Consider the following 461373-nt stretch of genomic DNA (forward strand, 5'->3'; position numbering starts at 1 on the left):
CACTGGCATTACTCGGTCGTGGCCCGTTACTGGCACAATGGTGGTCAGTGGAACGACGATGCTGAGCTGAACTTCGGTAAAGGCAACTTCAACGTTCACTCTACCGGTTGGGGTGGTTACCTGGTTGTCGGTTACAACTTCTGATAACGTCCCTTTCCCTGCAAAAGCCAGCCTGACCGCTGGCTTTTTTATGCGTGCGTTTCGTTACGGATCTTGCGTAAAAAATCGCTGAGCGAACGGTCGGCGCGCTCGCAAAATCGTCTGTCGAGCGGCGTGATGCTCAAACAGCGATCGACACGAAAACAGCGATAGTCTTCGCGCCGCTCGCACCAGGCCACCAACAGCCAGAACTTCCCTTCGAAGAAGATCCCTAACGGCTGCACATCCCGCCAGGAAAGCTGCCCCGCTTCGTCGCGATAATGCAGCGCCAGCACCTGCTGGCTGGTCACCGCCCGGTGAATCATATCGAACGCGCTGCGTGAATGCAGTTGTTCGCCAAAGTCCGGCGCGAAGATGCGCGCCTGTTCGGCTTTGCGCCGGCTTTCTTCCGGCAAAATCGCCAGCACCTTTTCCTGCGCCGACTCCAGTTCCCTGGAGAGCAAATCGCCTCCCCAGGTGTGCAACAGACGAATGGCGGCAATCAGCGCTTCAGACTCCCGATGTGTCAACATCAACGGCGGGAGATCAAACCCCGCCATCAGACGATAACCGCTCCCCGCCTCCCCCTCGACCGGCACGCCCGAGAGCGAGAGGTCACGGATATCACGATAGATCGTCCGCTCCGAAACCTCCAGCCGCTCCGCCAGCAGCGCTGCCGTTGTCAGCCGCCTGCCACGCAGGATCTGTACTATCTGGAACAAGCGGTCAGCGCGACGGGTCATAATTGCTCTCTGTGATTAAGCCGGTTGATGTAAACCCACACGGTTACCTTCGCTGTCGGTAAACAACGCTATGGTGCCGATCTCTTTACCGAGATCAAGTGGGCCAAAAACGCATTTACCGCCCGCGCTGGCAACGCGATCCAGCGTGGCGTCAAGATCCCCGGTATGCAGATAAATAATCGCCCCCTGCACTGAAGGTGCGATGCCGTCAAACTTCGCCAGCGCACCGCCGGTAGCCGGTTCGTCATACGGGAAAACCGCCAGATCGGCGAAGTCCATTTTTTCACGACGTAGCGACAGCCCCATGACCGGCTCATAAAACGCAATCGCTCGTTCCATATCCGTCACGGGAATTTCAAACCAGTTGATAATGCTCTTCATCCTTCCTCCTGCCTGTATGGGTAAGTTCAGGAAGAGAATAAAACAGGGCTCCTGACAGCATAGTGTCAGTAGGGTTTGCGGGACAAGAGAAAGACAGAAAAGAAAAATCCCGATCGAGTGACCGGGATTTTAGGCGTTAGCTGAACGTCGGTTTACGGCAGAATAGACGGCTGATCCGCCCCTTCTTTCTCAACTTTCTGCTGCAGCATATGCTCGCGCTTCATGCCAAGCTTCAGCGCCAGCGCCGATGCTACGTAAATGGATGAGGCCGTACCGATAGACACCCCGATCAGCATGGTCAGCGAGAAGCCTTCCAGCACCGGACCACCAAACAGGTACAGCATCAGGATCACCATTAACGTCGTACCGGAGGTAATCAACGTACGGTGCAGCGTCTGGGTCAGTGACACGTTAAAGATTTCGTAAGGCGTCCCGCGACGAATTTTGCGGAAGTTTTCACGAATACGGTCAGAAACCACGATGCTGTCGTTAAGCGAGTAACCGATAACAGACATCAGCGATGCCACGATAGTCAGGTCGATCTCAATGTGGAACAACGACAGGATCCCAAGCGTAATGATGACGTCGTGCGCCAGCGCGATAACTACACCCGCCGCCAGTCGCCATTCAAAACGGATACCGACGTAAACCAGGATTGAGATCAGCGCCGCCAGCAGCGCCATCGCACCGGTTTGCGCCAGATCGGCACCCACGCTCGGTCCGACGAATTCAATGCGCTTCACCGCAGCGTTCTGGTTGGTGGATTCGTTAATCACACTCAACACTTTGCTGCCCAGCACCTGACCGCCGTTTGCCCCTTCGGTTGGCGGCATACGGACCATGATGTCGTGGCTGCTGCCGAAGTTCTGTAAAAGCGGATCAACAAAGCCCGCTTTTTCCAGCGCGTCGCGCATCACGTCCATCTCAGCCGGTTTTTCCAGCGTGATTTCAATCACCGTACCACCGGTGAAATCGAGACCCCAGTTAAAGCCGCGCACGCCCATCACGATGATGGCCAACACCAGCAGAAGGCCTGAGATGCCGAAAGCCCAGTAGTCCCAGCGCATAAAGTCGATGACTTTACGGCCGTGGTTCAATTGTTCAACAGTATATTCCTGTGCCACTTCGCACTCCTCAGATTGACAGCTTTTTGACGCGCTTGCCGCCATACAACAGGTTTACGATGGCACGAGTACCGACGATCGCGGTAAACATCGACGTCGCCACACCGATACCGGTAGTAATCGCGAACCCTTTAATTGCCCCGGTGCCAACTGCGTACAGGATGATGACCTTGATCAGCGTTGTAATGTTCGCATCAAAGATGGAACTGAACGCGCCCGCGTACCCTTCGTTGATCGCCTGCTGCACCGAACGTCCGTTACTCAACTCTTCTTTGATACGTTCGTTGATCAGGACGTTCGCATCGACGGCGACGGCAAGGGTTAAGACGATCCCCGCAATCCCCGGCATACTCAGCGTAGCCCCCGGCAGCAGCGACATAATGCCGACAATCAATACCAGGTTAGCAATCAGCGCGCTGGTCGCAATCAGACCAAATTTCTTGTAGAACAGAATCATGAACAGGATGGAGATGGCCAGACCGGCCAGACACGCTTCCAGACCCTGCTTAATGTTTTGCATCCCCAGGGTTGGACCGATGGTCCGTTCTTCAACAATCTGAATCGGCGCAATCAGCGCACCCGCACGCAGCAGCAGAGAGAGCTGACGCGCTTCGTTCGGGTTGTTGATCCCGGTAATACGGAAGCTGTTGCCCAGACGAGACTGGATGTTGGCGATGTTAATCACCTCTTCCTGTTTCACCAGTACCGCACGACCGTTCGCATCTTTCTTACCGCTGTCTTTATACTCCACAAACAGGGTCGCCATCGGTTTACCGATGTTGTCCTTAGTGAAGTTAGACATGATGTTGCCACCTGCGCTATCCAGCGAGATGTTCACCTGCGGTTGGTTGTATTCGTCCTGGCTTGAAGTGGAGTCTGTGATGTGGTCACCGGTCAGGATCACGCGTTTGTACAGCACGACCGGCTGACCTTCACGCGACTGTTTCACTTCGGAATCACCCGGCACACGACCGGAAGCCGCCGCAGACTGATCAACGTTGGTGTTAACCAGACGGAACTCCAGGGTTGCCGTCGCGCCAAGAATCTCTTTCGCACGCGCCGTGTCCTGAATACCCGGCAGCTCAACCACGATACGATCCGCGCCCTGACGTTGTACCACCGGCTCGGCAACGCCCAACTGGTTAACACGATTACGCAGGATGTTGATGTTCTGTTGTACCGCGTATTCACGCGCTTCGCTCAGACGCGCGTCGGTCATCACCGCACGCAACGCATTGCTCCCCTGGCTTGTGATCACCAGATCCTGGTGACGCTTGCTAAGGTAAGCAATCGCTTTATCACGCGCGCTGGCATCACGGAAGTTAATGCTCAGGCCGTAATTGTCTTCTTTACGAACGGTGGTATACGGGATGCCTTCTGTACGCAGATCGCTGCGCAGGCTGTCGATATTTTGTTCCTGCAATTTACCCAGTGCAGTATCCATATCCACTTCCATCAGGAAGTGAACGCCGCCACGCAGGTCAAGACCGAGTTTCATCGGTTCTGCTTTGATGGCCGCCAACCAGCGCGGCGTTGCCGGAGCAAGGTTAAGCGCCACGACGTATTTATCACCCAGCACGTCCACCAGCGCTTCACGTGCGCGCAGTTGGGTATCGGTGGTGTCGAAGCGCGCAAGAATTGCGCCTTCTTCCAGTGCCACAGACTTAGCGGTAATTTTTTCTTGTTGTAACGTATTCTGGACCTGGATCAGCGTTTGCTCACTGGCGGCGACACCGCGCGCGCCAGTGATTTGAACGGCCGGATCCTCACCATACAGGTTGGGAAGCGCATACAGCAGACCGACGACAATGACGACGATCAGCATGATGTACTTCCACAAAGGATAACGGTTTAACACGGCAGTTCCCTTAGGGAAAAGTTACTATTACAGCGCCTTCATGGTGCCTTTCGGCAGAACGGCAGCTACGAAGTCACGCTTGATAACCACTTCAGTGGTATCGTTCAGTGCGATAGCGATGTAACCAGATTCTGCAACTTTGGTCACTCGACCTACCAGGCCACCGTTAGTCAGGACTTCATCACCTTTCGCGATGGAGGCCATCAGATTTTTATGCTCTTTGGTGCGCTTCTGCTGTGGACGCAGGATCATGAAATAGAAAATCAGACCAAACACTACCAGCATCAGAATCAGAGACATCGGGCTGCCCTGCGCCGGAGCACCTGTTGCCGCTACCGCATCAGAAATAAAAAAGCTCATTCAAATTCCCTCATTATTAAAATTAATCAACGTTCAAAGGTGGAACCGGTCGACCCTGACGTTGGTAAAAGTCGGTCACGAAGCTCTCTAATTTACCCTCTTCAATAGCCTTGCGTAAACCCGCCATCAAACGCTGGTAGTAACGCAGGTTATGAATCGTGTTGAGTCGCGCGCCCAATATTTCGTTGCAACGATCAAGATGATGCAAGTAAGCACGTGAATAATTGCGACAGGTGTAGCAATCACACTCCGCATCGAGTGGACTGGTGTCGCTCTTATACTTCGCATTCCGAATTTTCACCACGCCATCCGTCACGAACAGGTGACCATTACGGGCATTACGGGTTGGCATCACGCAGTCGAACATGTCGATGCCACGACGTACGCCTTCAACCAAATCTTCTGGTTTACCGACGCCCATCAGGTAACGCGGTTTATCTGCCGGAATTTGTGGGCAAACATGCTCCAGGATGCGATGCATATCTTCCTTCGGCTCACCCACAGCCAAGCCGCCGACAGCGTAGCCATCAAAGCCAATCTCTACCAGACCTTTCACAGAGATATCACGTAAATCTTCGTAAACGCTGCCCTGAATGATGCCAAAAAGCGCATTTTTATTGCCCAGGCCGTCAAAACGGTCGCGACTACGCTTCGCCCAGCGCAGTGACATCTCCATCGATCGTTTAGCATAGTCCCAGTCCGCCGGATACGGCGTGCATTCGTCAAAAATCATGACAATATCGGAACCGAGATCGTACTGAATCTCCATCGACTTTTCTGGATCAAGGAAAATCGGATCGCCGTTGATCGGGTTGCGGAAATGCACGCCCTGTTCGGTTATCTTACGAATATCCCCCAGGCTGAAGACCTGGAAACCACCGGAGTCGGTCAGGATCGGGCCTTTCCACTGCATGAAATCATGTAAATCGCCGTGCAGCTTCATGATTTCCTGACCCGGGCGCAGCCAGAGATGGAAGGTATTACCGAGGATAATTTGCGCGCCGGTCGCTTCAACTTCTTCCGGCGTCATGCCTTTAACGGTGCCGTAGGTCCCTACGGGCATAAAAGCAGGCGTTTCCACTACGCCACGATCAAACACCAGGCGGCCACGGCGGGCGCGTCCGTCGGTGGTATCCAGTTCGAATTTCATTTTTTCTCCAGTACGTCAGAAAAACAGTCCAACGTGTCAACCTGCGCCGCGGATTTATTCCCCAACGCGTTCATTCAAAGCCTGCGGATTGTACGTGATAAACATCGCGTCACCGTAGCTAAAAAAGCGATAATTTTGTTCTACCGCAGCCTTGTAGGCATTCATCGTATGCTGATAACCGGCAAACGCCGAGACCAGCATAATCAATGTCGATTCAGGCAGATGGAAGTTGGTCACCAGAGCATCAATCACGTTGTATTGATAACCTGGGTAGATGAAGATTTGTGTGTCGCCAAAGAACGGTTCAATGAGCGCGTTCTTCGCCGCCTGCGCTGCACTCTCCAGAGAACGCACTGAGGTCGTGCCCACCGCAATCACCCGGTTGCCGCGTGCTTTCGCCGCCAGCACCGCGTCCACTACCTCTTGCGGCACTTCCGCATACTCAGAGTGCATGATGTGATCTTCAATGGTATCCACACGCACCGGCTGGAACGTCCCCGCGCCGACATGTAGCGTCACAAACGCCATCTCAATGCCTTTCTCGCGCAGTTTATTCAGCAACGGTTCGTCGAAGTGCAGACCTGCGGTCGGTGCGGCAACGGCGCCGGGTTTTTCGCTATAAACCGTCTGGTAAAGCTCGCGATCGGCGTCTTCATCCGGACGGTCGATGTACGGCGGCAACGGCATATGACCGATAGCATTGAGAATGTCCAGCACCGGACGCGCGTCGTTAAATTCCACCTCAAACAGCGCACCGTGGCGGGCCGTCATCGTCGCGTTGATGTTTTCGTCATCGCCAAGCAGCAGTTCTGCTCCCGGTTTCGGCGCTTTGGAAGCGCGAATATGTGCGAGGATGCGTTTGTCATCCAGCATGCGCTCAACAAGGACTTCAATCTTGCCGCCGCTTGCTTTGCGGCCAAAAAGACGTGCCGGGATCACGCGAGTATTATTGAAGACCAGCAGATCGCCAGGGTTGAGCTTATCGAGCAGATCGGTGAAAGTACCATGCGTCAGCGCGCCCGTCGGCCCGTCCAGCGACAGCAAGCGGCAGCGACTGCGCTCCGGCTGTGGATAGTGGGCAATCAGGGATTCGGGTAATTCAAAGGAAAAATCGGTAACGCGCATGACACTGACTCAGACTAAAATAAGAGGCGGGTAGTCTAGTGCCGGGGCGCTCTCCCTGCAACCTTTACCCACTTTTGGACAGATAACAGACCATGAATTTTTTAGCTCACCTGCACCTTGCACATCTCGCTGACAGCTCACTTTCCGGCAATCTGCTGGCCGATTTTGTGCGGGGGAATCCGCAAGCGAACTTTGCGCCTGATGTGGTGGACGGTATTTTTATGCATCGTCGAATCGATGTGATGACCGACAACTTGCCGGAGGTCCGCGAGGCGCGCGAGTGGTTTCGCAGCGAAACCCGTCGCGTCGCGCCCATCACGCTCGACGTGATGTGGGATCATTTTCTCTCTCGCCACTGGACGCAACTCTCCCCGGACTTCCCATTACCGGCTTTTGTGCGTTACGCCCATGCCCAGGTCGAGATTATTCTGCCGGAATCTCCCCCGCGTTTTGTAAACCTGAATAACTACCTGTGGTCGGAAAAGTGGCTGGAGCGATACCGTGATATGGACTTCATCCAGGATGTCCTTAATGGGATGGCCAGTCGCCGCCCCCGTCTTGATGCCCTTCGCGACTCCTGGTATGACCTGGATAACCATTATGATGCGCTGGAAGAACGCTTCTGGCAGTTTTATCCGCGCATGATGACACAGGCGAAAAACAAACAACTTTAATATTTAATAGTTGTGCCGATTGATAGGTAAAAGCTCGCTGAACGATTGTCAGGGCCTCTTTGTCTTATTCGCCATCACCTTCTATACTGGCCCGCGTTGCGTTCCAAAAACCCTTAACTTTGCAGGAGAATAATATGGTACTGGTGACTCGTCAGGCTCCGGATTTCACAGCAGCTGCGGTACTCGGTAGCGGTGAGATTGTTGAAAACTTCAATTTCAAACAGCACACCAACGGTAAAGCGACCGTTCTGTTCTTCTGGCCAATGGATTTCACTTTCGTTTGCCCGTCTGAACTGATCGCGTTCGACAAACGTTACGAAGAATTCCAGAAGCGCGGCGTTGAAGTAGTTGGCGTTTCTTTTGACTCTGAATTCGTCCACAACGCATGGCGTAACACCCCTGTCGACAAAGGCGGCATCGGTGCAGTGAAATACGCAATGGTTGCTGACGTTAAGCGCGAAATTCAGAAAGCCTACGGTATTGAGCACCCGGAAGCGGGCGTTGCACTGCGTGGTTCTTTCCTGATTGACGCGAACGGCGTGGTACGCCACCAGGTCGTTAACGACCTGCCGCTGGGTCGTAACATCGACGAAATGCTGCGTATGGTTGACGCGCTGCAGTTCCACGAAGAGCACGGTGAAGTTTGCCCGGCGCAGTGGGAAAAAGGCAAAGAAGGTATGAACGCTTCTCCGGACGGCGTCGCAAAATACCTGACCGAGAACGTCTCCAGCCTGTAATTGGCATGAATTAACGAAACGGCTCGCTACGGCGAGCCTTTTTTATGTTCTGGCCGCCAGAGCTTACCCTCTCGCAACACCCTCTTAACTCATCACCATACAAATATTGATATCGTAAATGAGTTAAATCGCCCTTTGGCCTGATTTTTGCCAACTCGTTCAAACTTTGAAAAAAAAGCCCCCCATTATTTGTGATTGAAATCGCATTCCTTCATTTTAAATTCAGACATTTGACCGCTTATCTTTACTTTTCGTTTCTTCCGCGCAAAAAACAAGCAACGTAACCTATTGATATAAAACAATTTAAAAAACATGTCATCTGTCGACAAAATAATTCCAACATTCCCCTGATGTGATCGGCTTCAACATTTAAAAATCCATATGTGATCTGAGCCATCATTTTTGTTGCTATATTTGGCCATGATCACATTCAGAAATATGAACGCATTAAGGATCGGATGATGGATATTATTTTTAACCCTGGACTGATTACGCTTAAGCAGAATATTTCCAGCCCCGAGCAGGCTATTGAACTGGCTGGCTCGTTACTGGTCCGGCAAAATATTTGTCGCCCGGAATATGTCAGTGAAATGGTTAAGGTCTACCGGGATTTCGGTTCCGCCATTGTTATCGACTATGGCCTGGCGATGCCCCATGCCCGGCCAGAAAAAGGCGCATTGCTAACCGGATTTTCTTTAGTCACCAGTCAACAACCGATCGCCTTTGGCCATGAGGAGTTTGATCCGGTTAATGTCATCATCGCCATCGCGGGCGCGGATGCCGATAGTCATATAAAAATGATCCAATTGATCGCCTCGCTGATTGAGTCCGATATCGTGACCTTTCTTCAACAGGAGAAGGATATTAATTCAGTATTACATTTCATCCAAAAACAAATGGAGTAGTCATTATGTTAGTTATCAGAACGGTTTGTGGTAACGGTATTGGCAGTTCATTAATGGCTGCGAATAATGTCAAAAAAATATGTGATGAATTAGGCATCAAAGCCGACGTTGCTTCCGTTGATTTCGCAAACGCCGTAGGAGAAAAAGCCGATCTTTATGTCACGATCAAAGAGCTGGCAAACCAGTTTCCTGCCCACTGTAACGTCGCCATTATTCGTAGTTACGTGCACAAAGCGAAAATTGCTGAAGATATTACCGAAGCACTCACCAAAATTGCTGCAACTCACTCTTAATCATTATTGAGGGAACGATCATGCAGGCTATTCTTAGTTTCTTATCAGAAATATTTAGCCAACCCGCATTCCTGATGGGAATAATCGCATTTGTCGGTTTAGTGGCGCTGCGCTCTCCCGGGAATAAATTACTCACCGGTACCTTAAAGCCTATTTTAGGGTATTTAATGTTAAGCGCAGGTGCTGGTGTTATTGTTGCCAACCTGAACCCGCTTGGCGGAATTATCGAAGCCGGATTTAATATTCGCGGCGTTATCCCTAACAACGAGGCCATTGTTTCTGTCGCGCAGAAGGTTCTGGGTGTGGAAACCATGAGTATTTTTCTGTTAGGTTTTATTTTTAACCTCATCATTGCTCGCTGTACCAAGTACAAATATATCTTTCTGACCGGCCACCACTCCTTCTTTCTGGCCTGTCTGTTCTCCGCGGTACTACAGGCAGCAGAATTCCGTGGCTGGATGTTAGTGTTAATTGGCGGATTCTTGCTCGGCTCATGGTCAGCCATTTCTCCGGCAATCGGTCAGCGTTATACCAAACAGGTGACTGAAGACGGCGGCATTGCGATGGGGCACTTTGGCTCTCTGGGCTATTACATCTCAGCCTGGATCGCGACAAAAACCGGAAACCCGGCAAACTCATTCGCCGATACTGAAATATCAGAAAAGTGGGGTTTTCTGCGCGATACCACGGTCACAACCGGGATTGTGATGTTCATTATCTACTTTGTATGCAGCGCCGTTGCCGGCACTGAATATCTACGTACGATAACGGATCAGAACATGTTGATCTTCTCTATCCTTACCGGTCTGCAGTTCGCGGTTGGCGTCGCCATCGTCTACAACGGCGTGCGGCTGATCCTCGGCGATCTGGTTCCGGCATTCCAGGGGATTAGCCAGAAGCTGATTCCTGATTCGATCCCTGCCGTTGACTGCGCGGTCTTCTTCACCTTTAGCCCAACTGCAGTCGTCGTGGGCTTTATCAGCTCATTTGTTGGCGGTCTGGTCGGTATGCTCATGTTGGGTGGCCTGGGAATGGCGCTGATTATTCCAGGCATGGTACCGCACTTCTTCTGCGGCGGGACTTCCGGGGTATTCGCCGACAAGCTTGGCGGTAAGCGCGGCTGCATCATCGCCTCCTTTATTGGCGGCATATTCCTTGCGTTTCTTCCAGCCATGCTGCTCCCGGCGTTGGGTAACCTGGGGTTCGAAAACAGCACCTTCGCTGACTTTGACTTCGCGGTGTGGGGAATCATTATCGGTAACGCTTTCACCCAGTTTGGACAGATCACTATCTATCTGATTTGTCTGGCGCTTATCGTCGCGCTGCTGGTGCCATTCTGCTTCCGTTCGGTTCGCGTCGTCGGTGACACGCTCAGCTATGAGGAGCTCACTGCGGATAAGAAAAATGAATAAGCAGTTTCATTTTTCCCTGCGGGAAGGGATTTCTTCCCGCAGCTGACAAAATAATCAGGAGTTGTTATGGCTATCTTGTCCATTGGGTTTTCATGTTTTGATCAGTTTTTCTTTTTGAACGAATGGCCGCAGGAAAATACGAAAAATTTCTGCCATGACTTTATTGAAAGTGGCGGCGGTCCGGCAGCAAATGCCGCATGGCTACTGGGATTATGGGGCGAAGATGTTTATTACATCGGCCATCTCAACCAGGATCTGTACGGTCGACGAATTATCGATGAGTTTGCTGAAGCGGGCGTCGATACCAGCCAGGTCGTCTTCTCCGATGAAATGATCACGCCGCTGGCATCGGTGCTGGTGAACCGCTTAACGGGTTCGCGGACGATAATTACCCGTAAAATGCAGACGCCACCTTCGCTAACCTATGATCAGAAGCTCAGGCTTGACGATCTGGCTGAACGGTTGATTGCATCAGAAGAACCTGTAACGCTATTAATTGATGGTCATGAAGCCGAAATCAGTGAATATTTAATCAAGAAACTACCCTCGGCACGGGTAGTCATGGATGGCGGTTCATTACGTGACAGTAATATAAAGCTAGCAGCCTGGACCGATTACTTTGTGGTTAGCGAACATTTTGCCCGTGACTATATGGGATATCGTGCCCTGAGTACCGAAGCGGAAATTAAAGCAGCACTTATCGAGTTAAATAAAATTTGTCGCGGGGAAGCATTTATTACGCTCGGGGAAAAAGGTTGTGCGCTATTAAAAAATGGCATGCTGCACATTGTGCCTGCCTGGCTGTGCAATGCCGTTGATACCACCGGAGCAGGAGATGTATTCCACGGAGCCTTTACTTACGGCGTTCATTACTCATGGCATATTGATAATATTATCTTATTTGCCAGCCTGACCGCCGCGATTTCAATAGAGAAAAAAGGCGTACGCGAATCAATGCCGGATCTCGCCGTTGTTCACAATTCGTTGAATAGCTACGAAAGAAACTTAAAGCAATATTATGGCGAGTAATGGCTTTTAATTAATATCAAGAGGTGATTATGTTAGTTTCTATGAAGGACATGCTTCAGCATGCCCTACGGGACGGTTATGCCGTAGGGCAATTCAATATTAATAATCTGGAATGGGTGGGTGCCGTATTAAGCACCGGACAACAACTGCGCTCTCCGGTTATTTTAGGCGTTTCCGGCGGTACGGTTAAACATATGCTGGGGTTAAAATGTATTCATGACATCGTGGTTAATGCGATGGACTATTTAAACATTGATATTCCGGTCGCACTGCATCTGGATCATGGGACTACCCGCGAAGCTTGCGAAGCGGCTATCGAAGCCGGATTCAGTTCTATTATGTTTGATGGTTCGCACCTGCCGTTTAACGAGAATCTGGCCATCACCCGTCATCTGGTTGAGCTGGCCCACAGCAGAGGTATTTCGGTTGAGGCTGAACTCGGCACCATCGCCGGTAGCGAAGACGGTATTGTCAATTCCGAGGTTATTTACGCCGATCCCCAGGAGTGCTACACCCTGGTCAAAGAGACCCAGGTCGATTGCCTTGCAGCCGCGCTGGGTTCAACCCATGGCTTGTATAAAGGCAAAGCTAAACTGGGGTTTACGGAGATGAAAGCCATTTCAGAGCAAGTGAAAGTACCTCTGGTATTGCATGGCGGCACCGGTATTGCAGACGACGACATGCGTAAAGCCATTGCCTGCGGTACGGCAAAAATTAACGTCAATACTGAAAATATGTACGCCTGGTGCCAGGAAGTGAAAGCGATATTTGCCGCCGATACCGGTCACGACGTGAACGATCCGCGAAAAGTGATCAATCAGGGGCTGAAACCGGTACGCGAGATGATTGCGCGGCGCATCGAGCTTTTTGGCTCGCAAAACCGCTATTAGAAACGTGTTGCGTTATAGGCTTACGTCCTGTCAGGGAGAAACCCGCCGCCGGACAACGCCGGGGCGGGCGATATTATGCTGATGATGGGCTCGCCACGGCGAGCCCTGTTACGACTTACGGTGTACCATCCTTTTTGACTTCCCGCCAGATGCGCCACGCCATGAGCGCCAGAACGGCGACACCCAGTATCAACGCCCCCCACACTAGCGCCGTTTTCCACTGGCTTTGTTGCTCAGCAACCGACGTTGCCGTCAGTCGCGCCTCGCCGCCGAGAGCGACATCATTCTGAGGCGTGGCCCTCGGCAGAGAGTCAATCTCCTGCGTTTTACGCAGCGACGCCGGGATCAGCAGATCAAGACCAATATCTGCTCTTTGCGCAGCCCGGTTTCCCCAGGCCAGCATATAAGGTCCTTTTCCCTGAGTATTGAACACCAGTTGATAGCTGTCCCGCGCTCCACTTAATGCAGGCAATCTCTCCGGCAGGTGGGCGTTAATGGTCGTCATCCGAACGGCCTCAACCAGTTGACCGGAAAGACGAATATCCTCCGAACGCTTGCCGTTCAGGCGGTAAAGCACGGTTTTTGTCAGCGGTTGCCAGGGGGCTTTTTCAGCACTGCGCCAGGCCAGTTCTACCGGTAAAACCCCTTCATCATCCAGATCGATTCTGAGTGAAGTCAGCGGCTGCGGCTGCGTCCAGTGCCAGATCGCTTCGTCATTTGACACCTTCTCTTCTTGCGCGCCGATCTCGATACGTGCGGATTCTGGTTCTCTGCTTTCGGCAATGGCGCTCACGCTGTTTAACGTCAGCGCCGGGCTTTGCGAATCGAGGATGACCAGCAGATAGCGATTCCCATCGGCAGAAAGCCTCAGGCTGGCGCTAATGGTGTCCATTTTCAGTCGATCGTTATCACGCGTCAGTTCCATCAGCGGCGCCTCTTCCTGCGCGGACCGCCAGTAGCGTAAATCACGACTGACATAGACTGACGCTTTCCCTTGCCAGTTGCCCGTCGGAGTATCCCAGTTCAGACGCAGTTGCTCCAGGAAAAAGTCGTCTTTCCTCTCCTCCGGTAGCATCAGTAAATAGCTCTGTCCGACCGTTTTTACGTCATCACTTTCCAGATGAATTTCAATACCGGTCTTCGAGCGTAAGACAAAAGATTCCCCACTACGTCGCCCCTCTTCACGCAGCGGAACAGGTGACATCTCCAGCGGGAAGAGTCGCAGCGTGACCGTTTGCGGTGTTACGGGCTGGGTTTTCTGTGCCACCAGCATAAACGGCACGGTCTCTCCTGCGTGGTTAAAGACGCGTACATCGCGTAAATCTGGCCAGGCGGTTCCCTGATACACCGCCTGCGGGAGCGACACGCGATACCACGGCGATGTACCGAAGGTTTCCAGCATGACGCCCGTCGCGTAATCCGTCGGGGATTCCTTCACATCATCACTACTGACGGCGGTGCCTGTCACGCCCAACAGCACACTACATAATACCGCTTTCATCCATTTCATTTTTCTTCTCCAGCTTTGGGCGGTAACGGTGAAAAATACCCGATAATGAGCACCAGTATAGCCACACCGATAAATGCGACCGCGCGCGCCAGGCCACCGCCACCCGCGCTGTCCACCAGCATCAGTTTCACAATCACAATCCCCAGCAATACTGCCCCACACAGCCATTCGCGACGAGAGCGATAGCGGGTCGCGCGCAGCATCACCACCAGTGCCGCCAGCATCCAGAACAGGGCAAAACAGGTCTGAATTAGCCGCGAATGCCACAGCGCTTCCACGCTCCACGCCACGTCGCCATACCAGGCCAACGCGCGTAACAGCATCCCATTCAGCCACCAGAAACCGAGCGCTATCAGCGCAACCACAGGCCATGGGCGACATACCGATAGCTGCACCGGGAAAAAGCGCAGGGAAGCGCGATAAATCACTATCAATCCCAGCAGTGCAAAAGCCGCCCCCTCTTCCAGCGGATTGATCAGCGGCAGATATGTCTGACGATAGATCACGCCGTCCTGCAAATTCGTTATCACTAACAGAGCGGCCAGCGCCGCCGCGACGGGAATCAGGGCCTGACAGGCGTACAGCGCAGGCCAGACGCGAAACGGCCAGAACTGGCGACGAACGGCCATTGAGACGAGGAAAATCAACACCCCGCCTGCCGCCATTGCCACACCACTTCCCCAGGCCGCCATTCCCCACGGCAGATCGCGGGCAAACCAGAACAGTTCCGCCGCCAGCGCCAACTGAATCATCCAGAAGAACGAGAGATGCACCAGTCTGGACAGACGTGGCGGCAATGCTTCAGCATCGCGCCAGAGCAACGCCACCGCAGCCGGTAACGCCAGACACCAGGCCAGATTCTGCCAGCCGGCAGCAAAAATCTGCTGCTGAGAAATCTGATACAGCAGCGCCACCAGCATCATCGGCCACAGTAACCATTTGCATGCATCCAGCGCCTGCCACGTCAGGCGCGCGGCGGCAAATCGCCAGCCCCAGACCGACACCGCCATCAGCGCGAGCACGCCCGCCATCACCTGTGAATCGGTGGTCAGCAGCCACTGCGCTGCCCCAGCGAGCGCCACAATCCAGAAAATCACCCCGCCCGCAAGCAGTCCCATGCTGCCGCGCTGATGAATCTTACGCCACAGCCACGCCCCGGCCAGCCAGCAGATGCTAAGGACGGCAAAGATCAGCATCAGTGAAAGCGCGGTCGTGCCGTTCACCTGCGACCATAGCGCACTGCCGAGCGCCAGCACCAACAGCGCGGTACCGCTGTAACTCATGCGTCGCTGCTGCTGTTGCACACCCAGCCACAAAATCCCCAGCCCTTCCAGCGCCCAGGCCATGGACGTCCACTGGGCCGACAGCGCCAACGGGATCGCAAGAGTGGTAAACGCGCCGCCCAGCGCCAGCGCGGCCAATACCAACGGACGCCCCAGCGACGGATAGCGGCGTAATGCCAGCCATGCCAGCACCAGATAAAAACCGCCGTAGCCCAGGGCACTAAGCGCGGGTCCATATTCCCAATGGCGGGTAATAGCGTACTGCATTCCAAAGCCAATGAGCGGCGGCGCAAACAGCAGCACCCCATCAATAATCTGTTTGCCCTTCGCCTGCGATCGCAGCGACAGCGCCACACTCAGCACGCCAAAAAGCAGAATATTGGCAACCAGGAATAGCTGGCAGTTCAGGTAAAACGCCGGCTGATAGTCATTCACTCCCCAGAGACCACCCACACCGAAGGTAAAGATCAGCCCGAGCAGATTAAGCTCGCGCCAGTGTTGCCAGACGCTGATCGCCAGAATGCCGACCGACAGCAACAGATAGAAGGAGAATAGCGCCACATAGTTGCCGCTTCCCGTCGAAAGCAACAGTGGAGCAAGATAGCCGCCAAGACTCGCCAGCATCGCCAGACTGAGCGCTTTTTGCAGAATTGCCAGCCCCACGCTCGCCGCGCAAATGACCACCAACAGGACAAAAGCCAGCGTCATCGGCAGCATCTGCCAGAGGCGGAATGCACCAAAAACGGTGAGATAGAGCGCACCTGTCGCCCCGCCCTGCAAAATGAGGGCATAAACCGGCTGTTTACGCCGCAGACGCCAGCCTATCGCCAGCAGGACAATAGCAAACAGCGCCGCCGCAACCAGGCGCAGTTCAAGCGGGAACAAGGAGTGCTCGACCGTATAACGCAGCAAGAAAGAGAGGCCCAGGAAGAGAAGCAGAATACCCAGTTTTGCCAGCGGGTTGCCCTGCATAAACCAGCGCACCAGGGACGACATCACGCCGCCAAAGGCAGAGGGTTGTACGCCAGCGTCAGGGGACGCTTTTTCGATGACGGTATCGGCGATTGCCGCATTCTGCGGCGTATGCTCGCGCCAGGGATTAACCGGCGTCGGTTTGGGTTTGGGTTCAGGTTCTGTCACCACCACCGGGATCGGGGCCGGCTCAGTCTCCATAACCGTCTCTGCGGGCTGAACTGATGCCGCTGCCGTCGGTGCTACCACAGATGCAACGACGCCGCGCTGTTCCAGGTCTTCAACCCGTTGGCGTAACCGGGCAAGTTCACCGCGCATCGCCGAACTGCGATTGAAGGCGACAATCGACAGAATGGGCACCACCACCAGCGCGAAGAACAAAAAGACGCAGCCAAGGATTAAAAGGTCGTCCATGTATCCACCTTCACTGTATTAGGACAGTCCAGAATGACACAAATTGTTGCATTTGTGCCATATCTGTTAGCAGAGTGAACCCCTTTTCAGAAAAAATAGTCAGCCTCTGTATACGTACAGAGGCTGTCAGACGAGATTAAAACGCGAAGCACGAGCAGCCGAGCGCCCCCCAGAAAGCCCGGTCGTCAGACACCGGGATCCCCGACTGGCGTGCAATATCATGCTGATGACCATGCACACCGCAACTGCCGCAGCACTGGTGCATCTGCACCACCGCGCCCACTTTCGCCGCGGTCGGCGGTGCCGAGCGGTAGTGTCCCGGAACGTTCACGACCGGAGACCAGTCCGGTACGACCGGAATCGCCGGCGGCGCCAGCGGCGTGAACTGACCGGCGGCATACACCACTTTGCCATCGACAATCGTCATCACCGACTCAATGCCTTTGATCTCCTCTTCCGTCACGCTGAAGTAGTCTTTTGACAGCACCACCAGGTCGGCCAGTTGATCTTTGGCAATGCGCCCTTTTTTACCCTGCTCGCTGGAAAACCACGCGCTTCCCGCCGTCCACAGTTCTAACGCCACATCGCGCGGCAGACGGTTGTTGTCGTCATACATCGCCGTCCCGCCGACCGTCCGCCCGGAAACCAACCAGTACAGCGCCGTCCATGGGTTATAGCTGGCGACGCGGGTGGCATCCGTTCCTAGTCCCACCGGCACCTCAGCGGCCAACATTTTCGCCACCGGCGGCGTATGTTTCACCGCCTCTTTCCCGTAGCGGTCGATAAAATATTCGCCCTGGAACGCCATGCGATGCTGCACCGCTATGCCGCCGCCCAGCGCTTTCACACGATCGATATTGCGCTCGCTGATGGTTTCAGCGTGATCGAAGAACCAGTGCAGCCCATTGAACGGAATATCACGGTTCACTTTCTCGAATACATCCAGCATCCGACTAATGGACTCATCATAAGTGGCGTGCAGACGGAACGGCCAGCGGTGCTCCACCAGATGGCGCACTACACGCTCCAGCTCATCCTCCATCCCTTCCGGCAAATCCGGACGCGGTTGCAGGAAATCTTCGAAGTCCGCGGCGGAGAAGACCAGCATCTCCCCGGCCCCGTTCGCACGATAGAAATCGGTCCCCTGCCCCGGCTTAAGCATATCGGTCCAGCGCTCGAAATCGTCCAACTCCTGCTTCGGTCGCTGGGTAAACAGGTTATAGGCAATACGCACCGTCATCTGGTTGTTGGCATGCAACTGCTCGATGATCTCGTAATCTTCCGGGTAGTTCTGAAAGCCACCACCGGCATCGATGGCGCTGGTCAGCCCGAGACGATTCAGTTCGCGCATAAACTGGCGGGTGGAGTTCACCTGCATTTCCAGCGGAAGCTTCGGCCCTTTGGCCAGCGTCGAATAGAGGATCATGGCGTTCGGTTTGGCGATCAGCATCCCGGTGGGATTACCATTGCCATCGCGAACGATCTCGCCGCCCGCCGGATCGGGCGTCGCTTTGGTGTATCCCACGGCTTTCAGCGCCGCACGGTTTAATAGCGCGCGATCGTACAGATGCAGAACGAAAACGGGGGTATCCGGCGCAGCTTCATTGAGCTCTTCCAGCGTCGGCATCCGTCGTTCGGCAAACTGAAATTCGCTCCAGCCGCCGACCACGCGAACCCACTGCGGCGACGGGGTGCGGTCAGCCTGTTCTTTCAGCATACGCAGCGCATCGGCCAGAGAGGGCACCCCTTCCCAGCGCAGCTCAAGGTTGTAATTCAACCCACCACGGATCAGATGCAGGTGGGAATCATTAAGCCCCGGAATCACAGTGTGACCTTTCAGATCCACCACCTGCGTACCGTCAGCGGCAAAACGCATCACCTGATCGTGCGTTCCCGTGGCGAGAATTTTTCCATCCTTGATTGCCACGGCGTCGGCCTGCGGGCTGTGACTGTCGAGGGTATGTATTTTTCCGTGGGTCAGAATCAATGAGGCAGTTTGAGACATAACACTCTCCTGACGAACCGATCAGGCTTTTTTCAGCCAGCCGGCAAACAAACGGGTCACGATGGGCATCCACAACCAGACCACCAGCGCAACCACACAGGCATCGTTAATCAGATGCAGTAATAGCGTTCCCTTCAGCGAAGGCAATAACATGCCGGTCAGCCACGGCACCAGATTGGTGCTGGGGAAGATAACCAGCAGGGTGATCAGAAACTGTTTCCAGCGTAACGGTTGACGAACATGCGGAGCGGGAGGCGTAAACCAGAATGCCGCTTCGGTGTGGATCTCGGTTTTATCGCCTTCCGCCAACAGTGGAGCAATCTCCTCAACCAGAAGCCGCCGCGTATCCGACTGCGTCCAGTGATAAAGATGCTCGAGCGTGTCGAAGCGAATAATGATGTTCCACAGATTCTGCCCATCCGTCGGACGAATCACATTCGCTCCGAGATGACCGGGAAACGAGGCGGCAACGGGCATAATTTTTTCCAGCCAGAGCGCGTAACGCTCCGCCTGGTTGGGCTGCAGCGTATGCGTAATCACCAACGTCACATGTGTATTCTGCGCCATGACAAGTTCCTTGCTGAAGGTCAATGGCAGGTTGCCCTGCCATAAGCCAGACATTCCACGACACAACATCCTTCATGCGGTATCGGGGCGGCATAAAGGACGATGGAGTTTTATGCTTTGCGTTCCGGTGCGCCATGCACCAGGGTGTAGGCGTAATCCACACCCATGCCGTAGGCGCCGCTGTGTTCACGCACCAGATCCATTACTGCGTCATAGGTCTCTTTACGCGACCAGTCACGCTGGTACTCCAGCAGAACCTGCTGCCAGGTCACCGGTACAGCACCGGCCTGTACCATACGGTCGATGGCACGCTCATGCGCATCAACGGAGGTGCCGCCGGAGGTGTCTGTTACGACATACACTTCGTAACCGGCTTCCAGCGCCATCAGCGCCGGGAAGGTCAGGCACACTTCAGTCCATAACGCAGAGATAATCAGTTTCTTACGCCCGGTCGCCGCCACGGCTTTCACAAATGCCGCGTCTTCCCAGGAGTTCATGGAGGTACGTTCGATAGGTTTCACATCCGGGTGGACAGCCAGTAACTCAGGCCAGATGTAACCACTAAAACTTTTTGTTTCGACCGAAGTATAAATGACCGGCACATTAAATATTTTGCCTGCTTTCGCCAGTGCAACCGTATTATTTTTCAGCGTCTGGCGATCAATATTAGCTACGCCAAATGCCATTTGCGGCTGATGGTCAATAAAAATGAGCGTCGAGTTTGATGGATTAATCAGTTCCCGAATAGACATAATATACTTCCTTAATCAATGAGTTAGAAATTGACGTCTGGTATCTGCCGTCAGCCGTTAAATCCTGAATCAGAAAGCTTGTTTAGTATAGTTGGAAATTTCTAACGACTTATTAAAGAAAACTTACCGTCGAGTGAAATAAGCCTTGTTCGGACGATATATCTTTGCACCTTCAAAAAAATGCGCATCTCTCATCTAATTTCTTCACTGGTTTTGTTTCCCGTCATTCGGTACAACAGAGGGGTCAATTTTCAGGGATATTTTCAGCCTATGCGCATTAATCTGGACGTTCTGCTTATCCTGGACGCCATCGACAAATACGGTACTTTTGCCGCCGCAGCCGAATCGTTGTTTAAAACGCCCGCGGCACTCAGCTATATGATCCAGAAGCTGGAAAAAGACCTGAACATCGAACTGCTTGACCGCTCCGGGCATCGGGCCAAATTCACCGATACGGGACTGATGATGCTGGAAAAGGGGCGTTTGCTGCTCAGTGCGGCAAAAGATCTGGAAAAGCAGGCGTTGCAGTTGAGCTCCGGCTGGGAGAAAGAGCTGGTCATTGCGCTGGATGTTTCCTTTCCCTTTGAGGTGCTATTCCCCCTTATTGATGCTTTTCACGCGCTGAACAAACAGACGCGACTTAAATTTTCGTACCACACGCTGGCTGGGTCATGGGAAGAGTTAACGCATAATGGCGCGGATATCATTCTTGGCGCGATTAACGAACCACCGACCTCCGCCGCGTGGTCCTACAAAATGTTAGGCACCCTGGATAATGTTTTTGTGGTGGCGCCCGCGCATCCGCTGGCCGCAATCGCTGACAAACTGACGAATGAACAACTTTGCCTGCACCGTGCCATTGTTATCAGCGACAGCGCGCGCTTTTGTCATCCGATGCAAACTAATCTGATGGACGAACAGCCGCAGATTCATGTCGACGATTTTCATAGCAAAGTGGCGCTGCTTCGCGCCGGGATGGGCTGCGGGTTTCTTCCACGGCATATCGCCAGCCCGTGGCTTGCCACGGGCGAACTGGTCGAAAAAAGCGTCATCTCTTTTCGCGAAAAAGATGTCGCTTATATGGCATGGCGCGATGGCCGAAACGGGCTGGCGCATCGTTGGTGGCGAAAAGCGCTGCTTGAAAACCCCAACATCGCGCGACTGTATCAGTGATTCAGCCAGAGCGTGGCGGAAATTGCCGGCAGCGTCAGGATACTGTCAGACAGTTGTCCTTTACCTTCTTTGCAGCACCATTGTGTCACGTTCAGCAGCGGTGAAGCCGGGAGCACCACTTCACAGGCCTCGCCGCGGTTAATGGCCACCAGCACGCGCTGCTGTTGATGGACGCGCAAAAACACCACCACGTTATCTTCTGCATAGAGAACCTGACATCCGCCATAGCGCAGCGCCAGGATGCTATGCCTCAGCTTCGCCATCCGGTGATACAGGGCAAGCAATGCGGCATCCTGTCTTTCCGCCTGCCAGGGAAACGTCTTGCGGCAGAACGGATCGTTATCGCCATCCAGCCCTACTTCATCACCGTAATAGATACAGGGCACACCGGGCCAGCTAAATAGCCAGACCACCGCCAGCGGCAGGCGGGCGACATCTTTTCCCAATAGCGATTTGAAACGCGCGGTATCGTGGCTGTCGAGCTGATTAAACATCCGCAACTGCTGTTGATGAGAGAGGCCGGCGCGGTAGTTCTCCATCCACGCCATACAGGTCTGCGCGTCTATCTGCTGGGGATCGTAGGAGATATCGGTGTTGGCAAGAAAGCCCCAGAGCGGGAAGGTGAAGCCACGGTAGTTCATGGCGGCATCTTCTGCATCCGCCTGCAGCCACTGTCGCGCATCACCAAAGTGTTCACCAAAAACGTAGGCTTCTGGCTGCGTTTCCTTCGCCGCCCGGGTGATCCCAGCGACATGCTGAAGGTTATGACGCGCGCCACCCGCTTCTCCCAGCATATGCACAACGTCGAGCCGCCAGCCGTCCATGTTCCACGGCGCCTTCAGCCAGTGACGAACGATGCTGTCTTCACCGCGATACATTTCATTGACCAGACTTTCGGACTGATAATCCAGCTTCGGCAGACTGGAGTAGCCCAGCCAGTCCAGCGCGACGCCGTCAGGTGAAAAACTGTACCAGTCGCGCCAGGGGGAATCCGGATAGTGGCACGCGCCGCCGGAGCCGCGCTGATGGCGATCGAACCACGCGTGGGAATCGCCGCTGTGGTTAAACACGCCGTCCAGCACCAGCCGCATTCCCTGCTGCTGCGTTTTCAGCCGCAGTCGCATCAGCGCCGAATCGCCGCCAAACTGCGGATCAACGTGACGGTAATCCTCGGTATCATATTTATGCACGCTCGGAGCGGTGAATATCGGGTTCAGGTACAGCGCGGTAACGCCCAGCTTTTTCAGATACGGCAACTTTTCGCTGATGCCGTCGAGATCGCCGCCATAAAACGTGGAGCCGCCGGCCTGCGCGGTCAACGGTTCGTCCCACTCTCGCAGCACAATCTCCTGTCCGGCCGCGTGATGGTAATAAACCTTATCCTGCTGTATGTCGCGTGACGAACTACGGGCGAAACGGTCAGGAAAGATTTGGTAGAAAATCTGATCGGCCACCCACTGCGGTCCGCTGTCCGGCGCATCCACGGCAAATTGTTCCAGACGGGCGGGCGGAAAACGGCTGAACCCTTGCGGTGTAAACCACAACTGACGATCGAGCCAGAGCAGCTTGAAACTGTAGCGACGACGTGGCTGTCCGCAACGAAGATCAATCGCCGCACGCCAGGCCGTCACGCCCGGAGACGGTTGCGTGCGCAGTTTGCGCATCGCCAGCGCGGTTTCTTCGTTGTCATTTTCCGCACGTAGCGTGACGCGCTGCGGCAGATTCTCCCCCGTCAGCCAGAGCGTAATGGTCAGTTGGTCTTTGTTTTGCTTAACAAATGGGGCAACCGGTAGGTGCCAGGCATTCAACATCACGTATCCCCTTTGATGAAAATGAGCTCACCTTGCCATAGCGATTTGCAGGATAACTCCTCATCTGAAGGTTTATTGGGGGAGGAGTTCGGGGGAGGAGAAATGACCGGATGGCATTCGCGCCACCCGGTACAACATTACTGCGCTTCAGCGACCTGACGATCGTGGCGGCGCTTGAACATCCAGCCAATCATCAACAGAACAATCCAGCCACAGCCCACGTACAGCGAAATGCGGGTGTCCGGATGATAACCAATCAGTCCGATAATAAAGACAAGGAAAATCAGGCCTACAATGGTCGTTGCCACGCCGCCCGGCACTTTAAACTTCAGCGCCTTCACCTCTTCCGGCGGCAGACGACGACGGAAAGCGATTTGCGACAGCAGGATCATGATCCACACCCATACCGTCGCGAAGGTCGCCAGCGACGCAATCACCAGGAAGACGTTTTCCGGCATGATGTAGTTCAGATACACCGCGAACAGCAAGGCGATAGTCATCACCATCACGGTGACCCATGGGATCCCCCGGCGCGAGGTTTTGGCGAACACTTTTGGCGCACTGCCCTGCTCTGCCATCCCGTGCAGCATGCGACCGACGCCAAAGACGTCAGAGTTAATCGCCGACAGTGACGCGGTGAGCACCACAAAATTGAGAATGCTGGCGGCAAAAGTAATACCAAGATGCTGGAAGGTCAGCACAAACGGGCTGCCGTCAGTTCCTACCTGGTTCCACGGGTAGATAGACATGATGACGAAAAGCGTCCCCACGTAGAACACCAGAATACGCATCGGTACCGAGTTAATGGCGCGCGGAATGGATTTCTCCGGGTCCTTCGCTTCCCCGGCGGTGATGCCGATAATTTCAATACCGCCATAGGCGAACATCACCATCTGCAGTGACATCACCATCCCCAGCCAGCCGTTGCTAAAGAAGCCGCCGTTGCTCCACAGGTTATGGATCCCGGTCGGTTGCCCGCCGTTACCAATCCCCCAGATGATGATCCCGAAACCGGCCACAATCATGATAATAATGGTGGCGACTTTAAAGAAGGAGAACCAGAACTCCAGTTCGCCAAACACTTTCACGCTCATCAGGTTGATGGCGCAGATGATCAGCACCACGCTGAGCACCCAGATCCAGTGCGGTACAGTCGGAAACCAGACGCCCATGTAGATGCCAAACGCGGTCACGTCGGCAATGGCGACAATCAGTATTTCAAAGCAGTAGGTCCAGCCGGTGATGTAACCGGCGAGTGGGCCGAGGTTTTCCTGCGCATAGCGCGAAAATGAGCTGGCGGAAGGGTTGTGTACGGACATTTCCCCCAACGCGCGCATAATGATATAAGCCGCTACCCCGCCGATAATGTATGCCAGCAGCACGCTCGGTCCGGCCATTTTTATGGCATCTGCAGAGCCATAAAACAGTCCGGTGCCGATTGCTGAACCCAGGGCCATAAAGCGAATGTGTCGGGTGCTTAGCCCCCGCTTCAGCTTGTTATTACTTTCCATCGATTCCTAACCCATCAACACAATAAAAAACCACGGGGCCAGTAATAGCCCCGTGGTTAAAACAAATTTTCCGCAATCTTAGTGTGCGCTGGAGGTCACCTGCCGACCCACTGCGCGATCCCAGACAACCGCCAGGACCACCATCACGACGGTGGGCATTAACCACGCCAGGCCTTGCTCCGCCAGCGGTAAGCGCTGGGTCCAGGCCGGTAACACGTCGCCGATTGCCGATGCTTTAATACCATCAAGGATACCAAAAATCAGGCTGATAAACATTGCTGGTGCAATGACGCGGGTCGAATTATGCCACCATGAGCGGGTAAAACTTAACACAACGAGTGCGATACACGGGGGATAAATCGCTGTCAGTACCGGAATAGAGATCTGAATCAGATGGCTAAGCCCCAGATTGGAAACCACCATCGAGAATCCGCCAAGAATGAAGACCAGCGTACGGTAAGACAGCGGCACATACTGGGCGAAGAACTCCGCACAGGCGCAGGTCAGGCCGACCGCCGTCACCAGACAGGCGATAAAAATCAGCGCCGCCAAAAGCAGGCTACCCGCACCGCCAAAGGTGTGCTGGACATAAGCGTGCAGGATCGCCGCACCGTTCGCTGATTGATCGACCAGCGTTGCGCTGTCTGAACCAAGGCGGAACAGCGCCAGGTACAACAGCGTTAATCCAACGCCCGCCATCAGACCAGCCCAGACGGTATAACGGGTCAGCAGACGTGCTTCAGTGACACCGCGAGAACGTGCCGCGTTAACAATCACGATACCAAAGACCATCGCCCCCAGCGTATCCATTGTCAGATAGCCGTTCACGAAGCCATTGGAAAATGCTGCCGTCTGATAGGCTTCCATCGCATGACTGATCGGGCCGGCAGGCCAGATGATGGCGGCAACGGAAAGTACAATCAACGCCAGAATCTTCAGCGGTGCCAGGAAGTTCCCAACGGTATCCAGCAGTTTACCCGGATACAGCGACACCAGAATCACAATCGAAAAATAGACCACGCTGTAGATAAGCAGCGGCAGAGTCGAGTCGCCGGTCAGCGGGGCAATACCCACTTCAAAAGAGACCGTTGCAGTGCGCGGAGTTGCGAATAACGGTCCAACGGCCAGATAGCAGACGGTCGCCAGCAGAACGCCAGCCACTTTGCCGATAGGGGTACTCAGACTGTCAACACCACCACCGACTTTCGCCAGCGCGATAACGGTCAGCACCGGTAGCCCCACGGCCGTGATCAAAAAGCCGACAGCCGCCATCCAGACGTTTTCGCCAGCCTGCAAACCAACCATTGGAGGAAAGATGATGTTCCCTGCGCCGACGAACAGCGCAAAAGTCATAAAGCCCAGCGCAATAATATCGCGCGATTTTAACTGATGGGTCATAAAGCTTACGGCCTGTGGATGTGGTGTTGATTAAATTAACTTATTGTCTTTCCCTGCGGGAAGAAACAGCGGTTTTTTTAAGCTATTCCAGAGGGATATATCCCATAACCTGGAAAGCAAAGAATAGTTTTTCGATTTACCGCCTGAATGCAGTCAGTCTGACAGCATCTGGGGCGCAATTTAAACGCTTATAACGTTTTAAAGCAAGGAGGGATCCAAAAACCGGAAGATTATAGCGATATAAAATTAAAGGCCAGTGCAAAACACTATGTTAAAGAAAAAGTCATGGCTTATCATTCGAACAAAAAACAACCAGGCGTTGATAAATTCAGCAGACTTATCTTAGCTGCAAAGAAAATAAGCCAGCATTGGCTGGCTTATGGAAAGAAAACCTTACGATTGTACTTTAAGCACTTTTTTTGGCAATTAATCGTTCCGGCAGCACAAAACTAAAGCGTGTTCCTTTGCCCGGTTGACTCTCGATATTCAGGCGACTTTCGTGATGATTCACCGCATGTTTTACGATAGCCAGCCCCAGCCCACTGCCGCCCGTTTGTCGCGATCGCGCTTTATCAACGCGATAAAATCGCTCCGTTAACCGCGGGATATGTTCCGGTGCGATGCCCGGCCCGTTATCTTCCACGCTAAACTCCGCGCCGTGCGGCACCGTGTGCCAGCGGACGATGATATGGGTTCCTGCCGGCGTATGATTCACTGCGTTGTACACCAGGTTAGACATCGCGCTACGCAGCTGTTCTTCGTTCCCCAGCACCTTCAGCTGGTTATCCACTTCAAAGCTAAACGTGTGCTTCTGTTGGCTGAGCGTCTGCGCTTCGCGTTCGACCATGCGCAGCATCATCGGCACATCGACCTGCTCATTGAGCAAAAGCGTCGGCGCGGCTTCAATCCTCGACAGCGTGAGCAACTGTTTCACCAGTCCTTCCATGCGCGAGGTCTGTTCACGCATCGTTAAGAGCGCTTTTTCGCGCGTTGCCCCTTCCAGCGTCTGCTCATGCATCATCTCAAGATAGCCCTGCAACACCGTCAGCGGAGTGCGCAGTTCATGGCTCACGTTGGCAAAGAAATTGCGTCTCGCGCCTTCAAGCTGATGCATCTGCGTCATGTCACGCGCCACCATCAGCAGTTGCTTATCGGTATACGGCATGACGCGGATTTCCAGATGGCGACCGGTATTGAGCACCAGATTTAACGGTCGACTGAAATCCCGCAGTTTAAGGTACTGCGTAAACTCCGGGTAGCGCAGCAGGTTCAGGATATTCTGCCCGCTATCGTCCGGCCAGCGTAAGCCCAGTACCTGCTGCGCCAGACCGTTGCACCAGAAGATCCCGCCCTCTTCGGTAGTCAATACCACCGCATCGGGCAGTGATTCTGCCCCGCTGCGAAAGCGTTTAATCAAATTGCCCAGCTCGCGACGGCGCTTTTTATTGCGCAATTGCATCTGATGCAAACCATACAGCAGCGGTTCCCAACTGCCTCGTCCCGGCGGCGGCGTCATGCTTCTGTCGACCCACAGCCACCATGAGAGGCGTAATAAATTCCAGAAATGCCAGATCAGCAGTCCTGTTACCGATGCCAGTAAAAACCACGGCAGGTAACCAAAAAATGCGCTTAGGATCAAGGCCGGGATACAGCAAAGTATCAGTTCCAGCACCAGCCTTTTCCATGACAGCCGTTCCAGCACGGGTCACTCTCCCTTCAGAGCCTGGCTCTTATTCTTGTCTTTCAAAAACGGGTCGAAAAACGATACCCTGTTCCGCGAACCGTCTGTACCATCCGATCGTGGCCGCTGGTTTCCAGCGCCTTGCGCAGGCGGCGAATGTGCACATCGACCGTGCGATCCTCAACGTAGACGTTGGTGCCCCAGACGTGGTTCAGCAACTGTTCGCGGCTGTAAACCCGTTCGGGGTGGGTCATAAAGAAATGCAGCAGTTTAAATTCCGTCGGCCCCATATCGAGTGGATTTTCGCCGATCATCACGCGGTGCGATGTAGGATCCAGGCTCAGCCCCTGCATCTCAATGACTTCTTCCACCGCCATTGGTGAAATTCTGCGCATCACCGCTTTGATGCGGGCGACCAGTTCTTTCGGGGAGAACGGTTTGGTAATGTAGTCGTCCGCGCCGGTTTCCAGGCCGCGTACGCGATCCTCTTCTTCTCCTCTGGCGGTCAACATCATGACCGGAATATCCCGCGTCATCGCTTCACGCTTGAGGTGTTTAATAAACTGTAGACCAGAACCGCCGGGCAACATCCAGTCAAGAAGGATCAAATCCGGCCAGGGTTCATTAAGCTGATTCACCGCACTGTCATAATCTTCAGCTTCAACGGGCTGAAAGCCATTTTGCTCAAGCACGAAACAGACCATTTCGCGAATTGGAGCTTCATCTTCTACGACCAGAATACGTCTCGCCATGATTTGCCCTGTTATATAAGTTGCTTATCATCATCTGTCTTAATGCGGCGCCATTATGCGTCAGTTTTATGACAGATTTATGAAAATGCGTGCTGACGTTAACCTTAGGTTGTTGATTTATGACACCCGAGAAACGAGATATTACAGCCCCCGAATGGTTATAATCCCCTTTATGCTTTTTTGCCATGGAACCGTTATGCGCATTCTTCACACCTCTGACTGGCATCTGGGACAAAATTTTTACAGCAAAAGCCGTGCCGCTGAACATCAGGCCTTTCTCGACTGGCTGCTGGAAACGGCGGTCGAACAGCAGGTGGATGCGATAGTCGTTGCGGGCGATATATTCGATACCGGCTCGCCGCCAAGCTATGCTCGTGAGCTCTACAACCGTTTTGTGGTCAACCTGCAGCAAACGGGCTGCCATCTGGTGGTATTAGCAGGAAACCACGATTCCGTCGCCACGTTAAATGAATCCCGCGACATTCTGGCGTTTCTCAATACCACGGTGGTGGCCAGCGCAGGTCATGCGCCGCAAATACTGAATCGTCGCGACGGTCAGCCCGGCGCGGTGCTGTGCCCGGTGCCATTTTTACGTCCACGTGACATTATCAGCAGTCAGGCGGGGCTGTCCGGTCAGGAAAAACAGCAGCATCTTCTGGGTGCCATCACCGACTATTACCAGCAGCAATACGAGGCTGCCTGCACGTTACGCGGCGATCTCGCCTTGCCGATTATTGCCACCGGTCATCTGACCACCGTCGGCGCCAGCAAAAGTGACGCCGTTCGTGACATTTATATCGGCACGCTGGATGCGTTCCCGGCACAAAACTTCCCGACCGCCGATTATATCGCGCTGGGCCACATCCACCGGGCGCAGAAGATTGGTGGTACAGAGCATATCCGCTACTGCGGCTCTCCCATCGCGCTGAGTTTTGATGAATGCGGCAAAAATAAGTACGTGCATCGGGTGGACTTCCAGGACGGCAAGTTAGCCAGCGTTGAGGAACTCACCGTTCCGGTAACGCAACCGCTGGCGGTGTTGAAAGGCGATCTCGCCGCGATTACCGGGCAACTGGAGCAGTGGCGTGATAGCGAGCAAAGCCCACCTGTCTGGCTGGATATTGAAATCACTACCGATGAATACCTGCATGATATGCAGCGTAAAATTCAGGCGCTGACGGAAACGCTGCCTGTTGAAGTGCTGTTAGTCCGTCGCAGTCGGGAGCAACGCGAGCGCATGTTGAGTAACGAACGCCGGGAAACGCTGAGCGAACTGAGCGTAGATGAAGTATTTTCGCGCCGCCTGGCGCTGGAAGAACTTGAGCCACCTCAATGCGAACGCCTGACGTCACTTTTTCGTCGCACGTTACAGACGCTGTCCGGGGAGCATGAGGCATGAAAATTCTCAGTCTACGCCTGAAAAACCTCAACTCACTGAAAGGGGAATGGAAGGTCGATTTCACGGCCGAGCCGTTTGCCAGCAACGGTCTGTTTGCCATCACCGGACCCACCGGGGCCGGTAAAACCACGCTGCTCGACGCGATTTGCCTGGCGTTGTACCACGAGACGCCTCGCCTGAATACCGTGTCACAATCGCAAAACGATCTAATGACCCGCGATACGGCGGAATGTCTGGCGGAAGTGGAGTTTGAAGTCAAAGGCGAAGCTTATCGTGCGTTCTGGAGCCAGAACCGTGCGCGCAACCAGCCCGACGGCAATTTGCAGGTTCCGCGCGTTGAACTGGCGCGCTGCGCCGACGGGAAAATCCTTGCCGATAAAGTGAAAGACAAACTGGAGATGACGGCGGATCTGACCGGGCTGGATTACGGCCGCTTTACCCGCTCAATGCTGCTCTCACAGGGGCAATTCGCGGCTTTCCTCAACGCTAAGCCAAAGGAGCGTGCGGAACTACTGGAAGAACTGACCGGCACGGAAATTTATGGACAGATCTCCGCCCAGGTCTTTGAGCAGCACAAAACCGCGCGCACCGAACTGGAAAAATTACAGGCGCAGGCCAGCGGCGTCACACTGTTAGCGCCAGAGGCGTTGCAGACGCTGACAGAAAGTTTGCAGGCGCTCACTGACGAAGAGAAGCAGCTGGTCACCCAACAGCGGACCGGACAGCAGCACCAGAACTGGCTGACGCGACAACACGAACTGCTGGCCGACGTCAACCAGCGTCAGCAGGCGCAGCGGGTTGCACAGGAGGCGCTGGAAAACGCCCAACCACAACTGGCGACGCTCAGTCTGGCGCAGCCTGCCAGAGCATTGCGCCCACTGTGGGAGCGTATTCAGGAGCAATCGGCTACGGTCACCCGCACTCGCCAGCAGATCAACGAAGTGAATACTCGCTTACAAAGCAGATTCGCGCTTCGCGATCGTATACGCCGCCAGGCTGAGCGGCAGTCCATCGCCCTGCTCTCCACGCAACAGACGCTCAACGAGTGGCTAAACGCACACGACCGCTTTCGCTTATGGAGCAACGAGTTAGGAGGATGGCGAGCCCTTTTTGCTCAGCAGGCCAGCGATAAGATTCAGATGGCGAAATGGCAGCAACAGCAGGTAAACGATAGCCGTAAGCTGGAATTGCTGCCACCGGTGACGCTCAATCTGACGGCGGATGAGGTCGCAACGGCGCTGGCGCAGCACGCGCTGCTGCGTCCCCTGCGCCAGCAGCTGCTTTCACTCCACGGTCAGCTAGCTCCCCGACTGACACGTCTGAATCAACTTCAGGCGGCGATTGCGCATAACAAGCAGGACCAGGCCCGGCTCAATACTCTGCTCGAGGCAAAGCGTCAACAGTATAAAGATAAATATCAGCAGTATCAGGATGTTAAAACCATTTGCGAACAGGAAGCGCGGATTAAAGATCTGGAAAGCCAGCGTGCGCTGCTACAGTCCGGTCAACCCTGCCCGCTTTGCGGTTCAACCGCTCATCCCGCTGTCGCGACGTATCAGGCACTCGAGCCCGGCGTTAATCAGGCGCGACGCGATGCGCTGGAGAAAGAGGTTAAAGCGCTGGCCGACGAAGGCGCCACGCTGCGTGGACAGTCGGAGGCGCTAAATCAGCAGCTACAGCGTGACGAAAGCGAAGCGCAAACGCTGGCTAAAGAAGAGCAAGCGCTCACTCAACAGTGGCAAACCACTGTCGATGCGCTGAACGTCACGTTAGTGCCGCAGGAAGATATTCAGCCCTGGCTGACAGCGCAGGACGAGCACGAGCAACAGCTTTATCAGCTCAGCCAACGCCATGATCTACAGGCGCAAATCACCGCCCATGCGCAACAGGTGACACAGTTCCGCCAGCAAATCGACCAGCGCGAGGCAGCGCTGTCAGCGCAGTTAAGCCGCTATACGTTGTCACTTCCGCAGGAAGGCAGCGAGGAAGCGTGGTTAAACGCCCGCGCGGCAGATGCACAAACGTGGCAGCAGCGACAGACGGAGTTGACGGCGTTGCAGGCGCGCATCGCACAGCTTACCCCATTGCTCGAAACGCTGCCTGCCGTGAGTTCCGATACTGAAGATGATGAAAGCGTGGCGCTGGAAAACTGGCGTCAGGTGCACGATGAGTGTGTGTCGCTGCACAGTCAATTGCAGACGTTACAGCAACAAGAGAAGCAGGAGACTCAGCGTGCTGCCGACGCGCAGTCGCAGTTCGATGCCGGGCTTGAACACAGCCCGTTTGCCGATCGGGCGGCGTTTCTTGCCGCGCTGCTGGATGATGAGGCGGTTACGCGTCTGGAACAGCTAAAACAATCGCTGGAAAACCAGCTTCAGCAGGCGCAGACGCTCGCCGCACAGTCAGCCCAGGCGCTGGCAGCGCATCAGCAACAGCCGCCTGAGGGACTGGACCTCACGCAGTCGGTTGAACACATTCAGCAAGCCGTGGCGCAGCTAAACGATCGGGTGCGCGACAATGCCACACGTCAGGGTGAAATACGTCAACAGCTAAAACAAGATAGCGATAATCGCCAACAACAGCAGGCGTTGATGGAAAAAATCGACAACGCGATGCAGCAGGTTGAGGACTGGGGCTATCTGAATGCCCTGATCGGCTCTAAAGAGGGTGATAAATTCCGCAAATTCGCCCAGGGGCTGACCCTGGATAACCTGGTGTGGCTGGCGAACAACCAGTTGACCCGCCTGCACGGACGGTATCTGTTGCAGCGCAAAGCCAGTGAAGCACTGGAACTGGAGGTAGTCGACACCTGGCAGGCCGACGCGGTGCGCGATACCCGAACGCTTTCCGGTGGCGAGAGCTTCCTTGTCAGTCTCGCGCTGGCGCTGGCGCTCTCCGATCTGGTCAGCCACAAAACGCGCATTGACTCACTGTTCCTTGACGAAGGCTTCGGCACGCTCGACAGTGAAACGCTGGATACCGCCCTTGATGCGCTGGATGCGCTCAATGCCAGCGGAAAAACGATTGGCGTGATTAGCCATGTGGAAGCGATGAAAGAACGTATTCCGGTACAGATCAAAGTGAAGAAAATCAACGGACTGGGCTACAGCAAACTCGACAAAATGTTTGCAGTGGAATAGTTCCTGCCGGTGGGGATTACAGGCCGGATAAGGCGCACAGGCGTCGCCCTCCGGCCTTTCCTTACGTTATTCCTGCGGCCACAGCCACGCGGCGCCGCGCACGCCGCTGGAGTCACCGTGCAGGGCTTTGCGCACCGGCGTTTCGCACTCCCCGCCGAACACAAACTGTTTAATCAGCGGTGGAATCGTTTTGTACAGGCGGTCAATGTTGCTCATCCCGCCGCCGAGAACGAAAACATCCGGATCGAGAATATTCACCACATGAGCCAGCGATTTCGCCAGCCGCAGTTCATAGCGGCTAAGCGCCAGTTCGGCCAGCGCGTTTTGCGCCTCCACCAGGCGGATAATTTCATTGCCTTTAAGCGGATTGCCGCTCAGGCGATGGTAATCGGTGGCGAATCCGGTGCCGGAAATAAACGTCTCAATGCATCCCTGTTTTCCACAGTAACAGGGGACTTCTTCACGGTAGCGAAGTTCATCCTCGTCCATCCACGGTAAAGGGTTGTGTCCCCATTCGCCCGCCGTACCGTTGCCACCGATGTGTGCCCGACCATTGAGCGCGACGCCCGCGCCGCAGCCAGTACCGATGATCACCGCAAAAACCGTCTGTGCTCCGGCGGCGGCGCCATCGACCGCCTCTGAAACGGCCAGACAGTTCGCGTCATTCGCCAGACGTACGTCACGTTGCAGACGCGCGCTGAGATCTTTATCAAACGGCTGACCGTTCAGCCAGGTCGAGTTGGCATTCTTCACCACACCGGTATAGGGCGAAATGGATCCGGGGATGCCGATTCCCACCGTGCCCGTTTGCCCGGTGGCCTTCTCCGCCATCGCCACCAGCGTGGCAATGGTCTCGATGGTTTGCTGATAGTCGTTTCGCGGCGTCGGCAGACGATGGCGGAACAGCTGCTCCCCTGCCTCACTGAGCGCAATGACTTCCGTTTTGGTGCCGCCTAAATCAATACCAATACGCACACGGTGTTCCTCATTTTTTAGGGAATATCAACAGAGTAGAGCGAGGCATTGGGAATGGCAATGCAAGCCCGCCGACAATTCGTTACTATACGCGCTGGATTTAACGACAAGGCCGTGGAAATTATCATGCTGTGGTTCAAAAATTTAATGGTTTACCGTCTTAGCCGCGATATTTCATTGCGTGCCGAGGAGATGGAAAAACAGCTAGCCTCGATGACGTTTACCCCTTGCGGTAGCCAGGATATGGCAAAAACGGGCTGGGTGCCGCCAATGGGATCGCACAGCGATGCGTTGACGCATACCAACAACGGCCAGATTTTGATTTGCGCGCGTAAAGAAGAGAAGATCCTGCCCTCTCCGGTGATCAAACAGGCGCTGGAAGCGAAGATCGCCAAACTGGAAGCCGAGCAGGCGCGCAAACTGAAGAAAACCGAGAAAGACTCGCTGAAAGATGAAGTGCTGCATTCGCTGCTGCCCCGTGCCTTTAGCCGTTTTAGTCAGACCATGATGTGGATCGACACCGTGAACGGGTTGATCATGGTGGACTGCGCAAGCGCGAAAAAAGCGGAAGATACGCTGGCGCTGCTGCGTAAGAGCCTCGGCTCTCTGCCAGTGGTTCCGTTGGCGCTGGAAAACCCGATTGAGCTAACGCTAACCGAATGGGTGCGTTCCGGCACCGTCGCTCAGGGTTTCCAGTTACTTGACGAAGCCGAACTGAAAGCGATGCTGGAAGACGGCGGTGTGATCCGGGCGAAAAAACAGGATTTGGTGAGCGACGAGATCGCCGTTCACATTGAAGCCGGTAAAGTGGTGACCAAGCTGGCGCTCGACTGGCAGCAGCGAATTCAGTTTATGATCTGCGATGACGGTTCGATCAAGCGTCTGAAATTCAGCGACGAACTGCGCGATCAAAACGAAGATATCGACCGGGAAGATTTCGCCCAGCGTTTTGACGCGGACTTTATCCTGATGACCGGTGAACTGGCCGCGTTGATTCAGAATCTGGTCGAAGGGTTAGGCGGCGAAGCGCAGCGCTAAATGAATATTCCCTCTCCGTGTGGAGAGGGAAAATCATTACAGATAGCGGCAAAGATAAGAGGTCGGTTCAGCGACCTGTAAATGAAACTCGCTATGGCCCGGGACGTTGAACACCTCTCCTGCGGCATACACCTTCCATTCGGTCGTATCCGGCAGTAACACATTCAACGCGCCGCTCACCACCGTCATCTCTTCAGGCTCTGCGGTGCCGAAGGTGTATTCCCCTTCCAGCATCACGCCCACACTGGCACGGCCAGTACTGCTGCTGGTAAAGCCGATTGATTTCACTTTGCCGGAAAAGTATTCATTACTTTGAAGCATAAACGGACCCTGTCTCGTTGGTAAATTGACAACCAATATAGGGGGCAGTCCTTTGGCCTGTCACGCAAAATTAAACCAGCAGTTCTGAAGCCAGTCGCGCAATGAGTACATTAGAGAGCAGCACCGGAACATCCAGCGATTTTTGCAGAACATCGCGGTGGTGCTGATGAAAACCCAGGCAATCGAGCATAATGACATCAGCGCCTTGCTCCAGCAGCGCTTTGCCGGCATCAATCAACTGTTGCGTGCTTCCATGCACCGGATTTGCCAAAGAATAGACAGGCGGAGACTGCAAAACCTGCCATTTTTCCGTCTGGGCCGCCATCAGCTCTTCCACCGGCACAATCACCCCCACCTGATGCCCATCGACAATCGAGGCCACCAGCGGCGGAATAATGCGTAACGGCTCCAGCAGAATGCTGTTACGCGCCGTCATGCTTTTAATTGAAGCCGTACTCAGCAACAAAATGACATCGTAGCCCTGGTTATCCAGCACTTCGACGACGCTTTGCAGGTCGCGCTCCACTTTCTGGCGTGAGACATAAGCCAGTTCATTATCGTTAAGCAGAGTGAGCAGCGTTTCCTCACCGGAATCGATTGCGTACTCAGTCAGAACATCATCACGACTCATTTTTCCGAGCAGACTGTGATGGGTGATATGTTGTTCGTCGATGTACTCAGTCAGAAGCGGTAAGACTTCGCTCATGGGTACAACACCGATTGTGAGGATGGCCAACGACGCACTCATTTTTTCCACCTTCTTTTTTACTTCGTCGTTTATTCCCGGGCAAATGCGCTGCACCACTGCCGACACTTACCTTTGCAAATGCAAAAAAGCGTAGCAGGCGCAGCACAAATCGCTGTGTAAAGATTCCAGATCATTCCAGTAATAGGTTGTTATTGTTTGATGTTAGTTTTCAGGTACAACGATTCATCGGTGAAAAATGTGATACAGGTTGGGTTTTAAGTCACTCAGATTCCATTCCGAGCCGCTCAGTCGTCAGGTTTTATCAGGATCTTCGTAACGGTTTTTCGCATCCATTGCTTCCTGCGCGCTGGGATGCTCGCTGATTAATGAATCCGGCTTCGGATGATCGGCACGCAACTGGTACCAGGTAACCGTCTGTCCCGGCGTCCCTTTCTCAATGGTGACAATATACGCTTCGCGTGGATAAGGCGGTTTGGTTGGCATAGGGCTTCCTTCTGTCGAATGAAGTTTAAGTATAGACCCCGCCTTGCCTGTATAGCGCGCTCTGCGCCAGTCTGCGCTGAATTTCAGAAATCACCTGGCTGGGTGAATTTGCTGCATCAATGACGAAATGGGCTGCCTCGCGATACAAAATATCCCGCTGTTGCAGTACCTCCTGCACCTCTTCGCTTAAGGGTTTACCGGTCAGGGTGGGACGCAACGCCTCTTCAGGCGACGCCTCAAGACGATTCACCAGCGTTGAGACCGGCGCGCTTAAATAAATAACGATGCCGTTATCACGCATAAAGTGGCGGTTATAGTCAGTGAGAATGATTCCGCCACCGGTCGCGACGACCGTCGACGGCGCAGTTACCGCCTCCAGCGTAGCCGTTTCTCTGGCACGGAATCCCGGCCAGCCCTCACGCTCAACGATTTCCGCCACGGTCATTTGTACCTGCGACTGCAGCCACTGGTCGGTATCCACAAACCGACAGCCAATTGCCGTAGCCAGCGCCATGCCAACCGTTGTTTTTCCACAGCCACGTGGGCCAACAAGATAAAGCGGTTGCGTCATAGTGGGCGTTCCCCAGAAAGCCGCAAAGCGGCGGGATCAGATGTCATTAAAGGAATAATCATACCATCAAACTAGTACAGCGTTAAGTGTAAAGAATTCATTCCATTAGAAATAGAAATATCAATGGATGCCCTACTATATCAAGAAATAGCGTTGAGGAAAGTGTAAAAAATAAATTACATTCATGCTTTTCGGCGTTTAACTTCCAGCCACCACTTTTCCAGCTCAGCCGCAAAATGCTGGCGATCGCGCGCAGAAAGGCTATCCGGGCCGCCCGTCTGGATCCCGCTGGCGCGCAACGTATCCATAAAATCGCGCATCGTCAAACGTTCCCGAATGGTCGATTCGGTATAGCGTTCACCACGAGGATTGAGCGCCGACGCTCCTTTCGCCAGCACCTCTGCGGCCAGCGGAATATCAGCCGTGATGACCAGATCGCCGGCCGCGCACTGACGCACAATCTCGTTGTCCGCCACGTCAAAGCCCGCCGCAACGCGCAGCGTGCGGATATACGGTGACGGCGGCACGCGCAGGCTCTGGTTCGCCACCAAAATCAGCGACATTTGCATGCGTCCGGCGGCACGATAGAGGATCTCTTTAATTACGTTCGGACACGCATCCGCATCCACCCATATGGTCATAGTGTCTCCCGTCTCTTGTGCAATCGGCTATTGTCTCGTGCTTTTGCGCTGCGGCAAAGTGCTGTTTACCCTTCATGCGTCTTTCAATCCGCGCTAAGCTAGGCTTTATCAAACAAAACAACAACTATCACCCATAGGGAGTGACGAGATGGAGAAGAAAATCGGTTTTATCGGCTGCGGTAATATGGGGAAAGCGATCCTCGGCGGCCTGATTGCCAGCGGTCAGGTGCTTCCGGGCCAGATCTGGGTCTACACCCCTTCCCCCGATAAAGTCGCCGCACTGCGCGACCAGTACGGTATCAACGCCGCGCAGTCCGCCCAGGAAGTAGCCCAGGTGGCGGATATTGTTTTCGGTGCCGTGAAGCCGGGCATCATGATCAAAGTACTCAGCGAGGTAACCTCCAGTCTCAATAAAGAGTCGCTGGTGGTCTCTATTGCGGCAGGCGTAACCCTCGATCAACTCGCCCGTGCGCTGGGACACGACCGGAAAATCGTACGCGCAATGCCGAACACGCCGTCGTTGGTTAATGCCGGGATGACCTCGGTGACGCCAAACGCGCTGGTTACCCCGGAAGATACCGCTGACGTGTTGAATATTTTCCGCTGCTTTGGCCAGGCCGAAGTGATTGCCGAATCGATGATTCACCCGGTGGTTGGCGTTAGCGGTTCCGCCCCGGCGTATGTCTTTATGTTTATCGAAGCCATGGCCGATGCCGCTGTGCTGGGTGGAATGCCGCGTGCGCAGGCTTACAAATTTGCCGCTCAGGCGGTCATGGGCTCCGCGAAGATGGTGCTGGAAACGGGTGAACATCCTGGGGTACTGAAAGATATGGTCTGTTCGCCTGGAGGGACGACGATTGAAGCGGTTCGGGTACTGGAAGAGCGAGGATTTCGCGCGGCAGTGATTGAAGCGATGGCGAAGTGTATGGAGAAGTCAGAGAAACTCAGTAAATCCTGAGTGGATAACCGGACGTCAGGCCGCCACTTCGGTGCGATTACGTCCGGCGTTCTTTGCTTTGTAGAGCGCCAGATCGGCTGATTTCAGCCATTCCCGGTAGTGGCCAAACTGCGGGGTTAACGGTGCAACGCCGACGCTGATATGCAAAATGACCTGCGGCGCGCAGGCCAGGCGTAATCCGTGTAATCCCTCGTGAACACGCGACATCGCCGCTATGGCGCTCTCTGCAGGCGTGCCGCACATGATCACCGCAAATTCATCACCGCCAAAACGCCCAATCACATCGCTCCCGCGCAGGGTCAATCTCAACTGCCGGGTCAGCGCCAGAATGGCTTCGTCGCCAACGTCATGTCCCCAGGTGTCGTTAATACGCTTGAAGTGGTCGATATCGATAATTAGCAGCGTGGCATCCCGATGCTGGCGACGGCAATGCTCAAATTCATTGCGCAGCAATATTTCCCAGTGCCGTCGGTTGTAAACCCCCGTCATGCCATCACAGGTGCTCATCACCTGCAACCGGCGCTTGTGCTGTGCCAGTTTTGTCGCGGCCTGATAGCTTATCCAGGAGAACAACAGCGGATATATCACAATGACCGGAAGCGTCAGCACTCCTTCTAACGCCGTGCTTGTTAAGGCCAGAGAGACGCCCGTCAGTTGCAGCGTGACCAGACAAGCAACCACCATCAGGGCAAATCCGGCAACAAACAGTCGGACACCGCCTGCCCCCATCAGATTCATACAGATAATCATCAACAATGCGGTAGAAGGCAGCGCATTCCCCCCCATCAGACCGACCCACATTCCGGCGAGGACCGCATCCGTTTTTAAATTGGCGAATTCCCGGCTCAGCGGATCGGCGGCTCTGCTGGCGATCTGCCAGGCCAGGTGCGGCCAGACGAACGCCCATCCCACCAGCAACAACCACCAGACACCGGATACCGGGCTTGCGACCAGTGCGGTGGCGACAGGGAAAAACATTCCCCCCAGCGCTACTGCACGCGGCACTCTCACTCGCCGGGCGAATCGCAGTCCAGAGCGTTGATGGTCATTTTGCTGCGATGAAAAAGATGCTTCATCCAGGTCGACCGCTGTTTTGTAAAAGTTTTCGTCATTCATTATTTTTTGGGAACATTCTGAAACATTTTCCCAAATTATAGAGACGGGTCTGGCGGGGAAAGTATGATATTTCGGGTGAGCATTTTTCTTTGCTCACCCGTTAGCACTATGTCGGCGCTACGCCGCTTTCTTCAGGCAGGCACTCATAAACTTACTGCGATCGTCACCTTTCAATGATTGTTCCGTCGCCTGGACGTTGCATTCGCGCATTTTTTGCTGTTGCGGCGTCAGACTTTTTTCATCGGGAGCTGACTTACTGTTTTTAAGGCAATCGCTCATGTACGTCTTACGGGCATCTCCTTTCAACGTCTTCGCTGTCGCCTGTTGATTACAGGTGGTCATGCGCTGCTGCTGTGGCGTTAATGTTTTCTCTGCCGCACCAACGGTCGTTAAAAAGATCAAGCCAAACAATAGGGTAACCAGTAATGTTATTTTCATAGCACCATCCTTTTTTGAGTATTCACTCGACTATCTCCCGCGAGTAAACGCGGGGAGAGTCAGATAAGTCTGGCTGCTAACGATAAAAAAACCACCCGACAGCAAAAGTAATCCTGCCGGGGGCTGGATTATTTCAGGCCCAACGCGGCCTTCATGGTATAGAACAGATCGGTTTGATCGGTCAGTCCGACCACATTGGCCGCATGAGGACCGTAGGCCGCAATGCGTAACTGGCTGCCCGTATGCTCCTGAGACTCCTCTTCGGAGTTGCCGTAGCTGATCACCATCACGGCACCATCTTTGGTATTTAGCGCCTGAGTCAGGCCCGGTGCTTTTGTCTCCGGCGCGACGATCTGGCTGGCGTGGGCGTGATCGGCGGTGACAATCACCAGCGTGTTCCCGTCTTTCTTCGCAAAGGCCAGCGCGCGCTGTACGGCTTCATCCAGATCCACCGTCTCGCCAATCTGTCCGCAGGGGTTGGCGGCGTGATCCTGTTTATCGATAGAGGCGCCTTCCACCTGCAAGAAGAATCCTTTCTCATTTTTGCTGAGCAACTCAATGGCTTTGTCGGTCATTTGCGCCAGCGTTGGCACACTCTCGTCTCGTTTAGGGTTCGGCGTACAGGTCACGGCGGGCTTATCAATATTGCCATGATAAGACGCTTTGGGGCCTTCCCAGCGCACGGGCATGTTGCCATCAGAGAAAAGTCCCAGCAGCGGTTTGTCCTGATTCGCTTCACCAATTGCCGCCAGCGAGGCCGCGTCGCCGACCAGTTGGTAGCCCCGGGCCTCCGCCTGTTCACGCAGCGTTTTTCCTTGCCACTCGCCCGCCGTCGCGGTTTCGGTGAACGTTTTCGCGCCGCCGCCCAACGTCACATCTGCACGGGCATTCAGAAGTTGCTCGGTAATCGAACCTTTTCCGCCTTTTTCCAGCGCATTCGTCGGACATTTTTCGCTCGTCACGCTCGGACCATAACATTTCCGCGACGTGACGTGCGCCACCAGCGCGGCAGGCGTGGCATCCTGCAGCTCTGCGGTCGAGACGTTACCCGTCGCCAGGCCTGCCGCTTTCGCCATTTCCAACAGCGTCGTGTGATCTTTTTCGTGAATATCGACACCCAGCGCGCCATTATAGGTTTTCACGCCAGTTGTCCATGCGGTCGCCGATGCAGCAGAATCTGTCACGTAATCCGGCTTACCGGTTTTTTTATTCAGTGCATAGTGGGTGTATTGGCCGGTGAGCGGTAAGGCATCAATCCCTTTAAAATAACCACCTGCACCTTCAGCATAATTTCGCGCAGCGGTAATTTCTGAATCACCCATACCATCGCCAATCAATAAAATAATATTTTTTGCTGGTTTATCATTCAGTGATTCGCGCAATGCTTGTGTTTGATCGGCCGATAATCGGCGTGCTCCGCCAGGTGTTGTAATATCACCCTGCGCGGCGCGGTTGTCCAGAACCGACATTGATGATGTTTCAGAATGGCTGACGGGGATATACAACAGCGGTAACAATGCAAGAGCGATAGCGCTTCGTTTCACTTTATTTTCTCCATGTACTCAATACACTTAAAATAAAAACAAAGCGACTATAGGTCTCTGATATGACAGGTTTATGACAGCGTAGAAACTGAATATCACTAGTAACGAGGATGCCTCAATAACTTACGTACATACTGGCGCAGCAACTCCGTATCGTTATCCGGAACGCTCGCATCGGGCTTTACGCCGTCAAGTGCGCCCTCAACCTGGTGAATCAGCTGTTGCTGTTCGCTCTGAGCCATATTGCGCAGCATCGCTGTAACGATAATCTCTAATGCTTCTACCTGAGCAACCAGTTCTTTTGACTCTTCCTCTTTCTGGGCAAGCTTAAGCAACAACTCGGCTATTAGATTTTTCATGACCGCATTTCCTTATCTAAAGAAGGCTGACGGTATCACTATGAATCCATGCTGCCTAGAGTCTGAAAGTATTATTTTTATGAGAAAGGAAAGACTTTGCGTAAATAATCACAGAATACGGTGAGCGAAACGTTTCTCGCAGGAAAACAGCCCCTGAATAACCGCCAGGAATAAAATAGTCACCCCCGGCCATAATTTAAAGTTATGACAGAAAAATGACTAATTTTACTTAAGTCATATTTTTACCGTTTTACACCCGCTTACGGATATTTTGCCGCTGGCGCAGAACAAGGGCTAACTGACAAATGTTAATCATCACGATGACCGCAGTGGCAATAAATACCCAACGAAATCCCGCCATTGCCGATACCGTAGCCCCCATCAGTGGGCCGGCGACGTTGCCAAGATACATAAACGATTGGTTATAACCAAAAATACGCCCGGTAATCTGGTCACTGGAGTATTTGACCAACAGCGTCTGGACGGCAGGCAGCATTGCGCCATCGGCAAAGCCAAGCAGAAAACGTAATATCCCAAGCTGAAAAGGCGTCGTGACCCACGACATGGCAAAAAACAACACGACCGCACAAATCAGCGTTGCCATCAGGATCCTTTCGGTGCCGATGCGATCCCCGAGTTTACCCAGTCGGGGCGCGGAGATAAGCGCGGAGACCCCAGGCACCGAGGCAATTAATCCACTCAGAAAAGCAATATTATTACTGTCCGGGGCCATCGACTTAATAAATAGCGCCAGAATCGGGCTGATTGAACCATTGCACAACTGAATCACCAGGGTGGTGAAAAACAGGCTGATCACCAGCGCCGGATACGGCAGCGAAGCAAATACGGCTTTCCCGCTCAACCGTTCGCTCTTTTTCAGCGTCGGACGGACGCCTTCTTTAATCAAAAAGAGAGTGACCAGAAAGCTGACGACCAGCAGTATTGCAGTAATGAAAAAGACCGGGCGTAACCCCACATGATCGGCAATAAAACCGCCCATCAACGGGCCGCCAATCACGCCGCTGATTTGCGCGGTCGCCAGAGTACTGAGAGCCCATCCGCTGCGCTCACGAGGCACCTGAGACGCCACCAGCGCCATCGCGTTTGGAATATAACCGGACGTTAAGCCCATGATGCCGCGTAGCAGGAAAAGCTGCCAGACGTTGGTGGCAAAGGCTTGCAGCAAGATCGCAATCGCCATGCCGAGCGAAGCGCGCAGCAGCATCAGCTTGCGACCTTTACGGTCTGCCAGACTTCCCCACAGCGGAGAGACAATCGCAGAGATTAAGAATGTGACACTGAACGTCAGACCGGACCACATCGAGAGCGCTTCGTGGGAGGTTACCCCGAGTTGCGAAATATACAGCGGCAAAAAGGGCAGGATTTGACTGATTGCCAGACCGGTAAAAAAGCAGCCAAACCAGACGGAAATGAGATTAACTTTCCAGGATTCCATAAACGCTCATCGTGATAAATAGCAGAAAACGCCGGTTAGTTTAACAATCTCCACGTCTGTCAGGGGATCCTGAGGTGCGCTGCCGCGTAATTTGATATTTTATCTTCCCGTTCATCATTTTTGTGAAATACATCACATTAAAACCCAACAGCCAGCAGGGCTTTATGCTTAGCGGCAGAGGCCAACTCCTCGCATCCCCAGGTGAAAATGGTTGGCGTGGGCCGCGTTGTAGTCCGGTCCTAAGCCGTTGCCATAGTATTGACAGCTTACGCTGAGCAACGCCCGTAGCCATGGTGCGCTTTTCTCCTGCCTCCAGCCGCGCAGAACGGTGAAATGCCGACCGTCAGCAAGCCTAAAGCCGCTGATATCCAGAGCCTGTGCGCTGGCGTGCTCGCTACGGCGCGCGTCAGGGCGATGGTAAATATTGCGACAGGCGAAGCTGCCAAGATGCTCGATCCGGGTAAGTCGGCTCATCATCAGACGTTCCGTCAATGGCGCAGCCTGCTGCTCAACATACAGCGCAGAACTCAGTGCCAACGGACAGGAAGCAAGGAAGCTGCTGCTCAGTTTAACGGCGCCAAAATCCCGCACCCGCACCACGTTGGTTAAGGGACATTCACCGGCGCTGTCGGGCACGGGCTGCGACGTGATTAGCTTCTGCTGGTTTGCCTGCTGCAACAGCGTCTGACAATGCGCCGGCGTAAGACGTTTAAGTTTAAATTGAGTGAGCCAGTTTGGTGGGTCAGTTAACTCAAGAGGGGCGAATGGGTTGTAATAAGACGGCAGATAGCGATATCCCACGCCACACGCCACGCCCAGAGTTATCATCAACAGCCAGCCTTTTCCTTTCACGCCCCCTCCCGTGCAATTCTCCCTAACATTATGGCAGAAGCCCGCGAATCCCTCGTTTTGTCGTGGTAATGTATACGCTTTGTGTTCGAGGGAATGGGTTTAAGATGGCAAAGTTGCGGGTAGGTATCGTATTTGGTGGTAAATCAGCGGAACATGAAGTGTCATTGCAATCGGCAAAAAATATTGTCGATGCCATCGACAAGACGCGCTTTGAAGTTGTGTTGTTAGGCATTGATAAGCAAGGGCAGTGGCACGTCAGCGATGCCAACAATTACCTGCTCAATGCAAACGATCCGGCGCATATTGCGCTGCGTCCTTCTGCAACCAGCCTGGCCCAGGTTCCGGGCAGACATGCACAGCAGTTGATTGATGCGCAGAATGGTCAGCCGCTGCCGACCGTGGACGTGATTTTCCCGATTGTACACGGCACGCTGGGTGAAGATGGTTCACTACAGGGAATGCTGCGCGTGGCGAATCTGCCCTTCGTCGGTTCCGACGTGCTGGGCTCAGCGGCATGCATGGATAAAGACGTCACCAAACGTTTGTTGCGTGATGCCGGACTGCATATCGCACCGTTTATCACGCTGACGCGAGCCAACCGCAACACGATAAACTTTGCCGAGGTAGAAGCCCGTCTTGGTCTGCCGCTGTTCGTTAAGCCCGCGAATCAGGGATCGTCGGTTGGCGTCAGTAAAGTCACCAGCGAAGCGCAGTACGATCAGGCTGTCGCCCTGGCGTTCGAATTCGATCACAAAGTGGTTGTCGAGCAAGGAATCAAGGGGCGTGAGATCGAGTGCGCAGTGTTGGGCAACGATCATCCGCAGGCCAGCACCTGCGGCGAGATCGTTCTCAATAGTGATTTCTATGCCTACGACACCAAATACATTGATGATAACGGCGCGAAAGTGGTAGTCCCTGCGGCGATTGAGCCTCAGATCAACGACAAAATCCGCGACATTGCCATTCAGGCGTATCAGACGCTGGGCTGCGCCGGCATGGCGCGCGTCGATGTCTTCTTAACCGCCGACAATGAGGTAGTGATCAATGAGATCAACACCCTGCCAGGCTTCACCAACATCAGCATGTATCCGAAACTGTGGCAGGCCAGCGGTTTAGGGTACACCGATTTGATCACCCGTTTGATCGAGCTGGCGCTGGAGCGACACGCTGCGGATAATGCGCTGAAAACCACGATGTAATCTGCCCTTTCCCGGTAAGCCTGATGGCGTTTTACTGTCAGGCTTACGCCGCGTCATCCTCTGCGCGACGACGAATAATCAATCCTGCCAACCAGAAACCGATCGCCCAGGTCACGAGCCCCACGGCATAGGTTTGCCAACCTTTGGCTTCAAAGCCCAACAACCCAACAACACCGTTCAAAATGAAAATCAGCCCGATAGCAAAAGCATAGTAGTGCCAGTCACGGCGTATTTTTACAGGCAGGTTCATGGCAACTCCCGATCGAAAAAAAGTATCGTCGCATATTACGGGAAAGCGGTCTGTGTTGTGTGCGGAATTTCTTAAATGTTGCCAAATTTAATTTAAGGTAAACAATTTGTGACAAACGACAAAAATCTGCAATCCAGGATTCATCCCAGACCGAAATTACCATCATTCTGATATTGACAAACGCGATGACCTGTCAGACTCACGGTAAGTTACTGGCATGGTGTCAGAGATGCAGAATTACTCGCGGAGGTCATTTATGGCTGATTTCACTCTCTCAAAATCCTTGTTTAACGGGAAACATCGAGAAACCGCCTCGACGCCTGGCAACATCGCTTATGCCGTGTTTGTTCTGTTTTGTTTCTGGGCCGGAGCGCAGCTCCTGAACCTGCTGGTTCACGCGCCAGGGGTATATGAACACCTGATGCAGGTACAAGAGACGGGACGACCACGCGTGGAGATTGGACTGGGCGTCGGGACCATCTTTGGTCTGGTGCCGTTTCTGGTCGGCAGTCTGATTTTCGGCGTCATCGCCGCCATCCTGCGCTGGCGCTACCGCCGCCAGTAATAGCCTGCGACGATTACTGCCCCATGCACTTAGCCCGACGATCGTCGACCCGTTTTGCAAACCAGGCCGTGGTGAGACTACGGGTGATTTTCGGGCTTTCAAGCTGAATACCTGGCAGCATTTCTCGCGGCAATACCTTCCCCGTTTTTGTCTCAGCAAGCTTAAAGACCTTTTCGTAAAGTGCCGTCTCTTCAAACGCGAGACTGTCGCCTTTCTCCAGTTGCCGACGGATCGCGCTCTCGCTGAGATCCAGTTGGTCCGCCAGTTTACGCACTGCCAGCTCCGTTTTACCGGCCTCTTTACTGCCGTAGGCGATCAGGTCACCATCCAGCGCCAGTTTCACACCGCTGGCTTTACTGACCGCGTTCTGAAACGCGGCGTTACGGCTGGCATACCATCCGGCGTTAAAGTCGGCAAAGCGGAAAATCGGCGCGCTGTAGTTTGCCGGGTAATTGAGTAAATGATAGGTTCCGAACCAGAGTCCACCGCGACGGCTGAACACTTCCTGGCGCACCGTTCCCTCCATTTTCCACGGATACCCTTTGCTGTGCTGTTCGGCAAACGCAATGCTGACCTGCATCGGGCCACCGGTGTGTACCGGATTGAGAGAACCGAACAGCGTCTGCCCCATCGGCACCATATTGATAAAATCATCAAAAATGGCGCTGAGCTGTTTTTCCGTTTTTACCGTATCCAGCCGCTCGCTGTAGCTTTTCCCGTTCGGGGAGGTGATTTTCAGCGCCGTATGCACGAGGAAAACCGGGATGTGCATCCGCTCGGCACGTCGGTCTATCTCCCGCCAGGCAATTTTGCTCAATCCCGGAACGGCCGGATCGGCCTGATAGTTGGATTCCTGCTGCGCAACCGCCAGCACCGAACAGATATTTTCCACCGTGGGTGCCAGCTTCTGGCTCTCAAAAGTTTTGGCGATATCCTGCGCCCAGCTATCCCTATCCTTCACGCTGGCCGGCATTTTCTGGCGCACCACGCTCGCGACGTTTACCGGTTTCTCGCCTTTTTTCAACGGTTGCGAGGGCTGACTGCTACATCCTGCCAGCACCAGCCCGGCCAGCAATGACAATGGGAAAAGACGAGACACCGCCGACATAACGTTTCCTTTTGTTAACCAAGTGTATGGGTGACAGCCTGAATATCCCGCTCGTCCAGTTCGCGCTCAAAGCTGCGCAGACGTTTATAGATCGACATCAGTTCGACCAGCGTCGTCCACGAGTCGATCAGGTACTGGAACGCACCCCGCACCTGGCCAAAGACGTTGGTAATTTGCGTCATCAGACCCAGCGTAATCGTACCGGCAACAATCGACGGAAACAGCAGGAACAAACCGAAAACGTTATCCACCTGCAGGTAGAGAATGCGCGCGATATTAAAATACATATAGTGAAAATAGAGGCGGAAATAGTTCTGACGAACCGCACTGAACAGCTCGCGAACCGTCGGCGGCGTGGCACGGTTGGCGTCGTCTTCCCCGTACACCAGCTCTTTACGATAAGCCGCTTCCACTCGCTGATTTTTAAACTCCAGGCCAGGGAGTTTGATCCCGACCACCGCCAGCAAACCGGTCCCCATCAGTGACCAGACGATTGCCGCAATCACCAGGCCGTAAGGCACATGGCCGACAATTGGCAGTTCAGGCACGTGCGGAGACAGCGCTATCAGCACCGGCAGGAAGGCGATCAGCGTCATAATGGCCTTGATGAAACTCACCCCCATGCTTTCCAGCGTTGAAGCAAAACGCATGGTGTCTTCCTGCACACGCTGCGCCGCCCCCTCGATATGGCGCAGATGCTGCCACTGCGCCATGTAATATTCGTTCATCGCCGTACGCCAGCGGAACACATAGTGGCTGACAAAAAAGTTGTTCAGCACGCTAATCACCACGGCAATCAGCGCAATGCCAAGGAAGACCCCCAGTTCGTTATAGAACTGGCTCATGGTGACTTTATGCGGCGCGCTAAGGGCGGTCTGGATCAGATCGTAGAATGGCGCGTACCAGGCGTTGACGGCCACCCCCACTTCAACCAGAAACCAGGTGACGAAGATAATCAGCGAGGTGCCAAGAATCGACCAGTACTGCCAGCGATGCGGACTGTAGAGAAACCAGAACAACGCAAACAGCCCAACACAAAGCACGTAGTAGGCGTAAAAAATCAGGTAGCTCAGCGACCAGAAGCGGGCTGCACTAATGGGCACAGTACCCGTTGCGCCCGTCAATCGCACAACCCAGTCACCCCCACCGGCTTGCCAGAAAATAACCGCGACTAATGCCCAAATGAAAGCCGAAAGGAAAAAAGGACCCGGCTTTGGGAAAAAAGACTTAAACATGATGCTCTCCTGCTAACTTCTTATCGTTATGACAACTGCTGTGTTTTTCCGCCGCGCGGGTTGAAAAATAGACTGTCACAACAGGCGAAACCGCCCATTGTGACCAACATGGTGGCGCTTAGTTCGTTTTCCAGTCCTGAAGAATTGTTTCGACGGGTTTCACACACACCGGATTGCCCGGCACGATCAGATTGCGCCAGACATCATTATGGTGCGCAATCAGCGTCTGGGCCGGGGCGGCCGGGCGATGAGCGGTCGTATGGGCATCTTCCGCAACCGTAATACGATAACCCCGACTGGCACCGTTTCTGATGGTAGTATCGACGCAATAGTCCGTCGCGCAGCCGCAGATGACAAAGTGCGAAATCGCCTCATCACGCAGCAACTGTTCGAGCGCCGTTTTATAAAAGGAATCGCACGCGGTTTTCGTGACATATTTTGCATTCGCGGGCGTGTTCAGTTCAGGCAGCAGTGCGAACCCCGCACTCCCCTCCTCCAGTCCTCCTGACTCGGCATGCTGAATAAAAATCGTGAGATCTGCCGCCCGGGTGAGTTGATTGATGCGTTCCACGCACGCTTCCCGATGAAGACGCGGCGTGGCAAACACGCCGATTTGCATATCAACAACCATCACAACCCGTTTCTCAGACATTGTCAGCTCCATCAAGAAGTAGTAATGCAAGATTATTGCACGCCCAGGATCACAAAAGCGGACTTTCTTTCGCGGCAAAAGCGCCTCATTTACGCGCCGTTACGTTTTTCTCACTATCCTTGCTCTAATTAGCGCTTTGCAATATGCCGTTGCGTAGTATAAATACGCATACACATCAGCCTTAAGGCGGCCTCTTTGTTGGCTACGCGCGTAAACCCCGGTCACATAGTTAACTATGCTCATGGGAATTTACTCGCTTGTCGCCTCAAGGTATCCTGGCTGATCTCGTGTAATGTTTTTCACTTCATCTCATTCATGGACAATACCGTTGAAACGTAGTCTGCTTTTTTCTGCCGCGCTGTATGCGGCGTCATTGACCTCAGTCCAGGCAGCTCAGCCTGTCGCCGACCCGGTTTTTGCGTCTGATATTGTCGAGCGTTACGCCGAACATATTTTTTATGGCAGCGGGGCGACGGGAATGGCGCTCGTCGTGATCGACGGTAATCAGCGCGTTTTTCGCAGTTTCGGCGAAACCCGTCCAGGCAATAACGTACGCCCGCAACTGGATTCAGTCATTCGCATTGCGTCACTGACCAAACTGATGACCAGTGAAATGCTGGTGAAACTGCTCGATCAGGGGACGGTTAAACTGGACGATCCGCTCAGTAAATATGCCCCCGTCGGCGCACGCGTGCCATCGTATGAGGGAAAACCGATCACGCTGGTTAATCTGGCGACGCACACCAGCGCGCTGCCCCGTGAACAGCCTGGCGGCGCGGCAAAACGTCCGGTGTTTGTCTGGCCGACCCGGGAGCAACGCTGGAGTTATCTCTCTACTGCATCCCTGAAAGCCGCACCGGGGTCGCAGGCGGCCTATTCCAACCTGGCGTTCGATCTGCTGGCTGATGCACTGGCAAATGCCTCTGGCAAACCTTATACCCAGTTGTTTGAAGAGAAGATCACCCGCCCGCTGGGCATGAAAGACACTACCTATACTCCCTCTCCCGATCAGTGCAAACGTCTGATGGTGGCGGAAAAAGGGGCCAGTCCGTGTAATAACACACTGGCGGCCATCGGTAGTGGCGGCGTTTATTCAACACCGGGCGACATGATGCGCTGGATGCAGCAGTATCTGTCCTCTGATTTTTACCAGCGCAGCAATCAGGCCGACAGAATGCAGACGCTGATTTATCAGCGCACACAGTTAACGCGAGTAACGGGCATGGATGTCCCCGGTAAAGCCGATGCGTTAGGATTAGGCTGGGTTTATATGGCACCGAAGAATGGACGCCCGGGAATTATTCAAAAGACCGGCGGTGGCGGTGGGTTTATTACCTATATGGCAATGATTCCGCAAAGAAATGTGGCCGCGTTTGTCGTCGTCACTCGCTCCCCGCTCACCCGTTTTACCAATATGAGTAACGGTATTAACGATCTGGTCGTCGAACTGAGTGAAAATACTCCGCGCGTGGTTCCAGCATCTTAATCAATATTCAGAAGGCAAACGGTTGATACCCATCAGTTTGCCTTTATTCATTTCGATATAGCCGCCTTTACGTAATGCTGCCAGTACTTCTGCCACTACAGAACGCGAGATTCGCGTGCGCTGATGTATATAATTCATGACTCCAATGCGGGAGCGTAATCCGTCCTCCCATTCAATCATTGAAATCAATGTCGAACGAATTTGTTCGTAAGAGTTTTTACCGATTAACTGCCAGTCTCGTTGTTCCATTATACGGTTCTGCCATGTTAACCAGTAGAATGCTTCACGCCACAACTGACATTCTTCAATAACCGCAACGGTTTGTGAGGAAGAGAGAGAGTATCCCGAACACATCCCCTCGCTAAGGAGATCGTACTGAACATCATTTTTCATCACCCCATTAGTCAGTCCCATAATGAAAGGCGCCTGGCCAATACCAACAAGAATCTGTTCATTGCGTCTTAACGAGATAATTCCTTCCAGAATCACTACTGTCGTGTCTGGGTTCTTTTCTGTGGAATAGAGAAGATGCTTTTCATTAGCATATGAAAAACGAGTGCCATATTTAGACAACGACTTATCGAGCTGAGCAAATTCTTTTAGCGGTTTATTCAGAGATAACATCTGCGCGTTCCTTACATTAATGCCCGTCAAATCCTTGACGGGCATTTTTCAGATTAACTACGCGATATCCATTTCCGTAAGGGAATGATTACCAGGTATATTTAACACCCGCGTTAGCTGCCCAGTTCTGATCAACATCGCCGCCGCCGAGGTAATTCGCATCGGTATAGGCACTGAAGTTCTTGGTAAAGCTGAACTGCGTACCCAGGCCAACACGGACCGCTGATCCTTTGGTGCCATTGTCGATAGAATCGCCGTTTACATCAGCATCGTTACCCTGGTCGTCATACACATAAGCCAGTTTGAAGTAAGGCGTCAGCGCCTGATCTTCGCTGTAAGTGAAGGTATAGCCGGTATCCACACCCAGTTCATAACGCATGCTGTCGTAAGACTGACCATCAACCTGCATGTTGTTGCTCAGGCGATAATCATCATCAGACTGGAACAAGCCAGACACGCTGCCGTATGGAGTAACATAACCCGCATCACCCACTTTCCAGTCGTAACCCAGTTTCAGACCGAAGCCCCATGCATCCGCAGAGGTACTGCCATCAACATACTGGCCGTCGCTCATATTGGCAGACAGATCGTTGTTAAAGTGAGAGTAGCTCAGGCTGCCATCTACAAAGATGTTATTGGCAAAGCGAGCGGAGGAGTAAAGATAGGCAGACTGGCTGTCCTGATCCACCTGACCGGTATGGTCGCTCATGTCGCCTTTCGCGAAGCCCGCCGCAGCACCGACAATCCACTTCGCGTTGTTACCCTCAACTTTGGTATCCACACCCACCATGATGCCGTTGACATCCTGATCGTAGTTAATGGTGCCGTTATCGCCGTTGAAGTTGCCGCCGAAGTAACTGACCCATGCGCCGCCGTTATCCGCCAGACCATGACGAGAGTTGGTCAGACGTGTCCCAACCGTATCTTGCTCCAGGTTCCAGGTATTGGTGTTCGCAGACGGAATGCTCAACGCCATATTAGCGTAGTCGGTCAACTCCATCTGTTGCATAACAACGGTGTTGCCCTGCTGCTGAGCCTGATAGGTGTACGCACCCAAATCTGCTTTGTTCGCGGCAGAGAAGGTAGCCGTGCTGTTCTTGTCGTTAACGTAGATCAGCTCTTTGTCTTTGTAGTCCGCAATGGCACCTTCACCAGTAGCGTTGTCGATACGCACTTTGTAGTTGCCGGTTGCCGCAGCGACATTGTCGCCCGCGTTATCCACTTCAGACAGGTCAGCGCTGTAGGCATCACCATTACCGTTGATGGTCAGATGACCATCGGAATTCATGGCGATCACACCGTAACCGTAGTTAGACTTCGTGGTGTCTGCGGTACGATCGTTGGTCAGATCGGCCTGCAGCACATAGTTGTTGCTGTGAATATCAAATACACCGGCATGCACATTACCATTCGCATCGGTCGTGCTGGTCAGGTTCAAAGTATCCGTCTGCAGCGCATAGTCCGCACTGTTACCGACATCCAGAACACCGTCGTTTGTGACATTAATGGTGTTGGCATACAGTGCAGCATCACCTACACCCCAGCCCGCAGCCACATCATCAGCGATAGTAACGGTACTGTTGTTGACAGTCAGGGTATCCGTCGCCACATGGCCATCTTCGTTGATATTCAGCGCTGAACCACCGGTCAGAGCAATGGTGTCAGAAACCAGTGAAGAATCCGCAACATTCACCACAGAACCGCTGTTAATGCTCAGGGTATCAATCAGCGAAGCTTTGGTGGTATCCCACTGTGAACCGCCGTTCAGCGTTACATTGAACAGGCCGCTCTGATAGACATCGTTACCAACAACGTGACCATCTTCATCATAAGCGGTATTGCCATTGTCAATACCATAGGTGGACGATGGCCACAGGCTGTTCGCTGCAATGTCGATCAATGTAGCAGTTGCATCGGTACCGGCAGCAACGTCATCGTACACACCGTCACCATCGGTATCCACCTGATGCACAGACATCGCCGCACCGACCCATTTGCTACCGTTATTCAGGGTAACATCCATGCGGTCAGTACCATCCCAGCCGTTAGTGTCGACTGCTGAGTCGGTATCACGATAGCTGTCCGCCCCGTTCGGGAAGAAGTTTTCGTCGAAGTTGCTGGAGAACACAACATCGCCCATCAGAGTCGAATTACTGAGATTGACCGTCGTCTGCATAGCATTATCTGCATACGGATTCGCAATTGCGGAAATCGCAACGTCATCAGCTGTCAGCGTATTGCTATAGTCACTTGCGTTATTGTTATTGCCGAACCAGCCTGAAGTCCCTTCATCTGACCATGACCCTGACGTCACGGTTGAATTCGTTACTGTGATCGTGTTGTTAAACACCTCACCGCTGTTAACACCCGTGCTCACGGTGTTATCGTCAATATCTTCCCACTCATATCCCTGAGCCAGCGTAATGCCCGCCACGTGAGAGTTGTTGGTGATAGACAGGTCAACTTCCTGATCCAGGGTGATCGCGGTGCCCATGTCGTAGACATCAACAACGTGCGTATCTGCGGTGCCGTCAGTATAGGTACCGTTGTAGGTATAATGTTCGTAGTTATCGTCGATCGTGGAGTTATCAACGGTGAGTGCCAGACGATCGTAAACATAGCCCGTATCACGACCATTTGCGCATTCGCTCGTCATGCACTCAGACGTAATCATGCCGTGTACAGTGCTGTTTTTGATCGTCAGACTATTGCTATTGGTATTGGTAGAAAGGCCATCATCCAGATAGTAAGTTGAAATCACACCGTTTACGGTCGCGTTATTGATGACCGGATAGATATCTCCGTTATAAACGCTATCGGTGCCGTAGTTATTCCAGCCGACGTAACCATCGTAGTACACACCATCCGCGTAAGTGGCATCGTTATAGTGGTCAAATGTGGTGTAAGTCTTGCCAGAAATATCTGTTGAAGCATTCGCCTGAGAAGTGATTGCCAAAGTGCAGGCTAATGCTAATTGTGAGACTACAAGTTTCTTTTTCCAGGAGTGCATTTGTCATCCCTCCTCAGGGACGTAATAGTGTTGATCCATCAATTATCAATGCATAGAAAACATTTTGTTTTGCGAGGAGGATTATGCGGTGTCCACAATGAAAGGTTCAATTATTCTTTCCTTGCAGTCCGGAAACAGACAATAACAAAAACCAGGATAATATTCAATTGAAAAATACAAAAACACATATAAATCAATAATATAAATTAACACCAAAAACAGAAACCATATAGTACACCAATACTTAACATAGCGATAATTGATAATAATTAATAAATAAAAACCCAATCAATTAAAATAGCAGTTCATATAAATAAATAGATACTTTAAATAAACAAACAAAAAGCAATAAAACATCCAAATATAAATATTTAGCTATTCATATCAAAAAATTGCCAGACTATTCTATTTATTTTTCAATAAAACAAAGCCATAAGGCCAATTTTCGTAAAACACTCGCGTGCGGCTTCAGGTATACTATGGCCTTCAATTTCACAAGCATCAGGCATACCATGACAGACTTAATCCATCGCCCTCGCCGTCTGCGCAAATCTGCAGCGCTGCGCGCCATGTTTGAAGAGACAACACTCAGCTTGAACGATCTGGTGTTGCCGATCTTTGTTGAAGAAGAACTCGACGACTACAAAGCGATTGAGGCTATGCCCGGCGTCATGCGCATCCCGGAGAAACACCTGGCGCGCGAGATCGAACGCATTGCCAACGCCGGAATCCGTTCCATCATGACTTTTGGCATCTCTCACCATACCGATGACACCGGCAGCGATGCCTGGAAGGAAGACGGTCTGGTGGCGCGGATGTCGCGCATTTGCAAGCAGACCGTACCGGAAATGATCGTGATGTCTGATACCTGCTTCTGCGAATATACCTCCCACGGTCACTGCGGCGTGCTCTGCGAGCACGGCGTGGATAACGACGCAACGCTTGCAAACCTCGGTAAGCAGGCCGTTGTCGCAGCAGCAGCAGGCGCAGATTTCATCGCCCCTTCCGCCGCAATGGATGGTCAGGTGCAGGCAATTCGCCAGGCGCTGGATGCCGCAGGTTTTACCGACACGGCCATCATGTCCTACTCCACCAAATTTGCCTCTTCATTCTATGGTCCGTTCCGTGAAGCAGCAGGTACGGCGCTGAAAGGCGATCGCAAAACCTATCAAATGAACCCGATGAACCGTCGTGAAGCGATTCGTGAATCGCTGCTCGATGAAGCGCAGGGCGCGGACTGCCTGATGGTGAAACCGGCAGGTGCCTATCTGGATGTATTGCGTGATATCCGTGAACGTACGGAGCTGCCGCTCGGCGCGTATCAGGTCAGCGGCGAATATGCGATGATCAAATTTGCCGCGATGGCGGGCGCGATTGATGAAGAAAAAGTGGTGCTGGAAAGTTTAGGTGCCATCAAACGTGCTGGCGCGGATCTGATCTTCAGCTACTTCGCGCTGGATCTGGCCGAGAAGAAAATTCTGCGTTAATTTTTTCGTTCCCTTGCCGGGTGGTCTCGCCATCCGGCCCTTCCCCAAAACGTCACCCAAACGTCATACAAGCGACACTTACCGCTTCTACTGTCAGCACAGGACAGAAGGAGATGCGGCTATGTTTAGTCTCGATAACGTACTCAACGACCTTTGGCCTGCGGCGAGGACCGCGCCCTGGCAAAAGAAGGTGCTTCAACGCGTATTGTATGAAAAAGAGTTCCAGCAGTTTGCCGCCCGCCATCGTCATCTGAAAGGCGTGGATATGGTGGAACAGGTCCTGGAGCATCTGCAAATATGTTGTGAAATCCCCGAGCACCACATCGAAAACATCCCTGAAAATGGCCCGCTGGTGATCATCGCCAACCACCCCACCGGTGCGCTGGACGGACTGGCGCTCATCTATGCCCTCTCCCGCGTGCGTCGAGATATCAAAGTGGTGACCAACCGACTGCTTTCCCATCTGGAACCCCTGCGCTCGCTGTTCATCCCGGTAGACAATATTCAGGGACGGACGCCGAAATCGTCGCTGCAGCAAATGGATACTCACCTGCAGGCTGGCGGCGCGCTGGTTTTCTTCCCGGCGGGTGAAGTCTCGCGGCTGACGCTGACAGGGATCGCCGAACGCCGCTGGCATTCCGGTTTTATCCGCATGGCGGAAAAATACCGGACGCCGCTGCTGCCGGTACATATCCAGGCTTATAACAGCCCGCTGTTCTATGCCTGCGGACTGGTTTCCTCCAGCGCCACGCTGCTGCTGTTAATGCAGCAAATGTTTCGCCGCCGCGGCAGCACGCTGCCCGTACGCATCGGTCAACAGATAGCCTGGACACAGTGGTCCGTGAGCAAAAGCAATGTTCGTGAACAGGCGGAAAAGTGTCGGGAACATGTGATTGCGTTGGGCAAAGGCCGACCGGGCGTCTTTCGCACCGAGTCGACGATCGCCCCGCCGGAAAACAGAGTCCGACTGAAACGCGAACTGGCGCAGACGGCGTGTCTGGGGCAAACCGCTGATGGCAAGCAGATTTACCTCTGGCAGCGCAACGGGCAGGAGGAAGCGACGATCCTGCGCGAGTTGGGACGACTGCGTGAAATCGCCTTTCGTGCCGTCGGTGAGGGCAGCGGCAAACGCAGGGATATCGATCGCTACGATGATGACTATCTGCATCTGATCTTATGGGACGAGGAAGACCTCGAGATCGTCGGTGCTTACCGGTTCAGCCCCTGCGCGCAGCAGCTGGAAAAACAGGGGCTGGAGGGACTCTACAGCCACACGCTGTTTCATTACGATGAGCGGATGGCAGACATCATGCAGCATGGTATTGAACTGGGGCGTAGCTTTATTCAGCCACGCTACTGGGGGCGTCGCGGACTGGATTATCTTTGGTCTGGAATCGGTGCCTGGCTGGCACGTAACCCGCAGTATCGTTACCTGTTTGGGCCGGTGTCTATCTCCGGGGGATTGCCACCGGATGCGCGCGATCTGCTGGTTGCCTTCTATCGACTATGGTTCCCGCCAACGCATCCGCTGGCCGTCTCACGCCAGCCGTATCCCGCTTCGCTCCCGGATGTACTGGCACAGTTTGCAGGCAACGATTACTACGAAGATCTGACGCGACTGAAGTCGCTACTGGGAAATCTCGGCTGCGGCATTCCTCCGCTCTATAAGCAATACTCAGAGCTCTGCGAACCCGGTGGCGTGCAGTTTATCGATTTCGGCAGCGATCCGGATTTTAACCACTGTGTCGATGGTCTGGTGCTGGTGGATTTAACGTATCTGAAGGCTAACCGCTATCAGCGCTATATTGGTGAGCATTTGACATTTTTATCAGGTGGCAACGTCGCCTGATCTGGCCTACGGTTCTGTAGACCAGAGAAGCGACGCGCCATCGGCTATTCAGCCCGCGCGAAAATAAGGTTTATCCCCCAGGATTGTCGCCCGGTGCATAATGCGCCGCTGCGGCAGGTAATCGGCGTTTGCATAATGCTGTGTCACGCGGTTATCCCAAATCGCCACGTCATTTGGCTGCCAGCGCCATCGCACCTGAAACTCTGGTTTTGTAATATGCGCAAACAGGAAGCCGAGCAGCGCCTCACTCTCTTTCTCCGTCACATCGACAATGCGCGTGGTAAAACCTTCATTGACAAACAGCGCCTGCTTACCGCTCACCGGATGGGTTCGCACCACCGGATGCAGCAGCGGCGGATGCTTCGCCACCGCTTCACGCCAGCGCTGATGCTCCTCCTCTGTCTTGCGGTACTTGTATTCCTGGAAGGATTTACGGAAGTCATGTTCCGCCCGCAGACCGTTCAGCAACTGGCGAAACGGTTCTGATAGCGCCTCATACGCCGCGATACCGCTGGTCCACAACGTATCGCCGCCGGTGGACGGTAACTCCTTAGCCGCCAGAATCGCCCCGGCAGGCGGTGTCTCAATAAAGGTGACGTCGGTGTGCCAGTTGTCATTATCCGGTGGATTATCATTGTGCGTATCCAGCACGATAATCTCCTCCACGCCTTCGGCATGGGGATAAACCGGATGAATGTGCAGCTCGCCAAAGCGCTGGGCCAGCGCGCGCTGCTGCTGTGGCGTGATAGCCTGTTCGCGCAGGAACACCACCTGATGTCGCAGCACCGCATGGTAAAGCTGCTCAAACTGATTGTCGCTCAGCGGGCGGGTTAAGTCCGCCCCCGCGATCTGCGCGCCGATGTACGGCCCCAGCGGGGTAATGCTCAGACGTTCACTCATTGGACTTCTCCATGCCAGGGTGTCAGACGGCGCTGAAGCGCGCGCAGACCCAGTTCTAAAATAAAAGCGATAATCGCAATCACCGCGATCCCTGCCAGTACCACATCGGTCGCCAGAAACTCACCGGCCGACTGCACCATAAACCCTAACCCCCTCGTTGCCGCAATCAGCTCCGCCGCCACCAGCGTTGACCAGCCCACGCCGAGGCCAATGCGCAATCCGGTAAGGATCTCCGGCAGTGCGCCTGGCAGAATGACCAGCCACAACACCTGCGCCCGGCTCGCGCCCAGCGATCGAGCGGCGCGGATCCGCACCTGCTGCGCGCTCTTCACGCCGGCCAGCGCAGACATCGCGACCGGGGCAAAAATCGCCAGATAGATCAGCAGGATCTTGGACGTTTCACCAATCCCGAACCAGATCACCATCAACGGCAAATAGGCCAGCGGTGGCACCGGACGATAAAGCTCAATAATCGGATCGAGAATGCCGCGTAGCGTCGGGCTGAGCCCCATCGCGATCCCGACCGGAATGCCGAAAGCCACCGCAGCCAGCAGCGCCAACACAATGCGGGTCAGGCTGGCGGCCAGATGCTGCCACAGCGTGGCATCCATAAACCCTTGCGGACCGGCGATGGTAATAAGCTTTTGCAGCACCTGGTCCGGCGGCGGCAAAAATAAAGGGCTTATCAACTGCAGCGCCGCAACCGTCCACCACACCGCCAGAATCACCGTCAGCGTTGCAAGGCTCAGGGTTATCTGGCGCGAGAACGGCCAGCGCCACTTCAGCGGCCGTTGACGCGGTTTATCGTTGATCACCACACTCATGAGAAGGCCTCCCGTTGTTCAAAGACACGGCTCAGGACGTATTCGCGGGTCGCGATAAACTCTGGGTCGGACTTAATGCTGCGGCTTGCTTCACCGGCCACAAAACGGCGGGCAAAGGTCAGCGGCAAACGCTCCAGCACCCGGCCAGGCCCAGGGGACAGCAGCACCAGTTCGGTCGCCATAAACACGGCTTCTTCAATATCATGCGTAATCAGCAGCACCTGCTTGCCGGTCTCATGCCACAGTTTTAGCAGCAGAGTTTGCATCTGTTCGCGAGTAAAAGCGTCCAGCGCGCCAAAGGGTTCATCCAGCAGCAACAGCTGTGGATTCGCCGCCAGCGCGCGGGCAATGCCAACGCGCTGGCGCTGACCGCCGGAAAGCTGCCAGATAAAGCGTTTTCCGGCGCCCTCCAGCCCGACTTTTTTCAACATTTCCTGAGCGATGCTGACACGCTGCGCTTTCCCGATGCCGGCCAGTTGCAGACCCAACGCGACGTTATCCTGCACATTACGCCACGGCAGTAACCCTTCGTGCTGAAACACCACGCCGCGCTCCGCCCCCGGTCCATCGACGCGTTTTCCTGCCAGTTGAATGCTGCCGTGCTGATACGGCACAAATCCGGCAATCAGGTTCAACAGCGTCGTTTTGCCACATCCCGACGGCCCCAGCACCACCAGCAGTTCACCGCTGTCGAGCGTCAGATTAATATCTTCCAGCGCCGGTTTACCGCCGTAATCGGCATACAGATGAGAGAGTTGCAGCATCAGCGCCTCCTTTATTGCACGAAGCGATCGGTAACGTACTGGCTGTAATCGCTTGCTACCGCAGGCACCTTGCCCTGCTCTTTCAGAAATTGCGCGGTGTCGATAATCGCTTTGTTCACCGGGCCGGTGAGTTCAGCCGTCTGCTGCTGAGGCGTGAGATAGGTATTGCCTTTCACCAACCCCGGCACATCGGCTTCCGGCACGCCGCTCAGGCGCGACAGCTTGCTGATGTTCTCCGGCTGTTTCAGCCATTCGTCGGGATTTGCAATATAGGGCTGCTGCGCGTCGATAGCGCTTTTCGCGAAGGCTTTCACCACCTCCGGATACTTCTCGGCAAAGTCTTTGCGCACCACCCACACATCAAGCGTTGGGGCCCCCCACTCGCCGACTTTTTCCGAGTCGGTCAGCACCTTGCCGTCTTTTTCCAGTGCGTTAACAGCGGGTGCCCAGACATAAGCCCCATCAATATCTCCACGCTGCCAGGCGGCGATAATCGCCGGCGGCTGCAGGTTCACAATCTCCACCTGACCGGGTTTGATCCCCCAGTGTTTCAATGCCGCCAACAGACTGTAGTGGGTGGTAGAGATAAACGGCACCGCGATGCGTTTGCCGATCAGATCCTCGGGTTTGCTGATATCTTTCTTCACCACCAGCGCTTCGGAATTACCAAGTTTTGACGCCAGCAGGAAAACTTCAATCGGTACCTGCTGACTGGCGGCGACCGCCAGCGGGCTGGAGCCGAGATTGCCGATCTGCACATCGCCAGAGGCCAGGGCGCGAACGATGCTCGCGCCGCTGTCGAATTTGCGCCAGTCAACGGTGGCCCCGCTCGCTTTGGCGAAGGTGTTATCCGCCTGCGCCACTTTCGCCGGTTCAGCGGAGGTTTGATACGCGACGGTGACGTTCACCGCCTGCGCCTGAAAGGTGATGAATGCCAGTGCGGCAAGAAGTGTATTACGCGATGAACGTGCCATATTGTCTGCTCCCTTGTCTTGTTATGGGGGCAGTATTTCGTTGCGGCCGGATTTGATAAAGGAATTAAAAATTCTTGCTAAGAACAAAGCGTTTTTAGAAAAAAAGTGGGAATGGTTAGCGATTTTCAATATTTAGCTATGCCTTATATGTCGCTATGGAGAAGGGTTCCGTTCGCTTTATGTCCATTGCTTCTCTGGGAACAACTCACCCGCGAACGTGTTAAGGGCGTTCTCCGCCACACCCTTAACAATCCCGGCTCCCGGCGAGGAAAATCGCCACGTTGTGGTCCATTCGCCTTATGCCGTCTGCCTGTCGGGTCGGGGCCGAGCCTGCATCCCTGCAGGCCGCCCCCTCCGCCCGCTTCCCTGCGGGCGGACCCGGTCAGCCGTCAACGGCTCATCGATTTTCACGCCGGACCAACGGCATCGCTTCAATTCTCTGCCTTTCAGGTAAAGTCATTTCGCTGTAAAAAAGCAAACTGCGGAGATGGTAGGGTGTGGATTGGTCCGGCTGAAAATTGCCGACGTGTTTCCGCAGGGCCGGGGGAACCCGCAGGGATGCGGGTTCAGGGCGCGCGAAGCAGTGTCGTAGGCCGGATAAGCGTAGCGCCATCCGGCATGGGCTGTTGACATGCGTCATGCCGTTTCTGGGAAGTGTTCCGTTCGTCTTATGTTTCTTTCCGTGGGTCAGGTGAGAGGAAAAACGCATAACCTCTGCCCCCCAAATATTGCCATTTTGTTACATTCATTCCATAACTGTACCTGATTGATTGCCAGCGCAGCGGCGCCAGGCATCATAGAGTCATTATCCGGCAAGAGAGCAAAATCATGATACGTGTGGTGCTGGTGGACGACCATGTGGTGGTACGTTCTGGCTTTGCGCAATTACTCAGTCTCGAAGAAGACCTCGACGTCGCAGGGCAGTACAGCAGCGCTGCGGAAGCCTGGCCTGCTTTACTGCGCGACGACGTTAACGTTGCGGTGATGGATATCGCCATGCCGGACGAAAACGGTCTGAGCCTGTTGAAACGCCTGCGGGCAAAGAGGCCGCAGTTTCGCGCCATTATTCTCAGTATCTATGACACGCCGACCTTTGTGCAGAGCGCGCTGGATGCTGGCGCCAGCGGTTATCTGACCAAACGCTGTGGGCCGGAAGAGTTAGTGCAGGCCGTCCGTTCCGTTGGACTGGGAGGGCATTATCTCTGCGCCGACGCGCTGCGGGCGTTGCGCGGGGGTGAAACGTCATCGACGGTGCTGGAAGTACTCACCCCGCGTGAACGGGAAGTGTTTGATTTACTGGTCAAAGGTGACAGCGTTAAGGAAATCGCTTTCAAACTCGATCTCAGCCATAAAACGGTGCATGTCCATCGTGCCAACGTGCTGGGCAAACTGAACTGTCACAGCACCATCGAACTCGTCCACTTCGCCCTCGATCATCAACTGCTGGCAGGACATTAATGTCTCGCAACCTTCGCTACGTCGTCATCTCGCTGTTTATTGTGCTGGCGTGGGGCACCGGCGGGCTGATGCTGTGGACACTCGGTTTTTATCTGACCCATAACGGCCAGCAGGCGGCGCTGTTCCTGCCGCACGGTGTCTATCTGGCGCTGCTGATCCTGCTTTCGCGCCGCTACTGGCCTGCGCTGGTGCTGCCGCCAATGCTGATGCTGCTCTGGCTGCACAGTGAGCAATTGCTTAATGGCTATATTCTGCTGGCCACACCGCTCATTAGCCTGATTCCCGCCAGTCTCGCGCAGTCCTTCTGGTACCGTTTTCCTCTTTACTGGCAGCGACTGACGCTGCTGCTGGCGACAGTAACGGCGGCATCACTGCTCAATACTCTCCTGCTGTCGCCGTTTGTCAAAAGTCCGGCGATGCTGCTCGGTCTGGCGTCATTTACCGGTGGCGTGCTGCTGACGCCCTTCGTCTACTTGATCTTTGAATTTCTGCGCCAACAGCATCGCTACCACCTGCTTGGACTGGACACCAATAACCCGCCGTTGCGTACCTCGCTCATCATCTGGTGTAGTCTGTTTTTTATCATTGGCATTGGCACGCAGATGGTGCTGTCGCCAGAGATTGAACGCCTGTTGTTGATAGTAGTATTTCTGCCCAATGTCGTGATGGCGTGGAAGTTTGGCTGGCAGGGCGGCGTGCTCTCAGGATTGCTGGGCAGCATGATGATCACCATCGCCCGTCAGGTCGGAGTAGGGTTCAGCAACCTGGTTGAACTGGAAATCTTTCTCGCGACGCAGTCCCTGCTCGGCATTGGTCTGGGGATCGCTATCAGCCGTCAGCAGCATCTGGCGCAAAACCTGCACCATTACCGCCAGCGCCTGGAAGCGGAACTGGCGGCGCGACGGGCGCTGGCCGAGAAACTGGTGCATACCGAAGAGGATACGCGCAAGAGCCTGGCGCGCGAACTGCATGACGAGATTGGACAGAATATCACCGCCATTCAGATCCAGTCGCAGTTGGTGAAACGGGCACATGACCCGGCGCAAGCCCAGGCCGCTGCCAGCCAGATCAACGATCTCGCCAGGCGGATCCACCTCTCTACCCGCCAGTTATTGCGCCAGCTTCGCCCGCCCGCGCTGGACGAACTGTCGTTCAAAGAGGCGTTGCTCCATCTACTCAATGAGTTTGCCTTTACAGAGCGCGGCATTCGTTGCCAGTTTGATTATCAGCTCACCACCACGCCCGAGAATGAAACGGTGCGCTTTACGCTCTACCGACTGTTACAGGAGTTGCTCAACAACGTCTGTAAACACGCCGAAGCCAGCGAGGTACGGATTGTCCTGCGTCAGCAGGGAGATGTGCTGCATCTGGATGTCACCGACAACGGCGTGGGGATCAGCCCAGACAAAATGGCCGGTTTTGGCATTCAGGGAATGCGCGAGCGGGTCAGCGCCCTCGGCGGTGAACTGGCGCTGGAGTCACGGCACGGTACGCGGGTAAGTGTTAACTTGCCCACAAATTTGCAACAAATTGCCTTCTGACCAGGAAAAAGTCTTAGTCACTCCAGACTTTCTCTCATCCCCTTTTGGTTTCTCTTTCTTATAGTCAGCAAAACGGAGACGGCTATGCACGCAGGCGCAGCAACTGAAATCAATCAACGTTACCGCACGCTGCGTCCGCGACTGCTGATGTGCATGGTCATCGGTTACGCCGCGTTTTATCTGACGCGTAAAAGTGTGAACTACGTGTTGCCAGCGCTACAAACCGATCTCGGGTTGGATAAAAGCGACATCGGACTGTTGGGTTCCCTGTTTTATCTGACCTACGGTCTGTCGAAATTTACCGCTGGACTATGGCATGACAGCCACGGACAGCGTGGGTTTATGGGCGTTGGCCTGTTCGCTACCGGTCTGCTGAACGTGGTGTTTGCCTTTGGCGAGTCGCTGACGCTGTTGTTGGCAGTCTGGACACTCAACGGATTTTTTCAGGGCTGGGGATGGCCACCCTGCGCCCGCCTGCTGACCCACTGGTACTCGCGCAATGAGCGCGGCTTCTGGTGGGGCTGTTGGAATATGTCTATCAATATTGGCGGGGCAATTATCCCGCTGATTAGCGCCTTCGCCGCTCACTGGTGGGGCTGGCAGGCCGCGATGCTGATGCCCGGGGTAATCAGCATGGCTCTCGGGATCTGGTTAACGCTGCAACTGAAAGGCACACCTCAGGAAGAGGGGTTACCGTCCGTCGGACACTGGCGTAACGATCCGCTGGAATTGCGCCAGGAGCAGCAGAGTCCGCCGATGGGACTGTGGCAAATGCTGCGTACCACGATGCTGAAAAACCCGATGATCTGGCTGTTGGGCGTCTCGTATGTGCTGGTCTATCTGATCCGCATTGCGCTCAACGACTGGGGCAACATCTGGCTGACGGAAAGCCACGGCGTTAACCTGCTCAGCGCTAACGCCACGGTGATGCTGTTTGAAGTTGGCGGACTCCTCGGCGCGCTGTTTGCCGGCTGGGGTTCGGACCTGCTGTTTAGCGGTCAGCGGGCACCAATGATTTTGTTGTTTACGCTGGGGTTGATGGTCTCTGTCGCCGCGCTATGGCTGGCACCGGTTCACCATTACGCCCTGCTCGCAGTCTGTTTCTTTACGGTGGGCTTTTTTATCTTTGGCCCACAAATGTTGATTGGCCTGGCGGCGGTGGAATGTGGACACAAAGCGGCGGCAGGATCGATCACCGGTTTTCTCGGCCTGTTTGCCTATCTGGGGGCAGCGCTGGCGGGCTGGCCTCTGTCGCTGGTCATTGAACGCTACGGCTGGTCGGGGATGTTCAGTTTGCTCTCGGTCACCGCAGTACTTATGGGTTTACTGCTGATGCCGCTGCTGATGGCGGGCATCACCACCACTCTCAGTCAAAGGATAAAACAATGAAAATGACCCTTACCTCTACTCTGATTGCCTCCGCGGTTGCGCTGGCGACCTTATCAGGCGCCGCGCACGCCAAAGGTCGTCTGGTGGTCTATTGCAGCGCTACCAACGAAATGTGCGAAGCGGAAACCAAAGCCTTTGGCGAAAAATATGACGTGAAAACGTCGTTTATCCGCAACGGTTCCGGCAGTACGCTGGCGAAGGTCGATGCCGAGAAGAAAAACCCACAGGCTGACGTCTGGTACGGCGGCACGCTGGACCCGCAGTCTCAGGCCGGTGAAATGGATCTGCTGCAACCGTACAAATCCCCGAACCTGGAACAGGTGATGGAGAAATTCCGCGATCCGGCAAAAGTGAAGGGGAACCTTTCATCGGCGGTCTACGTGGGTATCCTCGGTTTCGGCGTTAACACCCAGCGCCTGAAAGAAAAAAATCTGCCCGTGCCGAAATGCTGGAAAGATCTGACCAAACCGGAATACAAAGGTGAAATTCAGATTGCCGATCCGCAAAGCTCCGGCACCGCCTATACCGCGCTGGCGACCTTCGCCCAGTTGTGGGGGGAAGATCAGGCTTTTGATTATCTGAAACAGCTGAACGCTAACGTCTCACAGTACACCAAATCCGGAATTGCCCCGGCGCGCAACGCCGCACGCGGTGAAACGGCCATCGGCATCGGCTTCCTGCACGACTACTCGCTGGAAAAAGAACAGGGCGCGCCGCTGGAGCTGATTTCTCCGTGTGAAGGTACTGGCTATGAGATTGGCGGCGTCAGCATCCTGAAAGGGGCGCGCAACCTCGACAACGCCAAACTGTTTGTCGACTGGGTACTGTCGAAAGAAGCGCAGGAGCTGGCGTGGAAGAAAGGCAAATCCTATCAGATCCTGACCAACACCACCGCCGAAACCTCGCCGAACTCACTGAAGCTCGATGACCTGAAGCTTATCAACTACGACATGGATAAATACGGCTCAACTGATGTCCGTAAGGCGCTGATCAATAAATGGGTCAGCGAAGTGAAGATGGGTAAATAAGCCCACACGATGACTTCCTGACGTTAAGGTTACGCAGGCCGGGTAAGGCAACGCCGCCACCCGGCAATCATCGTCACCCTGAATGCCGGATGGCGCTCACGCTTATCCGGCCTGTTCAGGATTGAACAGCGGAAAACGTATGTCACACACACTTGCACTCCATCCCGTGAAAAAGCGGGATGCGATATTCCTTTGGGTCTTACTCGGCTGGCTGGCATTCGTCCTGCTGCCGAGCTGGAGCCTGGATTACGGTCTGCTGGAATCCACGAGCGATGAAATTCTCGAGGCCTACGGCTGGTCACAGTTCAATATCAGCTGGCTATGGTATCTGCTGCCGAGCCTGCTGCTGATTCGCCCGTTCCATGAAGCCCGACGCGAACAGCGCAGCCGCCACTACCTCGACGCAGGCTGGGCGTTCTTATGCATCGCCTTTATCGTCATTAGCGCCACCGTCGAAGGGCGTGGTTTAGGCTATGCCACCATCGTGTTGTTTGTGGCGTTGGGCGCGATCATAACCCTGGCGCTGACCCGCCTCGAATGGCTGGGCGGCGACCGGTTTGTGATCGGTTCCCTGGTCACCATCGTGGCGCTCATCGGCATCTTTATCGTCTGGCCGAGCATCGCCATTTTCATTCCGATGTTCACCAACGACGCGGGGGAGTTCGCACCGCTGGCGTTTATGAATGTGCTGTCACAGGCGCATATTATTCAGGTGATCCTCAACTCCATCGCGCTGTCGATTGCCGTGGGCGTCGGCTGTACTTTCTTCGGCCTGGTGCTGGCGATTTATACCACCCGTATCGCCCAACGCAGCGCCGTTATTGGCCGTATCTTCTCAATCCTGCCGATCGTCACGCCGCCATTTGTCGTGGGGCTGGGCGTCACGCTGATGATGGGGCGTTCTGGTTACGTGACCGAATTGATGGTGGAGTGGTTCGGGCTGACCAACACCAACTGGCTGTACGGGTTTACCGGCATCTGGCTGGCGCAGGTGCTGGCGTTTACCCCAATGGCGTTTATGATCCTCGACGGCGCGATCAAAACCATTCACCCGTCGCTGGAAGAAGCGTCATACACCCTGCGCGCCAGTCGCTGGCAGACGTTTAACGGCGTATTTGTCCCGCTGCTGAAACCCGCTCTGGCAAACGCCTTCCTGATTGTCATCGTGCAGTCACTGGCCGACTTCAGTAACCCGCTGGTCCTCGGCGGCAACTTCGATGTACTGGCAACGCAAATTTACTTCTACATCACCGGTTCACAGCTCGATTACCAGGCTGCCAGTACGCTGGGCGCCTTCCTGCTGCTGTTCTCGCTGTTAGTGTTCTGCGTACAGTACATGTGGATTGGCAAACGCTCTTACGTCACCGTCTCCGGGAAATCATACCGCGGCGACGTGCAGCCGCTACCGGTCACCCTGGTCTGGAGCGTAGTGGCGATCCTGGCGATATGGATTGCCTTTAACGCCCTGCTCTATGGCAGTATTTTCTACGGCAGTTTCACCGTGAACTGGGGCGTGGACTATACCCTGACGCTGGATAACTTTATCAAGCTGTTTGGTCAGGGGATGAGCGACGGCGCATGGCCTTCGCTGCTCGATACCCTGCTGTATGCCGGAATTGCCGCACCGATCACCGCCGCCTTCGGCCTGCTGATCGCCTGGGTCGTGGTACGCCAGCAGTTCAAAGGCAAAAAGACTATCGAGTTCACCACCATGCTGTGCTTTGCCGTACCGGGCACCGTGGCGGGCGTTTCCTATATTCTCGCCTTTAACAGCGCCCCGTTATACCTCACCGGCACCGCAGCGATTGTCATTATCTCGATGGTAATGCGTAACGTGCCGGTTGGTATTCGCGCCGGGATCGCCGGACTCGGCCAGATCGATAAATCACTGGATGAAGCCTCGCTCAGTCTGCGTGCCGGGAGCTTACGCACCATTACGCACATTCTGCTGCCGCTGCTGCGCCCGGCTATTCTCTCGGCGCTGATCTACAGCTTCGTGCGCGCCATCACTACCGTCAGCGCCATTGTTTTCCTCGTCACGCCGGACACCCGCGTGGCAACGGCCTACATTCTGAACCGTGTGGAAGATGGCGAATACGGCGTGGCGATTGCCTACGGGTCGATTCTGATCGTGGTGATGCTGGCGATTATTTTCATCTTTGACTGGCTGATTGGGGAAGCACGTATCTCCCGGTCTAAAGCCAAAAACCAGGCGTAATGGAGCGCACTATGAGTCAGAAAAATTTCGTTGAACTGCGCAACGTCACCAAACGATTCGGCAGTAACACGGTCATCGACACTATCAATCTCACCATCCCGCAAGGGCAAATGGTGACGCTGCTTGGTCCGTCTGGCTGTGGCAAGACCACCATTTTGCGCCTGGTCGCTGGTCTGGAAAAACCAAGCGAAGGGCAGATTTTTATTGATGGTGAGGACGTCACCCATCGCTCGATTCAGCAGCGTGATATCTGTATGGTGTTCCAGTCGTATGCCCTGTTCCCGCATATGTCGCTGGGAGAAAACGTCGGCTACGGTCTGAAGATGCTGGGCGTGTCCCGCGCTGATGTGAAGGCGCGAGTAAAAGAGGCGCTGGCGATGGTCGATCTGGAAGGATTCGAAGATCGCTATGTGGATCAGATCTCCGGCGGTCAGCAGCAGCGCGTGGCGCTGGCGCGCGCGCTGATCCTCAAACCGAAGGTACTGCTGTTTGACGAACCGCTGAGTAACCTCGACGCCAACCTGCGCCGCAGCATGCGCGATAAGATCCGCGAGCTGCAAAAGCAGTTTGATATCACCTCGCTGTACGTTACCCACGATCAGAGCGAAGCCTTTGCGGTTTCCGACACCGTGCTGGTGATGAACAAGGGGCATATCATGCAGATCGGTTCACCGCAGGATCTCTATCGTCAGCCTGCGTCCCGCTTTATGGCCAGCTTCATGGGCGATGCAAACCTGTTCCCGGCGACCTTCAGCGAGGCATCGGTTGATATCTTTGGCTATCGCCTGCCGCGTCCGGACCATTTTGTCGCTTCTGGCTCGGGTACTGTCGGTGTGCGTCCGGAAGCCATCACCTTAAGTGACCATGGCGAAGAGAGTCAGCGCTGTGTGATTCGTCATGTGGCCTATATGGGACCGCAGTATGAGGTTACGGTGGAGTGGCACGGACAGGAAATCCTGTTACAGGTCAACGCCACTCGTCTGCAGCCGGATATTGGCGAACAGTATTTCCTCGAAATTCACCCATACGGCATGTTTGTGCTGGCGGACGCGGGGTAGGTTTTCGTTGTTTTGTAGCATCGTAGGCCGGATAAGGCATTTATGCCGCCATCCGGCAGTTGCGTCGGAAACTCAGCGATGTCATGCCTGATGGCGCTGCGCTTATCAGGCCTACAAAATCCGTAGGCCGGATAAGGCGTCAGCCGTCACCCCTGTACCAGCCGCAACTGTCCGCGTGGCGCACTTAATCGCGGGGATGGATTAACAATAAGGAAAAGAATGGGTCGCCAGCTCATAACGCCTCCCGTTCAGGACGTTATCTATACTCTGGCAATGGCAAAGCTGCCCGGCACTAAGACGAAAGTGGGAATGCTGCGCGAGTGATCATTCAACAGAATGACAGCCGGGAAGGTATTCGCAAATTTCAGCGAATATTTACCACGCAATGTGGCACTAAGCGTTAAAACATCATCCCGGCGGAGAAGCCGGGATGACAGGAAGCACATCGTGATGGCTAGAACTGGTATTTTATCCCCAATACGCCGCTCGTGTCGTGAAAGCCGTTATTCCCCATTTGTTGCGCCACGTTGCCCCAAACGCTCAGATCCCGGGTCAACCGCCCCTCGACGCCCACTTTCACCTCACCGACGTTTCGACTTCCTTGCAGGGAGGTACTCGTGTCATTCATTCTGACGCCGTACTGCTTCGTGTTGTGTATCCAGTTCGCCTCGATAAAGGGTTCAAACTCGCGTACGGTTCCTTTTTCCGTGGCGTTTTTGCCATTGACGTAAAGGCGCATACCCAGACGGGTCTGAATATTATTGTCACCCTGGCCCTGAACCCGCGTGCCGTTTTTCTCCGTATGGTCGTTAGCCTTCACCCCCATCCAGGTGGCCTGTGCCTGTGGGCGAAGATAGACGTTACCTTCCATGTCGCCAGCCGTGGTGAATGACCCCATATGGAAAGCGTATCCCGACTCCAGCGACGCCGTCAGCCCCTTGCTTTTGTAGCTCTCCTGAGCAATCTCATCACCTTTAACCGTATTGTCAAACCAGTTATAAAGCACCCAGGAATCAACATACAGGCCGGTTTTATCGACGGCGTTCTGATACCAGGTTCCGTACAAACCGGCGCTGTAGCCGCTCACCTCGCCACGAGAACCGTAGCCTGACAATCTGTTATGGATGTCGTTATCCTGCTTACCATAGCCCGCCATTGCGCCCAACTGATAGCTATCCGTACCGTTCGCGCTGCCCTGGATCAGCGAGCCGCCGACCTGCACGACAACGCGGTTAGATGAAGCGGTGTTCTGATCGTCAGGCATCCGGCTCTTATTGCGCCCGCCCGAGGTACGCAGCCACATGCTGGTCATGTGACGTTCCCCTGTGACAGGGTCGGTATACCAGGATCCTCCCTGACGGTCCTGCAATCGGGTGTTAAACAGCGTATTCGCTGCCGCCAGGTTGCTGGCGTAGCTCCCTCCCTCAGGGCGATAGATATTGACCGCGTCAGAGGAATCGCCTAGTGCTGGTCGATCGTTATCGACAACATCAGAGGAATCGTCAGGATCTGGGCTGTCCGTCAGACTGGTTAAATACCAGTTATTACTGTCACTACCGGAAGCCGTTCCCTGCTTCACGTGATATTCATAACTGCCCGCCACGATGCGACCACGTTGAACAAAGGCCTCAGCCGTAGAACTACCGGTTTCAATGATTTTAATCCCTTCATGCAGCAAGGCCCCTGAACCATTCTCGTTGCTAACCTGCACGTAGGTTGTGCCGGTTGCGTTGCCGGTAATCACCAGTTTGTCCGTCAGGCTGCTGTCGCCGCCTAGAACGGTGCCCAGCGAAAGGCTGCCGCCGTTACCCGCATAGTCGCCATCGATAGTCAGCGTATTCCCGGCGCTGGTTGCGCTGTTGTTGAGAATAATATTGCCGCTGTTCGTGACATTGCCAGTCAGCATGACGCTGAGAGGAGAAGACGGTGGCACACCATAATCATCAATCAGCAGGGTTCCACGGTTATCCAACGCGTTGACGATCTGGCTGTTGCCGTTAAGGTTAAGCGTCCCTTCCTCGCCGACGGTTACGCCAGAGGTATTGGCGAATGCATTCGGCGTCGTCGTCTTCAGCATGCCTTCGCTGACATAGGTCGACCCGGTATAAGTATTTTCCGCTGACAGTATCAGCGTACCGTCTCCCGCTTTGGTCAGACTTTTACCGTCCCAGGCCGGGTTGACGTGCGCCGTATTGTCAGCCAGAGCGACGCCAAGATCGAAGGTTCTGCCCTCATCCAGCGTGAACGTCCCGTGCGCGTCGGCGTCCAGACCGTTCCAGTACAGGGAGTATTGAATAATCCGGGAGCCTGCGTTGATATAGGCAAAGTCCGGCTGGTTCATGCCCGCGACGAGGGCATTACTGTAAGAAAACGCGCCCGTAATACCGTTGGTGGTTTCAACCAGCAGAATGTCGTGCATATCCCAGCGAGTGATACTGGCATTAAGCGATGCGTTATCACCAACCGAGAGAGACGCCGCCTTGAGGCTGACGCCTTCGCCAAGGGTGAGCGACGCCCCTTCGGCAAACGACGCGTTACCGGAAAATTCAATGGGGCGTTCCGTCAGCGTCACGCTGGCTGCCTGACCCACGGTCAGATTACCGTTGATGGCTCTGTTTGCCGCGTCATTGTTGACGATCTGCAACGTTGTCGCGCTGTCGCTCGCACCGTCTGCAAGCCTGACATCGCCGGTGATAGTTGAGCCGGTATTCAGCGTCAGCAGATTGCTGCCGCCGGTAAGACTGAGAGCCGCCCCCGCTTCGCCACCGCTCCTGTAGGGTGCACCTCCGGTGATAGCGCTGTTATTGATTATCGCCAGATTGCTGCCGGATATCGCTGCGCCACCTGCACCGTTAGCGCCGCCGTTGCTGCCGTAACTGCCTCTGCCCCCGACGACAGAACCGCTGTTGTTAATCCTCAGACTGTCACCGAATATTCCGATGCCGCCGTTGCCGCCGTCACTGGTGTTAGTATTCTCTCTGCTGCCGCTGTAATTGCCTTCTCCGCCAGTGATGGTGCCACCAGCCAGATTACTGATGGTCAGATTGCGACCGGATATAGCCGCACCGCCGTCTGCGCCGTCAGGGCTTGTCGTATCGCCGCCGGCAAACCCCCCTTCACCACCGGTAATGGAGCCGCCGTTGGTGATGGTCATATTATCGCCAAGTATTCCCGTGCCGCCTGCGGTAGGCATTCCGGCGCCACCTGCATCGTCCAGGCCGCCATAGCCGCCTTCACCGCCGATCACTGAAGCACCCGCTAAATTATGAATGGTCATATCGCTACCGGATATTCCAGCACCCGCATTGCCGGCATCTTCTCCATAGCCAAATCCCCCTTCGCCACCGACGATGGATCCGCCATTGGTTATGGTCAGAGCGGAACCTGATATAGCATCGCCCCCTAATCGTCTGGAATTGCCTCGACCACCCGTAATTGATCCACGGGCAAGATTGTCGATGACCATATTACTGCCGGTAATTCCGGCACCGGCATTGCCACCTTCAACCCCATCATAACCATATCCCCCTCCGCCGCCGAGAATAGCGCCGCTGTTGGTGATGGTCAGCGCGGAACCCGATATGGCATCGCCTCCCTTGCCACTGGAATCACCGTCACCACCGGTAATACGGTAAGTATTAATGATCGTCAGATCGGTACCTGATATGCCAGCGCCGCCAATACCGCTCGTCCCGCTGTAGTCATCATAGCCGTAACTGCCATCGCCTCCGGTAATCGCACCATCGTTGGTTATCATGAGACGGTTACCAGAGATACCCGCACCGCTAGCGGAACGTCTATCCCCTTCGCCACCGGTGATGGAGCCGGTACGAGAATTGGTTATCGACAGGTCCGTACCCGATATTCCCACACCACCTGTGCCACTGCCACTAACGCTATAGCTACCCTCTCCACCAATAATCTTTCCGCTGTTGCTGATGGTTACACTATTACCGGACATTCCGTCGCCGCCATCGCCGCCCGCGTAGCCATTACCGCCGGTTATCGTGGTGCCACTACCGACGCTTACGCTGTTATCCGCCGCGGTAGTTTCCGGGTTCGGCGATAAGACATACCCGGCTCCGGCACCTTCACTGCCGCCATTAACCCCGTGAGTCCCAGTGTTGGATTGCGCCGCATAAGGAAATGAACCATCGACATGAATCGTGGCGCTTGTTGCCGGTCCGGAGGATATGAAGATCGATGCGATCAATAACGCTATCTGGTTTCTGCGAAAATGTTGCATTAATAACTCCCTTGCTAATTTTCACAAAATTAAGTTAATTTCTCACTGTTGTTAAATTAGTAAACAAAGTAGAAAAAAACAGGAAACAAAAAATTAGCAATAAAAATTAAATTAAATTCAAAGGAAAATAAAGATTGTATTGGAAGCTATCAAATCCATATCGAAGAGTAAACGCGGTAAATTATTTAAAAAATGATCTTAAATTATTTTCTACCTAACCATTTCACAATATTAAATCAATAAAAACAACAGGATAAATTAAAACCTTACAAGAACTCATTTAATATGATCATGACTATTAAAAAAAACACCCACGTTAATTTATGACAAAAACAAGACGTTACCTCCCTTGTCAACGATATAACCCCGTCAACGTTTAAATCCTTTTATGCTTTTTTATTTCATCTTAACCCCGTTAAATAAGACAGGATATTTAGAAAAGACGTTCATATTTTTATTATCATGTTCGTAAAGGCTTCTCAATTATGCTTCTGACTGAGGATATAACATCTCCTGGCTATCGCGCGGTGAATATCGCTGCGACGCCACGGAAAAGCCGCATAGCACTTCTGTTTCACTGTTGGGGTTCACCCTGTTGGCCCAATCCCATCGTTATTCGCCCATTTGCCCATATGCAGTTTCTGGTCAACACTCCAGGATAACGCCACTGGCCCCTCACGTGGAGTATCACCATGAACATCACCCATATTCGCAACGCCACCCAGTTGATTACCTTTGGGGGGACAACCTTTCTCGTCGATCCGATGCTTGCCCCGAAAGGTGCGTACCCCGGTTTTCCCGGCACGGCGCGGGCGGGGCTCCGTAATCCAACGGTTGAACTCCCTTGCGATCTCAACACCCTGTTGCAGGCCGATGCGCTGATCGTCACCCATCTCCATGCGGACCACTGGGACGACATCGCCGCAAAGGTCGTGCCGAAAGAGAAGCCGATTTACGTACAGAACGAACAGGATGCGCAAACCCTGCGGACGCAGGGTTTTAGCCGACTCACGGTGCTGACGGACAATACCCGGCTGGGCGAGATCACGTTGCGTAAAACGGGCGGCCAGCATGGATCCGACCGGCTGTACGCCATTCCCGCCATGGCTGAGCGAATGGGTGATGCCTGCGGGATTGTGTTCCAGCACCCACAAGAAAAAACGCTGTATCTGGTCGGCGATACTATCTGGCGCGATGAGGTCGAAGCCAACATGGTCACATTCCAGCCTGATGTGGTGATACTGAACGCCGGGTTTGCGCACGTGATCGGTTTTGGTGCCATCATCATGGGGGCTGAAGATGTGCTGAAAACCCACTTCGTTCTGCCTGATGCGCAGATTGTGGCGATTCACATGGAAGCGATAAACCACTGCCTGCTGACGCGTACCGCGCTCAGGGAATACGCCCGCGATAACCAGATTGCAGAATATGTCCAGGTACCGGAAGATGGGGAAACCCTGACGTTCTAACCCCAGCCGAGGAAACGTATGCGCCCCGTCACCGTCGCGATCGTCGCCGCTGAAGATTTCAGTCCGTTTCACTTCTCGGTGCCATGCATCATGTTCAGTGAAAAAGCGGCGGCAAAAAAACGTTTTGAGGTTCAGGTTTGCGCTGAAACCCCCGGTGTTGTTACCTCCCGGGAGGGCTTTTCCGTCACCGCCCCTCAGGGACTGGCGGCGGTGACCGTTGCCGATATTGTGATTGTCCCCTGGTGGGGAACGCCCTCGCTTCGCCCGCCGCAGTCGCTGCTCGATGCGCTGGTTCAGGCCCGACAAAACGGCGCGCAGGTGGTCGGGCTGTGCCTGGGCGCGTTTGTCCTCGGTTATGCCGGACTGCTGGACGGCAGGCGCGCCGCCACCCACTGGGAGTTTGAAGCCGATTTTCAGGCGCGTTTTCCCGACGCGCACCTGGATATCAACGCCCTGTACGTCGACGATGACGGTATCATCACCTCGGCAGGCACCGCCGCCGTGCTCGACTGCTGTCTGTATCTCATCCGCCAACGATTTGGCAGCACGGTAGCGAATCAGATTGCGCGCCGGATGATTGTGCCGCCGCATCGCGAGGGCGGTCAGGCGCAGTTTATTGCTCAACCGGTGGCGAAAAATACGCAGGATCAACGGATTAACCGCCTGCTGGACTATCTGCGCCAGCATAGCCATGAACAGCACGACCTGGATTCGCTGGCGAAAAAGGTGATGATGAGTCGCCGCTCCCTGAGCCGTCACTTTATGCAAGCAACCGGCTCAGGCGTCGCCCAATGGTTGATCAATGAACGCCTGCGCCGCAGCCAGGAACTGCTGGAATGCACCTCCCTTCCCGTTGAGCGTATCGCCGGGGAGGTCGGTTTTCTGTCCCCGGTGACCTGGCGTCAACATTTTAAGTCCCGCTTCGGCGTCAGCCCGGCTGAATGGCGAAAAACCTTTCGCGGCGTTATGAACGCAAATTCTGAGTGAGTGACTTCACTCATTCCTCTTTCTCATCTTTACAGGCTTTCACTGCGCACCGTATCTTCAGCAACCTGCGAACGAACAATATGCTTAACAGGATACCGCCATGCCTCTGAATACGGACTCCCTCGCCGCCGTACTGGCTCGCCGCGACTGGGAAAATCCCGGCGTCACACAACTTAACCGTCTGGAGGCGCATCCTCCTTTTGCCAGTTGGCGCGATGCCGCAGAGGCACGTGATAACCATCCCTCATCCAGTGTTCGCAGCCTCAACGGCGCATGGAAGTTCAACTGGTTCGCTTCACCGGAAGCGGTGCCAGAAGGTTGGCGACAGCGCGATCTGGATAACGCCGATACGATCGCGGTGCCATCAAACTGGCAGATGCACGGCTATGACGCGCCCATTTATACCAACGTGACCTATCCGATCCCGGTGAATCCGCCGTATGTGCCGCATGAAAACGCGACGGGATGTTATTCGCTCACATTCACTATCAGCGACGCCGAACGTCGCGATGGGCAGACGCGAATTATCTTTGATGGCGTAAATTCCGCTTTTCATCTCTGGTGCAACGGGCGATGGGTGGGCTATGGTCAGGACAGCCGCCTGCCGTCTGAATTTGATCTCAGCGAGTTTCTGGTCAGCGGTGAGAACCGTCTGGCAGTGATGGTGCTGCGCTGGAGCGATGGCAGCTATCTGGAAGATCAGGATATGTGGCGGATGAGCGGTATCTTCCGCGATGTCTCCCTGTTAAACAAACCCGCCACCCAAATCAGCGATCTACGTATCACCACCCACCTTAACGAGGATTTCAGCCGGGCAATATTTACAGCCGACGTCAGAATGCGCGGTGAGTGGCATGACAGTCTGCGTGTGACCGTTCAACTGTGGGATGGCGACGTGCTGACGGACGAAAGCACCGCGCCTTTTGGCAGTGAAATTATTGATGAGCGCGGTGCGTACGGCGATCGCACGACTCTGCGTCTGAATGTCGACCATCCTTCACTGTGGAGCGCCGAAACGCCGTATCTTTATCGCGCGGTCGTACAGCTACATACCGCTGACGGCATACTTATTGAAGCTGAGGCCTGCGATGTCGGCTTCCGCCAGGTGGGCATTGAAAACGGACTGCTGTTGTTGAACGGTAAGCCCCTGCTGATTCGCGGCACCAACCGTCATGAACATCATCCTGAAAACGGTCAGGTGATGGATGAAGAGACGATGGTGCAGGACATCATTCTGATGAAACAGAATAACTTTAACGCCGTGCGCTGCTCCCATTATCCGAACCACCCACGCTGGTACACGCTCTGCGATCGCTATGGTCTGTATGTGGTGGATGAGGCCAACATCGAAACCCACGGCATGGTGCCGATGAATCGCCTGAGCGACGACCCGACCTGGCTGCCCGCCATGAGTCAGCGCGTGACGCGCATGGTACAGCGCGATCGCAATCATCCCAGCATTATCATCTGGTCGCTGGGGAATGAATCGGGACACGGCACTAATCATGATGCGCTGTATCGCTGGCTGAAATCAGAAGATCCTTCTCGCCCGGTGCAATATGAAGGCGGCGGCGCGGACACGGCGGCGACGGATATCATTTGCCCCATGTATGCCCGTGTCGATCAGGATCAGCCGTTCCCGGCCGTACCGAAGTGGTCAATCAAAAAATGGCTGTCGCTGCCCGGCGAACAGCGCCCGCTCATCTTGTGCGAATACGCCCACGCAATGGGTAACAGCCTCGGGGGATTCGCCAAATACTGGCAGGCGTTCCGCCAGTACCCGCGTTTGCAGGGCGGCTTCGTCTGGGATTGGGTCGATCAGTCGCTGATTAAATACGATGACAAAGGCAACCCCTGGTCGGCGTACGGCGGCGACTTCGGCGACACGCCAAACGATCGCCAGTTCTGTATGAACGGACTGGTGTTTGCCGATCGCACGCCGCATCCCTCCCTGTATGAAGCGAAACATGCACAGCAGTTTTTCCAGTTCACGCTGCTGCCTGGCGCGCAACGTCAGATTGAGATCAGCAGCGAATACCTGTTCCGCCATAGCGATAACGAGATCCTGCGCTGGACCCTCGCGCTGGAAGGTAACCCGATTGCCACCGGGGAGGTCACGCTTGATATCGCCCCACAGGGTCGTCAGCTCATCACCCTGCCGGACATTGCACAACCTGACGCGGCGGGCCAGATCTGGCTAACGGTGCGCGTGGAGCAACCGCAGGCAACCGCCTGGTCGCCCGCCGGCCATGTCAGCGCCTGGCAACAGTGGCCGCTGGAAGAAAAACTGAGCGTTATCCGCCCACCGCAAGCCCGTACTGCGCCGCAACTCAGCGTCACTGACGCAGCCTTTCACGTAGCACTTCGCTCGACGCGTTGGGAATTTTGCCGCCAACAGGGCACCTTAACGCAATACTGGATTGACGATGAAGCCCAGCTACTGTCGCCGCTGATCGATCGGTTCACCCGTGCGCCACTGGATAACGATATTGGCATCAGTGAGGCGAACCGCATCGATCCCAATGCCTGGGTCGAGCGCTGGAAAGCCGCCGGACATTATCAGCTCCAGGCGATACTGTTGCAGTGCGATGCTGACGCCCTTGCCGACGCGGTGCAGATCGCCACCGCTCACGCCTGGCAGTATCAGGGCGAAACCTTGTTTATCAGCCGTAAAACCTGGCGTATCGACGGCCACGGCGAAATGCAGATCGCCGTTGATGTCGATGTCGCCAGCGGTACGCCGCATCCGGCACGCATTGGCCTGACCTGCCAACTGGCGCAGGTTGCAGAACGGGTGAACTGGCTGGGACTTGGTCCACATGAAAACTACCCGGATCGCCTGTCCGCCGCCTGTTTTGACTGCTGGGATTTGTCACTGGATGAGATGTATACGCCGTATGTCTTCCCGAGCGAAAACGGTCTGCGCTGTGGTACGCGGGAACTGAAGTACGGGGCGCACGTCTGGCGTGGCGACTTCCAGTTCAACATCAGTCGCTACAGCCAGAAGCAGTTGATGGAAACCAGCCATCGCCATCTGCTGCAACCGGAAGCCGGCACCTGGCTGAATATTGATGGTTTCCATATGGGCGTCGGCGGTGATGACTCCTGGAGCCCTTCTGTGTCTCCAGAATATCAGTTGAGCGCCGGGCGTTATCATTACCAGGTGAAGTGGGGTTAGAGCGCAGTTTAACTGCCTGATGTCGCTACGCTTATCAGGCCTGCGGGCTGGTTTTGTAGGCCGGATAAGGCGTTTTCGCCGTCATCCGGCAACGGTGCCATAACGTTACCTGATAGCGCTATGCTTGTCTGACCCACTATGGGATCCGGGAATTACACCATAATCAACCGCTTGAACAGCAATTGCTGCACATCCTGCCGATGCGCCAGAATCGCATGGGCAGTGACGTGCATTCCGTCAATAGAATACAGAACGCGGTAACCGGCTACATGATTAAATTCGCGATACTTTGCGCAGCCAATCTTTAACAGCTCAGGACAAATCTGGCTTCCCGCAGGAAACTGACCCACAACCTTTTCAAACTGCGTAAGAATATCTGCGACCACCGGGCGAGGCTCAATCTCTGCCCGACGGAGGTGAAGAACAATATCGTTGATACAGTGTCTGACTGTCAGCGTATACTCAAAAGTAATCTTATGTTCCATTTAAGATCCTTTACTGATGGGATTCACTCTCAGTTAGCAATATCATCCAACAACTGATCTTTGGTGAATACACGCCCTTCTGTCTTGTCTTTTTCCGACAGGGTAAGCAATTTCAGCAGTGCGATGGCGTCCTCTCGTTCCTGCTGTTGGTCGTAAGACTCAATAACATAAGCCGGTACGCCATTCTGTGTCACCAGGATGGGTTCAGAGAGATCGAGCGTCGCCGCATTTTTTTTAATATAGCTAATGGTTTCGACTTTCATTGTCAGTTCGTCCTGGTCTCATAATGGTTCAAATATAGACCATATACAGACTGCCAACAAGCACCGCCTGTCTTCTGGCCCGGCAGCACAACGCGACCGGGCCGTCGGTTTACTCCTCCATTGCCTGACGGATTTGCTGTAGCGCCGCCGGATCGTCAAGGGTAGTGAGATCGCCCGGATCGCGCCCCTCGCAAATCGCCTGGATCGTGCGGCGGAGCATTTTGCCGGAGCGGGTCTTCGGCAGTTGCGAGACAAACCAGACATGGGCAGGACGACCAAAATTGCCGATCTGACTGTCCACCAGCGCCATGATCGCCTTCTCTTCCGAATGCGCCACGTCCGGATCCTCGAGGCTATCACTCTGTTTAGGAATGACAAATGCCACCGCCACCTGCCCTTTCAGCGCATCTTTCACCCCCACCACCGCCACTTCCGCCACGTTCGGATAGCTCGAGATACTCTCCTCGATTTCACGCGTGCCCAGCCGATGCCCGGCCACATTGATCACATCATCCGTTCGTCCGAGGATGAAGTAGTAGCCGTCGGCGTCGCGAATCCCCCAGTCAAACGTGGCATATACCTGACGATTGAACAGCGACCAGTAGGTATTCACAAACCGTGCGTCATCGCCCCAGATAGTCTGAATACAGCCGGGCGGCAGCGGCCCTTCGATCACCACCATCCCCTTCTCGTTGGCGCCGCAGGGTTCGCCGGTTACCTCGTTGAGCAACTGCACATTATAGCCGTACATTGGTACGCCGGGGCTGCCGAGGCGAGATGGCCGGTCATCCAGCGCCCGGGCCAGCGCCATGATTGGCCAGCCGGATTCAGTCTGCCAGTAGTTGTCGACCACCGGCACACCCAGCGTTTCGGTCACCCAACTTGCGGTCGGTTCATCCAGCGGTTCACCCGCAAGATAGAGTACCTCCAGCGAAGAGAGGTCGTGATTACGGATCTGCGCGGTCGGAAACTTCTTCAGTACGCGAATGGCGGTCGGTGCCGAGAACATCCGGTTAACCTGATATTTCTCAACGATTTTCCACCATACGCCACAGTCTGGATACGTCGGCAGCCCTTCATACACAATCGTTGCCATCCCCGCTAACAGCGGCGCATAAACGATGTAGGAGTGCCCCACAACCCAACCGATATCCGACGCGCAAAAGAACACGCCGCCCGCTTTGCCGCCAAAAATGGTGTCCATTGAGGTCGCCAGCGCCACGGCATAGCCACCGACGTCCCGCTGCACGCCTTTGGGTTTGCCGGTGGTGCCCGAGGTATAGAGAATACAGGAGGTTTCGTTGGACTCCAGCCACGTCACCGGCCCCCGGGCGCCGAGATGCTGCTGACGCAGAGTGGCAAAATCGAGATCGCGACCGGCAACGCGCGCCATTTTCGCCAGCCCGCGATCCACCAATAGCACCTGCTTCGGCTGATGCTGCGCCTGATCGATCGCATCATCGAGCAGTTTTTTGTAGGGCAGCACTTTACCGCCTCGCGCCCCCGCATCGGCGGAGACAATCAGCACCGGTTTCGCATCATCGATCCGCGCCGCCACGCTGTGCGAAGCAAAACCGCCGAACACCACCGAATGGATCGCACCAATCCGGGCGCAGGCCAGCAGCGTGATATGCGCCTCGGCAATCATCGGCATGTATACCAGTACCCGATCGCCGCGCTGCACGCCAAGCGATTGCAGCATCGACGCCACCACGTTCACTTCGTCATATAACTGACTGAAGGTAAAGGTGCGTTCCTCTTCGGTCTCGGATGAGATGGCGATCAGCGCCAGCGCATCCGGTTGTCTGTCCAGCCAGCGGTCAACAGCGTTATGACACAGATTGGTGGTACCGTCGCAAAACCAGCGGGCAAACGGCGGATTGCTGTGATCCAGCGTCCGGGTAAACGGCTGCTGCCAGTCGATGCGCCGGGCCTGCTCGGCCCAGAATGATTCGGGTTGCGTAACAGAACGCTGATAAAATTCGCTAAAAGACATAACGCTCTCCTGTTGAACTTACGCCTGATGAGGGTTCTAGATGACATAAAGGTCCATGTATTCATTGACCGGCATCTGCTCCAGGCGAGTTCTGTCCAGGGAGACATCCAGGATGCGCTGCTGTTGGCGGGTTGGGAACTGCCGCGCCAGGTTAATTTTGAATTTTTCGATAAGTTTAGGGATCCCGTCGGACCGGCGACGGGCGTGACCAATCGGGTACTCCACCGCCACCTCATCAAAACGCGAACCGTCGGTAAATTCGAGAGTAATGGCATTGGCGATAGCGCGTTTTTCCGGGTCGTGATAGTCCGCGGTAAACGCCGGATCTTCAACGCAGCGAATCTTCGCGCGCAGGGAATCGATACGTTTGTCCTGCGCCACATTGTCCTCATAGTCTGCCGCCGTTAAGCGTCCGAACAGCAGTGGGACAGCCACCATGTACTGAATACAGTGGTCGCGGTCGGCGGGGTTATTCAGCGGCCCCTGCTTGTCGATGATGCGAATGCAGGCTTCGTGCGTACGAATGGTCACCTTCTCGATATCCGCGGCGCGCTTACCTGCCGCCTGCATCTGTGCGTACAGGGCCATTGCCGCTTCGACCGCCGTCTGAGAGTGGAACTCCGCCGGGAAAGAGATTTTGAACAGCACGTTTTCCATCACGTAGGAGCCGTACGGACGCTGGAAGCGGAACGACTCTCCTTTGAACGAGACATCATAAAAGCCCCAGGTTTTCGCCGTCAGCGCCGACGGATAGCCCATCTCACCGGTTTTCGCCATCAGCGCCAGACGCACCGCGCGCGAGGTCGCATCGCCTGCCGCCCAGGATTTACGCGTTCCGGTATTCGGCGCATGGCGATAGGTGCGCAGCGACTGCCCATCGACCCACGCCAGCGAGACCGCGTTGAGGATCTCATCACGCGTCAGTCCCAGCAGTTCGGCGACCACGGCGGTGGAGGCCACTTTGACCAACAGAACGTGATCGAGACCGACGCGGTTAAACGCATTTTCCAGCGCGATACAGCCCTGAATCTCGTGGGCCTTAATCATCCCGGTCAGCACCTGTTTCATCGTCAACGGCGCTTTACCCGCCGCGACCGCATTGCGCGACAGCCAGTCAGCGGTTGCCAGGATCCCGCCGAGGTTATCGGAAGGATGGCCCCATTCCGCCGCCAGCCAGGTGTCATTGAAGTCGAGCCAACGGATCATCGCGCCGATGTTAAAAGCGGCCTGCACCGGGTCGAGCTGAAACTGGGTACCCGGCACACGCACGCCATTGGGCACAACGGTTCCCGGAACAATCGGCCCCATCAGCTTTTTACAGGCCGGATACTCCAGCGCTTCCAGACCGCAACCCAGCGTATCGAGCAGACAGTAGTGCGCAGTGTCATATGCCACCTTCGAGGCGATCTCGTAATTCATTACGTAGTCAACGATATCAACGATTTCACGATCGAATTCCGGGCGAACATTTAAAATTTGAGCAGACATAAGGTACGTTTCCTGTTTTTTATCTTTCGAGGTAATGAATTACTGGCGCCGATCAATCGGCACAAAGACACGATCTTCCGGCCCGGTGTAATTGGCAGACGGACGGATGATTTTGTTGTCCTGACGCTGCTCGATGATGTGCGCCGCCCAACCGGTGACGCGGGCGATAACAAACAGCGGAGTAAACATTTCGGTGGGAACGCCCATCATGTTGTAGGAGACCGCCGAGAACCAGTCGAGATTCGGGAACATCTTTTTCGTTTCCCACATCACCGCTTCAAGTCGGTCAGCGATGTTGTACATCTTTAGCGACCCGCCTTCTTCGGAAAGCTGCTTCGCCACCTTCTTGATCACCTGATGACGTGGATCGGCAAGGGTGTAAACCGGATGGCCGAAACCAATCACCACCTCTTTGTTTTCCACGCGTTTACGGATATCGGCCTCGGCTTCGTCCGGCGTTTCATAGCGCTGTTGAATCTCCAGAGATACTTCGTTCGCGCCGCCATGTTTCGGGCCACGTAGTGCGCCAATCGCGCCGATAATTGCCGAATAGACGTCGGAGCCAGTCCCGGCAATCACCCGGCTGGTAAAGGTGGACGCATTGAACTCGTGCTCGGCATACAGCACCAGCGAGATGTGCATCGCTTTTTCCCAGCTCTGCGACGGCTTTTCGCCGTGCAGCAGGTGCAGGAAATGGCCGCCGATAGAGTCGTCATCGGTTTCCGGCTGGATACGCTCGCCGTTGTGGCTGTAGTGATACCAGTAAAGAAGAATGGAACTGAGCGAGGCCAGTAGCTTGTCGGCGATATCGCGCGCCCCGGAAACGGTATGTCCCTCTTTTTCCGGCAGCGTACAGCCGAGCGCCGATACGCCGGTACGCATGACGTCCATCGGATGCGACGCCGCCGGCAACGCTTCCAGCACGGTACGGACATTGGCCGGCAATCCGCGCAGCGCTTTGAGTTTGATTTTGTATGCCTGAAGTTCATCGCGGGTTGGCAGCTTGCCGTGAATCAACAAATGCGCCACTTCTTCAAATTCGCACTGCTGGGCGAGATCGAGAATATCGTAGCCGCGATAGTGGAGATCGTTACCGCTTTTACCGACGGTGCACAGCGCGGTGTTACCCGCCGGGACGCCGGACAGCGCGACGGATTTCTTAGGTTTAATGACATGGGTATTATTTTGCAGGATCGTAGTGTCGCTCATGTTGTCCTCGTCATTATTATCATGTGTAGGGTATTGAGGGTTTTCGTCCAGGCCGGATAAACGCAGTGCCATCCGGCATTGCCTGATGGCCGCTACGCCTTATCAGGCCTACTTTTTGGTATACAACGCATCCAGCTTCTCTTCGTACTGGTAGTAATTGATGCTTTCGTACAGTTCGTTGCGGGTCTGCATGATGTCGATGACGCTTTTTTGCGTCCCTTCCTGGCGCAGCACGTTGTAGACCTTTTCCGCAGCCCGGTTCATGGCACGGAATGCCGAGAGCGGATAGAGCGCCATCGCCACATTAGCGCTGCGCAGTTCGTCGGTCGTGAACAGCGGCGTGGCGCCAAATTCGGTGATATTGGCGAGAACAGGAACCTGAACCGCATCGGCAAACTGGCGGTACATCGAAAGCTCCGTGATCGCTTCCGGAAACAGCATGTCGGCGCCCGCGTCGACATAGGCCTGCGCACGATCGATCGCCGCCTCTAAACCTTCCACCGCCAGGGCATCGGTACGCGCCATGATCACAAAGTTGGGATCGGTACGGGCATCCACCGCCGCACGAATGCGATCGACCATTTCTTCTTTTGAAACGATCGCTTTATTCGGACGATGTCCGCAGCGCTTGGCACCAATCTGATCTTCGATATGTAGCGCCGCCGCCCCGGCTTTGATCATCGACTTCACGGTGCGCGCGACGTTAAACGCCGAAGAGCCAAAGCCGATATCGGCATCCACCAGCAGCGGCAGCGGACACACGTCGGTGATACGGCGAATGTCTGTCAGCACATCATCCAGCGTGGAGATCCCCAGATCCGGCAGTCCCAGCGAACCGGCCGCAACGCCGCCGCCAGAGAGGTAAATCGCCTGATACCCGGCACGCTGGGCCAGCAACGCATGGTTGGCGTTGATGGTGCCGACAATTTGTAAGGGGTTTTCTTTCGTGAGGGCAGCGCGAAACGCCTGACCCGGAGAATCCAGAGACATAGTCCATCCTCGTGTTATCAACTTGTTACTTACCGTTGATTCACATAAAGCAAGGACTATGCCAAAGGCTGATGACTACAGATTATTTTAAAAAAATACTATGCATAACAATAATATAAGATAAACCCCGCCGCACGGAGCGAAAAAAAGCGTGTCAGCTAACGTTTCACGAAACGCGTACTGCTGTTTCATTGCAACAATTATGAAACAAGACTACACCCAATACTCTGTCCTTTTAATTTGGGTTGGCTATGGCGACGACAAATCTTCCCCCACGGGTGAATGATGACAAACCGGTTATCTGGACGGTCTCGGTGACGCGACTGTTCGATCTGTTTCGCGACATCAGCCTTGAGTTCGATCATCTGGCGACCATCACCCCAATCCAGCTCGGTTTTGAAAAGGCGGTCACCTATATTCGCAAAAAGCTGGCGACCGAACGCTGTGATGCGATCATCGCCGCCGGATCCAACGGCGCATATCTGAAAAGCCGTTTGTCGATTCCGGTGATCCTGATCAAACCCAGCGGTTTTGACGTCCTGCAGGCGCTGGCAAAGGCCGGAAAACTAACCGCTTCCATTGGCGTGGTGACCTACCAGGAGACACTGCCGGCGCTAATGGCCTTTCAGAAAACCTTTAGTCTGCAACTGGAACAGCGCAGCTATATCACCGAAGAAGATGCGCGTGGGCAGATCAGCGAACTGAAAGCTAACGGCGTTGAGGCGGTGGTCGGCGCGGGGCTGATCACCGATCTGGCGGAAGAGGCCGGCATGACCGGTATCTTTATCTATTCCGCCGCCACGGTACGCCAGGCCTTCAGCGATGCGCTGGACATGACTCGCCACACCCAGCGCCGTCCCGGTCATTATGCCTCCGATCAGGCGCTGCGTACCCGCTATGAACTGGGAGATATTCGCGGCGAGTCCGCGCAGATGGAACAAGTGCGCCATACCATTATGCTGTATGCCCGCTCGCCAGCCTCTGTCCTGATTCAGGGGGAAACCGGCACCGGGAAGGAGCTGGCGGCCCAGGCCATTCACCGGGAGTTTTGTACGCGTGCAGGCACGCGTGGAGACAAGTCGACCCATCCGTTCGTCGCAGTCAACTGTGGCGCGATTACTGAATCATTACTTGAAGCGGAGTTGTTCGGCTATGAGGAGGGGGCCTTCACCGGGTCACGACGCGGTGGGCGTGCCGGGCTGTTTGAAATCGCCCACGGAGGGACGCTATTTCTCGATGAGATCGGTGAAATGCCGCTGCCGCTGCAAACCCGACTACTGCGCGTACTGGAAGAAAAAGAGGTCACTCGGGTAGGTGGACATCACCCCATTCCGGTGACGGTGCGGGTGATCAGCGCCACCCACTGTAATCTGGAAGAGGAGATGAAACGGGGACTGTTTCGTCGCGATCTGTTTTATCGTCTGAGTATTTTACGTCTGTCGCTGCCGGCTCTGCGTGAACGCCCCGCGGATATCCTGTCGCTGGCGGAAGGCTTTTTAAAACAATCGCTGTCCGCGCTCAGTGTACCCTTTACCGAGTCGGTGCGCGCCGGACTGACGCAGAGCGCTTGCGTTCTGTTGCAATATCACTGGCCGGGGAATATTCGCGAGTTGCGCAATTTGATGGAACGGCTGGCGCTGTTTTTAAGCGTTGAGCCTATGCCACTGCTGGATGAGCACTTATTACAGCGGTTACTGCCGGAACTGGCGGAGATCGAAACGCCCTCATTCCCGGCATCTTCAGCCACGCCGCAGCAGGTACTGGCGCAGTTTAATGGGGATAAACGTGCCGCAGCCCGCTACCTGGGGATCAGCAGAACCACATTCTGGCGACGCCTGAAGGAATGAATTGTCGGGTGGCGATACACCGCGTCTTACCCAGCCTACAACCCAGAGCAGACCGGAACCACCCGACAATTTTACGAATTATTTCTTCTTGTAAATATTGGCGGTGCCATGAATTTTGTTGTCGGTTTGACCGGAGGTCAGCACGACCACATCAGCACCTTTTTCCTCTGCTTTTTTTAGCAGATCTTCTTTCGCGTCCTGAGTGGAAGTTTCATTGCTGGTATTGATGTTTCCAATCAGGGTGTACTGCGACTCTACCTTCTCAAACTCAGCTTTTGTTAACAGCTCCGCAGCAAACGCATTCGTCGCCACAAAAGCCAACGCAGCAATCAAGACTTTATATCCAGTTTTCATACTAAAGCTCCAGGTTATGTTAAGACGCTATCATCACCCCTGAATCCATGCCGCCATTCAAGGATGATTAATAACTAGTTCAGCTTCCAGGAAAAATCCAGAGCCCCTTCCAGGATATGTTGATTTTGTGGTTTCAGCCTGCTCAGTATGATTTTCACATTCGACGGTATAGTTAAGTCAGTCTGTTTAATATAAATAAAAAGAAAAAAGATCCACACTTTCTATTTCCAATCAATTGCAAAACACGAATCAAATTTGAATAATCTGTTCAGAACGATTTCAATTAAGATTATTGTCAAAACCTCTTTGCATTTATTGGTAATAATCCTAATGGCTTTCAGATAATTACCAATATGGAAATTGACACTCATCAAGACAATGATGATTAGCCAGTCTAAAAATCTCAAAAAAAAGTACTACCGTGCGTAACTAAACACTTCAAATAGATAATCAGATTAATATTTAATCTTTGCATTCATCCAGTCAGACTTATCGAAAATTTCGTCTATCTTGTTGTTTTTCGTTTTAAATTCGCACTATTCCTGGATAGAAAACACTAACCAATTAATATTGTTAATCAAACAATTAGCAGTCACTTGAACATTTTCAACTAATTCACGGAAGTTAATAGATTTAACCTATCAATATCCCTTGCAAATCGGTAGTAAAACGATTACGTCATTTTTACTGCCACAAATAATATTAATAATCATCAATATTCCATTCACATGCGCGCCCCGCGAATGACCGAATATTTTATGGGCCTTTCTTGCCCCTGCGTCGACGTAATATTTAACTTAAGGAAGAGTCAACATATGAAAATAAATACGATGCAATTCCCCTGCTCACTATTAGCTATTGCGATTTCTTTTGCGTTAACCTCCACTGCGATAGCCAATAATAATATTTCACCACCAAAAGGTGTGGATGATACTGTTATTATTAATAATGGCCAAAGTATTACACTTTCCGCGACGGAAAATACCGACCCCGCGTGGGATAATTTCCGCAGTCTCTGGGTAGGTGATAACTCTGACGGATCGCTGCTGATCGATGGCCGTGATATTGCCACCGCTGCCGGTATGATCGGTAATGGCGCGAACGGCAGCGTGACGCTGACCAATGGCGCAACCTGGACGCTGGGCAATCTGAATCTGGTGCTCGGGACCCATGATGGTTCAGGAACACTGCTGGTGAGTAACGGCAGTAAAATCAGCGGCATTGATGAACTGCGCATTGGGGAATATGCCGCAAACGCACAGGGAACGGTTACCATCGACGGCGCAAATTCTTCTGTCTCCTCCGCCTGGAGCGTCGTCGGCGATCAGGGACGCGGCAACCTGGTCATTACCCGCGGCGGTACCCTCTCCTTAAGTGAACACATGAACATCGGCTACGTCGGTAACACGAATAACACCAGTCGTAATGGCTATGGAGAAACCCTGGTCGACGGTGAAAACTCGCGGCTGGATGTGACAAGGGGCATTTATCTCGGTGGCTTTGACGGAAGTTTACCCAATGACGCCACCGGTATTCTCACCGTCAGCAATGGCGCAACGGTCAGCTCGGGTAGCTTTATCTGGCTGGCTGTGGGGCAAGGCAGTACCGGCATCCTGAATATCGGCGGGGCAAAAGGAGAAGCGCAACAGGCTGCGGGAACGCTGGATCTGCCGTGGATCTACCTTGGTAACACCAGTGGTATTAGCACGGCAGAACTCAACTTTAATCACAACAGCAACGACTTCGTGCTCTCAGCCAAAATCACAGGCTTCGGCGAAGTGAACCATTTCGGCTCGGGGACAACCACGCTTACCGGTGCCAACACCTACCAGGGCCCCACCCACGTCGCGAACGGCACGCTGCGCGCGGGAGTTGAGAATACCTTAAGTGCAGGATCGGATTACCGCGTGGACAGCGGCGCGCAACTGGATCTAAATGGCTATTCGCAAACCCTGAACTCGCTGGATCTGGCAGGCACGACAACGCTCTCTTCCCCGTCGCGAGTGAAAGCCCTCTTTACCCCAACCACGTTAACGATTAACGGCGATTACGCCGGTAACAACGGCCTGCTGGCCTTACGTACCGTATTGGGCGATGACCTTTCGGCGACCGATAAGCTGGTTGTGCGTGGTGATACCCGCGGCACCACGCGTGTCAGCGTCACCAACGCCGGCGGTAGCGGTGCCCCAACGATTGAAGGCATCCGTATTATCGACGTTGAAGGCGCATCTAACGGTACCTTTGTGAAAGAAGGCCGTATTGTGGCGGGCGCATATGACTACGACATTGTAAAACGGGATAACCAAAACTGGTCTCTGACCAGTGTGGCATTGCCAGGACCGGTTCCCCCTACGCCACCGGGTATCCCGAAAGAACCCGTCATACCCATGCCTCCCACACCGGAAGGCCCACATCAGTATCGCCCGGAAACCGGCAGCTATCTGGCAAACATCCTGGCCGCTAACACGCTGTTCACCACCCGCCTCCACGATCGTCTGGGTGAAACCCAGTACACCGATGCGTTAACCGGCGAGCAGAAGGTGACCAGCCTGTGGATGCGCCATATCGGCGGACATAACCGCTTCAAGGACGGTTCCGGGCAGATAAGCACCCAGAGCAACCGCTACGTGATGCAACTGGGCGGCGACATTGCGCAATGGAGCACCGATGGTCTCGATCGCTGGCATCTGGGTCTGATGGCCGGTTACGCCAACAGCAAGAGCCGCAGCCACTCCAGTCTCACCGGATACTCCTCTCGCGGGGAAATCAGCGGCTACAGCGCCGGTCTGTACGGCACCTGGTATGCCAACGACGCCGATAAAACCGGCGCGTATGTCGATGCCTGGATGCTCTACAACTGGTTCGACAACACCGTCTCCGGACAGGGACTGGCGTCCGAGAAGTATGACTCGGACGGTATTACCGCCTCTGTTGAAACGGGCTACACCTGGAAACTGGCCGAATTCAGCGAACGTAACGCGCTGTACATTCAACCCAAAGCCCAGGTCACCTGGATGGACGTGCAGGCTGATACCCATATTGAGAAAAACGGTACCCGGGTGGTGGATAAAACCGACGGCAATCTGCAAACGCGCCTGGGTGTGAAAGCGTATCTTCAGGGGCATAACGCCATGGATGACGGCAAAGACCGCACTTTCCAGCCGTTTGTCGAAGCCAACTGGATCCACAACACCAGCAGCTACAGCGTGCGGATGGATGACATCAATAACGAAGTGAAAGGCAGCCGCAATATTGGCGAACTGAAAGTGGGCGTTGAAGGCCAGCTTAGCCAGCGTCTGCAACTGTGGGGCAACGTCGCGCAGCAGATTGGCGACAACGGCTACAGCGATACTCAGGGAATGTTAGGCATCAAATATAGTTTCTGATAGCCAAAAAATAAGTCGTTAATCTCAAGGAGAGTCATAAATGACAAATATAAAATGGAAATGTCTTGTACCTGTCGTGGTGGGCAGTTCGTTTCTCGCCTCACCGTTTGTCTTATCGGCCGAGCTGGAAAATAAGACCTTCACCAGTTCAATGTCGTCTATTAGTAACGGGACCCATACTGTCAGTCTGGGTAATGTGACCTTAGACGCCAGCGGTTACACGGGCAGCGCCAATTACCAACGCGCGCTGATCAACACCCTGAACGGTGCGGTGAACATTAATATCAGCAATGGGAATACCCTGACGCTGAGAGGTTTTAATAATCACTCCACAGACGAACGTGCAACGCTGCATGCTTACAAGCGAGGGACACTCAGCGGCACAATGACATTCACCGGCGGCAATATTGTCGTCAGTAATGAAGTCACAAATAGTTATGCCGATGTTCACGGTTTATTTGCCGGACCAGGCGGTAAATTTGATTTCAAAAGCGACGGCGATAATAAAGTTAATTTGACTGTGCTAATGCCGCAAGCGGGATATGTCAGCACCCACCGCTGGGGTATTGGCTTGCATAACGGTGAACTTGCCTTTGATGGCGGAAACTTTGTCATCAATGTTGACGGCGATCCGGGCGACAACTCTATCGACCGTCGCGTGGGGATGGTGCTTGCCGCAGGAAGTAATGTGGATATCAAAGCCGATCGTATTGATATCGATGCCAATGAACTGGCACTACATTTTGCCGCAAGGGCGGGCGCTAACACGAGTAACACGGCCTATAACGTGATTAATACCGCCAAATTTGAAGCTGACTACATCACCCTGAAAGGCAGCCAGGGGATCCTGGCGGGGCTACCCTACGCCACTTATGGTACGAGAAATAGCGTCGAATTTACCGGCCTCACGCAGATTGAAGCGCTCTCACGTGGCGATGAAAATAACCTCTTTGGTGAGGCTGGAGGTGGTCGGGCAATTGACCTGATGGCAACGGATATCACCTTCAACAGCAATGCTGTCATCGTCGGCGAGAACCTGACTTACCTGGGCAACCGACCCGGTTACGAGCATGAATTTTTGGGTTGGATCGACCCGTACTGGATGCGGACCATCTCCCTGACAGACCAGTCGTCGCTTATCGCAAAAGGCGATTTTCTGCTGACCAGCAACGGTGGATATTACAACACAGGCCTTTACCTGTGGAAAAGTGAGGCGCAGTTTCAGGGAAAAACCGCCATTACCATGCAAAATGGCGTCGATACCGCACGTGCGGTTTATGCTTATGATGGCGGCAGTAACACCACAAAAGTTGAATTCCAGGATGATTTAGGCATCTCACTGTCTGATACACACGCCAACTATGTCGTGGGTATCGAAGCCGCGGCGGGTGGTATTGTCGATGTACAGAAAGGTCTGTTGATGACAGATAACAGCGATCCCACCTGGTCCCTGCTCTCCCGTGGAGCAAACAGCCTGATCAACGTGAATTCTTTAGAAACCGGCACGGTACAGGTTGTTGGCGACATTGGCGCAATTAACGATGCCACGCTCAATATGGTACTGAATAACGCAAACTCCTACCTGACGGCCACTAGCTATACCGCTACGTCTGGCTCGACCAGCAACGGTATCGTCAATCTTGATCTCTCCAGGGGGGCGGTGTGGAATATGACCGGTAGCTCTCATGTCACCGACATTTCTCTCGATGGCGGCATCGTGAATTACCTGCCGCCTGAGAGTAACGGCCTATTTAAGACGCTGACCGTGGAAGGCAATTTCTACGGTGGCGGAACGCTGAAAATGAACACGACACTGGGTGGCGACGATTCTCCTACCGATAAACTTATCGTGGAAGGCGACACGTCCGGTCATACGCTGGTTGCGGTGAACAATATTGGCGGTACAGGCTCGCAAACGGTGAACGGTATTGAGATTGTCGAAGTGTATGGCGATTCCGCAGGGACTTTTGCCAAAGCCGGACGTATTGTCGCGGGGGCTTATGACTATGATGTGGTGAAAAAGGGCAGTAACTGGTATCTGACCAACACCTTTATCACTGACCCAGTGCCGGAACCGGAACCAACGCCAGATCCCGACCCGACACCGGACCCAACGCCACAGCCGGAAGGCGAGAAAACCTATCGCCCGGAAACCGGCAGCTATCTGGCAAATATCCTTGCCGCCAACACGCTGTTCACCACCCGCCTCCACGATCGTCTGGGTGAAACCCAGTACACCGACGCGTTAACCGGCGAGCAGAAGGTGACCAGCCTGTGGATGCGCCACATCGGCGGACATAACCGTTTCAGGGACGGTTCCGGGCAGATAAGCACCCAGAGCAACCGCTACGTGATGCAACTGGGCGGCGACATCGCGCAATGGAGCACCGATGGTCTCGATCGCTGGCATCTGGGTCTGATGGCCGGTTACGCCAACAGCAAGAGCCGCAGCCACTCCAGTCTCACCGGATACTCTTCTCGCGGGGAAATCAGCGGCTACAGCGCCGGTCTGTACGGCACCTGGTATGCCAACGACGCCAATAAAACCGGTGCCTATGTCGATGCCTGGATGCTCTACAACTGGTTCGACAACACCGTCTCCGGACAGGGACTGGCGTCTGAAAAGTATGACTCAGACGGTATCACCGCCTCGGTGGAAGCCGGTTACACCTTCCGTCTCGGAGAGAGCAGCAACGGTCGGGACAGCTACTGGCTGCAGCCCAAAGCCCAGGTCACCTGGATGGACGTGCAGGCTGATACCCATATTGAGAAAAACGGCACCCGGGTGGTGGATAAAACCGACGGTAATCTGCAAACGCGCCTGGGTGTAAAAGCGTATATCCAGGGGCATAACGCCATGGATGACGGCAAAGACCGCACCTTCCAGCCGTTTGTCGAAGCCAACTGGATCCACAACACCAGCAGCTACAGCGTGCGGATGGATGACATCAGCAACGAAGTGAAAGGTAGCCGTAATATTGGCGAACTGAAAGTGGGCGTTGAAGGCCAGCTTAGCCAGCGTCTGCAACTGTGGGGCAACGTCGCGCAGCAGATTGGCGACAACGGTTATAGCGATACGCAAGGCATGTTAGGGTTGAAATACAGCTTCTGACTCTAAACCACCCGTGTTCCTGCGGGTGGTTGATTTCCTCCCCCAACTCTCCCTTTGTGATCCCATTCGCATCCCCCAGCTTTTGTGATAAATAAGATGAAGTTACTTTATCTCATTCAGGGAAATGTGGTTTATGGAACCTCTGCACGCAGTTTTCCTCACCGTCAGCCTGTTCGTCTTAACCTTCTTCAACCCAGGCGCCAATCTGTTTGTGGTCGTGCAAACCAGTCTGGCCTCCGGACGGCGCGCAGGCGTACTAACCGGTCTGGGGGTGGCGTCAGGTGATGCGATCTATTCCGGGCTCGGACTGTTTGGAATGGCGACGTTGATTACCCAGAGCGAGGCGATATTTTCGGTGATCAAAATTGGCGGCGGCGCGTATCTGCTTTGGTTTGCCTGGAACAGCATTCGCCACCAGGCCACCCCGCAGATGCCGACGCTTCAGCAACCCGTTAGCGCGCCGTGGACAGTGTTCTTTCGTCGCGGCTTATTGACCGATCTGTCAAATCCACAAACTGTCCTGTTTTTTATCAGTATCTTCTCCGTAACGCTGAGTGCCGACACGCCCATGTGGGCAAGGATGATGGCCTGGGCCGGGATCGTGCTCTCTTCGGTTATCTGGCGCGTCTTTCTGAGTCAGGCTTTTTCATTGCCAGCCGTGCGTCGGGCATACGGAAGAATACAGCGCGTCGCCAGTCGAATCATCGGGGCAATTATTGGCATGCTGGCGTTACGTTTAATCTACGAAGGAATTACCCATCGCTAACCCCTCCCCCTGAAATAAAGTAGTTTCAGGGGACAGCATTTGCCTCCACTCTTCCCTTTGCTGTAAAACATTATTATCCCGAAAAACAACCGCTCTCCCTTAAATAAATTTAACGCAGAGAGAAATGGGTTTTATTATTCATCCAAAGGCAAAATGGGAACAATCCGATGTTAAAAAATAAATCATTACTTTTATTACCGCTTATTCTCACGGGCTGTACGATGAGTGACAGCGATATGCGTAAAGCCTACAGCAACCACTACCAGCAGCCGGCAGGCTATGTAGCGATCTATAAGGAAAAAATCGCCGGGATGGACAGTGACGCGCTGGCAAAATATGCCGCAGCAGAAGAAAAGAAAAAAATGCGCGGCCAGTCCAGCGTGAAAATTGATGATTACATTACGGCGCAAAACATTCAGGCCCGGGGTCAGCGTGTGGTGTTCGATTATTCGCTTTCAGAGAAATGGTTAGCACTTCCTCCCGCGCAACAACTCGAGAAACAGAAGCGGATGGAAAAAGATTTAATTTACCGTACCTGTTCACTGGAAACGGTAAAACTGGCGCAGGAAAAAGGGCTGGAAGAAGAACATAACTATTACAGTCAATATCCCGAGACCATCGCTTTTACTCTGCGCACCAGCGGGCAGATCTGTATCAATAATGGTTTTGCACGGTAATCCCCGTCGTGCGGGTAACAGAAGTTCACGCGATGGTTGGTATTGCCCGAAGATCGCTGCGCAATGTTACCGCCCGGTTGTTGACATAAGGATTCTGGCTGGAGAGAAAAATAAAACCGGCGCATCAGTCGCCGGTTTTATCAATGAATCGCGATTATCGGTCAGGCATTTTCCGCCGGTTTATGCTCCGTTTTCACCTGCGCATTTTCCAGCATCCGACGCACCGGAACAATCAGCACAATCAACACCGCCGCACAAATCAGCAATGCAATGGAACAGCGGGCAAAGAGATCAGGCAGCATATCCAGTTGGTCAGCCTTGACGTGACCACCAATCAGACCTGCCGCCAGGTTGCCCAATGCGCTGGCGCAGAACCACAGCCCCATCATCTGGCCCCGCATTCTTTCTGGCGCTAACAGGGTCATTGTCGCCAGACCAATCGGGCTCAGACACAGCTCGCCCAGGGTCAGCATCAGAATACTTCCCACCAACCAGAATGGCGATACGCCCGCCCCACCGTTGCTCAGCACATTCTGCGCCGCCATCATCATCAGGCCAAAGCCCGCCGCCGCGCACAAAATACCGATAACAAACTTGGTGATGCTGCTCGGACGCACGTTTTTGCGCGCCAGCGCAGGCCAGGCCCAGCTGAAGACCGGTGCCAGCAGGATGATGAACAGGGCGTTAATCGACTGGAACCAGACGGCAGGAATTTCGAAATCACCGATCATGCGGTTGGTATAGTCGTTCGCGAACAGGTTGAATGAAGTCGGTTTCTGCTCAAATGCGGACCAGAAGAACGCCGCGGAAACCAGCAGAATAAAGCAGACCAGCAGTCTGGCGCGCTCTTTGCGGGTCAGACCCGCAAACATAAACAGATAGATAAAGTAGAGCGCCACAGAAGCGGCAATGACATAGACCAGCATGCTGGCAACGGCAACCGGATTAATGACGATCACCCCCTGGGCAATCAGCGTCACGATAATAGCAACACCAACCGCCAGCGCCAGCAGCCAACCACCCACGCCGTTTTTCTTCACCACCGGGCTGTTCCAGGTCGAATCGAGCCCCACTTCACTGTCGTAGCGTTTCATGGAAGGAACGGCAAACACACGGAAGATCACCAGCGCGACCAGCATCCCGAGCCCGCCGATACCAAAGCCCCAGTGCCAGCCATGGGATTTTATCAACCAGCCAGAGATCAGCGGGGCGATGAATGACCCCATGTTAATGCCCATGTAGAACAGCGAGAAACCGCCGTCGCGGCGGGCATCGCCTTTCTTGTAGAGGGTACCCACCATGACCGAAATACAGGTTTTGAACAGGCCCGAACCCAGCACGATAAACATCAGTCCGATGAAGAACAGGTTGTCACCCATCCAGGCCGACAGGGCGATAGACAAATGACCGAGCGCGATCAGGATCGAACCGTACCACACCGCGCGTTGTTGCCCGAGCCAGTTATCCGCCAGCCAGCCCCCCGGAAGCGCCGCCAGGTACATACTGCCAGCAAAAATACCGACGATAGCGGACGCATTCTCGCGCGCCAGTCCCATGCCGCCATCGTAGACGGTCGCGGCCATGAACAGAATCAGTAGCGGACGAATGCCGTAAAACGAAAACCGCTCCCACATCTCCGTGAAGAACAGTGAACCCAGCGGATAAGGATGACCGAAGAACGTTCGGCTTTCGTTTTTATTAACAGAGGAATGCATAATTTCTCCCGAAATGGTGTGTTGTCTTGCTTGTAGCCACTGAATTACCCGCCGACCATTCATATATCAGGCCAATCATTTACATCCAGTGAAATATTATTTAACCATTTGATAACCATAAGACAGTTTTGTCTAGTGCCAACATCAGGACTTTAAGATGAAAACTCGATAGATGTCTAGTTTTGTAGATTTTATGTTTGATAAGCAAGGATAAAGATTGACTTTGAAAGCCTGCAAATTATCCCTCATTAATTCATTAATAAACAATGCGTTATCTTTTAATATTATCCCCAAAAGCACAAAAATGGTCGACACCTGGCTTTCAGTCTTTTTTCACTGAGCGAGATTTATGAATGACATTCATAGCGGCTATCCCGCTGGCGACCATTATCTGCGGGTATGAAAAGGCTACACTGCGTCTCACTCTTCCTGTCCCGACGGATGATTATGATTACCGTCGCCAGCGTCATAATGGCGCGGGCCGCCAACCTGACAACCCCGGAGAAATCATGAACACGCAATTTGAAGGTAATGGCATTTTCCCGAAAGGGCCGAAAAACGAAGCATATGCGCACTATTTTCAGGGGACCAGTTACCTGAATATGTTGTCCACTCAGGGGGTCAATATTGGCAACGTGGTGTTTGAACCTGGCTGTCGCAACCACTGGCATATCCACCACAAGGGCGGGCAAATTCTGCTGGTGACCGGCGGACGCGGCTGGTATCAGGAGTGGAATAAACCGGCACAGCCTCTGGTCGCCGGAGACGTCGTGAATATTCCGCCCGGCGTGAAACACTGGCACGGCGCGGCCGCCGATAGCTGGTTTGCCCACCTTGCCATCGAGGTGCCCGCACAAGGGGCCTCAAATGAATGGCTGGAGCCGGTCAGTGAGGAAACGTACGCCCAGCTACCTTAACGCCTCAGGGGTAGCGTAATGCCTCAATCATCCGCGCAAAGGCTGGCGGATGCTGTTTGCGGCTGGGGTAGTAAAGATAGTAGCCCGGAAATTCAGGACACCATGACCGCAAAACCTGCACCAGCGCGCCGGATTTAACGTACTCTGCGACAGAATCCTCTGGCACGCAGGTGAGGCCAAACCCGGAGAGCGCGGCATCGATGCGTTCGGTAAGCAGGTTTAACGTCAACTGTCCTTCTACCCTGACGCGCAGCGGCTTGCCGTCCCGCTCAAATTCCCAGTGGTACAGACCGCCCGCAGTAGGCAGGCGCATATTGATACACCGATGGTTCTGCAATTCATGCGGTGTTTCTGGCACGGGACGCTCAGTAAAATAGTCTGGCGACCCCACCACCGCCATGCGCATATCCGGGCCGATTTTTACCGCGATCATATCTTTATCGACGCTTTCACCCAGACGCACCCCGGCGTCAAAACGGCCTTCTACGATATCCACAAAACCATTATCGACCACCAGTTCGACGCTGATTTGCGGCCAGGCCTTGAGAAAAGGTTTTAACCTCGGCCACAGCAAACTGCGCGTCGCGTGCTCCCCGGCCGATACACGGATATGGCCCGAGGTCGTCCCGTTCAGTTGAATGAGTGCTTCCAGTTCCTGTTCAAGGTCCGCGATACGGGGTTCAAGACAGGCGATAATTCTCTCGCCTGCGGCGGTAGGTGCCACGCTGCGGGTGGTTCGGGTCAAAAGCCGCAGGTTTAAACGTTCCTCCAGCGCTTTCATGGCATGGCTGAGGGCCGATTGTGAAACGCCAATCTTCGCAGCGGCTTTGGTAAAACTCCGCTCTCTGGCGACAACCAGGAAGATTTGCAGTTCGTTGAAGTTTTCTTTAAGCATGGGCGAATCCTGACAGGTAGCGGGATTCAGGCATGATAGTGAATCACTCCCCGCATTGTAAGGCTCCCGATCTAAAAGAGCCCGACAGCGTAAACCATCGGGCATCCGGTTTCTCTGGTCGCAGAACGGATAAATTGCCGTTTACGTCGTTTCGCGACGGGCCATCAGAGCATAGAGCTTCCCGGCAAAGGTATCACTAACCGGCCAGTCGTCAGCGGCAACGCGAACCGCCGTGCCAAACCCGCACTGCGCCAGCAATTGCAGATACTCCTCATCCCGCCAGGCACGCGTCTGACTGCAAAAATGCACAACGCTGGCGTCGGCCTTGAGCGCCCAGAACGTCGTGGTGCTGGTTTGCATTTCTTCATTCCAGCTATTTTCGCTCAGCAGCAGGTGTGGCTCGGCAAGAAACAGCCCCTGGGAACAACGCTGCCAGGACGGTTGTGCCGTCCCCTGCCTTTTGACTTCGTCATAAGTATGCACTTCAATCAGCAGAGAGCCTCCCGGCTTCAGCCAGGCGGCACAGCGCGCCACCAACTGTTGCGCATCCTCAATGCTGAAGACATTGATTTCACCGAAGGTCATCATGATGAAATCAAAAGTGTCGCCAGGCAGGTAGTCGCGAACGTCCTGTTCCAGGTATTCAATGCACAACCCTGCGCTCTGCGCCTGTTCCCGCGCCCACTGAACAGAGGCCGGAGAAAAGTCAACGCCAGTGCAATCAAATCCGCGCTGTGCGAGACGTTGGGTGTAAAAGCCGGGTCCACATCCCAGATCAAGTATTTTTGCGCCCACGGGAAGTTGACGGGCGATCCAGTCGACCTGCTGCTCGATGACCGAGAGTTTACGACTGGCCCAGTCGTGCTCCTGAGATAAATGGTTTTCCAGCATTCTGCGGCTGAAGTCCGGATCGTTCCATGGGATCTTGCCGCCCGTTTCATGACCGTCGTATTGCCCACTCAGAAGAGTCAGTTCAAGAAGATTCATCCGTTGATCTCATCGTAATGTGTATATTGGCTGAAATAGCATTCCAGCCTTCCTTCACAGCGAGAGCATTATGTCATGCTCTCGGTCATACATTCCCCGATCCCGGTTCAGATTTTGTCGGCAGGAAAATCGGATAAGCGGACAGGATTGATAATCCTCAGGGATTTATTTTTGTATTGGATAATCTCCTGCTGCGCAAGTTTTATCAGCGTGCGATTGAGTTGTCTGACAGAAACGCCCAACATGGCGGCGAGCGACTCCCTGTTCTCCAGTTGAATCATTACGCCTTCGCTTTGCGTTTTGAATAATAAGAATTGACGCAATTTAGATTCCACCGAAATCGCACCAACCGAATGCAGCAGTGAAGTATTAAGTAACTTATGACTTAAATTCTGACACATAAAAAGAAGAAAAGCGGGATCGCTCATCGCGTTCTCTCTTACTGCCTCAACCGGAAGGGAAAGTAACAGAGAGTCCGATAATGCCTGGACGGCACTGAGGGCTTTACTTTGTTTTGTTGAGAAAAGTTCGAGTTCGCCGATCACCGAAAAAGCGGTTTCAAAAGAATAGACCCCATGAGTCCCGTTTGGATTCTGGCGTTCGACTTGCAGCTTACCGTCAACCAGGAAAAAGAGATGTGTCAAATGCGTACTTTGCGTCGTCAGATATTCCCCGGCGTCAATTTTAATCAGACGCAATGCGGCTAACAGCGAAGCGTTGAGTACGGCAGATAACCCGTGCGCTAAAATAAATCGCTCTTTTAAGGCACTGTCGCTGATATTTTTCATCTTCCCCTCCGCCCTTTTCCTGTCTCCCTTTCATGGGATAGCACAATAAAATGAACGCGGCGATAACAAAAAGGACATATGTCCTTTTTGTTATCGCCAACTCTGCGCATTTTAACGTTACTGGACATAATCAACGGAGTAATTGCGATGAGACATTTTCTGATAGATACCGACACCGCTTCTGATGATGCGGTAGCCCTTTTGATGGCATTAAGAGCCTCTCATATTCAAGTTGAAGCGATTACCACCGTTGCCGGTAATTGCCCCTTACCCCAGTGTGTCAAAAATGCACTGATCTGCGTGGAGAAAAGCGACACATATTTTCCCCCTGTTTACGCGGGCATGACAAAACCTCTGTTCCGGGAACGTTATTACTCGCACCATATTCATGGTGAGGATGGGATGGGTGATATGGCACTCCCCGAGCCCTCTCTGAGGGTTGAAAAAATGCATGCTGTCGATGCGATCATTGAATTTGCCACCCGCTTTGATGGTCAGTTGGAAATTGTCACGCTGGGCCCTTTGACCAATCTCGCCATGGCGATTTTAAAAGAGCCAGAACTGGTGCAGAAAATAAAACATGTTTATGTGATGGGCGGTGCCGGACTCACCCCTGGCAATATCACCCCTTTAGCGGAGTTTAATTTCTACGTGGATGCCGAAGCGGTACACCTGGTGCTTGAATCGGGGCTGCCGTTAACCGTGGTGGGCTGGGAAATTGGTATGGGCGAGGCTTTTATCAATCAGAAAGATATTGTGTTTTTAAATGAGCTCAGCGAGTTAGGCCGATTTTCCGTCCGCTGCAACAAGACGCTAATGGCGTTCAATGCAAGTCGTATGAACAAAATCGGCTTTGATTTGCCCGATCCCACCACGATGGCAGTGGCGCTATACCCGGAAATTATTGATTCCTCCTTTGAGGCTCATACGTGGATCGAATACAAAAATGATAAATCCTACGGACACTTCGTTATCGATTCGACGCAACTGACCGGTCTGCCCGTCAATGCCAGAATTATCACCCGCATAAAATCGGGCATGTTCAAGCAAAAACTTTATTCCTTATTGTCGTAATGGATGCGAGGTATTCTGATGACATTCTCCCGAAAAATATTAAGAAGGTCGAACTTCATGTTCACCTGGATACCTGCCTGAGCTTGCATTATATAAAACAAGTTTGCCCAGGAATCACGCTGGAGGACTTTACCAGGATCTTTATTGCCCCGACGAAGTGTGGCGATCTTGCTCATTTCTTACGCAAGGTGGCTCCTCTGGCGGATTTCTATCGCTGTAGCGAACACGCACTGGAAGCCAGCTTTATTGACAATGAAACCCGACAACGACTGATGCGTGGTGCAGAATAGCGTTAAGACGAAGAGACGTTAAGCGTATCCACTGGCATGGCCTTATGAGCCTGATTCATGAATCCAGAAGCGCTCGGAACTCAGTTTCGCTTAAGTGTAGCCCCCCTTGAGCGGGGGAAGAAATTCAGGTCTGCGCAGCCAACACAGGAATATATTTGTCTTGCAAATAAGATGTGACGCTCATTTTTTAAGCATGGCTAGTCCTATTCTATGAACCGTTTTCAGGAGGTCAAAAATATGAAAAAGCTTCTGATATGTTGTTTGTTCGGGAATACGGCAAATTCTCTTGCCAAAAAGATGCAGGTACTGACAGATAGCAACGGCTATCCTCTCATGATAAGCGCGGTGGGACTGGATAATTTCGCCAGTGTCGCTCCCGCTTTCGACGGTTTTCTCATTGCGCCGCATATTCAATACAAGCTCTCTGAGATTTATGACATTGTCGGAAACGCGCGCCCGATCGCCATTATTGAAAGCCTGCCCTATGCGTCGCTGGACGCCGAGAAAGTTTTAAATTTTGTGAAGGAGAAAATGCCTGAGCTGGCAGCCTGACGCCTGGGGCCGCAATTCTTTTGCGGCCCCTCTTATGAATACGAACGGCTGGAACGGCAAACAAAAAGAAAACCCGATACGTTACACCGGGTTTGTCAGACGCTAATAAAGCGTTACCTTTTCAAGAACTTCAAGGGTTTTCGGCAGCGCTGCAGCCCATGGCTGGCTGCTACCCATCTTGATGTTGGGTTTGTTTTTGCCGTGGAAATCACTGCCGCTGGTGGCCAACAGCGTTTTATCCAGCGTGAACTGATAGAGTTCGCGACAAAGCGCCTCATCATGATAGCTGGAGAACACCTCCACGCCCTGCACGCCAAGCGGCAACATTTGCTCAATGACTGACAGAGGCTTTTCCTTTACGTTGGCACCGATATGCGCAATCACTGGGATGCCTCCGTTATCGATAATCATCGACACCATCTCCGCCATTGGAGGCAGTTCAACCTTCACATGGCAGGGTTTATCGCGGCCAAAAAAATCCCAGAAGAAATTAATCAACGGCATATCGCTGCGAGGATTCCCGGACCGGTACGGCACCAGCAGCTCATGATTCGCATTGCGCGCATCTTCTAAAATCAATTCCGCCATCTGCTCTTCCTGCGGAACGCGATCGCCCGCCATGGTATACAAGCGATCGACGTCAAGCTGAAAACCAAGAGCCTGAAGCTTCGCCAGTTTCAGCGGCGTCGCGAGACTTTCCAGATGGTGGAAATTCTGCTCGACGGCGTCAAAATCCCGGCAATCACGACGAAAACCGTAGCCCAGCAGATGATAGTTATTGCCCGCGAACGAGCAATCAATTTCAATCCCCGTCATCACGCTCACGCCGTTTTCATTACCATAGCGAATGGCCTCTTCAACGGATCGCGCCGAGTTGTGATCGGTTATTGCCAGCGCCGCCAGGTTCGCCGCTTTCGCCATGGTCAGCAGGTCGCTAACGGGGAAATCCGCATCGTCGCTGTATACCGAATGCATGTGCAAATCAATACGTTTCATCATCTTCTCCTTAAGCTGATAATCATGTACTGCATAGCACTATATGATTGGTCGAGAGATTAATACAGTGCGGCAAGCGCGATAATTCTGAGTTTGAAAATGAGCTTATCTTCTGTAACCCGATCACATTTCAAGTGTTCCGAGATCGGGTTTACGTTCAATCATTGTATGATTAATAAGCAGGAATAACACCGTTGGAAATTATTTAGCTCTTGACGTCGTCGCCTTATATAGATAATCAAGGTCGTGAAGAAATTATAGCGTCATGCAATCCTTTATGTGTGGATAGGGAGACAGCAAGTATTGCTCATGTTTGCTATGTAAATCGCATCCCATTTTCAGCAATTCGAACAATTAGTGACATCCCAAAGGAGAGTGGCAATGAGGTATTTGAGAAAAATTGTCAGCGTGCAGGAAAAAAATCTATCATTGTCTTAAGAAGATACTTTGACTCCATTTTTAATGATTAAACCGTAGTTTGGCCAGTTGGCCCAGTAGAATCCTGCTGGGGTGAAAGACGCAACTCTGCTTTACCCGCTCAATGAACGTCTCTACATCAGGATGGCGGGAGGCATCATTACTCTCACAGAGCAGGCCAGAATATATTGATCAATGCTATACTGACGGTCATTTCCGGGTGGGACAACAGAGAATTATCCATCTTGTTCAGACAAAAGTATATCAGTGCTATTTTTTTAATCGTGGCCTGCACCACCGTACTTTTCATTGCGCTGGTTGTCCGTGAGGTACACGAGTTAAAGAACTACCTGGGGTATGTCGCTGAAAACGGTAAATCGGCGCTTTTTCATGAAGAATCCATTAACCAGAGTATTGCCACACGACTTTCCCGTGCGTTTTACACCAGAACAGTGGGTGCGCCTGCGGCCAGTAACGAACGGACTGTAATTTGCCAGTCTCTTGAAAAAGAAGGTGGTATTTACGGATTCAATCTACTGGCACAAAAATTGACCAACCTGAGCGGCACCCTGCAAACCCGAAATCAGTCGTGTGAAAAATGGGCGGGTGATATTAGCGCGCTGTCGGTTATTCACACGGCGGAGAGCGCAGCTTTGTCGAAGTATAGTTTTTCAAATTATACGGGGTACAGGTTCAGGAACATCCGGTACTACATAGATCTTTCTTATAATTATATTTATATTAATCAACTGGTTAATACAAAAAACTACACGTTTAACAACTGGCTGGTTGGCAATAATGGCGCTATCAATATCGCGCGCAGTGCCCACACCATTTCCATTGATGACAATGCTCTGAATGATCTACTGAAGGGGGAAAGTACGCTGTCTCATATTTATCAGGATGGGTATACGCGTAATAACATCATCAGCATGCTTACGCCGGTATTTCTGGGCGATAAAGTGAAAGGCATTTTGATCACCGACATCAATATTAACGATCTTGTGATTTCTTTTAAAACGGTCGACCGTCCCTTATTATGGCAGTTCCTTTCTTTATATGTTACTGATAACGAAACCGGCGCGCGTATTCTTTTCCATAAACCGCACATTAAATCGTATGATTTAATCAGTGGCGAAGATAAACTCACGCGGTACAACACCGTCCATGTGAAGCTGGATGCTATCTATGTCATCATGACCAATTTATGGTTATTAGTGCTTTACATCCCCGGAACCTGGCTATTATGCCGCTATGCCCGTGTTCAGTTAATCAGACAGGAATTGCTTTCCAGGGATAATGTGACGGACGCGATGACCGGCTTATATAACCGAAAAGTCATTACAGCGGAACTGGAACAAAAAATTCGTTCACTTATTGACAAAAACATTCCGGTCACGGTTATCGCCATTGACAGTGATGGTCTCAAAAAAATCAATGATTCTCTTGGTCATCATATGGGTGATAAAGCGATACAAACACTGGGTCAGGCACTGGGGAATGCCATTCGTAAAAGTGACTATGGCATACGGCTTGGGGGGGATGAGTTCTGTCTGGTTCTTGTTGATTATTCTCTGAATAAATCCCGCGATGTTATTACCCGTGCCCAGGAACAATTACTCGCGATTGATCCGAATAAACTGGTCACATTTTCCTGGGGAGCCTATCAGCTACTGCCAGGAGATACACTGGAAGTGGCGATGCTGAAAGCCGATGAATTACTTTATCAGCATAAACGCAGTAAATACGAGGAACGCCGATAAGCCAGCGGACGTTTTTATTGTCCGCTTCTGGCGCACAAGGGACATTCACAGCGGCTATCAACGATAGTGCAACGGCAGTCAGTCCGGGCAGTCAGGTGTTTCTGTCCAGTAGTGCTGGCCTGTGGCATCTATCTCAGTAAGAACTGAATCAGCTGAACAAAGATATACACTGTCGCTGCCACTTGTATTGCCCGGAATCCCCATCGGAGATAGCGCCATTCATGACGTTCTCTGGCATCAGCGTCTTCGATAGCGGGGTCAGAACGTTTTTTTTCTTTGTCCTGAATTGATCTATTACCCACAAGACAAGAATAAAGATAATAATGGTTTTCTGAAGTATGGGATTATCCACAAAGAGTGACTCCAACCAGCTCGCTGAAAATAATGCAATTTCTTTTAGGCAACAGGAATTTTTATCTGTTTTTTATAAAAAATATCCAGAAAGAAATTTCTATAGCAAATTTACAAGTTAAAAAAATCTGCCACAATGACAGATTTCTTTAATATAAAATTAGAGATTTGCAACGTTATGATATACTTTCTGAACATCATCGTCATCTTCAAGGGCATCAACGAGTCCTTCAAAGATTTCCAAATCTTCTGGTGAAAGTTCAACTTCTGATTGAGCAATCATTTCCAGCTCTGTTGTTGAAAATTCAGTAATCCCGGCAGCTTTTAGAGCTGCAATGCCTTTGTGAAGATCTGTCGATTCAGTATAAATAACGATGTTTCCTTCTTCTTCGGTTACATCACGAACATCCACTTCAGCTTCAAGTAAAATTTCAAAAATATGGTCAGGATCTGAGCCTTCAAATACAATCACACCAGTATTGTCAAACATATAGCTGACCGCACCTGCCGCTCCGATATTTCCGCCTTTTTTGTTGAAAATTGTGCGGACGTTAGCAATCGTACGGTTAACATTTGAAGTTAACGTTTCAGCGATAATCATTGAACCACTTGGTCCAAAGCCTTCATAACGCCCTTGCACAAACGTTTCATCTCCGCCACCTTTGGCTTTATCAATTGCTTTATCAATAACGTGCTTAGGCACTTGTGCTTGCTTCGCACGTTCAATAACGAATTTTAAAGATGAGTTTAATTCAGGATCTGGTTCACCTTGTTTAGCAGCAGCATAGATTTCCACACCGAATTTTGCATATACTTTAGATGTTGCCCCGTCTTTAGCCGTTTTTTTAGCAACAATATTGGCCCATTTACGTCCCACTGGAATAGTCCCCTCGAAAATTTATTTACATTACTGACAGGTTAATAACCTGTCATATTGTTCCTTCACATTATATCATGATAGTTAAATTCTCGTCTACGAGAAATAAAAACATCCAAATTTTACAGAGTGTTACTTTAATTTCACCAATAATTAATATTGTGGATAAGCTATATCTGAATTTCATTCTGATTTATTTATTTTTATTCTTAATAATTGAACCACAGCAGTGATAAATAAAAAAGTTTTCGATACAACCTTCACTAAATAGTAATCGACAATGCTGGATTTGGCATTGCGCAGGCCAAATGGGATCCTGGAGGGTGCCATTTTGAATGGTATTCATACAAAGCGCCGCCTTAGCCTTTTATATAAAACGCTCACGTCTGGTTCAGGTTCTCAAAGGACGTTTAAACGTTGGTGGCTGGTCAGGACTACAGGCATACATTACCGATGCTTGCACAGTGCTTACATGACCGGCTGGTATTCAGAGGAGAGTGGAATTTTAAGGGCTAACTGCTTGATTGAAATGGTGCGATAATAGGAACATAATACATCACATATACCCATTGATAAATATAACTATTTTCTTGTTTCATCTTTATAAATGCCCCCTTTTGTGCCCCTACCTTGTTTTCCATGCGACTCGATGAGCCTTTCATCGAGTCGCTAATCTCACCAATTTCTTCACAGACCGTGCAAATCTTCTTAGCTCTTTAAGCCGCCTCTCACTGACGCGATCGGCTAAGAACAATATTACTTACGTCCTGATAAGAACAACTGTTCATTAATCCGCATGCTTTCCTGGCATGAAGGATATCTGTTACGGTCAAATATGGCGCTTGTTCCTGTGAGGTAAATCCTCTGCGATCGATACGAGCCAGTTTGTACTTATCCACCAGGAAGTTGACTGCATCGACCAGAGTGATACCGGCATCAATATGTTCCTTAATAACAGTTTCATTACTGAATGGTGTGTCGTTGAGTGTCAGGCCATAATGTTGTTCCAGCAGGCGTGCAAGCAGCATTTGCCACACTGCTACGGGCGACAGACATAGCGTCGCCGCCTGCGGAGTTGTTGCAGGTAGAGTTTTCATATTTGCTCTTGTGAAAGTAGTTAACGATGAGTGGGGTAAACGGCGATGTATACGTAGCCGCAACTGCCAAGGGTATCGGCTTCGCAGGTGAAACCATTGTGGTACAGGGTGACACAGTGGGCATGGCGAGGATTCATTTCACCAGTGGTCAGCATCGATTCCATCTGGCTGATAAAACGTGGGAATACTTCATCCAACTTCAAAGATTCTGCGTTACTGAATTCACCGGTAATGCTGGCCCGGTCAACCAGATAGTGCAGCCGGTTTCCCCCCTGTACCAGACGAGCGCCAAAGCAAGGCGTCACATTACGATTCAGCCCCCACTGGAGAAATGAATCGTTCTCTGAGTCTGTAGATTTCATTTAAGTACCCTCATATCCAGCCTCGCTCTGCAAACGACACAATGCCATCTGAACCGATAACCAGATGATCAAGCGTGTTCACATCAACCAGTGCCAGGGCTTCTTTAAGCCTGCCCGTAATGTTGCGATCGCATTGGCTGGGCTCCGGATCACCGGATGGATGGTTATGTGCCAGTACGACAGCTGCAGCATTAAAGCGAAGCGCTGACTTCACTACTTCGCGGGGATGGACCTGGACATGGTTAACTGAACCGGCAAACAGCGTTTCGCTCTCCAGTAAACGATGCTGATTATCAAGATAGAGCACCATAAACACTTCCCGCTCTTGTCCTGCCAGCTGTAACCGAAGCCAGTCACGGGCAGCAGCACTTGAGGTAAAAGATATGCCGGGCTGGCGCAGATATTTATCCAGCAGATTGATAGCCCGGCGAATGGTCCGTTGGGCATAGGGTGTCAATCCGGAAGTCGCGGGAAGCAGGCAACCATGTTGAGCCATAACCGCCAGCGGAAAGAGTTCAGGCTGTGATGACAATGGGGATAACGCGGTACTCATGCTCGGCTCTCCTCAGTCGATGAGATGCATAATGGAGTTGCACTCTGGATGGTTCAGCGCGAAGTCGCGTAAGCGATAATAGTGCTCAGTCATCGCATCACACTCGGTGCGACAGGCGTGGTGACTGTATGTCATCAGACAGGCGACTATTCCTGCTGCTTCACTGGCAAGCTCTGCGCCATTGCCGTTCATGCTGTTGAACAATGTCCACTTCTCATCGTGATCTGACTCGGGAGCCATAAAAGCGCCGCCGTTGCTGAGTGTCGAAAAGCGCCAGATACCGCCGTGGTAATCGGCACACAGCCGAACCATCCAGGCGAAAATGCGAGGTTCAAGGGTTATCCACTGCGGGATGGTGCCAAAGTGCTGCGGCCAGAAGCCGATGCGTAACTCGTCCGGGACCACTGAGGCAGTAATTGCGGTATGCTCCGCGAACTGATGATTTTGTGTATTCATTAAACTATCTCCTTATGCCGGAACGGTTGTTTAACGCCCCAAAAAATCGAGCATGTTTTCTGCCATTACCCACAGGGCGCGATTGAGCTTCACGTCACCATCAATACCGGTAACAGCACGGGTGCGGCTGCTTTTCCCCTGAGCAGTTCGCCCTGACAATCCCCCTTTCAGCAGGTTCTCCTGCACGCGCTGGTATACGGTCCACAGGTCATCGCTGTAGTCCTCCCGACGACGTGGGGTAAGCAACTGCGATACCGTGACCGGCTGGTGGTCTTCACCAAAGCGATACTTCAGCGCAGCATTCGCCAGGGCGTTACGGGCTGGTTCTGGCAGTGCCAGTGACTGCATTGCATCGCGCTTCTCCTCCACCCGGTCAAACACACCGAGCACTTCGTAAGCCCCTTCAATCACCTTCTCAACAACATTCCCTTTATGTGGTACCCGCACTTCGCCGAATGACTGACCGCAGACCAGACCATTAGTACAGACGCCTCGAAACAGCCCCGGCAACATCTGGTAGCTTGATGAGCCGTCATGGCTGTTAAGCAGAATGATTTCCGGCACCTGATGTCCAGTCAGTTGACCGGCACGACGCAGGCGAAGCATGTGTTTGGTGTGCTCCCGCTTTCTCTGGTCCCGGACCTTCGTCTGGCAGGCAAAGAACGGCTCAAAGCCTTCACGCTGCAGGCTTTCGAGGATGGTGATGGTCGGGATGTAGGTATAACGGTCTGAACGAGATTCATGTTTGCCACTCCCGAACACGCTGGGAACATGACTCATCAGTTCTTCGTGGGTCAGAGGCCGGTCACGGCGTATCTGGTTTATACGGCCAAAGCGGCTGGCTAATCGCATGGCTAACTCCTTATCTGATAATGAAATAAAAACAAAAAAGGCCATGTTCCCGAAGGAGCATGGCCTGTTGCTATCTGGTGTTGGTGCGTAGCGGGCTGGAGAGGTCTGAAGTGTGAATAATTAATCGCTGTAGTGTGTGGTCCGGCATTCACTGAGGTCAGACAGTTCTTTTTGCGTATTCTTCAGACCCGGACTGAAAGTGCCTACTTTTTTATCGCTGACATAAACATCGAAATTTGCTGCCTGCCCCAGTGCGTCAATAAATGACACCCAGGCATTGTCACCGTTTCGCCAGCCCAGGGATGACGGTAACGGATACTGGCTGTCATTCATCACCACGGTGATGTCGGTTCCGTCATCGTGAGAATTCAGCAAGGTACCGTCGGGCAGGGTCAGGTATACGCTGTGCTGCAGCACATTCTGCTCATCGGGGCTGGTAGTGCAGTTAAGATTAAAGACCACTTTCTCCGGGCTGGTAATGATGTATTCGGTCACCCCCTGGGCGAAGCCGCTGCTCCACATATTGGGGACAGCCTGTACAGCGGAGGCTGAAGCCAGCATAACTACCGCCAGGGTGATATGAGATAAACGCATAAGTGATTTCCTTTCATTAACATCAGAGGGAGAGGCATCCGTCAGAGCGCACTGAAGCGCTCCGGGAACCCGGGCGACCTTAATTCATTTCATCAACGCTCTTATCTGTCTGTCGTTTTGTCCTTCCATTTTGGCCGGTTGCTACTTGAAAAGGATTTCACCAGCGACCAGTATTCCACCGGGAATCGTTTAACCAATTCCCCGTTGAGACGGACATCGATAGTCCGGTACTGCCCGTTGTTCATGGTCCCCTGACTGAAGTAAGCATTGCTGCTGCAGGTCCCCGTGTCGTACTGGTTCCAGGCTTTTTCGGGTTTGCCCACCACGTAAAAATCCCCCAGGGCGCAGCCGTTAGTGGATTTACGATTAACGATGGCTACCCTGTTCGTTGCCGCCAACACGATGGTGCAGGAGCTTTGTTTTCCGCCACAGACATCCCATAAAACCCGACCACCAGGGTCCTTAAACGACCAGATAGTGTTCGCCGGAATATCGGCTCGTTCCCGGGCCGCGGTACTGAGACTGACGCTGAAGACCAGCGCAAGAACTGCAAACCTCATTTTCATTTTTCATTCCTTAGCCATTTCAGAAAATCCGGAGTCAGCGCCCGCAACGGCGTACCAGGCGCGCTGCAGACTGAGCAGATGCACTTATTTATCGATCGATAATAACGATCGATAAAATAGATATCGATCGTTACATTCTATTAATAAGAGCAAGGGTTGTCATCCCTTTCGGGGAAAATGTGTGACAGAACAGGGACTCAGGTATCCGGTGCCACGAAGCGGGAGCAACGGGGTGTTCTGATTAAAAGAAGTGGGTCTGTGAATGAGGCTCATGCCCACGGTTGACCGGGAGGAGTATAAAGTCTGGTTTCAGAAGAAAATCCAGTCCCAGACGGCACGGGCGACGGACACCACCACATCACGCACGGTACGAATCACCGTTTTCAGTGGTGCAGGCAGGAACGACGATGACTCAGCCGTATCGAAAACCCGTCCCACAGCGTCACCGAAACTGTCGCGGGCCTGCGACTTTACCGGCTCTGAGCAGAGTCTCCCTTGCAGTTGTGTCACCACCGGGCTGGTGGCGCGGTCAGGCAGACAACACATCATGTTTTCCACCATATCCTCAATGCCCCATCCAGTGCTGGCGGACACCACACAGACCGGATGATGCGGTTTAAACATTGCCATAATTGCAGCCTGCTTCGCTTTAAGATTTACCTGTTGTTGTGGCGAGGGCGTGCCGATCGCGCTATCCCATTCATGACAGGGTTCGATTTTGTCGGCCTGGTTAACCACGAACAGTACCTTTTGCCTGTAAGGTCGCACCACGCTGTGCCAGAACTGCTCGTCCACGGTCAGAGCCCGATCATCGGCCTTAATGACCCACAGCACCAGGTCCAGCTCCGGCAGCATACGACGGTACAGGGCCCGGTACTCATGATCCCGCTGCCCGTTTTCACCTACACCCGGTAAATCGACAATTACCAGACTGCGACTACCACTGCGCAACCGGAAGCACAGTACGTCGCGAGTACAGGCGTTCACGTCACTCACCGGCGACACCTCGCCCCGGAATAATTTGTTGCAAAGAGAGGATTTACCAGCACCACTTTTGCCCATAATGCCAATCACCGGCTCGTAGTGGGTCAGGTTCTGGATACGTTTAAGAATAAGCTGGCGAAGCGTGTGCGGAAGCGACGCGAGCGGTTGTTCAAGGGCCTGAAGGCCATCAGGTTTATTCATACAGTAGTCTCAGCGTGAAAAATTAAAAATCCCGGATCCATAAGGAAGGCGGGATTCAGTGAGATAATATCTGTCTGAAATAATTTGGAATTTTAGATTAACACGTGAAGGAACTTGTGAGGTCCAGAACTGAAAGATGTCCGCTACGTGCCAGATATAGTCATTCACACCCTGAGAGTTACACTTTTAAGTGATTCAGGGTATGCGCTTATTGGTTACGAATATTGTGCCAGAATCATGTGATTTGATGATTGCCGCTTTGCTTTCGAGCCAGTAAGTGCTCCACGTTCGCTAACGAATACTCAGGGCATGCAGAAAAACTGCTGACTATATTTCTTTCGAAGAGCGTGGAATGCATACCAATCCCCGATAAAAGGAGTTGGTGATGACTGCGAAAGATCAGTTTGCTGCTCATGTTGGTCTGGACTGGGCGGATAAAAAACATGATGTCTGCGTTCAGTTTAAAAACGGTGATCGCATATTCCATGTGATTGAACATACGCCTGAGGCGCTTGATATCTGGCTCAATGAGTTACACCAGAGGGTGAAAGGCAGGATTGCTATTGCCATTGAGCTGAAGAAAGGCCCGGTAGTGTATGCCCTCCAGAAGTACCCATTTGTCACTGTTTTTCCAATACACGCCTTGTCACTGGCCCGCTACCGACAGGCTTTCTGGCCCAGCGGTGCGAAGGATGATCCGCAGGATGCTGAGCTGGCATTAGACCTGATGCTACGTTATCCCCACAAGATAAAAGCCATTGAAGCCGACAATCCGGATATCCGATTACTCCAGCAATTAGTTGAGCAGCGCCGACTGCTGGTCGAAGACAAGCGTCGCTTTGTTAATCGGCTCATCAACACACTGAAGCAGTATTACCCCCAGCCCCTGGAATGGTTCTCTCATCGGGACAGCTCACTGTTCTGCGAGCTAATCATTCGCTGGCCGAGCCTGCAACAACTCAAACGGGCTCGCAGCGATACTGTCCGTCATTTTATGAACGCTAAAGGTGGTCCTGCTGTTGCATATACCGAACAGCGGGTTGCAAGTATTGCCAGCGCTATTCCCCTGACCACAGATAAAACTGTCATCGAGGCAAATGCATTGATGGCAACAGCACTTGCATCCCAAATCAAACTGGCAGGCGACCTAATCAGAACCTACGACGAACGTATTGAATCCTTATTCGATACGCTTCCGGATGCAGAACTGTTCAAATCACTCCCTGGAATGGGACCGTGTATGGGCCCACGGATGCTTGCCGCACTGGGTGATAACCGCGACCGCTTCAATAGCGCAGAAGAAATTCAAAACTACGCTGGCATCGCACCAGTAACCGAGCGAAGTGGTCAAAAATCCTGGGTACACTGGCGTTGGCAGTGCACAAAGTTCGTCCGACAGACATTCGTGGAATGGACTGCGAAGACGGTTAACTCATCGTACTGGGCCAGACTTTATTACCAGGGCCAGCGAGAAAAAGGGAAATCGCATCAATCAGCTATCCGGGCTCTGGCGTTTAAATGGATAAGGATCATTTACCGTTGTTGGAAGACCAAAACCCGGTACGACGAAGCGAAATACTTGCTGGCACTGGAAGCGCGAAAGTCACCCTTACTGAAGCCATAAAAAGCTTGTCGAATGTCTCAGGGCGTGAAGCGGACGTTGCTACTTCGTAAATGTCTTGATCCATATGGCTTTATTAGTAAATATCAAGGAATGCAAACCCAAGGCAAAAGTATTGGACACGTTGCAGAGGTAATATTTAGCGTAAAATCAGAGGGATAGGAGAAGAAGAACAACGAGGCTTTGACTAATCTTTAGCATTGTTTCTGCTATAATAGGGCGAATTTTTATCTGTATGATTTTGTTTGATTAACTCTGAGAAGTTGCTCTCTCGGTGAATATGGGGAAGGGATATCAATGAGTGATGACAGCTATAAATTTCAAAAGTTAACGCCGATCAGCGATGTTGAGCTGGGTATATATAAAAATGCGATAGATTTTGTTTTTGCCAATGACGATCTAAAAAATATTGCAATATCAGGGCAATATAGCGCAGGAAAAAGTAGCCTTGTCGAATCATATAAGAAAAGTCATTCGAATATAAAGTTTGTTCATATTTCACTTGCCCATTTTAGAGCGACGGAGGAAGCTGAAACTAATGAACCTAGTAAAGCCATAAGTGAAACAGCGTTAGAAGGTAAAATTCTTAACCAGTTAATTCACCAAATTAATGCTGATGACATTCCCCAGACGCATTTTAAAGTAAAGAAAAAAATAAAAACGAGCAACATTGTGATAAATACTATCTTCACGGTATTACTTATCGCAACGGTACTGCATATCACTCTATTTAATAAGTGGGATGAGTTTGTTTCACTTTTATCTGATGGCGTTTTAAAGACACTACTAACATTATCGACTAGGCACGATACGCTTTTAATTAGCGGCTTTATAGTTACTATCCTGTCTTTTATCTTTATTTATAAACTAATAAAAACCCAAAAGAATCGTAATGTCTTTAAGAAAATAAATGTACAGGGTAATGAAATAGAGATTTTTGAAGAGAGTGAAGAGTCTTATTTTGACCGGTATTTAAATGAAGTATTATACCTTTTCGAGAACGTTGATGCTGACGCTATTATTTTTGAAGATATGGACCGTTTTAATAGCAATCATATCTTTGAACGTCTTCATGAGGTGAATAGGCTGGTTAATATTCAACGGACCCTAGCAGGACACAAGAAATCGACGTTACGTTTTATTTACTTGCTTCGTGATGATATCTTTATTTCTAAGGATAGAACTAAGTTCTTTGATTATATTATCCCAGTTATTCCTGTTGTTGATAGTTCTAACTCTTACGATCAGTTTATCTCACATTTTGATGATGGTGGTATTCTCAATTTGTTCGATGAAAGATTTCTACAAGGGGTTTCGCTATATATTGATGACATGAGAATATTGAAGAATATATATAATGAATTTCAGATTTATTATAATAAGTTAAATACGACTGAGCTTGATTGTAATAAAATGTTGGCTATCATTGCCTATAAGAATATTTTTCCACGGGATTTTAGTGAGTTGCAACTTAATCAAGGTATGGTTTTTACCATATTTAGTAAAAAAGACAATCTTATTATTGAGGAATTAAAAAAAATAGAAAAAGACATTAGTGACAGGAAAAAGGAGATTGATGTAATCAATGATGAAATACTCATTTCTAGTCAGGAGGTTGATGCTATATATGATCAGGAATTATCCAGATATAATAATCATCCTCACTATTATCAGACTGAGAAAGCTGATATAGCGAAGAGAAGGGCGGCTAGAAAAGAAAATGTAGAAAACAAATTCAATGGAAAAATAGAAGAAATCAATGAGCTTATTTCAAGATCAAGAGAGAGTTTGGTTGATTCCAGGAATAAAAAACTTAAAGAAATAATAACAAGAGAAAATATTGATGAAATATTTAAACTCACCTATACCAATGAAATTGGAGAGGAAAGAGATTTTAATGAAATAAAAAGTAGTGAGTATTTTGACTTACTTAAATATCTTATTCGTGATGGCTATATTGATGAAACCTACACCGACTATATGACCTATTTTTATGAAAATAGCCTGAGTCGTATTGATAAGATGTTTTTACGCAGCATTACCGATCAAAAAGGCAAAGAGTTCACTTATCAACTCAAGAACCCAAAACTGGTCGTTGCCCGCCTTCGAGAAGTGGATTTTGAACAGGAAGAGGCGCTCAATTTTGATCTATTAGCTTATCTGCTTCAAACGCCTGCCCAAGTAAACTTAATAAAACGTTTATTCAAACAGCTAAGGAAAGAAAGAAGAGTTGAGTTTATTCGCGGTTACTTTGAAACTGAGAGGGCTCAGCCTGGCTTCATTAATCGATTAAATACGCAGTGGCCTGAGTTTTTTTCTTATGCGCTGACAGAGAGTGAATTTTCTGCTGATTGGGTTAAACTCTACTCTATAGGCACGTTTTATTATTCTGCCAATAACACCATTGAGGCCATTAACATTGATAATTGTCTGACTGAGTACCTCTCTAATTCTGCGGATTATTTAGCAATATCAGAACCGAAGGTTGACAAGTTAATTAGTGGTTTTAAGTTGCTTAACGTCTCTTTTGTCAGTATTAAATTTAAAAACGCAAATAAAGTACTCTTTGATGCGGTTTATCAGCATTCACTTTATGATATTAACTTTGCCAACCTGACCTTAATGCTGAGTAAGGTTTACACGCTTAACAGTGAAGATGATATTCGCCATAAGAACTATACACTAGTGATGTCACAGCCTGATTCTCCATTAGCTAGTTATGTTAATAACCATATTAGTGACTATCTGGATATGGTTTTATCTAGTTGTGATGGTTCAATCTTGGATGATGAAGCCATTGTTTTATCCGTTCTTAATAATGAGAAAATATCTGATGAACAAAAAGGCCAGTATATAAACTCTTTGCAAGTTTTCGTGACCTCTCTGAGTGAGGTTGAGAGCGAATCCTTATGGTCATCTTTGCTGGATAAAGATAGAGCAGTTTGCTCTGAGGAAAATATTGTCTCTTATTTTGAACATGTTGATGGACTGGATGGCTCACTTATCGAATTTATCAATAGAACTGATGCAGAGCTGAATTTTCAAAATATTAACATTGATAATGAGCTTAAAGATAAATTATTTAAGTCGATTGTTATCTGTAATGATTTATCAAATGATAAATATGAAAAGTTAATTTGTTCACTAAATCTTATTTACGAAAACTCCTTTAGTGCTAGTAATATCGCGGGTGATAAGTTCAAAATATTAGTGGATAAAAATATTATTCGTATGAGTATTGTTTCACTTAACTTCATACGAGATAACTATTCGGAGCAACTTTCCTATTATATTGATAAGAATATCAGGGTATACGTTGAATTAATGACAACTGATAGCTTTATTTTGGATGAGGCTATATCAATACTTTCTTGGCAAGTTGATGATGATTTAAAAATTAAACTACTCGAGTTTGTTAAAACACCGTTGGCTATTCATGGTAAGAATTACCCTCAGTTAGTTAATGACTATATTTTAGAGAATAATTTTGAACCAGATGAACTTCTAATCTTGACGTCATCTTATAAAACTTGGGTAACCTCTACTCAGTCGCTCATCTTGAGTCGAGCAATACAGGATATATCAGCATTGATAGCAAGCCCTAATGATGTTTCTGAACCGTTACTTAAAAACCTGTTTGTCGCAGAGGGACTGAGTATGCAGAATAAAATAGCACTGCTAATCGCTTTGTTGCCGGGTAAGGATTTGAGTAAGACGACTTGCAAAGAGTATCTTGATCTGCTTGGTTTATCGGAGTTCAGTAAAATTTTGGGGCGAGGCAAACCTAAAATTGAAGTTGATTCAACTAATCAAAGTTTATTAACAGCATTAAGAGATAACCGCTTCTTCTCTGATTTTGAGGTGGATGAAGAAAATCCCATTTACTATAAAATAACAAGGCAGCGCTCTATGTTTGACTCAGAGACATAGCATTATATATTTTTCTACAGTTTGGGTACTTTTATAGTGCCCAATTTTTACGCTGAAACTTACATAGCTAATCTGACTTTTCCCAGTGGACGAATACAGCTAGGTGTTCGTGAAGCCCTCAGTGTGTTGAGATAGATGCGAGCGTCCGCTTCTCGCTCAGAGCGGACGGCCTTCGTGGAAGTTAGTCTTGTTGTGGTGGCTCTTTCCAGCGCCATTGCAAAACATTCTCATCGCTGAGAATAAACAGTCCTGACCAAATTGCCGTCCAAAACTGGACATTCAGACACCATGGGCGTGTCATAAACCAGCGTAACGGTTTTGCTTCAAACAGATGAATACCTTTTCGCGATGGTGAATATAACGGGGGGCGTCCCACTAACGGCAGACAAAAGCCCCATTTCCAATATTCAGCAATACGCCTTCGGGCACATTCAATTGCATTACAGTTCCAGATGATACCCCAACGCCGTTTCCATGTATCATTGAGACACCAGTTTTGCATTAGCGAATATTTGGGCGAATTGTCAATAGATATACTTTCACCAGTCATCAATTTGATCGTGCAATATTTTAACTGGTACTGTTCAACCGTAAATGCGAATCCATCCTCTAGAATAAGTACATCAAGTGTAGGAATATTTGAAAGCGTTAATATTATCGGTGAGTTATTTACATCATGAATGCATAGTGTTTCTTGGTAGCGTAAGCCACTGCCAATGGCTTCAAAAACAAGTTCAACTTGTTGCAGTCGTTCCTCTTTGCTTCTGAAAGCAATACGTGAACAACGAGGTTCTTTATCTGTCAACTGAGCAAATCGTAGACTGTACTCCAAATAATTCCCTAAGGAATGCCAGCTCGCCCCTAGCCTGTGTCTGACTGCCCAGCGCTCATGTGAGAGTTGATAAGTTTTTATCAGCATTATCTGGGTAAGAGTAGACCAGCATTTCTTCACTACTGTAACGATTGCACCAAAAGGAACAGGAAGTGACATTACTAAACCCCTACAAATATCAGATAATTAGGTTTTATATCATTTCAGTCAGTGTAATCAAATGATAATCAGGATTGGGGCTAATCTTGAACGCCACTAAAGATCGGCAACAATGGGGATCCAATGTTTCGTTAGTGATTTTTCGCATTAGCAGGTACATGCTTACTTCCGCTCCTCGCTCGTAGCTGCCTATCAACGTGATCAAGTTCCCTTACCGCAGACAGGGGTATAAAAAAATACCTTAACGTACAAGATTTTTCGATATCCAAACTGCCCCTGCTCAGGGCGCTGCAACACAATCAAGGTTGAATGGATTGATGATTCCGGTGTCATCCGTTCGCAGAGTTTTACCGTTTAGTAGCCCATTTGTTGTCTGTCCTGGAGATGTCATCTATGCAGGGAATTGCACTGCCTGGCAAATCGGCGCTTTTGTCCGTTTCTGCTTTATATGCTCTTGCGTTTAACGTCGTAGCGGAAGAATCCGTTGAAATAAATTTTGATGCCTCCTTTCTTCGCCTTGGTAACGGTCAGTCCCTATTTGACGAGGTTCGCTTGGCGAAATATATCCGAGTGAATGAGCATGTATTTATACCAGCGTAAAAATAACCTTCGTTCTTTAACGTTGATACGTTTTAATATACTGTACAATCTCAAACAGTTCGACTTCTGGTTCAACCCCAGATATAGCGAAGCATCGGCAAACGTATCAAGGCATGCAATTGCATTGAGTGTAAGTTTGTCAACAAGGCGCATTTTTGTCATAAACAGGCAAAACTCGCACTTCGGAAGGTCATTATTATCCTGTACCTCCCTTAGTTTTTCAATAACTCGCGAAATGCAATCACAATAGTTGATATGATGCTTTAGATATAAATTATCATTTTTTCCAGAAATACTGACTAATGAAAAATCAGCGAGTATGTTTCAACAGCATCGTGTTTGTACCCACATAGCAGGAATAAAACGGAATGATTTCTGATCTGACGACCTCTCTGCCATTTTTTTGAGTTCACTTAAAGCAAAATCAAAGGCAATACATTATCCTCAACAATCACGTTACCCTCCTCTGCATCTGGCACTGGTGTAATATTTTATTTGTAATTCAATGTGTATATTATTCTTCCATTCGCCTCCCCAGGCTTAACTATTGGTTGAGTCTGAAGATACCTGGCAAATAACGGAATAGTAAAACTATTCATGCCAGGGGTTATAACATCAGTAGTTATCACTTGCATGCGTGCTGCCCCTTCAGGATCGTTAAAGCTAACAAATCTATCTTCCGGTGCATCACTTAACTGTATACTTACCCCGACTGCACTCCTGCCCACTGATTTTGCAATATGCATGACACCTCTGGATTTCCCCATGTAAATATAGTTGTCATCATCTTCGTTCCAGCCATACACTGGAGAGATAGAAATTGATGCTGTGTTGTTATATCTGCCTTGTGAATATATATTATTTTGCCAGCTTGACTGTTCATCGTCACGCGTGATATTTGACATCGAGTAATATCCGCCATAAAACGAGGAATCACAAACAACCGTAAAACCGGCGTCAACCCACGCAGTCCCCGTATCCGGACCGGAAAAATCATTCGGAGTATAATCACCCAAGAATACATCTTTATTCACAGCATTACAGGTTGGCGTATGCAATGTCAGTGAACCACTGAATGAGAAAGTGAAAACTTCAACCGCTGTATTATCAAATTCACCAGTAGGCGATTCGGTGACATAAAATCGCCCCGATGGCAATGAACTTCCATTAATTATACCGCCTGATGCAGGACGCCTTGCATCTGTTTTCCTTAATCTTATATCGACTGACTCGACAGAACCAACAGGAACGACTGCCGGTGATACATATGCAGGGTAGGAAAATGGAGAAAAGAAATATACCTCCACATTTTCTAGCCCTGCCGGAAATGTCCTCGGCGATAATACACCCTGAGGTATATCTGTTATTTCATAAACACGATACAATTTATTTTCACAGGAAACAGATGTATTATACCTGACAGATAAATTCAGGGCGAATATATTCTCCACTCCTGAACCATATGAATCTGGCGAGGCTATTGTTTCAAGACTTCCTTGTAAAGGTATCGTCACATGCCCCACTCCGACTTGTCCTCCGTCCAGTGAGCAAGCTCCGCTTGCGGTACCCAACGTCAGAATATACATGATCAGAACGCCAGACAGACAACTGACTAATTTATACATTATGTATCCTTATCCTTCCTGATTGCTGAGACACTCAGCGCTGAATTCATATAATTCAGATCCCTTGTTACGAATAACTTCCGGTGGCAATGTATAATTGAGAAAGCACTGTTGCTCGTCTTTATTGCCCCATAATGCCCGCAGTCGCCCGCTCGCATTTTCAACCCTGGCGTAAACCTGACCGCCCTGACCCACATAACCGACCAGAGCAGACTTTTCGTCACGCAACTCAGCACCAAACGGTAGGGGTTCACTGCGATGGGAGACGCTTATTAGCAGCGGTCTTCCAGAACGTGTCTGATAGCGCATCTTAACGACAGCTTTATCCCGGGGGGCCACCTGCTGAGACGTATTTTCCAGCTCTACACCACTTTCTGTTCCCTGCAAATCAATAGCTACGTTATTCATTTGATAGGGATTAAGATGCGGCACCACGGCATATCCCAAACGATCTACCACGACACCGTTATAGCCACTGACTTTAGCCCCGTGAGCACCCTTTGCCTCCACCAGAGCAAACGTCTCTCCCTGATAAGCGGACAGTGTCACTCCACCTTCATGTGCGATCAAGGTTCCACTGGCTCCAGCGGAGGCACTGTGATAATGTCTGCCCGAACTGTAACTGCCGGACAATGACGTGAATGAGGTTCGCCAGGAACCATTTGCCGCACCGCTGCTACCGCTTCCCTTATTCGCGCTCGTACCACTGACTCCATAGCCAAATTCGCTTTCTTCCCCCGCTGTTCCGCTCACGCCAGCCTGCCAGCTATACTGCCCACCGCTGCTGCTGACATAATTAAGACGTCCAACAGGTGAACGGAAATCACTGCCTAGAGGAATACTCATGTTAAGCATGAAACTGTCTCTGGAGGTGCCAGTTGCGCTATAGCTTCGGTTTGCACTAACACCCCAAATCAATTTTTGCCAGCGATTGTTGTAACCTATCTGATATTGCTTATCGATTCCGCCGGCATTCCAGTAGTTCTGCAGAGAAGTACTGAGATAAAACTGTCCCCAGCCTGAAGGCAATCCCTGAGACGCTGTCAGGCTATAGCGACTTTTTGTCCTCCGTAGACGTTCCACGCTTTCGCCATCACTGAGATACTCTCTTGCCTGCATCGCCGTCAGTAAATCCATATAGCCATGAGTCGAAAAGCGATAAGCCGCGAGAGAGAAATTACTGCGGGTTTCCGTAACATTTTTGTTGTAGCTGATACGATAACTTTCCCCTGTGCGAGTTACATCGTGGCCCAGTTCACTACGAGCATGCGTCACATCAAGACTAATCGCCCCCAAAGGAAGGGCAACAGAACCGCCAGCCTGTCCCGACATATAGTGCTCACTTCCCTGTGCACCGCCATATAAGCTGAGTGTATTGTTCAGCCCGTACTGCCAGCTTGCCTGTGTAAGAGGCGGTGAACGTCGCAAGTAATTGCTGCGCAGTTCACCCATGGCAAATTCATAACGAGAAACTCCGGCCCGTAATTGCTGTACTACAGAACTGTAAGGAACCTGAAAATTTTGCTCAGAACCGTCTGCTTCCCGAATAGTCACATCGAGATCTCCGCCGTAGCCTGTGGGATATAAATCATCAATCACAAATTCGCCGGGACTGACCGTGGTCTCATACAGCAAATTGCCGTTCTGCCGTATGGTTACCTGCGAACTGGTACGAGCAATACCCCGAATTTCAGGAGCATATCCACGTCTCGACTGCGGCTGCATCCGTTCATCACTCTCCAGTGTCACTCCAGACAGCGAAAGCGTGTCAAACAACCTGCCAGATGTGTTTGGCTGGCCTACATGCAATCGCCCTTTAATTTGCGCAATATCCCGCTGCAGGTAAGTATTAATACTTTGGTAGTGAGCACTATTTTGTTCGTCCCACCGCCAGGAGCCATTATGTCGTAGATACCAACTCCCCATATTGAGTCCGCCAGTTAGTCCAGCGTAGACGCTTTTCCAGGTATGGCCCGCACTGTTGCTCTGATAGCCATTCACGTTGTAACCGATCAACATTGCCGGGACACCATTGTCCCATGACGAAGGTGGAACCGTACCTCGTGCTAATCGATTAACCCAGACTTGAGGAACTTCAATATGCAAACTCTGCTCACTACTATCAAAATAGACGCGGGCATCAGGAATGAATGCCGGGATTTCCATGCATCTCTCTGATGCATCCTCAAATAGTCCATTGGGAAGTTTCGTCTGATTAAGAGGAAGAACCGAAATTAGGTCTGCCGTCAGGCATGGCCGAACCTTGCTATCTGCACTGGTGACAAATGAGACCTCCTGGATCTGGATCAACTCATTATTCAGGTAAATTCTCGTCTCCCATCGACCAGGGAAAGCTGCGCTCCCATACGAGAAACGCCCCAAATCAATGGATTCTTTTTCACCTGTCTGCAAGAAAGATTCATCAAACTCCAGTTGACGACTATCCTGCCCATACAGGCGACTCGAGTTTAAGCAAAGTGATAAGAGTGAAAATGACAAATATGTCAAAGTTCCGGGGAACGTTAGTCCTTTCATGTCAGCCTCGGATGAAACAAACCAATATCGATAGCAGGCCATATCAATTAACAATAAAACGCTTCTCACGACGTGCACCGTAGTCATCAAGCCAGACCGCCGTAACAGAGTGACCAGATGCAATGGAGGGGATTGGGACTGTCTGGCTTTCACGCGGTAGAATCATGTCGGTGCCATACTTTTTTCCATTGAAGGCGACTTCAATAAGCGAGATGTGGTACGACGACGGGTTTTGTACTTTCAGGCCTCCGTTTTCAGCCGTCCATACCATCCCTTCAGGAGCCTGCCACGCCTCCCCTGATAAAGACACTGGACGCCAGAACAATTTAATGCGAGTACGCACTGCCAGTTGCAGATAGTTATCACCCGCTTTTGCAGTATCAGGCTTTGCCGGGATTTCAAGAACGTTAAGCCAAAAGACAGACTCACGGTCCTGAGGTAAAGAAGCCCCACGAACGGTACTGATACGTAGAGACTGCGCCCTTTTCGGTTCAATACGATTAACCGGAGGTGCAAGCATAAAAGGAACAACAATCTTATCTGGCGTGGCACTTTCATCACCCTTATCCAGCCAGCTCTGGACCAGTACAGGACGCTCCCCCATGTTAGTCAGCCTTACCGTGATATCACGTTTATCGGAATGGTAAATCACTCTCGTACCATCAAGGACCACACCGGATAGCACTGGTGACGTCAACATAGCCATTACGATCCCGGTAAATACCGTTATCTTGCTGAAATTCATAGGCCCACACTCCCTGTCAAGCGAGGGAAATATCCCTCGCTTTTTGTACTGGTTTTACTGGTAAGTAATGGCGTATGTCACCTGCGATGTGACCGCTCCGGCTGTCACGCTACCCTCAGAGTGGTACCGTACGTAATAAGGGAGCTCTACCGTTCCATCGTTGCCGCTTGAAAGTGCATCAGAGATATTGACGTACCCAGCAGAATGTGTGGTTTGCGAATAGTCACCAATGTTGATCACACTGTTATCCTGTCCATCCAGAAGCTGCAATGTGACGTTTGATGCCGCATCTGTAACCGCAGTGTTCATCAAACGCCCGTCCGCCGTAACGGTACTCCCAGGCTGGAAAAAGGCTTTCGCCGCGGTGGCTTCCGGTGCCCCTCCTGCGCAGCCACTCAACTGCAGTGAAAAACGGGTATCACCATCGGTTGACCCTGGAGCAACCAGAGCAGTGGCATTCCCGGAACGTAGAGAAACATCAGCATTCTCTCCTGCGCCACCAATATTCACATTACATGTGGTACCAACAATGGAACCCGTGAAAGTGATGGTTCCGGTATCTGACGCTATTGCCGGTATGGATAACAGCGCCATACCAAAACAGGCAGATAATGAGACATATTTCATCTGCATGGATAAAACTCCATTTATAAAATTAAGACCATAAAAAAACCGTGCACACGTTAAACACCTGCGCACCCCTCTTTGAACGACATAAGGAGGAAATAGAAAATAAAAAAAACGGTAAACTTACTCTTTCAAAATAGATTTTTCACTAAAAGAAAAAGGAACCGTAGCCATACCGTCGATTTAGAATATACATGTGATTATAAAATTCCCGCAAAAAGATATAACTGATCAATTCCGCACCACATGATAGGCAACACCTATCATCGTTCGTTTTTCTATCGTTGAATCAGATCATATCGTTAACAGAAAAGATGATAATTACTTTATAATCATAATGTTAAACATATAACCAGTGAGAGCGTAGCAATACAAAAGACAAACACGAAACAACAATATAGTCACATATCACATATCTGACAGCATCGTTTAAATAAGCTCATTTATCCTTTGTTTAGATTGAAATTAATTAGAAAACCAGCTTGAACAGTCAAAAAAAGATATGATTTAGGATATTTCCCATCACAAAGAAAATCCCCAAGGCGGCTTTAACATGAAATTAAATCACTATTTATCTTGTCTATCAAAACAGGCTTCACAGGTACCTCTGCATTATTTACAAAAACCAGAGGTACCTTAACTCGTATACATTCTCATAGCTGTTCTATAAGAACATACATTATTCTATCTCTAGTACGATGCCAAATTTCCGAAAACTGTCACATCGCCAGTTCATAGAGCGCTTTAATTTCTTCTAAAGAGGCCGTTCGTGGGTTGCCGCCCGTACAAACATCGTCCAGAGCCGCCTGCGCCAGCTGAGGAATATCCTCCTTGCTTGCGCCCGCGAGGGTAAGCCCTTGAGGAATGCCTACCTCACGACACAATGCGCGCACAGCATCAACAGCCAGCCTACGGGCATCAGCAAGGTTAACGCTATGCGCATTTTCTACTCCCATCGCATGGGCTATGTCGCGATATTTCTCCCCGGTATAGTCGGCATTCCATTCCATGACATGCGGCAGCAGAATGGCGTTGGCAACACCGTGGGGCATGTTATAGAACGCCCCCAATGGATGTGCCATCCCATGAACCAGACCTAACCCCACGTTAGAAAAGCCCATCCCGGCAATATACTGCGCCAGCGCCATCCCCTCGCCTCCTTCAGATTTACCGGCCACGGAATCGACCAGGCTACGGGAAATCAACGATATCGCTTTCAGATGCAGCATATCCGTCATCTCCCATGCCCCTCGGGTCGTGAATCCCTCAATCGCATGTGTCAACGCGTCAATCCCGGTGGCGGCTTTTAAGGCTGGCGGCATGGTGGCCATCATGTCGGAATCAATGATCGAAACCAGCGGAATGTCATGCGGATCGATACAAACAAATTTCCGCCGCTTCTCTTCATCGGTGATGACATAGTTGATAGTCACTTCCGCAGCGGTACCCGCAGTGGTTGGCACAGCGATAATCGGAACACTGGGCTTCCGGGTGGCGGCAAATCCTTCCAGGCTGCGAACATCGGCAAATTCCGGGTTATTAATAATAATCCCGATGGCTTTACAGGTATCCTGTGGAGATCCGCCGCCAATGGCGACCAGGTAGTCAGCCGAAGCGCGTTTAAATACCTCAACCCCCTTCTGTACCATGGCAATAGTCGGGTTAGGCAGAACGTCGGCGAAAACGTCAAACTCCAGCCCAGCGTACGTCAGCAGAGAGGTGACTTTATCCACCGCACCACACTCCACCAGTACCCGATCCGTCACCACCAGCCCTTTTTTGTATCCTCTGCGTTTGACTTCATCAACGATATGGTTAATCGCGCCGGCGCCAAACCAGGCAGTTTCATTAAGTATCATTCTCCAGGTCATGATTCACTCCTTTTGATTTAATTCGTAAAATCCCGTTTTTCTACCAGCAGCACATGCTGCGTCGCCATCACGCACTCATCGCGTTGATTAACGACCTCGAGCTTTTCCGTCACAAAGCCATATTTTGCATTACGCGGGTGATCGCGTTTTTCGCTAATAGATATATTGACTCGCAGGGTATCGCCAATAAAAACCGGGTGCGGAAAACGTAATTTCTCATAGCCATAAGTCATGGCTTTAGAATTAATGACTCCGGCCGTCATCCCAACGGCGATGGCAAACGTTAAAGTTCCGTGGGCAATACGCTGGCCAAAAGGCTGAGTTTTACACCACTCAGCATCCATATGATGAGGATAAAAGTCACCGGTCTGCCCGGCATGAATAACAATATCGCTTTCAGTGATGGTACGCCCCGTTGTTGTCCGACACTCAGACAGGGAGAAATCTTCGAAATATTTATCGATAAACATAATTTTTACCTCGACAGTCGGTTACTCCAGGTGATAAACCTCTTCCATTGATGCCCACAGCTCTCCATCTTTTCGGCTTTCAAGGGGCGTCAGGCAGGGAATACACTCATCCCACCAACGCTGGGTAACCGGATCTGCGGCCATCTTCGCCATATCTTTTTGATAATCATCGCCGTGATATTCGTAATAGCTAAATAGCCAGCCATCCTTAAAGTAAATTGAGTAGTTAGAGATATTGCAGGCTTTAATCATGGCGTTCACTTCCGGCCACGGATTAGCATGTAGCTGTGCATAATAGGCATATTTTTCTGGTTTAACCTGAATTACACCACCGAACCGTTGGATAGTCATCATATTAACCCTCATAAATTTATTAGATAATGGCGCTTTGCTTTAGCACCTCACGAACTTTAATTTTCCGTTCTTCCGTTAATGGTCCGGTTGGGCGCAATGAATTAACCGGTACATCGAGACCTGTCAGCTGCAACGCATATTTAATGACATTATAAAACGGCACATCCAGGCCATAGAGCGGAGGGATCCAGGAAAGTCGCTGCTGCAAAGCGACGGCTTCACTCAGTTCCCCATTTCGCCAGTGCTGATAAATACCGCAGGTCAGTTCCGGGGCAAAGTTAGCGCTGGCAGGGATCGCGCCGTCGCCGCCTAAAATTAAGGTACCGAACAGATATTCATCGTAGCCGGAGAACACAGCAAAATCGGGCCGCATTGGCTTAACGGCATGAATAACCTCGCGAATATGATTTAGCGTATCAACGGTATCCTTCAGTCCTACGATATTCGGGCATGCCATAGCCAGTCGCTGGATACAGGAGACGGGTATCGCCTGACCGGTCAGCGCCGGAAAGTTATACAGTATGATGGGCAACGGCAGTTGTTCAGCAATATAGCGGAAATGCTCGAACAAGTACTCTTCAGCCAGCGGGTTGTACCATGGATTGATAACCACAACGCCATCCGTTCCCGCCTCCAGCGCTTTACGGCCAAACTCAATTGTCGCCTGTGTGCCCGGGCAAGAGATACCAACCAGCACTGGCTTACGGCCTGCGACATACTCAATACAGAACTGCATCACTTCCTGGCGCAAGCTGTCCGACATATGCGCGAATTCGCCAGCGCTACCGAGAAAGAAAAGACCGTCTACGTCGCTGGCAATCAGATGATCAATCAGCCTCGACATAGCCAGCCGATCTAACTGCTCGTGCTCATCAAACAACGTCGGAACCGGAGGGATAATGCCGCTAAATGTTGTACTCATGTGTCACTCCTGATGTTCTAAAAGATATCGGTTAAAAACACCCTCGCGTCATGCTTCCCTTAACCGATAGAGTTGTTGCGCATTGTGGCTAAAAAAACGCGTTTGCCAGGCGCTTCCCTGCGCATCAGTAATGCGTATAAGTGTGTTGACCCATGGGACGAGCCCGGTATTCAGCGAACAGACCGGAAAATTACTGGCAAAAACGACCCTGTCGGCGGAGAACATCTCAAGACACTGCTCCACAACCGGGCGGACACCATTGCAATCACTACCCGCAGGAATATTGACGCCGGAAACTTTGCACCAGACATGCCGCTGCAGCGCCAACGCTTGCAAATTTCGCCGCCAGTTCGCCGCATAGCTGGCATCTTCCGCAAGGCGAACGCTATCAACATTACCCATATGATTTAAAACCAGAGTTGTTGACGTCCGTTCGGCCAGCGCCACTGCATCCGCCAGATCTTCATTACGCAGGCATACTTCAAAACAGAGTCCCGCGTTGCCCAGCGCATTAACATTACTGATAAAGTCAGGGGTCAGGCAGGCTCCGGGCGGTTGGCTGGCAACGTGCAGTACGTGGCGTACGCCCTTCACCGCCGGGTGATATGCATCGGTATCCAGCCAGCGCGCTACCGCCCCGGACTGTTGCAGGTCGAGCGAGACAATGCCACCCTCAACAAAATTCGTCGGGTCTGCACATAGCTCGCGCAAGAACTGGCTTTCCAACCCGCGCTGCTCAGGCGCAACGTCAACTTCAACATACACCGCACGATCGATGCACCACGTATCCTGCTCGACCAGCGCGCGATAATCCTGCCAGCTAACGTCATGGTTCAGCACCGGAACCGCGCTGAGCCACGGCAGACGAAAACGCGACAGATCCCAAAGGTGAAGATGGGTATCGGTAATGTGCAACATGCCGGACCTCCCGTAATAATCAGTATTTCACCGCGGTCGCACCGCTGGCGTTTGACTGGTAGCAGGCTTCAACGACACACATGGTTTTCCACGCATCGTTGATGTCGTTAAGCCAGACATAATTCGGGTCTTCAAGTTTGCACTGCATGCCAGCCATCGGGCCAATAAAGGCATCCGGGAACCAGGTACCTTCAACAGGTAAGGTTTGCCATCCTTTACCATCATCAAGGATAAATTCGAATTTATCGTCTGCACCCTGTGGATAATTCAAAATAACCCCGATCTGAATTTTAATCGCGCCCCTGGTCCCTTCGATTTTAAAGAAACACTCCTGTTTATCCGGGGCATAATCATGGCCGTGATTCGTATGAATATTGGCGCGAATGACATCGCCGTAGTCCATGATGATCGATGAACGAGTTTGCGCCAGCTCCATCATTTTAGGATGCTTCATGGTTTTGCAATAAACGGACTCCGGGTCACCAAGGAAGAAACGAATCGCATCAATGTAATGAATGCTGTGATAATTGACCTCCATGCGCTCCTTTTCGAATAAAAATTTCCAGAGATTCCATGGTGTCTGGCAAATAACACGCATTTCGACATCATGAATATCCCCCAGCAAGCCTTCATCAATCATTTTTTTTGCTGCGATCATAAAGGGGGCACGACGCAGCTGGAAATTAATGCCAGCGGTAATATTTTTCTCATGACAACAATCAAGAATCGCTTTCGCCTGTTCGATAGATTCACCCATCGGCTTTTGAATCAGCGCACCGACATCGGAAGGTAATTTTTGCAGGATCGGCAAAATCTCAGAGGCTGGTACGGCAATATCAAATACACAGCCCTCAGATTGCGCAAGTTCGATCAGTTCATCAAGCGTCTGGCAGGCATGAGGAATATCCCACTGGCTGGCCACGCTTTGCGCTTTTTGATAATCACGGTCATACAAACCGAGAACCAGGAACCCGGCTTTACGATAAGCAGGCAAGTGTGAGTCGGTGACGATCCCGCCCGCACCAATAATGACCACAGGTTTACTGTATTGCGGCATGTCCAGTTGCGTTGTCATTTCTTTATCCTCTTTTTTAAGCTAATCCGTTGGCATATCCGACGATAACGACGGAGAGAACCAAAATTACATTACCCAGAAGCATAACTTTTTTCGGTTTTTCATAGCCTTGCCATTCACCCGTTTTCAGACCCCAGGCGTTGGAAATAATCAGCGCCCCTGACAAGAACGCTATCCAGCCGATCACCGGCCCCAGGTCACCCAGCAGCGCGGTTGACTTGGCATATAAGCCTAGCGCAGCAAACCAAATCCCCCCTGTTAACAACGCCTTAAACCATGCAAAGGAGGAACCTGACCGGGCAAAATCACTAAACGTATTGTTTTTTCTCAGCACCCACAGCGCATAACCGATATTAGAAATAAAGCCACCGGATGCAAAAACGATGACATAGGCGATCAGGCTGGCACTGACCGGATTGATACCATCCTCCACAGCCAGAGCACTGGCCCGACTGGCGTAGGTATAACCAACGTTCATTGCTGCGGTACCAAACCCGGAAGCCAGCGCCATGAGCAAGCCGCTGACGAACTTGTCATTTTTTACCCGCGACGCATCCTGTTTTGATTCTTTATCTTTAAGAATACCGGCTTTAGTAATCACCCCTACGCCAATAAGCATCACCGCCATTCCAGCCAGCAGCCAGCTTAATGAATTAGCGGGCGGAATTTTATTAAGAATAAATAGTGGAATTAATGAACCGAGAGAACATCCCACGCCGGTATTGATCCCAACAGTCAGAGACATACCGATATTATCAATACCTTTGCCATACCAGATAGCGCTTATTCCCCAAAGAAAACCGCAGGCAGCAGCGATAACTAAAATCCAGCCAGGGGTAAGCAGTATATATTTAAAAAATCCCGGAACTTCAATCCACGTCCAGACAATAGGAATTATCAATATACCAATGATGGAAAATATCACCCAAAAGGCTTCCCAGGAAAATGGTCGATAGTTTTTCATACCAAGACCAAAGCTTCCCTGGAACATACAAGCGATCATCAAGACAAAAAATCCCGCTAGCATAGAGCTTCTCCTGTTAATTAGATTATGTATTCAAGAATCATCCTTACTCCATTGTTCATATATGTGAATTAATGACCACAGATAGAAACTAACTGAAAACTAATCCTCGTTTTTTTTATGGTCAACCGAAAAAATTAATCAATTATTTTTTTTCAATGTCGATCACAATTTCACCTAATCTGACTACAAAAGTATCAGTAGCTGTGACTCAATGGTAGTGCGGTAGTACCAATTTTATGTGAAGTTCATTACAAAAAGGAGTTCTTATGGTGACGTTGAGGGGCATTACCTGGGGTCATAGCCGTGGATTTACATCCGTAGTGGCCACCGCGCAGCGGTTTAGCGAGCTGAATCCTGATGTCGAAATTGTGTGGGAAAAGCGTTCATTGCAGGCCTTTGCCGATGGAGATCTGGATGAACTGGCGCGACTTTATGACCTGCTGGTTATTGACCATCCGTGGGCGGGGTTCGTCGCGGAGAAAGCGATTCTTTTGCCTCTTCAGGACTATTTACCAAAAGCTTACCTTGACGATCAGGCAGCAAATTCAGTGGGCGGTTCTCATGAAAGCTATCTTTTTAACGGTTTTCAGAGCGCTCTGGCTATCGATGCGGCAACGCCCGTCGCCGTATATCGCCCGGATCACCTGCAACAGGGTCAATTCGCACTACCGGAAACCTGGCAAGACCTGCTCGCCCTCGCGCGGAGCGGAAAAGTCATCTACGCCGGGATCCCGATCAACTTGTTGATGGACTTCCTGATGCTCTGCGCCACCCGAGGCGGTACCTGGTTTGATGAACAGAATATCACCAGCCGCGACACCGGTATCGAAGCGCTTGAAGCGCTGCGCGAACTGGCCAGCTACTGTTCGAAAGAGATTTTCGACTACGATCCTATCGCCGTTCACGAACTTCTTTCGACCCGCGATGACTGGAGCTACTGCCCCTTCGCTTATGGTTATTCAAACTATTCCCGCGCCGGATATGCCCGTCACCTGCTGAAAGCAACAGACGTTGTCTCCTGGCACGGCGAACCGCTGAAAACCGTACTCGGTGGAACCGGCCTGGCGATTTCCGCAAAATGCCAGCATAAAGAAGCGGCTCTCGCCTATGCCAGCTATACCGCTTCAGCGGAAGTACAAAAAACACTGTTCTTTGATAATGGCGGCCAACCGGGACATCGTGGGGCCTGGCTTGATGATGAAGTGAACCGCCGCAGCCTGGATTTCTTCGCCGACACCCTTCCCACTCTTGACCGCTCGGCTAAACGTCCACGCTACAGCGGATTTTTGAACTTTCAGGATCATGCAGGCGATCTGGTACGGGAATATGTTATGAACGGTGGCAACAGCAGCGCCGTTTTCGCCAGCATGAACGCGCTTTATCAAACATCACGCGGCTTAATGGAGTAGCTATGCTTCCTTTAACAGGTTTAGTAGTACTGGATTTCAGTCAGTTTCTGGCCGGGCCTTCCGCTGCACTGCGCCTGGCGGATATGGGGGCCAGGGTCATCAAAGTGGAACGTCCCGGGGGCGGAGATGCGAGCAGAAACCTGAGTCTTAACAATCAGTGGATCAATAACGACAGCCTGCTTTTTCATACTATCAATCGTGGTAAAGAGAGTTTCATCGCCAATCTGAAGGAGCCTCGGGAGCTGGCGCACGTTAAGAAGCTGATCGCCCAGGCCGATATTCTTATCGAAAATTTTCGCCCTGGCGTGATGGACAAAATCGGTCTCGGCTATGAAGAAGCCCGTCGACTCAACCCACAACTGGTCTATGCATCTGTCACCGGATACGGTACCGAGGGTCCCTGGGTTAAAAAGCCCGGTCAGGATCTGCTGGTGCAAGCCATGTCAGGGCTCACCTGGCTAAACGGCAACAAGGACCAGCCACCGACGCCCTTTGCGCTGTCGGTTGCTGATTCGCTCGCCGGAGCACATCTGGTGGAAGGGATCCTCGCCTGCCTGATCCGCCGCGGCAAAACCCGGCTTGGTGGGCGGGTTGAAGTCAGCCTGATGGAGTCACTGCTCAGCATGCAGTTTGAAGTTCTGACCACCTGGCTTAACGATGGACACCAGCCCCCCTGCCGTAGCGCGGACAATAACGCTCATGCATACCTCGCCGCGCCCTACGGCATTTATGCAACCAGGAAAGGTTATATCGCACTCGCCATGGGCTCGGTGGTTGAGCTTGGCAAAATTTTGGGCTCCCCAGCCCTAACCAAATACCACGAACCGAACGAATGGTTCAGTCGTCGGGATGAGATTAAGCAGGTGATTGCCGGGATTCTGGTTGCGGAAAGCGCCTCTTTTTGGCTGGAAAGGCTCGAAAAAGCGGGCTACTGGTGTGCCGAAGTGAGTAACTGGTCAACGCTGACGGCAAGCGAGGGATTCCGCGCGCTGGATATGACTCAGGATGTCCGACTCGATGACGGCAAAACGATCACGATGCTGAAATCGCCGCTGCGCTTCAATGGCAAGCGCACCTCATCTTCCCGCCCTGCGCCAGTGTTAGGAGCAAATACAGCGCAGATTCAGGCCGACTTTCACTTAGCGGAGGCTGATTGATGAAACCACTTACAGGCATTAATGTGCTGGATTTCAGCCAGTTTCTTTCTGGCCCCTCGGCGGCGCTTCGACTCGCCGACTTAGGTGCTAACGTAACCAAAATTGAGAATCCGGACGGCGGTGATATCTGTCGTAAGCTCTATATTTCTGAGCTGCAGATTGATGGTGACAGCTCGCTGTTCCACGCGATTAATCGCAATAAGAAAAGCATCACCGTGAATCTCAAGGACGAGGAGCAAAAAAGTGCCCTACGGCCCCTTCTGGAGCAGGCCGACGTGGTTATCTTTAATTACCGCCCCGGCGTCTCACAGCGCCTCGGCCTGGATTATGCAGCGCTGCGGGAAATCAATCCAGGCCTGGTTTACGGTGAAATTTCCGGCTACGGTGATAGCGGTCCCTGGGTTTCGCGTCCGGGCCAGGATTTGCTGGTACAGGCGCTTTCAGGGCTGTGCTGGCTCAACGGCGATAAGGATCAGCCCCCGCTTCCATTCGGCCTTTCCGTCTGCGATATTTTCGCCGGAGAGTATCTGGTTCAGGGATTAATGGCCGGGCTGGTACAGCGGGCCAGCAGCGGTAGCGGATGCCTGGTCCAGGTGAGTTTACTGGATACCATCCTCGACCTGCAGTTTGAAGTTTTAACTACCTGGCTGAACGATGGCCAGCAGCCGCCGGTCAGAAGTGAGGTCAATAATGCCAACGCCTATATTTCCGCACCCTATGGTATCTATCCTACCGCCGATGGTTTTATCGCGCTGGCAATGGCACCTGTTCCGCTTCTGGGTAACCTGCTGGCCTGCCCGGCGCTGCTTGAGTTTAACGAACCAAAGGAGTGGTTCAACCGTCGGGACGAGATCAAACGAGTTCTGCTGGAACACTTGCGACATAAGAAAAGCGAGGAGTGGTTAAGCATTCTGGAAGCGGAGGATATCTGGTGCGCTCAGGTGATGGACTGGCAGCAATTAATTGCCAGCGAAGGCTTTCAGGCGCTGAAGATGCTGCAGGAAGTTCGGTTAAAAAGTGGAAAGACACTGCAAACCACACGCTGTCCGATAAAAATCGACGGTGAGATCTTCACAAGCGCCCTCGGCGCACCACCGCTTGGTGCTCATAATCTGGGGTGATTCGGCTACACCCTGCGCTCTTCCCCCGGGGGCGGCGCAAGCTCCTTGCCCGGGCTACGGGGACGCAGATTTCTATGTGCAGGTAGCCCGGACAGATACACAATCGCCTCCGGGGGGATTCGACGATATGCTGAAACTGTCGCTATTGCGCCAGTATGCGGCACTCTTTCATCACCGCCAGCACATCATCAAGCACCAGCGACTCCCACTCGTAGGCAAAAGCGGTCACACTAAACGCCGCGACCATTTTTCCTGCGCCAGAATAAATAGGCAGAGCAATACACGCCGCGCGTTCGTTGGCTTCTCGTTGCTCAATCGCGTATCCCTGCCGGCGCACCTCACCTAATTCAGCAAGCAATACCGGCAACGTCCCAATTGAATCAACCGTCATTTTCTCAAGCGGCGTTTCCCCATAAAGCCGCATAATCTCCTCATCACTGAATTGGCTCAGCAGCACTTTACCGACTGCGGTACAGTGCGCCGGGAGATGATTGCCGATATGTCGCATCAATGAGAGGTCGTCCTGGGCAAGCGCTTTCGCCAGATAAACCACCTGCCTGCCGTCCAGAATCGCTGCGTGGCTGGTTTTTCCCAGCCGTTTACTCAAGAATGCGGTCAGCAACCGCAAGTCGCGGACCAGATCGGTGCTTTCAATGCAGTTGGCGGCTATTTTTATCAGCGCCAGACCCGCATGATATAAGCGCGTGTCTGGCATATACAGTAGATAGTCGTTATCGATAAACTCCTGAATCAGACTATGAGCGGAGCTTCTGGGAATATCGAGGTTGGTTTGCAGCTCAGTAAAGCTTAAACCCTCCCGATGGCTGGCAATCAATTCCAGCAGACGGAAGGCTCTCTCAGCAGATTTAACCCTGGCCATTTTATTTGTCTTTATTATCCGCAATGTGATCGTAGAATTTGCGCGAAGACTGATAGAAGGACTTCAGATTTTTACGCAACTGAACTTTATCCCGCAGGATAAAAGCCTCATGAATACTTAACCTCAGCTTAAAGCTGTGCGCCATCGCCCCGTCGGCGTTAAGCAATTTACGCGAGAAGTCCTTACGCAGCATCACAATGGTTTGCATCAACTTGTCATAGATCTGGTTGCCGCACAGACGGCCCATCAAGAGATCGTATTCATCAAGCAATTGATGGTAGGCTTCCGGCTTACCGTCCCCGGCAATCAACTCCGCCATCTGGTCAATTAAGGCCTGAAAGCGAATAAGGTCATCATGACTTACTACGCTAATCGCGGTGAGATAGACCTCTTCTTCTATCAGCTTTCTTGCAGCATAGATTTCATCAAGGTTGTGAATCTCTTTATGGAAGATCCAGGTCATCGTCTCTTCGGGAAGCTGCGGTTTGTTTTCGCAGACATAGCTGCCATCGCCGGGTTTTATTTCGATAAGCCCAATCAGCGATAATGCGCGCAGCGCTTCACGCACCCGACTGCGCGTAACGTTGAACATCTCCCCCATAGCTCGCTCGTTCGGCAGGCGCTGGCCGGGCTTGAGCTTTCCGGAAGTAATTTGCGAAGCAATCTGCTCCATAATCTGCTCGGTAAGGGTAGTTTTCTTGAGTGCTGTCACATCCATGGCTTTTCCCATATGCAGACAAAGTTCACATCCTTGAATTTACGTTAGCTTTGTTTTTTGTGCAACAACTTGATGTCCATCATTACTTCGCACACAACCATCATGTATCTGACCAGAGATGAAAACATACAGAACTTACTAAGAGTTGCTAAAGCCAGGGGGTAACCTCTAACAGCGGTATAAGTTTATTTTTACAATCGCAACAATATATGCCAGCCAACCCGCCGTAACTAACAAATCAAGTAAAGATACCTATAATCACCAGGATAAGGTGAATAACCTTTACTTTTTTTTGCTTTTTTTTGGTTTTGCGAACAATTTTACGGATACTATCACATCCCTAAATAACAGGAGTATTATATTTGATCTCAGTGAGGTGACGTATGAAAACAGAGCGCCATCATGAAATAATTAAACTGATCAGCTCAGCAGGATTCGTTCGTGTTAGTGCCCTTTCTGAACACTTAAAAGTGACGAAAGAAACAATTCGATCAGATCTGAATGAGCTTTCCCAGAGAGGATTATTAAATCGCTGTCATGGTGGTGCTTATATAGATATTAGTTCTCTTGATAGCGTCACCAAAAACGAAATCATACATGTCCTTGAATCAGGTGATTCACTCGACACAATAACAAAGGGCCCTCCTGTCATGATAAATAACGTTTGTGTTTTGGGTTCGTTTAATGTTGACATTATAAATTATCTTCCGAGGCTTCCAGACACAGGTGAATCATTACTTTCTGGTAAATTAATCTTCTCTCCGGGAGGGAAAGGGTGTAACCAGGCTCTTGCAGCCAGCTATGCAGATGCTAATGTAACCTTTATCACTAAAATAGGCTCCGATCATTTTAGTGAGTACGCCAGTTCGTTTATCAATGCATCAATCATAAAAAAACCTGTCATTTATAAATCACAAGAGGTTCAGACAGGCACCGCTTCCATTCTTGTTGATGAGACAACAGGTGAAAACATAATAGCGATTTTCCCTGGAGCCAATATGACATTTTTACATGATGAAGTTTCCCTTCAGCAAGACGCTATAGCTGGATCCAATATTTTACTATTACAGCTCGAGACCAATACAGAGGCTTTAGCGAGAGCTATTGAACTAGCAAAGAAAAATAACATACCTGTCATTATAAATCCGGCACCTTATGATTCATGCATTAATCATTTCCTGGATGGTCTGGATTATCTGACGCCCAATGAAACTGAAGCTGGATTACTCACAGGCATTTCTGTAACTGATAATAAATCTGCAATGGAAGCTGCAAGAGCAATTAATAAAAAAGGGGTGAAAAATGTCGTTATTACCCTTGGCAAAAAGGGTTCCGTGGCCTATGACGGCAAAAGGTTCATTGTTTCTCCGGCTTTTCCTGCGGTGGTGAAGAACACAGCTGGTGCCGGTGATGCATTTAATGGAGCTCTTGCATCAGAGCTTGCAAGAGAGTGCTCATTAGAGAATGCATTAATCTACGCAACAGCATTTTCATCACTGGCTGTTGAAACTGCTAATGCCTCGAATATGCCGGATAACGAGGCTGTTCTGCATCGAATAAAAACAACGCAGTATCGTCAGGAAATTTATTAAATAAACCATAAAGGAACCTAACATGATCGCAGAGACTTCCTACTTAAAAATCCTGTTTATTGGTGAGTCATGGCATATCCATATGATTCACTCAAAAGGATACGACAGTTTTACATCAAGTAAATATGAAGAAGGCGCAACATTTTTACTGGAAAATTTACGCAAAAATAACGTCTCCGTAACTTATATGCCAGCTCATCAGGTGCAGATTTCCTTCCCGCAAGAGCAGGCAGAACTGGAGCAATATGATGCCATCGTCATTAGCGATATCGGCAGTAACACTTTCCTTCTGCAAAATGAAACATTTTATCAATCCAAAATCAAACCAGACGCGCTGGATATGATAAAAGAGTATGTCAAAAATGGCGGTGGATTATTAATGATAGGCGGATACCTTTCGTTTATGGGGATTGAAGCCAAAGCCAATTATAAAAATACCGTGTTAGCTGAAGTTCTTCCGGTAATTATGCCTGATGGTGATGATCGTATCGAAAAACCTGCCGGAGTGTATGCCTCTCCGGTTGAGCATGAGCATGAAACAGTCTTAGGTTTCTCCGACTGGCCCATATTTCTGGGTTATAACAAAGCAGTGGCAAAAGAAAACGCAACTGTTGCATTAACTATCAATAACGACCCTCTCCTTGTTTATGGACGTTTTGAAAACGGCAGGACAGCCTGTTTTATGAGTGACTGTTCACCGCACTGGGGTAGTCATGAGTTTCTAAACTGGAAATATTACACCCCGATGTGGTTAAACATTCTGCATTATATCGCCAGCAGTTAATAATAACGGGTCAGAAGCTTATATCTTCGGACCCATTCCTGACTGATTAATATACAGGATGGACTTATGAACAAAAGCAAATATTCTGTTCCCTTGCTGATGCTTGCAACAATTCTTGCAGGTACACTTTCTCCAATGCAGTCTGCTGTTAATGGCGAACTGGGTCACTGGCTCAACGATGGAAATGCCTGCGCAGTTATTTCTTTCGCCAGTGGTTTAGTCGTGATGTTTTTTATCATCATGGCCAAAAAAGAGACCCGTCAGCAATTTGCCTCTATTCCTTCGCTGATAAAGCAGCGGAAAATACCGCTATGGAACTGGTTTGCTGGCCTGTGTGGGGCAATGGTGGTGTTTTCTGAAGGTGCATCCGCCAGCGCGCTCGGCGTGGCAACTTTTCAAACAGCGTTAATCTCGGCACTCATTCTTTCTGGTTTACTGTGTGACCGATTTGGTATTGGGGTTAGCGAGAAAAAATACTTCACTTCTTACCGGATTATCGGAGCCATTTTCGCCGTTGTCGCTACGGTGTTTGTGGTTTCTCCTCAGTGGCGTTCCACGTCGTTTATCCTTCTGGCCATTCTGCCATTTATGGCAGGTTTACTCGCAGGATGGCAACCTGCAGGTAACGCGAAAGTCGCGGAAGCTACTGGATCGATGCTGGTATCAATCACCTGGAATTTCATCGTCGGTTTTACTGTTCTGGGTATCGCCCTTCTCGTCAGAATCTCACTTGGTCACGTCAGCTTCCAGTTGCCTGATACATGGTGGATGTACCTCGGCGGACCACTGGGGCTGATGTCCATTGGATTGATGGCGATTCTGGTTCGTGGACTGGGATTATTGATGCTGGGCGTGGCCTCCACCGCCGGACAGCTACTTGGGTCAGTGCTTATTGATGTACTGATTCCGGCACTTGGCAATACCGTCTATTTTGTCACCCTTGTAGGTACGGTATTTGCCCTTGTAGGGGCGATTGTCACCACCATCCCCGACTTCAAACATGCGCGGCTGGCGAAAGCGGAGGCACAATAATGAAAGGTTATTTGCAGACCGTTACCGGTTCAATACCTAAGGAAGAGATGGGCTTAACTTTGCCACATGAGCATCTCTTTAATGACCTGTCTTCTGTCGTTGATAAGCCTTTTTATAGCTGGTCTGAGCAGATCGTTGGCTCCTGCGTTTGCGCAGAGAAACAGTGGGCACTTAAGCACGATCCATACTGCTGCGCTGATAATATGAGTAAAAAGGAAATTGAAGATGTCATTGAGGAGATAAAAAGCTTCATGGCGTTGGGGGGTAAAACCATTGTCGATGCCACAGGCTCTGCGTCGATTGGCCGCGACCCGTTATCGCTTTATGAAGTTGCCCGCCGAACAGGTATTAACATTGTCGCCTCTTCTGGCCCGTACCTTGAAAAATTCGAAGGAGAAAAGCTTCATCAGCAAGTGGACATTCTTGCCCGGACTATTGATCGTGAACTGAACGAAGGGATTGACGGAACGGATATCCGGGCAGGAATGATTGGCGAAATCGGTGTCTCTCCAGAATTTACTGATGCGGAGAAAAACGGTCTGCGGGCAGCCTCACTGGCCTGGAAAGACAATCCGGACGTTTCAATCAATATTCACATGCCTGGATGGTTAAGGCGTGGAGATGAGGTTCTGGATATCGTTTTGAGAGAAATGGGAGTCTCCCCGAAGAAAGTTTCCCTGGCTCATTCAGATCCATCCGGAAAGGATCTTGATTATCAACGCCGTATGCTCGACAGGGGAGTCTGGTTAGAGTTTGATATGATTGGGCTCGACATTACGTTTCCGAAAGAAGGCGTGGCGCCAGGGGTACAGGAAACAGCCGATGCCGTCAGCAAGCTCATTGAACTGGGGTATGGAGATCAGCTCGTATTAAGTCACGATGTTTTCCTGAAACAAATGTGGGCAAAAAATGGAGGGAACGGATGGGGATTTGTGCCAAACGTCTTCCTGGGCTATCTGTCCAGTCGCGGGGTTGATGCGAAGTCAGTTAAAAAACTTTGTGTTGATAATCCGGCAAATCTCCTGGCCTGACAATAACCCGGCAGCCCGGACGACGTACGGGCTGCATTTCCGCCATTGATCTTAATGAAAAGAGAGTCAATACGGTTCCCGCTATACGCTTACTCTTTCACAAGTATGTGCTCTGTACGTAACGGGACAAAGAGAGAGATAGATAGAAGACCCTGGATCTACTCAGATTCATCACTATATTGAGAAATCAGACCTACAAACCACTGGGATCACAACGCTATTTAGCGGATCTCCGATAAGATTTTGATGACTGCCAGGCATGTTTCATCTTCTCAATAAACTCCAGCTTCTCTTCAGGTTGGACGTTCCACACATCTATAGCCGCAATAATCATGTCATAACGCATAGACGTGTTATATGGGCGAAGATAGCCTGCTATTCGTTCTTTTCCTTTGAGATAGTCCCAGAGATATACCAACTGAGTTTCATCATCACGTGACATCCAGTCAAAGTCTGTCAGAAAAAAATCGTATTGCTCAAGCCAGCGCTTATGTAGTTTTTTAAAATAAGAGATCTTATCTCCAAGTGAGCATGGAGCTCCATCAATGTAACTCATCACACCATTGATGAGTTCACGCTCAGTTACCGGAGTAGGGTTGTACAGATCGGTACTTGCTCCCGCGTTCAGATAAAATCGGGAGAAAACACGTTTCGGTTTTTTTGAAGCAGTTGCCTGTGGATTTTTTATCAGGTCCCAATCAATACCGTCCAGGTCGATATTCAAATTAGCGAAATCAAGATTTGTGAAGATATTATCGTCCAGTAAAAGAGAATTAAAACCACCTGAACAATCAAAGCCATCCCCCAAACCACCTAGTGCCAACCCTGCAGGTAATACTGGATATTCAAAAATATAATGGTGAGCAAACCAAAATGCTCTTGGTGTACCTTTGAAACAATCAAAATAATCTTTATCAATCAGTAGCAACTCAGCCCATTTTTTAAGAGTTTTCCGGCCAGCTTTGATCCTGTCCTGATCGCCCAGGAAATGCCGTTCAAGGATCTCAGAGATTAAACGTCGAAACTGATCCGGCGAATCATAAGTACTCCACTGTAAGGAGTAATCAGTGTTGGAAAGCGCACCAAGCATTTTTATATACATGATCTCGTAACGGATCATATCGTAATGCAACATCGTCTCTTCCCTCTGCTTCTGACTCCCAAAAACAGATTAGCATGAGTAGCTTTTTGTGTGGTGGAGTCGAGTCACAAACCTGAATAATGACTGATTTCTTACTGATATCCTGCTGATTTTGTTGTGATAATACTCTGACTTATTACTGCATTATTCCTGTGGTTTGTACTCTTCGAATCTCCTCTGTTCACCTCATTAGAATCGTTCAACAGCAAATATGAACATTTGGGTTTTTAGTATAATTAAGGGGTACTCCCTGTTTCTATACCACCCTGTTCATAGTTCCTTCCCCTAACAAGCAACCCTGCTGTATCACCCGGGATACACAGTTCCCTTTATCTGCCGTATCCCTGCTTCTCTTAAAAATTACATCTCATTCCAATCCTTTGTACTCCACCCGACAAAGGATAAATCAATGCACATACCTTACCCTTTTAATTCCAGATACACGATGAACTGGTTTCTGCTGTCTCTACTCAATGACCACTTAAATCAGCTACTGAACCGATATTCCCGAATACAGGCACTCAGACTCGACCTGTTCTATCAGAAAGGTACAGAGCGCTATAAACATTATTCATGGAACGATACCGAGCGAGAAGTACGTGTACTGATTGAACGCACCCTGCAACATACAAATTTGGCAGGACATTTCTGGGTACTTGAGAACTCTGCAGACCACGGCTGCCATGCCCATATCGTGTTCTATCTCGACAGGCACCTTAATCAGGCTACCTACCCAATAGCTGAGAGAGTAGGAACAATATGGCGGGAAATAACGCAACGAGAAGGCTATTACAACCGCTGCGAATACAAGTCCACTTATGAAGTCAGTATTGATAGGCCGGTGAACTACGGTGATACCGAAGCCATCGATAACCTGCGCTACATCATCAGCTACCTTGCCAAAGAAGAACAAAAGCACGGTCACTATTACTACGGAGCCAGTGAGGTACCGCCCCCCAGTGGACTGGGGCGTCCTCGCACGTTGTAACTTACGTTCTGCACTTTTTTACGTATCAATCCATTGATGTGGAAGGGCTGGTGGTAACGAGCGATCAACCACCAGCTCAGGATAATCCCACAATGGAAGACAGCATCATGACAGAACAAATTTCTTTGCTCGATGACCAACTGGTGGATATGCGGTTCATCACGAAGCTAACGGGGCTTACAGATAAATGGTTTTATAAGCTGATTCAAGATGGTGCCTTCCCCAAACCAGTCAAACTGGGGCGCAGTTCTCGCTGGTTAAAGAGCGAAGTAGAAAACTGGCTTCAGGAACGTATTAACCAGTCCCGTAAATAACACCACTCTGACCTAACCCCCGGCAAGAAAATAACTATCCGACTCGTTCGGAAGTTTTCTGCTGTCTGTCATTAAAGCCAGAAGGAATATGAACAATGAAAGATTACAAACCTCGTTACGAAGAACTTTATAAATATTATCAAGTCTGGTTGACTGATTTTACGAAGCTGACGGTCAGGTCGGGTATGTGCCATCAGAATATCTACCATCATCATACCCTGACGGTTGGCAGCCTTAAGTTTCCGGGAGAGGAAGAGGTTATTGCTGTTGTCCCCCAGTGCCTGCACCGGATTATTTATGGCAGAGCAGCAGCCCCACTGACTGTTAATGATGACCTGAGCGTCAGTTTATTTACCCAGGAGCATCTGCTGGCTCACCATCCCATGCTGGAGGGGATTTTGCTGTCTGAGTGCGTGCGTTTAAAACAGCGTCCTCTGGCAAACAGGCTCATTAGTTTGTTCCGCCAGTTCGGCGGTAGTGAGCTGTGTCTGAAGCTGGTCTGGCTGTGCTGGTACGATTTGATGCTGGGTAATTGCCTTGATGACTGGACCGACAACCTTAGGTTCAAAAAAGACAAGGAGATGGATATCTGGATCAATGACCGGCAGGCTGAAAACCCTGCGCTGACCAGTCTGATGGATGAATATGTCTGCTTTGCATGGCGGACGACAGCGGAACCACTGAATTAGGCTTCATCCATAGTCATGCAAGGAATTTGAGGGCCATTGGGGAGTGGAAATTAATTTAGGTTAATTAATATAATTAATAGGCACTCCCTTTTTATAACCATTCCTCAATCCATGCAGTTCCCCCAGCCATGGTCCTTCCTGAAGGCCTGATGCTTTCCACCAACTGGTCCTCGCCAGCACTAAAGAAAATCATCCTATGCAAAACAAACAACGATGGGAGACAGACTGGTTTTTACAGTCACTCCTGAACAACCATATTGACAAACTGGTAGAGCGCTATTCCTGCCTGCTGGCACTACGAACAGATCTGTTTTACCAGGATCATACCGCTAAGTTTTTCCTGCGGGATCACCGGCAACTCGAATGGGATATCCGAAAGCTGATGAACCGTATGATGCAACTCGAAGCGGTGGTCGGTTTCTTCTGGGTTATCGAATGGACAGAAGACCACCACTACCATGCTCATGTCGTGTTCTGGCTGGATGGTAGTAAAACTCAGAATACCTATCCCTGGGCGCAGCAAGCTGGTTTGTACTGGAGCGATATAACTAACCGGCAAGGCTGGTATCACCGATGTGAGTTTAAAGAGCATTACGAGGCCAATATCAACATTCCGGTACGTTACAGCGATCCAGACAGTATCACCAACATCCAGCAGGTACTGGTGTATATGACCAAAATTCAACAAAAAGAGGGGATGCCGTTGTTTGGTTGCAACGAAGTTCCACCCCGCCCACCAACAGGTCGGCCACGACGTAGTCTCTGAGAGTTTTTTACGTCACAACGCCTTAGTGTGACAACCGCCGGACAGAAACGACTGCTAACGCAGACTTACTCCCCTTCTGATACTTCTTAACTGACCCGCCATTCACACCCTGACCACGCTGCCCGTACCGGGACGGCTGACGCCTGTGTGTTGTCTGGCGGTAAGGAACAATACTATGTACGCAAAATCCTTTATCGCTTTCGACGGGAATGGTCGTCTGACCGGTGCCCGTTCTGCGCAGACCGCCCCTTACGATCGTTATACCTGCCACCTCTGCGGTAGCGTGCTGCAATACCATCCTGAATACATCACCGAACGCCCGTGCTTTGAACAGTAACCAACACACTGACAGAGGGCGGCGAAAATGCTTTATGCAAATCTTGATGCAAAGGCAGCCAGACGAATTCTTAAGTTGCGCCATTACGTGGCGGATGCTCAACCCGTGATACTCAGGACTGACTGGCACTGTAGCGACTGCGGCAACAATTACCACGGTGAACGTTATTGCGTGTCATGTGGTACTGGCGACTTGAGCCATATGCCGGAAGAGGCCTAACGATGAGAACACTGCTTATCGTTGACTTCACAAAACCTGCACTGATCTTTTCGATTAATGAATATCACTCATAGTCCCAATCCTCCTGCCTGTGATTATCAGCGAGCACAAACCCGTTAACATCCCCCCTATCTCTTCATGCTCAACGGATCACCATGCTTAATCAACAAGCACGAACTCACTCAACTACAGTAAAAAAAACTGGTCTATCATTTTTGCTCATTCTGAGCGCCCTAATGGCTGTTACCTCTTTATCAACCGACATCTATCTTCCGGCTATGCCGGTCATGGCAAAGGATTTACAGGGTAACGCAGAGCTGACAATCACAGGGTTCCTTATCGGTTTTTGCATTGCACAACTGATTTGGGGACCGATTAGTGATCGTTATGGTCGTCGACTGCCGCTGTTTATCGGCTTAGGTCTATTCATCGTCGGCTCGGTGGGCTGCGCGTTATCAACGGATATCGTGCAAATAGTCTTCTGGCGTGTTTTTCAGGCGTTAGGTGCCTGTACTGGGCCGATGTTGGCACGAGCAATGATCCGTGACCTGTTTAGCCGCACTCGCGCAGCACAAATGCTTTCGACACTGATGATCATCATGGCTATCGCGCCGATTGCCGGGCCCTTGATCGGCGGGCAGATGATTAAAGTCACCTCGTGGCATGCCATATTCTGGCTGCTGGCGATTATCGGAACATTAATGCTGATGTCTTTATTCTGGTTACCAGAAACATTACATGCCGAAAAACGCTCACAAACCTCCGTAACCAAAGCTTTCCAAAACTACTATGCCTTGCTAACTAACGCCAAATACATGCGTTTTACGTTATGCCTGACGTTCTACTACGTTGCAGCCTACGCCTTTATCACCGGCTCCCCGTTTGTGTACATCACTTACTTCGGCGTTGATCCGCAGCACTACGGTTGGCTGTTTGCAGTAAACATTGTTGGATTGATGGCGGTGAGCATGGTCAACAGACGTCTGGTTCACCGCTATCCACTGGAAGCGTTGCTTAGGAGCGCCGTATTCATCGCCACTATTGCCGCAATAGTGCTGGCGGTCACCACCGGCCTGAGTGTGGGCGGAATTACCGTGATTGTCGGTGCAGTATTCGTGTTCTTCTCAATGAATGGCATCATCGCGGCGACATCCACGGCTTGCGCTCTGGACGCAGTGCCTAATGTGGCTGGCTCCGCATCGGCGCTAATGGGGGCATTACAATACGGCAGCGGCATCATCTCTTCATTGCTTCTTGCCCTGTTCAGTGATGGCACACCCTGGACGATGGGCTGGATAATTGCGTTGTTTACAGCAGCCAGCGCCTTGATGGCTCTGACCTTTCAACTAAAAAAATGACTACCACACATCCGCCCCGCTTATGAATTTAGCTCATAGAGCCTATTCAGGCTGCGTAATTATCTTTAACCGCAACTTCGTTAATCTGGATATATCGCGTGAATATGCAATGTGAAATACAGCGGAAACTGACTACAGCGGATAGGCATACCCCAGCTTGCGCGGCTGGGGTGTCATCAGAGACTCACTAAATATTTTTATCGAAGAAGACGTCTAACTTTTGCATCGCCTGGTCAACGTATTCAGGCACCCAATATGTCTCAATGTGGGTAGCGCCGTCGATCAGGAAGAGTTCTTTGTCCTTCGTTCCGGTCGCTTTAGCGAACGCATCTTCAGTCATATAGAGCGTATCCGCTTTTGTACCGGCAATCATCAGCAATGGTTTATTGATGAGATTGATATGGTCCGTTACGTCAAAGCTCATCAAATCCAGAAGACTGCTGGTGGTGTATTTAAACGTGGAGTTCGGGTGCGCGTGGGTTTTCCAGTAGTACTCGTAGCCCTGGCGATATAAGGCAAAAGGTAACTTAGCAATCTGTTCATCAGTCAGGTTGGCATCGCCGGAGTAAAGCACTTCGCCTCCGGCTGCTTCCTGAACTCGTGCGTCAGAAGCCTGCTGAAGGCGCTGCTGGATACTATCCAGCTGTGAATTCTGAAAACCGTTGCGGCGCACAAGTCCTGAATTAAACATACTGATGGTTGCAATCGATTTGAACCGTTTGTCTGTTTCGGCAGCAACAAGTGAATAACCGCCACCACCGCAAATGCCAAGCAGACCGAGGCGGGCGGTATCGACACCAGGATACTGGCTGATGTAGTCAGCCATCCCGTGGATATCTTCGATGCGATTAGCAGGTTTATCCACGCTGCGTGGCATTCCGCCGCTGGCCCCCTGATAAGCCGCATCGGCGGTGATAGCGATGTAGCCCTGTTCGGCGAGACGCTGGGCATACAACCCGGCGACCTGTTCTTTTACGCCGCCATTGGGATGTGCAACCACCACCGCAGGGTATTTTTTGGCGGGATCGTAGTTAGCAGGGGTATAGACATTTGCGGCAATCTGAATGCCATGCAGATCGTATTTTACCGGATGAATGTTGACTTTGCCTTTGACGTTCTCGGAGATGGCACCGTCATAGGCCAGTGTGAAAGGGTTTTGTTTGTAATCAGCCGCATTGACTGAGGTCACCCCGGCCATTGCCGTGAGTAGCATTGCGCTAATAAGCGTGAATTTCATGGTCTCTCCCGATGAGTGTCGGCCTGATTATTCAGGCTCGCGGAATCAAATTTGCAGACTCAGGTTAGGCGGAGAGGGCTGTCAGCATCGTGACAGGAAAATAACATTTTTGTCAGTTAATGGGCTGGGATGGATAAGTGTTTCTGACAACGCTGTCAGGTAACTGTCAGCTTTATGTTGGCAATCAGAAGGCAGAATGGTCTCAGTAACAGGATTGTTCAGGTACTGAAGCATCATTGAAAAGTTACGAGGAAGTCCCGTTATGCGCCTGTTGTTAGTCGAAGATGAAGAAAAAACGTCAACCTATCTCAACCGTGCGTTGAACGAGTCCGGATTTACGGTAGATGTCTCTGCAGACGGAGCTGAAGGTCTTCATTACGCGCTGGAGTTCGACTACGACGCGATAATACTGGATGTGATGCTGCCGGGGATAGATGGCTACCGGGTGCTCGAGGGTGTGCGAGCAGCCAAACAGACGCCGGTGCTGATGCTCTCGGCACGGGGTTCGGTCGATGAACGCGTTAAAGGGCTTCGCCTTGGCGCGGATGATTATCTGCCCAAGCCCTTTTCGCTTATTGAGCTGGTGGCGCGTATTCAGGCCCTGGTGCGTCGTCGTTCTACGGATGGCGTGGACATCACCCAGTTGCAAATTCACGATCTGCATCTCGACCTGCTGGCTCGTCGCGTATTTCGCGCCGGAACGCGACTGGAACTGACCGCGAAAGAGTTTTCCCTGTTGAGCCTTCTGGCCCGGCATCAGGGGGAGATTCTGTCAAAGATGATGATTGCGGAGCAGATATGGGACATGAATTTTGACAGCGATGCCAACGTGGTTGAAGTGGCCATTAAACGTCTGCGAGCCAAAGTGGATGCGCCGTTCGACGTCAAACTATTACATACCGTTCGTGGCATGGGTTATGTCCTCGAAGTCCGGTCCGAATAAATGAAGGGGATATGTATGCTTAAGCGTTCCATCTCCGTTCACCTGGCGCTGATGTTTGCCTTATCCGCGCTGCTGATTGTGTCCGTCATCGGCATCCTGCTCAGAAGCTCTTTGCATGACTCTTTGCAAAAGCAGATGCACAACGAATTGTTGTTCCGCGAATCATTAATGAGCCCGTGGATCACTGCCCGAACCTCGGCTGACGGCTGGTCTACGCTGGCCAATAAATTCACCGTATTAACCAATTCTGAAGGTGAACGCGTTCGCTACTGGATAGTGAGCGATAACCCACGCTTTAGCATGGGGGGAACACCGCCTGTGGGTGTTGAGTGGCCTTCTTTACAGGAAGGCTTTAATAAAGTGCCCGGCGCATCGGAAGGTGCCTGCTCGCTGTTTCTGTTAGTGAAAACGATCCCCGCCAACGGTGAAAGGCCTGAGCTGCGCTATATCGTTGCCATCGACTCCACGCCGTATATGGGCACACTAAATGCCTTCACCCGGACGCTGTTAATCATAGCCGCGCTGGGCGTCGTGATTGTCGCCTTGCTGGGATACATCGTATCAAGGATCGGTCTTCGTCCCGTTGGAGCACTCAGTAAAGAGGCCCAGCATCTTGCACCGGGAGACCATGGACAGCGCCTGAACACCCATGCGTTGCCCGAAGAACTGCAGCAACTGGCGTCATCATTTAATGGCGTGTTAGAACGTCAGGAAATCGCCTGGCGTCAGCTCGACAGCTTTAACGCCGATGTTGCGCATGAACTCCGTACCCCGCTGACAAACCTTATTGGTCAGACACAACTGGGTCTCTCGCGCCGACGCTCGCAGGATGAACTGGAAGAGTTATTGGGTTCCAATCTGGAAGAACTCGAACGCATGACGTCGATCGTTAACGACATGCTGTTCCTGTCCCATGCCCACGCGGGTGAACATGCGTCCCAGCTGACTAAGGTGTCCCTGCGAGAAGAAACCCTGAAAACAGCGGAATATGTAGAGCCTTCTTTTGCTGAAAAACAGCTTTATCTGGATGTAGAGGGAGATGTCACCGCGCACATCGATCGGCGACTGTTCCACCGCTCACTGGCTAATTTACTGGAAAACAGCGCAAGGCATTCACCCTCCAATAGCACGGTTACGGTGCGATTAAACGATAAAGGCCATCAAGTCTGTGTTGAGGTTTCAAACCCGGGCGATCCAATAGCACCAGTGCACTTACACCGACTTTTCGAGCGGTTCTATCGCGTTGATACCTCCCGGGCGAGAAGTGATACCCACCATGGGCTGGGCCTGTCGATCGTACGCGCCGTCGCCATTATGCACCGGGGGGATGTCTTTGCCAGGAGCGAGAACGGTATCAATACCTTTGGGCTAACGTTTGCTAAACAGCCTGACCCTATCCGCACAAAGGAACCCATGTCAGAGCGTCTTCCCTCTATGCCCGCTGACAAAATTGTCAGAGAACCGTCAGTCTGATGTCAGGCTACCTGCGCCAGAATCACTGCTAAGACTCACAACGGCTGATTAAAGGAAGGAAACAGTGAGAATAAGAAAGGTATTTAGCGGGTTTCTGGCGATGATAGTTATGGGGTTTTTAGGGCAACCCGCGTTCGCCGCAGAGGATTCATCCACACCGTCCCGCACGCTGATTATCTGGTTTTCCCAGCCCGAGGAAATGAAGCCCGATGCCGTGGACGGTATTTCCGGGGCCAGCGTATTGCAAAAAAATACGCCGGAGACCGGCAGCACGCAGTTTGTTGCACAACTGATTCAGAAGCAGACTGACGGTGACCTGTTTCGTATTGAAACCGCTACCCCCTACCCTCGTCAGCATGATGCACTGTTACGCTTTGCCGAAAAGGAACAGCAAACTAGCGCCAGACCATCACTCAAAACTCCACTCCCCGATCTTAGCGATTACGACACCATTTACGTTGGCTATCCCATCTGGTGGTATACCATGCCAATGGTGATATATAGCCTCTTTGAGCAAAATGACTTTGCCGGTAAAACGGTCATTCCCTTTACCACCCATGGCGGCAGCCGGTTAGCCGACTCCCTGCGACAGATAGCCCGCATGCAGCCGCAGGCCAGATTAGTCACTCGTGCGCTAGCAATCTCGCGCAATGATGTTTCAGGCCCTGACGTACCCGCGCAGGTTGAGCAATGGGTAAAACAAGTTCAGCCACAGCGCTAATCCATCGACATGAAGAAAATTTATATTTTCCAGGTCATGCAGGATACGCTGATGACGTTACTTCTGCTGGTGCTGATGGGATTTCACCTTCACGGTGAAATCGTACATGAATGGGCGGGGATTATTTTTACGCTGCTCATCATGTTGCATTTATACCTTAACCGACATCGACTATGGTCACTGTCACCGAATATTCCGTTAACCATGCAGAGAGTTAACAGGGTCATTAACGCAGTGACGTTCGTTGTTATCCTGAGCGCTATTATCTCTGGCATGATGCTGTCCCGACATATTCTTCTGGCGCTACCGTTCCACAACCCGGCGAACTGGGTCAGAAAAGTACACATGACGTCGGTCCATTGGGGAATGCTCATTCTGGCGCTGCATATCGGGTTGCACTGGAAAATGTTGGCAACGTTTTTCTGCCGGATCCTGAGCATATCCGGCAACTCACACCTTGCAAATATCATTATGCCAGGTGTTTTTTCGCTCATCGCACTACTGGGATTGTACGGATTACTGAACACGGACTATCTCGATTATTTGCTGATAAAGGTCGATTTTTCCTTTTTCGATTACGATGAATCTGCCCTTGTTTTTTATTTCCGCTACCTGGCCATTATTGTTTTATTTGCATTAATGACGCGCCTTTTGCTTTGGTTTCTTATATTTAGAAAATGCAATGCGATGTCACCCCAATAGATGTTAACTGACAGAATTGTCAGGCTGGCGTCAGCCTGACGACATGTCCCACTGATTAGAATCATTGCAGACCCTCTCCATCATCGTAGATAAGGACGCTTTGCATGATCAGACATTTACGTCACCTCGGGCTGTTACTGCCCCTCTTCACATTTTCATCCTGGGCAGCGGAGCAAAATCCCACGGTCCATATCGCCCCCGCAGGAAGTCAGAACGCGGTATATGGGCCCGCCGAGAACTTTACCGGTCGCGTCAGGGTTGACCCTCTCTTCAAACCGGATAACGACATCCGTGTTTCCGGGGCTTATGTCACCTTTGAGCCCGGCGCTCGTTCCGCCTGGCATACGCATCCGGCAGGTCAGCGGCTGATTGTGACCTCGGGGGTTGGGCTCACCCAACAAGAAGGCCAGCCGGTGCAGGTTATCCGCGCCGGTGACGTTGTCTCTTGCCCGGCGGGCGTCAAACACTGGCACGGGGCGGCACCCGGCAGCGCGATGACGCATCTGGCGATAACCGGGATTGTGGATGGCAAAAGCGTTAACTGGAAGGAGTTAGTGACAGATGAACAATACCACGCCCATTAAAGCATTAGCGGCAGCGGTACTGCTGACCTTTGGTTTTGGTCTCGCGGCACATGCTGCGCCCGTCAGTAAAGGAGCCTCAGAAATGAACCACCAACAAACGGTTTCCGATACACTGTCAGCCCGCCAACAGGCCATCCCGTTGATTGCGGCATCGATGGCCAGCAGTCAGATGGATAAGCTGAATGCCGCCCTGAATCAGGGTCTTGACGCAGGACTCACGATAAACGAAACCAAAGAGATTCTCGTCCAGCTTTATGCCTATACGGGCTTTCCCCGTAGCCTGAATGGGCTTAGTGAACTGATGAAGGTCGTCGAAGCACGTAAACAACGAGGTATCAAAGACGTTGAGGGTAAAGAACCGGTTGCCCCGATCCCTGTCGGGGATGAGCTTCGCCGCGTTGGTACCGCAAACCAGACAAAAATCTCAGGAGCTCTCGTCCAGGGTCCGCTGTTTGATTTTGCCCCGGTCATTAACCAGTTCCTGCAAACGCACCTTTTCGGCGACATTTTCGCCCGCGATAACCTCGACTGGCAAAGCCGCGAGCTGGCAACGGTTGGCGCATTAGCGGCCACGCCGGGCGTCGAATCACAACTGTTGTCGCATACGCGAGCCAGCATGCGGGTCGGCCTGACGGCAGCGCAGCTGTGCCAGCTGGCACAGGTTCTGCGTGAACATGGCGAAAGTGATGCAGCAACGCGAGCTGAAAAGGCGCTGCAGCAGGCGCTCTCAAACAAGTAGGAGTGGGTTATGGAGCATGATCCCAACCGCAGAATGTTAATCACCGCACTTGCCGGGCTGACGCTGGCAAACGTTTCTTTGGCATCAGCGGCGACCGGAACCGCAAACGTGCAGGGTAAAAGCCGTGTTCTGGTGGCGTACTTTTCCCGCAGCGGAAATACACGGATGATTGCGGGCGTCATTCACCGCAGCCTGAATACCGATCTGTTTGAAATCGAACCGGCTACGCCTTATCCGGAAGACTATTTTCAGACCGTTGAACAGGCGAAAAAAGAGCGTGAGCGAGGCGTAAAACCGGCATTAAAAAATAGCGTTGCAGATATCTCACGCTACGAGACCGTGTATTTAGGCTTTCCGATCTGGGGGACCAGCGTGCCGCCTGTAGTGCAAACATTTCTCAGCAGCCACAACCTTGCGGGCAAGTTAATCATCCCCTTCATTACTCACGGTGGCTACGGTAAAGGAGACAGCGACGACATCCTTGCCCGTCTCGCCCCAACTGCGCGTCGGGAAAAACCGCTGGTCATTGAATGCGACCAGGAGCGAAGAACCACTGAAACGGTTACCCGTTGGTTAGAGACGATACGTAGTTAATCGTCCGCATTCATGAGTCTGCCAAATAAGGGCAATCAGGGGTGCTAAATAATTAACGCTGACTACTCAGATATGATTGAACGGCAAACATAACAGAGGATGTAATCTTGAAGACTGTCTTAAAAACGCTGGCCATCTGCATCATGGCGGGTGGCCTGGTGACTCAGTCGGTATACGCCGAGCCGCTGGTCATTCAGGAACAGGGAAGCTTTTCTGCTGGTGGTACCATCATCACTGCCCCAGGAACATTTGATGCGAAAAAGCCGCTGGACTCTGCTGGCCAAACCTACCATGGCGATCATGCGTCTGTGTTCTACCAAATCCCCGAGAATCCGCATAAATACCCTATCGTCATGCTGCACGGCGCAGGTCAGTTCTCCCGTACCTGGGAAAGTACCCCGGATGGTCGTGAAGGGTTCCAGAACATATTCCTGCGTCGTGGATTCTCAACTTATCTTGTCGACCAGCCACGCCGGGGCAGCGCCGGGCGCACAACGGTAGAAGGTACGGTTACGCCTAAACCGGATGAACAAATGTGGTTTAACCAGTTCCGCGTTGGCGTGTGGCCAGAGTATTTTAAGGGCGTTCAGTTCTCTCACGACAAAGAAGCACTGAATCAGTATTTCCGTCAGATGACCCCGAATACCGGGCCGTTTGATATCAATGTCATCTCTGATGCGATGTCCGCAGTAGTGGATAAATCCGGCCCCGCTATCCTCTTCACCCACTCTCAGGGTGGCGGGCCAGGCTGGTACACGGCGATGAAAAATGACAAGGTCAAAGCCATTGTCGCCTTCGAGCCCGGTAGCAGCTTTGTCTTCCCGGAAAAAGAGCTCCCTGCCCCTATGCCAAGCGCGTTCGACACGCTGAAGGGTGAGCCGGTGCCGATGGAGCAGTTTATGGCTCTGACCAAAATCCCGATTCTTATTATTTACGGCGATAACATACCGGATAAACCTGTCGCCATGCCCGCGCAGGACAGCTGGCGCGTACGCCTTGCAATGGCTCGGGAGTGGCGCGACGTGGTGAACAAGCATGGCGGTGATGTGACGGTGACGCATCTACCTGAAGTGGGAATCAAAGGGAATACCCACTTCCCGTTCTCTGATTTAAATAATGTGCAGATTGCCGATTTGGTGAGTAAATTTCTGAAGGAAAAAAAACTGCAGTAGTGGAATAGACCCATCAGACCAATCTACCGAGTCCTCGTGTCTGAGGACTCGGTAGAGTCATATTAGTTTTTAACCATAGCTATCTTAATGATAAAGCACATGACACATGAGCCAACAAACCTATTCAACAAGCCACATCAGAACTCTAAAAAATTACTACCCCTCAAATCGGGTAATTTCAAAACTATAGCCGTAAAATTTTAGCCAATATATCCTTAAGCTCAGTCTTTGCCTTAGCCACTACAAGATATACTTTTTGGTTTTCAGATAAAGCATTATGTTCATTTATAAGTTGCTTTGTTCTTTCGGTAAAGCCAGAGCTAACAATTAAAATACCACCCTTACCTGATTGATTCACTTTATATATAAATTCACGAGCTGTAGCCAAACCGAGTAGTTTTGAATACCTTTTCACCTCAACAATATAATTCTGTTCTTGAGTTTTAATCTCAAAGTCATAACCATCATCTTTTCCTGCTTCAACTCTTTCTGAAAGCACTCCAAGTTCATTAAGTACTTCACCAACCATACTTTCAAACTCCTTCGAGCCTGGAGTTAAATTTGGATAGACCAAGTTATTAATTACATCACCCGAAGTAATATCAGCCTCAATTTCTTTATCAATTTTTATTTTCCTGAAAATACTATATGTACCTATAGCTGCAATGAGTGCTCCTATAGCGGAAACAAACATTGATACTAGAGAATCTTCATTTATACTTTTCTTCTCAGCAACTTTTGGCTTTGAATATGTGGAGCGAATAGATTTTACTGTATCCATTAGAGACTCCCTTTTCTCTAATGGAATAAATTTGTTTCCCATAAAGCGATCTTGGATTTGTAATAAAAGTTCATCAGCTGAGTATGGGTAAGGAGTTCCTTGCTCTAACTCTTTGGCCTTAATGAATGAATTGATATCATCAATTGTTAGTTTTTTATTATAAAATAATAACTCTTGAACATCATCCACTAAGCTTTCATGCGTGATATTTACCTTTGCTGCAGTTATATCTTTTACATAACCGGGAACATATATAAGCGAAAAATAGAATGTCCCTATCACCCCAATAAAGCTAAATATATTCCAACCATTTTTCATAACCCAGTTAAGTATTGACTTCAATTAACTCTCCTTACTTGAATTGGTGTCATTTCAGGTTTTCCACCAAGGGGTGGTCATGCAATAGTGCAATTCTCTGGATTACATGTTATGTCTTTTTCCTCATTCAAACAACAAGCTACAAATACTTAGCTCTACTTACTAACGCAACATGATGTTGCTGATCATCATTTGAGATCTACTTATAACATCAGCTAAAAGCTTAATAAACTATAGGGCATGCTAACTTTGTTCTAACAACTGTGCATGCTTTTTGGTGGCAAGATAATGACACAATTAATGAGCAAAACTAATAAACCCTAGCTAATTACCCTATCTAATTGAATAAATCAGTTTGCGTTATGCTTTTCCGACACAACAGCTGAAGGATAACGTCATGCAAACTGCAAAACTGAACAACGGTATTGAAATGCCCCTGCTGGGCTTTGGTGTCTTCCAGATGACGGATGCTGCTGAATGCGAAAGAGCCGTTATTGATGCGATCGATACGGGATACCGCCTGATCGATACCGCAGCGTCTTACCAGAATGAAACCCAGGTCGGGAACGCTCTGAAACAGAGCGGTATCGCACGTAACGAACTTTTTGTAACGACCAAACTGTGGCTACAGGATACCAATTACGAAGGCGCTAAAGCCCAGTTCGAACGCTCCTTGAATCGGCTGCAACTTGATTACGTCGACCTGTATCTGATTCACCAGCCTTACGGCGATGTCCATGGAGCCTGGCGTGCCATGGAAGAACTGCTTCAGGCAGGAAAAATTCGCGCCATTGGCGTTAGCAACTTCCATCCAGACCGGCTAGCTGACCTTATCTCCTTCAACAAAGTGGCCCCTGCGGTAAACCAGATTGAAGTAAACCCCTTCAACCAGCAGCTGCATGCCGTTCCATGGAATCAAAGCCATGGCATTCAGCCGGAAGCCTGGGCACCGTTTGCTGAGGGTAAAAATGGTCTGTTCCAGCATCCCGTGTTAACGGCAATTGGTCAGAAGTACGGCAAAAGCGTGGGCCAGGTTGTGCTGCGTTGGATCTTCCAGCGAGGCATCATTTCACTGGCGAAATCGGTGCGCAAAGAACGCATGGAAGAGAACATCAATATTCTCGATTTTGAACTCAGCCCTGAAGATATGCTGCAGATTGCCGCCCTCGACACCGCAACCAGCGCCTTCTTCTCTCACCGTGACCCGGCGATGGTGGAATGGCTGACTGGCCGCAAACTTGATGTTTAAGTCGCGATAAAAGAGGTATTCATTGAATGCAAAAACGTTATCTGGGTAAATCCCGACTCGAAGTCTCCGCGCTTGGGCTCGGTTGCATGGGCTTAAGCCACGGCTATGGTCCGGCGACCGATACTCGTCAGGCTATCGAGCTCATTCGCGCAGCGGTTGAACGTGGCGTCACCTTCTTCGATACCGCTGAAGTGTATGGCCCCTTCCTCAATGAAGAAGTTGTCGGCGAAGCCTTAAAACCGTTTCGTGACCGCGTGGTCATCGCCACCAAGTTTGGTTTTACTTTTGGCGACGACAACAAGCAGCAGATTTTAAACAGCCGTCCGGAGCATATCCGTGAAGCGGTGGAAGGATCATTATGCCGTCTTAACACTGATGTCATTGACCTGCTATATCAACACCGTGTCGATCCGGACGTCCCGATTGAAGATGTTGCGGGTACGGTAAAAGACCTGATAGCTGAAGGCAAAGTTAAACATTTCGGTCTGTCCGAAGCGGGTGCGCAAACCATTCGTCGTGCGCATGCCGTACAACCGGTCACGGCCCTACAAAGCGAATACTCAATGTGGTGGCGCGAGCCTGAGCAGGAGATCCTGCCGGTACTGGAGGAACTGGGTATTGGTTTTGTGCCCTTCAGCCCATTAGGCAAAGGATTCCTGACGGGATCGATTAAGCCAGGAACCACTTTTGGCAAGGATGATTACCGCAGCACCGTGCCGCGTTTCGCCGGGCAGGCGATTGAAGCCAATGAAAAGCTGGTCTCATTGCTGGGTGAACTGGCGGCAGAGAAAGGCGTGACGTCGGCACAAATCGCGCTGGCATGGTTGCTGGCACAAAAGCCGTGGATTGTTCCTATCCCTGGTACCACGAAACTGCACCGGCTGGAGGAAAACCTGGGGGCCGCCGACATCATTCTTTCGCAGGATGACTCACGGCAGATAACCCAGGCGCTTGAGACGATTAAAGTCGTCGGCGAACGTTACTCTCCTGAGCACCAGGCCCGCGTAGGCCGTTAATACCCGGGCGGGTCCGCTGAGATTGGCGGACCCTTTATTCCTGGTAGCGAAGCGCATCGATCATCAGCGCAAATGCGGGCGGATGCTGCTTGCGGCTCGGGTAGTAGAGGTAATATCCGGGGAAAGATGGGCACCACTCCTGCAAAACCTGAATAAGTTCTCCCGACTTTATATAATCCTGCACCCTGTCTTCAGGTATACAGGCAATGCCAAAACCGGATAACGCCGCATCAATCCTTTCTGCCTGCAGATTAAAGGTTACCTGCCCTTCCACTCTGACCCGTAACGGTTTCCCATCCTTCTCAAACTCCCAGTGGTAAAGCCCACCGGCTGTCGGCAGGCGCATATTGATACACCGATGATTTTGTAGCTCGTGCGGCGTTTCAGGTGCAGGATTTGCAGCGAAATAAGACGGCGCTCCTACCACAGCCATTCTCATGTCCGGCCCAATTCTTACCGCAATCATGTCCTTATCCACGCTTTCGCCCAGACGGATCCCGGCATCAAAACGCCCCTCAACAATATCGACAAAGCCGTTATCAACGACCAGTTCAACATTGATTTCCGGGTATTCCCTGAGGAAGGGTTTTAGCTTCGGCCATACCAGACTTCGCACGGCATGCTCCCCTGCAGATAAACGGATATTGCCGGAGGCGGTGCCGTTCAGTTGAACAAGCGATTCCAGTTCCTGTTCAAGATCGGCAATGCGAGGTTCAAGGCAGGCAATAATTCTCTCACCGGCTTCCGTAGGGGCAACGCTTCGGGTCGTGCGGGTCAGAAGGCGAATATTCAGCCTTTCCTCCAGGGCCTTCATCGCGTGGCTGAGTGCAGACTGAGAAACGCCCAGTTTACCCGCTGCTTTGGTAAAACTTCGCTCCCTTGCCACCACAAGAAAGATTTGCAGTTCGTTGAAATTTTCTTTGAGCATCGGCGATTTCCTTATGGAGGCATTCCCTTCATCGCACACTCATGAAGGGTGTTCATAGACACAATCATTTTAGCCCCATTACTGACAATAATGATAATTGATATTCTGGTTGTATCGAAAATAAGTCTGAATTATCAGAAGGTTTATCATGAAAATACTCGTTGCAGGGGCGACAGGAAGCATTGGCCTTCATGTCGTGAATACCGCAATAAAAATGGGCCATCAGCCCGTCGCGCTGGTCAGAAATAAACGCAAAGTAAAATTGCTTCCTCGTGGAACAGATGTTTTTTACGGCGATGTTTCAATGCCGGAAACACTCACCGAATTGCCGAAAGATATTGATGCCATCATCTTCACGCTCGGTTCCGATGGTCAGGGTCGTATTGGTGCCAGAGCGATCGATTACGGCGGAGTACGTAATATTTTACGAATTTTCAAGAATACGCCTGTTCGTATCAGCCTGATGACCACGATTGGCGTGACTGAGCGGCTCAGCACCTGGAATCAACGCACTGAGGTTCATGACTGGAAAAGACGTGCCGAGCGTCTGGTCAGGGCCAGCGGTCACCCCTATACCATCGTCAGGCCCGGCTGGTTTGATTACAACAATGATGATGAACACAGAATCGTTATGCTTCAGGGAGATCGTCGCCATGCGGGAACACCGGAAGATGGTGTGATATCCCGGGAGCAAATCGCAGCGGTTCTGGTCAGTGCCCTGACCCACGACGAGGCAAAAAATAAAACGTTCGAGCTGGTAGCTGAGCAAGGCGAAGCACAGCAGGATCTTACCCCACTGTTTGCAGACCTACAGTCTGATGATCCACAAAAAAATGATGGGGTTCTGGACATAGACAATATGCCTCTGCGTGAAGAACCTGAGTGCATTATTAACGAACTGAACCTGTATTCAAAAAATTAACCAATCTACAACCCTGACAATTTTGTCATATAGCGGTCAGCCTCATGTCAGCTTATGTCTGTATATTTACATATACAGACGGGGATAGTTCCCCTGATACGAATCCAGTTTTAAACATAGATTTTAAAAGAGGTATTAAATATGAAAGCACTACTTATTACTACATTGGTCATGGGTTTTATATCTGTGAATGCCGCCTCTGCAGCTCAGGAAATTAACCATGCAGATGGGAAAGAAAAGATTGGTGTAGTCTCAACCAGCAATGCCTATACGCTTGATGATTTATCGAATGCGCTCTCTCGTAAGGCTGATGAGCAAGGAGCAACATCGTTCAAAATTCTGTCAACCACGGGGAATAACCGGTTGCACGGGGTTGCTGAAATCTATAAGTAAATCATTAGCATCCCGACAGGATGTGTCTCAGCCCTCTTATAGTGAGCGTCGTTCTATGTTTAGAACAGAAGACATCATCGACGAGATAACTCAATGGATTGATTCAAACTTACATAAACCGCTGAAGATAGAGGATGTTGCTGCGCGGGCAGGATACTCCAAGTGGCATCTTCAGCGTATTTTTGTACAGGTGAAAGAGGTCAGCCTTGGAAAATATATAAGAGATAAAAAACTTAAACTTGCAGCTAAAGATCTCATCGAGACTAATGAGCCAGTGATGGGTATAGCCTATAAATATGGATTCGATTCCCAGCAAACATTTACGAGAGTCTTCTCTAAAAAATACAAATTGCCACCATTGAGATATAGAAACGCCGTAAAGAGAAAAAAAATATTAACAGTTTAAAGCTATCAACCTTACGTAACATAACAAAAAAATAATTTATTCCAGAATCAAAAATTTTGGTCTAGAAGCTTCTTGTTCGGAACAAAGCTCTGCCTAGTTTTTAACATACAATGTCTAGACCATGACCTTCAGCCATTACACATCAGCCAAAATATCTACCAGAACCAGATCGATATCTCAACAATATACCCATCGTGGCAAACCATTAACTTTTAGATATCTTATTTACCCTTGCAGTCGATTCATGGCACTGAGCAGACAAACTAACAGAGCTGAAGGTCCGCTGTGAGCGAACAGCGGACCTTCAATCGAAGTGATGAATTAACAAAGTAAGCTCTCACGCTATTTCAATATCACTTTTTTTTAGAAAACAATTTGGTGCGAACATTCTTCAAAAATTCGCTATAGCGCATTCCGCTGGCTGAGATGATAATGCGCTGAGCAAGCATCAGCCCTGCCGCCATATACAAAAACGCCAGCAACCAGGTAGAGAAGTGAGTCTCCGTATTCACGGCTATATAGTGGAGGGTATAGTTATAAATAGCTATCTGAAATGGCCCGGGATTGGGCGGGAGTAATTCTCTCAAAGCGTGAAGGAGTGAAACCAGAAAATGTCGGTGTCTTTAGCGGCCGTGCTCTTGTTTCATACAGAGCACTGCTGACTGTCGCGAGCGGCTGATCGCAGGCCCCCCCGGGGTTCAATAGGAAAATCCCGCTAGCACGTTACTGCAGCTACGCAAATGAATGACCTGCCCGTAACAAATTACGCTAACACCCGCGAATGTCAGGCTCCCTTCAACAGAAGTAAAAGCGCCTCCCCCGACACTTTACGGCGGTGCACGTCATCATGGCAGACATTACAGAGCGTAATTAAGTTATCCAGCGTATTTTCACCGCCGTCAGCATGATGCTCTATATGATGCAATTCAAGGAACGTTCGGGGGTCATTTGCTGTTTTACGGGCGTGCGACCAGCCACAGTTCCGGCAGGCGTGATGATCGCGCTCAAGGACGGCTACGCGCACCGGATCAGGAATTTTCCGGTCATGTACCTCAGCCTGACGATCTTCCTCGAGCAAATAGGCCCCCACTTCAAGCTCCGGTCGGCCTGAATTCCTAGTGGCGATCGGCCAGCCCTCTTCGGTACGCAGCTCGCGTGTACGGCGGGCCCATTCCTTACTGTCGTTTGCAAGATAACGTAACTCTTCGCCCGTTACCGGACGGCCAACGTTTTTACGCAGATAGGAGAGAATTTTGTCTTTCGTCGAAAGCTTACTTCGCCGCAGAACATTGGCCTCATTCCATCGCAGGGCGGCCTCCCTGTCCTGTTCTGTTGTCATCAGCGCATAGACATCCGTTTTAAGAGCGGTCATTGTGCGGGCCTGGAGTTCCTCCAGCGTTATCTCATCCTGTTCAATCATTTCCTTCAGCGTGGTACCGCTTAATACGGACCAGCCAAACTGGACCCGGAGCTCTCTTATCCGCCGCGCATACTCACTTATCCCAGCCACCACCATCAGTTCATCCCCGTGAATGATGACGCGCGGATATTTGATGAGATAAGCCAGAATACGGTCGCGTGCCGAATTACAGCCCTCCTCATGCATCAGAGAGCTGCCGAGATCCCGCAGCAGATGGTTGGCAGGGATGAGAGAAAGAACCTGTTCCCGCAGGGAGTCCTCTGCGAGCTTGTGTTCAAAATCGGTAATTAACGCCAGGAGCTGTTTACGCAGCGTTTCCGGTTCGCTCTTCTTCGATCTTCTCGCCATGTTGAATCTGATATTCCATTAAAGTAAGCACATAGGTCGCAATTTTTTGCGCAAACACGGGCGGAACCGCGTTTCCAATCTGACGTGCGATCTCGGTTTTTGATCCAAGGAAAACAAAATCATCCGGGAAACTCATCAGGCGCGCCGCTTCCCGGTGCGTAATTGGGCGGTGTGATTCCGGATGCAGATAACGCCCTTTCTCGGGTTTGAAGAACTCGGTGCGAATCGTTACGGAAGGACGTTCCCACCACAAACGGCCAAACAAATCCGTACCACCGGACGTTTTTTTGATCCAGCAGGCAGGCGTAATATCGGGTCTGTTTTTTTGTAAGTCGAAACGGTTTCCGCCGACCGGCACAGCACGATAACGCTCCTGAGACAGTGCAGTCGGGTTTCGCCCAAAATGCAGATCTAAAGGCGGAGGCAGATCGCGCACTTCTGTACCAACCGGCTCCGGTAAATCACCGATGAATTCTCTGACCGTCAGCCAGGCAGGCAGATCTCCGGCTTTATCGGGATGCCGATGCGACGGCGCAGGTGGGAACGCAGGGATGCCCCCCCGCACAAAACGGTCTTTCTTAATGCCGATCGCAATGGCACGTTTACGCGTCTGGGGGGCACCATAGTCTGCCGTATTCAGCACAGAAGGGTTGAGAAGCAAAAAACCCATACTCTCCGCACGTTCACGGATATCCTGGAATTCATCACTGGTTAACAGACCCGGGACATTTTCCATCACAAAGACAGAAGCGCCCGATCGCTCAATGATGTCCATGTACGGTTCCCAGAGCGCGCGTCGATGGTCCCCTTCCCGGTTTTTATTGAGTAAACTGAACCCCTGACACGGCGGCCCACCGATAACAATATCCGCTTCAGGCACGGTATTTTCCGTGATCCACTCTTCTATGTTGGTGACGATGCCATGCTCGCCAAAGTTGGCGTTGTACGTTCTGATGGCCGCCTTATCATTGTCCAGAGCCAGAACGCTTTCAAAATGAGCGCCATTCTTCCCTTTCATGAAGCCGCAGGACAAGCCGCCAGCGCCACAAAACAGATCAATGATCTTTAATTTATTGGTTTTACTCATTCAGACAGTATCCCGTATCCCGCTTCAGTCTCGACAGATAAGTCTATCATAAAGTGAATCTGTATGTATGCACAGTACCACCAGTGGAAACTTGGCTCAGATGAAGTGCCAACGCGCGTATGGGCTGAATGTACGCTTCTGGCTGTGAGTTCAATGTGTTGCATCCATCGGTTGAACTCACAGCACTAAGCAGACAGTCAGACGCAAATGTAAATCAGTACAAAAAATTACTGGGGTTGAACTCCTCCAAAACGGAGGAGCTAAGCTTTAGATTTCACGCTATCTACTAATAAACGACCAATTTAACAATAGTATCATAATGCAATGATTAGTTTATATTTCCCCATATTATCAATATAATCTGCATACCACTGCATCATCTCCCTCCGCCCTTCCAGATATAACGCGTGGTTATACGTCCCGCGAATCGCATTCTTATCAACGTGAGCCAGCTGGGTTTCAATCCATGCTGTATTGAACCCTTCCTCATGCAAAATCGTACTCATCGTGTGCCTAAAACCATGTCCCGTAACCTTTCCTGTATATCCAATCCGTTTGAATACCTGATTAATGCTCGCTTCACTCATCGTCTTACGGGGATCATTACGCCCTGGGAATACCAGAGGATATTGTCCAGACATCACTTTGAGCCGCTGTATGATTTCCAGCGCTTGGGTAGAGAGGGGGACAAGGTGAGGCCGTTTCATCTTCATTCGCTCTGCAGGTATTTCCCACACCGCTTTCTCAAGATCAAACTCACTCCAGAAAGCCCCCCGAAGCTCGCCGGTACGAACTCCCGTAAGGATTAGCAAACGTGCGGCAAGAACAACTAACGGGCTACCTGTATAGCTAGAGAGAGCTTTAAAGAAGTCTGGTAACTCCTCAACGGTAAGGAAGGGATAATGCTTCGATTCATGTCCTGACATCGCGCTGGTTAGATCCGCCGCAGGATTGTATTCCGCACGGCCGGTAACGATGGCGTAACGAAAGACTTCGCTGCAGCGCTGGCGAACCTTCTTAGCCTTCTCTGTCGCGCCACGGCTTTCCATACGATGCAGCACATTAAGCAGAACCAGCGGTTTGATTTCATTCACCGGCAGTTGGCCGATATAGGGGAAAATATCTTTATTGAAAGCTTCGATAATGTCGGAGGCATAACCTTCTGACCAACGGCTCACCTTCGTTCCGTGCCACTCAAGCGCCACAGACTGGAACGTGTTGTTGAGTTGCACATCCCGAACCAGCTTTTCTTCTTTCTTTGCGAAAGACGGATCGATACCCTCGGCCAGCTTTTTCTTAGCTTCATCACGCAGTGCCCTCGCTTGTGCAAGGGACACTGCCGGATAGACCCCAAAAGCCATACGCTTCTCTTTTCCATTGAAGCGATATTTCATTCGCCAGTATCGAGAACCAGAGGGAACGACTTCAAGATACAAACCAGCACCATCTGCCAGCTTATAGGCTTTCTCTCTGGGTTTAGCAGCGTCTACCTGTCGCGCATTAAGCTTCATTGGGGGCATCTCCCTGGACCGAACACAGAATGCCCCCACTTATGCCCCCAACTGTAACTTGATTCCGGTTCAGTCCAGTTGATAACAGGAGATAAAATACGGGCTTGAAGTCGCAGTATACGGGCTTTAAGTTGATTTCGGTAGACTTGGGAAGAGTCTGAAATGGTGCCGATAATAGGAGTCGAACCTACGACCTTCGCATTACGAATGCGCTGCTCTACCAACTGAGCTATATCGGCCCTGATAAGGACATGCCCACGAGTGTGAACACGGGGTAGAAGGTTAAAACTAACCGAGTGATGCGTCAATAGCCTTGCGAATCAAGTGGCTGATTTTGCATCACCCGGCGTTAATTAGGCACGAATCGTATCATCACCAAAGCCGATCCACTTGTAGGTGGTCAGCGCTTCCAGCCCCATTGGACCGCGTGCATGTAATTTTTGCGTGCTAACGGCAACTTCCGCACCAAGACCAAACTGCCCGCCATCGGTAAAACGGGTAGAGGCATTGACGTACACCGCAGACGAGTCCACTTCATTCACAAAACGGTTCGCGTTGTACATGGTGCGTGTCAGGATGGCGTCGGAGTGCTGGGTGCCGTGCGCGCGAATATGCGCGATAGCGTCATCCAGATCGGCGACAATTTTGACATTCAGATCCAGCGACAGGAACTCGTCGTCAAATTCTTCCGCTTTTACCGCCACCACGTTCGCAGGCCCCGCGCTCAACGGGGCAAACGAGCGCTCATCTGCATGCAGCGTCACGCCACTCTCAGCCATCTGCTGACTCAGCGGGGGCAGGAAACGCGCAGCGATATCCTGATGCACCAACAGCGTCTCGACCGTGTTACAGGTACTCGGACGTTGCGTTTTCGCATTGACGATAATCTTCAGCGCCGGGGCAATCTCAGCGCTATCGTCAACAAAGATATGGCAAACACCAATCCCGCCGGTGATCACCGGAATGGTCGACTGCTCACGGCACAACTTATGTAAGCCCGCGCCACCACGAGGGATCAACATGTCGATATGCTTATCCATGCGCAGCATCTCATTCACCAACGCACGATCGGGACTTTCAATCGCCTGAACCGCCGCTTCCGGTAACCCGCAGGAGATTAACGCCTGCTGGATCACACGCACGGTGGCGGCATTCGTACGATAGGTCTCTTTTCCACCGCGCAGAATCGCCGCATTGCCCGTTTTCAGGCACAGGGAGGCAACATCGACAGTGACGTTCGGTCGCGCTTCATAAATGACGCCAATCACGCCCAGCGGCACGCGGCGACGTTCCAGACGCAGTCCGCTGTCCAGCAGTCCCCCGTCAATTACCTGACCGACCGGATCCGCCAGCTTACAGACCTGACGAACATCATCAGCAATCGCTTTCAGCCGCGTCGGCGTCAGCGCCAGGCGATCGAGCATCGCCTCGCTCAGACCGTTTGCACGCGCTTCAGCTACGTCCTGCGCATTCGCGTTCAGGATAGTTTCCGTTTGTGCTTCAAGCTCATCAGCTATTTGTTCCAGGACGCGATTTTTTTCGCGGCTGGAGAGCAGCGCCAGTTTGTACGACGCCGCTTTGGCAGCAATGCCCATTTTTTCCAGCATTTATCTGCTCCTTAACGGGTAATCATGTCATCGCGATGGACGGCGACCGGGCCATATTCATAGCCCAGAATCGCGTCGATCTGCTGGGAGTGGTGTCCGGCAATGCGGCGCAGCGCATCGCTGTTGTAGCGGCTCACGCCATGGGCGATATCGCGCCCTTCCAGATTACAGATGCGGATCACTTCACCACGTGAGAAGTTGCCTGTCACGCTTTTAATACCTTTTGGCAGCAGGGAACTACCGCGCTCCAGAATAGCTGCCGTCGCCCCTTCATCAACGGTAATTTCACCGGCCGGCGGCGCGCCGAAGATCCAGCGCTTGCGGTTCTCCAGCGGAGAAGCCTGCGCGTGGAAGCGGGTGCCGACAGAGATCCCTTCCATCACGTCGCCAATCACGCCCGGCTTACTGCCGGCGGCAATGATGGTGTCGATACCGGCGCGACAAGCGACATCCGCGGCCTGTAGCTTGGTGCCCATGCCGCCCGTTCCCAGCCCCGACACGCTGTCGCCGGCAATAGCGCGCAGCGCGTCATCAATCCCGTAGACATCTTTAATCAGCTCAGCCTGCGGATCGGTTCGTGGATCGGCGGTGAACAGCCCCTGTTGGTCGGTTAACAGCAGCAGTTTGTCTGCGCCGGCGAGGATCGCCGCCAGCGCAGAGAGATTATCGTTATCCCCCACTTTGATTTCCGCCGTGGCAACCGCATCGTTCTCATTGATAACCGGAACGATATTGTTATCCAGCAGCGCACGCAGAGTGTCACGCGCATTCAAAAAGCGCTCCCGGTCTTCCATATCCGCTCGCGTCAGCAGCATCTGCCCGACGTGAATGCCGTAAATCGAAAACAGCTGTTCCCACAGTTGAATCAACCGGCTCTGCCCGACTGCCGCAAGCAGTTGCTTGGTGGCAATAGTCGCAGGCAGTTCCGGGTACCCCAGGTGTTCACGCCCGGCAGCAATAGCGCCCGAGGTGACGATAACAATACGATGTCCTGCGGCATGCAATTGCGCGCACTGACGAACAAGTTCTACGATGTGGGCACGGTTCAGGCGGCGCGATCCGCCCGTTAGCACACTGGTGCCGAGTTTTACCACCAGCGTCTGGCTGTCACTCATGATTCTCTGCCGTTCAAAATAGGGAAAATGATAGTAAACGAACGTTTTAGCAGGACTGGCCCCGGTTGCCAACAAGCAGCGCATAAAGCATGGAATTTTATTGTGCTGGATCAGCAAGCGTAGCGGCAGTTTTTGACGTTTGTATTACCGAAACAGAAAAACATCCTTTTTTAAAATTATTCTTACTTTGTCATAAAACCTTCACCCCAGAACGATAAAAACCCTCCTGTCTTTCAACGGGGATCACACCCAGTAAATAGTAGCGCGTACTTTAAATCAGGACTGAAAATGAAAAAGAGCACTCTGGCATTAGTGGTGATGAGTATTGTGGCATCGGCATCCGTGCAGGCAGCGGAAGTGTTTAACAAAGACGGTAATAAACTGGATGTGTATGGCAAAGTCAAAGCGATGCACTATTTCAGCGATAATGATGACAAAGACGGCGACCAGACTTACGTCCGCTTTGGTTTTAAAGGCGAAACACAGATTAACGATCAGTTGACCGGCTACGGTCGCTGGGAAGCTGAATTTGCGGGCAACAAAACCGAGAGCGAATCTGGTCAGAAAACGCGTCTGGCGTTTGCCGGGGTCAAACTGAAAGATATCGGTTCTTTCGATTATGGTCGTAACCTGGGCGCACTGTATGACGTTGCCGCCTGGACAGATATGTTCCCTGAATTTGGTGGTGACGGTCTGGCACAGACCGATAACTTTATGACCAAACGCGCCAGCGGCCTGGCGACATACCGTAACACCGACTTCTTCGGCATGATCGACGGTCTGAACATGACCCTGCAATATCAGGGTAAAAACGAAAACCGTGACGTGAAGAAACAGAACGGTGACGGCTTCGGGACCTCACTGAGCTACGACTTCGGCGGCAGCGATTTCGCCGTCATTGGTGCCTACGCCAACTCTGACCGTACCAATGAGCAAAACCTGCAAACACGCGGCCATGGCCAGAATGCTGAAGGTTGGGCGACGGGTCTGAAATACGATGGCAACGACATCTATCTGGCGACCATCTATTCTGAAACCCGCAACATGGCACCGATCTCTGGTGGTTTTGCTAACAAAGCGCAAAACTTCGAAGCCGTCGCGCAATATCAGTTTGATTTTGGCCTGCGTCCGTCCATCGGTTACGTTCAGTCGAAAGGCAAAGATATTGAAGGTATCGGTGATGAAGATATCGTGAAATATATCGACGTTGGTGCGACGTATTATTTCAACAAGAATATGTCGGCTTTTGTTGATTATAAAATCAACCAGATTGATGACAATAACAAACTGGGCGTCAACAGCGATGACATCGTGGCGCTGGGCATGACGTATCAGTTCTGATTCCGTGAAGGTATCGGATGATGGCGCTCTGGCGTCTTATCCGGTCTGAAGACGGAAAAAAAAGAGGCCGGATAAATTATCCGGCCTCTTTTATTGGATTACGCCGTTAACTTCACCGGCTCATCACGAAAATCGTCAGCCGGTTCCAGCGACAAATGCAGCGTGTTTAACAGCTCACGCAACTTCTCATGAAACTCGCGCAAGGTATATTCCAGTCGCTCAACGACTTCTTTATCTTTGATCGGAACGGTCGTCCAGTCGCCCGCTTTGTCAAACAGACCAAATTTGTAGCTATAGGTGAAACGCTTTTCCTGCGCTTCAAGTTCCATCCACCAACCCCAGAATTCGCGCAGTTCAGGCGCGGGCTTCACGTTGACGCAAACAGCCAGACAATCGAAAAAGAATCGATTATCTTCGCACTTTCCTTCCCGGATATAGGGGCCAAGCGCGGTGAATTTCTTGATCAATCTGCTCTTCGGGTGTCCACTCGGTAACGTCATTGCGATCTCCTGTTGTGAAGCAACTGTTTTACCAAAACAGTAGAATTTAGCAAATTATTAACACAATCTCTTTTCAATCCAGCGGGTGATTTCCTGTAACGCATTGTCAAAATTGCGATACACCGGATTGAATGGAATCTCCAGCAACTTACCGTCAGAAGATGAAGACGTGATTAAGCGCGACTCCTCTTCCGGGCTAAACGGATCGTTCTTCCAGAAGCCCGACAGCATTGGCGTCGGGCAACGTCTGCCGAGCAGCCCCTGCACCTTCAGCGAATAGCGATTAAGCTCCACGCGCAGCGCTTCATCGGACGCATCGTGCATTCCCAGTCGACTCGCCAGAACGTCAAGATACATTTCCGGTACCGCCCCCTGACGCAGTGGATCACTCAGCAATGCATGGACAACCGGACCAAGACAGGCCACCGCTTTCAGACGCGGTGATTCAAGATAGGCCAGACGCACCGCCACGTTGGCACCGAAACGGAATCCGAACGCCGCCACTCGGGTATGATCCACCCACGGTACATTCGGCAGCGATTTCAGCACATGCTGGTGCAGCAGACTGGAGTCCTGAGAGAGCTTCCACTTTGAAGAGAAACCGACGGAAGGCATATCCAGCGTGAGCATGGCAATGCCACGCGGTGCGAAATAGCGCTCATACAGGGTGTAGTAATCGGTTTGCATCGAATCCAGGCCACCGCACATGAGCACCGTCGGGAACGGGCCGTCGCCTTTTGGCATATGCAAGAACCCGGTGACGGGGGAACCGCCGGGCACCGAAAACTCCATCTCACGTAGCGTTCCCGGCAGTCGCTGCGCGGCTTCCTCATAAGCCCGGTTAGACAATGCCTGTGCCTGTTCCGCCAGATCGTCCCCTTTCAGGTGCGGATAGGCGGCGATGTTGTATAACGTCGAGGCGTGCAGCCAGTGACGCCCACTGCGCTCAGGATCCGTTTCCTGGCAGGCTTTCTGTTGCCAGTCCATCGCCTGTTTAGCCCATTCATAAATCCAGTTGCCGCCACGGTAACCGATCACCGTATCGTAAAGCTCAGCATCGGTGCGTTCGGCGTCGCTCATCACGATACGCGCCTGGACATCAAGAATTTCTCGCGGATCCACCCCGCGCCAAATCCACATCAGGCGGTTAATCATGCGATACCAGTGGGGGATATTCTTGCCATCCAGCGCTGATTGCACGGGCGGCTGCGTCCCGGCATTAAAACGGCGGACCAGAGTCGACGTTTCGGGATGTTTAAAACGGGGTTTGAACAGGATTTCGCTAAGATTAGCCTGTGACATTGATGCAGCCTCCTGAAGTACTTACTGAGGCACATTGTAACCCGACACCGGCTAAATAGAACAACGCCCGGCAGTGCCAGGCGTTGAAAAAGTCAGAGATTAGCGGCCAGAAATCGGCGGAATAAAGGTCACACCCATATCCCACGGCTGCTCAATCCAGGTATCCTGCGGGATATCAATCACATAATCATCGACTAACGGGCGGCCCGCCGGTTTTGCAAAGATAGTGACAAAGTGCGCTTTTGGATACATTTCACGGATGGCCACAGCGGTACCGCCGGTATCCACCAGATCGTCGATGACGATAAAACCTTCACCGTCGCCTTCTGCGCGCTTGAGAATTTTCAGCTCACGCTGGTTGTCGTGATCGTAGCTGGAAATGCATACGGTATCGACATGACGAATGCCCAGTTCACGTGCCAGCAATGCGCCCGGCACCAGACCACCACGGCTAACGGCAATAATGCCTTTCCACTGTTCTGAAGGCATCAGGCGGTTTGCCAGTTTGCGTGCATGAATCTGCAGCATGTCCCAGGTGACGACGTATTTTTCGCTCATGTGAAGTGTCCCAGCCTGTTTATCTACGGCTTACAAAGTGTTCAAGGGGGAAATAGGTTGCGCGAGATTATAGAGATCTGAGCCACCAAAAACCAGTGTTTCGCGGAATCGGGCCCTCTTTTTACGTGCTTTATACTCGCAGCGGGCGCAGAAAGTGGTATTCTCAAACGCATCTCGCAAGCCTGACTTGTGGTAATAATTAACCTGCTAACCCTGTGACCTGCAAGCTTGTTTGCAGGGCACCTAAAGGAGACTTATCGTGTCAGAACTGTCTCAACTCTCGCCGCAACCGCTGTGGGATATTTTTGCAAAAATCTGCTCTATTCCTCACCCGTCCTATCACGAAGAGCAACTCGCTGAGCACATCATTGGCTGGGCAAACGAAAAAGGTTTCCACGTTGAGCGCGACCAGGTGGGCAATATCCTGATTCGCAAACCGGCCAGCGCAGGAATGGAAAACCGTAAACCGGTGGTTCTGCAAGCGCACCTGGATATGGTGCCGCAGAAAAACAACGACACCGTGCACGATTTCACGAAAGATCCGATCCAGCCTTATATCGACGGCGAATGGGTAAAAGCGCGTGGCACCACGCTGGGTGCCGATAACGGCATCGGGATGGCTTCCGCACTGGCCGTTCTGGCTGACGACAGCGTCGTTCACGGTCCGCTGGAAGTACTGCTGACGATGACGGAAGAAGCGGGGATGGACGGTGCATTTGGCCTGCAGGCCAACTGGTTGCAGGCGGACATTCTGATCAACACCGATTCTGAAGAAGAAGGTGAGATCTACATGGGTTGCGCGGGGGGGATCGACTTCACCTCTAACCTGCCCCTGACCCGTGAAGCCGTTCCGGCAGGCTTCCAGACCGTTAAGCTGACCCTGAAAGGGCTGAAAGGCGGTCACTCCGGTGGCGAAATCCACGTCGGTCTTGGCAACGCGAACAAACTGTTGGTTCGTTTCCTGGCGGGTCATGCTGAAGAGCTGGATCTGCGTCTGGTCGATTTCAACGGCGGTACGCTGCGTAACGCGATTCCGCGTGAAGCCTTTGCGACCGTCGCCGTCGCAGCGGACAAGGTTGATGCGCTGAAGGCGCAGGTCAACGCTTATCAGGACATTCTGAAAAACGAACTGGCCGAAAAAGAGAAAAACCTGGTGGTTCTGCTGGAGAGCGCTGCGAACGATAAAGCGGCACTGACGGCGCAGTCTCGTGACGGCTTTATCCGTCTGTTGAACGCGACGCCGAACGGCGTGATCCGCAATTCCGACGTCGCAAAGGGCGTGGTTGAAACCTCACTGAACGTGGGTGTCGTCACCATGACCGATGACAACGTCGAAATCCATTGTCTGATCCGTTCGCTGATCGACACGGGTAAAGATTATGTCGTTAGCATGCTGGATTCCCTGGGCAAACTGGCGGGCGCGAAAACCGAAGCTAAAGGGAGCTACCCTGGCTGGCAGCCGGATGCGAACTCCCCGGTGATGCATCTGGTGCGCGAAACCTATCAGCGTCTGTTCAACAAGACGCCGAACATCCAGATTATCCACGCGGGTCTGGAATGCGGTCTGTTTAAAAAGCCATACCCAAATATGGATATGGTCTCTATCGGGCCAACCATCACCGGCCCACACTCACCGGATGAGCAAGTGCATATCGAAAGCGTCAGTCATTACTGGCGGCTTCTGACCGAACTGCTGAAAGCGATTCCGACGAAGTAAGTCACGATCGTTATGCTTTAATCTTGCCGGATGGCGGTGCGTTGCGCCTTATCCGGCCTACGAACTGTCAACAGATTTGTAGGCCGGATAAGTGAAACGCCATCCGGCAGTTTCATACCCGTTATTCATCGCGGTTATAACCCCAGTAATAACTGCCGTTCCAGTTGCGGATCGAGCAGCGTAACGTGCAGCCCCACCAGGCGTACCCCCCGCCCTCCCCGGCGCTCGTCCCAGGTTTTACGCGCGGTAGAAATCAGATCTTCTTTATTCAGTCGCGGCCAGACGTGTTCCTGAGTGGTTTGCTGAAAATCATTAAACTTTAGCTTCACCCCCTGACGGGCGATGAGCAGATCGGGTTTCACTTTCGCCAGCCGTCGCTCAAGTTCCGGATATAACCGCTCAATAATCGCTTCACAGTCGGACCACTCATGAATGTCTTCCGCCATTGTGCGTTCGACGCCGATCGATTTTCGTAAGCGTTCATTATTGACGTCCCGATCGTCGATTCCCTGACTGCGCTCCCACAGTACCCGACCAAACTTACCGAAGCGCTTAAGTAATGTCGCCAGATCGAACTGCTGCACATCACCGCAGGTGCGTAGCCCCATGCTTTCCAGCTTTGCTGCAGACACTTTACCGACGCCGGGAATTTTACCCAGTGGTAACGTCCTGAGGAACGCCGGCACAGCATCCGGCGTAATGACATATTGCCCGTTGGGTTTATTCAGATCGGAGGCGATCTTGGCCAGAAACTTCACCGGCGCCACGCCCGCCGAGGCGGTAAGTTGCAGTTCGTTGAAGATAGTCTGGCGGATCTCCTGGGCGATGAGCGTTGCCGAACCATGACAGTGCATGCTGTCCGTGACATCCAGATACGCTTCATCCAGGGACAGTGGCTCAATTAATGCAGTGTAGCGTGAAAAGATGTCCTGAATCTGGCGGGAGGCTTCTTTATAGGCTTCGTAGCGCCCGGGTAATAGCATGAGGTGCGGGCACAGCTTCAGCGCCATCCCGGTGGGCATCGCGCTGCGCACGCCAAATTTACGGGCGGGATAGTTGGCGGTACTGATGACGCCTCTGCGTTCGCGGCTGCCGCCAATCGCAATAGGGATGTCGCGCAGCGCCGGGTTGTCACGCATCTCAACCGCTGCGAAAAAACAGTCCATATCAACATGTATGATTTTACGCATCACTCATCCCCCACAATACTGTTTAAGTATACAGTGTTATTTTAACGTGGGAAAGGATTGTACGCACCAGACAACGCCATACTGGCGGGTTCAGGCTGAGTAGAATGCCGCCGCCATGCCAGGGCACTATTCCCCCGTCCGGCACGGGGGATCAATATGCACAAATTATTGCGGTCGTACCTTGTGATGCAATGCGGCGATCTGCTGTTTTTTATCGAGTTTTTCGACCAGCGGTTGTACGACCTTTTCACCATGCTGACCAAAATACTGATACAACGTATCCGCTGCACTCTGGGTCAGGATCATAATTTCGATGCGCCGGTTGCCCGCACTTTGTGGGTTTTTACTATCCAGTAGCATCTGGTCAGCCATTGCGCTCACCTGCATCACTTTATCATCAGGCATTCCAGCTTCTTCCAGTACGCGGCGAGCTGACAACGCTCTGTCGCCTGACAGATTCCAGTTGTTATAGATATTGTTTTTATAGCCCATCGCATCGGTATGCCCGGTGATAATGATCTTATTGTCCAGTGAGTCAAATACCGGAGCCAGTTCCACCAACAGCGATCTAAAGAACGGCATGATCCTCGCGCTGCCTCGCTCAAACATATTGCGATTCTGGTCGTCTTTAATCAGCACACGTAACCCCTGCGGTACAATCTCCATTTCCAGGTTGGTTTCCATGTGGGCATTGCGGGCGACAATATTGATGCTGGTCGCGAGCTCCCCCAATTCTGAAGCTGACTTTCTCTTCAGCAACGACGTCTTTTCATTCACATCACGCACTTTCTTTTCAGTTTCATCACTCACCTGCACCACTTCTTTCGGCGAGGTCAGTTCCTCCTTGCCCGGTTGATTACGCGACTTGTTGTTATTGCTTACCGTACGCGTAATCGGTTTTTGACCAATCTTATTGAGCGGCGTCAGTCCGCCGCCGTTGAAAATCGACTGACCATGCAGCGCCGCCACGATGTTTTCACGATCGGATTTACTGACGCTGTTCACAATCAACTTTATCGTGGTTACCAAAGGTGCCGAACGTATCTCCGAAGTGTCCGCCCGTTTTACCCTCGACGCGATGCCGGGTAAACAGATGGCAATCGACGCCGATCTGAACGCGGGTCTTATTAACCAGCAGCAGGCGCAGACGCGGCGTAAGGACGTCGCCAGCGAAGCGGATTTCTACGGCGCGATGGACGGGGCCTCGAAGTTTGTCCGCGGCGATGCCATCGCCGGCATGATGATTCTGGCGATCAACCTGATCGGCGGCGTGTGCATCGGTATTTTCAAATACGATCTTAGCGCTGAAGCCGCATTCCAGCAGTACGTGCTGATGACCATTGGTGATGGACTGGTTGCACAGATCCCTTCCCTGCTGCTTTCCACCGCCGCCGCAATTATCGTGACCCGCGTCAGCGACAATGGCGATATTGCCACCGATGTCCGCGCACAGTTGCTGGCCAGTCCTTCGGTACTCTATACCGCCACCAGCATTATGTTCGTGCTGGCGGTGGTTCCAGGAATGCCGCACTTTCCCTTCCTCGTGTTCAGCGGCCTGCTGGGCTTCACCGCATGGCGGATGAGTAAACGTCCGAAAACCGCCGAAGCCGAAGAGAAAAACCTCGAAACGCTGACGAAAACCATCGTCGAAACGACCGAGCAGCAGGTCACCTGGGAAACCATCCCCCTGATTGAACCCATCAGCCTGAGCCTGGGGTATAAGCTGGTTTCACTGGTGGATAAATCAAAAGGTAATCCGCTGACCCAGCGTATTCGCGGCGTGCGTCAGGTGATTTCCGATACTAATGGCGTATTGCTGCCAGAAATTCGCATTCGTGAAAATTTCAGGTTAAAGCCCAGCCAGTACGCGATCTATATCAATGGTATTAAGGCCGATGAGGCCGATATCCCGTCCGACCGCCTGATGGCGCTGTCTTCCAGCGAAACCTACGGCGAGATTGACGGCATATTAGGCAATGACCCGGCTTACAATATGCCGGTGACCTGGATTCAGGCAGCGCAGAAAGCAAAAGCATTGAATATGGGTTATCAGGTGATTGACTGCGCCAGTGTCATTGCCACTCACGTAAATAAGGTGGTGCGCAGTTACATTCCCGATCTGTTCAACTACGACGATATTACCCAACTGCATAACCGACTCTCTTCGATGGCTCCGCGGCTGGCGGAAGATCTCAGCGCCGCGCTGAATTACAGCCAGTTGCTGAAAGTGTATCGCGCATTGCTGATTGAAGGTGTTTCACTGCGCGATATCGTCACCATCGCCACCGTGCTGGTCGCCAGCAGTAGTGTGACGAAAGACCCCATTCTGCTGGTGGCTGATATCCGTCTTGCGCTGCGTCGCAGCATTACGCACCAGTTCGTGCGTAAGCAGGAACTGGCGGTTTATACGCTGAATAACGAACTGGAAAATCTGCTTTCTAACGTGGTGAATCAGGCGCAGCAGAGCGGTAAGGTGATGCTCGACAGTGTGCCAGTGGATCCGAATATGCTAAGTCAGTTCCAGAGCAACATGCCGCAGATTAAAGAGCAGATGAAAGCCGCAGGCAAAGAGCCGGTTCTGCTGGTCGCACCGCAGTTACGCCCGCTGCTGGCGCGCTACGCCCGACTCTTCGCGCCGGGCCTGAACGTTCTGTCTTATAACGAAGTGTCAGATGAGCTGGAACTGAAAATTATGGGCGCGTTGAGTTAAATCGTAGCTCGTCGGTTTAAGTTGGCCGCTATTCTGCCGCTTTATAACGCTGACGCGACAAGGATGTTGCACTTCAACTGTCTGCTCATTTAAAAGGATTGATGGGTGATCATTGAACGGGATATCCCGAATCATTTTGAAAATGCCTTTCAGTACGATGACCCTGAGGCACGCAGGTACACATATCCGGCATTTGTGCGCCAGCAAGAGCTGAAAAAGCATAATGAAAAGCAATCAGCAGTCGCCCCGATTGCCGCACGGGTGCCGCTTATTGAACCTGTCGATCTCTTGCTGGCAGGAACGGTGACAATTGTCTCCATCGTACTGCTGCTGTTTGCCTGTTAGATGATGGTATTTTCTTTCAGGATCCGGCGCGCGCCGAGAAAGTGATCCTGCCAGAACGGGTCGGATAACTGACTCACCCGAATAGTTTCGCCGGTACGCGGTGACTGGATAAACTGCCCATCCCCCAGATAGACCCCCATATGATCGGCAATCTCCTGGCTGTGAATATGGAAAAACAGCAGATCGCCACGGCGCAGGTCGCGGTGAGAGACAATCGTTGCCCGACGATAGTGATACATTTCATTTGCCGTGCGCGGTAATTTCGCCGCCAGGATTTTGTTGTAGGCGTAGAAGACCAGCCCGCTGCAGTCAAATCCGCGATCCGGATTGATGCCTCCCCATACGTAAGGTTTCCCGAGTTGCTCTTCCAGGCGATGTATGGCCACTTCCGTGATGTTCTGCAAGTGGTCACTGCTGAGGAAATCTTTATTTTCCGCCAGCGCCTGCCAGCGATGACTGTCCGCACGCAACGGTCCCGGAAACCACTCCGGATGCTGTTCAAGCAGCACACGGTTGTGCTGGCGCAGCGCTTTTTTGCTGGCCGGCGTTCCGGAGACTATATAATGCGCCTGCCTTCTGAGTTTCGCCTGATATTTACCGAGCAGTCGTTCGCGGTTATGCATCCGCAGCTTCGCGGCATAGCTTAATGTCTGATGGGAAGATGCTGCAGACCACGGTGAATAAATGACGCACAACGATAGCAGCCCCGGCAGAATGAAGCGCGGAGCACCTGAAAAAAACATAAAAAAACATAACCTAAATAAACAGTGAGGCCACAGTTTAACCAGGCGATGAAATGACCAGGCTTAATAATCAATAATTAAAAAATTAATGGTTTATTATCAGTGAATTGCATAGCAAGGACTCCTGTTGGCGTCCCTGACATCCTTTCTTCAATAACGGACAGAGCAGGTCAGGTTCTGACTGCGCTCACGACAAACGTGCTGTATAAATTGTAAACGCATCATGAGAGACTTGCGAAAAACTGTCGTGGTGTTAATGTGAGCGCACCAAATCCAGATTAGTCCGATTTGGGGATCTTATTATTTGCCGTTCTGGCGTGTGCAATCGTTTTATCAAGGAACAAGCAGTATGCGTAAAATCGCATTATTTATTGCGATGCTTTTGATCCCGTGCGTGTCATTCGCCGGCCTGCTGAGTAGCAATAGCTCCACAACGCCGATCAGCAAAGAATATAAGCAGCAATTGATGGGATCGCCGGTCTATATACAGATCTTCAAGGAAGAGCGCGCGCTCGATCTCTATGTCAAGATGGGTGAACAGTATCAACTTCTCGACAGCTACAAGATTTGTAATTACTCCGGTGGTTTAGGTCCAAAACAGCGCCAGGGGGACTTTAAAAGTCCGGAAGGTTTTTATAACGTCCAGCGCAGTCAGCTCAAACCCGATAGCCGCTTTTATAAAGCCATCAATATTGGTTTCCCGAACGCCTATGACCGCGCGCACGGTTACGAAGGCAAATATCTGATGATTCACGGTGCCTGCGTCTCCGTCGGCTGCTACGCCATGACCGACAGCGGCATCGATGAGATTTTCCAGTTTGTCACTGGCGCGCTGGTCTTTGGGCAGTCGAGTGTTCAGGTCAGTATTTATCCCTTCCGCATGACCGATGCCAACATGCAACGCCACAAATATTCCTATTACAAAGAGTTCTGGTCGCAGTTAAAGCCGGGATACGATTACTTTGAGCAGACCCGCAAGCCGCCGACCGTTTCTGTTGTCGACGGCCGCTATGTGGTCAGCAAGCCGTTGAGTCACGAAGTGGTCCAGCCGCAGCTGGCGTCAAACTACGCGCTCCCCGAGACAAAATAATGCCCATTCGCCTGGCATAATCTTTTGCCAGGTTTCGTTTCCTGTCAGCGGTTGCGTGGCAATGACAGTGACCACATCGTTGGGTGTGGTCTCTGAGCTGAAATCAATTTCTACATCCTGATCCAGTAGCGTCGCCACACCAAACGGCGCGCGGCGGGTGATCCAGAACAGATTCGTTGAGCAGAATGCCATCACGTAGCGGCCATCTGACAACAGCATGTTAAAGACCCCTTTCTCACGCAGTACGCCTGCCAGCGTGGCGATATACCTGAACACTGCCGTCATATTGCCAGGCGTACGCGGGTAGCGCTGGGTGAGTTTGTGCAGCAGCCAGCAGAATGCCTTTTCGCTGTCGGTTTCACCGACCGGGCGAAAATTGCCGGTTTCCAGCGTTTTATAACCCGAAAGCTGCCCGTTGTGCGCGTAGGTCCAGTTGCGGCCCCACAGTTCGCGCGTAAAGGGATGGGTGTTCTCCAGCGCCACTTCGCCCCGGTTCGCCTGGCGAATATGGGCAACCACGGAGCAGGATTTGATCGGGTAGTCCTGTACCAGTTTGGCGATGGGGGAATTAAAGCTAGGTTGCGGATCTTTGAACGTCCGGCAGCCTTTGCCTTCATAGAAGGTGATGCCCCAGCCGTCTTTGTGCGGCCCGGTTCCTCCTCCTCGCTGAACCAGCCCGGTAAAACTAAAGCAGATATCGGTAGGCACATTGGCGCTCATCCCGAGCAGTTCGCACATACATCACCTCCACAACAGCGGGGGCGTAAGGCCCCCGGCGAAGACTTATTTAACCATTTCTTTTTCGATCAGCTGAATCAGGATATGAATCACTTTAATATGAATTTCCTGAATACGGTCAGCATAGCCGAAATGCGGAACGCGGATTTCGATATCGGCGGTACCGGCCATTTTGCCGCCGTCTTTACCGGTCAGGGTGATCACTTTCATCCCCTTCTCGCGCGCCGCGGCGATGGCTTTGATCACGTTACCCGAATTGCCGGACGTTGAGATGCCTAACAGCACATCGCCTTCGCGCCCTACCGCTTCCACATAACGGGAAAAGACGTAGTCGTAACCGAAATCATTGCTGACGCAGGAGATGTGGCTGACGTCGGAAATCGCAATGGCCGGATAGCCCGGACGGTTTTCGCGATAACGCCCCGTCAACTCTTCTGCAAAGTGCATGGCATCACAATGAGAGCCGCCGTTACCGCAGGACAGTACCTTACCACCCGCTTTAAAACTGTCTGCCAGCAGGACCGCCGCGCGCTGAATAGCGTGAATATTGGCGTCATCTTTTAAAAAATTAGCCAGCGTTTCCGCCGCTTCGTTCAGTTCGTTACGAATAAGATCCTGGTACATGAGGATATCCTTCAGCATGAATGTAAATGACAGGATGCAGTGTACCGGATAGCACTGGCAGCGAGAAGCATAAGCCACACCAATGGCGACGGCTTTTGATTTTTCGTGCCGCGGAAAACGGCAACAATGTGAGCTTTGTTGTAATTATTTTGTAAACACATTGATAAAAGATTTTACATCCACTACAACCATAACATCACAAGTGGTCAGACCTCCTACAAGCAAGGGAGCTTTTCGTTATGATGATTTTGAGTATTCTCGCTACGGTCGTTCTGCTCGGCGCGCTGTTCTATCACCGCGTGAGCTTATTTCTCAGCAGCCTGATTTTGCTCGTCTGGACAGCGGCGCTGGGTGTTGCCGGACTGTGGTCCGTCTGGCTGCTGGTGCCTCTGGCCATTATCCTCGTGCCATTCAACTTTACGCCGATGCGTAAGTCGATGATCTCCGCGCCGGTTTTCCGCGGCTTCCGTAAGGTTATGCCGCCGATGTCACGTACGGAGAAAGAAGCGATTGATGCCGGTACCACCTGGTGGGAAGGCGATCTGTTCCAGGGCAAACCGGACTGGAAAAAACTGCATAACTACCCGCAACCGCGTCTGACCGCCGAAGAACAGGCGTTCATCGACGGTCCGGTAGAAGAAGCGTGCCGTATGGCGAATGACTTTCAGATCACTCATGAGCTGGCCGATCTGCCGCCGGAGCTGTGGGCATTCCTGAAAGAACATCGCTTCTTCGCGATGATCATTAAGAAAGAGTACGGCGGGCTGGAGTTCTCCGCTTATGCGCAGTCTCGCGTTCTGCAAAAATTGTCCGGCGTCTCCGGGATCCTGGCGATCACCGTGGGCGTTCCGAACTCTTTAGGCCCTGGCGAACTGTTGCAGCATTACGGTACGCAAGAGCAAAAAGACCATTACCTGCCCCGCCTGGCGCGTGGTCAGGAGATCCCTTGTTTCGCATTGACCAGCCCGGAAGCGGGTTCCGATGCGGGGGCTATTCCGGATACCGGTGTCGTCTGCATGGGTGAGTGGCAGGGTCAGCAGGTGCTGGGGATGCGCCTGACCTGGAACAAGCGTTACATCACGCTTGCGCCTATCGCTACCGTCCTGGGACTGGCGTTTAAACTTTCCGACCCGGATAAACTGTTAGGCGGCGATGAAGAACTGGGGATCACCTGCGCGTTGATCCCTACCTCCACGCCAGGGGTGGAAATTGGTCGTCGTCATTTCCCGCTGAACGTCCCGTTCCAGAACGGTCCGACGCTCGGTAAAGACGTATTTGTGCCGATCGATTACATCATCGGCGGCCCGAAAATGGCCGGTCAGGGCTGGCGTATGCTGGTGGAATGTCTGTCGGTAGGTCGCGGCATTACTCTACCGTCAAACTCTACCGGCGGGGTGAAATCCGTCGCGATGGCGACCGGTGCCTACGCCCATATTCGTCGTCAATTTAAAATCTCCATCGGTAAGATGGAAGGGATCGAAGAACCACTGGCACGCATTGCCGGTAACGCCTACGTAATGGATGCAGCAGCGTCCCTCATCACCTACGGCATTATGCTGGGTGAGAAACCGGCGGTGCTGTCGGCTATTGTGAAGTATCACTGTACCCACCGCGGCCAACAGTCGATTATCGACGCGATGGATATTACCGGCGGCAAGGGCATTATGCTTGGCGAAGGTAACTTCCTCGCGCGGGCCTACCAGGGCGCGCCGATTGCTATCACTGTGGAAGGTGCCAACATCCTGACCCGTAGCATGATGATCTTTGGCCAGGGGGCGATTCGTTGCCATCCGTATGTGCTGGAAGAGATGGCGGCGGCGCAGAACAATGATGTGAATGCGTTCGATAAACTGCTGTTCAAACATATCGGCCACGTCGGCAGTAACAAGGTGCGCAGCTTCTGGCTGGGTTTGACGCGCGGCTTAACCAGCCAAACGCCCACCCGCGATGCGACGAAGCGTTATTATCAGCACCTTAACCGTCTGAGCGCTAACCTCGCGCTGCTCTCCGACGTTTCGATGGCGGTGCTGGGCGGCAGTCTGAAACGCCGCGAGCGCATCTCCGCCCGTCTGGGTGATGTGTTGAGTCAGCTATATCTGGCCTCTGCGGTACTGAAGCGTTATGACGATGAAGGCCGCCATGAAGCCGATCTGCCGCTGGTTCACTGGGGCGTTCAGGATGCACTGTATAAAGCGGAACAGGCGATCGACGATCTGCTGCAAAACTTCCCGAACCGTCTGGTTGCCGGGCTGCTGAAGGTCGTTATTTTCCCAACCGGTCGTCACTATCTGGCCCCGTCGGACAAGCTGGATCACAAAGTCGCGAAAATTTTGCAGGTTCCAAGCGCCACCCGTGACCGCATTGGTCGTGGTCAGTACCTGACGCCGAGCGAGCATAACCCGGTGGGATTACTGGAAGAGGCGCTGCTGGACGTGATGGCCGCCGACCCAATCCACCAGCGTATTTGCAAAGAAATTGGCAAAAACCTGCCGTTTACCCGTCTGGATGAACTGGCGCAAAACGCCCTGGCAAAAGGCTTAATCGACAAAGAGGAAGCGGCCATTCTGATCAAGGCGGAAGAAAGCCGTCTGCGCAGCATTAATGTGGATGATTTTGAACCAGAGGAGCTGGCGACGAAGCCGGTAAAGCTGCCAGAAAAAGTACGTAAAATCGAAGCCGCATAACGCTTATGCATAACCTTTTAGCCTCGCTTCGGCGGGGCTTTTTATCGCCCACGTTTCCTGAAAGCACGTGCTACAGTGTCAGAATGCTGTTCAACAAGGAGGCCCTACCGTGCCTGGTTTGAAAATTACGCTGCTGCAACAACCGCTGGTCTGGATGGATGGCCCGGCCAATTTGCGTCACTTCGACCGTCAACTGGAAACCGTAACCGGACGGGACCTGATCGTTTTACCGGAGATGTTCACGACCGGTTTTGCGATGGAAGCCGCCGGGCAGTCGCTTACGGAGGAGCAGCTTATCGCCTGGCTGCGCGCTAAAGCGCAACAGACCGATGCGCTGGTGGCCGGGAGTGCCGCCATCTCCGGTGAGCAGGGGGCGGTGAATCGCTTTTTTCTGGTGGAGCCGCAAGGGACAGTTCACTTTTATGACAAGCGCCACCTGTTTCGCATGGCGGACGAACATCATCATTACCAGCCAGGCAACCGCCGTGTGATCGTGGAATGGCGCGGGTGGCGCATTCTCCCGCTGGTTTGTTATGACCTGCGTTTCCCGGTGTGGTCACGCAATCTGAATGATTACGATCTGGCGCTGTATGTCGCCAACTGGCCTGCTCCCCGCTCTTTGCACTGGCAGACACTGCTGGCGGCGCGCGCTATCGAAAATCAGGCATATGTTGCCGGGTGCAACCGCGTCGGCACCGACGGTAACGGCCATCATTATCGTGGAGACAGTCGGGTTATCAATCCCCAGGGGGAAGTGATCGCCACGGCAGAAGCCCATCAGGCCACGCGCATTGATGCCGAACTGTCGCTAAGTGCGTTGAAAGAGTACCGGGAAACCTTCCCGGCCTGGCAGGATGCCGATGATTTCACACTGGGTTAATATTTAGCAAAGCTAAAACGGCGAAGTCCTGAGTCATTGCTGACTCAGGACTTCTGAATGTTGGCGGAACGGACGGGACTCGAACCCGCGACCCCCTGCGTGACAGGCAGGTATTCTAACCAACTGAACTACCGCTCCGCGTTGTTCCCCTTGGGAACGAAGCGAATATTACGGATTGCCACGCACCTCGTCAACGCTTTTTCTCGCGTTTTTAATCGTTTGCTGTAAAAATCGCCCAGGCGACGATTTTTACCTCATAAACAGACTTTCTACGCCCGCCAGAGGCAACTTCCCCCTTTCTTTTCCACCAGGTCGAGGCGCGATTCATGGGCTGCCACTTCCTCGTCAGTGGCGAAAACGACGCGTAATTTGCTGGCCTGACGCACAAGTCGCTGGATCCCCGTATTGTCCTGCCGTTGGGTTTCCCCCTCCATCGAAAACGCCATCGTCGTCTGCCCACCGGTCATCATCAGATAAACATCGGCCAGAATCTGGGCATCGAGCAATGCGCCGTGCAGCGTACGCTTGCTGTTGTCTATCTCATAACGCGAGCACAACGCATCCAGGCTGTTACGCTTGCCAGGAAACATCTTCCTCGCCAGCGCCAGGCTATCCGTGACTTTACAGAAGGTATTCGTTTTCGGGATATCACGATTGAGCTTACCGAACTCGTAGTCCATAAAGCCGATATCAAACGACGCGTTATGAATGACCAACTCCGCCCCGCGGATATAGTCGAGAAATTCATCCGCCACCTCGGCAAAGGTTGGCTTATCCAGCAGGAACTCATCCGCAATCCCGTGGACGCCGAACGCTTCCGGATCCACCAGCCGGTCTGGCTTCAGATAGACATGGAAGTTATTCCCCGTCAGACGGCGGTTTACTACCTCGACGGCACCGATCTCAATGATCTTGTGTCCTTCGTAGTGCGCGCCAATCTGGTTCATACCGGTGGTTTCGGTATCGAGGACGATCTGTCGTGTAATTGCAGTGCTCATAGCGGTCATTTATGTCAGACTTGTCGTTTTACGGTTCGATTCAATTACAGGAAGTCTACCAGAGATGCTTAAACAGGTAGAAATTTTCACCGATGGTTCGTGCCTGGGCAATCCAGGTCCGGGTGGTTACGGTGCAATTTTACGCTATCGCGGGCGCGAGAAAACCTTTAGTGAAGGCTATAACCTCACAACCAATAATCGCATGGAACTGATGGCGGCGATAGTCGCCCTGGAAGCCCTGAAAGAACAGTGCGAAGTCATTTTGAGCACCGACAGCCAGTATGTGCGCCAGGGAATCACCCAATGGATCCACAACTGGAAAAAACGCGGCTGGAAAACCGCCGACAAAAAACCGGTAAAAAATGTCGATCTCTGGAAGCGTCTTGATACCGCACTCGGGCAGCATCAGATCAAATGGGAGTGGGTAAAAGGGCATGCCGGTCATCCGGAAAACGAGCGTTGCGATGAGCTTGCCCGTGCAGCCGCAATGAGCCCCACTCAGGAAGACGTTGGCTATCAGCCCGAAGCCTAAACGTCCGGCTTACGATACTGCCTGGTCGCACCGACAGCCTGAGGTATCCGCGCTTTCGCTTTGTTCTGTTTCATTGGATTGAGCGTAAGTGGAATCGTTCTCTTGCGCGCCACAATCACCTGCATACAGCCCAGTGCAGGAAGGTGCGCACTTAACATCGTTCCCCCCTGCTTTTTCCATGGCAACACGTGAAACCGACTGTAGTGCAGCACCTCAAAATTCAGCAGCGACAGCCAGTCCAGTTGGCGCATCAGTGTAAACATACGACTATTATAAGGCGAAGATTTACGCAATACCGGCACCAGTTTGCGTAGTCCCATCAGACTTACCGGGTTGAATCCGCTCAGCACCAGCCAGCCATCATCAATGAGTACCCGATCGGCTTCACGCAGTAAGCGATGGGGATCGGCGCACCAGGGTAGCGTGTGCGCCAGCAGACAGACATCGACAGATTTGTCGGCAAAAGGCAGATGAAGCGGATCGGCCTGTACCTGGACCGGTGAACCTTTGGCAGAAACATTAACCTGATGCGAAACCGCACAGGATTCGGAATTGATTTCTGCACTTAAATTGCCCACCTTAAGCAGGTGAAAACCATACATTTTTGCAAACCATGGGTTTAGCTGTTTTTCCAGCGCCTCACGATAGTACTCTCCCCAGGGCAAATCGCCCCAGCGATCGGGTGCTACGAGTGTTTGAGGGTTCCTTGCCGGTTTCATCACAACCATCCGTTATGCATAGACATAGATAGAGAGGTAATTTATGAATCTTAACAGTATTCCGGCGTTTCAGGACAATTACATCTGGGTTCTGAGTAATGATGAAGGACGTTGCCTGATTGTGGACCCAGGTGACGCCGCGCCGGTGTTAAAAAGCATTGCTGAAAATCAGTGGCAGCCGGAGGCCATTTTACTCACCCACCATCATCACGACCATGTCGGCGGCGTGAAAGAACTGATACAGAACTTTCCTGAGCTAGTGGTTTACGGACCGGCAGAGACACAAGATAAGGGGGTCACTCATGTAGTCGAAGATGGCGATTCCGCCCTCATTTTGGGGCATGAATTTAGTATATTTGCTACTCCCGGTCACACTTTAGGACATATCTGTTACTTTAGCCACCCTTATCTTTTTTGCGGTGACACGCTGTTCTCTGGTGGTTGTGGACGCCTGTTCGAAGGTACTGCAAGCCAGATGTATCAATCGCTTAAAAGAATATCCGCACTTCCAGACGATACACTTATTTGTTGTGCTCATGAGTATACTTTAGCAAATCTAACGTTTGCACTGAGTATCCTACCGCACGATTCGTTCATAAATGATTATTATCGTAAAGTTAATGAGTTACGGGTAAAAAAACAAATGACACTACCCGTTATTCTGAAAAATGAGCGGCAAAATAATATTTTTTTAAGAACAGAAGACATTGATTTAATTAATGAAATTAACAAAGAAACAATATTGCAACACCCTGAAGAGCGATTTGCCTGGTTAAGGTCAAAGAAAGACAGCTTCTGATAATTCCTGGTTGCCTTTTCAAAACTTCGCCGTTATGATCGGTCGTCTTTTAAGCAACTATTGACACACACATGAAGGCAAAAGCGATCTTACTCGCCTCTGTCCTGCTCGTGGGTTGCCAGTCGTCTCAAAACGCTGGCAATGTCCAACAGCACGCACAGAGCCTTTCTGCAGCTGGTCAAGGGGAAGCAGGAAAGTTTACGAGTCAGGCACGATGGATGGACGATGGGACGTCCCTCGCGCCGGATCAAGACTTGTGGGCTTTCATTGGCGACGAGCTAAAGATGGGAATTCCGGAAAATGACCGGATTCGCGAACAAAAACAGAAATATTTACGCAATAAGAGCTATCTCCACGATGTAACCTTACGGGCAGAGCCGTATATGTACTGGATAGCCGGGCAAGTTAAGAAACGTAACATGCCGATGGAACTGGTACTACTACCCATAGTGGAGAGCGCTTTTGATCCTCACGCGACGTCTGGCGCCAATGCCGCAGGCATCTGGCAGATCATTCCGAGCACGGGGCGCAATTATGGTTTAAAACAGACCCGCAGTTATGACGCGCGTCGCGATGTTGTGGCTTCCACAACCGCAGCGCTCGACATGATGCAGCGTCTGAACAAAATGTTTGACGGTGACTGGCTGCTGACCGTTGCGGCTTATAATAGCGGCGAAGGTCGGGTCATGAAGGCGATCAAAACGAACAAAGCGCGTGGGAAATCCACCGATTTCTGGTCGTTGCCATTGCCTCAGGAAACGAAGCTGTACGTGCCAAAAATGCTGGCTCTGAGTGATATTCTCAAGAACAGTAAACGTTATGGCGTACGTCTGCCAACCACAGACGAAAGCCGTGCACTGGCGCGTGTTCGTTTAAGCAGTCCGGTTGAAATGGCGCAGGTTGCCGATATGGCGGGTATTCCCGTCAGCAAGCTGAAGACATTTAATGCTGGTGTGAAAGGCTCCACGCTGGGCGCAAGCGGCCCGCAATACGTGATGGTACCAAAGAAGCATGCGGAGAAGCTGCGTGAATCTCTGGCATCTGGCGAAATTGCAGCGGTACAGTCCACGCTGGTGGCAGATAACACCCCGCTGAATAGCCGTAGCTATACCGTTCGCTCTGGCGATACGCTTTCCGGCATTGCTTCACGTCTCGGCGTGAGCACGCAGGATTTGCAACAGTGGAATAGACTGCGCGGTTCAACGCTGAAAGTAGGTCAAAGTCTGACTGTGGGTGCTGGTAACAGTGCACAACAGTTGGCTAAAAACAGCGACAGCATTACCTATCGTGTACGTAAGGGCGATTCGCTTTCAAGCATTGCCAAACGTCACGGCGTTAACATCAAAGATGTCATGCGCTGGAACAACGATACGGACAATCTGAAGCCCGGCGATCAACTGACGTTGTTTGTGAAAAACAACAACACGCCAGACTCCTGATAGCTCGCAATATTAAAAGGCACCGATTCCCCCGGTGCCTTTTTTATTTATGCCGCTTTATGTGCTTCTGCCATGATGGTATCGCTGGTAAACGATCCCTCGTCCTGTAAGGCGAAGTAGTTTTTCACCTCTGCAGAGGCGCTCACCTGATAAAGACGAATGGCATCCACCAGTTCAGCAGGCGTACGCATTCTCGCCACCCATGAACTGAACTCCAGCGGCAAACGATCGGTTATCAACGAATCGACAATCAGGTTTGCGTCATTCATCAGCGCCAGCCACTCGCCGCTGGAATAGTTGCGAACGTGCGAGGTATCGCGCAATGCTTCAACCGTCTGTAACCAGACATCGCGAACCGGATGTCCTGGTGACATCACATCCATAATAATCAGCACTCCGCCCGGTTTTAATACCCGATGGACTTCACGCAGCGCTCTGCCGACATCGTGCCAGTGATGGGCCGAGTAGCGGCTGATAACGACATCAAAGAGGCCATCCTCAAACGGCAGGCTTTCAGCATAACCCTGCGTTGTGGTGATGTTGGTTAATCCCTTCTCTTTTGCCGCCTGCGCAACAACCTCAAGCATCTGCGAAGATAAATCGTAAGCCACCACCTGTTTCACATTCTGAGCGGCGATAAAGCTGGCATGCCCGGCGCCACAGCCCATGTCCAGCACACAGGCCTGTGGGAAAGCAGACAGACGTTCAGCCAGTCGCTGTAAGTCACGACCAGATGCATGTACGGTACTGGTTAAATAGGCGTTAGCCTGAGAGCCAAACTGCTTTTCGACGTTGTCGTGGTGGGAGTGTGTTGTCATTATGCTGTCCTTTGGTTGTTTGCAAGATAAAGGGCAGCACCACTACAGGTCTGCCCCAACGGCAGACCTGACACACCTTACTGCACAGGTTTGCCGGGACTGAATTCAACGAGTAGCGGATTGTGATCGGATGCACGCGTGACCAGTACAGAAGCCTCGCTAACGTTCAGACCACGATAAAAGACAAAATCCAGAGGACGACCAAACGCACGACGGCGCTGATCGTCAGTAAAACGCACCTGGCGCAGCGACATTTCGCGCGCGAAGCGATACAGCGCATTCATACGGCGTCGGCTCCAGGCATTAAAATCTCCGGCCATAATCACTGGCCCACTGTGATGCGCAATCTGGTCACCGATGGGAAGTAACTGTTTACTATACACATCGACCCCCAGGCTAAAGTTAACCGCATGGATATTAACGACCATCAACAGTCGCGTATCTGGTAATGGATAAACGGTGACCAGTGCCGATTTCGCCAGTCGCAGGATAGGCTCACGCTCGCGAAGCGGGCAACAGTATACAGGATGGGCAGATGAGAGCGTCATCACCCCTGAAGGATGCTGAGGCAGCACAAATGCCGGCACCTGATCGGCCGCCAGGTAATTCGCCGTCGCAAACCTCACCAGTTCCGGCGTCGTCTGTGCTTCCTGTAACAACACCAGATGCGCATCTTTACCAAAATTTTTCAGCACCGAAAGCCATTCCGCTCGCTGCTGCTTAAAGATATTCCACACCAGGATACGGATCCGATCCTCACTGCTTAACGGCGCCCCGGCGGGTAATGCCTGGCCGATGCTCGAAAATGACCCGGGCGGCAAAATCCGCTCAGCGGGTTGTCCGGCAACATAGCGCATGGCATAGGTGTTTTTTCGCACTTTTGACTTTCAAACCTCTGTAACGTCAACCAGCCCGGAGCCGGACTGGTTCTTCTGTTATAGGGATTTTAGCTCACACTTTCAACGACCAATTGCAGATTGTTTTGTAAGCACGCGCTTACATCAGGTACTTAGCCCAACACCGCAACGCGAGCGGGTTTATCCAGCCGACCACTAACGCCCATCAACAGGAAGGCGCCCAGGACAATCACCGCCCCAATCCACGGCGTTTGCGCCAGACCCAAATGCTCTACCGTCTGTCCTCCGACTACGGAACCAATGGCAATCCCAATGTTAAAGGCCGCGATATTAAGTCCGGATGCCACATCCACCGCGTTCGGCGTAAATTGCTCGGCTTTTTGCACCACATAGACCTGCAGACCCGGTACATTACCGAAGGCAAAGATCCCCATCACCAGAACCGTTGCCAGCGCGGCATACTGCATGGAGGCAGTAAACTGAAAGACGATCAGCAGGACAAACAGTGCGGCGAAAATGAATTTCAGAGCCGGCACTGCGCCATGTTTATCCGCCAGTTTTCCTCCCCAGATGTTGCCTACCGCCACCGATACGCCATAGCCTAATAAGATCCAACTCACCGCAGCTGGTGAGAAACCGGCCAGATTTTGCATTATCGGTGCCAGAAAGGTAAACGCAGTAAAGACGCCGCCGTAGCCCAGAGCCGTGATCGCATAGATGATCAGCAAACGTGGGTGCGTTAAGACGCTCACCTGATCGCGCAGCGTCGCCGCAGCGCGCCCCGGGATGTTCGCCGGAATGAGCCACTGACTGCCGATCAACGCAATAACGCCTAATCCTGAAACGGCAAGGAAGGTTTCGCGCCAGCCAAAATGCTGACCGATGAATGTCCCCAAAGGGACCCCAGTCACCAGAGCTACCGTCAAACCACCAAACATAATAGCGATGGCAGAAGCGGCTTTTTCTTTTGCCACCAGACTGGTGGCAATGGTAGAACCAATCGAGAAAAACACACCATGAGCCAGGCCGGTGAGCAAACGGGCCGCTACCAACGTCATATAGCCAGGAGCCTGCCACGCCAGCAAATTTCCCGCCGTGAACAGGACCATCAGTGCAATCAGCAGTTGTTTACGCGGCAGACGTCCGGTCAATGCCGTCAGTACCGGCGCCCCAATCGCCACACCCAGAGCGTAGATGGAAACCAGCATCCCCGCGGAAGGCAGAGAGATAGCCAACTGTTCGGCAATTGTTGGCACCAGACCCACAATCACAAATTCGGTTGTGCCAATAGCAAAGGCACTTATTGTCAGTGCAAATAACGCAAGAGGCATAAATCACTCCATATCATCAGTATTCGGATGACACGCAGTATGCCTGGATGGTTTAATAACAAAAATATCCAAAATCTCAATACAATTTTGCTTCGGGTGCAAAAATGAAAGCAACTTCAGAAGAACTCGCCATTTTTGTTTCAGTGGTTGAAAGTGGAAGTTTCAGCCGGGCGGCAGAGCAGTTAGGTCAGGCAAACTCAGCGGTAAGCCGGGCGGTCAAAAAGCTGGAAATGAAGCTCGGCGTAAGTTTGCTCAACCGTACGACCCGGCAGCTAAGTCTGACAGAAGAAGGCGAACGTTATTTTCGCCGCGTCCAGTCTTTGTTACAGGAGATGGCGGCAGCGGAGACGGAAATCATGGAGACACGCAATACCCCACGCGGTATGCTGCGTATCGATGCCGCCACGCCGGTGATGCTGCACTTTCTGATGCCGTTGATAAAACCTTTTCGCGAACGTTATCCAGAAATTACTCTTTCTCTTGTCTCCTCTGAAACTTTCATCAATCTGATCGAGAGGAAAGTAGATGTTGCAATCCGGGCCGGCACACTGACGGATTCCAGCCTGCGTGCCCGACCGCTCTTTAACAGCTATCGGAAGATTATCGCTTCGCCAGACTACCTTGATCGTTTTGGTAGGCCTGAAACGGTAGAAGAGTTAAAGGAGCACCTGTGCCTGGGCTTCACTGAACCCGTATCTCTCAACACCTGGCCCGTCGCCTGCAACGATGGCCAACTTCATGAGATTGCATGTGGAATTTCATCAAACAGCGGCGAAACGCTTAAACAGCTATGCCTCAGTGGAAACGGCATTGCATGCCTGTCAGACTACATGATTGATCGGGAAATCGCTCGGGGTGATCTGGTGGAGCTGATGGCAGATAAACGTCTGCCCGTGGAGATGCCGTTCAGCGCAGTCTATTATAGCGATCGTGCCGTGAGCACACGTATCCGGGCATTTATCGACTTTCTGAGTGAACATATAAAAACAGCTCCCGGAGGAGCTGTGAAAGAGGGTTAAAGGCGTTCAGGGGGTTAACGCATTAATCCCACAGTGGTGCCAGACCTTCCGGGCTAACCAGGCGATCGTTGCAATCCAGAGCAGCGATCGCTTTTTTATCTTCGGCATCTAACGTCAGATCCAACGCCAGCAGGTTGCTCGCCAGGTTTTCACGCTTAGTGGAAGAGGGAATGACTGAGTAACCTTCGCCCATCGCCCATGCCAGGATCACCTGAGCGGCGGTGGCATTGTGTTTCGCCGCGATGCGGGCAATCACTTCATCTTTCAATGCCTTACCATATGCCAGCGTCATGTAAGATGTAATGTGGATACCGTGCTCTTTCGCCCAGTCAACCACTTTACCGTTTTGCAAGTAAGGAGACAGCTCGATCTGGTTAGTCGCGATATTTTCCGCGCCCACCGCCGCAATGGCTTTTTCCATCAACGGGATAGTGAAGTTAGAGATACCGATTTCACGCGTCAGCCCCTGCTTTTTCGCTTCCAGCAGCGCCTGCATGAATTCCTCAACCGATACGGCATCGTTTGGGGATGGCCAGTGGATCAGCGTGAGATCTACATACTCAGTACGCAGTTTTTTCAGGCTCTCTTTCAAGCTTGGGATCAGTTTGTCCTTGCTCAGATTCTCAATCCAGATCTTGGTCGTAATATACAGCTCACTGCGTGGAACGCCGCTTTCAGCAATAGCCTGACCGACTGCAGCTTCATTATCATAGATTTGTGCAGTATCGACAGCGCGGTAACCGAGCTCCAGGGCTGTTTTTACGGATGCAATAACCACATCGTCCTTAAGACGGAAGGTACCTAAACCAAATGCTGGGATTGTCATAATAATTCCTCTTCTATTCATCATGTTCGTTAACTGAGAGGATTATGACGTTTTACGTTGTGCGGAAAAAGAACAGATAAAGCAGAGGATTTTTGCGTTTTTAGCAATAATTGAATTTCAGGCAAAGAAAAAGCCCTGAGTATGAACTCAGGGCTCTTAATAAGTGGCGGAACGGACGGGACTCGAACCCGCGACCCCCTGCGTGACAGGCAGGTATTCTAACCAACTGAACTACCGCTCCACCGAATTTTTCTACAACCACTGATTTTTACACCAGTTTACTGCTTAATTTGATGCCTGGCAGTTCCCTACTCTCACATGGGGAGACCCCACACTACCATCGGCGCTACGGCGTTTCACTTCTGAGTTCGGCATGGGGTCAGGTGGGACCACCGCGCTACTGCCGCCAGGCAAATTCTGTTTCATCACCCCGTTTCCACAAAGTGACATAATCTGAATCTGAGCTGAAAATTGTCTCTGTCTCTCACGCCAAAACATCTTCGGCGTTGTAAGGTTAAGCCTCACGGTTCATTAGTACCGGTTAGCTCAACGCATCGCTGCGCTTACACACCCGGCCTATCAACGTCGTCGTCTTCAACGTTCCTTCAGGACTCTCAAGGAGTCAGGGAGAACTCATCTCGGGGCAAGTTTCGTGCTTAGATGCTTTCAGCACTTATCTCTTCCGCATTTAGCTACCGGGCAGTGCCATTGGCATGACAACCCGAACACCAGTGATGCGTCCACTCCGGTCCTCTCGTACTAGGAGCAGCCCCCCTCAATTCTCCAGCGCCCACGGCAGATAGGGACCGAACTGTCTCACGACGTTCTAAACCCAGCTCGCGTACCACTTTAAATGGCGAACAGCCATACCCTTGGGACCTACTTCAGCCCCAGGATGTGATGAGCCGACATCGAGGTGCCAAACACCGCCGTCGATATGAACTCTTGGGCGGTATCAGCCTGTTATCCCCGGAGTACCTTTTATCCGTTGAGCGATGGCCCTTCCATTCAGAACCACCGGATCACTAAGACCTGCTTTCGCACCTGCTCGCGCCGTCACGCTCGCAGTCAAGCTAGCTTATGCCTTTGCACTAACCTCCTGATGTCCGACCAGGATTAGCTAACCTTCGTGCTCCTCCGTTACTCTTTAGGAGGAGACCGCCCCAGTCAAACTACCCACCAGACACTGTCCGCAACCCGGGTAACGGGCCTACGTTAGAACACCAGCCATTAAAGGGTGGTATTTCAAGGGCGGCTCCATGCAGACTGGCGTCCACACTTCAAAGCCTCCCACCTATCCTACACATCAAGGACCAGTGTTCAGTGTCAAGCTATAGTAAAGGTTCACGGGGTCTTTCCGTCTTGCCGCGGGTACACTGCATCTTCACAGCGAGTTCAATTTCACTGAGTCTCGGGTGGAGACAGCCTGGCCATCATTACGCCATTCGTGCAGGTCGGAACTTACCCGACAAGGAATTTCGCTACCTTAGGACCGTTATAGTTACGGCCGCCGTTTACCGGGGCTTCGATCAAGAGCTTCTCCTTACGGATAACCCCATCAATTAACCTTCCGGCACCGGGCAGGCGTCACACCGTATACGTCCACTTTCGTGTTTGCACAGTGCTGTGTTTTTAATAAACAGTTGCAGCCAGCTGGTATCTTCGACTGATTTCAGCTCCACGAGTAAATCGCTTCACCTACATATCAGCGTGCCTTCTCCCGAAGTTACGGCACCATTTTGCCTAGTTCCTTCACCCGAGTTCTCTCAAGCGCCTTGGTATTCTCTACCTGACCACCTGTGTCGGTTTGGGGTACGATTTGATGTTACCTGATGCTTAGAGGCTTTTCCTGGAAGCAGGGCATTTGTTACTTCAGCACCGTAGTGCCTCGTCATCACGCCTCAGTGTTAAAGTGAACCGGATTTACCTGGAACACACACCTACACGCTTAAACCGGGACAACCGTCGCCCGGCCAACATAGCCTTCTCCGTCCCCCCTTCGCAGTAACACCAAGTACAGGAATATTAACCTGTTTCCCATCGACTACGCCTTTCGGCCTCGCCTTAGGGGTCGACTCACCCTGCCCCGATTAACGTTGGACAGGAACCCTTGGTCTTCCGGCGAGCGGGCTTTTCACCCGCTTTATCGTTACTTATGTCAGCATTCGCACTTCTGATACCTCCAGCATGCCTCACAGCACACCTTCACAGGCTTACAGAACGCTCCCCTACCCAACAACACATAGTGTCGCTGCCGCAGCTTCGGTGCATGGTTTAGCCCCGTTACATCTTCCGCGCAGGCCGACTCGACCAGTGAGCTATTACGCTTTCTTTAAATGATGGCTGCTTCTAAGCCAACATCCTGGCTGTCTGAGCCTTCCCACATCGTTTCCCACTTAACCATGACTTTGGGACCTTAGCTGGCGGTCTGGGTTGTTTCCCTCTTCACGACGGACGTTAGCACCCGCCGTGTGTCTCCCGTGATAACATTCTTCGGTATTCGCAGTTTGCATCGGGTTGGTAAGTCGGGATGACCCCCTAGCCGAAACAGTGCTCTACCCCCGAAGATGAGTTCACGAGGCGCTACCTAAATAGCTTTCGGGGAGAACCAGCTATCTCCCGGTTTGATTGGCCTTTCACCCCCAGCCACAAGTCATCCGCTAATTTTTCAACATTAGTCGGTTCGGTCCTCCAGTTAGTGTTACCCAACCTTCAACCTGCCCATGGCTAGATCACCGGGTTTCGGGTCTATACCCTGCAACTTAACGCCCAGTTAAGACTCGGTTTCCCTTCGGCTCCCCTATCCGGTTAACCTTGCTACAGAATATAAGTCGCTGACCCATTATACAAAAGGTACGCAGTCACCCCATAAAAGAGGCTCCCACTGCTTGTACGTACACGGTTTCAGGTTCTTTTTCACTCCCCTCGCCGGGGTTCTTTTCGCCTTTCCCTCACGGTACTGGTTCACTATCGGTCAGTCAGGAGTATTTAGCCTTGGAGGATGGTCCCCCCATATTCAGACAGGATACCACGTGTCCCGCCCTACTCATCGAGCTCACAACACATGCAATTTTGTGTACGGGGCTGTCACCCTGTATCGCCGGCCTTTCCAGACCGTTCCACTACCACACATGCTGATTCAGGCTCTGGGCTGCTCCCCGTTCGCTCGCCGCTACTGGGGGAATCTCGGTTGATTTCTTTTCCTCGGGGTACTTAGATGTTTCAGTTCCCCCGGTTCGCCTCGTTAAGCTATGTATTCACTTAACGATAGTGCAACGGATTGCACTGGGTTTCCCCATTCGGACATCGCCGGCTATAACGGTTCATATCACCTTACCGACGCTTTTCGCAGATTAGCACGTCCTTCATCGCCTCTGACTGCCAGGGCATCCACCGTGTACGCTTAGTCGCTTAACCTCACAACCCGAAGATGTTTCACTTCTGATTGCGAAAATTTGAGAGACTCGAACACACATTGACTGTGTGTCGTTTCAATTTTCAGCTTGATCCAGATTTTTAAAGAGCAAATATCTCAAACATGACTCTGAAGTCAGTTTTGAGATACTGATTGGTTGTGTCTTTCACCCACAGCCAGCAAGTGGCGTCCCCTAGGGGATTCGAACCCCTGTTGCCGCCGTGAAAGGGCGGAGTCCTAACCGCTAGACGAAGGGGACACGATATGTCACGACTTCGTAGCCGTCTTGCTCATTACTTTTCATCAGACAATCTGTGTGGACACTACAAAGGCAGGTTCTTTAAGGTAAGGAGGTGATCCAACCGCAGGTTCCCCTACGGTTACCTTGTTACGACTTCACCCCAGTCATGAATCACAAAGTGGTAAGCGCCCTCCCGAAGGTTAAGCTACCTACTTCTTTTGCAACCCACTCCCATGGTGTGACGGGCGGTGTGTACAAGGCCCGGGAACGTATTCACCGTGGCATTCTGATCCACGATTACTAGCGATTCCGACTTCATGGAGTCGAGTTGCAGACTCCAATCCGGACTACGACATACTTTATGAGGTCCGCTTGCTCTCGCGAGGTCGCTTCTCTTTGTATATGCCATTGTAGCACGTGTGTAGCCCTGGTCGTAAGGGCCATGATGACTTGACGTCATCCCCACCTTCCTCCAGTTTATCACTGGCAGTCTCCTTTGAGTTCCCGGCCGGACCGCTGGCAACAAAGGATAAGGGTTGCGCTCGTTGCGGGACTTAACCCAACATTTCACAACACGAGCTGACGACAGCCATGCAGCACCTGTCTCACAGTTCCCGAAGGCACCAAGGCATCTCTGCCAAGTTCTGTGGATGTCAAGACCAGGTAAGGTTCTTCGCGTTGCATCGAATTAAACCACATGCTCCACCGCTTGTGCGGGCCCCCGTCAATTCATTTGAGTTTTAACCTTGCGGCCGTACTCCCCAGGCGGTCTATTTAACGCGTTAGCTCCGGAAGCCACGCCTCAAGGGCACAACCTCCAAATAGACATCGTTTACGGCGTGGACTACCAGGGTATCTAATCCTGTTTGCTCCCCACGCTTTCGCACCTGAGCGTCAGTCTTCGTCCAGGGGGCCGCCTTCGCCACCGGTATTCCTCCAGATCTCTACGCATTTCACCGCTACACCTGGAATTCTACCCCCCTCTACGAGACTCAAGCCTGCCAGTTTCGAATGCAGTTCCCAGGTTGAGCCCGGGGATTTCACATCCGACTTGACAGACCGCCTGCGTGCGCTTTACGCCCAGTAATTCCGATTAACGCTTGCACCCTCCGTATTACCGCGGCTGCTGGCACGGAGTTAGCCGGTGCTTCTTCTGCGGGTAACGTCAATGGCTAAGGTTATTAACCTTAACCCCTTCCTCCCCGCTGAAAGTACTTTACAACCCGAAGGCCTTCTTCATACACGCGGCATGGCTGCATCAGGCTTGCGCCCATTGTGCAATATTCCCCACTGCTGCCTCCCGTAGGAGTCTGGACCGTGTCTCAGTTCCAGTGTGGCTGGTCATCCTCTCAGACCAGCTAGGGATCGTCGCCTTGGTGAGCCGTTACCTCACCAACAAGCTAATCCCATCTGGGCACATCCGATGGCAAGAGGCCCGAAGGTCCCCCTCTTTGGTCTTGCGACGTTATGCGGTATTAGCTACCGTTTCCAGTAGTTATCCCCCTCCATCGGGCAGTTTCCCAGACATTACTCACCCGTCCGCCACTCGTCAGCGAAGCAGCAAGCTGCTTCCTGTTACCGTTCGACTTGCATGTGTTAGGCCTGCCGCCAGCGTTCAATCTGAGCCATGATCAAACTCTTCAATTTAAGTTTGATGCTCGTGAATTAAACTTCGTAATGAATTACGTGTTCACTCAGAGACTTGGTATTCATTTTTCGTCTTGCGACGTTAAGAATCCATGTCACTTTGAGTGCCCACACAGATTGTCTGATAAATTGTTAAAGAGCAGTTGCGACGCGCTTCAGCGCTCTGTCGCGAGGTGGCGTATATTACGCTTTCCTCTTTCAGAGTCAACCCTGATTTTCAGGATTTTTCTCTTCAACCGAACCGGCTGTTTGTGTGAAGTGATTCACATCCGCCGTGTCGATGGAGGCGCATTATAGGGGGTCGACTCAGGAAGACAAGCGGAAAAATGCAGATTTATTTCAACCGCTCACCTTTTAACCATAATGCTTATTTTTGCTGCTTTTTTATCGCTAATGGCAAGTCAGCAAGGCTATTTAATACCCAATCGGCCGCATTTTCTGCTTCCGGAGTGATGGGTTTACCGGTACGCACTAACACTTTTGTCCCAACGCCTGCCGCCGCCGCTGCCTGCATATCTTCTAGTTTGTCGCCCACCATATAAGACGCCGCCATATCAATGTGTAAGAAATCGCGGGCCGAGATCAACATACCTGGATGCGGTTTACGACAATCGCAGACCTGGCGGTACTCTTCCACGCTGCCCTGCGGGTGGTGCGGACAGTAGTAGATACCGTCGAGGTCGACATCGCGATCGGCCAGTGACCAGTCCATCCACTCTGTTAATGTCTCAAACTGCGCTTCGGTAAATTTACCGCGCGCAATTCCTGACTGGTTGGTGACAACCACCAGCGCATAGCCCAGAGTTTTAAGCTCACGCATGGCATCAATAACACCTTCGATAAATTCGAACTCGTCGATTTCATGTACGTAGCCGTGATCGACATTAATCGTGCCATCACGGTCGAGAAAAATTGCGGGTACGGACTTTGCCACCTTTTATAGCTCCTTAATAAGGCATGTAGCGCTAGTATCGCATGTTTCGACAGGCAAGAAAGTGCTCATCGTAGAAACCCTGATTGATTTAGACGTCTGGATGCCTTAACATCCATTTTGTTGACGGCTTTTGACCGCATCAGACAGACGAAAATGCCACGGTAACTTCATTACGATAATAAATAATCAATGATTAAACTTTCGAATATCACCAAAGTCTTCCTTCAGGGGACCCACACCATTCAGGCGCTAAACAACGTTAGCCTGCATGTCCCTGCCGGACAAATTTATGGCGTTATCGGTGCCTCCGGCGCCGGTAAAAGTACGCTGATCCGCTGTGTAAACCTGCTGGAGCGCCCGACTGAAGGGAGCGTTCAGGTCGGTGGACAGGAGCTGACAACACTGTCTGAATCTGAGCTGACTAAAGCACGTCGCCAGATTGGCATGATTTTCCAGCACTTTAACCTGCTGTCCTCCCGGACCGTATTTGGCAACGTCGCTCTGCCGCTGGAACTCGACAACACGCCGAAAGAAGAGATTAAGCGTCGCGTGACAGAATTGCTCGATCTCGTAGGACTGGGTGATAAGCATGACAGCTACCCTGCAAACCTGTCCGGTGGTCAGAAGCAGCGTGTCGCCATCGCCCGTGCGCTGGCAAGCCAGCCGAAAGTGCTGCTGTGCGACGAAGCGACCAGCGCGCTGGATCCTGCCACCACTCGCTCCATTCTCGAACTGCTGAAAGACATTAACCGTCGTCTTGGTCTGACCATTCTGTTGATCACGCACGAAATGGACGTGGTTAAACGAATCTGCGACTGCGTGGCCGTTATCAGCAACGGTGAACTGATTGAACAAGATACGGTCAGCGAAGTGTTTTCTCATCCGAAAACGCCTCTGGCGCAGAAGTTTATTCAGTCAACACTACACCTGGATATTCCGGAAGATTATCTGGCGCGTCTCAAAGCGGAATCGACAGCCGATAGCGTTCCGATGCTGCGCATGGAATTTACCGGTCAGTCGGTTGATGCTCCATTGCTTTCCGAAACGGCGCGCCGCTTTAACGTGAATAACAACATTATCAGCGCGCAGATGGATTACGCTGGCGGCGTGAAGTTCGGCATCATGCTGACTGAAATGCACGGCACACAAGAAGAAACGCAAGCCGCAATTGCCTGGCTGCAAGAACACCATGTAAAAGTAGAGGTACTGGGTTATGTCTGAGCCGATGATGTGGCTGCTGGTTCGTGGCGTCTGGGAAACGCTGGCGATGACCTTCGTATCGGGTTTCTTTGGTTTTGTGATCGGTCTGCCCGTTGGCGTACTGCTGTACGTGACGCGCCCCGGACAAATCATTGAGAACGCGAAACTCTACCGCACGCTGTCTGCGGTCGTGAACATCTTCCGTTCGATTCCGTTCATTATTCTGCTGGTATGGATGATTCCGTTCACTCGCGTAATTGTCGGAACGTCGATCGGTTTGCAGGCCGCGATTGTTCCACTCACCGTCGGCGCGGCGCCATTTATCGCCCGTATGGTGGAAAACGCCCTGCTGGAAATCCCGACAGGCCTGATTGAAGCCTCTCGCGCAATGGGCGCAACGCCGTTGCAGATCGTACGTAAAGTGCTGCTGCCGGAAGCCCTGCCAGGGCTGGTTAACGCGGCGACCATTACGCTGATTACCCTGGTCGGCTATTCCGCCATGGGCGGTGCTGTGGGTGCCGGCGGTCTTGGACAGATCGGCTATCAGTACGGCTATATTGGATACAATGCTACTGTTATGAATACGGTACTGGTATTACTCGTTGTTCTGGTTTATTTAATTCAGTTCGCAGGCGATCGCATCGTCCGGACTGTAACGCACAAGTAAGTTCTACAAAACACCAATATCACATTAAGGAAATAAGCATGGCGTTCAAATTCAAAACCATTGCGGCAGTAGGCGCCCTGATTGGTTCATTGGCACTCGTGGGTTGCGGTCAGGATGAAAAAGATCCGAACCACATCAAAGTTGGCGTCATTGTCGGCGCGGAACAACAGGTTGCTGAAGTCGCACAAAAAGTCGCAAAAGAAAAATACGGTCTGGACGTTGAACTGGTGACCTTCAATGACTACGTTCTGCCAAACGAAGCGCTGAGCAAAGGCGATATCGATGCCAACGCCTTCCAGCACAAACCGTATCTGGATCAGCAGATCAAAGACCGCGGGTACAAGCTGGTTGCCGCAGGCAATACCTTCGTTTATCCGATCGCTGGCTATTCCAAAAAAATCAAATCTCTGGATGAACTTCAGGATGGCGCGCAGGTAGCGGTTCCGAACGATCCGACCAACCTGGGCCGCTCCCTGCTGCTGCTGCAGAAAGTGGGCCTGATCAAACTGAAAGATGGTGTAGGCCTGCTGCCGACCTCACTGGATATCGTCGAGAACCCGAAAAATCTGAAAATCGTCGAACTGGAAGCCCCTCAACTGCCGCGTTCTCTTGATGATGCGCAGATTGCCCTGGCGGTGATCAACACAACCTACGCCAGCCAGATCAACCTGACGCCGGCGAAAGACGGTATCTTTGTTGAAGATAAAGATTCCCCGTACGTTAACCTGATCGTGACCCGCGAAGATAACAAAGATGCGGAGAACGTGAAGAAATTCGTGCAGGCCTATCAGTCTGACGAAGTTTACGAAGCAGCAAATAAAGTCTTCAACGGTGGTGCTGTTAAGGGCTGGTAATTTTTAGGCGCTTTTCACAATCTGTAATATCATTCAGGACGGGCATTTGCCCGTCTTGTCATTTATGCAAGCTCCTGATTCAATATGTGACAGTTAGATCATTCATTGAGGAAATATTATGCGTGCTTTACCGATCTGTTTATTGGCACTCATGCTGAGCGGCTGTTCTATGCTAAGCAGATCCCCTGTTGAACCCGTTCAAAGCACCGCAACCCCGCCTAAAGCGGAGCCGGAAAAACCGAAAGCGCCGCGCGCGGTCCCCGTCAGAATTTACACCAATGCTGAAGATCTGGTCGGCAAGCCGTTCCGCGATCTCGGTGAAGTGACCGGTGAATCCTGTCAGGCCTCTAACCAGGACTCTCCACCGAACATCCCAACGGCTCGTAAACGTATGCAGATCAATGCGTCGAAAATGAAAGCCAATGCCGTTTTACTGCATAGCTGTGAAGTCACCAGCGGAACGCCGGGCTGTTATCGTCAGGCTGTCTGCATTGGTTCTGCACTCAATATCTCGGCCAAATGAGTCATTTTCAGTTTGAGCAAATCGGTGTCATTCGCTCACCCTACAAAGAGAAGTTCGCCGTTCCACGCCAGCCTGGGCTGGTAAAAAGCGTCAACGGCGAACTGCATCTGCTGTCGCCCTATAATCAGGCCGATGCGGTACGCGGTCTTGAAGCATTCAGCCACTTATGGGTGATCTTTGTTTTCCATCAGACGATGGAAGGGGGATGGCGCCCAACCGTGCGCCCGCCTCGTCTTGGCGGCAACGCACGGATGGGCGTATTTGCCACGCGCTCAACGTTTCGCCCCAATCCCGTCGGCATGTCGCTGGTCGAGCTAAAAGGAATTGTCTGTCAGAAAGATCAGGTCATTCTGCAACTGGGCAGCCTGGACCTGGTCGACGGTACGCCGGTCATCGACATCAAGCCCTACCTGCCATTTGCGGAATCTCTGCCGGATGCGACAGCCAGCTATGCACAGCAGGCGCCGCAGGCTGAAATGCTGGTGAGTTTTACCGACGAGATTGACCAACAGTTTCCCGCGCTGGAAAAACGTTATCCTCTGCTGAAAACGTTTATACGTGATGTGCTGGCGCAGGATCCGCGTCCAGCCTATCGGAAAGGGGAAGAGACAGGCAAAACCTACGCCGTCTGGCTGCACGATTTCAACGTGCGCTGGCGCGTAACCGAGACGGGTTTCGAAGTCTTTGCGCTTGAACCCCGCTAATTTCACGCCCTTCTCTTTTGACATCCCTTTCTCGCTGGTAAACTGAGTTACTTTTTTTGTGTCAGGCTCACATTGAGCCTGTTCGATCGTTCAACTGGAACCGTAACAACATGCGTACTAGCCAATACCTGCTCTCCACTCTGAAGGAGACACCTGCCGACGCCGAGGTTATCAGCCACCAGCTGATGCTGCGCGCCGGGATGATCCGCAAGCTGGCCTCCGGGTTATATACCTGGCTGCCGACCGGCGTGCGCGTCCTGAAAAAAGTCGAGAACATCGTGCGTGAAGAGATGAATAACGCCGGTGCGATCGAGGTGTCTATGCCAGTCGTTCAGCCCGCTGATCTGTGGCAAGAGAGTGGTCGTTGGGAACAGTACGGTCCGGAGCTGCTGCGTTTTGTTGACCGTGGCGAGCGTCCGTTCGTACTCGGCCCAACGCACGAAGAAGTGATCACCGACCTGATTCGTAACGAGCTCAGCTCTTACAAACAGCTCCCGCTGAACTTCTATCAGATCCAGACTAAATTCCGTGACGAAGTGCGTCCGCGTTTCGGCGTGATGCGCTCCCGTGAATTCCTGATGAAAGATGCTTACTCTTTCCATACCTCTCAGGAATCGCTTCAGGAAACCTACGACGCGATGTACGCGGCTTATAGTAAGATCTTCAGCCGTATGGGGCTGGATTTCCGCGCAGTACAGGCAGACACCGGCTCTATTGGCGGCAGCGCCTCGCACGAATTCCAGGTACTGGCGCAGAGCGGTGAAGACGATGTGATCTTCTCTGATTCCTCTGACTACGCGGCCAATATAGAATTTGCAGAAGCCGTTGCGCCAAAAGAACCGCGTGCCGCTGCGACACAAGAGATGACGCTGGTTGATACACCGAACGCGAAAACCATCGCCGAATTGGTTGAACAGTTTACTCTGCCGATCGAAAAAACCGTTAAAACTCTGCTGGTAAAAGCCGTGGAAGGCAGTAAGTCTCCGCTTGTCGCGCTGCTGGTTCGTGGCGATCATGAGCTGAACGAAGTCAAAGCGGAAAAACTGCCGCAGGTTGCCAGCCCGCTGACGTTCGCGACCGAAGAAGAGATCCGTGCCCTGGTGAAAGCCGGTCCGGGTTCCCTGGGTCCGGTGAACATGCCGGTGCCGGTGATTATCGACCGTACCGTTGCTGTAATGAGTGATTTTGCGGCAGGCGCTAACGTGGATGGTAAACACTACTTCGGCATTAACTGGGATCGCGATGTCGCAACCCCAGAAATTGCTGACATCCGTAATGTTGTCGCCGGCGATCCGAGCCCGGATGGTAAGGGCACGCTGCTTATCAAACGCGGTATCGAAGTCGGTCATATCTTCCAGTTGGGCACCAAGTATTCGGAAGCGATGAAAGCCGCCGTTCAGGGTGAAGATGGCCGCAATCAGATCCTGACCATGGGCTGCTACGGTATCGGGGTTACCCGTGTGGTGGCTGCTGCCATTGAACAGAACTATGATGAGCGCGGAATCGTCTGGCCGGACGCTATCGCCCCATTCCAGGTGGCAATTCTGCCGATGAACATGCACAAGTCCTACCGCGTGCAGGAACTGGCTGAAAAACTGTATGCAGAGCTGCGTGCGCAGGGCATCGAAGTGCTGATGGACGATCGTAAAGAGCGTCCTGGCGTGATGTTCGCGGATATGGAACTGATCGGTATTCCGCACACTATCGTGCTGGGCGACCGTAACCTCGACAACGATGATATTGAATACAAATACCGTCGCAATGGCGAGAAACAGCTGATAAAAACCGGCGACATCGTCAACTATCTGGTCAAACAGATTAAAGGCTGATGTTATAAGAGGCTCTGATTTTCAGGGCCTCTTTTTTACATGGATTGTATAAAATGGCTAAACCAACGGCGCATTACCGCCTGTTCCTCCCTTGCCTTCTTTTGCTTTCGGCCTGCACCGTTGATGTCAGCCCGCCGGATAAATCCGCCGCCGCCATTGATGCGCAGTCCCAAAAATGGGCGGTTAAATTCCAGCGACAGATCTCCTTCACAAATAAAGCGCTGGTCGAAATTACCGATACCGATCTTAAGCCTGGCGATCTGTTGTTCTCCTCCAGCCTTGGGGTCACCTCATTAGGTATCCGCGCGTTCAGTAACGCTTCCGTAAGCCACGTTGCCGTCTACCTGGGAAATAATGAAGTGGCTGAAGCCACTGGGGCTGGCGTGAAAATCGTTTCGCTCGCCCAGGCGATGAAGCATAGCGATAAGCTTTTTGCCCTGAGAGTTCCGGAACTGACCCCGCTACAGGCCGCGGAGATCAAAGCCTTTGCCTACAAAATAAAAAACAGCGGCTACAACTATCGCGGCATCGTGGAATTTATTCCGTTTATGATGACCCGCCAGATGTGTTCGCTTAACCCTTTTTCCGAGGATTTCCGCCAGCAGTGCATTAGCGGACTGGCGAAAGCGCAACTCAGCGATCCCCGCGAGGGAGAAAAAACGGCGTGGTTTTGTTCCGAATTCGTAACCGATGCATATGCTAAAGCGGGACATCCGCTAACCCTGGCGCAGTCGGGGTGGATCAGCCCTGCCGACCTGATGCACATGCGGGAAGGCGACGTTGCTGCCTTTAAGCCAGAAACGCAGTTACGCTATGTCGGTCATTTGAAGTTAGGGATTTATATCAAGACGGGACGTTTTGTAGGACTGACGCGTTAAGCGCGATACGCAATAGCAAAACAGCGGATAAGACGATAACTGTCCGGTCACCCGGACAGCTTTCGTTCAGCCTATCCCTCAGTCGGTGCAGCTCTTACCTGGGATAAATTTAATCTCTTTATCGGCCATCAGCGTTTTCACCGGCTCATGAGTATCCGGATTTGCCTCCAGCGTGAAGTGCCCTTCGACGGATAACAGCACCGGTTTTTCACTGGCACCTCGGGCGGCAAGATACCCGCGTTCCAGCTCCGCGTTACTGGCAACAGAAACCTGCTTTCCGGTCGCACAGTCGGTAAAGGTCGCGGCATCCGCCATATAGAAATACATGCCCCGCATCGCCATCGGCGTTACTGGTAAGCTCGATTTCACGGGGGCAAGCGTATAGTTGAGCTGCGACTCGATCGGATTACCTTCCCGATCCAGCATCTCCAGCGCTTCTCCTTTCGCACGATAGTAAGATTTCTCACCCTGACTGTCGGTCAGCACCAGTTTATCGGCCGTACGCGCCCAGGTGCCGTAGGAGGCAAAAGAAGACGGTTCTTCACGCACGCCCTGATAGCGTTCGTTCATTACCCATGTGCCATCTTTCTCCAGAAACAGGGAGGTTTCAATTCCCTCGCAGTCGGCACAAGGTAGAATGCCTCGCCAGCTTTGCTGCATCGGTTTTAATTCTGCAACCTGAGTCGGCTGGATAACGTCAACGTCTGAACGGTTATTACAACCAATCAATGCGAAGAGCGTTAACGCCGCCATTGCTGAAAGTAGTGTTTTTTTCACCCTGACTCCCTATCAATTTTTATTCCTGCCCGTCAGTCATCGCGACGGACTTTCCCGCGAAGGGCTTTTACTGAGGATTTCTGCGCCTTCGAATTTAATCTTCGCTCTTTCGATGCCCGCGTCGGTCGGGTTGCGCGTCGGCTTTTTTGTTCTGCGGTAAGTTCTTTTATAACCGCCACCAGCCTGGCAAGCGCCGCTTCCCGGTTGAGTTCCTGGTTGCGGTACTCCTGCGCCTTAATAATCATCACGCCATCAGCCGTAATCAGATGATGACTGGCGGCCAGCAGACGTTCCTTATAATACTCTGGCAGGCTGGAGGCCCGAATGTCAAAACGCAAATGTATCGCCGTTGAGGTCTTATTGACGTGCTGTCCTCCTGCGCCCTGGGCGCGAATGGCGGTGATTTCCAGCTCATCGTCAGGGATCGAGACCGTTCGCGAAATGACGATCATGCCGGCTGATGCCACGACGTCAGATGAATTTCCAGATTATTCTGAGAATCAGACAACCAGATCGCACCGTCCTGAATCGTCGCCTGTAGCGTCATGGTTCGATTCGCAAAGGCGCTGAGTTGGGCCAGTTGTTCATCGTCCAGATACCAGACGGTGAGATTCGAAAACTGCGCGCATTTGCTCTGGTTTTGCTGCCACCAGATCTGTGCCGCCCGGCTGTTATAGGCAAACAGCGCCACGTCAGCAGACAGCGAGCACGCCTTCTTAATACGCCGTTCATCCGGTAATCCCAGCTCGATCCACAAGTCGATCCCCAGATGATCGTTACGCAACCACGCTTCCGGCTCATCCTCCGCGCTTAAGCCACGCGTAAACTGGAGACGCTCATCCGCATACTTAATCCACGCCAGCAGACGCAGCATCATGCGCTCCTGGGTTTCAGAAGGGTGACGCGCCAGCGTCAATGCCGCATCGAGAAACTGGTTACGGTCAAGGTCCGCCACGTTGATAACGGCTTTGTAAATTGTCGCTTTAAGCGCCATGGAAAAACTCCTTTCGAATCAGGCGGTCATTGTAGCGAAAATGGAGCAAAAAGGCTGTCAGAGGATCATCAATCAAGGCGCTGATATTGCGTGAATGGCTGTGGTATAGTCACCTTGCTAAACAGAGTTTATCTTCGTAGGCTTAGACTTGCATCCACGGTTAAGTCAGAATGCTGACAGGAGGGCATGTGGAAAAATATTGTGAGTTAATACGCAAGCGGTATGCGGAAATCGCCAGCGGAGACTTAGGGTATATCCCGGATGCGCTGGGTTGCGTATTGAAGGTGCTTAATGAAATAGCGGCAGACAGTGCCCTTTCAGAGTCGGTCAGGGAAAAGGCGGCGTATGCTGCGGCGAACTTACTGGTGAGCGATTATGTCAATGAATGATACATACCAACCCATCAACTGTGATGACTACGACAACCTCGAGCTCGCCTGCCAGCATCATTTATTACTGACGCTGGAACTGAAAGATGGCGAAGTTTTGCAGGCGAAAGCCAACGATCTGGTTTCACGGAAAAACGTGGAATATCTGATCACCGAGGTTGCGGGTGAAACACGCGAGCTTCGTCTCGACAAAATTGTCAGCTTCAGCCATCCGGAAATTGGTACCGTGGTGGTTAGCGAATCCTGAGTATGTGTTGCCGGATGGCGGTGCAAGCACCTTATCCGGCCTACGCGCCATGCGATACGTAGGCCTGATAAGCGCAGCGTCATCAGGCATTTCAGATGCTCGTATCCCACACCAATTTCACCCCCGATTCCCCCTCTGCAAGCCCCTCACGCGTGATAAATACCCCAGCAGCCGCAATCAGCGTTTCACCGTAAAACAGCAATGGCGTAGTATCGCGTCGCCAGGACGGCACATTCAGCTCCTGCCAGATTTTCTTTAGCTTACGCCCGCCGTTGCGGCCAACGATATGCAGCATTCCCGGTGCCTTAAAACGGATACTGACGCACTCATCCTTACGAGGCATGCGCAATTTCCCCCCTGGCTGTAGCCGAAGATGGCCCAGTCCGGCAGGCAGCGTGAGCGGCATCTGCCAGCAAGACCAGGGCAGTATGGTCTCACTCTGCCCGACAGCAGATTTAACCCACCATAGTTGCCCCTGATAACGCCGCACCTCATAGTCACCAAAGCGCAGACAGGGGGAAGCATCTTCACGCGCCAGCGCAACCTCCTGCCAGAGACGCTCCAGCCCATCGCGGGAAGGCATTGGCGCATTTTGCGCGGCCAGCCAGCGGCGAAGCAATGCTGCACGCCGGACACGGCTCATCGCCATGAGCGGCGTAAGCATGAGCGTTCCGTTTGCCGTGGTGCAACCTGACAGTTCATCGGCAAGCAGTTCATCCAGCAGACTCTCCTGCTCAGCGCACAGCGCGGCGCTACGCGCTGTGGCGTCGGCGAAATGCGGCCAGCGCTGTTGCAGTAGCGGCAGAACCTGCAAACGCAGGAAGTTGCGATCGTAGGCGTCATCCTGATTGCTTTCATCTTCAATCCAGCGAAGCTGATGTTGCCTTGCCCATTCTTCCAGCGCCGCACGGGTTTGCGTCAGCAGCGGACGGATGAGCTGCGTGCCGGCAAACGCAGAAATCTCCGCCATGGCAGACAGCCCCGCCGGACCGCTACCGCGTTTGAGCGCCAGTAAAAAGGTTTCACACTGATCGTCAAGGTGCTGAGCGGTCACCAGCACCTCACCGGGCAGCAACGCGTCGGCGAACGCCTGATAACGCGCCTGCCGGGCATGTGCTTCAATCCCCAGTCCCTCGTCCACCAACGTTACCCGTTCCACCACCAGCGGTACCTGCCATTGCGCACAGAGGGCTTCGCAATGTGCCACCCATTCATCGGCGTGAGCGCTCAGTCCATGATGGATGTGAATGGCGCGAAGTGAGAGTGTCGGTTGCTGCGCCCGCCATTGCACCAGTTGATGCAGAAGCACAGTAGAGTCGAGACCGCCGCTAAAAGCGACCAGTATCTGTCGGGAGGTGATAAGCGAGGTGTTCAGCGTGAGTGTTGTCATAGCGGTTATTTACAGTGACGTTGCCCGGCACGTTACCGGGCAATCGTCGCAATAACAAGTCTTACTGCTCATACAATTCAAGCGGCAGGCCATCCGGGTCTTTAAAAAAGGTAAAGCGCTTGTTGGTGAAGGGATCAATGCGGATGGCTTCGCAACTGACGTGATTTGCCTCCAGATGTGCAACCGATTTATCCAGATCATCCACGCTGAATGCCAGATGGCGCAAACCGCAGGCTTCCGGACGACCTGGACGCGCTGGCGGAAAAGGAAATGAAAAAAGCTCAATCACATATTGTCCGTTCAGCGCCAGATCGCCCTTCCACGAATCTCGTTCTTCGCGATAGGCTTCGCTCATCAGCGTAAACCCCAGAATATCGCAATAGAAGGACTTACTCGCGGCATAGTCTGTCGCAATGATCGCAATATGGTGAACCTGTTTTAATCCCAGCATAGTGTCTTCATCTCCTTTATTTATCATCAGCACGTTACCCGCCCAGGGGCGCTGAAGGCAAGTCGTCACGCCGTTTTTAAGACTCGTACGTGGTATACGCCATCGTCATCCTGCTTCGTCCCGTGAATATCCGTTTCAAAACCTGGATAGTGGTGACCGACAGAACAGAGCATCAACAGGAAATCGAGTACGGCGCGACTCTGCCCGGTGATCATTTCTCCCGGCATCAGCAGTGGAACACCGGGGGGATACGGCAGGATCATATTCGCCGACACACGCCCCACCAGTTGATCGAGCGTCACCGTTTCGACTTCGCCTTTGATCTGCCGCTGCCAGGCCTGATGCGGCGTCATGACCATTTCCGGCAAGGTATCAAACGCACGCAGCATCAGTCCGGAAAGATCGTGCTGGCGGATGAGCTTATGGATCCCTTGCGCCAGATCCTTGATACGCATGTTGCGATAAAAGTCAGGATCTTCTGCATACAGATCCGGCAGCATATTCTTCACGCGTAAATTGAGATCGTAAGAGCGTTTAAATTCGGTCAGGCCACGCAACAGCCCCATCGCTCGGGTTTTATCAATACCGATACTAAAGAGAAACAGCAGGTTGTACGGACCGGTTTTTTCCACCACCACACCGCGCTCATCGAGAAATTTCGCGACCAGCGCGGCGGGGATCCCTTCCTCACTCATCTTTCCCTGCTCATCCATACCAGGTGTCAGGATCGTTACTTTCACCGGGTCGAGGAACATATGATCGTCGTCGGCATCGGTAAATCCGTGCCAGTCTTCACCAGGCGCAACCGGCCAGCACTCGGCTTCATCAACGTCTTCCGGCTGCCAGATATCAAAGAACCAACCGTCAGACTCTTCACGCAGGCGCTGTACCTCTTTGCGAAAATGCAGCGCACGCTCCACTGAGCGATTGATTAATCGCCTGCCGGAATTTCCCCGCAGCATCGCCGCTGCCGTCTCAATGGAGGCAACAATGGGATAGCTCGGTGAGGTAGAGGTGTGCATCATGAAAGCTTCGTTGAAGGTCTCTTCGTCATAGTCCCCTTTAATATGGATCAGCGACGCCTGCGACAACGCCGCCAGCATTTTGTGGGTGGATTGCGTTTCAAAGAAAACCTTTCCAGGTACTCGCTCACCGCTCATCCCGCTTTTCCCCTGATAAATGGGATGAAAGTGCGTATAGGGCACCCAGGCAGAATCGAAGTGGATAGAAGGGACATCCAGCGTCTGCTTGATCCAGTTGGTGTTATACAGCAGACCGTCATAGGTTGAGTTGGTGATCACCGCGTGAACCGGCCACTGCGCCTGCGCCGTGGCGGCAACTTTGCTCGCAATACTCTCACGCGTAAATTCACGCTTAGGAATGCCACCCAAAATGCCGAGCGCATTACGCGTCGGTTTCAGCCAGATCGGGACCACGTCGCTCATCATCAACAAATGCGCCAGCGACTTATGGCAGTTGCGGTCAATCAACAGCGTACTGCCCGTCGGCGCGGCATACATGCCCACAATTTTGTTTGAAGTGGAGGTGCCGTTGGTCACCATGTAACTCTGTTCTGCGCCGAAGGTTCTGGCAATGTACTCTTCGGCCTCCAGGTGCGGTCCGGTGTGGTCGAGTAACGAGCCCAGCTCAGTGACCGATATCGACACATCCGCCTTTAAAGTATTGCCGCCGAAAAAGTCATAGAACAGGCAGCCAACCGGGCTTTTTTGATAGGCTGTTCCAGCCATGTGTCCCGGCGTGCAAAAGGTGTATTTCCCCTCTTTCACATAGGTGAACAGCGCTCTGGTGAAGGGCGGCGTGATATTGTCGAGGTATTCGTTGGTGTACTGGCGAATACGCGTTGCAATATCTTCCGCCTGCCCCAGCGCATACTCAAAAAACCATAACGCCATGCGCATGTCGTGAACGCTGACGTCCATGGTTGAGTGCGTGTTGATAAACGCATACAGCGGTAAATATTCATTGAGCTGGTTAATCTCGCTGCACAGATCGAGACTGTACTCATCCCAGTCAAAAATTACCCCGCAAATGCGCGGGTTATGTTCGATAAATTTCAGCAGGTCGACGCTGTTTTGCGGCCAGATGATCTGAAATCCCTGTGATTGCAGCGCACGCTCAAGCTCCTTGATGGGCTCATCTTTATAAAAAACCCCGTGCGGCCCCATGATGGCGATGATGTTCATGCGTTCCTCCTGGAAAAACCTAAGCTAATCATAGCGGGTTCAAAGCGCAGGTAAAAAAAAGGGCCACAATTCGTGGCCCTTTTTCGGAATGGTCAACGCTTACGCGTAGCCGTAGCTCATCAGACGCTGATAGCGACGGTTTTTCAAATCTTCAGTGCTCAGAACATCGAGATCGGCAAGATCGGCCAGCAGTTGTGCTTTCAGCGAAGCCGCCATCACTTCCGGGTTGCGATGCGCCCCACCCAGCGGTTCCGGGATGATGGAGTCAATCAGCTTCAGCTCTTTCAGTCGCGGAGCGATGATACCCATTGCTTCTGCAGCCAGCGGCGCTTTGTCCGCGCTTTTCCACAGAATGGACGCACAGCCTTCCGGGGAGATCACAGAATAGGTACTGTATTGCAGCATATTCACTTTGTCACCCACGCCAATCGCCAGCGCACCGCCGGATCCCCCTTCACCGATCACGGTGCAGATAACCGGCACGCTCAGACGTGACATTTCACGCAGGTTGCGGGCGATGGCTTCAGACTGACCGCGCTCTTCTGCACCGACGCCCGGATAGGCACCCGGCGTGTCGATAAAGGTAATGATCGGCATGTGGAAACGCTCGGCCATTTCCATCAGACGCAGCGCTTTACGATAGCCTTCCGGCGCCGGCATACCGAAGTTACGACGGATTTTTTCTTTTGTCTCGCGGCCTTTCTGGTGACCAATGATCATCACCGGACGACCATCCAGACGCGCGATGCCGCCAACGATAGCTTTATCGTCTGCATAAGCGCGATCGCCCGCCAGTTCGTCAAATTCATCAAACGCCAGGCGAACATAATCCAGGGTGTAAGGACGCTGCGGATGGCGTGCCAGTTGGGCAACCTGCCATGCGCCAAGATCGGCGAAGATTTTGCGCGTCAGCTCTACGCTCTTTTCACGCAGGCGATGCACTTCTTCATCGATGTTAATATCCAGTTTCTCGTCCTGACGGCTCACCGCAGTCAGAGAATCGATTTTTGCTTCCAGCTCTGCAATCGGCTGTTCAAAATCAAGGAAATTCAGACTCATAGTATTCCTGTATTAGTCAAACTCCAGTTCCACCTGCTCCGAACCAATGAGGCCACGGAGATCGTTTAGCAAACGATCGCTCGGAGAGACACGCCACGTCGCGCCAAAACGCAACCGCGCACGTGCATCCGCCCTCTGATAGTAGAGATGTACTGGAATTGTCCCCGAGCGGTGGGGTTCCAGAGACTGACGGAGTCGGTTTAAAAGCTGGTCATCAATTTGCCTGTCCGTCAGCGAGATAGCAAGCCCGCGAGCATATTTTTCCCGGGCTTCGTCAATATCCATCACTTCGCGGGCGGTCATTTTAAGCCCCCCGCTGAAGTCATCAAAGCTGACCTGTCCGCTGACGATAAGTATGCGGTCTTTTTCCAGCAATTGCTGGTATTTATCCAGGGCGTCGGTAAATAACATCACCTCCAGACGTCCGGAACGGTCATCCAGCGTACAGATGCCGATACGATTGCCGCGCTTGGTGACCATAACCCTTGCAGCAATCACGAGCCCCGCAGCCGTGGTCACTTTACCACGTTCTGTCGGATGCATGTCTTTCAGCCGGTAGCCTCCGACATAGCGCTCAATTTCTTTCAAATACTGATTGATAGGGTGACCCGTCAGGTATAACCCCAACGTCTCGCGTTCCCCGTCTAACACCACCTGTTCCGGCCACGGCTGGCAGTTGGCGTAGGACTGTTCTATTTGCTCCGGCTCTTCCGCCAGCACACCGAACATATCCGCCTGACCAATCGCTTCTGCTTTCGCGTGCTGGTCGGCGGCTTTCAGCGCATCGCCCAGCGAGTTCATCAGCGCAGCGCGATGCGGCCCCAGCCGGTCGAACGCCCCGGACATGATCAGTTTTTCCAGCACCCGCCGATTGAGCTTTTTGGTATCGGTGCGCGCGCAAAGATCGAACAACTCACGGAAGTAGCCGCCGTTGTTACGCGCCTCGATGATCGCCTCGATCGGACCTTCACCCACGCCTTTGATCGCGCCGATGCCATAGACAATCTCGCCATCATCGTTGACGTGGAAGTGATACAGCCCGGAGTTGATATCCGGTGGCAGGATCTTCAGCCCCATGCGCCAGCATTCGTCCACCAGTCCCACCACCTTCTCGGTGTTGTCCATATCGGCGGTCATCACCGCCGCCATAAACTCAGCAGGATAGTGCGCTTTCAACCACAGCGTCTGGTAAGAGACCAGCGCGTAAGCGGCAGAGTGCGATTTGTTAAATCCATACCCGGCGAATTTCTCCACCAGGTCGAAAATTTTCATTGCCAGTTCGCCGTCAACGCCGTTCTTTTTCGCCCCTTCTTCGAAGGTGCCGCGCTGCTTGGCCATCTCTTCCGGCTTTTTCTTACCCATCGCACGACGCAGCATGTCCGCGCCGCCAAGAGTATAGCCAGAGAGCACCTGGGCAATCTGCATGACCTGTTCCTGATACAGGATGATGCCGTAGGTCGGTTCCAGTACTGGTTTCAGGCTTTCGTGTTGCCACTGCACATCCGGATAGGAAATCTCTTCACGCCCGTGCTTACGGTCGATGAAGTTATCTACCATCCCGGACTGCAACGGCCCAGGGCGGAACAGCGCCACCAGTGCGATCATATCTTCGAAGCAGTCAGGCTGCAGACGTTTAATCAGGTCTTTCATGCCGCGGGATTCAAGCTGGAAGACCGCGGTGGTTTCCGAGCGTTGCAGCATGTCGAAGCTTTTCTTGTCGTCCAGCGGGATAGCGGCAATATCCAGCGGCGGCTCGCCGTTCTTCTCGCGGCGGGCGTTGATCATCTCCAGCGCCCAGTTGATGATAGTCAGCGTACGCAGGCCGAGGAAGTCGAACTTCACGAGGCCGGCATATTCCACGTCGTTTTTATCAAACTGAGTAACCGGGTGCAGCCCCTGTTCATCACAGTACAGCGGCGCGAAATCGGTGATTTTCGTCGGGGCGATAACCACACCACCAGCGTGTTTACCGGCGTTACGGGTCACGCCTTCCAGCTTACGCGCCATGTCGATCAGCGCTTTAACTTCTTCATCTGCCTCATAAATTTCTGGCAGTTGCGGTTCTGCTTCGAAGGCTTTCGCCAGCGTCATCCCTGGGTCAGGCGGCACCAGCTTCGAAATCCTGTCGACAAAACCGTACGGATGGCCCAGTACACGGCCAACGTCGCGGATCACCGCTTTCGCCGCCATCGTACCGAAAGTAATAATCTGCGATACCGCATCACGACCGTACATGTCCGCAACGTGTTCGATCACCTGGTCGCGTTTCTCCATACAGAAGTCAACGTCGAAGTCAGGCATGGAGACACGCTCCGGGTTAAGGAAACGTTCGAACAGCAGGTCAAACTCCAGCGGATCAAGGTCGGTGATTTTCAGCGCATAGGCCACCAACGATCCCGCACCGGAACCACGGCCCGGGCCTACCGGCACGCCGTTGTCTTTCGACCACTGGATAAATTCCATTACGATGAGGAAGTAGCCCGGGAACCCCATCTGGTTGATGACCTGTAGCTCGATATCCAGACGTTCATCGTATGGCGGACGTTTCTCTTTCCGCTCAGCTTCATCCGGGAACAGAAAGGCCAGACGCTCTTCCAGCCCCTCTTTCGACTTCTGGACCAGGAAATCTTCCGTGGTCATATCGCCGGTCGGGAACTGCGGCAGGAAGTACTCACCCAGACGCACCGTGACGTTGCAGCGTTTTGCTATTTCGACCGTGTTTTCCAGCGCTTCCGGAATATCGGAGAAGAGTTCGCACATCTCCTCTTCCGAACGCATATATTGCTGCGGCGAGTAGTTACGCGGACGTTTGGGATCGTCGAGGGTAAAGCCATCGTGAATAGCAACGCGAATTTCATGCGCGTCAAAGTCTTCACTATTGATGAAGCGCACGTCGTTGGTGGCGACCACCGGCAAACCGCGTGCTTCCGCCAGCTCAACGGCCGCGTGCAGATAATTTTCTTCATCGGGTCTGCCGGTCCGGATCAGCTCAAGGAAATAACGATCCGGGAAGTGTTCTTCATAGAAAGCGACACACTCTTCGACCAGCGCGCTGTTGCCGCGCAGAAGACTGCGCCCGACGTCACCCATGCGCCCGCCAGACAGCAGGATCAACCCTTCTTTCAGTTCGATCAGCCAGTCACGGTCGATAATCGGTCCCGCCGCGCCGTAACCACGCTGATAAGCTCTGGAGATCAGCAGGGTGAGATTTTGATAACCGGTGTTATTCGCGGCGAGCACCGTCAGATGCGTGAGTTCATCACCCATCAGCTCGCTCTGAACATGGAAATCAGCGCCAACAATGGGTTTAATCCCGGCGCCATGACCCGCTCCGTAGAACTTCACCAGACCACAGAGGTTAGTAAAATCGGTGATCGCCAGCGCAGGCATGCCCAACGCGGCCGCCTTTTTCACCAGCGGTCCGGTTTTCGCCAGCCCATCGATCATGGAGTAGTCGCTGTGCACCCGCAGGTGGACGAAACGAGGTTCAGACATCTTCAGATTCCTTCAACACAAGAATCAGGACGCGAGTCCCAGTGCGCGTTTAACGGGAGCAAAACTGCGTCGGTGATGCTCCGTTGCGCCATGTTCAGCCAGTTTTTCCAGATGGAAAGCGGTTGGATACCCTTTGTGCTGGGCAAAACCATATTGCGGGAAAACGCTATCCAGCGCGGCCATTTCGGCATCACGCGTGACTTTAGCAAGAATCGACGCGGCGCTAATTTCTGCCACCCGACTGTCGCCCTTCACCACCGCCAGGGACGGCACAGGCAATGCCGGGCAGCGATTACCGTCGATCAGCACATATTCCGGCGCAATATGTAACCCCGCCACCGCTCGCTGCATCGCCAGCATCGTGGCATGAAGAATATTCAGCTCATCGATCTCGTGCGGTTCTGCACGACCCAGGCTCCAGCTCAACGCTTTTTCTTTGATTTCGTCATACAGCGCCAGACGGCGCTTTTCAGATAATTTTTTGGAATCGTTTAGACCTACAATCGGGCGCGCCGGGTCAAGGATCACGGCAGCGGTGACGACCGCACCGACCAACGGACCGCGTCCGACTTCATCCACACCCGCCACTAAATGCGCGTGCGGATAAACAAATTCGATCATCGTGCTAACTCCAGGACCGCATCCGCCGCCTGCTCATCGGCGTTACAGCGGATCTGCTGATGCAGTTCGCGGAAAGTATCGTGCATCGCATGGCTGGTTTTACCGTTCGCCAGCAAGGGGAGAAGCGCCTCAGCCAGCTTTTGCGGCTCGCACTCTTCCTGCAATAGCTCTTTCACCAGTTCCCTTCCCGCCAGCAGGTTTGGCAGCGAGACATAATCGGTCTTCACCAGTCGCTTCGCCAGCCAGAACGTAAAGGGCTTCATGCGATATCCCACCACCATCGGGCATTTCGCCAGCATACACTCGAGCGCAGCGGTACCGGATGCCAGCAGCGCGGCATCACTGGCAACCATTGCTTCACGCCCCATCCCATCCAGCATGTGGACGGAAAGCTCCGGTGCAACCTCTGCTTTGATCTGCTCGAACTGCTCACGCCGTTTAGCGTTGACCAGCGGCACCACCACTTCAAGATCGGGGTAGCTCTGGCGCAACAGTTGGGCCGTTTTCAGGAAGTCGGCGCTGAGCATTTCTACTTCCGCACCGCGACTGCCGGGTAATAATGCCAGGCAGTGCGCATCATGGGGGATTCCCAGCACATCGCGTGCCGCATTTTTATCTGGATCCAGCGGCATCGCGTCCGCCATCGTGTGACCGATAAAACGGCACGGTACGTTGTACTTGTCGTAAAACGCTTTTTCGAAAGGCAGAAAAGCCAGAACCATGTTGGTCGATCTGCCTATTTTGAAAACACGTTTCTGTCGCCACGCCCAGACGGACGGACTGACGTAATGAATCGTTTTGATACCCTGTTTTTTCAGATTCCCTTCGAGGGTGATATTGAAATCGGGTGCATCAATGCCGACAAAGACATCGGGCTGTAACTCGGTAAATCGACGGGTCAGATCGGCGCGGATATGCAGCAGACGACGCAGGCGCCCAAGCACTTCCACAATGCCCATCACCGCCAGTTCTTCCATCTCATACCAGGCTTCACAGCCTTCGGCCTGCATGCGCGGGCCGGCAACGCCGACGAAACGCGCGTCGGGTACGCGCGCTTTCAGCGCCCGGATTAAGCCGGCACCAAGAATATCGCCGGAAGTTTCTCCGGCGACCAGGGCTATCGTTAAGGGGCGCTGTTCTGCCATTAACGAATCAGACCGCGCGTTGAGCGGGCAAAGAAATCGCTGAACGCCTGTACTTCCGGATACTGCTTCGCCAGCTCGGCGATTTCCGGTTTTACTTCTTCCAGCGTTTTGCCGCTACGGTACAACGCTTTGTAAGCATTGCGGATGGCGGTGATCGCCTCGCGGGTAAAGCCGCGACGCTTCAACCCTTCGATGTTGACGCCAAATGGCGTCGCGTGGTTGCCCTGAGCAATAACGTACGGCGGAACGTCCTGAGCAACGCCAGAACAGCCACCGACCATCACGTGTGCACCGATAATGCAGAACTGATGCACGGCGGTCATGCCGCCAATGATGACGTAATCATCCAGCGAGACGTGACCTGCAAGTGTGGCGTTATTCGCCAGAATACAGCGATCCCCTATTGTGCAATCGTGCGCCACATGGGCATTGATCATCAGTAAGTTATCGCTGCCCACCTTCGTCAATCCACCGCCTTGCACTGTGCCACGATGAATGGTAACGCTTTCGCGAATGCGGTTACGATCGCCAATTTCCACTCGGGTTGGTTCACCAGCATATTTCAGATCCTGGTTCACTTCGCCGATGGAGGCGAACTGATATATCTCGTTATCGCGGCCAATTTTAGTATGACCATTCACGACAACGTGAGACTTCAGTACGGTACCCTCACCAATTTCAACATGGGGTCCAACAAGGCAAAAAGGACCAATGTGAACGTTAGCGCCGAGTGAGGCACCCTCTTCCACAATGGCGGTTGGATGAATAAAGGCGGATTTATCAATCACGTATCAGGCCTCCCGGCTACGAGCGCACATCATCGTTGCTTCGCAAACTACTTTACCGTCAACCAGCGCAACCCCTTTAAAGCGGGTCAGGCCACGGCGCGTTTTCTCGAAAGTGACTTCCATGATCATCTGATCGCCTGGCACAACGGGACGCTTAAAGCGTGCTTCATCGATACCCGCGAAATAATAGAGTTCTCCTGGCTCCAGTTTTCCTACGCTTTTAAACGCAAGAATACCGGTAGCCTGTGCCATTGCTTCCAGAATCAGCACGCCAGGGAAAATCGGTTTACCCGGGAAATGCCCCTGGAAAAACGGCTCGTTAACGGAGACATTTTTCACTGCGCGCAGAAAACGACCTTCTTCAAAGTCCAGCACACGGTCAACCAGTAAAAACGGAAAACGGTGCGGCAGAAGTTCTAAAATCTCTTCAATATGCAGAGTATGAGTGTTAGTAGTCAAAATACTCTTCCTGTCCAAATATGCTAAAAGCCAATAATAACACGGCCTGCCGCAATCGTATGAATGCCGACAGGCCGTAAAGTATGTGTGACCGGGTGAGCGTTTAGTCTTGTTGATTAACCTTGCGCTCAATGGCTTTGAGGCGCTTGCTCATATCATCAATGTTCATCACCAGCGCGGCTGTCTTACGCCATACTTTGTTAGGTTGCAGCGGAATGCCTGAGGAATAGACGCCAGGTTCAGTGATGGGACGCATCACCATCCCCATGCCCGTCACGGTAACCTTGTCGCATATTTCCATATGCCCGTTGATTACGCTGGCACCACCGATCATGCAGTAACGGCCAATCTTCAGGCTGCCCGCCATGATGACACCCCCGGCAACTGCCGTATTGTCGCCAATCACAACGTTATGTGCAATCTGACACTGGTTATCAATGATAACCCCATTGCCGATCACAGTGTCATCCAGTGCACCACGGTCAATGGTAGTACAAGCGCCGATCTCCACGCGATCGCCAATAATGACGCGACCTAACTGCGGGATCTTCACCCAATTACCACGGTCGTTGGCATAGCCAAAACCATCAGCACCAATGACCGTACTGGACTGGATCAGGCAATTCTCACCGATCTGAATGTCGTGGTAAACCGATACATTCGCCCACAGGCGCGAACCGGCCCCAATTTTCGTATTTTTCCCGACGAAGCAGCCCGCCCCGATAACTACGTTATCGCCAAGCTCCACGCCAGATTCAATCACCGCATTCGCGCCGATCGAAACATTGCTACCCAGCGTTGCCGTCGCATCAACCACTGCACTCGGTGCAATGTTCTGTGCCGGCTGCGGCGTGGTATCTAAAATTTGCGCCATTCGCGCGTACGTCAGGTAGGGGTTCTTCACTACCAGTGCAGCACTCTTAGCAAAAGGAAGATCGTCCTGCGTCATGACAACGGCAGACGCCTGGCATAGGGCCAGGTGCTCACGGTATTTCGGATTCACCATGAACGTGATGTGACCCGTTTGCGCAGATTGCATGGACGCAACGCCGGTGATGACGAGATCGCCATCACCGTGTAATTCTGCATCCAACTGCTCTGCTAAATCAGCCAGTCGAATTGAAGGCATTACTTATTTAACCTGTTTCAGTACGTCAGCGGTGATGTCTTTTACATCGCTGCTGTTGTAAGCAACGGTGTTCGCGTCAACGACCAGATCGATGCTCTGGCTGCTGGCAACAGATTTCACAGCAGTCTGGATACGAGTAACCAGTTTGCCACGTTCTTCGTTGGAACGACGTGCACGATCCTGCTCAAAAGCCTGCGCTTTCTGAGAGAAGGTCTGGCGCTGAGCCATCACGTCTTTTTCCAGCTTAGTACGATCGCTGCCCGCTTTCATGGACTGCAGACGCTGCATTTTAGATTGCAGATCGGATTCCATACGCTGCAGTTCGCTCGCGCGGCCTTTAAACTCATTTTCCAACGTATTGGAAACACCGGTCTTCTGTGCAACCTGCTGGAACAGGCTACCCATGTTGACGATTGCAATTTTGTCAGCAGCCTGTGCAGACGTAACCATTGCTAAACCGAGACCTGCCGCTAATAACCACTTTTTCACAATAAACTCCTTACCATCCCATTTGCACCCGAAGGTACAGTTCTTTGCGTGGCCAGGCGATCCCATGCAAGATCGCCTAAAGTCATCGCTACACTACCATTACATTCCTTTGCGAAGAACAATTACCAGGTTTTACCAATGTTAAACTGGAACTGCTCTTTTTTGTCTCCATCGTAATCCTTAAACGGCTGGGCGTAGGAGAAGACCAACGGCCCCAATGGGGACATCCATTGTAATGCGATACCAGCAGACATACGGATATTGCTCGGATCACTGTAGTCCGGATAACCGGAATATGCACTTGAATCCCAGTTTGTATCCCAGACGGTACCCATATCCCAGAAGAACGAAGTACGAACCGAGTTAGCGTATTTATCACTGATGAACGGTGTTGGGGTAATGAATTCCAGGCTGGCGACAGCCATGGCGTTACCGCCCACTGCGTCATCCGATTTACACGGCGCTGACTGAGTACTCTCACATTCGTTATCGTAGTCGTTATCACCATCATGACGACTGCTGGACGGGAAATAGACCGCTTTCGGACCAATGGTGTTGGACTGGAAGCCACGCACGGTACTGGAACCACCGGCATAGAAGTTCTCATAGAACGGCATTTCTTTGCCGCCGAATCCATCACCGTAACCCCAACGGGTACGACCGAGAACCACCCACTTGTGATCGTCATCGATCGGTACGTAGGTCGCGGTATCCAGCGTCGCTTTGTAGAACTCGTTATCAGAGCCAGGAATTGTCACCTTACCATTCAGGTTGACGCGGGTCCCTTCCGTCGGAAAGAAGCCACGGTCAAGCTTGTTGTACGTCCAACCATAGTTGAAGGTGAAGTCGTTAGCGCTGTAAGAGTTGCGGTCATTCGAGTTATCCGGGTATTCACCTACGGAGTTCAAATAACGCCACATCGCGACCTGCGGCTGCATGTTGGACAGGGAGTTGTGTACATACCCTAAGCCAGCACGCAAGGTGTTGTATTCGTTGATCGGGAAGCCCAGCGTGACGTCTGTACCATAACTTTTGTTGGTATAGTCAGACAGATCCGCATCGTTCGCATCAAAGTCGTTATAGAAGACGCGGCCACCCAGGCTCACGCCATCAACGGTGAAGTACGGGTTGGTAACAGAGAGTTCGCTGTAGGTCTGGTAATCGTTCTTGGTACCGTTAATCCCCACCGCGTAGCCAGTACCCAGCCAGTTATCCTGCTGAACACCCGCCTGGAAGCTTACGCCGCTTTCCGTACCGTAACCGACACCGAAGTTGAAGCTACCTGTGTTACGCTCTTTCACCTTATAGACCACATCAACCTGGTCCGGGCTGCCCGGAACACGCTGCGTGTCGGTGTCGACCGTTTCAAAGTAACCCAGACGGTTCAGACGCTCTTTACCCTGATCAACCATATCGCTGCCCAGCCATGCCCCTTCCATCTGACGCATTTCGCGACGCAGGACGGCATCTTTGGACGTATCGTTACCTTCAAAACGGATCTTACGCACGTAGAAACGGTTACCCGCATCGACGTTTACGCGTAGCTTAACCGTTTTGTCAGTATCATTGATTTCAGGTTGCGATTGAACGCGTGGATAAGCATAGCCATAGCGACCCAGAAGCTTCTTAATATCATCTTCCATTTTGGTCACTTTGGTGCCGTTATAGAGTTCACCCGGCTCAATTTTCGTCAGGCTTTCGATCTCAGCAGAGTGCCCCGCCAGGTTGCCCGTTACCTGAACGCCAGAAAGCTTATACTGCTCGCCTTCCGTGATGTTCACAGTAATGTAGATCCCTTTCTTATCCGGGGTCAGGCTGACCTGCGTTGAGTCAATGTTGAAACGTGCGTAACCGCGATCCAGATAGTAGCTGCGCAGGGTTTCAAGGTCACCCGCCAGTTTCTGCTTCTGGTATTTGCGATCGCCAACGACGTTCCACCACGGAACTTCATCACGCAACTGGAAGTGAGAGATCAGTTCATCCGTGCTGAAGGCATGGTTACCAACGATGTTGATCTGCTGGATCTTCGCCGATACCCCTTCCTGGAACACCAGTTTAAGGTCAACACGGTTGCGCGGCAGTGGTGTGACAACCGCTTTCACACTGGCACTGTATTTACCGACGCTGTAGTAGAAGTCTTCCAGACCTTTCTCGATATCGGCAATGGTGGTGCGATCCAGAGATTCGCCAACACGCACGCCAGAAGCCTCGAGGTTTTGCTTCAGCATGTCATCTTTCACCGATTTGTTACCGGAGAAGGTGATGCTGGCAATCGTCGGACGCTCTTTTACCTGAACCAGAAGCGTATCGCCATCGCGAAGGACACGAACATCCTCAAAGTTGCCAGTGGCAAACAGTGCGCGAATGGTATTACTGATATCTTCATCATTAACCGTGTCGCCTGTGCGCACCGGCATACTGAGGAGGGCCGCACCAACGGCGACACGCTGCAGGCCTTCGAAATGAATGTCCTTCACTACGAACCCTTCAGCACCGTATACGGTCGCGCTGCTAAACAGCAGCGACGCTATGAGCAACTTTTTCATCGCCATCGTTATTATGCGTTCTTCCTAACTAACTCTCTTACAACCGAGAGAAATCATTGAAAAGTGCAAGCCCCATTAACAGCACCAGCAAAATCGAGCCAATGCGATAACTAAAGTCTTGAACCCGCTCGGATACCGGTCCGCCCTTAAGCTTTTCAATCGCCAGGAACAGCAGATGCCCCCCGTCAAGAACGGGCAACGGAAACAGGTTGATTATCCCTAAGTTCACGCTAATCAGCGCAAGGAACATCAGATAATAAATCACCCCAAACTCCGCTGACATCCCAGCCCCCTGAGCGATAGAAATCGGCCCACTGAGGTTGTTCAGTTTCACATCACCGGTTATCAATTTTCCCAGCATACTGACCGTCAGTTTCATCAACTGCCACGTTTTATCCGTGGCCTGTGCAATGGCGCTGAACGGCCCATACTGGCGTACTGTCTTGTACTCATCCGGCAGAGGAATGATTTTCGGCACAACGCCGGCAAAACCTTCTGCCTTCCCATTACCCGATTTTGAATCCGGAATTAATGTCAAAGACAAGGCACTCCCCTGCCTTTCAATCTCCAGCGCTAACGGCTGACCTGGATTATCGCGCACCAGGGTCACGAACGTCATCCATTGCGTTAGCGGTTGACCATCGACTTTAACGATCCTGTCGCCTGCTTGCAAACCCGCCTTACTTGCGGCGGATTGCGCCTGGACTTCCGACAGCACCGGTTCAATCTGCGGTCCGCGTGGTCGAATCCCTAAAGAAGATACAGGATCTTCCTTATCAGGCTCAAATGCCCACTGCCGCAAATCCAGCGTTTTTTCCTGTCGCTGGTTGCTGCCGAAAGGCGCCACGCTGATTGTCGTCTGTTCATCGCCAATTTTTGCGACCAACTGTAAACGCACTGCATCCCAATCAGGGGTTTCGATGCCATCAACGGCTTTAAGTTCCGTGCCTGGAATAATTTGCGCCTGGGCGGCAATCGAGTTGGGCATAATTTCACCAACAACCGGACGAACACCAGGAACACCGATGATAAACACCAGCCAGTAAGCAAAGATGGCAAAGAGGAAATTGGCAACCGGACCGGCTGCAATGATCGCTGCACGTTGGCCGACGGTTTTATTGTTGAAAGCGTGGTGACGCAGCTCCGGGATCACCGGTTCCGCGCGTTCATCCAGCATTTTGACATAGCCGCCCAGCGGGATCAGGGCGATGACGTATTCGGTTCCGGACCGATCGGTACGGCGCCAGAGCGCTTTACCAAATCCAATAGAAAAGCGCTCGACACGGACACCGCAGCGCCGGGCAACCCAGAAATGACCAAATTCATGCACGGTGATCAGCACACCCAGTGCGACAATGAATGCAGCCAGATTCCAGAGAATACTCAGCATAAAACCTTCCGTTAAAGCGTTTTGAATACCAGTAACAACAGGCAAGCAAAGACCGGTACTGCCGCCGTCAGGCTATCAATACGGTCCAGAATACCACCGTGTCCTGGAATCAAATGACCGCTGTCTTTAATTCCCGCTTCACGCTTAAACATGCTCTCGGTCAGATCGCCCAGCACGGAGGCCAGCGCGGCGACAATAGAGCAGATTAATAAAGTCACGGGCGCGACATCCAGGTTCGCCCACATGCCATAACCCCAGGAGATGACTGCAGCCGTGGTGAGGCCACCAAAAAAGCCTTGCCAGGTTTTCCCCGGCGACACTTTAGGTGCCAGTTTATGTTTGCCAAACAGTTTGCCAAACATATACGCCCCGGAGTCAGCGCCCCAGACCAGGATCATGACATAGAGCAGCCATATTGCGCCACTGTAATGATTCTCGTCGTAGTGCCAGGCACGCAGCGCCAACATTCCCCAGAAGAAGGGAACGATCGTGAGCACGCCAAAAATGATGCGTAATGTCTTCGAATTACGCCAAATCGTCGCAGAACCGGGGTAAAAAAACACCAGCACTAACGCAACGATCCACCAGCCCAAGGATGCCCACAGCGAGGCCTCGACCAGCGGTTGGTGAATATTATGATGATATTCCGGCAGCAGAAACAGCATCAGTGCGAGCAACAGCCCGCACAGCACCGCCAGCCAGACGCGTTGCGTGCGTGTGGCAAAACCGCTTAACTGTCCCCATTCCCACGCGGCCAGCATACAAACAACCAGCGTCACAATAGCGAACCCCACCGGCGGCAGCAAAAACAGTGCCGCGATGACCACGGGTATTAAAACAAAAGCAGAAATCAGGCGATACTTCAGCAAAAGCGACCCCCATCAGGCTTTATCATCACCGGGCTCGGTGCCGCCGAAACGACGCTCTCGATTAGCAAAGGCATGCAGCGCACCTTCAAAGTCTTGTTCATCGAAATCGGGCCAGAGAACATCTGTAAAGTAAAGTTCGGCATAGGCAATTTGCCAAAGCAAAAAGTTACTTATTCGGTGCTCTCCCCCAGTCCTAATTACTAAATCCACCGGAGCCAGCTCATGCATACAGATTTGTTGATTGAGTATGTCTTCATCAATCTGATCAGGACGCAGTAAACCTTCCTGCACCTGTTCTGCCAGTTGTCTGACTCCCTGGACAATATCCCAACGTCCGCCGTAATTCGCCGCAATATTCAGCGTCAACCCGGTATTCTGGGCGGTAAGCGCTTCAGACTTACGAATACGTTCCTGCAAACGCGCGTTAAATCGACTGGTGTCGCCAATAATACGCAGGCGGACGTTATGGCGATGCAGGCTTTTCACTTCGCTATCAAGCGCCCACACAAATAACTCCATTAACGCACTCACTTCCTGCGCCGGTCGGTTCCAGTTTTCACTACTAAAGGCATACAGCGTTAACGCATCAATACCATTGTTGGCAGCAAAAGAGACGGCTCGGCGGACGGATTTCGCTCCGGCCTTATGCCCAAATGCGCGAATCTTCCCTTGCTTTTTCGCCCAGCGACCATTGCCATCCATAATGATCGCGACATGACGACAGCCATGTGCAGGCAAATTTTCGCTTACTGGTTGAGTTGCAGACAACATAACGCGTTTATAGTCCCTGAAAGGATTTAGCGGTACTCAGGAATACTGAAGCCTTTACACAAAAAAGCCGTGTCAAACCACGGCTTACCTGACCGAAAAAAGCCAAATACCTGCGATCAGGTGGCGCAGACTATATCACTGAAGCACAACGCTAACAAATAGCACGATCTCCTGTAGGAGGATTATCCTCAGCTTGCGAGTCGCATCACTTGTTTTCTGGCGACTTCTCGCGCAATCGCATCCACCCTCAGAACGTCATCAACGCTCTGGGGTTCCTCCAGGTCCATCTGCTCCAGCACGGCTAAATTGAGATCGGCAATATCGGTAAAGCGTATTTCTTCAGCAAGAAATGCAGCAACGACAACTTCATTAGCTGCATTTAGCGCGGTTGTGGCAGCTTGCCCCTGCTCAAACGCCTCCATCGCCAGTTTCAGGCATGGATAACGTTGGTAATCCGGCGCGCTGAACGTCAACGCGCTGAGTTTGCAGAAATCGAGCGGCTTCACGCCGGAGGTTACGCGATTCGGCCAGGCCATCGTATGTGCGATAGGCGTGCGCATGTCTGGCTCACCCAGTTGCGCCAGAACGCTGCCGTCCTGATAACGCACCATCGAGTGAATCACCGACTGCGGGTGAATCAACACTTCCATCTGGCGGGCACTGGCGTTAAACAACCAACGCGCTTCAATGTATTCCAGACCTTTATTCATCATAGTGGCTGAGTCGACGGAAATCTTACGTCCCATCGACCAGTTCGGATGGCGGCATGCCTGATCGGGCGTCATCGACACCAGTTCATGCAGCGGCGTTTCCCGGAACGGACCACCAGACCCGGTAAGCAAAACAGACATCACACCATTCTGCTCAAGGTCAGCGTATCCCAGATTGTGTTGAATGGGTTGGGGCATACTCTGAAAAATAGCGTTATGTTCGCTGTCTACCGGCAAAAGTTGGGCTTTACTGCGCTTCACGGCGTCCATGAACAGGCGTCCGCAGGTCACCAGAGATTCTTTGTTTGCCAGCAGAATCGTTTTTCCTGCGCGAATAGCGGCAAGTGTCGGCAGAAGACCCGCAGCGCCCACAATAGCAGCCATGACCTGATCGACCTCATCAAGCGCCGCCATATCACAGGCTGCCTGTTGTCCACTCAGGACTTCTGTCCGGCTACCCTGCTGTTTCAGCGAGGCATTGAGGAGGCGCGCGCTGGCGTCATCGTCCATCACGGCATAACGTGGAGAGAATTCCAGGCACTGCTCCACCATACGACTGACATTTTTACCTGCCACCAGCGCAATCACGCGAAAGTGCTCAGGGTTATGGCGCACCACGTCCAGCGTGCTGCAACCGATAGAGCCGGTCGAGCCCAGAATGGTTAATTGCTTCATCAAACATCCGAAAAAGAGACAGGATAAAAAGCAAAACGCCGCCAGCCGATCCTAAACGATCTTCTGAGCGGCGTTTTAAGCGTACAGGTGAATCAGAACTGCATCAGTTCTGCTTCTTTATCTGCCAGCGCCGCATCCACTTTCTTGATAGCGGCGTCAGTCATTTTCTGTACGTCGTCCTGAGAACGGCGATCGTCATCTTCGCTGATCTCTTTGTCTTTCAGCAGTGCTTTCACTTTGTCATTCGCGTCACGACGGACGTTACGCACGGCAACACGCGCCTGTTCAGCTTCGCCACGAACGATTTTCGTCAGATCTTTACGACGTTCTTCCGTCAGCGGAGGCAGTGGAACACGAATATCGCTGCCCGCAGAGCTCGGGTTGAGACCGAGGTCAGACGCCATAATTGCTTTCTCAACGGCCGGGCTCATCGAGCGGTCAAACACGTTGATTTTCAGGGTACGGGAATCTTCTACCGTTACGCTTGCCAGCTGGCGCAGCGGCGTAGGCGTGCCGTAATATTCCACGACAATGCCATCCAGCAGGCTGGGAGAAGCACGACCCGTGCGTATTTTGCTGATTTGGTTTTTGAACGCTTCTACGCATTTTTCCATACGTACTTCAGCATCTTTTCTGATATCGCTAATCACGTTACGAATCCTTGAAAACTTGTCTCAGTCAGACCAGACAGGACACCTGCAGAGGTGTGCTTAGTATAGCCCTGATTAAAATATTGCGGGTAAGCTCGCGATATTAACGCGGAATCTTACCTCTATTTAGCCATTACGGGAATTACTCCGTAATTAATGTGCCTTCTTTTTCACCCATCACCACGCGACGCAGTGCGCCTGGCTTGTTCATGTTGAAGACACGAATTGGCAACTTGTGGTCACGCGCCAGCGTAAACGCGGCCAGATCCATCACTTTCAGTTCTTTATCCAGCACTTCGTTATAGGTCAACTGCTCATACATGGTAGCAGAAGGATCTTTCGCCGGATCGGCGGTAAAGACGCCATCGACTTTCGTCGCTTTCAGAACCACGTCCGCTTCGATTTCAATGCCACGCAGGCACGCCGCAGAGTCTGTGGTGAAGAAAGGATTACCGGTACCCGCAGAGAGGATCACGACGCGGTTATTACGCAGCAGGCTGATAGCCTCTGCCCAGCTGTAGTTGTCACATACGCCATTAAGTGGGATGGCGGACATCAGGCGGGCGTTCACATAGGCGCGGTGAAGCGCATCGCGCATTGCCAGACCGTTCATCACGGTGGCCAGCATGCCCATGTGGTCGCCCACAACGCGGTTCATACCCGCTTTCGCCAGACCAGCACCACGGAACAAGTTACCGCCACCAATCACCACACCAACCTGAATACCCAGTTCAACCAGTTCTTTGATTTCCTGAGCCATACGATCCAGTATGCTTGCGTCAATACCGAAGCCTTCCGAACCCTGCAGAGCTTCGCCACTTAACTTAAGCAGAATGCGTTTATAGACGGGTTTTGCATTGGTAGCCATGTTTCTTTCCTGAGACTGTCAACGATTAAAAATGGGGGTAAATTCTGGCGACAAATGATATGTCGCTACTCAGTACAACGAAATAAGAGCCATACTGATTTTTGCGTGACGGGTGACAAAAAGAAGCCGCCCTCAGGCGGCTCCTTTTCGACAATTAAGACTGCTTGGACATCGCAGCAACTTCTGCTGCAAAGTCAGTCTCAACTTTCTCGATGCCTTCGCCCACTTCGAAGCGGATGAAGCCAGTCACGTCAGCGTTGTGCTCTTTCAGCAACTGACCAACAGATTTGCTCGGCTCCATAACGAAAGGCTGACCCGTCAGAGAAACTTCGCCGGTGAATTTCTTCATGCGGCCTTCAACCATTTTCTCTGCGATTTCTTTCGGCTTACCAGACTGCATCGCGATGTCCAACTGAACCTGGTATTCTTTTTCTACCACTTCAGCAGACACGTCTTCCGGCTTAACGAATTCAGGCTTGCTTGCAGCAACGTGCATTGCCAGCTGTTTAACCAGCTCTTCGTCAGCGCCTTTAGCCGCAACCAGAACACCGATACGCGCACCGTGCTGATAGCTACCCAGAACGTCGCCTTCCAGGGAAGCGATACGACGGATGTTGATGTTCTCACCGATTTTCGCAACCAGCGCAACGCGTTCTTCTTCGAACTGCGCTTTCAGCACTTCAACATCAGTGATTTTGCCCGCAACAGCAGCGTCCAGGACTTTGTCAGCAAATGCCTGGAAACCACCGTCTTTAGCAACGAAGTCAGTCTGGCAGTTAACTTCCAGAATGAAAGCGATATTGCCGTCGATTTTGGTTTTGATTACGCCGTCAGCAGCAACGTTGCCTGCTTTTTTCGCTGCTTTGATAGCACCGGACTTACGCATGTTTTCGATTGCCAGCTCGATGTCGCCATTAGCTTCAGTCAGTGCTTTTTTGCAATCCATCATGCCTGCGCCAGTACGCTCACGCAGCTCTTTTACCAGGGATGCGGTAATTTCAGCCATTCTAAAATCCTCGGAAGATTTGATCTGCCCGGCATCAAACCGCACAGATTTAAAAGTGAAAAAGGGGGCCATATACAGGCCCCCTAACCAAACATGATACTACCTGGTTTATAAGGGCTCTTCCCCTTCATATTTCGAGCCGCAGGTGCGTTGTCTTCACTCGCTCATCCCGGTCACTTACTCATGTAAGCTTCCGGGAATTCTCGAGCTTGCCGCCTTCCTGCAACTCGAACTATCTCAGGGAAGTTATCAAGCCTTATTATTCAGCTTCTACGAAGCTTTCTTCCGCCTGGGAAGCCAGATCCTGAGAACGGCCTTCACGAACGGTTGCAGCTACAGCGCCCAGGTACAGGCTAACAGCACGGATTGCGTCGTCGTTACCCGGGATAACGAAGTCAACACCGTCCGGATCAGAGTTGGTATCAACGATAGCAAATACCGGAATACCCAGGTTGTTTGCTTCTTTGATAGCAATGTGCTCGTGGTCAGCATCGATTACGAACAGAGCGTCCGGCAGACCGCCCATGTCTTTGATACCGCCCAGGCTGTTTTCCAGTTTCTCAAGCTCACGAGTACGCATCAGCGCTTCTTTCTTGGTCAGCTTTTCGAAAGTACCGTCCTGAGACTGAGTTTCCAGGTCTTTCAGACGTTTGATGGACTGACGAACGGTTTTCCAGTTAGTCAGCATACCGCCCAGCCAGCGATGGTTCACGAAGAACTGGTCGCAGCTGTTAGCAGCGTCTTTCACCGCTTCGCTTGCAGCGCGTTTAGTACCAACGAAAAGGATTTTACCTTTGCGAGAAGCAATCTTGTTCAGTTCAGCCAGAGCGTCGTTGAACATCGGTACAGTTTTCTCAAGGTTGATGATGTGAACTTTGTTACGCGCACCGAAGATGAACGGCTTCATTTTCGGGTTCCAGTAACGGGTCTGGTGACCGAAGTGAACACCAGCCTTGAGCATGTCGCGCATGGAAACAGTTGCCATGATTAAAACCTCTATAGATAAAGTTGGGGTTATGCCTCCACGTATCCCATATTACCGACCCCAAAGGGCACCCCGGAATATGTGCCGATACGTGTGTGTTGTTACACAAAGTGAGATTTGTCGCTTCCGTCTATTCTGTGTATACGAAATGAGATCGGAAGTCCGGCGCGCTTTATACCACAAATACGCCGCAGACACCAATAATTGTTGGCGGTCTGTACTGAATTGAAGGATAAATTTCGTGTTACAAGAAGACAGCAGATTTTTGAATCCCAGGAGCTTACGCGTTGTAGGTGGTGGGGGTGAAAAAATGCAGCCAACGCGCTTGTGGCACGAAAGGCGAAGTTCAGAATGATTCTCAATTTGGCAGGGTATACCCCTGGCTGATACCATTGGCAGCACTTACACAATTATTGTCGAATTAACCGACACTGATGGACAGAATTCATGGCTATCTCAATCAAGACCCCTGAAGAAATCGAAAAAATGCGCGTCGCAGGCCGCCTGGCCGCGGAAGTGCTGGAGATGATCGAACCGTATATCAAACCGGGCGTCAGCACGGGTGAACTGGATCGTCTCTGTAACGACTATATCGTTAACGAGCAGCACGCGATCTCCGCTTGCCTCGGCTATCACGGTTATCCGAAATCCGTCTGCATCTCTATTAATGAAGTGGTGTGTCACGGCATTCCGGATGATGCCAAGCACCTGAAAGATGGCGATATCGTCAACATCGACGTGACTGTCATCAAAGATGAGTACCACGGCGATACCTCTAAAATGTTTATCGTTGGCAAACCGACCATTCTGGGCGAGCGCCTGTGCCGCGTCACACAGGAAAGCCTGTATCTGGCGCTGCGAATGGTGAAACCGGGCATCCGTCTGCGCACCCTCGGCGCGGCGATCCAGAAATATGCGGAAGGCGAAGGTTTCTCCGTGGTGCGTGAATACTGCGGTCACGGTATTGGTCGCGGTTTCCACGAAGAGCCGCAGGTGCTGCACTATGATGCGGACGACGGCGGTGTGGTACTGCAGCCGGGCATGACCTTTACTATCGAACCAATGCTTAACGCCGGTGATTACCGCATCCGTACCATGAAAGACGGCTGGACGGTGAAAACCAAAGACAGAAGCTTGTCTGCGCAATATGAGCATACTATTGTGGTAACCGAAAACGGCTGCGAAATTTTGACGTTACGCAAGGATGACACCATCCCGGCGGTACTCACGCACGACGTATAACTTTTTTGCCTGATGGCGCTCTCGCTTATCAGGCCTACAAATGGCACTATTCCGTAGGCCGGATAAGGCACTTTCGCCGTATCCGGCTTTTTTAATGGGTGGCGCATAATGAATACACTTCCTGAACAGCACGCAAATACCGCACTTCCCACCCTCCCCGGCCAGCCGCAAAACCCGGGGGCCTGGTCTCGCGACGAACTCACCGTCTCCGGGATCAAAACGCGCATCGACACCTTCCAACAGTGGTTGGGCGATGCCTTCGACAGCGGGATTTCCGCCGAACAGTTGATTGAAGCGCGTACCGAATTCATCGATCAGTTGCTGCAACGCCTGTGGATCGACGCCGGTTTCGGGCAGATTGCCGATCTGGCGCTGGTCGCCGTTGGCGGATACGGGCGCGGTGAGTTGCACCCGCTTTCCGATATTGACCTGCTCATCCTGAGCCGTAAAAAATTACCGGATGAACAGGCGCAAAAGGTCGGCGAACTGCTGACGCTGCTGTGGGACGTCAAACTGGAGGTCGGGCACAGCGTGCGTACGCTGGAAGAGTGCCTGCTGGAAGGGTTATCGGACCTGACCGTTGCCACCAACCTGATTGAAACCCGTCTGTTGATTGGTGATGTGGCCCTTTTTCTGGCACTACAAAAGCATATCTTCAGCGAAGGCTTCTGGCCGTCCGATAAGTTTTACGCCGCCAAAGTGGAAGAGCAGCATCAGCGCCACCAGCGCTATCACGGCACCAGCTATAATCTTGAGCCGGATATCAAAAGCAGTCCCGGCGGTCTGCGCGATATCCATACGCTGCAGTGGGTCGCCCGTCGTCATTTTGGCGCTACTTCGCTCGACGAGATGGTGGGCTTCGGCTTTTTGACCCAGGCAGAGCGCGCTGAGCTGAACGAGTGCCTGCACATTCTGTGGCGTATTCGTTTTGCTCTGCATTTAGTCGTCAGTCGTTACGATAACCGCCTGCTGTTCGATCGCCAGTTGAGCGTCGCTCAACGCCTGAACTACAGCGGCGAAGGTAACGAACCGGTTGAGCAGATGATGAAGGATTACTTCCGCGTCACCCGCCGCGTCACTGAGCTCAATCAGATGTTGTTGCAACTGTTTGACGAAGCGATCCTCGCGCTGTCTGCCGACGAGAAACCGCGTCCTATTGATGACGATTTTCAACTGCGCGGCACGCTGATCGATCTGCGTCAGGACGATCTGTTCATCCGCGAACCGGAAGCGATCCTGCGGATGTTCTACACCATGGTGCGCAACAGCGCGATCACCGGGATCTACTCCACCACCTTACGCCATCTGCGCCATGCGCGCCGCCATCTGAATCAGCCGCTGTGCTATATCCCGGAGGCGCGGTCGCTGTTTCTCAGTATGCTGCGTCACCCAGGCGCAGTCAGCCGTGGCCTGCTCCCAATGCACCGACACAGCGTGCTGTGGGCCTACATGCCTCAGTGGTCACGTATTGTCGGGCAGATGCAGTTTGACCTGTTTCACGCCTACACGGTAGACGAGCACACGATTCGCGTGATGCTGAAGCTGGAAAGTTTTGCCAAAGAAGAGACCCGCCAGCGCCATCCGCTGTGCGTGGATCTCTGGCCGCGTCTGCGACAGCCCGAGCTGATTTTTATCGCCGCGCTGTTCCATGATATTGCCAAAGGACGCGGCGGCGATCACTCGGTTCTGGGGGCGCAGGACGTGCTCAAATTCGCTGAGTTGCACGGCCTGAACTCGCGCGAAACGCAGTTAATTGCCTGGCTGGTTCGCCAGCATCTGCTGATGTCGGTGACCGCTCAACGCCGTGATATTCAGGATCCTGAAGTTATTAAGCAGTTCGCCGAAGAAGTGCAGACCGAACACCGCCTGCGCTTCCTGGTCTGCCTGACGGTGGCGGATATTTGCGCCACTAACGAAACGCTGTGGAACAGCTGGAAGCAAAGTTTGCTGCGTGAGCTGTACTTCGCCACGGAAAAACAGCTTCGTCGGGGGATGCAAAACACGCCGGACATGCGCGAGCGCGTGCGTCATCATCAACTGCAGGCACTGGCGCTGCTGCGAATGGATAATATTGATGAAGAAGCGCTGCACCATATCTGGTCGCGCTGCCGCGCCAACTACTTCGTGCGCCACAGCCCAAATCAGCTGGCCTGGCATGCGCGTCATCTGCTGCAGCACAACCTCAGCGAGCCGTTAATTCTGCTCAGCCCGCAGGCGACGCGCGGCGGAACAGAAATATTCATCTGGAGTCCGGACAGGCCGTATCTGTTTGCCGCCGTCTGCGCCGAGCTGGACCGACGTAATCTGAGTGTCCACGATGCGCAGATTTTCACGACCCGCGACGGAATGGCGATGGATACCTTTATCGTGCTGGAACCGGACGGCAGCCCGCTGTCGTCCGACAGGCATGAAGCGATCCGCTTTGGCCTGGAACAGGCGATCACCCAGCGCAGTTGGCAACCACCGCAGCCGCGTCGACAACCGGCAAAATTGCGCCACTTTACCGTCGATACCGAGGTCACGTTCCTGCCAACACACACCGATCGCAAATCGTTCCTCGAGCTTATCGCCCTTGATCAGCCAGGGCTGCTGGCACGGGTCGGGCAAATTTTTGCCGATCTCGGAATTTCGCTTCATGGCGCCCGAATTACAACCATTGGCGAGCGAGTAGAAGATTTATTCATAATCGCCACGGCGGACCGGCGTGCGCTTAATAATGAGCTGCAGCAGGAAGTGCATCAACGGTTGACAGAGGCCCTCAATCCAAACGATAAAGGGTAGTGTGTTTATTTATAGGGAAAGAGTTTAACAATGCAGCAGTTACAGAACGTTATTGAGACCGCTTTTGAGCGCCGTGCCGACATTACTCCGGCCAATGTAGATACCGTGACCCGTGAAGCGGTGAATCAGGTGATTTCTCTGCTGGATTCCGGCGTATTGCGCGTGGCAGAAAAGGTAGACGGTCAGTGGGTGACTCACCAGTGGTTGAAGAAAGCGGTTCTGCTCTCTTTCCGTATCAACGATAACCAGGTGATCGAGGGCGCGGAAAGCCGCTACTTCGATAAAGTGCCGATGAAATTCGCAAACTACGACGAAGCGCGCTTTCAGAAAGAAGGCTTCCGTGTCGTTCCGCCCGCCGCGGTGCGTCAAGGTGCATTTATCGCCCGTAACACCGTGCTGATGCCGTCTTACGTCAATATTGGCGCTTATGTTGATGAAGGGACGATGGTCGATACCTGGGCTACCGTCGGTTCCTGCGCGCAGATCGGTAAAAACGTCCACCTGTCCGGCGGCGTTGGTATCGGTGGTGTACTGGAACCATTGCAGGCGAACCCGACCATCATCGAAGACAACTGCTTCATCGGCGCGCGTTCTGAAGTGGTAGAAGGCGTGATCGTCGAAGAAGGCTCGGTGATTTCTATGGGCGTTTATATTGGTCAGAGCACCCGTATTTACGACCGGGAAACCGGCGAAGTCCATTATGGCCGCGTTCCGGCGGGCTCCGTTGTCGTTTCCGGCAACCTGCCGTCGAAAGATGGCAAGTACAGCCTGTACTGTGCGGTGATTGTGAAAAAAGTCGACGCCAAAACGCGCGGCAAGGTCGGCATCAACGAGTTGTTGCGTACCATCGACTAACGGTGATTTGAAAAAGCGGGCTTAGCCCGCTTTTTTTACATCTGCGAGTGGCAGAAACAGGGCTTTTCGTTAATTATTCAATAGTTATAGTGAGCTTAAGGGTACCGCTATGTATGACAATCTGAAAAGTCTGGGCATTACTAATCCTGAAGAAATCGATCGTTACAGCCTGCGGCAAGAAGCCAACAACGATATCCTGAAAATCTATTTCCAGAAGGATAAAGGTGAGTTCTTTGCCAAAAGCGTGAAGTTTAAATACCCCCGCCAGCGCAAAACCGTGGTCGCCGATGGTATCGGTCAGGGATACAAAGAGGTGCAGGAGATCAGCCCTAACCTGCGCTACGTGATCGACGAACTCGATCAAATTTGCCAGCGCGATCGCACTGAAGTGGATCTGAAACGCAAGATCCTTGATGACTTACGCCATCTGGAAAGCGTAGTGGCGAATAAAATCACCGAGATCGAAGCCGATCTGGAAAAACTGACGCGTAAATAAGCCGTTTGTTGCCGGATGGCGGCGTCACGCGCCTTATCCGGCCTACAGGTGCATCCTCGTAGGCCTGATAAGCGTAGCGCCATCAGGCAATCAATCAACGCTGCTCATCCAGTTTGTTGCCGGATGGCGACGTCATACGCCATATCCGGCCTGCAGGTGCATCCTCGTAGGCCTGATAAGCGTAGCGCCATCAGGCAATTAATCAACGCTGCTCATCCAGTTTGTTGCCGGATGGCGACATCATACGCCATATCCGGCCTGCAGGTACATCCTCGTAGGCCTGATAAGCGTAGCGCCATCAGGCAATTAATCAACGCTGCTCATCCAGTTGCAACGCTACGTACAGCAGCAGCCGATCGTCAAAGTTGCCTAAATCCAGCCCGGTCAATTCCGAGATTCGATTCAGTCGGTACTCCAGCGTATTACGGTGAATAAACAGCGCTTTCGAGGTTGCAAGCGGCTGCACGTTGTGACGAAACCATGCCGCCAGAGTGCGGCGCAACAAACCGTTATTGTCCATCGCCTTCAGCCGTACCAGCGGACGCGCCAGCTCATTGGCCTGCCAGCCACCGCGCAGACTGTCGAGCAACACCGGCAGCATCAAATCCTGATAAAAGTAGCTACGACTTTCTGGCATTCGCTGTTTACCCACCATCATCGTCGTACGCGCGGTACGGTACGAACGCGCAATACTGCCTGGCCCGGTAAAGTAGTTGCCCAGCGAAACGCGAAAGCGTAACTGCCCATTCTCTTTCATACGCGCAATAAGCTGTTCAACGCGCTTGCGGTGATCTTCGGCATCCCAGCGGCCAAACGAATTTAGCGCGGGTTTTAGCACCACCATCTCGGTCAGCGAAACAATCGCAATCAGGTTATTGCGCTCCGGGGTGGTCAGCGCGTTCTGTAGCTGCTGCAATTCCGCCATGGCGCTGTCAACGCCGAGTTGTCCGCTGTCCACTTCGACTACCGCCACTACGCGCGGCTGGTTGAGATCGATGCCTAAACGTTGTGCCCATTCGGTCAATGCCGGTGTGTTCTCTTCTGCCTGAATCAGGTTCATCACCAGCTCTTCACGCAGACGACTGTCCTGAGCCAGCAGGTGCATCAGGCGCGACTGCTCAAGCATCATCTCTGCCGTCATGCACACCAGTTCGCCATACTTGCGTAGATGCTCAGGCTCGCCGGTCAGGCCAATCACGCCGACGATCTCGCCTTCCAGGCGCAGCGGCAGGTTGATCCCCTGACGAACGCCGTGCAGATGGCGCGCAACGGCGTCATCGATATCCACCACGCGGCCCTGAGAGAGAACTAACAGCGCGCCTTCGTGCAATTCCCCAATACGCTCGCGATCGCCGCTGCCGATAATCCGCCCACGGGCATCCATTACGTTGATATTGGTATCAATAATGCGCATCGTGCGCGCCACGATATCCTGCGCCATTTTGGTATCAAGATGCCAGCCAGCCATAAAGCCCTCCTGTGAGCAGAGCTCCAGCATAAAGAAGATAATAAACGCTGACATTGTGCAAATGCACAAAGCAAAGGGAAGAAGTATGGAGTTGTGGGAAGTATCACAAAAAGAAACCCCTTCCTGTCACAGGAAGGGGTCTGGGAGGGATTACTGCATCAACAGGTAGATATTGCTGTCGCCACGCTGAATGTTCAGCGCCAGGACAGACGGTTTGCTGTCAAGAATTTTACGCAGTTCAGCGATGTTTTTCACCGGCTGCTGGTTCGCGCCGACAATCACATCCCCTTTCTTCAGGCCAATCTGCGCCGCCGGGGTGTTCGCTTTCACGTTGTTCACCACGACACCTTTATCCTGACCTTTATTGCTCATTTCAGCCCCTTCAATGCCGCTGAAGATGGAGCTGGAATCAACCTGAGTCTGGCTGCTCTGCTGCAGTTCCAGATTAACAGTAACCGGCTTACCGTCACGCAGCAGGCCGAGGGTAATTTTACTGCCCACCGGCATCGTGCCAACCTGGGCACGCAGTGCGGCAAAGCTGCTGATCGGCTTACCGTTCAGAGAGGTGATCACATCCCCGGCTTTAATTCCCGCCTTCGAGGCAGACGAGTTCGGCATGACCTGGCTGACAAACGCCCCGCGCTGAGCGTCGACTTTCATCGCTTTCGCCAGTTCGGAGCTCAGTTCGGTACCCATGATCCCCAGCTCACCGCGTTTCACCTGGCCGAATTCCACCATCTGAGAGGTCAGGTTTTTCACCATATTGCTTGGGATCGCAAAACCGATACCGATGTTGCCGCCGTCCGGCGCGAGGATCGCCGTGTTAATACCGATCAGCTCGCCGTTCAGGTTAACCAACGCACCGCCAGAGTTACCCCGGTTGATCGCCGCATCGGTCTGGATGAAGTTTTCATAGTTTTGCGCATTCAGGCCGCTACGACCCAGCGCTGAGACAATACCGGAGGTCACCGTCTCGCCCAGACCAAACGGGTTACCGATGGCGACAGTGTAATCTCCCACGCGCAGTGTGTCGGAGTCAGCCAGTTTAATCGCCGTCAGGTTTTTTGGATCCTGAATCTGGATCAGCGCGATATCAGAACGCGGGTCCTTACCGACGATCTTCGCATCGAATTTACGGCCATCGCTCAGTTGAACTTTAATCACCGTGGCGTTATCCACCACGTGGTTGTTGGTGACGACATAGCCTTTCGCAGCATCAATGATGACACCGGAACCCAGCGCCATAAACTTCTGCTGCTGGCCGCCACCGTTACCGCCCTGCATGCCGCCGCCCTGACAGAATGGCGAGCTCTGGAACGGTGAACCTTCCTGGCAGAACGGGGAATCATCGCCAAAGAACTGCTGGAAATTACGCGGCATACGCGGCGTATTGACGGTTGTGCTACCTTCCACGTTAATGCTGACCACCGATGGCATCACTTTTTCGAGCATCGGTGCCAGACTTGGCATCTGCTGTGCGGTCGTGGCTGATGCAGTTTCAGCTGCCGTTGCAGAAAGCGGGGATAACGCCAAACCTAAACTCAGAGCCAGTGCACTCATTGCTAATGTGGTTTTTTTCATGTGTCTCAATCTCAATTAACAGATAACGCAAAATTGCTGTGTACGTCAGATTCATTTTATAGCGCTAAGTTCCGGACGGAAGTTTATGGAAAAGGTAAAAATTTATTGTCCGTCTTTACAAAACTCGGCTTATTGTTCGACCGCCATCAGGCGACGATATTCATCCCAGGCATAGAGGTCGGTCATGCCGCTGATATAATCCTGGATCAGCCGGCAGCGGTAATAATATTCCAGCACAGGATACTCAGGTGAATCTGATGTTAATTTACCCACGGCCTCCACGTAGGCCAGTCGGTGGCGCGTTGACAGCTTCTGAAATAAACGAGATTCAATAGGAAAGCGCTGCAGGCGCTCTTTTTCCACCAGCTCACTGAAATCCGTAAGCGACAGACTTAATAAAGGACGGTAGATATCGAGTAAGCCACTGATCACCCGATAGCCCTGTAATTCGAGCTGTTCCACATCCGGATGGCTAAACACATGTTTCATCGCAACATTTTTGTAGATTTTCAGCAGGCGGCTAAAGCTGCTGCCATCTTCCAGCAATGCCTGATTAAACCTTCCTTCAAAGATTTGCTCCAGGTTATCAATAAAACGCTGTGCGGCGTAGGGCACCAGTTTATTAAGTGTATTCACCCGCAAATACATGAAAAATTGATCTTCAGTACTACGGCTCAGATAATTCGCACGCGATTTATCCCAGGCATTTTCGACAACCTGCGCAAAGAGAGAACCTTTCTCATGCTGTCCCCAGGCCTCATGTAAATGATGATAGAGTTGCTCAACGCTGAAGATTCTTTTTTCAACCGCATCTTCCAGATCCGCCACGCAATAAGAGATATCATCAGCGGCTTCCATTATCCACGTTAACGGAAAACGACTGTAAACGGCGAGATCCAGTTCTTTACGTAACCTCGCAATATACGGTTCTTCAGAAAGATAATAGCCCGGTTTTTTCATTAAATAGTTGTGCGTCGCCGGTGTCTCCCCCCGCCACCACGCCGGACGGGTATATTTTAAGATCCCACCGACCTGGGCCCATGTCAGGTTCATCCGCATCAACGTGTGTACCAACCGAATCCCTTGCGCATTCCCTTCGAACTGACACAGATCCTGGCGTACTTTACGACGGATATCGTTCAGCGACTCCTCGCCTTCGCGCAGGCGCAGCGTCGCCACAATGCAACGTTCTTCCGTTAAGGGCTGGCTTTCCGCATCCGCCGGATGTAAGCGCTGGCGAAACCAGTCATTGATTGCCGCCTCGCCAAAATGGCCAAATGGCGGGTTGCCGATGTCATGCATCAGGCAGGACATTTCGACGATACTTTCAAACGGTCCCGTCAACTCATCCAGACCGTATTGTTCCAGCAATTTCTGTTCTTTGAGGCGGCTTAAAACCTCTTTGGCGATATAACGCCCCACCTGCTGAACTTCCATCGAATGGGTAAGACGCGTACGCACGGCGGCATTACGCTCGAGGGGGAATACCTGGGTTTTTTGCTGCAAGCGACGGATCGCCGGAGAGTTAATAATGCGCCCACGGTCGCTTTCAAAAATGCGCAAGATCTCATGCTCGGTTTTTACCCCTTGCGGTGAACGAAAACGACGGTGCCAGTTTATTTTTTTCCGGAAATCAATCTGTGACATGTCCTCTCCCGCGTGAGAATGCACTTCACCTTAAGCGCATGATAGACTATGCCTTTAAATCTCACCTAGCGCGAGTAAATCTATGAAAATCGGCATCATTGGTGCAATGGAAGAAGAGGTTACGCTGCTGCGTGACAAAATTGAAAACCGTCAAACTCTCACCCTGGGCGGTTGCGAAATTTACACCGGTCAGCTTAACGGAACCGACGTTGCGCTGCTGAAATCCGGTATTGGTAAAGTCGCGGCAGCGCTGGGCGCAACGCTGCTGCTTGAACGCTGCAAGCCGGACGTCATTATTAACACCGGTTCCGCGGGCGGTCTCGCACCGACGCTGAAAGTGGGTGACATTGTGGTGTCTGATGAAGCGCGCTATCACGACGCTGACGTCACCGCATTTGGCTATGAGTTTGGTCAACTGCCAGGCTGCCCGGCCGGCTTTAAAGCCGATGAAAAACTGGTCGCCGCCGCGGAATCCTGCATTGCACAACTGAACCTCAACGCGGTGCGTGGTCTGATCGTCAGTGGTGATGCCTTTATCAACGGTTCCGTAGGACTGGCCAAAATTCAGCATAATTTCCCACAGGCGATTGCTGTTGAAATGGAAGCCACTGCGATTGCCCACGTTTGCCATAACTTCAAGGTACCGTTTGTGGTGGTCCGCGCGATCTCTGACGTCGCCGACCAGCAGTCCCATCTCAGCTTTGATGAATTCCTGGCCGTTGCCGCGAAGCAATCCACGTTGATGGTCGAATCGCTGGTACAGAAACTGGCGCATGGCTAAATCCCTCTTCAGGGCGCTTGCCGCCCTGCTGTTAGCCCTTCCGGTGTGGCTGCATGCCGCACCTCGTGTGATTTCACTCTCTCCAGCCAATACGGAACTCGCTTTTGCCGCCGGGATCACGCCCGTTGGCGTCAGCAGCTATTCTGACTATCCGTCCGAGGCACAACGCATTGAACAAGTCTCGACCTGGCAAGGTATGAATCTGGAACGGATTGTGGCGCTGAAGCCGGATCTGGTCCTCGCCTGGCGCGGCGGCAATGCCGAACGGCAGGTGAATCAACTCACCTCGCTGGGCATCAGGGTCATGTGGGTCGATGCCGTCACGATTGCGCAGATCGCCGACACGTTGCAGAAACTGGCCGCTTTTAGCCCGCATCCTGAAATGGCAAAGCGCGCCGCGCAAACCTTGCTGGACGACTATTCGCAGCTAAAATCTCAGTATGCCAGCAAAGCGAAAAAACGCGTGTTTTTGCAGTTTGGCATCAATCCTCCCTTTACCAGCGGAAAAGGGTCAATTCAAAACGAGGTTATTGAGCTCTGCGGTGGAGAAAATATCTTTGCCGGCAGCCGGGTTCCCTGGCCGCAGGTCAGTCGCGAACAGGTGCTGGCGCGCGCGCCGCAAGCGATCGTTGTCGCCGGAGATGCGGGGGAAATTCTCAAAATTAAGCAATACTGGGGTGATCAGCTACAAATTCCGGTAATTTCCCTCAACAGTGACTGGTTTGAACGCGCAAGCCCGCGTATTATCCTCGCCGCAAAACAGCTCTGTAATGCGCTTGCCCAGGTGAATTAGCGTCTGCCCCCACCAGTTTGTTGTGAGGTTTTGAGAATGCTCGTCTATTGGCTGGATATTGTAGGTACCGCGGTATTTGCCATCTCTGGCGTGTTACTGGCCGGAAAACTACGTATGGACCCGTTTGGCGTGCTGGTTTTAGGCGTGGTTACCGCCGTGGGCGGCGGGACGATCCGCGATATGGCATTAGATAACGGGCCCGTTTTCTGGGTCAAAGATCCTACCGATCTGGTGGTGGCAATGGTTACCAGCATGTTGACAATTCTGCTGGTGCGTCAGCCCCGACGCTTACCCAAATGGATGCTGCCGGTGCTGGACGCCGTCGGTCTGGCGGTGTTTGTTGGCATTGGCGTCAACAAAGCGTTTATTGCAGGGACCGGCCCCCTGGTGGCTATCTGTATGGGCGTCATTACCGGTGTGGGCGGCGGTATCATTCGCGATGTGCTGGCGCGGGAAATCCCAATGATCCTGCGTACGGAAATCTACGCGACAGCCTGTATCATCGGCGGGATTGTCCACGCAACCGCACATTACACTTTCGCGATGCCGTTAGAAGCCGCCAGTATGTTGGGGATGGTTGTCACGCTGGTGATTCGCCTCGCGGCGATCCGCTGGCATCTGAAGCTACCGACATTTGCGCTAGATGAGAATGGACGTTGACTTGATTTTGCCCGATGACGCTGCGCTTATCGGGCCTACAACAGAACAACACCGTAGGCCGGATAAGGCATTTATGCCGTCATCCGGCATGACAGACAGCACTCAGATGCTGAAGGAAGAACCACACCCGCAGGTGCTTTTCGCATTCGGGTTGGTGACTATGAAGCGGGAACCTTCCAGACCTTCGGTGTAGTCAACGGAGCCGCCGACCAGATACTGCAGGCTCATTGGGTCAACCACCAGGCCTACGCCCTGTTTCTCGATGGTCATATCGCCTTCGTTGATCTGATCATCAAAGGTAAAACCATACTGGAAACCGCTGCATCCCCCCCCGGTGATATACACACGCAGTTTCAGGTTCGGGTTTTCTTCGTCAGCGATCAGGCTTTTTACTTTATTGGCTGCTGCTTCAGTAAATTGCAGTGGCAGCGCTACGTCATCACTCATATTTTTGCTCCAAACGACATCGGCAATTGGGCAAATTCTGACCCAATATTCATGCCATTATCTAATACCCTGGTATTTCATTCAAGTATTCTCGCCAGCGGTGGTCGTCTGACTTTTTGCCGCCTGCTCCGCTTCCTGCTTCGCCAGCGTGCGGGCAAGAATAGTGGAGTATAGCGGTTTTCCACCGAGGAACTGTGCCAATAGTGTTGCGCCAAGACAGGTAATAATCATTGGCAAAATGAGCTGATAGTTATCGGTCATCTCCAGCACCAGCACAATCCCGGTCAACGGCGCACGCACCGAAGCCGCCAGCAGTGCGCCCATTCCGGCGATGGCAAAGGTCCCTGCCTCAAGCTGATAGTGCGGGAAACCGGCGGTTGCTGCCATACCAAATGCCGTCCCCAGCAGTGTACCCAACGCCAGCATCGGGGCAAAGATGCCGCCCGGCGCACCAGAAGAGAAACAGAGCAAGGTGGTCATCACCCGCGCAATAAAGATAAACAGCAGTAGCCCGACGCTAAAATTACCCGCCGCAGCAATCGGGATAAGGTTAAAACCGCCGCCCGCCGCCGCAGGTTCAATCAGCCCCAGAATGCCGCACAGACCGCCAATCGCCCCGCCCATTAGCACCCATTTAGTGGTATTACCGTGATGAAAACGCTGGAACATATCCTGGGTACCCAGCACCAGCTTATTGAAGACAGGTCCCACGCAGCCGAAAATCATCCCGAGGATCAGGTACAGCCATAGCGTATTAACCGGCGCGTTGGACAGTTTCCCCACCTCGATGATCGGCGATTCGCCATTGAAGATGCGAAAAACAATGCTCGACATGATCACGCCGGTAAAAACGGCTTTGATCGAGATAAGGTTGTAGCGAAACTGCGGGCGCATCTCCTCAATGATAAACAGTATGCCCGCCAGCGGTGCATTAAACGCGGCGGAAAGCCCAGCGGCCGCGCCGGTTGCCAGGAGGGTGTGTCGCGCTTCGGCGCTGCGCATGCGGAAGATATCCAGTACCATGCGGCCAATATTGCCGCCAATTTGCACTGTCGGGCCTTCGCGCCCCAGCACCATGCCCGCCCCCAGCGTTCCCATCCCGCCAATAAACTTGACCGGTAATACGCGCCACCAGCGAACGGGGCGAAGCTCTTCCAGCGCCCCTTCGATCTCCGGAATCCCCGACCCGCCCGCTTCCGGCGCAAATTTACGCACCAGAAAATAGCCAACCATCGCCAGTAATGCAGAGAGAATAAACGCCAGCGGCCAGAGCATAAGCGGATGATCGGCCACATTCACCAGCGCACCGATACGCAGGTTTTGCACCCAGCTCACCGCTTTTTCGAACGCCACGCCTGCCAGACCGGTGAGCGTCCCCACCACTGCCGCCATCAATAAGATCGCCAGCGGCGTTTTATCACGCTCCAGGAGCCGACGGATTTGATCCCTGCGCCGTAAGCGCACAATTTGCTGTGCTTCAAAAGAGGGAGTTTCTGTCTTCATCAGATGATCATTAATTGGTAATACAAATGCAGAGGCGGCATTGTACTCGCCTCTTCCCCGAAAATCCCCTGCAAATCGTGATGTTTCAAATGCGCAAAACTTTCATAACCTTCTCTGAATAACTAGAATAGCGGGCATTCACTTTTTCTACGAACCAGGAACCCATCCATGAGTAAGTCTGAAAACCTCTACAGCGCGGCACGCGAGCTCATCCCCGGCGGCGTTAACTCCCCTGTTCGCGCCTTTACTGGCGTGGGTGGTACTCCGCTGTTTATCGAAAAAGCAGACGGCGCCTATTTGTACGATGTCGATGGTAAAGCCTATATCGATTACGTTGGCTCCTGGGGTCCGATGGTACTGGGTCACAATCATCCGGCAATCCGTAATGCGGTTATCGAAGCCGCCGAGCGGGGCTTAAGCTTCGGTGCGCCAACCGAGATGGAAGTCAAAATGGCGGAATTAGTGACCGAACTGGTCCCGACAATGGACATGGTGCGAATGGTAAACTCCGGTACGGAAGCAACCATGAGCGCCATTCGTCTGGCGCGAGGTTTCACCGGCCGCGATAAGATCATCAAATTTGAAGGCTGCTACCACGGCCACGCGGACTGTTTGCTGGTGAAAGCGGGTTCCGGCGCGCTGACGCTGGGCCAGCCGAACTCTCCGGGCGTACCGGCAGATTTCGCGAAGCACACTCTGACCTGTACCTATAACGATCTTAATTCCGTGCGCGCCGCGTTTGAGCAGTTCCCGCAGGAGATCGCCTGTATCATCGTAGAGCCCGTGGCGGGCAATATGAACTGCATCCCACCGCAACCGGAATTCCTGCCGGGTCTGCGTGCGCTGTGCGATGAGTTTGGCGCGTTGCTGATCATCGACGAAGTGATGACCGGCTTCCGCGTGGCGCTGGCGGGCGCGCAGGATTACTATAACGTGGTGCCGGATCTGACCTGTCTGGGCAAAATCATCGGCGGCGGTATGCCTGTGGGCGCGTTTGGCGGTCGTCGCGACGTGATGGATGCGCTGGCACCCACTGGTCCGGTCTATCAGGCGGGCACCCTCTCCGGCAACCCAATTGCGATGGCAGCAGGTTTTGCCTGTCTGACCGAAGTCGCGCAACCGGGCATTCACGAAACGCTGGATGAACTGACGACGCGACTGGCGGAAGGTCTGCTGGAAGCGGCACAGGAAACCGCGATCCCGCTGGTCGTTAACCACGTCGGCGGCATGTTTGGGATTTTCTTCACCGACGCGAAAACCGTCACCTGCTATCAGGACGTGATGGCCTGCGACGTTGAGCGCTTTAAGCGCTTCTTCCACATGATGCTGGACGAAGGGATTTACCTTGCGCCATCCGCGTTTGAAGCGGGCTTTATGTCCGTGGCGCACAGCATGGAAGACATCAACAACACTATCGACGCAGCACGCCGGGTGTTTGCTAAGCTGTAACAGAGTACGTTTTAAACCGTAGGCCGGGTAAGGCGAAGCCGCCACCCGGCTTTTTTATTGCCGGATGGCGACGCGAAGCGTCTTATCCGGCTACGCGAAAACGTGCGAATCAACGACTCTGCTTACGTAACAGATAAATAAAGTACGGCGCGCCGATAAACGTCGACAGTATCCCTGCCGGAATCTGGTACGGAAACAGCACCATTCGCCCGCACCAGTCGGCGAAGATCAGTAACAAGCCTCCCGCCAGCGCCGACATCACAATATGCGGCATCGTTCGACGAAAACCCAACATCCGGGCAATATGCGGCGCCATCAGTCCGACAAAGCTCAGCGGGCCAATCGTCATTGTAGCGGTGGCCGTCAGACTGGCCGCCAGCAACAACAGCCCTACCCGCGACGGCGTCAACGCCATACCAACTGCGCGTGCGGTATCGCCGCCCAACGGTAAAATCGTCAACCAACGACGACAGAGTGGCGTGATGGCCAGCAGGATCACCATCACAATCCCGGTATGCAGCACCTGCTCGCCTGAAGCGTTATAGGTCGACCCGGAGATCCAGGTCAGTACCCCCGCCATGCGCGGATCGCCGCTCGCCTGCAGCATCATCAGCAACATGGTAAACGCGGTACTGAGCGCCATCCCGGCCAACAGCATACGGTGGGGAGAGAACCCTCCCCGTCCGGCGGCGATCATGATGATCAGCAGCGTAGCGGCAGCGCCGAGACTCCCGGCGGGCAGCAGCCAGCCAAACGCATTACCCGGCACCAGAAACAGCATCAGTACAACACCGAACGCCGCGCCGGAACTGATCCCCAGCACCTCAGGACTCGCCATCGGATTTCCGGTTAGCCGTTGAATAATGCACCCCGCAACGGCCAGCATCACCCCGGCGATCATCGCCGCCAGAATGCGCGGCCAGCGCCAGGGCATCAGCTCTTCCAGCTGCGCGCCGCTGGCCCAACTCCAGCCCTGCGCATCACGCCCCAATGACAACGCGACATACACCCCAATCAATAACAGCAAGCCGCCGATCAGCGCATAGCCCAGCACATGCTGACGTTCTGTCGCCACACGATCGCTGACGTTCATGTCCGGTGCGCTCATGCTTCGCAGGCGCGGCAATAGCCACAGTAGCAGGGGGGCGCCGATCAGCGCGGTCACAGAACCGGTGGACACTTCCATCCATACCCGGGTCAGCCAGAGAATGATCTGATCGGAAAGCCAGAGAATCAGCGCCCCGATCAGCGGAGCCAGCATCAGACGCGCCAGCAGACGACGCGCGCCCAGCATTTTCGCCAGCAACGGCGCAAACAGGCCGATAAAACCAATAATCCCCACCGCGTTGACCAGCAGCGCGCTGAGCACAATCGCCAGCGTCAGCGCCGCCAGACGCGCCAGCGACAGCGCCAGCCCCAAATTACGCGCCACGCCGTCGTCCAGCCCCATCAGGGTCAGCGGGCGTAACAGCACCAGGGCAAGCATCACACCGCCCAGCAGTTGCGGCCACAAACGCTGCACGCCGCCCCAGTCGGTTTGCGTCAGCGTTCCTGTACTCCACAGGAACATGCTTTGCAGCTGATCGTGGTGGAAGATAACCAACAACTGATTGATTGCTCCACAGTAGAGACTGACCACCAGACCGGCGAGGATCAGCGTCACGGGAGAAAGACGTTTACCCCAGGCGACGCCAAACACCAGCGCCCCGACAATACAGGCTCCCGCCAGAGCGGCGAACTGCGCGGCCATCACACCCGGGATCGCCCATAACGTCGTGACCGTCATCCCCAACTGTGCGCCGGTCGCCACGCCCAGCGTGGTCGGTTCCGCCAGCGGGTTGCGTAGTACCTGCTGAAAGAGTACGCCAACCAGGCCCAGCCCGGCCCCCACCAGCAGGGAAATCACCAGACGAGGGAGAAGGCTGTAATGGAAGATCATCTGCTCGATGAGGTCGATATTGGGTGACCACAGCGCCTGCTGCCACTGATTTCGCGGCAGCGCAATAGAGAAATTTGTCCAGGTTAAGCCCACGGCGACAATAAACAGCAGCGCCAGCAATAGCGCCGGGAAGCGCGCAATACGCTTGCTCACGCTTTGCCCCCCAGCGCATTATCCAGAATGCGCACAAAGTTCATGGTCGACAATGTGGCACCATAGAACCACACGGGGGGAACACGCTGGAAACGCCCTTCGCGCACGAACGGCATTGCCTGCCAGAGCGGTGTCGCCATCAGTGCCGCCATCTCTTTGTTATTCCCATGATCAAAACAAAGCACATCGGCATCTTTGTAGGCCGCAAGACGATCAATCCCCACCACCGTACTGCCCCAGAAGTTGGTTTCCCCTTGCCAGGCGTTGCGAATACTGTACTCATCCAGCACGTCCTGGAACAGGCAGTTCGGGCCAAAGACCAGCATATGACGGGGATCAAGCAGGGTGACCAGCAGCAGCGGACGCTCGCCGCGCTGTACAAAGCGCGGTTTTCGGCTGGCAATAAAATGGTCATATTCCGCCAGATGCCGCTCGGCTGCCGCTTCCAGATTCAGCATCTGCGCCATGTCGATCAGAGAACGACGCGCCACCGCTAAGGGTTGTTTACCATCGCTGAAGTTGAAGCCGCGTCCGGGGGAAATACGCGCCAGCGTTTCGGGAGAAGGGCCGTAGCCTGTCGACCAGAACATATATGAGGGCTTCATTTCGGTCAGCAACTCCAGATTCGGCTCGGTGCGTAATCCGACATCAATCACCGACGCCGGCAGTGGAGGATCGTTTACCCACAGGCGGTAATTGGGAATGTCCGCCACGCCGTAAGGCGTCACGCCAAGCGCCAGCAACAGCTCGACCGGCAGCCACTCCAGCGCCACGATGCGATGCGGATCGACCGAAGCCGCGCGCGCTGGTTTCATCTGCCAGAGCAGCGGAGAGAGTGCCATCGCCGTTAATAAACGACGACGCGTTATGTGGTGTAAACCGCTCATCAATACACAAAACTCACAGGTGCAGCGCCTGCCGGATGCGGCAGGATCCCCATCGGTATGCCATAAATCTGTTCCAGGTTTTCACTACGCATCAGGTCGGCGGGTGTTCCCTGGGCAATCATTTCACCGCCGCGCAGTGCGACTAAATAGTCACAGTAGCGGGCAGCCATGTTGATATCATGCAGCACGGCGATCACCGTCAGACCGCGCTCCTGGCTGAGACGATGCACCAGCGCCAGTACATCAACCTGATGGGCAATATCCAGCGCAGAAGTGGGTTCATCCAACAGCAGACAGCGGCTGTCCTGCGCCACCAGCATCGCAATCCACGCGCGCTGGCGTTCACCGCCGGAAAGGCTGTCAACCAGACGATGCGCCAGCGGCTTTAATCCCACCAGCGCGATCGCTTCTTCCACTTTTTCTCTGTCCGCGACGCCAAAACGACCCAGCGCCCCGTGCCACGGATAGCGACCGATCGCCACCAGTTCACGTACGGTCATCCCTTCCGCCTGCGGCAACTGCTGCGGCAAATACGCCACCTTACGAGCGAACGCTTTGCTGTTCCAGGTGCTCAGCGGCTGAGCGTCCAGCAGGATATCCCCTTCTGACGGCGGCTGATGGCGACCCAGCATTTTCAACAACGTGGATTTACCTGAACCGTTGTGGCCGATAAGGCCAGTCACTTTACCGACCGGAAAGGTTAACGACAGAGGATGCAGAAGCGTGCGACCGGGCACGCGAAAGGAGACATCACGCAGTGCAAACGTGGTATCGGGATGATGGGTCTGTTCCTGCATAGCGGCCAACTTGTAAAGCGGGCACGCAATGCGTGCCCAAAGAAAAATTAGAAACGGAAAGTTGCAGTAGCAACGACCTGACGTTCCGCGCCCCAGAAGCAGCCATAGGTGTTAAAGCAGCTAGCGACATATTCGCGGTCAAACAGGTTGTTGACATGCAGCGCGACGTTGGAACCCGCCATGCCAAGGCGTGCCAGGTCGTACCGAACCAGCGCATCCACCAGGGTATAGCTGCCGACTTTAAAGGAGTTCGCCGGATCGCCATAGCTTGAGCTGGTATAGCGAACGCCAGTGCCCAGGGTCAGGCCGGAGAGCGGGCCGTCAAACATCGTGTAATCACCCCACAGCGACGCCATGTGTTTTGGCACCTGCGCCGGGGTGTTGCCTTTGTAGTTGGTGTCGGTGGTGTATTCCGCATCCGTATAGGTGTAGGAGCCCACCACGTTAACGCTGGCAGACAGCGCCGCTTTCGCTTCCACTTCCACGCCGCGGGAACGAATTTCACCCCCTTCAACCGAGAAGAAGGAACCGTTAGGATCCGCCATCAGGTTGTTGGTTTTGGTCAACTGATAGACCGCACCGGTGATCACAATCGGACGATCGCTCGGAACATATTTCACGCCCGCTTCGTACTGTTTGCCTTTAGACGGTGCAAAGATGCTGCCGTTCGCGCCCACGGTAGAAGCCGGTTCGAACGATTCGCTGTAGCTGAAGTACGGGGTCACGCCGTTGTCGAACAGGTAGTTAACGCCGCCACGCCAGGTGAACTCGTTATCATTACGTGAATGCTGGATATTCTCTTCACGATCCAGAGAGTCCTGCTGCGCCCAGTCGTAACGTCCGCCCAGAGTCACCAGAACGTTATCCCATTGCATCTGATCCTGGGCGTACAGGCCGGTCTGCTTCTGTTTGTTCAGAACGCGGTAAGCGGCGCCAGGTCCAGGGTGTGAGCCAAAATCAAAGTCGCTGCGGTCAAGGTTGTAGATGTCAGATGGCGCAACCGACCCCGCCCAGCCAAACCAGGAGTTGATGTCGTTACGCATGCGCATAAAGTCAACGCCGGTCAGCAGGGTGTGATCCAAAGAGCCGGTCGCAAACTTGCTTTGCAGTTGGGTATCTACAGAGAAGTTCTGCAGTTTTTCGTTATCATCCACGTACTGACGGGTCAGCGTATGACCCCACTGTGACTGCGGCACGCTGGCGCACGGACTGCTGCCCGGATTGCTCGAATAGAGCGGATCGGAGCACATGCCGTAACCGTAGACGCTGTTCTGCGAAACTTTGTTTTCCGCGTAACGCAGGTTCTGGCGCACGGTAAAGGTATCGTTGAATTCGTGGTCGAAGCTGTAACCGACCATCTTCTCATTACGTGAGTAGGTATTGTTGTTCGCGCCTTCGTTGAAGTCGGTCGACAGACGCTTACCGTTTGGCAGCGTGCTGACGGTCCCTTCTTTCGGCAACCAGCCGTAGTAACCGGTCTCAGGTTCGTTCTGGAAGTAGGACAAGAACGTAAAGTTAGTTTTGTCATCCGGACGCCAGCTAAAGGATGGCGCGATAGCATAACGCTGTTCTTCTGCACCCTGCTGCTGCGCATTCGCCGAACGGGCCAGGCCGGTTAAGCGATAAGCGTAAACACCGTCGTCATCCAGCGCATCGCTGAAGTCAAAACCGGTCTGAAACAGGCTGTCAGTGCCCATTTTAAACTGAACTTCTTTCAGCGGTTCGGTGGTTGGACGCTTGCTGACCATGTTCAACAAACCGCCCGGGTTGCTCTTCCCGTACAGAACGGAAACCGGACCACGCATCACTTCCGCGCGTTCCAGCATATAGGGGTCGATCACCGCATCGTTGTAGAAATTCCCCTGCATCTTCAGGCCATTCAGATAGTTATTCTGACTTTGGCCGTCGGCAGCGAAACCACGAATGATCAGATAGTCATAGGTGTTAGACGCGCCACGGGTACCCACGGCAACGCCTGGAGTATAGCTGAGCGCCTCTTTTACGGATTTCGGCTGATGCAACGCCATCTCTTCGGCAGTTACCACAGAAATAGACTGCGGAACTTTTTGAATGGGGGTGTCCGTTTTGGTCGCCGTGGCAGACTGGCGTGCCGCGATCGTCGCTGCCGGCCCCCATGCACTTTCCTGCGGAGCAGGAGCCGCGGTCACGGTGATAGTGTCTTCTTTTTTCGGTTCAACCGCCGCCTGTGCATAGACAGACATGCCGCTAACCGCTGTGGCTACTACAACTGCGATTTTACGCAGCGAGTGTTTTGGCTGAGCAGTTTTTTGACGCGCCATTGGTATATCTCTGATGGAAAGTGAATGATAACGTAAACGAGAATTATTATTATGCCGGCAGAATAATATTCGAAACGCTGCCGCGATAGCAAGCAATACGCGCCCCTACTAAAACTAAGGGGTTAATAAGTATCCAGATGAAAAGAAAGGGTTAAGAAAGTGGTGTGAAATGTTTTTGTGGGGGAATTGCCGGATGGCGGCAAAAACGCCTTATCCGGCCTACAAACTCAATGCGGTATTGATCCTGTAGGCCGGATAAACGAAGTGCCATTCGGCACGACGATTAGTTACTGCCGAACATGTCTTTAATCCAACCCGCCACGCCGTCGCCGTCTTTCTTCTCTTCCTTCGGCGGCTGTTGTTGCTGTTGCTGCTGTTGCTGTTGCTGCGGCTGAGAAGATTGATCGAACGGGTTTCCGGTCGGCTGTTGCATCATTTCACCCTGTTGGCAGAGCGAATCCGGGTCTGATGTCCAGACCGGCAACGTGCGCATGCCGCCGCTGCAGACAAAGTTGCCGTCATAGTCGACACCCATCTCCGCAATATCCTCCGGCGGAGTCAGCGTCAGCGGCGTCGGCGTCTGGTTCGCCAGATAGCGCTGATAAATCGACATCGCTCCGCTCGCACCGTACAGCTTCGTTGGCTGGTTGTTATCGCGACCTACCCAGGTGATAGTCACCTGGCTGCCGTCAATACCGGCAAACCAGGTATCGACGTTGTTGTTCGTGGTCCCGGTTTTACCCGCCAGATGCAGATTCGGATACTTCGCGCCAAGCTGACGACCGGTGCCGCGCTGCACAACCTGCTGCATCGTCCACAGTGTCATATAGGCAGCCTGAGCCGGAACGGCGCGCTCCGCCTGCGGGAAGCTCTGGTACAGCACGGTGCCATCTTCGGCAATAACCGAACGCAGCGCGGAAAGCGGTGCACGGTTACCGCCGCTGGCGATCGTCTGGAACGCCTGCGCCACTTCGATTGGCGTCAGGTTCAGCGCCCCCAGCAGCATAGCCGGAACCGGATGCAGTTGCTCTTTCGGCACGCCCAGCTTCTGCCAGGTATCAGTAACGGCGGGCAGGCCAAGCGCCATCCCCAGATTGACCGTTGGTACGTTCATGGAGCGCGTCAGCGCATCCACCAGCATGACTTTTCCACTTTCGCTGTAACGACGATCGTCATTCTGCGGCGACCACACCTGACCGTTTGGCTGACGCAGTGCAATCGGCGCATCGGCAATCCAGGTATTCAGGCGATAGATTTTCGGCTGGCTCAGCGCGGTCAGATAGGTCGCCGGTTTAGCCAGAGAACCAATCGAACGACGCGCCTGCATCGCGCGGTTATAGCCAGCAAACTGCGGTTCAGCGCCACCGACCATGGCGCGGACTTCGCCACTGAAGCGGTCCACCACCACAATCGCAGTTTCCAGATCGCTCAGCTTGCGCTGTTTTTTCAGTTCCGGAATCCCGTCAACCGCCGCTTTCTCGGCTGCATCCTGGGCAACAGAATCAAAGGTAGTAAAGATCTTCACGCCGGAGAGATCTTGCACCTTGTCGCCCAGCTTCGCCTGCAACTCCTGACGCACCATCTGCATAAACGCAGGCTGTGGTGAGATCACCCCACCGCGCGGCTGCACGCCTAACGGGCGCGCGCTCAGCATGTCGTACAGTTCCTGATCGATCACCTGCTGTTGTTGCAGAAGACGCAACACCAGGTTACGACGTTCAAGCGCCAGTTTCGGGTTACGCCACGGGTTGTAGATCGACGCCCCTTTCACCATTCCCACCAGCAGCGCCTGCTGATCAAGGCTCAGTTCCTCTACCGGGCGACCAAAGTAGTACAGGCTCGCCAGTGGGAAACCGCGAATTTCGTTATCGCCGCTCTGACCGAGATACACCTCGTTCATATACAGCTCAAGAATGCGATCTTTGCTGTAGCGCGCATCCATCAGCAGCGCCATGTAGGCTTCGTTAGCCTTACGCCAGTACGAACGCTCGCTGGAGAGGAACAGGTTTTTCACCAACTGTTGGGTCAGGGTACTTGCTCCCTGAACCGTACGCCCGGCGGTCAGATTCGCCAGCACCGCGCGGCCGATAGAGTATAAGCTCACCCCGTCATGCTCATAGAAATGACGGTCTTCGGTCGCCAGCAGCGTATCCACCAGTAGATCAGGGAAGCCGCTGCGCGGAACAAACAGCCGCTGTTCGCCGTTTGGCGATGAGAGCATGGTGATCAAGCGCGGATCGAGACGGAAGAAACCGAACTGGCGGTTGTTATCCATGTTGACGATCGTGTCCAGACGGCCGCCATCGAACGACAGACGCGCACGCACCTGGCCCTCTTTACTGTCCGGAAAATCAAACGGACGGCGGATCATCTCAATGCTGTTGGCCTGCACGGTAAACTCGCCAGGACGCGTCATCTTACTGACCTGACGATACTGGGTGGCCTCCAGTAATTTGACCATCTCGTTTTTGCTGACCGACATTTCCGGCTCAAGGTTGACCATCCGGCCATACACCGCTGCCGGCAACTGCCAGACTTTGCCATCGATACGGCTACGGATTTTTTGATCCAGATAGACGCCGTAGATAGCAAGCAGTACCGCAAAAACAATCGCTATTTTTAGCAGCAGCCACAACCAGCCGCGCTTGCCACGAGGCTTACGCCCTTTGCCTTTACCTTTACGCGGCATCGGTTCTTCATCCTCATAGTCATCATCATAATCGTCGTCATACTCATCATCTCTGAGTTGGCGACGGCTCACCTTTTGTTTCACCGGACGCGTGGGTTTCCCTTTGCGTCCAATTGGCTCGCGGTCATTCCCGGCCATGCTTTTTCTCCGCAACATTCAGGCGCAAAGGCCTGATTCTCTGTTCTTCCGTCAGAAGACAGAAGAAGAAATCTCTCAATTTTACTGTTCTTTTCCCGGATGTGGCCTGAACGCCTTATTCCGGCTTACGAATACTTTTTTGTCCGCCGCGTCGGCGCCGTGTTCGCCGGATCGTCCGGCCAGACGTGTTTGGGGTAACGCCCTTTCATCTCTTTTTGCACCTCGCGATACGACCCCTGCCAGAACGCCGCCAAATCCCGGGTAATCTGCAACGGTCGTTGCGCGGGGGATAAAAGCTCCAGCACCAGCGGCACGCGCCCCTCGGCGATGGTTGGCGTACGGGCCTCGCCAAACATTTCCTGCATTCTGACCGCCAGCGCCGGCGGGTTATCTTCGTAATAACGAATGGCTATCCGGCTACCCGTCGGCACAGTGTAATGTGTGGGTAACGAACTCACCAGACGAAGCTGTAGGGAATAATCCAGTAATCCGTTCAATGCCTGGTGAACATCCAGCGATTTCAGGCCGCGCAGCGAATGGACGCCGCTCATATGCGGCAGCAGCCAGTTCTCCAGCGTGTCCAGCAATGTCCTGTCGTCCACCGCAGGCCAGTCATACTCCGGCAGCCATTTCGCCGCACAGTGCAGGCGTAACCGCAGTTGTTCTGCTGCGGGTGTCCAGTTAAGTACGTTCAGGCCTTTATCACGAATGCCGTTGAGCATCGCCAGATGCAGTTCCTCTTCGGATGGTTTTGCCAGCGGCTGGACTTTCACCGTCAACGCCCCGATCCGCAGTCTGCGCCAGGCTTTCAGCGTCCCCTGCGCCTCATCCCACTCAATGGTATCAGACTGGTGTAATAATTCAGGACAACGCTGGACAAGCGCGTCGATATCGAGCGGCAGCGCCAGCAGGATCCGCGCATCCGGCGACGCGCTCCCCTGTAATAACAGGGGCGCAATCAACCATTCGTGCCGCCCCAGCGCATCATCGGCGTCCAGCGCCACCCCCATGCCATTTGCCAGTTGATAACGCCCATCCTGGCTGCGTCGACGTGCGATGCGATCGGCAAAGGCCTGGGCCAGCAACGGAGCAATGCGCGACGCATCCACTTCGCCGTTGCGAACATTCAGACGGTTGAGAAGCTGCCGACTACGCTGCTCCCAGGCGGGCTGATGGCGGGAAAACGCCACGCCAAGATCGGTATTGCCCATCCGCGGTGGCTCCTCAAGAACCGCCGCCAGCTTTGCCGCCGTGGCCGCATCGTCGGGTGTGGAAGCACTGACTAACATCGCGGCCAGACGCGGGTCGTTACCCAACGCCGCCATTTTTTGTCCCGTCACACTGAGCTGCTCGCCGTCCAACGCCCCCAGCAGGTGCAGTAATCGTTTCGCCGCCTGTAAATTGACTACAGGCGGGAGATCCAGCCAGGTGAGTTGCGCGGGATCGCGACATCCCCACTGCAACAGTTCCATCAGCAAACCAGAGAGATCGCTGTGCAAAATTTCAGGATCCCCTTGCGCTGCTGCGCGTTCCGCCTGCTCTTTGGCAATCAGATGCAGGCAGATGCCCGGCTCCAGACGCCCGGCACGCCCGGCGCGCTGGGTCATGGAAGCATGACTGATGCGCTGCGTGATAAGCCGGGTCAACCCGGTACGCGCGTCAAACCGCGCCACCCGCTCCTGCGCGCAATCAACTACCAGGCGAATCCCCTCAATGGTCAGACTGGTCTCCGCAATATTGGTCGCCAGCACAACTTTGCGCATGCCTTGCGGGGCAGGCAAAATCGCTTTGCGCTGATCGTTGAGCGGCAGCGCACCATAGAGCGGACACAGCAGTACATCACTGCCGACTCGCGTACTTAACTGCTCTTGTACGCGCAGAATCTCCCCGACGCCAGGTAAAAAAAGCAGCAGCGAGCCAGGCTCCTTGCGCAGCAGTTCGGCGCAGGCAACCGCCACGGCTTCGTCGAAACGCAACTGCGGCGCCAGCGGCTGATAACGGCGCTCAACGGGAAAGGCACGCCCTTCAGAAACAATCGCTGGCGCATCCGGCAGGCACTGTTGCAGGCGATCGTTATCCAGCGTGGCGGACATGATCAGCAGCTTGAGGTCATCGCGCAGCCCTTGCTGTACGTCCAGCAGCAACGCCAGCGCGAGATCCGCCTGCAAACTGCGTTCGTGAAATTCATCGAGGATCACCAGCCCCACGCCGCTGAGCTCCGGATCGCGCTGGATCATCCGCGTCAGCACCCCTTCGGTGACCACCTCAAGCCGTGTTGCAGGCCCGACGCAGGATTGCGCCCGCATCCGATAACCGACCGTCTCACCGGGCTTTTCATCGAGCAGTTCGGCAAGCCTTTGTGCCACGTTACGCGCCGCCAGACGACGTGGTTCCAACAGGATAATCCGCCCTTTGATAGCCTTGTGCGCCAGAAACTGTAGCGGTAACCAGGTTGACTTACCGGCGCCCGTCGGCGCGCTCAGCAGTACCTGCGGCGCAGAGTCCAGGGCGGTAAGCAATTCAGGCAGTACAGCAGCAACCGGTAACGACGTCACAAATAGCTCCAGAGGGTTAACATTCTTCGCGCCGCATTGTAGCATCGCGTTAATTCATAACCGAGTACCTAAGATGTCTGAGCCGAAACGGCTGTTTTTTGCCATCGAACTGCCCGCCACGGTACGTGAGCAAATTATCTCGTGGCGGGCGGCTAATTTCCTCCCTGAGGCGGGGCGCCCCGTTGCAGCCGATAACCTGCATTTGACGCTGGCGTTTCTGGGTGAGGTAAGCCCTGACAAACAACAGGCGCTGATCGCCCTGGCCGGACGCATTCGTCAGCCCGGATTTACGCTCAGTCTGGATGATGCCGGGCAGTGGTTACGCTCTCGCGTGATCTGGCTGGGGACGCGTCAGTCCCCGCGTGGGCTGTTGCAACTGGCAAATATTCTGCGGGCCCAGGCGGCGCGCAGCGGGTGTTATCAAAGTCCACAGCCGTTTCATCCTCACGTGACGCTGCTGCGCGACGCCAGCCACGCCGTGGCGATCCCGCCGCCAGGCTTTTGCTGGTCATTTCCAGTGACGGAATTTGCCCTGTACGCCTCCTCTTTTTCCCGAGGACGCACGCGTTACGCCAAACTTCAGCGCTGGACGCTCACCAAATAAGAAAGGAAATGCGTGATGCAATTTACTCCCCCTCTCCAGCGTGCGACGCTGGTTCAGCGATATAAACGCTTTTTAGCCGATGTGATCACACCTGACGGGACTGAACTCACGCTACACTGCCCTAATACCGGGGCGATGACGGGGTGTGCAACGCCCGGTGATACGGTCTGGTATTCGACCTCGGCGAATATCAAACGCAAATATCCGCACACCTGGGAATTAACCCAGACCCAGACGGGCGCGTTAATTTGTGTTAATACATTATGGGCTAACAGACTGACGAAAGAGGCCATTGAACAGGGACGAGTTTCAGAACTTTCAGGCTATTCCACGCTGAAAAGCGAAGTAAAATACGGCGCCGAACGGAGCCGTATTGATTTTATGTTACAGGCAGATTCACGGCCTGACTGCTATATTGAAGTGAAATCGGTAACGTTAGCGGAAAAGGATTTTGGTTATTTTCCCGATGCCATCACTGAACGAGGTCAGAAACATCTTCGGGAACTGATGAGCGTAGCGGCTGAGGGCAAACGCGCAGTGATTTTCTTTGCCGTTCTGCACTCCGCCATTACACGGTTTTCACCCGCGCGCCATATTGACGCGAAATATGCGCAACTATTGTTCGAGGCACAGCGTAAGGGGGTAGAAATTCTGGTTTATAAAGCGGAACTTTCTGCCGATAGTATGACTCTGATAGAGCCATTAACTGTCACTTTATAGTGTTGTAAACAATTGGTTATTTAGTATTCTGGTCGCGTGCGCAAATACGCTTTTCCTCACAGGGTTGTCAAGTGTTACGTTTAGTTAATTGCTATCCGGAAAAGCATCTGCTATTTATAGCGACCTGATTTTTCCCCCGAACATGGGGATCGATAGTGCGTGTTAAGGAGAAGCAACATGCAAGAAGGGCAAAACCGTAAAACATCGTCCCTGAGTATTCTCGCCATCGCTGGGGTGGAGCCGTACCAGGAGAAACCGGGCGAAGAGTATATGAACGAAGCCCAGCTGTCGCACTTCAGGCGTATTCTTGAAGCATGGCGTAATCAACTTAGGGATGAAGTCGATCGCACCGTTACTCATATGCAGGATGAAGCTGCCAACTTCCCGGACCCGGTAGACCGTGCCGCGCAGGAAGAAGAGTTCAGCCTCGAACTGCGTAACCGTGACCGTGAGCGCAAACTGATCAAAAAGATCGAGAAAACGCTGAAGAAGGTTGAAGACGAAGATTTCGGCTACTGCGAATCCTGCGGTGTAGAAATTGGTATTCGTCGCCTGGAAGCGCGTCCAACAGCCGATCTGTGTATCGACTGCAAAACGCTGGCTGAAATTCGCGAAAAACAAATGGCCGGCTAAGGCCTGGCGTTTGAAACGTTTACAACAGGCGGGGTTTTCCCCGCCTGTTCATTTTTACGCAAAAGATGACTGACTCACACTACATTGGCCGATTCGCCCCATCACCTTCCGGCGAACTGCACTTTGGCTCCCTCATTGCAGCCCTGGGCAGCTATTTACAGGCTCGCGCCCGTCAGGGTATATGGCGAGTACGTATAGAAGATATTGATCCCCCTCGTGAAGTTCCCGGTGCCGCTGACACTATTCTGCGTCAACTGGAACATTACGGCCTCCACTGGGATGGCGACATACTATGGCAATCACAGCGCCATGATGCCTACCGCGAAGCGCTCGCCTGGTTATACGACCGGGGGTTGAGCTACTACTGCACCTGTACCCGAGCACGGATCCAGAGCGTTGGCGGGATTTATGATGGTCACTGCCGCGAGTTACATAACGGACCGGAGCAGGCGGCGGTTCGTATTAAACAGCAGCATCCCATCACCCGTTTTCACGATCGACTTCGCGGAGAGATTCAGGCTGACGAACGACTGGCGAGAGAAGATTTTATTATCCATCGTCGTGACGGACTGTTTGCCTATAACCTGGCAGTGGTGGTGGATGATCACTTTCAGGGGGTCAGCGAAATCGTGCGCGGTGCCGATTTAATCGAGCCAACGGTGCGACAAATCTCACTGTACCAGCAGTTTGGCTGGACACCTCCGGACTATATTCATCTGCCGCTGGCGCTCAATGAACAAGGCGCTAAACTTTCCAAACAGAATCATGCCCCTGCCTTGCCGCAAGGCGATCCGCGTCCCGTTCTTATGGACGCGCTGCGCTTTCTTGGCCAACAAAGTGACTTGCCGTGGCAGGAGATGCGCGTCGACGAGATCCTGGCATTCGCCGTGACAAACTGGACGCTTTCGACGATACCGGAATCGGCGATTGTAAATCCGGCATTCTCAAATACGTCGTGCTGAGCTATGATTAGCCGCTATTTTTACACAGCACATGATTTGAACTGAATTCTGAATATTGTTTGACACTACCGAGGTGCACTATTTTTACCCGAGTCGCTAATTTTTGCCGCAAGGTGCTAAGCCGCGAGGAGAGCGAGGCCGAAATTGCCGTCGCCCGTCCGCGTATGACGGTCATCCCGCGCGAACAGCACGCTATTTCACGCAAAGATATCAGTGAAAATGCCCTGAAGGTAATGTACAGGCTGAATAAAGCGGGATACGAAGCCTGGCTGGTTGGCGGTGGCGTCCGCGACCTTCTGCTCGGCAAAAAACCGAAAGATTTTGACGTCACAACCAACGCGACGCCAGACCAGGTGCGCAAACTGTTCCGCAACTGCCGCCTTGTAGGTCGCCGTTTCCGTCTGGCGCACGTCATGTTTGGCCCGGAAATTATTGAAGTCGCCACCTTTCGTGGTCATCACGAAGGCAGCGAAAGCGACCGCACTACGTCCCAGCGCGGACAAAACGGTATGCTGCTGCGCGATAACATTTTCGGCTCTATTGAAGAAGACGCCCAACGCCGCGATTTCACCATTAACAGCCTTTATTACAGCGTCGCGGATTTTACCGTTCGCGACTATGTCGGCGGCATGCAGGATCTGGAAGATGGCGTGATTCGCCTGATCGGCAATCCGGAAACCCGCTACCGCGAAGATCCGGTGCGTATGCTGCGCGCCGTGCGTTTCGCAGCGAAGCTCGACATGAAAATAAGCCCGGAAACGGCAGAGCCGATCCCGCGCCTGGCCACGCTGCTCAACGATATCCCGCCCGCGCGCCTGTTTGAAGAGGCGTTGAAGCTATTGCAGGCGGGCTACGGCTATGAAACCTATAAAAAGCTGCGCGAATACAGCCTGTTCCAGCCGCTGTTCCCGACCATCACTCGCTATTTTACCGAGAATGGCGACAGCGCAATGGAACGCATCATCGCGCAGGTGCTGAAAAATACCGATAACCGCATTCATAACGATATGCGCGTTAACCCGGCCTTCCTGTTTGCCGCGATGTTCTGGTATCCGCTGCTGGAAATGGCGCAGAAAATCGCCCAGGAAAGCGGTCTGGCTTACTACGACGCGTTCGCACTGGCGATGAATGAAGTGCTGGATGAGGCCTGCCGTTCGCTGGCGATCCCGAAACGCCTCACCTCGCTGACCCGCGACATCTGGCAATTGCAACTGCGCATGTCCCGCCGTCAGGGTAAGCGCGCGTGGAAGCTGATGGAGCATCCGAAATTCCGCGCCGCGTATGATTTACTCGCCCTGCGTGCCGAAGTGGAAAACAATGCCGAGCTACAGCGTCTGGCGCAGTGGTGGGGCGAATTCCAGGTTTCTGCACCACCAGAGCAGAAAGGTATGCTGAACGAGCTGGATGAAGATCCATCGCCGCGTCGCCGTCACCGTCGTCCGCGCAAGCGCGCGCCGCGTCGTGAAGGAACGGCATGACCCTCGTTTATATCGCGCTGGGCAGCAATCTGGCCTCTCCTCTGGAGCAGGTCAATGCTGCCGTCAACGCGATAGGTGAGATCCCTGAAAGTCGGGTCGTTGCCGTCTCTTCCTTTTATCGAACCCCACCGCTGGGTCCGCAGGATCAGCCTGATTACCTGAACGCCGCCGTGGCGCTGGAAACGGCGCTCGAGCCAGAAACATTGCTTGATCACACCCAGCGCATTGAACTTCAGCAAGGCCGGGTACGTAAAGCCGAACGCTGGGGGCCGCGCACGTTAGATCTGGATATCATGCTGTTTGGCGATCGCGTCATCAACAGCGAACGGCTGACCGTGCCGCACTACGACATGAAAAACCGCGGTTTTATGCTCTGGCCGCTGCTTGAAATTGCTCCTGATCTGCACTTCCCTGACGGCGCCTCACTGCATCAGATACTCACTCACCTTGGCGCAGAAAAACCCGCGCGCTGGTAATGGCCCTAACCTCAATTCCCGTTTATTGCTTTCGCGCAAACAGTTGCTTAAAACAATTGCCCCTCTGAATGTGACTGTTAGAATGCCGGTAAATATGACGTTCACCATCAGGAAATGTTATGAAACCGACCACCATCTCGCTGTTGCAGAAGTGCAAACAAGAGAAAAAACGCTTCGCTACCATTACTGCCTATGACTACAGCTTCGCCAGACTGTTTGCCGACGAAGGGATCAATGTGATGCTGGTCGGAGATTCCCTGGGGATGACGGTGCAAGGGCATGACTCCACTCTGCCGGTTACCGTTGAAGATATCGCTTACCACACGCGTGCGGTGCGTCGCGGCGCGCCGAATTGCCTGCTGCTCGCCGATCTGCCGTTTATGGCTTACGCGACGCCGGAACAGGCCTTTGAAAATTCGGCTGTCGTCATGCGCGCGGGCGCGAATATGGTCAAGATTGAAGGCGGTGCCTGGCTGGTGGATACCGTGAAAATGCTCACCGAACGCGCGGTGCCCGTCTGCGGACACTTAGGGTTGACGCCACAGTCGGTCAATATCTTCGGGGGCTATAAAATCCAGGGTCGTGGCGATGCCGGACAGGTTTTGCTGGACGATGCCCTGGCGCTGGAAGCCGCAGGCGCACAACTCATTGTACTGGAATGCGTCCCGGTTGAACTGGCCCGGCGCGTAACTGACGCACTCTCCATTCCGGTTATCGGCATCGGTGCCGGGAATGTCACCGACGGACAAATTTTAGTGATGCACGATGCCTTTGGCATCACCGGCGGCCATATTCCAAAATTTGCCAAAAATTTCCTTACTGAAGCAGGCGACATGCGCGCCGCGGTACGGCAGTATATTGCTGAGGTTGAGTCCGGCGTCTATCCGGGCGAAGAACACAGTTTCCATTAAGGAGTCTTGTTGTGCTGATTATTGAAACCCTGCCACTGCTGCGTCAGCATATTCGCAGAGCCCGTCAGGAAGGCAAACGCATCGCGCTGGTGCCGACGATGGGCAACCTGCATGATGGTCACATGAAGCTGGTTGATGAAGCCAAAGCCCGTGCGGACATCGTGGTGGTGAGTATTTTCGTTAACCCAATGCAGTTTGATCGTCCGGACGATCTGGTGCGTTACCCGCGCACGCTACAGGAAGACTGCGAAAAACTGAACAAACGTAAAGTGGATTTCGTCTTTGCCCCCGCGCCGGACCAAATCTATCCCCAGGGGACCGACGGGCAGACGTACGTGGATGTCCCTGGCCTCTCGACGATGCTGGAAGGCGCCAGCCGCCCGGGTCATTTTCGCGGTGTTTCAACCATCGTCAGCAAGCTATTCAACCTGGTACAACCGGACGTCGCCTGCTTTGGCGAGAAGGACTTCCAGCAACTGGCGCTGATTCGCAAAATGGTTGCCGATATGGGCTATGACATTGATATCGTCGGCGTACCGATTATTCGTGCCAAAGACGGTTTAGCCCTGAGTTCACGTAACGGTTATCTGACGGCTGAACAACGTAAAATCGCCCCAGGTTTGTACAAAGTGATGAGCCGCATTGGCGAAAAACTGCAGGCCGGCGAGCGTGAACTGGAAGAGATCATCGCCATCGCCGGGCAGGAGTTGACGGAAAAAGGCTTCCGCCCCGATGATATTCAGATCCGTGATGCCGACACGCTGCTTGAACTGACCGAAAGCAGCCAGCGTGCGGTGATTCTGGTCGCCGCATGGCTCGGCCAGGCACGCTTAATCGACAATCAGACGGTTGCATTAACCCAGTAGACAGGGGTTAAAAATCAGGCAATACTGCCTGAGGATTTTCTCAAAGCTGGCGAGATATGCCAGCTTCGTACACGATCAGAGTTTAAGGTAGACGTTATGATTCGCACTATGCTGCAGGGCAAACTCCACCGCGTGAAAGTGACTCAGGCGGACCTGCACTATGAAGGTTCCTGCGCCATCGATCAGGATTTTCTGGATGCCGCCGGGATCCTCGAAAATGAAGCCATTGATATCTGGAACGTGAGCAACGGCAAGCGTTTCTCCACCTATGCGATTGCCGCCGAACGCGGTTCCAGAATCATCTCCGTCAACGGCGCGGCGGCACACTGCGCCAGCGTGGGCGATATTGTCATCATCGCCAGCTTTGTCACTATGTCTGACGAAGAAGCGCGCCGCTGGCAGCCGAAGGTCGCTTACTTCGAAGGCGACAACGAAATGAAACGCACCGCAAAAGCGATTCCGGTTCAGGTTGCGTAAGCGAACTACCCCTGCGGCTGATTACTGATCAGCCGCGACATGGTCTCCAGCGAATCCGTTCTTAAGATGTATAAACGTTTGAGCAAGAACGGATTATCTCCCGGCTTCACCTTCCCTTTCACCGTCGTCACCGCCAGGTGGAATCCAGCCTCTTCTGCGGCTTTCACTGCCGTCGCGTTATAGCCGCCAAACGGATAGGAGAGATAAAGCACGTGAGGATTAAACGGAGCCAGCGCGCGTCGGGAGCGTGCAAAATCAAACAGAATATTGTGATGGCTGCGACTGAGCAGGATCGGGCGGCGATTGCCATCGACCCGATGTAAGAAGTGTGTATGGGACTGAAAATCAAACACATCGCGAATGCCATTGAGTTCTGAAATGCTCATAAACTGTAGCGATTTGGGATCCCATTTTTGCGGGCGAACTTTAATCCGCGATGAGATAATAAAGGCCGTGGCCTTCATCCCATACTGCTTCAACACCGGATAAGCATAGCGGCTCACCGACTTCAGACCGTCATCAAAGGTAATCACCACCGCCCGCGCAGGCAGGTTCAATGTGTTGCGTACATATCCCTCCAGTTGAGCCATCGTCAGCGTGCTGTACCCGCGATCGCGCAGCCAGGTCATCTGGTTGCTGAACGCGCGGACTGACGTGGTGGTGGAAGTATGACGAAAGCGAGTGTTCTCTTCATCACGCAGAATATGGTGATAGGTCAGCACCGGCAGTCCGCGATCTTCCTGGGCGTCGAGAGCGCTTATCCAGGCCAGTCGGTCACCAATGCGGATCTGATACCAGGTTTGATTCAGCCGGTCTTTGAGCTTACTGATGATGGGATAACGCAGGTTATCCGCCAGTACGCCAAACGGCGCGCTGCCAATATTCGGCGCATTATAGACGGGGGTAGCTTGCCAGGTGATCAGATTCTGATTGCTGAGCGGTTTGTTGAGATCGCCGAGGCTGTCCTCAACGCGTTGTTTACCCTGCACCGGTTCCAGGTGGCCCTTGTCGATAAACCCGGTGCCGAAGCCAAATTTGAATTCGTAATAATCCGCCGCGACCGGAATGACAGAAATAATCTGCCCGGCGCGAATATTCCCCACGGTCACCATGTTATCGCCAATTTGCGCCCAAATAGCCGCATCTTCAGTGGTTTGCATATAGCGCGCAGGCAATGCCGCACTCACTACTGTAGAGAGGGACAGCAGCAGGAGGAACAGATATTTCATCATTAACGATAACCGGGGCAAGAAACAACGCAACGATTGTACCAATTCACCTCATTAATAAGAATGACTAATACTCGTACAAATCGTGCAGCAGAACAAAGGGGGGATTTTTCTGTTGCTGATGCCAAAGACTGGTAACTTCTGGCCCGCCGAGGGCAACAATCTGGTTGCGAAAAACCGGACTACTCATTGATTCTCGCGATGAAATCATTTTCCCCAGCAGCGTCTCATTAATGCCGGAGATCACTTCACACTGCGGATGTTTATGGCTCATCAGCGATGCGACACGATACGGTGCCGCACCGGGATGATCGGTCAAAAAGATCACCCCATCACCGGAGTCTGTGGCATGCAAGGCGTCACACATCATGCGACTCAGCATGTTCGCGCTCATCCCGCGCCAAAAATTCACCGCCCGGCATTGCGGCAGCAGGCCGTGTTTTTTTTCCAGAAGGCTCAGTAGTTCTTCAGCCTTATCGTCATGACAGGTAATGACCCAGCCTAGCATTTCTCACCTCATTAGCAGGCAAGTAGTTTATCAGGGTGACAAATAAACAATAATGACAATGGTCAAATATCATCCTCTCCTCACACGGAAGAGAGGATGAAAACGATCAGCTACGCAATCCACGTCCGCGCTGGATTAAGGACCAGCACAGCAGATAGAACGCCACAATAAAGACCACAAGCACGCCAAACGTGGTCACCAGCGGCACGTCGTGAATGCCGAGGAAGCCGTAGCGGAAACCGCTGATCATGTAGACGATCGGGTTCAACTGCGATAAGCCCTGCCAGAACGGCGGCAGCAGCGTCAGGGAGTAGAACACCCCGCCAAGATAAGTCAGTGGCGTCAGGACAAAGGTTGGGATCAGGCTGATATCGTCAAAGGTTTTCGCGAACACCGCGTTCAGCAGACCCGCCAGCGAAAACAGAATCGCCGTCAGAACCAGCGTCAGCGCAACAAACAGCCACGAATGTACCTGGAACGGGACAAAGAACAGCGAAATCGCCGTCACCAGAACCCCGACACACAATCCACGCGCCACGCCACCGCCGACAAACCCGGCGATGATCACGTGCGTGGGCACCGGCGCAACCAGCAGTTCTTCGATGTTGCGCTGAAACTTAGCGCTAAAGAACGAGGACGCGACGTTAGCATAGGCGTTGGTGATTACCGCCATCATGATCAGACCCGGCACGATGAATTGCATGTAGCTGAAACCGTGCATCTCGCCAATGCGGGAGCCAATCAGGTTACCGAAGATAATAAAATAGAGCGTCATGGTGATGACAGGCGGCACCAGCGTCTGGACCCAGATCCGCATAAAGCGGTTGATCTCTTTCGCCCAGATGCTTTTCAGCGCGACCCAGTAAAGCTGCATCATGCGCGATCTCCTTGTTTCTCATGAACCAGTGACACAAACAGCTCTTCAAGGCGGTTCGCTTTGTTGCGCATACTCAGTACCTGGATGCCCTGCGCGCTGAGCTGGCTGAACACGCTGTTAATGCCCTGCTCACGCAGCACTTCGACTTCCAGCGTTGAGGTATCCACCAGCCGATACTGATAGCCTTCCAGCTCTGGCAACGGGCTTTTCGCCGCCAGATCGAGAATAAAGGTTTCAGATTTGAGCTTAGAGAGCAGGTTTTTCATCGAAGTGTTTTCGACCAGCTCGCCGTGCTGAATAATCCCAATATTGCGGCAGAGCATCTCCGCCTCTTCCAGGTAATGAGTGGTCAGAATGATCGTGGTGCCTTTATCGTTCAAATCCTTCAAAAAGCCCCACATTGAGCGGCGAAGTTCGATATCAACACCTGCCGTCGGTTCATCGAGAATCAGCAGCTTCGGTTCGTGCATCAGCGCCCGTGCAATCATCAGACGACGCTTCATCCCACCGGATAACATCCGCGCACGTTCGTTACGTTTTTCCCACAGATCGAGCTGTTTTAGATACTTTTCGCTGCGCTCGATCGCTTCTTTACGCTCCACGCCGTAGTAACCCGCCTGATTGACCACGATCTGCTGCACGGTCTCAAACGGATTGAAGTTAAATTCCTGCGGCACCAGCCCCAACTGTCGTTTGGCGTTGACGACATCTTTTTCGAGATCGTAGCCAAAGACGCTGACGCGCCCGGAGGATTTATTCACCAGCGAGCTGATGATGCCGATGGTAGTCGACTTTCCTGCTCCGTTCGGTCCCAGAAGCGCGTAAAAATCACCCGCCTCGACCTGTAAATCTATCCCGCGCAACGCCTGAACGCCGCCAGGATAAGTTTTTTTAAGTTGTTGAAGTTCCAGTGCAATGGTCATAAATTTTTACTTACCTTACGTTCTTACACTTTATATGTGGTTTAAATAATCCCGGAGTTGCCCTATATTAGCCCAACGCACTTATTTGGTTACAGGTCGTTAACCTCCATGAAAGACATAGATACACTCATCAGTAACAATGCACTATGGTCAAAAATGCTGGTGGAAGAGGATTCCGGATTTTTTGAGAAACTGGCGCAAGCGCAGAAACCACGCTTTCTATGGATTGGATGTTCCGACAGTCGCGTTCCCGCAGAACGTTTAACCGGTCTTGAACCGGGCGAATTATTTGTCCACCGTAATGTGGCCAACCTGGTCATCCACACCGACCTCAACTGCCTCTCCGTTGTTCAGTATGCCGTTGATGTCCTCGAAGTTGAACACATTATTATCTGTGGCCACTACGGGTGTGGCGGCGTACAGGCTGCGGTCGATAACCCGGAACTGGGACTCATCGACAACTGGCTGCTGCATATCCGTGATATCTGGTTCAAACATAGCTCATTACTTGGCGATATGCCGCAAGAGCGTCGTATGGACACACTGTGCGAACTGAACGTCATGGAGCAGGTGTATAACCTGGGTCATTCCACTATCATGCAATCAGCCTGGAAACGGGGTCAAAAAGTGACCATCCACGGCTGGGCATACGGTATTCACGATGGTCTGCTGCGCGATCTGGAAGTGACCGCGACCAGTCGCGCCACCCTGGAACAGCGTTATCGTCAGGGTGTTTCTAACCTCAGCCAGAAACACATCAACCACAAATAAAAAATCCCCGGTCATGCACCGGGGACGGATCCAGTCAAGGCCGGGATTGTCCCGGCTTTTTTACGCTTACTCGTCCAACAACACCACTTTGCCGACATACGGCAGATGGCGATAGCGTTGAGCGTAATCAATACCGTAGCCCACCACAAACTCATCCGGAATGGAGAAACCGATGAACTCGACCGGGACGTTGACTTCACGGCGGGAGGGTTTATCCAGCAGGGTGCAAATCGCCAGAGATTTCGGTTCACGCAGGCTCAGGATTTCGCGCACTTTCGACAGCGTGTTGCCGGAGTCGATAATGTCTTCCACAATCAGCACATCTTTACCGCGAATGTCTTCATCCAGGTCTTTGAGAATTTTCACATCACGGGTTGTCGACATCCCGCTGCCGTAGCTGGAAGCCGTCATAAAATCGACTTCGTGGGAGACGTGCACTTCACGGCACAGATCCGCCATAAACATAAATGAACCGCGTAGCAGACCAACCAGCACCATTTCGCTGCCGCTGTTCTGATAATGCTCAGTAATTTGACGGCCCAGTTCAGCGATACGCGCTTTGATCTCCGCTTCCGGAATCATCACTTCAACACGATGTTTCATAAAAAACACAACCAACTGTTTTAAAACATAAAAAGATAAATCAACCGGCGGTAAAGGAAACCCATTCCCCGATTGATACTCGTGAGTTCGTCTGGCCTCAAGGCCTCTCCAGTATAAGTGCAACACCTGCATTATAACAGCGCACGATCGTCACATCACCCCACAATCACGGTCTGGGCAACCCCGTATAAAAAGTAAACTCAGGTACTCAACCTCTTTTCAGGGAGTGCTCCCTCTACGCCAGGGGCTGTTGTTCATTATTATTCTTGATTGCCGCAGTGCACTCAGTTATAGAATATCAGTATATATCTGACACGAAAATTATTGAGAGGTTTGTAACAGTCAATAGCGATCAATATAATACAAAATACTTATCATATAGAGTAAAACTCACCCACTCCCAGTCATTTATTGTTCTTTTTTGAAAAAAAAAGACAACAAGGCATACAATCGTTCAATTCATTATAAATAGCCTGTAATTATAAATTCAGCAGCAGTATTACATTTGAAAAAAGTACTTACAAAAAACACAATCAAGTCAGGCAAATAAAAATTAATCACAATAAATATTTGCGTACACTTCATTTGCTTATTTTTTAATATATATAAATACCCGGATTATAACTTGATATTTATGAATTAAACATAAGCATTTTTGTTATGAATAATAAATCAATGGCTAAGGAGAGTACTTTGAAAAATAATATTTCAACACCTAACAAATACCGCAAAAATGTTCTACACGCAAAACTTGCGCCGACTTGTTTTGCAACAATGCTTGCTCTGGGAATGATTATGCCTGCCAGTGCTGCTATCACAGCAGATACTTCAGCAGCAAATCAGCCGTCGATTCACACGGGAGCCAATGGTGCCACCGTCGTCGACATCAACAAAGCCAGCGAAGGCGGTGTATCTCATAACGTCTATTCTGAATTTAATGTCGATGCTAACGGCGTGATTCTGAATAATAGCGGCAGTTCCGTTAATACACAGTTATCCGGAAATATCGCTGGCAACGCGAATATGGCCGACGGTAGTGCAACGGTCATTCTGAACGAAGTTCGTTCTTCTGATCCTAGCCAGCTCAACGGCATGATAGAAGTTGCAGGTCAGTCTGCGCAGGTTATTATTGCTAACCCGTCAGGCATCACTTGCGACGGCTGTGGTTTTATTAATACTAACCACGCATCACTGACTACCGGCACCGCAACGTTTGACGACAATAACAAACTGACTGGTCTGGATGTTAAAAAAGGACAGATTGTGATTACGGGTAAAGGGATGGATACCACTTCTTCCCAATATACCGATATTATCGCCCGTTCGGTAAAAGTGAATGCTCAGCTTAAAGCCAATGAGCTGAATATTATTACTGGCAGTAACCACATTGATACCAAAGGCGCAGCGAAAGCTATCGCAGGTACAGACAATGCGCCGACACTGGCACTGGATGTCTCCTCTCTGGGATCGATGTATGCCAATAAAATTTACATGAAAGGAACGGAATCTGGCGTAGGCGTCAATATCGATCACGCTAATATTACAGCCGCGGATACAATCAACATTGATGCTAATGGCAAAATTAACAACAATGGTGGCAATATTACTGCGCAGAATTCAGTCGCATTAAAGATGCGGAAATGACATTCTGAACAACAAGGGTAATATTACTTCAGAAGGACTCATCAACCTTTCTTCTGCAAACGGCGCTGTCGATAATAGCAACGGTAATATCGATGGTAACGATGTTTATATCTCCGCAAAACAGGCCGTTAATAACGGTGCAGGAAATATTCATGCTGTGAAAGCAGTAAGCATTACTACAGATTCATTAAACAACACTGCAGGTAATATTAATGGTGAAAACCAGGTATTTATCGGCAGCGCATCTGGCACTAAAAAACAGATCCCCGGAAGTGGCCTTATCAATGAAAATGGAAAGATTACATCCAAAGGCGATGTTAGTATCCAGGCCACTAACCTTTCCAACAAAAATGGGAGCATTGACGCCGGGAGTACTCTGGGAATTAGCGCTAATACGCTTAATAACCAGTATGGTTCCATTCGCGGAGGAAACACTTCAACATCCGGTTTAACGTCTATCTCCGTAAAAGACCTGAACAATAACGATGGTTCAATTATTGTTAAAGGTAAAAACAGTAAACTGGTCATTTCGGCAAGTAACAGTCTGACAAATCAGAACGGTACCATTTCAGGCGCAGGTGATGCGGCCTTCAGCGGCACCCTGGATAACACCTCCGGATCCGTGAGCGCTGGCAACGACCTGGTGATGTCTCTGAGCGATTATACCTCCGATAGCAAAAGTAGTATCGCCGGTAATAATATCAATATGAATATCAGTGATAATTTCCAGAACGCAGGAACTATCTCCTCTAAAGATAATATTTCACTCGTCGCCGGCAACAGCCGTAATATTGCCAAACTGGAAAACACCGGTAACATCAACGCTGCAGGTAAGCTCACCATTCAGAAACAGGGTGGGTATATGGATAATAGCGGTACTCTCTCCGCAGCCAATATTACCATGAGCGCCACCAACATTAATAACAGCGGGACGATCACCGCTCCTGGTGATATTATTGTCAATGGCGATACCTTAAACAACATCGATCACGGTAAAATTTCAGCAGGCAACAATATTAGTGCGACTGTTTATACGTTAAATACGGAGAAGGGTTCCGTCATTAGCGCTGGTAAAGATGTTACTACCTATATTCGCAAAGATTTCCATAATGCGGGTGATATTAAGGCAGGTGAAGATGTCACCATCAGCTCTTCATACAAAAATGGCGACAATGATAATTACGGCAGCATCACTGCGAACAAAGCCGTAAACATCACGATGAATGATTCTACACTTTATAACGGCGGTGAAATCAACGGTAAAAGTGGTGTAAAAATTTACAGCAAAGCGCTGAGCAATAGCGGTAATATTTCCAGTGTTGGCGATGTAAACCTGGTTGGCCGTAGCGGTATTACCAATATGGCAACCGGTACTATTACGGGTTATGAAGTATCCACAACAGGTATTCTTAATAACGCCGGTACTATTACCGAAACAGCAGCACCCGTGAAGACCCCAACCAATTCTGATACTTCAGGTAAGAAGAAGAAAAATATCTCCTTCTAATTAAGGCCTGATAATCACTGTGCAATAGGCAGTGAGATAGCTAAAGAACACCCGGTTTAAAGGGTGTTCTTTTCTTATTTACGTTAACTTTTATTACACTCAGGCCCCTTTACTCAGGAATGTTGTCAGGGTACTGAGATTATTACAGAGCAAAATGGAGCTCAAATGCGTGCTGAGAAATCAGTTTTTTTAATCACTCTTTGTTCTGTTTTTTACAGTATTTCTTTTAATGCTAGCGCTGAAAACTCAGTAAATCAACAAGTTAACAATCAACAACAGCAAGATGAAGCCAGGCGAACACAATTAGCGCCGAAAGCAAAATCGTTACTTTCCGCTGACTCCAGCAAAACTGATGAGGATTTAGCGATCCCGGATGAAACACCGTGCTATGACATCAAGAAAGTAAACTTTTTAGATAAAGAGTCGTTACCGCACTGGTTAGTCTTGCGCGACTTAACGCGGCAAGTTGAAGGGCACTGTGTTGGAATCAATGGTCTTAAGGCATTACATAAAGCGGTACAAAACCGAATTATTTCACATGGTTATATCACGACGCGCGTTTCAATACCGGAGCAAAACCTCAGTACTGGTGTACTGACGTTGCAGATCCTGCCTGGCAAAATCAGTGGCTATCGCATTGAAAGTACGGGTAGCGCCTCCGTCCATGCTTTCAATATTTTCCCTCAGGGCAAAGGCGATCTGCTTGACTTACGAGGCCTGGAGCAAGGGCTTGAAAATATTCAGCGTATTCCAGGGGCTAAAGCGGAAATTAATCTTGTCCCCGGCGCTCAACCTGGAGAAACAGAAGTCCAGGTGACCCGGAACCTGCCTAAACGCTGGCGCCTTGGCGCGTGGGCCGATAACTCAGGCAGTAAATACACCGGTCGAAATCAGGGTGGCGCGGCCCTTTATCTTGATAATCCTACAACCCTTGATGACATGTTTTACATCGCCTATGGCGGAGGGTTAAAAAATGAAGCTGGACGCCGTAGTGATAACGTCTCCACATTTTATTCTCTACCATGGGGCAACTGGCTCATGGATTTCTATGCCTCAAAATATCGCTATACGCAGACTATTCATAGCGGCGATTTCAGTTATTTATACAGTGGAATTGAGAAGCTGATTACGGCCCAATTAAGTCGGGTGATTTTCAGAAATGCCAGTCAAAAGACAACGCTGAGCCTGAAAGCCATTAAACGTAATTCGACCTACTCATTAAATGATGTGGAAATTGAGGTTCAGAAACGTGACACCAGTAGCCTGAAGCTCAATCTCGAACATCTCGCCTACTTCTCGCTCGGACAGTTGAAAACCAATCTGAGCTTTCAGCGTGCCGTGCCCTGGTTTGGCGAGCAGGCCGATGCAGAGGAAGTCGTGGGCAATGCCGACAATCAGGCACGTATTCTTACTCTGAGTGTTGATGGAACGATCCCCTTTATTTTAGCGGGTCATTCAATGAGCTATGAACCGCATTTCTTAAAACAAATGTCTCCCGACAGACTCACCCAGCCAGATAAATTCACAATCGGCAACCGCTGGACGGTACGCGGCTTTGATGGCGAAAACACGCTCTATGCGGATAAGGGCTGGTATCTGCGTAACGATATCAACCTCAATCTCCCTAAATGGGGAATGCAGCCCTATGTGGGCTTTGACTACGGTGAAGTCAGTGGCTCCAAAAATGATTACTGGAACGGTAAACATATCGCCGGAGCAGCAATCGGGGTTCGCGGCATTAAAAACAAAGTGGGATACGACTTCTTTGTAAGTATACCGGTGATGAAACCGGATGATTTGCGCACCAGCCCGGTCAACGTTGGCTTTGCGCTGCAATGGCAGTATTGATCTTCTTTTCTGGCCTGCAGAATTCTCTTCTGCGGGCCTATCCGCGATAAAAAGCTCATTTTGTGATTACGATCACACTTGTTAAATCCTATAATTAATTGCTACTAAAAAATTAACAAATTGAGATGGTGTATTTTTATGGCAGATAACAACGCACGTTCACCACGACTTCTCGTGGTGTTAACGGCCCTCTTTGCAGCGCTTAGCGGGTTGTATCTCCTGATCGGCGGAGGCTGGCTGGTCGCCATTGGCGGCTCCTGGTACTATCCGATCGCCGGTCTTGTTATGCTGGGTGTCGCCGTTATGCTCTGGCGCAGTCAGCGTTCCGCACTGTGGCTCTACGCCGCCCTGCTCCTCGCGACCCTGATCTGGGGTGTCTGGGAAGTCGGCTTTGACTTTTGGGCACTAACGCCACGCAGTGACATCCTGGTCTTCTTCGGCATCTGGCTGATTTTACCGTTTGTCTGGCATCGCCTGATTGTCCCTTCCCGGGGTGCCGTGGCGGCACTGGTGGTGGCCCTGCTGATTAGCGGAGGGATCCTGACCTGGGCGGGCTTCCATGATCCGCAGGAAATTAACGGCACCCTGAGCGCAGACGCCACTCCGGCCGAAGCCATCTCCACGATCTCCGATAACGACTGGCCGGCGTATGGCCGCAATCAGGAAGGTCAACGTTTCTCGCCGCTCAAGCAGATCAACGCCGACAACGTCCATAACCTGAAAGAAGCGTGGGTGTTCCGCACCGGTGACCTGAAGCAGCCTAACGATCCGGGTGAGATCACCAATGAAGTCACGCCGATTAAAGTCGGCGATACGCTGTACCTCTGTACCGCCCACCAGCGTCTGTTCGCGCTTGATGCGGCCTCCGGGAAAGAGAAGTGGCATTTCGATCCGCAGTTAAATACCAACACCAGCTTCCAGCACGTCACCTGCCGTGGTGTGTCGTATCATGAAGTGAAAGCCGATAATGCCTCACCGGAAGTCATTGCCGACTGTCCACGCCGCATCATCCTGCCAGTGAACGATGGTCGTCTGTTTGCGGTGAACGCGGAAACCGGAAAGCTGTGCGAAACCTTTGCCAACAAAGGTATTCTGAATCTGCAGACCAACATGCCGGACACGACGCCGGGGCTCTATGAGCCAACATCACCGCCCATCATCACCGATAAAACCATCGTGATTGCCGGTTCGGTTACCGATAACTTCTCCACCCGCGAAACCTCGGGCGTGATCCGCGGTTTTGACGTCAATAACGGCAAGCTGCTGTGGGCCTTCGATCCTGGTGCGAAAGACCCGAATGCGATCCCATCCGACGAACATGCGTTTACCTTTAACTCGCCCAACTCCTGGGCCCCGGCGGCCTACGACGCGAAGTTGGATCTGGTCTATCTGCCAATGGGCGTAACCACACCAGATATCTGGGGCGGTAACCGTACGCCTGAGCAGGAGCGCTATGCCAGTTCGATTGTGGCGCTAAACGCCACCACCGGTAAACTTGCCTGGAGCTATCAGACCGTCCACCACGACCTGTGGGATATGGACATGCCGTCCCAGCCGACGCTGGCGGATATTACCGTTAAAGGTGAGAAAATCCCGGTCATTTATGCACCAGCGAAAACGGGTAACATCTTTGTCCTCGATCGCCGTAACGGCGAACGGGTTGTTCCGGCCCCCGAAAAACCGGTTCCGCAGGGTGCCGCAAAAGGGGATTACGTCAGCAAAACGCAGCCGTTCTCTGAGCTGAGTTTCCGTCCGAAAAAAGATCTGACCGGGGCTGATATGTGGGGCGCCACCATGTTCGACCAACTGGTGTGCCGCGTGATGTTCCACCAGATGCGCTATGAGGGCATCTTTACCCCGCCGTCTGAACAGGGCACGCTGGTGTTCCCGGGCAATCTCGGGATGTTCGAATGGGGTGGTATTTCGGTCGATCCTAACCGTCAGGTGGCGATAGCTAACCCAATGGCGCTGCCGTTCGTGTCTAAGCTGATCCCACGTGGTCCGGGGAATCCGATGGAACAGCCGAAAGATGCGCAAGGCACGGGGACCGAATCCGGTATTCAGCCACAGTACGGCGTACCGTTTGGCGTCACGCTAAATCCGTTCCTGTCGCCGTTTGGTTTGCCGTGTAAACAACCGGCCTGGGGGTATATTTCCGCGCTGGATCTGAAGACCAACGAGGTCGTCTGGAAAAAACGCATTGGTACACCGCAGGACAGCATGCCGTTCCCGATGCCAGTTCCGGTTCCGTTTAATATGGGTATGCCGATGCTTGGCGGGCCTATCTCCACGGCAGGTAACGTGCTGTTTATTGCTGCCACGGCGGATAACTACCTGCGCGCTTACAACATGAGCAACGGTGAGAAACTGTGGCAGGGACGTCTGCCTGCCGGTGGGCAAGCCACGCCGATGACCTACGAGGTGAACGGTAAACAGTATGTCGTGATTTCGGCCGGGGGCCACGGCTCGTTTGGTACGAAGATGGGCGACTATATCGTGGCTTACGCGCTACCAGACGACGCGAAGTAAGACGGTCTATTTTGTCGCAGAGACAGCGTGGAATCCCCACGCTGTCTTTTTATTTCAGCGATTATCAAACGTATCATTCACGCCATTATTTTCACCCGCCGCAGAGACAATCACGTCATCAAAGCGCAAATGATTGACCGCCACAATGCGCCCAAACTCTTTCGCCTCGATCCGGCAGTGGCTAAACCAAATGTCCTCCATCGGTTTCTCCGCAAAGGCCACCAGATCAAACGCGCGCGCCGGTAAGCGATAATCCGCCGCCAGTGTGGCATCGACATGACTGATGCGGATATTACGCACTTTGGTCATCTGTAAATTTTCCGGGATCTGCCTCGCCACCGCCTGCCAGGCTTCGGGCAACTCAGCAATATTGTCGAACCGTTTGCGGTTATAGGCGTTGTGCCAGTCCATAATCCAGGAGAAAGGAAATTGCACATTACGCATCCGCAGGTTTTCCACAACCACATCTTCGATAAACCCGCCCCGCTCCTTCGAAGACTTCATGCGCAGCCCGCAGTCAGAGTTTTCGAAGATAATGTCGTGCACGTGGACGTTACGTATACCCCCGCTGACTTCACTGCCCAGCGTCACGCCATAGCCCGAGCGAATAACGCAGTGGTCAATTTCAATGTGTTCGGCAATCCGGCCAACCCGATACCCGTCCCCATCGCGACCCGACTTGATCACGATGCAATCATCGCCGCACGACACATCGCATTGCGTGACGCGGACGTGGCTTGAGGAGTCAATGTCAATGCCGTCCGTACTCGGCCCGTGGTTATCACGAATGGTTACACCGCTGACGACGACGTTATTTGCATAGGTTATCTGTAAATTCCAGAACCCGGCGCGCTCAAAGGTTAGATCGGTAATCGAGACGTTTTCTGCTTTGTAAATCAGGCAGGCGCGCGGTCGCTTAATGAGATAGTCCGCAATCCAGCGCAGCCCTTTATTGTCATAATCGACGCGCAGTCCGCTCGCCTTATCCGGGCCGTAGTAGAGATCCCACCAGTGTGCGCCTTGACCATCGATCCTGCCATGCCCCGAAATAGCAATGTGATTAACCTCAATGGCATTCACTATCGCCGCAGGCCACATCATCTCCACACCTGCCACCCGCGTCGGGATCTCCGGATAATCGGCAATATCGGTCGACCCCAGTAGCGTCGCCCCCTGGGCGAAATGGAGTTGACTGCCTTCCCTCAGGAATAACGAACCGACCAGGTAAATTCCCGGAGAAATAACGACTGGAACACCCTGTGCCGCCCCGCGGTCGATGGCGCTTTGCAGCGCCTGGGTATCTTTGATGAGGCCATCGCCCGTCGCGCCAAAATCTTTGACATCAAGTTGTACGGACATGAATTCAATCCTTCTCTCTCATGGCGTTATGGGCTAATGCCACCGAATTTATTCAGCGTCGCTTCCCTTTCCCGCGTTTATTCACGATTTAATAGAGAGAGATATATCAAATAACGGGAGGGTTCACCATTAGCGAGTGTAACGTTTTCTTATGCCGGCGAATGATAAATATGATGAATAATAAGAAGAAAGGAGAGAGTTATCAGAACTTCATATTCAGGGAGGAAACAAAACGCCCACAATAATCGCAGGCGCCTGTTGGTATTCAGCGATAATGATTAGTCAAACTTCAGCGACATTAATGACGCTTTTGCGACATCCTGATACTGGTCAACCAAATCCTTCGTCATATTAAAGGCAACCTGGACGGCTTTATTGTCTTCGCTGGTAATCAGCATCAGATTCAGAATCTCGCTATCCGCAGCCTGAGAGCGGAAAGTCAGTAACCATGCTTTATGCCCATCAACCGTAACGGCTTCCGCCTCCGGTTTGTAGTTAGCTAACATTTTCAGCAACGCATCTTTCATCATATCCAGCTGCGCGGCAGGCAATGCGCTGCGACCCGCCGTCACACCCAGTGAGGCTTTACCTCTCTCATCGCCATAAATGATCTGGGGACGATTCTCAGATGGGTACTTAATTTTCGCCATTTCAGCCGACATAGGCGCCAGTGTTTGCGGAATTTCGATGCTTAACTTTAACTCTGGAAAGTTTTTACGCTCCATGTCCATTCCGGCATGAGCAGAAATCGCCACTAACATAGCAAAAGAGGCAGCCACGATTTTACGGAAAATATCCATTTTTCACCTCAGGTTTAACAATTCGATCCCGTGAGTATATCCGGTGACATGAATAAAGATACTGCCTCCATCTATTTTCAGAGATTACAGATGGGAATGGTATTATTCTTATCCCTGATGGAGAGCGATATCCGGGAAAGCCAGAATCGCCCTCTGCGCCGCTTATACCGTAAAGCCTAACATCATTCCGGTATCTTCATGCTCCAGCAGGTGACAATGCGCCATATAGGCATGCTCTTTCGGCGCAGCGTGTTCAAATTTTACTAACACCTCACTAATGCCGCCTTCCACCCGAACCGTATCTTTCCACCCCGAACGATGGGCTGCTGGTGTCTGACCGTTCTCAGACAAAATACGGAACTGCGTGCCGTGAATATGGAACGGATGCAGCATCATATCGCCCACGCCAGAAATCACCCAGCGTTCATACGTCCCTCTGCTCGCCGCAAACAGCGGTTTGTTCATATCAAAAGCGACGCCATTGATCCTGTTGGCGTTATGGAAATCAAATTGACCGCCGTGGTTCATATGGCCCATGTCACCATGCTGCATGTTGCCCATATGTCCCTGCATCTGCCCGTGCGCCATGCCGCTCATCGCCTGATCGCCATACTTTTCCATCAGCATCTGCATGCCCATCATGTCGAGCATCGGGTCCATCGACAGTTGCAAATTACGCACCGTTAACCCGTCAATGGAGGGCAGCGCTGGCATTGCGCTGAGGGTATCCGGCAGTGTGCCAGAGGCATTTACGGCAATCGGCTGAATACGCATGACCGGCTGCGGCTTGTCAAATGGCGTAATCGCCATCCCCATCTGACTGACCGGAAGAGTCAACAGATCGAACGTTTTACCGTCGCTGACGTCCACCAGCACTTCAAAACGCTCACCCATCAGCACAGGCAGTTCGTTAACTTTGACCGGTTCCGCCAGCAGCCCGCCGTCACTGGCGATGACGTACAATGGACGTTTATCGCTGGCAGCAAAATTAAGTGAACGGGCGTTACAGCCGTTAAGCAAACGCAGGCGCAACCAGCCGCGCGGCGCGGCATGTTGAGGATAAAGGGCTCCGTTGGTCAACAGCGTGTCGCCAAACCAGCCTACGGCAGCCGTCATCACATCAAGCTGATAATCAATCTGCCCGGCAGCATTAAACCGTTTGTCCTGCACGATGACCGGCACATCGTCGATCCCCCACTGCTTCGGAAGCAACAGCTTATGAATCTCCTCATCCTCAATCAGAACCAGACCCGCCAAGCCCATTGCCACCTGACGCCCGGTTTTCCCGTGCTGATGAGGATGAAACCAGCAGGTCGCCGCCCGCTGTTCCGGCGTAAAGGTGACGGTACGCTTCCCTCCCGCCGGAATAATCCCCTGCGGCCCACCATCCACCTCGCCCGGCACTTCCAGTCCATGCCAGTGCAGCGTGGTCTCTTCATTGAGCTGGTTATGGATATCGACTGTGATCGCCTTGCCTTTTTGTAGCTTCAGCGCTGGCCCAAGCAGATTGCCGTTATAGCCCCAGGTAGTTGTCGTTTTTCCGGCAAAGGCCGACTGGCCGGATTTCGCCGTCAGCGAGATATGGTTACGCGCGTCGGCGGTAAGCAGTTCGGGAATGGGTAACGCGGGGCGTTCGGCGGCAAAGACGGCACGGCTCCAGAGCGGTAAGGCTGACGACAGCCCCAGAGCCACAGAATATTTTAAGAAATCACGACGTTGCATAATTATTTCCTTATTTTGCAGCAGGCGAAATAACGCTAATCTCTGAGCATAGACCCTCCCCTTACGGCAAGGTCAAGCCAGGGATATCACTTAAAACATAATAAAAGTCGTCGCTTCGCCTCCAGTATGCTAACGTTGACTTTCCGTGATGCAGTGGTAGATGCAATGAAGACGTTTTTCAGAACCGTGTTGTTCGGCAGCCTGATGGCCGTATGCGCAAACAGCTATGCGCTCAGTGAATCTGAAGCCGAAGATATGGCCGATTTGACGGCCGTTTTTGTCTTTCTGAAAAATGACTGCGGCTACCAGAATTTACCCAACGGGCAGATTCGTCGCGCGCTGGTCTTTTTTGCTCAGCAAAACCAGTGGGACCTCAGCAACTACGACACCTTCGATATGAAATCCCTTGGCGAAGACAGCTATCGCGATTTAAGCGGTATCGGTATTCCTGTCGCTAAAAAATGCAAAGCACTGGCGCGCGATTCCCTGAGCCTGCTGGCTTACGTCAAATAACCTCCCGTCCATATTGCTGAAATAATGACCGTGCATCAACGGTCATTGTTAGCTATGATGTTGCGCCCTTTTTTTACGGGTGTTAACAAAGGAGGCATTCCCCCATGGCCGAAAAAAAACAGTGGCACGAAACGCTACACGACCAGTTTGGGCAGTATTTTGCCGTCGATAACATTCTCTGGCATGAGAAGACCGATCATCAGGATCTCATCATCTTTGAAAACGCTGCCTTTGGTCGCGTGATGGCGCTGGACGGCGTAGTGCAGACCACCGAGCGCGATGAGTTTATCTATCATGAGATGATGACTCACGTTCCGTTGATGGCTCACGGTCACGCAAAACACGTGCTGATTATTGGCGGCGGCGACGGCGCGATGCTGCGTGAAGTCAGTCGGCATAAAAACGTCGAAACCATCACGATGGTGGAAATCGATGCGGGTGTCGTCTCGTTCTGCCGCCAGTATCTGCCCAACCACAGCGCGGGCAGTTATGACGATCCGCGCTTTACGCTGGTGATCGACGACGGCGTGCATTTCGTCAACCAGACGCAGAACACGTTTGATGTGATCATCTCCGACTGCACCGATCCAATCGGTCCCGGCGAGAGTCTGTTCACCTCGGCATTCTACGAAGGCTGCAAGCGCTGTCTGAATCCGGGTGGGATCTTTGTCGCGCAGAACGGCGTCTGCTTCCTGCAACAGGACGAAGCCCTCGACAGCCACCGCAAGCTCAGCCATTACTTCACCGATGTCGGCTTCTACCAGGCGGCGATCCCTACCTACTACGGCGGCATAATGACCTTCGCGTGGGCGACGGATAACGAAGCACTGCGCCATCTGTCGACCGAAATCATTCAGGCGCGTTTTCACTCGTCTGGCCTGAAGTGTCGCTATTACAACCCGGCCATCCACACGGCTGCGTTTGCCTTACCTCAGTATCTGCAAGACGCGCTGGCGACAGCATCGTCCTAAGGAGAAGATAAGAAATTGAAAAAACTGAAACTGCACGGCTTTAACAACCTGACCAAAAGTCTGAGTTTTTGTATTTACGATATCTGCTATGCCAAAACCGCCGAAGAGCGCGACGGATACATCGCCTATATCGACGAACTCTACAACGCCAACCGCCTGACCGAAATTCTGTCAGAAACCTGCTCCATCATCGGCGCCAATATCCTGAACATCGCCCGTCAGGATTACGAACCTCAGGGTGCCAGCGTCACCATTCTGGTGAGCGAAGAACCTGTCGATCCGCGACTTATTGATACAACCGAGCATCCCGGTCCGCTACCAGAAGCGGTGGTTGCCCATCTCGATAAGAGCCATATCTGTGTGCATACCTATCCGGAGAGCCACCCGGAAGGCGGATTGTGTACCTTCCGCGCGGATATTGAGGTCTCAACCTGCGGCGTGATTTCCCCGCTGAAGGCGCTGAATTACCTGATCCACCAGCTTGAATCCGACATCGTGACCATCGATTACCGCGTGCGCGGCTTTACCCGTGATATCAACGGGATGAAGCACTTTATCGATCATGAGATTAACTCCATCCAGAACTTTATGTCCGAAGATATGAAGTCGCTGTATGACATGGTGGATGTGAACGTGTATCAGGAAAATATCTTCCATACCAAAATGCTGCTCAAAGAGTTCGATCTTAAGCACTACATGTTCCACACCCGGCCGGAAGAGTTAACTGAGGCAGAGCGTAAAGAGATTACCGCTGCGCTATGGAAAGAGATGCGTGAGATTTACTACGCGCGCAATATTCCGGGCGTTTAAGAAAACCGTCAGGAGCGCGTCGGCGCTCCTGTTCTGGGGACTGAGACTATTCATTCCCCCATTGATTGAGGAATTCCGCGATCTCATCAATGCGTTGCGCATCAATGCCGGCTTCGCTGGCCATCTCTTGTTGCGCGTCTTCGCTGATCTCTTCGTTATTCATCAAACGCGTAATCAGTAGCTGAAAATAGTGCGCCAGGGGTTCACGTTCTGAATCCTCTACGGGTTTCGCACACTCCGTCGAATACTCATCCACAATGTCATAATATTTCAGCGGTATTTCATTACCCATCACTCATCTCCTGGGGTTATCCCAACGTTGGTTACGATGTTACTCAGGCTGTACCAGCGTCAGGGCGACGGATTGCGCCTTCAGTTCGGCCTGCACGGCTTGCGGTAAATTAACATCGGTAACGACGTCGGTAAAGCGACTGAGCGGAGCAACATTAAACAAGGAATGCGCGCCATATTTGCTGCTGTCAGCGAGTAACACCTTACGTTGGGCGTTGGCGATAATTTCCTGTTTCAGTCCCGCTTTGTCCTCTGTCGGCGTGGTCACACCCTTTTCCATACTCCAGGTATTACAGCTCATAAACGCGATATCGGGGTAGACGCTACGCAGCATTTTGCGCCCAAATTCGCCGATGCAGGATTGGCTGCTGTCATCAATCCGCCCGCCGACAATCGTCACTTCTATCTGGCGAAACTCAGATAAAAACAGGGCAATGTGCAGATCAACGGTAATGACTCTGAGAGGAAGATGAGTTAAACATTTTGCCAGCTCCAGCATGGTGGTCCCGGCATCGAGAACTACGGCATCGCCCGCATGTACCATCGAGGCGGCATAACGCGCGATCGCCCGTTTTTCGGCGGGCGAACGCAGTTGCTTCTCATTGGTCGTCGGTTGTACTGCTTCAAAGCGCCGTAACGCAACACCGCCGTGGCTGCGACTGATCACCCCTTGTTCATCCAGTTTGATCAGATCGCGTCGGATCGTTGCCGGCGATGCGTCAACGGCATCCACCAGTTGCTCCACGGTAACCAGCGTATGATTTTTCAAATACGCCACAATCTTATCCAGACGGTGTTGTCCTTTCATAACAGGAAATTACGCCAGTTGCATTGCCAGTTTAATCGATACGGCCATGCTCTCAGATTTTGCTTTTCCCGTCCAGGCGATATCAAATGCCGTCCCGTGATCGGCAGAGGTGCGGATAAACGGCAAGCCCGCGGTGATATTGACGCCATCATAAAAACCCAGCAGCTTCAGCGGAATATGGCCCTGGTCGTGATACATCGCTACCACCATGTCATATTGACCTTCATACGCCTGTAAAAACACGGTGTCTGGCGGGCACGGACCGTAAACGTCTATCCTTTTCGCCTTCATGTTCTCAATCGCCGGACCGACGATACGGATCTCCTCATCGCCAAACAATCCGTTCTCACCGGCATGCGGGTTCACCCCGGCTACTGCAATACGCGGATGCGCAAACCCCACGCGCTTCAGGAAGGTATCGGCAATACCAATGACGGTCTCCACACGCTGGCCGTTGAGGGTATCGAGGAACTTACGCAGAGCGATATGGGTGGAAACATGGATAACTTTCAGCTTGTCAGTGTAAAGCACCATCGCGTAGTCGCGGCTTTCCGTCAGCGTCGCCAGCAGCTCGGTGTGTCCCGGGAAATGGTGTCCGCCAAGATGCAGCGCTTCTTTGTTCAACGGCGCGGTAGCGATGGCATGGACGTCGCCTTTCATTGCCAGTTCCGTCGCCCGTTTTACGCAGCGATAAGCCAGATCGCCCGCCTGTGCCTGTACTTTACCCGGTTCCAACGCCTCCGGTTGTGCCAGCGGTTCATCAATGACATGAATGACGCCAGGTACGAATCGGGCATCCGCTACCTGCGTAATAGCACGGAACGTTACGCCCTCAGCCAGACCGTTGGCCTGCAAGCGCTTCAACGTTTGCAGGCATCCCACCACCACCAGCGGCGCGCCGTTGAGTTCATCTTCACTGAGCGCTTTAACAATAATTTCCGGACCGATCCCCGCAGGGTCGCCCATCGTAATCGCGACTGTTTTAGTTACCACTGTACATCTCCTCAATAAAATAAAGCGCATCACAAAGGGTACTGTCGGAGCCGAATCCTCCCGCTTTGGTGATCACCGGCAGATCGTCAATTTCGCTGTTCACGAACGTTCCACACGGAATACACGGCGCCACCTCGCTCTGAATGCGATAGCCTTCCGCCCCCAGCGCACTGGCTACGGCGGTCGCGATGTCCCCCCCGGTCAGGAACAGGCCGCCAATACGCGCCTGCTCAATAATATGCAACGTGATTGTCCCAAGACGCTGACTCAACCGTTCGCCAAGCGCCTGGCGACTCATCCCCACGCTGGCGCACAGCGTGTCGATCATCTGTCGGTCTTCCGCACTCCGACTGGTACGTAAAATCGTATGGTGTTGATGGCTCAGTAACGCACAGGCCTGCTCCACCACCGACGCTATCTCCTGCTCGAAATGGTCAGAGGCCAGCCGTGAGGCATCAATATCGACAACCTTCGCCCTGTCCTGACACAGCGCCTTGTCTATCTGACGCCGCGTAGCTTCACTCATCGAACCCGCGACGACCAACACCGGAAGCTCTTGCTTTTCCTGCATGAACATTCTGACGGGTAGCGCATTGGCGAGTCCGGCGGCACCGACCAGCAACGGCAATACGTCCTGCTCACAAATAGCATGCGCAATCAGTGACAAATCACGATCCTCAACCGCATCCACCACCACCATGCACTCACCTTCTGCCACGAAAGCGGCTAACCGCGCGCTCAGCCGTCCGCAGCGGACGTCGTCGAGCGACACTTCATGCACCGGAATGTCACTTTGCAGCGTGACCAGTTCCGCAATGCGCGAAGAGATAATCGGCGTTTTGGGATCGCTGGCAAATTCAGTCTCCAGTAACGGGGTTCCATTGACCAGGCACAGTCCGTCACGCGTCGTGCGTCCTGCCGCGGGTATCGCGGCAGCAATCACGGCCAGTTTTCGGTTGGCGGCACGCATCGCCGCCGTCACCTCGGCCCCCACGTTGCCACGAAACGTAGAATCGATTTTTTTATACACCAGCGGCGTGATTGCCCCCTCACACCAGGGAGCTAAGGCCTGTTGAACCGCCTGAGCGGCTTGCGCCGCCGGGATTGCCCGGCTCTCCGTGTTGATCACCAGCACATCGGCACGACGAGAAGGCTTCTGCGCCGGGGTGAGCATCACCTCCGTACGTGCGCCTTTTTTCGCCAGCTGCACGCCGGTATCGTTAGAGCCCGTAAAATCATCGGCGATAACGATCATTTTCATGCTTTATTCTCCTCGACAACCTGACGCGCCTGCTTTTTGGCAACCCACGAGGTGAGAATTGGGGTCAGGATCGCGGTAGTAATTACGGAGGCGGCAATCAGCGGCGCGGCAGCGGCGGCGACTTCCGCCAGCGAAGGGTCAGCCTGGGCAATCGCCAGCGGCGTTGCGACGGCATTCCCGGCGGTACTGGAGGCAGCCGCTCCGGCAATCCCGGTACCGCCCACCAGACGGTCTGCGCGGATGTTAAAGAAGCCGCCAACGAACGTGGTCAACACCCCCAGCAGGATACCCGCCAGACCGCCCTGCAACAGCATTTCGAGGTTGATGCCGGCCCCCAGCGCAAAGGCAAAGAACGGAATCAACAGCGGCCCGCCTTTGGTCAGGAAGTCACGCATGTTGTGATCAAGGTTACCGAGGATCATACCGACGACCAGCGGAACCAGTACGGCCACCAGCGCCATGATCGGAATGTTAGCCATGCCCGCGGCACCCAGCGCGATCATCGTAAAGAACGGACCGTCATTAAGAGACAGAATTGAGATTGCACCGACATCACGCTCGTTGCCGAACTCGCCGACTAACGCCGCATAAAGTCCCCCGTTCGAGTTACTCATGGCAGCAATAATCGCCAGCCCACTTAAGCCAAAGATCCCTTCGGCCCCGAACAGGTGCTCAACGCCGAGACCGATCGCAATGGCGATCAGCAGTTTGGTCAGGGTGATCGTCCCCCCCTGTAGCAAAGCCTGAGGCGCCGCTTTTACGCTGATCCCTGCGCCCATGCACAGCAGGAATGCACCGATCAGCGGCGCAGCGCCGTTTTTAAACAGCGCGGTAGTAAATCCACCGATTTCCAGCGCCTGCGGGGCAAAGGTATTGATAATGGCACCGATAACCAATGGCACAACCATCATGCCACCGGGTACACGTTCTATTGCCTTTTTGATGTTCATGGTCTTCCCGCCTGTTGTCATGTTGTGATTAAAAAAAATCATAGTGATTATATTTAATCAAGTAAAGATCACAAACGCGTCAGATCACACTTTTAAAATGATTAATAAAAATCAAACAATCATTTATCTGCAAAAAAAAGCCGGACGCAAACGCCCGGCTTCAATGAGCTTGAAATCATTCAGGATTGACGCAGAAATTCCCGGTATGCGTTTACCACCTGCAGAAAATCCTCGACGCCACACAGCGACAGACTCTCTTCATCGTAGTAGTTCATCCCCTCTTCCATTTCGTCGCCGGTAAACTCCAGTTGATTGGCGCGGATCATCACCTCTTCGCCATCCATCCAGAGCGTATATTCGTGCCCCGCCCGTTGCCAGGAACGTTCGCTGCCTTTCACCGCGTGTGCCGCCTGTTCCACTTCGTCCAGTAGAGCCAGGTTTTCTTTCACTTCTTCATTAAACCAGTGTCCCACCACTTCGTGACCCATGGACATGCGCACTTTGACCACTCCGGTAACATCACGCAGAAATTCGTAATCCATAATGTAGTCCTCTGCTCCCGGCAATGCGCCATTACCGCATTGCGCCTTGCCTTAATTATCGCAGCCTGGACGCAGAAAAAAAGCGGATCGCGTATAAGGAATGGAAATAAAAATGCCCGGAGAAGCACGCTTCACCGGGCATTGATGCCTTTTTACACGAAATGCGTTAACGCATTACACCGCTGTCTGGAAAATCACACCGTCGGCTTTCTCAGTGTACTGAGAGAGTTGGTCGAAGTTCAGATAACGATAAGTATCGACGGCTGTTTTATCCACCTGCGCCACATAGGTCTGGTACTCTTCCGGCGTCGGCAGTTTGCCGATCAGGGCCGCAACCGCCGCCAGCTCGGCAGACGCCAGATAGACGTTCGCACCGGTGCCTAAACGGTTCGGGAAGTTACGCGTGGACGTTGATACTACCGTCGCCCCGTCTGCGACACGCGCCTGGTTACCCATGCACAGTGAACAGCCCGGAATTTCAATACGCGCACCGCTCTTACCAAAGACGCTGTAGTAGCCTTCTTCGGTCAGCTGCGCCGCATCCATACGGGTTGGCGGTGCCACCCACAGACGCGTTGGCAACTGGCCTTTATGCGCATCCAGCAGTTTACCGGCGGCACGGAAGTGACCGATATTGGTCATGCAGGAACCGATGAATACTTCATCGATTTTATCGCCCTGAACCTCAGAGAGCAGACGCGCGTCGTCCGGATCGTTTGGCGCACACAGGATAGGCTCTTTGATATCGGCCAGATCGATGTCGATCACCGCGGCATATTCAGCATCCGCATCGCCTTCCAGCAGTTCAGGTTCCGCCAGCCATTTTTCCATACCCTGAATGCGACGTTCCAGCGTACGACGGTCGCCATAGCCTTCCGCGATCATCCACTTCAGCAGAACGATGTTGGAGGTCAGGTATTCAACGATCGGCTCTTTGTTCAGCTTGATGGTACACCCTGCCGCAGAACGCTCGGCAGAAGCATCGGTCAGCTCAAATGCCTGCTCGACTTTCAGATCCGGCAGACCTTCGATTTCGAGAATACGGCCAGAGAAAATATTCTTCTTACCTTTCTTCTCCACGGTCAACAGACCCTGTTTGATCGCGTACAGCGGAATAGCATGTACCAGATCGCGCAGAGTGATACCCGGCTGCATTTTGCCTTTGAAACGCACCAGTACCGATTCCGGCATGTCCAGCGGCATGACGCCGGTCGCAGCAGCAAACGCCACCAGACCCGATCCTGCCGGGAAGGAGATCCCGATCGGGAAACGGGTATGGGAGTCACCACCTGTACCAACAGTATCCGGCAGCAGCATACGGTTCAGCCAGGAGTGGATCACGCCATCACCCGGACGCAGCGAAACACCGCCGCGGTTCATAATGAAGTCCGGCAGCGTGTGGTGTGTCGTGACGTCAACCGGCTTCGGATACGCTGCGGTGTGACAGAAAGACTGCATCACCAGATCGGAAGAGAAGCCCAGGCACGCCAGGTCTTTCAGTTCGTCACGGGTCATTGGGCCGGTGGTATCCTGAGAACCCACGGAGGTCATCTTCGGTTCGCAATACGCGCCCGGACGGATACCCGCTACGCCACACGCACGGCCAACCATTTTCTGTGCCAGCGAGTAACCACGAGTGCTTTCCGCCACATCTTTCGCCTGACGGAACACGTCGCTGTGCGGCAGGCCCAGCGCTTCACGCGCTTTAGTGGTCAGACCGCGACCGATGATCAGCGGAATACGACCGCCCGCGCGAACTTCATCAACCAGCACGTCGGTTTTCAGTTCAAAACTCGCCAGCAGTTCGCCGGTTTCATGGTTACGAACTTCACCTTTGAACGGGTAAACGTCAATCACATCACCCATGTTCAGGTTCGACACATCCACTTCGATTGGCAGTGCGCCAGCATCTTCCATAGTGTTGAAGAAGATAGGGGCGATTTTACCGCCGAGGCACAGACCGCCGCCGCGTTTGTTCGGCACGTGCGGAATGTCATCGCCCATAAACCACAACACGGAGTTAGTGGCGGATTTACGTGAAGAACCGGTACCGACGACGTCACCGACGTAAGCCAACGGGTAGCCTTTACTTGCCAGAGCGTCGATCTGTTTGATCGGACCAACGACACCCGGCTGATCCGGCTCAATGCCTTCACGGGCGTTTTTCAGCATCGCTAACGCGTGCAGCGGGATATCCGGGCGAGACCAGGCATCCGGTGCCGGAGACAGGTCATCGGTGTTGGTTTCACCGGTCACTTTGAAGACGGTGACGGTCATTTTTTCAGCCAGCGGAGGACGGCTCAGGAACCATTCGGCATCTGCCCAGGACTGCATCACCTGCTTCGCAAATTCGTTACCCGCTTTGGCTTTTTCTTCTACGTCATAGAAGTTATCGAACATCAGCAGCGTATGGGAGAGCGCTTTGGCGGCAATCGGTGCCAGTTTGGCATCGTCCAGGGCGTCGATCAGCGGATGGATGTTGTAACCACCCTGCATGGTGCCGAGCAGTTCAATCGCTTTTTCAGGCGTAATCAGTGGGGAAGTCGTTTCGCCTTTAGCAATGGCAGCGAGGAAACCCGCTTTGACATAGGCGGCTTCATCGACGCCAGGGGGAACACGGTTGATCAACAGGTCTAACAGGAATTCTTCTTCGCCCGCAGGCGGTGCTTTCAGCAGCTCGACGAGCGCGGCCATTTGGGTTGCATCTAAGGGTTTGGGCACAATCCCCTCGGCGGCACGTTCTGCTACGTGCTTACGGTATTCTTCTAGCACGACGGTTCTCCTCGCTCTCATTGTCATAGTGCGGCGCTTTTTCGATGGGCGATTCTCTTCACGCTCCTGTGAGACAGCAGTTTGTAGGGTAAATGCCCGGTACCGCAATGGGCAGAATAACAGGATTTTAGTGAGGTGTTAATCTGTTTACAAAAAAGCAACATAAAAAAGTGGCTGAATCGTTAAGGATGGTCTAATGCCCTTTTCGATTTCAGAAGCGGGGAATTAATCGCTGTTACGAATCGTCACACTATTTCGCATTCTTATAATCACTCTGCTGTACCGATCCCAAGATTAGTCAAAAATTAAACTATCGTCTCTTTATACTCACGCAACACTGCACCTGCGGGTGGCAGCACTTCGACCATTGCGATTTCAAGGCAAATCGGGAGTAAGAATATGACGTTGCCCTTTAAACCCCACGTGCTTGCGCTGATCTGTAGCGCCGGGCTACTTGCTGCTTCAGGCGTGCTGTATGTCAAAAGCCGTACACCGGAAGCCCCGACGCCCGTCGCGGTGCAACCGCCCGCGTCAGCCGAAGTCCCTCCGGCTCCGGTTGCGAAAGCGAGCTTTACCACAGCGCAAATCGATCAATGGGTTGCGCCAATAGCCCTCTATCCGGATCCGCTGCTTTCTCAGGTTCTGATGGCTGCGACCTATCCGGCTAACGTCGTTCAGGCGGCGCAATGGTCGCATGATAATCCGACGCAGCAAGGCGATGCCGCCATTCAGGCCGTCGCAAACCAGCCATGGGACCCCAGCGTGAAGTCGCTGGTTGCCTTTCCGCAGCTCATGACGCTGATGGGGGAAAACCCGGAGTGGGTGCAAAACCTCGGTGATGCGTTTCTGGCACAACCGCAGGATGTCATGGATTCAGTTCAGCGCCTGCGCTTACTGGCCCAGCAAACCGGCTCGCTGAAATCCACCCCGCAGCAGACGGTGACCAGCACGCCGAAAAAGAGTGTCGCGGCCACGTCGTCGACTCCATCCACACCGTCCAGTACGGCGACTGCGCCTGCGGCAACGGTGATTAAAATTGAGCCTGCCGATCCGCAGGTGGTGTACGTCCCCAGCTATAACCCCTCCACAGTTTATGGCACCTGGCCCAACACCGCGTATCCCCCGGTGTATCTCCCACCGACGCCAGGTGAACAGTTTGTCGGAAGTTTTGTTAAAGGCTTCGGTTACAGCCTTGGCGTCGCCACCACCTATGCGCTGTTCAGCAATATCGACTGGGATGACGATGATCACCACCACGATGACGATCATCATCATGACGACGATCGTCATGGCGGTAATGGCTATCAGCACAACGGCGATAACATCAATATCAACGTCAATAACTTCAACCGCATCTCCGGGCAGAATCTGAAAACGCAGAACATGACCTGGCAGCACAACCCTGCTTTTCGAGGCGGCGTGCCGTATCAAAACGCCTCAACGGGACAGCGTTTCCATCCGACCAACGTCAGCGGCGGTCTCAGTGCCACACAGCAGCCTGCCGCGACGGCTTCCCGCGACAGCCAGCGTCAGGCGGCGATGGCACAACTGCAACAGCGTCATCCGGATGCGTCTAAAGCGCTGCCTCAGCAGCAGCCAATCGCAACGCGTGATGCCCAGCGCAAAGCCGCCTCTCAACAGTTGAATCAGGTTGCCCAGCGCAATAACTATCGCGGCTACGACGACAATGGTAACCACACACGCCGTCAGGCCGCGCAGCAGACGTTGAAACAATCGACCACCCCGGCACAACAACAGCATCGTGACGATCTCAGAGCCAAAGCACAGCAACGCCCGGTCTCACAACAGCAGCGGGAGACGGCACGTCAGCGTGTTGACTCCTCTTCACCGCAACCGCGTCAGTCGGCATTCCAGCAAAACCGCGCGAATGCCTTTAGCGGCAATGACAGTCGCTCGCCGAACTGGCAGTCGCAACAGCAGCGCGGTCAGGAAAGTCGTCGTCTGGGCAATGTACAACGTGGGACTTCGCACGAACGCCTGTCACAATCCCACGAATTTCACCGTCGTTAACCGGAGCCCATAATGAAAAAAATACTGTTAAGCACCCTGCTGCTCTCGCTACCGTTAATGAGTTACGCCCAGCAGATGTTTGCCACTCCGGACGATGCCGCAAACGCGTTTGCTAAAGCGATTGCCGGAAATAACGACGCTGAACTTACCTTCGTGCTCGGCGATGACTGGCGACAGTTTTTGCCTTCTGAGGGGGCAGACCCCGAAGCTGTCGCACGTTTTAACCGCGACTGGAAAGTCAGCCATCAGATTGTGCAACAAGGTAATATGGCCCACCTGAACGTCGGTCAGGAAAACTGGCAGTTGCCTGTCCCCATGGTGAAGACGAGCAAGGGCTGGCATTTCGATATGTCCGCGGCACAAGATGAGATCCTGACGCGCACGATTGGCCGCAACGAACTCTCGGCGATTCAGGCCATGCGCGCCTATGTCGACGCTCAGTACGACTACTGGCAGCGCAAACAGGCTTTTGCTACCCGGATTATCAGCCACACCGGTCAACAGGATGGCCTGTACTGGCCCGTAAAACCTGGCGAAACGCCCAGCCCGTTAGGACCGGCCTTCAGTCCTGACTCGCCTGGTGAAGGGTATCACGGCTACTATTTTCGCATTATTGCCAGCGACAACGAAAAAGGATTCGCGCTGCTCGCCTGGCCCGTCAGTTGGGGCGAAACAGGCGTGATGAGCTTTATGGTAAGCCAGGACGATCGCGTGTATCAGACGGATTTGGGGGAAGATAGCGGGCTGAAAGCCATCGCCATAGAAAAATTTACCCCCCACGATCCCTGGAAACCGGTGGAGTGACAGGCAACAAAAAAGCGGCATTTACGCCGCTTTTTTGTTGCCAGAAGACTGAAGATTACTTCTTCTTCTTCGCTTTCGCGTTCGGCAGGTCAGTGATGCTCCCTTCGAACACTTCTGCCGCCAGGCCAACGGACTCGTGCAGAGTCGGGTGCGCGTGGATGGTCAGCGCGATATCTTCTGCGTCACAGCCCATTTCGATAGCCAGACCGATCTCACCTAACAGCTCGCCGCCGTTAGTGCCGACAATCGCCCCACCGATCACACGGTGAGTTTCTTTGTCGAAAATCAGTTTGGTCATACCGTCTGCGCAGTCAGAAGCGATAGCACGGCCAGAAGCAGCCCACGGGAAGGTGGCAGTTTCAAAGCTAATGCCTTTCTCTTTCGCTTCTTTCTCAGTCAGACCCACCCATGCCACTTCTGGTTCAGTGTAGGCAATAGATGGGATCACTTTCGGATCGAAGTAGTGCTTCATGCCGGCGATAACTTCAGCGGCAACGTGACCTTCGTGAACACCTTTGTGCGCCAGCATCGGCTGACCGACGATATCGCCGATAGCAAAGATGTGCGGCACGTTGGTACGCAGTTGTTTGTCAACGCGGATAAAGCCACGGTCGTCCACTTCCACGCCGGCTTTGCCCGCGTCGAGGTTTTTACCGTTCGGCACACGACCGATAGCCACCAGCACGGCATCATAGCGCTGCGCTTCAGCCGGGGCTTTTTTGCCTTCCATGGAAACGTAAATACCGTCTTCTTTCGCTTCAACGGCAGTCACTTTGGTTTCCAGCATCAGGTTGAATTTCTTACCGATGCGTTTGGTGAAGACTTTAACGATGTCTTTGTCAGCCGCCGGGATAACCTGGTCGAACATTTCAACCACGTCAATCTCTGAACCCAGCGCATGGTACACGGTACCCATTTCCAGACCGATGATACCGCCACCCATGACCAGCAGACGCTTCGGTACGGATTTCAGTTCCAGGGCGTCGGTAGAGTCCCATACGCGCGGATCTTCATGCGGAATGAACGGCAACTGGATCGGACGGGAACCCGCCGCGATGATCGCGTTGTCGAAGTTGATCACGGTTTTGCCGTTCTCACCTTCCACTTCCAGGGTGTTCGCCCCGGTGAATTTACCCAGACCGGTAACCACTTTCACTTTACGGCCTTTCGCCATACCCGCCAGACCACCGGTCAGCTGAGTGATTACTTTTTCTTTCCAGGTACGAATCTTGTCGATATCGGTTTTCGGCTCGCCAAAGACGATACCGTGTTCAGCCAGCGCTTTGGCTTCTTCGATAACTTTTGCAACGTGCAGCAGCGCTTTAGAAGGGATACAGCCGACGTTCAGACAAACACCACCGAGGGTGCTGTAACGTTCTACGATTACGGTTTCCAGACCTAAATCAGCGCAACGGAAGGCTGCAGAGTAACCTGCGGGGCCTGCCCCAAGTACCACGACCTGAGTTTTGATTTCAGTACTCATCATGACCTCTTAATTTATTTCCGGCGATCCCTGGTCTTGTCGCCCATCGTCCACCGGGTCGTTCTATCCGTCCGTATTTTACAAAATTGTTAACAATTTTGAAACAACAAAACGGCAACGATTTATCTTTAGCTCCAATAACCCCAAAACCATCATGAGATTACCAGAAAAAAGCCGGCCGTCGGGCCGGCTTTTTTGCTTACATCACCAGGCGGCGAATGTCAGACAGCATATTGTTGATGATGGTAATGAAACGCGCACCATCAGCACCGTCAATCACGCGGTGGTCGAAGGACAGAGAGATCGGCATCATCAGACGCGGTACAAACTCTTTACCGTTCCACACCGGCTCCATCGCCGACTTGGACACACCGAGGATAGCCACCTCAGGCGCGTTCACAATCGGTGCGAAGTGGGTTGTCCCCAGGCCGCCGATGCTGGAGATGGTGAAGCAACCGCCCTGCATTTCGCCAGCGGTCAGCTTACCGTCACGTGCTTTCTTCGAGATCACCGTCAGTTCGCGAGACAACTCGGTAACGCTCTTCTTGTTCACGTCTTTAAAGACCGGAACCACCAGACCGTTTGGCGTATCAACCGCCACACCGATGTTGATGTATTTCTTCAGCGTCAAACGCTGGCCGTCTTCAGACAGTGAACTGTTAAAGCGAGGCATCTGCTCAAGCGCCGCAGCAACCGCTTTCATGATGAAGACCACCGGGGTGAATTTCACATCCAGTTTACGCTTCTCAGCTTCGGCGTTCTGCTGTTTACGGAACGCTTCCAGATCGGTGATATCGGTTTTGTCGAAGTGCGTAACGTGCGGGATCATCACCCAGTTACGGCTCAGGTTAGCACCAGAGATTTTCTGGATGCGGCCCAGTTCCACTTCTTCGATTTCACCAAACTTGCTGAAGTCGACTTTCGGCCACGGCAGCATGCCCGGAATACCGCCACCTGCTGCGGCTGCCGGAGCGGCTTCCGCACGCTTGATAGCGTCTTTCACGTAAGTCTGAACGTCTTCACGCAGGATACGACCTTTACGGCCTGTGCCCTTCACTTTCGCCAGGTTCACGCCGAACTCGCGCGCCAGACGGCGAATCAGCGGGGTCGCATGAACATAGGCGTCGTTTTCAGCAAACTCAGATTTGCCTTCCGCTTTCGCAGCCGGAGCGGCGGCAACGGGTGCAGCGGCCGGAGCCGGTGCTGCTGCCTGCTGTGGCGCGGCGGCGGCAGCAGGTGCTGCGCCTTCCACTTCGAAGACCATAATCAGAGAACCGGTTTTTACTTTATCGCCGGTGCTGATTTTGATTTCTTTTACGGTACCCGCGAACGGCGCCGGGACTTCCATTGACGCTTTATCGCCTTCAACGGTGATCAGTGACTGCTCAGCGGCCACTTTGTCGCCCACTTTGACCATTACTTCGGTGACTTCAACTTCGTCGCCACCGATATCCGGTACGTTAACGTCTTTCGCGCCAGTGGCAGCAGGAGCCGCAGCGGCGGCTGGAGCGGCTGCCTGTGCAGGCGCAGCAGCAGGTGCAGCCCCCGCCACTTCGAAGACCATAATCAGGGAGCCAGTGGACACTTTGTCACCGGTGTTGATTTTGATCTCTTTCACAGTGCCCGCGAACGGTGCCGGCACTTCCATCGAAGCCTTGTCGCCTTCAACGGTGATCAGTGACTGTTCAGCCGCAACGGTGTCGCCCACTTTAACCATGATTTCAGTGACTTCAACTTCGTCGCCGCCGATATCCGGTACATGTACTTCTTTCGCGGCCGCAGCTGCGGGGGCCGCTGCCGGAGCCGCTTCTTTCTTCTCTTCTGCCGGAGCAGGTGCAGCGGCTGCTGCACCGTCAGCGGAATCGAATATCATGATAAGTGCGCCGGTCTCGGTTTTGTCGCCAACAGAGACTTTGATCTCTTTAACAACGCCAGCCTGCGGAGACGGGACTTCCATAGAGGCTTTATCGCCTTCTACGGTGATCAGCGACTGTTCAGCTTCAACCTTGTCGCCCACTTTGACCAGAATCTCGGTGATTTCAACTTCATCTGCCCCGATGTCCGGTACTTTGATTTCGATAGCCATTATTCTTTTACCTCTTACGCCAGACGCGGGTTAACTTTTTCTGCATCGATGTTGAATTTGGTAATTGCATCCGCAACCACTTTCTTATCGATTTCGCCACGTTTAGCCAGTTCGCCCAGTGCCGCTACAACCACGTAGGAAGCATCCACTTCGAAGTGGTGACGCAGGTTTTCACGGCTGTCAGAGCGACCGAAACCGTCGGTACCCAGTACGCGATAATCATCAGCCGGTACATAAGTACGAACCTGTTCGGCAAACAGTTTCATATAATCCGTTGAGGCGACTGCCGGTGCGTCGTTCATCACCTGAGCGATGTACGGAACGCGCGGCGTTTCCAGCGGGTGCAGCATGTTCCAGCGCTCACAGTCCTGACCATCACGTGCCAGTTCAGTGAAGGAGGTGACGCTGTACACATCAGAGCCCACGCCGTAGTCTTTCGCCAGAATCTGTGCCGCTTCACGAACGTGACGCAGGATAGAACCGGAGCCCAGCAGCTGAACTTTACCTTTGCTACCTTCCAGGGTTTCGAGTTTGTAGATACCTTTACGGATACCTTCCTCAGCACCTTCCGGCATGGCTGGCATGTGGTAGTTTTCGTTCAGCGTGGTGATGTAGTAGTAAACGTTCTCTTGTTTCTCACCGTACATACGCTCCAGACCATCGTGCATGATGACTGCAACTTCGTACGCGTAAGACGGATCGTAAGAGATACAGTTCGGGATAGTCAGAGACTGAATGTGGCTGTGACCATCTTCGTGCTGCAAACCTTCGCCGTTCAGCGTTGTACGACCGGACGTCCCACCAATCAGGAAGCCACGCGCCTGCTGATCACCTGCTGCCCAGCACAGGTCGCCGATACGCTGGAACCCGAACATGGAGTAGTAGATGTAGAACGGAATCATCGGCAGGTCGTTGGTGCTGTAAGAGGTCGCCGCCGCCAGCCAGGAAGAACCTGCGCCCAGCTCGTTGATCCCTTCCTGCAAGATCTGACCTTTCTCGTCTTCTTTATAGTAAGCAACCTGCTCACGGTCCTGCGGGGTGTACTGCTGGCCGTTCGGGCTGTAAATACCGATCTGACGGAACAGACCTTCCATACCGAACGTACGCGCTTCGTCGGCAATGATCGGAACCAGACGATCTTTGATCGATTTGTTCTTCAGCATCACGTTCAGGGCACGAACGAAAGCGATAGTGGTGGAGATTTCTTTGTTCTGCTCTTCCAGCAGCGCGCCGAAGTCTTCCAGGGTTGGCAGTTCCAGCTTCTCAGTGAAGTTCGGCTGGCGGCTCGGCAGGTAGCCGTGCAGTTTCTGACGCTGCGCGTGCAGATAGGTGTGCTCTTCAGAACCTTCCGGGAAGGTAATGTAGGACAGTTTTTCAACCTGCTCGTCAGTGACTGGAACATTGAAACGGTCGCGGATATGACGCACGCCGTCCATGTTCATTTTCTTAACCTGGTGCGCGATGTTTTTACCTTCGGCGGTGTCACCCATGCCATAACCTTTGATGGTATGGGCAAGGATTACCGTTGCTTTGCCTTTGGTGTCCTGCGCTTTTTTCAGTGCCGCATAAACTTTCTTCGGATCGTGACCACCACGGTTCAGCGCCCAGATCTGCTCATCAGTCCAGTCAGCAACCAGTGCTGCGGTTTCCGGGTATTTGCCGAAGAAGTGCTCACGAACGTACGCACCATCTTTGGATTTGAAGGTCTGGTAGTCGCCGTCAACGGTTTCGTTCATCAGTTGGATCAGTTTACCGCTGGTATCTTTACGCAGCAGCTCATCCCAACGACCACCCCACATCACTTTAATCACGTTCCAGCCAGCGCCCTCGAAGATGCCTTCCAGTTCGTTAACGATTTTGCCGTTACCGGTGACCGGGCCATCCAGACGCTGCAGGTTACAGTTGATGACGAAGACCAGGTTGTCCAGCTTCTCACGGGTCGCGATGGTGATCGCCCCTTTGGATTCCGGCTCGTCCATTTCACCGTCGCCCAGGAAGGCATAAACGGTCTGTTTGGAGGTATCTTTCAGGCCGCGGTGTTCCAGATATTTCAGGAATTTAGCCTGGTAGATCGCACCGATTGGGCCCAGACCCATAGAAACGGTCGGGAACTGCCAGAATTCCGGCATCAGTTTCGGGTGCGGATAGGAAGACAGGCCATTGCCATGAACTTCCTGACGGAAGTTGTCCATCTGCTCTTCAGTCAGACGGCCTTCCAGGAAAGCACGGGCGTAAATGCCCGGGGAGATGTGACCCTGGAAGTAAACCAGGTCGCCGCCATCCTGCTCATTGCGGGCGCGGAAGAAGTGGTTGAAACAAACATCGTACACCGTCGCAGAAGACTGGAAGGATGCCATGTGGCCGCCCAGCTCGAGGTCTTTTTTAGACGCACGCAGTACGGTCATGATGGCGTTCCAACGGATAGCAGAACGAATACGACGCTCCAGCTCCAGATTGCCCGGGTATTCCGGCTCATCTTCAACGGCAATAGTGTTGATGTAATTGCTTGCCCCTGTACCTGCCGCTACTTTCACGCCGCCTTTGCGGGCTTCAGAAAGAAGCTGGTCGATCAGATACTGAGCGCGCTCAACACCTTCTTCACGGATGACCGATTCGATCGCCTGTAGCCAGTCGCGAGTTTCGATCGGATCCACGTCATTTGGGAAACGTTCTGACATGGGGGTATTCCTTATCTATCTAATACGTTGAGTTATCTGGAACCTGTCCCATTGAGTTCTCGCCAAAGAACGCAATAAGACAGGTTCTGCGTTTAGTTGCCGCGCTTTAGAGTAGCGCTCGATTTACAACATCTTCTGGCTAACAAACCACCAGAAAAATCACTAATTCTTTCGCTGCTCCAGACGACGTAAGGCGCGTTCACGACGGCTTTCCTCACGGCTGCGGTCAAGCAGAATTTCTTCGATAAACGCCAGGTGGCGATGTGATGCTTCACGCGCCTCTTCTGGCTTACCGGCAATAATCGCTTCGAAAATACGGGTGCGGTGACTACTCACCAGCGGAAGCATCTCGCGACGCGAATAGAGCAACTCGAAGTTCTGACGAACGTTCTGGGCCAGCATAGGTTCCATACACCTTAGCAGATGAAGTAAAACCACATTGTGTGCCGCTTCGGTGACAGCAATTTGATACTGAAGGACCGCATCGGACTCAGCATCGCGATCGCCCGACGCTTGCGCCAGTTCAATGGCATGGTGCAGTTCACGAATGCGTGTTTTGTCTTCATCCGTGCTGCGCAGCGCAGCGTAATATGCAGCGATGCCTTCCAGCGCATGGCGCGTCTCAAGCAGGTCAAATTGGGATTCAGGATGGTCGGAGAGCAGTTCTACCAGTGGATCGCTGAAGCTCTGCCACAGGCTGCTCTGAACAAAAGTGCCGCCGCCCTGGCGACGAAGCAGCAATCCCTTCGCTTCGAGACGTTGAATCGCCTCGCGCAAGGAGGGACGGGAGACGTCGAACTGTTTCGCCAGTTCGCGTTCCGGTGGGAGTTTTTCGCCCGGGCGCAGTGTGCCCTCGAGGATCAAAAACTCCAGCTGTTGCTCAATCACATCGGATAATTTTGGTTGGCGGATTTTGCTGTAGGCCATGATGTCCTGTCTTAAGCCATTTGCCCGAAGTCAATTGGTCTTACCAATTTCATATCTGTGACGCTAAAGTAACAAAGTATTCACCTTATGTCCATACAGGTTTTGATTGAAATCAGGAAACCAGGCACATTTTAACAACATCACAGAATTAACGTTTCAAACATGTAACTATGCACAAATGTTAAATTTACCACTCGCGAGGTAGTTTTAACCTTATTGAAACGAAGAAAAATCCTGGTTGAACCGATTCAGATGCATCATTACCCGAATTTAAAGCATAAAAAATCACTTTATACCTAACAGTGATGTTACCAGGGGATAAGTGGAGGGGCGGACAACTGCTCTCTTTTTATTCAACTCGTCATCATCCATTCACAAAGCAGGTGCATTCCCTGCCGCATACCATTATTCTGTTCCGGACAAAAGAGTTTCGGCGACATTTTAAAAATCACAACTGTAAACATAATAATACAACAGACGGAATTGCAAACTTACACGCATCACTGCGTAGTACAAATAATAATTACTCAAATAGTTCGGGTCGTCTTTGGCGGCAGCCTGAAATCTGAAGAGTAAACCACACACGAGGTTTCATGATGGACAGTCAGCAGCACGGCGAGCAGCTAAAGCGCGGCCTTAAGAACCGCCATATCCAGCTTATCGCGCTGGGCGGCGCGATAGGAACAGGTCTGTTCCTGGGAAGCGCCTCCGTTATCCAGTCCGCAGGCCCCGGTATTATTCTGGGTTATGCGATAGCGGGTTTTATTGCCTTCCTTATTATGCGTCAGTTGGGTGAGATGGTGGTTGAGGAGCCGGTTGCCGGCTCGTTCAGTCACTTTGCCTACAAGTACTGGGGGAGTTTTGCAGGTTTTGCGTCGGGCTGGAACTATTGGGTGCTATACGTGCTGGTCGCGATGGCGGAACTGACCGCCGTCGGCAAGTACATTCAGTTCTGGTGGCCAGAGATCCCCACCTGGGTTTCAGCAGCCGTCTTCTTCATCGCGATCAACGCCATCAACCTGACCAACGTAAAAGTGTTCGGTGAGATGGAGTTCTGGTTTGCCATCATCAAAGTCATCGCCGTGGTAGCGATGATCATCTTCGGCGGCTGGCTGCTGTTCAGCGGCAACGGTGGCCCGCAGGCGACCGTTCGTAACCTGTGGGAACAGGGCGGGTTCCTGCCTCACGGTATGACCGGGCTGGTGATGATGATGGCGATTATCATGTTCTCTTTCGGCGGGCTTGAGCTGGTCGGTATCACCGCCGCTGAAGCCGATAACCCGGAACAGAGCATTCCCAAAGCCACTAATCAGGTTATCTACCGTATTTTGATCTTCTATGTGGGTTCACTGGCCGTTCTGCTTTCCCTGCTGCCGTGGACGCGCGTTACTGCCGACACCAGCCCGTTTGTTCTGATCTTCCACGAACTGGGCGATACTTTCGTCGCAAATGCGCTGAATATCGTGGTTCTGACGGCGGCGCTGTCGGTATACAACAGTTGCGTTTACTGTAACAGCCGCATGCTGTTTGGTCTGGCGCAACAGGGTAACGCCCCAAAAATCCTGCTCACTGTCGACAAACGCGGTGTGCCGGTGAATACCATCATCGTCTCGGCGCTGGTGACAGCACTGTGCGTGTTGATCAACTACATGGCGCCGGAATCCGCCTTCGGTCTGCTGATGGCGCTGGTGGTCTCCGCACTGGTGATCAACTGGGCGATGATCAGTCTTGCACACATCAAATTCCGCCGCGCCAAGCAGCAACAGGGAGTGAAGACTCGCTTCCCGGCGCTGTTCTACCCGTTGGGTAACTGGGTTTGCCTGCTCTTCATGGCGGCCGTGCTGGTGATTATGCTAATGACCCCGGGTATGGCGATTTCGGTCTACCTCATCCCGGTATGGCTGGTTGTCCTGGGCATCGGTTATCTGTGTAAACAGAAAACCGCGAAGACGGCGAAAGCACATTAATTCCTCAAACCCTCACCCGTTCTGGGTGAGGGTCTCATCCTGAGTAACCTTCTGCGCCAGCATTGCTTTCACGTTTAAATCAACGTGCCATAAATCGTCAGCACGGCAATCACCACCACTAAGGCAAACGACGTTTTTTTCGCCATAGAAACAGCCGCTTTCGGCGTTTCAACCTTATCAGTATGCGGCTCACGTGCCAGCGAGAACTGCGCAAGGCGCGTTAACACCTGATACTGCGAAGTGTGCAAATCCGCCAGCGAGGCAAACCACGCGGGCAGCGCTTTTTCGCCGTGCCCGATCAGGGCATACACCACGCCCGCCAGACGCACCGGGATCCAGTCCAGAATATGAAGAATGCCATCGATACCTGACTGTAAACGCTCATGCGGCGTCTGATAACGCGCCAGCCAGGACTGCCACGAGCGCAGGAAAGCGTAACCCACCAGCAGTACCGGTCCCCACGGACCGCCAACGATCAGCCAGAATAACGGGGCGATATAGAAACGGAAGTTAATCCACAGCAGTGCATTTTGCAGTTCACGCAAAAACTCACGCTCATTGCAATCCGGCGGAACGCCATGAATCATCGTCAGTTCGCTGGCCATCGCCGTTCGGGCATGCGCATCATCGCGCGCCGCCGCGTTAAGATAGGCGTGATAGTGCATCCGCACTTTACCCGCGCCAATACACAACAGCCCGATCAGAATCCACACCACGATCGTCGGCACATTAAACAACAGATCTTCAAGCGCGCGCAGCAACAGAAACGTGACCACCATTGCGATGATCATCATCCCCAGCGTACGCGCCACCGAGAAGCGTTTGACTCGACGGAAAAAAGCTTCTAACCGGTGATCTAACTGCCAGTGTTCGCCCAGCTTAAACAAGCGCTCGACGAGCAGCACCAGTAATGTCGTAAACAGCGTCATGTCATCTCCTTATCTGACGAGGCGGTGACCAGGGCGCGAAACCTTGCCCAGTCAAAAGCAGGACCGGGATCGGTCTTACGCTCAGGCGCAATATCGCAGTGCCCGGTTATGTTTTCGGCAATGGCCGGGTAAATCTTTATCAATGCACGCGTGACGGCAGCCAGTTGCTGGTACTGAGCATCGGCGTAGGCCAGCGTATCGGTTCCTTCCAGCTCAATGCCAATCGAAAAATCATTGCAGCGTTCACGCCCATGATAGCTCGACACACCGGCATGCCATGCACGTTTATCGAAGGGAACATACTGAACGATTTCGCCATCGCGGCGAATCAGACAATGGGCGGAAACGCGAAGATGCGCAATGTCGGCAAAAAAAGGATGGGCGGTGGGATCAATCGTTCCGGTGAATAGTGCGTCAATCCACGGACCGCCAAACTCGCCGGGCGGCAGGCTGATATTGTGCACCACCAGCAAAGAAGGGACTTCATCATCCGGGCGGCAATCGTAATGCGGAGAAGGAACGCGTCGCGCTTCTGCCAGCCAGCCCTCGTCTAACAACATGCTGAATCTCCTTTTGAGTGGTGCTTATAGCCGCTTCAGAGTAGCATGTTTCTACCTTATGATTCGTTAGCAATTTGGAGTTTTCTCATGCCGCCTCGCCGCTATAACCCTGACTACCGACGTGACGCGCTGTTGGAACGTATTAACCTGGATATCCCAAACGTTGTCGCCCAGGCGCTGCGTGAAGATTTAGGCGGTGAAGTGGATGCCAGCAACGATATTACGGCTCAACTGTTACCGGAGAACGCCCGTTCTCATGCCACGGTCATCACCCGTGAAGACGGCGTTTTTTGTGGCAAACGCTGGGTCGAAGAGGTCTTTATTCAACTGGCTGGCGACGATGTCAGCATCAGTTGGCATGTGGATGACGGCGACAACATCAAGGCGAATCAACCGCTGTTTGAGCTGGACGGCCCCTCTCGCGTGTTACTGACCGGCGAGCGCACCGCGTTGAACTTTGTGCAAACCCTGTCAGGCGTCGCCAGCGAAGTGCGTAAGTACGTCGATATCCTGGCGGGCACAAAAACCCAACTGCTGGACACGCGTAAAACGCTGCCGGGACTGCGTACCGCACTCAAATACGCCGTGCTCTGCGGCGGCGGCGCGAATCATCGTCTGGGGCTTTCGGATGCATTCCTGATCAAAGAGAACCATATTATTGCTTCTGGTTCCGTGCGTCAGGCGGTGGAGAAAGCCTTCTGGTTACACCCGGATGTCCCTGTGGAAGTCGAAGTTGAAAATCTGGATGAACTGGACGACGCGCTGAAAGCCGGTGCCGACATTATCATGCTGGACAACTTTGAAACGGCGCAGATGCGTGAAGCCGTTAAACGGACCAACGGCCAGGCGCAGCTGGAAGTTTCAGGCAACGTAACAGACGAAACGCTGCGTGAATTTGCCGAAACCGGCGTCGACTTTATCTCAGTGGGTGCACTCACCAAACATCTCCGGGCGCTCGACCTGTCCATGCGCTTCGCTAACGTTTAATCATTATACGGCCCGATCTCGCACTGCTTATCGGGCCTGTTTGCCCCTTCCAGGCACAAAATCCTCGTAATGCCTCGCAACCCCCTTGCTCACGACTGCAAACCGATAATATTCCTCTGAACCCACCTTCCCGATTCATTTTTTGCTGCTCGCCCACCGCACTCGCATTTGCCAAAGTGACCTCCACTCACTCAAGGAGCGAAAAATGGACAAACAACGCGGATTTACCCTTATTGAACTGATGGTCGTGATCGGCATTATCGCTATCCTCAGCGCCATCGGCATTCCAGCCTATCAAAACTATCTGCGCAAAGCGGCGCTGACCGACATGCTACAAACTTTTGTCCCCTACCGAACCGCCGTTGAACTCTGCGCCCTGGAGCATGGGGGCACGGATACCTGCGACGCAGGAGTTAATGGCATTCCATCGGCTACAACGACACGCTACGTCTCAGAAATGAGCATTGAGAATGGGGTGGTTTCTCTTACCGGCCAGGAAAGTCTGAACGGGCTTAGCGTCATCATGACGCCAGTGTGGGACAAAGCTGAGGGCATTACGGGCTGGACGCGTAACTGCGACATCCAGAATGACAGCGCGTTAAAACAGGCCTGCGAAGACGTCTTTCGCTTTGATAGCCACTAAGGATGCACAATGAACACGACGCAACTCAGCGCGCTATGCCTACGCTACCAGGGGATACTCCTTGAAGCCAATAACGATGTGGTACACATTGCCGTCGAAGATGCCCCTTCTCAAGAACTACTGGACGCCCTGCATTTCGCCACGACTCGCCGCATTGAGATTGCCTGCTGGACGCGCCAGCAGATGGAGCACCACCAGCATCAGTCCTCACCCACGCTACCATCCGTGGTTCCTGAAAGCGGTGCCAGTGCTGCGGTTTTGCTGGATAAAACATTACAGATCGCGCTGGCGAAGCGGGCCTCAGACATCCACATAGAACCTGCAGAACATCACGTTCGTCTTCGGTTACGGGTGGATGGCGTGCTGCATAGCTTACCCGATATCGCCAAAGAGACCGGCATCGCTCTGACAGCACGTCTGAAAGTATTAAGCCATCTGGACATTGCGGAGCGCCGCCTACCGCAGGACGGGCAATTTACCGTTGAGCTGAATGGCGCAGCCGTCTCGTTTCGTATCGCCACCCTTCCCTGCCGTTATGGCGAAAAGGTGGTGCTGCGGTTGCTGCATCAGGTGAATCAGGCACTGGAAGTCTCCGCATTGGGTATGCACGACACGCAGCTATCTGCCTTCATCCACGCCTTACAACAGCCACAGGGGCTGATCCTCGTCACCGGCCCCACGGGTAGCGGTAAAACGGTAACCCTTTATAGCGCATTGCAAACGCGAAACGCCCCGGAGGTGAACCTGTGTAGCGTTGAAGATCCCGTGGAAATTCCCCTCGACGGTATCAATCAGACGCAGATCCATCCGCGTGCCGGGCTGACCTTTCAGGGCGTATTGCGTGCGCTGTTGCGTCAGGATCCAGATGTCATCATGGTGGGCGAGATCCGTGACGGTGAAACCGCAGAAATTGCCATTAAAGCCGCACAGACCGGACATCTGGTGCTTTCCACGCTGCATACCAACTCAACCTGCGAAGCACTGGTGCGTTTGCAGCAAATGGGCGTAGCGCGCTGGATGCTCTCTTGCGCGTTAACCCTGGTCGTGGCACAACGGTTGGTCAGAAAACTGTGTCCACACTGTCGGCGACTTATCGACGATCCGATCCGCTTGCCGCCCGCATGGTACCCAACGCCACTGCCCCGCTGGCAGGCTGTTGGCTGCGAACACTGCTATCACGGATTCTATGGCCGTGCGGCGTTGTTTGAAGTGCTTACAATCACCGCTGAACTGCGTCATCAGATTGCCAACGACGCCTCGGCCGCCGCGTTGGAAACCTATGCGAAACAGGCGGGAATGAGCACGCTCTTTGAAAGCGGATGTCGCTGTGTCGATCAAGGACTGACAACCTTTGAGGAACTGGTGCGTATTCTGGGCATGCCAAATGACCACTAAACAACTGTGGTACTGGCAGGGGATGAATCGCGATGGCCTGCCCGGAGAGGGAACCTGGTGGGCAGAAAATCGGCTCCTGCTCATGCAGGAACTGGAACAGCGTCAGATAACGCTGCTGCGCGTAAAATCTCTACGCGTGAAGCGTACGCTCTGGCGCAGTGACAAATGTACGGAAGTGATCCACCAACTCGCGACGCTGCTGAAGGCGGGTTTAACACTCTCCGAAGGGCTGGAGCTGCTGGCCGGACAGCAACCCAGCAAGCAGTGGCAAGCCCTGCTAGGGAACCTTGCGCATGAACTGGAACACGGTACGCCACTCTCCAGCGCGCTGGCACAATGGCCTGACGTTTTCCCGCCTTTGTATCAGGCGATGATACGCACCGGTGAACTGACCGGGAAACTGGATGAGTGCTGCTTTGAACTCGCCCGACAGCAGAAGGCGCAAAGGCAGCTAACCGATAAGGTCAAAAAAGCGCTGCGTTACCCCATCATCATATTAACGATGGCGGTTTTGGTCGTGCTGGCGATGCTCCACTTTGTTCTGCCTGAATTTGCTGCCATTTACCGAACCTTTGACACGCCGCTGCCTGCACTCACCCAGGGGATCATCGCGTTTGCCGACTGGAGCCAACGCTGGGGTGGGCTGATTACCCTGATAATCGTCATGCTGATTGCAGCCAACCGTCTGCTGAGCCGAAAACCCGCCTGGCAAATTCTGCGCCAGCGAGCCTTACTCCACATACCTGTGATGGGACAGTTGATCAGAGGCCAGAAGCTCACGCAAATCTTTACCATCCTCGCGCTGACGCAAACAGCGGGGATTGCATTTTTACCCGCGCTTGAGAGCGTAAAAGAGACGATTCAGTGCCCCTATTGGGCACGGCGCCTGGCGCAGGTACAGCACGATATCAGTACGGGCATTCCCGTCTGGCAGGCACTCAAAAATGCAGAAGAATTTAGCCCGCTGTGCCTGCAACTGGTCAGGACAGGGGAAGCCTCCGGCTCGCTGGATACCATGTTGCACAACCTTGCCCGGCATCATGATGAACATACTCAGGCAATGGCTGACAACCTGGCGGCATTACTGGAACCGGCGTTGCTGGTGATTACCGGGCTTATCATCGGCACACTGGTCGTGGCGATGTATTTACCGATTTTCCATCTGGGCGATGCGATGAGTGGCGTGGGATAACAAAGGGAAGTCGACAGCAGAACTGGCGCGGAATATAGCGCCAGTTCCTGGTGAGGGTTACAGGCTATTGAAAACGCGGTTTTCTTGTTCCTGAACCCGGATAAACGTTGTACGTTTGGTCAGCTCTTTCAGACGAGAGGCACCGACGTAAGTACAGGCAGAACGCAAGCCGCCAAGAATATCACGCGCGGTATTCTCCACCGGGCCACGCAGCGGCAGCTTGACGGTTTTACCTTCCGCTGCACGATACTGCGCGACGCCGCCGACATGACGGGTCATGGCGGATTCGGAACTCATGCCATAGAACAACATGAATTTTTCGCCGTTTTCTTCAATGACTTTACCGCCGCTTTCTTCATGACCTGCCAGCATACCGCCAAGCATCACGAAATCCGCGCCGCCGCCGAAGGCTTTCGCCACATCACCAGGCATGGTGCAACCACCATCGCTGACAATCATCCCACCCAGGCCATGCGCCGCATCAGCACATTCGATCACTGCAGACAATTGCGGATAACCGACGCCGGTTTTCACACGGGTGGTGCAGACGGAACCCGGACCAATCCCGACTTTAACGATATCCGCGCCAGACAGAACCAGTTCTTCACACATTTCACCCGTCACCACGTTTCCGGCGCAAATGGTTTTGGTCGGCCAGGCCTCACGCGCCTTCGACACGAACTGGACGAAATGTTCAGAGTAGCCGTTAGCGACATCGATGCAGACAAAGTTCAGCGCCGGATTCAGCGCCAGAATCTGTTTGGTCTTTTCGAAATCCGCATCAGAGGTACCGGTAGAGACCATGACGTGCTTGAGCACATTGGCTGACGCTGCGCCAACAAAGGCCGCCCAGTCTTCGACAGTGTAATGCTTATGAACGGCGGTCAGCACATCGAAAGAGGCGAGAGCCGTTGCCATCTCGAATGTCCCGACGGTATCCATGTTTGCAGCAATAACAGGAACACCGGACCAGGTCTGACCTGAGTGTTTAAAGGTGAATTGACGCTCCAGCTCAACATCGGAACGACTTTTAAGGGTAGAACGCTTAGGGCGGATAAGAACGTCTTTAAAACCTAACTTCAGATCTTCTTCAATACGCATGTGCGGATTCCTGGGGTTAAGGGCTATTAGTATGAGAGCGCAACTCCAGTGACGCTATCATACGCACTAATCAATGCCGCGCAAGACTGCGAAATTCTCTTTTTTTACGCTACAATCCCATAAATTTACCTGGTGAACGGCGGGCACGCCCGGAATCATCATCGCCAGTGTACGTTTAACTTTCAACCAATTGATTACCATAATGAATTCCCGGGAACTGAGCTTATGAGGTATACAGTAGCCTTAACTGGCGGCATTGGCAGTGGTAAAAGCACTGTTGCGAATGCCTTTGCTGACCTCGGAATTCAGATAGTTGACGCAGATATTATTGCCCGCCAGGTCGTCGAACCGGGCAAGCCTGCGCTGGATGCGATTGCAGAACATTTTGGCCCGGAGCTGATTTCCGCGGACGGCACGCTTCACCGTCGTCTGCTTCGCGAGCGGATCTTTGCCCATCCGCAAGAGAAAGCCTGGCTCAATGCCTTGCTTCATCCGCTCATCCAGCAGGAGACCCAGCGTCAGTTTCAGCAGGCGACGTCTGCATATGTACTCTGGGTTGTGCCATTACTGGTTGAAAACGGCCTTTATCGCCAGGCAAATCGCGTGCTCGTGGTCGATGTCACCCCCGAGACGCAGCTTTCCCGGACTATGCAGCGCGACGACGTTACGCGCGCGCATGTTGAACAGATTCTCGCTGCCCAGGCGTCGCGTGAAGCGCGCCTTGCTGTGGCAGACGATGTTATTGATAATAATGGCGCACCAGACTCCATCATGTCGGATGTCGCCCGCCTGCACGCACGTTATCTCCAGCTTGCGTCGCAGTTTGTCTCACAGGAAAAACCGTAATGCACACCCAGGTCCTTTTTGAACACCCTCTCAATGAGAAGATGCGCACGTGGTTGCGCATTGAATTTTTGATTCAACAACTCTCTGCCCGCTTACCGATCGCAGATCACTCTGATGCCCTGCACTTCTTTCGTAATGCCGGAGATTTGTTGGACGTATTCGAACGTGGTGAAGTGCGTACAGAATTACTGAAAGAGCTTGAGCGGCAACAGCGTAAACTTCAGGCATGGATTGAAGTGCCAGGCGTAGACCAAAGCCGTATTGATGCACTGCGCCAGCAGCTAAAAACGGCCGGCAGTATTTTAATTTCCGCGCCCCGCATGGGACAATTTTTGCGTGAGGACCGGCTGATTGCCCTGGTTCGCCAGCGTCTGAGCATTCCCGGCGGCTGCTGTAGCTTTGATTTACCGACGCTGCATATCTGGCTGCATATGCCACAGGCGCAGCGCGATGCTCAGGTCGATAGCTGGCTTGCCAGTCTGAACCCGCTGAACCAGGCGCTGACACTGATCCTTGATTTAATTCGCAATTCGGCACCGTTTCGTAAACAGACCAGTCTGAACGGGTTTTATCAGGATAACGGGGAAGATGCGGATTTACTGCGCCTGCAATTGCCGCTGGGTTTACAGCTTTATCCGCAAATTTCCGGCCACAAAAGCCGTTTTGCGATCCGTTTTATGCCGCTCGATAGCGACAATGGCGTGGTGCCTGAACGCCTCGATTTCGAACTGGCCTGCTGTTAAGGAGTGAAAATGTCAGAGACGATCACCGTAAACTGCCCAACCTGCGGCAAGACGGTTGTATGGGGTGAAGTCAGTCCATTCCGCCCGTTTTGTTCCAAACGTTGTCAGTTGATCGATTTAGGCGAATGGGCCGCTGAAGAGAAACGCATTGCCAGCAGTGGCGATCTATCCGATAGCGACGACTGGAGCGAAACGAAAGAGTAAGCAGAGGCGGTGTGGGGGACAAAATACGCCCACACCGTGACTTGCCGGATCGCGGAGTCGTCTTATCAGGTCCGGGCGGTTTGAACTAATTTCATAATGATCGGTTCATTCGCCGGAGGGAAATCCTCCGCCTGCAACGCCCCGGCGGCAATCCATTTTCCAGGCTGACCCTCTTTCCCCCATGGCTCGCCTTTCCAGCTTTCGACCAGCCAGAACCACAGCGTGATATGCCTGTCGGGAAACTGATATTCCAGTTTCTCAAAAAGCGTGGCGCCTACCGGCGTAATTCCCACCTCTTCCTGTAGTTCGCGACTCAGTGCCTGCTCCGGCGTCTCTCCGGCTTCAATCTTGCCGCCAGGAAACTCCAGTTTGTTCGCCATGTGCGCATCGGCCGCACGCTGGGTGATAAAGATTTCGTTATACGGATTACGGATAATCCCGACGGCGATGTTCAGTTTTTTCATATTGTCGTATCCATAAAAAAGGCGCAGTTTCCTGCGCCTCATTGTTATTATTCAGAATTTTAGCTCAGACGACCGTGGCACTGTTTGTATTTTTTACCGGAACCACACGGACACGGATCGTTACGACCCACTTTACGCTCGCCCGTTTGCGCCGCCAGATCGGCCGCTGCGGCGCTGTCATCGTCCTGATGGCTCAGTTGCTGCATCTGCGCTAAGCGTTCCGCTTCTTCACGACGCTGTTGCTCCATCGCCTCGACTTCTTCCGGCATGCGTACCTGAACTTTGCTCAGCGTGCTGATCACTTCGTACTTCAGTGTTTCCAGCATGGAGGCAAACATCGAGAAGGACTCACGCTTATATTCCTGCTTCGGATCTTTCTGCGCATAGCCGCGCAGGTGGATCCCCTGACGCAGGTAATCCATCGCCGCCAGGTGCTCTTTCCACAAGGAGTCAAGCGTTTGCAGCATGACGCCTTTTTCAAAGTGACGCATCATCTCTGCGCCAACCACCTCTTCTTTGCGCTGATACACTTCGATGGCCTGCGCCAGAATACGCTCACGCAGCGTCTCTTCATGCAGTTCCGGCTCTTTATCCAGCCATTCAGCAATGGGCATATCCAGATCGAAGTCATTTTTCAGGCGTTCCTGTAGACCCGGGATATCCCACATTTCTTCCAGAGACTGCGGCGGAATGTAAGCATCAATAGTGGCTTTGAACACGTCTTCACGAATGCTGTTGATGGTTTCGCTAACATCGCTCACGTCCAGCAGTTCGTTACGCTGGCTATAGATCGCACGACGCTGATCGTTGGCAACATCATCGTATTCCAGCAATTGCTTACGAATATCGAAGTTGCGGCTTTCCACTTTACGCTGTGCGTTGGCAATCGCTTTGGTGACCCACGGGTGCTCAATGGCCTCGCCCGGTTTCATCCCCAGTTTACGCATCATGCCGGACACGCGGTCAGAGGCAAAAATACGCATCAGCGCATCTTCCATCGACAGGTAGAAACGTGAAGAACCCGCATCACCCTGACGACCGGAACGACCGCGTAGCTGGTTATCGATACGACGAGACTCATGACGCTCAGTACCGATGATATGCAGACCACCGGACGCCAGCACAGCTTCATGACGAACCTGCCAGTCAGCTTTAATCTGTGCGATCTGCTCTGGCGTTGGGTTTTCCAGCGCAGCCACTTCTGCCTGCCAGCTACCACCCAGCACGATATCCGTACCACGACCGGCCATGTTGGTGGCGATAGTTACTGCCGCCGGATAGCCCGCTTGCGCGACGATAGCCGCTTCGTTGGCGTGGAATTTGGCGTTCAGAACGTTATGCTTGATACCGGCTTTGGTCAGTTCGTTAGAAACCACTTCGGATTTCTCGATGGAGATAGTCCCCACCAGCACCGGCTGACCATTGGCGGTGCGTTCTTTAATATCTTCAATGATGGCCTGAATTTTTTCCGCTTCGGTCATGTAGACCAGATCCGGCATGTCCTTACGGATCATCGGACGGTTGGTCGGCACCACCACGGTATCCAGTTTATAGATAGAGCTGAACTCGAACGCTTCAGTATCCGCAGTACCGGTCATACCGGCCAGTTTTTCATACAGACGGAAGTAGTTCTGGAAGGTGATCGAGGCCAGCGTCTGGTTCTCGTTCTGAATTTCCACACCCTCTTTCGCTTCAACCGCCTGGTGCAGACCATCAGACCAGCGACGTCCCTGCATGGTACGACCGGTATGTTCGTCAACGATGATGACTTCACCGTCTTTCACAATGTAGTCTACGTCGCGAGTGAACAGCGCATGCGCGCGCAGTGCAGCGGTCACGTGATGCATCAGCATAATGTTGCCCGGAGAGTACAGTGACTCACCCTCATCCATAATGCCTTCTTTCACCAGCAGTTCTTCAATCAGCACCAGGCCACGTTCAGTCAGGTTCACCTGACGCGCTTTTTCATCCACAGAGAAGTGACCTTCCCCCTGGAAGTTGTCGGAGTCTTCTTTCTCCTGACGAACCAGATAGGGGATGATTTTGTTCACTTTCTTGTACATTTCCGAGCTGTCTTCAGCCGGGCCGGAAATGATCAGCGGCGTACGTGCTTCGTCGATCAGGATGGAGTCGACCTCATCCACCAGCGCATAGTGCAGTTTACGCTGTACGCGCTCTTCAGGGCTGAACGCCATGTTGTCACGCAGGTAGTCAAAGCCATATTCGTTGTTGGTGCCGTAAGTAATGTCTGCGGCATAAGCTTCGCGCTTGGCTGGCGCAGGCATACCCGGCAGGTTGATACCGACGGTCATACCAAGGAATTCGAACAGTGGACGGTTGTTTTCGGCGTCACGCTGGGCCAGATAGTCGTTCACGGTAACCACGTGAACGCCTTTGCCGCTCAGCGCGTTCAGGTAAGCGGGCAGGGTTGCGGTCAGAGTTTTACCTTCACCGGTACGCATTTCCGCGATGCAACGCTCGTTAAGGACCATCCCTCCGAGCAACTGCACGTCAAAGTGACGCATGCCGAATACGCGCTTACTGGCTTCACGTACGACGGCAAATGCTTCCGGGATCAGGCTTTCCACGCTTTGGCCTTTTTCCAGACGCGCACGGAATTCACCGGTTTTTGCCTTAAGTTCGTCATCGGAGAGTTTTTCCATCTCCGGTTCCATGGCATTGATCACTGCAACCGCTTTACGCATACGACGCAACGTACGATCGTTACGGCTACCGAATACTTTCGTTAATAATTTGATTAGCATATTAAAATCTCAAACGCCCCGCGATGTGGGGTCATAATAATTAGTTGAAGTTTGTTGGTTTTTGTTAGCTGAGGCGTTGAGGGCCGGCGCGGATCCCCTGCGCCTGACTTATCCAGGCGGGAACAGTGAATACGGCCTGAGGCGTAAAATGGGCATACGTTACGCGCGGCGCACTTGCCGAAAGCGTACCTTCCTGGGTCAGCATCGCGCTGAGCGTGTTCAGTAAGGCTAAATGGTGCGCCTGAAGCGGTAACGGCTCTTCAGCAACGGGCAGCGCCTGCGGGGCCATTGCGAAGGAAAGATGACGAATGACCGTGCGAATAGCATGTTGATGCCAGTAGTCGACGGTGAAATTGGGGCGGCGGTTGCTCGTTTCCAGCAGCGCCAGCTGGCTGAAATTGACTTTAACGCGTTGCTCGTGACTGCTGGCTGCTGCCTTTGCAGGCGTTGTCGGCTCAACGGTATTTCCGAGCGCAGGCAAGCCAAAACTCGCCGCGACCATCCCTAATAAGAGATGCGGCCAGAAGTAGCGTCTACCTAACTGTCGCCAGCGCGTCAGTATTCCACTCACGTTATTGCCATCCCAATCGTGTTATTCAAAACGTTTTTTGCGCACAAATCTTATCATTAATGTGCAGGCACTACAGCAGTATTGATAAGAAGTTGCAGGTAAAAATGCTTAAGAAAGCAGCGTTCGCACGGCATTGCGGTTCAGTACGCTAAAGAACGATACCAAATAACGGCTTTGCCTACAGACAGGGCAGAAAAAAGCCAAAAAAAACGACTGGCTTACCTGGCCGGAGAGAGTGCCAGATTAACCAGTCGAATTTATGCGACAACCTGTGTCGTTATGCCAGTACGGTCGAAGGCGCTTTGAAAGCCAGCGGCAGTTCTGCGTCGTCCTGGAAGGTCACAAATTCCCAGGCTTCCTGTTTTGCCAGGACAGCCTGAAGCAGTTTGTTATTCAGTGCATGACCGGATTTGTACGCGGTAAATGCACCAATAATGTTGTGACCGCACATGAACAAGTCGCCAATTGCGTCGAGCATTTTGTGACGAACGAATTCATCTTCAAAACGCAGGCCATCTTCGTTCAGTACGCGATAATCGTCAACAACGATGGCACAATCGAAGCTGCCGCCCAGGCACAGGCCACGAGACTGCAGATATTCGATATCACGCATGAAACCAAAAGTACGCGCACGGCTAATCTGGCGCATGAACGCATCAGCAGAGAAATTCATCGCATAGCGCTGAGTGCTGGAGTCGATCGCCGGATGGTTAAAGTCGATGGTGAAATCCAACGTAAAACCATTGTACGGTCTGAACTCGGCCCACTTGTCACCATCTTCGACCCGAACGGTCTCTTTGATGCGAACAAATTTCTTGGCACTGCTTAGTTCTTCAATACCGGCGTCAAGCAACAGGTAGACAAACGGAGCAGCACTGCCATCCATGATCGGGATTTCCGGAGCATCGACTTCGATAACAATGTTATCGATACCCAACCCCGCCAGAGCAGCATTAAGGTGCTCTACGGTTGAAATCCGTACATCATGCTCGTTAACCAGACACGTACAGAGCATGGTATCACGCACAGATTTGGCATCGGCCGGGAAATCTACCGGTGGATTCAAGTCGGTGCGACGATAGATGACCCCGGTGTTGGCCGGCGCAGGGCGTAATGTCAGGGTGACTTTCTTGCCGGTATGCAAACCGACGCCAGTCGCCTGAACGATACGTTTAAGTGTCCTTTGTTTGATCATCGTATAATCTCGCCAAATTACCTATCCAACCGAAGTGTACTATACATTCGGTGGGCCAGTTTAGCACAAAGAGCCTCGAATCCCAAATTCCAGCCGATTCTTAATCGGCTTGCTTACGCAGGAATGCAGGGATATCCAGATAATCCGGCTCTTTCGCGGTTTGCGGCGTATTGTCGTTCACCACTTTTGCGACCGGTTTCTGCTCTTGCGTCAACGGTGCCATACCGTGCTGCTGGTAACGATCCATCACCGGCTGCTGCACCTGTTTGTTGGTGACCAGCGTGATTTCAGGACGCTTGTCCATACCAATACCGGTTGCCACCACGGTGACACGCAGTTCGTCATTCATATCCGGATCCAGGGAGGTACCGATCACCACGGTCGCGTTATCCGATGCAAAGGCACGGATAGTGTTACCGACAGTTTCGAACTCATCCAGACGCAGGTCGAAGCCCGCCGTGATGTTGACGAGCACACCACGCGCCCCAGACAGATCGATATCTTCCAGCAGCGGAGAGGAGATCGCCATTTCAGCAGCTTCTTCCGCACGGTCTTCACCGCTCGCGACGCCAGAACCCATCATCGCGTAGCCCATTTCGGACATCACGGTGCGCACGTCAGCAAAGTCGACGTTCATCAGACCCGGACGGGTAATCAGTTCGGCGATCCCCTGCACCGCGCCTTTCAGCACATCGTTCGCCGCGCCAAACGCGTCGAGCAGAGAGATACCGCGACCCAGTACTTTCAGCAGCTTGTCGTTCGGGATAGTGATCAGCGAGTCCACATGCTTGGACAGTTCAGTGATCCCCTGCTCCGCGAAAGCCATACGCTTTTTGCCTTCAAAATTGAAAGGCTTGGTCACAACCGCAACGGTCAGGATCCCTAAATCTTTAGCCACTTCAGCAACCACTGGTGCTGCACCGGTACCGGTGCCGCCGCCCATGCCTGCTGCGATAAACACCATGTCTGCACCGTCAAGCGCTGCACGCAGAGCTTCACGATCTTCATCTGCTGCATTGCGACCGACTTCCGGGTTCGCACCCGCACCCAGACCTTTGGTAATACCGCTACCGATCTGGATAGTCTGGCCAACCGCAGTCTTTCGCAACGCCTGAGCGTCGGTATTTACCGCGAAGAATTCAACACCCTCAATGCGCTCGCGCACCATGTGTTCAACGGCATTACCGCCGCCGCCACCGACGCCGATGACTTTAATCACCGCGTCGTTGGTCAGTTCCATAGGTTCAAACATAGTTTCTCTCTCCGTTGTGCCTGTCGCCTGAGGCCGTAATTTCGCCAGCCTCATAAAAATTAAAACTCTTTTCGCAGCCAGCTGTTAAGACGTTTAATCCAAGAGCCAACTGAAGCCGTAACACGCTTCTCTACTTCAGCTTCACCACTTAAATGGGACTCTTTCCCGTAGTGAAGCAGCCCCACCGCCGTTGAGTAATACGGCTCCTGAGCGTAATCCGTCAGACCAGTAATATTCAGCGGCGCACCGATACGCACCTGCGTATGGAACACGCGCTGGGCACAGGCAGCAAGACCTTCGATTTGCGCCGCACCACCGGTCAGTACAATCCCCGCCGCCAGATGATGTTTCACACCCTGCTGGCGAAGCTGTTCCTGTAATTGCAATATCTCTTCGTTGACCAGATTGAGCAGCTCGGTATAACGCGGCTCAATCACCTCTGCCAGCGTCTGTCGTTGCAGACTGCGCGGCGGACGCCCACCCACGCTTGGCACTTCAACGCTTTCATCTTTCCCGACAATGGATCCCAGCGCGCAGCCGTGGCGAACTTTAATCGCTTCGGCGTCACTCGGTGGCGTGCCGAAGGCATACGCGATGTCGCTGGTGACCACATTGCCTGCATAAGGGATCACTTTGGTATGGCGCAAAGCCCCGCCAGTATAAACGGCGATGTCCATTGTACCACCACCAATATCAACGACGCAGACGCCCAGTTCACGTTCATCTTCCGTCAGGACAGAATAACTGGCCGCCAGTCCGGCAAATATCAGTTGGTCAACTTTCAGACCACAACGTTCCACGGCTTTAACAATATTCTTTGCCATATCGTTGTGGCAGGTGATCAAATGTACTTTTGCCTGCATACGAACGCCGGAAAGACCGACCGGGTTTTTAATCCCTTCCTGGTAGTCAATCGCATATTCCTGCGGGATCACGTGCAGAACACGGTGCTCATCGCGAACGCGTACTGATTTCGCGGTATGCACGACGTTTTCCACGTCTTCCTGCGTCACTTCTTCTTCCGAAATCGGCACCATGCCGATTTCATTCTGACAGCTAATATGTTTGCCCGAAAGCGCCAAATAGACCGAGGAGATTTGGCAATCCGCCATCAGTTCTGCCTGGTCAATGGCGCGCTGCACGCATTTCACCACGGATTCAAGGTCATTAACGCCGCCTTTATCCATCCCGCGTGACGGGCAACTGCCCACGCCAATGATATTGACCATACCGTCGGGCAGAACTTCCCCTACTAAAGCGGCGACCTTCGCGGTGCCAATCTCCAGTCCAACTACCAGTTTTCTGTCCGTCGCCTTGATCATTGTTGTTCTGCCTGTGCCTGATTCTGTTGCTGATTAGATTCCTCCGGAGGCAAGGGAACCCACCCTACTGCCGCTCCTGAGTCATAACGCAAATCAACGTAGCTAATCCGTTTGCCATCGGTTTGCGCCTGCTGCTGTAAAACCGGGTAAAGTTCTACAAAGCGAGCCAAACGTTTCATCGTGTCACCCCTGCCGAGATTGAGCTTAATATCGTTATTAAGCGTCAACTGCCAGGAACGACGAGCGGTCATTGCCGCTTCCTTTAAGGTAAACCGGTCCTTCGCCAACACCTGTGACATGTCACGATATCCCTGCAACACTTCACTCGCGCTGCCTTCCGGGCCTGATAACATGGGTAAAACCTGTTTGCTGGTGCGATCGGCCGGCACGCTGAAGGCATTTCCCTCGGCGTCTACCATATGCTGATCATTCCAACGCGCAATCGGCACATATTCAACCAGATGAATCTTCAATTCATCAGGCCATTGCTTTCTGACACTGGCCTGCTTAATCCACGGCAAGCGTTCAATCTGACTCTGGATGATATTCACATCCTGGGTCATAAAGGTGCCAGGCGCGCCCAGCGCCAGAATCGACTGGCGAATATCATCATTCTTCGTGTAATGGCGCTCACCGGTTAACACCAGTTTTGACAGCGGCAAACGCTGCGCATCTTCCATCCACCCTAACACCACCCAGCCGCTGACCAGCACGGTACACAGCACCGTCAGCAGGAAGAAAATACCTGCAAGACGCGTTCCATTATTGCGACGTGAGGAGGAAGCCTCTTCATCACTGTTTCGCGTGTTCAGCGCAGCCTGCGACATATCAGTCCGCCAACTTCAGAATTCGTACCACCAACTGCGAGAAACTCATCCCCGCCTTACGCGCCGCCATCGGCACCAGGCTGTGGCTGGTCATACCCGGTGAGGTATTCGCCTCCAGCAGATAAAACTGACCATCGCTATCCTGCATAACATCAATACGCCCCCAGCCTTTACAGCCCAGGGTTGTCCACGCTTTCAGCACTAATGCCTGCAAAATAGACTCTTCTTCGCTTTCCAGACCAGCAGGGCAGAAATACTGTGTCTCATCAGACAGATACTTCGCCTCATAATCATAGAAGGTTCCTGCGGGTTGGATACGAATTGCGGGTAAAATTTCTTCACCCAGTATCGCTACCGTAAATTCCGGACCGCTGAGCCATTTCTCGATTAGAACTTCTTCATCATGCTGAAAAGCCAACGTTAATGCATCCTGTAAAGCGTCATATTCTGACACTTTTGACATTCCCACGCTGGATCCTTCACGGCTGGGCTTCACAATCAGCGGTAAACCCAGCGCGGAAATTTCCGTAACCAGCTCTTTGTTAATGCCTTTTTCAAACTGCGACCGGGTCAGCGCGACCCACGGTGCAACGGGTAACCCCGCCCCCTGCCACAGTAACTTGCTGCGCAGTTTATCCATGGAGATCGCCGATGCCATCACACCGCTGCCGGTATAAGGCAAGCCAACCAGTTCCAGTAACCCCTGTAAGGTTCCATCTTCCCCGCCACGACCATGCAGGGCGATAAAGACTTTCTGAAAGCCCATCGATTTCAGCAATGTAACATCGACCTCTTTCGGATCGACCGGATGCGCATCCACGCCGCCTTCACGTAATCCGGCCAGCACAGCCGCACCGGAATTCAGTGACACATCACGTTCAGCAGAGGTACCGCCCAGCAGGACCGCGATTTTATCAGCCATGTTGTTCGTCCTCCTGATTTTGCGGCTTCAATTTGATTTCAGCTAAGGAACGTGCGATTTTGCCGATATTTCCCGCACCCTGCACCAGAATCAAATCATTGCCGGTTAATACCGGCGCCAGCATCTGCGCAACCTGCGCCGGATCGGAAACCAGAATCGGGTCAATTTTACCGCGACCACGAATAGTGCGACACAGCGAACGGCTGTCCGCTCCCGGAATCGGCGCTTCGCCCGCCGCGTACACATCCAGCATCAGTAGCGTATCAACCTGAGTCAGCACATTGGCAAAGTCGTCATACAGGTCACGCGTACGCGTGAAACGATGCGGCTGAAACAGCATCACCAGATTTTTGTCCGGCCAGCCTGCCCGTGCGGCTTTAATTGTCGCGTCCACTTCTGTCGGGTGATGGCCGTAATCATCCACCAGCATTGCCGTACCGGCTTTGCCGTTAACCGGCTCAAGCGGATATTCACCGAGGAAGTCGAAACGACGACCGGTGCCCTGGAAGCTTTCCAGCGCGCGCAGGATCGCGTCGTCTGCAATACCCTCTTCCGTCGCAACCGCCACAGCCGCCGCCGCGTTCAGGGCGTTATGGCGGCCTGGCGCATTCAGCGTTACGTGCAGGTCTGACATCCCCTGACGCAGCAGGGTGAAGTGCCCCTGTGGCCCCACCTGCTGATAATCTTCGACGCGTACATCCGCATCATCGCTGAAACCGTATGTCGTGGTCTGACGGCCCACACGCGGCAGTAGCTCGCGGATCACTGGATCGTCAACGCACATCACCGCACGACCATAAAACGGCAGGTTATGCAGGAAATTAATAAACGTCTGCTTTAAATTCTCGAAGTCACCATGGTAGGTATCCATGTGATCGGCTTCGATGTTGGTGACAATCGCCACCATCGGTTGTAGATGCAGGAACGACGCGTCGCTCTCATCCGCTTCCGCAATTAAGTAACGGCTATGCCCCAGACGCGCATGCACACCTGCCGCTTTCACCAGACCGCCGTTAACGAAGGTCGGATCCAGTCCTGCTTCAGCGTAAATACTGGAGACCATCGCCGTGGTGGTCGTTTTACCGTGCGTCCCGGCAATCGCGATGCCGTGACGAAAACGCATCAACTCCGCCAGCATCTCCGCGCGACGAATCACCGGGATGCGCGCGTCGTGCGCCGCCACAATTTCCGGGTTATCGGCAGAGATGGCGCTGGAGACCACAACCACGCTCGCATCACGCACGTTTTCCGGGCGATGGTTGAAATAAATCGTTGCGCCCAGGTTCATCAGCTGCTGTGTCACCGGGTTTGGCGCTAAATCGGAACCACTGATCTGATACCCTTCATTGGCCAGAACTTCGGCAATACCGCCCATACCGGCACCACCGATGCCGACAAAGTGAATGTGCCGAACGCGACGCATTTCGGGCACGATGGAACGCAGTTTTGCCAATTGTTGTGTATTCATTCTTTACGCCATTAACTTCAAAAAATTTTGCGGAGCAAAAGGCACCGCTACAATTACACCCGGGCAGCCCGGATCACTTCAGTTGCAACACGCTCGGTGGCATCCGGAATAGATGCAGCGCGGGCACGTTCTGCCATGGTTAACAAATTTTCTCGCGACCACCCGGCCAGGGTGTTAGCGACGGCATCCACAGTAAACTGCGGTTGCTCGAGAATTTTGGCTGCGCCCGCTTTCTCCAGCGGCAGCGCATTCCAGTACTGCTGTCGGTCTTTATGTTGAAATGGCACAAACAGCGCAGGTAACCCGGCGGCAGCAATTTCACTCACCGTTAATGCGCCAGAACGACAGACCACCACATCGGCCCACGCATAGGCAGCCGCCATGTCATCAATAAATTCCGTCACCTTATGCTGCGGTTGTCCCGCGTCGGCATAGGCTTGTTCTACGGTCTGCTGCGCGCCTTTCCCGCTCTGATGCCAGATAGTCACCGCATCGCCCAGCCTGGCAGCAACCTGCGGCAGTGTCTGATTCAGTACGCGAGCACCCTGCGATCCCCCGACCACCAACACGCGAATCGGTCCTTCACGTCCGGCCTGCCGCTCGCGCGGTAGCGGCAGAGCCAGCACGTCTGTGCGCACCGGATTACCGACCACTTCCGCATTAGGGAATGCGCCTGGAAACGCCTGCATAACCTTGGTGGCGATTTTCGCCAGCCACTTATTGGTTAACCCGGCGATACCGTTTTGCTCGTGCAGTACAACGGGAATCCCCAGAGACCACGCGGCCAGACCGCCGGGACCGGAAACATAACCGCCCATCCCCAGCACGACGTCGGGTTTAAAACTTTTCATGATTGCGCGCGCCTGACGCCATGCGTTGAAAATACGCAAAGGGGCGGCCAACAGCGCTTTCACACCTTTTCCGCGCAATCCTGAGATACGGATGAAGTCAATGTCGATGCCATGCTTAGGGACTAAATCCGCTTCCATACGGTCTGCGGTGCCCAGCCAACGAACTTCCCAGCCCTGAGCCATTAAATGGTGCGCGACCGCCAGTCCCGGGAACACGTGTCCACCGGTACCGCCCGCCATCACCATTAACCGCTTCGCTTGACCACTCATCGTGAACCTCGTGTAAACGCCTGCGCTTTTTCCAGACGCGTTTCATAATCAATTCGCAACAAAAACATGATGGCCGTCGACATAATCAGCAAACTCGACCCACCATAACTGATGAGCGGCAGCGTCAAACCTTTGGTTGGCAACATGCCTGCCGCCGCGCCGACGTTCACCAGTGCCTGAAAACTAAACCAAATACCGATGGAACAGGCCAAAAATCCGGAAAAACGGTGGTCGATCTGCAGCGCTTTACGGCCAATCGACATCGCGCGAAAAGCGACGAAGAATACCATTAAAAGCGCCAATACCACACCGATATAACCCAGTTCTTCCCCAATGATGGCGAAGATGAAGTCCGTATGTGCTTCCGGCAGATACTCCAGTTTCTGTACCGAGTTGCCCAGTCCCTGTCCCCACATTTCACCGCGACCGAATGCCATCAGTGACTGGGTGAGCTGGTATCCGCTACCAAACGGATCTTCCCATGGATTCCAGAACGAGGTCACACGGCGAATACGATAAGGCTCGGCGAGGATCAGCAGCACAACCGCTGAAATTCCCATGCCGATAATGGCAATGAACTGCCATAACTTCGCCCCGGCCAGAAATAGCATCGCCAGCGTGGTCACGAACAGCACCACTACCGTACCGAGGTCAGGCTGCGCCAGCAGCAGGATCGCCAGTACCAGAATCACGCCCATCGGCTTCAGAAAGCCACGCAGGTTATTACGAACTTCATCAACCTTGCGCACCAGATAGTTCGCGAGATAGCAGAACAGCGACAGCTTGGTAAATTCCGCAGGCTGAATACGCAGAGGACCTAATGCGATCCAACGCGATGCCCCGTTCACCGAACTCCCCACCACCAGAACGATCAGCAGCATAATGATCGACGCGATCAGCATCGTGGTGCTGTACTTCTGCCAGAACTCCATGGGCAGACGTAATGTGATCATCGCCAGACAAAATGCCAGAAAAATATAGAGCGCATCGCGCTTGGCAAACAGGAACGGATCGCCAGCCAGACGTTGCCCTACCGGCATGGATGCCGACGTCACCATCACAAAACCGATCGCCGCGAGGCCCAACGTCAGCCACAGCAGTACACGATCGTACATGATCAGACTGTCGGAATCTTTGTCACGCGAGCCCATCACCCAGCCTTTAAGCGCCGCAAAGATCCATCCCAAGATGCCAAATCCCGGCAGACGCGGCAGTCTCAGGCGAGGGAGAGATAAACGCATCAACCCAACTCCTTCGCCAGGCGGGTAAAGACATCGCCCCGTTGCTCAAAATTCTTAAACTGATCGAGGCTGGCGCAGGCCGGAGACAGCAGTACCATATCGCCTGACTGCAGACGCGGCGTCAGCAGGCGCATTGCCTCTTCCATTGTTTCGGTTTGTTCCGCAATATCAGGGCGTAACGCCGCCAGTTGCGCACCATCGCGACCGAAGCAGTACAAACGCACACGATCGCCTTCCAGATAGCGGCTCAGCGAAGAGAAATCCGCCGATTTACCATCGCCGCCCAGCAGCAGATGCAGCGTACCGTCAACGTGCAGGCCGTTCAGCGCCGCTTCAGTGCTGCCGACGTTGGTCGCTTTCGAGTCGTTAATCCAGCGCACACCGTTATGCTCCAGCGCTAACTGAAAACGATGCGCCAGACCGGTGAACGTCGTCAGCGCTTTCAGGCTGCTGGCACGCGGTAAACCCACCGCATCCGCCAGCGCCAGCGCCGCCAGGGCGTTGGTGTAGTTATGCTGACCAGAAAGCTTCATCTCTTTCACGTTCAGCACTTTCTCACCCTTCACCCGCAGCCAGGTTTCGCCCTGCTGGCGGTTAAGGTGATAATCCCCCATGTTGACGCCAAAACTCACGCAGCGCTCATCGGCACCACGAATCGGCATCGTCAACGCATCATCGGCATTGACCACGCAGACTTTCGCATTCTCGTAAACACGCAGTTTTGCCGCGCGATACTGCTGTAAACCAAATGGATACCTGTCCATATGATCTTCGGTGACGTTCAGAATGGTGGCAGCCGCCGCCTGCAGGCTGTACGTGGTCTCGAGCTGGAAGCTGGAGAGCTCAAGAACATACAGTTCGCGTTCCACATCCAGCAACATCAGCGCAGGCAGACCAATGTTGCCGCCAACGCCGACGTTCACGCCTGCCGCTTTCGCCATTTCACCCACCAGCGTGGTGACGGTGCTTTTCCCGTTCGAACCGGTGATCGCGACAATCGGTGCCTGTGCTTCACGGCAAAACAGTTCGATATCACCCACGATCTCGACGCCCGCATCAGCCGCTGCGCTCAGTGACGGATGCGCCAGGGCGATACCAGGGCTTGCCACAATCAGATCCGCCGCCAATAACCAGTCGTCGTTCAGACTGCCTACATGGCGCTCTACCGCTTCTGGTAACTTATCCAGCCCCGGCGGTGTCGCCCGGGTATCCATCACACGAGGGGTTACGCCACGGGCGAGGAAAAAGTCCACGCAAGAGAGTCCGGTTAACCCCAGACCGATAATGACGACGTTTTTACCCTGGTAATCAGCCATGATTAACGTACCTTCAGCGTTGCCAGGCCAATCAGGACCAGCATCAGCGAAATAATCCAGAAACGCACAATCACGCGCGGTTCCGGCCAGCCTTTCAGTTCATAGTGATGATGAATCGGTGCCATGCGGAAAATGCGCTGACCGCGCAGCTTGAAGGAGCCGACCTGCAATATGACTGACAGAGTCTCCACCACAAACACCCCGCCCATAATCACCAGCAGGAACTCCTGACGCAGCAGCACGGCGATAATGCCAAGCGCGCCGCCCAGCGCCAGCGATCCGACGTCGCCCATAAAGACCTGCGCCGGATAGGTGTTAAACCACAGAAAGCCTAAGCCCGCGCCGACAATCGCCGTACAGACGATCACCAGTTCACCCGCATGGCGTAAGTATGGAATATGCAGATAGCTGGCAAAATTCATGTTCCCGGTCGCCCACGCCACCAACGCGAAGCCTCCCGCGACAAAAACGGTTGGCATAATCGCCAGACCATCCAGACCGTCGGTCAGGTTCACCGCGTTGCCGGTGCCGACAATCACAAAGTACGCCAGCAGAACGTAGAACAGTCCCAGTTGTGGCATGACGTCTTTGAAGAACGGCACTACCAGTTCCGTCGCCGGCGTGTCTTTCCCGGCGAGGTACAGTGCGAAGGCGACGCCAAGCGCAATGACCGACATCCAGAAGTATTTCCAGCGCGCGATCAGGCCCTTAGTGTCTTTGCGAACCACTTTGCGATAATCATCGACAAAACCGATGATGCCGTAGCCAATCAACACCACCAGCACGCACCAGACGTACGGGTTTGACGGATACGCCCACAGCAGAACAGAAATGACGATCGCAGTGAGGATCATGATCCCGCCCATCGTCGGCGTGCCGCGTTTGCTGAAGTGAGACTCTGGACCGTCGTTACGCACGACCTGGCCGAAGGAGAGCTTTTGCAGACGGGCGATCATACGCGGGCCCATCCACAATGAGATGAACAGCGCGGTCAGCAGGCTGACAATGGCGCGAAACGTCAGATAAGAAAAGACGTTAAAGCCGGAATAATATTTGACCAAATGTTCGGCCAGCCAAACTAACATGATCCTTTCTCCTGTAATGCGCGTACAACCTCTTCCATGGCGGCACTACGTGAACCCTTCACTAAAATTGTTATGATCTGTTGCTCTGCAATCAGCGTCTGTAGACGTGCGATCAGCGCGGGTTTATCCGCAAAATGTTCGCCGACGCCGCTCGCGTCGCTGATAGCCTTGCTCAGTTTCCCTGAACTCAAGACGCAGTCGATATCTGCTGCTTTCGCCGCCTCTCCGACCTGCACATGACAGGCTTCGCTTTCTGCACCCAGTTCGGCCATATCGCCGACAACCAGCACACGGTAACCCGGCATTTCGGACAGCACCTGTACCGCGGCGGTCATTGACCCGACGTTGGCGTTATACGAGTCATCGAGCAGCAGCTGATTTTCCGCTAACTGGACAGGGAACAGACGTCCCGGTACCGCTTTTAAATTCGCCAGACCGGTTTTAATCGCACCCAACGTTGCGCCAACGGCCATCGACAGCGCCGCCGCAGCCAGTGCATTGGCGATATTGTGACGCCCCGGCAACGGCAGCAGCACATCAATGCTCCCGCCAGGCGTTTGCAGTAAAAATTCAGTGCCATGTGACGTCACATGCACATTGGTCGCCGTGAAATCGCTGTTGGCGGCATTGGGTGAAAAACGCCAGACTTTACGATCGCCGATAATGCTCTGCCAGTTCAGCCAGTCATTATTATCGGCATTCATAATGGCAATGCCGTTTTCAGGCAGACCGGTAAAGATTTCACCTTTCGCTTTCGCCACTCCCGCCAGAGAGCCGAAGCCTTCCAGATGCGCCGCCGCCAGATTGTTAACCAGCGCCGCTTCCGGACGCGTCAGACTGACGGTCCAGGCGATTTCGCCCTGGTGGTTGGCACCTAATTCAATCACGGCGTAGTCATGATCCTGGGTTAAGCGCAGCAGCGTCATCGGTACGCCGATGTCGTTATTCAGGTTGCCGGCGGTATAGAGCGTGTTGCCACACTGGCTAAGGATCGCCGCCGTCATCTCTTTCACCGAGGTTTTACCGGATGAACCGGTTAATGCCACCACGCGCGTCGGAACCTGCGTGCGCACCCATGCGGCCAGTTCGCCAAAGGCCAGACGAGTGTCTTTCACAATCACCTGCGGTAAATCAATTGCCAGCGGACGGCTGACCAGCAGCGCACCCGCCCCTCCCTCTTTTGCCTGTTCGGCAAAATCATGGGCATCAAAACGTTCGCCTTTGAGCGCCACAAACAGGCAGCCTGGCGTGAGCTTACGCGTATCGGTGGTGACGGCATCGAGGGACAAATCGTCCCCTTTCAGTTCGCCGTCGAGAATAGCGGCAAGTTGGCTGAGCGTTACGCGAATCATGCGATAACTCCCAGCAGACGCGCCGCAGTCACGCGATCGGAATAGTCGAGGCGCTGAGTTCCGACAATCTGGTAATCTTCGTGGCCTTTGCCCGCCACCAGCACCACATCGTTGTCTTTCGCCTGCATAATGGCGTTGGTCACCGCTTCTGCGCGGCCTTCCATCACTTTTGCCCGACCAGCGTCCAGCATGCCCGCCAGAATGTCATCGATAATGGCGCGCGGTTCTTCAGTGCGCGGGTTGTCGTCTGTGACCACCACTACGTCAGCGAACTCTTCGGCAATCGCTCCCATCAGCGGGCGCTTTCCTTTGTCACGATCGCCGCCGCAACCAAAGACACACCAGAGTTGCCCGGTGCAGTGCAGACGCGCCGCCTGCAACGCTTTTTCCAGCGCATCAGGGGTATGGGCGTAGTCGACAACGACGGTGGTTTTACCCGGTGCGCTAAAGACTTCCATGCGCCCACAAACCGGCTGCAGATGTGCAGCCGTTTTCAGCAGGTCAGCGAGTGGATAGCCCAGCGCCAGCAGCGTGGCCAGCGCCAACAGCAGATTGCTGACGTTAAACGCCCCCATCAGGTGGCTTTCAATCTCCCCTTCGCCCCAGCTTGAGGCAAAGCGGATGGTCGCGCCGCTGTCGTGATAATTCACCTCAACCGCCTTCAGCCAGCGGCCGTGGCAGTTAGGGTTGATATGGTCTTCCATCGAAACGGCCACGGCATCCGGCAGATTTGCCAACCAGCGGCGACCAACTTCATCATCCGCGTTGATAATCGCCTGCCCGCAATGGTGCGTAGAGAAGAGCAGCCATTTCGCGGCTTCGTAATGCTCCATATCGCCGTGATAATCCAGATGGTCGCGGCTTAAATTGGTAAACACCGAGGCGGCGAATTTCAGCGCCGCGACACGATGCTGGACCAGACCGTGGGAAGAGACTTCCATCGCGCATAAGGTAGCGCCCTGTTCGACCAGTCCTGCCAGCGCCTGCTGGACGTCAACAGCCGAGCCGGTGGTATTTTCCGTTGGGATCACTTTACCGAGCAGACCGTTACCGACCGTACCCATCACTGCGCTGGTTTCGCCGAGCAGTTGGCTCCACTGCGCCAGTAATTGCGTCGTGGTGGTTTTACCGTTAGTACCGGTTACGCCAACCAGACGCATATTTTCAGATGGCTCGTGATAAAAGCGGCCCGCCAGTGCAGATAAACGCTCGTTAAGCTGGCTGAGATAAATAACCGGTACGCCGTGCATTTCACGCACTTCACCGTCGGTTGCCTCATCTTTCGCCTCTGCAATAATGGCAGCCACACCTTGCGCTATCGCCTGCGGGATATATCGACGCCCGTCCGCCTGATGACCTACCACTGCCACAAAGAGATCGCCCGACGCAGCCACACGGCTGTCGAGTGTCATCTCTCGCAGTTCTCGCGCAGGTAAACCTGATACCCACGGAGCAAGAAGGTCGCGCAAATTACGATCTGCCACCTGTTCCCTCGCCTTGATTAATTACGAATTCACTTTTTTCGCCCGTTGCCAGCGCATCCGGTTCGATGTTCATGGTGCGCAGAACGCCGCCCATGATGGCACCAAATACCGGCGCGGAAACGGCGCCACCGTAGTATTTACCCGCCTGCGGATCGTTGATCACAACAACCAGCGCGAAGCGCGGCTGACTCGCAGGCGCAACGCCTGCGGTATAAGCAATGTATTTATTGATGTAGCGGCCATCAGGGCCGACTTTTTTCGCCGTACCGGTTTTAATGGCAATGCGATAGCCTTTAATCGCCGCCTTCACACCGCCGCCGCCCGGCAACGCCACGCTTTCCATCATGTGCACAACGGTACGTACGGTCGATTCCGGGAAAATACGCTCACCGGGAACCGGGGGATCAACTTTGGTGATCGACAGCGGACGATAAACGCCGTAACTGCCAATCGTTGCGTAGACTCGCGCTAACTGTAACGGCGTTACCATTAGCCCGTAGCCGAAAGAGAAGGTGGCCCTCTCTATGTCAGACCACCGTTGTTTTTGAGGATATAAGCCACTGCGTTCTCCGACCAACCCCAAATTGGTCGCCTTTCCTAGCCCAAAACGTGAGTAAGTATCTACTAACGCTGAGGACGGCATCGCTAACGCCAGCTTAGAAACACCGACGTTACTCGACTTCTGTAAAACCCCGGTCAGGGTCAATTCGCTGTAGCGCGCCACGTCTTTGATTTCGTGGCCGTTAATTCGATAGGGAACAGTATTGAGCACGCTGTTTTCCCGTACTACCCCACGCTGGAGCGCGGTCATCACTACCATCGGTTTGACGGTTGAGCCCGGCTCGAAAACGTCGGTAATGGTACGGTTACGCATCGCATCTTTCGGCGTGCCGCTCAGGTTGTTTGGGTTGTAGGAGGGGCTGTTCGCCATTGCCAGCACTTCACCGGTACTCACATCCACCAGTACCGCGCTCCCGGACTCCGCCTTGTTAAACGCCACTGCATTGTTCAGTTCGCGATAAACCAGCGCCTGCAGACGTTCGTCAATGCTCAGCGCGAGGTTATGCGCGGCCTGGCTGTCGGTGGAAGAGATATCTTCGATGACGCGACCATAGCGGTCTTTACGCACAATACGCTCACCCGGTTGACCTGTAAGCCATTTGTCAAAACTCTTCTCAACGCCTTCAATCCCCTGGCTGTCCACGTTGGTAAAACCAATGAGGTGAGCGGTCACTTCGCCGGAGGGATAGTAACGACGGGATTCTTCGCGCAGATAAATGCCCGGCAACTTCAGCTTTTTGATGTAATCCGCCATATCCGGGTTGAGCTGACGCGCCAGATAAATAAAGCGCCCTTTCGGGTTGGCGTTGATACGGGCAGCCAGTTGATCAAGAGGGATATTCAGAGCGGTAGAGAGCGCTCTCCAGCGATCGCCAACGCTAACGCCACCAGCGGCATGGACTTCTTTCGGATCGGCCCAGATAGCCTTCACCGGTACGCTGACGGCCAGCGGGCGACCCGAACGGTCGGTGATCATGCCGCGCGAGGTCGCCACTTCCTGTACGCGCAGCGAGCGCATGTCGCCCTGACGCACCAGCATGTCCGGCGCGATAATCTGCAGCCAGGCAACACGCCCCAGCAGGAAACCCAGCGCCAGTAAAATGCAGCCGCACAACAACGCAAAACGCCAACTGATAAAGTTGGCCTGTTCTTCCTGACGTTTTGGTTTTAGCGTTTTTGCCGCTGCTTTCATGCGTCGCGTTTTTCCTTATTTTTGCACTACGATATTTTCTTGTGAGGGATCAACATGCTGCATTTGCAGCTTTTCCGTTGCGATCCGTTCCACCCGGCTATGATCGCCGAGCGCGTTCTCCTCAAGGATCAGGTTGCGCCACTCGATGTCCAGCGCATCACGTTCCAGAACCAGTTGTTCACGTTGCGCGGTCAGCAACCGCGTGTGGTGAGCGGTCGTGACCACCGTCACCGCCGTAACAATGATGCAAATGAACAAGCAGAGTGGCAGCTTCCCAAATCGCAGAAGATCGTCACCGATCACGCCAGGCAAGGCATGGCGCTCGTTGCTTCCAATCGATCCCTTAACTTTGCTGAGGGCTTCTGTCACTCTGCTGATCATGCGTTCGTCCTCTCTGCAATGCGCAGAACTGAACTACGGGCACGAGGATTCTCTGCAACCTCTTCTTCACCCGGCATCAACTTGCCTAATGCTCTTAACTCACGACCGCCCAGTTTTTTGAGCTGCTCTTCCGTCATCGGTAACCCGGCCGGAACCTGCGGACCGCGGCTTTGCTCACGCATAAAGCGCTTCACAATGCGGTCTTCCAGCGAATGGAAACTGATGACAGAAAGCCGCCCACCCGGGGCCAGTACGCTGAGCGAGCTTTTTAGCGCCTGCTCTATCTCCTCCAGTTCACTGTTCACCCAAATGCGCACCGCCTGGAAGGTACGGGTCGCGGGATGTTTGAATTTGTCTTTCACCGGCGTTGCCGCCGCGACCACTTCCGCCAGTTCTTTGGTGCGGGTCATGGGTTGTTCACGGTTGCGCTCAACGATGGCGCGGGCAATACGCTTCGCAAAACGCTCTTCGCCAAAAGTCTTCAGTACCCAGGCAATATCGGCTTCTTCTGCGGTTTGCAGCCACTCGGCAGCCGACTGACCGCGAGTGGGATCCATACGCATATCCAGCGGGCCATCACGCATGAAAGAGAAGCCACGCTCAGCGTCGTCGAGCTGTGGTGAAGAGACGCCAAGATCGAGAAGAATCCCGTCGATCTTACCGGTCAGTTTGCGCTCGCCGACATAATCAGCCAGCGCAGAAAAAGGTCCATGAATGATGGAGAAGCGAGGATCATTGATGGTCTGGGCAACAGCGATCGCCTGCGGATCGCGATCGATTGCCAGCAGTCGTCCCTCTTCGCCAAGCTGCGAGAGAATAAGACGCGAGTGACCGCCGCGACCAAATGTCCCATCAATGTAGATGCCATCAGGGCGAATATTCAGGCCGTTTACGGCCTCGTCCAGCAGCACCGTGGTGTGTTTAAAATTTTCCATCATCTTATAGAGACAAGTCCTGCAGGCGCTCCGACAACGTCCCGGTCGCACTCTGCTCTGCGTCGATATCATCCTTGACCTGTTGATACCAGGTCGTTTCATCCCACAGTTCAAACTTGTTGAACTGCCCAACCAGCATCACTTCTTTTGTCAGCCCGGCATGTTGCCGAAGGACGGGCGCGACCAACAATCGCCCGGCGCTGTCCATCTGACATTCGCTGGCATGCCCCAACAGTAAACGCTGCACGCGGCGCTCTACCGGGTTCATGCTCGACAGACGCGATAATTTTTGCTCGATAATTTCCCATTCAGGCAGGGGGTAAAGCAGCAGGCACGGGTGATGGATGTCAATGGTACAAACCATTTGACCGGCAGCGCTCTCGATCAGTTGATCCCGGTAACGGGTAGGCACAGATAAGCGCCCTTTACTGTCGAGATTGACTAACGTTGCTCCCCGGAACATGCCAGCCTCCCCCCTCATTACCACTTTGCCCCACAAATTCCCACTCAAAGGAGTTTACGGAGCGGAGGAAAAGCTTGTCAAGCAAGTCACAACGCTTACCCAGGTAAAAAACCCAATGTTTACGGCTAATATCAGCGTTGATTAAATTCTGTCCAACGAACGAAGCAAATTAACGTCATGAATATTTGTAAGAAAAAATCCCACAACTCATCACCGTTTTAAAACGAACAATTATTCTCAGGAGGGAATATAAAGTGTCAGTTTGCGACGCGAGCGGCATTTTAAGACATATTGCATCATGAATACAGTCCCTGTTTCGCGCAGCCTACCCCCGCGCCAACAAGCCCGCCGAGTCTTTCGCGTAGCTGCGGTATGAAGTGTTTGTTAATTCGGCAATTCGCCGCAGGCATGTAACAAAATAATACAAAATTAACCCACACTACGCCGCAATATCCCTCCGTCGAACCGTTCCGTTTAAAAAGTGTTTATTTTTCTTAAATTGAGATAATTCTAAGGAATAATCTGGATTATGCTGTGGGTATTGTTGGCAGAGGATTATTTTTTGCCGCGCCAGAAGGAGGATTTCTGGCGCAACAATTCAGATAAAGACTAACTGCGGCTCAAGACGCCCCGGCGATAGAGGTTGCGTTTGATACGCGTTAACCCCGGTTTTGGTTTGCGCGGCTCATCCAGACTCGCCAGTACGATTTCCAGCACGCGCTCAGCGACATCACGATGGCGCTGCGCCACGGCCAGGACCGGGCACTGCAGGAAATCCAGCAGTTCGTTGTCGCCAAAGGTCGCAATCGCCAGATCGGAAGGCAGTTTACCGTCGCGACGCAGCGTCACATCCATCACTCCCTGCAACAGGGCAAATGAGGTGGTGAACAGCGCCTGAGGCATCGGATGCGTTTCCAGCCATTTTTCAAATAGCTGTGCCGCCGCTTCGCGCTCATAGCTGTTGGCATAGAGGAAATTCACTTCGCGCGGATCGTCTTTCCAGGCGGCCCGGAAGCCCTGCTCACGGAGGAAGCTGACAGACAACTCCGGTAACGCCCCCAAATAGAGCACAGTATCAGCCGGAAACTTACGCAATTCTCCGGCCAGCATTTCAGCATCGTCCTGATCGGCACCCACGACGCTGGTAAAATGCTCCCGATCTAATGCGCGATCCAGTGCCACAATTGGGAAGGAGCCATTGGCCCAGCGCTGATAGAACGGGTGTTCCGGCGGTAACGAGGTGGAGACGATGATCGCATCAACCTGACGCTGTAAAAGATGTTCAATGCAGCGCATTTCGTTATCGGGCTGATCTTCCGAACAGGCAATGAGCAGTTGATAACCACGCTGGCGCGCCTGGCGCTCAAGATAATTTGCAATGCGGGTATAGCTCGTGTTCTCCAGATCCGGGATCACCAGACCGATAGAACGTGTGCGTCCAGCACGTAGCCCGGCAGCCACAGCATTCGGGTGGTAATTATGCTCACGCACCACCGCCATGACTTTTTCGACAGTCTTGTCGCTCACGCGGTATTGCTTTGCTTTTCCGTTAATTACGTAGCTTGCAGTCGTTCGCGATACACCGGCCAGCCGAGCGATTTCATCCAGTTTCACAATTGCCCCTTGCGTAAAATGTACAAACCATAACCATTGTAACGGCATGGGTTAAAATCGGTAACATCTAAGCGCAGAATAGTCACTGCGGCAACCGCTTTTATTCCGGGTTACCACGGATTTCGCAAAAAAATGCCCAACGGAAGACGTTGGGCATATGAATTAACGAAAAGAGAATGATTAGCGCATTATTTTGTCGCCGCGCGATAGTCCCACTACACCGGAACGGGCGACCTCAACGATTTTCGCCACTTCGCGCAACGTCGCCAGAAAAGCGTCCAGCTTATCGCTGGTTCCTGCCAGTTGAACGGTATAGAGACTTGGCGTGACATCAATAATCTGCCCACGAAAGATCTCCGTGTTACGTTTCACCTCTTCCCGACCATAGCCGCTGGCCTGAATCTTCACCAGCATGATTTCACGTTCGACGTGCGCACCGTGCCCGAGTTCGCTGACCCTTAACACATCCACCAGTTTATGCAGTTGCTTTTCAATCTGCTCCAGCACTTTCTCGTCGCCCACCGTCTGGATAGTCATGCGGGAGAGCGTCGGATCGTCCGTCGGCGCGACGGTCAGGCTCTCAATGTTGTAACCCCGCTGAGCAAAAAGACCGATCACGCGTGACAGCGCACCGGATTCGTTCTCCAGCAGTACTGATAATATCCGGCGCATAATCAGGTCCTCTCCGTTTTACTTAACCACATTTCATCCATCCCACCGCCGCGAATCTGCATCGGGTAGACGTGTTCGCTGCCATCGACAGTGACATCGACAAACACCAGACGACCGTTTTTCACTTGCGCCAACGCGTCACTTAGTTGGCTTTCCAGCGCATCAGGGCGAGAAATCTGAATGCCGACATGTCCGTAGGCCTCCGCCAGGCGAACAAAATCAGGCAGCGACTGCATATAGGATTGAGAGTGACGCCCCGAGTAGATCATGTCCTGCCACTGCTTAACCATTCCCAGATAGCGGTTGTTCAGGTTCAGTACCAGCACCGGCAGTTTATACTGCAGCGCAGTCGACAACTCCTGAATGTTCATCTGAATACTGCCGTCGCCTGTCACACAGACCACCGTTTCCTCAGGCAGCGCCATTTTCACCCCCAGGGCCGCAGGCAGGCCGAAACCCATCGTGCCGAGACCGCCTGAGTTGATCCAACGGCGCGGTTTATCGAAGGGGTAATAAAGCGCGGCAAACATCTGATGCTGTCCCACATCCGAGGTGACATACGCATCGCCGTTGGTCAGACGCCAAATCGCCTCGATGACCGCCTGCGGTTTGATACTCTCACTGTGCGTGTCATATTTCAGGCACTGACGAGCACGCCAGCTTTCTATTTGTTGCCACCAGTCACGAATGTCATCCAGCGGTTGCTGGGCGGATTCCTGCGGCAATAACTCCAGCAACTGCTCCAGCACCTGACGCGCATCACCGACAATAGGGATATCCGCCGTCACCGTTTTGGAGATTGAAGTCGGGTCGATATCAATGTGCAGCACTGTCGCATTCGGGCAATATTTAGCCAGATTGTTCGTCGTGCGATCGTCGAAACGAACCCCGACAGCAAAAATCACGTCAGCGTTATGCATCGTCATGTTGGCTTCGTATGTGCCATGCATGCCCAGCATCCCGAGCGACTGACGGTGCGTAGCGGGAAATGCCCCCAGTCCCATCAGCGAAGAGACCACCGGTAGGTTGAGCGTTTCGATGGTCTGACGCAATTGTTCATGGCAACCCGCCGTCACTGCCCCGCCGCCAACATAGACAACCGGTTTTTTTGCCGTAACCAGCGTTTGCAGGGCGCGCTTAATCTGCCCTTTATGGCCCGCAGTGGTCGGGTTATACGACCGCATACTGACCGACTCAGGCCAGGAATAAGGCAGTTTTTTACCGGGATTGAGAATATCCTTCGGCAAATCCACCACCACAGGTCCCGGACGACCGCTCGCCGCCAGCCAGAAAGCCTTTTTCAGCACTTGCGGAATATCTTCTGTCTGCTTAACCAGAAAACTGTGTTTCACGACAGGGCGGGAGATCCCCACCATGTCGCACTCCTGAAAGGCGTCATAGCCAATCAGCGAGGTCGCGACCTGACCGGAAAGAATCACTAACGGAATAGAATCCATATACGCCGTCGCGATTCCGGTAATCGCATTCGTGGCTCCAGGACCAGAAGTCACCAGTACCACACCCACTTCCCCCGTTGCCCGGGCCAGACCATCGGCCATATGCACGGCCGCCTGTTCATGACGGACAAGCACGTGATCGATCCCGCCAACCGTATGCAACGCATCATAAATATCGAGGACTGCGCCCCCGGGATAACCGAATACCTGCTTAACGCCCTGATCAATAAGCGATCGGACGACCATTTCGGCTCCAGACAACATCTCCATGGCTTGCCTCACTGAATGACGATTAACGATGTGTAAACCACCTTAACCGCTCCCCAGGATGCAGGCAATTCTGGGAAAGAGACAAAGACACAGAAAAATAAGCATAAATGAAAGAAAAATGGCGGAGAAACGGCGAATAAAACTAAATTTCACGCAGGTATTGATAATTAATCGGCTGAAAATGCACACATTCAGCGAATCATCAATTTTTTTGCGGATAGAAAAAAGAACGAACGTTCAAATTCAGTACAAAATGCCAGAAAATGAATAATAAGCAGGATAAACCGGATGGTCACACCCGGTTTATCTTATTCGAACCTAACGCTTGCAGACGGAAGCTAACAATTCTTCCATCCATTGATGTCCTTTGTCCCGACCAGCAGCTTCATGCCATGAAAGATAACAGGTTCTACTATTCAGTTTTAAAGGCAACGGTAATATTTGGAGATCCAGGGAGGTGGTGAACTCTTCCGCTAACCAGCGTGGGGCAATAGCCACCAGATGCGTTTGTGAAACAACATTAAGAACGCTGATTAATGCCATCCCCTGATAAGCCACACACGCTTGTGCGTCAACGGTGTCATACCAGGGTTGACTAAACGAGTCAAAACGATCGAGTGAAACAACAGCATGTTGTTCATTATAGATGTCGCTTTCCAGCAGTGGTCCGTTAATGCGTGGATGCTTGCGACTGGCGACCAGCACCATTTCGTCGTTAAATAACGGAATACTTGTAAATTCAGGGCGACGGAATTCTTCATAACTAATAACGAATTCAGTTTCCTGATAACGTAATTGGTGTTCTGTGTCCTTATTTAAGGATGACTTAAATTGCACATGAATATTAGGGGCGACTTTTTCAACCCGATTATAAATTAAAGAGGTCAGGATATTATCCAACGGACTGCAAACGCAAAGATGAAAAACGCGCTCACTGCTGCCGGGCTCAAAACCGGAACCGGGCAATTCATTCTGCACTAATTGCAGAGCCTGGCGGACGGAACCGAAAAGCTGGAAAGCCCGCGCGGTAGGTTGGATCCCACGACCATAGCGCACAAAAAGCTCATCATTGAACATCACTTTAAGACGCGCCACGGCGTTACTTACCGCTGGCTGCGACATCCCGAGCGCATGCGCGGCACGGGTGATATTCTGCTCCTGCATTACCGCATCAAATACAGTCAATAAATTAAGATCAACCATACGAAGTTGCGGTTTATCCATCTCAAAATGATGGGGATCGGGTTTATCAACGGTTACTTCTGGCATACTTAACTCCACTGTCACGCTTAACTCCCTTTTTCTTGCCGGAATGCAGAGAAATAATCTCAGAAAATATGATTTACCATGCATATAAAATAAGAAAAAGGGTAGAAATGATATTTCAGAAAACATAAAGGTGCGGAAAGAACATCGTAAAAACTCCGCATTAGTACGGTGCAAAATCCTTCACAGCGTAGCAAATCATAATTTTTAATAACGAAAGCAATATAACCATAAGCAACACCAATAAACAATCATCCAATTCATGAATGATATGTTCGCATTCAATCAAATGCTTATATTACTTACGCGTTAATTCTTAACATTAGCTTATCAATCATCATATTCTCAACAATTATTAATTTATTATTAATTGTCATAAAACATTCAAAATCATATGGATAACTCATTTATTACGATCCTGGCTTGCCAGGATACCGTAACGTCATTTGAAAAAAAGCATGCTTAAATATGTCAAACGGTGAAAAGTGTAAACACCTTCCCGTTTTTTCATCGGCAATAATAGAAAATATTCAGCACAATTAGCTAAATAAGGACTGCCATTTCCTTCTGCCTGCACCGATGTTTTCGCGGGTGGGGTTGACATCAGTCATCGTATCCAGTACCACTAAAAGCATATCGCATTCGCCTGGAGTTGATTTAATGATTCGTATCGCTCGCTTTAACGGTCTACTACTACTAAACGCATCTTCGTTGCGCGGTAGACTGGTGAGCGGCATTCAGCATTAAGTCGTATCCAGTAAGATAAAAAACCCGCGCCGTTGCGCGGGTTTTTTTATGCTCGAAGCAAGGCGCCCTAAAGACCAAGGACCTAAAACATGAGCCAGCAAGTCATTATTTTCGATACCACTTTACGTGACGGTGAACAGGCGTTACAGGCAAGCCTGAGTGTAAAAGAGAAGCTGCAGATTGCGCTGGCCCTTGAGCGTATGGGTGTTGACGTAATGGAAGTCGGTTTCCCGGTCTCTTCTCCCGGCGACTTCGAATCCGTACAAACCATCGCCCGCCAGGTCAAGAATAGCCGGGTTTGTGCGTTAGCCCGCTGCGTGGAAAAAGATATCGACGTCGCCGCGGAGTCGCTGAAGGTCGCCGAAGCCTTCCGTATTCATACCTTTATCGCCACCTCACCAATGCATATCGCCACCAAACTGCGCAGCACGCTGGACGATGTGATTGAGCGTGCTGTCTATATGGTGAAGCGCGCGCGTAATTATACTGATGACGTTGAGTTCTCGTGTGAGGATGCAGGCCGTACGCCTATCGCCGATCTGGCCCGCGTCGTTGAAGCCGCTATTAATGCTGGCGCAAAAACTATCAATATTCCTGACACCGTCGGCTACACCATGCCCTTCGAGTTCGCTGGCATTATCTCTGGTCTGTATGAGCGCGTGCCAAACATCGATAAAGCGATCATTTCCGTCCATACCCATGACGACTTAGGTCTGGGCGTTGGCAACGCGCTGGCTGCGGTCCACGCGGGCGCGCGCCAGGTGGAAGGCGCCATGAACGGGATTGGTGAGCGTGCGGGTAACTGCTCGCTGGAAGAGGTGATCATGGCGATAAAAGTTCGTCAGGACATCCTGAACGTCAACACCCGCATTAACCATCAGGAGATCTGGCGTACCAGCCAGTTAGTCAGCCAGATCTGCAACATGCCGATCCCGGCGAACAAAGCGATTGTCGGCAGCGGCGCGTTTGCTCACTCCTCCGGGATCCACCAGGACGGCGTGCTGAAAAACCGTGAAAACTACGAAATCATGACGCCGGAATCCATCGGTCTGAATCAGGTGCAACTGAACCTGACCTCCCGCTCCGGGCGCGCCGCGGTGAAACACCGTATGGATGAGATGGGCTATAAAGAGAGTGAATACAGCCTGGACAATCTGTACGACGCCTTCCTGAAGCTGGCCGACAAGAAAGGCCAGGTGTTCGATTACGATCTGGAAGCCCTGGCGTTTATTGGCAAGCAACAGGAAGAACCCGAGCACTTCCGCCTGGATTATTTCAGCGTCCAGTCCGGTTCTAATGATATTGCCACCGCTTCCGTCAAACTGGCCTGCGGCAATGACGTGAAAGCCGAAGCGGCTAACGGTAACGGCCCGGTCGATGCCATTTACCAGGCAATCAACCGCATTACCGATTACGACATTGAGCTGGTGAAATACAGCCTGTCCGCCAAAGGGCACGGTAAAGACGCTCTGGGCCAGGTGGATATCGTCGCAAACTATAACGGACGTCGTTTCCATGGCGTCGGTCTGGCGACAGACATTGTTGAATCTTCCGCGAAAGCGATGGTGCACGTGCTGAACAACATCTGGCGTGCGGCAGAAGTCGAAAAAGAGTTGCAACGTAAAGCTCAGAACAACGAGAACAACAAGGAAACCGTGTGATGTCGAAGAATTACCATATTGCTGTTTTGCCGGGCGACGGTATTGGTCCGGAAGTGATGGCGCAAGCCCTGAAAGTCCTGGACGCTGTTCGCCATCGATTTGAGATGCGTATTACCACCAGTCGTTATGACGTCGGCGGTGCGGCAATCGACAACCACGGGCAACCGCTGCCGAAGGCGACAGTGGAAGGCTGCGAACAGGCAGACGCCGTTCTGTTTGGCTCCGTAGGCGGCCCGAAATGGGAACATCTGCCGCCTGACAGCCAGCCGGAACGTGGCGCGCTGTTGCCGCTGCGTAAGCATTTCAAACTGTTCAGCAACTTGCGTCCGGCAAAACTGTATCAGGGGCTGGAAGCCTTCTGCCCACTGCGCGCCGACATAGCCGCTAATGGCTTCGACATTCTGTGCGTCCGTGAACTGACCGGTGGGATCTACTTCGGTCAGCCAAAAGGTCGCGAAGGCAGCGGCCAGCATGAAAAAGCATTCGATACCGAGGTGTATCACCGCTTTGAAATAGAACGTATCGCGCGCATCGCATTTGAATCCGCGCGTAAGCGCCGCCGTAAGGTAACCTCCATCGACAAAGCAAACGTTCTGCAAACTTCCATTTTGTGGCGCGAAATCGTCAATGAAATCGCCAAAGAGTATACGGACGTTGAGCTGGCGCATATGTATATCGACAACGCCACCATGCAGTTGATTAAAGACCCGTCCCAGTTCGATGTGCTGCTGTGCTCCAACCTGTTTGGCGATATTTTGTCTGACGAATGCGCAATGATCACTGGCTCGATGGGCATGTTGCCTTCTGCCAGCCTGAACGAGCAGGGTTTTGGTCTGTATGAACCGGCTGGCGGCTCCGCGCCGGATATTGCCGGCAAGAATATCGCCAACCCGATTGCGCAGATTTTGTCGCTGGCGCTGCTGCTGCGCTATAGCCTGGATGCCGATGATGCGGCATCTGCCATTGAACGAGCGGTTAATCGCGCATTAGAAGAAGGTATCCGCACCGGCGATCTGGCCCGTGGCGAAGCCGCCGTCGGTACTGATGAGATGGGCGACATCATTGCTCGCTACGTCGCACAAGGGGTGTAATCATGGCTAAAACGTTATATGAAAAATTATTTGATGCGCACGTCGTTTATGAAGCACAAAACGAAACCCCGCTGCTGTATATCGACCGGCATCTGGTGCATGAAGTGACCTCTCCGCAGGCGTTCGACGGCTTGCGTGCGCACGGACGTTCGGTTCGTCAACCGGGAAAAACCTTTGCCACGATGGATCACAATGTCTCCACGCAGACCAAAGATATCAATGCGTCCGGCGAGATGGCGCGTATCCAGATGCAGGAGTTGATTAAGAACTGCAGCGAGTTTGGCGTTGAGCTGTACGATCTGAACCACCCGTATCAGGGTATCGTTCACGTGATGGGGCCGGAACAAGGCGTCACCCTGCCAGGAATGACTATCGTCTGTGGTGACTCGCATACCGCAACCCACGGCGCCTTCGGTGCATTGGCATTCGGTATTGGCACCTCCGAAGTAGAGCACGTGCTGGCAACCCAGACCCTGAAACAGGGTCGCGCCAAAACCATGAAGATTGAAGTCAACGGCACCGCCGCGCCGGGGATCACCGCGAAAGATATCGTGCTGGCGATTATCGGTAAAACCGGTAGCGCAGGCGGCACCGGCCACGTCGTTGAGTTTTGCGGCGATGCCATCCGTGCCCTGAGCATGGAAGGCCGCATGACCTTATGCAATATGGCGATCGAAATGGGTGCCAAAGCCGGATTAGTTGCCCCGGATGAAACCACCTTTAATTACGTCAAAGGTCGTCTGCACGCACCAAAAGGCAAAGATTTTGATGACGCAGTCGCGTACTGGAAAACGCTGCAAACCGACGCCGACGCAAGTTTTGATACCGTTGTGACCTTACAGGCTGAAGAGATCGCCCCGCAGGTGACCTGGGGAACCAACCCGGGCCAGGTGATCGCCGTTACGGACAACATTCCCGATCCGGCATCGTTTACCGATCCGGTTGAACGTGCCAGCGCCGAAAAAGCGCTGGCCTATATGGGTCTGAAACCGGGTGTGCCGTTAACGGAAGTGGCGATTGATAAAGTGTTCATCGGCTCATGCACCAACTCGCGTATTGAAGATTTGCGTGCCGCCGCTGACGTCGCTAAAGGCCGTAAAGTCGCGCCGGGCGTTCAGGCGCTGGTGGTTCCTGGCTCTGGTCCGGTGAAAGCGCAGGCGGAAGCGGAAGGGCTGGATAAGATCTTTATCGAAGCCGGCTTCGAGTGGCGTCTGCCGGGCTGCTCCATGTGTCTGGCCATGAACAACGACCGTCTGAATCCAGGCGAACGCTGCGCGTCGACCAGCAACCGTAACTTCGAAGGGCGTCAGGGTCGCGGTGGGCGTACCCATCTGGTCAGCCCGGCGATGGCCGCCGCCGCTGCCGTTACCGGCCATTTTGCCGACATTCGCCGCATCAAATAAGGAGACTCCCATGGCAGAAAAATTTACCCAACATAAAGGCCTGGTTGTCCCACTGGATGCCGCCAACGTCGATACCGACGCCATCATTCCTAAGCAGTTTTTGCAGAAGGTCACCCGCACCGGTTTTGGCGCGCACCTGTTCAATGACTGGCGCTTTCTGGATGAAAAAGGCCAGCAGCCGAATCCGGAGTTCGTTCTGAACTTCCCTGAATATCAGGGAGCCTCGATTCTGCTGGCGCGTGAAAACTTCGGCTGCGGTTCTTCCCGTGAGCACGCGCCGTGGGCGCTGACGGACTATGGCTTCAAAGTGGTGATTGCGCCGAGCTTCGCGGATATCTTCTATGGCAACAGCTTTAACAACCAGCTGTTGCCGGTGAAGCTGAGCGATAACGAGGTGGATGAACTGTTTAAACTGGTGCAGGCGAATCCGGGTATTCACTTCGAGGTGGATCTGGAAGCGCAGGTCGTAAAAGCAGGCGAGAAAACCTATGGTTTTAACATCGATGCATTTCGCCGCCACTGCATGCTGAACGGTCTGGACAGTATTGGGTTGACGCTGCAACACGAAGACGCAATCGCCAGCTACGAAGAGAAACAACCGGCCTTCATGCGCTGAGAAAATAAGGTGTCCGGTTTCGACCGGACACCGCACATTACACGTCTTTCACCCGCCCGGTCATCGCCAGCGTCACCAGAGAAATCGCCGCAATCACCCAGTATACCGCGAAGTGACCATAGCTCTGCGCGACGGCCCCCTGGATCACCCCCGCCAGAATGACGCCCGTCGAAATGCTGTTGGTAAATAGTGTCGTCGCCGATCCGGCTCTTCCCGGCATCAGGTCCTGAAACCAGAGCATTCCAATACCGGCAATAATCCCGATAAACACCGCATTAAACAGCTGCAGGATAAGCAGCGCCTGACGGCTATGGAAGAAAATCAGCCCGAGATAAAACAGCACGCCCGCCGCCACAGCGGTAACCATCATTCGTCGCTTGCCAAAACGTTTGACATAGAAGCCTGCAAGGATCATCGCCGGGATTTCCAGTCCCGCGGCGGTGCCCATCAGGATCCCGGCAAGCTTATCCGGTAGCCCAAGCTCTGCGCTAATCCATAGCGGCATATCGATGATGTACATGGTGTTGCAGGTCCACATCAGCGTGGAGGCAATAAACAGCATACGGACGTTTTTATCCTGCCAACCGCCTGACTGGCTGACCGGCACATCCGCGGGTTGTTCAACGCGGGCGACGGACGGCAGCATAAAGGCAATCAGGATGAAACTGAGCGCAAAAATCGTGGCGGCAATCGAAAACATCACCGTGAAACCATAATTCAGCGCGAGCATAAACGCCAGCGGCGGGCCAATCACCCACGCCAGTGAGAGCTGGGCACGCATTACCGAACTGAACATCACCACTTCACGCGCCGAGCTGTCGGCATATTCCCGCGCCAGAGCGAACAGTTGCGGCATCGCGGTATTTGCCAGCGACGCCAGCAGGACGCCGCAGGTGATCAGTGTCAGGTAGTGACGATTAAAGGCAAACAACAGCGCATTACCAACGGCCATCAGGCAGCAAAACAGAATCAGCTTGCGGCGGTCTCCCTGGCTGTCGGAACGTTTTGCCAGCGCAAGGCTCACGCCAATCCCGGCAATGGCGTTAACGGTGTAGAATAGCCCCACCCAGAACGGCTGCGCCCCAACCTCGCGACTGAGAAACAGGCTTAGCGTCGGGGCCTGTAGCGCCCCCGCCACGCCCATCATGAATGCGACCAGCATAAACGCCGCGTACACACCGTTGAGACGTCGTCCCATCGTCATTAACCAGAGCATCTGAAATCCTTTCGCGAAAGAATAAAAAAGCCAGCAGATAATACCTGCTGGCGCGGTGATTAACACCAATACTCAGTCACACATGATGTCTGCTACTCCGGGGTCAGGCTGTCACCTCCCACTGCATCAGTTCTTCCAGCATCTTTAAGCGCTGCGGCGCGCTCAGGCAAGCCAACCAGGACAACCCTTCTGTCGCGGCAAAGTACTTCTGATAGAACTGGCGCATAGATGACCCCTTCATAATGCTTCATCGGAATGTATTATTGGCCTAATATAGGGATAATAAAATTGCTGAGTTTTCCGCAGGAGTTCCCCTTTTATGTCTTCTGGCCGTCTGCAACAACAGTTCATCCGCTTGTGGCAATGCTGCGACGGCAAAACGCAGGACACCACGCTTAACGAACTGGCGGATCTCCTGAGCTGCTCCCGTCGTCATATGCGTACGCTGCTCAATACCATGCAGGAGCGCGGTTGGCTGACGTGGGAGGCAGAGGTTGGACGCGGAAAACGCTCACGCTTAACCTTCCTGTATACCGGACTGGCGCTCCAGCAGCAGCGCGCGGAAGATCTGCTGGAGCAGGATCGCATCGATCAACTGGTGCAGCTGGTTGGTGACAAAACGGCCGTGCGACAAATGCTGGTTTCCCATCTGGGCCGCAGTTTCCGCCAGGGCCGTCACATTCTGCGTGTACTTTACTACCGCCCGATGCAAAATCTGCTGCCGGGCAGCGCGCTGCGGCGTTCAGAAACCCATATTGCTCGCCAAATCTTCAGCGCCCTGACTCGCGTAAATGAGGAAAATGGGGAACTGGAAGCGGATATTGCCCACCACTGGCAGCAAATTTCTCCCTTGCACTGGCGCTTTTTTCTGCGTCCGGGGATCCATTTTCACCACGGTCGTGAACTGGAAATGGACGATGTGGTGTCGTCACTGACGCGCATTAACGCCTTACCGCTCTATTCCCATATCAGCGAGATCGTCTCGCCAACGCCCTGGACGCTGGACATTCACCTTTCGCAGCCCGATCGCTGGCTGCCGTGGTTGCTGGGCCAGGTCCCGGCGATGATCCTGCCACGCGAATGGGAAACCCTGAGCAATTTCTCCAGCCATCCCATTGGCACCGGCCCTTACGCAGTGATACGAAATACACGTAATCAGCTGAAAATCCACGCCTTTGACGATTTCTTCGGTTTTCGGGCGCTGATAGATGAAGTGAACGTCTGGGTACTGCCGGATATCGGCGATGAGCCGAACGGCGGCCTGACGCTGAAAGGTCCCACGGAGGATGAGAAGGCTATCGAAAGCCGCCTGGAAGAGGGGTGCTATTACCTGCTGTTCGATGCCCGTACCCATCGCGGCGCCAATCAGGAGGTCAGAGAGTGGGTTAGTCGCGTACTGTCGCCGAGCAACCTGCTTTACTACGCCGATGAGCAGTATCAGCGCCACTGGTTCCCGGCCTACGGTTTGCTGCCCCGCTGGCATCACGCACGACCGGGCCACGGCGAAAAACCCGCCGGTCTGGAGACGCTTACGCTGACCTATTATCACGAACACATCGAACACCAGGTGATTGCGCAGATCATGAGTCAGCTCCTGGCTGAACATCAGGTAAAGCTGGAAATTCAGGAGATCGACTACGATCAATGGCATGCCGGGGAAATTGAGAGCGACATCTGGCTTAACAGCGCCAACTTCACCCTGCCGCTGGACTTCTCTTTGTTCGCGCATCTGTGCGAAGTCCCGCTGTTGCAGCACTGCATTCCGCTGGACTGGGAAGCCGACGCCGCGCGCTGGCGCACCGGCGAGATGAATCTGGCCGCGTGGTGCCAGCAGTTGCTCGCCAGCAAAGCGATTGTGCCGCTGATTCACCACTGGCTGATTATTCAGGGGCAGCGCAGTATGCGCGGCTTGCGCATGAATACTCTCGGCTGGTTCGACTTTAAATCCGCGTGGTTTGCCCCGCCAGATCCTTAATCCTTTAGATCTCTTCACGTAATCATTACAATGTGCCGTTCTCAACGGGGTGCTGCGCCAGAGGCGTGGGCTGAGAAAATACCCGTCGAACCTGATCCGGATAACGCCGGCGAAGGGATTTGAGGCTACCGCTCAAAATCCTTTGCCACTCTTCTATTGAGGTGCAAAGTGTTAAAAAAATGTCTTCCTTTACTGGTGCTGTGCGCAGCGCCTGCCTTCGCTAAACCGGTCCTGACCGTCTATACCTACGATTCGTTCGCCGCTGACTGGGGTCCTGGCCCGGCGGTGAAAAAAGCTTTTGAAGCCGACTGTAACTGCGAGCTGAAACTGGTGGCGCTGGAGGATGGCGTTTCGCTACTCAACCGTCTGCGGATGGAAGGGAAAAACAGCAAGGCCGACGTAGTGCTCGGGCTGGATAACAACCTGCTGGAAGCGGCGACGCAAACCCAGTTGTTCGCGAAAAGCGGCGTCGCCAGCGAGGCGGTCAATGTCCCTGGCGGCTGGAAGAATGACACCTTCGTTCCGTTTGATTACGGCTACTTCGCTTTCGTGTATGACAAAAGCAAACTCAAAAACCCGCCGAAGAGCCTGAAAGAACTGGTCGAGAGCGACCAGAAATGGCGAGTGATTTATCAGGATCCGCGCACCAGTACGCCAGGACTTGGGCTGATGCTGTGGATGCAGAAAGTCTATGGCGATAAAACGCCGCAGGCATGGCAGAAACTGGCGGCAAAAACCGTCACCGTCACCAAAGGCTGGAGCGAAGCCTATGGCCTGTTCCTGAAAGGTGAAAGCGATCTGGTGCTGAGCTATACCACCTCTCCGGCGTATCACATCATCGAAGAGAAAAAAGAGAACTACACGGCGGCCAACTTTAGCGAAGGCCATTACCTGCAGGTGGAAGTCGCCGCGCGTACCGCGGCCAGTAAGCAACCTGAACTGGCGGAAAAGTTCCTCAACTTCATGGTGTCACCCGCGTTTCAGAATGCTATCCCGACCGGCAACTGGATGTATCCGGTGGCGAATGTCACTCTGCCCGCCGGGTTCGAACAACTGACTAAACCCGCGACGACGCTGGAATTCACACCAGCGGAAGTAGCGGCCCAACGTCAGACATGGATTAGCGAATGGCAACGCGCCGTCAGCCGTTAATTGCCGGCTGGCTGATCCCCGGCCTTTCCGCCGCCACGCTGATGGTGGCGGTGGCGCTGGCCGCCTTTCTGGCACTGTGGTTCAACGCGCCGCAGGCGGCGTGGTCCTCGCTCTGGCAGGACAGCTACCTGTGGCACGTGGTGCGCTTTTCCTTCTGGCAGGCTTTCCTGTCGGCGGTGCTTTCTGTTGTTCCGGCCATCTTCCTTGCCCGTGCGCTGTACCGACGCCGCTTTCCCGGTCGTCTGGCCCTGCTGCGCCTGTGCGCCATGACGCTAATCCTCCCGGTGCTGGTCGCGGTGTTTGGTATTCTCAGCGTCTACGGACGCCAGGGGTGGCTAGCCGCAATCTGCCACACGCTCGGGTTGGAGTGGACCTTCTCGCCTTACGGCCTGCAGGGCATTCTGCTGGCCCACATCTTTTTTAATATGCCAATGGCAAGTCGCCTGCTGTTGCAGTCGCTGGAAAATATCCCCGGCGAGCAGCGTCAGCTGGCCGCACAACTGGGTATTCGCGGCTGGCAATTCTTCCGCTTTGTCGAGTGGCCATGGCTTCGCCGTCAAATACCGCCGGTCGCCGCGTTGATTTTTATGCTCTGTTTTGCCAGCTTCGCTACCGTACTGTCGCTGGGCGGCGGGCCGCAGGCGACGACTATCGAACTGGCGATTTATCAGGCGCTGAATTTTGACTACGATCCGGCCCGTGCCGCCATGCTGGCGCTGATCCAGATGGTGTGCTGTCTGGGGCTGGTGCTCCTCAGTCAGCGATTGAGTAAAGCTATCGCGCCAGGCACCACGCTGGTTCAGGGGTGGCGCGATCCGGACGATCGACTGTACAGCCGTTTAACCGATGCCCTGCTGATCGTCCTCGCACTGCTGCTGTTGATCCCACCGCTGCTGGCAGTGGTGGTCGACGGGGTGAATCGCCATCTGCTGGACGTACTCGCGCAGCCTGTTTTGTGGCAGGCGGTGTGGACCTCGCTACGTATTGCGCTGGCGGCGGGTCTACTGTGCGTGATCCTGACGATGATGCTGCTGTGGAGCAGTCGCGAACTGCGCGCCCGTCAGCAGTTACTGGCAGGACAAGCGCTGGAGCTGAGCGGGATGCTGATTCTGGCGATGCCAGGCATCGTGCTGGCCACCGGCTTCTTCCTGTTACTCAACAACAGCATCGGCCTGCCGGAGTCCGCCGACGGCATCGTGATTTTCACCAATGCGCTGATGGCCATTCCCTACGCGCTAAAAGTGCTGGAAAACCCGATGCGCGATATTTCCGCCCGCTACACGATGCTGTGTCAGTCGCTGGGAATGGAAGGCTGGCAGCGACTAAAAGTAGTAGAACTGCGGGCATTGAGACGCCCGCTGGCGCAGGCGCTGGCCTTTGCCTGCGTACTGTCTATCGGCGATTTTGGCGTGGTGGCGTTGTTCGGCAACGATGATTTCCGCACCCTGCCGTTTTATCTTTATCAGCAAATTGGCTCTTATCGCAGTCAGGACGGTGCCGTCACTGCGCTCTTACTGCTGATCCTGTGCTTTATTTTATTTACCGTTATTGAGACGTTACCGGGGCGAAATGTTAAAACTGACTGATATCACCTGGCTTTATCACCATCTGCCCATGCGCTTTACGCTGTCCGTGGCACGTGGTGAACAGGTGGCGATTTTGGGGCCAAGCGGCGCAGGAAAAAGTACGTTGCTGAATCTGATCGCTGGTTTTCTCACACCTGCCCGCGGCACCCTGCTGATCGAAGGGGAAGACCACACCACCACGCCGCCGTCACGCCGTCCGGTTTCGATGCTGTTTCAGGAAAACAATTTGTTCAGCCATTTAAACGTTGAGCAAAACATTGGGCTGGGGCTGGATCCTGGACTGAAATTAAGCGCCGAACAGAAAGAGAAACGCTGGCATATCGCGCAACAAATGGGGATCGAGACATTGATGGCTCGCCTGCCGGGTGAGCTTTCCGGCGGCCAGCGCCAGCGTGTGGCGCTGGCACGTTGTCTGGTGCGCGAACAACCGGTCCTGCTGCTGGACGAACCGTTTTCTGCTCTCGACCCCGCTCTGCGCCAGGAGATGCTGACCCTGGTAAGCGATATCTGCCGCGCCCGCCAACTGACGCTGTTGATGGTTTCGCACAGCGTCGAGGATGCGGCGCGCATCGCCTCGCGCTCTGTCGTCGTTGCCGACGGACGCATTGCCTGGCAAGGCAAAACGGATGAATTGCTGAGTGGCAGAGCCAGCGCCTCAGCGCTGTTGGGCATCAGGAATCAATAACCCACCACTTTTTGCAGAATATCGATATACACCGGCATCAGCGGGTGGCGGAGCAGCGTCACCAGCGCAACAATCCCAATCCCCAGCACCATTGGTGCCAGCCAGAGCAAACGACCTTTTGGCAGATAGCGCGTTAAGCGGTCCGTCGCGGCTTTACCGCTGCGCCACAAGCGCCAGCACAGCCAGCCGCCAAGCCACAGCAGGACGGCAGTCGCCAGCAGGAGCCACTTAAACTCGCCGCTTTGCATCCCCGCCGGAATATCAATTGCCGCACCGGCCAGAATCCCGGGCAGAAAATAAAACGGCGGCCAGAGCAGGCAACCAATAATATTTGGCGTGATGAATTTCGCCACCGGCAGGTCCAGCATTCCGGCGACCATCGGCACCAGTGGGCGCGTCGGTCCGACAAAACGTCCCACAAGAATCGTGAACATACTGTGCTGATGCAGTGCGTGCTCGGTTTTATCCAACAGCGCCTTGTTCTTTTTCATGAACGACCAGCGATGCAGCGGCTTTTTGAAGCGCCAGCCCAGCCAAAACGAGATCCAGTCGCCAAGCAGACAGCCGATAATCCCCGCCAGCCAGGCATGCCAGAAGTTGAGTTCCCCACTACCAATCAGCGCGCCAAGCCCGGCCATCAGGACCGTTCCCGGTAGAATCAATCCCACCAGCGCCAGCGATTCCAGGAAAGCGACCAGCGCCACGGCAATCAACGCGTACATGGCGGACTGGAGAATGAAGTGTTCCAGAAATGCTTGCATAAGGCGTCCGTCAGATTTACGAAACAGGGATTCTGCTAACCCATCCCGGCTTCGTCAAGGCATCAATTGACTGAATAGTTACAGGTTATGACATCTTCACAGGCACATCATTCACTTTTTCTTCACAACCGGCGCGGAACTCGCTCGGGCTGGCACCGGTACATTTTTTAAAAACACGGGAGAAATAGAGTTGATCGTCGAACCCAACATTGCGTCCGACGGTGGCAATCGGCATGCGTGTTGTACTGAGCAGTAGTTTCGCCTGACTGATTCGCTGATCCTCACGCCAGCTCAATACGCTGATACCCAACTGTTGCCGGAACAGGTGAGACAGGCGCGATGGCGACAGGCAGACGTGCTGGGCAACGCTGGCAATATCAAAATGGCTGTCGGCCAGATGATCGCTGATGTACTGACAGGCATCGCGCACGCGGTTATCCATCGGCGGATGCAGCGACGCATTGACCGCTTCCATACGCCGCAGCAGTAACTGTTCCAGCAGGTTGATCGCCAGCAACTCACAGTAGCGACCTTCTCCCTGCCCGGCGCTTATGATCTGGCCGAACAGTTCATTAAAATGTGGCTGGTGCGCCTCGTCCGGACGAAAAAAACCGGTCTGTGCAAAGATCGACGGCCAGGTCAGCCACTCCTGCCAGTAAGCGCGGGGACGAAAGTAAACCCACTGGTGATACCATTCGCTGGCATCCGGGTGGCGTCCATAGTGATGAATTTCACCTGGCGGAAACAGCAAAATATCGCCCGGTCGGCACACAAACTCCCTGCCGTGATTTTTGATCACCCCTTCACCCCGGATCGTGAGGTTAAGGATATAGCCTTTCATCCCCAATGGTCTGTCGATAAAAAAATCCAGATATCCGTTGGCGTCTATCGGCGTTAAACCGGCAACCAGATGCGCGTTAAAGGAGTACCCCGGCAGGAGAGGGTCATTTTGTGGTTCAGCCATAATTTCACGACTCCCGAGGTTCAGTGAGGAAACAAATTGTCCATATTACGCGAGGCGACGTTATCTTCGCCCCGTCTCGCCGCCGCAATGCCATTGGTAGACCATCAACCCCGCTTGTGAAAAGCATTATGTAACAACTCCGAGCGATGACTGCGACAAAAACGGCTAACAAAAGTGTCTATAACTGGAGCAGAAATGTCCACATTGATTATTTGCACAGCGTCACACTTTGCGATGCCATAGCATTTTAATCCATAAGATTAGCGAATCCTGCCTGACGGTTTTTATCCCCACTCACTACTGTTTCTCCATACCCGTATTTCTGGATGGAGTAAGAGGATGGCAATTGCAATTGGCCTCGATTTTGGCAGTGATTCTGTACGCGCGCTGGCTGTGGAATGCGCCACCGGCGAAGAGATCGCCACCAGCGTAGAGTGGTACCCACGCTGGCAGGAAGGGCGTTATTGCGACGCACCGAACAACCGTTTCCGCCATCATCCGCGCGACTACATAGAATCAATGGAAGCCGCGCTGAAAAGCGTGCTGGCTGAACTGGGCGCGACGCAACGTGCAGAGGTCGTTGGGATTGGCGTCGACAGTACGGGCTCAACGCCTGCGCCAATTGACGCCGATGGAAACGTGCTGGCGCTCCGGGAAGAGTTCGCGGAAAACCCCAATGCGATGTTCGTCCTGTGGAAGGATCACACGTCAGTAGAAGAGGCCGAAGCGATTACCCGTCTGTGCCATACGCCGGGTAAGATCGATTACTCCCGCTACATCGGCGGTATTTACTCCAGTGAATGGTTCTGGGCAAAGATCCTTCATGTTACCCGCGAAGACAGCGCGGTTGCCCAGGCCGCCGTCTCCTGGATTGAACTGTGCGACTGGGTGCCTGCTCTGCTTTCTGGCACCACGCGTCCGCAGGATATCCGTCGGGGTCGCTGTAGCGCCGGGCATAAATCGCTGTGGCATGAAAGCTGGGGCGGTCTGCCACCCGCCAATTTCTTCGACGAACTCGATCCGCTGATTAACCAGCATTTGCAATATCCCCTGTTCACAGACACTTTCACCGCCGATTTGCCGGTTGGGACACTGTGCGCCGAGTGGGCACAGCGCCTCGGTCTGCCGGAAAACGTCGTCATCTCGGGTGGCGCGTTCGACTGCCACATGGGTGCCGTCGGCGCAGGTGCGCAGCCCAATGCGCTGGTGAAAGTGATTGGAACCTCAACCTGCGACATCCTGATAGCCGATAAACAGAGCGTCGGTGAGCGCGCCGTGAAAGGCATTTGCGGACAAGTCGATGGTAGCGTGGTGCCCGATTTTATCGGCCTGGAGGCGGGTCAGTCTGCCTTTGGCGATATCTACGCGTGGTTTGGACGCATTCTCGGCTGGCCGCTGGAGCAACTCGCCGCGCAGCACCCGGAACTGAAAGCGCAAATAAACGCCAGCCAGAAGCAACTGCTGCCGGCATTGACCGAAGCCTGGGCGAAGAACCCGTCGCTGGATCACCTGCCGGTGGTACTTGACTGGTTTAACGGTCGTCGTACGCCAAACGCAAACCAGCGTCTGAAAGGGGTGATGACCGATCTGAATCTTGCCACCGACGCCCCGGCGATGTTTGGCGGGCTGATCGCTGCGACCGCCTTTGGCGCACGGGCGATCATGGAATGCTTTACTGAACAAGGCATTGCGGTCAACAACGTGATGGCGTTGGGCGGCATCGCCCGGAAAAATAAGGTCATCATGCAGGCCTGCTGCGATGTGCTGAACCGTCCGCTACAAATCGTCGCCTCCGATCAGTGTTGCGCCCTCGGTGCAGCCATCTTCGCGGCCGTAGCGGCTAACGTGCATACCGATATTCCTGCGGCCCAGCGGAAAATGGCCAGCGCAGTGGAAAACACGCTGCAACCTCGCCCCGAACAGGCGCAACGTTTCGAACAGCTTTATCGCCGCTATCAGCAATGGTCGCTAAGCGCTGAGCAACATTATCTTCCGACTGCCACCCCGGTAAATACCGCGCCGGCTGACCAGGCAACCCTGACTCACTAAGGACACGACAATGACTATTTTTGATAACTATGAAGTGTGGTTTGTAATTGGCAGCCAGCATTTGTACGGCCCTGAAACGCTGCGTCAGGTGACTCAGCATGCTGAGCACGTCGTCAAGGCGCTGAATACCGAAGCCAAACTGCCCTGCAAGCTGGTGTTAAAACCGCTGGGGACCACACCCGATGAGATCACTGCCATTTGCCGTGACGCAAACTATGACGAACGCTGTGCGGGTCTGGTGGTCTGGCTGCATACCTTCTCTCCGGCCAAAATGTGGATCAACGGCCTGACGACGCTCAACAAACCCCTGCTGCAATTCCACACTCAGTTCAATGCCGCCCTGCCGTGGGACAGCATTGATATGGACTTTATGAACCTGAACCAGACCGCGCACGGCGGTCGTGAGTTCGGTTTCATTGGCGCACGTATGCGCCAACAGCACGCGGTAGTGACCGGTCACTGGCAGGACCCACAGGCGCAGCAGCGTATCGGCTCCTGGATACGCCATGCAGTATCGAAACAGGATACCCGTCATCTGAAAGTGTGCCGTTTTGGCGATAATATGCGTGAAGTGGCGGTCACCGATGGCGATAAAGTCGCTGCGCAGATCAAGTTCGGTTTCTCAGTCAACACCTGGGCAGTCGGCGATCTCGTGCAGGTGGTCAATTCCATCAGCGACGGTGACATTAACGCCCTGATTGATGAATACGAAAGCAGCTATACCCTGACCGCCGCCACGCAGGTTCACGGCGATAAACGCCAGAACGTGCTGGAAGCGGCGCGTATCGAGTTGGGCATGAAGCGCTTTCTGGAACAGGGCGGCTTCCATGCCTTCACCACCACCTTTGAAGATTTACACGGTCTGAAACAGCTTCCGGGTCTGGCCGTACAGCGCCTGATGCAGCAGGGCTATGGCTTTGCCGGCGAAGGCGACTGGAAAACCGCCGCTCTGCTTCGCATCATGAAAGTGATGTCAACCGGTCTGCAGGGCGGCACCTCTTTTATGGAGGATTACACTTATCACTTCGAAAAAGGCAACGATCTGGTACTCGGCTCCCATATGCTGGAAGTCTGCCCGACCATCGCCGTGGAAGACAAACCAATCCTTGACGTCCAGCATCTCGGTATTGGCGGTAAAGACGCCCCTGCCCGCCTGATTTTCAACACCCAAACGGGTCCGGCGATCGTTGCCAGCCTGATCGACCTCGGCGATCGCTATCGTCTACTGGTCAACTGCATCGACACCGTGAAAACCCCGCACTCGCTACCGAAACTGCCCGTCGCGAACGCGCTGTGGAAAGCGCAGCCGGATCTGCCGACCGCGTCTGAAGCGTGGATCCTCGCCGGCGGCGCGCATCATACCGTCTTCAGTCATGCGTTAGATCTGAACGACATGCGTCAATTCGCCGAAATGCACGATATCGAAATCACCGTGATTGATAACGATACGCGCCTGCCCGCCTTCAAGGACGCACTGCGCTGGAACGAAGTGTATTACGGCTTTAAACGTTAAGCGAATGGTTGCCTGATGGCGTTTTGCTTATCAGGCCTACATCTCTGCGTAGGCCTGATAAGGCGTTTACGCCCTCATCAGGCAGGGAGAAAAACATGCTAGAAGATCTCAAACGTCAGGTGCTGGAAGCGAATCTGGCACTGCCAACGCACAACCTGGTCACCCTCACCTGGGGGAACGTCAGCGCGGTCGATCGCGAGCGCGGCGTCTTTGTGATTAAACCTTCCGGCGTCGATTACAGCGTGATGACCGCAGAAGATATGGTGGTTGTCAGCATCGCGACGGGTGAAGTGGTTGAAGGTAAGAAAAAGCCGTCGTCCGATACGCCGACGCACCGTCTGCTGTACCAGGCTTTTTCCACTATTGGCGGTATCGTGCATACCCATTCGCGCCACGCAACCATCTGGGCGCAGGCCGGGCAGTCTATTCCGGCAACGGGGACGACGCACGCCGACTATTTCTATGGCGCCATTCCCTGCACCCGCAAAATGACTGACAGCGAAATCAACGGCGAGTATGAATGGGAAACCGGCAACGTGATTGTCGAAACGTTTGCAAAACAGGGCATCGACGCCGCACAGATGCCAGGGGTGCTGGTGCATTCACACGGTCCCTTCGCATGGGGGAAAAACGCCGAAGACGCTGTGCATAACGCCATCGTCTTAGAAGAGGTCGCCTATATGGGCATATTCTGCCGCCAGCTCGCGCCGCAATTACCGGATATGCAGCAGACGCTGCTGGATAAACATTACCTGCGCAAGCACGGGGCGAAAGCCTATTACGGGCAGTAGCTGCGTTAATAACTGTATAAAACCCCAGCAAAACACGTTGAACCAGGCTATAATCATGCCTGGTTTTTTTGATGGATAAACAGCGTGGCGCAGGCAGGTTTTATCTTAACCCGGCACTGGCGGGATACATCGCAGGGAACAGAAGTCGCCTTCTGGCTGGCAACAGACAGCGGGCCTTTGCAGGTCACGCTTGCGCCGCAGGAATCCGTTGCGTTTATCCCCACCGCGCTTACCGCTCGCGTCACGTCGCTATTAAGCAGTGAAAATGGCTACCGCCTGACGCCGCTCAACCTCAAGGATTTTCATCGTCAGCCGGTTTCTGGTCTTTACTGCCGTTCGCATCGCCAGCTAATGCGTCTGGAAAAGCTGTTGCGTGAGAACGGCGTGACGGTTTATGAGGGCGATGTGCGCCCGCCAGAGCGCTACCTGATGGAACGCTTTATCACCTCGCCAGTGTGGGTTGAAGGTGAGAGCCGCAACGGGGCGATCGTTAACGCGCGATTAAAACCCCATCCCGACTATCGTCCGCCGCTCAAGTGGCTTTCTCTGGACATTGAGACCACCCGCCACGGAGAATTGTACTGCATTGGGCTTGAAGGCTGCGGGCAGCGCGTTGTCTATATGCTCGGCCCCGAAAATGGCGAAGCGTCAACGCTCGACTTCCAGCTTGAGTACGTCAACAGTCGCCCACAACTGCTGGAAAAGCTGAACGAATGGATTGCCCGCCACGATCCCGACCTCATCATCGGCTGGAATCTGGTGCAGTTCGACCTGCGCGTGTTGCAAAAACATGCTGAGCGCTACCGTATCCCGCTGCGTTTTGGCCGCGATAACAGCGAACTCGAGTGGCGTGAGCACGGTTTTAAAAACGGCGTTTTTTTCGCCCAGGCCAGGGGTCGGCTGATTATTGACGGTATTGAAGCGCTGAAATCTGCCTTCTGGAATTTCTCGTCGTTTTCGCTGGAGACCGTTTCGCAGGAACTCCTCGGAGAAGGCAAATCGATCGATAATCCATGGGATCGCATGGATGAGATCGACAGGCGTTTTGCCGAGGATAAACCCGCACTCGCCACGTATAATCTGAAAGATTGTGAGCTGGTGACGCGGATCTTTCATAAAACCGAGATCGTGCCGTTCCTGTTAGAGCGTTCCACGGTCAATGGATTACCTGTCGATCGTCACGGCGGTTCGGTCGCCGCCTTCGGTCATCTCTATTTTCCGCGCATGCACCGCGCCGGGTACGTCGCGCCAAACCTCGGTGAAGTCCCGCCTCATGCCAGCCCCGGCGGTTATGTGATGGATTCGCGTCCAGGATTATATGATTCCGTGCTGGTACTGGATTACAAAAGCCTGTACCCCTCGATCATTCGCACTTTTTTGATCGACCCTGTCGGTCTGGTGGAAGGGATGGCACACCCGGATCCCGAACACAGTACCGAAGGATTCCTCGACGCCTGGTTCTCACGGGAAAAACACTGCCTGCCGGAGATCGTGACGAACATCTGGCACGGTCGCGACGACGCCAAACGACACGGCAACAAACCACTTTCACAGGCGTTGAAGATCATCATGAATGCCTTTTACGGCGTGCTCGGCACAACGGCCTGCCGTTTCTTTGATCCACGTCTGGCCTCGTCGATCACCATGCGCGGTCACGCGATCATGCGCCAGACCAAAGCGCTCATTGAAGCCCAGGGGTATGACGTGATTTATGGCGACACTGACTCCACCTTCGTCTGGCTAAAACGCGCTCATACGGAAGAGGAAGCCGCGAAAATTGGCCGGTCATTAGTGGAGCACGTCAACACCTGGTGGGCACAGTCGCTCCAGGAGAAGAACCTCACCAGCGCACTGGAGCTGGAGTATGAAACGCATTTCTGCCGTTTTCTGATGCCCACCATCCGTGGCGCGGATACCGGCAGTAAAAAACGCTACGCGGGCCTGATTCAGGAAGGAGAGCGCCAGCGGATGGTGTTTAAAGGTCTGGAAACCGTGCGTACCGACTGGACGCCGCTGGCGCAACAGTTTCAGCAGGAGTTGTACCTGCGCATTTTTCGTCACGAGCCGTATCAGGATTACGTACGCGACACCATTGCCCGGCTGATGGCAGGTGAACTGGACGATCGTCTGGTCTATCGCAAGCGTCTGCGTCGACCATTGAGCGAGTACCAGCGCAACGTGCCGCCGCACGTGCGTGCCGCCAGGCTAGCCGACGAAGAAAACCTGAAACGGGGACGTGCGGCGCAGTACCAGAACCGCGGCACCATCCACTATGTCTGGACCCTGAACGGCCCGGAGCCGAGGGATTATCAACACTCGCCGCTGGATTATGAACACTACCTGACGCGTCAGCTTCAGCCCGTCGCGGAAGGAATTCTTCCCTTCATTGATGATAACTTTGCTACACTACTGACAGGCCAATTAGGGTTATTTTGACGCGTGACGAATCCATCGCCATCCATTACCATAGCGCCCTTTCCATTCCTGGACCCAATAATACTTGCTGCCATCTTTTTTCCTGGCAGAGGGTGATTATTGCCTGAATTAAAGAAATAGAGCCGAACAAATATGCCTTTTACACTTGGTCAACGCTGGATCAGCGATACAGAAAGCGAACTGGGACTTGGAACCGTTGTCGCCATGGATGCGCGCACCGTCACTTTGCTTTTCCCCTCCACCGGTGAAAACCGTCTGTATGCACGCAGTGACTCCCCCGTGACCCGCGTGATGTTCAACCCTGGCGACACCATTACCAGTCATGAAGGCTGGCAGCTGCAAATCGATGAAGTAAAAGAAGAAAACGGTTTGCTTGCCTACATTGGTACCCGTCTTGATACCGAAGAAGCTGGCGTAACGCTGCGTGAAGTTCTGCTCGACAGTAAGCTGGCTTTCAGTAAACCGCAGGATCGTCTCTTTGCCGGTCAGATTGACCGTATGGACCGGTTTGCGCTGCGCTATCGCGCACGTAAATTTCAGAGCGAACAGTACCGTATGCCGTGGAGCGGTCTGCGCGGGCAGCGCACCAGTCTGATCCCTCACCAGTTGAACATTGCCCATGACGTGGGTCGTCGCCATGCGCCGCGCGTACTGCTGGCAGATGAAGTGGGTCTGGGGAAAACCATTGAAGCCGGGATGATCCTGCATCAGCAACTGCTTTCCGGCGCGGCTGAACGCGTGCTGATCATTGTGCCGGAAACCTTGCAGCATCAGTGGCTGGTCGAAATGCTGCGCCGTTTTAACCTGCGTTTCGCCCTGTTTGACGACGAACGCTACGCAGAAGCGCAGCACGATGCGCTGAACCCGTTTGACACCGAGCAACTGGTTATCTGTTCACTGGATTTCGCCCGCCGCAACAAACAGCGCCTGGAACATCTGTGTGATGCCGAGTGGGATCTGCTCGTTGTCGATGAAGCCCATCACCTTGTGTGGAGCGAAGAAACGCCAAGCCGCGAGTACCTGGCGATTGAACAACTGGCAGAACGTGTGCCAGGCGTACTGTTGCTGACCGCTACCCCGGAACAACTGGGTATGGAAAGCCACTTTGCGCGTCTGCGCCTGCTGGATCCCAATCGCTTCCACGATTTCGCACAATTTGTCGAAGAGCAGAAAAACTACCGTCCGGTTGCCGACGCCGTCGCCATGCTGCTGGCGGGAAACAAACTCAGCAATGAAGAGCTCAACATGCTGGGGGAACTGATCGGCGAACAAGATATAGAGCCGCTGCTGCAAACCGCGAACAGTGACCGCGACGGTGCGCAGAACGCGCGTCAGGAACTGGTCTCCATGCTGATGGACCGTCACGGCACCAGTCGCGTGCTGTTCCGTAACACCCGTAACGGCGTAAAAGGTTTCCCGAAACGCGAACTGCACACCATTAAGCTGCCGCTGCCGACGCAGTATCAGACTGCCATTAAAGTGTCCGGCATCATGGGTGCCCGCAAAAACGCCGAAGACAGAGCGCGCGATATGCTCTATCCGGAACAGATTTATCAGGAATTTGAAGGTGATACCGGCACCTGGTGGAACTTCGACCCGCGCGTTGAATGGCTGATGGGCTACCTGACCAGCCATCGCTCGCAGAAAGTGCTGGTGATCTGCGCGAAAGCGACAACCGCCCTGCAACTGGAGCAAGTGCTGCGCGAACGTGAAGGTATCCGCGCCGCCGTTTTCCATGAAGGCATGTCGATTATCGAGCGCGACCGTGCCGCCGCCTGGTTTGGTGAAGAGGACAGCGGCGCACAGGTGCTGTTGTGTTCAGAAATCGGTTCGGAAGGACGTAACTTCCAGTTTGCCAGCAACCTGGTGATGTTCGACCTGCCGTTTAACCCGGATCTGCTGGAACAGCGTATTGGCCGTCTCGACCGTATCGGTCAGGCGCACGATATCCAAATCCACGTCCCCTATTTAGAGAAAACGGCCCAGTCGGTGCTGGTTCGCTGGTATCACGAAGGTCTGGATGCGTTCGAACATACCTGCCCGACCGGTCGCGCCATCTATGACACGGTCTACAGCAACCTGATCAACTATCTGGCGGCACCCGAAGAGACCGATGGCTTTGATGAGCTGATCAAAACCTGTCGCGAACAGCATGAAGCTCTGAAGGCTCAACTGGAACAGGGCCGCGACCGTCTGCTGGAGATCCACTCCAACGGCGGTGAAAAAGCGCAACAACTGGCTGAAAGTATCGAAGAGCAGGACGACGACACAAGCCTTATCGCCTTTGCCATGAACCTGTTTGATATCGTGGGAATTAACCAGGACGATCGCGGCGAAAATCTGATTGTGCTGACCCCATCCGATCACATGCTGGTTCCGGATTTCCCGGGCCTGCCGGAAGACGGCTGCACCATTACCTTTGAGCGTGACGTGGCGCTGTCGCGTGAAGATGCCCAGTTTATTACCTGGGAACACCCGCTGATTCGTAACGGTCTGGACCTTATCCTCTCTGGCGATACCGGCAGCAGCACCATATCGTTGCTGAAAAACAAAGCCTTACCGGTTGGAACGCTGCTGCTGGAACTGGTGTATGTTGTTGAAGCGCAGGCGCCGAAACAGCTTCAGCTCAACCGCTTCCTGCCGCCGACTCCGGTTCGTATGCTGCTGGATAAAAACGGTAATAACCTCGCCGCGCAGGTGGAGTTTGAAACCTTTAACCGCCAGTTGAGCGCCGTTAACCGTCACACCGGCAGCAAGCTGGTTAACGCGGTGCAGCAGGATGTTCATGCGATCCTGCAGCTGGGTGAGGCGCAGGTTGAAAAGTCAGCCCGTGCCCTGATTGACGCTGCGCGTAATGAAGCGGATGAAAAACTGTCTGCCGAACTGTCACGCCTGGAAGCGCTGCGCGCCGTCAATCCTAACATTCGTGATGACGAACTCGCGGCGATTGAGAGCAACCGTCAGCAGGTGTTGGAAAGCCTGAATCAGGCGGGATGGCGTCTGGATGCGCTGCGTCTTATCGTCGTCACACATCAGTAACGGAGTCGAATATGGGGATGGAAAACTACAATCCGCCGCAGGATCCCTGGCTGGTGATCCTGTATCAGGATGAGCACATTATGGTGGTCAACAAGCCGAGTGGCCTGTTGTCTGTGCCGGGGCGTCTTGAAGAACATAAAGACAGCGTGATGACGCGTATTCAACGCGACTATCCTCTGGCGGAATCTGTGCATCGTCTGGATATGGCGACCAGCGGCGTGATTGTAGTGGCCCTCACCAAAGCGGCAGAACGGGAGTTGAAGCGTCAGTTTCGCGAGCGCGAGCCGAAAAAACAGTATGTGGCGCGGGTATGGGGACATCCCGCGCCCGCAGAAGGACTGGTGGATTTACCGCTGATCTGCGACTGGCCGAATCGCCCGAAACAAAAAGTGTGTTATGAAACCGGCAAAGCGGCGCAGACTGAATATGAAGTGGTAGAGTTTGCGGCAGATAACACCGCGCGGGTGGTGTTGAAGCCCGTCACCGGGCGTTCACATCAACTGCGCGTCCATATGCTGGCGTTAGGTCACCCGATCCTCGGCGACCGTTTTTATGCGCCGCCCGACGCGCTGGCAATGGCCCCCCGACTTCAGTTGCATGCCGAAATGCTGACCATCACCCATCCCGCCTATGGCAACAGCATGACGTTTAAAGCGCCGGCGGATTTCTAACAATAATGCCTGATGGCGCTACGCTTATCAGGCCTACGTTCGGGCATTGTAAGCCGGATAAGACGCGTTGCGTCGCCATCCGGCAAAACCATTATTTAAAGCCTTTCTGTTCTTTGATCAGCTCGTAAGCCTTCTGAATTTCCTGCGCTTTTTGCTTCGCCATCTCCATCATTTCGGGTGGCAGACCTTTCGCCACCAGCTTATCCGGATGATGCTCGCTCATCTGCTTACGGTAAGCGCGCTTAATGGTCGTCGCATCGTCGGTGGGTTTAACCCCCAGTACGTTGCAGGCATCCTCCAGCGTCGGGCCGCGCTGCGCCTGCTGCCAGCCGCTGCCGCCGGACTGCTGCTGATAACCACCACCAAACTGCGCGCCCCCCTGCATCATACGCAGGAACTGATCGAACTGAGTACGGGAAATGCCCAGTTCTTCGGCAATCACATACAGCACTTCACGCTCGTTGGGATGTAGTGAACCGTCAGCAAACGCCGCCTGAATCTGAATTTCGAGAAACATGCGGATAAGATCGAAACGACCAAAACAGACGCTACGAAACTGGCGCATTTTTTCACGTAACGGGTAATTATCTGATTTTCCGATGCGGAACGCATTTTGCGCAGCCGATCGTGATTCACCGTGTAAATTCATCCTGTCCATCAGCACATTAGCGACATGGATATCCGCTTCGGTGACGCGCCCTTTCGATTTGGTTAAGTGCCCCATCACCTCAAAGGTGGTGGCAAAAAACAGCGCCTGACGCTCACGCTGGTTGGCAAACCACGCCATTTTCCGGCTGCGGGCCTTATCGAACATGTGGCCGATCAACAGCCCCAGAACCACGCCCCAAAAGCCGCCGCCCATGAGCAGTGCCATGGCCACGCCAATTATTTTTCCCCAGTACTGCATAGACTCCCCAATTTGTCTCACTCCCGGTGAGGCCAGGTCCCACAAAATAAGCGGCTTTTTACGATCTTCCCGCTACGGTCAATTGTGGGACATCGCCTATAATTTGCATTATCATACCTGTCATTCACAGCCGTGACTAACACCACAGACGCTATAGCGGCAGGATTAACACTAGCGCTAAGAACATGAGTAAGTTAGGCTGTGGCGGTTTGTCACGCGCGACGCTACTGATGATGGAACAATAAAATACAACGTATGAAAAAACGTATTCCCACCCTCCTGGCCACCATGATTGCCACAGCCCTTTACAGTCAACAGGGTCTGGCAGCCAGTCTCGCCTCACAATGTATGTTAGGCGTGCCAAGCTATGACCGTCCTCTGGTGCAGGGCGAGACAAATGAACTCCCCGTCACGATTAATGCCGATCACGCGAAAGGGAATTACCCCGATGATGCGGTGTTTACCGGCAATGTGGACATCATGCAGGGCAACAGTCGCCTACAGGCCGATGAGGTTCAGCTTCATCAGAAAGAGGCGCAGGGTCAGCCTGAGCCCGTGCGCACCGTCGACGCGCTCGGCAACGTTCATTACGATGACAACCAGGTTATCCTGAAAGGGCCGAAGGGTTGGGCGAACCTAAACACCAAAGATACCAACGTCTGGGAAGGTGACTACCAGATGGTGGGCCGTCAGGGGCGTGGTAAAGCCGACTTAATGAAACAGCGCGGTGAGAACCGCTATACCATTCTTGAGAACGGGACCTTCACCTCCTGTCTGCCGGGTTCTGATACCTGGAGCGTCGTCGGTAGCGAAGTAATTCACGACCGCGAAGAGCAGGTCGCAGAAATCTGGAACGCCCGCTTTAAGCTGGGTCCGGTTCCTGTTTTTTACAGTCCGTATTTGCAGTTGCCGGTGGGGGATAAACGCCGCTCCGGTTTCTTGATCCCGAACGCCAAATATACGTCGAAGAACTATTTTGAGTTCTATCTGCCATATTACTGGAACATCGCGCCAAACATGGATGCGACCCTGACGCCGCACTATATGCACCGTCGTGGCGGGGTGATGTGGGAGAACGAATTCCGTTACCTGAGTCAGGCGGGTGCCGGCATAATGGAGTTCGACTATCTCAATTCCGATCGCGTCTACAGCGATGAACATCCGAAAGACGACAACTCACGCCGCTGGTTGTTTTACTGGCAACATTCAGGCGTGATGGACCAGGTGTGGCGCTTCAACGTCGACTACACCAAGGTCAGCGACTCCACATACTTTAATGATTTCGATAACAAGTACGGTTCCAGTACCGACGGTTATGCCACACAGAAATTCAGCGTTGGCTACGCGGTACAGAACTTTGACGCGACGGTTTCAACCAAGCAGTTCCAGGTGTTCGATACGGCAAACAGCAACAGCTATTCTGCGCAGCCGCAGTTAGACGTCAACTTCTATCAGAACGATCTGGGTCCTTTCGATACCCGTATTTACGGTCAGGCCGTGCATTTTGTGAATACCAATGACAACATGCCGGAAGCAACGCGTCTGCACCTGGAGCCGACCATCAACCTGCCGCTGTCGAATCAGTGGGGCAGCGTCAACACCGAAGCAAAGCTGCTGGCGACCCACTATCAGCAGACCAATCTGAAATGGTATAACGCCAACTATGCGACAGATCTTGATGATTCCGCCAACCGCGTAATGCCGCAGTTTAAAGTCGACGGCAAGATGGTGTTTGAACGTGATATGAATATGCTCGCGCCGGGTTACACCCAGACGCTGGAGCCGCGCGCGCAGTATCTGTATGTGCCGTATCGCGACCAGAGCAGCATTTACAACTACGACTCTTCCCTGCTGCAATCTGACTATACCGGCCTGTTCCGCGATCGTAGCTATGGCGGCCTGGACCGTATTGCTTCCGCTAACCAGGTCACGACTGGCGTCACATCTCGCGTATATGATGACGCGGCGGTTGAACGTTTTAACGTTTCTGTTGGTCAAATCTACTATTTCACGGAGTCTCGCACTGGCGATGACAATATCCAATGGGAGAAAGATGACCAAACGGGTTCACTGGTATGGGCAGGAGATACCTACTGGCGTATTTCGGAACGCTGGGGTCTGCGCGGCGGTATTCAGTACGACACCCGTCTGGATAGCGTCGCCACCAGTAGCTCCAGTATTGAATACCGTCGTGATGAAGATCGTCTGGTGCAGTTGAACTATCGTTACGCCAGCCCGGAGTATATTCAGGCGACGTTGCCAGCAAGATATTCTACAGCAGAACAGTACAAGAACGGGATCAACCAGGTCGGTACCGTTGCCAGTTGGCCGATCGCTGACCGCTGGTCCATTGTTGGTGCTTACTACTACGATACCAACGTGAACAAAGCTGCCGACCAGATGTTAGGCGTGCAGTACAACTCCTGCTGTTATGCCATTCGCGTCGGTTACGAGCGTAAGCTGAACGGTTGGGATAGCAATAAAGAACACGCGGTATATGACAACGTGATTGGCTTTAACATCGAACTTCGTGGCCTGAGCTCCAACTATGGCCTCGGCACGAAAGAGATGTTGCGTTCCAACATTTTGCCGTATCAAAACTCTTTGTGATCTGATTGATTTACCACGTAATCCGCAGTGCGGTTAATTGAAATGGAAAAAGTATGAAGAACTGGAAAACGCTGCTTCTCGGTATCGCCATGATCGCGAATACCAGTTTCGCTGCCCCGCAGGTAGTCGATAAAGTCGCAGCCGTCGTAAATAACGGTGTCGTACTGGAAAGCGATGTTGATGGCCTGATGCAGTCTGTCAAACTGAACGCCAACCAGGCAGGTCAACAACTCCCGGACGATGCTACGTTGCGTCATCAGATCCTGGAACGTCTGATCATGGATCAGATTGTCCTGCAGATGGGTCAGAAGATGGGCGTAAAAATCTCTGACGAACAGCTTGATCAGGCAATTGCCAATATCGCAAAACAGAACAACATGACGTTGGATCAGATGCGCAGCCGTCTGGCTTACGATGGTCTGAGCTACTCAACCTATCGTAATCAGATCCGTAAAGAGATGATCATCTCTGAAGTGCGCAATAACGAAGTGCGCCGCCGCGTGACGATCCTGCCGCAGGAAGTCGACGCGCTGGCGCAGCAGGTTGGCAATCAAAATGATGCCAGTACTGAGCTGAACCTGAGCCACATCCTGATCCCACTGCCAGAAAACCCAACGTCTGACCAGGTGAACGAAGCGGAATCCCAGGCGCGTTCCATTGTTGATCAAGCCCGTAACGGCAACGACTTCGGAAAACTGGCGATCACCTATTCTGCCGATCAGCAGGCGCTGAAAGGCGGCCAGATGGGCTGGGGCCGTATTCAGGAACTGCCGGGCATTTTTGCCCAGGCGCTGAGCACCGCGAAGAAAGGTGACATTGTTGGCCCGATTCGTTCCGGTGTCGGTTTCCATATCCTGAAAGTGAACGATATGCGCGGCCAGAGCCAGAGCATCTCCGTGACCGAAGTGCATGCTCGTCATATTCTGCTCAAGCCGTCGCCGATCATGACCGATCAGCAGGCGCGTCTGAAGCTTGAACAGATCGCAGCAGATATTAAGAGCGGTAAAACCACCTTTGCTGCGGCAGCGAAAGAGTTCTCTCAGGATCCAGGCTCAGCTAACCAGGGCGGCGATCTGGGCTGGGCTGCTGCGGATATTTTCGATCCGGCATTCCGCGATGCGTTAACCCGCATGAGCAAAGGCCAGATGAGCGCACCGGTGCACTCCTCTTTCGGCTGGCACCTGATCGAACTGCTGGATACGCGTAACGTCGATAAAACCGACGCCGCGCAGAAAGATCGTGCTTACCGTATGCTGATGAACCGGAAGTTCTCAGAAGAAGCCGCAACCTGGATGCAGGAACAGCGCGCCAGCGCTTACGTTAAAATCCTGAGCAATTAATGACGGTTGCTCAACGCGTAGCGATCACTCCCGGCGAGCCCGCCGGGATTGGTCCGGATCTCGTCGTTCAACTTGCCCAGCGCGACTGGCCAGTTGAACTGGTGGTCTGTGCCGACGCCGCGGTACTGGCCGACCGGGCGGCAATGCTTGGTCTTCCCCTCACGCTACTCCCTTACACCCCGCAAAGCCCTGCTAAACCGCAGACTGCCGGCACGCTTACGCTGTTACCGGTCGCGCTTCATGCGCCTGTCGTTCCTGGGCAGCTGGCCGTGGAGAATGGCGAGTATGTGGTGCAGACGCTGGCCCGCGCCTGTGACGGTTGTTTGCAGGGCGAATTTGCCGCGCTGATTACGGGTCCCGTTCATAAAGGCGTTATCAACGACGCGGGCGTGCCTTTCACCGGTCACACCGAGTTTTTTGAAGAGCGCTCCCAGGCAAAAAAAGTAGTGATGATGCTGGCGACCGAAGAGTTACGCGTCGCGCTGGCGACCACCCATCTGCCACTGCGCGACGTCGCTGACGCCATTACGCCAGCGCTGCTGCATGAGGTGATTGGCATCCTGCATCACGATCTGCGCACCAAATTCGGTGTGGACGATCCGCGCGTGCTGGTTTGTGGTCTGAACCCACATGCCGGTGAAGGGGGGCATATGGGCAGCGAAGAGATCGACACGATCGTTCCGGTGCTCGACACATTACGCGCGCAGGGGATGAAGTTAGTCGGCCCACTGCCGGCGGACACGCTGTTTCAGGCGAAATATCTGCAACATGCCGATGCTGTGCTGGCAATGTACCACGATCAGGGCCTCCCCGTGCTAAAATACCAGGGATTTGGTCGCGGCGTGAATATCACGCTGGGCCTGCCCTTTATTCGTACCTCGGTTGACCACGGCACCGCGCTTGAACTGGCGGGTCGGGGTGAAGCTGATGTCGGCAGTTTTATTACGGCGCTTAATCTCGCCATCAAAATGATTGTTAATACCCAATGAATAATCGAGTCCATCAGGGCCATTTAGCCCGTAAACGTTTCGGGCAAAACTTCCTCAACGATCAGTTTGTGATCGACAGTATTGTCTCCGCCATTAACCCACAAAAGGGTCAGGCGATGGTCGAAATCGGCCCCGGTCTGGCGGCGCTGACGGAGCCGGTAGGCGAACGTCTGGATGCGCTGACGGTCATTGAACTTGACCGCGATCTGGCCGCACGCCTGCAAACGCACCCCTTCCTGGGCCCCAAACTGACAATCTATCAGCAAGACGCCATGACCATGAATTTTGGCGAATTATCTGAAAAGATGGGGCAACCGCTACGCGTGTTCGGCAACCTGCCCTATAACATCTCTACCCCGCTGATGTTCCACCTGTTTAGCTATACTGATGCCATTGCTGATATGCACTTTATGTTGCAGAAAGAGGTGGTCAATCGACTGGTTGCAGGACCAAACAGTAAGGCGTATGGTCGCTTAAGCGTGATGGCGCAGTATTATTGCAACATAATTCCAGTGCTTGAAGTTCCGCCATCCGCCTTCACACCGCCGCCAAAAGTGGATTCCGCCGTGGTGCGCCTGGTGCCGCATACTACGATGCCCTACCCGGTAAAAGATATTCGCCTGTTGAGCCGCATCACCACAGAAGCGTTCAACCAGCGCCGTAAAACGATTCGTAATAGCCTCGGCAATCTGTTCAGCGTTGAGGTCTTAACGGAACTGGGTATTGACCCGGCAATGCGAGCGGAAAATATCTCTGTCGCGCAGTACTGCCAGATGGCGAACTATCTGTCAGAAAACGCGCCATCGAAGGAGAGTTAAGCATGATCAATTCGCCCCGAGTGTGTGTTCAGGTACAAAGCGTCTATATTGAAGCGCAATCCTCACCTGATGATGAACGTTACGTTTTTGCCTACACCGTAACCATCCGCAATTTGGGGCGAGCGCCCGTGCAGCTACTGGGACGCTATTGGTTGATAACTAATGGTCATGGCCGAGAAACCGAAGTCCAGGGGGAAGGTGTGGTTGGCGTTCAGCCGCACATTGAGCCTGGCGAAGAGTACCAGTATACCAGCGGTGCCGTTATCGAAACACCGCTGGGCACGATGCAGGGTCATTACGAAATGATCGATGAGAATGGCGTCGCCTTTACCATCGACATTCCGGTTTTCCGACTCGCTGTTTCCACTCTCATTCATTAAAACAATAACTATGGCAACATACCTTATTGGCGACGTTCACGGTTGCTACGATGAACTGATCGCATTGCTGCAACAAGTCAATTTTACCCCTGAAAGCGATACCCTCTGGCTGACGGGCGACCTGGTCGCTCGTGGCCCCGGCTCACTGGACGTGCTGCGTTATGTGAAATCGCTCGGCGACTGCGTGCGCCTGGTGCTGGGCAATCACGATCTGCATCTGCTGGCGGTTTTCGCAGGTATTAGTCGCAATAAACCGAAAGATCGACTGAGCCCGCTACTGGAAGCGCCGGACGCGGACGAACTGCTCAACTGGCTGCGCCGTCAGCCGCTGCTGCAGATTGATGAAGAGAAGAAGCTGGTGATGGCCCATGCGGGTATCACGCCGCAGTGGGATTTACAGACCGCCAAAGAGTGCGCGCGCGATGTCGAAGCGGTACTGTCGAGCGACTCTTACCCCTTCTTCCTTGATGCCATGTATGGCGACATGCCGAATAACTGGACGCCAGAACTGACCGGACTGGCACGCCTGCGCTTTATCACCAATGCCTTTACCCGGATGCGTTACTGCTTCCCGAACGGGCAACTGGATATGTACAGCAAAGAGTCCCCGGAGGATGCCCCGGCACCGTTGAAACCGTGGTTTGCCATTCCAGGCCCCGTCAGCGAGGCCTACAGCATCGCATTTGGTCACTGGGCTTCTCTGGAAGGTAAAGGGACGCCGGACGGGATCTATGCGCTGGACACCGGTTGCTGCTGGGGAGGGAATTTAACCTGCCTGCGCTGGGAAGATAAGCAATACTTTGTGCAGCCGTCAAACCAGCAAATGGATCGGGATGAAGGCGCGGCGGTCAACGCCTGATCTGTTTCGCCTGATGGCGCTGCGCTTATCAGGCCTACGAGCGGGTTTGTAGGCCGGATAAGACGCTAAGCGTCGCCATCCGGCACTCATAACTTAGCGACGTTCCAGAATTTCGAAGCAATAGCTGTGCGAATTCTGCCCGTCAGCGTCGTGAAACTCGCTGAACACCGATTCCCAGTCGTCCGGTTCGTAGTCCGGGAAATGCGTATCCCCTTCCACTTCCGCGTCGATGTGCGTCAGATACAGTTTCTGCGCTTTTGGCAGGAACTGCTCGTAGACGCGACCACCACCAATCACCATAATTTCTGGCGCATCGCCACAGGCCGCAATCGCTTCATCAACCGATTTCACCCACTGCACGCGATCGTCAGTACCCGGTTGGCTGCTGATAACGATGTTCTTACGCCCCGGCAACGGTCTGCCGATGGATTCCCAGGTATGGCGTCCCATAACGACAGGTTTATTTAACGTATTACGTTTAAACCAGGCGAGATCCGCAGGTAGATTCCACGGCATGGCGTTTTCCATGCCAATAACGCGATCTACCGCTAACGCAGCAATCAGACTGATCATTGAATATTTCCCGGAAGCAAAAAAAATTGTCGCCACTATACGGAAAGAGCAATCTTTCGTCGACTAACGAACAGAAGAAGAGCACGAAAATTTTCCGATCTGCTGGCGAGTCCACGACTTCACAGTGGACTCCCGGCATTACAGTAGTTCAAAAACAAACGGTTAACAGTAAAGTTTGCAGTACATCACATTTTTTACTCAGGTTGACGGTTTAACTTCCGGCTCATCGGCAACGTCTCCAGTGTGCTTACCTTCCTCGGTTCCCTGCCAACCATGACGCTGAATTAACGACAGATGTTCGCGATCCTCAGTGATAATTTCACTCAGCATCGCGCTGGTCCGTTTATAGACCGCTGCCCGGGAGGTCGCGTCGTCCTCGCCCTTCGCCATTTCTTCCACCATTTGCGTATTAAAGCGGCGGAACAGGTCAGCGCGTTCACGCGCTTCATAACGGCCAAGCCCAAGGCTTTCCAGCGCCAGACGCCCGGTTTTGAGTGCGCCTTCAAACGTTTCACGCTCCGGTTGCTCCACGCCCGCCTGACGCAGACGAATGTAATGATCGACATCGCGCGCCCGCGCAATAATTTGCAGGTTTGGAAAATGGTCTTTTACCATCTCCGTCAACTCCAGACTGGTTTGCGGATCGTCAATAGCGTTGATCAGTACTTCCGCTTTCGCCGCCCCGGCGGATTCCAGCAGATCCATCCGCGTTGCGTCACCGTAGAATACCTTCATACCAAATTTACGTAGCGTCTCGATGTGGTCCGGATCGTGATCGAGGACGACCATCTTCACGCCGCTGGAGAGCAGCAAACGGCCGGTGATCTGCCCGAAGCGCCCAAATCCGGCAATAATCACCCGAGGCTGCTCTTCATCAATTTCATCGGCCTCCCGCTCTTCACCCGTGGCGGATTTCTCCATGCGTGTGAGGATGACTAAGAATATCGGCGTCGCCGCCATCGACAGCGCTACCGCCAGCGTCAGTGCTTTCGCCCATTGCGGATCGAGCACGTTTGCCATTTGCGCCGCACCAAAAACCACAAATGCAAACTCGCTGCCCTGCCCGAGCAGTACCGCAAACCAGCGACGCTGTTTATTCGGTACCTGTAAAGGACGAGCAATCAGCCATAACATCCCGGTTTTGATCACCAGAAAGCCAACCAGCAGAATGATGATACGTAGGGGATTATCGATAAGCGTCCCGAAATCGATAGACATGCCGACACCAATGAAAAACAGCCCCAGCAGCAGCCCCTTAAACGGCTCGATGTCGCTCTCCAGCGCATGGCGATACTCTGAACTTGCCAGCAATACGCCAGCCAGGAATGCCCCCATCGCCATCGACAGCCCCACTTCTTCAAGCAACAGCCCGAAACCAAAAACCAGAAACAGCGCCACGGCGCTGAACACTTCGCGCAGGCCTGAACGCGCAACGAAACGCAGTGCCGGACGGGTCACATAGCGCCCCAACAGCACCACCAGCACCAGCGCGCCAGCGACTTTCAGGGCCGACAGCGCGAACGCCCCGAGCGTAGTCGACGCCCCGCTAGTCGCCAGGAGTGGGATCATCGCCACCAGGGGAATCGCCGCGATATCCTGGAACAGCAGCACGGCAAAGGCGCTACGCCCCATCTGCGAAACGGTCAGGTTGCGCTCATTCATCGCCTGCATGGCAATCGCCGTGGAGGAGAGCGCCAGCGTCATCCCAATCAGTTCCGCCACCTGCCAGCGCAGGCCGAGGAACATGCAAAACAGACCAATCAGGCCACCACAGACCACCATCTGTAGCGCGCCGCCGCCAAACACCGAGGCGCGCAGTTTCCATAACCGCTGGGGATCGAGCTCCAGGCCAATGACGAACAGCATCAACACCACGCCGATTTCGGCAAAGTGCAGAATAGATTCGGCATCTGTCACCAGACGTAACCCCCAGGGACCGATGATGCAACCCGCAATGAGATAGCCCAGCACCGATCCTAAGCCCAGCCGGACGGCAATCGGCACGATCAGCGCCGCTGACCCAAGATAAATCAGCGCCTGTATGAGCGTATGACTATCCATTGTGCGCCTCCTGCCATTCCATCAGTCGTTGCTTGTAATGACGCGCCTGCGCCTGCAACGTTTCATCGTCGCAAATAAACGTACAGTGCATCGCAAACGGCGCAAGCCAGTTGAGTCCGCAGTAGATTGCCGTCGCCTGGAGCGGCTGTGAGAGCACATCAAAGCCTGGGTGCGAACCAATTTCGAAGTGATTATCGCCGCCGCCGGTGGTCACCGCCCACATCACCTGTTTACCGCGCAACGCTGTCCCGCCGTGACCATAGGCCCAGCCGTGAGAAAGCACTTTATCCATCCACAGTTTGAGTAAGGGGGGGACGCTGTACCATTGCATGGGATGTTGCCAGACGATCAGATCAGCGCGAGAAAGCGCCTCTTGTTCCGCAGCGACATCGATATTAAAGTCAGGATAGAGCTGATAGAGCGAACGAACCTCGACGCCTTCCAGCGTCCTTGCCTGCTCAAGCATCCGTTTATTCGCATGAGAATGCTGCGGATAGGGATGCGCATAAATGATGAGAATCATGATAAGCCTGTTATTTTACCACTCTGTTTTATAAGAGAGTGTAGTCAGTAATCCAACAGGCTAATAGTGAATATTATTGAGCAGATAAATGGGGAAAACTGAACTAGTTATCCAGCTCGCTCATATTTTTCACCTGATCGCGGTTAATTTGTTCTGTCTGACCGGTTTCCGCGTTTTTGTAGGAGACCAGGCCCGTGTCATCGTCCACCTGCGGTTTACCGTCGGTGACAATGGTTCGGCCATCGGTCGTACGTACAGCCTGGTTCGAGGAGCAGCCGGCGACGGTAAAGACAGTTGCTGCGGCAAAAATGGAAGCGATCAACAGTTTCTTTTGCATGGTGTTCTCCCTGCTTTTCAGTCATTTTCAGTGATATACCCATTAACTGTAGACACACTGTCTGACTCTGAGGGCAAATACAGAACACTCTGAAGCGTCAGCTTAGCTCAACGGTTTCCTGCGAATCGTCATCGTACTGGTCTGGGCAAGCGTCAGGCCACGCGTTTCTGGCGCAAAGGCAATGGAGACCAGTAACCCTATCAACGAGATCCCTGCCCCCATCAGCATCACCTGATTAATGCCATATTTAGTGATGAAAATCGGCAGCGCCCAGGTGGAGAGAATGGTGCCGATACGGCTCAACGACATGATCACCCCCACGGCGGAAGCGCGAATATCGGTCGGAAACAGCTCATTTGGATAGAGCCACTGTAGATTCCCTGGTCCACCGGAGAAAAAGGCATACACCGCGAATGCCGTCACCACCAGCCAGATACCCATTTCCGGGATCAGACCCAGTACCGCCAGCGCCAGCGTCATCATCACAAAGCTGCCAATCAGCAGCGGCCTCCGCCCCGCGCTGTTGAGCCAGAACATCGGCGGGATACAGCCCAACATAAAGAACAGGCTGATCACCACATTTCCCAGCGCCGCGCTCTTCCCGGCACCTAATCCCAACAGACCGACAATCTGCGGACCAAAGGTGTAAATGGCAAACATGGGGATCACCTGACAGGTCCAGATCGCGGCGACAAACAGCACAAACGGAAAGTGGCGACGATTGAACAGCTGCAAAAAGCGCGTCTCCTGCGCCGTGTCTTCATCGAACGCCACCGGCTCGCCGAACAGTTTGATCATCATTGCTTCGCACTCTTTGACCCGCCCTTTGCGCAACAGCCAGCGCGGGGATTCGGGAAGATCAAAGCGACCGATCAGGATCAGGAGACAGGGGATCGCCGCGCTCCCCAGCATCCAGCGCCAGCCGCCTTCGACGTCATACAACCAGTAGCCAACCAGATCGGCGCAGGTCGCGCCGACGTACCACATCGCCGCAATAAAACTGATCGAGAAAGCGCGTTGCCGCGTGCTGGAAAACTCCGTGATCATTGAGGTGGCAATGGGATAATCCGCACCAATCACGATGCCAATCAGCACCCGCATCACCAACAACTCTACTGGAGACGAGACAAACATAGTGGCGACCGATATCACCCCGATGGCGACGATATCGATGAGAAACATTTTGCGCCGTCCCACTTTATCCGAGATATAACCGAACAAAGAGGTACCGACAAACAGTCCGGCCAGCGTTCCCGCCCCCAGCAAACCAATCCAGTCGGCATCCAGCTTCAGCGCTGGCGTGAGCTGTTCCAGCGCAACGCCAATCATCACCAGCACATAACCGTCCAGAAACGGGCCGCCGCTTCCCCACAGCATGATCCTGCGGTGAATAGAGGAGAACTGAATATCATCAAAGTTCCTGGGCTGTTGCATGGTGATGTCCTGTTTGCCGACATTCGGCATTAGTGCTTAACTGCCTGATGACGCTGCGCTTATCAGGCCTACTTATCCCCCGTTGGCCGGATAAGGCGAAGCCGCCATCCGGCACCCGGTTTAACCGTAACGGAACTCCACGCCGAAGGTACCGCGTGGGTACTCCCATTTCTCCAGCGCCGTATCGAGCCCCAGGATCCGACAGGTGCCGCACTCCAGACATCCGGCGTAATCAAAGCGTACGCTGCCGTCATCCTGCTTTTTGTATAACCCGGCAGGACAGGCCTTGATCAACACCTCCAGCACCTGTTTATCCGGTACCGCCTTCATGATGATGTGCGGATTCTCTTCATCCACATTGAATTTGTTGACGCCCAGCTTGACGTCCACATTGACGGGAGAAGTCATAATACGGTCACTCCTTTAATGCCATCCTTCATCAGGTTGATGAAGCCCACCTTCTTCGCATGGCGCAGAATCTTCTTACGCATCGGCACCGGCGCGCTGCCGTCGACGGTAAAGAGGTCGCGTGCAATACCGACGGCCATTTCCGGATAACGGGTAAACATGCGCGGGTTATCAAGGAACGCGGGCAGCCGCTGGTACATACGCATATCGCGCATCGGACCGTCATCAAGATGCTGGCGATATTCCGCCAGCCCCTGCCGGCTAAAGTCGTTGCGCTGCATGGCAGAGAGCACCGTCTTCGCCGCCGCTTCACCCGCGGCTACCGCGAGATCCATCCCGCGAATGGTAAAGCCGAGGTTCATACACATGCCAGCCGCATCGCCAGCAATCAGCACGCCATCGCCCACCAGTTCAGGCTGCATGTTCATCCCTGCTTCCGGCACCACGTGCGCCGCGTACTCCACCAGTTTGCCGCCGGCGATCAGTGGCGCAACGGCCGGATGCTGTTTGAAATCTTCCAGCATTTGCGGGACTGATTTTTTCGCCTCTTTCAGGTGATGAAGACCACACACCAGCCCCAGTGACAGAGTGTTTTCGTTGGTGTAAAGGAAGCCACCGCCCATCAGGCCATCCGTGGGGGAGCCGGCAAACAAACAGGCCGCGCCTTCGTTACCCTGCAACTGGAAGCGATCTTCAATCACTGACTTCGGCAGTTCGATCAGCTCTTTCACGCCGACCGCCACGTGTGCTGCCTCAACGCGTTTCGCCATTCCCAGTTTTTCCGCCAGCAGGGAGTTGACGCCATCGGCGAGGATCACCACTCTCGATTCGATGATGTCGCCATCCGCTTCCACGCCAACCACTTTACCGTCACGCTGCACGACGTTATCCACGCGGATCCCGGTGATCAACTGTGCGCCAGCCTCTTCCGCCTGCTCCATCAGCCAGGCGTCAAATTTACTGCGCAACACCGAGTAAGAGACCTGCGACGGGCCCGCCTTTTCACCGTTGAGATAGTCCACGGTCATCGCCCCGTTATCGGTCATAAAGGCGAGTTTTTCGTGGGTGATGACCCGCTCAACAGGGGCCTGCTCAGCAAAGCCAGGAATAATGCACTCCAGACTGTGGGCGTAAATGCGCCCACCGGTGACGTTCTTCGCACCAGCGGAATTTCCGCGCTCGATAACCAACACCTGGGCTCCTTCACGGGCGAGCACCAGAGCCGCGACGGAACCGGCAAGCCCTGCGCCCACGATGATGGCATCAAAGATATCTTCGGACATACGTACTCCCTGCCTGAATGGATTAGCGAGCCAGTGCGGTCGTCAGCGCGGGCAGGATCTTCAGCGCATCGCCGACAATGCCGTAATCCGCATACTGAAAGATCGGCGCATTTTTATCTTTGTTAATGGCAAAAATAGTCTGCGCGCCGTTCGCCCCCACCATGTGCTGGATCTGCCCGGAGATCCCCACCGCCAGGTACAGTTCCGGCTTGAGCATCAGGTTCGAGATCCCGACATAGCGCTCATGCTCCATCCACTTCTCGTTTTCGGCGACCGGACGCGAACAGGCCAGTTCTGCCCCAATGGCCTGACATAGCGCTTGCGCCAGTGAAATATTCTCTTTGCTGCCGATGCCGCGTCCGACGCTAACCACCAGCCGGGCTTTGTCGAGATCGACGCTGTTACTCTGCCGTGGTTGGGTAGCGGTGCGGGTGACGGTGATTTCCGGTGCCTGCCATGCGACGCTGTGCGTCTCGCCGCTGCGTGCTGCATCCGGCTGTTGCGCCTCAAAGGTGCCGCTGCTGAGCGTCAGTACGGCAAACGGCGTGGAGAGCGTTTCTTCGCCCATCGCCAGACCGCCATACACCATATGTTTGATCGTCGCCCGACCATCCTGCTGCGTCACCGCGCTGGCATCATTAGAGACCGCTGCCGCAAGGCGATAGCCCAGTTTTGCCGCTAACAGCTTGCCGCGACGCGTGTTAGGCAACAGCACCAGGCCAGAATCGCCCTGCTGACGAATGGTCTGTGCTATCACGTCCGCATAATCTTCCACCATGCGATCGTCCGGTTTACCGTCCAGTTGCCAGACGTGATGCGCGCCCAACTGAATGGCTGTGGTAGCCTCATCGGCGTTTTGCACAAATGCGTTAACCTGTTCACCTAAAACCTGCGCGCCGCTCATCAGTTCCGGCAGACGAGACGAGGTATCGCTAAATACCCAGACGCTGGAAAACTTGCTCATAACATCCCCTTCTTAATTAATGATTTTGCGCAGACTATCGGCAAACGCAGCAATCTGATCTTCACCATCGCCTTCAATCACAATACGCTGGCGCTCACGTTGTTTTGGCGCGGCCACCGTTTGTGTTGACCAGGCGTCCCCGGCGCTGAAACCAATGTCAGCCGCCGACCAGACCTGCACCGGTTTTTTCGCTGCGCCCAGAATGGCTTTCATAGACGGAATTTGTGGGGAGTTAATGTCGGTGGAGACGGCCACGACCGCCGGAAGAGGAACGCTCAGCGTTTCAATTTCATCTTCCAGTTCACGTTCAACGGTCAGTGTGCTTTCCGTCAGGGAGAGAATTTTGCTTACGCCGTTGATGGCGGGAATGTTCAGCGTTTCCCCCACCAGCAGGCTGACCTGCTGTGCGTAGAGATCGGAAGAGCCATCGCCACAGATCATCAGGTCAAATCCCAACTTCTGTGCGGCGGCGGCCAGCGCCGAGGCGGTCTGCTGCGGCAGCGTCTGTTCGAACTGGTCGTCGATGACCACCACCAGTTCATCCGGACCGCGAGAGAGGACATCCTTACGCCCTTTCGCGTTGGTTAACGCTTTCCCTCCCACGCTCAGGGCGATCACCTGCGCATCGCTGGCCTGCTGTTTCAACTGACAGGCCGCTTCAATCGCATTCAGGTCGTACTGGCTGATTTTGCCATCTGCTTTGCTGAAATCTAATGAACCATCGGCGTGATTGACGACAATATCCTGTTCATCAGGTACACACTTGTAGCAAGTAATTATCTTCATTGCATCTCCAGATATCATGAAGGAAACGTATTTATATCGGCGGTGTTAAATACAGATATCACGCTCTTTAATTCGGAAATAAAACCATAATCACCAATATTGAAAATGTCACACACTGATATTCGCAACTTTCAATATTGTTAAGCGCCTCACCAATATTGAAATCCAGCGTCAAAAAGGAATATTTTCAATATTGCCTGGCAGATCACCAATATTGAACGCCAAACGGTGTAAAACCGAACAACTTCAAATACAACACCATGATTTATATTGATTTTAAAGAAATATTAGCACCAAAGTGCCCCAGGCCAAAAGTGTGACGAATGTTACAGAATGCCGCAAAATGAATACCCATTATGAGTTACTCGTCAACGCGTCCTGAGGTTAAACGGGTATCAACAAATATTTAATAAAAATAAACAAAAATAAAACAAACGGGAACGCCAAATAAATTTCGTTTTCAACCTGGAATTCACTCATGAAAAATGAAAAGAGAAAGTCTGGAATTGAACCAAAGGTTTTTTTCCCGCCGCTAATAATAGTCGGAATACTTTGCTGGCTAACGGTACGCGATCTCGATGCCGCCAACGTCGTTATTAATGCCGTTTTCAGTTATGTCACCAATGTCTGGGGATGGGCGTTTGAGTGGTATATGGTCATTATGCTCATCGGCTGGTTCTGGCTGGTGTTTGGTCCCTACGCGAAAAAGAAATTAGGTGACGAGAAACCGGAGTTCAGCACTGCCAGTTGGATCTTCATGATGTTCGCCTCCTGTACCTCTGCCGCCGTGTTGTTCTGGGGATCGATAGAGATTTACTACTACATCTCCACGCCGCCGTTTGCGCTGACGCCTGGCTCTACGCCGGCGAAAGAGATAGGTCTGGCCTACAGCCTGTTCCACTGGGGGCCGCTGCCGTGGGCAACTTACAGCTTCCTTTCCGTGGCCTTCGCCTACTTCTTCTTTGTACGCAAAATGGACGTTATTCGCCCAAGTTCAACATTGGTTCCACTGGTTGGCGAAAAACATGCGAAAGGGTTACTCGGCACTATCGTGGATAACTTCTACCTGGTGGCGCTGATCTTCGCGATGGGCACCAGCCTCGGGCTGGCGACGCCGCTGGTGACCGAGTGCATGCAGTGGCTGTTTGGTATTCCGCATACCCTGCAACTTGACGCTATCATCATCACCTGCTGGATTATTTTGAACGCCATTTGCGTAGCCTGCGGCCTGCAAAAAGGGGTCAGGATCGCCAGCGATGTGCGCAGCTATTTAAGCTTCCTGATGCTCGGCTGGGTGTTCATCGTCAGCGGCGCCAGCTTCATCATGAACTACTTCACCGACTCCGTCGGGATGCTGCTGATGTACCTGCCACGCATGCTGTTCTATACCGATGCCATCGGCAAAGGCGGCTTCCCGCAGGGATGGACGGTCTTCTACTGGGCGTGGTGGGTAATTTACGCCATCCAGATGAGTATCTTCCTGGCGCGTATCTCTCGCGGTCGTACCGTACGTGAACTGTGTTTCGGCATGGTGTTGGGCCTCACCGCATCAACCTGGATCCTGTGGACGGTGCTGGGCAGTAACACGCTTCTGTTGATGGATAAAAACATCATCAACATTCCACAACTGATCGCCGATCACGGCGTACCGCGCGCGATTATCGAAACCTGGGCCGCCCTGCCGCTCAGCACCGCCACGATGTGGGGGTTCTTTATCCTCTGCTTTATTGCCACCGTCACGTTGATTAACGCCTGTTCTTACACCCTGGCGATGTCGACCTGTCGTGAAGTTCGTGATGGCGAAGAGCCACCGCTGCTGGTGCGTATCGGTTGGTCCGTGCTGGTTGGCGTGATTGGTATCGTGCTGCTGGCGCTTGGCGGCCTGAAGCCAATACAAACCGCAATTATCGCCGGGGGCTGCCCCCTGTTCTTCGTCAACATTATGGTGACGCTCTCCTTTATCAAAGACGCCAAAGTGCACTGGAAAGATAAATAAACCTAATTACCCCATGACATAGAGGTTAGAAGATGGATTTCAATTTCAATGATGAGCAGGAACTGTTTGTCGCCGGTATTCGTGAACTGATGGCCAGTGAGAACTGGGAAGCCTATTTTGCCGAGTGCGATCGCGACAGCGTGTATCCGGAACGTTTCGTGAAAGCGCTTGCGGATATGGGTATCGATAGCCTGCTGATCCCGGAAGAACATGGCGGCCTGGAAGCCGGATTCGTCACCGTGGCTGCCGTCTGGATGGAGTTGGGACGCCTCGGTGCGCCCACCTACGTGCTCTATCAGTTGCCGGGCGGTTTTAATACCTTCCTGCGCGAAGGCACCCAGGAGCAGATCGATAAAATCATGGCGTTCCAGGGGACGGGGAAACAAATGTGGAACTCCGCCATCACCGAACCGGGAGCGGGATCGGATGTTGGTAGTTTGAAAACCACTTATACCCGCAAAAATGGTAAGGTTTATCTTAATGGTAGTAAGTGTTTTATCACCAGTAGCGCCTACACCCCCTATATCGTGGTCATGGCAAGAGACGGCGCTTCCCCGGATAAACCCATCTATACCGAATGGTTTGTCGACATGAGTAAACCCGGCATCAAGGTCAACAAACTTGAGAAGTTGGGTCTGCGCATGGACAGCTGCTGTGAAATCAACTTTGACGATGTCGAGCTGGACGAAAAAGACATGTTCGGTCGGGAAGGTAACGGCTTTAACCGCGTGAAAGAAGAGTTCGACCACGAACGTTTCCTGGTAGCCCTCACCAACTACGGTACGGCAATGTGTGCCTTTGAAGATGCCGCACGCTACGCCAACCAGCGCGTACAGTTTGGCGAAACGATTGGGCGTTTCCAACTGATCCAGGAGAAATTCGCCCATATGGCGATCAAATTAAACTCCATGAAAAACATGCTGCTGGAAGCGGCGTGGAAAGCTGACAACGGCACCATCACCTCGGGTGATGCGGCGATGTGTAAATACTTCTGCGCCAATGCAGCGTTTGAAGTGGTGGACACCTCCATGCAGGTCCTCGGCGGCGTGGGGATAGCGGGCAATCACCGCATCACCCGCTTCTGGCGCGATCTGCGCGTTGACCGCGTATCCGGCGGCTCTGACGAAATGCAGATCCTGACGCTCGGTCGCGCCGTGTTGAAGCAATACCGTTAAGACGGCGACAGGCCGGATATCAGCTTAATGTCGGATGGCGGCTACGCCTTATCCGACCTACACCGGACTTAGGTTTTGTAGGCCTGATAAGACGCATCTGCGTCGCCATCAGGCATAGCCGGATGACGGCGTAACCGCCTTATCAGGCCTACAAATTTATCAGGAGTATTTTATGGATCGTCTACCAATGCCTGCTTTTGGGCCACTTGCCGGACTACGGGTTGTCTTCTCCGGGATCGAGATCGCCGGGCCGTTCGCCGGGCAGATGTTTGCCGAATGGGGCGCTGAAGTTATCTGGATTGAAAACGTTGCCTGGGCCGATACCATCCGCGTTCAACCGAACTATCCGCAATTGTCGCGGCGTAATCTGCACGCGCTCTCGCTGAATATTTTTAAAGATGAGGGTCGGGAAGCGTTTCTGAAGCTGATGGAAACCACCGATATCTTCATTGAAGCCAGTAAAGGTCCGGCGTTTGCCCGTCGGGGAATTACCGATGAGGTCCTGTGGCAGCATAACCCGAAACTGGTTATTGCCCACCTCTCCGGCTTCGGCCAGTACGGCACCGAGGAGTACACCAACCTTCCGGCCTATAACACCATTGCTCAGGCCTTCAGCGGCTATCTGATCCAAAACGGCGACGTCGATCAGCCCATGCCCGCGTTTCCCTACACCGCGGATTACTTCTCCGGCATGACGGCCACCACTGCCGCGCTGGCGGCATTGCATAAGGTGCGGGAAACCGGCAAAGGCGAAAGTATCGATGTCGCCATGTACGAAGTGATGCTGCGCATGGGCCAGTACTTCATGATGGATTACTTCAACGGCGGCGAAATATGCCCCCGCATGACTAAAGGTAAAGACCCTTACTACGCCGGTTGCGGGCTGTATAAATGCGCCGACGGCTACATCGTCATGGAACTGGTCGGGATTACCCAGGTCACCGAATGTTTCAAAGACATCGGCCTGGCCCACATTCTCGGTACGCCGGAAGTGCCGGAAGGAACACAGCTGATTCACCGCGTCGAGTGCCCGTACGGACCGCTGGTTGAAGAGAAACTGGATGCGTGGCTGGCCGCACACACCATAGCGGAAGTTCAGGCGCGTTTCGCTGAACTCAATATTGCCTGCGCCAAAGTGTTGACCATTCCTGAACTGGAAGGCAACCCGCAGTACGTTGCTCGCGAATCCATTACCCAGTGGCAAACGATGGATGGCCGCACCTGCAAAGGGCCAAACATCATGCCGAAATTCAAAAACAACCCAGGGAAAATCTGGCGTGGCATGCCGTCGCATGGCATGGATACAGCCGCCATTCTGAAAAATATCGGTTACAACGACGCAGACATTAAGGAACTGGTCAGTAAAGGTCTGGCCAAGGTTGAGAACTAAACGCGACGCGCTGACCGGGCTGTCTGGTTAGCGCATCGCCAGTGAAGATGGACAGGAGTGCAATGGATATCGTTGGCGGACAACACTTACGTCAGATGTGGGACGACCTGACCGGGTTATATGGCAATAAAACGGCGCTAATTTGCGAATCCAGCGAAGGAGTCGTGCGCCAGTACAGCTATACCTCGCTTAACGAGGAAATCAATCGGACGGCAAACCTTTTCCATACGTTGGGGATCCGCAAAGGCGATAAGGTCGCCCTGCATCTGGATAACTGCCCGGAATTTTTCTTTTGCTGGTTCGGGCTGGCAAAAATGGGTGCGGTCATGGTGCCGATCAATGCCCGTCTGCTGCGCGACGAAAGCGCGTGGATCCTGCAAAACAGCGAAGTTCAACTGCTGGTGACCAGCGCCGCTTTTTATCCGATGTATCGCCAGATCCAACAGGAAAATACGACGCTGCTTAACCATATCTGCCTGATTGGCGAAGCGTTACCTGTCGCTGACGGCGTGAGCCATTTTACGTCGTTGAAGGACCAACAGCCGACGACATTGTGTTATACCCCATCGTTGTCCACGGACGACATGGCCGAAATCCTGTTTACCTCCGGCACCACCTCCCGGCCCAAAGGGGTGGTGATCACCCACTACAACCTGCGTTTTGCCGGCTACTACTCGTCATGGCAATGCGCTCTGCGAGATGACGATGTTTACCTGACAGTGATGCCTGCGTTTCACATCGACTGCCAGTGCACTGCCGCCATGGCCGCGTTCTCGGCAGGAGCAACCTTTGTGCTGATTGAGAAGTACAGCGCTCGCGCCTTTTGGGGACAGATACGTAAATACCGCGCGACCGTCACGGAATGTATTCCGATGATGATCAGAACGTTGATGGTTCAACCCGTCTCGCCGTTGGACAGAGAGCACTGCCTACGGGAGGTGATGTACTACCTCAACCTGTCAGTGCAGGAAAAAGACGCGTTTCTTGAACGCTTTGGTGTGCGTCTGCTGACCTCCTACGGCATGACGGAAACCATCGTCGGCATTATCGGCGATCGCCCCGGCGATAAACGACGCTGGCCCTCTATTGGACGTCCCGGTTTTTGTTACGAAGCGGAGATTCGCGATGAGCAGAACCGCGCGCTGCCCGCGGGTGAAATTGGAGAAATCTGCATCAAGGGCGTGCCGGGTAAAACGATTTTCAAAGAGTACTACCGCAGACCAGACGCCACGGCCAAAGCGCTCGAGCCGACCGGCTGGCTGCATACCGGTGATTCCGGCTACCGCGATGAGGACGGTTTTTTCTATTTTGTCGACCGCCGCTGCAACATGATTAAGCGCGGAGGAGAAAACGTCTCTTGCGTGGAGCTGGAAAATATTATTTCGGCGCACCCTAAAATTCAGGACATCGTCGTCATTGGAATTAAAGACTCCATTCGTGACGAGGCGATAAAAGCCTTTGTGGTACTCAACGAAGGTGAAACGCTCAGTGAAGAGGAGTTTTTCAGTTTTTGTGAAAAAAATATGGCGAAATTCAAAGTCCCTTCAATTATGGAGATTCGAACCGACCTGCCGCGAAATTGTTCAGGAAAAATAATCAAAAAAAATCTGAAATAATCCTACAGGCAGGAATACCCCCTGCCAGACATCCTATTTTTGGAGATGAACCATGAGTGAATCTTTACATTTAACCCGCAACGGGGCGATTCTGGAAATTATGCTGGATCGGCCAAAAGCAAATGCGATTGATGCCAAAACCAGTTTTCAAATGGGCGAGGCTTTTCTTAATTTCCGTGACGATCCCGAACTGCGCGTAGCAATCGTCACCGGCGCGGGTGAAAAATTCTTTTCCGCCGGCTGGGATTTAAAAGCGGCCGCGGAAGGTGAAGCGCCGGACGCCGATTTCGGCCCTGGCGGATTCGCCGGTCTGACCGAAATATTCAATCTCGACAAACCGGTGATCGCCGCCGTCAATGGCTATGCCTTCGGCGGGGGCTTCGAACTGGCCCTGGCGGCAGACTTTATTGTTTGTGCCGACAACGCCAGTTTTGCGCTACCTGAAGCCAAACTCGGCATCGTACCGGACAGCGGTGGTGTCCTGCGCCTGCCGAAAATACTGCCCCCGGCAATCGTCAATGAAATGGTCATGACCGGCAGACGCATGAATGCGGAAGAAGCGCTGCGCTGGGGGATCGTCAATCGTGTGGTCAGCCAGCAAGAACTGATGGCCAGCGCGCGTGAACTGGCGCAACAGCTGGTGAACAGTGCACCGCTGGCGATCGCCGCACTGAAAGAGATTTATCGCACGACCAGTGAAATGCCGGTGGAGGAAGCTTACCGCTTTATCCGCAGCGGTGTGCTGAAGCACTATCCGTCCGTGCTGCACTCCGAAGATGCGTTAGAAGGGCCGCAGGCGTTTGCTGAAAAGCGCGATCCGGTCTGGAAAGGACGCTGATTGATCATGCGCTGCTACGCCTTTGAAGGCCTGATTCCCGTGGTACATCCCGAGGCGTTTGTGCATCCCAGCGCGGTACTGATTGGTGATGTGATCGTGGGGGCTGGCGTATACGTCGGCCCGCTCGCATCGCTGCGCGGTGACTATGGCCGCCTGATCCTCGAAGCGGGCTCCAACCTCCAGGACGGTTGCATTATGCATGGCTACTGCGATACGGACACGGTGGTACGCGAGAACGGACACATCGGGCACGGGGCTATCCTGCACGGCTGCGTGATTGGCCGGGACGCGCTGGTGGGGATGAACAGCGTGATCATGGATGGCGCAGTCATTGGCGATGAAAGCATTGTCGCCGCCATGAGCTTTGTCAAAGCCGGATTTACTGGCGCTGCGCGGCAGTTGCTGGTCGGCACGCCTGCCCGCGTCGTGCGTGACGTCACCGAACAGGAACTGCACTGGAAACGACTTAATACAAAGGAATATCAGGATCTTGCCGTACGTTGTCGGGCATCATTGTGGGAAACATTCCCGCTGTCGGAAGTTGAAGCAAACCGACCGCGCCTGAAAGGCACAACCGAGGTGAAGCCCAAATCGGCAATGTAATCATACCGGATGGCGCAGTGCCATCCGGCAAACAAAAGATTACCGACGCATACTTTTTGACAGCATCATCTGCCATTTCTGCTCGCGGTTCAGCTCTGACGGCGGCACTGCTGACATCCGTGGCGATTTGCTGACCATCTTCTCCTGAGCACTATGCCCCAGACGGGCATACAGTTGCGGATCAATATGTGTCACTCTGACCAGTCGCTGACACTGACATCCGCGACCTGCCAGTTGATTAGGGATCGTCTTAGTCTCGCAATTAATGTCCCCGACCTCAGCGAGAATATAAGAGACGGTATTGATCGCTTTGCAGTGATCCATATTAAAGTGCTTCGCAATCTCTTTCGCACTCACCCAACGCTTTTCTGCCATTACCCAATCGGCGATCAACAGGTAAAGCGGCTTTTCAACATATTCTTCACACATAAGCACACCATTTCACAAATTAAAAATCTTGTTATGCCCTGTCTGTAAAATACAAAAACAAGACCATATTGAAATTGTGGGATTAAATAATAGTAAGCAACTTAACGACGCATTATTGTGAGCCAAATCTTGCTTGTTACATTGAATGCTGTCCTTGTGCGCAATATATCCCCAGAAATAAACGGATTGCATAAAAAAACGGCTCCGTTTCCGGAACCGTTTTTAAAACAGTGGTTAATGATGCTGCCGTTTATTTTTTGATTTGCGCGTGCATTTCCTGAACGGAGGTCACTTTCTCCGTCGCATCGGCATTCAGCGCCATCGCGGTAGCAAAACCCCCGTTCAGCGTGGTGTCATAGTGCACTTTGTACTGCAGCGCGCTACGGCGAATCACCCTGGAGTCTTCGATGGCGCGACGGCCTGCGGTGGTGTTGATGATGTAGGTATATTCGCCATTCTTGATGCGGTCCTGAATGTGCGGACGCCCCTCATGCACCTTGTTCACCAGACGCGGATTGATCCCGGCTTCACCCAGCACAATCGCAGTACCGTGGGTGGCATCCAGTTCAAAACCCTGTTTCAGCAGTTTCGCGGCCAGGTCCACCACGCGCTCTTTATCGCCTTCACGCACAGAGAGCAGCGCCCGGCCCTGTTTCTTCATGGTGGAGTTGCTGCCCAGTTGCGCCTTGGCGAATGCTTCCGCAAAGGTACGGCCCACGCCCATTACTTCCCCGGTGGAGCGCATTTCCGGCCCTAACAGCGGGTCGACGCCCGGGAACTTGTTGAACGGCAGCACCACTTCTTTCACCGAGTAGTACGGCGGGATAATTTCTTTGGTCACACCCTGCTCGGTCAGCGATTTGCCCGCCATCACGCGTGCCGCCACTTTCGCCAGCGGTACGCCGGTCGCTTTGGAGACGAATGGCACAGTACGCGCCGCACGTGGGTTCACTTCAATCAGGTACACTTCGTTGTCTTTCACTGCGAACTGAACGTTCATCAGACCACGAACCTGCAGTTCGAAAGCCAGTTTCTGCACCTGCTGGCGCATCACATCCTGAATTTCCTGGCTCAGGGTGTAAGCGGGCAGAGAACAGGCGGAGTCACCGGAGTGGACGCCCGCTTGTTCAATGTGTTCCATGATGCCGCCAATCAGCACCATTTCGCCGTCACAGATCGCGTCCACATCCACTTCAATCGCGTCATCGAGGAAGCGGTCGAGCAGAACCGGCGCGTCGTTGGAAACGCTGACTGCGGTCTGGAAGTAGCGGCGCAGGTCAGCTTCGTCGTAGACGATTTCCATCGCGCGTCCGCCCAGCACGTAGGACGGGCGCACCACCAGCGGGTAGCCAATCTCTTTCGCTTTTTCGACGGCCTGTTCGATAGCCGTCACGGTGGCGTTAGCCGGTTGTTTCAGCTTCAGACGGTCAACCGCATGCTGGAAACGCTCACGGTCTTCTGCACGGTCAATCGCATCCGGACTGGTACCGATAACCGGCACGCCCGCCGCTTCCAGCGCACGCGCCAGCTTCAACGGAGTCTGGCCACCGTACTGCACGATCACGCCCTTCGGCTTCTCAATGCGCACGATTTCCAGGACATCCTCCAGCGTTACCGGCTCAAAGTAGAGGCGGTCGGAGGTGTCATAGTCGGTGGAGACGGTTTCCGGGTTACAGTTGACCATGATGGTCTCAAAACCGTCTTCGCGCAGCGCCAGAGAGGCGTGTACGCAGCAGTAGTCAAATTCGATCCCCTGGCCGATACGGTTTGGACCGCCGCCGAGCACCATGATTTTGTCGCGGTCAACGGACGGGTTCGCCTCACACTCATCTTCATAAGTAGAGTACATGTAGGCGGTATCGGTGGCGAATTCTGCCGCACAGGTGTCCACACGTTTGTAGACCGGGTGCAGGTTGTACTGGTCACGCAGTTTGCGCACTTCCGCTTCACGCACGCCGGCCAGTTTAGCCAGACGCGCATCGGCAAAGCCTTTGCGTTTCAACTGGCGCAGGAAGTCAGGGGTCAGGCCGTTGATGCCCAGCTCCGCCACTTTTTCTTCCAGACGTACCAGCTCTTCAATTTGTACCAGGAACCAGCGATCGATGTTGGTCAGGTTGAATACACCGTCAACAGACAGGCCCGCACGGAACGCATCGGCGATATACCAGATACGCTCAGCGCCCGCGTCTTTCAACTCACGGCGGATTTTGGTCAGCGCTTCCGGGTCATCCAGGCTCACTTTCGGGTCAAAGCCGGTGGCGCCCACTTCCAGACCGCGCAGCGCTTTTTGCAGAGATTCCTGCTGGGTGCGGCCAATTGCCATTACCTCACCGACAGATTTCATCTGGGTGGTCAGACGGTCGTTAGCACCAACGAATTTTTCGAAGTTGAAGCGAGGGATTTTCGTGACCACATAGTCGATGGACGGTTCGAACGATGCCGGGGTACGACCGCCAGTGATGTCGTTCATCAGTTCATCGAGGGTGTAACCTACCGCCAGTTTCGCCGCGACTTTCGCAATCGGGAAGCCGGTGGCTTTCGACGCCAGCGCTGAGGAGCGGGATACGCGCGGGTTCATTTCGATCACAATCAGGCGACCGTTTTTCGGGTTCACCGCGAACTGAACGTTCGAACCGCCGGTTTCAACACCGATTTCACGCAGTACCGCCATCGAAGCGTTACGCATGATTTGATATTCTTTGTCGGTCAGCGTCTGGGCAGGTGCAACGGTGATGGAGTCACCGGTGTGGATACCCATCGCATCGAAGTTCTCGATGGAGCAGACGATGATGCAGTTGTCGTTTTTATCACGCACGACTTCCATCTCGTACTCTTTCCAGCCAATAAGCGATTCATCAATCAGCAATTCATTGGTTGGGGAAAGATCCAGACCGCGGGTACAAATCTCTTCAAACTCTTCACGGTTGTAGGCGATACCGCCGCCGGTGCCGCCCATGGTAAAGGACGGACGGATGATACACGGATAACCGACGTCAGCCGCAACCGCCAGCGCTTCTTCCAGAGTATGAGCAATCCCCGAGCGAGCGGTGTCGAGACCGATTTTTTTCATTGCGATGTCGAAGCGACGACGGTCTTCTGCTTTATCAATCGCGTCGGCCGTCGCACCAATCATGGTCACGCCAAACTCGGCCAGCACCCCCTGGCGCTCCAGTTCCAGCGCGCAGTTCAGCGCCGTCTGACCGCCCATGGTCGGCAGCACCGCGTCCGGACGCTCTTTCTCAATAATCTTGCGGACCACTTCCCAGTGAATCGGCTCAATGTAGGTCGCATCGGCCATTTCCGGATCGGTCATGATGGTAGCCGGGTTGGAGTTCACGAGGATGACGCGGTAACCCTCTTCACGCAGCGCTTTACACGCCTGCGCACCGGAGTAGTCAAACTCACACGCCTGACCGATAACAATCGGACCCGCGCCCAGAATCAGGATACTTTTTATGTCTGTACGTTTTGGCATGGTTCTCTTAACTCCTGATTATTTCGCGGACTGACGGTAGAACTCAATTAACTCGATAAAGTGGTCGAACAACGGCGCGGCATCGTGGGGACCCGGGCTCGCTTCCGGGTGACCCTGGAAGCTGAATGCCGGTTTGTCGGTGCGATGAATCCCCTGCAGGGTGCCATCGAACAGCGACTTGTGGGTGACGCGCAGATTTGCCGGCATGGATGCTTCATCCACCGCAAAGCCGTGGTTCTGGGCCGTGATCATCACGGTATTGTTGTCGATATCTTTGACAGGATGGTTACCGCCGTGGTGGCCGAATTTCATCTTCACGGTTTTCGCCCCGCTCGCCAGTGCCAATAGCTGATGGCCTAAGCAGATACCAAATACCGGAATATCGGTTTTGAGGAATTTCTGAATCGCGTCGATAGCGTAATCACACGGCGCCGGGTCACCAGGACCGTTCGACAGGAAGATCCCGTCCGGATTCATCTTCAGCACCTCTTCTGCTGGCGTTTTTGCCGGAACAACCGTCAGACGGCAGCCGCGGTCCACCAGCATGCGCAGGATGTTGCGCTTGGCACCAAAGTCGTAGGCGACAACGTGGAACGGCAGTTCGCCTTCTTTCTTCGCTTCCGGCAGGTCATCGGCCAGCGTCCAGCTCCCCTGCGTCCAGCTGTAAGATTCCGTGGTGGTCACTTCTTTCGCCAGATCCATTCCATTCAGGCCCGGGAACGCTTTCGCTTTTTCCAGCGCAAGCTGAGCATCCAGGTTATCGCCCGCGATGATGCAACCGTTCTGTGCCCCTTTCTCACGCAGCAGACGCGTCAGCTTACGGGTATCGATATCGGCAATCGCCACGATGTTATGGCGTTTCAGGTAAGAAGAGAGGTCTTCGGTATTGCGAAAGTTGCTGGCAATCAGCGGCAGGTCACGAATGACGAGGCCTTGCGCATGGACCTGGGAGGATTCTTCATCGGCGGCATTGGTGCCGACATTACCGATATGGGGATAAGTAAGAGTAACGATTTGGCGGGAATAGGAAGGATCAGTGAGGATTTCTTGATAACCGGTCATTGAAGTATTGAAAACGACTTCCCCAACCGCCGAACCTGTTGCCCCTATGGCCCGACCGTGAAACTGGGTTCCGTCTTCCAGAACCAATAGCGCTGACTTAATCAAAACACCCTCCAGAGAATATTCACTCACTTTATTTGCATATTAATGCATTAACATAGCATGAATCAATGCAAATTTGCTTACCCGCGGATTTCTGGCAAACGGCGGCATTCTGGAGATAAGACGGGTAAAAGTCAACTTAAAGGCGGTATTTTTTATATTCTTTTGCGACTCAGGATGAATTGATCGGATTTAACAGGCAAAAAGATCACCTAACCCTGGCAGGAAAACGCTTGCGTGCGCAATTATGCGTAAAAAACAATCTTACCCTTCAAAAAAGTGGACCAAATGGTCAAAATTTACATTCAGGCAACGTAAAATGAAGAGAAAAGGTTAATTTATTCGCGGTTCATTTAAAAAGTGCTTTAAATGAGAAAAATAAAAGGGCAATAAAAATATTGCCCTATGTAATCAATGCATTGAGATTACAATAACCACATCACGAAAGGTAATAATTGACTATAAAATGTTGAGATCAAGCACATCTCGCATATCAAAAAGTCCATTTGACTTCGAACTCACCCAAAGAGCCGATCTGACTGCGCCATTGGCAAAAGTCATGCGACTGGACGCTTTGTGGGTGATTTCGATGCGCTCACCGATATCCGCAAACATGGCGGTATGTTCACCCACAATGTCTCCCGCGCGCACGGTGGCAAAACCAATCGTTCCCGGTACACGTTCGCCGGTATAGCCTTCACGGCTGTATACGGCGCACGCTTTCAGATCTTTATCCAGCGCGTGGGCAATCGCCTCCCCCATCGCCAGCGCGGTGCCTGACGGCGCATCGACTTTATGGCGATGGTGCGCTTCAATGATTTCGATGTCGGTGTAGTCACCCATCACTTTCGCCGCCTTTTCCAGCAGCTTGAGCATCACGTTAACACCAACGCTGAAGTTCGCCGCGAAGACAATGCCTATCTCCTGGGCAGCATCGCGAATCGCCTGTTTTCCCGCATCGTCAAAACCGGTGGTGCCAATGACCATCCCTTTGCCATGCTGACGACAAAACGCCAGATGATTCAGCGTGCCTTCCGGACGGGTAAAATCGATGAACACATCGAAATCCCCTTTTACTGCCTCAAGGCTACTTTGCACGGTAACGCCGGTCTTCCCGACGCCCGCTAATTCTCCGGCATCGCTGCCCAGCAATGACGATCCCTCGCGCTCAAGCGCCGCACCAAGCGCAACGCCTTCCATCTGTAGCGCTGCCTGAATTAACTGGCGGCCCATACGGCCACCCGCGCCCGCTATCGCGACACGGACCTGTGCATCATGCATAGTTATTCTCTTACGTTAAAATGATGTAAATCGTTTTCAGATTAACCAGCACGTCGTCATGCCGCTAGCCAAAAACGTCGATAATTAGAATTTAATGATAAACAGAGAGAGATATCAGTAAAAGGCATGACGATCAGCGAAAACCGCATGATTCCCTGATCACCAGCGCCGGCGGCAGAATAATTCGTTTCGCCGGCTCATCGTTTCCCTGAATACGACTGTAAAGTAACTCCCCCGCCTTACGACCAATCTCTTTCGCCGCCACCGATACGGTAGTGAGCGCAGGCTGAACCAATGCCGCTTCGGTAATATCATCGAACCCGACTAAAGCAAAGTCACGCCCGGGTTCACGCCCCATTTTTCGTAGCGCCTGCATCACCCCCAGCGCCACAATATCCTGATAACACACGGCTGCGGTAATGTGCGGATGATGCACAAGCAGAGATTCCGCCGCGTTCGCGCCATCAATCTGGCTGGCCTGAGCGGCAACGATCCACTGTGGATTCGGTGAGATGCCATGTTCCAGTAGCGTGCTGGTAAATCCGCCAATGCGCTGCGCCCGGCTTCCTGAATTCGGACTGCCGCCAATAAAGGCGATATTTTTATGCCCCATTCTGACTAAATGGGTCGTTGCCATTTGTGTCCCGAGAAAGTTATCGGTTCCAACAAAATCAAAATCCGGATCGCTGAGTGGGCGAACGACCATGATAGCGGGAATATTGCGCCGTTTTAGCGCTTCGAAGAACGAGGTCGGTGTTTCTCGCGCCGCGCAGAGCACCATGCCACAGGCATTGTTGCGCATCAGTGAATCAACAAACTTTTGCTGGCGCTCACCTGACTCTTCGCTGTTCGCCAGAAACAGCAGCAGGTCGTGCCGCTCCATCTCATGGCTGAGCCCCGCCGTCATCTCACCATAAAATGGGTTGGTAATATCATGCAACAAGAGCCCAACCTGATTGCTGCTGCGATTACGCAAATTCGCTGCGGTCTGGTTATAGACATAGCCAGACTCATCCAGCGCTTTTAGCACGCGCTCGCGCGTTGCCTGTGAAATACGCCCCCGATTACGCAGCACCATCGACACGGTCGCCGTGGAGACGCCTGCGCGCTTCGCAACCTGCGCCAGGGTAATGGTTGTCATGACTTCTCCTGTTTATCCCTAAGGTTAATCGAATAACCTCAATATTGTCCCGATACGTGTGATTCTCATCACGCTGGCGAGCTTTTCACCGCCCTGGTTTCTGATTATGGCGGGTTAATCGCGTTAACCACCCTATGAAAATAAGGTTAATCGATTAATCTTTAATTAGCCAATACGGAGACGGAAAATGCGTACAACCTATAATAAATTCCCTGAGGTTAATGTTCAGGGCTATGACGACGAGGCCTGGCAAGGTTGGGCGTCGGTCCATTCGGTGCTTAACGCCCGGGTTTCTGGATCATCTAAAACCATACTGATTATCGATTGCTATCCTGGCGTACGACTGGATGAACTGGAACAACAACTCCTCACGACGTTTAACGCCGCCTTAGTGGTCAATATCGAATCCGCGCGCCGTGATGAACAGGCACTGCATGATTTGCTGGCGCGTAATCTGACCGATGACCGCGTATTTGGCGTTCTCTCCTGTCACCACCTTGACGAGTTTTTTGATACCGACAAGCTCAACCTGTTACGCCAACAGATTGATGCTACCCCCAACGGTCTCGTGATTGTATACGGGTCAGGCGCGGCCCTGGCGCATCCCGGCGATGTGCTGGTGTATGCCGATCTCCCGCGCTGGGAGATCCAACAGCGAATGCGCCATGATGGTCTGGGGAACTGGGGGGCGGATAACGAAGATGAAGATATTCTTCGTCGCTATAAACGCGCCTTTTTTATTGAATGGCGGGTCTTTGACCGGCACAAAACGCCGCTGCTTAAACGCGCTGATTATTTGCTTGATACCACGGTTGCAGGCGCGCCGGTGATGGTCAGCGGCGAAGCGCTACGTGCCGGATTGCAGCAAACCACCACACAACCGTTTCGCGTCGCCCCCTTCTTTGATCCGGGCGTCTGGGGCGGACAGTGGATGAAACACCAGTTCGATCTCGATCCCTCAGCGCCCAATTACGCGTGGTGTTTTGATTGCGTGCCCGAGGAAAACAGCCTGTTACTGCGTTTTGGTCATGTGCGGATCGAGATCCCCTCTCAGGACCTGGTGCTGACTTATCCCCGCGCCCTGCTTGGCGAGAAAGTTCATGCTCGCTTTGGCGCGGAATTCCCAATTCGTTTTGACTTCCTCGACACCATTGGCGGTCAGAACCTGAGCTTTCAGGTTCACCCGGTTACCGAATACATCCAGCAGCAGTTTGGTATGCACTATACCCAGGATGAGAGTTATTACATCCTCGAAGCAGAACCCAATGCGGTGGTCTATCTGGGCACGAAAACCGGGATCGTACCTGAGGAGATGCTGGATGATTTGCGGGCGGCGGGACGAGGCGAGAAAACCTTTGATGACGAACGCTTTGTCAATCAGGTCCCCGCGCGTAAGCACGATCACTTTCTCATCCCCGCCGGAACCGTGCACTGCTCGGGGGCCGGGACGATGGTTCTGGAGATCAGCGCCACCCCCTATATTTTCACCTTCAAACTATGGGACTGGGGGCGTCTTGGTCTGGACGGATTGCCGCGTCCCGTCCATCTGGATCATGGGCAACAGGTCATTGACTGGCAGCGCGATACGCAATGGGTTCACAACAACCTGATCAACCGCATTGAGCCCATTGCTGAAGGAGACGGATGGCGGGAAGAAAGAACCGGGATGCACGAACGTGAGTTTATCGAAACCCGCCGCCACTGGTTTACGACGCCGGTGACACACCATACACACGGCGGTGTTAACGTTCTGAATCTGGTCGAAGGCGCTCAAGCGGTGGTTGACAGCCCGAGCGGCGCGTTTGCCCCATTTGTCGTGCATTATGCAGAGACCTTTATCATCCCCGCCGCCGTTGGGGAATACCGAATTTCACCCTCAGGCGACAGCGTTGGCCAACCGCTGGCGACGATCAAAGCCTGGGTAAGAGGATAAGCCGATGATCCACATTATTGTCGCCAGCCACGGCCCTCTGGCGGAAGCACTTCTCACTAGCGGACGGATGGTTTACGGCGAATTACCGCATGTTTACGCCGTGACGCTAAGCGAACAGGCCGGTATCGAAGGGTTCAAAGCGCGCTTTTGCGAGGTGTTGACGGATGCCGGGCAACACGCTGACGGCGTACTGGTACTCTGCGACATGCAAAGTGGCACGCCGTGGAATGTCGCCAGCCAGCACGCCTTTTCGCCACAAACGGTTCCGCCCGTCGCCGTCGTGGCCGGGGTGAATCTCCCGATGCTGCTGTTATGCGAGGAGATAGCACCATTCACGGACGTTCATGCCGCAGCCGAAACGCTGCTGGCGTTAACCGCCCCCACGCTGACGAAAGCCGCTCCGGTTTTTTCCGTGCAGTCAGATGATTTTTAAAGGAAACCATGATGAGTATTTCTTTTGTCCGTATCGATGACCGCGTTATTCATGGGCAGCTCGTCACACGTTGGGCCAAAGAGCTGCCCTGCGACGGCATTGTCGCCATTGATGACGCCGTCGCGGCCGATCCTCTGCTCTCCTCGGTGATGAAGGGCGCTGTACAGGATACCAAAGTCTGGTTGTTTGATACCGCCACCGCGATTGAGAAACTGCCCAAAGTGATCGCCAGCGAGAAACGCTATTTTGTGATTGGCAAATCGCCGGTGACGCTGATGCGCATCGAAGAAGCGGGTATCAGCCTGCGCAACGCCAACGGCAAAATCAACGTTGGCCCGATGAGCGCGCGCGCCGATACCACAACAATTGGCCCTAATCAGTCAGTCAATGCGCATGAAATTGCCGCCTTTGACTGGTTGACGCAGCACGGGCATCAGGTTGAATTCCGGCTGGTGCCGGATGCCAGTTGCTATAGCTGGCAGGATGCGCGCCAGAAGCTGAAATAAGGAGCGGACGATGATTATCGAAGCGATGTTGATTGGCATTCTGTGTTATCTCGGCGCCCTCAGCAGTCCCTGGCTTCTTGGGCTGACGGGCGGCTGGTATCTGATCACCCGACCGCTGATTTCCGGCACGCTGGTCGGGATTATTCTCGGTGATATGAAAACCGGGATCATGATTGGCGTTGCGGTTCAGGCGGTATATATCGCTATGGTGACGCCCGGCGGCTCAATGCCCGCCGACCTCAACTTTGTAGCTTACCCGGCTATTGCGCTGGGGATCCTCTCAGGCAAAGGTCCGGAAGTGGCGGTCGCATTAGCCGCAACTATCGGAATTGCCGGAACCATTTTGTTTAATGCGATGATGGTACTGAACTCATTCTGGAACCATCGCGCCGACACGGCGCTGGAACGGGGCGATGAGCGAGGCATTTACCTGAACAGCGCTATCTGGCCGCAGGTAACGAACTTTGTCTTGCGCTTTGTGCCCACCTTTATTGCGGTGTACTTCGGTGCCCAGTATATCAGTGGCTTTATGGACAGCCTGCCGAAGATCGTTCTGTCAACGATGAACGTGCTGGGCGGCATTCTGCCGGCCGTCGGGATTGCGATTTTGCTCAAGCAGATCATCAAAAATTACACCATGTTGATCTACTTCCTCGTCGGTTTCGTCTGCATCGTCTTTTTAAAACTCAACATGGTCGCGCTGGTGATCGTCGGTTCACTGTTGGCGTTGATTCACTATAACTACAAGCCGGAACCGCTGCAGGCGACAAACACGACGTCGGTTACTCGCGATGATGAGGATGAATTCTGATGGAAGAACGTACGCTTACCCGTAAAGATCTTCGCCGCTGCTGGCGAGCCTGGATGATGCATAACTTATCGTCAATGAGTTTTGAACGTCTGGAGTCTTTTGGCTTTTGTCTGAGTATGCTGCCGGTTGCGAAAAAGCTCTATCCCGATGCCGCACAGCGGACCGAAATGTTGCGTCGGCACGCATCGTTCTACAATACCGAACCCCAGATTGGCGCCATTGTGAACGGGATGGCGCTGGGACTGGAAGAGAAAAAAGCAAACGGCGAACCGATTGACGGGGAGACGATCAACACCCTGAAGGTGGGCCTGATGGGCCCTATTGCCGGGATCGGCGATTCCATGATTCCAGGGATGCTGATCCCAATCCTGCTCAGTATCGGCATGGCGCTGGCGGCAGGCGGTAATATTCTGGGTCCCCTGTTTTATACCGTCGCCTGGCTCGCCATCATCATTCCCGGCTCATGGTTCTTGTTTCTGAAAGGCTACAAGATGGGCTCTGGTTCAGTGGAAATGCTGGTGAGCAGTAAGTCTACCCGTCTGCGAGAGGCCTTATCACTGCTGGGCGTTTTCGTCATGGGCGGCGTCGCGGCAAGCTACGTGAAGCTTGGAACCGGTATGGAGTTTATTACCAAAGATGGCGTAAATATCCATGTTCAGCAGATGCTGGATGGTATCTTCCCGCAACTGCTGCCGCTGGTGGTCGTTCTCGGCACCTGGTATCTGATGGCGAAACGCGGCGTCTCACCGGTGAAAGCGATGGTCTTACTGCTGATACTGGCCGCGCTGGGCGTCGCGACGGGCCTGTTTGCAGGTTAATGTCGAAAAGAGTGAACAACCGGGGCTATGCCCCGGCTTTCATGGATGGAAGTTCTGCCACAGCCCTGCATACTTATCCGGACGGGAGATAAACTGAAAGCGTCCAGGGTCGGTAATAAATTGCTGATAGATTGGTACAGAAGTGAGTGAAAATTCCGTATAGTGGCGGGGCGTAACGGCCTGCAATCGTCCCGGAATGTAGCACGGATTATGCTGCCAGATGACGTGGTTACCCTGTAGTAACGGATACCATGCCAGTCCTTTATGCGCCCGTACGGCCTCATACTCAAAACCATATTCCCGATCGCACCACGCGCCAAAGGTTAATGGCTCATTCGGATCGGCGGATATCGTCGCATGTCCCCAACCGGGCGGTACCAGTACTTTTTCTCCTGGGCCGGCAATCACCGCAAAGCAACGACCGGGATCGTCCCCGACATATTCCTGCATGTAGATGATCGCTTTTCCCTGCCAGATCTCATATAACTCTGGCGGGGACCAGCCGCTGTGTTGACTGACGCGATGCACATGCCCCTGACTGCGAATCGGTTCCTCACCCAACCGCCCCGCCGCATAGGTCACCACGCCAAACAGCAGCATCCGTTTTTTTAGCTCCTCACGATCCTGCATTCGCGCCACGTCCATCGCGATGGCGTACACCTCTTCCGGTCCTTCACACTGCGGATCGCGCAGCGAAGCACGAATCTGATCGAGTCGGCGAATTTCCGGCATCGGCCCGGTCACATCCTCCCCATAGCTGAAGCCAAGCGGATGACGATGCACGGTCATATCCAGACCGTAAAGATGCACAGAATCAGTCATTCTGCACCTCCCTCACCTGAATCTGCTGGTTTTCCTCAAAAACCCTGAGAGTGAACCCCTTCGCCAGCGCTGCATAATCATGCCCGGCCACACCTGGCCAGACGGCAAGCGCAGAGAGCACTTCACTGCTGGTGTTGATCAACCGGTGTGCGGTGAAACCTGGAATGATATGAATTGACCCGGCACAAACGCTTTCCAGTCGCGCTTGCCCCTGCTCATTTTGCAGCAGCAAAAGCCCACTGCCGCGCAGGCCAAAATAGACTTCGCCCTGTTCACGGCGCGCATGGAAATGCCCGCGAGTCATGAAATATTCACCGCCGACGCGTCCGGGGTAAAGATGAGTCACGCCCGTATAGAGTTCGCCTTCCGCCGGAGAGGTCGCAAGGATCTCAACGTCATACACCACATGTTCACCCGCCAGTCGCTGCCGGGCGGATTCATCGGCAAAAACGCCGGTGAGATCCCGAATACGGGTTGATTTACGCAACAGCGGCCCTTTTGCCAAAGCGCCGCTTGCCCATTCCACCTGCGGTGGCTGGATAAATGGAAGATTCATATGTGTCTCCGGCCCGAGGAGAACAACAGAATCAGAGTAGCAGATTAATCGATTAACCTGGCAGTTCCGTCAACAGAGTGCGGTGCGTATCACACTCCTTATGGTGTCAGCGCCAGAACCTCCGCCACCCATTGCTGGAAACCAGAAACATTAATATCCAGAGCGACCTGCACGTTCGCCGGTCTGTTCATTCGTCCCTCAATATCCACCACGGTTGTCCCGGCGGTATAGTCGCCCTGAGTTTCTACCGCGACGAAGCACGGCTTCACGGTAAACAGATCCGGTCGCACCAGCCAGGCGATAGCGCAGAGATCGTGCATCCGCACGCCGGTGCGCATGGTCCCGCTGCGATAGTGGCTGAACAGTGCATGTAACATCTTCCCGGTGCGATTGAGGGTGGGAAGCGTTGCCAGATAGTCCGGCGTCAGCATGGCCTGATTCGTGACGTCCAGGCCGCACATGACAATCTCAATGCCGCTCTGAAATACGCGAGCGGCCGCTTCCGGATCGACGGCGATATTAAATTCGGCGTTAGGGGTGAAATTCCCCCGCCCGGCAGAACCGCCCATGATCACCAGACGACGGATATTGAAGGTACATTCCGGATAGTGCATCAGCAGCAGCGCAATGTTTGTCAGCGGACCGATCGCAACCAGCGTGATCGGCTCCGGGGCGCTCATCAGCGCGTCGCGAAGAGCAATAAACGCCGGTTTCGCCAGCGGTTGTCGCTTATGCTCGACAAAATCGTAGCCTTCCATGCCAGATTCACCATGAACATAAGCCGCGTCGCGTAGCGAACGCAGCAGCGGCGTTGCGGCCCCCTGCGCAAGAGGGACATCAGCATTCCAGAAATGCAGCAGTTGCAGAGCGTTGCGGGTGGTTTTCTCCACGGAGACGTTACCGGCGACCGTGGTCATCAGTTGCAGGTCGAGCTGCGGGGCAAACAGCGCGGCGGCAATCGCCGCAGCATCATCAATGCCCGGGTCGGTGTCGAGAATAATGGGCAGACGCATGATTTCTCCATAAAAAAATGCCGGGTGTCAGACCGGCATCTTCGCATAGATTAGCGTCAACTAAATCATTCTACTTCACGAACATCCACACGCAGCTCTTTCGGCACTTCGAAAACGATGTTCTCTTCACGCCCTTCCAGTGGAATCGCATCGCCACCGCCCAGTTCCTGCAAGCGTGCGATGACGTTTTGCACCAGAATATCCGGCGCCGACGCGCCAGCGGTGACGCCCACACATTGCGCCTCTTTCACCCAGGCTTCCTGGATATCGGTCGCATCGTCAATCAAAAACGCCGCTTTCCCCATCCGCTGGGCCAGTTCGGCCAGACGGTTGGAGTTAGACGAGTTCTTTGAACCCACCACCAGCACAACATCCGCCTGCTCCGCCAGCGCACGCACCGCTTCCTGACGGTTGGTGGTGGCGTAGCAAATGTCATCTTTACGCGGGCCGACGATTTTCGGGAAGCGGCTTCGCAGCGCGTCAATCACGTCTGAAGTATCGTCCACGGAGAGCGTAGTCTGGGTCATAAAGGAAAGCTTGCCTTCGTTTTTCACAGTAAGCGAAAAAACATCTTCCGGCGATTCAACCAGGTACATGCCGCCTTCCGGATTGCTGTACTGACCCATCGTGCCTTCGACTTCCGGATGCCCGGCGTGACCAATCAGGATCGACTCTTCGCCACGACGACTGGCGCGCGCCACTTCCATATGTACTTTGGTCACCAGGGGGCAGGTCGCGTCAAAGACGGTGAGATCGCGGCCTTTCGCTTCGTTTCGCACCGCCTGAGAAACACCGTGAGCGGAGAAAATCAGGATCGCGCCGTCTGGCACTTCACTGATTTGTTCGATGAAAATCGCCCCACGTTCGCGCAAGCTATCGACCACATAGCGGTTATGCACCACTTCGTGACGAACGTAAATCGGTGCGCCGTAGATGGCCAGCGCGTTTTCAACAATGCTGATAGCGCGGTCTACACCGGCGCAAAAGCCGCGCGGGTTGGCCAACAGGATCTGCATTTTACGCCTCCAGTGCCGGATCGACTTCCAGCACTTCAATATCAAAATGAACGGTATGCCCGGCCAGCGGATGGTTGAAATCAACGGTGATGGAGTCACCATTGATTTCACGGATCACACCAGGCATCTCACTGCCGTCCATTGCGGTAAAAAGCATAATCGCCCCGATTTCAGGTTCGCCTGCTTCCATAAATTCGCGGCGCGAGAAATACTGAATCAGGTCAGGGGTCGTGATGCCAAACGCAGCATCCGGCTCCAGGGAAAAAGTGGTTTTATCGCTGTCTTTCAGTCCGAGAAGATGTTGCTCCAGTCCTTCAGACAGAGAGCCATCCCCCAGGCGGAAAAGCGCGGGCTTGCCGTTATTACGGGTTGACTCTGCGGTGGAGCCATCGTCGAGTTTTAAAGTGAAGTGCACCAGCACCGCACTGTTACTCTGTACTGATTTAGACATGCAGGTTGCTCACTTGTTTCGCCGCCTGTTTGCCCGGAGGCGTTACGCTTACCGGGCCTACAAGGTTCGCGCTATTTTGTAGGCCGGATAAGGCGTTTACGCCGCCATCCGGCACAGGTTTGCCTGATGGCGCTACGCTTATCAGGCCTACAACATCTGATAAGCGCCACCCGGCAATTTTTATGCGGCTTTTTTCTCTCTCGAGGGCAAAAAACCTTCCAGCACAATCAACGCCGCACCGACACAAATTGCTGTATCGGCCAGGTTGAAGGTCGCGAAATGCCAGTCCCCGACGTAAAAATCGATCATGTCGACAACGAAGCCATGCCACAGGCGATCGAACAGGTTCCCCAGCGCACCGCCAATGATTAACGCATAGGCGATGTTATTGAGCTTCTGGGTCGCTCTGGAGCGGTACATCATCACCGCCAGAATGACACAGATACCGATCGCAATACCGGCAAAGAACCAGCGCTGCCAGCCGCCGCTATCGGCGAGGAAGCTAAACGCCGCGCCATAGTTACGCGCATAGTGCAGATTAAGCGACGGAAATAGCGACACCGTATCCCCCAGAGCAAAATTCTGGAGGATCAGGTATTTGCTGCCCAAATCGATAATCAGCACGACTACCACCAGCCACAGCCAGCGTAGCCCTGTTGAACAAAGAGGCTTACTCATCAGGCAAACTTACGTTTTTCGCCATCACCGGCGATGTTGCTAACACAGCGACCGCAGATTTCTGCATGTTCCGCTACCTTGCCGACATCCGTCGTGTAATGCCAGCAACGCGGGCATTTATCACCTTCGGCTTTGCTCAGAGCGATCTTCAGCCCTTTAAGCACTTCGCTCTGCTGTGCGTCAGCAGAAGCCCCGGCATAGTCAGCGACTTTCGCCCCGGAGGTCAACAGGACAAATCGCAATTCATCGCCCAGCGCGGTCAGTTTGGCAGCCAGTTCAGGTTCCGCGTACAGGGTCACTGCCGCTTCGAGAGAACCGCCCACTTTCTTATCCGCACGCGCTTGCTCGATAACTTTGTTCACTTCGCCACGTACTTTCAGCAGCTCGTCCCAGAAGTCATCGTTCATCGCTTCGCTGTCCGCCAGACCGAACAGACCTTCGTACCACTCGCCGGTGAAGACATACTTCTCACGAGAGCCAGGCAGATAGCCCCAGATCTCATCCGCGGTGAAGGACATGATCGGTGCCATCCAGCGGACCAGCGCTTCCGCGATATGATACAGCGCGCTCTGGCAGCTGCGACGCGCCCGGCTTTCCGCTTTCGCGGTGTACTGGCGGTCTTTGATGATGTCGAGATAGAACGAGCCCATTTCAACTGAGCAGAAGCGCATCAGGCGCTGCACCACTTCGTGGAAATCATAGGATTCGTACGCTTTCAGGATATCTTCCTGCGCCGCTTTCGCGCAGCCGACTGCCCATCTGTCCAGGACCACCATCTCTTCCGGTTTCACCATGTCTTTAACCGGATCAAACCCGTTCAGGTTCGCCAGCAGGAAGCGCGCGGTGTTACGGATACGACGATAGCTGTCAGCAGCACGTTTGAGGATCTCATCCGAAACGGCCATTTCACCAGTGTAGTCGGTTGATGCCACCCACAGACGCAGAATGTCTGCGCCCAGTTTGTTCATCACATCCTGCGGCGAAACGGTGTTACCGATGGACTTGGACATTTTGCGGCCCTGGCCATCAACGGTAAAGCCGTGCGTCAGTACCTGGCGATACGGCGCTTTGCCTTTCATCGCGGTGGAGATCATCAGAGAAGACATGAACCAGCCACGGTGCTGGTCGGAGCCTTCCAGATACATATCTGCGGCATGACCGGCGAATTCCGGACGCACGTCCACGACGGAGGCGTGAGTTGATCCTGAGTCAAACCAGACGTCCAGCGTATCCGGCACTTTCACGTACCGATCGGCTTCATCACCCAAGATATCTTTCGGGTCGAGATCCCACCAGGCCTGGATACCGTCAACCTCAACGCGCTTCGCCACTTCTTCCATCAGTTCGATCGCACGCGGGTGCAGCTCTTCAGTGTCTTTGTGAACGAACAGAGACATCGGCACGCCCCAGGTACGCTGACGGGAGATACACCAGTCAGGGCGGTTCGCAACCATAGATTCGATACGTGCCTGGCCCCAGTCCGGGATCCACTGCACGCCTTTGATCTCTTTCAGAGACTGTTCACGCAGACCTTTCTGATCCATGCTGACGAACCACTGCGGGGTCGCACGGAAGATAATCGGCGACTTGTGACGCCAGCAGCACGGATAGCTGTGCTGCATTTTCTCAACGTGCAGCAGCGCGCCTTTTTCACGCAACAGTTCAACGATAAGATCGTTGGCTTTAAAGACGTTCACACCGTCCAGCGTCGGCCAGGTGCCTGGCAGATACGCACCGTCCGGTCCTACCGGGTTAGCGACTTCCAGACCGTATTTCTGGCCGATGACATAGTCATCCGGACCATGACCCGGCGCGGTATGTACTGCACCAGTACCGGCATCCAGCGTCACGTGATCGCCGAGGATCGCCGGTACGTCGAAGCCCATAAACGGATGCGTAAAGCGCAGCAACTCAAGCTCCGCGCCTTTTACGCTGGCGAGAACGGTGTAGTCTGTCGCGCCAATGCGTTGCATCACGCTTTCAACCAGATCTTTCGCCAGGATCACCGCCTGACCGTCGATCTGTACCAGCGCATAATCAAAGTCAGGTGCAATGGAGATCGCGCGGTTTGCCGGCAGCGTCCACGGCGTGGTGGTCCAGATCACCAGCGAGATTGCGCCATTGACGTTCGTCACGCCGAATTTCGCCTTCACCGCATCCTGATCCGCAGCAACGAAAGCCACGTCGATAGACGGAGAGGTTTTGTCGTAGTATTCCACTTCCGCTTCTGCCAGCGCAGAACGGCAATCAACACACCAGTGCACTGGCTTCGCGCCTTTATGCAGGTGACCATTGCCAATGATTTTGCCCAGCGCACGGATGATGTTGGCTTCCGTTTTGAAGTCCATCGTCAGATACGGATGAGACCAGTCGCCGAGTACACCCAGACGGATAAAGTCTTTACGCTGGCCGTCAACCTGGGTTGCGGCGTATTCACGACACTTCGCACGGAACTCCGCCGCAGTAAATTTTTCGCCCGGCTTACCGAATTCCTGCTCCACTTTCAGCTCGATCGGCAGACCGTGACAGTCCCAACCCGGCACGTAAGGCGAGTCATATCCCGCGAGTCCTTTGGACTTCACGATAATGTCTTTCAGAATCTTGTTAACCGAGTGACCAATATGAATGCTGCCATTCGCATAAGGAGGGCCATCATGCAGAATGAAGGTTTTTTTGCCTTTTTTGGCCGCACGAATGATGCCGTACAGGTCATCATCAGTCCAACGCGCCAGCATTCCCGGTTCGCGCCTGGCGAGATCGCCGCGCATCGGGAACCCTGTTTCCGGCAAATTCAGGGTTGATTTAAAGTCACTCATCAGATTCTCGGTTCCGTATTGATTACCCAGGCATTTAAGCCGGTTTTGTTAGCCCAAAAAAATCACGGGCAGTTAATTCATCTCGCGCAATCTGCGCTTTGAGTTCATCCAGCGAGGCAAATCGCTGTTCATTGCGTATTTTTTTACGCAGTACAACATCTATATGGCGACCATAGAGGTCCATTGCAACATCCAGCAGATGTACTTCCAGTTGCTGACGCACGCCTGAAACCGTCGGGCGGGTCCCGATGTTCGCCACGCCGGGCAATGGCTTCTCGCCAAGCCCCATCACTTCTACCGCATAGACCCCTTTTACCGGGGAAACCTGACGACGCAGCGGTAAATTTGCCGTCGGGAAACCAATGGTGCGTCCGAGTTCATCACCGTGCACTACGCGGCCAGAGATGGTAAACGGATGGCCCAGCAGACTTTCGGCGAGGGCCAGGTTGTCCTGCGCCAACGCCTGGCGCACAGCAGTGCTGCTGATACGAACGCCACCTTCACAGAAGGTTTGGGTGCTGGTGATATCGAAACCATATTCCACACCAGCCTTCTGTAATAACAAGAAATCGCCTTCGCGACCAGCGCCAAAGCGGAAATCATCCCCCACAGCGAGAAATTGCACCCCCAGACGATTCACCAGCAATTCACTGATAAAGGTCTGCGCCGTGAGGGCAGCAAAACGGCGATCGAATCGCACACACAGCACGTAATCGACGCCACATTGCGCGAGATAACGCAATTTTTCACGCAGGCGGGTCAGCCGCGCAGGGGCTTTGTCTGTCGCAAACAGTTCCAGCGGCTGGGGTTCAAAAATCATCACCATCACCGGTAAGCCACGCCTGCGCCCTTCTTCCTGCAAACCTTGCAGCAGCGCACGATGACCACGATGCACGCCGTCAAAATTACCAATAGTCAGCACACACCCATGCGGGGCCTGGCTGAGATTATGTATGCCGCGTATCAGCTTCATGTCTGGCTCAAAACAGTGAAAATCGCCAAAGTATACCTTGTACAGCGGTCAAGGTTAACCGGCGATTGATGTGGCGAAACAGAAAGCAGATGGATTTCATTACCCTGAGGCAAATACCGACCGCAAACTGACAAAGCAATTCAATTTTTATCGCTGAAAAGCTGTATTCACAGCCAGCAAGCTGGTAGAATCCTGCGCCATCACTACGTAACGAGTGCCGCTAGATTAACGGCGCTTATTTGCACAAATCCATTGACAAAAGAAGGCTAAAAGGGCATATTCCTCGGCCTTTGAATTGTCCATATAGAACACATTTGGGAGTTGGACCTTGGCTAATATCAAATCAGCTAAGAAGCGCGCCGTTCAGTCTGAAAAGGCTCGTAAGCACAACGCAAGCCGTCGCTCTATGATGCGTACTTTCATCAAGAAAGTATACGCAGCTATCGAAGCTGGCGACAAAGCTACTGCACTGAAAGCATTTAACGAAATGCAACCAATCGTGGACCGTCAGGCTGCTAAAGGTCTGATCCACAAAAACAAAGCTGCACGTCATAAAGCTAACCTGACTGCACAGATCAACAAACTGGCTTAATCGCCTGTTGTCTGTTGCTTTGTAAAAAAACCCGCGCAAGCGGGTTTTTTTATGTCCGGACTATTTGTTCTGGGCGGTAAATAACGCCGAATAGTTCGTATTGCAGATACGCTGTACCGCCGGATGCTGGATCATCCTCTCGGCAAAGATGGCATGGTATTCCTCCATCACATTTTCTACGCGACCAATTTCTACCACCGAATCGTCGGCATAAAAGTCATGCGCGTAGAGCGTGGGAGCCACAAAAATCGCATTATGCGTCGCGCCGAAGGCTTTCATCAATGCGGCGTCGTCAAACTCCCCCAGAATTTCAATCTTCAGCCCCTGGGAATTAATCCAGTTCAGCAACTTGCGTCCTAACATCGAGCGCCGTCCGGGGATCAGCAAACGTCGTTCTTCCAGACAGGCCGGGAAGGATTTTTCCGGTAACGGCTGGGTACACCAGAAGCTAACGCTACATTCGCCAATCTTCACCGAAAACAGTCCTTCCTGCTGCGTTGAGTCAATCGGGCAGTCCGAGATAATCATGTCCAGCTTATGCTGGCTGAGTTGCTCCAGCAGCATCTCGTGGGTCGATTCAAAACAGCGCAGGTGGATCTGTTCACCTTCAACGACGGCGGCATCCAGTACGTTACTGACCAGTCGTTTCGACAGCGCATCCGCCACGCCCACATCAAATAACAGATTGGACTCTTTGCGGTAGTTAACGATATCCAGCATCTCCTGGCTTAGGGTAAACATTTTATCCGCATAGCGAAAAACCAGTTCGCCAAGTTCACTGGGCTCCAGACCACGCCCCTTACGCTTGAAGAGCTTACCCTGCAGGCGTTCCTCAAGCGCTTTAATCTGCCCGGTAATGGTTTGCGGCGTTAAATAGAGCGCCTCCGCTGCACCGACCACGGAGCCCTCTTTATAGACGTGCCAGAAGTAATAGAGATGGTTGTAATTAATGTGGGACATACACTCTCTCTGATAAATGTCACAAAGGGGGAGCCGGACGAGGCCCCCCTGCTAACTCGCCCAATCAGACTGACGGGCGTAAACGTGCGCGCAGCAAGCTGTAGCCAATCAACGCCGACAGCAAAGAACCGATCAGGATCCCCAGCTTCGCCCAGTTGATTAGCTCTGGATCCACGCTGCCAAAGGCCAGACTGGCGATAAAGATCGACATCGTAAAACCAATGCCGCACAGGATGCCGACCGCCATAATTTGCGGGAATGAGGTTCCCTCCGGCAGTTGTGCCAGCTTCAGACGTAGCGCCAGCCAGCAGAACAGAGTGATCCCCAGCGGCTTACCCACCAGCAGGCCCGCAATGATGCCCAGCGGCAGGATGGAGGTCAGTCCGTCCATCGTCACGCCCTGTAAAGAAACGCCCGCATTGGCGAAGGCAAACAGCGGCAGGATCAGATAAGCCACCCACGGATGCAGAACATGTTCCAGACGCTTCGCCGGAGAACGCCCGTACTTCTCTTTCAGCGGAATGAAGAAGCCGACGATGACCCCCGCCAGCGTCGCATGGACACCCGATTTCAGTACGGCGGTCCACAGCACCACCCCAACGAGGATATAAACCCCCGTGCGCCGGACGCCGCACAGATTCAGGAGCGCCAGAATCGCAATCGCGAATGCCGCCACGCCCAATGACACCATCGACAGATCGTGGGTGTAGAAGACGGCGATAATAATGATCGCCCCCAGGTCATCAATAATCGCCAGCGCCATCAGGAAAATTTTCAACGCCAGCGGCACCCGGCTACCGAGCAGTGCCAGCACGCCCAGGGCAAAAGCGATATCCGTGGCGGCCGGGATTGCCCAGCCTTCTCGGGTGATCGGATCGGCATAGTTGAATGCCAGATACAGCAATGCCGGGACAATCATTCCGCCGATGGCGGCAATCACCGGGAAAGCCGCCTGACGCAGACTCGCCAGCGATCCCTGCATCAGCTCGCGTTTAACCTCAAGGCCAATCAACAGGAAAAACACCGCCATCAGAGCGTCGTTGATCCACAGTAGCATGTTTTTATTGATCTCAAGCGCGCCAACGCGCAGTTGGACAGGCGTCTCGAGAAAGGTGCGATACCATCCACTGGTCACACCCATATTGGCCAGCAGCATGGCCAGCACAGCGGCAATGATAAGAATGATGCCTCCAGAGGCATCACTGCTAAAGAAACGATGCAGGTGTTTCACTTTTTATTCTCTCTATAGGGTGAATACTTCGTAATTACTATCATACTCCGCATGAATCATCGTTAAAATTAGATTATTCATGTTGAAAAGCTCGATTTTATCGAGTTATAGAGACATAAAAAAAGCCTGAGATCTTGCAATCCCAGGCTTTTTGGTCGATATGGCAGAAGTGATTAACGGGTCAAATCATCAAAGAACTTTTTCACGCCGTCAAAGAAACTCTTTGAGCGCGGGCTGTTCTTTTCACCGGTTGGGCCGCCAAAGCTTTCCTGCAGATCTTTCAGCAGCTGTTTCTGCTTCTCGTTCAGACCGACGGGCGTTTCGACCACAACACGGCACAGCAAATCGCCCTGCGCGCCGCCACGAACCGACTTCACGCCTTTGCCACGCATGCGGAACAGTTTTCCGGTCTGCGTTTCGCTGGGTACTTTCAGCTTCACGCGGCCATCCAGCGTCGGAACTTCAATCTCGCCGCCGAGCGCTGCCATCGCAAAGTTGATTGGTACTTCACAGTACAGGTTGTTGCCTTCACGTTCGAAGATCGGGTGCTGTTTCACCTGAACCTGAACGTACAGATCCCCTGCCGGTGCGCCGTGCTCGCCAGCCTCGCCTTCGCCAGAGAGACGAATGCGGTCACCGGTATCTACGCCTGCCGGTATTTTAACCGACAGCGTTTTGCTCTTCTCGACGCGACCATGACCGTGACACTTATTGCACGGATCTTTGATCAACGTACCGCGGCCCTGACAGTGCGGACAGGTTTGCTGAACAGCGAAGAACCCCTGGCGCATCTGCACCTGACCGGAACCATGACAGGTCGGACAGGTTTGTGGCTGAGTTCCCGCTTTCGCGCCACTGCCGTGGCAAACATCACACTCTTCCAGCGTCGGAATGCGGATCTCTTTGGTCACGCCACGTACGGCTTCTTCCAGGGTAAGATCCATGTTGTAACGTAAATCGGCCCCACGCGCAGCACGTTGACGACCCCGACCACCGCCAAAGATATCGCCAAAAACGTCACCAAAGATATCGCTGAAGTCAGCGCCGCCGCCAAAACCGCCGCCGCCGCCCATCCCGCCTTGCTCAAACGCGGCGTGACCGTACTGGTCGTAAGCGGCGCGTTTCTGCGGGTCGGTCAGAACTTCATACGCTTCTTTGATCTCTTTAAACTTGGCTTCGGCCTCTTTATCACCCTGGTTACGGTCCGGGTGAAATTTCATGGCCAGGCGCTTGTAGGCCTTTTTGATTTCACGCTCTTCCGCTGATTTGGAAACGCCTAAAATCTCGTAATAGTCTTGCTTAGCCATCTCTTTTTTCTGCCCTTAACATGCGTGCACGGGCGGAGAGGAAACCTCTTCGCCCGTGCCAGTAATTACCCGTTCAAAGGGCGATTATTTTTTGTCTTTCACTTCTTCAAACTCAGCGTCGACAACATCATCATCTTTCGCGTTGTTTGCGGAAGCGTCAGCGGAGCCCGCCTGCTGCTGAGCATGCTGCTGCTGAGCGATTTCCATCAGTTTCTGGGAAACCTGCGCCAGCTCCTGCATCTTCGCTTCAATGGCCGCTTTGTCTTCACCTTTCAGCGCCGTTTCCAGTGCGGTCAGTGCAGACTCGATAGCGGTTTTGTCGTCAGCTGGCAGTTGTTCGCCTGCTTCCTCAACCTGTTTGCGAGTGCTGTGCAGCAGATGGTCGCCCTGGTTGCGGGTCTGAACCAGCTCTTCAAACTTACGGTCAGACTCAGCGTTCGCTTCAGCTTCGCGAACCATTTTCTGAATTTCTTCTTCATTCAGGCCAGAAGACGCCTTGATGGTGATCTTCTGCTCTTTACCGCTGTTTTTGTCTTTCGCAGAAACGTGCAGGATACCGTCAGCATCAATATCGAAGGTCACTTCGATCTGCGGCATACCGCGCGGTGCCGGGTTGATCCCATCCAGGTTGAACTGACCCAGAGATTTGTTATCAGACGCACGTTTACGTTCACCCTGCAGCACATGGATGGTCACCGCAGACTGGTTATCTTCAGCGGTAGAGAACACCTGGCTGTGCTTGGTCGGGATAGTGGTGTTTTTGTTGATCAGTGCAGTCATCACACCGCCCATGGTTTCGATACCCAGAGACAGCGGGGTAACGTCCAGCAGCAGTACGTCTTTCACATCACCGGTCAATACACCACCCTGAACGGCAGCACCGATCGCCACGGCTTCATCCGGGTTCACGTCTTTACGCGGTTCTTTACCAAAGAACTCAGCTACTTTCTTCTGCACCATTGGCATACGCGTCTGACCACCAACGAGGATAACGTCGTTGATATCAGATACGGACAGGCCAGCGTCCTGCAGTGCGACTTTCAGCGGCTCGATAGAACGGTTCACCAGATCTTCGACCAGGCTTTCCAGTTTCGCGCGAGTCACTTTGATGTTCATGTGTTTCGGACCGGTGGCATCTGCGGTGATGTACGGCAGGTTCACGTCGGTCTGCTGTGCAGAAGAAAGCTCAATTTTCGCTTTTTCTGCTGCTTCTTTCAGGCGCTGCATGGCCAGCGGGTCGTTACGCAGGTCAATGCCCTGATCTTTCTTAAATTCTTCAACCAGATAGTTGATCATACGGCTGTCGAAGTCTTCACCACCCAGGTGGGTATCACCGTTGGTTGCCAGAACTTCAAAGGTTTTTTCGCCGTCAACTTCGTCGATTTCGATAATAGAGATATCGAAAGTACCACCACCAAGGTCGTAAACCGCGATAGTACGGTTACCGACTTCTTTATCCAGACCGTACGCCAGCGCAGCCGCCGTCGGTTCGTTGATGATACGTTTCACTTCCAGACCTGCAATACGGCCGGCGTCTTTGGTTGCCTGACGCTGAGCATCGTTAAAGTAAGCAGGTACGGTGATAACTGCTTCAGTTACTGGTTCACCCAGGTAATCTTCAGCCGTTTTCTTCATTTTCTTCAGCACTTCAGCCGAAATTTGCGGCGGTGCCATTTTCTGACCTTTCACATCCAGCCATGCGTCGCCGTTGTCAGCGCCAATGATTTTGTATGGCATGATGGAAACATCACGTTGAACTTCTTCGTCCTGGAAGCGGCGGCCAATCAGGCGTTTAATCGCAAACAGGGTGTTTTGCGGGTTCGTCACTGCCTGACGTTTAGCCGGCTGACCAACCAGAGTTTCACCATCCTGGGTATAAGCAATGATAGAAGGCGTGGTGCGATCGCCCTCGGCATTCTCCAGCACACGTGCAGTGGTGCCATCCATAATCGCTACACAAGAGTTGGTCGTACCCAGGTCGATACCAATAATTTTACCCATCTAAACGTCTCCACTAAAAATTCGGTCAACATGTGGTTGTGAGTCTGTAATAAGGGCGAAACGTGCGGTTTCAACTACCCTGATTCGTTTTTTTTCAGACTCACCACTGCGGTTGACTACTAAGTGGGGTCGTAACCCACTTCATCAAAGGGGGGAATGAAAAAATTTTTGCTTTTGTTGAAATAAAACACCTGGACGGTGTGTGAGGTCGATCACGGCAAAAATTCATCCTTTTCCCCCGATGAGATCATAGACAGCCCCTTCTCTCCTGATTATTATGCCGCGCCCCGAACGGTGTCATGTTTTAGCGGGGATAACTATTTCACCATTCAATTAATGATGATTTTGAGGATTTATGGGCAACACTAAGTTGGCTAACCCGGCACCGCTGGGCCTGATGGGCTTCGGCATGACCACCATTCTGCTTAACCTGCATAACGCGGGTTTCTTCGCCCTTGACGGTATTATTCTCGCGATGGGAATTTTCTACGGCGGTATCGCGCAAATTTTTGCCGGCCTGCTGGAATACAAAAAAGGGAACACCTTCGGTTTGACCGCATTCACGTCTTACGGCTCGTTCTGGCTGACGTTAGTTGCGATCCTGCTGATGCCGAAAATGGGTCTGACAGAAGCGCCGAATGCGCAGTTCCTCGGTGCCTACCTGGGTCTGTGGGGCGTATTCACGCTGTTTATGTTCTTCGGCACGCTGACAGGTGCACGCGCATTGCAGTTCGTGTTCCTGAGTCTGACGGTTCTGTTCGCCCTGTTGGCCGTGGGTAACATCGTGGGTAACGAATCGGTGATCCATTTTGCCGGCTGGATTGGCTTAATCTGTGGTGCCAGCGCCATTTACCTGGCAATGGGTGAAGTGCTGAACGAACAGTTCGGCCGTACCATTCTGCCGATTGGTGATACGCACTAATCATCAGTATCCCCCCGTTAAGGGGGGATTCTTGTTACGGCTGTTGTAGCTCAGCCTGCATTTCCGTATCGCGATAATACATATCCTGTCGCAGCCAAACACCCAGTCCCAACCCCACCAGCGACAACGCCAGCACATACCAGGCCGGCGCCATCGGCGAAACGCTCATCAACAGCGTCACGGCAATCGGCGTCAGCCCACCGAAAATGGCGTAAGAGACGTTGTAGGAAAATGAAATACCGGTAAAGCGGACTTCCGCAGGAAACGCGCGCACCATCACGTATGGCACAGCGCCTACCACACCCACACATAGCCCCACCAGCCCATAGAGCAGGAATAAGTATTGCGAATGTGCGCCCGCCAGGTGATAGAACAACCCGCTCGAACAAGCCAACAAGATGCTGCCAATAATAAAGGTTTTGCTGGCGCCAACACGATCGACGATAAAGCCCGCCAACAGACACCCCAGACAAAGCATAATGGTCGCCACGCTGTTTGCCTGTAACGTCAGCGCCGGGGCCAGACCGTACTGCTTTTGCAGCCAAACCGGTGACATTAAAATCACCACCACAATCCCTGCAGAAAGCAGCCAGGTCAGAAGCATGGAGATCACCACCGCTTTCTGGTGTTTCACCACCACCGACTTCACCGGCAGCTCCTGCGCCAGCTTCTTGCGCTGTTGCATCTCCAGAAAGATCGGCGTCTCCTGTAACCAGCGGCGTAAATACATCGCCACCAGCCCAAAAACGCCCCCCAGCAGGAACGGAATTCGCCAGCCATAGTCATGCACGGCCTGCTGCGTCAGGTGCGTGTTAATTTGCGTCGCCACCACCGAACCTAACAGGATCCCCACCGTCAAACCTGCCGTCAGCGTACCGCAAGCCATTCCAATTCGACGTTCAGGGACGTGCTCGGCGACGAACACCCATGCGCCCGGCACTTCACCGCCAATCGCAGCGCCCTGCAGAATGCGCATCAACAGCAACAATAACGGCGCGACAATCCCAATCGATGCATAGGTTGGCAACAACCCCATCGCCAGCGTCGGCACGGCCATCAGCAGAATGCTCAAGGTGAACATCTTTTTGCGCCCGACCAAATCGCCAAAATGCGCCATGATGATGCCGCCTAACGGACGTGCCAGATACCCGGCAGCGAAGATGCCAAATGTTTGTACCTGACGAAGCCATTCGGGAATATCAGCGGGGAAAAACAACTCCCCCACCACGGCAGCGAAAAAGACGAAGATAATGAAGTCGTAAAATTCAAGCGCACCGCCAAGAGCGGCCAGCGTCAGCGTTTTGTAATCCTGGCGATTCAGGGGGCGTGTATGTTGTGACATAGTGAACCATGAGTCAGTGGAGCATTAGAGTTATGAACGACACTTGTAAAGTAAAACTTACTATATCGTAAACAAATCAATACTCCACTTTCACCGTCACTTATCTTTCGAAAAGACTAACTTTAGGCGTTTGTGTCGCGCCTGGCACTTTTCGGGCGAAAAGATGCTACGATTTCCGGCACAGTTTCCACATACGGCCCCTCAAGGAGCTGTATACAATACGGTACACTTGCAAAGATACCCGCCACGACGACATTCCCCTCTGCATCCTTCACGCCTTCCAGGGTCTCCTGGATGGATTTCGGCTGGCCCGGTAAATTGAGGATTAACGCCTGCTTGCGGATCACGCCGACCTGACGTGACAGGATCGCCGTCGGCACAAAGTGCAGACTAATCTGCCGCATCTGTTCGCCAAAACCAGGCATCTGGCGATCGGCAACCGCGAGGGTAGCATCCGGCGTCACATCGCGACGCGCAGGACCGGTGCCGCCAGTGGTCAGCACCAGATGGCAACTCATCTCATCCACCAGCTCACACAGCGTTTGTTCGATGATGGCCTGTTCATCAGGAATCAAGCGCGTCTGCACCTCAAAGGGAGTGGTCAGCGCCGTCGATAACCACGCTTCCAGCGCCGGAATGCCTTTGTCCTGATAGACACCGCTGGAGGCGCGGTCAGAAATGGAAACTAAGCCAATACGTAAGGTGTTCATGATTATTCCGTTTAAACAGTCTCGTTAAACAGAATGATACACTGCGAAGGGAAGGACAGACAGGGTTCAGAAGAAGTAGCGTGACCGGCGTACCGACCACGCTATAGTGGGTAGAAAGGATTACAGCAGGTCGCCGATCATTTTCTCCAGTTTTTCCTGGTCGACAGCAAACTTACGGATACCGTCCGCCAGTTTGTCTACCGCCATCGGATCCTGGTTGTGCTGCCACAGGAACTCAGACTCGGTGATGCGTTCCGGACGCGCTTTCACTTCACCAGAGAAAGACAGTTTACGCTCGATGGCGCCTTCGCTTTCCGCCAGCTCTTTCAGCAGCGCCGGTGCGATAGTCAGGCGATCACAGCCTGCCAGCTCAAGGATTTCGCCGATGTTACGGAAGCTTGCACCCATCACAACCGTCTCGTAGCCGTGCTGTTTGTAGTATTCGTAGATCTCCGTAACGGAAACCACGCCCGGATCTTCAGCCGGGGCATACTCTTTCTTGTCGGTATTGGATTTATACCAGTCAAGAATACGACCCACGAACGGAGAGATCAGGAACACGCCAGCTTCAGCACAGGCACGTGCCTGCGCGAAGGAGAACAGCAGCGTCAGGTTACAGTTGATGCCTTCTTTTTCCAGCTGCTCTGCAGCGCGGATGCCCTGCCAGGTTGAAGCCAGTTTGATCAGAATGCGATCGTTGCTGATGCCTGCATCGTTATACAGCTTGATGATACGTTTCGCTTTGGCGATAGACGCGTCGGTGTCATAGGACAGGCGAGCATCCACTTCCGTAGAGATACGACCCGGGACCAGTTTCAGGATCTCCAGACCGATGTTCACTGCCAGTTTGTCGGTTGCGTCAACGACCTGCTGCGCACGGTCGCTGCTCTGCTGCTTAGCCCAGGCAACAGCGTCATCAATCAGCTTACGGTATTCCGGGATCTGCGCTGCGTTAAGAATGAGAGAAGGGTTGGTTGTGGCATCCTGCGGCTGATACAGCTTCATTGCCGCGATGTCTCCGGTGTCGGCCACCACGGTGGTGAACTGACGAAGGGAGGTCAATTTGTCCGTCATGATAGTGTTTCTCTTTAAACAGCTTGTTAGGGGGATGTAACCGGTCTGCCCTGATGATAACACGACGTTGTGACAGCGCAACCGCAGACGATGCGCTTATCCCCTTGAAGGCATCAGCGGATAATTTCTGATCCGGCCTTGATGTGACGCGCCATTCAGGCGCTCAACCTCATGTATACTACGCGGCCGCTATCAATTGTCCGGCAGCGTATATACTATTCGACAATTGGTAACGCTTACACAGGGTTGTTACAGCGTACCGGCAGCAACAAGAGGGATGTTAATGCCTGATTTTTTCACGTTTATTAATGATGTGCTCTGGGGATCGGTGATGATCTACCTGCTCTTCGGAGCAGGGTGTTGGTTTACCTGGCGCACAGGCTTCGTACAATTTCGCTATATCCGTCAGGTTGGCAAAAGTCTAAAAAACAGCATTAGCCCGCAACCGGGGGGATTAACCTCGTTTCAGTCGCTCTGTACCAGCCTTGCCGCTCGTATCGGTAGTGGCAACATGGCGGGCGTGGCTCTGGCCATTACCGCAGGCGGGCCTGGCGCCGTGTTCTGGATGTGGGTCGCCGCCATCATTGGTATGGCGACGTCATTTGCCGAATGCGCCCTCGCACAGCTCTACAAAGAGCGCGATCGTCACGGTCAGTTTCGCGGAGGCCCCGCCTGGTATATGGCCCGTGGGTTAGGCATGCGCTGGATGGGGGTGTTATTCGCCATCTTTTTGCTGATTGCCTACGGACTGGTATTTAACAGCGTGCAGGCTAACTCTGTGTCCCGCGCCCTCAAATTCGCATTTGATTTCCCGCCGATCGCCACCGGTATTGTCATGGCGATTGCTGCCCTGCTGGTTATTGTCCGGGGGATCAAAGGTGTGGCACAGATGATGCAGTGGTTCGTCCCTGTGATGGCGCTGATGTGGGTGGTCACCAGCCTGGTGGTTTGTCTGATCAACATCGACCAACTGCCTGACATCCTCATTTCTATCATCAAAAGCGCGTTTGGCTGGCAAGAAGCCGCAGGCGGTGTGGCGGGATATACGCTGAGCCAGGCGATCACCAGCGGTTTTCAACGCAGCATGTTTTCCAATGAAGCCGGGATGGGCTCAACGCCTAACGCCGCTGCGGCCGCCGCATCCTGGCCGCCGCACCCTGCGGCGCAAGGGATTGTGCAGATGATCGGTATTTTTATCGATACGCTGGTCGTCTGTAGCGCCACGGCAATGCTGGTTTTACTGGCTGGCAACGGCACGACCTATGCGCCGATGGAAGGGATCCAACTGGTGCAGAAAGCAATGACGGTGCTGGTCGGTGACTGGGGGGCGGCGTTCGTGGCGGTCATCGTGATTCTCTTTGCCTTCAGCTCCATTGTGGTCAACTACATCTACGCGGAAAACAACCTGTACTTTCTGAACCTGGATAACAAGCGCACTATCTGGATTTTACGTATTGCCACCTGCTCTACGGTGGTGGTCGGAACGCTGCTCAGCTTCCCACTGCTCTGGCAACTGGCGGATATCATCATGGCCTGCATGGCGATCACTAACCTGACGGCAATATTGTTGCTCTCTCCGGTGGTACATACCTTAGCCAGCGATTACTTGCGTCAGCGAAAACTGGGCATTCGTCCGGTCTTTGATCCGCTGCGCTACCCGGATATCGAACAGCAACTGGCGCCAGATGCCTGGGACGACATACCACGAGACTAATCACAACTATCGATCAACTCAGCCCTATTTTTTGCTACAGTCGCAGTAAATTTCCTGCAAGGACTGGATATGCTGATTCTGATTTCACCAGCAAAAACGCTCGACTACCAGAGCCCGCTGGCAACAACGCGCCATACGTTGCCTGAGCTGCTGGACCACTCCCAGCAACTGATTCATGTGGCGCGCAAACTCTCGGCCCCGCAAATCGGTAAACTGATGGGGATCAGCGATAAGCTCGCTGATCTGAACGCCACCCGTTTTCACGACTGGCAGCCGAACTTCACGCCGGAAAACGCGCGCCAGGCTATTTTGGCCTTTAAAGGTGATGTCTATACCGGATTACAGGCCGAAACCTTCAGCGAAGCCGATTTCGATTTTGCCCAGCAGCATTTGCGTATGCTCTCAGGCCTGTACGGTGTGCTACGTCCGCTGGATCTGATGCAGCCCTATCGTCTGGAAATGGGCATTCGTCTGGAGAACGCCAAAGGGAAGGATCTGTATCAGTTTTGGGGCGATATCATCACGGATAAGCTCAATGAAGCGCTCGCCGCACAGGGCGACCAGGTGGTGATTAATCTTGCCTCGGATGAATACTTCCGTTCCGTGAAGCCGAAGAAACTGAACGCAGAGCTGATTAAACCCGTCTTCCTCGACGAGAAAAACGGCAAGTTCAAAGTCATCAGTTTCTACGCCAAAAAGGCGCGAGGCCTGATGAGCCGCTACATCATTGAAAATCGTCTGACAAAGCCTGAACAGCTCGCCGACTTCAACAGCGAAGGTTACTTCTTTGATGAAGCGGCTTCCGGGAATGGCGAACTGGTGTTTAAGCGTCACCAGCAGTAATCATTAACTGCAGCTGGATCCAGGTTTATCCGGCCTACAAATTGCGTTAACCCGCGTTGTAAGCCGGATAAGGTGGTACACCACCATCCGGCATTCAGATAAAAATGGCAATTATCCGCGCGTCATCATCAGCTTACGCAGGGCGGCAAAATCTGCCGGCAGATGTTGCGAAAGCAGCGGCAGATCCGCGCGTTCCGCCAGCTCTTTCGGCAGATCCAGCGTTTCATTGAGGATCGCTTCCACACTCTCTTTAAACTTCGCCGGGTGTGCGGTGCCGAGGAACAGGCCGTACTCGCCCGGATTGAGCTGGTCACGCAAGGCACGGTACGCTACCGCCGCATGTGGCTCAGAGGTATACCCCTTCGCTTTTAGCTCACGCATCGTTTCCTGCGTAACTTCATCATTCACAGCAGCGTAACCGAGCTCATTCAGACGCCAGATTTTACGGCGGAACAGTTCTTCGACGCGCGGCCAGTTGTTCGGCTGACTCACGTCCATCGCGTTAGACAACGTCGCCTGGGTCGCTTTTGGCGCCCACTGTCCGTCCTGCAGGAAGCGTGGCACCGTGTCGTTAACGTTGGTGGCGGCGATAAAACGCTTCACCGGCAGGCCGAGGGATTTCGCCAGCAGGCCCGCCGTCAAATCGCCAAAGTTGCCGCTCGGTACAGAAACAACCAGTTGATTTCGCGCGTCCTGCGGCAATTGCGCAACGGCTTCAAAGTAGTAACAAATCTGCGCCAGCAGGCGGCTGATATTAATGGAGTTAGCCGAGTTCAGCCCCAGCGCCACTTTCAGCTCTTCATCATCAAACGCCTGTTTGACCAGCGCCTGGCAGGCATCAAAATCGCCGTCGATCGCAACGGTTTCAATGTTGCCGCCCAGCGTGCAGAACAGTTTTTCCTGCAACGGACTGATTTTGCCGTTCGGATAGAGGATCACCACTCGCACGTTCGGCAGACCATAAAACGCATGTGCCACAGCCGCGCCGGTATCACCGGAGGTTGCCGTCAGAATGGTCACCGGCTTGTCACCGCTGATGTGGGTCAGCATCTGCGCCATAAAACGTCCGCCGAAATCTTTAAACGCCAGCGTCGGGCCGTGGAACAGTTCCAGACAGCCGACATCGCCCTCCACCTGGGCAACCGGTGCCGGGAAAGCAAAGGCGGCACGCACGCGTTCTTCGAGGACCTCCTGCGGGATTTCATCGCCGATAAACGCGGAAAGGATCTTTGTGCTACGGCTGACAAAGTCCTGGTTCAACATCTCATCAACTTCTGTCAGGTCAAATTCCGGCAGATCGTGCGGAAAAAATAGCCCCTGATTTTTGCCCAGCCCCTGCGTGACGGCCTGCGCAAAACTAACCTGTTCGTTGTGATCTTTAAGATTGTAGAGTTTCATCAATTATCCCAGTACTCGTGCGCCCGCCGTGTCCAGCCGGCAAATATGAACAAAGCCTTCCTGATTTTGCAGATAGTGATTTCCCAGCCAGTCTGCGACACGCTGCGCGGTCTCCGGTTTATCGCAGAGCGCAAACAGTGTCGGCCCTGAACCGGAAATACCGCTCGCCAGCGCGCCGATTTCCGCGACGGCCTGACGCGCCTGTGCAAAACCAGGCAGCAGACGTTCGCGATACGGTTCGGCAATCACATCCTTCATCAGTTTCGCCGCAAGCCCAGGCTGACGGGAATAGCAGGCGTGAATAAACCCGGCCAGGTGCCGCCCGTGGGCAATGCAATCCTGGCGACGATATTGCGCAGGTAAAATGGCCCGCGCTTCCGCTGTGGAGACCTTAATGCCTGGATAGGCGAGCACCCACAGCCACTCATCAAAGCCTGGCACCTGCTGACTGATAATGCCGTTTTCTTCGATCATCAACTGCATACCACCCAGGAAACACGGCGCGACATTATCGTAATGAATGCTGCCGGAGATACGCCCTTCGAGCTCCCCCATGATCGCCAGCAGACGCGTGTCATTAAGCGGTTTGCCGCAGTGCTCATTCATCGCCACCAGTGCCGCCACCACCGAGCAGGCGCTGGAACCCAGCCCGGAGCCGATCGGCATATTTTTTTCCAGTGTCATCGTCACCGGAATTGGCTTACCCAACTCCTGACAAAAACGCTCCCAGCACTGGTAAACAATATTTTCACGCGGTTCTGATGGCAATTTGTCGGCAAAGCGGCCCAGATTGTTCAGACGAAAACTGTCCGCCGCCTCAACCGTTACCACGTCGCCCAACAGTGAACCATCAACGGGGGTCACCGCCGCCCCGAGCACATCAAATCCAACGCTCATATTGGCACTGGAAGCCGGGGCATAAACTTTAACCATGTTAAACTCCTAGCTTCCATGAGAGGGTGCGTAGCAGGTCAGCAAACACCCCTGCCGCCGTGACGTCATTACCCGCGCCATAACCGCGCAGAACCAACGGCAGCGGCTGATAGTAGTGGCTGTAGAAAGCCAGCGCATTTTCGCCGTTTTTCACTTTGTACAACGGATCGTTACCGTCCACTTCCGAAATTTTCACCCGGCAGACGCCGTCTTCTTCGATGTTGCCAACATAGCGCAATACTTTGCCCTCATCACGGGCTTTTGCCACACGGGCGGCGAAGGCGTCGTCAAGCTGCGACAGATTAGCCATAAACGCGTCTACGTCGCCTGCGTCATCAAACGTTTCCGGCAACACCGGCTCAATGACAATATCAGACAGTTCCAGCTCACGTCCGGTTTCACGGGCGAGGATCAGCAGCTTCCGCGCCACGTCCATCCCGGAAAGATCGTCACGTGGGTCTGGCTCGGTATAGCCCATTTCACGCGCGATGCGGGTCGCTTCAGAGAGGCTCATGCCCTCGTCAAGCTTACCGAAAATAAACGACAACGAACCAGACAGAATACCGGAGAACTTCAGTAACTCATCGCCCGCGTTCAACAGGTTTTGCAGGTTTTCTATTACCGGCAGACCGGCCCCCACGTTGGTGTCATAGAGGAATTTACGCCGTGATTTCGCGGCAGCGAAACGCAACTGATGGTAGTAATCCATCGACGAGGTATTCGCCTTTTTGTTCGGTGTGACCACATGGAAACCTTCGCGCAGGAAGTCAGCGTATTGATCGGCTACCGCCTGACTGGAGGTACAGTCCACAATCACCGGATTCAGCAGGTGATATTCCTTCACCAGGCGAATTAAGCGACCGAGATTAAACGGCTCTTTCGCTTCAGCCAGTTCAGACTGCCAGTTCTCGAGGTTCAGGCCATGCACATGGGTCAGCAGCGCTCTGGAGTTCGCCACGCCGCAAACTCGCAGGTCGATATGTTTTTTCTTCAGCCAGGCTTGCTGACGCTTAAGTTGTTCCAGTAGCGCGCCACCAACGCCACCAACGCCGATAACAAACACTTCAATCACCTGGTCGGTGTTGAACAGCATCTGATGGGTAACGCGTACGCCAGTCGTGGCATCGTCATTGTTGACCACTACCGAAATGGACCGCTCGGAGGAGCCCTGGGCAATAGCCACGATATTAATATTGGCGCGCGCCAGTGCGGCAAAGAATTTTGCTGAAATGCCGCGCAGCGTCCGCATACCATCCCCGACGACGGAGATAATCGCCAGCCGCTCAGTGACCGCCAGAGGTTCCAGAACGCCCTCTTTCAGCTCGAGATAGAACTCATCCTGCAAAGCGCGCTGCGCCCGGGCGCAGTCCGCCTGCGGCACACAAAAACTGATGCTGTATTCAGAAGAGGACTGGGTGATCAATACGACGGAAATTCCCGCACGGGACATTACCGCAAACACGCGCGCCGCCATCCCCACCATCCCTTTCATACCAGGACCGGAGACGTTAAACATCGCCATATTGTTGAGGTTGGAAATCCCCTTCACCGGCAGATCGTCTTCATCGCGGCTGGCGCCAATCAGCGTGCCTGCCGCCTGCGGGTTACCGGTATTTTTGATAAGACAAGGGATCTGGAACTGCGCGATGGGGGTAATGGTACGAGGGTGAAGGACTTTCGCGCCGAAATAGGAGAGCTCCATCGCTTCCTGATAAGACATCGACTTCAACAACCTGGCGTCAGGCACCTGGCGCGGGTCGCAGGTGTAAACACCGTCGACGTCCGTCCAGATTTCGCAACAGTCGGCACGTAAGCAGGCCGCCAGAACCGCAGCAGAGTAATCTGAGCCGTTACGTCCCAGTACTACCAGTTCACCTTTCTCATTACCAGCGGTGAAACCCGCCATCAGCACCATGTGGTCGGCGGGAATACGCCCGGCGGCGATACGGCGAGTCGATTCAGCAATATCGACAGTGGATTCAAGGTAGTGGCCCACTGCCAGCAGTTTTTCGACCGGGTCAATCACGGTAACACGGTGACCACGCGCTTCCAGTAACCCCGCCATAATGGCAATCGACATCTTTTCGCCACGGCAGATGAGCGCGGCGTTAATGCTGTCCGGACACTGTCCGAGCAGGCTGATACCATGCAGCACATGCTTGATTTGGGCAAATTCCTGCTCAACAAACACTTTCAACTGCGCCAGCGGAAAACCTGGCTGAGCGTCGGCGAGTCCGGTCAGCAGTTCGGCGAAAATACGTTCGGCATCGCTGATATTGGGCAATGCGTCCTGACCTCCGATGGTTTTTTTCAATCATCGCCACCAGATGGTTGGTAATTTTAGCGGGGGCAGAAAGAACGGTCGCTACCTGCCCCTGCCTGGCATTGCTTTCCAGAATATCGGCAACCCGCAGAAAACGTTCTGCATTTGCCACTGATGTACCGCCGAACTTCAACACTCGCATGGTTGTTACCTCGTTACCTTTGGTCGAAAAAAAAGCCCGCACTGTTCGGTGCGGGCTTTTTTCTGTGTTTCCTGTACGCGTCAGCCCGCACCGTTACCTGTGGTAATGGTGATGGTTGTGGTAATGGTGGTGCTGATGCGTTTCATGGATGTTGTGTACTCTGTAATTTTTATCTGTCTGTGCTGTATGTCTATATTGGTTAAAGTATCTGGTGACCTAAGTCAATAAATATTTGATTTACTCACCTGACGAAACTTGTTCATGTGCTGCTGGCGAAGGGTTTATTTTCAACCAATACAGCAGGAACAGCCCTCTTGAAATCAGTATCTACCACCAAAAAAAAGAGAAAAGGCAAATTATTATTTTGTGATAATTTTTTCGATATCATGGACTAGCCGGTGCAACATTGCCGTGTCTCGCTGCCCCAATTGGCCAAGACGCTGTTGCAGCCAGTCGACCAGTTTGACGTCATCCGCCACCTCCAGAGAGGTCAGCAGTGTCATTATGCGTGATCGTAACGCCTGTAACTGAAATTCATCAGATGAATCGACTTCTTTAGCAGGTTGTTGCATTAAATTTGCTAATTGATAGCAGTAGACCATTACTGCCTGACCCAGATTCAATGAAGGATAATCTGCAACCATCGGGACACCGGTCAGGATATCCGCCAGCGCCAGTTCATCGTTGGTCAGTCCGGAATCTTCACGACCAAACACCAACGCGGTATGTTTCATCCAGGCTGATTTTTCTTCCAGGAGCGGAACCAGTTCCGCTGGTGTCGCGTAGTAATGAAATTTAGCCCGGCTGCGCGCTGTGGTGGCGACGGTAAAATCAACATCGATAAGCGCATCCGCAAGGGTCGGAAAAACGGCAATATTATCAATAATATCGCCGGAGCCATGCGCCACCCAGCGTGTAGCGGGCTCAAGATGAGCCTCACTGTCGACGATACGCAACTGAGTAAACCCCATAGTCTTCATGGCGCGCGCTGCCGCACCGATGTTTTCTGCTCTGGCGGGAGCGACGAGGATAATAGTTATACGCATTTTTCTTCTCTTTATGCCTGTCCGCAGATAATTGTGTGACCAGTGTCAAGATATTACGCGGAGCGAATTTACAAAATTTTAACTAAAATCTCTGGAAAAGCGTTTCACATTCAGTAAAAAGCGCTAAACTATTTCCTTACTTTACTAATGTTTTTTATGTTAACAGAAACAGTATATCCTTCTGTTTATCAGAGACAATTTGATTTAAAATGAATCTTATCCATAGGATTCGCCGTGTTAATTAGTTATCCCGTGCAACTAGTTGGATTATTGCAATTTTGTGATGAAAGCTAGCATTTGGATACGATGATTTCATCAAACTGTTAACGTGCTACAATTGAACTTGATATATGTCAACGAAGCGTAGTTTTATTGGGTGTCCGGTACGTCTTAGCCTGTTATGTTGCTGTTAAAATGGTTAGGATGACAGCCGTTTTTGACACTGTCGGGTCCAGAGGGGAACTACCCACGACCAAGCTAATGATGTTGTTGACGTTGATGGAAAGTGCATCAAGAACGCAATTACGTACTTTAGTCATGTTACGCCGATCATGTTAATTTGCGACATGCATCAGGCAGGTCAGGGACTTTTGTACTTCCTGTTTCGATTTAGTTGGCAATTTAGGTAGCAAACATGCAGACCCCGCACATTCTTATCGTTGAAGACGAGTTGGTAACACGCAACACGTTAAAAAGTATTTTCGAAGCGGAAGGCTATGATGTATTCGAAGCGACAGATGGCGCGGAAATGCATCAAATCCTCTCTGAATATGACATCAACCTGGTGATCATGGATATCAACCTGCCAGGCAAAAACGGTCTTTTGCTGGCGCGTGAACTGCGCGAGCAGGCTAACGTTGCGCTGATGTTCCTGACGGGCCGCGATAACGAAGTCGATAAAATTCTCGGCCTCGAGATCGGTGCAGACGACTACATCACCAAGCCGTTTAACCCGCGCGAACTGACTATCCGTGCTCGCAACCTTCTGTCTCGTACCATGAACCTGGGTACCGTCAGTGAAGAGCGTCGTAGCGTTGAAAGTTACAAGTTCAACGGTTGGGAACTGGATATCAACAGCCGTTCTCTGATCGGGCCTGATGGCGAACAGTACAAACTGCCGCGCAGCGAGTTCCGCGCCATGCTTCACTTCTGCGAGAACCCGGGCAAGATCCAGTCTCGTGCTGAGCTGCTGAAGAAAATGACCGGCCGTGAGCTGAAACCGCATGACCGCACCGTTGACGTCACTATCCGTCGTATTCGTAAGCATTTTGAATCGACGCCAGACACGCCGGAAATTATCGCGACTATTCACGGTGAAGGTTACCGTTTCTGTGGCGATCTGCAGGATTAATCGGGTTACTACCGTCAAAAAAACGGCGCTCAATGCGCCGTTTTTCTTATCTGCTGTCAGTTGATTTCACTTCCATACGCGAAGCGCATCGTCCTCCGGTGTAATCGGTTTCGGCGCAGTCGGCGTTGTTGTCGGTTTGGTACGCGAGAACGCGTACCAGTCCAGATGCCGCGTCAGGAACATCACGCTCCCCAGCGCCAGCAACAGTACGCTCGTTCCCAACAGCAGCGCGCTGTCTTCCGAGCGCAGCAGAACCCACATCACACCATCCAGCGCCAGCAATGCCAGGGTGAAAACCACGCTACTACGCCAGCCCTGTAACACCGCCTGAAGATAAACCCCGTTCATCAGCGCCCCCACCAGGCTTGCGACAATCCACGCCAGGGTGAAACCGATGTGTTCTGAAAGCGCCAGTAGCAGCAGATAAAACATCACCAACGACAGCCCCACGAGCAGATACTGCATTGGGTGTAACCTTTTTCCCGTCAAAGTTTCAAACACAAAGAAGGCCATAAAGGTCAGTGTAATCAGTAGAATGGCATACTTCATCGCCCGATCGGTTAGTTGATACTGATCGGCAGGCGTGGCAACCGCGACGCTAAACGACGGCAGGTTATACCATCCATCTTTTTGCGCATCCGCAAACCGATCGCCCAGGTTATTGGCAAACCAACTGCTTTGCCACTGCGCCTGAAACCCTGATTTACTGATTTCGCGCTTATCAGGCAAAAAATCACCGAGGAAGTTGGGATGCGGCCAGTTGCTGGTGAGAGTCATTTGACTGCTGCGTCCCACCGGAACCACTGAGAAAGATCCGGTTCCGCTTAAATTGAGTGACATCACCAGGTTCACATCGCGCATCGCCCATTGCTCATCCGGCAGCGGGATATGGAGCCCCTCCCCGCGCCCCGTTAATCCAGTCCCCGGCTCAACGGCAAACGCCGTCCCATTTGCCTTCGGCGCTTTCACTACGCCAATGCCCCGAGCATCGCCCACGCCAACCACAATAAACGGTTTTCCGAGGGTCACGTTGGGCCTGTTGAGTTCACTCAGCCGCGCGACATCAAACTCCGCTTTTAACGTGACATCGGTATGCCAGACCTGTCCCTCGTAGATGCCCACTTTTCGCGGCTCGACATTCTGGTTACCTTCCACCATGAGCGACTCCGGCAACCAGAAGTGGATAAAACTGCGCCTGTGCTGCACCTCTTTCTCGTTTTCCAGCACGGTGTATAGCTCGGTCACGGGCACGGCAATCAACGGACCGACCACTTTTTGCGATCCGCTGGTACTCTGCCGAATGGCATCCTCTACCGCATCGCGATAATCAGCGCGTTCCACAATAATCTGCCGGACCATCATCAGTGGGATCAGCAGCAATACAATCGCGCCACCTAAGGTGACAATTTTCCAGAACAGGGGGGATTTCAACATAGCGTTCTCCTTATGCAATGCCGGCAGAATACGCACGCTATGTGGGGGGAATTTGAAGTTATGTGAAGTGACGGTGAAGTGTGAACATGGCCTCGACGCCGCCTTCCGGCCGGTTACGCAACGCCGCACTCCCCTTCAGCAGTCGCGCCACTTCGCTGACGAACGCCAGTCCCAGACCGCTGCTTTTAAGGCCATTCTCACGCGGCAGTGAGTAAAAGCGATCGAATATCCGCGGCAAGGCAAAATCGGGAATACCACTGCCCGTGTCGGCCACGATCAGCGTCACCTTCTCTGAATGCGCCTGCGCGCTGAGGGTGATCGTTCCGCCTGCCGGGGTGAAATCAATGGCATTGTCCAGCAGATTTCCCAACGCCTGTTCCAGCAACGCCGGTTCCGCAGAGACGCTTAACGCCGAGGGGACAATTTCCAGCGATATCGCCTTCGTCGACAGTTGAATGGCGCGCGCGTCACTGACTTGCGCAAACAGCTCATCAACCGCAACCACAGAGAGCGCAATATCCTGACGGTTCTCCAGTCGCGCCTGGCGCAGCAGCGTTTCAACCAGCACCTGCATTCGTGCATTTTGGCTGAGAATATTGTCGGTAAAGCGCGCAACAATGTCCGGAGGCGGATTTTCCCGCAGGATTTCCGCCGCGCCGCGAATGGCCGCCAACGGACTCTTCAACTCGTGGGTAAGCGCGTACACGTACTGTTCAATGTAATTCTTACCTTCCAGCTTCAGACGCATGCTCTCCAGCGCCTGGGCCAACTTGCGCAACTCGCTGCTGCCCAGTTCAGGCAGCGGCATCGGCTCGTTTTCAGTCACTGAATCCGCATAGCGCGTCAGACGAGCGATCGAGCGGTTAATCCACCAGACCATCCCGACACCAATCACCAGGGCAATGCCGAGCAGAATCGCGCTGGCCCAGAGGATCCGCCGCTCGCTGCGTTTAATCACCGGCGCCATTGCGGCATTGGGTTTCCCCACACTGAGCACACCGACGATCTTTCCATTGTCGACTATCGGTGCGGCAACGTACATGACCGAGCTTTCCGGGTCAGCGGGATCCTGTGGCGTACTGCGTGCGCCATACTGTCCACGCAGCGTTAGCCAGACATCGTTCCAGCGGGAGTAATCCTGTCCAACCGCTTTATTAACGGAATCAAACACCACTTTGCCCTGCGCGTCCGTCATGTAGACATGGTACTCGTTGCGGACTTTATTGATTCCGCTGATATTGGCGCGAAAGGGACGGTTATGCAGTTGCGAAAACGCCTGCGCCAGTTGACCATGCTCCGGGTTACCGGACAGGAGATCGTCGCGGGCCAACGCCGCCAGCAGCGTGGCGGTATCGATCAGCGTCCCTTCCGTTGCACGCCGTACACCGGGTTTAATCTCCTGCACAAAAATAGAGAGAACAAACCACGCGGCAACGGCGACAATCAGGAAATAGCCCAACAGCAAACGCATGCCAATGCGCATCAGAGGCTCCTCAGGCTATAGCCCATCCCACGATGCGTGTTGATAGGCGAGACCGTCGGATTGATAGCGCGCAGTTTGGCGCGTAGCGTTTTAATGTGCGTGTCGACCGTCCGGTCGAAAGTATCCTGCGCATCCGCCCAGACAATATCCATCAGTTGCTGGCGCGAATAGACGCGGCCTGGAGATAACAGTAGCGTTTTCAGTAACAAAAACTCATAGCGCGTGAGCGACAGAGGCGTGCCGAACCAGGCCACTTCGGCAGCGGGCTCGTTCAGCTCAAAATGACCGGTTTTGACAATGGGCGACGGCGTGGAAAACTTCTTTACCCGGCGTAACAGCGTACGTACCCTGGCGCACACCTCTCTCGGCGAAAACGGTTTAGCAACGTAATCGTCAGCGCCAATTTCCAGCCCCAACAGGCGGTCCACCTCGTCACTGCGCGCCGTCAGAAAGAGAATGGGTAACGCCGGATGGTGCTCCAGCAATCGTCGGCACAGTTCAAAGCCGCTGATATCCGGCAAGCCGACATCGAGAATCGCCACATCCGGGCACTGAAGACGCGCTTTATCCAGCGCGGGCAGTCCGCGCTCAAAGGCCTCCACACTGAACCCTTCCTGCTGGAGCATATAAATCAGGGTATCCGCGATACCCTGCTCATCTTCCACCAGCCAGACTGATACCTGCTGCATAATGCTTCCCTGTTATTCGCGCCACGGCATGATGGGTACCGCGCTAATGGCGTTTTTTGGCGACCCGTCGACAACCTTGTCAGAATAGGCAAGATAGGCCAGCGCGTTGCGTTTAGCATCATAAAAACGCACGACCTGTAAGGATTTGAAGACCAGTGAGGTACGTTTCTTAAAGACCACTTCTCCCTGCGCTTTACCGTTCTTGATTCTGTCGCTCAGTTCTACCGGTCCAACCTGCTGACAAGAGATGGCGGCATCAGAGGTGTCTTCGGCCAGCCCCAGCCCGCCTTTGATACCCCCGGTCTTGGCGCGACTGACGTAGCAGGTCACGTTTTTGACATCGGGATCGTCAAACGCCTCTACGACAATTTTATGGTCCGGCCCAAAGATTTTGAACACCGTATCGACGGAACCAATCTGTTCGGCAGACGCCAGAGGTGCCAACATAAACAACAGGGTGGAAATAACTAAACTCTTGTATTTCATATTGTTACCATTCTTTAAAATGACACTGCGTAATTATTCGACATTGTAAAAGAAACTGTTTACAGATCACAGGATTACAATAATCACGTTTTATTTGATCCAAAAAAAGCATTAATGCGCAAAAAAAACACTGAATGCTAAAACAGCAAAAAATGCTATTATCCAATAATCTGATGTCAGGTGTTTGTAGTTGAAAGGATGAGGATATTTTATGGATCAGGCCGGCATTATTCGCGACCTTTTAATCTGGCTGGAAGGTCATCTGGATCAGCCCCTGTCGCTTGACAATGTGGCGGCAAAAGCGGGTTATTCCAAGTGGCATCTGCAGAGAATGTTCAAGGACGTGACGGGCCACGCGATTGGCGCGTATATTCGCGCGCGCCGCTTATCGAAATCCGCTGTTGCGCTTCGCCTGACGGCTCGCCCGATTCTGGATATTGCCCTCCAGTACCGCTTTGACTCTCAACAAACGTTCACCCGCGCTTTTAAGAAACAGTTTACTCAAACGCCTGCGCTGTATCGTCGTTCTCCGGAATGGAGCGCATTCGGTATTCGTCCCCCTTTGCGTCTGGGCGAGTTTGCCATACCTGAGCATAAGTTTGTCACTCTGGAAGATACGCCGCTGCTTGGTGTCACCCAGAGCTACTCATGTTCGCTGGAGCAAATATCCGATTTCCGCCACGAAATGCGCGTACAGTTCTGGCACAATTTCCTCGCGCACGCCCCTGCAATCCCGCCTGTGCTGTATGGCCTGAACGAAACGCGTCCAAGTCTTGAGAAAGATGACGAGCAGGAAGTGTTCTACATCACCGCGCTGCCTCAGGAGCAAGCCAACGGCTACGTGCAGTCAGCGCAACCGGTGTTGTTGCAGGGTGGCGAATATGTCATGTTTACCTACGAGGGTCTGGGAACAGGTGTCCAGGAATTCATCCTGACAGTCTATGGAACCTGCATGCCCATGCTGAACCTGACGCGTCGCAAAGGGCAGGATATTGAACGGTACTACCCGGCTGAAGATGCCAAAGCCGGTGACCGCCCGATTAACCTGCGCTGTGAATTCCTGATACCGATTCGCCGTTAACGCTGTAGCTCATCCAGCGCAGGGGCGTCCAGATGCGAGATATCCCCTGCCGTTTCCACTACCCACCCCGGCGCCAGCCACAGGCTTTCCTGATAATCCACCCGAGAAATCGAGCAGTTACGCAGGCGTAAGCGGCGTTCAGCATAGGCAGGAAGGCCCAGAATCGTACTGACCAGACAGCCCAGCGCGATGCCGTGGCTGACCAACAGCGGACGACTCCCCTGCGGCAAATCCAGGCACGCGGCGAGCGCGCCATGTACGCGATCGTTCAACTCCTGCATCGACTCCCCTTCGGGAATGCGCCCGTCGACGGTACCGTTGACTAACTGGCGGCGCCAGTTTTCTTCTTCTTCGGTCAGGGTATCAATGTGACGTTTTTCCAGCACACCCATATGCAGCTCGCGCAGGCGGGCATCTAAGGTGATATCACAGCCACAAGCCTGGGCGATGATTTCAGCGGTACGGCGGGTACGTCCCAGATCGCTACTGATGACATGGGTGATGCCGAGGTCTTTCGCGCGTTCACCTACCTGCATTGCTTGTTGCTCACCTTTAGCGGTCAGCGGACTGTCGGACTGGCCTTGAATACGTCGCTCGGCGTTCCACTGCGTTTCACCGTGGCGAACAAGGTATACCTGTAACATGCTATTTTTCCGTATACTGCAAAGCGTTTTTATAAAATCGAGATTAATTATGCACTATGTTGTCTCAGCAACCACCAATCCCGCCAAAATTCAGGCAATTCTGCAGGCATTTAACGAGATTTTCGGTGAAGGATCCTGCCATATAGAGTCTGTTGACGTCGATAGCGGCGTGCCGGAACAACCCTTCGGAAGTCCTGAAACGCGTGCTGGCGCACGGAATCGGGTCGAAAATGCCCGTCGTGCGCAACCAGATGCCGACTTCTGGGTGGCCATCGAGGCGGGTATTGATGAAGACGCGACCTTCAGTTGGGTGGTTGTCGAGAATGCAACCCAGCGCGGCGAAGCGCGTTCCGCGACGCTGCCACTGCCTGCGGTGATCCTCGAAAAAGTGCGCGCGGGCGAAGCGCTTGGTCCGGTGATGTCACACTACACGGGCATTGATAAGATTGGCCGAAAAGAAGGAGCGATTGGCGTATTTACCGCCGGAAAACTGACGCGCGCCAGCGTCTACCACCAGGCGGTGATTCTGGCGCTTAGCCCGTTTCATAACGCGATTTATCAGTGAGATTGTAGGCCGGATAAGACGAAGTCGTCATCCGGCGATGGTGCGATTGCTAGCCTGATGGCGCTACGCTTATCAGGCCAACGAAAACCCTTCTCAGGCGTTTTTCAACAATACGGCTTCAAGCCACTGACGCAGTTCGACAGGGGCAGATTTCAGGCTGTTAGAGCCGCGGGTAATCGTAGCAATCCCCGCCCCCAACTCGTTTTTAAGCTCGCGCTGGCTCATTTCGCCACGTAATAACTCTTCGATAATGCGTACACGCGTTCCCAACGCTTCGCGCTCATCCGGAGTCAGCATCAACTGCAACAGCGGTAAGTGCAGATCCTCTGCGTAAGACTGGCGGAGCAACTCCACAAAACGAAGCCACTCCTGATTACGTTGTTCGGCCACCGCCGATGAATAAGGGGAATGCTGGGTCATGTTATGCCGCCCTGTTGTACTCATGCACGAGTACAAATCATAACATAACCCATCAGATTAATAACGTCTCTGCCACTCAGAATCGCTCATCAGGGTGTCTTTCTGTCCCATGAAATAGCGATAATAGGCATCGTAGGCCAGCACGTTCTTCACGTAACCGCGAGTTTCCGAGAAGGGAATACTCTCGACAAACGCCACGGCATCAATCCGTCCCGCACTGTTGCCAAGCCACGTACGCACGCGCCCCGGTCCGGCGTTGTAGGCTGCAGATGAGAAGATCCGGTTGTTGCCAAACTGTTGATAGACGTACTGCAGGTAGCTGGTACCGATGTTAATATTGGTCTCCGGATCCAGTAACTGATTCTGGCTGCTGTAACCCGGAATAGAGAACATCTTCACCGTGTGTGTCGCGGTGCCTGGCATAATCTGCATCAGCCCGCTGGCCCCGACCGGCGATTTCACCTTCGGGTTCCAGGCGCTTTCCTGACGCGCTATCGCCATCGCGTAGCTTTGCGGGATATCTTTGCCGCGGGTATAGCGGGTGAAGAGATCCTGATACGCCAGTGGAAAACGTTCTTCCAGATGATCCCAGAGTTTACCGGCGATCGTCGCCTGCACGCTCAGATCCCACCACTGATTATTGAAGGCATAACGCGCCAACTGCGCTTGTTCCGTCTTCGTGCGGCTGGTGACCAGGTTCGCCCATTCGCTGCGGGCGGTGTTATCCAGATTCCAGTACATCAGTTCGCGAACGCGGGCCATTTCCGGCCCCTGAGTCAGGGCGTTATCCACATTGCCCGGCGCTTTATCAATTTTCAGGACATACTCTTCCCCCAGACGCTGCGCCGCCGCCATCGGGTAGAAACCGCGCTGCTGCATCAGGGCATGCAGGATCTCTTTTGCTTCGTTTTCCCGTCCCCGCTCCAGCAGCAAATCGGCCTGCCAGTAGCGCCATTCGTCTTTCTCTTTCGCTTCCATCGGCAGGCGCGCCAGCCAGGTGTTCAGACCACGACGATCGCCGGTCCCGAGCGCCATCCGCACCCGACGCTCCACAAGCGTGGTGGATTGCGAGCGCATAATCGCGTCATCGCGCCATTTCGCCTGCTCGTCGGTTACGTCGTTACCCATTAATCGCCAGGCGACAATATCGCGCAACTCCTGGGTTTGATCCTCATTTAGTTGCTGCGCCTGCACCAGTGACGGGATCATCAGTCGCGCATTTTCCGCATCCTGACGAGCGACGCTGGCAAAGGCCACGGCGGCCATCTGACGGGTAAAATCGGTAGCACCGGTGGTACGCGCAAAGGTCATGACGCTGTTCGGATCGTTCGCCAGGGAGATAATCGCTGATGCGATAGTCTGGTATTCCGCGGGCATCTGCCCGGCCAGCACCGTCACCAGCCCGGTATTTCCCGCTTTCATCGCCAGGCGGATACGTTCCAGATAAGAGAGCGGATCCTGAGTGCCTGAGGCGCGCCAGACGCTGAACAGCTTGTCACAGGCATTGGGCTGACTTTTACCGGTCAGCCACAGCGCTTTCGCCCCCTGCCAGGCCTCTTCCGCTTGTCCGGTGTTCCACTTCGCGTAGTAGTAATTGCACTGTGCCTCGGTGGTTCTCGGTTTCTCCGGACTAAACGCTAATAACCCGCGCCAGTCTTCACGCCGGGCCAGCTCATTCACAAAACGCGATTCCAGCGTGCGTGCTGGCGGCAGGGTTGGGTTGGCACGGACAAAATTGGTCACCGTGACAGTCGGCTGATTCATCAGGTCATCGGTGATTTGTCGATATTCCAGGTAGGGATACAGGGGGTAATTCTTCAGGCCCGGCATCATCTGTTCCACGACATCCATCTGTCGATTATCCCAGGCCTGCTTAATTTGCGCGTAACGGTTACGCTGTTCATCCAGTGAATCGGCTCGCGCAGCCTGACTCAGCGTCAGCAGGCACACACCGGCGGCAATAAGACGCCAGGTAAATCGTTGGGCTTTGTCCACAAGCTCTTCCTCTAAAAATGATACGTCGTTGCAGCCTCATGCCGCCTAATGATTTCATGCTAACCAGTCATTGGCATTTACGCCATGTCGAGGACACTTTTTTACTTTTACGGCGAGTGAGATCTGCTGGCTGGGATTGAGAGGGGAAAAAGGCTACACTTCGCCTTTGAAAACATTTAATCATCACGATAAATACAGAGGCGAGTCCAACGTGGCCCAATTCGTTTATACCATGCATCGTGTCGGCAAAGTCGTTCCGCCGAAACGTCATATTCTTAAAAACATCTCTCTGAGCTTCTTCCCTGGCGCAAAAATCGGCGTACTGGGCCTTAACGGCGCCGGTAAGTCTACCCTGCTGCGCATCATGGCGGGTATTGATAAAGATATTGAAGGCGAAGCCCGTCCGCAGCCAGGCATCAAAATTGGTTACTTACCGCAGGAACCTCAGCTTAATCCGGAGCACACCGTTCGCGAATCTGTCGAAGAAGCGGTGGCGGAAGTCGTCAACGCGCTGAAAGGTCTGGATGAGGTTTACGCAAAGTATGCCGAGCCGGATGCCGATTTCGATAAACTGGCCGCGCAACAGGGCAAGTTTGAGGAGATCATTCAGGCGCACGACGGTCATAACCTGAATGTGCAACTGGAACGCGCGGCCGACGCCCTGCGTCTGCCGGACTGGGACGCTAAGATCGCGACGCTCTCCGGGGGGGAACGTCGCCGTGTCGCACTGTGCCGTCTGCTGTTAGAAAAACCTGACATGCTGCTGCTCGACGAACCGACCAACCACCTGGATGCCGAATCCGTGGCCTGGCTGGAACGCTTCCTGCATGACTTCGAAGGCACCGTGGTGGCGATTACCCACGACCGTTACTTCCTCGACAACGTTGCGGGCTGGATCCTCGAACTGGACCGCGGCGAAGGTATTCCGTGGGAAGGTAACTATTCCTCCTGGCTGGAGCAGAAAGATCAGCGTCTGGCGCAGGAAGCCTCTCAGGAAGCGGCGCGCCGTAAATCTATCGAGAAAGAGCTGGAGTGGGTTCGTCAGGGCGCGAAAGGCCGTCAGTCTAAGGGCAAGGCCCGTCTGGCACGCTTTGAAGAACTGAACAGCACCGAGTACCAGAAACGTAACGAAACCAACGAACTGTTTATTCCACCTGGACCGCGTCTGGGCGATAAAGTCGTTGAGGTCAGCCACCTGCGCAAATCCTACGGCGACCGCGTGCTGATTGACGATCTGAGCTTCTCCGTACCGAAAGGCGCGATCGTCGGTATCATCGGCCCGAACGGCGCGGGTAAATCGACGCTGTTCCGCATGATGTCCGGTCAGGAACAGCCTGACAGCGGCACTATCACGCTGGGTGAAACCGTCAAGCTGGCCTCTGTCGATCAGTTCCGTGACGCCATGGATAACAGTAAAACCGTGTGGGAAGAAGTGTCCGGCGGGCTGGATATCATGAAGATCGGCAACACCGAAATGCCAAGCCGCGCCTACGTTGGCCGCTTTAACTTCAAAGGTGTTGACCAGGGCAAGCGCGTTGGTGAACTGTCCGGCGGTGAGCGTGGTCGTCTGCATCTGGCGAAACTGTTACAGGTTGGCGGCAACATGCTGCTGCTTGATGAACCGACCAACGATCTGGATATCGAAACCCTGCGCGCGCTGGAAAACGCCCTGCTGGAGTTCCCGGGGTGCGCGATGGTTATCTCGCACGACCGTTGGTTCCTCGACCGTATCGCGACTCACATTCTGGACTACCAGGATGAAGGCAAAGTGGAGTTCTTTGAAGGTAACTTTACCGAGTACGAAGAGTACAAGAAACGCACGCTGGGCGCAGACGCGCTGGAGCCGAAGCGTATCAAGTACAAACGTATTGCGAAGTAATTGTTAGTCATGTCGGATGGCGGCGAAAACGCCTTATCCGGCCTACAGGACGCGTATCTGTAGGCCGGATAAGCGCAGCGCCATCCGGCATTTCGATTATTGCGCTTTCGTTGCCGTTGCCGGTTGTTGGCCCGCCGCAGGTTCCAGTTGGAACACCACATCGACCTGATCATCAAACTGAATCGCCGCCTGCTCGTAAGTCTCCTGAGCAGATACCGGTGCCGCATCCGCTTTCATCATCCGCACCATCGGGCTTGGCTGATAGTTCGAGACATGGTAACGCACGCTATAAACCGGACCCAGCTTGCTGTTAAACCCTGCCGCCAGCTCCTGCGCCTGATGTATCGCATCATCAATCGCCGCTTTACGCGCTTTGTCTTTGTAAGCATCCGGTTGCGCCACGCCCAACGATACAGAGCGAATTTCGTTCAGTCCCGCCTTCAACGCACCGTCCAGCAGCGGATTGAGTTTATCGAGCTGACGCAGCGTCACTTCGACAGTCCGCACCGCACGATACCCTTTCAGAATGCTTTTCCCGTTCTGGTAGTCGTAATCCGGCTGTGTGCGCAGATTCGCCGAACTGATGTCTTTTTTCGCGACCTGATTTTGCTCAAGGAAGGAAAGGTATTGCGCAACGCGCTCATCAGCCTGTTTCTTCGCTGTCGCCGCGTCTTTCGCCGCAACATTAACCTCAATTGCCAGCGTGGCAATATCAGGAGCAGCATCCACGCTTGCCGTCCCGGAAGTCACGATGTGCGGTCCATCAGGCAATTCGCCTGCCTGCACCGACATTGCACTGAATCCCACTAATGCCGCCAGGGCCATCACTTTGAACTTCACTGTCGCTCCTCCATGTTACGTGAGTTGCCCCAAATTTCAGGGCGCATGCAGGCAAGCTTAGCGCGAAATAGTGTGTTGTCCATCAGACAACGCTTAGTTGAACAAACCGTGAACATGCGCAACGCCTTCTTTTGCCAGTTGAAAAGCGATAAACCACATCACCAGGCCGACCAGCATATTGATGATCCGCTGCGCTTTTGCGGTTCGCAGTCGCGGTGCGAGCCACGCCGCCAGCAGTGCCAGCCCGAAGAACCACAGAAAGGAGGCGCTGACGGTGCCGAGCGCAAACCAGCGTCGGGGTTCCACATCCAGTTGTCCGCCCAAACTGCCCAACACCACAAATGTATCCAGATAGACGTGTGGATTCAGCCATGTCACCGCCAGCATAGTGGCGATAATCTTCCAGCGCCCCTGCTTCATCACTTCTGCGCTGGCCAGTTCCAGGTTGCTGCTCATCGCCGTCTTTAACGCGCCAAAGCCGTACCACAGTAAAAAAGCCACCCCACCCCATGTGACCAGCGCCAGCAACCAGGGCGATTGCATCAATAATGCGCTACCGCCAAAAATTCCGGCGCAAATCAGTAACAAGTCGCTGACGGCGCACAGCAGCGCAATCATGATGTGATACTGGCGACGTATCCCCTGATTCATCACAAAAGCATTCTGCGGGCCGAGCGGAAGTATCATGGCGGCGCCGAGCGCAATACCTTGAAAATAATACGATATCACGATAATCATCCTGAGCGTTGTCTTTATAGCGCAGACTATAGCGCGGGATAATTATTAGCGGAAATGGATAATATTAATCGCATATTAGGGAAATTAATATCGAAGGGATTTGCCGGATGGCGCAATGCGCATCCGGCACACCATTACTCTGCCGCGCTGTCTTTCACGCGTTTGAAATTGACGTCCATTTGCGGATACGGGAAGCTAATACCGGCGGCATCAAACTCACGCTTGATTCGCTCCAGCACGTCCCAGTACACGTTTTGCAGATCGCCGCTGTTGCTCCAGACACGCACCACAAAGTTGAGCGATGACGCACCCAGCTCATTCAGACGCACCGTCATTTCGCGATCTTTCAGAATGCGGTCTTCCGACTCGATAATACCCGTGAGGATCTGCTTCACCTTATCGATATCAGAGTCGTAGGCGACGCTGATAGTGAACTCATTACGGCGTACCGGCTCGCGGGAAAAGTTGATGATATTGCCGGCAATGATTTTGCCATTCGGGATCACGACAATTTTACCGTCCACGGTGCGCATGGTGGTGGAGAAAATCTGTACATTCAGCACCGTCCCGGCGACGCCGCCCAGATCAACATACTCCCCGGCACGGAAAGGACGGAACATGACCAGCAGAACGCCTGCGGCCAGGTTGGACAACGATCCCTGCAACGCCAGACCGACTGCCAAACCGGCGGCACCGAGCACCGCAATCACCGATGCCGTCTGTACCCCAACCCGACCCAGCGCGGCAATCAGCGTAAAGGCAATAATCCCGTAGCGCACCAGCGCGGAGAGAAAGTCTGCCACGGTGGCATCAATATGACGCGCCACCATCAGACGGTTAACCGTGTTCGATACCAGACGCGCCACAATCATCCCGACAATAATAATGGCAATTGCCGCCACGATATTGACGGCATAGCTCAACAGCAATTCCTGGTTGCGGACCAGCCAGCTCCCCGCACCGTTGATGCTGTCGACAACATTCAAATCTTCCATTACATGTTCCTTGGTCATAACAAATCAGAGCAAATGAGATCAATCTCACGAAAATACCCTGTTAAAGGTAAACAATAATGGGGGAATATGCCATTTCCCTTATGTTCCAATTCTGGATTACACGACTATTGCCGCTCTGCGGGACGATCCACCATCCGCAAAAATCCTCCCACCAGCGCATTTTTCTGTTTAAAAATATCGGCAATTTCGCTAACCACTTTTCCACTTCCGGCATTCTTCCAGGCGATAGAGAGCGGTGATGGCTGGCGAGGATTCACTACCGAACGAGCCACCAGCGCGCCCGACTCTACATAAGGACGACACAGACGCTCCGGTAAAAAACCGACGCCCAGACCGCTTAAGTGACAGGCCAGCTTGGTGCTGAGGTCCGGAACTTTAATCTCCTTTTGTCCGCTCAACAGCCAGGCCACACGACGGGTGAGCGTGCGTGACGTATCTTCAATGTTGATGGCGGGGTAACGACGCAGCATGTCATCGGATAACACCGTTGCCGGATGGCTGGCCAACGGGTGATTCTGCGCCACCACAAACTGCCAGCTAATGTCCCCCAGCGGCAGCAACGATATGTTGTTTGACAGGGATTCGGAACCGGTCACGCCAATCGCCAACTGATAGTCGTCATACAGCAGCGAATCCCACACGCCCATATAAACCTGGCGGGAGATCTGGAAGCGGGTGAAGGGAAATTGTTGATGCAGCCACGTCAGTAAATCGGCGGTCGTCTGCGGCTGATACAGCAAATTGTTGATGACGATATTGACCTGACGTTCGACACCCGCGTTGATCTGCTGCAACTCATCGGGCATGGCGTCCAGCCAGTTGAGCCACTGGCGACAATGTTCGAGCAGATGCTGACCGGCCAGCGTCAGGCTGACGGAACGCGTGGTGCGTAAAAAAAGCTGCGTTCCCACCTGTTCTTCCAGCGTTTTTATGCGGTAGCTGATTGCCGCGGGCGTTTTATGCAGCGAGCTGGCGGCACGGGAAAAACTCTCGGTCTCAGCCACCCGAATAAATGTGCGTATTGTTTCCTGATCGAGCATGCATTCCCCTTGAGTCAGCTGTCTGTAGCCAGCGTTGCGCCAGCGCAATCCCCAACACGGTGTCAGCGCCGGAGGTGTGCCCCACCGTGAGCAGGCGGTGAAGCGCACGGCCTGCGTCACGCCCGGCTTGCAAGCTACGTATCACGCCCAACACTGGCGTCGAAAACTCGCCCACTCTGGCACTATTAAGGTAGCTACAGCTTACCGAAGTTGTCAGCAGTGCGAGTTGATCCGCCGGGGGTAAAAAAAGGTGAACCGGTATCCCGGCAGCAATAAAGACCGCCAGCATCCCTGTCAGCATATCATCACCGCTGGGCGTGAGTCCGGGACCTCGCCCGATAAGCCAACGCCAGTCAGGCACTGCGCCACTCCCCCAGCATTCCAGCCCGGCGATAATCTCCGGGTAACACGTCAATGTATTGAGTGGCTGGTTGAGTGTGCCCCCCAGGCCGGTTTGCTGAACGCAAGAAGAGAGGTCGAGAGGAGCGATGACACCGGGTTCCAGTTGCAATCTGAGCTGGCGTTGAGGGCAAAGGATTACCCCCTGCCCGCTCAGCAGCTCCCCGGTTTTGTACAGGTGCGAAACCGCCGTCAGGCGGGAAAACTGAGCACGGCTCAACAGCATGCCTGCCGGCCCCATACCTTTACCGTAGCGGTATAACGTCAGTAAATCGCCGTTTGCATGACTAAAATTGATCGCCTGCGAGAAGCGACTGTGTAGCGTCCATTTACCATCAGGTAGTCGATAAAGCCCGGCGCAGGCCAGAGTATTGAGTGTATTCATCGGTCCACTCCGGGGCGGCACTGCCGCCCCTTTAACACGTCACTTATGCCGTGATGTGATGCTCTTCCGCCAGCGCTTCCAGCGCTTTCTCAAAGCAGAGCAGCGGTGCGCGAACCGTTCCCGCACCAACCTGGCCAATCCCGGCTTCGCGATGAGCGATCCCGGTGTTGATCAGTGGCGTAATCCCCGTTTCGACAACGCGACGGATATCCAGCCCCAGACACGCCCCCTTGAAATCCCAGGACGGGATTTGGAACAACGGGTTGTTAGCCAGATAGATTTCCGCCATCTCTTCGGAGGTTTCCAGCGCGGCGCCCATACCGCCGGCACCAACGAAACGCGTCACGCCGGGTGCCGCAATCATTGCCGCGCCACCGATACCCAACGTCTCAGTAATTGCGCTATCACCGATATCCGGGTTGGCGTCAGCCTGGCTGTAGCCAGTAAAGAACAGGCCCTGCGGCGTATTCACGGGTGCAGTAAACCAACGATCTCCGGTGCCGCTGACGCGGATCCCAAACTCACGACCGTTGCGCGTCATTGCTGTCACCACCGAACCGGCTTTAATCTCTGCCGCCGCGTCCATCACCGCTTTGCTGTAGGCCATCGCCAGATTAAGGAAGAACTGATCGGTCACGCTCAGGAATTGCAGTACTTCAATGATTTCGGCTTTCGGTCGGTCCAGATCCGCAATCACAGGAGACAATGTGCGCAGCAGCAGCGACGAGGCCGCGATATTGCGCTGATGGAATTCGTCACCCATCGTAATCGCCTGAGCCATCATCGCCGTCAGATCCACGCCGTTCTCCATGCGCGATAAAGCCTCCTGCAGCACCGGTGCCAGCGTATCGCGCATCCAGCGCAGACGCGTCTGCACATCCTCACCGTAGGCACCGAAGCGCATGACCTTGCCGATCCCTTCGTTCAGGTTGCAGCAGGACTGATTGCCGTGCACCACGTCTCGCACCACCAGCACTGGCATGTTCGCAGAAGTGATTCCGCCCATCGGGCCGACGGCGCCAACATGATGGCACGGGATAAACTCCACCTCGCCCTGGTTCAGGAGAGCCAGAGCCTCTTCTTCACTGGCCGCCCAGCCCTCAAACAGCGATGCGCCGATACAGGCACCGCGCATTGGCCCCGTCATCTCTTCCCAGGCAATCGGTGGACCGGCGTGCAGTAATTTACGTCCGCAAGACAATTCAACCACCGCCTCTTTCGCAGGACGGACAGCAACCCAGTGCGGGCGCGCGGCTTTAATGCGTTCAATAATGGCGTCGTTAGCCTGTGCAATTGATGAATACATATCGGTACCTCTGAATTAATGTAACTGCTTGAGTAAACTGGCGAGACGCGCATTGCCACCGGCAATCGGCGCCCACTGATAATGCACAACCGGCGTGCCGCTGCTTTGCAGATCCAGCGCGAAACTGCGCAATCCGGCATTGATAACCTGTACGCCATCCAGCAACGTGTCAGGTTCGGCGGAAGGACGGGCGTCCTGATGATGTGTCAGGCTGATAGCAAGCAGCACCGCCTCCTCCAGGGTTTCCACCACGGCGATGCCTGCGTCACGCAGGATATCAATTTGTCCGCTACGCCCCTGCGGGTCGGCATCGGTTCCGGTCATGGTGGCGATAGTTACCAGCGGCGCGCTCCGCGTCGCACGAACCCGTTCGATTGCCTCAACAACCGCGCCCGCCGGGTCGGCGCAGGCGCCATAGCCCAGTACCACATCCAGCAGCAGTACACCCACGTCCGGCATCGCTGCCAGCTTTTCGATTTCAATACTGCGGGTTGTCGGGTCGATCATCGGATGCGGTCTGCCTAACGTGTAGCTGTCATCCCCCAGATCAACAATGCGATGGCCCTGCGCGTCGAGCATGACGCCAGCAGCGTGGCTTTCGCTTACCGGTACACCCAGCCCGGCCGAAAGCAGCATCGCCGCCTCCGCCGCGAGGGTTCCACCGGCATACAGACCATAAATACCTTTCCCTGCGACCTCGGGTTGAATCAGGCGCTGCTCCGCCACACGCATTAGCAACACGGCCAGTTGGGCGGCATCCGAGAGTGAATCCGCCAGCCAGACGTTCCCCTCACGACGCTGTTCCGGTTTATTGCCGAGAAAGAGCGCAACCACCGGTTTCCCCACCTTCTGCATTGCATTAATAATACGGGTTCTGACCTGCGGTGACGGCGGTTTGGAGACAAACGCGATCACTCGCGTGGCATCATCGGCAGCCAGCATCTCCAGCGCCGTTAATGCACTGATGCCGCCCACTTCCGCGCTCAGATCGCGCCCTCCCAGGCCGATGGCATGACTGACGCCCTGTTGATGCAGCGCGATCTGCGAGGTAACCTCCTGAATGCCGGTCCCGGATGCCCCTATCACGCCAATCCCACCTTCTGGTAACACGTTAGCGAAAGCCAGGGGACTACCGGCAATCATCGCCGTCCCGCAGTCCGGTCCCATCACGATTAGCCCCTTTTCGCGAGCCAGCGTTTTCAGCTCGACTTCCTGCTCCAGCGGCACGTTATCGGAGAACATCATCACGTTCTTACCCGCCAGCAGCCCCTCTTTCGCCACCGAGGCCGCATACTCCCCGGCAACCGAAACCAGCAGCAGATTAGCCTGCGGCAATTTCTGGCACGCGCTCTCCCAGCGGCGCGCCTTCAGCAGTTGTTGTGAACTACCCGAGGCACTGGCAATCGCACTCAACTCTTTTTCCAGCTGGTCGCGAATTAATTCGAGGATCTCGGGTTGCTCATCATGCGTTCGTACCGCCACACAAATATCGTTCGGTGTGGCTTCAGCAAAATCGTCATGCCAGAAGCCCGTGGAATCCAGCATCGCTTTATTCGCTGGCGTTCCCATCATGACGGAAACCTGGTCGACTTCCGGGCGCTCACTTAATTTCCGGGAAATAATCATCAGGCTGACGGAGTCCTGAAAGCTTCCCTTTTTAATAAAGGCGTAAATCATTACCGCTACCTCTTATGTACGTTTTTCTTTCAAAAACAGCATGGCAACCAATCCAACAACTAGCAGAATGGCTGACACATAAAAACTGGATGCCAGGCTGCCCGTTATATCGCGCGCCGCACCGGCAATAATGGGAGCAAGAATGGAGGAACTCATGCCGATAAAATTAAATAAGCCAAACGCGGTGCTGTAATTATTTTCATCGACGCTATCAGCAACCAGCGCAACCAGCACAGGATCCAGCGCCAGTTTGCCGACGAGGCCGTAAACACACAGCGCGACAATCACACCGGTCATATTTGGCATCCAGACAATAGACAGCATGCTGAGGATCGCCACCGGGACGAGGAACATAATTAACGGTTTGCGCTTACCTAATTTGTCAGAGAGGCTGGAGAATAACAGCGCGCCGGGAATTGAAATCCAGGCCACCAGCGAAGAGATAAACCCGGTTTCGCTACCGGCAATACCGCGCTCATTTTGCAGATAATAGGGAAGCCAGGTCAGAATAACGAAGAAACCAAACAGGCTACAGAACACCATAATATAGGTCAGAACGAGGTTGCGGTTTTTCAGGAGATCGCTGAATTTGCCTTTTTTCACCGGCTGACCGTCGGTATCTACGGTACGTTTCTTTTCTTTTACAAACAACCAGATCGCAATCCCCACCAGCACCGAAGGAACCGCCATCGCGTAAAATGGCATCCGCCATGAATGGCCCTGATCGTACACCAGCCAGCTTGAGGTCATCAGCCCCAGCGCGATACCAAAAGCCATACCGCTATTGATAATTGCGCTACCCAGCGAGCGGTACTTTTTAGGGATTTGCTCTGAAGAAAGGCCGTACTGAGGACCGTAGTAGGTCCCTTCTCCCGCGCCGGTTACCACACGAGCAAACAGCAGCATGTACCAGCTTTTTGCCCAGCCGGTAACTGCAGTGAACACGCCAAAGAGAATAAACCCTGGCACCAGCACTTTTTTCTTACCGATTTTGTCACCGAGGATTCCGGCCGGAACCTGTAATAACGCATAAGAAAAATAAAACACAGAATTAAGAATGCCTAATTGCGTTCCACTTAAACCAAACTCTTTCTCCAGTTCACCCATCACCGGGTTCAATACCGTCCGATCGGCGTACATGAAAATCCATCCCAGCCAGAACAGGAAAATGGTAACCCACCAGGCCGGTATTCCTTTTTTCTTCGTGACCTCAGTCGCTTCACATGATTCAGACATAAATAATCTCCCGGTAATATTTACCGCTGAACACCTCAGGTTATCTGACGATTGATGAGGCTTGATGTTTTAACTGTGCTCACCATATCGGGCCATGACGCCATTTCGTTTGAGCAAAATCACACAAAATCCATTGTTATAAATTCCTGGGAACTGACCACAGCATTATTAAAAAAAGTCTAACAATCACTTTTTAAATATTTTAAACAAACCAATTAAAAATAATCCGAATTAACACGTTATTTTTATCAGTCAATAAGCTGTCGAATAAGTCACATTATAAAAAGTCAGTAACGTTATTTTGACCACGGGATATTTTTCACATTGAGATCATAATGAAAAAGAAACTGGTTATTGCGCTGGGTGGAAATGCATTATTACAGCGCGGAGAGATACTGAGCGCGGAAAACCAGCAGCGCAGCATTCAGGTTTTTGCGCAAAGGGTAGCGACGCTGGCCCGCGATTATCAACTGGTGATTGTTCACGGTAACGGGCCTCAGGTAGGGTTACTGGCGTTGCAGAACGCGGCATATACAGAATCTCCCGCCTGGCCACTTGATATACTGGTGGCCGAAAGCCAGGGAATGATTGGGGCTGCTATCGCCCAGGCGCTGACGCAAAACGTGGGCGGCACGCCGGTGACCACACTGATGACTCGGGTAGAGGTAGACCCCAAGGATGAGGCGTTTGCTACGCCGGGTAAATACATTGGGCCGGTGTATCAACCCGATCAACAGGCTGAACTGGAGCAACGCTACGGCTGGACGATGAAGGCCGATGGGCAGTACATCCGTCGGGTCGTTCCCTCACCAATGCCGCAAAACATCCTCGACAGCGATGCCATCCAGATGCTGATGGAAGCGGGACATACGGTGATTTGCTGTGGCGGCGGCGGCGTTCCGGTGGTGACTCAGGGCGATGGATACCAGGGAACCGAAGCGGTGATCGATAAAGATCTGACGGCGGCGGTGCTGGCGAATGCCATCAACGCCGATCACCTGCTGATCCTGACCGATGCCGATGCCGTCTATGAACACTGGGGGACGCCGCAGGCGCGCGCATTACGACACGTGACAACAGAAGAGTTAGCACCTTTTGCGGCTCCGGATGGCGCAATGGGACCAAAAGCGGCAGCAGTGATCCATTTTGTTAAGCAAACCGGAAGTTCGGCGTTTATCGGCGCCCTCAAAGATGCACCGCAGATATTAACGGGCGAGAAAGGCACCTGCGTGACACAGTAAACGCCCTGCCGTTTGTTATTGCCGGATAGCAACGCCAACATGTCTTATCCGGCTTACAACATCCTCCGGCAGCAAAGCAAAAAAAAGGCTTCCCGAAGGAAGCCATTTTGACAATCAGCTGACGACATTACAGAACGTCGATCGCATTCAGTTCTTTGAAAGCCTGTTCCAGACGCGTGATCATGGAAGTCTGGCCAGCACGCAGCCATACGCGCGGATCGTAGTATTTCTTGTTCGGCTGATCTTCGCCTTTCGGGTTGCCCAACTGACCCTGCAGGTAAGCTTCGTTTGCTTTGTAATAGTTCAGAACACCTTCCCAGGTCGCCCATTGGGTATCGGTATCGATGTTCATTTTGATTACACCGTAGCTTACGGAGTCTTTGATTTCCTGAGCAGTAGAACCGGAACCACCGTGGAAGACGAAGTTCAGGCTGTTGTGCGGCAGGTTGTGTTTCTTAGAAACATAGTCCTGAGAGTCGCGCAGGATGGTTGGGGTCAGAACCACGTTACCCGGCTTGTAAACGCCGTGTACGTTACCGAAGGACGCAGCGATGGTGAAACGCGGGCTGATTTTGCTCAGCTCGGTATACGCGTAATCAACGTCTTCCGGCTGGGTGTACAGGGCGGAAGCGTCCATGTGGCTGTTGTCCACACCATCTTCTTCACCACCGGTGCAACCCAGTTCGATTTCCAGGGTCATGCCCATTTTGGACATACGCGCCAGGTATTTGGAGCAGATTTCGATGTTCTCTTCCAGTGACTCTTCAGACAGGTCGATCATGTGAGAAGAGAACAGAGGTTTACCGGTGGCCGCGAAGTGTTTTTCACCCGCATCCAGCAGACCGTCGATCCACGGCAGCAGTTTCTTCGCGCAGTGGTCAGTGTGCAGGATAACCGGAACACCGTAGTGCTCAGCCATCTGATGTACGTGGTGCGCACCAGAGATCGCGCCCATGATTGCCGCACCCTGAGGAACGTCAGTTTTCACGCCTTTACCCGCGATGAACGCAGCGCCGCCGTTGGAGAACTGTACGATAACCGGCGCTTTAACTTTTGCTGCGGTTTCCAGTACGGCGTTGATAGAGTCGGTACCCACGCAGTTAACTGCTGGCAGAGCGAAGTTGTTTTCTTTTGCTACCTGGAAAACTTTCTGTACGTCATCACCGGTGATAACGCCAGGTTTTACGAAATCAAAAATTTTAGACATGTTACGAGTCCTGTATCTTCGGCCTTGGAAAGGGGTGCGTGCTACTAAAGCGCGCTGAAAATTGGGCAGGTTTCCCTGCCCATGAGTGTCTTACTTCTTAGCGCGCTCTTCGAGCATCGCTACTGCAGGCAGAACTTTACCTTCCACGAATTCGAGGAATGCGCCGCCGCCAGTGGAGATGTAGGAGATTTTGTCAGCAATACCGAACAGGTCGATAGCAGCCAGAGTGTCGCCACCACCGGCGATAGAAAACGCGTCGCTGTCTGCAATCGCGTTAGCCACGATTTCAGTCCCTTTACGGAAGTTCGGGAATTCAAACACGCCAACCGGACCGTTCCACAGAATGGTTTTCGCATTCTTCAGGATTTCAGCCAACTGCTGTGCAGAAGCGTCGCCGATATCCAGGATCTGCTCGTCTTCTTTCACGTCGTTTACAGATTTCAGCGTAGCTGCAGCGCTTTCAGAGAACTCGGTCGCAACGCGAACATCAGTCGGAACCGGGATATCACAAGTGGTCAGCAGACGTTTGGCTTCATCAACCAGATCGGCTTCGTACAGGGATTTACCCACATTGTGGCCCTGAGCAGCAACGAAGGTGTTCGCGATGCCGCCGCCAACGATCAGTTGGTCAGCGATTTTGGACAGTGAGTCCAGAACGGTCAGTTTGGTAGAAACTTTAGAACCACCCACGATAGCAACCATCGGACGAGCCGGTTCTTTCAGCGCTTTACCCAGCGCATCCAGTTCTGCTGCCAGCAACGGACCGGCACACGCGACGTCAGCAAATTTGCCGATACCGTGAGTGGAAGCCTGCGCACGGTGAGCCGTACCAAAGGCGTCCATCACGAACACGTCGCACAGTGCGGCGTATTTTTTAGACAGCGCTTCGTCGTCTTTCTTCTCGCCTTTGTTAAAGCGAACGTTTTCCAGAACCACCAGTTCACCCGCAGCCACTTCAACGCCGTCGAGGTAATCTTTTACCAGGCGAACCGGGTTAGACAGTTTGTCTTTCAGGTAATTAACAACCGGCAGCAGAGAGAATTCTTCGTTGTACTCGCCTTCGGTAGGACGACCCAGGTGGGAAGTTACCATGACTTTAGCACCCTGTTTCAGGGCCAGTTCGATGGTCGGCAGAGAAGCACGGATACGCGCATCGCTGGTCACTTTCCCTTCTTTAACTGGTACGTTCAGATCCGCACGGATAAAAACACGTTTACCAGCAAGATCCAAATCGGTCATCTTGATTACAGACATGGTGAATCCTCTCGTTGATTCTTGATAAAGTTTTGCAGGCGCCTTCGCGCCCTACCTGAAACCTTTTGCAGCCATCGCTAACGTGGTGTCGAGCATTCTGTTAGCAAAGCCCCATTCATTGTCACACCAGACCAGTGTCTTAATAAGGTGCGCGCCACTGACCCGCGTTTGCGTACCATCGACAATGGCGCTATGCGGGTCATGATTAAAATCGACTGAGACCAACGGTAATTCCGTATAGTCAACTATATCATGAAATGCACCTTGTGCCGCTTTTTGCAGCAACTGGTTGACTTCATTAGCTTTTACTGGCTTCTTCACCGTCACGCTTAAGTCGATTGCCGTGACGTTTATCGTCGGTACCCGCACCGCAATCGCTTCGAAACGATCGTTAAACTGCGGGAAAATACGGGTGATGCCAGCCGCCAGTTTGGTATCCACCGGAATGATCGACTGACTCGCCGCCCGCGTACGACGCAGGTCAGGATGGTATGCATCAATAACCTGCTGATCGTGCATCGCGGAGTGAATGGTAGTCACCGTACCGGATTCTATGCCATAGGCATCATCCAATAATTTGATAATGGGAATAATACAATTCGTGGTGCAGGAAGCATTGGAGACGATGCGGTGTTCCTCGCGCAGTTGATCCTGATTGACGCCAAATACCACGGTGGCGTCGAGATCGTTGCTGCCAGGATGTGAAAAGAGCACTTTCTTCGCGCCGGCGGCGATATGCGCCTCGCCGTGTTCGCGGTTCCCGTAGACGCCCGTACAATCCAGCACAATATCAACGCCCAGTTCGCGCCAGGGCAGCGCGTCAAGCGAGGGCTCATGCAGAATGCGAATCGCGTCGTCGCCAACCATGAGCTGCTCGCGCTCCTGGCGAACGTCCCATGCAAAACGTCCATGACTGGTGTCATATTTCAATAAATGCGCCATGCCCGAGGCATCCGCCAGTTCATTGATTGCCACCACGGTGATTTCCGCCCGACGTCCGGATTCATATAAAGCACGAACCACATTACGTCCGATGCGACCGAAGCCATTAATCGCTACGCGTACGGTCATAGATCTCCTGCAAGGCTATCCCGATTCAGATGTGGCTGACAGAGTAATCCAGCGCATCGTTCAGGGAAACCTTACCTGTCGCAAACTGCGACTGATTGATTATTTGTCGAACATTTAATCGACTGAAACGCTTCAGCTAGAATAAGCGAAACGGGGAATAAAAGGAATGATTGTCCAGTTGGAGAAGACAGTTATCTGACCTACATCACATTTCCGCCCCCACTATCACGGAATTTATTCCAGAATCGCGAATAAGCGTAGCAAGATCTTTTCGTTGCCGTGGCGAAAATCCTGATTTATATCAGAGAGCACATTCGTCAGCGTCTATATGATTGACGCTACGTCCGAGTCTCGGAGACCAGCAAATGATGACCACATCAATTCCCCCTGCATCAGAAGCCCGCTTTTACGCCCTTCGCCTGCAACCAGGCCTGGAAGTTTTTTCCCAACTCCATGAATTTATTCAACAGCACTCGCTACGCGCCGGCTGGATCGCCGGTTGCACCGGCAGCCTGACGAATGTCGCTCTGCGCTATGCCGGACAAGAAACAACAACATTGCTGACGGGAACATGGGAGGTCATTGCACTGAATGGCACGCTGGAGTTGACCGGCGAGCATCTGCACCTGAGTGTCTCAGATCCGCAAGGCGCGATGCTCGGCGGACATATGATGCCTGGTTGTACCGTGCGCACAACGCTTGAACTGGTGATTGGCGAACTCACAGCACTGGAGTTTAGCCGTCAGCCCTGCCTCCTTTCCGGCTATGACGAACTGCATATCTCACCCCGTGTATCAACGACTCAGTAAGAGGTTACTTATGGCGCGTCGCCCGTTTTCCAGCCAGTCTTTAGTGCTAATTGTCATTGCCATCGCGATTAATATGGTAGGTGGTCAGCTTATTAGCATGCTTAAACTTCCCATTTTTCTCGACTCTATTGGTACGTTGATCAGCGCCGTTCTGCTGGGGCCAGTCATCGGCATGTTGACTGGCCTGCTGACAAATTTACTTTGGGGTCTGTTAACCGATCCGATCGCCGCGGCCTTTGCGCCAGTGGCGATGGTTATCGGTCTCGTCGCCGGGTGGCTGGCACGGGCCGGTTGGTTTCGCACATTGCCAAAAGTGATCGCCAGTGGAGTCGTCATTACCCTGGCCGTTACGCTGGTCGCAGTGCCATTACGCACCACATTATTTGGCGGCGTAACCGGCAGCGGCGCCGATTTATTTGTCGCCTGGATGCACTCTGTTGGTCAGAATCTGGTGGAGTCTGTTGCCATTACCGTACTGGGGGCAAATTTAGTCGATAAAATTCTGACCGCGATTATCGTCTGGACCCTTTTGCGCCAGTTGCCGTTACGTACGACACGCCACTTTCCAACAATGTCAGCCGTGCGTTAAATGCACCCGTTTACCTCATTGACATTGTGGGCGCTGGCGGCCAGTTCCACCTTGCTTCTTCCCGCGCAGACCGTTCTGCCGGTATACAGCGCGGTAACCTTTCTCAGTCTGTTGGCGGGGAAGTCAACGCGACGACGGGCAAAATACGTGGCCTGGCTAATGTTCTCCTTGGGGGTCGGACTGTGGCTGGTGCATGGTGGCTGGCTGACGGAATGGATCAGCGGTCGCCCACGGGATCCCCAGCGCTGGGCGGACGCTATCACGCTGTGGCTACGAATTATGGCCATTGTTTCGACGTCTCAACTGTGGATGCAATACGTGCCGGTTCAACGCTTTATCCGGGCGCTGTTCGCATCACGTCTGCCACCGGGCATCGCGTATCTGCTCGCCGGTCCGTTGCTGGTCGTTGAACAGCTCAAACGGCAACTGGCGATTATTCATGAGGCACAGCGGGCTCGCGGCGTACCGCTGGATGAAGCGTGGCATCAACGTTTACGTACAATGCCTGCCTTGATCGTGCCACTCACCCATAATGCGCTCAACGATTTAGCGGTACGCGGCGCGGCGCTGGATATGCGGGGATTTCGCCTGCATCGCGCGCGGACAACGCTATGGGCGCCGAAAGATAGCACCTTCCAGCGTCTGGCACGTTACGCCATGTTGGTATTGATAGTGGCAGAGACAGGAGTCTGGATATGGTTACACTAGAACAGTTTCGCTATCTTCCTCTCCATGCCACACGTCCAGCGTCGTGCTTTACATTCCACCATTCAGCGCCCGGAATGGTGGCAATATTAGGGGATAACGGTAGCGGGAAAAGCACGCTGGCGCAGCTTATGGCGGGCTGGTATCCGGATTTCCTGCCAGGTGAAATTCAGGGCAAAGGAACGCTGTTGGGTAATCCTGTCGGTAAATTGCCGCTTGTCGAGCAGGCGGCCACTATCCAGCTTGTGCAACAATCGCCTTATCTGCAGCTTTCCGGCTGTACTTTCAGCGTTGAAGAAGAGGTTGCGTTTGGCCCGGAAAACCTCTGTCTGGATGAAGCGGAGATTATGCGCCGGATTGATGCGGCGCTTACTCTGACAGCGTGTGAGCCGCTGCGCCATCGCCATCCCGGGACACTCTCCGGCGGAGAAACGCAGCGCGTAGTGATTGCCAGCGCGCTCGCGATGATGCCGAAATTACTCATACTGGATGAAGCGTTCAGCCGCCTGACATTGCAGGCCACCGACATGCTACTGGCGCGGTTGCAACAATGGGCGCTGGCACAACATTCTCTCATCGTGCTTTTCGAACGTCATCATTTCCCCTTTCTTACTCGCTGCCACCAGGCATGGCAACTGCGTGACGGAGCGCTAATACCCCTATGTTGACGTTACATCAGATAAATTATCGCTGGCCGAACGCAGCAGATGACTGCTTACGTGACATTTCACTGGAACTCAGAGAGGGAGAATGGCTGGCGTTAACGGGCGATAATGGCGCAGGAAAATCCACGCTTTTGAGAATTATGGCCGGATTGCTTTCCCCTTGTTCCGGCTCGGTCATCTTCCAGCAAACGCCGCTTGCGCAGCTCAAAAATCGTCAGCGCGCCAGACATTTTGGGGTCTTGTTTCAGGAAGCGGAAAATCAGATCTTTCACAGTAACGTTGCCGATGAAGTGGCTTTTGGTTTAAAGCTACAGCAGTTGCCAGCCGACGACATTAACCGCCGCACGCAGGCCGCGTTACGGCTGTGCCATTTGCAGGACGTGGCTGACGCGCATCCGCTGGATCTCCATACCGCGCAACGACGCATGGTTGCCGTCGCCAGTCTGGAAGCCATGCGACCCACAGTACTGCTTCTGGATGAACCCAACCGGGATTTCGACCAGCACTGGCAAGCCGTGTTTGAAAACTGGCTTGCCGTCTGCCGTGAACGGGGAACCCGCGTTGTCGCCATAAGCCATGACGCTACGTTTATCCAGCGTCACTTCTCGCGGGTTGTTCGACTCCATAATAAAACGCTCACTGAATCCGATACGCTCCTGACACCGCCATCTCCAGAGTAAGGTCGGCTGGCCGACTGTTCTCCAGAACCCGACGCACATTCGGCCCATCTGTACGCAGATAAAACGCCTCGGCATCGGCTGGCGATAATCCGCCAGCCAGTTTGCGCTCCACCAGCCGTGCATGCAGGGCTTCCGCTGGCGCGCGAATAAACAGGGAAAAATCGCAAAACCTCGCCAACGCCCGCCATCTTTCATCATCCCGTAGCAGCCAGTTGCCTTCCACAATGACAATCGGCGCGCTCACCGCAATCGCGTCTTCTACCGGATCGTGCTTTTGCCGATCATACTGTGGCCAGGTCCCTTCGCCTTCCCTTATCTGCCGCAAATTCTGCGCCAGTTTATCAACGTCAAACGTCTCTGGTGCCCCTTTGTATGCGCGTAAATTATGGGTATCCAGCCAGTCATTGTAGTGATGGAAACCATCCATCGGCAGCGTCTGGATCTCCGGCAGAGAGGGCGCCTGACGAGAGAGAAATTCCCAGAACGTGGTCAGTGTGGATTTCCCGGTACCGGGCGGCGCACTCAGAAAAACAATCGTGCGTCGCCTGGCATTCGCGCAATGGAGCCTGGCCAGTCGTTGTAATAACGGTTTGTGAACGTTCTCTATCTCATCATCATCATAATGGGCTTCAACCCGCAACCCGTTGACCATCAGTCCGATTTTCACGGTGTTAATTCCTTCAAAATTGTCGTCACCGCCAGCGTCATTGCCGTCTTGACCATTCCGGAAAAACGCACCTCAGACCACGCCGCAAAGTCGGCAAATTTCATCGACTCCAGCGCGCTGTATAAGGTCGTATTACGGGTGATACTGTTGACGTTGCTGATAAAATCCCAGGTGATGTCATCGGCAAATCCTGGGCTCTCATCCCGTTCGCTGACATACTGATAAAACTGAGAAAAATGCGTAATGTCGGCATAAAGCCATTTATCCATTTTTCCCAGCGCATAAATCAGGCGTAGCGCAACGTCAATATCATCAAGCGGCCCACTCTGGGCAAGTAACGGCTTTACTGCATATTCCACAATCTCTTCATCGTTATCGACAAATAGCGACGGCAGAAAGCGCTTAACGCCTTGCAGCAAAATGTTATGTGCCGTCGTCATAAACGAAAGTAAGTTATGTTGAGCATCCAGTTGCTCCAGCACATCGTCTTCTGTCAGCGTCGTCATTCGTTTCCCGATCAATCACCATGAATGCAGAGAGTCTATTATATTACACGTTCGATCCGCGCCGCCGATCAGTAAAGTTTGCGTGCGCACCCCTTTCGCGACCTGCTGGATCCCATTCACAAGATCGCCGCCGGTCACTCCAGTCGCGCTAAAGAGGACATTATTTCCCGCCACCAGCTCATCAAGCGCATAGACCCGATTAACCTCGACGCCCATTTCCGCACAGCGCTGGCGCTCCCGGGCGGCAATCAGACGATGTTCTGCGGTGTCTCCTTTCGCTTCACAAAAATCAATCAGCTCGGCCTGCATATCGCCCCCCAACGCTTTCACCGCGCAGGCGGAAATCACGCCTTCTGGCGCACCGCCAATCGTGTACATCAGGTCATAAGGGTTATCCTGCAAACAGGCCAGAACACTGGCCGCCACATCGCCATCAGGCAGGGCAAAGACTTTCACCCCCAACTGCGTGGCTTCGGCAATCGCCGGCTGAAGGCGCGGTTTATCAAGCGTAGCCATGCGCAGTCGCTCCAGGGGTTTGCCCAGCGCTTTCGCCACATGACGCAAATTGTCCGCCAGGGGATGCGCCAGATTAATCACCCCTTTCGCCTGCCGATTAACAACCAGTTTTTTCATGTACATATCAGGGGCATGTAACAGACTTCCCCGTGGCGCAAATGCCATTACCGCCAGCGCATTGCTCTGCCCCATTGCGACCATCCGGGTACCTTCGATGGGGTCGACGGCGATATCAACCTCCGGTCCGCTGCCGCTGCCTACCTCTTCGCCAATCCACAACATCGGTGCGTGATCGATCTCGCCCTCGCCAATGACAATGCGCCCGCGAATGGCAATATCATTCAGGGCTGAGCGCATCGCGCTAACCGCCAGACCATCGATTTTGTTCTTATCGCCGCAGCCGGTTTGCGGCCAGGCCGCCAGCGCAGCCTGTTCCGTGATGCGAAATAACGGCCATGCCAGAGACTTCATGCCGCCGCCTCGCCAATATCCACGCCAAACTGCGCCAGCAGGTATCTCTCTGCCTTTT

General features: G+C 53.1%; 404 protein-coding genes, 4 tRNA genes, 3 rRNA genes, 6 pseudogenes, 1 riboswitch and 1 other annotated feature (2 of these 419 running past the window's edge). Of the genes and pseudogenes, 167 read left to right on the forward strand and 250 right to left on the reverse strand.

All coding sequences use genetic code 11. The features are described 5' to 3' along the window. A protein-coding gene (locus I6L53_RS16505) for a nucleoside-specific channel-forming protein Tsx (RefSeq protein WP_042324564.1) crosses the window boundary here: on the forward strand, positions 1 to 144 show its end. Its footprint begins 741 nt before the window's first position; only the last 144 of its 885 coding nucleotides appear in the window; the start codon falls outside the window, past its left edge; it ends in the stop codon at positions 142 to 144. 44 nt (positions 145 to 188) lie between these two features. Here I6L53_RS16505 and I6L53_RS16510 read toward each other — a convergent pair whose 3' ends face one another. From I6L53_RS16510 to queA, 7 genes are all read right to left on the reverse strand, one after another. Further along, entirely contained in the window at positions 189 to 881 is a 693-nt protein-coding gene (locus I6L53_RS16510; protein ID WP_042324565.1) for a helix-turn-helix transcriptional regulator, read from the reverse strand. A gap of 15 nt (positions 882 to 896) precedes the next feature. Then, complete coding sequence (locus I6L53_RS16515; protein ID WP_042324566.1) at positions 897 to 1262, reverse strand: VOC family protein; 366 nt, start codon at positions 1260 to 1262, stop codon at positions 897 to 899. Positions 1263 to 1414: 152 nt separating this feature from the next. Beyond that, the gene (gene secF, locus I6L53_RS16520; RefSeq protein WP_042324567.1) at positions 1415 to 2386 is read right to left on the reverse strand and encodes a protein translocase subunit SecF; all 972 of its coding nucleotides are present in this window, start codon (positions 2384 to 2386) and stop codon (positions 1415 to 1417) included. A 10-nt stretch (positions 2387 to 2396) separates the two neighbouring features. Further along, positions 2397 to 4244 (reverse strand): protein translocase subunit SecD, encoded by a 1848-nt coding sequence (gene secD / locus I6L53_RS16525; RefSeq protein ID WP_072015756.1) that lies wholly within the window; start codon positions 4242 to 4244, stop codon positions 2397 to 2399. A gap of 27 nt (positions 4245 to 4271) precedes the next feature. Further along, positions 4272 to 4604, reverse strand: coding sequence for a preprotein translocase subunit YajC (gene yajC / locus I6L53_RS16530; protein ID WP_042324569.1), 333 nt, complete (start codon positions 4602 to 4604; stop codon positions 4272 to 4274). Between the two features lie 22 nt (positions 4605 to 4626). Further along, positions 4627 to 5754 carry a tRNA guanosine(34) transglycosylase Tgt gene (gene tgt, locus I6L53_RS16535; protein WP_042324570.1) on the reverse strand — a complete coding sequence of 376 codons (1128 nt, stop codon included), beginning with the start codon at positions 5752 to 5754 and terminating at the stop codon, positions 4627 to 4629. 54 nt (positions 5755 to 5808) lie between these two features. Further along, positions 5809 to 6879: a tRNA preQ1(34) S-adenosylmethionine ribosyltransferase-isomerase QueA gene (queA, locus tag I6L53_RS16540; RefSeq protein ID WP_042324571.1), complete on the reverse strand. Its 1071-nt coding sequence runs from the start codon at positions 6877 to 6879 to the stop codon at positions 5809 to 5811. 92 nt (positions 6880 to 6971) lie between these two features. Between queA and acpH the strand changes: the two genes are divergently transcribed. From acpH to fba, 7 genes are all read left to right on the forward strand, one after another. Next, a complete protein-coding gene (gene acpH, locus I6L53_RS16545) occupies positions 6972 to 7553 on the forward strand; it encodes an ACP phosphodiesterase (RefSeq protein WP_042324572.1) in 582 nt (193 codons plus the stop codon). A 134-nt stretch (positions 7554 to 7687) separates the two neighbouring features. After that, positions 7688 to 8290 carry a peroxiredoxin gene (locus I6L53_RS16550; RefSeq protein ID WP_042324573.1) on the forward strand — a complete coding sequence of 201 codons (603 nt, stop codon included), beginning with the start codon at positions 7688 to 7690 and terminating at the stop codon, positions 8288 to 8290. Positions 8291 to 8751: 461 nt separating this feature from the next. Further along, positions 8752 to 9195, forward strand: coding sequence for a PTS sugar transporter subunit IIA (locus I6L53_RS16555; RefSeq protein WP_042324574.1), 444 nt, complete (start codon positions 8752 to 8754; stop codon positions 9193 to 9195). A 5-nt stretch (positions 9196 to 9200) separates the two neighbouring features. Next, positions 9201 to 9488, forward strand: coding sequence for a PTS sugar transporter subunit IIB (locus I6L53_RS16560; RefSeq protein ID WP_004099415.1), 288 nt, complete (start codon positions 9201 to 9203; stop codon positions 9486 to 9488). Between the two features lie 20 nt (positions 9489 to 9508). Next, complete coding sequence (locus I6L53_RS16565) at positions 9509 to 10900, forward strand: PTS ascorbate transporter subunit IIC (protein ID WP_042324575.1); 1392 nt, start codon at positions 9509 to 9511, stop codon at positions 10898 to 10900. Positions 10901 to 10966: 66 nt separating this feature from the next. Beyond that, positions 10967 to 11929, forward strand: a complete 963-nt coding sequence (locus tag I6L53_RS16570; protein WP_042324576.1) for a carbohydrate kinase family protein — start codon at positions 10967 to 10969, stop codon at positions 11927 to 11929. A 29-nt stretch (positions 11930 to 11958) separates the two neighbouring features. Further along, on the forward strand, positions 11959 to 12819 hold the full coding sequence (gene fba / locus I6L53_RS16575) for a class II fructose-1,6-bisphosphate aldolase (RefSeq protein ID WP_042324577.1): 861 nt from the start codon (positions 11959 to 11961) through the stop codon (positions 12817 to 12819). A gap of 115 nt (positions 12820 to 12934) precedes the next feature. Here the strand turns inward: fba and I6L53_RS16580 are convergent, their stop codons facing one another. From I6L53_RS16580 to I6L53_RS16600, 5 genes are all read right to left on the reverse strand, one after another. Next, the gene (locus I6L53_RS16580; protein ID WP_042324578.1) at positions 12935 to 14329 is read right to left on the reverse strand and encodes a DUF3999 domain-containing protein; all 1395 of its coding nucleotides are present in this window, start codon (positions 14327 to 14329) and stop codon (positions 12935 to 12937) included. Continuing rightward, entirely contained in the window at positions 14326 to 16998 is a 2673-nt protein-coding gene (locus tag I6L53_RS16585; protein WP_042324579.1) for a DUF2339 domain-containing protein, read from the reverse strand. The genes I6L53_RS16580 and I6L53_RS16585 overlap by 4 nt, the downstream gene beginning before the upstream one ends. Before the next feature lie 136 nt (positions 16999 to 17134). Further along, entirely contained in the window at positions 17135 to 19003 is a 1869-nt protein-coding gene (locus tag I6L53_RS16590; protein WP_042324580.1) for an amidohydrolase, read from the reverse strand. A gap of 21 nt (positions 19004 to 19024) precedes the next feature. Then, positions 19025 to 19570: an antibiotic biosynthesis monooxygenase gene (locus I6L53_RS16595; RefSeq protein ID WP_042324581.1), complete on the reverse strand. Its 546-nt coding sequence runs from the start codon at positions 19568 to 19570 to the stop codon at positions 19025 to 19027. 110 nt (positions 19571 to 19680) lie between these two features. Next, positions 19681 to 20322, reverse strand: coding sequence for a hydrolase (locus I6L53_RS16600; RefSeq protein WP_042324582.1), 642 nt, complete (start codon positions 20320 to 20322; stop codon positions 19681 to 19683). A 270-nt stretch (positions 20323 to 20592) separates the two neighbouring features. Between I6L53_RS16600 and I6L53_RS16605 the strand changes: the two genes are divergently transcribed. After that, positions 20593 to 21495 (forward strand): LysR family transcriptional regulator, encoded by a 903-nt coding sequence (locus I6L53_RS16605; RefSeq protein WP_042324583.1) that lies wholly within the window; start codon positions 20593 to 20595, stop codon positions 21493 to 21495. Here I6L53_RS16605 and malZ read toward each other — a convergent pair. The 5 genes from malZ to phoB all read right to left on the reverse strand — a co-directional run bounded on the left by malZ (position 21489) and on the right by phoB (position 28648). After that, a complete protein-coding gene (malZ, locus tag I6L53_RS16610; protein WP_042324584.1) occupies positions 21489 to 23306 on the reverse strand; it encodes a maltodextrin glucosidase in 1818 nt (605 codons plus the stop codon). The two genes, I6L53_RS16605 and malZ, sit on opposite strands and share 7 nt — an antisense overlap. Positions 23307 to 23443: 137 nt before the next feature. Beyond that, positions 23444 to 24817, reverse strand: a complete 1374-nt coding sequence (proY, locus tag I6L53_RS16615; RefSeq protein WP_042324585.1) for a proline-specific permease ProY — start codon at positions 24815 to 24817, stop codon at positions 23444 to 23446. Between the two features lie 78 nt (positions 24818 to 24895). Beyond that, a complete protein-coding gene (gene brnQ, locus I6L53_RS16620; RefSeq protein WP_042324587.1) occupies positions 24896 to 26215 on the reverse strand; it encodes a branched-chain amino acid transporter carrier protein BrnQ in 1320 nt (439 codons plus the stop codon). A gap of 406 nt (positions 26216 to 26621) precedes the next feature. Further along, positions 26622 to 27917 (reverse strand): phosphate regulon sensor histidine kinase PhoR, encoded by a 1296-nt coding sequence (phoR, locus tag I6L53_RS16625; RefSeq protein WP_042324588.1) that lies wholly within the window; start codon positions 27915 to 27917, stop codon positions 26622 to 26624. A 41-nt stretch (positions 27918 to 27958) separates the two neighbouring features. Then, positions 27959 to 28648: a phosphate response regulator transcription factor PhoB gene (gene phoB, locus I6L53_RS16630; RefSeq protein WP_042324589.1), complete on the reverse strand. Its 690-nt coding sequence runs from the start codon at positions 28646 to 28648 to the stop codon at positions 27959 to 27961. 196 nt (positions 28649 to 28844) lie between these two features. Here phoB and sbcD point away from each other — a divergent pair, with 196 nt between their 5' ends. Next, on the forward strand, positions 28845 to 30047 hold the full coding sequence (gene sbcD, locus I6L53_RS16635; protein ID WP_042324857.1) for an exonuclease subunit SbcD: 1203 nt from the start codon (positions 28845 to 28847) through the stop codon (positions 30045 to 30047). Further along, positions 30044 to 33187: an exonuclease subunit SbcC gene (sbcC, locus tag I6L53_RS16640; protein WP_042324591.1), complete on the forward strand. Its 3144-nt coding sequence runs from the start codon at positions 30044 to 30046 to the stop codon at positions 33185 to 33187. The genes sbcD and sbcC overlap by 4 nt, the downstream gene beginning before the upstream one ends. A gap of 66 nt (positions 33188 to 33253) precedes the next feature. Here the strand turns inward: sbcC and mak are convergent, their stop codons facing one another. Beyond that, on the reverse strand, positions 33254 to 34162 hold the full coding sequence (mak, locus tag I6L53_RS16645; protein ID WP_042324592.1) for a fructokinase: 909 nt from the start codon (positions 34160 to 34162) through the stop codon (positions 33254 to 33256). Positions 34163 to 34288: 126 nt separating this feature from the next. On the opposite strand from mak, the gene rdgC reads away from it, so the two are divergent. Further along, on the forward strand, positions 34289 to 35200 hold the full coding sequence (gene rdgC / locus I6L53_RS16650) for a recombination-associated protein RdgC (protein ID WP_042324859.1): 912 nt from the start codon (positions 34289 to 34291) through the stop codon (positions 35198 to 35200). 36 nt (positions 35201 to 35236) lie between these two features. Here the strand turns inward: rdgC and ppnP are convergent, their stop codons facing one another. The 5 genes from ppnP to I6L53_RS16675 all read right to left on the reverse strand — a co-directional run bounded on the left by ppnP (position 35237) and on the right by I6L53_RS16675 (position 37925). Continuing rightward, the gene (gene ppnP / locus I6L53_RS16655) at positions 35237 to 35521 is read right to left on the reverse strand and encodes a pyrimidine/purine nucleoside phosphorylase (protein WP_042324593.1); all 285 of its coding nucleotides are present in this window, start codon (positions 35519 to 35521) and stop codon (positions 35237 to 35239) included. Between the two features lie 70 nt (positions 35522 to 35591). Continuing rightward, positions 35592 to 36269: an AroM family protein gene (locus tag I6L53_RS16660; protein ID WP_042324594.1), complete on the reverse strand. Its 678-nt coding sequence runs from the start codon at positions 36267 to 36269 to the stop codon at positions 35592 to 35594. A gap of 252 nt (positions 36270 to 36521) precedes the next feature. After that, the gene (yaiA, locus tag I6L53_RS16665; protein WP_042324595.1) at positions 36522 to 36713 is read right to left on the reverse strand and encodes a protein YaiA; all 192 of its coding nucleotides are present in this window, start codon (positions 36711 to 36713) and stop codon (positions 36522 to 36524) included. A 25-nt stretch (positions 36714 to 36738) separates the two neighbouring features. Further along, the gene (gene aroL, locus I6L53_RS16670; protein WP_042324596.1) at positions 36739 to 37284 is read right to left on the reverse strand and encodes a shikimate kinase AroL; all 546 of its coding nucleotides are present in this window, start codon (positions 37282 to 37284) and stop codon (positions 36739 to 36741) included. 182 nt (positions 37285 to 37466) lie between these two features. Continuing rightward, positions 37467 to 37925: a YaiI/YqxD family protein gene (locus tag I6L53_RS16675; RefSeq protein ID WP_042324597.1), complete on the reverse strand. Its 459-nt coding sequence runs from the start codon at positions 37923 to 37925 to the stop codon at positions 37467 to 37469. 148 nt (positions 37926 to 38073) lie between these two features. On the opposite strand from I6L53_RS16675, the gene proC reads away from it, so the two are divergent. Then, complete coding sequence (gene proC, locus I6L53_RS16680) at positions 38074 to 38883, forward strand: pyrroline-5-carboxylate reductase (RefSeq protein ID WP_042324598.1); 810 nt, start codon at positions 38074 to 38076, stop codon at positions 38881 to 38883. A 15-nt stretch (positions 38884 to 38898) separates the two neighbouring features. Here proC and adrA read toward each other — a convergent pair whose 3' ends face one another. The 6 genes from adrA to I6L53_RS16710 form a co-directional block, all read right to left on the reverse strand. Beyond that, positions 38899 to 39999 (reverse strand): diguanylate cyclase AdrA, encoded by a 1101-nt coding sequence (gene adrA, locus I6L53_RS16685; RefSeq protein ID WP_042324601.1) that lies wholly within the window; start codon positions 39997 to 39999, stop codon positions 38899 to 38901. Positions 40000 to 40116: 117 nt separating this feature from the next. Next, a complete protein-coding gene (gene psiF / locus I6L53_RS16690) occupies positions 40117 to 40437 on the reverse strand; it encodes a phosphate starvation-inducible protein PsiF (RefSeq protein WP_042324603.1) in 321 nt (106 codons plus the stop codon). A 128-nt stretch (positions 40438 to 40565) separates the two neighbouring features. Beyond that, on the reverse strand, positions 40566 to 41981 hold the full coding sequence (phoA, locus tag I6L53_RS16695; RefSeq protein WP_042324605.1) for an alkaline phosphatase: 1416 nt from the start codon (positions 41979 to 41981) through the stop codon (positions 40566 to 40568). A gap of 98 nt (positions 41982 to 42079) precedes the next feature. Further along, positions 42080 to 42340, reverse strand: a complete 261-nt coding sequence (gene iraP, locus I6L53_RS16700) for an anti-adapter protein IraP (RefSeq protein WP_042324607.1) — start codon at positions 42338 to 42340, stop codon at positions 42080 to 42082. Between the two features lie 250 nt (positions 42341 to 42590). After that, a complete protein-coding gene (locus I6L53_RS16705; RefSeq protein ID WP_042324609.1) occupies positions 42591 to 43796 on the reverse strand; it encodes a multidrug efflux MFS transporter in 1206 nt (401 codons plus the stop codon). A 168-nt stretch (positions 43797 to 43964) separates the two neighbouring features. After that, entirely contained in the window at positions 43965 to 44624 is a 660-nt protein-coding gene (locus tag I6L53_RS16710; protein ID WP_084196660.1) for an extensin-like domain-containing protein, read from the reverse strand. 128 nt (positions 44625 to 44752) lie between these two features. Between I6L53_RS16710 and ddlA the strand changes: the two genes are divergently transcribed. Next, entirely contained in the window at positions 44753 to 45847 is a 1095-nt protein-coding gene (gene ddlA, locus I6L53_RS16715; RefSeq protein WP_042324613.1) for a D-alanine--D-alanine ligase, read from the forward strand. Between the two features lie 43 nt (positions 45848 to 45890). Here ddlA and I6L53_RS16720 read toward each other — a convergent pair whose 3' ends face one another. Next, a complete protein-coding gene (locus I6L53_RS16720) occupies positions 45891 to 46097 on the reverse strand; it encodes a DUF2754 family protein (protein WP_042324614.1) in 207 nt (68 codons plus the stop codon). Positions 46098 to 46353: 256 nt separating this feature from the next. Between I6L53_RS16720 and I6L53_RS16725 the strand changes: the two genes are divergently transcribed. Further along, positions 46354 to 46662: a YaiY family protein gene (locus I6L53_RS16725; RefSeq protein WP_042324616.1), complete on the forward strand. Its 309-nt coding sequence runs from the start codon at positions 46354 to 46356 to the stop codon at positions 46660 to 46662. A gap of 13 nt (positions 46663 to 46675) precedes the next feature. Here the strand turns inward: I6L53_RS16725 and I6L53_RS16730 are convergent, their stop codons facing one another. The 3 genes from I6L53_RS16730 to I6L53_RS16740 form a co-directional block, all read right to left on the reverse strand. After that, on the reverse strand, positions 46676 to 47770 hold the full coding sequence (locus I6L53_RS16730; RefSeq protein ID WP_042324617.1) for a DUF1615 domain-containing protein: 1095 nt from the start codon (positions 47768 to 47770) through the stop codon (positions 46676 to 46678). 14 nt (positions 47771 to 47784) lie between these two features. Beyond that, the gene (gene sbmA, locus I6L53_RS16735) at positions 47785 to 49005 is read right to left on the reverse strand and encodes a peptide antibiotic transporter SbmA (protein ID WP_042324620.1); all 1221 of its coding nucleotides are present in this window, start codon (positions 49003 to 49005) and stop codon (positions 47785 to 47787) included. 118 nt (positions 49006 to 49123) lie between these two features. Next, positions 49124 to 49657: an isochorismatase family protein gene (locus I6L53_RS16740; RefSeq protein ID WP_042324621.1), complete on the reverse strand. Its 534-nt coding sequence runs from the start codon at positions 49655 to 49657 to the stop codon at positions 49124 to 49126. 328 nt (positions 49658 to 49985) lie between these two features. Here I6L53_RS16740 and ampH point away from each other — a divergent pair, with 328 nt between their 5' ends. Beyond that, on the forward strand, positions 49986 to 51143 hold the full coding sequence (ampH, locus tag I6L53_RS16745) for a D-alanyl-D-alanine-carboxypeptidase/endopeptidase AmpH (RefSeq protein ID WP_042324624.1): 1158 nt from the start codon (positions 49986 to 49988) through the stop codon (positions 51141 to 51143). On the opposite strand, the gene iprA is transcribed toward ampH, so the two are convergent. After that, a complete protein-coding gene (gene iprA / locus I6L53_RS16750) occupies positions 51144 to 51767 on the reverse strand; it encodes a hydrogen peroxide resistance inhibitor IprA (RefSeq protein ID WP_042324626.1) in 624 nt (207 codons plus the stop codon). An 88-nt stretch (positions 51768 to 51855) separates the two neighbouring features. Further along, entirely contained in the window at positions 51856 to 54777 is a 2922-nt protein-coding gene (gene ehaB / locus I6L53_RS16755) for an autotransporter adhesin EhaB (RefSeq protein ID WP_042324627.1), read from the reverse strand. A gap of 512 nt (positions 54778 to 55289) precedes the next feature. Here ehaB and hemB point away from each other — a divergent pair. Both hemB and olsF read left to right on the forward strand, forming a co-directional pair. Continuing rightward, the gene (gene hemB, locus I6L53_RS16760) at positions 55290 to 56264 is read left to right on the forward strand and encodes a porphobilinogen synthase (RefSeq protein WP_042324630.1); all 975 of its coding nucleotides are present in this window, start codon (positions 55290 to 55292) and stop codon (positions 56262 to 56264) included. A 121-nt stretch (positions 56265 to 56385) separates the two neighbouring features. After that, positions 56386 to 58113: a bifunctional ornithine lipid synthase OlsF gene (olsF, locus tag I6L53_RS16765; protein WP_042324631.1), complete on the forward strand. Its 1728-nt coding sequence runs from the start codon at positions 56386 to 56388 to the stop codon at positions 58111 to 58113. A gap of 48 nt (positions 58114 to 58161) precedes the next feature. Here the strand turns inward: olsF and tauD are convergent, their stop codons facing one another. From tauD to tauA, 4 genes are read right to left on the reverse strand one after another with little or no spacing between them, the layout of a single operon-like run. Then, a complete protein-coding gene (gene tauD, locus I6L53_RS16770; protein ID WP_042324633.1) occupies positions 58162 to 59013 on the reverse strand; it encodes a taurine dioxygenase in 852 nt (283 codons plus the stop codon). After that, positions 59010 to 59837, reverse strand: coding sequence for a taurine ABC transporter permease TauC (tauC, locus tag I6L53_RS16775; RefSeq protein WP_042324634.1), 828 nt, complete (start codon positions 59835 to 59837; stop codon positions 59010 to 59012). Before tauC ends, tauD begins: the two co-directional genes overlap by 4 nt. Next, complete coding sequence (gene tauB / locus I6L53_RS16780; protein ID WP_042324636.1) at positions 59834 to 60601, reverse strand: taurine ABC transporter ATP-binding subunit; 768 nt, start codon at positions 60599 to 60601, stop codon at positions 59834 to 59836. The genes tauC and tauB overlap by 4 nt, the downstream gene beginning before the upstream one ends. Before the next feature lie 11 nt (positions 60602 to 60612). Continuing rightward, positions 60613 to 61575: a taurine ABC transporter substrate-binding protein gene (gene tauA / locus I6L53_RS16785; protein WP_042324637.1), complete on the reverse strand. Its 963-nt coding sequence runs from the start codon at positions 61573 to 61575 to the stop codon at positions 60613 to 60615. A gap of 828 nt (positions 61576 to 62403) precedes the next feature. On the opposite strand from tauA, the gene I6L53_RS16790 reads away from it, so the two are divergent. From I6L53_RS16790 to fbpC, 6 genes are all read left to right on the forward strand, one after another. Beyond that, entirely contained in the window at positions 62404 to 63033 is a 630-nt protein-coding gene (locus I6L53_RS16790; protein ID WP_042324639.1) for a response regulator transcription factor, read from the forward strand. Next, positions 63033 to 64574: an MASE1 domain-containing sensor histidine kinase gene (locus I6L53_RS16795; RefSeq protein ID WP_042324641.1), complete on the forward strand. Its 1542-nt coding sequence runs from the start codon at positions 63033 to 63035 to the stop codon at positions 64572 to 64574. The genes I6L53_RS16790 and I6L53_RS16795 overlap by 1 nt, the downstream gene beginning before the upstream one ends. Before the next feature lie 84 nt (positions 64575 to 64658). Next, positions 64659 to 65963, forward strand: a complete 1305-nt coding sequence (gene uhpC / locus I6L53_RS16800; RefSeq protein WP_042324644.1) for an MFS transporter family glucose-6-phosphate receptor UhpC — start codon at positions 64659 to 64661, stop codon at positions 65961 to 65963. Further along, positions 65960 to 66991, forward strand: coding sequence for an ABC transporter substrate-binding protein (locus I6L53_RS16805; RefSeq protein WP_042324646.1), 1032 nt, complete (start codon positions 65960 to 65962; stop codon positions 66989 to 66991). The genes uhpC and I6L53_RS16805 overlap by 4 nt, the downstream gene beginning before the upstream one ends. 139 nt (positions 66992 to 67130) lie before the next feature. Continuing rightward, positions 67131 to 69209: an ABC transporter permease gene (locus I6L53_RS16810; RefSeq protein ID WP_042324861.1), complete on the forward strand. Its 2079-nt coding sequence runs from the start codon at positions 67131 to 67133 to the stop codon at positions 69207 to 69209. Positions 69210 to 69220: 11 nt separating this feature from the next. Beyond that, positions 69221 to 70267, forward strand: a complete 1047-nt coding sequence (gene fbpC, locus I6L53_RS16815; RefSeq protein ID WP_042324648.1) for a ferric ABC transporter ATP-binding protein — start codon at positions 69221 to 69223, stop codon at positions 70265 to 70267. Between the two features lie 454 nt (positions 70268 to 70721). On the opposite strand, the gene I6L53_RS16820 is transcribed toward fbpC, so the two are convergent. After that, complete coding sequence (locus I6L53_RS16820) at positions 70722 to 74513, reverse strand: autotransporter outer membrane beta-barrel domain-containing protein (protein WP_052425418.1); 3792 nt, start codon at positions 74511 to 74513, stop codon at positions 70722 to 70724. Between the two features lie 692 nt (positions 74514 to 75205). Between I6L53_RS16820 and I6L53_RS16825 the strand changes: the two genes are divergently transcribed. The 3 genes from I6L53_RS16825 (at position 75206) to I6L53_RS16835 (ending at position 80147) form a co-directional block, all read left to right on the forward strand. Then, complete coding sequence (locus tag I6L53_RS16825) at positions 75206 to 75982, forward strand: MBL fold metallo-hydrolase (protein ID WP_042324650.1); 777 nt, start codon at positions 75206 to 75208, stop codon at positions 75980 to 75982. 18 nt (positions 75983 to 76000) lie between these two features. Further along, a complete protein-coding gene (locus I6L53_RS16830) occupies positions 76001 to 76969 on the forward strand; it encodes a GlxA family transcriptional regulator (RefSeq protein ID WP_042324653.1) in 969 nt (322 codons plus the stop codon). 100 nt (positions 76970 to 77069) lie between these two features. Continuing rightward, a complete protein-coding gene (locus I6L53_RS16835; RefSeq protein WP_042324655.1) occupies positions 77070 to 80147 on the forward strand; it encodes a beta-galactosidase in 3078 nt (1025 codons plus the stop codon). 152 nt (positions 80148 to 80299) lie between these two features. Here I6L53_RS16835 and I6L53_RS16840 read toward each other — a convergent pair whose 3' ends face one another. The 6 genes from I6L53_RS16840 to prpB all read right to left on the reverse strand — a co-directional run bounded on the left by I6L53_RS16840 (position 80300) and on the right by prpB (position 86578). Then, entirely contained in the window at positions 80300 to 80632 is a 333-nt protein-coding gene (locus I6L53_RS16840) for a hypothetical protein (RefSeq protein WP_042324657.1), read from the reverse strand. A gap of 29 nt (positions 80633 to 80661) precedes the next feature. Further along, complete coding sequence (locus I6L53_RS16845) at positions 80662 to 80895, reverse strand: type II toxin-antitoxin system Phd/YefM family antitoxin (protein ID WP_042324659.1); 234 nt, start codon at positions 80893 to 80895, stop codon at positions 80662 to 80664. Between the two features lie 109 nt (positions 80896 to 81004). After that, a complete protein-coding gene (gene prpE / locus I6L53_RS16850; protein WP_042324663.1) occupies positions 81005 to 82891 on the reverse strand; it encodes a propionate--CoA ligase in 1887 nt (628 codons plus the stop codon). Between the two features lie 36 nt (positions 82892 to 82927). Beyond that, positions 82928 to 84379 carry a bifunctional 2-methylcitrate dehydratase/aconitate hydratase gene (locus tag I6L53_RS16855; protein ID WP_042324664.1) on the reverse strand — a complete coding sequence of 484 codons (1452 nt, stop codon included), beginning with the start codon at positions 84377 to 84379 and terminating at the stop codon, positions 82928 to 82930. A 39-nt stretch (positions 84380 to 84418) separates the two neighbouring features. Next, positions 84419 to 85588 carry a bifunctional 2-methylcitrate synthase/citrate synthase gene (gene prpC / locus I6L53_RS16860; protein ID WP_042324865.1) on the reverse strand — a complete coding sequence of 390 codons (1170 nt, stop codon included), beginning with the start codon at positions 85586 to 85588 and terminating at the stop codon, positions 84419 to 84421. A gap of 108 nt (positions 85589 to 85696) precedes the next feature. Next, positions 85697 to 86578 carry a methylisocitrate lyase gene (prpB, locus tag I6L53_RS16865; protein ID WP_042324666.1) on the reverse strand — a complete coding sequence of 294 codons (882 nt, stop codon included), beginning with the start codon at positions 86576 to 86578 and terminating at the stop codon, positions 85697 to 85699. 251 nt (positions 86579 to 86829) lie between these two features. On the opposite strand from prpB, the gene prpR reads away from it, so the two are divergent. Then, positions 86830 to 88425 carry a propionate catabolism operon regulatory protein PrpR gene (prpR, locus tag I6L53_RS16870; RefSeq protein WP_042324667.1) on the forward strand — a complete coding sequence of 532 codons (1596 nt, stop codon included), beginning with the start codon at positions 86830 to 86832 and terminating at the stop codon, positions 88423 to 88425. Positions 88426 to 88503: 78 nt separating this feature from the next. Here prpR and yahO read toward each other — a convergent pair whose 3' ends face one another. Then, positions 88504 to 88779 (reverse strand): DUF1471 family periplasmic protein YahO, encoded by a 276-nt coding sequence (gene yahO / locus I6L53_RS16875; protein WP_042324669.1) that lies wholly within the window; start codon positions 88777 to 88779, stop codon positions 88504 to 88506. A gap of 815 nt (positions 88780 to 89594) precedes the next feature. On the opposite strand from yahO, the gene I6L53_RS16880 reads away from it, so the two are divergent. From I6L53_RS16880 to I6L53_RS16895, 4 genes are all read left to right on the forward strand, one after another. Next, positions 89595 to 92165 (forward strand): autotransporter outer membrane beta-barrel domain-containing protein, encoded by a 2571-nt coding sequence (locus I6L53_RS16880; RefSeq protein WP_052425419.1) that lies wholly within the window; start codon positions 89595 to 89597, stop codon positions 92163 to 92165. Between the two features lie 40 nt (positions 92166 to 92205). Beyond that, entirely contained in the window at positions 92206 to 95277 is a 3072-nt protein-coding gene (locus tag I6L53_RS16885; RefSeq protein ID WP_052425420.1) for an autotransporter outer membrane beta-barrel domain-containing protein, read from the forward strand. Between the two features lie 133 nt (positions 95278 to 95410). Beyond that, positions 95411 to 96043 (forward strand): LysE family transporter, encoded by a 633-nt coding sequence (locus I6L53_RS16890; protein WP_042324671.1) that lies wholly within the window; start codon positions 95411 to 95413, stop codon positions 96041 to 96043. A 221-nt stretch (positions 96044 to 96264) separates the two neighbouring features. Beyond that, on the forward strand, positions 96265 to 96720 hold the full coding sequence (locus I6L53_RS16895) for a hypothetical protein (RefSeq protein ID WP_232231107.1): 456 nt from the start codon (positions 96265 to 96267) through the stop codon (positions 96718 to 96720). 161 nt (positions 96721 to 96881) lie between these two features. On the opposite strand, the gene I6L53_RS16900 is transcribed toward I6L53_RS16895, so the two are convergent. Then, positions 96882 to 98435, reverse strand: coding sequence for a peptide MFS transporter (locus I6L53_RS16900; RefSeq protein WP_042324674.1), 1554 nt, complete (start codon positions 98433 to 98435; stop codon positions 96882 to 96884). Positions 98436 to 98944: 509 nt separating this feature from the next. Between I6L53_RS16900 and I6L53_RS16905 the strand changes: the two genes are divergently transcribed. Continuing rightward, on the forward strand, positions 98945 to 99352 hold the full coding sequence (locus tag I6L53_RS16905; RefSeq protein WP_042324872.1) for a cupin domain-containing protein: 408 nt from the start codon (positions 98945 to 98947) through the stop codon (positions 99350 to 99352). A gap of 4 nt (positions 99353 to 99356) precedes the next feature. On the opposite strand, the gene I6L53_RS16910 is transcribed toward I6L53_RS16905, so the two are convergent. The 3 genes and pseudogenes from I6L53_RS16910 to I6L53_RS16920 all read right to left on the reverse strand — a co-directional run bounded on the left by I6L53_RS16910 (position 99357) and on the right by I6L53_RS16920 (position 102022). Further along, positions 99357 to 100247 (reverse strand): LysR family transcriptional regulator, encoded by an 891-nt coding sequence (locus I6L53_RS16910; protein ID WP_042324677.1) that lies wholly within the window; start codon positions 100245 to 100247, stop codon positions 99357 to 99359. A 144-nt stretch (positions 100248 to 100391) separates the two neighbouring features. Continuing rightward, positions 100392 to 101234: pseudogene (locus tag I6L53_RS16915) on the reverse strand (class I SAM-dependent methyltransferase); the annotation flags it as partial. A 107-nt stretch (positions 101235 to 101341) separates the two neighbouring features. Next, positions 101342 to 102022, reverse strand: coding sequence for a Crp/Fnr family transcriptional regulator (locus I6L53_RS16920; RefSeq protein WP_042324681.1), 681 nt, complete (start codon positions 102020 to 102022; stop codon positions 101342 to 101344). Positions 102023 to 102169: 147 nt separating this feature from the next. Here I6L53_RS16920 and I6L53_RS16925 point away from each other — a divergent pair, with 147 nt between their 5' ends. Together I6L53_RS16925 and I6L53_RS16930 are read left to right on the forward strand one after the other, a co-directional pair. Further along, the gene (locus I6L53_RS16925; RefSeq protein WP_042324682.1) at positions 102170 to 103096 is read left to right on the forward strand and encodes a nucleoside hydrolase; all 927 of its coding nucleotides are present in this window, start codon (positions 102170 to 102172) and stop codon (positions 103094 to 103096) included. A 527-nt stretch (positions 103097 to 103623) separates the two neighbouring features. After that, the gene (locus tag I6L53_RS16930; protein WP_042324686.1) at positions 103624 to 103938 is read left to right on the forward strand and encodes a PTS sugar transporter subunit IIB; all 315 of its coding nucleotides are present in this window, start codon (positions 103624 to 103626) and stop codon (positions 103936 to 103938) included. A gap of 102 nt (positions 103939 to 104040) precedes the next feature. On the opposite strand, the gene I6L53_RS16935 is transcribed toward I6L53_RS16930, so the two are convergent. Continuing rightward, the gene (locus I6L53_RS16935) at positions 104041 to 104937 is read right to left on the reverse strand and encodes a PHP domain-containing protein (RefSeq protein WP_232231108.1); all 897 of its coding nucleotides are present in this window, start codon (positions 104935 to 104937) and stop codon (positions 104041 to 104043) included. A gap of 209 nt (positions 104938 to 105146) precedes the next feature. Here I6L53_RS16935 and I6L53_RS23840 point away from each other — a divergent pair, with 209 nt between their 5' ends. Then, positions 105147 to 105404 carry a phosphorylase family protein gene (locus I6L53_RS23840; RefSeq protein ID WP_072015757.1) on the forward strand — a complete coding sequence of 86 codons (258 nt, stop codon included), beginning with the start codon at positions 105147 to 105149 and terminating at the stop codon, positions 105402 to 105404. Positions 105405 to 105539: 135 nt separating this feature from the next. Then, positions 105540 to 107114 carry a diguanylate cyclase DgcJ gene (gene dgcJ / locus I6L53_RS16945; protein WP_232231109.1) on the forward strand — a complete coding sequence of 525 codons (1575 nt, stop codon included), beginning with the start codon at positions 105540 to 105542 and terminating at the stop codon, positions 107112 to 107114. A gap of 128 nt (positions 107115 to 107242) precedes the next feature. On the opposite strand, the pseudogene I6L53_RS23660 reads toward dgcJ, so the two are convergent. From I6L53_RS23660 to I6L53_RS16990, 10 genes and pseudogenes are all read right to left on the reverse strand, one after another. Next, positions 107243 to 107466, reverse strand: a pseudogene (locus I6L53_RS23660) (hypothetical protein). Between the two features lie 159 nt (positions 107467 to 107625). Beyond that, positions 107626 to 108342 carry a YebC/PmpR family DNA-binding transcriptional regulator gene (locus I6L53_RS16950; protein WP_042324690.1) on the reverse strand — a complete coding sequence of 239 codons (717 nt, stop codon included), beginning with the start codon at positions 108340 to 108342 and terminating at the stop codon, positions 107626 to 107628. Between the two features lie 728 nt (positions 108343 to 109070). Next, positions 109071 to 109439 carry a TA system toxin CbtA family protein gene (locus I6L53_RS16955; protein WP_042324692.1) on the reverse strand — a complete coding sequence of 123 codons (369 nt, stop codon included), beginning with the start codon at positions 109437 to 109439 and terminating at the stop codon, positions 109071 to 109073. A gap of 20 nt (positions 109440 to 109459) precedes the next feature. Further along, complete coding sequence (locus I6L53_RS16960; protein ID WP_042324694.1) at positions 109460 to 109801, reverse strand: type IV toxin-antitoxin system YeeU family antitoxin; 342 nt, start codon at positions 109799 to 109801, stop codon at positions 109460 to 109462. Between the two features lie 10 nt (positions 109802 to 109811). After that, positions 109812 to 110354 (reverse strand): RadC family protein, encoded by a 543-nt coding sequence (radC, locus tag I6L53_RS16965; protein WP_042324696.1) that lies wholly within the window; start codon positions 110352 to 110354, stop codon positions 109812 to 109814. A 12-nt stretch (positions 110355 to 110366) separates the two neighbouring features. Continuing rightward, the gene (locus tag I6L53_RS16970; protein WP_042324698.1) at positions 110367 to 110810 is read right to left on the reverse strand and encodes an antirestriction protein; all 444 of its coding nucleotides are present in this window, start codon (positions 110808 to 110810) and stop codon (positions 110367 to 110369) included. Positions 110811 to 110840: 30 nt separating this feature from the next. Then, complete coding sequence (locus I6L53_RS16975; RefSeq protein ID WP_042324700.1) at positions 110841 to 111662, reverse strand: DUF932 domain-containing protein; 822 nt, start codon at positions 111660 to 111662, stop codon at positions 110841 to 110843. Between the two features lie 120 nt (positions 111663 to 111782). Next, entirely contained in the window at positions 111783 to 112256 is a 474-nt protein-coding gene (locus I6L53_RS16980; RefSeq protein ID WP_042324702.1) for a hypothetical protein, read from the reverse strand. Between the two features lie 101 nt (positions 112257 to 112357). Next, a complete protein-coding gene (locus I6L53_RS16985) occupies positions 112358 to 112822 on the reverse strand; it encodes a hypothetical protein (RefSeq protein ID WP_042324704.1) in 465 nt (154 codons plus the stop codon). Positions 112823 to 113131: 309 nt separating this feature from the next. Continuing rightward, the gene (locus I6L53_RS16990) at positions 113132 to 114007 is read right to left on the reverse strand and encodes a GTPase family protein (RefSeq protein WP_042324706.1); all 876 of its coding nucleotides are present in this window, start codon (positions 114005 to 114007) and stop codon (positions 113132 to 113134) included. Between the two features lie 385 nt (positions 114008 to 114392). On the opposite strand from I6L53_RS16990, the gene I6L53_RS16995 reads away from it, so the two are divergent. Continuing rightward, on the forward strand, positions 114393 to 115631 hold the full coding sequence (locus tag I6L53_RS16995) for an IS110 family RNA-guided transposase (RefSeq protein ID WP_042324709.1): 1239 nt from the start codon (positions 114393 to 114395) through the stop codon (positions 115629 to 115631). A 294-nt stretch (positions 115632 to 115925) separates the two neighbouring features. Further along, the gene (locus I6L53_RS17000) at positions 115926 to 119558 is read left to right on the forward strand and encodes a YobI family P-loop NTPase (protein ID WP_042324710.1); all 3633 of its coding nucleotides are present in this window, start codon (positions 115926 to 115928) and stop codon (positions 119556 to 119558) included. 181 nt (positions 119559 to 119739) lie between these two features. On the opposite strand, the gene I6L53_RS17005 is transcribed toward I6L53_RS17000, so the two are convergent. Next, positions 119740 to 120549, reverse strand: coding sequence for a hypothetical protein (locus I6L53_RS17005; RefSeq protein WP_084196657.1), 810 nt, complete (start codon positions 120547 to 120549; stop codon positions 119740 to 119742). 393 nt (positions 120550 to 120942) lie between these two features. Between I6L53_RS17005 and I6L53_RS17010 the strand changes: the two genes are divergently transcribed. Next, positions 120943 to 121149 (forward strand): hypothetical protein, encoded by a 207-nt coding sequence (locus I6L53_RS17010; RefSeq protein WP_042324713.1) that lies wholly within the window; start codon positions 120943 to 120945, stop codon positions 121147 to 121149. A 491-nt stretch (positions 121150 to 121640) separates the two neighbouring features. On the opposite strand, the gene I6L53_RS17015 is transcribed toward I6L53_RS17010, so the two are convergent. The 11 genes from I6L53_RS17015 to I6L53_RS17065 form a co-directional block, all read right to left on the reverse strand. After that, positions 121641 to 122774 carry a fimbrial protein gene (locus I6L53_RS17015; RefSeq protein ID WP_198034313.1) on the reverse strand — a complete coding sequence of 378 codons (1134 nt, stop codon included), beginning with the start codon at positions 122772 to 122774 and terminating at the stop codon, positions 121641 to 121643. Positions 122775 to 122783: 9 nt separating this feature from the next. Further along, the gene (locus I6L53_RS17020) at positions 122784 to 125363 is read right to left on the reverse strand and encodes a fimbria/pilus outer membrane usher protein (RefSeq protein ID WP_217124952.1); all 2580 of its coding nucleotides are present in this window, start codon (positions 125361 to 125363) and stop codon (positions 122784 to 122786) included. Further along, positions 125353 to 126054, reverse strand: a complete 702-nt coding sequence (locus I6L53_RS17025) for a fimbrial biogenesis chaperone (protein ID WP_072015758.1) — start codon at positions 126052 to 126054, stop codon at positions 125353 to 125355. The genes I6L53_RS17020 and I6L53_RS17025 overlap by 11 nt, the downstream gene beginning before the upstream one ends. Before the next feature lie 54 nt (positions 126055 to 126108). Then, positions 126109 to 126687 (reverse strand): fimbrial protein, encoded by a 579-nt coding sequence (locus I6L53_RS17030; protein WP_042324716.1) that lies wholly within the window; start codon positions 126685 to 126687, stop codon positions 126109 to 126111. Between the two features lie 713 nt (positions 126688 to 127400). Further along, positions 127401 to 128552, reverse strand: coding sequence for a lactaldehyde reductase (fucO, locus tag I6L53_RS17035; protein WP_042324719.1), 1152 nt, complete (start codon positions 128550 to 128552; stop codon positions 127401 to 127403). 17 nt (positions 128553 to 128569) lie between these two features. Further along, on the reverse strand, positions 128570 to 129022 hold the full coding sequence (locus tag I6L53_RS17040) for a MaoC/PaaZ C-terminal domain-containing protein (protein WP_042324723.1): 453 nt from the start codon (positions 129020 to 129022) through the stop codon (positions 128570 to 128572). 21 nt (positions 129023 to 129043) lie between these two features. Continuing rightward, positions 129044 to 129376 carry an L-rhamnose mutarotase gene (locus tag I6L53_RS17045; RefSeq protein WP_198034315.1) on the reverse strand — a complete coding sequence of 111 codons (333 nt, stop codon included), beginning with the start codon at positions 129374 to 129376 and terminating at the stop codon, positions 129044 to 129046. Between the two features lie 19 nt (positions 129377 to 129395). Beyond that, positions 129396 to 130298, reverse strand: a complete 903-nt coding sequence (locus I6L53_RS17050; RefSeq protein WP_042324725.1) for a dihydrodipicolinate synthase family protein — start codon at positions 130296 to 130298, stop codon at positions 129396 to 129398. A gap of 48 nt (positions 130299 to 130346) precedes the next feature. Next, on the reverse strand, positions 130347 to 131216 hold the full coding sequence (locus tag I6L53_RS17055; RefSeq protein WP_052425422.1) for an amidohydrolase family protein: 870 nt from the start codon (positions 131214 to 131216) through the stop codon (positions 130347 to 130349). A gap of 19 nt (positions 131217 to 131235) precedes the next feature. Further along, positions 131236 to 132291, reverse strand: coding sequence for a Gfo/Idh/MocA family protein (locus tag I6L53_RS17060; RefSeq protein WP_042324727.1), 1056 nt, complete (start codon positions 132289 to 132291; stop codon positions 131236 to 131238). 16 nt (positions 132292 to 132307) lie between these two features. Next, positions 132308 to 133318 carry an L-rhamnose/proton symporter RhaT gene (locus I6L53_RS17065; protein WP_042324729.1) on the reverse strand — a complete coding sequence of 337 codons (1011 nt, stop codon included), beginning with the start codon at positions 133316 to 133318 and terminating at the stop codon, positions 132308 to 132310. A gap of 266 nt (positions 133319 to 133584) precedes the next feature. Between I6L53_RS17065 and I6L53_RS17070 the strand changes: the two genes are divergently transcribed. The 3 genes from I6L53_RS17070 to I6L53_RS17080 are packed head-to-tail and all read left to right on the forward strand — an operon-like array spanning position 133585 to position 137005. After that, complete coding sequence (locus tag I6L53_RS17070) at positions 133585 to 134727, forward strand: extracellular solute-binding protein (protein ID WP_042324731.1); 1143 nt, start codon at positions 133585 to 133587, stop codon at positions 134725 to 134727. Positions 134728 to 134729: 2 nt separating this feature from the next. After that, a complete protein-coding gene (locus I6L53_RS17075; protein WP_042324734.1) occupies positions 134730 to 135884 on the forward strand; it encodes a CaiB/BaiF CoA transferase family protein in 1155 nt (384 codons plus the stop codon). After that, on the forward strand, positions 135884 to 137005 hold the full coding sequence (locus I6L53_RS17080; RefSeq protein ID WP_042324736.1) for a CaiB/BaiF CoA transferase family protein: 1122 nt from the start codon (positions 135884 to 135886) through the stop codon (positions 137003 to 137005). Before I6L53_RS17075 ends, I6L53_RS17080 begins: the two co-directional genes overlap by 1 nt. A 142-nt stretch (positions 137006 to 137147) precedes the next feature. On the opposite strand, the gene I6L53_RS23665 is transcribed toward I6L53_RS17080, so the two are convergent. Then, on the reverse strand, positions 137148 to 137885 hold the full coding sequence (locus tag I6L53_RS23665) for an IclR family transcriptional regulator (RefSeq protein WP_042324739.1): 738 nt from the start codon (positions 137883 to 137885) through the stop codon (positions 137148 to 137150). A 1-nt stretch (position 137886) separates the two neighbouring features. Beyond that, positions 137887 to 138603 (reverse strand): FadR/GntR family transcriptional regulator, encoded by a 717-nt coding sequence (locus I6L53_RS17100; RefSeq protein WP_042324884.1) that lies wholly within the window; start codon positions 138601 to 138603, stop codon positions 137887 to 137889. Positions 138604 to 138986: 383 nt separating this feature from the next. Between I6L53_RS17100 and I6L53_RS17105 the strand changes: the two genes are divergently transcribed. The 4 genes from I6L53_RS17105 to I6L53_RS17120 all read left to right on the forward strand — a co-directional run bounded on the left by I6L53_RS17105 (position 138987) and on the right by I6L53_RS17120 (position 143042). Next, positions 138987 to 140195: a PfkB family carbohydrate kinase gene (locus I6L53_RS17105; RefSeq protein ID WP_042324741.1), complete on the forward strand. Its 1209-nt coding sequence runs from the start codon at positions 138987 to 138989 to the stop codon at positions 140193 to 140195. Between the two features lie 22 nt (positions 140196 to 140217). Then, on the forward strand, positions 140218 to 140979 hold the full coding sequence (locus I6L53_RS17110; protein ID WP_042324742.1) for a glutamine amidotransferase: 762 nt from the start codon (positions 140218 to 140220) through the stop codon (positions 140977 to 140979). Between the two features lie 66 nt (positions 140980 to 141045). Further along, positions 141046 to 142011 (forward strand): DMT family transporter, encoded by a 966-nt coding sequence (locus I6L53_RS17115; RefSeq protein WP_042324744.1) that lies wholly within the window; start codon positions 141046 to 141048, stop codon positions 142009 to 142011. After that, entirely contained in the window at positions 142011 to 143042 is a 1032-nt protein-coding gene (locus I6L53_RS17120; protein WP_042324746.1) for a phosphotriesterase family protein, read from the forward strand. Before I6L53_RS17115 ends, I6L53_RS17120 begins: the two co-directional genes overlap by 1 nt. 217 nt (positions 143043 to 143259) lie before the next feature. On the opposite strand, the gene I6L53_RS17125 is transcribed toward I6L53_RS17120, so the two are convergent. Beyond that, positions 143260 to 144177, reverse strand: coding sequence for a hypothetical protein (locus I6L53_RS17125; protein WP_042324748.1), 918 nt, complete (start codon positions 144175 to 144177; stop codon positions 143260 to 143262). A gap of 415 nt (positions 144178 to 144592) precedes the next feature. On the opposite strand from I6L53_RS17125, the gene I6L53_RS17130 reads away from it, so the two are divergent. The 6 genes and pseudogenes from I6L53_RS17130 to I6L53_RS17155 all read left to right on the forward strand — a co-directional run bounded on the left by I6L53_RS17130 (position 144593) and on the right by I6L53_RS17155 (position 148854). Continuing rightward, positions 144593 to 145171 carry a YagK/YfjJ domain-containing protein gene (locus I6L53_RS17130; RefSeq protein ID WP_042324750.1) on the forward strand — a complete coding sequence of 193 codons (579 nt, stop codon included), beginning with the start codon at positions 144593 to 144595 and terminating at the stop codon, positions 145169 to 145171. Positions 145172 to 145278: 107 nt separating this feature from the next. Next, the gene (locus tag I6L53_RS17135; protein ID WP_022650305.1) at positions 145279 to 145485 is read left to right on the forward strand and encodes a helix-turn-helix transcriptional regulator; all 207 of its coding nucleotides are present in this window, start codon (positions 145279 to 145281) and stop codon (positions 145483 to 145485) included. Between the two features lie 95 nt (positions 145486 to 145580). Beyond that, complete coding sequence (locus I6L53_RS17140; protein ID WP_042324751.1) at positions 145581 to 146174, forward strand: hypothetical protein; 594 nt, start codon at positions 145581 to 145583, stop codon at positions 146172 to 146174. A gap of 196 nt (positions 146175 to 146370) precedes the next feature. Continuing rightward, positions 146371 to 146940, forward strand: a complete 570-nt coding sequence (locus tag I6L53_RS17145; protein ID WP_042324753.1) for a YagK/YfjJ domain-containing protein — start codon at positions 146371 to 146373, stop codon at positions 146938 to 146940. A gap of 175 nt (positions 146941 to 147115) precedes the next feature. Continuing rightward, positions 147116 to 147496: pseudogene (locus I6L53_RS17150) on the forward strand (putative zinc ribbon protein). A 155-nt stretch (positions 147497 to 147651) separates the two neighbouring features. After that, a complete protein-coding gene (locus I6L53_RS17155) occupies positions 147652 to 148854 on the forward strand; it encodes a multidrug effflux MFS transporter (protein ID WP_042324755.1) in 1203 nt (400 codons plus the stop codon). Positions 148855 to 149041: 187 nt separating this feature from the next. Here I6L53_RS17155 and I6L53_RS17160 read toward each other — a convergent pair whose 3' ends face one another. Then, complete coding sequence (locus I6L53_RS17160; protein ID WP_232231111.1) at positions 149042 to 150067, reverse strand: alpha/beta hydrolase; 1026 nt, start codon at positions 150065 to 150067, stop codon at positions 149042 to 149044. A 286-nt stretch (positions 150068 to 150353) separates the two neighbouring features. Between I6L53_RS17160 and I6L53_RS17165 the strand changes: the two genes are divergently transcribed. From I6L53_RS17165 to I6L53_RS17200, 8 genes are all read left to right on the forward strand, one after another. Then, positions 150354 to 151034, forward strand: coding sequence for a heavy metal response regulator transcription factor (locus I6L53_RS17165; protein WP_042324759.1), 681 nt, complete (start codon positions 150354 to 150356; stop codon positions 151032 to 151034). Between the two features lie 15 nt (positions 151035 to 151049). Next, entirely contained in the window at positions 151050 to 152507 is a 1458-nt protein-coding gene (locus tag I6L53_RS17170; RefSeq protein ID WP_042324761.1) for a heavy metal sensor histidine kinase, read from the forward strand. A 109-nt stretch (positions 152508 to 152616) separates the two neighbouring features. Next, positions 152617 to 153228 carry a flavodoxin gene (locus I6L53_RS17175; protein WP_420914403.1) on the forward strand — a complete coding sequence of 204 codons (612 nt, stop codon included), beginning with the start codon at positions 152617 to 152619 and terminating at the stop codon, positions 153226 to 153228. 51 nt (positions 153229 to 153279) lie between these two features. Continuing rightward, positions 153280 to 153930 carry a DUF4405 domain-containing protein gene (locus I6L53_RS17180; RefSeq protein ID WP_084196664.1) on the forward strand — a complete coding sequence of 217 codons (651 nt, stop codon included), beginning with the start codon at positions 153280 to 153282 and terminating at the stop codon, positions 153928 to 153930. A gap of 104 nt (positions 153931 to 154034) precedes the next feature. Continuing rightward, positions 154035 to 154514 carry a (R)-mandelonitrile lyase gene (locus tag I6L53_RS17185; RefSeq protein WP_042324765.1) on the forward strand — a complete coding sequence of 160 codons (480 nt, stop codon included), beginning with the start codon at positions 154035 to 154037 and terminating at the stop codon, positions 154512 to 154514. Then, positions 154492 to 155253, forward strand: coding sequence for a carboxymuconolactone decarboxylase family protein (locus tag I6L53_RS17190; protein WP_042324767.1), 762 nt, complete (start codon positions 154492 to 154494; stop codon positions 155251 to 155253). The genes I6L53_RS17185 and I6L53_RS17190 overlap by 23 nt, the downstream gene beginning before the upstream one ends. A gap of 9 nt (positions 155254 to 155262) precedes the next feature. After that, positions 155263 to 155847, forward strand: coding sequence for a flavodoxin (locus tag I6L53_RS17195; RefSeq protein WP_042324768.1), 585 nt, complete (start codon positions 155263 to 155265; stop codon positions 155845 to 155847). Positions 155848 to 155954: 107 nt separating this feature from the next. Next, a complete protein-coding gene (locus I6L53_RS17200) occupies positions 155955 to 157019 on the forward strand; it encodes an alpha/beta hydrolase (protein WP_042324770.1) in 1065 nt (354 codons plus the stop codon). A 184-nt stretch (positions 157020 to 157203) separates the two neighbouring features. On the opposite strand, the gene I6L53_RS17205 is transcribed toward I6L53_RS17200, so the two are convergent. After that, entirely contained in the window at positions 157204 to 158142 is a 939-nt protein-coding gene (locus I6L53_RS17205) for a restriction endonuclease (protein WP_139267370.1), read from the reverse strand. A gap of 373 nt (positions 158143 to 158515) precedes the next feature. On the opposite strand from I6L53_RS17205, the gene I6L53_RS17210 reads away from it, so the two are divergent. Further along, positions 158516 to 159367 (forward strand): aldo/keto reductase, encoded by an 852-nt coding sequence (locus I6L53_RS17210; protein WP_042324775.1) that lies wholly within the window; start codon positions 158516 to 158518, stop codon positions 159365 to 159367. A gap of 26 nt (positions 159368 to 159393) precedes the next feature. Further along, positions 159394 to 160383, forward strand: a complete 990-nt coding sequence (locus I6L53_RS17215) for an aldo/keto reductase (protein WP_042324777.1) — start codon at positions 159394 to 159396, stop codon at positions 160381 to 160383. A 34-nt stretch (positions 160384 to 160417) separates the two neighbouring features. Here the strand turns inward: I6L53_RS17215 and I6L53_RS17220 are convergent, their stop codons facing one another. Next, the gene (locus I6L53_RS17220) at positions 160418 to 161311 is read right to left on the reverse strand and encodes a LysR family transcriptional regulator (protein ID WP_042324778.1); all 894 of its coding nucleotides are present in this window, start codon (positions 161309 to 161311) and stop codon (positions 160418 to 160420) included. Positions 161312 to 161459: 148 nt separating this feature from the next. Between I6L53_RS17220 and I6L53_RS17225 the strand changes: the two genes are divergently transcribed. The 3 genes from I6L53_RS17225 (at position 161460) to I6L53_RS17235 (ending at position 163032) form a co-directional block, all read left to right on the forward strand. Then, the gene (locus I6L53_RS17225; RefSeq protein ID WP_042324780.1) at positions 161460 to 162233 is read left to right on the forward strand and encodes an SDR family oxidoreductase; all 774 of its coding nucleotides are present in this window, start codon (positions 161460 to 161462) and stop codon (positions 162231 to 162233) included. Positions 162234 to 162374: 141 nt separating this feature from the next. Next, positions 162375 to 162626 (forward strand): YdgH/BhsA/McbA family protein, encoded by a 252-nt coding sequence (locus I6L53_RS17230; RefSeq protein WP_042324782.1) that lies wholly within the window; start codon positions 162375 to 162377, stop codon positions 162624 to 162626. Positions 162627 to 162681: 55 nt separating this feature from the next. Further along, positions 162682 to 163032, forward strand: a complete 351-nt coding sequence (locus I6L53_RS17235) for a helix-turn-helix domain-containing protein (RefSeq protein ID WP_042324784.1) — start codon at positions 162682 to 162684, stop codon at positions 163030 to 163032. Between the two features lie 784 nt (positions 163033 to 163816). Here I6L53_RS17235 and I6L53_RS17240 read toward each other — a convergent pair. From I6L53_RS17240 to proB, 6 genes are all read right to left on the reverse strand, one after another. Next, entirely contained in the window at positions 163817 to 164800 is a 984-nt protein-coding gene (locus I6L53_RS17240; protein WP_042324786.1) for an HNH endonuclease, read from the reverse strand. Further along, positions 164757 to 165887, reverse strand: a complete 1131-nt coding sequence (locus tag I6L53_RS17245) for a DNA cytosine methyltransferase (protein WP_042324788.1) — start codon at positions 165885 to 165887, stop codon at positions 164757 to 164759. Before I6L53_RS17245 ends, I6L53_RS17240 begins: the two co-directional genes overlap by 44 nt. 314 nt (positions 165888 to 166201) lie before the next feature. Beyond that, on the reverse strand, positions 166202 to 167398 hold the full coding sequence (locus tag I6L53_RS17250; RefSeq protein WP_042324789.1) for a tyrosine-type recombinase/integrase: 1197 nt from the start codon (positions 167396 to 167398) through the stop codon (positions 166202 to 166204). Between the two features lie 163 nt (positions 167399 to 167561). Then, positions 167562 to 167637: transfer RNA gene (locus I6L53_RS17255), tRNA-Thr, on the reverse strand. Between the two features lie 114 nt (positions 167638 to 167751). After that, positions 167752 to 169005 carry a glutamate-5-semialdehyde dehydrogenase gene (gene proA / locus I6L53_RS17260; protein WP_042324791.1) on the reverse strand — a complete coding sequence of 418 codons (1254 nt, stop codon included), beginning with the start codon at positions 169003 to 169005 and terminating at the stop codon, positions 167752 to 167754. An 11-nt stretch (positions 169006 to 169016) separates the two neighbouring features. Beyond that, positions 169017 to 170120: a glutamate 5-kinase gene (proB, locus tag I6L53_RS17265; protein WP_042324793.1), complete on the reverse strand. Its 1104-nt coding sequence runs from the start codon at positions 170118 to 170120 to the stop codon at positions 169017 to 169019. 288 nt (positions 170121 to 170408) lie between these two features. On the opposite strand from proB, the gene phoE reads away from it, so the two are divergent. Then, on the forward strand, positions 170409 to 171461 hold the full coding sequence (gene phoE, locus I6L53_RS17270) for a phosphoporin PhoE (protein ID WP_042324795.1): 1053 nt from the start codon (positions 170409 to 170411) through the stop codon (positions 171459 to 171461). 98 nt (positions 171462 to 171559) lie between these two features. On the opposite strand, the gene crl is transcribed toward phoE, so the two are convergent. The 3 genes from crl to gpt form a co-directional block, all read right to left on the reverse strand. Further along, complete coding sequence (gene crl / locus I6L53_RS17275; protein WP_042324797.1) at positions 171560 to 171961, reverse strand: sigma factor-binding protein Crl; 402 nt, start codon at positions 171959 to 171961, stop codon at positions 171560 to 171562. Between the two features lie 57 nt (positions 171962 to 172018). Next, the gene (frsA, locus tag I6L53_RS17280; protein ID WP_042324799.1) at positions 172019 to 173263 is read right to left on the reverse strand and encodes an esterase FrsA; all 1245 of its coding nucleotides are present in this window, start codon (positions 173261 to 173263) and stop codon (positions 172019 to 172021) included. Positions 173264 to 173362: 99 nt separating this feature from the next. Then, a complete protein-coding gene (gene gpt / locus I6L53_RS17285; RefSeq protein WP_042324801.1) occupies positions 173363 to 173821 on the reverse strand; it encodes a xanthine phosphoribosyltransferase in 459 nt (152 codons plus the stop codon). Positions 173822 to 174080: 259 nt separating this feature from the next. On the opposite strand from gpt, the gene pepD reads away from it, so the two are divergent. Then, a complete protein-coding gene (gene pepD / locus I6L53_RS17290) occupies positions 174081 to 175538 on the forward strand; it encodes a cytosol nonspecific dipeptidase (protein ID WP_042324803.1) in 1458 nt (485 codons plus the stop codon). A 134-nt stretch (positions 175539 to 175672) separates the two neighbouring features. On the opposite strand, the gene dinB is transcribed toward pepD, so the two are convergent. After that, positions 175673 to 176728 (reverse strand): DNA polymerase IV, encoded by a 1056-nt coding sequence (gene dinB, locus I6L53_RS17295; protein WP_042324805.1) that lies wholly within the window; start codon positions 176726 to 176728, stop codon positions 175673 to 175675. Between the two features lie 165 nt (positions 176729 to 176893). Then, positions 176894 to 177757, reverse strand: coding sequence for a putative lateral flagellar export/assembly protein LafU (gene lafU / locus I6L53_RS17300; RefSeq protein ID WP_084196659.1), 864 nt, complete (start codon positions 177755 to 177757; stop codon positions 176894 to 176896). On the opposite strand from lafU, the pseudogene I6L53_RS17305 reads away from it, so the two are divergent. Both I6L53_RS17305 and I6L53_RS17310 read left to right on the forward strand, forming a co-directional pair. Beyond that, positions 177720 to 179438: pseudogene (locus I6L53_RS17305) on the forward strand (flagellar biosynthesis protein FlhA); the annotation flags it as partial. The gene lafU and the pseudogene I6L53_RS17305 overlap by 38 nt on opposite strands. Positions 179439 to 179543: 105 nt before the next feature. Next, the gene (locus I6L53_RS17310; RefSeq protein WP_042324811.1) at positions 179544 to 179783 is read left to right on the forward strand and encodes a hypothetical protein; all 240 of its coding nucleotides are present in this window, start codon (positions 179544 to 179546) and stop codon (positions 179781 to 179783) included. Here I6L53_RS17310 and I6L53_RS17315 read toward each other — a convergent pair. After that, positions 179780 to 180526, reverse strand: coding sequence for a C40 family peptidase (locus I6L53_RS17315; protein ID WP_072015762.1), 747 nt, complete (start codon positions 180524 to 180526; stop codon positions 179780 to 179782). The two genes, I6L53_RS17310 and I6L53_RS17315, sit on opposite strands and share 4 nt — an antisense overlap. Positions 180527 to 180875: 349 nt before the next feature. On the opposite strand from I6L53_RS17315, the gene dpaA reads away from it, so the two are divergent. Continuing rightward, on the forward strand, positions 180876 to 181616 hold the full coding sequence (dpaA, locus tag I6L53_RS17320; protein ID WP_042324816.1) for a peptidoglycan meso-diaminopimelic acid protein amidase: 741 nt from the start codon (positions 180876 to 180878) through the stop codon (positions 181614 to 181616). On the opposite strand, the gene I6L53_RS17325 is transcribed toward dpaA, so the two are convergent. Next, on the reverse strand, positions 181587 to 182354 hold the full coding sequence (locus I6L53_RS17325; RefSeq protein WP_042324817.1) for a class II glutamine amidotransferase: 768 nt from the start codon (positions 182352 to 182354) through the stop codon (positions 181587 to 181589). The two genes, dpaA and I6L53_RS17325, sit on opposite strands and share 30 nt — an antisense overlap. Before the next feature lie 45 nt (positions 182355 to 182399). Beyond that, positions 182400 to 182978, reverse strand: a complete 579-nt coding sequence (lpcA, locus tag I6L53_RS17330; protein WP_028017728.1) for a D-sedoheptulose 7-phosphate isomerase — start codon at positions 182976 to 182978, stop codon at positions 182400 to 182402. A 239-nt stretch (positions 182979 to 183217) separates the two neighbouring features. On the opposite strand from lpcA, the gene fadE reads away from it, so the two are divergent. Next, positions 183218 to 185662, forward strand: coding sequence for an acyl-CoA dehydrogenase FadE (gene fadE, locus I6L53_RS17335; protein ID WP_042324819.1), 2445 nt, complete (start codon positions 183218 to 183220; stop codon positions 185660 to 185662). Between the two features lie 109 nt (positions 185663 to 185771). Continuing rightward, positions 185772 to 186542, forward strand: coding sequence for an amidohydrolase (locus I6L53_RS17340; RefSeq protein WP_042324821.1), 771 nt, complete (start codon positions 185772 to 185774; stop codon positions 186540 to 186542). Positions 186543 to 186603: 61 nt separating this feature from the next. On the opposite strand, the gene I6L53_RS17345 is transcribed toward I6L53_RS17340, so the two are convergent. Together I6L53_RS17345 and dnaQ are read right to left on the reverse strand one after the other, a co-directional pair. Further along, positions 186604 to 186680: transfer RNA gene (locus tag I6L53_RS17345), tRNA-Asp, on the reverse strand. Between the two features lie 131 nt (positions 186681 to 186811). Continuing rightward, positions 186812 to 187540 carry a DNA polymerase III subunit epsilon gene (dnaQ, locus tag I6L53_RS17350; RefSeq protein ID WP_084196665.1) on the reverse strand — a complete coding sequence of 243 codons (729 nt, stop codon included), beginning with the start codon at positions 187538 to 187540 and terminating at the stop codon, positions 186812 to 186814. Between dnaQ and rnhA the strand changes: the two genes are divergently transcribed. Further along, positions 187494 to 188072: a ribonuclease HI gene (gene rnhA, locus I6L53_RS17355; RefSeq protein ID WP_198034316.1), complete on the forward strand. Its 579-nt coding sequence runs from the start codon at positions 187494 to 187496 to the stop codon at positions 188070 to 188072. The two genes, dnaQ and rnhA, sit on opposite strands and share 47 nt — an antisense overlap. Here the strand turns inward: rnhA and I6L53_RS17360 are convergent. After that, positions 188069 to 188791: a class I SAM-dependent methyltransferase gene (locus I6L53_RS17360; RefSeq protein WP_042324827.1), complete on the reverse strand. Its 723-nt coding sequence runs from the start codon at positions 188789 to 188791 to the stop codon at positions 188069 to 188071. The two genes, rnhA and I6L53_RS17360, sit on opposite strands and share 4 nt — an antisense overlap. A gap of 43 nt (positions 188792 to 188834) precedes the next feature. Between I6L53_RS17360 and gloB the strand changes: the two genes are divergently transcribed. Then, a complete protein-coding gene (gloB, locus tag I6L53_RS17365) occupies positions 188835 to 189590 on the forward strand; it encodes a hydroxyacylglutathione hydrolase (protein WP_042324829.1) in 756 nt (251 codons plus the stop codon). A gap of 71 nt (positions 189591 to 189661) precedes the next feature. Continuing rightward, positions 189662 to 191029 (forward strand): murein transglycosylase D, encoded by a 1368-nt coding sequence (gene mltD / locus I6L53_RS17370; protein ID WP_042324832.1) that lies wholly within the window; start codon positions 189662 to 189664, stop codon positions 191027 to 191029. 47 nt (positions 191030 to 191076) lie between these two features. Here the strand turns inward: mltD and I6L53_RS17375 are convergent, their stop codons facing one another. From I6L53_RS17375 to I6L53_RS17385, 3 genes are all read right to left on the reverse strand, one after another. Then, positions 191077 to 191847, reverse strand: coding sequence for a class I SAM-dependent methyltransferase (locus I6L53_RS17375; protein ID WP_042324833.1), 771 nt, complete (start codon positions 191845 to 191847; stop codon positions 191077 to 191079). A gap of 77 nt (positions 191848 to 191924) precedes the next feature. Then, positions 191925 to 192725: an endonuclease/exonuclease/phosphatase family protein gene (locus I6L53_RS17380; RefSeq protein WP_042324835.1), complete on the reverse strand. Its 801-nt coding sequence runs from the start codon at positions 192723 to 192725 to the stop codon at positions 191925 to 191927. Positions 192726 to 192856: 131 nt separating this feature from the next. Continuing rightward, positions 192857 to 194035, reverse strand: a complete 1179-nt coding sequence (locus tag I6L53_RS17385) for an MFS transporter (RefSeq protein ID WP_042324836.1) — start codon at positions 194033 to 194035, stop codon at positions 192857 to 192859. A 104-nt stretch (positions 194036 to 194139) separates the two neighbouring features. Between I6L53_RS17385 and yafC the strand changes: the two genes are divergently transcribed. Continuing rightward, positions 194140 to 195054, forward strand: a complete 915-nt coding sequence (gene yafC / locus I6L53_RS17390; RefSeq protein ID WP_042324838.1) for a DNA-binding transcriptional regulator YafC — start codon at positions 194140 to 194142, stop codon at positions 195052 to 195054. Between the two features lie 22 nt (positions 195055 to 195076). On the opposite strand, the gene dkgB is transcribed toward yafC, so the two are convergent. The 7 genes from dkgB to gmhB all read right to left on the reverse strand — a co-directional run bounded on the left by dkgB (position 195077) and on the right by gmhB (position 202117). Continuing rightward, entirely contained in the window at positions 195077 to 195880 is an 804-nt protein-coding gene (gene dkgB / locus I6L53_RS17395; protein ID WP_042324843.1) for a 2,5-didehydrogluconate reductase DkgB, read from the reverse strand. A gap of 164 nt (positions 195881 to 196044) precedes the next feature. Continuing rightward, positions 196045 to 196121, reverse strand: a tRNA-Asp gene (locus tag I6L53_RS17400). 54 nt (positions 196122 to 196175) lie between these two features. Further along, positions 196176 to 196291, reverse strand: a 5S ribosomal RNA gene (gene rrf / locus I6L53_RS17405). A gap of 99 nt (positions 196292 to 196390) precedes the next feature. Continuing rightward, a 23S ribosomal RNA gene (locus I6L53_RS17410) occupies positions 196391 to 199297 on the reverse strand. A 182-nt stretch (positions 199298 to 199479) separates the two neighbouring features. After that, positions 199480 to 199554 (reverse strand) — tRNA-Glu (locus tag I6L53_RS17415). An 87-nt stretch (positions 199555 to 199641) separates the two neighbouring features. Next, positions 199642 to 201183: ribosomal RNA gene (locus tag I6L53_RS17420) — 16S ribosomal RNA — on the reverse strand. The 16S, 23S and 5S rRNA genes sit together here with 2 tRNA genes alongside, the layout of an rRNA operon. A 367-nt stretch (positions 201184 to 201550) precedes the next feature. Beyond that, complete coding sequence (gene gmhB / locus I6L53_RS17425) at positions 201551 to 202117, reverse strand: D-glycero-beta-D-manno-heptose 1,7-bisphosphate 7-phosphatase (protein WP_042323633.1); 567 nt, start codon at positions 202115 to 202117, stop codon at positions 201551 to 201553. A gap of 189 nt (positions 202118 to 202306) precedes the next feature. Here gmhB and metN point away from each other — a divergent pair, with 189 nt between their 5' ends. From metN to I6L53_RS17460, 7 genes are all read left to right on the forward strand, one after another. Then, entirely contained in the window at positions 202307 to 203338 is a 1032-nt protein-coding gene (metN, locus tag I6L53_RS17430; protein ID WP_042323635.1) for a methionine ABC transporter ATP-binding protein MetN, read from the forward strand. After that, on the forward strand, positions 203331 to 203984 hold the full coding sequence (locus tag I6L53_RS17435; protein ID WP_042323638.1) for a methionine ABC transporter permease MetI: 654 nt from the start codon (positions 203331 to 203333) through the stop codon (positions 203982 to 203984). Before metN ends, I6L53_RS17435 begins: the two co-directional genes overlap by 8 nt. Positions 203985 to 204022: 38 nt before the next feature. Then, positions 204023 to 204838: a methionine ABC transporter substrate-binding lipoprotein MetQ gene (gene metQ / locus I6L53_RS17440; protein WP_042323640.1), complete on the forward strand. Its 816-nt coding sequence runs from the start codon at positions 204023 to 204025 to the stop codon at positions 204836 to 204838. A gap of 118 nt (positions 204839 to 204956) precedes the next feature. Further along, positions 204957 to 205361: an Rcs stress response system protein RcsF gene (gene rcsF / locus I6L53_RS17445; RefSeq protein ID WP_042323642.1), complete on the forward strand. Its 405-nt coding sequence runs from the start codon at positions 204957 to 204959 to the stop codon at positions 205359 to 205361. Continuing rightward, the gene (gene tsaA, locus I6L53_RS17450; protein WP_042323644.1) at positions 205358 to 206065 is read left to right on the forward strand and encodes a tRNA (N6-threonylcarbamoyladenosine(37)-N6)-methyltransferase TrmO; all 708 of its coding nucleotides are present in this window, start codon (positions 205358 to 205360) and stop codon (positions 206063 to 206065) included. Before rcsF ends, tsaA begins: the two co-directional genes overlap by 4 nt. Positions 206066 to 206175: 110 nt before the next feature. After that, complete coding sequence (gene proS / locus I6L53_RS17455; RefSeq protein ID WP_042323646.1) at positions 206176 to 207894, forward strand: proline--tRNA ligase; 1719 nt, start codon at positions 206176 to 206178, stop codon at positions 207892 to 207894. Between the two features lie 53 nt (positions 207895 to 207947). Beyond that, a complete protein-coding gene (locus I6L53_RS17460; RefSeq protein ID WP_042323648.1) occupies positions 207948 to 208772 on the forward strand; it encodes a YaeF family permuted papain-like enzyme in 825 nt (274 codons plus the stop codon). A 78-nt stretch (positions 208773 to 208850) separates the two neighbouring features. On the opposite strand, the gene nlpE is transcribed toward I6L53_RS17460, so the two are convergent. The 3 genes from nlpE to I6L53_RS17475 are packed head-to-tail and all read right to left on the reverse strand — an operon-like array spanning position 208851 to position 210543. After that, positions 208851 to 209525, reverse strand: coding sequence for an envelope stress response activation lipoprotein NlpE (gene nlpE / locus I6L53_RS17465; RefSeq protein WP_420914404.1), 675 nt, complete (start codon positions 209523 to 209525; stop codon positions 208851 to 208853). Between the two features lie 56 nt (positions 209526 to 209581). Continuing rightward, complete coding sequence (gene arfB, locus I6L53_RS17470; RefSeq protein ID WP_042323653.1) at positions 209582 to 210001, reverse strand: alternative ribosome rescue aminoacyl-tRNA hydrolase ArfB; 420 nt, start codon at positions 209999 to 210001, stop codon at positions 209582 to 209584. Further along, positions 209998 to 210543 (reverse strand): YaeQ family protein, encoded by a 546-nt coding sequence (locus I6L53_RS17475; protein ID WP_042323656.1) that lies wholly within the window; start codon positions 210541 to 210543, stop codon positions 209998 to 210000. Before I6L53_RS17475 ends, arfB begins: the two co-directional genes overlap by 4 nt. Positions 210544 to 210731: 188 nt before the next feature. Between I6L53_RS17475 and I6L53_RS17480 the strand changes: the two genes are divergently transcribed. Beyond that, positions 210732 to 210932, forward strand: a complete 201-nt coding sequence (locus I6L53_RS17480; RefSeq protein WP_042323658.1) for a YaeP family protein — start codon at positions 210732 to 210734, stop codon at positions 210930 to 210932. Then, on the forward strand, positions 210919 to 211179 hold the full coding sequence (rof, locus tag I6L53_RS17485; RefSeq protein WP_042323659.1) for a Rho-binding antiterminator: 261 nt from the start codon (positions 210919 to 210921) through the stop codon (positions 211177 to 211179). Before I6L53_RS17480 ends, rof begins: the two co-directional genes overlap by 14 nt. A 91-nt stretch (positions 211180 to 211270) precedes the next feature. Here the strand turns inward: rof and tilS are convergent, their stop codons facing one another. The 20 genes from tilS to rpsB form a co-directional block, all read right to left on the reverse strand. Continuing rightward, a complete protein-coding gene (gene tilS, locus I6L53_RS17490) occupies positions 211271 to 212569 on the reverse strand; it encodes a tRNA lysidine(34) synthetase TilS (RefSeq protein WP_042323661.1) in 1299 nt (432 codons plus the stop codon). Positions 212570 to 212630: 61 nt separating this feature from the next. After that, positions 212631 to 213020, reverse strand: a complete 390-nt coding sequence (locus I6L53_RS17495; protein ID WP_042323664.1) for a VOC family protein — start codon at positions 213018 to 213020, stop codon at positions 212631 to 212633. Positions 213021 to 213085: 65 nt separating this feature from the next. Next, positions 213086 to 215224, reverse strand: coding sequence for a lysine decarboxylase LdcC (gene ldcC, locus I6L53_RS17500; RefSeq protein WP_042323667.1), 2139 nt, complete (start codon positions 215222 to 215224; stop codon positions 213086 to 213088). 99 nt (positions 215225 to 215323) lie between these two features. Further along, positions 215324 to 216283, reverse strand: coding sequence for an acetyl-CoA carboxylase carboxyl transferase subunit alpha (accA, locus tag I6L53_RS17505; protein ID WP_042323668.1), 960 nt, complete (start codon positions 216281 to 216283; stop codon positions 215324 to 215326). 12 nt (positions 216284 to 216295) lie between these two features. Beyond that, the gene (gene dnaE / locus I6L53_RS17510; RefSeq protein ID WP_042323670.1) at positions 216296 to 219778 is read right to left on the reverse strand and encodes a DNA polymerase III subunit alpha; all 3483 of its coding nucleotides are present in this window, start codon (positions 219776 to 219778) and stop codon (positions 216296 to 216298) included. Between the two features lie 24 nt (positions 219779 to 219802). Beyond that, positions 219803 to 220399, reverse strand: a complete 597-nt coding sequence (gene rnhB / locus I6L53_RS17515; protein WP_042323672.1) for a ribonuclease HII — start codon at positions 220397 to 220399, stop codon at positions 219803 to 219805. Beyond that, the gene (gene lpxB, locus I6L53_RS17520) at positions 220396 to 221544 is read right to left on the reverse strand and encodes a lipid-A-disaccharide synthase (RefSeq protein ID WP_042323674.1); all 1149 of its coding nucleotides are present in this window, start codon (positions 221542 to 221544) and stop codon (positions 220396 to 220398) included. The genes rnhB and lpxB overlap by 4 nt, the downstream gene beginning before the upstream one ends. Next, a complete protein-coding gene (lpxA, locus tag I6L53_RS17525) occupies positions 221544 to 222332 on the reverse strand; it encodes an acyl-ACP--UDP-N-acetylglucosamine O-acyltransferase (protein WP_042323676.1) in 789 nt (262 codons plus the stop codon). Before lpxA ends, lpxB begins: the two co-directional genes overlap by 1 nt. Positions 222333 to 222335: 3 nt before the next feature. Further along, the gene (fabZ, locus tag I6L53_RS17530; RefSeq protein ID WP_003018528.1) at positions 222336 to 222791 is read right to left on the reverse strand and encodes a 3-hydroxyacyl-ACP dehydratase FabZ; all 456 of its coding nucleotides are present in this window, start codon (positions 222789 to 222791) and stop codon (positions 222336 to 222338) included. Positions 222792 to 222894: 103 nt separating this feature from the next. Continuing rightward, a complete protein-coding gene (gene lpxD, locus I6L53_RS17535) occupies positions 222895 to 223920 on the reverse strand; it encodes a UDP-3-O-(3-hydroxymyristoyl)glucosamine N-acyltransferase (RefSeq protein WP_042323678.1) in 1026 nt (341 codons plus the stop codon). Positions 223921 to 223923: 3 nt separating this feature from the next. After that, positions 223924 to 224409 carry a molecular chaperone Skp gene (gene skp / locus I6L53_RS17540; RefSeq protein ID WP_042323679.1) on the reverse strand — a complete coding sequence of 162 codons (486 nt, stop codon included), beginning with the start codon at positions 224407 to 224409 and terminating at the stop codon, positions 223924 to 223926. Between the two features lie 122 nt (positions 224410 to 224531). Beyond that, entirely contained in the window at positions 224532 to 226961 is a 2430-nt protein-coding gene (gene bamA, locus I6L53_RS17545) for an outer membrane protein assembly factor BamA (RefSeq protein WP_042323681.1), read from the reverse strand. 31 nt (positions 226962 to 226992) lie between these two features. Continuing rightward, complete coding sequence (gene rseP / locus I6L53_RS17550; RefSeq protein ID WP_042323683.1) at positions 226993 to 228345, reverse strand: sigma E protease regulator RseP; 1353 nt, start codon at positions 228343 to 228345, stop codon at positions 226993 to 226995. An 11-nt stretch (positions 228346 to 228356) separates the two neighbouring features. Beyond that, on the reverse strand, positions 228357 to 229214 hold the full coding sequence (gene cdsA, locus I6L53_RS17555) for a phosphatidate cytidylyltransferase (protein WP_042323685.1): 858 nt from the start codon (positions 229212 to 229214) through the stop codon (positions 228357 to 228359). Between the two features lie 12 nt (positions 229215 to 229226). After that, on the reverse strand, positions 229227 to 229985 hold the full coding sequence (ispU, locus tag I6L53_RS17560) for a (2E,6E)-farnesyl-diphosphate-specific ditrans,polycis-undecaprenyl-diphosphate synthase (protein ID WP_042323687.1): 759 nt from the start codon (positions 229983 to 229985) through the stop codon (positions 229227 to 229229). A gap of 188 nt (positions 229986 to 230173) precedes the next feature. Beyond that, positions 230174 to 231370: a 1-deoxy-D-xylulose-5-phosphate reductoisomerase gene (ispC, locus tag I6L53_RS17565; RefSeq protein WP_042323690.1), complete on the reverse strand. Its 1197-nt coding sequence runs from the start codon at positions 231368 to 231370 to the stop codon at positions 230174 to 230176. A gap of 92 nt (positions 231371 to 231462) precedes the next feature. Then, positions 231463 to 232020: a ribosome recycling factor gene (gene frr, locus I6L53_RS17570; protein ID WP_042323692.1), complete on the reverse strand. Its 558-nt coding sequence runs from the start codon at positions 232018 to 232020 to the stop codon at positions 231463 to 231465. A 142-nt stretch (positions 232021 to 232162) separates the two neighbouring features. Beyond that, positions 232163 to 232888 (reverse strand): UMP kinase, encoded by a 726-nt coding sequence (pyrH, locus tag I6L53_RS17575; protein ID WP_042323694.1) that lies wholly within the window; start codon positions 232886 to 232888, stop codon positions 232163 to 232165. Positions 232889 to 233042: 154 nt separating this feature from the next. Continuing rightward, the gene (gene tsf / locus I6L53_RS17580) at positions 233043 to 233894 is read right to left on the reverse strand and encodes a translation elongation factor Ts (protein ID WP_042323696.1); all 852 of its coding nucleotides are present in this window, start codon (positions 233892 to 233894) and stop codon (positions 233043 to 233045) included. Between the two features lie 259 nt (positions 233895 to 234153). Beyond that, positions 234154 to 234879, reverse strand: coding sequence for a 30S ribosomal protein S2 (gene rpsB, locus I6L53_RS17585; RefSeq protein ID WP_042323700.1), 726 nt, complete (start codon positions 234877 to 234879; stop codon positions 234154 to 234156). A gap of 447 nt (positions 234880 to 235326) precedes the next feature. Between rpsB and map the strand changes: the two genes are divergently transcribed. The 4 genes from map (at position 235327) to I6L53_RS17605 (ending at position 240253) form a co-directional block, all read left to right on the forward strand. After that, complete coding sequence (gene map, locus I6L53_RS17590; protein ID WP_042323703.1) at positions 235327 to 236121, forward strand: type I methionyl aminopeptidase; 795 nt, start codon at positions 235327 to 235329, stop codon at positions 236119 to 236121. Positions 236122 to 236229: 108 nt separating this feature from the next. Continuing rightward, entirely contained in the window at positions 236230 to 238902 is a 2673-nt protein-coding gene (gene glnD, locus I6L53_RS17595) for a bifunctional uridylyltransferase/uridylyl-removing protein GlnD (RefSeq protein ID WP_042323705.1), read from the forward strand. Between the two features lie 30 nt (positions 238903 to 238932). Further along, on the forward strand, positions 238933 to 239757 hold the full coding sequence (gene dapD / locus I6L53_RS17600; RefSeq protein WP_042323708.1) for a 2,3,4,5-tetrahydropyridine-2,6-dicarboxylate N-succinyltransferase: 825 nt from the start codon (positions 238933 to 238935) through the stop codon (positions 239755 to 239757). A 109-nt stretch (positions 239758 to 239866) separates the two neighbouring features. Then, positions 239867 to 240253 (forward strand): DUF3461 family protein, encoded by a 387-nt coding sequence (locus I6L53_RS17605; protein ID WP_042289892.1) that lies wholly within the window; start codon positions 239867 to 239869, stop codon positions 240251 to 240253. 310 nt (positions 240254 to 240563) lie between these two features. On the opposite strand, the gene cdaR is transcribed toward I6L53_RS17605, so the two are convergent. The 3 genes from cdaR to dgt all read right to left on the reverse strand — a co-directional run bounded on the left by cdaR (position 240564) and on the right by dgt (position 244949). Beyond that, positions 240564 to 241721, reverse strand: a complete 1158-nt coding sequence (gene cdaR, locus I6L53_RS17610; RefSeq protein WP_042323710.1) for a DNA-binding transcriptional regulator CdaR — start codon at positions 241719 to 241721, stop codon at positions 240564 to 240566. Between the two features lie 150 nt (positions 241722 to 241871). Then, positions 241872 to 243302, reverse strand: a complete 1431-nt coding sequence (degP, locus tag I6L53_RS17615) for a serine endoprotease DegP (RefSeq protein ID WP_042323711.1) — start codon at positions 243300 to 243302, stop codon at positions 241872 to 241874. A 129-nt stretch (positions 243303 to 243431) separates the two neighbouring features. Further along, a complete protein-coding gene (dgt, locus tag I6L53_RS17620) occupies positions 243432 to 244949 on the reverse strand; it encodes a dGTPase (RefSeq protein WP_042323713.1) in 1518 nt (505 codons plus the stop codon). Positions 244950 to 245031: 82 nt separating this feature from the next. On the opposite strand from dgt, the gene mtnN reads away from it, so the two are divergent. Genes mtnN through I6L53_RS17635 form a run of 3 tightly spaced genes read left to right on the forward strand, consistent with a single transcriptional unit; the run spans position 245032 to position 247183 of the window. Next, positions 245032 to 245730 (forward strand): 5'-methylthioadenosine/S-adenosylhomocysteine nucleosidase, encoded by a 699-nt coding sequence (mtnN, locus tag I6L53_RS17625; RefSeq protein WP_042323715.1) that lies wholly within the window; start codon positions 245032 to 245034, stop codon positions 245728 to 245730. Next, positions 245723 to 246523, forward strand: coding sequence for a vitamin B12 ABC transporter substrate-binding protein BtuF (btuF, locus tag I6L53_RS17630; protein ID WP_042323717.1), 801 nt, complete (start codon positions 245723 to 245725; stop codon positions 246521 to 246523). The genes mtnN and btuF overlap by 8 nt, the downstream gene beginning before the upstream one ends. A gap of 36 nt (positions 246524 to 246559) precedes the next feature. Continuing rightward, positions 246560 to 247183, forward strand: coding sequence for a TRIC cation channel family protein (locus I6L53_RS17635; RefSeq protein WP_042323720.1), 624 nt, complete (start codon positions 246560 to 246562; stop codon positions 247181 to 247183). A gap of 102 nt (positions 247184 to 247285) precedes the next feature. On the opposite strand, the gene erpA is transcribed toward I6L53_RS17635, so the two are convergent. The 3 genes from erpA to clcA are packed head-to-tail and all read right to left on the reverse strand — an operon-like array spanning position 247286 to position 249133. Next, positions 247286 to 247630, reverse strand: a complete 345-nt coding sequence (erpA, locus tag I6L53_RS17640; protein ID WP_042323722.1) for an iron-sulfur cluster insertion protein ErpA — start codon at positions 247628 to 247630, stop codon at positions 247286 to 247288. Continuing rightward, on the reverse strand, positions 247627 to 247683 hold the full coding sequence (gene yadW, locus I6L53_RS23845; RefSeq protein ID WP_368668230.1) for a small protein YadW: 57 nt from the start codon (positions 247681 to 247683) through the stop codon (positions 247627 to 247629). The genes erpA and yadW overlap by 4 nt, the downstream gene beginning before the upstream one ends. Before the next feature lie 28 nt (positions 247684 to 247711). Continuing rightward, the gene (clcA, locus tag I6L53_RS17645) at positions 247712 to 249133 is read right to left on the reverse strand and encodes a H(+)/Cl(-) exchange transporter ClcA (protein WP_042323725.1); all 1422 of its coding nucleotides are present in this window, start codon (positions 249131 to 249133) and stop codon (positions 247712 to 247714) included. A gap of 168 nt (positions 249134 to 249301) precedes the next feature. On the opposite strand from clcA, the gene hemL reads away from it, so the two are divergent. After that, positions 249302 to 250582 carry a glutamate-1-semialdehyde 2,1-aminomutase gene (hemL, locus tag I6L53_RS17650; protein WP_042323727.1) on the forward strand — a complete coding sequence of 427 codons (1281 nt, stop codon included), beginning with the start codon at positions 249302 to 249304 and terminating at the stop codon, positions 250580 to 250582. A gap of 109 nt (positions 250583 to 250691) precedes the next feature. Here the strand turns inward: hemL and fhuB are convergent, their stop codons facing one another. From fhuB to hrpB, 6 genes are all read right to left on the reverse strand, one after another. Further along, positions 250692 to 252674 carry a Fe(3+)-hydroxamate ABC transporter permease FhuB gene (fhuB, locus tag I6L53_RS17655; RefSeq protein WP_042323730.1) on the reverse strand — a complete coding sequence of 661 codons (1983 nt, stop codon included), beginning with the start codon at positions 252672 to 252674 and terminating at the stop codon, positions 250692 to 250694. After that, complete coding sequence (fhuD, locus tag I6L53_RS17660) at positions 252671 to 253561, reverse strand: Fe(3+)-hydroxamate ABC transporter substrate-binding protein FhuD (protein WP_042323732.1); 891 nt, start codon at positions 253559 to 253561, stop codon at positions 252671 to 252673. The genes fhuB and fhuD overlap by 4 nt, the downstream gene beginning before the upstream one ends. Continuing rightward, entirely contained in the window at positions 253561 to 254358 is a 798-nt protein-coding gene (gene fhuC, locus I6L53_RS17665) for a Fe3+-hydroxamate ABC transporter ATP-binding protein FhuC (protein ID WP_042323735.1), read from the reverse strand. The genes fhuD and fhuC overlap by 1 nt, the downstream gene beginning before the upstream one ends. 47 nt (positions 254359 to 254405) lie before the next feature. Further along, positions 254406 to 256658 carry a ferrichrome porin FhuA gene (gene fhuA / locus I6L53_RS17670; protein ID WP_042323737.1) on the reverse strand — a complete coding sequence of 751 codons (2253 nt, stop codon included), beginning with the start codon at positions 256656 to 256658 and terminating at the stop codon, positions 254406 to 254408. Between the two features lie 283 nt (positions 256659 to 256941). Then, a complete protein-coding gene (mrcB, locus tag I6L53_RS17675) occupies positions 256942 to 259485 on the reverse strand; it encodes a bifunctional glycosyl transferase/transpeptidase (protein ID WP_042323739.1) in 2544 nt (847 codons plus the stop codon). Between the two features lie 125 nt (positions 259486 to 259610). Then, a complete protein-coding gene (hrpB, locus tag I6L53_RS17680; RefSeq protein ID WP_042323740.1) occupies positions 259611 to 262040 on the reverse strand; it encodes an ATP-dependent helicase HrpB in 2430 nt (809 codons plus the stop codon). Between the two features lie 73 nt (positions 262041 to 262113). Between hrpB and thpR the strand changes: the two genes are divergently transcribed. From thpR to panD, 9 genes are all read left to right on the forward strand, one after another. Further along, a complete protein-coding gene (gene thpR / locus I6L53_RS17685) occupies positions 262114 to 262644 on the forward strand; it encodes an RNA 2',3'-cyclic phosphodiesterase (protein WP_042323743.1) in 531 nt (176 codons plus the stop codon). Between the two features lie 15 nt (positions 262645 to 262659). Then, positions 262660 to 263364 (forward strand): DNA/RNA nuclease SfsA, encoded by a 705-nt coding sequence (gene sfsA, locus I6L53_RS17690; protein ID WP_042323745.1) that lies wholly within the window; start codon positions 262660 to 262662, stop codon positions 263362 to 263364. A 177-nt stretch (positions 263365 to 263541) separates the two neighbouring features. After that, entirely contained in the window at positions 263542 to 263997 is a 456-nt protein-coding gene (dksA, locus tag I6L53_RS17695; RefSeq protein ID WP_003829221.1) for an RNA polymerase-binding protein DksA, read from the forward strand. A 65-nt stretch (positions 263998 to 264062) separates the two neighbouring features. Continuing rightward, complete coding sequence (gene gluQRS / locus I6L53_RS17700; protein ID WP_042323746.1) at positions 264063 to 264959, forward strand: tRNA glutamyl-Q(34) synthetase GluQRS; 897 nt, start codon at positions 264063 to 264065, stop codon at positions 264957 to 264959. 80 nt (positions 264960 to 265039) lie between these two features. After that, positions 265040 to 266437: a polynucleotide adenylyltransferase PcnB gene (gene pcnB / locus I6L53_RS17705; protein ID WP_205685287.1), complete on the forward strand. Its 1398-nt coding sequence runs from the start codon at positions 265040 to 265042 to the stop codon at positions 266435 to 266437. Continuing rightward, positions 266434 to 266913, forward strand: coding sequence for a 2-amino-4-hydroxy-6-hydroxymethyldihydropteridine diphosphokinase (gene folK / locus I6L53_RS17710; RefSeq protein ID WP_042323750.1), 480 nt, complete (start codon positions 266434 to 266436; stop codon positions 266911 to 266913). Before pcnB ends, folK begins: the two co-directional genes overlap by 4 nt. Positions 266914 to 267032: 119 nt before the next feature. Next, the gene (panB, locus tag I6L53_RS17715) at positions 267033 to 267824 is read left to right on the forward strand and encodes a 3-methyl-2-oxobutanoate hydroxymethyltransferase (protein WP_042323752.1); all 792 of its coding nucleotides are present in this window, start codon (positions 267033 to 267035) and stop codon (positions 267822 to 267824) included. Between the two features lie 11 nt (positions 267825 to 267835). Continuing rightward, entirely contained in the window at positions 267836 to 268690 is an 855-nt protein-coding gene (gene panC / locus I6L53_RS17720; RefSeq protein ID WP_042323754.1) for a pantoate--beta-alanine ligase, read from the forward strand. A gap of 96 nt (positions 268691 to 268786) precedes the next feature. Further along, positions 268787 to 269167 (forward strand): aspartate 1-decarboxylase, encoded by a 381-nt coding sequence (panD, locus tag I6L53_RS17725; protein WP_042323756.1) that lies wholly within the window; start codon positions 268787 to 268789, stop codon positions 269165 to 269167. Positions 269168 to 269172: 5 nt separating this feature from the next. Here the strand turns inward: panD and I6L53_RS17730 are convergent, their stop codons facing one another. The 4 genes from I6L53_RS17730 to I6L53_RS17745 form a co-directional block, all read right to left on the reverse strand. Next, a complete protein-coding gene (locus tag I6L53_RS17730; RefSeq protein WP_042323759.1) occupies positions 269173 to 270399 on the reverse strand; it encodes a polysaccharide deacetylase family protein in 1227 nt (408 codons plus the stop codon). 64 nt (positions 270400 to 270463) lie between these two features. Continuing rightward, positions 270464 to 270904: a PTS sugar transporter subunit IIA gene (locus tag I6L53_RS17735; RefSeq protein ID WP_042323762.1), complete on the reverse strand. Its 441-nt coding sequence runs from the start codon at positions 270902 to 270904 to the stop codon at positions 270464 to 270466. A 106-nt stretch (positions 270905 to 271010) separates the two neighbouring features. Next, positions 271011 to 271781: an ABC transporter permease gene (locus I6L53_RS17740; protein ID WP_042323764.1), complete on the reverse strand. Its 771-nt coding sequence runs from the start codon at positions 271779 to 271781 to the stop codon at positions 271011 to 271013. Then, on the reverse strand, positions 271778 to 272704 hold the full coding sequence (locus I6L53_RS17745) for an ABC transporter ATP-binding protein (RefSeq protein WP_042323765.1): 927 nt from the start codon (positions 272702 to 272704) through the stop codon (positions 271778 to 271780). Before I6L53_RS17745 ends, I6L53_RS17740 begins: the two co-directional genes overlap by 4 nt. 108 nt (positions 272705 to 272812) lie before the next feature. Between I6L53_RS17745 and can the strand changes: the two genes are divergently transcribed. Then, positions 272813 to 273475: a carbonate dehydratase gene (gene can, locus I6L53_RS17750; protein WP_042323767.1), complete on the forward strand. Its 663-nt coding sequence runs from the start codon at positions 272813 to 272815 to the stop codon at positions 273473 to 273475. Positions 273476 to 273541: 66 nt separating this feature from the next. Here the strand turns inward: can and hpt are convergent, their stop codons facing one another. Further along, the gene (gene hpt, locus I6L53_RS17755; protein ID WP_042323796.1) at positions 273542 to 274078 is read right to left on the reverse strand and encodes a hypoxanthine phosphoribosyltransferase; all 537 of its coding nucleotides are present in this window, start codon (positions 274076 to 274078) and stop codon (positions 273542 to 273544) included. A gap of 693 nt (positions 274079 to 274771) precedes the next feature. Between hpt and I6L53_RS17760 the strand changes: the two genes are divergently transcribed. From I6L53_RS17760 to I6L53_RS17775, 4 genes are all read left to right on the forward strand, one after another. Beyond that, a complete protein-coding gene (locus I6L53_RS17760) occupies positions 274772 to 275722 on the forward strand; it encodes a filamentous hemagglutinin N-terminal domain-containing protein (protein WP_232231104.1) in 951 nt (316 codons plus the stop codon). A 157-nt stretch (positions 275723 to 275879) separates the two neighbouring features. Next, complete coding sequence (locus I6L53_RS17765) at positions 275880 to 277229, forward strand: hypothetical protein (protein ID WP_052425413.1); 1350 nt, start codon at positions 275880 to 275882, stop codon at positions 277227 to 277229. Positions 277230 to 277394: 165 nt separating this feature from the next. Continuing rightward, positions 277395 to 279077 (forward strand): ShlB/FhaC/HecB family hemolysin secretion/activation protein, encoded by a 1683-nt coding sequence (locus I6L53_RS17770; RefSeq protein ID WP_042323769.1) that lies wholly within the window; start codon positions 277395 to 277397, stop codon positions 279075 to 279077. A gap of 138 nt (positions 279078 to 279215) precedes the next feature. Continuing rightward, complete coding sequence (locus I6L53_RS17775) at positions 279216 to 281606, forward strand: glucose/quinate/shikimate family membrane-bound PQQ-dependent dehydrogenase (protein WP_042323771.1); 2391 nt, start codon at positions 279216 to 279218, stop codon at positions 281604 to 281606. Positions 281607 to 281660: 54 nt separating this feature from the next. On the opposite strand, the gene I6L53_RS17780 is transcribed toward I6L53_RS17775, so the two are convergent. The 3 genes from I6L53_RS17780 to cueO form a co-directional block, all read right to left on the reverse strand. Continuing rightward, positions 281661 to 282965, reverse strand: coding sequence for a glycoside hydrolase family 28 protein (locus I6L53_RS17780; RefSeq protein WP_042323773.1), 1305 nt, complete (start codon positions 282963 to 282965; stop codon positions 281661 to 281663). 278 nt (positions 282966 to 283243) lie between these two features. Next, complete coding sequence (locus tag I6L53_RS17785; protein ID WP_042323775.1) at positions 283244 to 283765, reverse strand: hypothetical protein; 522 nt, start codon at positions 283763 to 283765, stop codon at positions 283244 to 283246. 162 nt (positions 283766 to 283927) lie between these two features. Further along, entirely contained in the window at positions 283928 to 285487 is a 1560-nt protein-coding gene (gene cueO, locus I6L53_RS17790; RefSeq protein WP_042323777.1) for a multicopper oxidase CueO, read from the reverse strand. A gap of 165 nt (positions 285488 to 285652) precedes the next feature. Between cueO and I6L53_RS17795 the strand changes: the two genes are divergently transcribed. The 3 genes from I6L53_RS17795 (at position 285653) to speD (ending at position 287781) form a co-directional block, all read left to right on the forward strand. Next, on the forward strand, positions 285653 to 286000 hold the full coding sequence (locus tag I6L53_RS17795; RefSeq protein WP_000846617.1) for a YacC family pilotin-like protein: 348 nt from the start codon (positions 285653 to 285655) through the stop codon (positions 285998 to 286000). A 104-nt stretch (positions 286001 to 286104) separates the two neighbouring features. Continuing rightward, on the forward strand, positions 286105 to 286971 hold the full coding sequence (speE, locus tag I6L53_RS17800; protein ID WP_042323779.1) for a polyamine aminopropyltransferase: 867 nt from the start codon (positions 286105 to 286107) through the stop codon (positions 286969 to 286971). Positions 286972 to 286986: 15 nt separating this feature from the next. Beyond that, a complete protein-coding gene (speD, locus tag I6L53_RS17805; protein ID WP_042323781.1) occupies positions 286987 to 287781 on the forward strand; it encodes an adenosylmethionine decarboxylase in 795 nt (264 codons plus the stop codon). A 46-nt stretch (positions 287782 to 287827) separates the two neighbouring features. Here the strand turns inward: speD and I6L53_RS17810 are convergent, their stop codons facing one another. From I6L53_RS17810 to acnB, 7 genes are all read right to left on the reverse strand, one after another. Next, on the reverse strand, positions 287828 to 288073 hold the full coding sequence (locus I6L53_RS17810) for a YmjA family protein (RefSeq protein ID WP_042323783.1): 246 nt from the start codon (positions 288071 to 288073) through the stop codon (positions 287828 to 287830). 39 nt (positions 288074 to 288112) lie between these two features. Beyond that, a complete protein-coding gene (locus I6L53_RS17815; RefSeq protein WP_042323785.1) occupies positions 288113 to 288880 on the reverse strand; it encodes a DeoR/GlpR family DNA-binding transcription regulator in 768 nt (255 codons plus the stop codon). Positions 288881 to 288889: 9 nt separating this feature from the next. Further along, positions 288890 to 289873 (reverse strand): D-threonate 4-phosphate dehydrogenase, encoded by a 984-nt coding sequence (locus I6L53_RS17820; protein WP_084196644.1) that lies wholly within the window; start codon positions 289871 to 289873, stop codon positions 288890 to 288892. Continuing rightward, positions 289863 to 291134: a D-threonate kinase gene (gene dtnK, locus I6L53_RS17825; RefSeq protein ID WP_042323788.1), complete on the reverse strand. Its 1272-nt coding sequence runs from the start codon at positions 291132 to 291134 to the stop codon at positions 289863 to 289865. The genes I6L53_RS17820 and dtnK overlap by 11 nt, the downstream gene beginning before the upstream one ends. Continuing rightward, positions 291131 to 292084 (reverse strand): 2-keto-3-deoxygluconate permease 1, encoded by a 954-nt coding sequence (locus I6L53_RS17830; protein WP_042323791.1) that lies wholly within the window; start codon positions 292082 to 292084, stop codon positions 291131 to 291133. The genes dtnK and I6L53_RS17830 overlap by 4 nt, the downstream gene beginning before the upstream one ends. A 179-nt stretch (positions 292085 to 292263) precedes the next feature. Beyond that, positions 292264 to 292626 carry a protein YacL gene (yacL, locus tag I6L53_RS17835; RefSeq protein WP_042323792.1) on the reverse strand — a complete coding sequence of 121 codons (363 nt, stop codon included), beginning with the start codon at positions 292624 to 292626 and terminating at the stop codon, positions 292264 to 292266. Between the two features lie 174 nt (positions 292627 to 292800). After that, positions 292801 to 295398 (reverse strand): bifunctional aconitate hydratase 2/2-methylisocitrate dehydratase, encoded by a 2598-nt coding sequence (acnB, locus tag I6L53_RS17840; protein WP_094464849.1) that lies wholly within the window; start codon positions 295396 to 295398, stop codon positions 292801 to 292803. A 399-nt stretch (positions 295399 to 295797) separates the two neighbouring features. Here acnB and I6L53_RS17845 point away from each other — a divergent pair, with 399 nt between their 5' ends. Beyond that, positions 295798 to 297429: a DUF3300 domain-containing protein gene (locus I6L53_RS17845; protein ID WP_042323804.1), complete on the forward strand. Its 1632-nt coding sequence runs from the start codon at positions 295798 to 295800 to the stop codon at positions 297427 to 297429. Positions 297430 to 297441: 12 nt separating this feature from the next. After that, positions 297442 to 298233, forward strand: coding sequence for a DUF2950 family protein (locus I6L53_RS17850; RefSeq protein WP_042323806.1), 792 nt, complete (start codon positions 297442 to 297444; stop codon positions 298231 to 298233). A 55-nt stretch (positions 298234 to 298288) separates the two neighbouring features. Here the strand turns inward: I6L53_RS17850 and lpdA are convergent, their stop codons facing one another. The 4 genes from lpdA to pdhR all read right to left on the reverse strand — a co-directional run bounded on the left by lpdA (position 298289) and on the right by pdhR (position 305407). Continuing rightward, positions 298289 to 299716 (reverse strand): dihydrolipoyl dehydrogenase, encoded by a 1428-nt coding sequence (lpdA, locus tag I6L53_RS17855; protein ID WP_042323808.1) that lies wholly within the window; start codon positions 299714 to 299716, stop codon positions 298289 to 298291. Between the two features lie 199 nt (positions 299717 to 299915). Next, entirely contained in the window at positions 299916 to 301802 is a 1887-nt protein-coding gene (gene aceF / locus I6L53_RS17860) for a pyruvate dehydrogenase complex dihydrolipoyllysine-residue acetyltransferase (protein ID WP_042323810.1), read from the reverse strand. Positions 301803 to 301816: 14 nt separating this feature from the next. Further along, complete coding sequence (aceE, locus tag I6L53_RS17865; protein ID WP_042323813.1) at positions 301817 to 304480, reverse strand: pyruvate dehydrogenase (acetyl-transferring), homodimeric type; 2664 nt, start codon at positions 304478 to 304480, stop codon at positions 301817 to 301819. Between the two features lie 162 nt (positions 304481 to 304642). Further along, positions 304643 to 305407 (reverse strand): pyruvate dehydrogenase complex transcriptional repressor PdhR, encoded by a 765-nt coding sequence (gene pdhR, locus I6L53_RS17870; RefSeq protein ID WP_042323815.1) that lies wholly within the window; start codon positions 305405 to 305407, stop codon positions 304643 to 304645. A gap of 593 nt (positions 305408 to 306000) precedes the next feature. On the opposite strand from pdhR, the gene aroP reads away from it, so the two are divergent. Next, positions 306001 to 307374 (forward strand): aromatic amino acid transporter AroP, encoded by a 1374-nt coding sequence (gene aroP, locus I6L53_RS17875; protein ID WP_094464847.1) that lies wholly within the window; start codon positions 306001 to 306003, stop codon positions 307372 to 307374. Between the two features lie 74 nt (positions 307375 to 307448). Here aroP and ampE read toward each other — a convergent pair whose 3' ends face one another. Continuing rightward, positions 307449 to 308303 carry a beta-lactamase regulator AmpE gene (ampE, locus tag I6L53_RS17880; RefSeq protein WP_042323820.1) on the reverse strand — a complete coding sequence of 285 codons (855 nt, stop codon included), beginning with the start codon at positions 308301 to 308303 and terminating at the stop codon, positions 307449 to 307451. Next, positions 308300 to 308863 (reverse strand): 1,6-anhydro-N-acetylmuramyl-L-alanine amidase AmpD, encoded by a 564-nt coding sequence (ampD, locus tag I6L53_RS17885; protein WP_042323822.1) that lies wholly within the window; start codon positions 308861 to 308863, stop codon positions 308300 to 308302. The genes ampE and ampD overlap by 4 nt, the downstream gene beginning before the upstream one ends. A gap of 87 nt (positions 308864 to 308950) precedes the next feature. Between ampD and nadC the strand changes: the two genes are divergently transcribed. The 4 genes from nadC (at position 308951) to hofC (ending at position 313080) form a co-directional block, all read left to right on the forward strand. Then, positions 308951 to 309850: a carboxylating nicotinate-nucleotide diphosphorylase gene (gene nadC, locus I6L53_RS17890; RefSeq protein ID WP_042323824.1), complete on the forward strand. Its 900-nt coding sequence runs from the start codon at positions 308951 to 308953 to the stop codon at positions 309848 to 309850. 205 nt (positions 309851 to 310055) lie between these two features. Continuing rightward, positions 310056 to 310493 (forward strand): prepilin peptidase-dependent pilin, encoded by a 438-nt coding sequence (gene ppdD, locus I6L53_RS17895; protein ID WP_042323827.1) that lies wholly within the window; start codon positions 310056 to 310058, stop codon positions 310491 to 310493. Between the two features lie 9 nt (positions 310494 to 310502). Next, a complete protein-coding gene (gene gspE / locus I6L53_RS17900) occupies positions 310503 to 311888 on the forward strand; it encodes a type II secretion system protein GspE (protein WP_042323828.1) in 1386 nt (461 codons plus the stop codon). After that, positions 311878 to 313080 carry a protein transport protein HofC gene (gene hofC / locus I6L53_RS17905; RefSeq protein ID WP_042323830.1) on the forward strand — a complete coding sequence of 401 codons (1203 nt, stop codon included), beginning with the start codon at positions 311878 to 311880 and terminating at the stop codon, positions 313078 to 313080. Before gspE ends, hofC begins: the two co-directional genes overlap by 11 nt. A gap of 57 nt (positions 313081 to 313137) precedes the next feature. Here the strand turns inward: hofC and I6L53_RS17910 are convergent, their stop codons facing one another. Beyond that, a complete protein-coding gene (locus I6L53_RS17910) occupies positions 313138 to 314181 on the reverse strand; it encodes a GMP reductase (RefSeq protein ID WP_042323831.1) in 1044 nt (347 codons plus the stop codon). Between the two features lie 225 nt (positions 314182 to 314406). Here I6L53_RS17910 and coaE point away from each other — a divergent pair, with 225 nt between their 5' ends. From coaE to yacG, 3 genes are read left to right on the forward strand one after another with little or no spacing between them, the layout of a single operon-like run. Beyond that, complete coding sequence (coaE, locus tag I6L53_RS17915) at positions 314407 to 315027, forward strand: dephospho-CoA kinase (RefSeq protein ID WP_042323834.1); 621 nt, start codon at positions 314407 to 314409, stop codon at positions 315025 to 315027. Then, positions 315027 to 315770 carry a cell division protein ZapD gene (gene zapD / locus I6L53_RS17920; RefSeq protein ID WP_042323835.1) on the forward strand — a complete coding sequence of 248 codons (744 nt, stop codon included), beginning with the start codon at positions 315027 to 315029 and terminating at the stop codon, positions 315768 to 315770. Before coaE ends, zapD begins: the two co-directional genes overlap by 1 nt. A 9-nt stretch (positions 315771 to 315779) precedes the next feature. Further along, positions 315780 to 315974, forward strand: a complete 195-nt coding sequence (gene yacG / locus I6L53_RS17925; RefSeq protein WP_042323837.1) for a DNA gyrase inhibitor YacG — start codon at positions 315780 to 315782, stop codon at positions 315972 to 315974. A 65-nt stretch (positions 315975 to 316039) separates the two neighbouring features. Here yacG and mutT read toward each other — a convergent pair whose 3' ends face one another. From mutT to leuO, 23 genes are all read right to left on the reverse strand, one after another. Further along, positions 316040 to 316438: an 8-oxo-dGTP diphosphatase MutT gene (gene mutT, locus I6L53_RS17930; RefSeq protein WP_042323840.1), complete on the reverse strand. Its 399-nt coding sequence runs from the start codon at positions 316436 to 316438 to the stop codon at positions 316040 to 316042. A gap of 59 nt (positions 316439 to 316497) precedes the next feature. After that, positions 316498 to 319203: a preprotein translocase subunit SecA gene (gene secA, locus I6L53_RS17935; protein ID WP_042323842.1), complete on the reverse strand. Its 2706-nt coding sequence runs from the start codon at positions 319201 to 319203 to the stop codon at positions 316498 to 316500. A gap of 64 nt (positions 319204 to 319267) precedes the next feature. Continuing rightward, positions 319268 to 319774: a secA translation cis-regulator SecM gene (secM, locus tag I6L53_RS17940; protein WP_042323845.1), complete on the reverse strand. Its 507-nt coding sequence runs from the start codon at positions 319772 to 319774 to the stop codon at positions 319268 to 319270. Between the two features lie 277 nt (positions 319775 to 320051). Further along, positions 320052 to 320969, reverse strand: coding sequence for a UDP-3-O-acyl-N-acetylglucosamine deacetylase (gene lpxC / locus I6L53_RS17945; protein WP_042323847.1), 918 nt, complete (start codon positions 320967 to 320969; stop codon positions 320052 to 320054). Positions 320970 to 321069: 100 nt separating this feature from the next. Beyond that, entirely contained in the window at positions 321070 to 322221 is a 1152-nt protein-coding gene (gene ftsZ / locus I6L53_RS17950) for a cell division protein FtsZ (protein WP_004857884.1), read from the reverse strand. Positions 322222 to 322280: 59 nt separating this feature from the next. Then, positions 322281 to 323543, reverse strand: coding sequence for a cell division protein FtsA (gene ftsA / locus I6L53_RS17955; protein ID WP_003018755.1), 1263 nt, complete (start codon positions 323541 to 323543; stop codon positions 322281 to 322283). After that, positions 323540 to 324370 carry a cell division protein FtsQ gene (ftsQ, locus tag I6L53_RS17960; protein WP_042323848.1) on the reverse strand — a complete coding sequence of 277 codons (831 nt, stop codon included), beginning with the start codon at positions 324368 to 324370 and terminating at the stop codon, positions 323540 to 323542. The genes ftsA and ftsQ overlap by 4 nt, the downstream gene beginning before the upstream one ends. A gap of 1 nt (position 324371) precedes the next feature. Next, positions 324372 to 325292, reverse strand: a complete 921-nt coding sequence (locus I6L53_RS17965) for a D-alanine--D-alanine ligase (protein WP_042323849.1) — start codon at positions 325290 to 325292, stop codon at positions 324372 to 324374. Continuing rightward, entirely contained in the window at positions 325285 to 326760 is a 1476-nt protein-coding gene (gene murC, locus I6L53_RS17970; protein WP_042323850.1) for a UDP-N-acetylmuramate--L-alanine ligase, read from the reverse strand. Before murC ends, I6L53_RS17965 begins: the two co-directional genes overlap by 8 nt. A 53-nt stretch (positions 326761 to 326813) precedes the next feature. Further along, entirely contained in the window at positions 326814 to 327881 is a 1068-nt protein-coding gene (gene murG, locus I6L53_RS17975; RefSeq protein WP_042323851.1) for an undecaprenyldiphospho-muramoylpentapeptide beta-N-acetylglucosaminyltransferase, read from the reverse strand. Continuing rightward, positions 327878 to 329122 (reverse strand): cell division protein FtsW, encoded by a 1245-nt coding sequence (gene ftsW / locus I6L53_RS17980; protein WP_042323853.1) that lies wholly within the window; start codon positions 329120 to 329122, stop codon positions 327878 to 327880. The genes murG and ftsW overlap by 4 nt, the downstream gene beginning before the upstream one ends. Then, positions 329122 to 330438: a UDP-N-acetylmuramoyl-L-alanine--D-glutamate ligase gene (gene murD, locus I6L53_RS17985; protein WP_042323855.1), complete on the reverse strand. Its 1317-nt coding sequence runs from the start codon at positions 330436 to 330438 to the stop codon at positions 329122 to 329124. The genes ftsW and murD overlap by 1 nt, the downstream gene beginning before the upstream one ends. Before the next feature lie 2 nt (positions 330439 to 330440). Beyond that, complete coding sequence (mraY, locus tag I6L53_RS17990; protein ID WP_042323857.1) at positions 330441 to 331523, reverse strand: phospho-N-acetylmuramoyl-pentapeptide-transferase; 1083 nt, start codon at positions 331521 to 331523, stop codon at positions 330441 to 330443. Further along, positions 331517 to 332875 (reverse strand): UDP-N-acetylmuramoyl-tripeptide--D-alanyl-D-alanine ligase, encoded by a 1359-nt coding sequence (murF, locus tag I6L53_RS17995; protein ID WP_042323859.1) that lies wholly within the window; start codon positions 332873 to 332875, stop codon positions 331517 to 331519. Before murF ends, mraY begins: the two co-directional genes overlap by 7 nt. Then, complete coding sequence (murE, locus tag I6L53_RS18000) at positions 332872 to 334359, reverse strand: UDP-N-acetylmuramoyl-L-alanyl-D-glutamate--2,6-diaminopimelate ligase (RefSeq protein WP_042323862.1); 1488 nt, start codon at positions 334357 to 334359, stop codon at positions 332872 to 332874. The genes murF and murE overlap by 4 nt, the downstream gene beginning before the upstream one ends. Beyond that, positions 334346 to 336112 carry a peptidoglycan glycosyltransferase FtsI gene (ftsI, locus tag I6L53_RS18005; protein WP_042323864.1) on the reverse strand — a complete coding sequence of 589 codons (1767 nt, stop codon included), beginning with the start codon at positions 336110 to 336112 and terminating at the stop codon, positions 334346 to 334348. Before ftsI ends, murE begins: the two co-directional genes overlap by 14 nt. Before the next feature lie 15 nt (positions 336113 to 336127). Next, positions 336128 to 336493, reverse strand: a complete 366-nt coding sequence (gene ftsL / locus I6L53_RS18010) for a cell division protein FtsL (RefSeq protein WP_012904474.1) — start codon at positions 336491 to 336493, stop codon at positions 336128 to 336130. Further along, a complete protein-coding gene (gene rsmH, locus I6L53_RS18015) occupies positions 336490 to 337431 on the reverse strand; it encodes a 16S rRNA (cytosine(1402)-N(4))-methyltransferase RsmH (RefSeq protein WP_042323866.1) in 942 nt (313 codons plus the stop codon). Before rsmH ends, ftsL begins: the two co-directional genes overlap by 4 nt. Before the next feature lies 1 nt (position 337432). Then, the gene (gene mraZ, locus I6L53_RS18020) at positions 337433 to 337891 is read right to left on the reverse strand and encodes a division/cell wall cluster transcriptional repressor MraZ (protein ID WP_042323868.1); all 459 of its coding nucleotides are present in this window, start codon (positions 337889 to 337891) and stop codon (positions 337433 to 337435) included. Between the two features lie 609 nt (positions 337892 to 338500). Continuing rightward, positions 338501 to 339505: a catabolite repressor/activator gene (gene cra, locus I6L53_RS18025; protein WP_042323870.1), complete on the reverse strand. Its 1005-nt coding sequence runs from the start codon at positions 339503 to 339505 to the stop codon at positions 338501 to 338503. 180 nt (positions 339506 to 339685) lie between these two features. Beyond that, positions 339686 to 340177, reverse strand: a complete 492-nt coding sequence (ilvN, locus tag I6L53_RS18030; protein ID WP_042323873.1) for an acetolactate synthase small subunit — start codon at positions 340175 to 340177, stop codon at positions 339686 to 339688. A gap of 2 nt (positions 340178 to 340179) precedes the next feature. Continuing rightward, on the reverse strand, positions 340180 to 341904 hold the full coding sequence (ilvI, locus tag I6L53_RS18035; RefSeq protein ID WP_042323875.1) for an acetolactate synthase 3 large subunit: 1725 nt from the start codon (positions 341902 to 341904) through the stop codon (positions 340180 to 340182). Between the two features lie 318 nt (positions 341905 to 342222). Next, a complete protein-coding gene (gene leuO, locus I6L53_RS18040) occupies positions 342223 to 343173 on the reverse strand; it encodes a transcriptional regulator LeuO (RefSeq protein ID WP_042323876.1) in 951 nt (316 codons plus the stop codon). 657 nt (positions 343174 to 343830) lie between these two features. On the opposite strand from leuO, the gene leuL reads away from it, so the two are divergent. From leuL to leuD, 5 genes are all read left to right on the forward strand, one after another. Beyond that, positions 343831 to 343917: a leu operon leader peptide gene (gene leuL / locus I6L53_RS18045; protein WP_042323878.1), complete on the forward strand. Its 87-nt coding sequence runs from the start codon at positions 343831 to 343833 to the stop codon at positions 343915 to 343917. Positions 343918 to 344006: 89 nt separating this feature from the next. Beyond that, complete coding sequence (gene leuA, locus I6L53_RS18050; protein ID WP_042323880.1) at positions 344007 to 345578, forward strand: 2-isopropylmalate synthase; 1572 nt, start codon at positions 344007 to 344009, stop codon at positions 345576 to 345578. Then, entirely contained in the window at positions 345578 to 346669 is a 1092-nt protein-coding gene (gene leuB, locus I6L53_RS18055; RefSeq protein WP_042323882.1) for a 3-isopropylmalate dehydrogenase, read from the forward strand. Before leuA ends, leuB begins: the two co-directional genes overlap by 1 nt. Before the next feature lie 2 nt (positions 346670 to 346671). After that, on the forward strand, positions 346672 to 348072 hold the full coding sequence (gene leuC / locus I6L53_RS18060; protein ID WP_042323884.1) for a 3-isopropylmalate dehydratase large subunit: 1401 nt from the start codon (positions 346672 to 346674) through the stop codon (positions 348070 to 348072). A 10-nt stretch (positions 348073 to 348082) separates the two neighbouring features. Beyond that, complete coding sequence (leuD, locus tag I6L53_RS18065; protein ID WP_042323886.1) at positions 348083 to 348688, forward strand: 3-isopropylmalate dehydratase small subunit; 606 nt, start codon at positions 348083 to 348085, stop codon at positions 348686 to 348688. 37 nt (positions 348689 to 348725) lie between these two features. Here leuD and I6L53_RS18070 read toward each other — a convergent pair whose 3' ends face one another. Beyond that, a complete protein-coding gene (locus I6L53_RS18070; protein ID WP_042324134.1) occupies positions 348726 to 349904 on the reverse strand; it encodes a sugar efflux transporter in 1179 nt (392 codons plus the stop codon). A 103-nt stretch (positions 349905 to 350007) separates the two neighbouring features. Continuing rightward, the gene (gene sgrT, locus I6L53_RS18075) at positions 350008 to 350130 is read right to left on the reverse strand and encodes a glucose uptake inhibitor SgrT (RefSeq protein WP_042323887.1); all 123 of its coding nucleotides are present in this window, start codon (positions 350128 to 350130) and stop codon (positions 350008 to 350010) included. A gap of 93 nt (positions 350131 to 350223) precedes the next feature. On the opposite strand from sgrT, the gene sgrR reads away from it, so the two are divergent. The 4 genes from sgrR to thiQ all read left to right on the forward strand — a co-directional run bounded on the left by sgrR (position 350224) and on the right by thiQ (position 355302). Next, entirely contained in the window at positions 350224 to 351879 is a 1656-nt protein-coding gene (sgrR, locus tag I6L53_RS18080) for an HTH-type transcriptional regulator SgrR (RefSeq protein ID WP_042323889.1), read from the forward strand. Between the two features lie 35 nt (positions 351880 to 351914). Next, a riboswitch (TPP riboswitch) is annotated at positions 351915 to 352015 on the forward strand. Between the two features lie 32 nt (positions 352016 to 352047). After that, a complete protein-coding gene (gene thiB, locus I6L53_RS18085; RefSeq protein WP_042323891.1) occupies positions 352048 to 353031 on the forward strand; it encodes a thiamine ABC transporter substrate binding subunit in 984 nt (327 codons plus the stop codon). Beyond that, positions 353007 to 354617 carry a thiamine/thiamine pyrophosphate ABC transporter permease ThiP gene (thiP, locus tag I6L53_RS18090; protein ID WP_042323894.1) on the forward strand — a complete coding sequence of 537 codons (1611 nt, stop codon included), beginning with the start codon at positions 353007 to 353009 and terminating at the stop codon, positions 354615 to 354617. Before thiB ends, thiP begins: the two co-directional genes overlap by 25 nt. Then, complete coding sequence (thiQ, locus tag I6L53_RS18095) at positions 354601 to 355302, forward strand: thiamine ABC transporter ATP-binding protein ThiQ (protein WP_042323896.1); 702 nt, start codon at positions 354601 to 354603, stop codon at positions 355300 to 355302. Before thiP ends, thiQ begins: the two co-directional genes overlap by 17 nt. Here thiQ and I6L53_RS18100 read toward each other — a convergent pair. Beyond that, a complete protein-coding gene (locus tag I6L53_RS18100; protein WP_042323899.1) occupies positions 355296 to 356063 on the reverse strand; it encodes a DedA family protein in 768 nt (255 codons plus the stop codon). The genes thiQ and I6L53_RS18100 overlap by 7 nt on opposite strands. 85 nt (positions 356064 to 356148) lie before the next feature. Beyond that, complete coding sequence (gene araC, locus I6L53_RS18105) at positions 356149 to 357027, reverse strand: arabinose operon transcriptional regulator AraC (protein ID WP_042323901.1); 879 nt, start codon at positions 357025 to 357027, stop codon at positions 356149 to 356151. A gap of 339 nt (positions 357028 to 357366) precedes the next feature. Here araC and araB point away from each other — a divergent pair, with 339 nt between their 5' ends. The 6 genes from araB to rluA all read left to right on the forward strand — a co-directional run bounded on the left by araB (position 357367) and on the right by rluA (position 367526). After that, the gene (araB, locus tag I6L53_RS18110; RefSeq protein WP_042323903.1) at positions 357367 to 359076 is read left to right on the forward strand and encodes a ribulokinase; all 1710 of its coding nucleotides are present in this window, start codon (positions 357367 to 357369) and stop codon (positions 359074 to 359076) included. A 10-nt stretch (positions 359077 to 359086) separates the two neighbouring features. Beyond that, positions 359087 to 360589, forward strand: coding sequence for an L-arabinose isomerase (gene araA, locus I6L53_RS18115; protein ID WP_042323905.1), 1503 nt, complete (start codon positions 359087 to 359089; stop codon positions 360587 to 360589). A 95-nt stretch (positions 360590 to 360684) separates the two neighbouring features. Next, the gene (araD, locus tag I6L53_RS18120) at positions 360685 to 361380 is read left to right on the forward strand and encodes an L-ribulose-5-phosphate 4-epimerase (protein ID WP_042323907.1); all 696 of its coding nucleotides are present in this window, start codon (positions 360685 to 360687) and stop codon (positions 361378 to 361380) included. 84 nt (positions 361381 to 361464) lie between these two features. Further along, the gene (gene polB, locus I6L53_RS18125; protein WP_042323909.1) at positions 361465 to 363816 is read left to right on the forward strand and encodes a DNA polymerase II; all 2352 of its coding nucleotides are present in this window, start codon (positions 361465 to 361467) and stop codon (positions 363814 to 363816) included. 132 nt (positions 363817 to 363948) lie between these two features. Continuing rightward, on the forward strand, positions 363949 to 366855 hold the full coding sequence (gene rapA / locus I6L53_RS18130; protein WP_042323910.1) for an RNA polymerase-associated protein RapA: 2907 nt from the start codon (positions 363949 to 363951) through the stop codon (positions 366853 to 366855). Between the two features lie 11 nt (positions 366856 to 366866). After that, positions 366867 to 367526 (forward strand): bifunctional tRNA pseudouridine(32) synthase/23S rRNA pseudouridine(746) synthase RluA, encoded by a 660-nt coding sequence (gene rluA, locus I6L53_RS18135; RefSeq protein WP_042323913.1) that lies wholly within the window; start codon positions 366867 to 366869, stop codon positions 367524 to 367526. A gap of 91 nt (positions 367527 to 367617) precedes the next feature. Here the strand turns inward: rluA and djlA are convergent, their stop codons facing one another. Beyond that, complete coding sequence (gene djlA / locus I6L53_RS18140) at positions 367618 to 368433, reverse strand: co-chaperone DjlA (RefSeq protein WP_042323916.1); 816 nt, start codon at positions 368431 to 368433, stop codon at positions 367618 to 367620. Between the two features lie 255 nt (positions 368434 to 368688). Between djlA and lptD the strand changes: the two genes are divergently transcribed. From lptD to apaH, 6 genes are read left to right on the forward strand one after another with little or no spacing between them, the layout of a single operon-like run. Next, positions 368689 to 371043, forward strand: coding sequence for an LPS assembly protein LptD (lptD, locus tag I6L53_RS18145; RefSeq protein ID WP_042323917.1), 2355 nt, complete (start codon positions 368689 to 368691; stop codon positions 371041 to 371043). A 53-nt stretch (positions 371044 to 371096) separates the two neighbouring features. Next, positions 371097 to 372383 carry a peptidylprolyl isomerase SurA gene (gene surA, locus I6L53_RS18150; protein ID WP_042323920.1) on the forward strand — a complete coding sequence of 429 codons (1287 nt, stop codon included), beginning with the start codon at positions 371097 to 371099 and terminating at the stop codon, positions 372381 to 372383. Beyond that, a complete protein-coding gene (gene pdxA, locus I6L53_RS18155; protein WP_042323922.1) occupies positions 372383 to 373372 on the forward strand; it encodes a 4-hydroxythreonine-4-phosphate dehydrogenase PdxA in 990 nt (329 codons plus the stop codon). Before surA ends, pdxA begins: the two co-directional genes overlap by 1 nt. Further along, complete coding sequence (gene rsmA, locus I6L53_RS18160) at positions 373369 to 374190, forward strand: 16S rRNA (adenine(1518)-N(6)/adenine(1519)-N(6))-dimethyltransferase RsmA (RefSeq protein WP_042323924.1); 822 nt, start codon at positions 373369 to 373371, stop codon at positions 374188 to 374190. The genes pdxA and rsmA overlap by 4 nt, the downstream gene beginning before the upstream one ends. A gap of 2 nt (positions 374191 to 374192) precedes the next feature. Beyond that, positions 374193 to 374570, forward strand: coding sequence for a Co2+/Mg2+ efflux protein ApaG (apaG, locus tag I6L53_RS18165; RefSeq protein ID WP_042323925.1), 378 nt, complete (start codon positions 374193 to 374195; stop codon positions 374568 to 374570). 10 nt (positions 374571 to 374580) lie between these two features. Next, positions 374581 to 375429, forward strand: a complete 849-nt coding sequence (apaH, locus tag I6L53_RS18170) for a bis(5'-nucleosyl)-tetraphosphatase (symmetrical) ApaH (protein WP_042323927.1) — start codon at positions 374581 to 374583, stop codon at positions 375427 to 375429. 93 nt (positions 375430 to 375522) lie between these two features. Here the strand turns inward: apaH and folA are convergent, their stop codons facing one another. The 9 genes from folA to I6L53_RS18215 all read right to left on the reverse strand — a co-directional run bounded on the left by folA (position 375523) and on the right by I6L53_RS18215 (position 383798). After that, complete coding sequence (gene folA, locus I6L53_RS18175) at positions 375523 to 376002, reverse strand: type 3 dihydrofolate reductase (protein WP_042323929.1); 480 nt, start codon at positions 376000 to 376002, stop codon at positions 375523 to 375525. 198 nt (positions 376003 to 376200) lie between these two features. Further along, entirely contained in the window at positions 376201 to 378063 is a 1863-nt protein-coding gene (gene kefC / locus I6L53_RS18180; protein ID WP_042323930.1) for a glutathione-regulated potassium-efflux system protein KefC, read from the reverse strand. Then, complete coding sequence (gene kefF / locus I6L53_RS18185) at positions 378056 to 378586, reverse strand: glutathione-regulated potassium-efflux system oxidoreductase KefF (RefSeq protein WP_042323932.1); 531 nt, start codon at positions 378584 to 378586, stop codon at positions 378056 to 378058. Before kefF ends, kefC begins: the two co-directional genes overlap by 8 nt. A gap of 103 nt (positions 378587 to 378689) precedes the next feature. Beyond that, positions 378690 to 378923, reverse strand: coding sequence for a YgdI/YgdR family lipoprotein (locus tag I6L53_RS18190; protein ID WP_042323934.1), 234 nt, complete (start codon positions 378921 to 378923; stop codon positions 378690 to 378692). Positions 378924 to 379025: 102 nt separating this feature from the next. Next, a complete protein-coding gene (locus I6L53_RS18195; RefSeq protein ID WP_042324136.1) occupies positions 379026 to 380357 on the reverse strand; it encodes an MFS transporter in 1332 nt (443 codons plus the stop codon). Positions 380358 to 380477: 120 nt separating this feature from the next. Continuing rightward, positions 380478 to 380765: a ferredoxin-like protein FixX gene (gene fixX / locus I6L53_RS18200; protein ID WP_042323936.1), complete on the reverse strand. Its 288-nt coding sequence runs from the start codon at positions 380763 to 380765 to the stop codon at positions 380478 to 380480. Then, positions 380762 to 382048, reverse strand: coding sequence for an FAD-dependent oxidoreductase (locus I6L53_RS18205; RefSeq protein WP_042323938.1), 1287 nt, complete (start codon positions 382046 to 382048; stop codon positions 380762 to 380764). Before I6L53_RS18205 ends, fixX begins: the two co-directional genes overlap by 4 nt. Positions 382049 to 382070: 22 nt before the next feature. Then, positions 382071 to 383012 carry an electron transfer flavoprotein subunit alpha/FixB family protein gene (locus I6L53_RS18210; RefSeq protein WP_042323940.1) on the reverse strand — a complete coding sequence of 314 codons (942 nt, stop codon included), beginning with the start codon at positions 383010 to 383012 and terminating at the stop codon, positions 382071 to 382073. Between the two features lie 12 nt (positions 383013 to 383024). Further along, entirely contained in the window at positions 383025 to 383798 is a 774-nt protein-coding gene (locus I6L53_RS18215) for an electron transfer flavoprotein FixA (protein WP_042323942.1), read from the reverse strand. Positions 383799 to 384276: 478 nt separating this feature from the next. On the opposite strand from I6L53_RS18215, the gene caiT reads away from it, so the two are divergent. From caiT to caiE, 6 genes are all read left to right on the forward strand, one after another. Then, positions 384277 to 385794, forward strand: a complete 1518-nt coding sequence (caiT, locus tag I6L53_RS18220) for an L-carnitine/gamma-butyrobetaine antiporter (RefSeq protein ID WP_042323944.1) — start codon at positions 384277 to 384279, stop codon at positions 385792 to 385794. Between the two features lie 32 nt (positions 385795 to 385826). After that, positions 385827 to 386969, forward strand: coding sequence for a crotonobetainyl-CoA dehydrogenase (caiA, locus tag I6L53_RS18225; protein ID WP_042323946.1), 1143 nt, complete (start codon positions 385827 to 385829; stop codon positions 386967 to 386969). 172 nt (positions 386970 to 387141) lie between these two features. After that, positions 387142 to 388359, forward strand: coding sequence for an L-carnitine CoA-transferase (gene caiB / locus I6L53_RS18230; RefSeq protein ID WP_042323949.1), 1218 nt, complete (start codon positions 387142 to 387144; stop codon positions 388357 to 388359). A gap of 62 nt (positions 388360 to 388421) precedes the next feature. Next, on the forward strand, positions 388422 to 389975 hold the full coding sequence (caiC, locus tag I6L53_RS18235; protein ID WP_042323951.1) for a crotonobetaine/carnitine-CoA ligase: 1554 nt from the start codon (positions 388422 to 388424) through the stop codon (positions 389973 to 389975). 52 nt (positions 389976 to 390027) lie between these two features. Next, entirely contained in the window at positions 390028 to 390813 is a 786-nt protein-coding gene (caiD, locus tag I6L53_RS18240; protein ID WP_042323953.1) for a crotonobetainyl-CoA hydratase, read from the forward strand. Between the two features lie 6 nt (positions 390814 to 390819). Beyond that, positions 390820 to 391416: a carnitine operon protein CaiE gene (caiE, locus tag I6L53_RS18245; protein ID WP_042324138.1), complete on the forward strand. Its 597-nt coding sequence runs from the start codon at positions 390820 to 390822 to the stop codon at positions 391414 to 391416. A gap of 39 nt (positions 391417 to 391455) precedes the next feature. On the opposite strand, the gene caiF is transcribed toward caiE, so the two are convergent. From caiF to I6L53_RS18270, 5 genes are all read right to left on the reverse strand, one after another. After that, entirely contained in the window at positions 391456 to 391845 is a 390-nt protein-coding gene (gene caiF / locus I6L53_RS18250) for a carnitine metabolism transcriptional regulator CaiF (RefSeq protein WP_042323956.1), read from the reverse strand. Between the two features lie 250 nt (positions 391846 to 392095). Further along, on the reverse strand, positions 392096 to 395320 hold the full coding sequence (gene carB / locus I6L53_RS18255) for a carbamoyl-phosphate synthase large subunit (RefSeq protein ID WP_042323958.1): 3225 nt from the start codon (positions 395318 to 395320) through the stop codon (positions 392096 to 392098). A gap of 18 nt (positions 395321 to 395338) precedes the next feature. After that, positions 395339 to 396487, reverse strand: a complete 1149-nt coding sequence (gene carA / locus I6L53_RS18260; protein ID WP_042323960.1) for a glutamine-hydrolyzing carbamoyl-phosphate synthase small subunit — start codon at positions 396485 to 396487, stop codon at positions 395339 to 395341. Positions 396488 to 396943: 456 nt separating this feature from the next. Next, positions 396944 to 397765 carry a 4-hydroxy-tetrahydrodipicolinate reductase gene (gene dapB, locus I6L53_RS18265; protein ID WP_042323962.1) on the reverse strand — a complete coding sequence of 274 codons (822 nt, stop codon included), beginning with the start codon at positions 397763 to 397765 and terminating at the stop codon, positions 396944 to 396946. A gap of 133 nt (positions 397766 to 397898) precedes the next feature. Then, positions 397899 to 398906: a LacI family DNA-binding transcriptional regulator gene (locus I6L53_RS18270; protein WP_042323965.1), complete on the reverse strand. Its 1008-nt coding sequence runs from the start codon at positions 398904 to 398906 to the stop codon at positions 397899 to 397901. 187 nt (positions 398907 to 399093) lie between these two features. Between I6L53_RS18270 and I6L53_RS18275 the strand changes: the two genes are divergently transcribed. The 5 genes from I6L53_RS18275 to I6L53_RS18295 are packed head-to-tail and all read left to right on the forward strand — an operon-like array spanning position 399094 to position 403407. Beyond that, the gene (locus I6L53_RS18275; protein WP_042323967.1) at positions 399094 to 400839 is read left to right on the forward strand and encodes a class I mannose-6-phosphate isomerase; all 1746 of its coding nucleotides are present in this window, start codon (positions 399094 to 399096) and stop codon (positions 400837 to 400839) included. Between the two features lie 4 nt (positions 400840 to 400843). Continuing rightward, the gene (locus tag I6L53_RS18280; protein ID WP_042323969.1) at positions 400844 to 401272 is read left to right on the forward strand and encodes a PTS sugar transporter subunit IIA; all 429 of its coding nucleotides are present in this window, start codon (positions 400844 to 400846) and stop codon (positions 401270 to 401272) included. An 11-nt stretch (positions 401273 to 401283) separates the two neighbouring features. Beyond that, positions 401284 to 401778 carry a PTS sugar transporter subunit IIB gene (locus I6L53_RS18285; protein WP_042323970.1) on the forward strand — a complete coding sequence of 165 codons (495 nt, stop codon included), beginning with the start codon at positions 401284 to 401286 and terminating at the stop codon, positions 401776 to 401778. 10 nt (positions 401779 to 401788) lie between these two features. Beyond that, a complete protein-coding gene (locus I6L53_RS18290; RefSeq protein ID WP_042323972.1) occupies positions 401789 to 402589 on the forward strand; it encodes a PTS mannose/fructose/sorbose/N-acetylgalactosamine transporter subunit IIC in 801 nt (266 codons plus the stop codon). Further along, a complete protein-coding gene (locus tag I6L53_RS18295) occupies positions 402589 to 403407 on the forward strand; it encodes a PTS system mannose/fructose/sorbose family transporter subunit IID (protein WP_042323974.1) in 819 nt (272 codons plus the stop codon). Before I6L53_RS18290 ends, I6L53_RS18295 begins: the two co-directional genes overlap by 1 nt. 39 nt (positions 403408 to 403446) lie before the next feature. On the opposite strand, the gene I6L53_RS18300 is transcribed toward I6L53_RS18295, so the two are convergent. The 9 genes and pseudogenes from I6L53_RS18300 to I6L53_RS18340 form a co-directional block, all read right to left on the reverse strand. Further along, positions 403447 to 404229 (reverse strand): glucose-6-phosphate isomerase family protein, encoded by a 783-nt coding sequence (locus I6L53_RS18300; protein WP_042323976.1) that lies wholly within the window; start codon positions 404227 to 404229, stop codon positions 403447 to 403449. Further along, positions 404222 to 404785, reverse strand: a complete 564-nt coding sequence (locus I6L53_RS18305) for a glucose-6-phosphate isomerase family protein (RefSeq protein ID WP_042323978.1) — start codon at positions 404783 to 404785, stop codon at positions 404222 to 404224. Before I6L53_RS18305 ends, I6L53_RS18300 begins: the two co-directional genes overlap by 8 nt. Before the next feature lie 98 nt (positions 404786 to 404883). After that, positions 404884 to 405798, reverse strand: coding sequence for a ribonucleoside hydrolase RihC (gene rihC, locus I6L53_RS18310; RefSeq protein WP_042323980.1), 915 nt, complete (start codon positions 405796 to 405798; stop codon positions 404884 to 404886). 65 nt (positions 405799 to 405863) lie between these two features. Beyond that, entirely contained in the window at positions 405864 to 406814 is a 951-nt protein-coding gene (gene ispH / locus I6L53_RS18315) for a 4-hydroxy-3-methylbut-2-enyl diphosphate reductase (RefSeq protein ID WP_042323982.1), read from the reverse strand. A 1-nt stretch (position 406815) separates the two neighbouring features. Continuing rightward, positions 406816 to 407265: an FKBP-type peptidyl-prolyl cis-trans isomerase gene (gene fkpB / locus I6L53_RS18320; protein ID WP_042323984.1), complete on the reverse strand. Its 450-nt coding sequence runs from the start codon at positions 407263 to 407265 to the stop codon at positions 406816 to 406818. A 180-nt stretch (positions 407266 to 407445) separates the two neighbouring features. Beyond that, entirely contained in the window at positions 407446 to 407943 is a 498-nt protein-coding gene (gene lspA, locus I6L53_RS18325) for a signal peptidase II (protein ID WP_042323985.1), read from the reverse strand. After that, positions 407943 to 410759: an isoleucine--tRNA ligase gene (gene ileS / locus I6L53_RS18330; protein ID WP_042323988.1), complete on the reverse strand. Its 2817-nt coding sequence runs from the start codon at positions 410757 to 410759 to the stop codon at positions 407943 to 407945. The genes lspA and ileS overlap by 1 nt, the downstream gene beginning before the upstream one ends. Before the next feature lie 34 nt (positions 410760 to 410793). Continuing rightward, positions 410794 to 411732 (reverse strand): bifunctional riboflavin kinase/FAD synthetase, encoded by a 939-nt coding sequence (gene ribF, locus I6L53_RS18335; protein ID WP_042323989.1) that lies wholly within the window; start codon positions 411730 to 411732, stop codon positions 410794 to 410796. 7 nt (positions 411733 to 411739) lie between these two features. Next, a pseudogene (locus tag I6L53_RS18340) lies at positions 411740 to 411952 on the reverse strand (DUF2575 domain-containing protein); the annotation flags it as partial. Positions 411953 to 412060: 108 nt separating this feature from the next. On the opposite strand from I6L53_RS18340, the gene rpsT reads away from it, so the two are divergent. Next, on the forward strand, positions 412061 to 412324 hold the full coding sequence (gene rpsT / locus I6L53_RS18345) for a 30S ribosomal protein S20 (protein WP_003018940.1): 264 nt from the start codon (positions 412061 to 412063) through the stop codon (positions 412322 to 412324). Positions 412325 to 412384: 60 nt separating this feature from the next. Here rpsT and nhaR read toward each other — a convergent pair whose 3' ends face one another. The 4 genes from nhaR to dnaK form a co-directional block, all read right to left on the reverse strand. Continuing rightward, positions 412385 to 413284: a transcriptional activator NhaR gene (gene nhaR / locus I6L53_RS18350; protein WP_042323991.1), complete on the reverse strand. Its 900-nt coding sequence runs from the start codon at positions 413282 to 413284 to the stop codon at positions 412385 to 412387. Positions 413285 to 413348: 64 nt separating this feature from the next. After that, positions 413349 to 414515, reverse strand: a complete 1167-nt coding sequence (gene nhaA / locus I6L53_RS18355) for a Na+/H+ antiporter NhaA (protein WP_042323993.1) — start codon at positions 414513 to 414515, stop codon at positions 413349 to 413351. Positions 414516 to 414688: 173 nt separating this feature from the next. Beyond that, on the reverse strand, positions 414689 to 415822 hold the full coding sequence (gene dnaJ, locus I6L53_RS18360) for a molecular chaperone DnaJ (protein WP_042323995.1): 1134 nt from the start codon (positions 415820 to 415822) through the stop codon (positions 414689 to 414691). An 84-nt stretch (positions 415823 to 415906) separates the two neighbouring features. Then, on the reverse strand, positions 415907 to 417823 hold the full coding sequence (dnaK, locus tag I6L53_RS18365; protein ID WP_042323997.1) for a molecular chaperone DnaK: 1917 nt from the start codon (positions 417821 to 417823) through the stop codon (positions 415907 to 415909). Between the two features lie 355 nt (positions 417824 to 418178). On the opposite strand from dnaK, the gene satP reads away from it, so the two are divergent. After that, on the forward strand, positions 418179 to 418745 hold the full coding sequence (satP, locus tag I6L53_RS18370) for an acetate uptake transporter (RefSeq protein ID WP_042323999.1): 567 nt from the start codon (positions 418179 to 418181) through the stop codon (positions 418743 to 418745). A 34-nt stretch (positions 418746 to 418779) separates the two neighbouring features. Here the strand turns inward: satP and I6L53_RS18375 are convergent, their stop codons facing one another. The 3 genes from I6L53_RS18375 to tal form a co-directional block, all read right to left on the reverse strand. Then, positions 418780 to 420087 (reverse strand): MFS transporter, encoded by a 1308-nt coding sequence (locus I6L53_RS18375; protein ID WP_042324002.1) that lies wholly within the window; start codon positions 420085 to 420087, stop codon positions 418780 to 418782. Positions 420088 to 420209: 122 nt separating this feature from the next. Continuing rightward, a complete protein-coding gene (gene mog / locus I6L53_RS18380) occupies positions 420210 to 420797 on the reverse strand; it encodes a molybdopterin adenylyltransferase (protein WP_042324004.1) in 588 nt (195 codons plus the stop codon). 120 nt (positions 420798 to 420917) lie between these two features. Further along, positions 420918 to 421871, reverse strand: coding sequence for a transaldolase (gene tal, locus I6L53_RS18385; protein WP_042324005.1), 954 nt, complete (start codon positions 421869 to 421871; stop codon positions 420918 to 420920). A gap of 283 nt (positions 421872 to 422154) precedes the next feature. Between tal and I6L53_RS18390 the strand changes: the two genes are divergently transcribed. Together I6L53_RS18390 and yaaA are read left to right on the forward strand one after the other, a co-directional pair. Further along, positions 422155 to 423585, forward strand: a complete 1431-nt coding sequence (locus I6L53_RS18390) for an alanine/glycine:cation symporter family protein (protein WP_042324007.1) — start codon at positions 422155 to 422157, stop codon at positions 423583 to 423585. A 69-nt stretch (positions 423586 to 423654) separates the two neighbouring features. After that, positions 423655 to 424428, forward strand: coding sequence for a peroxide stress protein YaaA (yaaA, locus tag I6L53_RS18395; protein WP_042324009.1), 774 nt, complete (start codon positions 423655 to 423657; stop codon positions 424426 to 424428). 111 nt (positions 424429 to 424539) lie between these two features. Here yaaA and thrC read toward each other — a convergent pair whose 3' ends face one another. The 6 genes and pseudogenes from thrC to yjjY all read right to left on the reverse strand — a co-directional run bounded on the left by thrC (position 424540) and on the right by yjjY (position 430809). Next, positions 424540 to 425826 (reverse strand): threonine synthase, encoded by a 1287-nt coding sequence (thrC, locus tag I6L53_RS18400; protein ID WP_042324012.1) that lies wholly within the window; start codon positions 425824 to 425826, stop codon positions 424540 to 424542. Between the two features lie 3 nt (positions 425827 to 425829). After that, the gene (gene thrB / locus I6L53_RS18405) at positions 425830 to 426759 is read right to left on the reverse strand and encodes a homoserine kinase (RefSeq protein ID WP_042324014.1); all 930 of its coding nucleotides are present in this window, start codon (positions 426757 to 426759) and stop codon (positions 425830 to 425832) included. Position 426760: 1 nt separating this feature from the next. After that, positions 426761 to 429224, reverse strand: a pseudogene (gene thrA / locus I6L53_RS18410) (bifunctional aspartate kinase/homoserine dehydrogenase I). A gap of 25 nt (positions 429225 to 429249) precedes the next feature. Then, positions 429250 to 429369: a sequence feature (Thr leader region), on the reverse strand. Next, positions 429305 to 429370 (reverse strand): thr operon leader peptide, encoded by a 66-nt coding sequence (gene thrL, locus I6L53_RS18415; RefSeq protein ID WP_001386572.1) that lies wholly within the window; start codon positions 429368 to 429370, stop codon positions 429305 to 429307. It overlaps the preceding feature by 65 nt. A 213-nt stretch (positions 429371 to 429583) precedes the next feature. Beyond that, on the reverse strand, positions 429584 to 430270 hold the full coding sequence (locus I6L53_RS18420; RefSeq protein ID WP_042324016.1) for a tRNA/rRNA methyltransferase: 687 nt from the start codon (positions 430268 to 430270) through the stop codon (positions 429584 to 429586). A 398-nt stretch (positions 430271 to 430668) separates the two neighbouring features. Further along, positions 430669 to 430809 carry a YjjY family protein gene (yjjY, locus tag I6L53_RS18425; protein WP_042324018.1) on the reverse strand — a complete coding sequence of 47 codons (141 nt, stop codon included), beginning with the start codon at positions 430807 to 430809 and terminating at the stop codon, positions 430669 to 430671. 95 nt (positions 430810 to 430904) lie between these two features. Here yjjY and arcA point away from each other — a divergent pair, with 95 nt between their 5' ends. Further along, positions 430905 to 431621, forward strand: coding sequence for a two-component system response regulator ArcA (arcA, locus tag I6L53_RS18430; protein WP_001194359.1), 717 nt, complete (start codon positions 430905 to 430907; stop codon positions 431619 to 431621). 66 nt (positions 431622 to 431687) lie between these two features. On the opposite strand, the gene creD is transcribed toward arcA, so the two are convergent. Genes creD through creA form a run of 4 tightly spaced genes read right to left on the reverse strand, consistent with a single transcriptional unit; the run spans position 431688 to position 435713 of the window. Further along, a complete protein-coding gene (gene creD / locus I6L53_RS18435; RefSeq protein WP_042324021.1) occupies positions 431688 to 433055 on the reverse strand; it encodes a cell envelope integrity protein CreD in 1368 nt (455 codons plus the stop codon). Between the two features lie 58 nt (positions 433056 to 433113). Continuing rightward, positions 433114 to 434538, reverse strand: a complete 1425-nt coding sequence (creC, locus tag I6L53_RS18440; RefSeq protein WP_042324023.1) for a two-component system sensor histidine kinase CreC — start codon at positions 434536 to 434538, stop codon at positions 433114 to 433116. Continuing rightward, positions 434538 to 435227, reverse strand: a complete 690-nt coding sequence (gene creB / locus I6L53_RS18445) for a two-component system response regulator CreB (RefSeq protein WP_042324025.1) — start codon at positions 435225 to 435227, stop codon at positions 434538 to 434540. Before creB ends, creC begins: the two co-directional genes overlap by 1 nt. Before the next feature lie 12 nt (positions 435228 to 435239). Further along, complete coding sequence (gene creA, locus I6L53_RS18450) at positions 435240 to 435713, reverse strand: protein CreA (protein ID WP_042324027.1); 474 nt, start codon at positions 435711 to 435713, stop codon at positions 435240 to 435242. 211 nt (positions 435714 to 435924) lie between these two features. Between creA and robA the strand changes: the two genes are divergently transcribed. Then, positions 435925 to 436794, forward strand: a complete 870-nt coding sequence (robA, locus tag I6L53_RS18455) for an MDR efflux pump AcrAB transcriptional activator RobA (protein ID WP_042324029.1) — start codon at positions 435925 to 435927, stop codon at positions 436792 to 436794. Here robA and gpmB read toward each other — a convergent pair. Further along, on the reverse strand, positions 436791 to 437438 hold the full coding sequence (gene gpmB, locus I6L53_RS18460; protein WP_042324031.1) for a 2,3-diphosphoglycerate-dependent phosphoglycerate mutase GpmB: 648 nt from the start codon (positions 437436 to 437438) through the stop codon (positions 436791 to 436793). The genes robA and gpmB overlap by 4 nt on opposite strands. A gap of 49 nt (positions 437439 to 437487) precedes the next feature. Between gpmB and yjjX the strand changes: the two genes are divergently transcribed. Next, the gene (gene yjjX / locus I6L53_RS18465) at positions 437488 to 438003 is read left to right on the forward strand and encodes an inosine/xanthosine triphosphatase (protein WP_042324140.1); all 516 of its coding nucleotides are present in this window, start codon (positions 437488 to 437490) and stop codon (positions 438001 to 438003) included. 93 nt (positions 438004 to 438096) lie between these two features. On the opposite strand, the gene trpR is transcribed toward yjjX, so the two are convergent. Together trpR and sltY are read right to left on the reverse strand one after the other, a co-directional pair. Next, positions 438097 to 438423 (reverse strand): trp operon repressor, encoded by a 327-nt coding sequence (trpR, locus tag I6L53_RS18470; RefSeq protein ID WP_042324033.1) that lies wholly within the window; start codon positions 438421 to 438423, stop codon positions 438097 to 438099. 57 nt (positions 438424 to 438480) lie between these two features. Further along, on the reverse strand, positions 438481 to 440418 hold the full coding sequence (sltY, locus tag I6L53_RS18475; RefSeq protein ID WP_042324035.1) for a murein transglycosylase: 1938 nt from the start codon (positions 440416 to 440418) through the stop codon (positions 438481 to 438483). Positions 440419 to 440629: 211 nt separating this feature from the next. Here sltY and ettA point away from each other — a divergent pair, with 211 nt between their 5' ends. Continuing rightward, positions 440630 to 442297, forward strand: a complete 1668-nt coding sequence (gene ettA, locus I6L53_RS18480; protein WP_042324039.1) for an energy-dependent translational throttle protein EttA — start codon at positions 440630 to 440632, stop codon at positions 442295 to 442297. Positions 442298 to 442393: 96 nt separating this feature from the next. On the opposite strand, the gene I6L53_RS18485 is transcribed toward ettA, so the two are convergent. The 8 genes from I6L53_RS18485 to I6L53_RS18520 all read right to left on the reverse strand — a co-directional run bounded on the left by I6L53_RS18485 (position 442394) and on the right by I6L53_RS18520 (position 450934). Beyond that, complete coding sequence (locus I6L53_RS18485) at positions 442394 to 443137, reverse strand: oxidative stress defense protein (protein ID WP_042324040.1); 744 nt, start codon at positions 443135 to 443137, stop codon at positions 442394 to 442396. Positions 443138 to 443230: 93 nt separating this feature from the next. Then, entirely contained in the window at positions 443231 to 443866 is a 636-nt protein-coding gene (gene argO / locus I6L53_RS18490; protein WP_042324143.1) for an arginine exporter ArgO, read from the reverse strand. A 143-nt stretch (positions 443867 to 444009) separates the two neighbouring features. Beyond that, positions 444010 to 444870 carry a small-conductance mechanosensitive channel MscS gene (locus I6L53_RS18495; protein ID WP_042324041.1) on the reverse strand — a complete coding sequence of 287 codons (861 nt, stop codon included), beginning with the start codon at positions 444868 to 444870 and terminating at the stop codon, positions 444010 to 444012. Positions 444871 to 444995: 125 nt separating this feature from the next. Continuing rightward, entirely contained in the window at positions 444996 to 445931 is a 936-nt protein-coding gene (gene allS / locus I6L53_RS18500; RefSeq protein WP_042324042.1) for an HTH-type transcriptional activator AllS, read from the reverse strand. Continuing rightward, positions 445888 to 446715, reverse strand: coding sequence for an oxamate carbamoyltransferase subunit AllH family protein (locus tag I6L53_RS18505; protein WP_042324043.1), 828 nt, complete (start codon positions 446713 to 446715; stop codon positions 445888 to 445890). Before I6L53_RS18505 ends, allS begins: the two co-directional genes overlap by 44 nt. Before the next feature lie 43 nt (positions 446716 to 446758). Further along, positions 446759 to 448021, reverse strand: a complete 1263-nt coding sequence (locus I6L53_RS18510; protein WP_042324044.1) for a YlbE family protein — start codon at positions 448019 to 448021, stop codon at positions 446759 to 446761. 15 nt (positions 448022 to 448036) lie between these two features. Further along, a complete protein-coding gene (locus I6L53_RS18515; protein ID WP_042324047.1) occupies positions 448037 to 449698 on the reverse strand; it encodes an acyl-CoA synthetase FdrA in 1662 nt (553 codons plus the stop codon). 12 nt (positions 449699 to 449710) lie between these two features. Then, positions 449711 to 450934, reverse strand: a complete 1224-nt coding sequence (locus I6L53_RS18520; RefSeq protein ID WP_042324049.1) for an MFS transporter — start codon at positions 450932 to 450934, stop codon at positions 449711 to 449713. A gap of 335 nt (positions 450935 to 451269) precedes the next feature. Here I6L53_RS18520 and I6L53_RS18525 point away from each other — a divergent pair, with 335 nt between their 5' ends. Then, a complete protein-coding gene (locus I6L53_RS18525; RefSeq protein WP_042324052.1) occupies positions 451270 to 452175 on the forward strand; it encodes a carbamate kinase in 906 nt (301 codons plus the stop codon). A 127-nt stretch (positions 452176 to 452302) separates the two neighbouring features. Here the strand turns inward: I6L53_RS18525 and fbaA are convergent, their stop codons facing one another. The 3 genes from fbaA to epd all read right to left on the reverse strand — a co-directional run bounded on the left by fbaA (position 452303) and on the right by epd (position 455707). Then, positions 452303 to 453382, reverse strand: a complete 1080-nt coding sequence (gene fbaA, locus I6L53_RS18530) for a class II fructose-bisphosphate aldolase (protein ID WP_042324053.1) — start codon at positions 453380 to 453382, stop codon at positions 452303 to 452305. Positions 453383 to 453472: 90 nt separating this feature from the next. Further along, entirely contained in the window at positions 453473 to 454636 is a 1164-nt protein-coding gene (pgk, locus tag I6L53_RS18535) for a phosphoglycerate kinase (protein WP_042324055.1), read from the reverse strand. A gap of 51 nt (positions 454637 to 454687) precedes the next feature. Beyond that, complete coding sequence (epd, locus tag I6L53_RS18540) at positions 454688 to 455707, reverse strand: erythrose-4-phosphate dehydrogenase (protein WP_042324057.1); 1020 nt, start codon at positions 455705 to 455707, stop codon at positions 454688 to 454690. Between the two features lie 368 nt (positions 455708 to 456075). Here epd and I6L53_RS18545 point away from each other — a divergent pair, with 368 nt between their 5' ends. The 5 genes from I6L53_RS18545 to I6L53_RS18565 are packed head-to-tail and all read left to right on the forward strand — an operon-like array spanning position 456076 to position 459155. Further along, a complete protein-coding gene (locus I6L53_RS18545) occupies positions 456076 to 456516 on the forward strand; it encodes a PPC domain-containing DNA-binding protein (protein ID WP_042324145.1) in 441 nt (146 codons plus the stop codon). Positions 456517 to 456526: 10 nt separating this feature from the next. Further along, on the forward strand, positions 456527 to 457105 hold the full coding sequence (locus tag I6L53_RS18550) for an ECF transporter S component (protein ID WP_042324060.1): 579 nt from the start codon (positions 456527 to 456529) through the stop codon (positions 457103 to 457105). Continuing rightward, positions 457106 to 457813, forward strand: coding sequence for an energy-coupling factor transporter transmembrane component T (locus I6L53_RS18555; protein ID WP_042324062.1), 708 nt, complete (start codon positions 457106 to 457108; stop codon positions 457811 to 457813). Next, positions 457801 to 458478 (forward strand): energy-coupling factor ABC transporter ATP-binding protein, encoded by a 678-nt coding sequence (locus I6L53_RS18560; RefSeq protein ID WP_042324063.1) that lies wholly within the window; start codon positions 457801 to 457803, stop codon positions 458476 to 458478. The genes I6L53_RS18555 and I6L53_RS18560 overlap by 13 nt, the downstream gene beginning before the upstream one ends. Beyond that, on the forward strand, positions 458472 to 459155 hold the full coding sequence (locus I6L53_RS18565; RefSeq protein WP_042324064.1) for an ABC transporter ATP-binding protein: 684 nt from the start codon (positions 458472 to 458474) through the stop codon (positions 459153 to 459155). The genes I6L53_RS18560 and I6L53_RS18565 overlap by 7 nt, the downstream gene beginning before the upstream one ends. On the opposite strand, the gene I6L53_RS18570 is transcribed toward I6L53_RS18565, so the two are convergent. The 4 genes in view from I6L53_RS18570 to I6L53_RS18585 are tightly spaced (at most 15 nt apart) and all read right to left on the reverse strand, a layout consistent with a single transcriptional unit that may run on beyond the window. Further along, positions 459112 to 459822, reverse strand: coding sequence for a nucleoside/nucleotide kinase family protein (locus I6L53_RS18570; RefSeq protein ID WP_042324065.1), 711 nt, complete (start codon positions 459820 to 459822; stop codon positions 459112 to 459114). The genes I6L53_RS18565 and I6L53_RS18570 overlap by 44 nt on opposite strands. Then, the gene (locus I6L53_RS18575) at positions 459819 to 460328 is read right to left on the reverse strand and encodes an MltR family transcriptional regulator (protein ID WP_042324067.1); all 510 of its coding nucleotides are present in this window, start codon (positions 460326 to 460328) and stop codon (positions 459819 to 459821) included. Before I6L53_RS18575 ends, I6L53_RS18570 begins: the two co-directional genes overlap by 4 nt. 15 nt (positions 460329 to 460343) lie before the next feature. Then, positions 460344 to 461315, reverse strand: a complete 972-nt coding sequence (glpX, locus tag I6L53_RS18580) for a class II fructose-bisphosphatase (protein WP_042324069.1) — start codon at positions 461313 to 461315, stop codon at positions 460344 to 460346. Further along, a protein-coding gene (locus tag I6L53_RS18585; protein WP_042324070.1) for a zinc-binding dehydrogenase crosses the window boundary here: on the reverse strand, positions 461312 to 461373 show its 3' portion. It continues 1216 nt past the right edge of the window; the window shows 62 of its 1278 coding nt (coding positions 1217-1278); its start codon lies beyond the right edge, outside the window; it ends in the stop codon at positions 461312 to 461314. Before I6L53_RS18585 ends, glpX begins: the two co-directional genes overlap by 4 nt.

It is taken from the genome of Citrobacter farmeri (assembly GCF_019048065.1).
GTDB lineage: Bacteria > Pseudomonadota > Gammaproteobacteria > Enterobacterales > Enterobacteriaceae > Citrobacter_A > Citrobacter_A farmeri.

What these genes read in the sequence shown, in the direction of transcription:
- yaiA (WP_042324595.1), bottom strand. Translation starts at nt 36,713, where the DNA reads ATGCCAACCAAACCGCCTTATCCACGCGAAGCGTATATTGTCACCATT.
- aroP (WP_094464847.1), top strand. Translation starts at nt 306,001, where the DNA reads ATGATGGACAGTCAGCAGCACGGCGAGCAGCTAAAGCGCGGCCTTAAG.
- I6L53_RS17225 (WP_042324780.1), top strand. Translation starts at nt 161,460, where the DNA reads ATGAAAATACTCGTTGCAGGGGCGACAGGAAGCATTGGCCTTCATGTC.
- caiF (WP_042323956.1), bottom strand. Translation starts at nt 391,845, where the DNA reads ATGTGTGAAGAATATGTTGAAAAGCCGCTTTACCTGTTGATCGCCGAT.
- I6L53_RS17435 (WP_042323638.1), top strand. Translation starts at nt 203,331, where the DNA reads ATGTCTGAGCCGATGATGTGGCTGCTGGTTCGTGGCGTCTGGGAAACG.
- mutT (WP_042323840.1), bottom strand. Translation starts at nt 316,438, where the DNA reads ATGAAAAAACTGAACATCGCCGTCGGGATTATCCGTAATCCGTATAAC.
- leuO (WP_042323876.1), bottom strand. Translation starts at nt 343,173, where the DNA reads ATGCCAGAAGTAACCGTTGATAAACCCGATCCCCATCATTTTGAGATG.
- I6L53_RS17215 (WP_042324777.1), top strand. Translation starts at nt 159,394, where the DNA reads ATGCAAAAACGTTATCTGGGTAAATCCCGACTCGAAGTCTCCGCGCTT.
- araD (WP_042323907.1), top strand. Translation starts at nt 360,685, where the DNA reads ATGCTAGAAGATCTCAAACGTCAGGTGCTGGAAGCGAATCTGGCACTG.
- murD (WP_042323855.1), bottom strand. Translation starts at nt 330,438, where the DNA reads ATGGCTGATTACCAGGGTAAAAACGTCGTCATTATCGGTCTGGGGTTA.
- phoE (WP_042324795.1), top strand. Translation starts at nt 170,409, where the DNA reads ATGAAAAAGAGCACTCTGGCATTAGTGGTGATGAGTATTGTGGCATCG.
- speE (WP_042323779.1), top strand. Translation starts at nt 286,105, where the DNA reads ATGGCCGAAAAAAAACAGTGGCACGAAACGCTACACGACCAGTTTGGG.
- I6L53_RS17130 (WP_042324750.1), top strand. Translation starts at nt 144,593, where the DNA reads ATGCACATACCTTACCCTTTTAATTCCAGATACACGATGAACTGGTTT.
- proB (WP_042324793.1), bottom strand. Translation starts at nt 170,120, where the DNA reads ATGAGTGACAGCCAGACGCTGGTGGTAAAACTCGGCACCAGTGTGCTA.
- dksA (WP_003829221.1), top strand. Translation starts at nt 263,542, where the DNA reads ATGCAAGAAGGGCAAAACCGTAAAACATCGTCCCTGAGTATTCTCGCC.
- cueO (WP_042323777.1), bottom strand. Translation starts at nt 285,487, where the DNA reads ATGCAACGTCGTGATTTCTTAAAATATTCTGTGGCTCTGGGGCTGTCG.
- I6L53_RS17740 (WP_042323764.1), bottom strand. Translation starts at nt 271,781, where the DNA reads ATGATGCAGCTTTACTGGGTCGCGCTGAAAAGCATCTGGGCGAAAGAG.
- I6L53_RS17360 (WP_042324827.1), bottom strand. Translation starts at nt 188,791, where the DNA reads ATGAAACCGGCAAGGAACCCTCAAACACTCGTAGCACCCGATCGCTGG.
- I6L53_RS16810 (WP_042324861.1), top strand. Translation starts at nt 67,131, where the DNA reads ATGTCACACACACTTGCACTCCATCCCGTGAAAAAGCGGGATGCGATA.
- murF (WP_042323859.1), bottom strand. Translation starts at nt 332,875, where the DNA reads ATGATTCGCGTAACGCTCAGCCAACTTGCCGCTATTCTCGACGGCGAA.
- I6L53_RS17850 (WP_042323806.1), top strand. Translation starts at nt 297,442, where the DNA reads ATGAAAAAAATACTGTTAAGCACCCTGCTGCTCTCGCTACCGTTAATG.
- I6L53_RS17240 (WP_042324786.1), bottom strand. Translation starts at nt 164,800, where the DNA reads ATGGCGAGAAGATCGAAGAAGAGCGAACCGGAAACGCTGCGTAAACAG.
- I6L53_RS16845 (WP_042324659.1), bottom strand. Translation starts at nt 80,895, where the DNA reads ATGAAAGTCGAAACCATTAGCTATATTAAAAAAAATGCGGCGACGCTC.
- ldcC (WP_042323667.1), bottom strand. Translation starts at nt 215,224, where the DNA reads ATGAACATCATCGCCATCATGGGGCCGCACGGGGTTTTTTATAAAGAT.
- glnD (WP_042323705.1), top strand. Translation starts at nt 236,230, where the DNA reads ATGAATACACTTCCTGAACAGCACGCAAATACCGCACTTCCCACCCTC.
- ispC (WP_042323690.1), bottom strand. Translation starts at nt 231,370, where the DNA reads ATGAAGCAATTAACCATTCTGGGCTCGACCGGCTCTATCGGTTGCAGC.
- I6L53_RS17245 (WP_042324788.1), bottom strand. Translation starts at nt 165,887, where the DNA reads ATGAGTAAAACCAATAAATTAAAGATCATTGATCTGTTTTGTGGCGCT.
- creA (WP_042324027.1), bottom strand. Translation starts at nt 435,713, where the DNA reads ATGAAATACAAGAGTTTAGTTATTTCCACCCTGTTGTTTATGTTGGCA.
- thrC (WP_042324012.1), bottom strand. Translation starts at nt 425,826, where the DNA reads ATGAAACTCTACAATCTTAAAGATCACAACGAACAGGTTAGTTTTGCG.
- iprA (WP_042324626.1), bottom strand. Translation starts at nt 51,767, where the DNA reads ATGTTATCTCTGAATAAACCGCTAAAAGAATTTGCTCAGCTCGATAAG.
- rluA (WP_042323913.1), top strand. Translation starts at nt 366,867, where the DNA reads ATGGGGATGGAAAACTACAATCCGCCGCAGGATCCCTGGCTGGTGATC.
- I6L53_RS16795 (WP_042324641.1), top strand. Translation starts at nt 63,033, where the DNA reads ATGTCTCGCAACCTTCGCTACGTCGTCATCTCGCTGTTTATTGTGCTG.
- sbcD (WP_042324857.1), top strand. Translation starts at nt 28,845, where the DNA reads ATGCGCATTCTTCACACCTCTGACTGGCATCTGGGACAAAATTTTTAC.
- dinB (WP_042324805.1), bottom strand. Translation starts at nt 176,728, where the DNA reads ATGCGTAAAATCATACATGTTGATATGGACTGTTTTTTCGCAGCGGTT.
- I6L53_RS18195 (WP_042324136.1), bottom strand. Translation starts at nt 380,357, where the DNA reads ATGCAACAGCCCAGGAACTTTGATGATATTCAGTTCTCCTCTATTCAC.
- metQ (WP_042323640.1), top strand. Translation starts at nt 204,023, where the DNA reads ATGGCGTTCAAATTCAAAACCATTGCGGCAGTAGGCGCCCTGATTGGT.
- I6L53_RS16880 (WP_052425419.1), top strand. Translation starts at nt 89,595, where the DNA reads ATGAAAATAAATACGATGCAATTCCCCTGCTCACTATTAGCTATTGCG.
- radC (WP_042324696.1), bottom strand. Translation starts at nt 110,354, where the DNA reads ATGAGTACCGCGTTATCCCCATTGTCATCACAGCCTGAACTCTTTCCG.
- I6L53_RS17065 (WP_042324729.1), bottom strand. Translation starts at nt 133,318, where the DNA reads ATGCTAGCGGGATTTTTTGTCTTGATGATCGCTTGTATGTTCCAGGGA.
- I6L53_RS18515 (WP_042324047.1), bottom strand. Translation starts at nt 449,698, where the DNA reads ATGATTTACGCCTTTATTAAAAAGGGAAGCTTTCAGGACTCCGTCAGC.
- rnhB (WP_042323672.1), bottom strand. Translation starts at nt 220,399, where the DNA reads ATGATCGAATTTGTTTATCCGCACGCGCATTTAGTGGCGGGTGTGGAT.
- sbcC (WP_042324591.1), top strand. Translation starts at nt 30,044, where the DNA reads ATGAAAATTCTCAGTCTACGCCTGAAAAACCTCAACTCACTGAAAGGG.
- coaE (WP_042323834.1), top strand. Translation starts at nt 314,407, where the DNA reads ATGAGGTATACAGTAGCCTTAACTGGCGGCATTGGCAGTGGTAAAAGC.
- I6L53_RS17190 (WP_042324767.1), top strand. Translation starts at nt 154,492, where the DNA reads ATGAACAATACCACGCCCATTAAAGCATTAGCGGCAGCGGTACTGCTG.
- ftsL (WP_012904474.1), bottom strand. Translation starts at nt 336,493, where the DNA reads ATGATCAGCAGAGTGACAGAAGCCCTCAGCAAAGTTAAGGGATCGATT.
- mog (WP_042324004.1), bottom strand. Translation starts at nt 420,797, where the DNA reads ATGAACACCTTACGTATTGGCTTAGTTTCCATTTCTGACCGCGCCTCC.
- I6L53_RS17115 (WP_042324744.1), top strand. Translation starts at nt 141,046, where the DNA reads ATGAACAAAAGCAAATATTCTGTTCCCTTGCTGATGCTTGCAACAATT.
- pdxA (WP_042323922.1), top strand. Translation starts at nt 372,383, where the DNA reads ATGACGGTTGCTCAACGCGTAGCGATCACTCCCGGCGAGCCCGCCGGG.
- lpxD (WP_042323678.1), bottom strand. Translation starts at nt 223,920, where the DNA reads ATGCCTTCAATTCGACTGGCTGATTTAGCAGAGCAGTTGGATGCAGAA.
- I6L53_RS17165 (WP_042324759.1), top strand. Translation starts at nt 150,354, where the DNA reads ATGCGCCTGTTGTTAGTCGAAGATGAAGAAAAAACGTCAACCTATCTC.
- pgk (WP_042324055.1), bottom strand. Translation starts at nt 454,636, where the DNA reads ATGTCTGTAATCAAGATGACCGATTTGGATCTTGCTGGTAAACGTGTT.
- mltD (WP_042324832.1), top strand. Translation starts at nt 189,662, where the DNA reads ATGAAGGCAAAAGCGATCTTACTCGCCTCTGTCCTGCTCGTGGGTTGC.
- panB (WP_042323752.1), top strand. Translation starts at nt 267,033, where the DNA reads ATGAAACCGACCACCATCTCGCTGTTGCAGAAGTGCAAACAAGAGAAA.
- I6L53_RS18505 (WP_042324043.1), bottom strand. Translation starts at nt 446,715, where the DNA reads ATGAATACACTCAATACTCTGGCCTGCGCCGGGCTTTATCGACTACCT.
- cdaR (WP_042323710.1), bottom strand. Translation starts at nt 241,721, where the DNA reads ATGGCTGGCTGGCATCTTGATACCAAAATGGCGCAGGATATCGTGGCG.
- I6L53_RS17135 (WP_022650305.1), top strand. Translation starts at nt 145,279, where the DNA reads ATGACAGAACAAATTTCTTTGCTCGATGACCAACTGGTGGATATGCGG.
- I6L53_RS17025 (WP_072015758.1), bottom strand. Translation starts at nt 126,054, where the DNA reads ATGAATTTCAGCAAGATAACGGTATTTACCGGGATCGTAATGGCTATG.
- I6L53_RS17110 (WP_042324742.1), top strand. Translation starts at nt 140,218, where the DNA reads ATGATCGCAGAGACTTCCTACTTAAAAATCCTGTTTATTGGTGAGTCA.
- I6L53_RS17005 (WP_084196657.1), bottom strand. Translation starts at nt 120,549, where the DNA reads ATGTCACTTCCTGTTCCTTTTGGTGCAATCGTTACAGTAGTGAAGAAA.
- I6L53_RS16660 (WP_042324594.1), bottom strand. Translation starts at nt 36,269, where the DNA reads ATGAGTGCGTCGTTGGCCATCCTCACAATCGGTGTTGTACCCATGAGC.
- dapD (WP_042323708.1), top strand. Translation starts at nt 238,933, where the DNA reads ATGCAGCAGTTACAGAACGTTATTGAGACCGCTTTTGAGCGCCGTGCC.
- proC (WP_042324598.1), top strand. Translation starts at nt 38,074, where the DNA reads ATGGAGAAGAAAATCGGTTTTATCGGCTGCGGTAATATGGGGAAAGCG.
- fhuC (WP_042323735.1), bottom strand. Translation starts at nt 254,358, where the DNA reads ATGCAGGAACAGACCCATCATCCCGATACCACGTTTGCACTGCGTGAT.
- allS (WP_042324042.1), bottom strand. Translation starts at nt 445,931, where the DNA reads ATGCTCGATCAGGAAACAATACGCACATTTATTCGGGTGGCTGAGACC.
- araC (WP_042323901.1), bottom strand. Translation starts at nt 357,027, where the DNA reads ATGGCTGAACCACAAAATGACCCTCTCCTGCCGGGGTACTCCTTTAAC.
- kefC (WP_042323930.1), bottom strand. Translation starts at nt 378,063, where the DNA reads ATGGATAGTCATACGCTCATACAGGCGCTGATTTATCTTGGGTCAGCG.
- murC (WP_042323850.1), bottom strand. Translation starts at nt 326,760, where the DNA reads ATGAATACACAACAATTGGCAAAACTGCGTTCCATCGTGCCCGAAATG.
- leuA (WP_042323880.1), top strand. Translation starts at nt 344,007, where the DNA reads ATGAGCCAGCAAGTCATTATTTTCGATACCACTTTACGTGACGGTGAA.
- tgt (WP_042324570.1), bottom strand. Translation starts at nt 5,754, where the DNA reads ATGAAATTCGAACTGGATACCACCGACGGACGCGCCCGCCGTGGCCGC.
- thiP (WP_042323894.1), top strand. Translation starts at nt 353,007, where the DNA reads ATGGCAACGCGCCGTCAGCCGTTAATTGCCGGCTGGCTGATCCCCGGC.
- tilS (WP_042323661.1), bottom strand. Translation starts at nt 212,569, where the DNA reads ATGACAACACTCACGCTGAACACCTCGCTTATCACCTCCCGACAGATA.
- dgt (WP_042323713.1), bottom strand. Translation starts at nt 244,949, where the DNA reads ATGTCACAGATTGATTTCCGGAAAAAAATAAACTGGCACCGTCGTTTT.
- yjjY (WP_042324018.1), bottom strand. Translation starts at nt 430,809, where the DNA reads ATGACTAAAGTACGTAATTGCGTTCTTGATGCACTTTCCATCAACGTC.
- fhuD (WP_042323732.1), bottom strand. Translation starts at nt 253,561, where the DNA reads ATGAGCGGTTTACACCACATAACGCGTCGTCGTTTATTAACGGCGATG.
- ftsI (WP_042323864.1), bottom strand. Translation starts at nt 336,112, where the DNA reads ATGAAAGCAGCGGCAAAAACGCTAAAACCAAAACGTCAGGAAGAACAG.
- I6L53_RS18210 (WP_042323940.1), bottom strand. Translation starts at nt 383,012, where the DNA reads ATGAGCAAGTTTTCCAGCGTCTGGGTATTTAGCGATACCTCGTCTCGT.
- I6L53_RS17780 (WP_042323773.1), bottom strand. Translation starts at nt 282,965, where the DNA reads ATGTCCGTACAACTTGATGTCAAAGATTTTGGCGCGACGGGCGATGGC.
- caiE (WP_042324138.1), top strand. Translation starts at nt 390,820, where the DNA reads ATGCGCTGCTACGCCTTTGAAGGCCTGATTCCCGTGGTACATCCCGAG.
- lpxB (WP_042323674.1), bottom strand. Translation starts at nt 221,544, where the DNA reads ATGGCAGAACAGCGCCCCTTAACGATAGCCCTGGTCGCCGGAGAAACT.
- I6L53_RS16890 (WP_042324671.1), top strand. Translation starts at nt 95,411, where the DNA reads ATGGAACCTCTGCACGCAGTTTTCCTCACCGTCAGCCTGTTCGTCTTA.
- satP (WP_042323999.1), top strand. Translation starts at nt 418,179, where the DNA reads ATGGGCAACACTAAGTTGGCTAACCCGGCACCGCTGGGCCTGATGGGC.
- I6L53_RS18215 (WP_042323942.1), bottom strand. Translation starts at nt 383,798, where the DNA reads ATGAAGATAATTACTTGCTACAAGTGTGTACCTGATGAACAGGATATT.
- adrA (WP_042324601.1), bottom strand. Translation starts at nt 39,999, where the DNA reads ATGAATGACGAAAACTTTTACAAAACAGCGGTCGACCTGGATGAAGCA.
- aceF (WP_042323810.1), bottom strand. Translation starts at nt 301,802, where the DNA reads ATGGCTATCGAAATCAAAGTACCGGACATCGGGGCAGATGAAGTTGAA.
- I6L53_RS16885 (WP_052425420.1), top strand. Translation starts at nt 92,206, where the DNA reads ATGACAAATATAAAATGGAAATGTCTTGTACCTGTCGTGGTGGGCAGT.
- folA (WP_042323929.1), bottom strand. Translation starts at nt 376,002, where the DNA reads ATGATCAGTCTGATTGCTGCGTTAGCGGTAGATCGCGTTATTGGCATG.
- I6L53_RS16985 (WP_042324704.1), bottom strand. Translation starts at nt 112,822, where the DNA reads ATGAAAATGAGGTTTGCAGTTCTTGCGCTGGTCTTCAGCGTCAGTCTC.
- I6L53_RS17195 (WP_042324768.1), top strand. Translation starts at nt 155,263, where the DNA reads ATGGAGCATGATCCCAACCGCAGAATGTTAATCACCGCACTTGCCGGG.
- secA (WP_042323842.1), bottom strand. Translation starts at nt 319,203, where the DNA reads ATGCTAATCAAATTATTAACGAAAGTATTCGGTAGCCGTAACGATCGT.
- arcA (WP_001194359.1), top strand. Translation starts at nt 430,905, where the DNA reads ATGCAGACCCCGCACATTCTTATCGTTGAAGACGAGTTGGTAACACGC.
- nhaR (WP_042323991.1), bottom strand. Translation starts at nt 413,284, where the DNA reads ATGTCCCACATTAATTACAACCATCTCTATTACTTCTGGCACGTCTAT.
- leuL (WP_042323878.1), top strand. Translation starts at nt 343,831, where the DNA reads ATGATTCGTATCGCTCGCTTTAACGGTCTACTACTACTAAACGCATCT.
- I6L53_RS18295 (WP_042323974.1), top strand. Translation starts at nt 402,589, where the DNA reads ATGGAAGAACGTACGCTTACCCGTAAAGATCTTCGCCGCTGCTGGCGA.
- rcsF (WP_042323642.1), top strand. Translation starts at nt 204,957, where the DNA reads ATGCGTGCTTTACCGATCTGTTTATTGGCACTCATGCTGAGCGGCTGT.
- tal (WP_042324005.1), bottom strand. Translation starts at nt 421,871, where the DNA reads ATGACGGACAAATTGACCTCCCTTCGTCAGTTCACCACCGTGGTGGCC.
- trpR (WP_042324033.1), bottom strand. Translation starts at nt 438,423, where the DNA reads ATGACCCAGCATTCCCCTTATTCATCGGCGGTGGCCGAACAACGTAAT.
- I6L53_RS17075 (WP_042324734.1), top strand. Translation starts at nt 134,730, where the DNA reads ATGCTTCCTTTAACAGGTTTAGTAGTACTGGATTTCAGTCAGTTTCTG.
- ampE (WP_042323820.1), bottom strand. Translation starts at nt 308,303, where the DNA reads ATGACGCTGTTTACGACATTACTGGTGCTGCTCGTCGAGCGCTTGTTT.
- I6L53_RS18495 (WP_042324041.1), bottom strand. Translation starts at nt 444,870, where the DNA reads ATGGAAGATTTGAATGTTGTCGACAGCATCAACGGTGCGGGGAGCTGG.
- folK (WP_042323750.1), top strand. Translation starts at nt 266,434, where the DNA reads ATGACCCTCGTTTATATCGCGCTGGGCAGCAATCTGGCCTCTCCTCTG.
- hofC (WP_042323830.1), top strand. Translation starts at nt 311,878, where the DNA reads ATGACCACTAAACAACTGTGGTACTGGCAGGGGATGAATCGCGATGGC.
- creB (WP_042324025.1), bottom strand. Translation starts at nt 435,227, where the DNA reads ATGCAGCAGGTATCAGTCTGGCTGGTGGAAGATGAGCAGGGTATCGCG.
- I6L53_RS17815 (WP_042323785.1), bottom strand. Translation starts at nt 288,880, where the DNA reads ATGAAAGGACAACACCGTCTGGATAAGATTGTGGCGTATTTGAAAAAT.
- I6L53_RS16955 (WP_042324692.1), bottom strand. Translation starts at nt 109,439, where the DNA reads ATGAAAACTCTACCTGCAACAACTCCGCAGGCGGCGACGCTATGTCTG.
- yacG (WP_042323837.1), top strand. Translation starts at nt 315,780, where the DNA reads ATGTCAGAGACGATCACCGTAAACTGCCCAACCTGCGGCAAGACGGTT.
- proA (WP_042324791.1), bottom strand. Translation starts at nt 169,005, where the DNA reads ATGCTGGAAAAAATGGGCATTGCTGCCAAAGCGGCGTCGTACAAACTG.
- I6L53_RS18375 (WP_042324002.1), bottom strand. Translation starts at nt 420,087, where the DNA reads ATGTCACAACATACACGCCCCCTGAATCGCCAGGATTACAAAACGCTG.
- I6L53_RS16835 (WP_042324655.1), top strand. Translation starts at nt 77,070, where the DNA reads ATGCCTCTGAATACGGACTCCCTCGCCGCCGTACTGGCTCGCCGCGAC.
- I6L53_RS18300 (WP_042323976.1), bottom strand. Translation starts at nt 404,229, where the DNA reads ATGACTGATTCTGTGCATCTTTACGGTCTGGATATGACCGTGCATCGT.
- ftsA (WP_003018755.1), bottom strand. Translation starts at nt 323,543, where the DNA reads ATGATCAAGGCGACGGACAGAAAACTGGTAGTTGGACTGGAGATTGGC.
- I6L53_RS16900 (WP_042324674.1), bottom strand. Translation starts at nt 98,435, where the DNA reads ATGCATTCCTCTGTTAATAAAAACGAAAGCCGAACGTTCTTCGGTCAT.
- I6L53_RS17250 (WP_042324789.1), bottom strand. Translation starts at nt 167,398, where the DNA reads ATGAAGCTTAATGCGCGACAGGTAGACGCTGCTAAACCCAGAGAGAAA.
- kefF (WP_042323932.1), bottom strand. Translation starts at nt 378,586, where the DNA reads ATGATTCTCATCATTTATGCGCATCCCTATCCGCAGCATTCTCATGCG.
- fba (WP_042324577.1), top strand. Translation starts at nt 11,959, where the DNA reads ATGTTAGTTTCTATGAAGGACATGCTTCAGCATGCCCTACGGGACGGT.
- ilvN (WP_042323873.1), bottom strand. Translation starts at nt 340,177, where the DNA reads ATGCGCCGGATATTATCAGTACTGCTGGAGAACGAATCCGGTGCGCTG.
- I6L53_RS16825 (WP_042324650.1), top strand. Translation starts at nt 75,206, where the DNA reads ATGAACATCACCCATATTCGCAACGCCACCCAGTTGATTACCTTTGGG.
- proS (WP_042323646.1), top strand. Translation starts at nt 206,176, where the DNA reads ATGCGTACTAGCCAATACCTGCTCTCCACTCTGAAGGAGACACCTGCC.
- fbpC (WP_042324648.1), top strand. Translation starts at nt 69,221, where the DNA reads ATGAGTCAGAAAAATTTCGTTGAACTGCGCAACGTCACCAAACGATTC.
- psiF (WP_042324603.1), bottom strand. Translation starts at nt 40,437, where the DNA reads ATGAAAATAACATTACTGGTTACCCTATTGTTTGGCTTGATCTTTTTA.
- I6L53_RS16990 (WP_042324706.1), bottom strand. Translation starts at nt 114,007, where the DNA reads ATGAATAAACCTGATGGCCTTCAGGCCCTTGAACAACCGCTCGCGTCG.
- I6L53_RS17030 (WP_042324716.1), bottom strand. Translation starts at nt 126,687, where the DNA reads ATGCAGATGAAATATGTCTCATTATCTGCCTGTTTTGGTATGGCGCTG.
- I6L53_RS17775 (WP_042323771.1), top strand. Translation starts at nt 279,216, where the DNA reads ATGGCAGATAACAACGCACGTTCACCACGACTTCTCGTGGTGTTAACG.
- caiB (WP_042323949.1), top strand. Translation starts at nt 387,142, where the DNA reads ATGGATCGTCTACCAATGCCTGCTTTTGGGCCACTTGCCGGACTACGG.
- I6L53_RS16730 (WP_042324617.1), bottom strand. Translation starts at nt 47,770, where the DNA reads ATGTCGGCGGTGTCTCGTCTTTTCCCATTGTCATTGCTGGCCGGGCTG.
- aceE (WP_042323813.1), bottom strand. Translation starts at nt 304,480, where the DNA reads ATGTCAGAACGTTTCCCAAATGACGTGGATCCGATCGAAACTCGCGAC.
- I6L53_RS17170 (WP_042324761.1), top strand. Translation starts at nt 151,050, where the DNA reads ATGCTTAAGCGTTCCATCTCCGTTCACCTGGCGCTGATGTTTGCCTTA.
- I6L53_RS17910 (WP_042323831.1), bottom strand. Translation starts at nt 314,181, where the DNA reads ATGCGTATTGAAGAAGATCTGAAGTTAGGTTTTAAAGACGTTCTTATC.
- I6L53_RS17120 (WP_042324746.1), top strand. Translation starts at nt 142,011, where the DNA reads ATGAAAGGTTATTTGCAGACCGTTACCGGTTCAATACCTAAGGAAGAG.
- glpX (WP_042324069.1), bottom strand. Translation starts at nt 461,315, where the DNA reads ATGAAGTCTCTGGCATGGCCGTTATTTCGCATCACGGAACAGGCTGCG.
- creD (WP_042324021.1), bottom strand. Translation starts at nt 433,055, where the DNA reads ATGTTGAAATCCCCCCTGTTCTGGAAAATTGTCACCTTAGGTGGCGCG.
- I6L53_RS16705 (WP_042324609.1), bottom strand. Translation starts at nt 43,796, where the DNA reads ATGGAATCCTGGAAAGTTAATCTCATTTCCGTCTGGTTTGGCTGCTTT.
- ribF (WP_042323989.1), bottom strand. Translation starts at nt 411,732, where the DNA reads ATGAAGCTGATACGCGGCATACATAATCTCAGCCAGGCCCCGCATGGG.
- I6L53_RS17730 (WP_042323759.1), bottom strand. Translation starts at nt 270,399, where the DNA reads ATGATGAAATATCTGTTCCTCCTGCTGCTGTCCCTCTCTACAGTAGTG.
- I6L53_RS17210 (WP_042324775.1), top strand. Translation starts at nt 158,516, where the DNA reads ATGCAAACTGCAAAACTGAACAACGGTATTGAAATGCCCCTGCTGGGC.
- proY (WP_042324585.1), bottom strand. Translation starts at nt 24,817, where the DNA reads ATGGAAAGTAATAACAAGCTGAAGCGGGGGCTAAGCACCCGACACATT.
- gluQRS (WP_042323746.1), top strand. Translation starts at nt 264,063, where the DNA reads ATGACTGACTCACACTACATTGGCCGATTCGCCCCATCACCTTCCGGC.
- I6L53_RS16995 (WP_042324709.1), top strand. Translation starts at nt 114,393, where the DNA reads ATGACTGCGAAAGATCAGTTTGCTGCTCATGTTGGTCTGGACTGGGCG.
- I6L53_RS17845 (WP_042323804.1), top strand. Translation starts at nt 295,798, where the DNA reads ATGACGTTGCCCTTTAAACCCCACGTGCTTGCGCTGATCTGTAGCGCC.
- tauD (WP_042324633.1), bottom strand. Translation starts at nt 59,013, where the DNA reads ATGAGTGAACGTCTGAGCATTACCCCGCTGGGGCCGTACATCGGCGCG.
- caiT (WP_042323944.1), top strand. Translation starts at nt 384,277, where the DNA reads ATGAAAAATGAAAAGAGAAAGTCTGGAATTGAACCAAAGGTTTTTTTC.
- rseP (WP_042323683.1), bottom strand. Translation starts at nt 228,345, where the DNA reads ATGCTGAGTATTCTCTGGAATCTGGCTGCATTCATTGTCGCACTGGGT.
- I6L53_RS18305 (WP_042323978.1), bottom strand. Translation starts at nt 404,785, where the DNA reads ATGAATCTTCCATTTATCCAGCCACCGCAGGTGGAATGGGCAAGCGGC.
- mraZ (WP_042323868.1), bottom strand. Translation starts at nt 337,891, where the DNA reads ATGTTCCGGGGAGCAACGTTAGTCAATCTCGACAGTAAAGGGCGCTTA.
- ehaB (WP_042324627.1), bottom strand. Translation starts at nt 54,777, where the DNA reads ATGCACTCCTGGAAAAAGAAACTTGTAGTCTCACAATTAGCATTAGCC.
- apaH (WP_042323927.1), top strand. Translation starts at nt 374,581, where the DNA reads ATGGCAACATACCTTATTGGCGACGTTCACGGTTGCTACGATGAACTG.
- araA (WP_042323905.1), top strand. Translation starts at nt 359,087, where the DNA reads ATGACTATTTTTGATAACTATGAAGTGTGGTTTGTAATTGGCAGCCAG.
- fhuA (WP_042323737.1), bottom strand. Translation starts at nt 256,658, where the DNA reads ATGGCGCGTCAAAAAACTGCTCAGCCAAAACACTCGCTGCGTAAAATC.
- I6L53_RS18555 (WP_042324062.1), top strand. Translation starts at nt 457,106, where the DNA reads ATGCACCCGTTTACCTCATTGACATTGTGGGCGCTGGCGGCCAGTTCC.
- lpxC (WP_042323847.1), bottom strand. Translation starts at nt 320,969, where the DNA reads ATGATCAAACAAAGGACACTTAAACGTATCGTTCAGGCGACTGGCGTC.
- I6L53_RS16565 (WP_042324575.1), top strand. Translation starts at nt 9,509, where the DNA reads ATGCAGGCTATTCTTAGTTTCTTATCAGAAATATTTAGCCAACCCGCA.
- robA (WP_042324029.1), top strand. Translation starts at nt 435,925, where the DNA reads ATGGATCAGGCCGGCATTATTCGCGACCTTTTAATCTGGCTGGAAGGT.
- I6L53_RS16930 (WP_042324686.1), top strand. Translation starts at nt 103,624, where the DNA reads ATGAAAAAGCTTCTGATATGTTGTTTGTTCGGGAATACGGCAAATTCT.
- mraY (WP_042323857.1), bottom strand. Translation starts at nt 331,523, where the DNA reads ATGTTAGTTTGGCTGGCCGAACATTTGGTCAAATATTATTCCGGCTTT.
- I6L53_RS17180 (WP_084196664.1), top strand. Translation starts at nt 153,280, where the DNA reads ATGACGTTACTTCTGCTGGTGCTGATGGGATTTCACCTTCACGGTGAA.
- prpC (WP_042324865.1), bottom strand. Translation starts at nt 85,588, where the DNA reads ATGAGCGACACTACGATCCTGCAAAATAATACCCATGTCATTAAACCT.
- I6L53_RS18280 (WP_042323969.1), top strand. Translation starts at nt 400,844, where the DNA reads ATGATCCACATTATTGTCGCCAGCCACGGCCCTCTGGCGGAAGCACTT.
- yjjX (WP_042324140.1), top strand. Translation starts at nt 437,488, where the DNA reads ATGCACTATGTTGTCTCAGCAACCACCAATCCCGCCAAAATTCAGGCA.
- I6L53_RS17325 (WP_042324817.1), bottom strand. Translation starts at nt 182,354, where the DNA reads ATGTGCGAACTGCTCGGGATGAGCGCCAATGTGCCTACCGATATCTGC.
- I6L53_RS16720 (WP_042324614.1), bottom strand. Translation starts at nt 46,097, where the DNA reads ATGAACCTGCCTGTAAAAATACGCCGTGACTGGCACTACTATGCTTTT.
- I6L53_RS16570 (WP_042324576.1), top strand. Translation starts at nt 10,967, where the DNA reads ATGGCTATCTTGTCCATTGGGTTTTCATGTTTTGATCAGTTTTTCTTT.
- I6L53_RS17735 (WP_042323762.1), bottom strand. Translation starts at nt 270,904, where the DNA reads ATGCTAGGCTGGGTCATTACCTGTCATGACGATAAGGCTGAAGAACTA.
- gpt (WP_042324801.1), bottom strand. Translation starts at nt 173,821, where the DNA reads ATGAGCGAAAAATACGTCGTCACCTGGGACATGCTGCAGATTCATGCA.
- I6L53_RS16675 (WP_042324597.1), bottom strand. Translation starts at nt 37,925, where the DNA reads ATGACCATATGGGTGGATGCGGATGCGTGTCCGAACGTAATTAAAGAG.
- I6L53_RS17070 (WP_042324731.1), top strand. Translation starts at nt 133,585, where the DNA reads ATGGTGACGTTGAGGGGCATTACCTGGGGTCATAGCCGTGGATTTACA.
- I6L53_RS16550 (WP_042324573.1), top strand. Translation starts at nt 7,688, where the DNA reads ATGGTACTGGTGACTCGTCAGGCTCCGGATTTCACAGCAGCTGCGGTA.
- I6L53_RS17175 (WP_420914403.1), top strand. Translation starts at nt 152,617, where the DNA reads ATGGGGTTTTTAGGGCAACCCGCGTTCGCCGCAGAGGATTCATCCACA.
- I6L53_RS17315 (WP_072015762.1), bottom strand. Translation starts at nt 180,526, where the DNA reads ATGTTTTTTTCAGGTGCTCCGCGCTTCATTCTGCCGGGGCTGCTATCG.
- I6L53_RS17010 (WP_042324713.1), top strand. Translation starts at nt 120,943, where the DNA reads ATGCAGGGAATTGCACTGCCTGGCAAATCGGCGCTTTTGTCCGTTTCT.
- fucO (WP_042324719.1), bottom strand. Translation starts at nt 128,552, where the DNA reads ATGACCTGGAGAATGATACTTAATGAAACTGCCTGGTTTGGCGCCGGC.
- metN (WP_042323635.1), top strand. Translation starts at nt 202,307, where the DNA reads ATGATTAAACTTTCGAATATCACCAAAGTCTTCCTTCAGGGGACCCAC.
- surA (WP_042323920.1), top strand. Translation starts at nt 371,097, where the DNA reads ATGAAGAACTGGAAAACGCTGCTTCTCGGTATCGCCATGATCGCGAAT.
- ftsQ (WP_042323848.1), bottom strand. Translation starts at nt 324,370, where the DNA reads ATGTCGCAGGCTGCGCTGAACACGCGAAACAGTGATGAAGAGGCTTCC.
- I6L53_RS17495 (WP_042323664.1), bottom strand. Translation starts at nt 213,020, where the DNA reads ATGCTGGGATTAAAACAGGTTCACCATATTGCGATCATTGCGACAGAC.
- map (WP_042323703.1), top strand. Translation starts at nt 235,327, where the DNA reads ATGGCTATCTCAATCAAGACCCCTGAAGAAATCGAAAAAATGCGCGTC.
- I6L53_RS17810 (WP_042323783.1), bottom strand. Translation starts at nt 288,073, where the DNA reads ATGGGTAATGAAATACCGCTGAAATATTATGACATTGTGGATGAGTAT.
- brnQ (WP_042324587.1), bottom strand. Translation starts at nt 26,215, where the DNA reads ATGACCCATCAGTTAAAATCGCGCGATATTATTGCGCTGGGCTTTATG.
- I6L53_RS16605 (WP_042324583.1), top strand. Translation starts at nt 20,593, where the DNA reads ATGCGCATTAATCTGGACGTTCTGCTTATCCTGGACGCCATCGACAAA.
- apaG (WP_042323925.1), top strand. Translation starts at nt 374,193, where the DNA reads ATGATCAATTCGCCCCGAGTGTGTGTTCAGGTACAAAGCGTCTATATT.
- I6L53_RS16925 (WP_042324682.1), top strand. Translation starts at nt 102,170, where the DNA reads ATGAGACATTTTCTGATAGATACCGACACCGCTTCTGATGATGCGGTA.
- yafC (WP_042324838.1), top strand. Translation starts at nt 194,140, where the DNA reads ATGAAAGCAACTTCAGAAGAACTCGCCATTTTTGTTTCAGTGGTTGAA.
- ddlA (WP_042324613.1), top strand. Translation starts at nt 44,753, where the DNA reads ATGGCAAAGTTGCGGGTAGGTATCGTATTTGGTGGTAAATCAGCGGAA.
- I6L53_RS17385 (WP_042324836.1), bottom strand. Translation starts at nt 194,035, where the DNA reads ATGCCTCTTGCGTTATTTGCACTGACAATAAGTGCCTTTGCTATTGGC.
- dnaQ (WP_084196665.1), bottom strand. Translation starts at nt 187,540, where the DNA reads ATGAGCACTGCAATTACACGACAGATCGTCCTCGATACCGAAACCACC.
- degP (WP_042323711.1), bottom strand. Translation starts at nt 243,302, where the DNA reads ATGAAAAAAACCACATTAGCAATGAGTGCACTGGCTCTGAGTTTAGGT.
- sfsA (WP_042323745.1), top strand. Translation starts at nt 262,660, where the DNA reads ATGCAATTTACTCCCCCTCTCCAGCGTGCGACGCTGGTTCAGCGATAT.
- I6L53_RS16935 (WP_232231108.1), bottom strand. Translation starts at nt 104,937, where the DNA reads ATGATGAAACGTATTGATTTGCACATGCATTCGGTATACAGCGACGAT.
- I6L53_RS17220 (WP_042324778.1), bottom strand. Translation starts at nt 161,311, where the DNA reads ATGCTCAAAGAAAATTTCAACGAACTGCAAATCTTTCTTGTGGTGGCA.
- iraP (WP_042324607.1), bottom strand. Translation starts at nt 42,340, where the DNA reads ATGAAAAATCTAATAGCCGAGTTGTTGCTTAAGCTTGCCCAGAAAGAG.
- mrcB (WP_042323739.1), bottom strand. Translation starts at nt 259,485, where the DNA reads ATGGCCGGGAATGACCGCGAGCCAATTGGACGCAAAGGGAAACCCACG.
- gloB (WP_042324829.1), top strand. Translation starts at nt 188,835, where the DNA reads ATGAATCTTAACAGTATTCCGGCGTTTCAGGACAATTACATCTGGGTT.
- dpaA (WP_042324816.1), top strand. Translation starts at nt 180,876, where the DNA reads ATGCGTAAAATCGCATTATTTATTGCGATGCTTTTGATCCCGTGCGTG.
- yajC (WP_042324569.1), bottom strand. Translation starts at nt 4,604, where the DNA reads ATGAGCTTTTTTATTTCTGATGCGGTAGCGGCAACAGGTGCTCCGGCG.
- I6L53_RS16590 (WP_042324580.1), bottom strand. Translation starts at nt 19,003, where the DNA reads ATGTCTCAAACTGCCTCATTGATTCTGACCCACGGAAAAATACATACC.
- fkpB (WP_042323984.1), bottom strand. Translation starts at nt 407,265, where the DNA reads ATGTCTAAATCAGTACAGAGTAACAGTGCGGTGCTGGTGCACTTCACT.
- btuF (WP_042323717.1), top strand. Translation starts at nt 245,723, where the DNA reads ATGGCTAAATCCCTCTTCAGGGCGCTTGCCGCCCTGCTGTTAGCCCTT.
- tauA (WP_042324637.1), bottom strand. Translation starts at nt 61,575, where the DNA reads ATGGCACGTTCATCGCGTAATACACTTCTTGCCGCACTGGCATTCATC.
- I6L53_RS17160 (WP_232231111.1), bottom strand. Translation starts at nt 150,067, where the DNA reads ATGCTACTCACGGCAATGGCCGGGGTGACCTCAGTCAATGCGGCTGAT.
- I6L53_RS16595 (WP_042324581.1), bottom strand. Translation starts at nt 19,570, where the DNA reads ATGGCGCAGAATACACATGTGACGTTGGTGATTACGCATACGCTGCAG.
- erpA (WP_042323722.1), bottom strand. Translation starts at nt 247,630, where the DNA reads ATGAGTGATGACGTAGCGCTGCCACTGCAATTTACTGAAGCAGCAGCC.
- I6L53_RS17155 (WP_042324755.1), top strand. Translation starts at nt 147,652, where the DNA reads ATGCTTAATCAACAAGCACGAACTCACTCAACTACAGTAAAAAAAACT.
- I6L53_RS17785 (WP_042323775.1), bottom strand. Translation starts at nt 283,765, where the DNA reads ATGGATATTTTCCGTAAAATCGTGGCTGCCTCTTTTGCTATGTTAGTG.
- acpH (WP_042324572.1), top strand. Translation starts at nt 6,972, where the DNA reads ATGAATTTTTTAGCTCACCTGCACCTTGCACATCTCGCTGACAGCTCA.
- rdgC (WP_042324859.1), top strand. Translation starts at nt 34,289, where the DNA reads ATGCTGTGGTTCAAAAATTTAATGGTTTACCGTCTTAGCCGCGATATT.
- I6L53_RS16805 (WP_042324646.1), top strand. Translation starts at nt 65,960, where the DNA reads ATGAAAATGACCCTTACCTCTACTCTGATTGCCTCCGCGGTTGCGCTG.
- I6L53_RS16980 (WP_042324702.1), bottom strand. Translation starts at nt 112,256, where the DNA reads ATGCGTTTATCTCATATCACCCTGGCGGTAGTTATGCTGGCTTCAGCC.
- thiQ (WP_042323896.1), top strand. Translation starts at nt 354,601, where the DNA reads ATGTTAAAACTGACTGATATCACCTGGCTTTATCACCATCTGCCCATG.
- hemB (WP_042324630.1), top strand. Translation starts at nt 55,290, where the DNA reads ATGACAGACTTAATCCATCGCCCTCGCCGTCTGCGCAAATCTGCAGCG.
- clcA (WP_042323725.1), bottom strand. Translation starts at nt 249,133, where the DNA reads ATGAAGACAGAAACTCCCTCTTTTGAAGCACAGCAAATTGTGCGCTTA.
- I6L53_RS17145 (WP_042324753.1), top strand. Translation starts at nt 146,371, where the DNA reads ATGCAAAACAAACAACGATGGGAGACAGACTGGTTTTTACAGTCACTC.
- creC (WP_042324023.1), bottom strand. Translation starts at nt 434,538, where the DNA reads ATGCGCATTGGCATGCGTTTGCTGTTGGGCTATTTCCTGATTGTCGCC.
- ispH (WP_042323982.1), bottom strand. Translation starts at nt 406,814, where the DNA reads ATGCAGATCCTGTTGGCCAACCCGCGCGGCTTTTGCGCCGGTGTAGAC.
- leuC (WP_042323884.1), top strand. Translation starts at nt 346,672, where the DNA reads ATGGCTAAAACGTTATATGAAAAATTATTTGATGCGCACGTCGTTTAT.
- hemL (WP_042323727.1), top strand. Translation starts at nt 249,302, where the DNA reads ATGAGTAAGTCTGAAAACCTCTACAGCGCGGCACGCGAGCTCATCCCC.
- I6L53_RS17045 (WP_198034315.1), bottom strand. Translation starts at nt 129,376, where the DNA reads ATGATGACTATCCAACGGTTCGGTGGTGTAATTCAGGTTAAACCAGAA.
- tsf (WP_042323696.1), bottom strand. Translation starts at nt 233,894, where the DNA reads ATGGCTGAAATTACCGCATCCCTGGTAAAAGAGCTGCGTGAGCGTACT.
- pyrH (WP_042323694.1), bottom strand. Translation starts at nt 232,888, where the DNA reads ATGGCTACCAATGCAAAACCCGTCTATAAACGCATTCTGCTTAAGTTA.
- I6L53_RS18510 (WP_042324044.1), bottom strand. Translation starts at nt 448,021, where the DNA reads ATGTATTCATCAATTGCACAGGCTAACGACGCCATTATTGAACGCATT.
- I6L53_RS17060 (WP_042324727.1), bottom strand. Translation starts at nt 132,291, where the DNA reads ATGACAACGCAACTGGACATGCCGCAATACAGTAAACCTGTGGTCATT.
- accA (WP_042323668.1), bottom strand. Translation starts at nt 216,283, where the DNA reads ATGAGTCTGAATTTCCTTGATTTTGAACAGCCGATTGCAGAGCTGGAA.
- can (WP_042323767.1), top strand. Translation starts at nt 272,813, where the DNA reads ATGAAAGACATAGATACACTCATCAGTAACAATGCACTATGGTCAAAA.
- I6L53_RS17475 (WP_042323656.1), bottom strand. Translation starts at nt 210,543, where the DNA reads ATGGCGCTTAAAGCGACAATTTACAAAGCCGTTATCAACGTGGCGGAC.
- lpcA (WP_028017728.1), bottom strand. Translation starts at nt 182,978, where the DNA reads ATGTACCAGGATCTTATTCGTAACGAACTGAACGAAGCGGCGGAAACG.
- I6L53_RS18545 (WP_042324145.1), top strand. Translation starts at nt 456,076, where the DNA reads ATGACCACATCAATTCCCCCTGCATCAGAAGCCCGCTTTTACGCCCTT.
- rihC (WP_042323980.1), bottom strand. Translation starts at nt 405,798, where the DNA reads ATGCGTCTGCCCATTATTCTCGACACCGACCCGGGCATTGATGATGCT.
- dkgB (WP_042324843.1), bottom strand. Translation starts at nt 195,880, where the DNA reads ATGACAATCCCAGCATTTGGTTTAGGTACCTTCCGTCTTAAGGACGAT.
- I6L53_RS17745 (WP_042323765.1), bottom strand. Translation starts at nt 272,704, where the DNA reads ATGACCATTGCACTGGAACTTCAACAACTTAAAAAAACTTATCCTGGC.
- ampD (WP_042323822.1), bottom strand. Translation starts at nt 308,863, where the DNA reads ATGTTGTTAGACGAGGGCTGGCTGGCAGAAGCGCGACGCGTTCCTTCT.
- I6L53_RS16710 (WP_084196660.1), bottom strand. Translation starts at nt 44,624, where the DNA reads ATGATAACTCTGGGCGTGGCGTGTGGCGTGGGATATCGCTATCTGCCG.
- I6L53_RS17830 (WP_042323791.1), bottom strand. Translation starts at nt 292,084, where the DNA reads ATGAACATCAAAAAGGCAATAGAACGTGTACCCGGTGGCATGATGGTT.
- ftsW (WP_042323853.1), bottom strand. Translation starts at nt 329,122, where the DNA reads ATGCGTTTATCTCTCCCTCGCCTGAGACTGCCGCGTCTGCCGGGATTT.
- fbaA (WP_042324053.1), bottom strand. Translation starts at nt 453,382, where the DNA reads ATGTCTAAAATTTTTGATTTCGTAAAACCTGGCGTTATCACCGGTGAT.
- ppnP (WP_042324593.1), bottom strand. Translation starts at nt 35,521, where the DNA reads ATGCTTCAAAGTAATGAATACTTTTCCGGCAAAGTGAAATCAATCGGC.
- I6L53_RS16970 (WP_042324698.1), bottom strand. Translation starts at nt 110,810, where the DNA reads ATGAATACACAAAATCATCAGTTCGCGGAGCATACCGCAATTACTGCC.
- I6L53_RS18520 (WP_042324049.1), bottom strand. Translation starts at nt 450,934, where the DNA reads ATGTCTGAATCATGTGAAGCGACTGAGGTCACGAAGAAAAAAGGAATA.
- I6L53_RS16725 (WP_042324616.1), top strand. Translation starts at nt 46,354, where the DNA reads ATGGCTGATTTCACTCTCTCAAAATCCTTGTTTAACGGGAAACATCGA.
- I6L53_RS16975 (WP_042324700.1), bottom strand. Translation starts at nt 111,662, where the DNA reads ATGCGATTAGCCAGCCGCTTTGGCCGTATAAACCAGATACGCCGTGAC.
- olsF (WP_042324631.1), top strand. Translation starts at nt 56,386, where the DNA reads ATGTTTAGTCTCGATAACGTACTCAACGACCTTTGGCCTGCGGCGAGG.
- I6L53_RS18270 (WP_042323965.1), bottom strand. Translation starts at nt 398,906, where the DNA reads ATGACAACCATTACCCTGGCGCAGGTTGCGAAGCGCGCAGGCGTCTCC.
- bamA (WP_042323681.1), bottom strand. Translation starts at nt 226,961, where the DNA reads ATGGCGATGAAAAAGTTGCTCATAGCGTCGCTGCTGTTTAGCAGCGCG.
- I6L53_RS18290 (WP_042323972.1), top strand. Translation starts at nt 401,789, where the DNA reads ATGATTATCGAAGCGATGTTGATTGGCATTCTGTGTTATCTCGGCGCC.
- I6L53_RS16580 (WP_042324578.1), bottom strand. Translation starts at nt 14,329, where the DNA reads ATGAAATGGATGAAAGCGGTATTATGTAGTGTGCTGTTGGGCGTGACA.
- I6L53_RS17105 (WP_042324741.1), top strand. Translation starts at nt 138,987, where the DNA reads ATGAAAACAGAGCGCCATCATGAAATAATTAAACTGATCAGCTCAGCA.
- yaaA (WP_042324009.1), top strand. Translation starts at nt 423,655, where the DNA reads ATGCTGATTCTGATTTCACCAGCAAAAACGCTCGACTACCAGAGCCCG.
- I6L53_RS17050 (WP_042324725.1), bottom strand. Translation starts at nt 130,298, where the DNA reads ATGAGTACAACATTTAGCGGCATTATCCCTCCGGTTCCGACGTTGTTT.
- yacL (WP_042323792.1), bottom strand. Translation starts at nt 292,626, where the DNA reads ATGGATTACGAATTTCTGCGTGATGTTACCGGAGTGGTCAAAGTGCGC.
- I6L53_RS16510 (WP_042324565.1), bottom strand. Translation starts at nt 881, where the DNA reads ATGACCCGTCGCGCTGACCGCTTGTTCCAGATAGTACAGATCCTGCGT.
- I6L53_RS18550 (WP_042324060.1), top strand. Translation starts at nt 456,527, where the DNA reads ATGGCGCGTCGCCCGTTTTCCAGCCAGTCTTTAGTGCTAATTGTCATT.
- hpt (WP_042323796.1), bottom strand. Translation starts at nt 274,078, where the DNA reads ATGAAACATCGTGTTGAAGTGATGATTCCGGAAGCGGAGATCAAAGCG.
- ppdD (WP_042323827.1), top strand. Translation starts at nt 310,056, where the DNA reads ATGGACAAACAACGCGGATTTACCCTTATTGAACTGATGGTCGTGATC.
- phoB (WP_042324589.1), bottom strand. Translation starts at nt 28,648, where the DNA reads ATGGCGAGACGTATTCTGGTCGTAGAAGATGAAGCTCCAATTCGCGAA.
- tauB (WP_042324636.1), bottom strand. Translation starts at nt 60,601, where the DNA reads ATGCTGCAACTCTCTCATCTGTATGCCGATTACGGCGGTAAACCGGCG.
- I6L53_RS18190 (WP_042323934.1), bottom strand. Translation starts at nt 378,923, where the DNA reads ATGCAAAAGAAACTGTTGATCGCTTCCATTTTTGCCGCAGCAACTGTC.
- prpR (WP_042324667.1), top strand. Translation starts at nt 86,830, where the DNA reads ATGGCGACGACAAATCTTCCCCCACGGGTGAATGATGACAAACCGGTT.
- I6L53_RS16555 (WP_042324574.1), top strand. Translation starts at nt 8,752, where the DNA reads ATGGATATTATTTTTAACCCTGGACTGATTACGCTTAAGCAGAATATT.
- I6L53_RS17460 (WP_042323648.1), top strand. Translation starts at nt 207,948, where the DNA reads ATGGCTAAACCAACGGCGCATTACCGCCTGTTCCTCCCTTGCCTTCTT.
- epd (WP_042324057.1), bottom strand. Translation starts at nt 455,707, where the DNA reads ATGACCGTACGCGTAGCGATTAATGGCTTCGGTCGCATCGGACGTAAT.
- I6L53_RS17000 (WP_042324710.1), top strand. Translation starts at nt 115,926, where the DNA reads ATGAGTGATGACAGCTATAAATTTCAAAAGTTAACGCCGATCAGCGAT.
- I6L53_RS17185 (WP_042324765.1), top strand. Translation starts at nt 154,035, where the DNA reads ATGATCAGACATTTACGTCACCTCGGGCTGTTACTGCCCCTCTTCACA.
- caiD (WP_042323953.1), top strand. Translation starts at nt 390,028, where the DNA reads ATGAGTGAATCTTTACATTTAACCCGCAACGGGGCGATTCTGGAAATT.
- malZ (WP_042324584.1), bottom strand. Translation starts at nt 23,306, where the DNA reads ATGTTGAATGCCTGGCACCTACCGGTTGCCCCATTTGTTAAGCAAAAC.
- mtnN (WP_042323715.1), top strand. Translation starts at nt 245,032, where the DNA reads ATGAAAATCGGCATCATTGGTGCAATGGAAGAAGAGGTTACGCTGCTG.
- ispU (WP_042323687.1), bottom strand. Translation starts at nt 229,985, where the DNA reads ATGTTGTCTGCAACTCAACCAGTAAGCGAAAATTTGCCTGCACATGGC.
- arfB (WP_042323653.1), bottom strand. Translation starts at nt 210,001, where the DNA reads ATGATCGTCATTTCGCGAACGGTCTCGATCCCTGACGATGAGCTGGAA.
- I6L53_RS17080 (WP_042324736.1), top strand. Translation starts at nt 135,884, where the DNA reads ATGAAACCACTTACAGGCATTAATGTGCTGGATTTCAGCCAGTTTCTT.
- frsA (WP_042324799.1), bottom strand. Translation starts at nt 173,263, where the DNA reads ATGTCACAGGCTAATCTTAGCGAAATCCTGTTCAAACCCCGTTTTAAA.
- rsmA (WP_042323924.1), top strand. Translation starts at nt 373,369, where the DNA reads ATGAATAATCGAGTCCATCAGGGCCATTTAGCCCGTAAACGTTTCGGG.
- prpE (WP_042324663.1), bottom strand. Translation starts at nt 82,891, where the DNA reads ATGTCTTTTAGCGAATTTTATCAGCGTTCTGTTACGCAACCCGAATCA.
- sgrT (WP_042323887.1), bottom strand. Translation starts at nt 350,130, where the DNA reads ATGCGCCAGTTCTATCAGAAGTACTTTGCCGCGACAGAAGGGTTGTCC.
- I6L53_RS18100 (WP_042323899.1), bottom strand. Translation starts at nt 356,063, where the DNA reads ATGCAAGCATTTCTGGAACACTTCATTCTCCAGTCCGCCATGTACGCG.
- I6L53_RS18390 (WP_042324007.1), top strand. Translation starts at nt 422,155, where the DNA reads ATGCCTGATTTTTTCACGTTTATTAATGATGTGCTCTGGGGATCGGTG.
- gpmB (WP_042324031.1), bottom strand. Translation starts at nt 437,438, where the DNA reads ATGTTACAGGTATACCTTGTTCGCCACGGTGAAACGCAGTGGAACGCC.
- I6L53_RS16820 (WP_052425418.1), bottom strand. Translation starts at nt 74,513, where the DNA reads ATGCAACATTTTCGCAGAAACCAGATAGCGTTATTGATCGCATCGATC.
- I6L53_RS17055 (WP_052425422.1), bottom strand. Translation starts at nt 131,216, where the DNA reads ATGTTGCACATTACCGATACCCATCTTCACCTTTGGGATCTGTCGCGT.
- I6L53_RS17125 (WP_042324748.1), bottom strand. Translation starts at nt 144,177, where the DNA reads ATGTTGCATTACGATATGATCCGTTACGAGATCATGTATATAAAAATG.
- queA (WP_042324571.1), bottom strand. Translation starts at nt 6,879, where the DNA reads ATGCGCGTTACCGATTTTTCCTTTGAATTACCCGAATCCCTGATTGCC.
- ileS (WP_042323988.1), bottom strand. Translation starts at nt 410,759, where the DNA reads ATGAGTGACTTTAAATCAACCCTGAATTTGCCGGAAACAGGGTTCCCG.
- nadC (WP_042323824.1), top strand. Translation starts at nt 308,951, where the DNA reads ATGCCGCCTCGCCGCTATAACCCTGACTACCGACGTGACGCGCTGTTG.
- leuD (WP_042323886.1), top strand. Translation starts at nt 348,083, where the DNA reads ATGGCAGAAAAATTTACCCAACATAAAGGCCTGGTTGTCCCACTGGAT.
- I6L53_RS16515 (WP_042324566.1), bottom strand. Translation starts at nt 1,262, where the DNA reads ATGAAGAGCATTATCAACTGGTTTGAAATTCCCGTGACGGATATGGAA.
- I6L53_RS18575 (WP_042324067.1), bottom strand. Translation starts at nt 460,328, where the DNA reads ATGACGACGCTGACAGAAGACGATGTGCTGGAGCAACTGGATGCTCAA.
- panD (WP_042323756.1), top strand. Translation starts at nt 268,787, where the DNA reads ATGATTCGCACTATGCTGCAGGGCAAACTCCACCGCGTGAAAGTGACT.
- aroL (WP_042324596.1), bottom strand. Translation starts at nt 37,284, where the DNA reads ATGACGCAACCGCTTTATCTTGTTGGCCCACGTGGCTGTGGAAAAACA.
- I6L53_RS18205 (WP_042323938.1), bottom strand. Translation starts at nt 382,048, where the DNA reads ATGTCCGAAGATATCTTTGATGCCATCATCGTGGGCGCAGGGCTTGCC.
- I6L53_RS16830 (WP_042324653.1), top strand. Translation starts at nt 76,001, where the DNA reads ATGCGCCCCGTCACCGTCGCGATCGTCGCCGCTGAAGATTTCAGTCCG.
- I6L53_RS17635 (WP_042323720.1), top strand. Translation starts at nt 246,560, where the DNA reads ATGCTCGTCTATTGGCTGGATATTGTAGGTACCGCGGTATTTGCCATC.
- caiC (WP_042323951.1), top strand. Translation starts at nt 388,422, where the DNA reads ATGGATATCGTTGGCGGACAACACTTACGTCAGATGTGGGACGACCTG.
- fadE (WP_042324819.1), top strand. Translation starts at nt 183,218, where the DNA reads ATGATGATTTTGAGTATTCTCGCTACGGTCGTTCTGCTCGGCGCGCTG.
- dtnK (WP_042323788.1), bottom strand. Translation starts at nt 291,134, where the DNA reads ATGAAAATGATCGTTATCGCCGATGATTTTACGGGCTCTAACGATACC.
- carB (WP_042323958.1), bottom strand. Translation starts at nt 395,320, where the DNA reads ATGCCAAAACGTACAGACATAAAAAGTATCCTGATTCTGGGCGCGGGT.
- rapA (WP_042323910.1), top strand. Translation starts at nt 363,949, where the DNA reads ATGCCTTTTACACTTGGTCAACGCTGGATCAGCGATACAGAAAGCGAA.
- uhpC (WP_042324644.1), top strand. Translation starts at nt 64,659, where the DNA reads ATGCACGCAGGCGCAGCAACTGAAATCAATCAACGTTACCGCACGCTG.
- rof (WP_042323659.1), top strand. Translation starts at nt 210,919, where the DNA reads ATGTCAATGAATGATACATACCAACCCATCAACTGTGATGACTACGAC.
- I6L53_RS18560 (WP_042324063.1), top strand. Translation starts at nt 457,801, where the DNA reads ATGGTTACACTAGAACAGTTTCGCTATCTTCCTCTCCATGCCACACGT.
- I6L53_RS16560 (WP_004099415.1), top strand. Translation starts at nt 9,201, where the DNA reads ATGTTAGTTATCAGAACGGTTTGTGGTAACGGTATTGGCAGTTCATTA.
- ftsZ (WP_004857884.1), bottom strand. Translation starts at nt 322,221, where the DNA reads ATGTTTGAACCTATGGAACTGACCAACGACGCGGTGATTAAAGTCATC.
- I6L53_RS17230 (WP_042324782.1), top strand. Translation starts at nt 162,375, where the DNA reads ATGAAAGCACTACTTATTACTACATTGGTCATGGGTTTTATATCTGTG.
- I6L53_RS17965 (WP_042323849.1), bottom strand. Translation starts at nt 325,292, where the DNA reads ATGGCTGATAAAATCGCGGTCCTGCTGGGCGGTACCTCTGCTGAACGT.
- zapD (WP_042323835.1), top strand. Translation starts at nt 315,027, where the DNA reads ATGCACACCCAGGTCCTTTTTGAACACCCTCTCAATGAGAAGATGCGC.
- lptD (WP_042323917.1), top strand. Translation starts at nt 368,689, where the DNA reads ATGAAAAAACGTATTCCCACCCTCCTGGCCACCATGATTGCCACAGCC.
- I6L53_RS16910 (WP_042324677.1), bottom strand. Translation starts at nt 100,247, where the DNA reads ATGCTTAAAGAAAACTTCAACGAACTGCAAATCTTCCTGGTTGTCGCC.
- I6L53_RS17605 (WP_042289892.1), top strand. Translation starts at nt 239,867, where the DNA reads ATGTATGACAATCTGAAAAGTCTGGGCATTACTAATCCTGAAGAAATC.
- araB (WP_042323903.1), top strand. Translation starts at nt 357,367, where the DNA reads ATGGCAATTGCAATTGGCCTCGATTTTGGCAGTGATTCTGTACGCGCG.
- I6L53_RS17770 (WP_042323769.1), top strand. Translation starts at nt 277,395, where the DNA reads ATGCGTGCTGAGAAATCAGTTTTTTTAATCACTCTTTGTTCTGTTTTT.
- I6L53_RS17375 (WP_042324833.1), bottom strand. Translation starts at nt 191,847, where the DNA reads ATGACAACACACTCCCACCACGACAACGTCGAAAAGCAGTTTGGCTCT.
- dnaK (WP_042323997.1), bottom strand. Translation starts at nt 417,823, where the DNA reads ATGGGTAAAATTATTGGTATCGACCTGGGTACGACCAACTCTTGTGTA.
- dnaE (WP_042323670.1), bottom strand. Translation starts at nt 219,778, where the DNA reads ATGTCTGAACCTCGTTTCGTCCACCTGCGGGTGCACAGCGACTACTCC.
- prpB (WP_042324666.1), bottom strand. Translation starts at nt 86,578, where the DNA reads ATGTCTCTGGATTCTCCGGGTCAGGCGTTTCGCGCTGCCCTCACGAAA.
- I6L53_RS16895 (WP_232231107.1), top strand. Translation starts at nt 96,265, where the DNA reads ATGAGTGACAGCGATATGCGTAAAGCCTACAGCAACCACTACCAGCAG.
- nlpE (WP_420914404.1), bottom strand. Translation starts at nt 209,525, where the DNA reads ATGGCGGCGTTAACGCTCTTCGCATTGATTGGTTGTAATAACCGTTCA.
- thpR (WP_042323743.1), top strand. Translation starts at nt 262,114, where the DNA reads ATGTCTGAGCCGAAACGGCTGTTTTTTGCCATCGAACTGCCCGCCACG.
- I6L53_RS16905 (WP_042324872.1), top strand. Translation starts at nt 98,945, where the DNA reads ATGAACACGCAATTTGAAGGTAATGGCATTTTCCCGAAAGGGCCGAAA.
- ilvI (WP_042323875.1), bottom strand. Translation starts at nt 341,904, where the DNA reads ATGGAGATGTTGTCTGGAGCCGAAATGGTCGTCCGATCGCTTATTGAT.
- I6L53_RS18275 (WP_042323967.1), top strand. Translation starts at nt 399,094, where the DNA reads ATGCGTACAACCTATAATAAATTCCCTGAGGTTAATGTTCAGGGCTAT.
- djlA (WP_042323916.1), bottom strand. Translation starts at nt 368,433, where the DNA reads ATGCAGTACTGGGGAAAAATAATTGGCGTGGCCATGGCACTGCTCATG.
- I6L53_RS17140 (WP_042324751.1), top strand. Translation starts at nt 145,581, where the DNA reads ATGAAAGATTACAAACCTCGTTACGAAGAACTTTATAAATATTATCAA.
- thrB (WP_042324014.1), bottom strand. Translation starts at nt 426,759, where the DNA reads ATGGTTAAAGTTTATGCCCCGGCTTCCAGTGCCAATATGAGCGTTGGA.
- I6L53_RS18420 (WP_042324016.1), bottom strand. Translation starts at nt 430,270, where the DNA reads ATGCGTATAACTATTATCCTCGTCGCTCCCGCCAGAGCAGAAAACATC.
- tauC (WP_042324634.1), bottom strand. Translation starts at nt 59,837, where the DNA reads ATGAGTGTGGTGATCAACGATAAACCGCGTCAACGGCCGCTGAAGTGG.
- I6L53_RS16960 (WP_042324694.1), bottom strand. Translation starts at nt 109,801, where the DNA reads ATGAAATCTACAGACTCAGAGAACGATTCATTTCTCCAGTGGGGGCTG.
- I6L53_RS17015 (WP_198034313.1), bottom strand. Translation starts at nt 122,774, where the DNA reads ATGTATAAATTAGTCAGTTGTCTGTCTGGCGTTCTGATCATGTATATT.
- I6L53_RS17795 (WP_000846617.1), top strand. Translation starts at nt 285,653, where the DNA reads ATGAAGACGTTTTTCAGAACCGTGTTGTTCGGCAGCCTGATGGCCGTA.
- tsaA (WP_042323644.1), top strand. Translation starts at nt 205,358, where the DNA reads ATGAGTCATTTTCAGTTTGAGCAAATCGGTGTCATTCGCTCACCCTAC.
- I6L53_RS18565 (WP_042324064.1), top strand. Translation starts at nt 458,472, where the DNA reads ATGTTGACGTTACATCAGATAAATTATCGCTGGCCGAACGCAGCAGAT.
- I6L53_RS16790 (WP_042324639.1), top strand. Translation starts at nt 62,404, where the DNA reads ATGATACGTGTGGTGCTGGTGGACGACCATGTGGTGGTACGTTCTGGC.
- rsmH (WP_042323866.1), bottom strand. Translation starts at nt 337,431, where the DNA reads ATGATGGAAAATTTTAAACACACCACGGTGCTGCTGGACGAGGCCGTA.
- pdhR (WP_042323815.1), bottom strand. Translation starts at nt 305,407, where the DNA reads ATGGCCTACAGCAAAATCCGCCAACCAAAATTATCCGATGTGATTGAG.
- lspA (WP_042323985.1), bottom strand. Translation starts at nt 407,943, where the DNA reads ATGAGTAAGCCTCTTTGTTCAACAGGGCTACGCTGGCTGTGGCTGGTG.
- I6L53_RS17100 (WP_042324884.1), bottom strand. Translation starts at nt 138,603, where the DNA reads ATGGATGTGACAGCACTCAAGAAAACTACCCTTACCGAGCAGATTATG.
- leuB (WP_042323882.1), top strand. Translation starts at nt 345,578, where the DNA reads ATGTCGAAGAATTACCATATTGCTGTTTTGCCGGGCGACGGTATTGGT.
- crl (WP_042324797.1), bottom strand. Translation starts at nt 171,961, where the DNA reads ATGACGTTACCGAGTGGACACCCGAAGAGCAGATTGATCAAGAAATTC.
- fixX (WP_042323936.1), bottom strand. Translation starts at nt 380,765, where the DNA reads ATGACTTCTCCCGTCAATGTGGACGTCAAGCTGGGCGTCAACAAATTC.
- I6L53_RS18525 (WP_042324052.1), top strand. Translation starts at nt 451,270, where the DNA reads ATGAAAAAGAAACTGGTTATTGCGCTGGGTGGAAATGCATTATTACAG.
- I6L53_RS16855 (WP_042324664.1), bottom strand. Translation starts at nt 84,379, where the DNA reads ATGTCTGCTCAAATTTTAAATGTTCGCCCGGAATTCGATCGTGAAATC.
- rpsB (WP_042323700.1), bottom strand. Translation starts at nt 234,879, where the DNA reads ATGGCAACTGTTTCCATGCGCGACATGCTCAAGGCTGGTGTTCACTTC.
- I6L53_RS17040 (WP_042324723.1), bottom strand. Translation starts at nt 129,022, where the DNA reads ATGTTTATCGATAAATATTTCGAAGATTTCTCCCTGTCTGAGTGTCGG.
- sbmA (WP_042324620.1), bottom strand. Translation starts at nt 49,005, where the DNA reads ATGTTTAAGTCTTTTTTCCCAAAGCCGGGTCCTTTTTTCCTTTCGGCT.
- lpdA (WP_042323808.1), bottom strand. Translation starts at nt 299,716, where the DNA reads ATGAGTACTGAAATCAAAACTCAGGTCGTGGTACTTGGGGCAGGCCCC.
- I6L53_RS16740 (WP_042324621.1), bottom strand. Translation starts at nt 49,657, where the DNA reads ATGTCTGAGAAACGGGTTGTGATGGTTGTTGATATGCAAATCGGCGTG.
- I6L53_RS16585 (WP_042324579.1), bottom strand. Translation starts at nt 16,998, where the DNA reads ATGGACGACCTTTTAATCCTTGGCTGCGTCTTTTTGTTCTTCGCGCTG.
- I6L53_RS17235 (WP_042324784.1), top strand. Translation starts at nt 162,682, where the DNA reads ATGTTTAGAACAGAAGACATCATCGACGAGATAACTCAATGGATTGAT.
- dapB (WP_042323962.1), bottom strand. Translation starts at nt 397,765, where the DNA reads ATGCATGATGCACAGGTCCGTGTCGCGATAGCGGGCGCGGGTGGCCGT.
- I6L53_RS16840 (WP_042324657.1), bottom strand. Translation starts at nt 80,632, where the DNA reads ATGGAACATAAGATTACTTTTGAGTATACGCTGACAGTCAGACACTGT.
- I6L53_RS23665 (WP_042324739.1), bottom strand. Translation starts at nt 137,885, where the DNA reads ATGGCCAGGGTTAAATCTGCTGAGAGAGCCTTCCGTCTGCTGGAATTG.
- I6L53_RS16920 (WP_042324681.1), bottom strand. Translation starts at nt 102,022, where the DNA reads ATGAAAAATATCAGCGACAGTGCCTTAAAAGAGCGATTTATTTTAGCG.
- sgrR (WP_042323889.1), top strand. Translation starts at nt 350,224, where the DNA reads ATGTCTTCTGGCCGTCTGCAACAACAGTTCATCCGCTTGTGGCAATGC.
- yahO (WP_042324669.1), bottom strand. Translation starts at nt 88,779, where the DNA reads ATGAAAACTGGATATAAAGTCTTGATTGCTGCGTTGGCTTTTGTGGCG.
- murG (WP_042323851.1), bottom strand. Translation starts at nt 327,881, where the DNA reads ATGAGTGGTCAAGCGAAGCGGTTAATGGTGATGGCGGGCGGTACCGGT.
- gspE (WP_042323828.1), top strand. Translation starts at nt 310,503, where the DNA reads ATGAACACGACGCAACTCAGCGCGCTATGCCTACGCTACCAGGGGATA.
- dnaJ (WP_042323995.1), bottom strand. Translation starts at nt 415,822, where the DNA reads ATGGCTAAGCAAGACTATTACGAGATTTTAGGCGTTTCCAAATCAGCG.
- I6L53_RS18070 (WP_042324134.1), bottom strand. Translation starts at nt 349,904, where the DNA reads ATGCTCTGGTTAATGACGATGGGACGACGTCTCAACGGTGTGTACGCG.
- I6L53_RS16600 (WP_042324582.1), bottom strand. Translation starts at nt 20,322, where the DNA reads ATGTCTATTCGGGAACTGATTAATCCATCAAACTCGACGCTCATTTTT.
- caiA (WP_042323946.1), top strand. Translation starts at nt 385,827, where the DNA reads ATGGATTTCAATTTCAATGATGAGCAGGAACTGTTTGTCGCCGGTATT.
- I6L53_RS18285 (WP_042323970.1), top strand. Translation starts at nt 401,284, where the DNA reads ATGAGTATTTCTTTTGTCCGTATCGATGACCGCGTTATTCATGGGCAG.